The sequence below is a fragment of the Tenacibaculum sp. SM2510 genome (assembly GCF_057002845.1).
On record NZ_CP192703.1, the window covers coordinates 1,625,247 to 2,086,619 of the forward strand.

Genomic DNA, 461,373 nt, shown 5'->3' on the forward strand with positions numbered 1-461,373 from the left:
TTATTGGTGTAGGTACATTCTCTTTAGCAATGGCCTTTTCTGGTAACGATTTAGTAAACTTTGTTGGAGTGCCAATTGCTGCATGGAATTCTTACCAGGCATGGGAAGTCTCTGGAGTTTCTGCTGATGCCTTTTCTATGGGTATCTTAGCTAAAAAAGTACCTTCAAATGTTTATTTACTATTATTAGCGGGTGCTATTATGGTAGTTACATTATGGACTTCTAGTAAAGCACAAAACGTAATTAAAACAGGTATTGATTTATCTCGTCAAGGAGAAGGACATGAGAAATTTCAACCAAACCCATTATCTAGAGTTGCTGTAAGAGCTGCAATGGGAATTAATATTGGTGTCAGAAAAATTTTCCCGGCAAAAACATTAGCTTTTGTTGATGCTAAATTTCAAAAACCAGTAATTGAATTACCAAAGGATAAAACCTATGAAATGCCTGCTTTCGACTTAGTAAGGGCAGCTGTTAACTTAATTGTTGCTGGTATCTTAATATCAATCGCAACGTCTATGAAATTACCTTTATCTACAACGTATGTAACATTTATGGTTGCTATGGGTACTTCTTTAGCCGACAGAGCTTGGGGACGTGAAAGTGCTGTTTACAGAGTTGCCGGAGTAATTAATGTGATTGGTGGATGGTTCTTAACTGCCTTAACTGCATTTTTAGCCGCGGCAATAGTTGCTTACTTAATTAGCTTTAATATGGTTATGATTCCTATTTTATTATTAGTAGTAGCACTTTTAATAGGTAGAAACACATTAATACATAGAAAAAAATCTAAGGAAGTAAAAAAACAAATGCATTTTGAAAGAGCTGAATTAATTACGATTAATGGAGTAATTGAAGAAAGTGCTGACCATATTGCTGAAGTTGCTACACGCGTAAACAAATTATATACAAGTGTTGTAAATGATTTAGCAAACCACGATTTAAATAAACTACGTAAAACTGATAAACACGTAGGTAAATTAAACGATGAGATTGACGGATTAAAAGATGGAGTATTCTACTTCATTAAATCTTTAGACGATACATCTGTACAAGCAAGTAGATTCTATATTTTAGTTTTAGGTTATTTACAAGATGTAGCACAATCTATTAGTTATATTTCAAGAGCAAGTTTTAAACATGTAAACAATAATCATAAAGCTCTTAAAAAAGGACAATTAAAAGATTTAAAACATATTGATAATACTTTATCTAAATTATTAGAAGATATTAGTAAATCTTTTGAAAACAGAAATTTTGATAATTTAGAAGAGATTATTAGTGAGAAAAAAGAATTATTAAAAGATGTTTCTGCTTCTATTGAAAAACAAGTTGCACGTATTAGAACAGATGAAACAAGTCCTAAAAACACTACGTTATACTTTAGTATTTTAATTGAAACACAAGATTTAGTTGCTGCTCTTATGAGCTTATTAGAAACTTATGAAGAGTTTCATATAAGTAGTAAAAACGCATAAGCATACTTTATAAAAACAAAAAGACCGAGTGAATTTCACTCGGTCTTTTTGTTTTTATAAAATATCTAAAAGTTACTTTTTAATTGGGCGCATTAAACCTTCTTGCGCTACTGATGCTATTAATTTACCTTCTCTTGTATATATGTTACCACAAGCAAAGCCACGTGCTCCAAATGTGCTTGGGCTCTCTATTGAGAATAACATCCAATCATTAAAATCAAAATCACGGTAAAACCACATTGAATGATCTAAACTTGCCATTTGAGTATTACCAAAATTAGCAACACTCGCATTCGGATTTAAACAGGCTGTTAAAATATTGTAATCAGAAATATACGTAAGAATCTGTTGTTTTAATGCTAAAGATAAATCTACCGGATCACCTTTTAATCGAAACCATACATCAACAAACGGCTGTACATCTTTCTTCTCAAGAGGATTCACAATTTCAACTGGTTTAAACTCTATTGGACGTTCAACACTTAAAAAAGCTTTTAATTTTTTAGGTAAAAAATCACCAAACTGCACTAACATATCTGTCCAACTAAACAATTCTTCTGGTTGTTTTATATGTTTTTTAATAGGTATTTGATGCTCGTGTCCTTCCTCTTTTTTATGAAAAGAACATGATAAAATAAAAATTGTTTTATCTTTTTGGTGTGCAGTTACACGTCGGGTAGAAAAACTACCACCATCACGAACAACTTGTACATTATATGTTATTGGCAAATTTAAATTTCCTGCCTCTAAAAAATAAGAGTGTAGCGAATGTAAAATTCGATTGTTTGATATAGTTCTATAAGCTGCATTTAAAGATTGTGCTAAAACTTGGCCTCCAAATACATTAGGACTTCCAATATCTTTACTAACCCCGCTAAAGTTATTATTCCCTAAATCTTCTAAGGTTAGTATGTTTAATAATTCTTGAGTATTTTTCATTATTACAAATTAGCTTCTACTATTAATTCTTTATTCTTAAATGGATGTTTTTGTTTGAACTCTGATGGTTGAATTCGCTTTAAAAACAAACTTAAAATACGGTTTGGTATTGTTTTCTTATGGCGCAAATAAATAGTTAAATCTTCTGGAGTCGCACCAACCGAACTTTTTATTTCACTTGCTGTTCTTCCGAAGTTTATTGTTTTTGCTTTGTTTTTTATCCCCAAAGTTATGTAATCATATAACATACGCTGGTATATTGCATACTCTTTATTGTTTATGTAATCTATACCTACAAAATGAGCGTCTAGCGATTCTTGATTAAAGATCCCTGATAAAAACCCTACCAACTTATCTTCTAACCAATATGCTTTTAAAAAGTAATCATCGCCTAAATTATCTTTTAGCGATTTATAGGTTTGTAAATTAAAATCACCTAAGTTAAAACTCGATTTTGTAGATACTGTTTTATAAAGAGCCGTCATTTCAGGCAATAAATCTTTAAGTCTTCCCGCAGTAATATCTTCTACTAGTAACGACGCACTAAGTTTTAACGCTTTTCTTGCCTTTACTCTAAACTTTGTTTTTAAGGCCACTAAATAATCATCTAAACTATGCCAATCACTTTCTAAATGCAATACCATGTTGGGCTCTACATTAAATGAGTTATAACCTTCTCCATAGAGTTCATTAGTTATAAATAGCGATTCGTTTTCAAAATCTTTTAACATAAATGCATCTACATCGTTTCTTGAATTAGAAAATTCGACTACAGTTTCAGCTATTCTGGTTAAAATTATTTTTTTATTTTGATTCTCGTTAATAAAAATCCCATGTTCACCACTAACAAAAGTATTTCCACAGGTAAGTACTTTAAACACTTTTTCTGATGATATAATTCGTAGTTTTCTTCCCAAACACTTCACCCATTCTACAATAGATTGCATTTCATTTTGAACACTATCTAAATAAAAATCTACTATTTGAATTGTTGCTATGGCTACAGCTTCCTCTTTTTCATTAAACAAAATGATATAAGCAAATTGTACCTTCGGATTATTTTGCTGCAATGCTGCTAGATAGTGCGGATGAAAATACAAGTTATGTGTACAGTTTAACTGCTCCCAGATATCATTCGAAATTTCGCTAACCGCATTAAAATACCGAACATTTAAAGTCTGTTTATTACAAGATGAAAAAATCAAAGTCCCTTTTATTTTGGGTGTAAATTACTAAAAGTTTATGTAAACATAATTATACAACTCCGTTATTCCAAACTGGTACTTTTAATAATTTACTTATTTTCATCATATCACTTAAAATATACATCTTGTCTCCATGATTTAACAAATTAAATCGATCCCCTTTATTTGTTATCAAGTTTAACTCATATGAAAAATAACCACCAGAAGAACTACCTCCTGACGAAAATTTTTCTAATACTTGTAATGCATATACTTGCTGATATTGCAGAATTTCACCACCTATAATAATTTTTCTTTTTCGAGTATGTATAAATACTTTAGAAGAAAACATAAATAATAAAACCAACCCTACTAATAAAAAAGGTCCGCCAGATGTAAAAAACAACTTACCACCCTTCATAACAGTTAATGGGGTATCATAAACTTGATAGTATTCATAAAATGAAATTGCTACGTAATTTAACCCAATCAAGAAAAAACTCCAAGCAAATACTTTAGTAATAGAACTAGAAGTTATTTTGTACCCTTGTGCTGTTTTTTTAAACACTTCGCTCGCAAAATTACTCGCAGAACTCTCTAGAGCATCCCAAGATATTTGTTGCCCAATTACATCATTTCCTGGGTCTTCAAAAACAAAATCTATTTGTTTGTTTTTTGATGAAGTTTTCTTTTTATTAGAAATATAACTTGTTACAATCATCCCTAATCCCATACATGCTAAAACAAGTAACATTCCGCCTGTTTTATAAAACATAAACTTCTCACTACCATAAACCTTTGTGTGAATTGGCACTGTTATTTCTAGCTTTTTAAGTAAGTATTTGCTTTTTTTTGTTGGATTTTTTAACTGCTGTAATGAATCTAAAGTATAAATATCTTTCTGAAGCGTAATTTGGTTATTATTATAACGCTCATATTTTTTTTCGATTTCTGGTATTACCACAAAAAACACAACACCAATGGGAATTAATAAGAAAAGCCAAGAGCTTTTAAAAGACAATTTATTCATAGGAATTTTTTAGTTACAAATTTGAGAATAATTTTAGTCTTTATCCAAAAAAACACCCTTGTTTATTTACAATAAACAAGGGTGTTAATTATATAATTGATAAAAAACTATCCTACAATATTAATAATTTTTCCTGGTACAATAATTACCTTTTTAGGTTCTTCACCTTTTAACTGTGCAATTGTACGCTCATCTGCCATTACTGTTTTTTCGATTTCGTCTTTACTTAAATCTAAAGATAACTCTAAAGTAAAACGCATTTTTCCGTTAAAAGAAACTGGGTATGTTTTAGAGCTTTCTACTAAATGAGAAGCTTCAAACTTAGGGAAATCAATAGTTGCTATTGAACCTTCATGCCCTAGCTGACTCCATAACTCTTCTGCAATATGCGGCGCATATGGAGAAATCAATGCTAATAAAGGCTCTAAAATTGCACGTTTATTACACTTTAAAGCAGTTAGCTCGTTTACAGCAATCATAAAGGTAGAAACCGATGTATTGAATGAGAAATTCTCAATATCTTCTTCTACTTTTTTAATTGTTTTATGTAAGACTTTTAACTCCTCTTTCGTTGGTTCAGCATCAGTAACAAGCACTCCTTCTTCGCCTACATATAATTTCCATAATTTCTTTAAGAAAGAATACACTCCTGAAATACCTGAAGTTTTCCAAGGTTTTGTTTGTTCTAATGGTCCTAAAAACATTTCGAATAAACGCAATGCATCTGCACCAAATTCTTCACAAATTAAATCTGGATTAACAACATTGTATTTAGATTTAGACATTTTCTCAACCTCTCTATAACATAGAAATTGATTATCTCTTCCAAAAACAAACTCTGCCGTTTTAAAATCGTCTCTCCAATCTTTTAACTTATCTATATTAACATTTGCATCTCCTTCAAGCGTACTAACATTAATATGAATAGGTCGGTAAGATAACGTTTCTTCGTTTTCCTCTATAAGACCTGCTTCAACTAGCTTCTTATCTAATCGAGACCATAATTTATCGTTTTCTTCAGTTTGAGCTATCTGATTTTCTCCTTGGAAATAATCTGCTGATATATAAACATTGTGAGTTTTACCCTCAAACAATGCTTCATAAACAAGCGCTGATGTTCCTAAAATCATTCCTTGGTTGATTAGCTTTTTCGCAAACTCATCAACAGGAACAGCTCCTTTATCAAACAAGAATTTTTGCCAAAAACGAGCGTATAACAAGTGCCCTGTTGCATGCTCAGAACCACCAATATATAAATCTACTTCTTTCCAATAATCAGCAGCTTCTTTACTTACAAATTCACCTTCATTATTAGAATCCATATAACGGTTAAAATACCATGAACTACCCGCCCAACCTGGCATTGTATTCAGCTCTAAAGGATATACTGTTTTATTTTTTAACTTATCATTCGATACAACTTTCTTTGCACGAGAATCCCAAGCCCATTCTGTAGCGTTTCCTAACGGTGGTTTCCCTTCTTCTGTAGGTAAATATTTTTCTACTTCTGGTAAAACGATTGGCAAGTATTTTGCATCAATCATTTGTGGCATTCCGTCTTTATAATACACTGGAAAAGGTTCACCCCAATAACGCTGACGGCTAAATACTGCATCGCGTAAACGGTAGTTTATTTTCCCAAAACCAAAACCTTTTTGTTCCATTTCATAAATCGCTAATTTCATCGCTTTTTTATACGATAAACCATTTAAGAAATCAGAATTTGCAATTTTAGTGCCTTCTTTATCTGCATGTGCAGCTTCAGAAATATCTACATTCTCAAAAACATTCGGAATCTCTAATTCGAATTTTTTTGCGAAATCATAATCACGCTGATCACCACAAGGAACCGCCATAACAGCACCTGTACCGTAGTTTGCTAACACGTAATCTCCAATCCAAATTGGTACTTGTTTTCCCGTAAACGGATGCAAAGCATACGCACCTGTAAAAACTCCTGAAATTGTTTTTACATCTGCCATTCGTTCTCTTTCAGAACGCTTTGCTGTTGCTTTAATATAATCGTAAACGGCTTTTTGTTGCCCTTCGCTTGTAATTTTAGCTACTAATTCGTGCTCTGGAGCTAAGGTCATAAATGAGACTCCGTAAATAGTATCAGGTCTCGTGGTAAAAACATCGATTTTATAGTCGTTTGCTATTGCTGTTTCTACAACCTCAACAGTTGTTTTTTCAATAGGTTTTGCAAACTGAATCGTGTTGTTAATTTTAGATACAGCACCTAAAACATTTTCTAACACCTCATCATTTGTAAAACGCACTACATGAAATCCTTCGCTTGTAAAATAAGCATCTCTTTTTGCTTCGTCTTCTTTACCAGAAAACTCCACAATTATATTTTTTGCTAAGCATACATAATCTACTAAAAACGTACCAATGGTATATTTTTTTCTGAATTTTGCAGCTCCTTTTTTATTTTTTAATTCATTCCAAAGTACTTCTTCAGCCTTCGAAAGGTTTAAACGCATTTCTTTTAACGCCTCTAGCTCTTTATAAGATAATCTTACGCCAGCTTCTGGTACTTCTAAAGCATCTACCTTAAAAGTTACCATTGCTCCTTGCGAACGACCAATCCAATTTGTTTGGCTATCTTTTAAAGGTTGTGGCCAATCAATTGTTTCTAATCCGTCTAATAAACGTTGTGCATATGCAGAAATTCGCATAGACCATTGTGTCATTTTTTTACGAATTACGGGATGACCTCCGCGTTCTGAAACACCATTTATTATTTCGTCGTTTGCTAATACCGTTCCTAATTCAGGACACCAGTTTACTTCAGTATCCGACAAATAGGTTAAACGATATTGTAACAAAATTGCTTCTTGTTCTATAGTCGAAAAAGCTTTCCATTCATCCGCAGAAAAAATAGTAATATCTTCTTCTGAAGCAGCATTTATAGTTGCGTTTCCTGATTTTTTAAATACCGAAATTAATGTTTTAACATCTTCTGCTTTATCAGTATCTTTATTGTACCAAGAGTTAAAAAGCTGAATAAAAATCCACTGCGTCCACTTATAATACTCAGGACTAGAAGTACGAAGTTCACGAGACCAATCGAAAGAAAAACCGATAGTATCTAACTGTCTTCTATACGTTGTAATATTTTCTTCAGTAGTTTTTGCTGGGTGTTGCCCTGTTTGAATTGCATATTGTTCTGCTGGTAAACCAAAAGAATCATACCCTTGCGGATGCAATACATTAAACCCTTTATGACGCTTATAACGTGCATAAATATCTGATGCAATATATCCTAAAGGATGCCCAACATGTAAACCTGCTCCTGACGGATAAGGAAACATATCTAAGACATAATATTTAGGTTTCTCCGATTCATTACTGGCTTTAAATGTTTGGTTGTCTGCCCAAAATTGTTGCCATTTCTTTTCTATCTCTTGATGATTATATTGCATTTTATCTTTTTTAAGAAGTTGCAAATTTACGGTTATTTTAAATACTATTTTTATTTCTTTTTCTCAAGAAAAATTGGGTTCTAAAAAACAAAACAGGCTAAAAAATCATGTGATTTTTTAGCCTGTTTATTCTAATTAACATTACGGTTATAATACTTATCCTTTAACTGGTACAGATACAACTACATCTCCCCAGCCAATGTACATTGTTGCATTATTATCTTTTCCTTCAAAAGCAATTGAAAAAGCTTCAATAGATTTTTCGGACTTAGCTTTTGATGCCATTACGCGAACTACATCTTCTTCTTCATTATAAAAATAAGATCCCCATACATTTTTAGCAGTACTTAAAATTACTGTCCACTCTTTATCTCCTGGTATTGTAAATAAAGTATAAGTTCCTGCTTTTACATCTTTTCCTCCAAATTTTACATCTTTATAAAATGTAATCTCTGGTGCTTCATTAGCTCCTGTTCTCCATACTTTTTCGTTTGGTGCTAACTTAGCTACTTTTCTTTCTTTTAATTGTGGACGACTATATGTTATTTTTACTAATTTATCTGATACTCTATAGCTACTTGGGTATGATGCCGCATCCATAGGGCTTTTATCTAATCCTTTAAATTCTTGCGCCATTGCTTCTGTTGAGAATAATACAGCGACCATTAACATTGCTAATACTAAAATTATTTTTTTCATTTTTTACTTACTTTTAAGTTAGTTTATCATTTTATTTAGTCATCAAAACTACAAATACTTACAATAAATCTTCTATTAAAACTGATTATATTAAAAATGTTAATACCTAAACCAGTAAAGAATATTATTTTAATTTATTCTAAATAAAGTATTATATTTGCACCGAATTACACCAATTATGATCATATTTTATACTCAAAATAAAAAGGCTATTCCTGTTGTTTCAATACAGCAAGAAGCTGTATGCTCTTCTGTTTGCTCATCAAATTGTATAAAACCAAAAAACAAGTGTTGTAATAAATACCAAAAAAAAGGCATCAACTGTAAGCGATGCCCTTTAACTTTTGATATTAAAATAGCTTCTTAATTACGCTACTCTTAATAAGAAATAACTCTTTTTTCCGCGTTGTAATAACACGTATTTATCAGCAATTAAATCTTTTTCTGTAATTTCAAAATCTTCCTTTACCTTTTCTTTATTTACCGAAACTGCATTTTCTTTTAAAGCTCTTTTTGCATCTCCATTAGATTTTAAAAAGTCTGTTTTTCCTGATAAAGCATCAATCATTGATAAACCTTCTAAAATATCTTCTTTAGAAACTTCCGCTTGCGGTACACCATCAAAAACATCTAAAAACGTTTGTTCATCTAAACTTTTTAAATCTTCTGAGGTAGATTTTCCGAATAAAATGTTAGATGCTGCAATTGCTTTTTCTAACTCGTCTTTTCCGTGAACTAAAATGGTTACTTCTTCTCCTAATCTTTTTTGTAAAACACGTACATGTGGTGCTTCTTTATGTTCTTCAATTAAAGCATCAATAGTTTCTTTATCTAAAAACGTGAAGATTTTAATATATTTTTCAGCATCTTCATCCGAAGTATTTAACCAGTATTGGTAAAATTTATATGCTGACGTTCTTTTGGCATCTAACCATACGTTTCCTCCTTCTGATTTTCCGAATTTAGAACCGTCTGATTTTGTGATTAACGGACACGTAATTGCATATCCTTTTCCGCCTCCTATTCTTCTAATTAATTCTGTCCCTGTAGTAATATTACCCCACTGATCAGAACCTCCCATTTGTAAAGTAGCTGATTCTTCTCTAAATAAATGTAAAAAATCATATCCCTGAACCATTTGGTAGGTAAACTCGGTAAAAGACATTCCGTCTTTAGACTCTGAGCTAATTCTGTTTTTTACAGAATCTTTTGCCATCATATAGTTTACGGTAATGTGCTTACCAATATCACGAATAAATTCTAAGAAAGAAATCTCTTTCATCCAATCGTAATTATTTACTAAAAGTGCTGCGTTTTTTTCATCCGAAGTAAAATCTAAAAAATGACATAGTTGTGCTTTTACACAATCTTGATTATGACGCAATGTTTTTTCATCTAACAAATTACGTTCAGTAGATTTTCCTGAAGGATCGCCAATCATACCTGTTGCTCCACCAACCAAAGCAATTGGTCTGTGCCCACATCTTTGATAATGTGCTAATAACATTATAGGAACTAAATTACCAATATGTAAAGAATCTGCAGTTGGGTCAAAACCAACATACGCACTACGCATTTCTTCTAATAGGTGTTCTTCGGTTCCGGGCATGCTATCATTCAACATTCCTCTCCATTGTAATTCTTCAATAAAATTTTTCATCGTCGTAAATTTATCAGTCAACAAAGATACATTTATCGTTCAAAAAATTCTATTTTCGTTATATGATTTTAGTTACCGGAGGAACAGGTTTAGTAGGTGCACATTTATTATATCATTTAACTCAAAAAAATGATAGAATTCGCGCTATTTATAGAACGAATGAAAAACGAGAACATGTAAAAAAAATATTTTCTTATTATACAGATGATATCAAGAAATTATTTGCTAAAATTGAGTGGGTTAAAGCTGATATTACTGAGGTTCCTTCTTTAGAACCTGTTTTTAAAAACATCGCTACAGTATATCATTGTGCTGCTTTGGTTTCTTTTAATCCCAGAGATTACAAAAAAATGCGTCAGGTAAATATTGATGGTACTGCAAATATGATTAACCTTTCTATTGATAATAAAATAAATAAATTTTGTTTTGTAAGCTCTATCGCTGCCATTGGAAACGCTATAAACGGAAAACCTATTAACGAACAAAATGAATGGTCTGACGCTAGCGACAACTGTTATTCTATTACAAAATATGGTGCCGAAATGGAAGTTTGGCGAGGTAGCCAAGAAGGTTTAGATATTATTATTGTGAATCCTGGAATAATTTTAGGAAGTGGTTTTTTGAATGAAGGCTCGGGTAAATTATTTACGAAAATAAATAATGGCTTAAAATTTTATACCGAAGGAGTTACTGGTTTTATTGGAGTAAAAGATGTTGTTAAAGCAATGGTCTTATTAATGAATTCAGATATTAATAACGAACGATTTATTTTAGTTTCAGAAAACAAATCATTTAAAGACATCTTGTTTGCTATTGCAGATGGCTTACATAAAAAAAGGCCTTACATAAAAATTGGAGAATTTACATCCGCTATCTTATGGAGAATTGATTGGCTGCTAACTTTAATTACGCCAAAAGAACCTTTATTAACCAAAAATTCTGCAAAATCATCACATATTAAGTCATTTTATTCTTCAAAAAAGATAAAAGAAAAAACAGGTTTCGAGTTTAAATTAATTGATAGTGTGATTAATAGTGTTTGCACTAAGTTTCACTCTTAAATCACTCAATTTCTTTAAGCTTCTTCATTGGCTTCAGAAGTTTTTCGTTTTTATCTCTTAGTTTTAAAGATAATTTACTGTTTAAATTTTTCTTTTTCCTAGTTAATGAATCTTTAATAAGTTCTTTTTCTTTATAAAAACTCTCTAAAGAGTCTAAATTAGATTTTACTTCTTTAAGAATTTCTGTATATTCATCTGCTATAGAAGTATAATATACATTAGAAATATTAAAGCGAGTACTATCTATTTTATGCTTTTCATAAACTAGACCAATATAGTTTTTCTCTCTTTTTAAAAACTTGTTTTTAACATTCTTTGCGGATGATGCTAAATACATGTCTGTTAACAATACAACCATCGAATCTTTTGGTATTAAGTTTTTAGGTGCTTTATAAACGGTATTACTCGTACACGAAATAAACAGTACAAAGAGCGTTATGTAGAGAAAATTTTTCATCTATTTTTTAAATTCTAATCGTTTTCCTTTCGTTTCTTCATCAAAAACACCATTTACAAACATTAAGTTTCCGTTTACAAAAGTATGTGTTATTTTATGAGAAAATTCCACTCCTTCAAAAGGAGACCAACCGCATTTATATAATATATTTTCTTTTGTAACTGTCCAATTATTATTTGTGTCTATCAATACTAAATCTGCAAAAAACCCTTCTTTAATAAACCCGCGGTTTTCTACTTTGAATAATTTTGCTGGGTTATGGCACATTTTTTCAACCGCTTTTTCAATTGATAAAACACCTTCTTTTACTTTTTCTAAAATTGCTGGAATTGCATGTTGAACTAACGGCCCGCCACTAGGTGCTTTCATATACACATTATCTTTTTCTTGCAAAGTATGAGGCGCGTGATCGGTAGCTATGACATCTATTCTATCGTCTAATAAAGCCTTCCATAAACCATCTTTATCTTTTTGAGATTTAACCGCAGGATTCCATTTAATATGTGTTCCTTTTTTGTCGTAATCTTTATCTGTAAACCATAAATGGTGTATACAAACCTCGGCAGTAATTTTCTTTTCTTCTAACGGAATATCATTTCTAAACAAGTGTGTTTCTTTTTCTGTTGATAAATGAAAAACATGTAACCTTGCTCCTGTTTTTTTAGCCAATTCGATAGCTCTTGAGGAAGATAAATAACAAGCCTCCTCACTTCTAATAATCGGGTGGTATTTTAACGGAATATCATCGCCATATTCAGCCTTATAGTCTTCTGTGTTTTTTCTAATTGTTGCTTCATCTTCACAGTGTACAGAAATTAACATATCTGTTGATGAGAATATTTTTTCTAAAACAGCTTCGTTATCTACCAACATATTTCCGGTAGATGAACCTAAAAACAATTTAATTCCCGCTACATTCCTAGGATTTGTTTTTAATAACTCTTCTAAATTATCATTTGTTCCACCAAACATAAACGAATAATTAGCATAAGATGTTTTTGAAGCAATTTTAAACTTATCTTCTAATAATTGTTGAGTTGTTGCTTGAGGAATGGTGTTGGGCATTTCTATAAATGATGTAATTCCACCCGCAATTGCCGCCTTACTTTCGGTTGCTATATTTGCTTTATGAGTTAAACCTGGTTCGCGAAAATGTACTTGATCATCAATCATACCCGGAATTAAATATTTTCCTGTAGCATCAATAACTTCTACATTTGAAGTTGCCGAAATTTCTGCTGAAATTTCTTTTATATAATTCCCTTCAATTAAAACATCGCCTTTAAAAACCTTGTTTTCGTTAACAATATTTGCATTTTTAATTAAATATGATTTCATAATTATTTTGGTAAACCTTTTAATCTCATTTTTATAACTCCGAATACTGCTTCTTTTATAATACCTGTACTTAGTTTCGACTCTCCTAAAACCCTATCTGTAAATATAACTGAAACTTCTTTTATGGTAAATTTATGTTTCCATGCTTTAAATTTCATTTCTATTTGAAAAGCATATCCTATAAATTTAATTTTATCTAGTTGTATCGTTTCTAAAACTTTTCTTTTATAACAAACAAAACCAGCTGTAGTGTCGTGTATTGGCATTCTTGTAATTAATCGCACATATTTTGAAGCAAAATAAGACAACAATACTCTACTCATAGGCCAATTAACAACATTTACACCAACCGAATAACGAGATCCTACAGAAACATCTGCGCCATCAATGGCACATGTGTTATATAATTTAATTAAGTCGTTAGGATTATGAGAAAAATCGGCATCCATTTCTATTATAAAATCATAACCGTTGTTTATAGCCCATTTAAACCCATGAATATATGCAGTGCCTAATCCGTTTTTGCCTGTTCTTTTTTCAATATAAAGTCTACCGGGATATTCTTTTTGCAGTTGTTCTACTATAGTGGCTGTACCATCAGGTGAGTTATCATCAACAACTAAAACATCAAACTCTTTTTCCTGTTTAAAGGTTGCTTGTATTATCGCCGCTATGTTTTCTTTTTCGTTATAAGTGGGAATTATAACTAAAGCGTCTGATTTCATGTAATTTTCATCTAAATCTAAGCAAATATACACTAAATTATCACTAGTTTTGTGTTAATTAAAAGCATTAAAAAAATACATTTGCAAGCAATTGAACGTCTTATATCTAACAATAATTGGATTACTTTAGTAATTATATTTGCGGTGATTTTATTAGCAATGATGAAATTACTTAACCCAAATAAGTTACTAGGGTATACTCTTGCTCCTTTTACACCTGGTTTCTTTAAAAAAAAGATTGAAGACAACGTTTCTTTTTTATCTCCTTTTTACATACTCTTTTTCTTTTTTTCCGCTATTGTTATTTCATTGTTTCTGTTTTTGATGGTTATTTCTACTACAAGCAAACATGACTTTTTAACTTATTTTGTTTTATTAACTTTTACTTCTTTTTACTTTATAATCAAATATCTTTTAGATTTTATTATATCTAATACTTTAGGACTTTCTACTATCACTAAATATTTTATCATTACAAAATCAGGTTATTTAAACAGCTTAAGTTTATGGCTATTCCCTTCTATAGTATTATATCTATATAGCCTTAATAATCGTATATTCTTATTAATTATTTTTGGTATCTTATTTATTTTCAGGGCTTTTTTAATTATTAAAAACAACAAAAAAATAGTTATTCGTAAGTTGTTTTATTTTATTTTGTACTTTTGCACCCTTGAAATAGCACCGCTATTAATTGTTTATAAAATAACAACGACTACGTAAAGAGAAAAATATATGAAAGTGAAAACTATTTTAGTCTCTCAACCTGCTCCTAAGACGGAAACGTCTCCTTACTTTGATTTAGCTGAAAAACAAAAAGTGAAAATTGATTTTCGCTCTTTTATTCATGTTGAAGGTATTGATGGAAAAGAAGTTAGATCTCAGAAAATTGACTTAAACAACTATACTGCAATTATTTTAACAAGTAGAAATGCTGTAGATCATTTTTTTAGAATTGCTGAAGAAATGCGTTTTACAGTTCCTGATTCTATGAAATACTTTTGTCAATCAGAGGCTGTTGCCTATTATTTACAGAAATATGTTGTGTATAGAAAACGTAAAATTTATGTTGGTACTCGAACTTTCCCTGAACTAACTAAATTAATAAAAAAACATAAGGATGAGAAATTCTTACTTCCTTCTTCTGATAAGTTAAAGCCATTAATTCCTGAAGAATTAGATAAATTAGGGGTAGATTGGAAACGTGCAGATTTATACAGAACTGTTGTTAGTGATTTATCAGACTTAGAAGATGTTTTTTATGATATTTTAGTGTTTTTCAGTCCTTCTGGAATTGATAGTTTATTTGAAAACTTTCCTGACTTTAAGCAAAACGAAACAAGAATAGCCGTTTTTGGTAATACAACAATAAAAGCTGTTGAAGATAGAGGTTTACGTGTAGATATCGCGGCACCAACACCAGAAACACCTTCAATGACAATGGCTTTAGATAAATATATTAAAGACATAAATAAAAAGTAATCACTCTTTATTCAAATAAAAAAACCCATTAAAGTTAACTTTAATGGGTTTTTTTATTTACAATCGTAAGCACAAAACAAGTTACTCGTCTAAATGAAAATATTTAAAACTTAACGCTATGATTTTATTACTCCTATTTATTGCAGCTTGTTTTTTAGCATATAGTAATGGAGCCAATGATAATTTTAAAGGTGTTGCAACCTTATTCGGTTCTGGCATTACTAATTATAAAAAAGCAATTAATTGGGCTACTATTACTACTTTTTCAGGATCTGTTGCAGCTATTTTTTTAGCGAAAGAGCTGGTTAAAAATTTTTCAGGAAAAGGTTTAGTTCCTAATGAATTAATACAAACCCCTATTTTTGCAATTTCTATTGCACTTGGCGCTGCTCTAACAGTTTTTTCAGCAACCAAAATAGGCATGCCTATTTCAACTACCCACAGTTTAGTTGGCGCATTATTTGGCGCTGGTGTTATGGCTGTTGGCGCTGAATTTAATTTTTATAAACTTGGTAATACTTTTTTAATACCTTTAATTGTAAGTCCACTTATGGCTGCAGTTTTAAGTCTGCTTACCTATCTAATATTTAAATTTTTACGAAAAAAAACACCCTCTTTAAGCAAAGAAAATCCAACTATATTTAGCATTAAATTCTCTAAGATTTTAGATTTCTTACACTATTTAAGTTCAGGTGTTGTAAGTTTTGCCAGGGGATTAAATGACACTCCAAAAATTGTTGGTTTATTAATTATTATTAATACTATTGACATTAAGTGGAGCATGATTTCTATAGCTATTATAATGGCCTTAGGAGGCTTATTAAATGCAAAAAAAGTAGGAGAAACAATGAGTAAAAAAATTACTAAAATGAATTCAAGTCAAGGATTTACGGCCAATATGATTACGGGCTTATTAGTAACGACCGCAAGTGTTCACGGTTTACCTGTTTCAACAACACATGTTTCTGTGGGTTCTTTATTTGGAATCGGTACAATAACCAAAAAAGCGAATTATAAAGTAATTGGGAAAATCATTTTATCTTGGGTACTAACTCTGCCTATTGCGGCCTTTATAAGTGCTATTATTTTTAAAGCTTTAGAAATAATCACCTAAAAATAGCTAGATCACAAAAAACGGAAAACTATTTTACAGATTAATGATAATTTTTAATGCTTTGATGCCTTTAAATAGTTTTTCCTTCGCGTAAGAACCCATTTACATATAGAAAAACTAGGGATAAGACATATAATTCTTAAAGTAAAAAGCAACTCTTTTACTTGTAATTTATTGAGTATATAATTTTTTTAGTAATCTTTCTGCAGGTTTGTTTTGAGGTGTAAACCTATTATTCTTTTCTCCGCCTACTTCATTGTGTTTATGAAACCATTTCCAAACAAATCCTCCCGCAAACCAATCTTCCTTCCAAAATTGATTATAAATGGCTTTTAATGCATTCTTCTGAGCTTCTAAATTTACTTTTTCTACTACCCTATTAGATTCCCATGGTTTTTTTCCGTTATAATCAACACTTCTATACCCATATTCTGTAAATAAAACAGGTTTATTAACTTGTTCTCTAACTTTTATAATTTCTTTTTTATGAATTTGCCAACCATCCTCAAACTCTTGTGTGGTTGCAGATCTCTTATCTGTTAAAGGAAAGTAAGCATCAATACCTATATAATCTAATTGAGCCCAAAATGAAATGTTTTTATATTCATCCCAGTTTGCAGCATAGGTAAGTTCACCTTTATATATTTTTCTGATTTTTTTAATTAACTCCTCCCAAAAAACTGGTCTGTGTCTAACAAAACTACCTAATTCCGTACCTATACAAAAAATGGTTGCTTTTAAATTTTGTGCTGTTTTTGCATACATTAAAATAAATTCTGAATATGAATTTTCCAAAACTCTCCAATTCTCTTCAGTTTCCATTTTTATATCCCCTGTAAACTCACCTTTCCAAACCCATATTTGGGGTTTTATCATGAATTTAACATTCTTTTTTTCAAACTCCTTCGCATACTGAATAACTCCTTTATTAGTTTCCCCAAACCATTGTCTGTTTGTATTGTGAGTTATTTTTGGAGAAGATAAATTTTTAATAAACCCAAAAGGCATTAAGGCAACGTAATTTGCTGACACCTTTAAAACAGGAGCAACATGTTCTTTATTAATTTTTTCTGGTGATGCTACAAAACTAAGCCCGTTTATTTTTTTTGTTTGGCTTTTACAAGACAAACATAAAAGACATATTAAAAAAAGTTTAGTTATTTTCATGACGCCTAAATTACTGTTTTTTAAAACAATGAAGATTTGACAAGTAGCTTATTTACCTTTTTCTATAGCAAATTTAGGTTTTTTTCAATATTTAAAGTCATTCTAAATTAATTTACATCATTAAGTTATTAACTTTATCAACGACCAAACTTCAAATCAACTTTTATGGAACACGTTGTTATTATTGGTAATGGAATTTCTGGTGTTACGGCCGCAAGACACATTAGAAAATTATCAGATAAAAAAATTACTATTGTCTCTTCTGAATCAGCTTACTTTTTTTCTAGAACTGCTTTAATGTATGTATACATGGGCCATATGAAATTTGAGCATACGCAACCTTATGAACCTTGGTTTTGGAAAAAAAACAGCATTGAACTTAAAAAAGGCTTTGTTACAAATATAAATTCAGAGAATAATGAGTTAGAATTTAAAGACGGCGGAAAACTTTCTTATGACAAGCTAATTATAGCCACAGGCTCTAAACCTAATAAATTTGGCTGGCCAGGACAAGATTTAGACGGTGTTATGGGAATGTATCACAAACAAGATTTAGAGAAACTTGAAAAATATGCTCCCGATAATAAAGCATGTAAAAGAGCTGTAATTGTTGGTGGTGGGTTAATTGGCATAGAGCTTGCCGAAATGTTACATAGTAGAAATATACCTGTAACATTTTTAGTTCGTGAAAAGAGTTTTTGGAACGGTGTTTTACCTGCGGAAGAATCAGCAATGATTAATAAAGAAATTTTAGACAATCATATAGATTTACGCTTAGGTGTTAACTTAAAGGAAATTAAATCTGATGAAAACGGACACGTAAAATCGATTATAATTGCAGAAACTAATGAAGAAATTGAATGTAATGTTGTTGGTTTAACTGCAGGAGTTTCACCTAACGTCGATTTTTTAAAATCTTCTGAGATAGAAATTAATAAGGGCGTAAAAGTAAACCGTTTTTTAGAAACAAACATTAAAGATATATATGCTATTGGCGATTGCGCAGAACAACACGAAGCAATTGATCAACGAAGAGCAATAGAAGCTGTTTGGTACACCGGAAGAATGATGGGTGAAACAGTAGCCCAAACTATTTGTGGTAATAAAACAGCCTATAAACCAGGACACTGGTTTAACTCTGCTAAATTTATAGATATAGAGTACCAAACATATGGTTGGGTTTGGGCGCAGCCAAAAGAAAATGAAGCGCGTTTTTATTGGGAGCATGAAGATGGCAAAAAATGTATTCATATAAATTATGATAAAAATACACACAGATTTATCGGTATAAATAACTTTGGTATTAGAATGCGTCACGAATTTTTTGATAAAATTTTAAGCGAAAAACGGTCGGTAGAATATGTATTAGAACATTTGGCTGATGCTAATTTCGATCCTGAATTTTATAAACTACACGAACCAGCAATAATTGCCAAGTTCAACAAAGAAAACAACACTAATATTCAGCTGAAAAAGAAAAGTTGGAAACGAATTTTTAGTAAAGCATAAAAATATGAAAATAGTAAAACAATCAGGTTTAATCATTTTTTTAGTAGGATTAACCATCTTTATAGGAACTATTTTCACAGGTTCTTTCAGTTTAAAAAAAGGAGAATTAGATGCTTTTCTAAAAGAACAAAATTATAAAAGCACCGTTATAAATGAGGAACTAACAAAGGCCGTTGTAACCTCAGAAGATTTAAACATCTTTCAGTTCTCGAGCCGCGTTATACAAGCATATGAAAATTCTAATAAGTATTACGATGCCCTTATAGCAAAATATGACGCTGAAAAGAATTGGGACAAAAAAGGAGCACAATTTCAATATAAAATCTCAGGAAAACCGCATAGCTTAAGTTTTACGCTTGCTAAAAAATCAGGTAAAGGCTTTGCTGTTGAAAACACAGGCCTAGCATGGTTTTTAACTTTTGGTTTGGGTATTCTTGGAGCGTTACTATTTATAGTTCCTGATGTTGTTTTATTAGGAAAACCAGGGATAAAAAACAATGGAATATTTTTAAATGCAGCTACAAATCGTGGTTGGATAGGTTGGTTTGCTTTTATCTTTTTGGTTACTTTTTATATACTGCTTTATTTTTATCCAGATTTTATTGTAAACTGGGTGTATTTAGTCGACCCTATTAGCCAATCTATTAGTAATAACCCAGCAAGCCAATGGTTTTTATATGGTTTCTTGTATTGCGTAGTTATGACCGTTATGGCAGTAAGAATGTACATAAAATACCGCCATAATAAATATCAAATTTTAAGAACAACCTCTGTTTTATTCTTTCAAATTGTATTTGCTTTTTTAATTCCTGAGATTTTAGTTCGTTTCGAAAAACCTTGGTATGATTTTAAAAATGCCTTTCCTTTAGATTATGATTTCTTTTTTAAATGGAACTTAGATGAACTACTTTCTAGTGGCGGTTTTGGTTTATTTATTTTAGTATGGGGAATTGTTTTAACTATTGTAGTGGTGCCAGTAATGGTATATTTCTTCGGAAAAAGATGGTATTGTTCTTGGGTATGTGGTTGTGGTGGTTTAGCTGAAACTTTAGGAGATCCCTACAGACAACTTTCTAGTAAAACATTGCTTTCTTGGAGAGTAGAACGTATTGTAATTCACGCTGTACTTATTTTTGTTTTAGTAATGACAGGTTTTGCTTTATACACCTTCTTTTATGGTGCAGACCAAGTTTTAGGTATTAAAACACAAACAATTCAAGATATTTATGGTTTCCTTATAGGTGCCATTTTTGCGGGTGTGATTGGAACTGGATTTTATCCGATTTTTGGTAATAGAGTTTGGTGTCGTTTTGGTTGTCCATTAGCAGCATATTTAGGTTTTATACAACGTTTTAAATCTCGTTTTAGAATTACAACAAACGGGGGTCAATGTATTTCTTGTGGAAACTGTTCTACGTATTGCGAACAAGGAATTGACGTAAGGGCTTATGCTCAAAAAGGAGAAAACATTGTACGATCTAGCTGTGTTGGTTGTGGTATTTGTTCTGCTGTTTGCCCTAGAGGAGTTTTAAAGTTAGAAAACGGACCAGAAGAAGGAAGAATAAACCCTACGGATGTATTGTTAGGGAATGATGTTGATTTAATGGAATTGGTAAACAAAAAATAACATTTCGCTTTAATTAATTAAACTAGCCGACACTTTCGTTAAGCATAAAGCAATACATTTTTTAGTCCTTATGAGTATACTCATAAGGACTAAAAAATGTATTGCTCTTTACAAATTAGTTTTCCCCAACAAGTTATAGATTGAATATTTTATATAAATGATGTTCTAATAACTGTTAAAGAGTAATTGTTCGGACATAAGTTTAGGGGATATACTTTTATCCTAAATATAAATTATAACATCTCTAAAAACAGCTTTTACAATTAAGTATTTAACTACATAATAAAGATTAAACCTTAACCCTAAAGTCACAAGGTTTTATGAAGTGGTCTGTTTGGAGAAGTAATTATATCAATACAACTGAGCAATATATTGAGAGGCATACTACTTATAGTTTGAGTTGATTCTGATATTTATATATCCTTCTTAAGGTAATTACTTGTCCTTAATAGTAACAGTCCTATTTCTATAAACACCTTACTTTTTAAAACATTTATTATAATCGATTGGAATTCGTTTTTATCAAAAAAATAAAGCCACAGAATAAATCTGTGGCTTTAAATATCAAATTAACTAACACTCACATGTTTTTATAAATTTGGTAATAATACTCTATCGATTACGTGAACTATTCCGTTTGTAGTTTGTACATCTGGAATAACCATATTTGCTGCATCAGCACCATTTCCTGCTCCAGTAACTGTAAGCATACCATCAGTAAAAGCGCCTAAAGTTAATGCGTCTCCACCAAGCGGAGTAACTTCTCCTTGATTTAACTCAGAAGTAAATTTACCATCGTTTGCTATTACATGATTTAAAAGTACAGACGTTACAACATCTACTGGTAATTGACGAATATCAGATGGTTTTGTAAAGCTTAACCCTAATGCAGTACCTAAGTCAACAAAAGCTTGATCTGTAGGAGCAAATACTGTAAATGAAGAGCTACCTTCTGAAGCTGAAAGTGCTCCAACTAAATCCGTATAAACTACAGCCTCAACTAAATAAGTTAATTCTGGTGATGTAAAAACCTGAGCACTTTGAAGCGCTAAAGCTGTTTGTACGATATCTGCACCTGAGGCAATCATAACCTTATCAATTACATGAACAGTACCATTACTTGCTGAAATATCGGTTGCTAATATTTTAGACCCATTAATATAGGTGTCACCATCACGAGAAACAAAACGTCTATCAACACCAAGAGCTGATGTTGATGAAACACCGTCTGAAATTTCGGCACCTAATAAGTTACCGTTAGAAACGTGGTATAATAATGTATTCGTTAAAAACGATTTTTGAAGAACTCCTAAAGTTTCACTATTTAAACCTAACCTTGCAAAAGCATCGTTAGTTGGTGCAAAAACAGTATAATCTCCTGAAGGATCATTAGGGTTAGAATTACTTAACACTCCTGCAACACCTCCTGCAACAGCCGCAGATTCTAAAGTACTAAAAGCTGAGTTTGTTACTGCTATATTAGCAATTGACGGTGTTATATCTTCATAATTAGATGATGATTCACATGAACTTAATGTACCAATGGCAATAGCTGACACTAGTATATATTTAAAAATAGATAAATTTTTCATAATTGTATTTCTTTTATTTATTAAAATGAGTAAACTAATCCACCATAAAAACCAGTAGATTTTCCAATATTTCGACCACTAACATAGCTATTAACTCCTGCTGTTAAACCTACACCGCCATATAATGGAGCGTAACCATTAACACCTACTCTTGTATAATTTACACGTGTTGCAGGGAAAAAACCTACAAAGCCTTCTCCTAAAATATCTACCCCTTCTTTATCTGATAATTGATTAGCAACAAATGCATCTACATAAAATTTTGATGCTGCATACCCTAACTTTAATTCAGTTATTAAAGCATTTGGCACATTACTAGCTCTAAAGCTATAACCAGCCTGACCTGTTACAAAAACTCCTGAGTTCATTTTAAAAGTTGCGATTCCTAAAGCACTAAATCTAAATGACTCATTACCTATTGCTATAATAGATTGTAACCCTTCATTTGCGCTGTAATCACCTATTGGAGTTTCTACACCTACCGACCCAATAAAATCTAATGAACTTTTTTCGAAATCGATAGTATGGAATTTATACTTTGCATAAATTTTTAAATCTTGCAATCCCTTTCTTTCATTTTCAAAACCATTATTTTCTAATTCAGCACTACTCGCATTACCTTCTGACTTAACATAAGGAACATTTAATACAATATTAAATTTATCTGTAACACCAATTTCTCCATAAAAAGAAATACTTGTTGTAGTTACATCATTAAATACTGGTACTCCATCAGCCTCATTAGGCACTAAAAAAACCTTGTCATAAGACTCGTGAGAATAAGATAAAACTAATGCGCCTTCTCCTTTTTTCTTCATAAATCCACTTACTGGGCTCTGAGCCATACAAAAAGTGGTTAACAACATGCATACTACTGCAAGTGTTATAACTCTATCATTTTTTTTAATTGTCATAATTATTTTGTTTTATGTGTTAGTGACATCAATATATACGAAAAAAAAGTAATCATGGTTTTCTTTTTTTTTAAAAAACTTTAATTTTAAAAATTACGTACATATAATAGGTACGAGAATAAGTTACTCAATTAAAAAATAAAGTAATTTGTTAATTAACGGTTAGCTATTCGACTATCTAATTTTAAATCAATACAAAGCAACATATAAAAACTACATTTTATGATTCTTAAATATGCCTTATCTCTTTTTTTAGTTATAACCTTAGCACAAGAAGAAAAAGAATTTGTTCGAATTTTTGATGCTCAAGAAAATTTACAATCGCAAGGTTGGATACTAAATAATCAAAAGGTAGATTTTTGGACTTTTTACCACCCAAACGGTAATGTTTCAAAAAAAGGTCATTATAATCATGATAAAAAAACTGGATATTGGTACTTTTACAACGAAAATGAGATGCTATTAAAAGAAGGCGCTTTTACAAATGATAACGCTAACAATTGGTGGGTCTTTTATACTAATAAAGGAAAGAAAAAAATTCAGTACAGAAACGGTATCAAAGATGGTTATGCATTGGTTTACAAAAATAATCTTCTTGAAAAAGCAGAACGTTATTCTGAAAATGAAAAAACTGGAGAATGGACTTCTTATTTAATATTTAAGAAGGATAATCCAAATATAAAATTTTAATGAAGCAATCAATTAAAGTTATTATCCCTGCTTACAACGAGCAAGATTCAATAGCAAATGTTATTAATGATATTCCATCAATTGTAGATGAAATAATTGTTATTAGCAACAACTCTACAGACGCAACAGAGAAAAACGCGAAAAATGCAGGAGCAACTGTTTTAAAAGAAAACCGAAAAGGCTATGGCTATGCTTGCCTAAAAGGGATGGATTATATTGCTGAGCAAAAGAGTAAACCCGATATTATTGTTTTTTTAGATGGTGATTATTCTGATTACCCTGAGCAATTAACCGAGTTAATTAACTCTATTATAAACGATAATATCGATTTTGTAATCGGGTCGCGTGTAAAAGAATTAAGAGAAAATGGCTCTATGACTCCTCAGCAAATATTTGGCAACTGGCTAGCTACCTTCTTAATGTCTTTGTTTTTCGGAGCAAAATTTACAGATTTAGGTCCGTTTAGAGCTATTAAATACGACAAACTATTAGCCTTAAATATGGAAGATAAAACATATGGTTGGACGGTAGAAATGCAATTAAAAGCATTGAAACAGAAATTTACCTATACTGAAATCCCTATGAAATACAGAAACAGAATAGGTGTATCTAAAGTTTCAGGTACTATAAAAGGTAGTATATTTGCGGGCGTTAAAATATTAAGTTGGATATTTAAATACAGTTTTAAATAATGGTTGTAGAGTATATTATAATAGTAGTTTATGCTATTTCGTTAATTTTAATTTTTATGTATGCTTTGGCGCAATTAAACTTATTGTTTAATTATTTAAAAGCTCAAAAAAAAGAAGATAACTCTCCTAAATTCGATTTCTCTAAATCAGCAGAAATTCCTTTTGTAACCATTCAATTACCTGTATTTAATGAGTTATATGTAATGGAGCGTTTGTTAACCAACATTGCAAAAATTAAATATCCGAATGAAAAATTAGAAATTCAGGTTTTAGATGATTCTACCGATGAATCGATAATTTCTACTGCTAAGCATATCGCTCAACTTCAAGAAACTGGATTAGACATTGTACATATCCGAAGAGAAAATCGACAAGGATTTAAAGCAGGAGCTTTAAAAGAAGGTTTAGCAATTGCTAAAGGAGAATTCATTGTTATTTTTGATGCTGATTTTTTACCACAAGAAGATTGGTTAGAACAAACAATTCCGTATTTTAAAAACCCTGAAATTGGCGTAGTACAAACTCGCTGGGGACATATTAATAGAAACTACTCAACCTTAACTAAAATTCAAGCATTTGCCTTAGATGCCCATTTCACATTAGAGCAAGTTGGTCGAAATAGTAAAGGCCATTTCATCAATTTTAACGGAACAGCTGGTGCATGGCGTAAAGAATGTATTTTAGATGCCGGAAACTGGGAAGGAGATACCTTAACCGAAGATATTGATTTAAGTTATAGGGCACAGCTTAAAAACTGGAAGTTCAAATATTTAGAGCATGTTGAAACTCCTGCAGAATTACCCGTTGTTATAAGCGCTGCAAGAACCCAACAATTTCGTTGGAATAAAGGTGGCGCAGAGAATTTTCAGAAAATGGGAAAACGTATTATTTTAAATAAAAACGTTTCGACAAAAACTAAAATTCACGGACTTTTACACTTACTAAACAGCTCTATGTTTACGTGTATTTTTTTAGTTGCTATTTTAAGTATTCCGATGTTGTATATCAAAAATGAATACACCCATTTAAGACCCTTCTTTTACGTGATGAGTTTTTTCGTTTTAAGCTCTATCATATTTTTTATTTGTTATTGGTTTATGTATAAAAAAACGAATGGTAGCGGATTTAAAAACTTCATTAAATATATCGGTGCATTCTTTACATTTTTCACCATTGTTATGGGCTTTTCTTTACACAATACTATTGCTGTTTTAGAAGGTCATTTTGGTAAAAAAAGTGAATTTGTTCGTACACCAAAATTTAATATTAAAAGTATTAAAGATGGGTGGAAAAACAACAAATACGTAAGAACAAAGGTTTCTTTAAATGTTATTATTGAAGGGCTATTAACGTTGTATTTTATCTTCGGAATGTACAGTGCTTTTATTGTTGGTAACCAAGGTGGAGATTTTGGTTTATTTCCTTTTCATTTAATGTTAACAATCGGATTTGGATACGTTTTCTTTAAATCACTTTTTTCTAAAGCCTAATGCTTTTCTGGAAAAAATACAGCTCGTTACTACTAACTTTTATTGGTAGTATTCTTTATTTTTTCTTTGCTTATTTTTTAGAAAGAACTGAATTTTCGAATTTACTTTTTTTGTGGTTTTCTTTGTTTTTGATCACCTCCTTTTTATGGAAGAACAATCAAAATAACTTTATAGTTTTAGCTAGTCTTTCAATTTTATTTCGATTGATTTTTCTTGTTGCTACGCCAAATTTATCGCAAGATTTTTATCGTTTTATTTGGGATGGTAGAATGATTTTAGAAGGATTAAATCCGTATTTATCATTACCTAAAACATTTATAGAACAGCAAACATATCCTATAAACCAAGCTGTAGATTTATACAAAGGAATGGGTACAATGAACGGAAGTCATTATACCAATTATCCGCCCATAAATCAGTTGTGTTTTTTAATTGCAGCTATTTTTGCTAAGAAAAGTATTTTAGGTAGTGTACTTATAATGCGTGTTATTATAATTTTGGCTGATGTAGGAATACTTTACTTCGGAAAAAAACTACTAGAAAAACTTAATTTACCAATTCAGAATATCTTTTTATATGTTTTAAATCCGTTTATAATTATTGAAATGACCGGTAACTTACATTTCGAACCTGTAATGTTATTCTTTTTAGTGTGGAGTTTGTACAAGTTACAACAACGAAAGTGGGTTTTAGCTGCAATATTAGTAGCCTGTTCAGTTTCTGTAAAATTAGTTCCTTTACTATTTTTACCGTTATTTTTGCAATGGTTTACAAAACCTTTGCATACAAATAACAACGTTTTGATTACATGGATTGGTTTTAAGTTTCATCCGAAGGAATTACTAAAACTAAGCAGTTTTTATATATTAATAATAACTTTTACACTTTTATTATTTCTTCCTTTTTACTCTTCAGAATTAGTTGCTAACTATTCGAATTCGGTTGGGTTATGGTTCCGAAATTTCGAATTTAATGCAAGTTTTTACTACATCGCTAGAGAAATTGGCTATTTATTTAGAGGCTATAATGAAATTGCTGTAATCGGTAAAATAATGCCGTTTTTAACCATTTTATTTTTAATTACGATTACTTTTATCAGAAACAACAAATCCTTCACACAACTGGCTACAGCGATGCTATTTGGCCTGTCTTTTTATTATTTTACAGCAACGACAATGCATCCTTGGTATATTGCTACTCTTTTAGTGTTATCACTATTTACAAAATATCGATTTCCGTTGGTTTGGAGTGTCGTAATTATTTTTAGTTATCAAGCATACGCAAATCAACCTTGGAAAGAAAACCTTTGGTTTGTTGCTTTAGAATATCTTATTGTATATGCTTTTTTGTGCTGGGAATTATTCATAAAAAAACCCACTCAAAAAATTGAGTGGGAAAATTGCTATGAAAAAGAAAAAGTAGTGGTTTTAAAGCCACTAATCAAATATAGATAAGTTCTTTCTTTTAAACAAGTTCTTTTTAAAAAAAATTAACCTTTTTATTACCTCTAAGTTACATTCTTTCCACTTTATTGTTTATCAGCTTATATTGCTGTTTACTTTCTATACATATAGCATCACCTTTATCATTAAATTCTAATCGATGCCCGTATTCACTAACCCAGCCAATTTGTTTTGAAGGATTACCAACAACTAATGCATAAGGTAGTATTTTCTTTGTAACTACAGCTCCTGCCCCAACAAATGCATATTCACCAATATCATTGCCACAAATTATTGTTGCGTTAGCGCCAATACTAGCCCCTTTTTTAACAATAGTTTTTAAATATTGGTCTTGTCTTTTAATGGCACTTCTAGGGTTAATAACATTTGTAAAAACCATTGATGGCCCTAAGAAAACATCATCTTCACAAATAACTCCTGTATAGATAGATACATTATTCTGAACTTTTACATTGTTTCCTAAAATTACCTTTGGTGAAATCACCACATTTTGCCCGATATTACAATTATTACCAATCTTACAATTTGGCATTATGTGACTAAAATGCCAAATTTTGGTTTCTGCACCTATATTACAGTTATCATCTATTACAGCTGTTTCGTGTGCAAAGAATTTTTTAGTTGTATTCATACTAACAAAAATAAAAAACTCAACCTAAATAGTTGAGTTTTTAACTTTATTCTACTTTAAATGTAATAGGTAAAGTATATTTTACCTTAACAGGCGTGTTATTTTGTTTTCCTGGTGTAAATTTTGGAATTTTATGTACTACTTTATTTGTTTCTTTTTCTAATCGTTTATGTGGAGCTCTAATTTTCACATTAGATATAGTTCCTGATTTATCAATTATAAACTGCGTAAATATTTTATACTTCCCCGATCTTAAGCCTAAGTCTTGCGCTAAATCTACATTAAAATAACGCTGAACATGTTGTTGAATCTTATTCTCAAAACATTTTTTATTTTCTTCTTCAGATAAACCTTCACATCCTTTAAAAACTGGTCTGTTTTGAACATTATTTATAGACATCGTATTTTCAACTGAAGGAATTACTGTTGGAGCTTTGTTTTCAGGAACTACAGCTATCTCTGATTTATCATCAACTGGTATTTTTATTAATGTTTCAACAACCTTCTCTGTATTTTTTACAATTTTTGGTGGAGCAATTGTTTTAACAACCTGTTTCTTTTCTGTTCTCTTTACGCTCTTTTCTACTTTTTTAATAACAACTGGGCGCGAAAATGTAAATACGGTTTCTAACGTATCATGATTTGAAAACATAGCTACATTTAAATCTTTTTCTGTTTCATGCTCTAACGAAACAAAAACTATAAATAATGTAAGTACTAAACCTAATTGAGTAAAAATTGATGAAAATTTTTCTAATTGTTTTCTTGGATTCTTTTTTTCTTCTTTCATAGCTCTTAATATTTTAAGTTAATACTATGTTAAAACCAAGAAGTGTGCCAATAAAAAAAGCAACCCAAATTTTGGATTGCTTTTCTTTATTTTTATTTTGTGAATTAACTTACTCTACATTAAAAGTAATTGGTAATGTATACCCTACTCTTACTGGTCTACCTCTTTGTCTTCCTGGTTTCATTTTAGGAATTTTATTCGCTATTCTAATAGCTTCCTTTTTTAACCTTGGGTGAGGAGCTCTTGCATTTACACCTGTAATAGAACCATCTTTATCAATTTTAAATTGAACATAAATTCTTTTCTTACCTGGCGACAAACCTAACTCATTTGCTAGTTCTGCATCGAAATAACGTTGAACGTGTTTTCTTAAATTTTTATTTAGACAATCTTTTTTCTGCGCTTTTGTACCAGTACATCCTGGATAAATTGGCACTTCCTCAATAATTGCGAAAGGTACATCTTCTACGAAAACTTCTTCCTCTACTGCTTCTACAATATCTTCTATTTCTACAGCCTCAGACTCATCAGTTTCAGTAGATTCGATAATCGTTTCTTCAACTTCTTTCTCGTCTTCTACGATTTCAATTTTTTCTGGTGCTGGTGGTGGTGGTGTATTTGGCTTTGGCTTTGGCGGCTCAACAATAAGTTCAATTGTTTCTTCTTCGATTTCAGAAGCCATATTAGCCATTCCTAAATCTCCGTATTGCTTATCATATGTTTTGTTCTCAATTGCAACATATGTTATAAATAATGCTAAAACCAAACCTAGCTGCATAAACAGTTTACTATAATTCTCTAAGTTTGACTTTGGATTTTTCTTAATTTCCATCCTAAATATTTTTTAATAGTTTGCTAATTTAATTAAATTATTTTAACTTTTACAAGCTAATTCTTTAAATAACTATATTTTTATTTTTAAAAAAAAGTAAATAATATAAGCTATTAAAATACCCGTCGTATTTGCCAGAATATCTAAAACATCACCTGAACGGTATGTTGTTACTGTAACTTGAAGAACCTCAATAATTATGCCGTAAATAAAGCAGCAAAAAACAATAATAAATTCATTGATTTTTGTTTTTTTAAAAGCCATCAAACAAATAAAGGTTAAAACAAAATAAGCAAATGCATGCTCGTATTTATCTAAATTATTTATTTGAACTGGTTGCTTTCCAATGTTAACTAAGCTAAGAATAGCAATACTAATTGCAATTAGTATTGCTATTCCAACTAAATTACCCTTTAATAAGTTCTTGATACGCTTCAGCACTTAATAAATTTGCTATTTGTGAATCATCTGATAATTTAACTTTTATCATCCATCCATCACCATAAGGATCAGAATTTACTAATTCTGGTTCATCTTCTAATGCTTCGTTAAACTCAATTACTTCTCCTGATAAAGGCATAAAAAGATCAGACACTGTTTTAACAGCTTCTACTGAACCAAAAACCTCTTCAATATCTAAAGATTCATCTAAAGTATCAACGTCTACATATACAATATCACCTAACTCTCCTTGTGCAAAAGATGTAATACCAATTGTAGCTACACCTTCTTCTATCTTAACCCACTCGTGGTCTTTCGTGTATTTTAATTCTGATGGAATGTTCATTGTACTATTTTTATTGTGTTTGTTTTAATTTCCTAAGTTGTATATAATATTTATTCCGGCATTGATAGATTGTCTTGGAAAAGTAGTTGATACAGCATATTGAAACGTTTGATGGTTGTAATAAAATGACGCTGTTAAACTACTACTTAAATTATAATCGGCTATAAATTTTAATCCGAATAATTTCTCTCCTCCTGTTATTTGACTATTCTCTTCATCAACACTTCGTATTAAGGTTAAATTATCCCTCAAAGATACGTCGGCTCTTAAATTAATATCTCCTTTTAATGTTTCTTTTTTTCCTGTAAATCGGGTTACAAATTTAACATCCCTAATTTTATAACCAAAACCTACCACATATTCTGTTCCTTTAATATCGGTTAAGGTATTATTATTAAAGTTTAATGTTAAACTTCTATCTCTTCTTACTTCTCCTTTAAATGAAAATGAATTTTTCAATCTAAAATCAACTTTCATTAATGGTGAAAATTCATCTATTAAAGTTGCCGACGAAAGTAATAGTTCTGGTTGATAATTACCAGAAGTATTTGTGTTTGTTGATAAATTTGTTGAATCGTACTGTAAATTGTTAGTGTAATTACCTATCGTATAAGACGATTTGTATCCATGAGATAATGTAAAAGAAGAAAACGTCTTTTTAAACCACTTATATTTCATAAAACCATTAAAACGCATTGTCCAATTTGGTATTGGTATATTTTTAAAGATACCTGTACTTACTGAGTTCGCGTCATTACCTGAATATGCTGCAATAAAGGCTGGCAACATTGCTTGCTGACCATTCTCTTTAAATCCGCTTACTGGCTGATCTGTTGTTGCTAACCTATTAGCAATTGTGCTTCTATTTGCTAAAAAGTTTTGATATAACACTTCATTATCTGTAAAAATAGTACCTAACATAAAATGACTGGTACTATAATTACCTGTTTCGAAAGCTTTTATATTGGGGTCTTGCTCAAAACCTCCGTTTCCGTCAGAAATTATATCTAATTGTTGATTTAAATTACTTGTTTGAATTCTATTTCCTCTTAAATCAATAGTTAAATTTTTAAAAGGTTTTACTGAAACATTATAATCTAATTTTTTAAATCTGGTTTTACCATAATTCTTGTTATAATATGGTTGATTTTCATCAGTTTGACTTGTTCTTGTAACCAACCATCCATTTTCTATAGCTGTATTTAAAATATCTGTTTGACTACCAAATACAAATCCTAATGAAGGCGCTGTACTGCCATCATAACTATTTCTTCCTAAAAATCCTACCGATGGCTTATACCCCTGTAATAAAGTTCCGTTATTTTGAGAGTAGCTAATTTTTGCTCTCTTTACAGATGTTAATACATCATACATTCCTTTCATTACTTTATTACCAAAAGAAGCATTCTTCTTTAATTTCGATCTTCCTTGAGGAGTTTTTTTAGAACCTAAAGTCGCTGTTCCTTTTTTAACCGCTTTCTTTTTAGTTCCTTTTAATAAGAGTTTATCTAATCTTAAAGTCTTATAAAAACGGCCAAAATCTATATTTGTATTTAAGTTGTGTGTGTTTGCATTTTGAATCATATTACCAACAACATCTACATAACTTACACTTTCTCCGTTTGGTAAATCTAAATTACTTTGCGAACTAGCTTTCCAGTCAAAATCTGCCGTATATCCATAGTCTGCACTTAAAAAATTTAAATAGGGCAATTTTCTAAGTGGTAATTTGTAGGTTGCATTTAATTTTTGATGGTAATTATCCGGTCTACCAACGGTAAAAAATTCATCGTAAATTTCTAACTCTTCATCATCACCAAAACTATCGTAAATATAATTATTCGTAGCATTAAAGTTTAGCTGAAACGATTTTGTTAAATCGAAACCAATCGTATAATCCCAATTAAACATAAATCTACGTTGGGTTAATTCTGGCTGTGCGGTTAATCCTTCAATTAAATTTCTAGATTGTTGTGAATTATAATTTCTATTAATTCTAGAATTAAGTGCTATTGTTTTTGGTACTGGATTAAAATTAAGATCTTTTATAAATCGTAAGTATTTACTCTTAAACCTTTTTGATGTTTTAAAAGGCTCTATAACAAAAGGCTTAAAGTTAAAATTATAACTTGCTCCTGCCATTACATTTTTGTTTTCGAATTTCTCGATATTATAGTCCTTATGAAATTCTTCATTATGAGCATACGAGGCCGAAAAATTTTCTACATCGTAAAACTTTGGTATTTTCTTACTCTTCGGATTTTTATTCTTTTTTACATTGATAAAACTAATGCTCTTTCTTCGTGTATAATCTTGTGCATTTTGGCTATTCGGATTTTTATCTAAAGCATCTTCTAACGCTACATCCTGAAACTGAGGATCGTATTTAGGATCTCTAAATTCTTCACCATAACTATAACTCATAGGTATTTGCATATTCCAATCCTGAGGCATCAAAATTTTTGCTAACTGAATATTTGTTGCAACGCTATATTGTTTAATTTCTTCAATACTTCTTTGTTGCACTCTATCTTCAACACTACCAAAACCAATGGTAGACATTCTTCCTGCTAACGAAACATCCATTACATCGGCAAGATTTGCATCTGCATTTACAACAGCTGCCCATCCTCCTTTATTATCAAAACCTACGGCACGTAATTCATTAAACCAAACCTCTACTGTTTTATCTGAATTAGATACATTTTTAACACCCAACATTACCGTTCTTATTTGTGCTAATGTCGGGTTTCCTTTTACTGATATTTTTAAACCATTAGAACTTGTTGCTGAAAAAACATCTGTTATATTCGTTCCTACACCAATTGGCCTTTCTAGTTTTAAGTTCGCTAACTCTTGTAATGGTACTTCTAAATTATTTGCTTCAGGCCAAACATCTAAAGATGTTGCTCTAGAGGTTGATAAAGTTAATGACTTTTCAATTTCGTAATAATTATCATTTAAGTCGGTTCCTAAACGAATTATGGCAACCATATCTCCGTCTTGAGTAGCAGCCGCAGTTGGCTTTTCTGCGTGTAAAAACATTCGTAGTTTTTTATACCTACGCATATCTATACTTATATTTTTATATATAGTTCTTAGATCGTCTGCCGCTAAATCTGTTACTTTTAGAGTTACTGATTGCTCATTTTGACGCTGAATTCTGTTTGTTCCTTGTAATTCTTCCCGCTGAATTCCTGGAGGTAATTTATATTTTTCCGAATTTTGTTCGATACTTACAACCCCTACCTCAAAATTGTTAAGTTCTGTATTACCTAAATTCACAGGCACGCCAGTATTTGGTAATGTTTTCGTATAACGACGCCAATCTCCTCTTACTAATTCTAACTCTCCGAATCGTAAAACAACTGGCATTTTAAATTGCGAAAGAAACATTCTAATAAAACGAATACTATTAAAATCGGTAATTCCGTTTATTCGCTGAGCATCTGTTACATTTCTAACAGGAATTCTAAATTGATACCAAGTAGTACTTCTTGTAGATCCGTTTGCTAATGTAATTGACTCGTTTTTTACATCTATAATATTATTTTGACCTAATTGTAAATCGCTTCTATTTAATGAAACCTCGTATTCAAAATAACTGTTTACAGGGTTCATCGTTTGATCTTTATTTATATCTTCAACATCAGGATATGCTGTTGATGATGTAGGATAAGATTCGTTTGATTGACTTGCTGTTGGTGAATTACCTTGAGTACCGTTAAAATTTTTATAGCGTGATAAAACAGATGCGTTTGTGTTTTCTATAGCGCCGCCTCTAAAATATTGAAAGTTATCTCCGGCAGGATCATCTAAGGATGCAAACGCAGGGAACTTTATTCTTTCATCTTCATCGGTTAATCCGTCTAAACCAATATCTTGATTTACACGAGCTTCGTTGCTAGCATCAAAAGCATATAATATTGATGGATTTATTGGCGTATTTCCCCAGTTGGTTGCATTTACATTCGTTCCATCTATTTTATTTCCATCCGCAGGTAAACCATTTTCATATTGTTTTCTACCATCTTTTAAAATATCTTCAGAAACGTTTCCTAAGTTTATAAATAATTTTCCGACTTGATTTCCTGGGTCTTGTGGGTTTACTCCTGCCGATAATCCTTCTGCCTGTGTGATAGAGTAATTTTCATAAGGATCCATTAACCAAAATTGAATATATTCTACATTGGCTTGTTCAAAGTTATTGGTTGTTAATGGTCGCATAATTCCTCCCCAACGTTCTTCTGGAGTGACTGAACTTGCGTTTTCGTTATAATTATAAGGACCTCTCTCTGAAGGATAATAAGCTAAATCTAATGTTCTAACTAAATTTTGCTGTGTAATATCTAAATCGGTATTTGGAAATAATTCATTGTACCGTATCTGACGAACTTCGTTTCTAGACAGTTCATTTTCATCAATATTATTAGGCCTGTTTCCACTACCATAAAATAGTTGGTCAATATTATACCATGCTATTTTACCTCTTTTATAATTATAAGATAAATCACCTGCACCTCCATCAAAACCTTGCGATTCTGGTGTACTTGCTAAAAACCATTGTTGTGGCGAACTTAAATTAATAGGTATTTGCGAAGCTTCAAAATCATCTAAATATGAAGTCGCTGTTCCGTCTACATTAATTCCGCTTGGCGAACCGGGTAATAAATAAGCCATATCTGCTCTAACAGATACATTCGAAGGCACTTCGGTTTCTACAAACGGTAACCTGTTTGCTAATTTTGTTAAAAAAGGAACCTCTGCAGAATAATCTAAATTAAAACCTAACATTACATTATCAATAGGTTCTCCTCCAAAATTCACTTTTGGTGTAATTGGTTTCTCACTTACATTTAAATAAGTTCCTCCTATAGTAAATTTATCAGAGAAGCGATGCTCTACATCAATACCAATAAATGTTTTTCGTTGCTGACTAAATAAGGTGTTACTTTCTGTTGTTGCATTAATAGGTATCCCTGATGCTTCTAAACCAGGATCTAAAATTTGCACACGACCTAATTGATAATCTACCACATAATCTATACCTTCAACTAACTGTCGTCCTCCGGCAGTTACACGTACCGAACCCCTAGGTATATTAAATCCTCCTAAAGAAATACCTCTACTTGTTTCTGATTTAAAATACCCTTTTAAAAAGAATTTATCTTTATTTTGATACTCGTTTTTTGCTTGAATTTTTGTTGTTAAATACAGTTCTTCGAAAAGATATTTATCTTGATCTCTTGAGTCCGTTAATTTAACTTTCAAATCTTCCCCAAAAGGTTCTGGTTCTGGAAATAACACGTATCCTCTTTCAGAATTTACGGTGATACCGTCTACATAATCAAAAAAACCATCTCCGTTTGGCACAGCATACTCACTTTGATCTAATTTATCTAAGTTTAAAATACGCAATAATGGTTTATCTTTTAAACTAGCATCTTCTGCATTTTGCAAGGTATTTTGTAACGTTCCTGTTTTGTCATCACGGTATAATAGCTCAAAACGAAACCCTTCACGTTGTAAAGGAAAAGCACCTAAAGCATACACGTTTTTCATCATTAAACGCCATGTAGGAAAAGCTTCATCTTCGTTCGTAACCGTATTTTTTCTTGTGGTGTTCAAAATTTCACTACGTAAAAGTTTTACCACTAAGTTGTCTGGCGCAACCACTCCGTCATTAGAGAATTCTCCTACTTTAAATACAGTTTCTCCTCCTGATGCTCCAACCGCAGTATACTCATAAGCTACCGCTAAAACCTCACCATCATTTAACCTTCTGTTTAAAGATATAAAACCTAATTGCGGATGTACTCTAAATTCATTTGCTTGTAATTTTCTTGCATTTTGAAGATAAGAATAGTTAAACCCCTGGCGTGCTGGCATAATATTATTAATAGCCGCATCTACCGTCGCTACATCTCTAATACCACCCGTAGTTGTTGCTAATAATGAATTTAAATTGTTAACCCCGTTATATGGCAATATCATAGAGTTGGCAGAGATAGGAGTGGGAACAGTATTTACTTCATCTGGATTTACCTTGTTCTCGTTATTAGACTCTCCTAAATCGGCAAGACCTACAATACTGCGATAATCTGTAACATTTTGAGTTCTATTGGTTATCCAAACCTCTACTCTTGTAATATTTACTGGACTACTTACCAACGGATAATTAGTTAAAGCTCCTGTATAACTTTCTCTAAAATATTGTGATAAAAAAAAGTGGCGATCATTATCGTAGTCAGATGCTCTTAATTCAAATTCTTCAATAGTAGCTCCTCCTTCTGCAATAACTGTTTTAGATTGCGAGTTTTGTTGTGAAAATGCTGCTGTTATATATGTTTTACCAAACTGTAACTCTGTTTTTACACCAAATAATGCTTGTGCCCCGTTGATTAACGAGTTTTTAATTGGCATACTAATATTACCTGCTTCTATATTTCGTATAATATCATCTTCAGTAGGCGCATATTCTAATTTGATAATATTCTGAAAATCGAACGTAGATTGTGTGTCGTAATTTGCTGTTACTGTTAATCGCTTACCTACTTTTGCTTGTAAACTTGTGCTTATTTGTTGATCAAAATCGAACGTAAAGCTGCTTTGATTTTCTATTGATATTTGAGGGTTTTCATTTTTTTGATAAATCCCTCCCAGTTTTATATTTACCTGACCTGTTGGATTTACCTCAACACTATTACCACCAAAAACAGATTCGAAAAACTTAGAGTTCACATAATACTTAGGTAATAAGTTTTTTCTAGCTTGTTTATTTCCTTTCTTCCTAGAGTTTGTTGCATCAACCTTTTCTTTAAAATAATCTTTTACATCATTTTTTAATCGATATTTATCATACTCAGCCGGAGTCATAAAAACAGGGGTTCCAATATAATAATCGCCTATTTTTTCAACCAACATGAACTTGTTTAACGTCTTGTCAAAGGTTATGGTTATCTCTGTTGGGTTGCTTAAAAAAAGAGTTCCGTTTTGGTTATTACTAAAATTATATTTTAACGGTATAACAGTGTCTTTTTTTATAGTATTCCCTTTATTACTCTGAGTATTTTGTGAAAACGAAACAACACTTACCAGTATAGTAAGTGTTGTAAGTAATCTATTAATAATTGCTTTTTTCAACCTGTCTTATAAATTTTTTAACGCCCCTTTTATCAATGCTTCAACACTTGCATCAGGTGTTTCTTTTAGTATATTACCTATAACTTTATCGGCTTGCTTCCTTGCAAAACCAAGAACCTCTAGTGCTGATAACGCTTCTTCTTTATTTGTATTGTTTTGAGCAATTGAAACTTCATCTAAATCAAAGATCTTTAAAATCTTATCTTTTAAATCTACAATAACACGTTGTGCTGTTTTTACTCCAATCCCCTTAACAGACTGTATTGTTTTTACATTTTCTGAAGCAATAGCTTGTTGTATTTCTTCAGACGTCATTGACGACAACATTGTTCTTGCAATACTTGGCCCTACTCCAGAAACGGAAGTAAGTAATCTAAAAATCTCTCTTTCTACTTTATTAAAAAACCCATACAATGTATGCGCATCTTCTCTAATAGATAAATGAGTATAAAGCAACACATTTTCATCATCTGGTAACGACGAATAGGTGTTTAAAGAAATATGCAATAAGTAGCCTACTCCATTACAGTCTATTACTGCATACGTAGGATTTTTCTCCACAAGTTTCCCCTTAATTTGTGTTATCATTCAATTGAATTTCTATTCGTCTAAAGTAGACAAATTATTTAATTTTAAAAGTCTTAGTTTTTGTTTTTTAATTCTTTGTTTTGAGCATCTACAACAGCCACTGCTGCCATGTTCACCATTTCATCTACACTTGCCCCCAATTGTAAAATATGAACTGGTTTACTCATTCCTAATAAAATAGGTCCGATAGATTCAACTCCATCAAGCTGCTTCATTAATTTATAAGTTATGTTTGCCGACTCTAAGTTTGGAAATATTAAAATATTTGCTCGTTTACCATTTAATTTAGAAAACGGAAATTCTTTTGCTAATAGCTCTGGATTTAAAGCGAAATCTGCTTGTAACTCTCCATCTACAATTACATTCGGATGGTAACGATGTATATACGATACTGCTTCTCTTATTTTTACTGAACTTTCAGCTTTTGATGACCCAAAATTAGAAAAACCTAGCATTGCAATATGTGGTTTCATTCCAAACATTTTTGCTAAGCCAGATGTTAATTGACTAATTTTTGCTAATTCTTTAGCTGTCGGATTGATGTTAATCGTTGTATCAGCTAAAAACATTGGCCCTTGTTTGGTCAGCATCATATTTGTTGCTGCCACTCTAGTAACACCTTTTTCTTTCTCTATTAACTCTAACATTGGTTTTACAACCGACGGATATGATCTTGAATAACCCGTAATTAAAGCATCTGCTTCACCTGTATTCACCATCATTGCTGCAAAATAATTACGCTCTCGCATCCATTTTTGAGCCTCTAAAAAAGAAATACCTTTGCGCTGTCTTGTTTTCCAGAAAGCTTCTGCGTATCTATTTCTTCTATCTGTTTCTTCATCCGTTTTAGGATCAATAATAACAACATCTGCGTCGAAACCTAACTCTTCTTTTAATTCTAAAATAACATCTTTTCTTCCTAATAAAATAGGCGTAGAAATTTTCTCATCATAAACACGCTGCGCTGCTTTTAGCACATCTAAATGATCGGCTTCTGCAAAAACCACTCGTTTAGGCGCCTTTTTTGCTCTGTTGTGTAATAATCTAATTTCCTTGCTTCCTGTACCAGATCTGTCCATTAATTCTTCACGGTACGCATCCCAATCTGTAATTGGTTCTTGTGCTACACCAGATTCCATTGCTGCTTTTGCTATCGCTGGTGGAATTTCGTATATTAATCTAGGGTCAAAAGGTTTCGGTATAATATATTCTTTTCCGAATGAAAGACTTACCTCATCGTACACAATGTTTACTTGTTCTGGAACAGACTTCTTTGCTAAATCTGCCAGAGCATGTACTGCTGCCATCTTCATATCTTCATTAATTTTTGTTGCTCTAACATCTAAAGCTCCTCTAAAAATAAATGGAAATCCAAGTACATTATTTACTTGGTTAGGATGATCTGATCTTCCTGTTGCCATGATAATATCATCACGAGTATCTACAGCTAATTGGTATTCTATCTCAGGATCTGGATTTGCCATTGCAAAAACAATAGGATCTTTGGCCATAGATAGTAACATTTCTGGTGTTACTACATTTCCTTTTGATAAACCTATAAAAACATCTGCATTATGCATTGCTTCTTCTAAAGTATTGATGTCTTTATCAGTTGCAAATTCTGCTTTTTGTGAAGTTAAATTACCTCTATCTTTTCTAATAACGCCTTTACTATCGCACATTACTACATTTTCTCTCTTTGCACCTAATTTTAAATACAATCGTGTACAAGAAATTGCTGCGGCTCCGGCTCCGTTTACTACAATTTTAACAGTAGTAATATCTTTATCAATAATTTCTATTGCATTTTTTAAAGCTGCTGCCGAAATAATTGCTGTTCCGTGTTGATCGTCGTGCATTACAGGAATATCTAATTCCTCTTTTAACCTTCTTTCTATTTCAAAAGCTTCTGGTGCTTTTATGTCTTCTAAATTTATTCCTCCAAAAGTTGGAGCAATTGCCTTAACAGTTTCAACAAATTTATCAACATCTGTAGCATCGACTTCGATATCAAAAACATCAATGTCAGCAAAAATTTTAAACAACAAACCTTTCCCCTCCATTACTGGCTTTGAAGCTTCAGGCCCTATATCTCCCAAGCCTAAAACAGCTGTTCCGTTCGTAATAACAGCCACTAAATTACCTTTAGCGGTGTATTTATAAACATTGTTTTTGTCTTTAGCTATTTCTAAACAAGGCTCTGCAACTCCAGGAGAGTACGCTAACGACAAATCGTGCTGTGTAGCATATTTTTTAGTTGGTACAACAGCTATTTTTCCTGGTTTTGGCTTTGCATGATATAACAAAGCTTCGCGCCTTTTTCTAGAATCACTCATAGATTAGTTTTGTTTGTTTGAACTTACAAATATACGTTTTTGTTATTTAGTTAAAAACCTAAAACATGATTTTAGTCATGTTTTAGAGATAATGCTATTTATAGATTTGCGCGGATTTTAATTTTAAAACAAACTATGAAAACTCCCTCAATTCAAATAATTAACGAAGAAGTAAAATGGGATAAAACCCAAGTAATTGTTAGTAAAACAGATATTCACGGAACAATACTTTATGCAAACAAAGCTTTTACTGAGGCTTGTGAATACGATGCAACTGAGTTAATGGGCGAGCCCCATAATATTATTAGACATCCAGACATGCCTAAGGTTACTTTTAAAGCTTTATGGTGTGCTTTAAAAAAAGGTGAAAATTATCATGCAATTGTAAAAAACCTAACTAAAACAGGTAAGTATTATTGGGTTATTACTGATTTTACGATTGATAAAAACGAAAAAGGAGAAATCACAGGTTATACAGGTCGCCGAAAAGCGATACCAAAAAGTGTTATTGATAAAATTGAACCTTTATATAAAACTCTTTTAGGGCTCGAAAAACTAAAAGGAGAAAAGGTAAGTGAACTGTACTTTGAAGGGTTTTTAAAGGAAGAAATTGGCAAAAACTATGATGAATTTGTGTTTGATTTATTTAAAGAAGAGTCTTTAAAGGTTAAAAAAACCAATTTAAAAGAAAGAAATAAAATTAAAGAAGGTTTAAATTGGTTTTTCTTTGGTGATTTCATTTAAGGGCTCATTTAAAGTTATTTGCAATTGTAAGCGTAAATAGCTTATGTTCTAGCACCATCATACAACTTTTAAAATCAATTGTTATTACAGGGTTTATTTTATGCTATATTATCTTTTTTTTAACAAATAATTCATGAACTTTGTGCATTATAGTACTTAATCACAAAACCTCTTTACTTCATGAAAAAAATATATAAAATACTACTAACCATATTCATAACATTATTTGCTTTATTAATTTTAGCTCCGTTTATTTTTCAAGGAAAGATTATTAACCTTGTAAAGAAAACAGTAAACAACAACATCACCGCACAGTTAGATTTTACAAGTGCTAGCCTTAGTTTATTAAGAGATTTTCCGAATGCGACGTTACAACTTTCTAATGTTTCTATTATTAATGGTAAACCTTTTAAAGGAGATACTTTGCTGTTTTCAAAAGAAATAAACTTAGAGTTAAGACTTACCGAGTTATTTAAAAACACATCAGAACAATTAAATATTCAATCTTTCTCTATTGATGATGCAAAACTAAATATATTGATTAATGAAATTGGCATTGCAAATTACGATATAACAAAACCTTCAGATGTAAAGGTTGAAAGCACAAATGAATCGGTATCTGATTTTGGGCTTTCTATAAATTCTTATGAGATAAATAATACACACATAAAATACAATGATAAAAAAGGAAAAATGAATCTTGTTTTATCTGATTTTAATCATAGCGGAAGTGGAGATTTCTCTCAATCTAATTCTGAACTAAACACAAAGACCTCTACATTGGTATCTTTTAAAATGGATAGCACCTCATATATAAAAAATCAAAAAGTACAGCTAGATGCTATCTTAGGAATGGATTTAGTAAATAAAAAGTTTTCGTTTTTAAAAAATGAAGCTAAACTTAATAATTTACCTTTAATTTTTAATGGGTATGTTCAAATAAACGAAAACAACCAAGATGTTGACATTAGCTTTAAAACTCCGTCATCTGACTTTAAAAACTTTTTAGGTTTAATACCTGAAACTTATACCAAAAGTATTGAAAACGTACAAACATCTGGCGATTTTAGTGTTTCAGGAACCGTTAAAGGATTAGTTACCAATAATACTATTCCTTTTTTAGACATACATCTTAAATCTAAAAGCGCTTCTTTTAAATACCCTGACTTACCAAAAAGTGTTCGCAACATTAATATCGATGCACAATTAAAAAACACCACGGGTTATCTTGACAAAACTTTTGTAGTTATTAACGGTTTATCTTTCAAAATTGATGAAGATACTTTTTCTGGTAGCGGAAGTGTTTCTAATATAATTAACAACCCAACTGTAAGCGCTAAATTAAAAGGAACATTAAATTTAGCAAACATCAACAAAGCATACCCTGTTGATTTAAAAAGTGAATTGAGCGGTGTATTAAAAGCCAACTTAACTACTGAATTTGATTTAAAAGCAATTAAAAATAACTCTTTAAGTCGCATTAAAAACAATGGTGAAATAGCAGTAAATAACTTTGTTTTTTCTTCGGATGACATTGCTAATCCGCTTAAAATAAAAAGTACCAAAATAAACTTTAAACCCACAACAATTACCTTAAGCGAATTTGACGCTACAACAGGTAAAAGCGATTTAAATGCCACAGGAGAAATTAAAAATTTATTAGGGTTTTTATTATCTGATAAAAAACTAAAAGGAACTTTTAATGTGAACTCGAACTCTTTATATATGAGTGATTTTATGCAGGAAACCACGACTGTAGATAATAAAGAGCCGAATAAAACAGAAAAAGTCACCGAATCTTTAAAGATTCCTGCTTTTTTAGATTGTAAAATTATAGCCGATGCAAAAACTGTTTACTACGATAACTTAGTCTTGAAAAATGCTAAGGGGACTTTATTAATAAAGGATGAAAAAGCTACTTTACAAAATGTAAATGTTAATATATTTAAAGGTAGTATTTCTTTAAATGGTGAAGTAAGCACGCAACAAAAAACACCTTCTTTTAATATGGACTTAGGTATAAAATCGTTTGATATTTCTGAATCTTTTAATGGCTTAGATTTACTTAAATCGATAAGTCCGATTGCTGCTGCAATGAGTGGTAAATTAAATTCTGACATTAATTTATCGGGTAATTTAAACAACGATTTTACACCTAATTTAACCTCTTTAACTGGTAAAGCATTAGCGGAATTATTAACCACCAAAATAAATCCTAAAAACACCAAAGCTTTAAGCTTGTTAGGTGAAAAATTATCTTTTATTGATTTAAACAAATTAGATTTATCTGATGTAAAAGCAAACCTATCTTTCGATAACGGTAAGGTATCTGTAAAACCATTTAAATTAAAATACAACGATATCGGTATAAATATTGGAGGTAATCATAGTTTTGATCAAAATATGAATTATGATCTAACTTTAGATGTCCCTGCAAAGTACTTAGGTAGTAAAGTACAGAAATTATTATCTAAATTAAGCGAAAAAGAACAAAATATTACCGTGCCAATTACCGCTAATATTACTGGTAATATGTCTAACCCAACAGTAAAAACTGATTTATCTTCTTCAGTTACAAAGTTGAGTCAAAAATTAGTTCAGCAACAAAAAGATAAACTGATAAAAAATACACTTGGTAATTTATTAGGTGATCAAAAGAAAGATTCAACCAAAACAAACGATACCAAAAAGAAGGTAAAAGATGTTTTAGGAGGTTTATTTGGCAAGAAGAAAAAAGGAGGGAATTAATTATCAGGCAACCTTTTAGTGAATTTACACGTCTTATATTTTAAGAATTCATTGTAAATTATTTAACAGCTTTTAAACATAGCCGAAAAATTACTTCGGCTATGTTTGTTTTTTTATTTCAACAAAACCAACTATGAAAAAAAACTACACATTATTTCTTTTATTTATTACCTCAATTTCTTTTGCTCAGGTTAAAGGAAAAGTTACCGATACAAACAACAAGCCTTTATCTTTTGTTAGTGTATATTTAGAAAACTCTATTACAGGAACTACCACAAACGATAATGGAGATTATAAATTAGCCATAACAAAAAAAGGAGAACACACACTTATTTATCAAATTTTAGGATATAAAACAGTGAAGAGAAAAATTACTATTTCTTCTTTTCCTTTTGTTTTAAACATTGTTCTTTCTGAAGAAGAAGTTGCGTTAGATGAAATTTTGATTTCTTCGAATGAAAATCCTGCTGATAAAATTATTAGAAAAGTAATAGCTAACAAAAGCAAAAACACCGATAAATTTTCTGAATATAAAGCCGATTTTTACTCTCGCGGATTATTTAAAGTAAAAGATTTACCTAAAAAGTTTTTAGGTCAAGAAATTGGCGATATGGGTGGCGGATTAGATTCTACAAGAACCGGAATTGTATATCTTTCTGAAACAATTTCTAAAATTTCTTTTCAAAAAAAACCTGCCAATTTTAAAGAACGCATAGTTGCTTCAAAAGTTTCGGGTAGCGATAACGGAATTAGCTTTAACCAAGCTAAAGAAGTAAATTTCAATTTTTATGAAAACTCTTTTAAATTAGCCGACGCAGAAATGATTTCACCCATTTCTAACGGTGCTTTTGGCTATTACAACTATAAATTAGTAGGAACACTTTATGATAAAAACAATAAATTAATTAGTAAAATAAAATTACTTCCAAAGAGAAAAAACGATCGTGTTTTTAGTGGTTTTATTTATATTGTAGAAGATGATTGGGCTATTTACGGTACCGATGTTGTGGCTACAGGTGCGCAAATAAGCATGCCAATGATAGATTCTTTAAAGATTAAACAAAACTTTAATTATTCACTAAAAAATAAAGCGTGGGTACCAGTTACGCAAACAATCGATTTTAAGGCTGGTATGTTTGGTTTTAATTTTAATGGTCGTTTTTCGGCAGCGTATTCAAACTATAACTTTACACCTAACTACAACAAGAAATCATTTGGTAACGAAATTTTGTCCTTTGCTGAAAATGCAACCGAAAAAGACAGTTTGTATTGGACCAAAATTCGTCCTGTAGCTTTAACTACTGAAGAAGTTTCTGACTACAAATTAAAAGACAGTATTAAAACCATACGAAAATCTAAAAAATATTTAGACTCTATTGATACCAAACAAAACAAATTTAAGATTTTAGATATCATCTCTGGATATTCTTATGATGATACTTATAATAAATGGGGATTAATTTTTTCGTCTCCTCTTATTGGATTAAATTTTAATACCGTGCAAGGCTGGAACTCTTCAGTTGGGCTAAATTATTATAAATCAATAAATGAAAAAGGAGAAAACTTTAACCTTGGCTCTAAAATAAATTATGGCCTTTCGGATAAAAAAATAAGACCAACTGGCTATTTTTCTTATAGATGGAACAACACAACCAAACCAATTTTAAGGCTTACAGGAGGTGTTACAACTTCTCAATTTAATGCAAAACAGCCTATTTCAAAATTCTGGAATACTATTAGTTCTGTTTTGTTTGAAAGAAATTACTTAAAGATATACGAGAAATCATTTGCTAAAGTATCTTTTTCAAGAGAAGTAACCAATGGAATTCGCATGTCTTCTTCTTTAGAATATGCAGATAGAAAACCATTATTTAACACTACAGATTATGTAATGTTTCCGAAAAACAATGTTGATTATACGTCAAATAATCCGCAAGAACCATCCAATTTCAACACAGCATTTACACCTAATAAAATATGGTCTTTTGCACTTGGAGCAACCATTAATTTCAAGCAAAAATACGTGTCTTATCCTGACGGAAAATACAATGTAAGCAGCAATAAATATCCTTCTTTATTTATCGGTTATAACAAAAAATTTGGCACTGATAATACCGAATGGAATTCTGATGTGGTGTATTCGCAATTAACTCAAAAAATATCTTTATGTAATTGGGGGCAATTTAAATATAAAGCCAAAGGAGGCATCTTTTTAGAGAAAAAAGATATTCAGTTTATAGATTATGCTCATTTTAACGGAAATCGCTTGTTAATTGCGCCTAATGACAATTATTTAAACAACTTTTACATGTTGCCTTATTATCAATTAAGTACGAATGACAAATACGGTGAGTTGCATGGGGAGTATAACTTTAAAGGCGCTTTGTTAAGTAAAATTCCGTTAGTAAATAAATTAAATTTCTACTTGGTAACCGGTGCAAAAGGATTGTTTACAGCAGGCAACAAACCTTATTCTGAATTTTCAGTTGGATTAGATAATGTTGGTATTGGAAAATGGCGTTTTTTACGTGTAGATTTTGCCCGTTCTAACTTTAACGGAAAGAATGAAAACAGAGTGCTATTCGGAATTAAATTGTAATTTTACTTAATGAAACCTACATTAAGAGATTCATCAAAAAATACTCGTGTGAAAATAACTGTATTGCTTTTTGGTATTGCAACAGATTTAACAGGAAGTACTTCGTTAGAAGTAGTACTTCCTATTAATTGTAATGTTACTTCTTTTAAAGAACTACTTGTAAAACAACATCCGAAGTTAAAACAAATGAGCTCATATGCCATTGCCATCAACGAAAGTTATGCTACGAATGAAACTATTATTAAAGAGAACGATATAATTGCTGTTATTCCGCCAGTAAGTGGTGGATAAAAAGATTACTTCGTCATTCTTCCTCGTAATGACGTTATAATTGTCATTGTGAACAAAAAGCAGTGCAGTGAAGCAACCTGTAAAATGGTAGTTCATAACAAAGAGATTACTTCGTCATTCTTCCTCGTAATGACGTAATAATTGTCATTGCGAACGAAACGTAGTGGAGTGACGTAATCTGTAAAATAGCAGCAACTCTTAACATAAAGATTACTTCGTCATTCTTCCTCGTAATGACGTTATAATTGCCGTTCATTCTAGTAATGACGAGACGTTCGTCATTGCGAACGAAACGCAGTGGAGTGAAGCAATCTATATTTTTATAACTTATTCCCAATACTAAACAATAATACTCTTGGCATTACATAGGTTTTGGTATCAGAAATTAAATAATCAGAAAAACTATTACTTTGTTTAAACGTTGTGTCGAATAAATTCTGAGTCGTTAATTTAAATATCCAAGGACTATCTTCTTTTTGATAGGATAACACTGCATTTGCAACGTTGTATTTATTATCAATATTTTGTGCTTTATTCTGATAATTATAATGTGTGTAATCAAAATTAAAAACAAATCCGTCTAAAAAATCGTAATCGATATTTACATACGGTTCGTTAGTGGTAAATTTAGACGTTGAATTACTAGACGTGTATTTACCAATACTTCTTCTAAAACCGGTTTCTATTGTTGGGAATTTATCAAACAAGGTTTCTATACCAATATCAAAACCATAATCGTTGCTTTTATTGGTTACAAAACTATTATTAATATTTTGTATGTAATTAGATTTCATATAATCACCTAAAAATTTGTAATTAATATCTTTTATTTTTTTTTCAAAAAACACACTTGCATTGTAACTTTCACTCGGATTGTTAATCATATTAATTGTTAAAAACCGATCTATACTATTTGGGTTTTCATAAAATTCAATAGTATTATTGTACCCTTTTTTCTTTTTGGTATAGTTTAAATTAGCATTTAAAAACAAGCCTTTATAAAAGCTAAAATGCCCGTAATTAATACTCGCTGAATGATACAATTCATTTTCTAAATTCTCATTACCCTTAAAAACAGAATTATAAGTATTTAAATACAATCGATTAGAAAATTTTGAAACATCTGCAAAATTTGTTTTTAAGTTATATTTGACAGCTAAACTTTTTGACTTGTTAATCTCAATTTTCATTAAAAAATCAGGTAATACAACCCATTTTTCCTTATTAAAATTAGCATTCTGATTTATTTCCCAATCATATTTATGAAAATACACTCCTTGCTTGAAGGTGAAAATTCCTGTTTTAAATTTATAATGCATTCCTAAAAATAAATCAGTAAAATTAAACTGAGTATCATTACCAAAACCATCCTCCTTAAAACTACGCTCTGTTCCGTTATCTAGTAATTGAGAATCGCTTGTAAAAAAATTATTTTTTTGATATGTATTTCCTAACGTTACATAAATATGATTTTTACGGTTTAATACCCAAAAATCTTTAAAAATAGTTGTAAAATTATAAAATTTTGTTTTTTTACTTTGCTTAAGTACTACTGTATTTTGACCATTATCAATAGGTATTAAACCATTAAAAATAGGATTTGTTGTATTCCACAAAGAATGTAAATTATTGTTATTAAATATAAAATTAGCAATGGCTGAATATGTATGTTTACCTTTTCCTTTCTTATGCCATTCTATATTCTGATTTATATTAGATGCAATTCCATTTTTATCTGTATTAATATTATTACTATTCTCATTAACAATTGATGAAAGTGCATTTGCATTATTGCTTTTAGATCGTTTAATTTGAGTTCTTAAATACCATTGTTCATTAATGTTAGCCATATAACTAAAAGTAACCTTACCAATACCCAGAATGTTTTTAGTTACAACATTATTTTCTTGTTGTTCTAAGAATTCTGCATATGCATTTTCATTAGTTGCAAAACTATTTGTTTTTGTTTTTGAAAAAATAGCGTAACCAGAAACGTCTAACTTAGTTGAAAAAGTCTTGGTAAGGTTTAATGCTGCAAACTGTTCATTACTTTTTCTGATGTCAGAGTTTTCTAAAAACTGTGATAAATTAGAATCTTTCGAATTAAAATCATCTTTGAATACGGCATTTGCACCACCTTTAAAATTTAAATAATCTTTAAACGTAAATATTTTTTCAGCAATAGTGTTAGAACTGCTGATAAAATTCATAGTTGTATTTGGTGAATAGTAAAATAAATTCGCATTAGCTTTATAGTAATTTTCATTTCCTTTACCTGCTGCGACATCACCAAAAACAAATCTCTTTTTATCCTCTTTTAAAACGATATTCATTGCTAATTTATTAGAATCATTTAATCCTTTTAAAAATGCAACTTCATTATAATTTTTTATTGCTTCTACTTTATCAACAGCATCTGCTGGTATATTTTCGACAGCTAACTTTGTACTTCCCCCAAAAAAGGGCTTCCCGTCAACCAACATTTTAGTTACTTTTTTTCCTTGTACTGTAACGTTTCCGTTTTTATCTACCTGAACACCTGGTAATTTTTTAAGTACATTTTTAAACTTACGTTCACTACCGTTTACAAATTTATTAGTATTGTAAGTGGTCGTATCTCCTTTAACTGTAACAGGCAATTCAATAACCACCTCGTCCAATTTATTTTTGGCTTCTAGTAAAACAATATTTTTTTGAATGTTTTTTAGAGAAGGTTTAATTACAAAATCAACAGTTTTGTAACCAATATAGCTTACACTTATTGTATAAGTGGTTTTACTTTTAAGATTTAAACGATACCTACCTTGTTCGTCTGTTATAGCAAAACTCATGTTTTTTGTAACATCTTTCGGTTTTGCAATTATATTAGCATAAGACAAAGGAGCTTGCAAACTATCTCTTACAACACCTTTTAAATCTATATTCTGAGCAGTAAGTGTTACTGAATATACTATTAGAATGGTTAAAAAAATATTTTTAATCATATATAACGAACACTTAGTTTTTATAATTATAAAAACTTGGAAAAGTTTTTCTTAATAATTTATCATACTCTTTTTTGGTTATTTTTTTTCCTTTAGGCTCTCTTATTTTAATTTTCTTTTTGGGGTTCAATGTTATTTTTTTAGCTTTAAATATTGTTGCTGGTGTTTCTAGTTCTAATATTAAACCAGGCAAACCATAATAATCTAAAGGACCATAGCCTAATGGTATTTCATTTGTATACCATATTATTGGGTTAAAATTTTTAAATTCAGAATTCGTTCTAATAGCTTTATAACACAAATACCCTCCAATTTTTTTAGTTTCTTGTGTTAATTGCCATATTGGTTTTTCGTTTTCTATTAAGTAACATTCAGATAAAGTTTCACAATCTTTTACTTCATTTTTTTGAAGAAGCAATGACGTGTAATAAGAATTTTTGCCGCCTCCGCTACCTTTTAGCACATTACTCCCATAACCATAAGATCCTTCATTTTTCATTTCATCTAAAAGATTATAATTAGCATATCCATTAGAAAATTCTAATACGCCTTCAACCTCTACTGAATTACGAACCATTTTTTTCATACTTCTTATAAGATCTCGATTAAGATACTTTTTATTCATTTTTTTTGTATTCTCATTTATTTTATCGATTGTTAAATTAAATTTAATTCCATACACAACTTCTCCTGTTGCTTGAGAAAACAAATTAGTACTTACTATAAAAAGTAGTAGTATTAGATATTTCATATTTATTTGCTTACTTAAAAATACTCTTCGAGTAATAAAAAACTACTCGAAGAGTATTGATGTTTAATTATACCCCATACAGCTTTTATACTTATCCATAAAATCACTTACCTTTGGATCCTCTCCACTAATCTCTGCTATGGTGTAAGCTACAGAAATTCCTTCTGCTTTGCACTCTAGATGACTTGGACTCCCACCTGTAATATTTCTTTGTGCTGTTTTGTTTAATGGTTTTCCTAACTCTTAAATTGATTTTTTCATTATTAAATAACTTAAATGGTTAATTATAACTTTGATTATTTATATGTTTTCAAAGTCTTGAACTATTGTTCGCGAAAGAATAATTCAAACATATACATTTAAAAAACGAATAAATGAAAAAAAACCGTAAAAAAAGTAAGGCAAAACCCTAAACACACTTTTACCTTTGTTAATGAAACAACATAAAAATATGGCTATATTTTATTGGTAGAAAAAATTAAATAAAAAGATTACTTCGTCGTTCCTTCTAGTAATGATATAATAATCGTCATTGCGAACGAAACGCTGTGGAGTGACGTAATCTGTAAAATAGCAGCAACTCTTAACATAAAGATTACTTCGTCATTCTTCCTCGTAATGACGTTATAATTGCCGTTCCTTCTAGTAATGACAAGACGTTCGTCATTGCGAACGAAACGCAGTGGAGTGAAGTTAGCTGTAAAATAGTAATTCTTAATATAAAGATTACTTCGTCATTCTTCCTCGTAATGACGTTATAATTGCCGTTCCTTCTAGTAATGACAAGACGTTCGTCATTGCGAACGAAACGCAGTGGAGTGAAGTTAGCTGTAAAACAGTAATTCTTAACAAAAGATTACTTCGTCTTGCCTCCTCGTAATGACATAATAATCGTCATTGCGAACCAAACACTGTGGTGTGAAGCAATCTGTAAAAACAGCAGTTCTTAATATAAAGATTACTTCGTCGTGCCTTCTCGTAATGACGTAATAATTGTCATTGCAAACGAAATACTTTGGAGTGAAGTTAGCTGTAAAACAGTAATTCTTAATATAAAGATTACTTTGTCGTGCCTCCTCGTAATGACGTAATAATTGTCATTGCGAACGAAACGCAGTGGAGTGAAGTTAGCTGTAAAACAGTAATTCTTAACAATAAGTTTATATCGTCGTGCCTCCTCGTAATAACATTATTGCTTTAAATACTTCCCAACAAAAAAAGTTCCGAAAGGTAAAATAGACAATAAGCAAACGATTCCGAATGTTTTACCGTTCCAGTTCAGCTCGAATTTTAGCATAATTGCTATAATTATATAGGCCACAAATAGTAATCCGTGAGGCATTCCTAACATTTTTACATATTCAGGATTCCCCTGAAAATGCTTAATAGGTGTTGCTATAAAAAGTAATAATAAATAAGAAATTCCCTCTAATAAACTTACAATCTTAAATAGATTTATCATTTGTATATTTTAAAAATTGGTTAGTAGCGATACTGAAACATTGCGCCCCGGTGCAGAAACACCACTTGCAAACTCTTTATAATGCTCATCTAATAAATTAGTAAGCTGCGTTTGTATTGTTATGTTAGCGTTTACTTTATACCTTGCAAATAAACCAACAGTCATCCAACTTGGTGTACCGTAATATTTATTAACATCTTCGGTAGCGGCAGCATTTATAATTGGCGTTTGTTGATGATTATCTATTCCTTCGTCTAAATTATAATCAGCGATATCTTTTTTGGCATTAAAAACAAAATTAGCGCCCCCTTCAAACTTATTATTAGCGTAATTTAATTCAAAACGACCAAATAATGGCGGAATTGAAGACATTGGTAAATTGGTATCATAAGCCTTACCTTTTGTATAGGTTAAAAACCCTGAAGTGCTCCAATTATTAAATATTTTCCCTTGGTAACTTAGGGTTACTCCCGTAATATAAGCAGTTCCTTTATTTACATTTGCTACAATATTACCGTCTTCACCTTCGTAAGAAACAGTACTACTTCCGTTTAACTGAAAGTTTTCACGATAAATGTAATTGTTTAACAACGTATAATACACATTGGCACCAATTCTAAATTTTCGGTTATTAAAATACTTCTGAAACCCTACTTCGGCATTGTAAGCATGTTCTGGTTTTAAAGTGATATTTGGCACAGTTACATCTCCGTTTTTTTCTCTTACTTTACCTACATCATCAATATTTGGTGAACGAAACCCTGATGATAATACTGCGTTCAACTGCAATGTTTTAACAGGTTTAAACACATAACCAATAGTAGCCGTAAGTGCTGTATTGTTTAAACTAATATTATTACTTGGTAGCTGTATAAATGTTTCATCAATCCATTTTGCTTCTAGTAATGTATTTGTTAATCGAATACCTGTATTTAAGGTTGATTTAGGCGTAATATCTTGACGGTAATCTAAATACATTGCCGAACTAAAATAACTACTTCCGCCGTCAGGATATCGAGATTGCACTGCGAAATCAGTATCAAAACCTATAATTTCGTTATTTTCTATTCTTAGCGTTTTACCGTAAGAATTAGATTTCACATCGTTGTAAGCAGCTTCAAAACCATAACCTAAATCACGTTTTTCTGCTAACGGAACCGTAAAATCTCCATTTACACTAAAAACATTTACATTTTCTTTTTTATATGACCTTTCAAAACTTTCGAATTTTCTTTGAATACGACTTTCTTCAATATTCTGATATGCAACCGTAACTGTACCTTTATCTAACCATTTTTTATTCGGATTAATTTCTAGTTGAGATGAAACTAACAGTCTGTTTTGTGGTCCGTATTGCCATTCTGCAAACTTTAACTCTCCGCTTTTAAGCTCACTTAACTTATCAAACCTTGGTACGTCAGACGATGTTGAGTATTGAATATTTACTTTTAAATCGGTCTTTTTTGATAACGGAATAAAAAATTTCTGCAAAAAATCGGTTTGACTAAAACCTGTATTTTTTTGCAAATTCACATCTTCGTTTGCTATTGGATTCTCTGCATAATTCCCATTTAAATTATCAGAATAAAAAAATGTTTTCCCCCAATCATCAAAACCATGAGAACGATTTTTACCCATTTTTAAATCACCAAAATTACTATGTGTTATGCTAGTAAGCGAAGCCCAATTTTTAAATTGTAATTCTGCCGATACCGAATTGGTAACTTCATTGTTAACCGAGCTGTAACGTAAAAAACTACTTCCTTTTATTTGATTCTCTTCAGATAATTTTGGCGTTTTTGTATAATAATGAATTACACCTCCAAGCGCATCAGAACCATAAATAACAGACGATGGCCCGAAAACTACCTCTGTTCTATCTAATAAAGTAGGGTTTACAGTTATCGAGCTTTGTAAATGCCCTTTTCTATAAATTGCATTGTTCATTCTAACGCCATCAACAACCAATAAAACACGGTTACTTTCCATACCTCTTAAAACAGGGCTTCCTCCACCAAATTGTGATTTCTGAACTTTAATTCCTGGAATTGTTGCCAATAAATCGGCTGAAGTTTGTGGAGATACCTTTTGAATTTCTTTTAATGAAACCACTGCTATTTGTTCTGCAATACGGTTTGCTTTTTCTTTATTCTTAAACACAGATATGACAACCTCATCTAGTTGCTCTGATTGTTTTGATAAAAAAACTTGAAAGTTATTTTGTTTTAAGGTCGATTTTTTTTCTTGAAACTCAGCATAAGATACATGCGAAAAAACAAGAATTTCATTCTCCTTAAACTTTGTGACATTTACAACTCCGCTAATATTACTAATTGCTGATGTTGTTTTGTTTTTATTAAAAACGGCAACCTCATCAATTGTTTTACCTGTTTCGGCATCAATTATAGTAAGGTTTTGTGAAAAAATAGTGGTGATTGTCAGTAAAAAAAATAGGGTAATAGCTTGCTTCATCTGTTAACTAAACACGGTTTCTAAAATATTTAATGATCTTGGCTCTTTAAAACCCTCCAAATGTAATTCAAAATATCGAACTATAATTCTGAGAATTGTTTGCCTTTCGTTTTTATTGTACGAAATTGTATTTATTCTATCAAAATTTATGCCCAACAGCTTTTTAAAAAGAATTAATTCGCTGCCTCTTATTACTAGTTTTTCATAGGATGCATCCGTAAATCTTCCTTCCAGTAAATTAAAAGTCATTTTATTGGGTTCTGAAACGTCTGGATAAAAACCTAAAAATCTAGATAAATTCAATAAAAAAAGTAAATGAAAATTAGCTATCGCATCATGAGTATCTAGCCAAATTAAGCCTGTTTCAATAAACTCATATAACACTTCATTTTTTTCTTCCTCTTTAATAATATTCGAAAGTATTTCTGATAAAAACAACACAATCGACTGCTTTATTACCGAAGTATAAATACTCTCATAAGGGTGAATAACCTGCGCTTCTCTTATAGAATTTAAGGAGTTTTTATTATTGTGATTTGCTTCTATTATTAATTGTGTTAATGGCTGAAAATAGGCTTTTTTTAATTTTCCTTTTCTCGATTTTAATACCCCTCTTATCATGTAAGATCGAATACCATCTTCTAACGTAAAACACTTAACAATTAAACTTGTATCGCTGTACTTAATAGCACTAATAACAATTGCTTTTGTTGTAATTAACGCCATTAAATTGAAGTTTTAAATAATTAATAGCATCAAAGATATTTAATAATAACTACAAAAATGATACATTCGTACAAATTTGATTTAACTTCTTATGACTTTTGAAATAGAACGAAAATTCTTGGTAATTTCTGATCAATACAAACAAGTAGCTTATAAAAAAAGTTATATAAAACAAGGCTTCTTAAACTCTAAAAAAGAGCGTGTAGTAAGGGTTCGTATAAAAGACGATACTGGTTTTTTAACTATCAAAGGTGCTTCTAACAAAAGCGGAACTACCCGATTTGAATGGGAAAAAGAAATAGATTTAAAGGAAGCACATGATTTATTTAATTTATGCGAAGAAGGAATTATTGAAAAATACCGTTATTTAGTAAAAGAAAACAATCATATATATGAAGTTGATGATTTTTTAGGTAAAAACAAAGGCTTAGTTGTAGCCGAAATAGAATTAGAAAATGAAAACGAACAGTTTTCTAAACCAAATTGGTTAGGTAAAGAAGTAACCGGAACTGTTAAATATTACAATTCGAACTTAAGTAAACTTCCATTTTCTAAATGGTAAAAATTATATGTATTTATAAATTGCCCAAAAATGACTAAAGCTTCCTAAAAGCACAAAAACGTGGAAAATGGCATGATTATATGGCACTTTTTTAATCGAATATAAAATTGCACCAATTGTGTAAAAAACACCTCCAGCGATTAAATAAAACAATCCGTCGTACGACAAATTATTCATTAACGGTTTTATCAAAAAAATAACTTGCCATCCCATTATTAAATATAATGCTGTTGATAATTTATCAAACCTACCTGTAAAAAACAGCTTTAATATAACACCTGTTAATGCAAACAGCCAAACAAAAATAAACATATACCAACCTGTTTGTCCTGGTAAAACAACTAAACAGAACGGCGTGTAACTTCCTGCTATTAAAACATAAATAGCAGCATGATCAAAAATATTTAATCTTCTACGAAGTTTAGAACTTTTAGCTGCATGGTAAAAAGTAGATGCTGCGTATAAAACAATTAAACTCAGTGAATAAATAATAAAGCTAGCTGTTTCCCAAACCTCTTGATATTCTAATGATTTTAAGACTAAAAAAGGTAAAACGATTATAGCTAGTAATAGCCCAAAACCGTGGGTTAAAACATTAAGTTTTTCCTCTATATTACTATAACGGTGATTTAAATTCTCGCTCATTGTTTGGTCGTTTTGTATCATTCATATACAACTCATCGTTTATCAATTCGTTGTTTAGTAAATTAAAAGATTGCTTTTTCAACAAGTCTTTATCATCTATTGTTAAACCATTTGTATCAATAAAACTTAGTTGTTTAACTCTAAAAGTACCTGGTCGCCCTTTAAAGAAATCCCAAGAAAAATAACGTTTTGCGTCTAAATATAATTGTGGTACAATTGGCATTTGATATTGAATGGATAAACTAAAGGCACCGTTATTAAACGGTGCTAAAACTACATTTTCTGTAGGCACTAATCCTTCTGGGAAGATAGCAATACTTAATCCTTCGTCCAATCGTTTTTTTATACGAGCATATACTTTTTTTCTACTTTTAGGGTCTTTTCTATCAACCATAACAACGGCTTTTTTATAGAAAAATCCAAATAACGGTAATTTTACTAGTTCTTTTTTACCGACAAATAAAATCGGGTTTTTACTAGATGCTATCATAATCCAAGGATCTAATAAAGAAGCGTGGTTTGCAATAAATACATAACTTTTTTCACGATCAAGCTCTTGCTCCCTTTCAATTTTTAATCTAAAACCCATTCCGTAAATTAAAAAAAAGGCCCACCCTCTCATTAATTTCCAAAAAGTATCGTAATATTTTTCATCAGATAACAATACCAATATAAAAGGAGACATTGCAATTACCGAAACTATTATTAACAGGTAAAACCAAATTCGCCAAATTAATCGGAAAGGAAAAAGTACATATTTCATGTATGCGAATGTAGTAATTTCTTTTGTTTGAACAATTTTAAGCTTATTTTTGCTACCATCAAGTAGTCGTAGGCATTGCCTACATAATTTTTTCAAAACAGCAATATGTCAAGAATTTTAACAGGAGTACAAAGTACAGGAACTCCGCATTTAGGTAATTTATTAGGAGCAATTTTACCAGCCATTGAAATGGCAAATGACTCTAAAAATGAAGCTTTTATCTTTATTGCAGATATGCATTCTTTAACACAAATTAAAGATGGTAAAGAATTAAGAGAAAACACCTACAGCGTTGCTGCTACTTGGCTTGCATGTGGAATTGACATTAACAAAACTGTTTTTTATCGCCAAAGCGATATTCCTCAAGTGGCAGAATTATCATGGTATTTAAGCTGTTATTTTCCGTACCAACGCTTAACATTAGCACACGGCTTTAAAGATAAAGCCGATCGTTTAGCAGATGTTAATAGTGGGTTATTTAGCTACCCAATGTTAATGGCTGCCGATATTTTATTATACGATGCAGAAGTTGTACCGGTTGGTAAAGACCAATTACAACATTTAGAAATGGCTCGTGATGTAGCGAGTAGATTAAATAATGTAGTGGGTGATACTTTAATTTTGCCACAAGCTAAGATTGGCGAAAACACAAAATTAGTTCCTGGAACTGATGGTGAGAAAATGAGTAAATCTAGAAACAATTTCATCAATATTTTCTTGCCTGACAAAAAATTACGAAAGCAGATTATGGGAATTCAAACGGATAGCAAAGCGCTAGAAGATCCTAAAAACCCTGATACCGATAATATTTTTGCACTTTATAAATTATTAGCTTCGGATGTTCAGATTGCTGAAATGCGAGCAAATTACGAAGGCGGAAATTATGGTTACGGTCATGCTAAACAAGCTTTATACGAGCTAATTATCGATAAATTTGCTGATGTTCGTGCAAAATACAATCACTATATGGAAAATCGCCATGAAATTGACGAAGCTCTTGCTGTTGGCGCCGAAAAAGCTCGCTTGGTTGCGACAGATGTTTTACAAAGAGTTCGTGAAAAAATAGGATATTAATAATCAGGTAATGCGAAACTTATTTCAGCATTACATTATAAAACTTACACCATGAAAAAATTACTTTTTATATTTTTATTCGGAATATTAGCTTGTTCACAGCCAAAAGAAAAAACGTTTATAGCCGATGCTTCTTGCGGACAATGTAAATTTGGCTTAGAAAGCCAAAACGGATGTGATTTAGCCATTAAAATTGATGACAAAGCGTATTTTGTTGATGGTGCCCATATTGATGATTTTGGTGATGCACACGATAAGAAAATTGGTTTTTGTAATGTTGTTAGAAGAGTAGAGGTGACCGGCAAATTAGAAAACGATAGATTTAAAGCTACTGCTCTTAAAATAGTTGAAAAATAACTCTTAATAAACAACACATACACTAAAATTTAAACAGCTATGAAAACTATTTTATTACAAATTCTAATTTTGTTAACTGCAATTAGTGGTTATTCCCAAACCACTTTCCAAAAGGGTTATTTTATTAATAACTCAGGCGATAAAACAGAGTGTTTAATTAAAAATATTGATTGGAAAAATAATCCTACCGATTTTGTCTACAAAGACGACAAGAGTGCTATTAAGAAAACAAAGAGTATTGAATCGGTTCAAGAATTTGGAATAGATAATACATCTAAATTTATAAGGAGAACAGTTGAAATTGATCGGTCTGAAATAAATATAAATAATTTAGATGATAAAAGATCTCCTGTTTTTAAAAAGGAGGTTTTATTTTTAAAAGTTCTTATAGAGGGTAAAGCAAGTTTATACTCTTACAAAAACAATAATTTAAATAGGTATTTTTATTCTAAAAATTATGATTCAATAAAACAATTAATATATAAATTATATAAGGTTAAAGGGCAAAATGAAATTGCCAAAAACAATCGCTATAAACAACAAATTTTAAACAATTTTAGCTGTGGAGAACTATCGAGTAGTTATCTTAAATATACGCACAGTAGTTTAATTAAATATTTTATCAAATATAATAACTGTGAAAACACTAACTATTATAATTTCAACAAGAAATCTAGCGCTAAAAACCTATTTAACTTAACTTTTAAAATTGGTGTTAATAATAGTTCATTAAAAATAAAGAATAGTAATAATAACAGGGATGCTGATTTTGAAAGTAAAAATAATTTTACCTTTGGGATAGAAGGTGAGTATATTTTGCCATTTAACAATAATAAATGGAGTATCATATTGGAACCTACTTACCAATACTATAAAGATGAAAAAACTACCGAAAACAATTCTGTTTCTGGTAACTTTTTAGTTTCAAAAATTAATTATAGCTCTATAGAGGGGCAAATAGGTTTGAAACATTCTTTCTTTATAAATGAAAATTCTAAAATCTATATAATGGGTACATTTCGATTGTTTAGTATAAATACTAATTCTGTTATTGAATTTAACAGAGCGGATGGATCAAACTTAAGTAAATTAGATATTACATCAAATATCTACCCTACTTTTAGTATAGGTTACAAATACAATCGCTTAAGCTTAGAACTTAAATATAGCAATAGAGATATTTTAGCGAATTATAATTCTTGGTCTTCAGATTATAAATCGTTAAACTTAAGTTTTGGGTATTCTATATTCTAAAAATAAAAAAATCTGAAGTAAATATTGCTTCGGATTTTTTATTTCGATATCTTAAACCTTTAATTTTAAGGCGCAGGATTCGGAATTAAATTATGAACCGCTTCTATTTCTGCTAAAATTTCTTCTGATAAATCAATATTAATAGAATTGATATTCTCTTTTAATTGACTCATTTTGGTAGCTCCAATAATATTACTCGTTACAAAAGGCAATTGGTTAATATATGCTAATGATAATTCAGCCAGTGTTAACCCATGTTTTTCGGCTATTTTTAAATATTCTCTAACTGCTTTTAAAGAACTTTCAGACATATAACGAACTATAAACCGCGGAAACAATGTTCCTCTTGCTCCTTCAGGTGTTTTACCATCTAAATATTTACCTGATAATACACCCTGTGCTAAAGGCGAATAAGCTAACAAGCCAATGTTTTCTCTCATAGAAACCTCGCTCATTCCTACTTCATAACCTCTGTGAATTAAAGAGTATGAATTCTGAATTGTACTCATTCTTGGCAAATTATGCTGCTCGGCAGTTTGCAAATACTTCATCGTTCCCCAAGGCGTTTCGTTTGATAATCCAATGTGTTTTATCTTTCCTTGTTTTACTAAAGCATTCATTGTTTCTAAAATCTCTAAATGATTTTCAGCTTCTTTGGTTGCTGTTTTATACGGATAATCACGTACACCAAAACAATTTACACCACGAGAAGGCCAATGAAACTGATATAAATCGATATAATCGGTTTGTAAGCGTTGTAAACTTCCTTCAACCGCATCAATAATATTTTGTTTTGTAAAGCCACCTGTACGAATGTGTTTTGTATAATCGCCACCACCAGCAATTTTACTTGCCAATACTACTTTATCTCGATTTCCAGTTTTTTTAAACCAAGAACCAATAATTTTCTCTGTTGCTCCGTAAGTTTCTGGCGTTGCAGGAACCGAATATAACTCTGCCGTATCCCAAAAGTTCACTCCCTGTTCTAAAGCATAGTCCATTTGTTCGTGTCCATCCACTTCAGTATTCTGATTTCCCCAAGTCATGGTTCCTAAACAAATTTTAGAAACTTTTATATCGGTATTTGGTAGTTTTGTGTATTTCATTTTATCAATTTTATTAACAACTATTTCTCGACTGCGCTCGAAATGACATTTTATTTCAAAATAGCCTCTATTCCTGGTAATGTTTTTCCTTCTAACATTTCTAACATCGCTCCGCCACCTGTAGAAACATAGCTTACTTTATCACCAAAACCAAATTGCTTCACCGCCGCAACAGAATCTCCACCTCCTACTAAAGAGAATGCACCATTTTCAGTTGCTTTAGCAATAGCATTTCCTAATTCGATGGTTCCTGTTGCAAACTTTTCCATTTCAAAAACTCCTAAAGGTCCGTTCCATAAAATAGTCTTAGATTTTGCAATTACCTCTGCAAATTTCTCTGATGTTTTCGGGCCGCAATCAAGTCCCATCCATCCATCAGGAATTTTAGTGGTATCAACTGTTTGCGTATTAGCATCATTTGAAAAAGCATCTGCAATAACTGCATCTACAGGTAAATGTATTTCTGTATTTTGTTCTTTTGCTAATTTTAAAATTGACAGTGCCAACTCTAATTTATCATCTTCTACTAACGAATTACCAATAGTACCGCCTAAAGCTTTAATAAAGGTAAAGGTCATTCCTCCACCAACAATAATATGATCTACTTTTTCAATTATATTCTCTATCACACCTATTTTAGACGACACTTTTGCGCCTCCTAAGATTGCAGTTACTGGTTTCTCAGAATCATTTAAAACCTTGTTGATACTTTCAATTTCGGTTGCTAATAAATTCCCGAAACATTTATTTTCATCAAAAAACTGTGCAATAACTGCTGTAGAAGCGTGTGCTCTGTGGGCAGTACCAAAAGCATCATTTACATATATATCTCCTAATTCAGATAATTGTTTTGCAAAAGAAACGTCTCCTGCTTTTTCTTCTGGATAAAAGCGTAGGTTCTCAAGTAATAAAATCTCTCCGCTTTTTAAATTTGCAATCGCTTCGGTAACTTTATCACCAATACAATCTTCAACAAACTTAACCTGAACCCCTATAACTTCCGTTACTTTAGCTACAATATGACGCAATGAAAATTGATCTTCTTTTCCTTTCGGACGACCTAAATGCGACATTAACACACAACTACCGCCATCTTCTAATATTTTTATTATTGTTGACTTTGCTGCCTGAATTCTGGTAGCATCTGTAACCTCAAATTTATCATTTAAAGGCACATTAAAATCTACACGGATTAATGCTTTTTTATTTTCGAAATTAAAATCGTTGAGTGTTTTCATATGTTTTATTAAAAGATGTCTTTTTCTATGTTGCCAACAAAAATAATTATTTAAATCTGATTCGTTTATACTATTTGCATTTTCAAACTTATATCTTTGTTAAAGTTTAACATTTAATATGAATACAACTTATATAAAAGTAACCTCAGAAAAATTAAACTTACAAGAATGCTATGATTTTGTTGTAGATGCTTCTTGTGGAGGGATTGCCGTTTTTGTTGGCACTGTAAGAGATGCTACTCAAAATAAAAGTGTTATTCAATTAGATTTTTCTACCTATAAACCAATGGCAATTAAAGAAATGCAAAAAATTGCTGAATTAGCTTTAGAGAGGTTTCCTATAAAAAAAATAGCCATTCATCATGCCGAGGGGCTATTACAAATAAAAGACATTCCAGTAATTATTACTGTTTCTTCTACGCATAGAAAAGCAGCTTTTGATGCCTGTGAATTTGCAATCGATACTTTAAAAGAAACTGTTCCTATCTGGAAAAAAGAATATTTTGAAGATGGTGAAGTTTGGGTTAATGCACATCCTTAAAAATGATAATTATTACTTATAAAACATAAAAAAATTATTACGATTATTTACATTTTTAATACTTAATAAATACATATTTTCAACCTATCAATCTGTTTCTGGGGGGAAGCACATTGATTAACTAAAAAAAGGGTAAAAATATTTTTACCCTTTTTTTTTAGATCAAATATTATATACTAATATGGTAGTTCTGATGGTTCAATAAAATCAACTTCAGCACTGTATAATTCTTTTAAAAACTCTTTAATTTCATTCATAAAATCATCTAGTTTCTCTTCAGTTACTTCGTTATCTGGAGTTCGGTAATTAGATGAAAAATTCATTTTTAAGAATCCGTTTTTTAAGTTTTTAAACGAAATAATACCTGCTTGTAGGCTATTAGAAAAATCGAATTTATTATTTTGAGTATACAAAAAAGCATATAACATAACTTGAATTGCTTTATGGTGTTTTAAATCTCGAATATTTTCAAAATCTACCACTTTTAGTTTAGTTGCATCTACCATTCCTGTTTTATAATCTATAATTCTAACAACACCATTTAACTCATCAATCCTATCAACTTGTCCGTGAATTTTTATAGGAAAATCGATTCCTTCTACCGTAATTTCAGCGGCTAAATTTTGTTCTGTTCCAATTATTTTTAATTGATTATTTTCATCTTTTAACAACTGTTTTTCATTCGCTAAAAAATTGGCCACGAAACGATTTGCTACTTCAAAAACCAACCTATTTTTACCGGTAGCGATATCTCCATTTTTAAAATGTTCTGAAAAATAATAAGTAACCAGTTCTTTTGTTTTCTGTTGCATTTCAATAATATTCTCAACAGATAAAAACTTACCTATAAAAGGTTTATATAACGCCTCTAAAGTATCATGAACCACAGTTCCCATAGTATTTGCGGCAACGGTTTCTTCTACGTTTTCAAACTCATTAATTTTTAAAACTTTCTGTTTATAAAAAGCTATCGGGTTATATAAGTAATTGGTTAATGCTGATGGTGAAATTCCTTTTTTAGCCAACTCTTGTAAGCGTTCTAAAACCTTTTCATCTTTCTGAATTTCCTTTAATTTTGTAGCTGATGTTACCACTTTCGGACTAATTATCTTTTCAGTAATGTCATCTCGCATCATTTCTAATTGCGTAACAAAACGGCTTTTTTCTCCGCTTCCAAAAACATCATGTTCTGTATTATATAAGATAAAAATGTTTTTTGCTCTTTGTAACAACCTAAAAAAGTGATACGAAAAAAGCGCATCTTTTTCTTTATACGTGGGCAAGCCAAATGCTATTTTAACATCAAAAGGAATAAAAGTATTTTGCTGGCTACTTGCAGGCAAAACACCTTCATTTACCGATGTGATAATTACGTTTTCGAAGTCTAACATTCGTGTTTCTAAAACCCCCATTAACTGCAGCCCTTGCAACGGTTCTCCCTGAAAAGACAAACTTTCTGATTGTATTAATTGCCTAAAAAACTGGTGCAATGTTTTTAGATTTTGCACATAATTAAACTCAATATGTAAGTTTTGTAATTGTGTAAATGCCGTGTAAAAACGGAATAAATATTCCTTTTCTAAATCGTTGGCTTTGTCTTTTAAAACATTAATTAACTTTAGTATTCTTGATAAAAATTCTGCTATTGTAGAAAACGGATTAAAAATCAAACAAACAACTTCTTTAATTCCCTCGTCTAAAGGAGCAAAAAACTCAGCAATTTTTGTTTGATTGATAAAAGTAGTATTCTCTTTAACAATCGTTGCCGAAATAATATCTGCAATATTGGTTAAAGCATCAATTTGTAATAATTTATAGATCGATGCGTCTTTTACAAACCGAACAACATCTTTATGATAAAACTGTTTATCTTTTTGCTTTTGCAGTTTTTCTTGATTGTTAAACAACTGAAAAATTGCAAAAATTAAACTTGTAGTAGGAATATCTTTTAGCGGATATCCCATGGTAATATTTATTGCTTCTACGCTTTTAGGTAATGAATTTAAGGTTATTGGCAACAATGTTTCGTCGGCCAATACCAAGGCTGTATTATTGTGATTTGGTAATTTTGATAAAATTTCTCCCGCATGTTTTATTTGCGTGATGTTTTTTGAAGCCCCTATTACCTGAATGTTTTTAGGTTCTGAAAAATAGTCTTTTATTGTTTCAATCGGATTCTTTTCGTAGTATTTCCATTGTTTTTTATACTTTCTAAGAAAACTACCTGCTTGATGAGTTCCTTCGTAAAAAGTTTTATCAATATCCCAATAAACCTCAGAATTTCCTGCAGATAAAAACTCTTGAAACAAAAATTCTTCCGCTGTATTTAAAGCATTAAATCCGATGAAAAAATATTTTTTATGTTGATTTTTTTTAATGTAATTTTTAATATTTTTAGTTGCCTCTCTATATAAAACTCCTTGATATCCTATTTTATTTGAAATCAAAAATTGATAAAAAACAGCATAAAAATCTTCTAATTTCTCCATAAAAGAGAAATGATCTTTCATTAGTTCCGTTTCCTTAAATTCGCCTTTTACAGACCATTTTTGCAAGCGGTGAATATCTCGTAAATACACAAAAATATCCTTCGGTTTTATTAGGTGTTGGTCAATTTCGTTAAAATCTTGTAAAACAGTAAAAGCCCATGTAGAAAAAACATCAAACGTATCTGGCTTTTCTTCAATATCTTTATAAATGGTATAAAAATGAAACAGTAATTGCACTGAATCGACTTTGTTAATATCAGAAATTTCTTCAACAAAATCGCCAATATTTAAAATTTGAGGTAAAAAACCTGCTAAAATTTTATTTTTAAATGTTTGCTTTACAAACACTCCTGCTCTTTGTGATGGTAAGACAAATACAACATTTTCAAACGATTTGGTGGTTTGTAAAATAGTATCTAGAGTTTCTGAAATAAAAGAATTCATAGCGATTTTTTAATCAACCCAAAGTACAATATTTATCTTATTTTTGAGAAGATTAACAACTTCATTTCTTTACTAATGAATACTACAAATAAACTTAAAACTGCACTTATTCAGGCTGATTTAATTTGGGAAAATCCAGCTGAAAACAGAAATAATTTTGAAGAAAAAATAAACAAGCTTCCTTTAAACATCGACTTAATAATTTTGCCCGAAATGTTTACCACAGGTTTTACTATGAACGCGCAGCATTTAGCAGAAACGATGACTGGTAATACTATTATTTGGATGCAAAATGTAGCTAACAAAAAGCAAGCAGCAATTGTTGGAAGTATTATTATTAAAAAACCGTGTTTAGATACTGATAAAGAATACAATTATTACAATCGATTACTTTTTATACATCCTTCAGGCAGAATTGATTTTTACGACAAGAAACATTTATTTACATTGGCGGGAGAACACAAGGTGTTTTCTGCGGGAAAAGACATTGTTTTAATCCATTATAAAGGTTGGAAGATTTGTCCGCTAATTTGTTATGATTTACGCTTTCCTGCTTGGGCCAGAAACACTCATAATTACGATTTACTATTGTATGTAGCTAATTGGCCTACACCAAGAATTGAAGCTTGGAATACGCTCTTAAAAGCACGCGCTATAGAAAACATGAGCTATACAATTGGTGTAAACAGAATTGGTACTGATGCTAACGGTTATGAATACAGCGGTAATTCTGCTACATATGATATGTTAGGGAAGTGTTTAACTAAAAATAAAGAAGAAGAAATCTCTTTAGTTATTGATTTAGATAAAGAAATACAGCATAAAACTCGCGAGAAGTTTCGGTTTTTAGATGATAAAGACAATTTTACTTTTCAATAAAAAAAAACGTCATTGCGATTAATAGAAGATTACTTCTGTTTATCGTAATGACGTTTCGTAATTATCTTTCTAAGATGGAATCATCCATTTAAAATTAAACTTGGTATCAGGAACCACAATACGCTCTGTAATACGATACATTCTATCTGGTAATTTCATTAAGTAATCACGTGCTTTCTCTGCTTCTGGAGTTAAACCCGTAATTTTATCTATTTCCCAAGTTTCGTTTAGTTTTTTTATGATATCTACATAGTCAAAACCTGTATATACACCAACTCTTTGTGCTACTGTAGAGAAATCATCAAACAAAGTTCCTTTTGCTCCAAAAGACTCTCTTAAATGCATTGCTGGCATTACAATTTTGTATTTCATCATGTATTGAAACGCTAGCATCATTTCGCTAGGATCAATCTTAAATATTTGCCTAACAAATTCTGTATATGCTTGGTGATGACGCATTTCGTCTCCCGCAATAATTCGAGACATTTTAGCCAACGCCTTGTGCCCTTTTTTCTTTGCAATTTTAGCTACATTTAAATGCGAAACATACGTTGCTAATTCTTGAAAACTCGTGTATATAAAGTTTTTATAAGGATCGCTTGCCGTACCAATATCAAAACCATCAGTAATTAAATGCTGTGTAGTAATTTCTACTTCACGCATATTTACACGCCCTGAAAGATATAAATACTTGTTTAAAGTATCACCATGGCGGTTTTCTTCAGCCGTCCAGGCACGAATCCATTTTGCCCAACCATTATCGGGGTGTTGTGTAATTCCGTCTAAATCTAACAACCAAGATTCATAGGTTGGTAATGCTTCTTCGGTAATTGTATCCCCTACTAATACCACCCAAAAATCATCATCTAATTCTTTTGATAATTCTCTAATTTCTTCCACTTCAGAAATAAAAGTATCTTTTTGCGAGTTTGGTAAAAAATCGGTTGGTTGCCAAATTTTTTCTGCGGGTATTAAAAATTTTTCTACGAAACTATCGATATTCTTCTCGAGCGTTTTCATTACTTCCTTTCGGATATTTTGTACTGACATAATTTTTATAATTTATAAGTGATTATAAAATTGATTCTTTAATCGTGTTTTCTACTGTTGCCACCAATTCATTAAACGGTAAGCTATTTACCTTTATTGGAGCATGTGTCGTAATTTTTATTGGACTACCCAAACCTAAAGGAAATTTACCATACTTAAATACTTTCCATGAATTATTTATTGTTAACGGTACAATATATGCTTCAGGATTGTATTTTGTAATCATTTTTAAGCCATTTACTGAGAATGACTTTGGTTTACCTGTTCTACTTCTTGTTCCTTCAGGAAAAATAACAGCAGACCATTTCTTTTTATTTATTTTTTTTGAAAAACTTCCCAATTCAGTTAATGCCTGCCTGGCATCTTTTCTGTCGATTAAAGCAGCACCACCGTGTCTTAAATTAAAAGAGATACTTGGTATTCCTTTTGCTAGTTCTTTTTTAGAAACAAACTTCGGAAAATGTTTTCTAAAATGCCAAATAATTGGTGGAATATCAAAAGTACTTTGATGATTAGAAACGAATATTAAAGTGGTGTTTTCTGGTAAATCTTGTTCGTTTTCAACCATAACACGAACTCCTAAAATTAACAATGATTTGATTAAAAACCAATTCATAATATTTACCACATTTTGATGGCCATTTTGACCAAACAATTTTAACCCCAACCATTGTAAAGGTTGAAAAATTATTAGTAGTAAAAAAAACACCAATGCGAATATTGATGATACGATATAGCTTATTAATTTCATTATTATATTTTTAATAATTAACAAAAATAAAAAATCCCGTGAAAACGGGACTAATTATTTTATATTAAAACCAATTACTCCACGGAATTCTTGATAGTATTAGTAATAATGCTATTCCGTAAAAAATTGAGAACGTTTTAAACTTTGTTTCACTCTTTACTTGTTTTTTATGTTTCGACCATCCTATTGTAATTAAAACGATGGCAATTATCATCATTAGTGGATGCTCTAAAGCTAATAATCTAACTGGAGCATCTTTCATATCTCCTAATCCTTTTTGAAAACCTCCTACAAAATATACTAAAAACCCTAACAATAACTGAATATGGGTTGTTATTAAACCAAACAAACCTAAACGAAAGTCTTTATGTGTAAATTCTTTTTTCTGAATTAACCCTACAATAGCATTTACCACCGTAAAAATTAATACTGCTACTACTATATATGCCCAATAAGAGTGCAATGTTTTCATCATAATTAATTGTTTTTATAAGTGTAAATGTACTAATTTTTATGCATAAAAAAACCACCTCGTTTGAGGTGGTTTTTAGAAATATTATTTTTAAATATTTGGCAATATACCTATTACTGCTTTACATACTCAGCACCAACTTTAACAACTGCTAAAGACCATACTGCATCAGAACCATTATATATGTTATATGATACAACATATTTTTGACCTTCTTCATCGTTAGGGAAATTGTTTAATAAAATTGTGTTTATCTTTTCTAACCTAACTGATTCTAAAGCTTCACCTTTACCTTCTCTAACGTCAAAATTATCATAAAAGCCATTATCAACTAAATCATAATCAGCTGCTGTTAGAGTGTATTTTATTGTGTTGTCAGGTACCCAAGTAATGCCATCATGTCCAAACTTAATAGACTCTTCAATAGTATCGTTATAAGGCAACCAATTAACACCATCAAATACGAAATAAGTAACATAACTATACGCTGCTCTATCATCAACCCTTCCATCTTCGTCTACATCATCTAAATCTGTAACATATAACTTGTACATGATTCCTTCAATGTCTCCTTTTACTTTCCCATCAAACTTAAACTTGTCTAATAAGAAAATAGGAGTTTTTGTTAATGCTTCTTCTTCACTTGAAAAGTTAGAAAAACCTTCCCCCATTGCTTCATATTCATCACCTGTAAAACCAGTAATCATTTGCCATTCATCATTTACGAATAAGAAACCATTATTAAGGGTTGCTACACTACCTGAATAGTATTTGTATGTTAAAGAAACTAGTAATCTGTTTGCTGGTGATGGATATTTAGTATCTAAAAAGTCTGTAATATCTTCTGAACTACTAAAGTTACCAAATCTATGACCCCCTGCAGTATAATCTGCTGAAGTTACTGTATATACTTTTAAACTTCTTTCTGTACGTTTAGGTGCATATAACTTATAATTTACAGTCACCAAAGATTCTTTACCCCAAGCTGGGTATTTATTAGATAAGAACGCTGGTAATTCTGCCTTAACATCATCTATTGAGCTAAAGTTAGGAAAGCGAAATCCTAAACCACCATCTTCAACATCTTCTGTATAATCATCATTTGTTAAAGTATAATTTGCCTCTCCTGAAATAAATGATTCCTGAGCATCTATATCTTCATGTATTTCCTCTAATGGTGTACAAGAAGTAAGTATAAAAATAAAAATTGTGAAATAATAAACTACTTTTTTCATCTTTCTGTTATTTAAAATTTAATTTTTGCACTTAAACTAAATGTACGTCCAAAACCATACCATACTAATGCGTCTGTAGCTGTATGTGATGTTTGATCCTGTGCATCTGATATGTATTCAGTGTTAAATACGTTATTCATTCTTGCGGTAATTGTTGTATCAAATCCTCCTATTTCAAAACCATGTCTTAATCCAGCATCAAAAAGGTTGTAGTTAGGTACTTTCCATGGCTGTGGACCTTCTGATGTTCTATCATTAGGGTCATAATCTGAATACAAGTTAGCATAATAGTTATAATCAACTGTTAAACTAGTTTTTTTCCAAAACTTATATTTTACTCCTAATGCTGCTGTTGTTTGAGCAGCATCTCCAACCTTTAGATCTTTAATAAATAAATCTACTGTTGCTATTCTTTCTTGAGCGTCATTAAAAACCGGAACATCTAAAACATTATTTTTCCAAGTCCAATCTCCTAAAGACCCCATACCTGTAATTGTTAACTTGTCAGTAGGCTTGTATGTGAAATCAAATTCAATTCCTTGGTGTAATGCATTAACTCCTGCTAAATTAAAAGCAAAATCTTCATTAAATGTAGAAGAACCAGGATTTCTATCCGTATAAAAATCGGTAAATGTTCTATCGTTCCACTCCGTTCTGTAAGCATTAATATTTGCTGCAAACTTCTCGCTTCTATAACCGTAACCTAATTCTGCACTAAATATTTTTTGATTTTCAGCATCAGCATTTATCGATTCATTATCAAAGTTTTGAAAAACTGCATCAAAATTTGCCGCTTTCTCGAAATAACCTACGTTTGCGAATATATTGTGATTTTCGTCTATCCTGAAGTTAGCACCCCCTTTAGTACTGTAGCCTAAGAAATTATACTTATCTGTAGTCTGTAATGGATCATTATCTAAGTAATTAAAGTAATCTACTCTTTGATAAGATGTATTAGATACTGCTGAAGATAAAAATGCAGATAAGTTTTCTCCTTCATATTCTAACTGAATAAAGAAACCTTGCCAACCAACATTACCGTCGTTGTAATAATCTCTTTTGTCACCAACTTTCAATGCTCTATTTGGATTATTTACATCCCCGTTACCTAGTGCATACTCACCTCCTAATAAATCAGTTACTTCAGAAAAGTGTATACCTGTGTACTCTCTTAAATCAATACCCGTTACAAAAGAAAGGTTATCTGTTATATCATTCTTATAAGTTGACAATATACCATACCATTCATGATCGTTTCTTGACGCTCTTAAATACGCCTCAGACCCTAATGCTCCATTATTTCTATTTATTTCAACAATCGCATCTAAATCAACTGGTTGATCTGCTCCTCCGATTCTATTTTTAAATAAATCTCTATTCTCACCTGCGGTTCCACCACCACCACCTTTACCAAACGAAACATATAATGCCGTTGATAATGTAGACTGGTCGTTAATTGTCCAATAGTGATTTAAAGATGATTGAGATTTATGATAAAAATTATCTTCTATATTAGTTACTTGACCATTCTTGTATCCCCAATCTGGGTTAAACTTAATTCCTTGCTCAGCATTTCTATAAGTTTGAATAGTGCTTCTATTTTGTCTTTGTCCATGTCTTTGAGGAGCACCAAAAGTTGTAAAAGATAACTCATGATTCTCATTAAATTTTTTAGACAAATTCACAAAGTAATTGTATCCTTCAAACTGAGTTCCGTCTACGTAACCTTCTCCAGAAACCTTAGCTGCAGAAACTGTTGCTGCTATACCATTCTCCATTAAACCTGTAGATAATGTCATACCATACTTTTGATATCCATCATTACCTGTCGTCATCATAATATTACCTCCCTTTTCAACATCAGTTGTTTTAGATAATATGTTAATTGTTCCACCAATAGAAGGAACAGCTACTTTAGAAGCACCAAGACCTCTTTGAACCTGCATTGCAGATGTAACATCAGATAAACCAGCCCAGTTAGACCAATATACTCTACCGTTTTCCATATCATTAACAGGAACACCATTAATTAAAACAGCAACGTTTTCAGAGTTAAATCCACGTAGATTAATTCTTGAATCTCCAAATCCTCCTCCAGATTTAGTCGCGTATACACCTGGTGTAGATTTTAAAACCTCAGGAAACTCCTGTGTTCCTAATTTCGCTTCAATTTCAGATGCTTTAATTGTAGATACTGCTACTGGAGTTTTTCTATCAATTGCAAAAGATGTTGCTGTTACGACTATTTCATTTAAAACATTTGAAGGTTCTAATTCAATAGTCCCTAAATTAGTTTTTGTAGCTGAATAAGCTACTTCTTTGTTGTTGTATCCTATAAAAGATAATACAACAGTACCTGAAGTAGATTTAGCGTTTAACATAAACTTTCCGTCAAAATCAGTTGCGGTTCCGTTTGTTGTTCCTTTTATTACAATGTTTGCTCCTGGTAATGGTTCTCCCATTTCGTCAACAACAGCTCCTGTAAGTTTAGTTTGCCCTAAAACAGTAGCTGTTGCAATAAACAATGCTACTAGTAAAACATTTTTAAATTTTTTCATTTTTAATCTAATTGTTATTAAATGCGGCGCAAAGGTCTTGCTTTTATATGTTGCCAATATTAATTTAATGTTAAGCTTTTTAACATTGCCTTAACAAGAATATCCTTTGTCAAGTCACAGAATAGCTGATATTCTTAATTATTTAACATTTTTCCCGCAAGTTCTTTACCTAACTCTACACCAAACTGATCAAAAGAATAAATATTCCACATAACACCTTGTGTAAATATTTTATGCTCATATGTAGCTATTAACATCCCTAAAGATTTTGGTGTAAGTTTTTTTAATAATAATGAATTACTTGGTCGATTACCTTTAAATGTTTTATATGGTAATAACTGATTTATTTGATTCAGTTTGTTTTCTGTTTTTAACTCTAAATGTATTTCTTCTTTTGTTTTACCATAAGCTAAGGCATCCATTTGAGCATAATAATTAGCCATTAATTTTTTATGTGAATCTACCAAACCATATAATGATTCTTCAAAACCAATAAAATCAGTCGGAATTAACTTTGTTCCTTGATGTACTAATTGCATAAAAGCATGCTGCATGTCCGTTCCCGCAGCTCCCCAAACAATGTTTCCTGTTTGATAGTTTATTTCTTTACCGTCTCTATCAACACTTTTACCATTGCTTTCCATAATAGACTGCTGTAAATAAGCTGGGAGTTTTGACAAGTGATGACTATAAGGCAAAATTGCTTCGGTTTCACATTCGAAAAAATTATTCGTCCAGATACCTAATAACCCTAATATTACAGGAATATTCTCTTTAAAATCAGTAGTTTTAAAATGCTCATCAACTTCTTCTGCTCCGTTTAATAATTCTTTGAAATTATCATATCCAATAGATAAACTAATCGACAGTCCTACGGTTGACCATAAAGAAAATCTCCCTCCAACCCAATTCCACATTGGGAAAATATTTTTTTTGTCAATTCCGAAATTAACCACTTCTTCTATATTAGAAGATACTGCCACGAAATGTTTAGCGACATCAAAAACTATGGCCGATTTTAAAAACCAATTTCTAATGATGTTTGCATTTGTTATGGTTTCATCTGTAGTAAATGATTTTGATACAATTACAAACAACGTCGTTTCGGGATCTAGCTTACTTAATATTTCAGATACATGATCTCCATCTATATTAGATACAAAGTGTGTGGTTAATTTATTTTTATAAAACTGTAATGCTTCTACTACCATTCGAGGTCCTAAGTCAGAACCCCCTACACCTATATTTACAATATCAGTAATTGGTTTACCTGTATAACCTCTCCATTTACCTGAAATAACTTTATTACTAAAGCTTTTCATTTTTTTAAGAGCTGTTTGTATTTTTGGTCTTACATCTTTGCCGTCAACTAAAAGAGGACTATTCGAATTACTTCTTAAAGCTGTATGTAAAACAGCTCTATTCTCTGTTACATTAATTTTATCTCCTGAAAAACATTTATCAATAGCATCTTTTAACTTAGTTTCTTCTGCTAAAGAAATTAATAAATCAATTGTTTCTTGAGTTATATGGTTTTTAGAATAATCAACTTTAAAATCACCTAAAGAAACAGAAAATCGCTCTTTTCTGTTTTTATCTTTACGAAAAAGTTCTTTTAGTTCATATTTTTTTGCTTCACTAAAGTGGTCGACTAATTTTTTCCACGCTTCGGTTTGAATTGGATTTATATTTTGTAAAGGCATAGTTTAATGTGTCGGTAATAATTCTTTTTCAGTTAAAAAAGCAGGTGCCGTGTCTTTTTTAATTAACTTGATTTTTTCTAATTGTTTTTTGAATGGCTTTATAAATTCAAAAAATGTTGGTTTCATTTTCGGGTCTAAAGGTTCTGCCGAAGGAAGTTCTTCCCTAAACGGATCAACTTCTCTTCCTTGTTTCCAGAAACGATAACACACATGAGGTCCGCTTGTATTTCCTGTCATACCTACATACCCAATAATATCTCCTTGCTTAACGTAATCACCTACTTTAACATTTCGGCGCTTCATGTGTAAGTACTGAGTACTATAAGTACCGTTGTGTTTTACTTTTACATAATTTCCATTTCCACCGCGTCTTGCTGATTTCACTACGGTTCCACTAGCCGTTGTCATAATAGGCGTTCCATATCTTGCTGCAAAATCAGTTCCTCTATGAGCACGTACTCTTCCATAAAGTGCTATTTTTCTTCTTAAATTATAACGTGATGAAATACGATATTGAAATTTAATTGGTGATTTTAAAAATGCTCTCCGTAGCATATTCCCTTTTTCATCATAAAATTCAGGAATCTTATTTATCGTATCTCCTACAAATTTATAGGCGTGTAAATCATCTCCCTTATGATTAAAAACCGCTGCTTTTATTTCACCGTAGCCTACAAAAACAGAGTCGTTAATGAATTTTTCTTCATAAATCAATTTAAAATTATCGCCTTTTTGTAAATTATAAAAATCTAAAGTCCACGCATAAATATCTGCAACATTATTTGTTAGTGTTGGCTTTAAGCCCAAACTATCCATAGTAACAGACAAGCTTGAAAAAATTTCTCCTGCAATTTCCTTTTCTACTATTTTAATCTTCTTCTTAACTCTATAGGCAGATATAATAGAATCTTTAAAATTAATTACAGTGGCATCAACTTTATTGTGCTTATAAATAAAAATTTGTGCTTTTTCTAGGGAGTCTTTAGAGCTAAGAATTGTATATGCCTTACCTGACCGAACTCGTCTTACATCAAATGTATCTTTAATTACTGTTGCTATTTCGTTTATTTTAGGATACATAACATGATGTCTATCTAATATAACACCAAAGCTTTCACCACTTTTTATTGTATCGTTTATTAAATTGTAGTTATCTAAATTAAAACCGAAAGCATAAACAGGCTTTGGTTTTTCTATTTTAACAGGTATTTTTATAACGTCTTTCTTTTCTTCTTTACAAGATAAAAGCAAACAAAAAATAAGAAATGGAAGAATATGTTTTTTCAAAAAAAAGCGGTTTAAAATTGAGTTTACCCGCAAAAATACAAATAAAAACTATTGTTTATAATACTTTAACAATAAGTAAACAACTTACCATTAATCAAAAACTATTTCAAAAGGATTCGCTAATCCTTTATACGCCATTAGCTCAGCGCGAAGAGAACCAACTGATAAGGAGGCGTTCATTTTTATTGGTATTTTATTATCGTCGGCAGTAATCCAAATAGTTACACTTTCTTGTGCTTTAAAAACTCTACCTGACTGAACGATTGGCCTGAATTTTTGTGTTTTAATTTTTCCAAATTTTGTTTTTAGAGTTTCATTCCCTAAAAAGCGTAATTTAAATGGATAGCTTTTATCATCAAAAAACATATCTATACTTATTTCCTCCCCCTTCTTCATTCCATTAGTATTGGAACTTCTTAAGAAATAAAAAGTAGAAATCATGTCTTGCGGGCCATTTACTGAAATAAGTGTGTCTGTTTTTTTTCTAAAATCCTCAACGTACGCAGTGTTTTTATCTTGATTAAATGTTATTTGCCTATTTTTCTTATAACCACCTTCATCAATTTTTCTTTTAAATAAATAAGGTTTTCCGGTTTGCTTATCGAAGTATGATTGATAGTTGTCATTTACCTTAAAAAACCACTTAATCATTCCCGTTGTTTTTCCTTTTCCTGTAGCGTGCAATATCTTTTTACCATTTAAATTTTCTTCTTTTAATGATAATGTAGCTTCACCTGCTTTTAAAAACCCACTATAACTCATTTTAAACTTAAGCCATTCGCCGTCTTTAAATGCTACTGGTTTTTCTTGACCAAAAGTAACTATGGTAAAAAATAATACGAAAATAAAAAATAGTTGTTTCTTCATAGTATTCAAACTTATGAAAAAAGTAAGACAATTATTGTTCCAAACTAAAAAAACTGTATGATTTTAAAATCATACAGTTTTTTTACTATTATTAATAAGGGTTAAAATGTTCCCCATTTTTTTAGTTCTTCTATACTCCATAAATACGGGAAAAATATTCTACGTTGGTGTTTTGGATGCATATATTTACGCCAATTACTTCCGCCTGTTGCTTCTAAATCTTTATCTCCGCCACCTAAATACTTTCCTGCAGCATTATAATGTGCCATTACCCATTTTACATTTACGGTGTAATCGTAATGACGCATCGCTTTTACTAATTCTTCATTTTTTTGAACATTATCGGGAAGCTGCTTAAATTTTGTAGATAAATTACAATCGTTATAATCTTCCATAAAATCGATAAAATCTCCCATATACTTTTTCTCGAAAAGTTTAATCAAGATTGATTTTTTACCTGTTTGATGGTTTTTTCCTGCTGCTTGCCAATATAAATGGTCAAAAGCATTTTTAAAAGATGAACTTCTATCAATCGTATCTCTATAACGAGCATCAATTAAGTTAATTAGTTCTGTTGATGCGAATTCGATTTTTCGATATTGCGCACTTTGAAATCCGCTTGCTGGCGCCAAAGTATTCCTAAACTTTAAATACTGCTCTACATCCATTCCGTCTTGCATCACGGTAAACGAATTACACAACATATCAAAATACCTGCTGATACGCATTAAGTGTTTTGAAAACTTATCTGCAGTAATAGCTTCTTCAGAAAGTGAAATCTGATCAATTTCCCATAATACCATTTTAAATAACAACTCATTTACTTGATGATACATGATAAAAACCATTTCATCAGGCTCTGTTGTTCTTGGTATTTGCAATCCTAATAGTGCATCAGTTTGAATATAATCCCAATAAGTTATTGGTGTGCTATGCAACAAACCTTCTAACATTGTTTCTAACGGAACACCTAACTTTTCGTATTTATTTTCTATTGCTTTTAAAAGCGCTTCTTTATTCATTTTTATCTTTTATATAAACATTATTATTAAAAATCACCATCTCTATAAGTATTGCTACTTATGAAAATGGTGATTTAATGTTTCTATAATTGTTCATTTAAAATTATAGAGTTCCTCTTTTTTCTTGTTCTCTCTCGATAGATTCGAACAATGCTTTAAAGTTACCTGCTCCAAAACCTCGAGCTCCCATTCTTTGAATAATTTCAAAAAATAAGGTTGGTCTATCTTCAATTGGCTTTGTAAAAATTTGTAATAAATACCCTTCTTCATCAGCATCAATCATAATACCTAAACCTTTTAACTTTTCGATATCTTCTCTTAATTCATGACTAAATTCTTCTAATCTTCCAGGAACTGATCTATAATATTCTTCTGGTGGCGTTGATAAAAACTCTACTCCGTTTGCTTTTAATTGAGATACTGTTTTTATAATATCATCTGTTGCAACTGCAATATGCTGCACACCTGCACCTTCATAAAAATCTAAATATTCTTCAATCTGAGAACGTTTTGCTGCTTTTGCTGGCTCGTTTATTGGAAACTTAATACGACCATTTCCGTTAGACATTACTTTACTCATCAAAGCTGAATATTCTGTGTGAATTTGCTTGTCATCAAAAGATAAAAAGTTTTCAAACCCCATAACATCTTCATACCACTTCACCCAAACATCCATTTGATTCCAACCAACATTACCAACCATATGATCAATAAATTTTAAACCTGCACTTGGCGGATTGTAGTCTGATTCCCATTTTTGAAAACCTGGTAAAAATGCGCCGTTGTAGTTTTTACGCTCTACAAACATGTGTACCGTTTCTCCGTACGTATAAATTCCTGCTCTTACAACTTCACCATGTTCATCTGTTTCTACAGTAGGTTCCATATAAGATTTTGCGCCTCTTGATGTTGTTTCTTCATATGCTTTTCTTGCATCTTCAACCCAAAGAGCTACAATTTTTACACCGTCACCATGTTTTACAATATGGTCGTTTATTGGCGATTTGCTATTTAACGGAGTTGTTAGCATCAACTTAATTTTGTCTTGTGTTAAAACGTAACTCACAGAATCTTTAGAACCTGTTTCTAATCCGCGATATGCGTGTGATTGGAATCCGAATGCTGTTTTATAAAAGTGTGCTGCTTGTTTTGCGTTACCTACGTAAAACTCTACATAATCTGTTCCTAGTAATGGAAGGAAATCTTGTGCTCCTTCAAATATTTTTTCTAAACCGTAGTTTACTGATTTTATGTCTTTTGCCATCTTTTGATGATTTTTAGTATTTTCTTAACCTCGCAGATTTTTAAACCTTTTGAGATCTTTATTATTTATAAATTTTCTATTTCTTTATTGAAAGCAATTGAATTGCAAACAAACTTAGCTCTTATTGAAACGACATCCTTTTTATAGCATTTATAAATAAACGTCATTGCGAGGAACGAAGCAATCTGTATCTTAAATATTGAGATTGCCACAGTTTATAAAAAATTAAACTTCGTAATGACAACTATAAAAAAATATAGTGAAAAATAGGAAATAGCTTCTAATTATTTTATTTAAATGAACGTTTGTAATAACGAAACCTGCTTGCACAGAAATATCAAATTACTCCAACCAAGATTTATAATAATCTTCATCAGCAATTTTCATTGCTTCTTCGGTAACTTGTAACGGCTTAAATGTATCTACCATTACAGCTAATTCTTCGGTTTTTGTATGTCCGATACTGCGCTCGGTTGCTCCTGGGTGCGGACCATGAGGTATACCTGCCGGATGCAGTGAAATATGACCTTGATCAATATCGTTTCTACTCATAAAATCACCATCTACATAATATAAAACTTCATCAGAATCGATATTACTGTGATTGTATGGTGCTGGAATAGAATCTGGATGATAATCGTACAAACGAGGTACAAAACTACAAATTACAAATGCGTTTGTTTCGAATGTTTGGTGCACTGGTGGCGGTTGATGAATACGACCTGTTATTGGCTCGAAATCGTGAATTGAAAATGCATACGGGAAATTATAACCGTCGTAACCAACCACATCAAAAGGATGTGAAGCATAGACCATTTCTATAATTTCTCCTTGCTTTTTCACTTTTATTAAGAAATCTCCTAATTCATTATAAGTTTCTAATTCTTGTGGTCTTCTTAAATCGCGTTCACAAAATGGTGAATGCTCCAACAGTTGACCAAAGTAGTTTCTGTAACGTTTTGGAGTGTAAACTGGTGAGTATGATTCAACGATAAAAAGTCGGTTGTTTTCATCATCGAAATCTAATTTATAAATAATTCCACGTGGAATTACTAAATAGTCTCCGTATTTAAAATCTAAATTACCAAGATGTGTTCTTAGTTTACCGGTTCCTTTATGGATAAAAATTACCTCATCAGCATCGGTGTTTTTATAAAAATAATCGGTTGTAGATTTTATCGGCGCCGATAAAATTATATTACAATCTGAATTTGTTAAAACAACTTTTCTGCTTTCTAAATAATCGTTTTCTGGCTTTACTTGAAATCCACGAAAACGATACGATTGAATGTTATTTGCTTTCGCTATTTTTGGTGCAACAGAGTATTGCTTGCGAATTTCTTTGACCATTGTAGGTCTGTGTTCGTGATATGAATTGGTAGACATTCCATCGAAACCAATCGTACCAAACAATTGTTCGTAATACAAACTTCCGTCTTCTTTACGAAACTGTGTGTGTCTTTTGGGTGGAATATTTCCTAACTTATGATAAAAAGGCATATTACTTAATAGTTTAATAAATTAATATAACAATGTAACAAATAAGTATTGCTACATTTTAACATTGATAGATTATTCCATTAATTATTCGGGATTGCGTTTTATCAAAAATTTTAAATGTGATAGTAAGTCTAAATACATTTTTTAGCCTTTTTAAGTTGCTTGCTCCACAAATATACAGAAAGTTTCAGTTATTATTTAACTTTCAGGAGCTAGTTCAACTTCTAATCCATCAAGTGCCGGAGTTATTGCTAGTTGACAGCCTAAACGGCTATTATCTTCTACATAAAAAGCTTCCGCTAACATTGCATCTTCATCGTCTCCCATTTCTGGTAATTCATGCGCTGACTTTATATAACATTGGCATGAAGCGCACATGGCCATACCACCACAAATACCAATTGTACCCTCTGGCGCTAATTCGTACGAACGAACAACCTCCATTAAATTCATTGCCATATCAGTTGGCGCTTGAATTTCGTGTAAAACACCTTCTCTATCTGTTATTTTTATGGTGATATCTTGTTCCATATTACAAGTTCATTTTTTTACGTAATGTTTTTGCTCGTTTATCTTCCCCGTCATGCGTCCAACCTGGTGAGTTGAAAATATAATTCAATTTATCAGAAAATTTACTAGCCCTTTTTACATCTTTTAAAATTGCCGAATATTCGTGTGTTGCTACTTTTATCGGATTATACGTTTCAATATTTACTGTTAAACCGTAAACGGGATACTCTATATCTTTTAATTCTTCAGAAAAAGTACCAAAAATACGATCCCAAATAATTAAAACACCTGCATGATTACAATCTAAATAACGAATATTTGATGCATGATGTACTCTATGATGCGATGGTGTATTAAAAATAAACTCAATCGGTTTTGGTAGTTTATTTATCAATTCGGTGTGTACAAAAAATTGATAAATTAAGCTTACAGACATCATCACAAACATCATTAATGGATCGATACCTAATAAAGGAATCCATATCCAAAAGAAAAATTTATGAATACGCTCACCAACTCCTTGACGTAAAGCTGTACCTAAATTCATGTGAATTGATGAATGATGGGGCACGTGACCTGCCCAAAACAAACGAACTTCATGGTTTAAACGATGAAACCAGTAATAGGCAAAATCATCTGCAAAAAACAGTAATATCCACACCCACCATTGTCGCCCTACAATATCTTTTAACGGACTTAACTCGTGTAAATAGAAGAAAACAATAAAGGCTATTACCTTAGGAAAAAACTCTACAATTGCAGAGAAAATCATCATTAAGATTGATATTCCTGTATCTTTTGCATTGTACTTTTCTTTTGATATTTGATATTCTACCAACATCGAAACAAAAAATATTGGCAAGGCAAAGTACAAGAGTTTATCTTGCGATAGTTGTTCTATGTAATCTATTAATGTCAAAATTTTATCTATTTATAAGTCAGCTAAAGTTAACTAAAATATTATTCTATTTTTTTAACCACTGCTTTCGGAGCTTCTTTACGTGTACCATCAAAACCATCTATTCCTCCAACTGTGGTATATTTCATTACGTATTTTTTATCTGGAAAAATACGCTGAAAAGCACTTTGACACATTAAGGTAGCTTCGTGAAAGCCACAAAGAATTAACTTTAATTTTCCTGGATAGGTATTTACATCGCCAATCGCATAAATACCAGGAATATTTGTTTGGTAATCTAATGCATTATTTACTTTAATAGCATTTTTTTCAATTTCTAATCCCCAATTTGCAATGGGTCCTAATTTTGGAGATAATCCAAAAAGCGGAATAAAATGATCACACTTTAACGTGTATTGTTCTTTATCCTTTTGTTCGATTAAAACACCTTTAACGGTATTTTCACCAACAATTCCTTTAACCTCGGCTGGTGTAACTAAATTAATCTTGCCTGCATCTTTTAACTCCTGCACTTTATCAACAGAATCTAACGCTCCGCGGAATTCGTTTCTACGGTGTACTAAAGTTACCGATTTAGCTATATCAGTTAAAAAGATAGACCAATCTAATGCCGAATCTCCACCTCCTGCAATGACCACATCTTTATCTCGGTAAAGCTCTGGCTCTTTAATCATGTACTCAACTCCCTTGTCCTCATAATCTACAATACCAGGAATTGGTGGTTTACGTGGCTCGAAACTTCCTAAACCACCTGCAATTGCTACTACAGGCGCTTTGTGTTTTGTGCCTTTATTAGTTGTTACTATAAAATTACCATCTTCTTGTTTTTCTATTGTCTCAGCGCGTTCTCCTAATGTAAACCCTGGTTCAAATTGTTTAATTTGTTCCATTAATTTATCGGTTAAATCGCCAGCTAAAATCTCTGGATACGCTGGTATATCGTAAATAGGTTTTTTAGGATAAATTTCTGAACATTGCCCTCCTTGCTGAGGCAATGCATCAATTAAATGACAACGTAATTTTAATAATCCTGCTTCAAATACGGTGAACAAGCCAGTTGGACCTGCTCCTATAATTAGTATATCTGTTTGTATCATTTTTATTACAAGAATTTTCTTTTTTATACTGAGATTCCTGCCTTTTGTTTGAAGACAGGAATGTGTATGCGTTAGTGATTGAGCGGTTTGTTTAAGCTCTTTTTAAAATATTATTCTATTTTAAAAAAGCGAGTAGCGAAAGCGCGCTCGAACGCCCAAAAATAATAAGTTTGCAGTTATTAAAACCTGATAAAAATCAAGTTTTATGCTACATTAATTACTTCTTCTATTGATGGAACATATTTTTTTATGGTTGCTTCAACGCCGTTTTTTAACGTCATTTGATTTACTGTACAGCCACTACAAGCCCCTTCTAACTGAACTTTTACTTTATTATTTTCGATAGATAATAACTTAATGTTTCCGCCGTCACTTATTAAAAAAGGACGAATTTCTTCTAGAGCTTTTTCTACGTTATCTTTTATTTCTGTTGCTGTCATAATCTTTTAACTATTTAGTACTACAACCGCTCATTGTAGTAATACGAACTACTTCGGTAGCTGGCAAATTAGCATTTCTTTTTAATAATTGAGAAACCATTTCTTTGGTTACATCTGTAAATGCTTTTTGTAAAGGAGTGTTTTCTTGTAATGCCACTGGATGACCAACATCACCTGCTTCACGAATACTTTGCACTAATGGTATTTCACCTAAGAAACTAGTTTCGATATCTTCAGCTAAATTTTTAGCACCGCCTTTACCAAAAATGTAATATTTATTTTCTGGTAATTCTTCTGGTGTAAAATACGCCATGTTTTCTACGATACCTAATACTGGTACATTAATACTTTCTTGCTTAAACATTGCAACACCTTTTTTAGCATCGGCTAAAGCAATGTTTTGCGGTGTACTTACCACTACGGCTCCGTTAATTGGTACTGCTTGTACGATTGATAAATGCACATCTCCTGTTCCTGGAGGTAAATCTATCAGTAAGAAATCTAATTCTCCCCAATCTGCATCAAAAATTAATTGATTTAATGCTTTTGAAGCCATTGGTCCACGCCAAATTACTGCTTGATCAGGGTCTGTAAAAAACCCTAGAGATAATAATTTTACGCCGTAATTTTCAACAGGTCTCATTTTAGAACGCCCGTCTACCTTTACTGCTAATGGCTTTTCTTTTTCAACATCAAACATTATGTGTTGAGATGGCCCATAAACATCCGCATCTAAGACACCAACTTTAAAACCCATTTTTGCTAAAGACACTGCCATATTAGAGGTAATGGTAGATTTACCTACACCTCCTTTACCAGACGCTATTGCTATAATATTTTGAATATTAGGAATTGATTTTCCTTTTATTTCATTAGGATTTTCTTTCTCTTTAACCTCAACTTTTACATTCACCTTTACATCGATTGCTTTATCAACATTTTCGTGAATTGCCTTCGTAATTTCTACTTCTGCCTTCTTTTTAGCCTGTAAAGATGGATTTGAAATTGTTACATCAACAATTACTTCGTTACCAAAAGTAACGATGTTTTTTATGTTTTCGTTTTCAACTAAACTCTTACCTTCTCCTGGTGCAGTAATAGTTTCTAACGCTTTGTATATATCTTGTTTTTTAAAACTCATTAGAGTGTTTAATTAAATTAATTAATACCGAGCTGCAAAGATACGTTTTAGGCGTCAGAAAATAAAGAGAGTTAGATTGTGATTCTTTATGAAGTTATAATTCTGTTTTATAGCATAGTTTTTAACTAAAAAAAAGAATATAATGCGCTTTGATTTAGATGCTAAAGCCCTTCTTCAGGTGGCAGTTCGTTTATTGGACTCCAAAAAACGTTTTCGAAATTTTGGATTTGATTTTCAATCACAATAATTCCTTCATTTTCTAAAAGCTGTTGCATTAAGTTTGTACCGTCGAAATGCTGTTTTCCCGTAAGTAGGCCAATTCGGTTTACTACTCTATGAGCCGGTATGTTTTTAGAATGAGAATTATTCATTGCCCAACCAACCATTCTTGCAGATCGCGCAGCACCTAAATAAGTTGCGATTGCACCATAACTAGTTACTCTTCCGTATGGAATTAGCTTTGCAACTTCGTAAACTCTTTCGAAAAAATTTTGATTTTTACTCACCGAGTAAAGTTAATAATTCAATTTAAAACGAATGTACGTAATTGGCTTTCCTTTCTCTAAATATTGTTTTTCGTAGAAAGTTTGGGTAGAAGTTACCTCTTCTGGTGCGCCTTCGTTTTTATACACGTTATGATTTGCGTGTATAATTTCATGACCTTCACCGTGCAATAAGCCTAAAGTATAACCGTGCATAAATTCGCTATCGGTTTTTAGGTTCATGATTCCGTCTTCTTTTAAAATATGATGATACCTTTTTAAGAATGCCGTATTGGTCATTCTATGCTTTGTACGCTGGTATTTTATTTGTGGATCTGGGAAAGTTATCCAAATTTCATCAACTTCATTTTCTGCAAAAATATAATCTACCAATTCTATTTGTGTTCTAATAAAGGCTACATTTTGCATGTCATTTTCTATTGCGGTTTTTGCACCACGCCAAAAACGAGCTCCTTTAATATCAATACCAATAAAATTTTTATCTGGATTTTTTTCTGCCAAAGCAATAGTATACTCTCCTTTACCACACCCCAACTCTAAAACAATTGGATTATCGTTTTTAAAAAAAGTATTCCATTTTCCTTTTAAAGAAAAATCACCAACTACTTCTTCTCTTGTAGGCTGAAGTACGTTAGCAAACGTTTCATTTTCTTTGAAACGTTTTAGTTTATTTTTGCTTCCCAATGTGTGTCTAAATTAAGCTTTATCTTCAGTTCCTTCTTTTAAGAAAGTTGCTGATTGCCACATCCAGTACCCAAATAATACGACTAACACCAATACAAATAACCAGTTTACAGCATTTGATGTCCACCATCCATAATCTCCTTTAGCAACTTCTAGTCGCAACCATTTGAACGGAATTAAAATGTACTGAAATAATTCTCCAATTAATCTAAAAATATTTAATCCTAACATAACTTGATTATCTTTACGTTTGCAAAAGTATAAAAAGAAACCATGTTAGCCAATTTTTTCGGTAAATCAAAACCTGTAAATTTCATAGTGCTGTTTGCGCTGTTTTTAATTTACTTTTTTTTTAGTTTATTTTCTAAAGAATTATCCTTTAATCTCTTTAAAGAAGTACTTGGATTTATTATTGTTTTTTCTATTTTTAATTTTATTCTTGTTAAAAATCAACTAACATTCGATAATTCTTTTGGTTTTTTATTTTTTATAATACTTATTGGTTTTTTTCCTGATGTACTAATTATTAATAGTACGTTTTATGCCTGTTTAACTGTTTTACTTTTTTTACGTAAAGTATATAGTTTACAGTCGCAAAAAAACACTCTTCATAAATTATTTGATGGCGGTTTGTGGCTTGGTGTTTCTTTCTTAATAGAACCTTATACTGTGTTATTTGCCGTGTTATTATACGTTTCTATTTACTTACATCAACAATTCACCTATCAAACATTATTAACTCCCGTAATAGGCTTTGGAAGTGTGATTTTTTTATTTTTTACATATTGTTTTTGGTATGATAAGGTAAATGAATTTTACCTTCTTTTCGATTGGATTTTTCACTACGACTTTAATCTATACTTAAGCCCCAAGTATCTATTTCAGAATATATTTATTGCTGTTTTTGTTATTGCAGCAATTTTTTTAAAAAGCCCAAAGGCATTAGCTGTACTTAACACCTTTAGAAAAAATTGGATTCTAACTGTTATTCATCTAGTAATTTCTTTATTAATTATTCTCTTAATGAGTAATAAAGCTAGTAGTGAATTGTTATTCGTGTTTTTTCCAGTCGCTATAATTTTAGCAAACGGATTAGAAATATATCAACACAAATGGGTTGGTGATGTATTATTATTGTTGTTTTTAATTGGTTCGGTTTTAACAAATTTTATGTAACGCTACATTTTAGTCCCGAAAGCCAAATCACCTGCATCCCCTAAACCCGGGACTATATATCCTTTATCGTTTAATCCATCATCAATATCTGCAATCCATAAATCAGTGTTTTCAGGAAAAAACTCTTCTATGTATGCCACTCCTGCTGCCGACCCTATTACGGATACTATTTCAATTTTTTTTGGTGTTCCGTATTTTTTAATTGCTTCATAAACCGCTACTATTGATCTACCTGTAGCTAACATAGGGTCAACTAGTAATAATGTTTTACCATCTATTGATGGAGAGGCGAAATACTCTACAACAATTTCAAACTCTTCATCATTATTAGGATGATGACGATAGGCTGATATAAAAGCATTTTCTGCATCATCAAAATAATTTAGTAACCCGTTATGTAATGGTAACCCTGCTCTAAGAATTGAACATAAAATTACATCGTTAACTGGTGTTTCTATAGATTTTATACCTAAAGGTGTTTTAATCTCTTTATTTTGAAAAGATAATTTCTTACTTAATTCATACCCTAAAACCTCACCTATTCGCTCAATATTTCTACGGAAACGCATAGAATCTTTTTGAATATCTACATTTCTTATTTCAGATAAAAACTTATTTAAAATGGATTTTTGGGTGGCTAACTGATGAATTTTCATAATTGTTTTTTTACACTGCAAAGAAACAGAAAATATTTAGCCTTTAATAAATTTCTTTAAACTCACTATTAATTCATCTCTGTCTTCAATGTGACTCATATGACCTCCTGATAATTTTATTAAAGGTGTATCTGTTCGTTTAGCTTCTTTAATAATAGATTTAAAGTTTATTACAGGATCGTTTTCACCAGCAATTATAATTCTCTTATCAATAGTTTTCAAAATAGCTTCTTTGTTAACTCTTAGTTGCATTCCTTTTGTTGCTGCAATATACCCTTGAACAGGAGTTTTTAAAGCTTCTTCTTTTATGGCGTCTATTTCTAATGAAAAAACTTCTCTAGTTTCAGCTGCAAATAAATTTGATATAGACATTTTCACTAAATTATTGTAATTAGTTTTTGCCATTTCACTTACTCTTATTCGCAACTTCTTTCGTTCTTCAGAATCTGCTTGTGCAGATGAATTCAATAAACATAATCCTTTTATACTCACTAAATATTTTTCTGCAAAAGCTAAAGAAACATAACCACCCATAGAATGACCTACTATATAAAATTTTCTGAGACGTAAAAAATTTAAAACTTCTTTTACCGCTTCTGCCATATCATTCATACTATGAACATAACCTATACAGTCTGATTTTCCATGACCTAAAAGATCAATACAAATTACCCTATTTTTTTTAGACAGTTCTTTTACCACTCCATTCCACATAGTAGCGTTTTCTAAAAAACCATGAAGCAAAACTACCGTAGTTCCTTTCCCAACATCTAAATATGCTATTTTACTATTTTTATAACTGATAAAGTTCTGCATCCTGCAAAAATATGTATCTTTCGCTTGTATTTTTATAAAATTATGTTAACCTCTCCATTTTATTTATTAGATAGTAAAACCGAAAAAAAAGTCACCTTTTTTTTGGCCATTATGACTATTTGCATTGGATACGCTATGCTAAGCATTGATTATTTTTTAATTAATGATATTTGTGAAAACGGAATTATATCTTTTGAGTTAGCCAAAGATATTCGCATATCTCAAGCTATTCTGAATTCTTGGGATGCAAATGCAAAAATTAATGCAGGTATAAGCTTAGGTCTCGATTTTTTATTCTTAACTATTTATCCAGCCTTAATAGGGTTGTTAATTCACAAACTCAATAAAATACTTTGGCGCGGAAAACCATTTTATTTAATTGGACTTGTCTTATTGTTTTCTCAATTTTTTACCGCCTGTTTTGATGCTATTGAAAATATAGGATTGATACATATATTATTAGGTAGTACTGATAAAAATTTAGCATTAATGGCTTACTACTTTGCTACTATAAAATTCACACTAATTATTGTTGCTCTTTTATACTTATTTATAAATTTTATCATCTATATAATTACAAACACAAATAAGAATGAATAAAACTAAAGATATATACATCACCGGTTTTGCCTTGTTTTCTATGTTTTTCGGAGCAGGAAACTTAATTTTACCTCCTTTTTTAGGTAAAAATTCGGGCGATTTATGGAGTTGGGTTACAATTGGTTTTTTTATTACCGCAGTATTCATTCCTATATTAGGAATTTTAGCACACGCCAAATTACAAGGTACTATGTACGACTTTGGTAAAAAAGTTTCTCCTACTTTTAGTCTTATATATTGTTTTGTTATCTATACAATTTGCATTGCGTTACCTGCACCAAGAACTGCTTCGGTTACTCATGAAATGGCTATTGCACCTTATTTTAATAATGTTAGCTCTTTAATCACCAGTAGTATTTACTTCGGATTTGTTTTTTTGTTTGCCATGAACCGATCTAAAATACTAAATATAATAGGTAAGTTTTTAACTCCGCTTATAATATGCATGTTACTTTCTATTATTTTTATTGGAATTTTTACCGCTCCAGATGCCATAAACACAAGTACTCTTAAAACACCTTTTGTTGATGGATTGCTAGAGGGCTATCAAACTTTCGATGCCATTGCTTCGATAGTAGTAGGTGGTGTTTTGGTCATCTCTATGAATTTTAACAAAGAAGCAACTTTTAACTCCAAAAAAGAACTGATAACTAAAGCCGGGTTTATCGCAGGTTTAGGGCTATTAATTATTTATGCTGGCCTTATTTACAATGGTGTTTTGTTTAGCTCAACTTTTACTGAAGGATCTAATAGAACAGAGATTTTAAAATCATTAAGCAACCAAACTTTAGGAAATATTGGTAGTGTTTTCTTAAGTGTTTTAGTTGCCTTAGCTTGCTTTACTACCGCTGTAGGAATTATTACTGGTACTGCTGATTATTTTAAAGGAATTAGTAACAACTCTCAAAAAGTGTTTACAATTACCGCAGTAATTGGATGTATTCTTGGCGTTTTAGTTGGTCAGTTTGATGTAACTTACATTATAAACATTGCGCTACCAGCATTGATGTTTATTTACCCAATAACAATTATTTTAATTATTTTAAATGTAATTTCAAACAAGTATACATCGAGCTTCGTTTTTAAAGTCGTAGTGCTCGTTACATTTATATTCAGCATCCCTGATTTTTTAGGTTTTATTATTCCGGGTGCATACTTAACAACTATTAAAAGCTTTATTCCTTTCGCTAATCATAGCCTAGGTTGGGTTATACCTGCTTTTATAAGTTTTATTTTAATAAATATTTTCCAAACAAAAAAGCTTGCATAACGCAAGCTTTTTTGTTTTTTAATTTTAGTTTTATACTAAAATCTATACCCTAAATTAATACCAACTCTTGGCACAACAGAGCGCGACTCTGAAGTAAACATATTTCTTCCTAAACCTCCGTAAACATCAACGATAAAACCACCTCCAGATATATATTTAGAACCTAAAGCAATACCTAAGGCACCGTCAATGTATTCGTTATTATTTTTTGTTCCATTATTAATACCTAAAAAAATCTCACCAAAATAATTCCAGTTATTGTTATTTGTAAAGTAATGACGGAAATATGGCGTAATCATCCATTCTTCATTGTATCTAAAATCAGATGATTTTTCCTCGAAATTAAATAATGCTGATATACCTATTGATGAACGACTAGCTGTATAATGCTCATATGAAACCTCTAAGGTTTTTAATGCCAAAGCATCTAATATATCTACTTTTACTTCTTGTTGTGCTTGTGCAAACGAGCTGACAAAAAGCACAGCTATTAAAAATATTTTTTTCATATTTAAATTTTAATAAATTTATAGAGACAAATTAATTACAGTACCACAAACATACATTAATTGCGTAAAGTGTTACAAACAAAAAACACATTATTTCTTGATTAAGAACAGTTACAATCTGTACTACAACCTTTGTTGTTGTTTTTAATAAAAAACTTTTTTACTAAAAAAAATACAGCTAAGCCTACTGCGATATAAGTAATAATTTCTTGCATTAACTTAAGGTTTGATATGCTATAAATGCTGATAAATATGCCAATGCTCCCATACCTATAAGTTGTACTATTGGCCATTTCCAACTTTTAGTTTCTCTTTTAACTATGGCTAAAGTAGCCATACATTGCATTGCAAATGCATAAAATAACAACAATGATATTCCGGTAGCAAAATTGTATCGTTTTTCGCCTGTATCACGGTTTATTTCGGCTGCCATTTTTTGTTTAATAGTTGATATGTTTTCATCATCATTTTCAACACTATAAATTGTTGCTAAAGTACCTATAAACACTTCTCTTGCAGCAAACGACGCTATTAAACCTATTCCTATTTTCCAATCGTAACCTAATGGCTTCACTACAGGCTCTATTGCTTTACCTGCAATACCTATATAAGAGTTTTCTAATTTAGCAGATGCTATTTTTTGCGATAATTCAGCAGCTGATAATTGTTGATTTGCAACATTTTCTATTACATTTTTCTCCGCATTTGAAAATGCTGATGGCCCGTTTGAAGCCAAAAACCATAATACAATTGAGATCGCTAAAATTATTTTTCCTGCTCCGAAAACAAAGGCTTTCGTTTTTTCTAATACGTCAAAAAACACGTTTTTAGCTGAAGGAAGCTTGTAATTAGGCATTTCTACTACAAAAAATGAGGTGTTGTTTATATTTAATGTTTTATGTAAAATATAGGCGCCTATTATTGCCGCTGCAAACCCAATAAAATACAAACCTAACAACGTTAATCCTTGTAAACTTAATATTCCGAATATTTTGGTGTCGGGAATTACCAAGGCTATTAAAATAGCATATACAGGTAAACGTGCTGAACAGGTTGTAAAAGGTGTTACTAAAATGGTTATTAAACGTTCCTTCCAACTAGAAATAGTTCGTGTTGCCATTATTGCAGGTATTGCACATGCAGTACCGGAAATTAACGGAATTACACTTTTACCACTCATTCCAAAACGACGCATAATTTTATCCATCAAAAAAACCACTCTGCTCATATAACCGGTTTCTTCTAGAATGGCAATAAATAAAAACAGAATGGCTATTTGCGGAATAAAAATAACAACACCTCCAATTCCTGGAATAATACCATCGGTTAACAAATCGGTAAACATTCCGGCAGGTAAGTTTGTTTTGGTAAAATCAGCAATGTTTGCAAATAAACCATCTATTAAATCCATAGGTTTAGATGCCCAATCGAAAACAGATTGAAAAATCAACAATAACAATCCGAAGAAAATAATATAACCGAATATTTTGTGTGTAAAAACACGATCTAACTTTGCGCGTAAGTCTGTTGCTTTAGAGGCATCAACCTTATATGTTTTATTTAAAATTGAATTTATTTTCTGATAGCGATAAATTGTTTCTTTATGTTGGTGTTTTTTTTGCTTAGAACCTCCGTCATTAAAAAACAGTAATTGCTCTTTTTCTATATCAGAAAGTAATGAAATATGCTGTTTTGTAAGCATCATCCATAATTCATACAGTGAAAAATTCGGACTTATTTTTTCTAGCTCACTAAAATAGTTTTTGTCTATTTTAGTAGAAATTTCATTAAAGTTAGAGTGTGATTTTAATAGGCTATAATTCTCAATTTCTTTTTTTACGTCGCTTATTCCTTCGTTTTTTCGTGCAGATATTAAAACTACTTTTGTGTGTAGTTCTTTTTCTAAATTTTCAACATCAATTAAAATACCTTTACGTTGCATTTGATCTGCCATATTTAAGGCTAAAATCGTTGGTATTTCTAAATCTTGAATTTGAGAAAAGAGTAATAAATTTCGCTTTAAATTCTCTACATCGGCAACCACTACAATTACATCTGGCTTTTCATCTTCTTGAGAATTTAACAGGGTTTTTAAAACAATACTTTCATCAATAGAGGTAGGATTGATACTGTATGTTCCTGGTAAATCGGTAATAATCGCCGTGTTTTTATCTGACAATTTACAAGTTCCTTGTTTTTTATCGACCGTTACACCAGGGTAATTACCAACTTTTTGATTTAAACCCGTTAGCTGGTTAAATAATGATGTTTTTCCCGTGTTTGGGTTTCCAACCAAAGCTACTCTAATACGCTTATCCATCAGTTAAATTTTGGTAATTACAATTTTGCTTGCCGTTTCTCTTCGTATTGCCAAATGACTGCCGTTTACACAAATGTATAAAGGGTCTTTAAAAGGAGCTACCTGTAACAACTCTACTTCTGTTCCTGGCAAGCAACCCATTTCTAATAATTTTAATGGAATAACATCCAAACATTGTTCAGATATAATTCCTCTTTCTCCGAGCTGTAAATTTGCAATTGAATTCAAATGACACGTTTAAATTGGCCTGCAAATATACTAAAATAGAACCATTCTAAACAATTAGCCTTAAACAATCTGTTGTTTCTTTTTATTGGTTGTTCTCTGTATTTGAAATCTTATATTTGTTGCATGACTTTCGATGAAATTATAGGACAGGAACATATTAAAAAGCATTTACAACAATCTGCTGAAAACAACCGAATTCCGCATGCACAACTTTTTGTTGGCAAAGAAGGTTCTGGTACTTTGCCTATGGCAATTGCTTATGCTCAGTATTTATTATGTAAATCATCAAGCAATGAAGAGGCTTGTAATATAAAGTGTAACAAACTACAACATCCCGATTTACATTTTGCTTTTCCTGTAACCACAAACGATGCTGTAAAAAAACATCCTGTTAGTAATTTATTTTTAAATGACTGGAGAAGTTTTATTAAAACACAACCTTACGGAAGTATTTTCGACTGGTCTAAACATATTGGTGTAGAAAATAAACAAGGTCAAATAGGTGTTGATGAAGCCTTAGATATTGTTAAAAAACTACAGTTAAAATCATACGAAGGCGGTTTTAAAATAATGATTATTTGGATGGCTGAAAAAATGAATATTGCAGCTTCTAATAAATTATTAAAATTAATTGAAGAACCGCCAAATAAAACCATTTTCTTATTAATCACTGAAGATGAAGAGCAAATTATAAACACTATAAAATCTCGCTGCCAAGCATTAAACTTCCCTTCTTTAAGCGATGCCGACATTGCAAATACTTTAATTAAAAACGAAAATGTTGCAGAAAATGAAGCGATAAAAATAGCGCATCAATCCGAAGGGAATTATAACAAAGCATTACATATATTAAACAACAACTCTAATGATTTAGTTTTTGAAGAATGGTTTATTACATGGATTCGCGCTGCTTTTAAAGCCAAAGGAAACGCTGCTGTGATTCAGGATTTAATAAAATGGTCTGAAGCTATTGCAAAGTCTGGTAGAGAAACACAAAAACAATTTTTACAATATTGTTTACAGTTTTTTAGGCAAGCATTGCTACTAAATTATGGAACACCCGATTTAGTTTTTCTAGAAACAAAATCTGCTAATTTTCAGTTAGAAAAATTTGCACCTTTTATACACAGTACAAATATATTGGTTATTGAAAAGGAAGTGAGTGATGCTCAATATCATATTGAAAGAAACGGAAATGCTAAAATAATTTTATTAGATTTATCAATTAAATTAACTCGCCTTTTACACACTAAGGAAGAAAAAATAAACCTATAAATTTGATAAACATCAAAAACATATCGCTACGAATTAGAATCTTTTTATCAATGATACTGTTAGTGTTATTGGCTTTTATTTTAATTTTAATTGTCACCATATTGCAATACGGTGAACAAACCGATGATTATAATGTTTTACGCTTTAACAGAAAAGAAAGTGCGACAAAACACGATATAGAAATCGAATTAAAACGAAAAACAACATACCCTATTACTACTAATAATTTAGCTAAAATATTTCAAGATCGTATTTACGATATTGCATATGTTCATAAACTTACCGTATCTATGTACGATATGGATGGGAATCTTTTAAAATCGTCTATTCCTTATAATTTTGATAAAAAAAAAGGCACTAATTTAGCTTTAGATATTATAAAAGAACTCGCTAACAACTCCGACCATAAAGTTGTAAAAGGCAGAAATGAAAAAGGAATTACATATCAATCATCTTATACCTATATAAATGACACCAGGTTTAAACGAATTGGTATTTTAGAGTTACAAATAGCACAAGATAATGAGGAACAAGAAAGAGAATTACGTGAGTTTATATCGCGCTTATTATTAGTTTATCTTTTAATGTTTATTACTGCTATTTCATTAGCTTATTTTTTATCGAGTTATATTACACGTTCTATTCAAGCCATTTCAGAAAAAATTAAAGAAACACGTTTAAATCAACGAAATGAAAAAATTACATTAAACTCTGCTAGTTCAGAAATAAACTCTTTGATTGATTCATACAATAATATGATTGATCAGCTAGAAGAAAGTGCTGTAAAACTTGCTAAAAGTGAACGAGAACAAGCGTGGAGAGAAATGGCCAAACAAGTGGCACATGAAATAAAAAACCCGCTAACACCAATGCGTCTTTCTGTACAAAGTTTCGACCGGCGATTTAATCCTGAAGACCCGAACATTAAAACAAAAATGTCTGAATACAGTGAAACATTAATTCAGCAAATTGATGTAATGAGCTCTATTGCTTCTGCTTTTTCAGACTTTGCAAAAATGCCTACACAACGTCGCGAAAGGTTAGATGTAGTTGATATTGTTAAACATTCTTTAGATATTTTCTCGGAGGATTATATACATTATATTCCTAAAGAAAAGGAGCTCTTTGCCTATTTAGATAAAACACAATTAATTAGAATTTTAACTAATTTAATAAAAAATGCTACACAGGCAATTACAGAGAACGAAACTGCCCCTAGGATTGAAGTGAAAGTAACCTCTGAAGGCAATAATGTTAAAATTACAGTTTCTGATAACGGAAAAGGAATTATAGATAAAAATAAAGAATTAATTTTTGAACCTAAATTCACGACAAAAACAAGCGGAATGGGCTTAGGTTTAGCTATGATAAAAAACATAATTGAAGCATATGATGGTTCTATCAGTTTTACATCAACAGAAGGAGTAGGAACCGTTTTTACTGTAATTTTACCTAAAACTTAAAAATAGCGCCTTGCGTATTTTCGACAGGCCTTAAAAACTTAATCAAATGAATTTCGAAAACATCTTAGTAACTATTACAAACCAACTAGCAACAATTACTATTAACAGGCCTAAAAAGTTAAATGCTTTAAATAGTGCTACAATTGAAGAGTTAAGCACTGCTTTTGAAAGCTTAGAAGATGACATAAATGTAAAAACAATTATAATCACCGGAAGTGGTGAAAAAGCATTTGTAGCGGGTGCTGATATTTCTGAGTTTGCAAATTTCTCTGTAGAAGAAGGTAGTAGATTGGCTAGATTAGGGCAGGAATCTTTATTTAACCTAGTAGAAAATTTATCAACTCCTGTAATTGCTGCTGTAAATGGTTTTGCTTTAGGTGGTGGATTAGAATTAGCAATGGCTTGTCATTTTAGAGTAGCATCAGACAATGCTAAAATGGGATTACCAGAAGTGTCTTTAGGTGTAATTCCTGGTTATGGTGGTACACAGCGCTTGCCTCAATTAGTTGGTAAAGGAAAAGCAATGGAATTAATTATGACAGCAGGAATGATCTCTGCAGAAGAAGCTAAACAATGGGGACTAGTAAATCATGTTGTATCTTTAGAAGAACTAATGCCTTTAGCAGAAAAGCTAGCTAGTAAAATAATGCGCAATTCTTCTGTAGCAATTAGCGCTGCAATTAGAGCCGTAAATGATAACTTTAAAGATGGTGTAAATGGTTATGAAACTGAAATAGCTGAGTTTGGTGATTCTTTTGGTACGGAAGATTTTAAAGAAGGAACAACTGCTTTTTTAGAAAAAAGAAAACCAAATTTTCCAGGATAATAATTTATGGCACTTAAAAAACTTCTTGTTTACTTTCTTTTTTTATTGACTTCTAATCTTTTATCTCAAGAGATTAATAAGGATAGCTATAAAGAAGAACTACTTAAGCTTTCGAATACCTTTAAAACAGAAAGTGAGGCAAGAAATCAAGTTGTTTTAATTCAGAAAATGCTAAACCTGTCTGAAAAGCATAAAGATACTTTTCAGACAATTAGGTTGTTGCATCAAATGGGGCGTAAGTCTCAATTTCTTAACGAGTACCAAGTCTCAATAAAATCTTTTAAAAAAGAATTAGACCTATTTAAAGTTTATAATTTAAGCAAACAAGAAAAAGAAATTATAGATGAGTTAAAAATTACACTTATCGAAATAATAATTCAGCTAGGTAATAGTTATGCTGCTGTGGGTGAAACAAAAACTGCTTTAGCCTTTTATTCTGAATGTGAACGTATTGCTAACCAACAAAACTTACAATTTTATAAAGCTGTTATACCTATACTTATTGGAGAGATGAATTTTTCGGCAGGGGATTATAAAAAAGCTCTTGTAAATTATAAAAAAGGATTAAAAAAACTACAAATAACAACTGAAATTGATCAATTAAATAGAAATTTTAACAGCGCAATAACACTAACAAGCATTAGCAACACCTACTTGAAGCTTAAAAGAATAGATTCTGCTAAACTAGTATTAAAAAAAGCTAGAAAACAGGGATTAGATACTCTTAATAATTTTATTAAGATAGGTTTTTATACTCAAAACGCTAAAATATTAATTGCAGAAGAAAAATATTCTGAAGCTCTAAATAAAATTGAGCAATTAAAGGTTTTAAGTCACAAACACGACCCTAATGCTGGAAACTACTATTATTACAAAGAATTAACAGCTGCTTATACTGGTTTAAAAAAATACGATTCCGCTATTGTCGTTATGGAGGAAGGAATTGCAATCGGACTAAAAAAAACCAAAGAATTTAATTTAGTTGAAGATTATAAAACACTTGCAAAAATTTACAAAAAGTCTGGTAATATTGAAAAATCAAATGAATATTTCGAAAAATATGCTTTAAACCAAACAGCCTTAGAAAAAAACAAAAAAAACATTATAAATTCTTTTCACAATAAAGAGTTATCTAATTTAGAGTTAGAAAAAGAAAATCAAAAAAGAACAACTAAATACTTAATAATAACTATTACTATTATCATCCTTTTACTTGTTTTATACTTACTTCTTTTATCTAGTAGAAAGAAAAAAAACTCTGTGCGTTTTATTAAATTATTAAACAAGATAGAATCTCTAGAGCAACAGCAAAAAATAATAGACACCAAAGATGATGTTCTTGAGGAAAAATTATCTACAGACATTAATAAAGAAACTTTTAATGAAATTTTAGCAGGGCTGCATAAAATAGAAGAACAACATTATTATTTAAAACAAGAGTGTAATTCATATAATATTGCACGAAAAATAAAGACAAACACTTCTTATTTGTCTAAAGTTATAAATACACATTATCAGAAAAATTTTAATACTTATATCAATGATTTAAGAATAAACTATGCCATCTTAAAGCTAAAAGAAGATACTAAATTTAGGGCTTATGCAGTTCAATCTATCTCTGAAGAAATAGGCTATAAAAGTACAGATTCGTTTACAAAATACTTTAGAAAAAGAACAGGAATACTACCTTCGGTTTATATTAAAAAATTAAACTCTATTTCCTAAATAATTTTATTTAAAATAATAAAACTCTTATTTAAACCCTAAATTTATAAATTTAGGGCTTCTTACTTATAACAACTTTTCAAAAAAACAACAAAACATAAAAACCTATATAACAGATATTTACACCTAAAACTAATACCCTAATTTTCTTAAAATAGGTTTACTTTACTTTCATAAAGGTATATTATGTATAATATTTGTTCCAGGAAATTAATCCTAATAAATAAATTAGAAGCATGAAGAAATTGACTAAAACAATAGTAAGAACAACTTTATTCTTATGTCTTGGCGGCTTATTTGGTTATACAGTTGCAAGTACTGTAAAAAGCATAGATAAATCAAGTAATATTATAGAGGTATTAAAAGACAATTGCGACTGCAAGGAAGTTAACCAAATTATATATGCAAAAGGAATTCAGATTGGCAAAAACGGATTAAGCACTGAAAAAGGAGAATATCAATTTGTTGATTGTAAGTTTGATTCTGCTAGAAAAGAAGCGGAAAAAATTCAAAACCTATTAAAATCTAAGATTAAAGATTATGAGAGTATCGATTTATTAGAGTTTGAGTTCATAAACGGAAAAAGAACTGAAATAATAGTTATTAAAAATGGTGTAATTCAATAAAAGGCAAATTATGATATCAATAATTACTAATATAATCATAAAAAGTATAACTATAATTACTGCTTTTTTATCAGTAATATTTTAATAAAAAATATTACCACTAATTAAATATAAGCATGTCTTTTAACATATATCCATGGTAACAAACACCTTACCTGTTAAACAATAAAAAAGCATCTAGAAGTCTAGATGCTTTTTTAACAATTAAGGGGGTTGTTGTAATTAATAAAGGGGATTATTAACGCTTAAGACAAATATATATTATTTCTAAATACTCTCAACATTTATTGCGTTTTTTTTAATAAAAAAATAAAAAAAATAAACTATTCCTAAATTAAAACCTATTTTACTCCATTAAACTCATTATAAAACTGCTGTAAAAAACCTTCCATATAGGCATGTCTACTATTTGCTATTTTCTTACCCGTTTTTGTATTCATCTTGTCTTTTAATAGTAATAGTTTCTCATAAAAATGATTAATTGTTGGCGCTGTTGATTTTTTATATTCTTCTTTTGTCATATTTAAGTTAGGGGCAATTTCAGGGTCATACATAACGCTGTTTTTAAACCCTCCATAATTAAAGCAACGAGCAATTCCAATCGCTCCAATCGCATCTAGCCTATCTGCATCCTGAATCACACTTAGTTCTGGTGAGCTAAATTTTTCTTCGTAAGACAATGTAGATTTAAAAGAAATATAATTAATAATATTTTCAATATGAATAATAACCTCTTTCGCTACTTGTTCACCTTCTAAAAACTTACGCGCTATTTTTGGCCCTACAGTTTCATCTCCGTCATAAAACTTAGCATCGGCAATATCGTGTAATAATGCGCCAAGCGACACTATAAATTCATCAACATCTTCATCTTTGGCTATCAGTAAAGCATTTTTATATACACGTTCTATATGAAACCAATCATGCCCGCCCTCTGCATCTTTTAGTGTTTCTTTTACAAATGCTATTGTATTTCTAATTATTAGTTCATTTTTCATTCTTCAAAAATAAAAATCCTGTACTAATTAGCACAGGATTGTATAAATATAAAATTACATTTTAAACTGTAATCGATTCTATAATCAATTTATTTGCGACTAAATATTCCGCTATTTGTACCGTATTAGTTGCGGCCCCTTTACGAAGGTTATCAGAAACAATCCAAAGATTTAAAGTGTTATCTTGAGATTCATCTCTACGAATTCTACCCACAAAAACTTCATCTTTATTATGCGCTGTAATTGGCATTGGATATAAATTATTTGCTACATCATCTTGCACTATAATTCCTGCAGTATTATTTAAAATTTCACGAACTTCCTTTAAATCGAAATCATTTTTAAACTGTACGTTTACAGCTTCTGAATGCCCTCCTGCTGTAGGAATTCTTACCGCAGTTGCAGTGACTGAAAAAGAATCATCTCTTAAAATCTTCTTTGGCTCTTTTACTAATTTCATTTCTTCCTTGGTGTATCCGTTTTCTAAAAAAACGTCACAATGTGGCAAAGCGTTTCTTCCTATTTTATGAGGGTAAGCCATTTCGCCTTCAATACCAGCCTCTTCGTTATCTAATTGCTGAACTGCTTTTATACCAGTTCCTGAAACAGATTGATAGGTAGAAATTACCACACGCTTCATCGTGTATTTTTTATGCAAAGGCGCTAATGCCATTACTAACTGAATCGTAGAACAGTTAGGATTTGCAATAATTTTATCTTCTGATGTTAACACATCTCCGTTAATTTCTGGAACTACTAATTTTTTGGTTGGATCCATTCTCCAAGTAGAAGAATTATCAATTACCGTGGTGCCAATTTCTGCAAACTTTGGTGCCCAAATTAAAGAAGTTTCTCCTCCTGCAGAAAATAACGCCAAATCTGGCTTCATTTTAACGGCTGTTTCTAAACCAACAACAGTATATTCCGTTCCTTTAAAATCAATTTTATTACCAACTGAACGCTCTGAGGCAACAGGAATTAATTCTGTTACTCGAAAATTACGTTCTGCTAGTATTTGTAACATTACATTACCTACCATTCCCGTGGCACCAACAACTGCTACTCTCATTTTTTATTATTTAGTTGTGTTAATCTATAAAACACAAAGGTTTAAAAAAATTGAATTAGTTGTATCTGTTTTTATTGATATTTTTACTTAAAGTTCAAAAAACATCAAATTGCAGTAAAAAGTGTGGTTTTAAACATTAAAAATCAAAAAAGAAGTACATTTGCAAAGATTTTATAGAAATCACCATATATTTTGACTAACTAAAAAAAGTATAGCATGCAACTGTACAATAAGTTAAGCGCAAAAGAACGCGCTGCATTAATTGACGAAGCCGGTAAGGATCGTTTAACTATTTCTTTCTATCAATACTTTAAGATAGAAAATCCACAATTATTTAGAGATAAATTATTCCTAGAATGGAATGAATTAGAGGTTCTTGGTAGAACTTACGTTTCTTACGAAGGAATTAACGCACAAATGTCTGTTCCTGCGGATAATTTCTTACAACTGAAAGAACAATTAGATGCTATTTCTTTTTTAAAAGATATTCGATTAAATGTTGCGGTTGAACACGATAACAAATCGTTTTTAAAACTAAAAGTAAAGGTTCGTAACAAGATTGTTGCCGATGGTTTAAATGATGACACTTTTGATGTTACTGATAAAGGTGTGCATTTAAATGCTAAAGAATTTAATAAAATGTTAGCGAACCCAAACACTGTTTGTGTGGATATGCGTAATCATTACGAAAGTGAAATTGGGCATTTTGATGGCGCAATTACTCCCGATGTAGATACTTTTCGAGATTCTTTAGATATTATTGAAGAAGATTTAAAAGACAACAAAGAAGATAAAAATTTATTGATGTATTGTACTGGTGGAATTCGTTGCGAGAAGGCTTCTGCATATTACAAACACAAAGGTTTTAAAAATGTGTTTCAATTAGAAGGCGGAATTATAGAATATACACGTCAGGTAAAAGATGAAGGTGTTGAGAATAAGTTTATTGGTAAAAATTTCGTTTTCGATCACCGAAGAGCGGAGCGAATTACAGACGATGTGGTTTCTAATTGCCACCAATGTGGGGAATCATCTGATGAGCATGTAAATTGTGAGAATCAAGCGTGTCACTTATTATTTATTCAATGTAAATCTTGTTCAGAGAAAATGAATACTTGTTGTTCTGACGAATGTAAAGAGATTGCTGCATTGCCTTTTGAAGAGCAAAAAGAGCTTCGTAGAGGAAAAGGAAATAGTAATAAAATTTTCAAAAAAGGAAGATCTGAAGTCCTAAAATTTAAGAAATAAATCAATTTTAAAGCGCTCTTTCGAGCGCTTTTTCTTTTTAAATGAGTAATTTCATCTTCTAATTTAGCATCCTAAAAATGTCTCTTCAACCACCTTATCGTAAAATTATTCATGTAGACATGGATGCCTTTTATGCTTCGGTTGAGCAATTAGACAATCCTGACTTAAGAAACAAACCTCTTGCTGTTGGTGGTAATGAAATACGAGGTGTGGTTTCGGCGGCCAGCTACGAAGCTCGTAAATTTGGCGTTAGATCAGCTATGAGTGGCATGTTGGCCAAAAAAAAATGCCCCCACTTAATCTTTGTTCCTCCTCGGTTTGCTCGTTACAAAGAAATCTCTTCTAAAATTAGAGCTATTTTTTACGATTATACCGATTTGGTAGAACCACTGTCTTTAGATGAAGCTTATTTAGATGTTACCGATAACAAAAAAAGTAATTTATCAGCTAGTTTAATTGCCGAAGAAATTCGTGAACGTATTTGGAACGAACTCGAATTAAGAGCATCCGCAGGAATATCAATAAATAAATTTGTGGCTAAAATAGCGTCTGATATTAATAAACCTAACGGTCAGAAAACTATTAATCCTCATGAAGTTATTCCTTTTTTAGAAGAGCTATCTGTCAATAAATTTTATGGAGTTGGTAAAGTTACCGCTGCTAAGATGCACAATTTAGGAATTTTTAAAGGATTAGACTTAAAGAAAAAAACACTAGAAGAGCTTACTCTTTTATTTGGAAAATCTGGACTGCATTATTACAATATTGTGAGGGGGATTCATAATAACGAAGTAAAACCGAATAGAGTTAGAAAATCGGTTGCTGCTGAAACTACTTTTAATGAAAATTTATCTTCTGAAATTTTTATGCTCCAACGTCTCGAAAAAATAGCAGATGAGTTAGAACGCAGAATGAAAAAGTCAAATACTAAAGGAAAAACTGTTACTTTAAAAATAAAGTATAGTGATTTTACACAACAAACTAGAAGTAAAACTATTAACGATTATATTCAGGATAAAAAAGATTTTTATCCTATTATAAAAGAGTTACTATATCAAGAATCTTTAAAAAATTCTGTTCGTTTACTTGGTATTTCTTTTAGCAATCTAAACACTGAAATAAAAGAAGCGACGTGGGTACAGTTAAAATTCAATTTTTAAATTAGTGGTAATTTTAAAGATACTTTTGTTCCCTTCGCCTTACCATTCTCACTAATTAAATCATTATAAACTAGCGAAAAATCTCTTTGGAATTGAGATGAAAAATTTGCTAATCTTTCTTTTGTTAAATCAATCCCTATTGATTTACGATTTAACGTCTTATTGCTTTTAATCCTAAAAGCCTCTTTTCTTCCTATACCATTATCTTCTATATCTATTTGAATAAACTCGTCCGATATTTTATTTACCGATAGCATCACTTTTTTTACTCCTTTTTTTGAAGACAAGCCATGCCATATAGCGTTTTCTAAGAAAGGTTGTAAGATTAATGGTGGAATCTTAATAACCTCTAGATTAATGTTAGTCCCTATTTTTTCTTCATATATTATTTCATTTGAAAACCTAATGTTTTCAATGCTCATATATAAGTTCATTGTTTTAAATTCTTCTGCTACTGTCACTTCCTTTACTGTAGTAGATTCTAAAATATTTCTAATTAGTTTTGAAAATTTATTTAAATAACGAACTGCATTTTTTTGTTCATTATTAATAATATATAATTTAATAGAGTTTAATGCATTGAACACAAAATGAGGGTTCATTTGAATTCGTAAAGCATCTTGTTCTAATAACAATATTTGTTTGTCATTTTTTAATAAACGCTGTCTATATATTGAATATAATAAAACACCAAACAAAGCAATAGACACCAATGCTATGATTAAAATATTACGATTTCTTAATAATTTTAATTTTGAAATTTCATTTTCTTTTGCTAATTGTTTAATCTTATTTGTATTTACTTCACTATCATACCTGTCGATAAGGCTATTTACATAACTAATATTTTTACCACTAAACATCCGTCTTTCAATAGCTATAGATTTATGATAATAAAATAGTGCTTTTTTATAATTTTCTTTTTTTTGATATAGTTCTGATAAGTAGGAATACGATAGTGTTAAACTTGATAGAATATTATTTTCTATTCCTATTTTTAAGGATCTTTCTAAATAATCCTTTGCCTGCTTATCTTTATTTAGTTTTAAAGAGACCCACCCCATGGTGTTATATACTTCTGATATATAATACCTGTTTCCTGTCTCTTCTGCGGCTGTAATAACCTCAATAATATATCTATAGGCTTCTTTATAATTTCCTTTTTTTATTAAAATATCAGCGATACTGTTATGACAAATTACTTTACCTAACATATCGTTATTTAAAATATTATACGTTAATGATTTTTGGTAATTTTTTAAAGCTAAGTCTAAATCTCCAATGTTCTTAAGAGCAAACCCTATGTTTTGGTGATTAATAGCCAAGCCTCTTATGTCTTCTAATTTTTCCTGTATAAGAATAGATTTCTTAAACTTATCTAAAGCTCTTCCATATTGTTTTAAAGCCAAATAAATATTTCCTATACTGTTAACTGTTATACTATTACTTATTTTTATGTCTTCATTAGGGTTGGATACTTTAGAGATAATCTCTAAAGCTGCCTGATGTTGGTTTAATGCTAATCTTATCTTATCCTGACGTCTATAAACAACACCTAACTGATTTAACGTAACAATCTCCGCTTCTTTGCTGTTTATTTCTTTAGCTAACCTTAATGCCTCTGAATGTTCCTCAATAGCCTTATCAAACTCTGTAGTACTTCTATATAAACGTCCTTGAATATTTCTTGTAAATATTTCTCCTATCTGATAATTATTTTTTTTACTTTTTGATAACAGAGATTTTAATTGTTTTTCGGTAAATCGGACTCTTTTAAAATGTTTTTGAAGCTCAAAATAATTTGATACTTTTTTTTCTATAGCACTTACAATTAAACTGTCAACATTTCTCTGAGCTAAACAGATAGTGCTAGTAAAAAAAAATGCGCTAATTATAAGGAACTGTTTCATTTTTTAAAATTTTTCTAAGAAGTCAGATTTCCTTTGACGTGAGACAGGTATTTTATGATTATCTTCTAAAATCACATAACCATCTGACCGTAAAAATTCTTTAATCTTATTTAAATTAATAATAAATGAGTTATGAATTCTAAAAAAATGATCTTCTGGGAGTAATAAATTAATTTCTTTCAGCTTCTTTGTTACTACTATTTTTTTATTATTTATTGTATGTATAGAGCAGTAGTTACCATCAGATTCAACAAATAAAATTTCCGCCTCCTCTAAGAAAATTAATTTACCGTCAGTATTTATAGTTATTTTTCTTTTTTTGAATTTTTTATTGAAGTTTGAAAGTATTTGCTCAAATTTTTCTTGACTATTATTTTTAATATGATGACTTTTAACCCTGTTTAAAGTTTCTTCTAAATCATCTGAATCAACAGGTTTAAGTAAATAATCAATTGCTTCATTTTTTAAAGCCTTAATCGCATATTCATTATAGGCCGTAGTTATCACAATTGCAAAATCTTTTTTATCTAATTTTTCAAGTAATTGAAAACCATCCATTGTTGGCATTTCAATATCTAAAAAAAGACAATCAATAGCATTATTATTAATATATTTTATAGCCTTTTCTGCTTCTGTAAATGTTTTTATAATCTCTAAATCATTATCAAAATTAGACAATTCCCATGTAAGGCCTTGTATAGCTTTAGGTTCATCGTCAACAATTACAGCTTTTAGCATAAAGTAAGATTTCTACCAAATGTAACTGATATTAATGTAAAAATAAAACTCAAAAACATAAAAAGTCAGATTTAAAAAGACAAAAAACTACCTAAAAAAACGTTAGAAAAACCATTCACACATAAATCTACCCCATTTACACATAATTGATTTTATAAAATATATTTTCGTTGCATATTTGCAGTATAATACACAAGGGATCATCGTTGATAAATTGGGGGATTAATCAATAATGAAATTAAAAAAACATCACTTTACTGAAGTGATGTTTTTTTTGTTTTATCATTTTGTGCTTTTAGAACACAAAAAAGCTCAAACAACAAGTGTTTGAGCTTTAATTTATTAAATCGAAAATTTCTTAAGCCTCGAAAGGAACTATAGAAACGTATGATCTGTTGTCTCTTTTCTTTCTGAATTCAACTACACCATCAACTCTAGCATGTAAAGTATGATCTTTTCCCATGTAAACATTTTCACCTGGGTTGTGAGTTGTTCCTCTTTGACGAACAATAATGTTCCCTGCAATTGCAGCTTGTCCTCCAAAAATCTTTACTCCTAGTCGTTTCGATTCTGATTCTCTACCGTTCTTCGAACTACCGACACCTTTTTTATGAGCCATCTCTCTAAGTTTTTAAAGTTAATTATTTGCTTAACGCTTCAATTAATTCAGCTTTCTTTAAAGAAGTATATCCTGTGATACCACTTTCTTTAGCTAAAGCTTTTAATTCAGCAACAGTCATTGAACTTAAGTCCTTAGATTCCGCTTTCACTTCTACCTTAGGAGCTGCTGCTTTAGTTACTGTTTTTTTAGCACCAGATGCAGCAATACCTTCGATTTGAATCTCAGTTAAATACTGTCTGTGTCCGTTTTTCTTCTTGTAACCTTTTCTTCTTTTCTTCTTGAAAACGATTACTTTATCACCTTTTAAGTGACGTAATACCTTTGCAGTTACTCCTGCACCTGTTATAGCTGGGGCGCCAATAGTTACGTTCCCTTTGTCTTCAATTAGCATTACATTATCAAAAATTACTTCTGATCCTTCTGCGTCTTGTAAACGGTGTACGAATACCTTTTGGTCTTTTGCTACTTTAAATTGCTGCCCTGCTATCTCTACGATTGCGTACATACTTTTTGTTTTGCGTTATACTTATTTTACACCTTCTTAATGAAAATGCGGATGCAAATATACGTTTTTTCACGACAAATAAGCTCTAATTCAGAAAATTAATAATCAATTTAAAGAAAATAATTAATTCTACTTTTTAGTGTAACAAATACCTTAATTCAACGTCACATATAATAAAATCAGTTAAAACTAAAATTTTATCAATGAAAAAAAGTATTATAACTCTTACTACTGCTTTGTTTATTGGCTTTTCTGCTAATGCACAAAAAGTAGCCTTTGAAGAGTACAATTTAAGTAACGGAATGCATGTTATTTTGCATCAAGATAAATCTGCTCCTGTAGTAACAACAGCTGTAATGTATCATGTTGGCGCAAAAGATGAACAACCAGATAGAACAGGGATGGCTCACTTTTTCGAACATTTATTGTTTGAAGGAACCAAAAACATTAAAAAAGGAGATTGGTTTAAAATTGTTTCTTCTAATGGCGGTAAAAACAATGCAAATACAACCGATGATAGAACATATTATTATGAGGTGTTTCCTTCTAACAACTTAGAATTAGGTTTATGGATGGAATCTGAACGTTTATTACACCCAGTTATTAACCAAGGTGGTGTTGATACTCAGAATGAAGTTGTAAAAGAAGAAAAAAGATTACGTGTAGATAATCAGCCTTACGGTAGTTTTTTAGAGAACGTTAAAAAGAATGTTTTTAAAAAACACCCTTATAAAGGAACCACTATTGGAAAAATGAAACATTTAGATGATGCTACTTTGGCTGAGTTCTTAGCATTCAATAAAAAATTCTACGTTCCTAATAACGCAACTTTAGTTGTTGCTGGTGATATTGATATTAAAACAACCAAGAGAATGGTACAAGATTATTTTGGGCCAATTCCTAGAGGTGCAGAAATAACTAGAACTTTCTTAAAAGAAGACCCTATTACTAAGCAAATAAACGCAAAGGCATACGATGCTAATATTCAAATACCTGCGATAGTTAATGCATATAGAACTCCATCTATGAAAACAAGAGATGCCAGAGTTTTAGATATGATATCTACTTATTTAAGCGATGGTAAAAGCTCTATTTTATATAAAAAATTAGTAGATACTAAAAAAATGGCGCTACAAGTTGGAGCTTTCAGTTCTAACCAAGAAGATTACGGAACGTACATTGTTTATGGTCTTCCTTTAGGAAAAACAGCTTTAAGTGATTTAACTAAAGAAATTGATGAAGAAATTGTAAAAATTCAAACGAATTTAATTTCTGAAAAGGCATATCAAAAATTACAAAACAAATTCGAAAATAATTTTGTAAACGCTAACGCTAGTGTTGAAGGAATTGCAAATTCATTGGCTCGCTATAACGTGTTATACGGAGATACTAATTTAATAAATACCGAGATTGACATTTATCGTTCAATTACTCGTGAAGAAATTAAAGAAGTTGCTAAAAAATATTTAAATCCTAATCAACGATTAGTTTTAGAATATTTACCTAAAAAGAAATAAATCAAAAGACAATAATATATTATGAAAACAAAAATAGTATCACTTATCGCAATCTTAGCAATGTCTTTTGCTACAACTGCACAGATAGATAGAAGCATACAACCCAAACCAGGACCTGCACCAAAAGTGCAATTAGGTAAAGTTGATAAATTTACATTGCCAAACGGGCTACAGGTTATAATGGTTGAAAACCATAAATTACCAAGAGCCTCTGCAAGTTTAACTATTGATAATAAAGCTGTTATTGAAGGAAACAAAGCAGGTTTATCTGGTATGATGGGAAGCTTATTAGGTCGCGGAACTACAAATATTACAAAAGATGAGTTTAACGAAAAGGTAGATTATCTTGGTGCTCGTGTTAACTTTTATAGTTCTGGAGCTGCTGCTGCATCATTAAAAAAATACTTTCCTGAAGTATTAGGATTAATGGCAGACGGAGTTAAGAACTCTCAGTTTACTCAAGAAGAATTCGACAAAGAGGTTAAAGTTACTTTAGACGGATTAAAATCTGAAGAAAAAAGTGTAACAGCTATCGCAAGAAGAGCTGAAGGTGCTTTAATTTATGGCAAGAACCATCCTTTTGGTGAGTTTACAACTAAAGAATCTTTAGGTAATATTTCACTTACAGATGTTCAAAATAATTTTAACACCTATTACAAACCAAATAATGCTTATTTAGTAATTGTTGGAGATATTGACCCTTCAGAAACTAAAAAATTGGTAACAAAATTATTTGGTGATTGGGAAAAAGGAGATGTACCTGCGGTTGCTTTCTCTAAACCAGAAAACGTAAATACTACCGAAATTAATTTTATCAATATGTCTAACGCAGTACAATCAGAAATTGTAATTGCAAATAACATCGATTTAAAATTAGGTGATAAAGATTATTATGCTGCTTTATTAGCAAACAGTATTTTAGGTGGTGGTGGAACTGCTCGTTTATTCATGAATTTACGTGAAGACAAGGGATATACTTATGGTTCTTATTCTAGTGTTAGACAAAGTAGAGATGCAGCTACATTTAGAGCAACAGCAAGTGTTCGTAATGCTGTAACTGATAGTTCTGTTGTAGAAATTCTAAAAGAAATAAATAAAATTCGTTATCAAAAAGTATCTGCTGAAGAATTAAAAAATGCCAAAGCTAAATATGTTGGTAATTTTGTAATGGAGGTTCAAAAGCCTGCAACTGCTGCACGTTATGCCCTAAACATGGCACTTTATAACTTGCCTGCGGATTTTTATGAAAACTACTTAAAAAATATTAATGCTGTAACTTTAGACGATGTTCAAAATGCAGCTATTAAATATTTTAAAGGTGATAAAGCTCGTATTATAATTACGGGTAAAGGAATTGAAGTTTTAAAGAATTTAGAAAAAAATTCTGACTACAAAATCAACTATTTCGATACAGAAGGAAACCCAACTACTAAGCCAGCAATGACTTTACCTGTTCCTACAGGAATGACAGCTGTTAACGTTGTAGATAAATATTTTACCGCAATTGGAGGGAAAGACAAAATCGCTTCTGTAAAATCACTAATGATTTCTTCTGATGCTAAAATACAAGGAATGCAATTGAATTTAGTTCAAAAGAATGCAGCTCCTAATAAATCATTAGTATTAGTTTCTATGATGGGTAATGTGATGCAAAAAGTAGTTTTTGATGGAGCTAAAGGATACCAAGAAGCTCAAGGTCAGAAAAAAGAAATAGCTGGCGAAGAGCTGGACGAAGCAAAATCTACAGCAGCTCCTTTTGCAGATTTAGCTTATAAAAAAGGTAAACTAGAAAGAGTAGAACCTGTTGATGGTAATAATGCTTATGTTATTAAGTATGGTAAATCTGAAATATTTTATGACGTAGCTTCTGGACTAAAGGTAAAAGAAGTAAAAACAGCAAAAGGACCTCAAGGAGAGATGAAAGTTCCTACAACTTTTTCTGATTATAAAGAATTCAAAGGAATTAAGTTCGCGCATAAAGTTACTCGAACAAACGGACCTATGAAAATGGAATTTATTGTAAAAGAAATAAAAATTAACGAAGGTGTTTCTGATGCCGATTTTAAATAAATAGAAAAACGTTAAAATAATTAATAGAGCCAAAGCGAAAGTTTTGGCTCTATTTTATTTTGACTTATTTGTCATCCAAACTCCAAATAAAATAATTCCACCAGCAAGCAATTGAATTACACTTAATTGCTCTCCATCTAAAATTCCCCACATTACTGCTATAATCGGAATTAAATAAGTTACAGACGAAGCAAAAATTGGTGAAGAAATATGCACTAAATCATTAAATATTACTTTCGCTATTGCTGTTCCTAAAACAGATAAAATAATTATATATAATAACGCTGGCCTAGTTTCAGAATTTAATTCAAATTCAGTAAAAAAACCTGTATAACCTAATATTATTAATACAGGAATTATCACTATTAAAAAATGCCCTGTAGTAATCGTGAGCCCATCTAAATCATGTAAATATTTTTTTATAATATTTACATTAAACGCATAACCCACTGAAGAAATAATTGGCAACAAAGCATACCAATAATTCTGATTTGGATTTAAGTCTGCTCCTTTTAAAATTAAAATTAGGGTTCCAACCAATCCTATAAAAATTCCTATAAATTGCCTTTTTTTAAATGTAAAACCAAATACTAAAGCACCAATAATAAAAGTATTAAAAGGTGTTAGGGAATTTAATATTGATGCTATTGAGCTATCTATTCCATTAATTGCGTAGGCAAACAAAAATGCAGGGAAAAAGGTACCGACTAAAGCACTTACTAAAACATACTTCCAATGTCTTTTTTTTATTTTCTGTAAACTTTTAAAACCAACAATAATTACAAATATAGCTGCAAAAAAAGTTCGTAAAGCAGCCACCTGTATAGGTGATATACTTATTAATGCCTTTTTCATTAAAATAAAAGAACTTCCCCAAACCAGCGAAAGAACTACTAAATACAACCATTTCCGTTGTTGATTACTCATTTTCAATTCATTTAAGCACAAAATTCGTTTATTAATATCTATAAATTTGATTTTATTGATAACTTTGCTAAATAACTTAATAAATTAAAATGATGAAAATTCAAAAAATAATATTCGCTTTAGCTTTTGTTAGTTTTTTAGCTGTTGGATGCAAAAACGAAGCAAAGAAAGATGACACTACTAAAGAAGAAAAAACTGAAGTTGCCGCAAACACAAAAGAGCTTTCTTTAAGTATTTCAGGAATGACTTGCGAAATAGGATGTGCTAAAAAAATAGCTTCTGATTTATCTAAAAAAGAAGGAGTATTAGAAGCTAACGTGGTGTTTAACGATAGTATTGCCAACGTAAAATATGATGCAAGTATTACAAACAAGGCTGATTTAATTGCTTTTGTAGAAGGAATTGGTAGTGGCGACATGTACAAAGCTTCAGAAACAGGTAAAAAAACGTGTAAAGAAGGTTGTACAATGGCTTGTTGTGCAAAGAAAGATGTAGAAAAAAAAGCGTGTGCTGCCGACTGCAAAAAAGAATGCTGCACAAAAAGTGATGCTGAGAAAAAAGCATGTGCTACAGATTGTAAGAAAGAATGTTGTGCTGAGGCTAAAAAAGCTTAAATTTTATCTTTAAAATAAAATCAAGCTCCTCTTTTGAGGGGCTTTTTTTATGCGTTTATCTTATCTTTGTAAAAACTTTTCTTCTGATGAAAAAACATTTTCCGCTCCTAGTAAAAATTTCGTTGATTGCTGTATATCTTATTTTTTTAGCAGGATCTGTAGTTCGTATGACAGGATCTGGAATGGGCTGCCCAGATTGGCCAAAGTGTTTCGGATATTACATTCCGCCAACCTCTGAAGAACAAATTACTTGGCATCCCAACACGGAGTATGAAAAAGGAATGATAATCGTTAAAAACGATGTTTTATTCGTTGCTGAGAATGATTTAAAAACAGCAACAGAATTCAACAATAGTAATTGGGTAAAATACACCAAACACAGCTACGCAAAATTTAATAAATTTCATACCTGGACAGAATACATCAACCGATTAGCTTCTGCTTTGGCTGGGATTCCGTTTTTGTTTTTAATTTTTGTTTCTACTAAATTCTGGAGAGAAAAGAAAATCATTACCCTTTTATCTTTCGGAGCTTTCTTTTTAATGCTTTTTGAAGCCTGGTTAGGTAAAACCGTGGTAGATTCTAACTTAAAACCTACTATTATTACCATTCACATGGTTGGTGGTTTAGTTATTGTTGGACTGTTGTTATGGTTGCTATTTATAGCTTCTAAAGATAAAAACATATCAACTACGCACGAACAGACAAATAAAAGGAAATACAATTCACTTTTTAATAAATTATTAATCGTTTCTGTAGTCTTTTCTTTAGTTCAAATTGCGCTAGGAACTCAAGTTCGTCAATTTATCGATGAGCAAGTAAAATTATTCGGATTCGACAATAAACATTACAGCTTACTAAACCCTAGTTTTAAGTTTTACTTTCACCGTTCGTTTACCATTGCCATTGTGTTGGTAAACTTGGGGATCTTTTACTTAAATCAAATTAAAAACTTAGGGTACAAATTAGTAAATTGGATTGTATTCTTGATTTTTTTAGAAACCATGACAGGTATTTTAATGTATTATGCTGATTTCCCTATCGGAACGCAAGCGATACATTTACTTTCTGGAGCTATCTTATTCGGATTACAGTTTTACTTATTACTACAAAATAGAAGCGTAAAAGAATAAGTTCGAGGTAACGAAACTTCATAAAATTTCTAGCCCCGATTGTAGCATTTGTTTGAGCTCCTCGGAGAGAGCGAGTGCGGAAAGCGGGAAATAGCTTCAGCAAAAACTAATCCTCCCACTCTAAGGTTTCCAACATATGAATCATATCTTTTTTGATATATTCAACTGCTGGTAAAATAGAATCGTAATTAGGTTTTGTGTAAAAAAACAGGGATCCTTTTAAAAAATGATTTGTGCTGTCGGTAACATGAAATTGAATTTGTGACGCTGCATTTCCTGATATTTCACACATTTTTCCATATATCTTTTTATCGGTATCGGCATAATCTCTCCAAGAAATATGGTCGGCTTTTACAGTGTGCTCTAGCACCAATTTTTCAGCTTCAACTAACAATTCTCGTAAATTATTTTTTACAGGTCGGTACGTAATATCAACCGAAGCCTTTAATTTAGGGTATTGAATTTTTAACCAGTTTTGGGGCAAAGTTTTAACCGTAGCATTTTTTGCTACAGCAAAACTATAAGGTCTTGTTTTATTTAACTTACTATATCCTGTTTCTGGGTACTCAAGACTTAAATAACCTTTAGGTTTTGGTAAAATTTCTTCACCACAACTTAATAATAACATTGCTGACATCAACAATAAAAATTTATGCATTTCGTGTTGCTTTTACTTGTTTTATACGCTTCTTATCTAACGCTTCTATAGTAAACGTATAAATGTTAAAGATTATTTTCTCGCCCTTTTTAGGAAACTTACCAGACACTTCTAAAATAAAACCTGCTAAGGTTTCGCTTTCTCCTTTTAACTCTTCAAACTTCTCCTCATCGTCATCTTCTAATACACGGCAAAAATCTTTGATGGTTGTTTTACCTTCAAAAATATAATTGTTTTCATCAATTTTAGAATAGGTTAAATCTTCATCATCAAATTCGTCATTTATATCTCCTACAATTTCTTCTATAACATCTTCTAACGTTACAATTCCGCTTGTTCCGCCATATTCATCTACAACGATTGCTAAGTGCTTTTTCATTTCTTGAAATTCACTTAACAAATCATCTAATTTTTTGTTTTCTGGTATAAAAAAAGCTTCACGTAATAATTTTTGCCACTGAAAATTCTTCTTATTTAAATATGCTAATAAGTCTTTTGCATATAAAACCCCTCTAATATTGTCTATATTTTCGTGATAAACAGGGATTCTTGAATATCCATTTTTTAAAATCATCTTTAAAACCTCTTCATACGAAGTGTCGTCTGCAATAGCACAAACATCGGTTCTTGGTTTCATTATTTGTACTGTTTCTGTATTACCAAAACTTACAATTCCTTCTAAAATTTTTTGCTCTTCTTTTGTTGTTGCTCCGCTTGAAGTTAATTCTAAAGCTTGTGATAAACGCTCTACAGAAAGGTTGTTATTCTTGTTACCTAACTTATTCTCTACAATACTAGTTAACTTTATAAGTGGCGTGCTTAACGGCGTTAAAAGAATATTTAAAACCTGAATAGGTTTTGCCATAAAACTAGCAAACTTCATCGATTTCCTTGTAGCGTATACTTTTGGTAAAACTTCACCAAATAATAAAATTAAAAAGGTTACTAAAACGACTTCTATTAAAAATTTTACCCCGCTAGAAAGTCCGCTAAAAAAAACCTCACCTAAGGAGGCAAATATTAGTACAATAAGAATATTTATGAAATTATTGGTTATTAAGATTGTGCCTAATAATTTTTTGGGGTTTTCGAGTAACTTCACTACTGTACTCTCTCCTTTTGATGCAGATGAAAGCTCATCTATTTTTGTTTGTGAAATAGAAAAAAAAGCCACTTCGGTTCCCGAGACCAAAGCTGAACAAACTAATAAAAAGACTAATGCTAAACTGTTTATTGCGGTTAACAAATTAATGCTTGATAATACTAAAAACAAGGAGTTGGGTTCTGTATCCAATTTTTAAAATTTAATTAAACTAGAATGGTAAATCATCATTTTGGGTTGCTACATTAGTTGTAACATTATTTTGGAGTGCTATTTCAGTACTAGAACCTTCTGCTGCTAGCTCTTTTTTTGTTGATAGAAAAGTCATTTCTTGCACCTGAATTTCTGTAGCGTAACGTTTTTGCCCTTCTACTTCATATTGGCGTGTTTTAATTCGCCCTTCACAATACACTTTGTCTCCTTTAGTTAAATATTTTTCACATATTTCAGCCAACTTATTACGTACAACAATATTGTGCCATTCTACATTGGTTACCTTCTCTCCGGTTTGACGATTTGTGTACGTTTCGTTTGTTGCCAAAGGAAAACGACCAATAGCACTACCTCCTTCAAAATAATGCATTTTTACGGCATCACCTAAATGACCTATTAAAATAACTTTATTAATTGTACCTGCCATAACTTAACTGTATAAAATCAAATATACAAAATTTACTATTTGTTATCAGAAAATTCGTTTAAAAACTTATCAATCAAAACAGGCACAGGATACTGCTTAATATCTTTCCATAAAATAGTTTTTTCTTCAGAATTTGAAATTTTAACGATCCAAAACTTTGTAAATAAATGCTGGTGAGATAATTTATGAACAATGTCTTCTTTATTAAATAGCGACAATGATGTTTCATTAGGAAAAAGTGTAGAGAATAGTTCCTTAGCAACTAATTTCACTTCAGAAACGGGCTCTTTTGTTTCAATTAACGGAAACTGATACATTCCTTGCCAAATACCTTTCCCTATTCTTTGTTGGATAATTGTTTTTTCATCATCAGTAACAACAACCAAGAAGTTAAAATAACGTTTTTTAATTTTGATTTTTTTCTCTTTTACTGGAAGTTCTTTAATCTGTTTTTTAGCTAACGCTATACAACTTTCAGATAAAGGACAAGAATCACATAACGGATTTTGAGGCTTACACTGCATTGCCCCGAAATCCATTATCGCTTGGTTATAAGTTCCTGGTTGCGAAACATCAATTAATGTTTGTGCTAACTCTTTAAACTCTTTTATCCCTTTTGATGAATTAACTGGTGTGTTGATTCCGAAATAACGCGCTAAAACTCGGTACACATTTCCATCTACAACAGCTACGGGTTCATTATAACAAATAGATGCTATTGCAGAAGCAGTATAATCTCCAATTCCCTTTAGCTTTAAGAGCTCCTTGTAGCTATTCGGAAAAACCCCGTTAAACTCGTTGGCTATAAATTTTGCTGTAAAATGCAGGTTTCTTGCTCTTGAATAATACCCTAAACCTTGCCATAATTTAAGTACTTTACTTTCATCTGCTTTTGCTAAATCAAATACCGTTTTAAACTCCGTTGTAAAGGTCATAAAATATGGTAATCCTTGTGCTACTCGCGTTTGCTGTAACATAATTTCACTTAACCAAACCTGGTAAGGGTCTTTAGTTTTACGCCAAGGCAAATCTCTTTTATTTTTTAAATACCAGTAAATAAGTTGGTTAGCTAATATCATTTATGTAAATTGAGCCAGCGAAAATACTGTATTTTATTTAGATATTTTTATTCTTATTATTTCCGGAATAGATTAATTATCATATATTTGCACCCTCATTTTTAAAAATAAATTCAAAATATATATAGAATGACAAAAGCAGATATCGTATCTAAAATTTCAGATAAGAGTGGAATTGAAAAAGCAGATGTTTTAGCAACTGTTGAGGCGTTTATGGACGAGGTAAAGGATGCATTAGAGAGCGGAGATAATGTATATTTAAGAGGTTTTGGTAGTTTCATCATCAAAACTAGAGCAGAAAAAACTGGTAGAAATATTTCAAAAAATACAACTATTAAGATTCCTGCACATAACATACCAGCTTTTAAACCATCAAAAGTGTTTACAGAAGGTGTGAAAACTAAAGTATCTGTAAAGTAATAAAATTATTAACCAAAGATCTTTACTCCTAAAGATTTTATAAAACATTTTTAATTATGCCAAGCGGTAAAAAAAGAAAGAGAGCAAAAATCTCTACACACAAAAGAAAGAAAAGAGCAAGAGCAAATCGTCACAAGAAAAAGTAAGCTAACGCTTACTTTTTCGTTGCTTTTATAAGCTTATTAAGTTCATTGACATTAAGGTTTAAACACCTTAAAACGGTATAAAAATTATACCTGTTTACAAATTTTAATCCGTCTTCGTAAAATTATTACGTTGGCACAAAACTATATTCAGAATGAAAACAGAATTAATAATTCGTTCAAATTCTTCTGATATTGATTTCGCCTTACTAAGAGATGGTAGACTTATTGAATTAAACAAAGAAACAAGCGATAATAAATTTTCAGTCGGAGATGTTTTTCTAGCAAAAATAGGAAAAGTGATGACTGGTTTAAACGCCGCTTTTGTAAATGTTGGTTATCCTAAAGATGGTTTTTTACACTATCATGATTTAGGACCACAAGTACAATCTTTAAACAAATTCATTAAGAAGGTAAGCACAGGTAATTATAAAGAATTCACTTTAAAAAACTTTCGCTCTGAGAATGATATCAATAAAGACGGAAGTATTAATGATGTACTAAAATCAGGTCAAAATTTATTAGTACAAATTGTAAAAGAACCGATATCTACCAAAGGTCCGCGCATTAGCTCGGAACTATCAATAGCTGGTAGGTTTTTAGTTTTAGTTCCTTTTTCTAACAGAGTATCTGTATCTCAAAAAATTGCAGATCCCAAAGAAAAAGAACGTTTAAAAAAATTAGCAAAAAGCATAAAACCCAAAGGGTTTGGGCTTATTTTACGTACTGTTGCCCAAAATAAAAAGGTAGCAGAACTAGATAAAGATTTACAAAATTCACTTGAACGTTGGGAGAAAATGTGTAATAGCATCGCTAACAAAAACACACCAACAAAAATATTAAGTGAGTTAAACAGAGCATCTTCTATTTTAAGAGATGTAATGAACGATTCTTTTACAAGTATTGTAACCAACGATGAAGATTTAATGATTGAAATTAAAGAGTATTTACAAGAAATATCACCTGAAAAGGAAAGTATTGTAAAACTTCATAAATCTGACACCCCAATTTTTGAGAAATTTGGTATAGAGCGTCAGATAAAAACATCGTTTGGTAAAACAGTTTCTATGAGCAAAGGTGCGTATTTAGTTATTGAACACACCGAAGCTTTACATGTTATTGATGTAAATAGTGGTAATCGCTCAAACAAAGCTTTAAGCCAAGAAGAAACTGCTTTAGAAGTCAACCTAATTTCTGCCACCGAAGTAGCACGTCAGTTACAACTGCGTGATATGGGTGGAATTATAGTTGTTGATTTTATTGATATGAAGAGCACTGAAAACAGACAGAAATTATATCAGCATTTAAAAGATGCAATGTCATTAGATCGCACAAAACACAAAATTTTACCTCCGAGTAAATTTGGTTTAGTGCAGATTACAAGACAACGTGTACGACCTGAATTAGAAATAAAAACACGTGAACCAAACCCAAATAAAAACGGAGAGGTTGAAGCTCCTATTGTTTTAATAGACAAGATGGAAGTTGAATTAGAACGCATAATAAATAGCGGTAAAGACTACAAGGAGATTACATTAAATACACATCCTTTTATAGCTGCTTATTTAACTAAAGGCGTAAACTCTATTCGTTTTAAATGGTATGTTCAACACAAAAAGTGGATTAAGATATTACCTAGAGATGCATACCAATACTTGCAATATAATTTCTTTTTGAAAAAAAAGAAAAGTAAGTAAGGCAATCTTATTATGAAATAAAAACCCGTTTCTTTCGAAACGGGTTTTTTTGTGTTTTAAAACCAAAAACCTAAGTTAAACAGCCAGTATTTTTCACTGTGATCTGGCGACCAAGTATATTTTAACTCTACAGGACCTAAAAAGCTCTCAACACTATAACCAAGGGCATAACCTGACTTTGTGTTTTTAAATAAATCTGCATCAGAAAAAACATCTTCTGCTACTCTAGCATAATTTGCTATAAAAGTTGCATAGTGCTTCTCTATAACCTTATATCTAAAGTTGAACTCAGACTTTAAAAAAGATTGATTATTTAAAACCCCTGTTTCGTAACCGTAAAAAGACATAAAATTATTAATATAGTTTTGATTGTAGCCTCCTAACCGATAATCAAACATTAAGGATGATTTTTTACCTAAAGTGTATCCGCCTTCGGCAGTATATTGAAATGTTAGTTTATCATAAAAGGTAGTTGCAAAGCCTAATTTTGCCCCCATTTGTGAAAATTGCTGAAAGGGTTGACTTCCTGCAGCTAATTTAGATAGCTTATTATTTCTATCGGACCATACAAACCACTTAAAGCCTATGTTAGCATAAAACCCTTTCGTAGGAAACATTTCTTTATTATAAGTGTCTAACTTTAAAAATGTAAAAGCATTTATATAATTACTACTATCAAAAAAGGTTTCCTGCCCGTTACTTAAAACATTGCTAGATTTAATTGCTAGATTTTTTTGTTCGATACCCACTCCAATGGCAAATTTTTTATCCATCGTTGTTTGCATGAAAAACGAGTTAGTAAAATCCGCATATCGTACATTAATTAAATCGCTAGCATATAAAAAATCATTATTAAATGTATTATATCTAGATTTAATCCCAAAACTTGGCAACAACCCATTATCTACAAAGTATTGAAAATCATATCTTATTTTATCACCAATTCCTACATCTAGGGATAATTCATCATTTTGAGTCAGTAATTTTTTGTGGTTATAATTTAATAAAACAGCCGATTTATATAACAAATCATAATGCAACCCAAACCTTAAATAAGATTTAATATCCTCTTCTTTTACTACTAATTCGAGTTTTTTTCCTTTAAAAGATTTTTTAAAATGATAATCTATTCTTTTAAAGTTTTTAGAGGCTGTTAGGGTATTAATTTTTTTTGAAATATCATTATATGAAACACTATCTCCTTCATTTAATTGTAACTTGCCTAATATATAATTATTTGTATATTTTTTATTTCCTTTAATAATAATTCTATCTACTAAAAACTTGTTTTTTTTAACCTTTACTTTTACAGGCTCTTTTTTATTGTATTGAAGTTTAGCAATACTGTCGAAAACAACCTTAAACGTTTTAGCTGTTTTTTTTCCTTCACTAATAATCTCCTCTTTTTTATCAAAAGAAATCACAGTATAATCTTCAATATTTGGTTTAATATAAAAATTTAACAACCGAACTTGATCATCTGATTTTTCATACATTTTAAAATTTACAATCTGCATTAATAAAGACGCTACAGATGATAGCTCTTCTCTTTTTAGCAACTCTCCCTGAACACTAACACCTATTATTATGTCCATCTTTTTTTTCTTCATTATATCAACCGGAAAGTTATTTACAACACCACCATCAACTAATAATTCCCCATCAATTTCAACAGGGTTTAATAACGAAGGAAAAGAGCCACTTGCTCTTAATGCTAATGGCAAAGAACCTTTATCTAAAACAACCTCTTCACCGGTTTCAATATTTGTTGCAAGGCAATAAAAAGGAATTGGAAGCTGAGAAAAATCTCGAATATCATCTACAGGAGCTAGCAATTCTGTTAAAAAATTTAGTATATTTTGCCCTTTCGATAACCCTAAAGGGAGCCCAATTTTTCCTTCTTTTATAGGTAAACTAATTGCGTATTTTTCACCATATTCTTTATTAAAAAGAGGTTTTTCTCTTCTCGATATTTTATCTCTTATAATTGTCTCAAAATCAGTTTTTAAAATAATTTTTTCTATTTGATTCGCAGAATACCCAGCAGCATACAACCCCCCAACGATGGCTCCCATACTTGTACCGCCAATATAATCTATCTGTACCCCAGCCTTTTCTAATTCTTTTAAAACCCCGATATGGGCAAAACCTTTAGCGCCTCCTCCACTTAAAACCAAACCTATTTTTGGCTGATTTTGTGCTAGTATAACTGCAGGTAGAAAAAATATAATTAACCACTTTTTCATTCTTTTTCTTTTTGATAAAATTGATATATTTTTTGAGCTCTTGAAAACCCAACAATTTCTTTTAGCTCTGCTAACGAAGCTTCTTTTACTCTTTTTGCTGATTTAAATTTACGTAATAAATTAGTAATGGTTTGTTTACCAATATCCGGAATCTGTTCTAATTCGGATTGGATAGCACTTTTACTTCGCTTATTTCGGTGCAATGTAATTCCGAAGCGATGGGCTTCGTTTCGTAAAAACTGAATTATTTTTAAGCTTTCTGATTTCTTATCTAAATATAACGGAACTGAATCTCCGGGGTAATAAATTTCTTCTAATCGTTTTGCAATACCAATAATAGCTATTTTACCTCGCAAACCTAAAGCATCTAAACTTTTTAAGGCCGATGATAACTGCCCCTTTCCTCCATCAATAACAATCAATTGTGGTAAAGGTTGTTTTTCTTCTAACAGGCGCCTGTAACGACGAAAAACAACCTCCTCCATTGAAGCAAAATCATCAGGGCCTTCCACAGTTTTAATATTATAATGACGGTATTCTTTTTTACTAGGTTTTCCGTCTTTAAAAACCACACAAGCAGCCACAGGATGTGTTCCTTGAATATTCGAGTTATCAAAACACTCTATATGACGTGGCTCTTCATGTAAACGTAAATCTTTTTGCATTTGATTCATAATACGTTTTACATGACGCTCCGGATCTACAATTTTTATTTGCTTAAACTGCTCCATACGATAATACTTCGCATTTCTTTCAGATAAATCTACAATCCGTTTTTTATCTCCTAACTTCGGTACAGTTACTTTTATTTGCTCTCCTAAATTGACTTTAAAAGGCACATAAACTTCTCTTGACAACGAGTTAAATCGATTGCGAGTTTCTATAATAAACAACTCTAACAATTGCTTGTCGGTTTCTTCTAGTTTCTTTTTTATTTCTGTGGTATATGATTGCACGATTGCGCCATTCATCACTTTAAAAAAGTTTGCATAACCGTGAGTTTCATCAGAAATAATAGAAAAAACATCTACATTGTTAATAGACGGATTTACAATAGTAGATTTTGCTTGATAATTTTTTAAAGAATCTAATTTATCTTTAATTTTTTGGGCTTCTTCAAATTTCATATCCGAAGCAAAATCAAGCATTATTTGCTGTAATCTCTCTAAAATCTCCTTAAAATTTCCTTTAAGAATATTACGTATAGCACTAATTTCTTCTAAATAATTATCTTCATGCTGATGTCCTTCACAAGGACCTTTACAGTTTCCTAAATGATATTCTAAACAAACTTTATATTTATAAGAAGCTATTTTTTCTTGACTTAAATCATACGTACAAGTTCGTAATGGATATAACTCTTTAATTAAACTTAAGAGTGACTGCACCATTTTCATATTCGTATAAGGACCAAAATACTCTGAGCCATCTTTAATAACTCTTCGCGTAGAAAAAACTCTTGGAAAACGCTCTTTTTTAATACAAAGCCACGGATACGATTTGTCATCCTTTAGTAAAACATTGTAACGTGGTTTATATTTTTTAATTAAGTTGTTTTCGAGCAATAATGCATCCGTTTCAGTATCTACTACAACATGCTCTATCCTAACAATTTTTCTTACTAAAATTCGTGTTTTACCATTCTCATGAGTCTTCGTAAAATAAGAAGAAACACGTTTTTTTAAGTTTTTAGCCTTGCCTACATATATAATCACCTCATCTTTATCAAAATATTGATAAACTCCTGGTGAAGAAGGCAATGTTTTTAGCTGAAGTTCTAATGAAGTTGGCATACAACGAAAATACAATTTTATAAAGATATGTAAGTTGCTATATGTACATTTACACTAATATTTATTTACTACACAATGCAACAACCAATTCCTTTTTATAAAGAAGAAATCAATAGTTTAAATACCGTTTTAATTGCGTTAAAAAAACAATTACTTATAACTCGTATTTTACGTCTTTTGGCTTTTTTAACCATTTCTTTTTCAGCATACATCGCCTTCGCAAAAAACAATTTGTTTTTTATTGTAAGTATTATAGCTTTAATCGCTTTTGTTTATTTAGTAACAAAACACTTACGTTTAAAACAAACAAAAAGTCTTCTAGAAGCAAAACTGACTATTAATAAAACAGAAATAGCTGTTTTAAATGGTGCATTTTCTGATTTAGAGAGTGGAAAAGAATTTACAAATTCAGCGCATTATTTTAGCAATGATATCGATTTGTTTGGCGTTGGTTCTTTCTTTCAATACATAAACAGAACGGCAACCAATGAGGGAAAAAAGTTATTAGCGGCTATTTTAACGAGTAACGATATTAACAGTATTCAAGAAAAACAGAAAGTAGCACAAGAACTTGCGTTAAAAATAAAATGGCGTCAACATTTTACAGCTGTTGCTAGTTTAATAAACACAAAAACAGCAATACCTGTTATTGTAAAATGGGTGCATTCTTATGAGCAGAAACTACCTTCTTTCCTTACACTTTTTTCGTATGTTTTTTCTGCTATTTCAGTTGTTTTAATTGGCTTATTAAGTTTTGATGTTATTACCTTTTCTATACTTTTAATCTGGTTTATAATTGGTTTAACAACTACTGCTTTCTTTATTAAAAATATTCAAGAATTAGCGACTGAAACTACCAAAGCAAAAGAAACATTTAATCAATACCATCAGTTATTAGCACAAGTAGAAAATGAGGATTTTACCAATTCAACATTAAAAAACAAACAAGCACAAATTAAACAAGAAAACAAAAAGGCATCTACCATATTTAAAGAGTTTTCTAAAAAACTAGATGCTTTCGATCAACGTAATAACATTATTATTGCAGTTGTTGGTAACGGACTTTTTCTTTGGGATATTCGCAACACCATTAAAATAGAAAAATGGATTTCTACCTACAAAAACACTGTTGAAGAATGGTTTAATGTTGTTTCCTTTTTTGATGCACAAAACTCGTTAGCCAATTTTGTTTTTAATAAACCCGAGTATATATTTCCTACTATAAATAACGAAAAATCAGTTTTAAACGCAGTGAATTTAGGACATCCTTTATTAAATGCTACAAAAAGGGTAGACAATGATTTTGTAATAGATAATGAAGAGTTTTTTATTGTTACTGGCGCAAATATGGCTGGGAAAAGTACTTTTTTAAGAGCTGTCTCGTTAGCAATTGTAATGGCTAATACTGGTTTACCAATATGTGCAGAAAAGGTAAAATACAAGCCAGTTAAACTAATTACAAGTATGCGAACTTCAGATTCTTTAAGCGATGATGAATCTTACTTTTATGCCGAACTAAAACGTTTAAAATTTATCGTAAACGAAATTAAAACAGAAAATTATTTTATCATTTTAGATGAAATATTAAAAGGAACAAATAGTATGGATAAAGCCATCGGTTCTAAAAAATTCATTGAAAAACTAAACAAATCAAACTCTACCGGAATAATAGCCACACACGATGTTAGTTTATGTGAATTATCATCAGAATATACGACCATTAAAAACTATTATTTTGATGCTGAGATTATAAATAACGAGTTACATTTTGATTATAAGATGAAAAAAGGCGTGTGTAAAAACATGAACGCTTCCTTTTTATTAAAGAAGATGGAAATTGTTTAATACCTTTACAATATGAGCAAACTTATTGATAACTTCGGCAGACAAATTAGCTATGTTCGATTGGCAGTAACCGATCGTTGTAACCTTCGTTGCCAATATTGTATGCCTGCTCATGGTATTGATATTGTGCCGCGAAAAGAGTTATTAACCTACAAAGAAATGTATCGCCTTATTCGTGTACTTACCGAATTAGGTGTTAATAAAGTTCGTTTAACCGGTGGTGAGCCTTTTGCTCGTAAAGATTTTATGTCGTTTTTAGACATGTTATCTTATAACGATTTGTTAGATGAAATTAATATTACTACAAACGGAGCATTAGTTGCTAACCACATACAAACTTTAGAAAAGTTAGAGAAAATAAAAAACATCAATTTAAGTATTGATAGTTTAGACACTCATAAATTCGCTAAAATTACACGTCGCGATGTATTTCCTGAAGTATATAAAACTTTCGAGTTATTAGAAAAAAGCTCGTTAAACTTAAAGCTAAATGTAGTGGTACAATCTGGTTTTAATACTGATGAAATAAACGATTTTGTAGCTTTAACAAAAGATAAAAACATAGCCGTTCGTTTTATTGAAGAAATGCCGTTTAACGGAAAAGGACAGCGTGATATTAAAGAAAGCTGGAATTATAATAAAATTATAGAAGAAATAAAATCTGAGTATACTGTTGCGCCTATTGTTTCAGAAAAATCATCTACCTCACGTAATTTCTCTATCGAAAATCATCAAGGAACTGTAGGGATTATTCCTGCATTTACACGTACTATTTGTAACGATTGTAATCGAATAAGAATTACCTCAACCGGTACTTTTAAAAACTGTTTGTTTGATGATGGTGTTTTTAACTTGCGTGATTTTATTCGTAAAGGTGCAAGTAATGATGATTTAAAAGAACTTTTTTTATCACTGATAAAAGAAAAGCCCGAAAATGGATTTATAGCAGAAGCAAATCGTAAAAAAGGGAGTGTCACTGAAAGCATGAGTACAATTGGTGGATAATTATGTATTAAAAAGCTGATATATTCAAAAAAAAGAGAGATTAATAGCTTAAAACTATCAATCTCTCTTTTTTAAAAGTACGTTTAAAAACTACTCTTAATTTTATAAAAAAATTAAGAAGACTATTTCTCTAAATCATCCACTAATTTCTCAAAGCTATTTTCAACATCTTTGTATGCTTTTTCAAAACTACCCTTAACTTCTTCCCAGTTATCTTCAGTACTATTTCCTAGTTTTTCAAAACTTTTACCCAATGCTACTCTTTTAGCTTTTAATTCTGCTAACATTTTATTGTTCTGCTCTTTAGTTTCAGCTTTAGCTTCATTAAAATTTTCTTTGATGTTTTTTTCAGCTTTTTCAATTTCAGTATCAAGATATTTTAATTCCTCCTTAACCTTCCCTTCTAAATCTGTCTTTTTATCAAACGCGTAATCACTTAGGTTATCAAAGCTGTCTTCAATATCATCTGCAACATCTTCTAAGCTCTCTTTAGCATCTTCCATTAATTCTTTAGCATCCTCAGTAATTTTTTCCTTTTTTGTTTTGTTATTATCACAAGACACTAATACTAATGATAAAACTAAAGTTATGGCTGTTAATTTGAATACTTTCATTTTTATTTTTTTAAGTTAATACCTACTATTTTAAGGATGTTCGGCTTTAATCCTTATGCTGATACAAAACTAAACAGATAAAAAGCGTAAGTATTGCTCAAACAGTAATAAAATTGACTCATTTAAAAACTATTTTTAAAACTTGCGAATAATTAAGCCCAATATATTTAATAAAACCACTACTAAACACACATAAAGCCTACAAAAATGTAAACCTTATATTTTCTGACTAAATAAATTCATAACTTTGATTTTTAACAACAGTGACATTATTATTAGACCTCTGATAACTTAAAATATGATTTCAGTACAAGAAGCAAAACATATAATTTCACAAAACACTCAAGATTTCGGAACAGAAGAAATTCCGTTTATAAAATCTGTAGGTAGAATTTTAAAAGAAGATATTATTGCCGATAGAGAATTTCCGCCTTTTAATCGTGTTGCTATGGACGGGATTGCAATAAACTATTCTTATTTTAAAAACAAGCAACGTAATTTTAAGATTGAAGGAATTCAGCCCGCGGGAAGTGAGCAATTATCTATGCAAAGTTCAGAAAACTGTATAGAAGTAATGACAGGTGCTGTGTTACCCAATAACTGCGATACCGTAATTCGCTATGAAGATGTTGTTATAGAAAACGGAATTGCATCGGTTACGGTTCACAATATAAATGAACATCAAAATATCCATCCAAAAGGAAAAGACAAGGCACAAGGAGTTGTTTTAATTAACAAAAACACTATTATTTCTCCTGCCGAAATCGGTGTGATTACGACTGTAGGTAAATCGACTATTAAAGTAGCCAAACAACCTAAAGTAATGATTATTTCTACAGGTGATGAATTGGTTGATGTGCATGAAACCCCTTTAGATTATCAAATAAGAAGATCTAATGTATACACATTAGTTTCTTTATTAAATGAACTTAAGATTCCTTCCGAAACAGCACATATTACTGATAATAAAACTATTTTAAAAGAGAAGATTGCTGGCTACCTACAAGAATATGATGTGCTTTTATTTAGCGGAGCGGTAAGTAAGGGTAAATTCGATTTTTTACCTGAAGTGTTAACTGAATTAGGTGTAAATAAGTTGTTTCATAAAGTAGCACAACGCCCCGGAAAACCTTTCTGGTTCGGCATCACAGATGCTTTAGGTATTAATGAGAAGCGTGTTTATCAGGGTCAAAAAAATAATAAGCCAATTGTCTTTGCTTTTCCTGGAAATCCGGTTTCTACTTTTGTAAACTGTTTGGTTTATTTTTATCCATGGTATTATGAATCTGCAAGTATAAAACAAAATGAAAAAACAGCTATTTTAGCTCATGACATAGAGTTTAAACCTAATTTAACTTATTTTTTACAAGTAAAATTAAGCTATCGTTTTGGGCATTTAATTGCAACTCCTATAAAAGGAAATGGCTCTGGAGATCTAGCAAGTTTAGTTGCTGCTGATGGTTTTATTGAAATTCCAAAAACAACACAAATTGAATTTAAATCAGGAAGTACTTTTCCTGTAATTAGATATAAAAAATGAATAAATTCACGCACATAAACGAGCAGAATCAACCTAAAATGGTGAATGTTTCTGATAAGAAAATCACCAAGAGAACTGCAACTGCAAAAGCCACGATGTTTTTAGGGTCAGAAATTATTTCTCATTTTAAAAACGAGGATTTAATCACCAAAAAAGGACCTGTTTTTCAAACGGCAATTATTGCTGGTATTCAGGCTGTAAAAAAAACATCTGATATTATTCCTATGTGTCATCCGTTATTAATTAACGGTGTAGACATTGATATAAATATTATTGACAACGAACTTATAGAGGTTTTTTGTAAAGTAACTATTGAAGGAAAAACGGGTGTTGAAATGGAAGCTTTAACGGGCGCTTCGGCAACTTGTTTAACTATTTATGATATGTGTAAAGCTATCAATCAAGAAATGGTTATTAAAGATGTAAAATTAGTAGAAAAAACTGGCGGTAAATCGGATATTAAAAATGGGTAAAATAGCAATTATAGGTGCTGGTAAATTAGGTTGTGCAATTGCTGATGGATTATTAGAAAGCGGGTTACATCCTTCTGATTTAAGTTTATCAAGAAGAAAAATAGGCGCTCTTAAAAAATATACTGAAGCAGGGGTTTTAGTAACCTCAAATAATCACGAGGCAATAAAAAATACAACCGTTATTTTATTATGTATAAAGCCTCAAAAAACAATACAAATATTAGAAGAGTTAACTCCTCAGTTAACAAATCAAATAATTATTTCTACCATTACAGGAATAAATTTGTTAGAGCTAAAATTTATCATTAAAAAAGAATTGCCTCTCTTTAGGGCAATGCCAAATACGGCTGCTGCGATTAAACAATCTATGACCTGTATATCTACAGTTGATAGTACTGATGAACAAAAAAAGCAGGTAGAAACTATTTTTAAAAACTTAGGTGAAACTCTTTTTATTGAAGACGAATTAATGGCTTCTGCTACAGTTTTAGCCGCGAGCGGAATTGCTTTTGCTCTCCGATACCTTCGTGCCTCAATGCAAGGTGGTATAGAAATAGGATTTAGTTCTGAAATGGCACAGAAAATATCAGCTCAAACAATAAAAGGTGCTGCTGAATTAATTTTACAACAAGGTAGTCATCCTGAAAGTGAAATTGACAAAGTAACGACTCCACAAGGAATTACCATAACAGGATTAAATAAAATGGAACAAGAGGGATTTAGCTCTTCACTTGTTCAAGGGATTTTAGCTTCACAAAACAAGATAAACAACTTATAAATGGCACATCAAAAACACGCAAATATCACAAAAAAACACAATGACAATTATGCTACTAATGAAGTTGCTATTTTAGGAACTAAATGTGGTATTATTGAAGATTTAGTTCGTAAGATTTCTTCGAATTTATCAAACTATAATTTAGCGTATTTTGATGCTTCACATGCCAAAGATGTAGATAAAAATATAGTAACTGAATACACCTTTCATCATAAAGGGAATTTACAAATAAACACAACCTCAACGGTTAATAAGTTTGAGCAACGTTTACAGTTTATTAATCATGATTTTGTGTTTATAAACGGAAATCATTACCAAGGTGCCAAGCAAATTTTAATTTTAGATAGCGAAAAAGAAGCCTCTATAAAAAAGAGATTAGACCAAATAACTAATATTCAATTTGTAATAAAACTTAATTCTGATATTGAATATTTTGATTGCTTGTTAGAGAAATTTCCTCTGATAAAAAACACCACTTGTTACACGATTCATGAAGTTGATAAAATTACAAATCACATTCATAACTTAATCAAAGAAAATATTACTCTTGTTAAAGGATTGGTATTAACTGGAGGAAAAAGCACCCGAATGGGAACTGATAAATCTGAATTAGAGTACTATGGAAAACCTCAAAAAGAATACGCAAAGAAACTCTTAGAAAACAATGCTTTAGAAACATTTTATTCTGTACAATTACCTTCTAAAAAATCAGCTGAAATTCACGACACTTTCTTAAACCTCGGTCCTTTTGGCGGAATTTGTTCTGCCTTCCAAAAAGATCCAAATTCAGCTTGGCTTGTAGTCGCTACAGATCTTCCTTTTGTAAATGATGACTTGATTCAGTTGTTATTACAAAAAAGGAATCCGAGTAAAATAGCTACGGCAATTAAAGGAAAAAACAAAGAATTCCCTGAACCTTTAATTACCATTTACGAACCAAAGGCATATACTAAATTGCTACAATATTTAGCACAAGGATATTCGTGTCCACGCAAAATGCTAATTAATTCTGATGTTGAAATTATTGAAATAGATGACCATTTAATTAGGAACATCAATACGCCAGAAGAGTTTGAGATTGCTAAAAAAGAAATTAAAAAGTATGAATAAATTAGTAATAATACAAGGTGGCCAAAAACATTTTATCTTTCGGTTTATAGCCGCTACTTTTTATGCTTTTGCTGTTTCTCTTTTAGTGCATTTTTTATCAACACCTCAATATCAACTGTCGAGAATTATACCATTTCTTTTTTACATGTTCTAGAAATTGAAGTTTATATTATAATGCTTGCTTTATTAGCATCCGTTGTAACCAATCATCATTTTAATCTTAAAGAAAACGTGTATCGTAAGTATTACTCTGTTGGTCCTTTTGGTTATGGAAAATGGCAAGATATAAGTACCCTTACTTATACCTCTGTATATTTAAATAATAGTGATGTTTATGAAGTGATTATTTGGGATGAAAGTAATAATCGTTTTAAAATTTCATTTCATAAAGAAGAAAATGAAGCCATAGAAACTGCAAAAAATGTAGCAGATAAGCTAAGCATCGACTATTATGCTAAGAATGCATAATATTATAAATCGCTCACTTAAATAAAATGAGCGATTTATATGAAGTAATTATTTTTTAGTTTTAAGCTTTTTTTCGATAGCTTCAATCATAATATTTGCAATATCTAAACCTGTTGCTCCTTCAATACCTTCTAAACCAGGAGAAGAATTCACCTCTAATAATAACGGACCTTTATTAGAACGAATAATATCTACACCAGCAACTGGCAGATCTAAAATTTTAGCTGCTTTAATTGCTAACTTTCGTTCATCAGAAGTTATTTTAATTTTAGATGCAGAACCTCCTTGGTGTATGTTTGCTCTAAACTCACCTTTTTCTGCTTGCCTTTGCATTGAAGCTACTACTTTACCATTTACTACAAAACAACGGATATCTTGCCCGTTAGCTTCTTTGATAAATTCCTGAACAAGAATATTTGTTTTAACACTTTTAAAAGCATTAATTACACTTTCTGCAGCTTTCGTAGTTTCTGCTAAAACCACACCTTTACCTTGGGTACTTTCTAATAACTTAATTATTAATGGCGCTCCGTTTACCATTTTAATAAGGTCTTTTGTATCTAAAGGAGAGTTTGCAAAACCTGTAATAGGAACTTGTATATGATTTTTAGCAAACAGCTGTGTTGCTAACAGTTTATCTCTCGATTGATTAATTGCATCTGCAGAATTTAAACAATAAGTTCCCATAGCATCAAACTGTCTTATTAAAGCACAGGCATAAAAAGTAACAGAAGGTTTAATACGAGGTATAATGGCATCAAACTCATCTATAATATTTCCGCCACGATAACGTATTTGAGGCTCTTCTGCATCGAATTTCATGTATGCTTGCTGCACATTAAGAAACACCATTTCATGACCTCTTAAACGACCAGCTTCCATTATACGCCTATTGCTAAAAAGATTTGGATTACTAGCTAATAAAGCTATTTTTAATCCTGTTTTTTCTTTCTTAAAAGTGGCATATTTTTCATCTAAATCTTCTTCACTAAAAGTTCCTGATAAATACGTTTCTGAAGCGTTTACTAAGTAACCGTTTGACAGTGCTTCACGCCCCAACAACATTCTAAATTCCATAGAATCTCTATTGGCAAGCGTTAATTCTATCTCAAAAGTTTCATCACCTATAGTTATAGGTGTTTTTATTACAATACGTGGTTCTGAAATACCTGTTGAACTTTTTATTGAACGTTTTGAATGAATTTTAGATTCACATGTTATACTAATACTTCTGTTTTCTTGCAGCGGATTAACATCAAATCGTACCCACTCTTCAGTATCTTTTAAAAAAGTAGTTATATTATTAGCTTGTATTGATGATGTTTTTGCACCAGAATCTACTCTAGCTTTTATGGCTGGGATACTGAAAGATTTAAACGAACACCATTCTTCACTTCCTATTATTTTTAAATTATTCAATATTATATTTTATTTAATGTAAAGGTTAAATTTATTCTACTATAAAGTAAACCACTTTATATCATAAACATTTCATTCTCTTCTATAAAACTTTTAAACTCTATTGTATAACCATTAGGGTCTTTTACAAAAAAAGAAACATGTTCTCCGTTTTTATCTTTTAAAAATGTTTTTGTTATAATTGTTTCTGACGACCAATGGTTAATTCTGTCATGCATTTTCTCCCATTCCTCAGCATCTAAAACAACACCAAAATGAAAAGAAGGTAAAACATCTTTATCAAATGTATAGTTAGGGCAATCGAAATTAAATTTTTCAACTAAAACATATGTCAATTGATTGCTAAATAGATTTACGTCTAACCAATCGTTGGTTTCTCTACCACAGTTTAGACCTAAATCTTCAGTGTAAAATTTTTTAGTTTCCTTAATACTTAAACAAGGAAGCGATAAGTGGAATATAGATGCCATAATTTTTAAGCTTTTTTTTGATATTGTTTCTTCTATATAAATATCTTCTTATTTATAAATATACTAATTTTAGTTATTTAATAAAATAGACCTCTTTTTTGAAAAATACAAATTATTTTTGGTTTTGTATCAACTCAATACTTTTATAGAGTATTACCGTATTTGGTATTGTTATTTTTCTATTTCCTTCAGGTATATATAACATCACATAAAAACCTGTAATATTCTTAACTTCACCTGTTAAATCATATTCTTTGTCTATAATTTTTATAGTATCACCAATACGCATTGGATGGTAAAAAAACAATATTACACTTGCTGTTAAGTTAGATAGTATAGACCATTGTGCAAAAAAACCAACCCCCAATACTGCTAAAATAGAAGAAGCAAAAACACCAATTTGCTTAAACTCTATTCCTAAAATTATAAGAATCAAAAAAAAGGCAAACACATAGTAAACTACGTAAAAAAGATTAAGAATTAATTTTCTTCTATGAGGTTCTATCGCATTTTTTATCACATAGCTTTTGGTTATTTTTTTGGTGATAATAACCAAAACAGAAAGCACTAATAATAAAATTAAGAGCAGAATATATTTATTCAATAAAAAATTACTCATTGTTGTTTTAATTGCAAAATTATGTTTTTATTTTTTTTATAATAGATTTTATTTAAAAAAAATTACATTTGATAAACTAATTATAATCAACTAATTATGAAGAATATATTAATTCCATATGATTTTTCTGAAACAGCTATCAATGCTTTAAACTATACTAAAAAACTTTTTAAAGGCTTAGATGTTTGTATTTATTTGTTAGATGTTTATATCGCAGAAAAACCACATTTATTAAGTACTGAAAAAAGTGAAGAATGGTTTAATGAAATGGATAATGAAATTGAAGAAGAGTCTAAATACTTAATAGACATTCTTAATAAAGAAAATGAAAATTTCGAGTATCAATTTATTATTAACTCAACTTCATTAATAAAAGCAATTAAAGAAGTTGTTTCTGATAAAAAAATAGATTTAATAATCTCTGGAACAAAAGGAGCCAAAAGTTTAAAAGAAACTTTTATTGGCACAAATACTATGAAGATTATTAACACTATTAATAACTGCCCTATATTAATAGTGCCAACAAACTACAAATACAAGTTATTACATCAAATATTGTTTTCAACAAACTATAAAAGACCCTTTAATAATAAAGAACTAAAGTCGTTACTTCAATTAAGTATTTTAAAAGATTGCCCTATTGAAGTTATAAATCTTTCTGAAGAATATGCTTTAAACACTAAGCAAAAAGCACATAAAGTACAGTTAAAAGAAATTTTTAAAGACTTAGGTGTTGAATATAAAAAAATAGATTGGGATGACTCTGAAACTAATACTTTAGAAAACTATATAGAAAAAACAGAAAGTGAATTATTAGTTTTAATAAACCATAAACATAATTTTTTAAATAGACTTTTAGAAGAAAACGTCATTAAAAAATCAGCTTTTCATAGTAAAATTCCGTTATTAATTTTACCGGAATTATAATATATTTATAACTCTGAAGGGAACATTTTTCACAGTGTTAAACATCATTCTAAAACTATTATTACTTTTAAAAATTAAGTCAATGACAATTAAAAAAAGCGAGAAATTCATCTCGCTTTTTTTGTACTCGAGGCGGGAATCGAACCCGCACTTCCGAAAAAACTGGATTTTGAATCCAGCGCGTCTACCAATTCCGCCACTCGAGCATTAAGTAGTGTGCAAATCTATAAAATATTTTAATTAATTCGTTTAAAAATAAGTTTTAAACTCTTAAAATAGTTTTACTTTTGCCATAACAACAACACTAACTATAAATACAATTTTGTAAATGGCTATAAATCAATTAAGCCCAAAGATTTTTGCTTGTTCTCAAAGTACTGAACTTGCTAAAAACATTGCTAAAGAATACGGAGCAGCACTTGGTAATATAGAAACCACGCATTTTAGTGATGGTGAGTTTCAACCAGCTTTCGAAGAATCTGTAAGAGGTAGAAGAGTTTTTCTTATCGGATCTACATTTCCTTCTGCAGATAATTTAATGGAAATGCTATTAATGTGCGACGCTGCTAAACGTGCTTCAGCTAGGCATATTACAGCTGTAATTCCTTATTTTGGATGGGCTCGTCAAGACAGAAAAGACAAGCCTCGTGTAGCTATTGGCGCAAAATTAGTTGCTAAATTACTAGAATCAGCCGGAGCTACTAGAATTATGACGATGGATTTACATGCTGATCAAATACAAGGTTTCTTTGAAAAACCTGTAGATCACTTATTTGCTTCTACTATTTTTCTACCATATGTAAAAAGCTTAAACCTAGAAAACCTTACAATTGCTTCTCCTGATATGGGAGGTTCTAAAAGAGCTTATGCATACTCTAAATATTTAGAAAGCGATGTGGTAATTTGTTATAAACAACGTGAAAAAGCCAATGTAATTTCTCATATGGAATTAATTGGTGATGTAAAAGGGAAGAATGTAATTCTTGTTGATGACATGATTGATACTGGTGGAACTCTAACTAAAGCTGCTAATTTAATGATGGAAAGAGGTGCATTAAGCGTTCGCGCAATTTGTACACACCCTATACTGTCAGGAGACGCCTACGAGAAAATTCAGAACTCTCAACTAACAGAGCTAATTGTTTCAGACACAATTCCTTTAAAAAAGAGTATATCTAAAATAAAAGTGGTAACTTGCGCCACTTTATTCGCTGATGTAATGCATAAAGTTCATGATAACACATCGATTAGCGGACAATTTTTAATGTAAATAAATTTAACAAACAAAGAAGTAATGAAATCAATTACAATCAACGGATCACAAAGAGAAAGCGTAGGTAAAAAAGCAACTAAAGCCTTACGTAATGCTGGAAAGGTTCCTTGCGTATTATACGGAGGAGACAAGCTTGTTCACTTTTCAGCAGAAGAAAAATCATTCAAGCCTTTAGTATTTACTCCAGATGTATTTACTGCTACGATTGAATTAAATGGCACAAAATATAGTGCTGTTTTACAAGATATCCAATTTCACCCAGTAACAGAAAGCATTTTACATGTAGATTTTTACCAAATCTTTGAAGACAAAGAGGTTACTATGGAAATCCCTGTACACTTAGTAGGTACTGCTAAAGGTATTATGTTAGGTGGGGCTTTACGTCACAACTTACGTAAGTTAAGAGTAAAGGCTTTACCAGCTAACTTACCTGACTTTATTGAAGCTAATATTACTAGATTAGAAATTGGTAATAAATTATATGTTACTGAATTAAAGAATGACAATTATTCTTTATTACACCCAGATAACACAGTGGTTGCTCAAGTACGTATGTCTCGTAACGCAGCAAAAGCAGCAGCAGAAGGAGACGATGCTGAAGCTACTGCAGAAGCATAAGAAATTATACTGCAATTTTATAAAAGCGTTACCTTTGTGTAACGCTTTTTTTTATTTTTGAAATATGATTTTAAACTCATTATTTAAAAAGTTTTTTAACTTTTCTAAAACACAATCAACAGATACAGCGCAACATTCGATGAAAAAATTTTTAATTGTAGGTTTAGGTAATATCGGTGATAAATATCACAACACACGTCATAATATAGGTTTTAAAATAGTAGATGCTTTTGTAAAAGAGCACGATGCTAGTTTTGAAACTGAAAAACTAGGTGATATTGCCAAATTAAAAATTAAAGGGAAAACAGTGATCGTTTTAAAACCGAACACTTATATGAATTTAAGTGGAAAAGCGGTAATGTATTGGATGCAACAAGAAAACATTCAGGTTGAAAATTTATTGGTAATTACCGATGATTTAAACATCGATTTCGGAAAACTACGTATAAAACCAAAAGGTAGTTCTGGCGGACACAACGGATTAAAAGATATTCAAGATAAATTTAACACAGGTGCTTATCCTCGTTTTCGCTTTGGTGTTGGTGCTGATTATGGCAGAGGTCGCCAAGTAGATTATGTATTAGGAGAATGGAACAAAGATGAAGAAAGCGAAATGATTGAACGCATACCAACTTCTGTTAACGCTATTACTTCTTTTATTACAGCAGGAATGGCAAATACAATGAATGAATTTAACGGAAAGTAATTCTTTATAAAAAGATAAAAGCTCAGCGTTAAATTAACGCTGAGCTTTTATCTTTTTATCCTTTTCAAATCTTAATTATCACTTGCAAACCACTCTGCAAAACTAGTATCAGTTTCTTGTAGTTTTATAGCGTGAAGTTTAATATTTTCTGGAAGTCTGTTTTTAATTTTTGTAGCAAAATCAATAACCATCATTTCACTTGTTGGTTGATAATCTACCAAAATAACATGATGATCTCTATCCTTTAATTCTTTAGCCAACTCAATATGAGGTGTATTTTTATTAAACACGGTAGCATGATCAAAAACATCAACAATCTCTTCTTTTACAATTTTCTTTAAATCTGTAAAATCAATTACCATTCCGTATTTCACGTTCGAGTTATCGGTAATAGGCTGCCCCATTACAGTTACAGAAAGCTTATAACTATGACCGTGAACATTTTTACATTTACCATCATAACCATATAAAGCATGGCCTGTTTCGAAACTAAATTGCTTTGTGATTCTAATATTACTCACTATCTTTTGTGTTTTTTATTACCTCTGTATTTATTGTAAAAATATACAATTGCTACTCCTGCTGCTAAAATGGCAAATAAATAATCTCCTCCCATAATTTATATTTTTTTATTCGCCAAAAGTACGAATTTGTTTTGCAATTTTTGTTAATAACCATACGAAACCTATAGAAATTACAACTCCTACGGCTATTGATAATATCGGATTATGATAGATCCACCCACCTAATTCAAACCCTATTTTATAACTCTCTGTCTCTTCCATATATTGAATTAAAAACCTTTTTTATTTTTTGAATTTTGCCAATGCTTTTTTAGTAAAGTCAGACAACACTAACTTACCTGAAGTTTCGGCTCTTTCTATCAATAATTCATGCCAATGTTCAGTTCCTTTCCACAATGCTCTTTTCATTTCTGTTAATGCTTCCGGATTATAAGAAGCTAGTTTTTCAGTGAAAATAGCTAACTCATTGTCCAAATCGGTAATCGAATCAAAAACACGAGCATATAAGCCTTTTTCTTTTGCCCAATAAGCATTTTTCCAATTAGAAGCATCTAATGTTAATTCTGCCAAACCACTCACGCTAATTTTACGCTCTACAGCAGGCTCAATTACAAACGGACCAATACCTATTGTAAATTCAGATAATTTAATAGAAGCATGTTCTGTTGCCAATACGTAATCACAAGCTGCTGCTAAACCAACGCCGCCGCCAACAGTTTTACCCTGTACACGACCCACAATTAATTTAGAACAACGACGCATTGCATTTAGTACGTTTGCAAAACCTGAAAAAAACTGTTTTCCATCTTCCAAATTATCAATTGCAACTAACTCATCAAAAGAAGCACCCGCACAAAAAGCACGATCACCTTCTGATTTTAACACCACAATAGCCACAGCTTCATTAGTGGAAAGTTTATCAAATTCATTTGCTAAACGTGCTAATAACTCACTCGGAAACGAATTACTTGCCGGATGCCCGAATTCAATAGTTGCTATTTTATTATCAATATGCGTATATAAACTTCCGTTTTGTCTTGTTGTGGTCATTTTGTGATTATTTTATCCTCAAAATTACACTTTTTGTGAGCGTGATAAAAACGTATTTCTAAATTTAAAAATTAAAGGAATTCCACGAGCAATTATCCAAGCAAAAAAAGCTATCCAAATAGCATGTAATTTATAATTTATTGAATCAAAAAATAATAAAACTGGAATAAAAACTAATCCCGTTGAAAGTAATAATACATTTCTTAAATACTTCATTTCTCCCATTCCCTTAAACATTCCGTCATAAATAAAGGCTATCGAACAAATTGGCTGCATTACTAAAATAATCCAAAACGTATTGTAAAACTCTATTAACACCTCTTGTTCTTGTGTAAATATATTTCCTGTAAAATTATAAAAACCGAATCCTACAAGTGCTAAAAAACTACCAAATGCAAAACCATAAATAATTAGTTTATTACCTAATTTAACCAAATTCGTATAATCCTTTGCGCCTAATAATTTTCCTGATAATATATTTCCCGCGGATGAATAACCATCAATCATAAAGGCCCCCATTAACCATAAATTAAGTCCGATTGTATAAGCGGCTATATATTCTTTTCCGTAAGAAGCAGCATAAGAAGTTGCAAAATACAATGCAGTATTTAAAGCGATTGTACGTACAAATAGGTTTAAAATCATATTTATAAACCTCGGAATTTCTTTGTTAAAAGGCAATTTTAATTTTAATGAAATTTCGGTTTTTGTTACTAATAAATATCCAGAAATAAGTGCCATTACAACTTGTGCCGTTACACTTGCATAGGCTGCTCCTGTAATATTCATTGCAGGTATATAACCATCAATACCGTATACCAAAACAACATCAAATACTATATTTACAATGGTACCAATAATAGCAATTAGCATTGGGTAATAGGTGTTTTGTAAACCTCTAAAAGTACCAAAAACAGCAATTACAAATAGCGTAAAAGGAAAACCAAAAACACGTATTTTATAGTAATCTATCGCATATTCTAAAATAGTTCCTGAAGCATTGTAAAACTGAAATATTTCTTTCGTAAACGGATAACTGATTCCTAAAATAATCAAACTAGTTATCAATATTATAACAATAGCTTGTGCAGGTAAATTTTTAACCTCCTCTAATTTATTTGCCCCAACATATTGTGAAATGATAGACGAAATTCCGCTACGAGCTTGCCCGAAAACCCAAATAAGCATCGATAAAAAAGCACCTACAATTCCGATTGCAGCAATACTTTCTGTAGCATTGTAATCAATATTTCCCACAATTGCCAAATCTGTCGTAGACAATAAAGGCTCAGCAACTCCTGCTATTAAAGCCGGAAAAGCAAGCTTATTAATACGTTTAAAACTTATATCGTAACTCATACTTTTTAATTATGAGCAAAAGAACAGCTATTATAGTACATTAAGAAGCGATTTGCTTAAATTAATGTATTTTAAATATCTTTGTATATTACTAACCATATCAATACCTTAAAACTACTAAAAATATTTTATGAAACACATATTAGTTCCTATTGGCTCAACAGACAACTCAATAAACACCTTACAATATGCCATAGATTTTGCTGAAGCTGTGAATGCCAAAGTATTTGTAATGCGCGCCTATAAAGTTTTATCTAAAGCAGGTACGTTTGTAAATGCAGACGACACCATGCAGCGAGAAACAAATTTATATTTACGCACAATGATTAATGCTGTTCATAGAAAAAATGTAAACATAAAAATGATTTCTGCTAAAGGAAATGTGTTAGAAAGTATTACCTCTATAAACAGAGAATTAAATATCGATTTAATTATTATGGGCCCTAAAAGTAACTCTATTAAAGAAGAAATGTTTTTAGGAAGTACCTCTGGTAGTATTTTAAAACAAACTGATATTCCGATGCTAGTTGTTCCTGATAGCTATAAATTTATCCCTATAAAATCTGTGTTAACAGCTTTTAAATCGGGAGTTATAAATAAAAAAAATGTGCTAGATCCTTTGCATAAAATTATAAATACTTTTGTTGCTTCATCTAATTTATTGTTGGTAAAAACACCTGATTATACTGAAGAAGATTTAGTTTTAGATAGCGAATTAAAAAAGACAAAAAATAATTTAACAGTTACAGAAAACGCAACTACTTTTCTAGGCGTTTTAGAGCATTTTCAATCTCATAATCCAGATTTATTATGTGTTTTTAGAAGAAAAAGAGGTTTTTTTCAAAAGCTTTGGGAAAAAAATTCGATTCAAAAAAAGGAATTTAATTGTAATGTTCCTGTTTTAGTTTTAAGAGGAAAACTATAATGTTAACAAACTGTTTAGAGAGTTTTTAAAACGTCATTCTGAACTTGTTTCAGAATCAAATCATACCGATAACCAATTTGTATGAGAACCTGAAATAAATTCAGGTTGACGGAAATTTATCTTTCTAAACAGTTTTATTTTTTCACCAACATTCGCTTAATTTCATTCAACTTCATTAAAGCTTCAATTGGTGTAAGTGTATCAATATTTGTAGCTAAAATTTCATCACGAATATCTTCTAACAAAGGATCATCTAGCTGAAAAAAGCTCATTTGCATGTCTTCATGTTGACTATCTTTCAAAACTTCTTTAACCTCTTTATGTGCGTTGTTCTCTTCTAGTTTTTTTAGAATTTTTTGTGCCCTACTGATTACCAAATTCGGCATTCCTGCAATTTTTGCTACATGAATACCAAAACTATGATTACTTCCGCCAGCAACTAACTTACGCAAGAAAATAATACTATCCTTTAGTTCTTTTACCGATACATTAAAGTTTTTAATTCGCTTAAACGTACTTGTCATTTCATTTAACTCGTGATAATGCGTAGCAAATAACGTTTTTCCTTTTGATGGATGCTCATGTAAATATTCGGCAATAGCCCAAGCGATTGAAATTCCGTCGTAAGTAGAAGTTCCTCTACCAATTTCATCTAACAATACTAAACTACGTTCAGATATATTATTTAAGATTGATGCTGTTTCGTTCATTTCAACCATAAAGGTAGATTCTCCCATCGAAATATTATCACTCGCGCCTACTCTAGTAAAAATTTTATCAACAATACCAATTCGGGCATTCTGAGCAGGAATATAACTTCCCATTTGCGCTAACAAAACTATCAAGGCTGTTTGGCGTAATATTGCCGATTTACCTGACATATTGGGACCCGTAATCATGATTATTTGTTGCTGATTACGATTTAACACCACATCGTTTGCAATATATTCTTCGCCAATTGGCAGCTGTTTTTCTATTACCGGATGACGCCCGTTTTTAATTTCTATATCTGTGCTGTCATCCATCATCGGACGCACATAGTTGTTATCTATCGCCAATTGTGCAAACGATAATAACACATCTATCTTTGCAATATTTTGAGCATTTTGCTGTACTGGCTTTACAAAACCAATAATAAACTGCACCAATTTTGCAAAAATATCTGCTTCTAATTGCTGAATTTTCTCTTCGGCTCCTAATATTTTTGTTTCGTATTCTTTTAACTCTTCTGTAATATAACGCTCGGCATTTACCAAAGTTTGCTTACGAATCCACTCTTCAGGAACCTGGTCTTTAAACCTATTTCGAACCTCTATATAGTAGCCAAAAACGTTATTAAATGCAATTTTTAAACTCGTAATACCCGTTCGTTCTATTTCACGAGCCAACATTTTATCTAAATACTCTTTTCCTGAATTAGAAATACTTCGTAGCTCATCTAACTCTACAGAAACTCCGCTTGCAATCGCATTTCCCTTATTAATATTAACAGGAGCTTCCTCTAAAACAGTTTCAATAATTTTATCAATCAATAGGTTACAATCGTGTAACTGTTTTCCTATTTCTTTAACTGTTTTATTATTACTTTTTTCAGCAGCTTCTTTTATTGGTAAAATTGCTTTTAACGAGTTTTTTAACAACACTACTTCTCTTGGTGACACCTTACCTGTTGCTACTTTAGATATTAATCGTTCGATATCTGAAACCTGATTTAACTGATACGTAACGGTTTCAAAAAAAGCATCGTTATCTATTAAAAACTTTACCAGTTCGTGACGTTGTTTAATCTGTTCTAAATCTTTTAACGGTAATGCTAACCATCGTTTTAACAAACGCCCCCCCATAGGAGAAATTGTTTTATCAATAACGTTTAATAAAGAAACAGCATTTACATCGTTTCCGCCATATAACTCTAGGTTTTTAACGGTAAAACGATCCATCCACACATAATTATCTTCAGCAATTCTGCTTATCGATTGTATGTGTTCTATTTTATTATGCTGTGTTTCTGATAAATAATACATCGCTGCTCCACCAGCAACAATACCTTGTTCTAATTCTTCAACACCAAATCCTTTTAAATTTTTAACTTTAAAATGATTGCTTAATAAATCGTTTCCGTATTCCTTCTGAAAAACCCAATCCTCTAAATAAAAAGTATGAAAACGATTGGTGAACAGTTCTAAAAATCGCTGTTTATTTTTTTTCTCAACCAACACTTCACTTGGCGTAAAGTTTTGCAACAATTTATCGATATATTCTTCGTTTCCTTGGGCAATTAAAAACTCTCCTGTAGAAACATCTAAAAAAGAAACACCTACTATTTTCTTTCCAAAATGTACTGCGGCCAAAAAATTATTTGACTTCGATTGTAATACCTCATCATTTAAAGCAACACCCGGAGTAACCAATTCGGTAACACCACGTTTTACAATCGTTTTTGTCATTTTAGGATCTTCTAGTTGATCGCAAATAGCAACTCGTAAACCCGATTTTACTAATTTAGGCAAATAGGTATTTAACGAGTGATGCGGAAAACCAGCCAAAGCAGTTTCACTTTCACTTCCTGCCCCTCTTTTGGTTAAAATAATTCCTAAAATCTTAGATGCTTTTACTGCATCTTCACCAAAGGTTTCATAAAAGTCTCCCACCCTAAAAAGCAACATTGCATCCGGATATTTAACTTTAATTCCGTTGTATTGCTGCATTAATGGAGTCACCTTTTTTGCCTTTGTTTTTGCCAACTTTTTAGATTTTTTCAATTAGTTTTGCGAAGATATGAAAAGCGTTATTGTTGTTATATAATTCTATTTAATTATTTGATATTGTGACTCTTTTAAATCAAAATAGAAAATGCATCATTAAGAGGAAGAATAACGGAATAATCTTTTAATTAAGAGGGGAAATATTAAGATTGCTTCCTTTTAGTCGCAATGACAGAAATGAAAATAAAACATCATTACGAAGAGGAACAGCGAAATAATCTTTTTATTAGGTGCAAAAAATATAAGATCTCTTCCTTTTAGTAGCAATGATAGAAATGAAAATAACACGTCATTACGAGGAAGAATGACGAAGTAATCTCTCTTTTAAGAACTGAAAAACTATAGATTACTTCCGTGTCGTGTCGCAATGATGCAAAATTTGAAACATTATGAGAAAACTAAAAAACAATGAATTAGGTAGAATTACGGTAGATGAATTTAAACAAACCGAAAAAACGCCTATTATTGTAATACTAGACAATATTCGTAGTTTAAATAATGTGGGGTCGGTTTTTAGAACTTCGGATGCTTTTTTAATTGAAAAAATATATCTCTGCGGAATTACGGCTACTCCACCCAACAAAGAGATTCATAAAACTGCTTTAGGAGCTACCGAATCTGTTGCATGGGAGCATGTTGAAAATACAATTGACTTGGTTGACAAATTAAAAAAAGACAATGTAAAAATTTTAGCGATAGAGCAAGCTGAAAACAGTACCATGCTGAATAAATTCACTCCCGAAACTAATCAAAAATATGCGGTTGTAATGGGTAACGAAGTAAAAGGTGTACAACAAGAAGTGGTTTCTGCTGCCGATTTTTGTATTGAAATTCCCCAATTAGGAACTAAGCATTCTTTAAATATATCAGTAAGTTGTGGAGTTGTTCTTTGGGATTTATTTAATAAAATCACTTCATAACATACGTCATTACGAGAGAGGTACGAACGAAGTAATCTGCTACATTCAAAACCCAATAGCTAAAGATTGCTTCGTGCCTCGCAATGACGGAAGACAAAAACACAAAATAACACGTCATTACGAGGAGGAACGACGAAGTAATCTCTACATTCAAAAACTTACAACTTTAAAAATTGCATCATACTTTACAATAATGTAAATTGTAAAGTATGAAAAACCCGTGTGTTTATTTTTTAACCAATATGAATAATACCTCAATTTATATTGGGGTAACATCAAACTTAATTCAGAGAATTTACGAACATAAAACAGCCAGATACAAAGGTTTTTCATCTAAATATAATTGTAACAAATTAGTGTATTACGAGCAATTTCCTTCTATAGTTGATGCTATTACACGAGAAAAACAATTAAAATCAGGTAATAGAAAAAGAAAAGAGGATTTAATTAATCTAGAAAATTCTGGTTGGTTAGATTTATCTAAAGACTGGGTATTTAACTTAAAAAAAACAGATTGCTTCGTGCCTCGCAATGACGAGGAAAATTAAATTCGCAATGACGGAAGACAAAAACACAACACGTCATCACGAGAGAGGAACGACGAAGTAATCTCTACATTCAGAACTCAAAAACCTAAGATTGCTTCGTGCCTCGCAATCACGAGGAAGATTAAATTCGCAATGACGGAAGACAAAAACACAACACGTCATCACGAGAGAGGAACGACGAAGTAATCTCATAATTCAAAACTCCTAATCTAAAGATTGCTTCGTGCCTCGCAATGACGAGGAAAATTAAATTCGCAATGACCGAAGACAAAATAACACGTCACTACGAGGGAGGAACGACGAAGTAATCTCATAATTCAAAACTCCTAATCTAAAGATTGCTTCGTGCCTCGCAATGACGAGGAAGATTAAACTCGCAATGACGGAAGACAAAAACACAAAATAACACGTCACTACGAGGGAGGAACGACGAAGTAATCTCTACATTCAGAACTCAAAAGTTACAGATTGTTTCGTGCCTCGCAATGACGAGGAAGATTAAATTCGCAATGACGGTAATACAGAACAGCACGTCATTACGAGAGAGGAATGACGAAGTAATCTCATAATTCAACACTCCTAAGCTAAAGATTGCTTCGTGCCTCGCAATGACGAGGAAGATTAAATTCGCAATGACGGTAATACAGAGCAGCACGTCATTACTAGAGAGGAACGACGAAGTAATCTCTACATTCAGTACTCAAAAGCCTAAGATTGCTTCGTGCCTCGCAATGACGTAAAATTGTTTCATTTTCAGCACAATGACATGATTTTTTTCCCTCTGGGAGCAATGACAAAAACATAAAATAGCACGTCATTACGAGAGAGGTACGAACGAAGTAATCTCTCCGTTTAGAACTCCTAAACTAAAGATTGCTTCGTGCCTCGCAATGACGAGGAAGATTAAATTCGCAATGACGGTAATACAGAACAGCACGTCATTACGAGAGAGGTACGAACGAAGTAATCTGCTACATTCAAAACCCAATAGCTAAAGATTGCTTCGTGCCTCGCAATGACGAGGAAAATTAAATTCGCAATGACGGAAGACAAAAACACAACACGTCATTACGAGAGAGGTACGAACGAAGTAACCTCACAATTCAGAACTCAAAAGCTAAAGATTGCTTCGTGCCTCGCAATGACGTAAAAGATTAAAATCGCAATGACAAAAACACAAAACAGCACGTCAGTACGAGAGAGGCACGAACGAAGTAATCCCTTCATTTAGAACTCAAAAGCTACAGATTGCTTCGTGCCTCGCAATGACGTAAAAGGTTAAAAACGCAATGACAAAAACAATACGTCATTACGAGGGAGGAACGACGAAGTAATCTCTTTATTTCGAACTCAAAAGTTACAGATTGCTTCGTGCCTCGCAATGACGTAAAAGGTTAAAATCGCAATGACAAAAACAATACGTCACTACGAGAGAGGAACGACGAAGTAACCTCACAATTCAGAACTCAAAAGCTAAAGATTGCTTCGTAACTTGCAATGACGAGGAAAATTAAATTCGCAATGACGGTAATACAGAACAGCACGTCATTACGAGAGAGGAACGACGAAGTAATCTCTACATTCAGTACTCAAAAGCCTAAGATTGCTTCGTGCCTCGCAATGACGAAAAAGGTTAAATTCATAATGACAAAAACAAAAAACAAAACGTCATTACGAGAGAGGCACGAACGACGTAATCTGCTACATTTATAACTAAAAAGCCTAAGATTGCTTCGTGCCTCGCAATGACGTGCCAAGGACCACCTACTTTAACCACAATGACAAAAACAAAAAACAACACGTCATTACGAGAGAGGTACGAACGACGTAATCTCATCATTTCAAACGAACAAGTTAAAGATTGCTTCCTGCTATTCGCAATGACGTAAAAGGTTAAAATCGCAATGACAAAAACACAAAACAACGCGTCATTACGAGAGAGATACGAACGACGTTACCTGCTACATTTAGAACTAACAAATTAAAGATTGCTTCCTGCTAGTCGCAATGACGTTTGCAAAAAGTTTGTTAATTTCTTGGCTTTCTCCTATAAACACTATACATTAGATTCCTTATTTAGTCCCCCTCTAAAATTTTTAATTAAAAACTATTACTATGGAAAACAAAAATTTACAAGAAGTGGCAATGACTTTAAGCCCAGACACAGACAACCCTACGACTGGTACCGATAACCCTACGACTGGCGGTGGTGGTACTGGAAATACTGGCGGTGACGGAAAATAAACTTATTTACAACACCTTGTTAAATAACAGGGTGTTAATATTTTTTATGCATAGACATTTCCTCTTTTTTTCTTTCCTCTTTTTTATTCAATTTTCTTTTTCACAAAACGAAGCAACGGATTCTGTTGATTTTTATTTAAAGAAAGCAGATAACCTTTATAGGGCTAAAAAAATTCCTTTTCTTAAAAAAGCAGTTTTTTTTGCAAATGAATCTAATATTGATTCTTTAATAAAAAAAACAAATATTAAATTAGGGCTTCATTCTTTTTATAATAAATCACTTAAAGATTTAAAATTCGCTAACAACAATATTAATAATCTCTACATAAAGACTAAAGACTCTTCTTTATTAGCAAAACAATTACATTTTAAAGCTCTAGAACAAAAAGTTAAACTAAATATTGATAGTGCTTTTTATTTCTATCATCAATCTAAAAACATCTCTAAACAATTAAAAGACTCATTATCAGTTGGCAGGCGTTTATTAAGTATCGCTAATTTACAGAGAGAGGCTAAAGATTATTTAGGCTCGGAAATAAGCTCAATTGAAGCTCTACATTATCTTGAACCTATAAAATCTTATCGGTATTTACAAAGTGTCTATAATAATTTAGGTATCGTTTCACAGGAATTAAATAATACAATTTCAGCTTCTAAAAATTATCAGAAAGCACTAATTATTAATAAAAAAACAAAAGACCCTGGAAGAAAAGCGGCTACACACTTATATGTTATAAATAATTTTGGTTTATTATATCAAAAAATAAATAAAACCAAAAAAGCAATAACTTATTTTAAAAAAGGATTAGCCTTTGATAGCATTAAGGAAAAATACCCAATACAATATGCCCTTTTATTAGAAAATTTAACTGCTAGTAATTTTTTACTAGGTAATAAAATAAATGCTTTAAAACAGTATAATGAGGTTTTAAAAATTAGAGAAACCAATAATAATCTTAGTAATGCTAGTATCACACTTATAAATATTTCTAACTATTACAAGGATCTAAATCAAAATAAAAAAGCACTCTTTCATTCAAATAAAGCATTAAATTATGCCAAACAAACCCACAATAATAAATCTTGGTTAGAAGCTTTACAAAACCTTTCAGCCTTAACAAAAGGAGAGCAATCAAAGAACTACTTACAACAATACATTACCCTTAATGATAGTTTATTTCAAAAGGAGCGTCAACTAAAAAATCAGTTTGCTAAAATTAGGTACGAAACTGATAAAAAAGAAAAAGAAAACACTGTTTTAAAGTCTGATAACCAAAAAAAGCAAGTAGAAATTGTGTACCACAAACAACAACAAACTATTGGTTGGTTGGCTGCTGCAAGTGGTTTGTTATTATTTGTGGTGAGTATCTTGTTTTTCTTTTTCAGAAAAAGAAAACTATTATACTTGGCGCAGTTAGAAAGAGTACAAGCAAGAGAACACGAGCGACAGCAAATTGCAAAGTCACTGCACGATGAAGTTGCTGGAGATTTGCGTTTACTACATCAAAAATTAGAAAAATCTAACCTATTTGAAGAAGCAAAAAAACTAGATACTGTTAAAGAAAATGTGCGTAATTTATCGCATCAATTAAGTAGTGTTAGTTTTGGTAAAGTTTCTTTTAAAGATCAAATAATTAATTTAGTAAGCGATTATTTTGAACTAGATTTTAGAATAACTGTTGCTGGGTTACAAGAAAATGAATGGCACACTATAAATGATGCTATTAAACGCTTACTATATTTAAGCACTCGTGAAAGTATACAAAACAGTAAAAAGTACGCACAGGCAAGTAAAATAAGTATCGATTTTATTGTACATAAAAAATATGTACATTTGACTATTACTGATAATGGTATTGGTTTTGATACTAATATTAGTAAAAAAGGAATTGGTTTACAAAACCTACAAGAGCGTGTTGAAGAGCTAAGCGGCTCTTTAGATATTAAAAGTGAGGTAGGTAACGGAACAAAAACTAGTATACAAATCCCCATAAATGTCTGGACAAATAAAAATACTCTTAGTTGATGATCATCAATTAATAATTGAAGGTATCTTATCTTATTTAAAAGATATTGATAATTTAGAAATAGAAACTGCCAACTCTTGCGACGAGGCCTTTTCTAGAATAAAAACAACACTTCATAGCAATCCTTTTCATATTGTTTTTACCGATTTAAGTTTCGATAACAATAACGGAAACGTTATTTTAGATGGAGGTGAAGCTTTAATAAAAGCTATTCAACAAGAAAAAATTGCTATAAAAACGGGTGTAATTACTGGTCATTCTGAAACCAATCGCGTATTTAATGTTATTCATAATTTAAATCCGTTTGCTTATATTTTAAAAGGAAATTGCAGTACAGATGAATTAACATTTGCTATTCAAAAAATGTTAAAAGGCGAGGTGTATTATACGCATGAAATACATCAAAAATTATTAAAAAGAGCTTTAGTAGAAATTCAAATGGATGAAGTTGCCATTCAAATTTTAAAAGAACTCCCAAAACATGCTAAAATTGCCAATTTAGAAGGTATTGTAAAAAAACCTGATGGCTCTTTAGTTAAAGTAAGATCTATAGAAAGTAAACTAGCCAAACTTCGTACCGACTTACAAGCACAAAACAACACTGATTTAGTACTAAAAGCTAAGGAGTTAGGTATTCTTGATTAATTTTTTGCGGTAATACACACTTTTTTTTGCGGTAATCCCCTTTTAAGCTTCAACAGACACTTATATATTTGCCCCAGTGTGTTAAAAACACTATATGGGAAGATTTTGAAAAAGAAACAAGTTTAAAAAACCTATCAAGGCTATTGATGGGTTTTTTTGTTTTTATAATTTTCATAAAAATCATTGCGGTAATACACACTTTTTTTTGCGGTAATCCCCTTTATTAAATAAAAGAGCTGCTATATATTTGTAACATCAGATTTCAATAATATGGGGATATAACGAAATATGATATTAAGGGGAAAACAAACCTTCTAGAAATTTCTAGAAGGTTTTTTACAGCTATAAAATTAACCTCTATACTCATACGGAAATACACACTTTTTGTTGCGGTAATCCCCTTTATAAAACAAAATAGCTGCCATATATTTGTAGTGTTCTTTTGAACAATAATTAAAGAGTGTTAATTAAAAATTATAAAAATGGGGATTTTTTTACTTAAAAAAACAACGGGAATTTTAAACGAAATTTTAGCAACTTTATCTGAACTAGGTAAAGGAGCTGGTTACGCATTAAAACACTAGTAGTAATAATCTATTATTCATCTTTATAGACTTTGCGGAAATACACACTTTTTTTTGCGGTAATCCCTTTTCTAAAACAATATAAGTACTATATATTTGTCATATCATGCTTTGTAAATATGGGGATATAACAAAGATGGCAATTAAGGAATAAAAACCTTCTAGAAATTTCTAGAAGGTTTTTTATATTATAAATTAACCTCTATAGCCATACGGAAACACACACTTTTTGTTGCGGTAATCCCCTTTATAAAACAAAATAGCTCCCATATATTTGTAGTGTCCTTTTGAACAAAAATTAAAGGGTGTTAATTAAAAATTATAAAAATGGGGATTTATTTACTTAAAAAAACAACGGGAATTTTAAACGAAATTTTAGCAACTTTATCAGAACTAGGTAAAGGAGCTGGTTACGCATTAAAACACTAGTAGTAATAATCTATTATTCATCTTTATAGACTTTGCGGAAATACACACTTTTTTTTGCGGTAATCCCTTTTCTAAAACAATATAAGTACTATATATTTGTCATATCATGCTTTGTAAATATGGGGATATAACGAAATATGATACTTAAGGGGAAAACAAACCTTCTAGAAATTTCTAGAAGGTTTTTTACAGCTATAAAATTAACCTCTATTCCCATACGGAAATACACACTTTTTGTTGCGGTAATCCCCTTTATAAAACAAAATAGCTGCCATATATTTGTAGTGTTCTTTTGAACAAAAATTAAGGGGTATTAATTAAATTTTAAAAAGATGGGGATTTTTTTACTTAAAAAAACTACAAAAATTTTAAACGACTTTTTAGCTACTTTATCTGAATTAGGTAAAGGGGCTGGATATGCTTTAAAACATTAGTAGTAATTAAAAAAGGGGTAAAAACCTTCTTGATAAAATTATCAAGAAGGTTTTTTATTTGCCAAATTTTAAATTGTAAATTGCTTTTTTTAATTATTACATTATAATGTAAATGGCAAAATATATTCTTGCGTTAGATCAAGGTACTACGAGTTCTCGTTCGGTAATTATTAACGAATCGGGAGAAATAATTGCAATAAATCAGCAGGAATTTAAGCAAATTTTTCCACATCCTGGTTGGGTAGAACACAATGCTGAAGAGATTTTAGAAACTCAGTTATCTACATTAAAAGAAGTAATTCTTAAAGCTAAAATTCTACCTTCAGAAATTGTTGGAATTGGTATTACAAACCAAAGAGAAACCACTGTTGTTTGGAATAAAAACACCGGTAAACCAATATACAATGCTATTGTTTGGCAAGACAAACGAACAGCTACTATTTGCGAGCAATTAAAGAAAAAAGGATTAGAAAACTATGTGCGTAAAACTACAGGCTTAGTAATAGATAGTTATTTTTCTGCCACCAAAATAAATTGGATACTAAACAATGTTGAAGGTGCAAAATTAGAAGCTGATAAAGGAAATTTACTATTTGGCACTATTGATAGCTGGTTACTTTGGAACTTAACCAATGGTAAAGTTCATGCTACAGACTACAGCAATGCTTCGCGAACTATGCTGTATGATATTAAAAATTTGTGTTGGAACGAAAAATTATTAAAAGAACTCAGTATTCCTCTATCAATATTACCAAAAGTAAAACCCTCATCTCATCATTTTGGAAATTATGAATTAGACGGGTATCAAATTCCGATTACAGGAATTGCTGGAGATCAGCAAGCAGCTCTTTTCGGACAAGCATGTTTTACTAAAGGGGAAGCTAAAAACACCTACGGTACCGGCTGTTTTATGCTAATGAATACTGGTGAAAATCTTGAATACTCTAAAAACGGATTGTTAACTACCATTGCCTGGGGAATTGATAATAAAGTATATTATGCGCTTGAAGGAAGTGTGTTTGTTGCAGGATCGGCAATTCAGTGGTTACGTGACGGATTGCAAATTATTAACAATGCTGAACAAAGTGAAGCTATAGCTAAAAGTATAACAGAAGAAAACCCTGTATATGTTGTCCCTGCTTTTGCGGGTTTAGGCGCACCTTATTGGGATATGTATGCGCGTGGTGCTATTTTCGGATTAACTCGCGACACAGGTAAAAATCATATAATAAAAGCAACTTTAGATTCGCTTGCCTACCAAACTAAAGATATTTTAGAGGTAATGCAAAAAGATAGCGAAGTTAAATTAACTTCGTTAAAAGTTGATGGCGGCGCTTGTGCTAATGATTATTTAATGCAATTTCAAGCAGATATTTTAAATACAAAAGTTGAACGACCAGAAATTATTGAAACCACCATTATGGGTGCTGCCTATTTAGCTGGTATTTGTGTTGGATTATGGAAACAACAAGATATTTTAAATAGGCGAAAAATTAATAACACATTTACTCCTACTTTTTCTTCAGAAAAAAGAGAAAAATTATACGCAAAATGGCAAAAAGCGGTTGAACGTACTAAAGATTGGGAAGATTAAAAATTATTATGGCTAAATTTTACAATAAAATTACTTCTAGAATTCAAAAATTTATAGAAACACAAAAGGTGTTTTTTGTAGCAACGGCTGCTAAAGACGGACGCATAAATTTGTCTCCAAAAGGAATGGATTCTTTTCGTGTATTAAACGAAAACCGCGTTGCATGGTTAAGTGTTACTGGTAGCGGAAACGAAACCTCAGCTCACTTATTAGAAAACGGGAGAATTACTATTATGTTTTGTGCTTTTGAAGGCGCTCCTAACATTTTACGCTTATACGGCAAAGCAAAAGAAGTATTGCCAAATGATACGAATTGGAATGAATTAATTAGTCAATTTCCTAAACTATCAGGCACCCGACAAATATTTGATGTAACTATTGAAAGCGCACAAAATTCATGTGGTATGTCAATCCCTTTCTATGAATACAAAGAAGAACGCAACGAGTTATTAGATTGGGCAAACGATATAGGAGAAAGTGAAATTGAGCAATATTGGGAAGACAAAAACCAAACTAGTATTGATGGATTAGATACTAAATTTAAAAAATAACTTTAACTTTTACCTCAATATTAAGCTAATGGAATAGGCATTCTATTTTTGGTAACTTTGTGTAAATTCTTAGAAATGGATGTTTTTTTTTTAATTTTATCGTTAGTCCTTATTTTTTTAAATCTACTGCCGTTTGTGAAAAATCAGCATTGGGTTTTTCGTGTTCCCGAATTTATTAAAATACAGCTATTAATACTTCAAATAATTACAAGTATTGGTCTTTTTGTTTTTAGTGATAAAAATAATTGGTTTTGGTTCGTCTTAATGTTCCAAATTACTTTAATTATTTATAATTCATACCTTTTAGCTCGTTTTACAAAATTCTATAAGTCTGAAAATAAAAGTACTGTCTATTCAGAAAGTTTTAAAGTTATTTCTGCTAATATTTATCAATTTAATTCTCAGTTTAAAAGGTTTAAAGATTTTATCCGAAGTGAAAAACCTGATTTTTTTGTTACTATAGAAAGTAATGAAGATTGGGAGTTTGAAATGCGCAGCCTAGAAAACGAATATCCTTATACCCAAAAAATAACCTTAGATAATACCTACGGAATGCATTTATATGCTAAAATTCCTTTTCAAAAAATAAAGACACACTACTTTGTTGCCAATGACATCCCTAGTATTGAGGCTCATTTTAAAAACAAAAACGGAGAAGGTTTTGTTGTTTTCTGTGTGCATCCGCCGCCGCCTAGCCCAACCGAAGAAACAACCTCTAAGGAACGCGATGGCGACCTAATGTGTATCGCTAAACGGGTTAAAGAAATTAATAAACCTACACTTGTTGTTGGCGATTTTAACACTGTATCTTGGTCTAGAATTGCTGATTTATTTCGTAAAAATAGTGGGCTAATTGATGGCAGAAATGGACGAGGAATTCTTGCCTCCTATCATGCTAAATATTGGTTTTTTAGAGCTCCTTTAGATTTAGTTTTTCACAGCACTTCTATTATTATAAAAGAATTACGTCTTTTAGGATATATAGGTTCTGATCATTTTCCTATTTGTTGTGTTTTCTGCATCACCCCTTCAGTAATCAATAATACTATTAAAACAACTACTAAAGGTGAAGGTGAAGAAACAACTGAATTAATTTACAAAGGGAAAAAAGAAAAAAGCAGCAACCGAACTTAATTATATTTTTGTCCGATTAGGCTCTTAAAATTCTAATAATCTATTTTTTGAAACCTGATAAAAATCATGTTTTGATTCAAAACATATATTTACTTTTGAAGTAAATGAAAATGATATGATACAGTTAGTTAATTTACCCTTAGTTTCATGGATAAACGGTACCGTAATGATAATCATTTTTGGTTTTGTTTGCCTTGGGTTAGTTACAACGCTCTTAATTCTTATAAATAGCGATAAGAAAAAAGAATAACCCTTTGTATCAATAATTATAATAGTTAATTATTAGAAGGAGTACTCTATTTATATGTTGGTGGTTAAACTTTTAGAGTACTTCTTCTTATTTTATGAATAGTTAATTTAAAGGGAAGTGTTCTGTTCATTTTCGGGGGACTTAATAACCAGAACATTTCTTTTTATTTAAAAGCATTTAATCCGGTAATATCTAAACCGGTAATTAATAAATGAACATCATGTGTTCCTTCATAGGTAATTACACTTTCTAAATTCATTGCATGTCTCATAATAGAATACTCTCCTGATATTCCCATGGCGCCTAAAATTTGTCTTGCTTCTCTGGCTATTTTTATAGCCATATCTACATTATTACGTTTTGCCATAGATATTTGAGCCGACGTTGCACGTCCTTCATTTTTTAAAACACCCAATCGCCAAATTAACAATTGTGCCTTGGTAATTTCAGTAATCATTTCAGCCAATTTTTTTTGTTGAAGTTGAAATTGGCCTATTGGTTTACCAAATTGTGTGCGTTCTTTTGCATAACGCAAAGCTGTATCATAGCAATCCATCGCCGCACCAATTGCACCCCAAGCAATACCATAACGAGCAGCATCTAAACATAACAACGGTGCTCCTAACCCTGATTTGTTAGGCAATAAATTTTCTTTAGGGATTTTTATATTATCAAAAATAAGCTCTCCTGTAATTGAGGCTCTTAATGACCATTTATTATGTGTTTCTGGTGTAGAAAAACCTTCCATACCTCTTTCAACTAATAAACCATGAATACGCCCTTCTTCGTTCTTTGCCCAAACCACAGCAACATCACAAATAGGCGCATTAGAAATCCACATTTTTGCACCGTTAAGTAAGTAATGGTCTCCCATATCTTTAAACTTAGTTTCCATTGCTGCCGGATTACTTCCGTGGTTAGGCTCTGTTAAACCAAAACTCCCTATCCATTCACCAGAAGCTAATTTTGGTAAATACTTTTTTCGCTGCGCTTCGTTTCCGTAATTATAAATTGGCCCCATTACTAACGAAGATTGCACCGATGCTGTTGAACGAATACCGCTATCACCACGCTCTAACTCTTGCATTATTAATCCGTAAGAAATTTGGTCTAATCCTGCGCCACCATATTCTTGAGGTATATATGAACCAAAAGCACCAACCTCAGCTAAACCACCTAATAATTGTGTAGGGAATTTCGCTTCTTGCGCAGCATCTTCAATAATCGGTGATAAATTTTTCTTTACCCATTCACGAGCAGTATCTCTAACAAGTTTGTGCTCATTAGTTAATAAATCATCTGTTTGATAATAATCGGGAGCTTGAAACAAATCGGCTTTCATAGGTTTGCGCTAAAGTTAATTACAGTAGTTTTATTTAAAAGTATTGATTCAAAAATACTCAAAAAAATGGTTTTTAGTATCGATTTATGTATGTTTGTAATAGATGAGATTTACGCTAGGACAACAAGAACGATTAAAGAGCAAAAAGCTAATAGAAAAGCTATACGAAGAGGGGAAATCTATAAAAGTATTTCCGCTTCGAATGGTATATATTCAAACTGAACATACTTCTAAATTTCCTGTTCAGGTAGGGGTTTCTGTTCCTAAAAGAAATTTTAAAAGCGCTGTTGATCGAAACCGCATCAAACGGTTACTTCGAGAAACCTACAGAAAAGAAAAATATACTGTTTATGACGCTGTAAATCAACCGCATGTATTTATGATTTCTTATATTGCAAGAGATGAATGGACGTATGCTGATATAGAACGTAAAATGCAGAAATTATTAACACTTTTTGTTGCAGAAACTACCAAGGATGAAAAATAGAAAAGTACTTTTTTTTAGCGCTCTAGTTATCATTTCATTGTTGTTCTCATTTCAATCTCGCTTTTTTGAAATAGCGAAACAAATAGAGATTTACAACAACCTATTTAAGGAGTTAAACATTAATTATATTGATGAAATTAACCCTGGTGAGTTAACTAATAAAGCCATAAAAAACACTTTAAAAAGCTTAGATCCTTACACTAATTTTTACGACGAACAAGAAGTGGAAGATGCACGAATTCGCCGTGAAGGGGAATATGGTGGCATCGGAATTACTACTTTTTACACAAAAAAAGGCATTGTAATTACTGAGGTTTACAAAGGTTTTTCAGCTGATAAAGCAGGTTTAAAAGCTGGTGATATTATTACCACTGTAAATGATCAAAAATTGGTTGAGTTAGAGAAAAGTCAATATTCTCAAATGATAAAAGGAACTCCTAATAAAGAGCTTTCTTTAGTTATTCTCAGAAACAATATTACTAAAAACATCAACTTAAAACTAGATAAAATTATTGTAAATCCGGTTCCTTTTTACGATATGATTGATACAGAAACTGGCTATATTATTTTAACCCGTTTTACAAGTCAAAAAGCAACACAACAGGTTTCTAAAGCTTTTAAAGAATTAAAAGAAAAAGGGATGAAAAAGTTGGTTTTCGATTTACGAAGCAATCCTGGTGGCTCTTTATTTGATGCCGTAAATATTACTAATTTATTTATCCCAAAAGGATTAAAGGTGGTTGATACTCGAGGAAAAATTAAAAAAAATAGCAGAACTTATAAAACAAGCCAAGATCCTTTAGATACAGAAATCCCTATAGTTGTTTTAATAAACGATCACTCTGCATCAGCTTCAGAAATTGTTTCTGGTGCTTTACAAGATTACGATCGTGCCGTAATTATGGGCGAACGCTCTTTTGGTAAAGGCTTAGTGCAACGTTATTTTAAGCTAAATTACGGAACACAAATGAAGGCTACAATTTCTAAATATTATACGCCAAGTGGTCGTTGTATTCAGGAATTAGATTATGCTAATCGCGATGCTAAGACAGGGAAAGTTCCCAAGTTTTCTGACGGATATGTAAGTTTATTTACCACAAGAAACGGACGAACAGTTTATGAAGGTGGCGGCGTAACGCCTGATATAAAAATGGCGTTTTCAAAAAAAAATACAGCAACAAAAAAGCTATTAAAATCGAGAGCTATTTTTAATTTTGTAACCGATTTTACAAATGAAAACTTAAATTTAAACACTGAAAATTACCTTTTTAAAACTACTGATTTCAGTAACTTTAAAGACTACTTATTAAATAAAGACACTGTTTTTATTACTAAAGAAGAGCATTTATTTAAAACAGCTTATCTTTCAGTAAAGAACAACATTGCTATTTCATCAGAATATAATGATATTTCGCAAAAATTAAAAAAAGAGAAAGTTAGTAAAATAGCCTTAAACGAAGATATTTTATCAAAAGAGATACAAAACGAAATTATAAAGCGATATGCTTATAAAGAAGGTGTTTATAAACATCAACTTAAAAACGATGAAACCATAAGTAAAGCGGTAGATTTACTGAAAAATCAAAAAAAATATAATGCTGTTTTAACGAAATAGTATCCACAACATATTTTGTATATTTGTGCTTTAAAAACAAATATGTCAAAACCCAACCATAAAGAACGTACCAGAGCCCAAGAGTCTACCAATGCCATAGAAAAATTATACATTTCTATGCGTCATTTATTTAGTCGTGGTTTTTATAAACCAATGGGTATTTCTGGAGAAACATTACGTAAATCATTATTACAATTAAGACCTGAAATTTACGGATCTATCGCTGAAGACAAAACCGAATTAAACGGTTTAGTATATATTATAGAGCGATTACCTGAAGGAATTGAAGAGTGCCAGTTCATTTATTTAACCGCTGATGAAGGTTATAGAAACTCTAAATTCAAAACAATTGTTCCTCCGAAAAGAAGAAGAAATTGTTACCGTATCGATAAAGATCAAATGAATATTGAAATTACGCGTGGTCGTTCTGAAATTTACGATATCCTTACCCACCTTACTTTCTTATTTATAGAATCTCATAAAATTAAAGATCGCGTTGTTATTGATAATGGCGAAGGTTTTATTAGAGAATGGGTTCATTTAGAAGAGATTGTTTTATATAACAAAACCCTTACGGATGAAGAAAAAGATGTAATTGTTGTGCACCTTGGTAATATCTTAGGAAGAACATACGACGAGGTATACGATGCCTATAATACATTTGCAACTGAAGAAAATCCGAATCGTTTTTTCCACCTTATTTATTGGTTAGGTAAACTAGCTATAAACGAAGCGCTTTTAGAACAAAAACGCTCTGTAAAATTTAGTTCTGTTTTAATTGAGGAAATCGGACATCATTTTTATGGTGAAATTTGGGCAAATAACATTAAAAAAAATCTTGTAGATAATAATTTACTAGAACGCCCTATTCATATTATTAGTGCCAATATGCACAGTGTTATGAATAGTATTTACGCACAAAATGCCCTACCAAAAGAAACGAAAAAACATAAAGGGTTTGAGCTTTTTGAAGTATTAAGTAACGCAAATAGCCAACCTTTACAAAAGGCTGTTAAAAATTACGCATCAGAAAACGGATTGATTTATTTAAAAGACACTTCAGGAACCAATATCAATGTTCAAATTATTGATACTGAAAAAATCGATTTCGATACAACTTCATATGAAAAAGTGAATTCTGTAGGAGAAAAACCCGTTATCATTGTAATGGATTATGCCTTCGGAGAACAAGCATATGAAACAATGGATGAATTATTGAAGCCTTATAAAACAGGGAATAAATCTACTCACTTAGATGTTCTTTCGGTTTCTATTATGGGTAAAGCTGGTATTTTAGAAGGTGGCAAAGGAGACATTATGATTCCTTCTTCACATATTTTTGAAGGTACTGCTGATAATTATCCGTTTAAAAACGAATTAACAAAAGAAGATTTAGAAGGTTTTGGTGTACAAGTTTTTGACGGAGCCATGGTAAGTGTGCTAGGAACTTCTTTACAAAATAAAGACTTACTTAAATTCTTCCACGATTCTACCTGGAATGTTATTGGTTTAGAAATGGAAGGCGCGCATTATCAAAAAGCAATTCAATCTGCTTCTAAAATTAGAGGAAATGTACGAGAAGATATTAAAGTAAGATACGCATATTATGCTTCAGATAACCCGTTAGAAACAGGTGCAACACTTGCTTCTGGAGGATTAGGAATGAGCGGGGTAACACCAACGTATGCTATTACTCAAAAAATATTAGAACAAATATTTTAGTCGCGGTGCGACAGCCAAAAAATAAATTTAAAAAAGCCTTCTTTTAAGTAAAAAGAAGGCTTTTTTTGTTTTTTAGCTGATTTTTGAGAATTGTTTTGCTTGTAGCCTTTTTTCTTACTTTATATTTGCAATTACAACACAACAACACAACAACAATGAATATCTTAATTTTAGGATCTGGAGGTAGAGAGCATGCATTTGCTAAAAGCCTTTCAGAAAGTAACAAAACAAAAAAACTTTTTGTAGCACCTGGTAATGCAGGTACAAGTAAAGTAGCTACAAATATTGCTATTAATCCTACCGATTTTAACAACGTAAAAGAGGTTGTTTTACAACACAACATTACGATGGTGGTTGTAGGTCCTGAAGCTCCTTTAGTAGCGGGTATTCACGATTTCTTCTTAGCAGATAACGACTTGAAAAACATTCCTGTAATTGGGCCTAAAAAAGACGGTGCCTTATTAGAAGGAAGTAAAGATTTTTCGAAGCAGTTTATGATAAAACACAACATTCCTACTGCAAAGTACGAATCGTTTACAGCAGAAACTTTAGCTCAAGGAAAAAAATTCTTAGAAACTTTAGCACCTCCATACGTTTTAAAAGCAGATGGATTAGCAGCTGGTAAGGGAGTTTTAATTTTAACTGATTTAGCGGAAGCAAAATCTGAATTAGAAGAAATGCTTTCGAATCAAAAATTTGGAGAAGCTTCATCTACCGTAGTTATTGAAGAGTTTTTAAACGGAATTGAACTTTCTGTGTTCGTTTTAACCGACGGAAAAAATTATAAAATATTACCATCTGCAAAAGATTACAAACGTATTGGTGAAGGTGATGCTGGCTTAAATACAGGCGGAATGGGCGCTATTTCTCCGGTTCCTTTTGCTACGGATGCTTTTTTACAGAAAGTGGAAGATTTAGTCGTAAAACCAACTATTGATGGTTTACAAAAAGACGGAATTGATTATCGCGGGTTTATTTTTATAGGATTGATGAATGATAACGGAAATCCATCAGTAGTAGAATACAATGTGCGTATGGGAGATCCTGAAACAGAGGTTGTTTTACCAAGAATTAAATCTGACTTGCTTGATTTATTTGAAGGCGTTGCTAATCAAACCTTAAATGAGAAATCATACGAAGTTACTTCTCAAACAGCAACAACAGTAATGTTAGTTGCCGGTGGGTATCCTGAAGCTTATGAGAAAGGAAAAGAGATTACTGGTTTTGAATCAGTAACCAATTCTATCGTTTTTCATGCAGGAACTACCCAAAAAGACGGTAAAGTAGTGTCTAACGGAGGAAGAGTTATGGCAATTACTTCTTTTGGCGATTCTATTGAAGAAGCGCTAGAAAAGTCTTATAAAAGCATTGATAAAATTTCTTTTGAAGGAATGAATTACCGAAAAGACATCGGATTCGATTTAATATAAATTTAAAAAAAGGAGTTGATACATCAACTCCTTTTTTTTATACTATAAATTTTACTTCCCCTCTTTCCGAATAAAATAAAGGAATCTTTAAATACCGTATTCATAAATTAAAAAGATTACTTCGAAATAAAAATTTCTCGCAATGACGTATTTTTAAATATCTAACTATTAATTTATTTCCAAATTTCTTTGTCTACTATCCCTAAAAAGAAATATAACAACAGGTTAAATTCAAATAAATTGAGGAATCAACTCTTCTTTATATTACTTTTTCTAAAGTAAAAGAAAACTCAGAGCCTTTACCATAATCGCTTTTTAGTAAAATAGTTTCGTTATGTGCTTCGATAATATGTTTTACGATAGACAACCCTAAACCAGAACCTCCTTGTTCTCGTGAACGGCTTTGGTCTACACGATAAAAGCGCTCAAATAAACGAGAAATATGCTCTTGTTTAATTCCCTCTCCGTCATCAATTATTTTAATAATAAACTTATTAGGGTTATAGGTTTCGATACTTACTTTTGTAATCCCTCCTACTTTACCATATTTTATAGAGTTTACTACTAAATTAATTAAAACCTGCTCTATACGTTCAACATCCCCTTTAACAAAATGAGGAAAATCATAAATACGATCAAACATTAAAGTAATATTTCTCTTCTTCGCTTTCATTTCAAAAAGATCAAAAACATTTTGAATAAGCTCTAAAATATTAAAGGTTTCCATATTCATTTTCATCCCCTCTGTTTCTAATTTAGCAATCATGTCTAAATCTTTAATAATTGAGGTTAATCGTTCTACACCTTTATTTGCACGTGCTAAATATTTAGTGCGTATTTCTTCATCTTCAGCAGCACCTTCTATTAAGGTTAAAATATAACCCTGTACTGTAAAAAGTGGTGTTTTTAACTCGTGAGCTACATTCCCTAAAAAATCTCTTCTAAAACTATCTCTTTGTGTTAATACAGCAATTTCTTCACTTCTTTCTTCAACATATTTTTGTACACTGTTTGTTAGTGCTTCTACATCTGTAGTTACATTTTTTCTTTCTAAATCGTTAACATCTAGAATAGAGATATTTTGATATAGTTTTTTTACTCTTTGGTATATAAAATATTCTGCTCTGTATTGGATGATGAAGAATGAAATAATAAACATTACAATTCCGAAAACAAGAACAGCTCCAATACCTAGTAAATTAATTAAAAGGAAATATGATAACAGTGCTATTACTACAGATATTGAGGTAGAATATAATGCCGACCAAAGGGCGTATCGGTATGTTTTTTTAATTTTTTTCATCATAAAAAAAAGATTGCTAAATAAGCAATCTGTATAATTTTTTTGGTTTATTGCTTATTTTTCTTCCTCTAAAACAAACTTATATCCAACTCCTTTTACGGTTTTAAAGAAGTCATCTCCTATTTTTTCTCGGAGTTTACGAATATGAACATCTATCGTTCTTCCTCCTACCACAACTTCATTTCCCCAAACGCTATCTAAAATTACTTCTCTCTTAAATACCTTACCTGGTTTTGACGTTAATAATGATAATAATTCGAATTCCTTTCGTGGTAAAGCTATCTTTTTATCACCTTTAAACACAACATACTCATCTCTGTTTATAACAATATCACCTACTCTTGTTGTTGCATCTTTTTCATCTTCCGTTTTTAAACGTCTTAAGAGAGATTTTACTTTACTTACTAATATTTTTGGCTTTACTGGTTTTGTAATATAATCATCTGCGCCAGCATCAAAACCTGCCATTTGTGAATAATCTTCTCCACGAGCTGTTAAAAAAGAAATAATTACATCTTCTAACGATTTAATGCTTCTAATTTTTTGACACGCTTCAATACCATCCATCTGAGGCATCATTATATCTAATAAAATTAAATGCGGACTTATTTTTTTTGCCAATTTTACTGCATCTGCACCATTGTTGGCTGTAAAAACTTGATACCCTTCTGATTTTAAGTTATATCCTACTATTTCTAAAATATCAGGCTCATCATCAACAAGTAAAATTTTAACATCATTCGTGTTCATAGGTCGTTTTATATTGTGTTATCCAAAAGTAACTATAATATTATAAATCTTGTATGCTCATACTTAACTTAACATTCATTTAATCATTCATAAACCTTTACTTAAATAGCAATGCATCTAATAGCTGTTAGTTTTTCTTTTTTAAAGAGGTTTTGTATCTTTATAAAAATTGATTTCTATGAAAATTATTCCATCACTAGGTGAAATATCTTCTAAAACTAAAGATGCTTTTAAACGATTTCCTATTACCATTTCTTGGGCAATAATTGGAACTTTGTTTTGTCTTTACACAGCTGATGCAGAGAATTTTGATACACCCTTTTATGGAAGGATAATTTTAACTTTTGTACTCGGAATTAGTTGGCTTATTGCTACTCGTTTTTTTATAGCGCAATTTAAAAAGGATAAATCCTGGTTTTTCATAATCACGTTAGGGTTTTTACTCATTTTTTACTGCAGTGTTTCTATAGAAGGTAAAGGGATCAGTTCAATATCAACAACTAGGTTTGTGCTCTATTTTATTACAGGTCATTTATTGGTTCTTGTAGCACCTTTTTTATTAAAATGGAATAAATCGGCTTATTTTAACTACTTAAAAGCTATTAGCACTGCAATTGCTAGAAGTTTTTTATTCTCTTTAATTTTATATTTAGGCGTTGTCTTAGCATTACTTGCCGTAAAATATTTGTTTGATGTTGATTTTGATGGAAAACGTTTTTTTCAAATGTTTATTCTCTGTTTAGGAATTGTAAATACGTGGATTTATCTAGCTGATTTTCCTAAAGATATTCACAATGAGGTCGTAATTAATTATACCAAAGCACTAGAAGTTTTAGTGAAATATATTCTAATTCCTTTAGTAATTTTATACCTCATCATTTTATATGCTTACAGTTTAAAAATTCTAATTAACTGGAACTTGCCTAAAGGCTGGGTTTCGTATTTAATAGTAGCATTGTCTTTATTGGGCTTTAGTATTCAAATACTAGTAAACCCTATTCAAAAAACAATTAAATCGAGAGCTATTAATCAATTTCACCCATGGTTTTACTACCTGTTGTTACCGCTTATCGTTTTATTATTTATAGCCATTTTTCGTAGAATAAATGAATACGGAATTACAGAAAACCGCTATTTTGTATTCACACTAGCTTTATGGATTTTAGGGGTAACTTTATATATGCTTTTTAGTAAAACTAAAAAAATTAGGGTATTCCCATTAAGTTTAGCGGTACTTTCTTTATTAGTTTCTTTTGGCTTTTGGGGCGCTTTTTCTACCGCCACAAAAAGTCAGGTTCGTCAATTCGAAAAAGTTTTTTCGGAAATTAAAAACACCGATTTTAACACCACTTTTCAGAAAAAAAACCAACTTCAATCTATCGTTAACTATCTAAATAATAAACAAGAGCTCGATAAAACAACATCGGTTTTAGGGTATAATCCAAAAACGGCTTTTAAAACTGACAATAAGTGGCAGCTGCAAAAACGGTTGATGGATAGTTTGAATATTACAGTAAACGACAAGCAAAAAAACAAGTATTTAAATTATCATTATAGCGGCGATGATTTTAGAACATTAATCAACATAAAAGGCTATGATTTTTTAAAGAACTTATACCTAAGCACAAACAACAATAAAGAAGAAAATACTATTAACGAGTATCGTTTCTCATTACAAAAAGAAGCAGCTATACTTACTATAAGTAAACAAGGCGAATTGGTAGGTACTATAGATTGTACTACTTTAATTCAGAAACTTCAACAACAAGGTAAAAGTTATAATATAGATAGATCATACATGATGTTAGAAAAAGAGCTTTCTTCTTTAAAAGTAAAAATTCTCTTTAAAAACATTTATGTATCTAACCCTAAGAAAAACAAAAAGGCCTATATTTTAAGTGCTGGTGCATACGTGTTAATAAAAGAAAAGGATGCTAAATAAAATAAACATACAAAATATCTTGTTTTTAGATATTGAAACAGTTCCTGAAGTGGAATTATTTTCTGATTTATCGGAAGAAAAACAAGAACTCTACGCTTTAAAAACGCAATACCAACGAAAGGATGAAACTACTGCCGAAGATTTTTATCATCGCGCTGGTATTTGGGCTGAATTCGGAAAAATAATCTGTATTTCGGTAGGTTATTTTGTAGAAAATGAAGGAGCAGAGCAGTTTAGAATTACTTCTTTTTCTTCGGATGATGAAACCATTATTTTAACTGATTTTAAAAAATTACTCGATACCCATTTTAACCAAAATAAACATTTGTTGTGCGCACATAACGGTAAGGAATTCGATTTTCCGTACATCGCACGCCGAATGATAATAAACAGAATAGATTTACCTAAAAAGCTAGATTTATTTGGTAAGAAGCCATGGGAAGTGCCGCATTTAGATACATTAGAGCTGTGGAAATTTGGCGATTACAAACACTATACCTCTTTAAAGTTATTAACGTCTATTTTAGGCATACCGTCACCCAAGCAAGATATTGATGGTAGCGAAGTAGCCAACGTGTATTATAAAGAAAAAAACTTACCTCGTATAGTTGAATATTGTGAGCGTGATACGGTGGCTGTAGCACAATTGGTATTGCGCTTTTTAAACAAACCCATGCTCGCTGAAACAGCTATTGTTAAAGTTTAGTATTCACTTAGTATTTTAATAAAATGCTGTCAATTCGAGTGTATTTTACGATTAAAATCAGTGAAATTTGTATCGAGAATAGGGTTTTAGCTACATAACGAGTTCTCTATACGATTTTTTAACAAAAATCACTCGAACTGACATTCTAAAAACCAGTTTAACTAAAAACAAACAACCCACTTTATAACCTGTAAAGTCTTTTGGTACAATTAGATAGAATTACTATATTTAACTCGAAAATTTGCTAAAGAAATAATTGCTATTCCTTTTATTTTTTAAAATTTCGATGCTATACACTTCTTAACGGATACCCGTAAAGGAATACCATGTGCTATATGTAATTTAGTATGTGGAATATAGTAGATATTAAATGATATAAACAAGCTGTAGGCAATTTTAAAAAAAACTAAATATGAGTTCCAAATCTGATGCTTCTACTAAAATATTAGGATTTAAATATCAAGAAATGGCTGCTTTAAAGGAATGCTTTGAGGGAAAAGATGGTACAAAAATTTATTTAGAATGTTTAGGAGATGTTTCAGACGGAAAGACATCAACAGAGATTAAACACTCTATTAATGATGAAAAAAAACTAATTGACACGCATATTGACTTCTGGAAAACTCTTTCGAATATAATAACAGAATATGATACATTTCGTTTTTATGACAAATTCATACTTCATACTACAGCAGAAATAAAAGTAGGGTCAATATTTGAAAGTTGGAGAGATTTAACCAAATCTGATAAAAAAAAGAAAATAATTGCAGTAAAATCAAATGACACAATTAAAGTATATTATGATAATGTAAAAGCATTTGATAAAAAGAAGTTAGAAAACCTTCTTGATAAATTTGAAATAAAAGACAATCAAAAATCAGCTAAAGAATATTATAAAGATGTTTTATTAGAACATCCAGCTGTAACAAGTCATATTGAATTAAAAAATAGAGAAGAATTCATTTGTTATTTATTTGGATATATATCACTTCAGCTAGTTAATACAACAGACTATATTTGGGAAATTGTAATAGATTCTTTCCGTGAAAATTCTCGGACTTTTGCAAATAGATATAAAATTGAAGAGTTAAATTTTCCAATTTCAAATGTTACAGCTGACATTACTACAAAAGATAATTTCCATTTTGTAAAAGAGTTAGAAAAAATTCAATATGAAAGGAAAATTGGTAAGTCAATGGATAATTATTTAAAAGCTTCTGAAAGTCAAATCAAAATGGTTGAAGCAAGAACTAGCTTATGTGAAAATCTTGATAACTATGATGAAGACATCAAAGAAGTTATTCTAGAACTTAAAGACAGTCACTTAGACCAACTAACCGAAAACTGCGATACTAACGAGAAATCAAGACGTTTTTTTGATGACAGTATTAATCAAATTTCTTCTAAAACTAAAATAGAAGGAATTACAAATACAAGACCATATTATCCTAAAGGTCGCTTACTGCATAACCTAGAAATTAAAACAATTGACATTAACCTAAACTCAAAGAATGAAAGCAACTGATTTAGAAAGATTGGTGTTTTCGCCATTCCACACTAGTAAAATATTACATCATTTTTTATGTGGTGCTAAATCTGTTAATTCTCATTGTATAAAAACAGAATTAATACATCTTGTTTTACCTTTTATTTATAATATTCAAGCTCAAAAAAAATTAAAGAACTTAAATAAAAACTCAAAATTCAACCCGTTTATTGAAAACAAAGATTTTGACATTTTTAGAAGCTCTTTAAATCAAAAGATAAATGATTATCGAGAAATAACAAATACAGCAATTATTATTCTAGCCAATGAAATTGATTTAGAAATAGGTGAATATTTAACGCCAAATACTGATATTCATTTCAATAATGAAAAAGATATTTACTTAAAATCGATATATAAGTCATCATATAATTTAGGTGTTATTTTAGGGAAGGAACAATATTTATCAGTATTTAAAAAACTTAGAATTACAGAAATATGAGTACAACTATAAAACAAATTGCTGTTTTTAGCAATACAGGAAGTAAACGATTTGTACCATTTAAAGATGGTTTGAATATCATAACTGGGGATTCTAAGACAGGGAAAAGTGCACTTATCGAAATCATTGATTATTGTCTATTTTCATCAAGGTCAAGTGTTCCTGTAGGAAAGATAATCGATTTTGCAGAATTATTTGTAGTCATTTATAAAGTAAACGAATTTTACATTGTTATTGGTCGTCCAGCACCAAAAACAGGAAATATGAGAAATGCATATTTAAAAATAGAAACTGATTATAAAATAATTGAAGATATTAAATATGATTATTTTAATGACATTTCACTGAAGCCAATTAAAAATGATGTTCAAAATGATTTTGAAGAATTATTAGGTTTGTCATTAAAAAACTTAGAATCAGATTACGAGAGTTTTGGAAAGTTATCGATTAGAGACACAGTGTCTTTTCTATTTCAACATCAAAATTTGATAGCTAACAAACACGCATTATTCTATAGGTTTGATGATTTGGTAAAACGTAAAAGAGTTATTCAAGCTTTGCCCGTTTTATTAGGTGTGGCTGACAGTAAATATTATCAATTGGTAAAACTAATTAAGGAGACTGAAAGAAAAATAACAGCCGAACAAAAAGTTTTAGAACGAATTCAACAAAAAACATCAAACCAAGCTGATAATATTAGAGACCAAATACAAATTTATTATTCAATGTTAGACCTAACTCTTGAAGAAGGGCTTTCATTACGTGAATTAAAAAAGATAGGTCTTAATTTACCTATTCCTCCAAAAATCCTTGCTGACCAAACAAAATCATTTACTAAAGTAGCACAATTAGAAAATGAAAGAGAAGTTCTCTATGTTGAGAAAAATGAAATTGAAAATGCTATTTCCAGTCTACTCTCAAATTCAGATGACAGTTTAGATTACGCAAAACATTTAAGACAAACTAAGGCTAGACAAAATTATAATACTAAAATAGATGAATTAGCTTGTCCACTTTGTGACAATTCAGTTTCACACATCAATGAGAACATTGATAAACTAAATGAATCAAAAAACAAACTAATTGAGGAGCTTACAAAAGTTAACACATTTTCAAAAGACAGTACTCAGATAATTGAGAAATTTAGATTAGATAAGAAAGCATTAACAGTCAAAATAAAATCAATTTCTAAAAACATTGAAATACTTACAAAAGAAAATGTTGATATAAAAAAAATAAAAGGAAAACGAGAATCAATAATACATCAAAAAGGTGTTTTAGAAACAACAATCAAACATCTTTTAGAATCCAACGATTTATCTAAGTTTAATTCAGATTTAGTAAGCTTAAAAGAGCAACTTAAATCATATAATAAAGAGTTATTGAAGTATAAAGATTTAAAGCTATTCAAATCCGAAACAGAATTATTTATTAAAGAACAAATGGATAGAGTTGCTAGTAAATTGGATTTTGAAGAAGAACTGAAACCTATTGACTTTCATTTTAACATTGATAATTTTAATTTTTATCATAAACACAAATCGCAAAAGATTAGGCTAGATGAAATGGGAAGTGGGGCAAACTGGTTAGCTTGTCACCTTTCTTTATTTTTATCTTTCCTGCATTTATCTTGCAGTAACTCTAAATCAATAATTCCATCATTCTTAATGGTAGACCAACCTAGTCAAGTTTACTTCCCTAGAACAGCCAAGAAAAAAGAATTGAACGATTCAGAAGATGAAGAGAAGTTTGAAGAAAACATTGAGCAAGTAAAAAATATATTTAAAGTTTTGAATGAAGAAATTGAATTAATATTTAAGAATACAAATGTTAAACCTCAAATAATAGTATTAGAACACGCTAATGATGATGATTTTAAAGAATTTATAATTAAAGATTGGATTAAAAGTGACGGTGGAGGACTAATATAAAACGGCATACAACAATGTATAAAAAACATAGGGCATTTCGTGCTAAATCAAAAGGTCTGTAAATATTAACAAAGTCCGCTAAATATAAAATTTAGCGTTTATAATAAAAAAGATAAAAGCAAAATATTTATATTTAGCTAAGTAATAAACCGAAACGAAAGTGCTTATCACCTGCCGTACGTTTCTTATACTTAACGGTAACAAATATTACAAAATTAAAATCATGAAAAAAATTGCAATAGTCATATTAATTCTGATATCGTTTTCATTTCAATCAAACTATATTCAAGACGACATAAGTATGATTTGCTCTGGAAAATGGCATTTAGAGTATGTAGAAATTTCTGGAGAAAAAATACCGCTACCTCCTAAAATGATAAAAAATAGTTGGTCTATGTACCATCCGGATGGTAAAGCTGAAGGAATGGATCAAAATGGTGTATTAAGTACTGGTAAATGGGTGTATTTAAAAGAAAAGAGAGCTCTAAAAGTAACAGATGAGCAAGAAACAGTTATTCAAAAAATTGTTTCAATAAATGATTCTAAATTAGTTTTCTCAATAAATAAGCATGAGCAAGAAATTACATTAGGGTTTACCAAAAGATAAAAGAAATATACTCCTTGCAAGTAGAAATAAAAAATCCAAGAATAAAATGTTACAAATGTATGAGGCCTTCAAGCACATGTATTTGTAAACACATTAGTCCTTTACAAACTAAAACGCGTTTTATTATTTTAATGCACCCGAAAGAGTACAAAAAAGAAAGAAACGGAACGGGGCACATGACTAAGCTTCAGCTTGAAAATTCAGAAATTATAGTGGGTGTCGATTTTACCAATAACAAACGTGTAAACGAAATACTGACTAATAAAAATAGTTCTGCTGTTTTACTGTATCCGGGAAAAGATAATTTCAACTTATCGACAAGAAAAAGTTCAGAAATAAATGCCTTTATGGGTATTAATGCAAATATCTTTATTCTCGATGGCACATGGCCTTGCGCCCGTAAAATGCTTAGTTTAAGCACCAACTTGCAAAAACTAAAAAGAGTAAGTTTTGATAATAAAATTATTTCAAAATTTATTATTAAGCAACAGCCAAATTCTCTTTGTCTTAGTACTATTGAGTCAGTATATACCGTCTTAAATTTATTGAAGAAAGGTAACTTAGAGCAATGCGAAACGAAAGGTTTCCTTATTCCTTTTGAAAAAATGATTGAATATCAACTCGAATATCTTCTAAACCCAACTAGTAAAAACTATAGTTCAACGGCAAACAAAGAGATTCTTCCTAAGAATATGTATAAGAAAAACACCGAAAGAAGTATTATTTTCGAACAATAATAGCTGTAAAACCAGGTAATTTAATAGGTAAAGTAGAAATCTTCATTAGAGGAATGATAATAGCCATCAATAAAAACAGGCTATAACACGTATAGTTAATTTTTATTGATGGCTATTGCAATTTTATTTATGAAAAAATATTACTACCCTTCTATTTTCATAGAAAGCTCTAACCAACGTTCTTCTTTGGTTTCTAAATCGTCTGATATTTGCTGAAGCTCTATTGATTTATCATTAATTTCTTCAGGAGAATATTCAGCGTTATTAAATTTACCTTCAATAGTTTTTTTCTTTTTTTGCAATCTTTCGATATCTTTTTCAAGTAAACCCCATTCGCGTTTCTCATCAAAACTTAAAGCTACTTTCTTAGCCGTTTTAACGGGTTTTACAACTTCTTTCTTTACTTCTCTTGCTTCTATCACCTTAGAGTCTTCATAGGCTCTAAAATCAGAGTAATTACCAGGGAAATTCTCAATTTCTCCTTCTCCTCTAAACACAAATAAGTTATCTACAATTTTATCCATAAAATAACGGTCGTGAGAAACCACCATTAAGTTACCAGGATAATCTAATAAGAAATTTTCTAATACATTTAGCGTTACAACATCTAGGTCGTTGGTAGGCTCATCTAAAATTAAAAAGTTCGGATTCTGAATTAACACCGCACATAAATACAATCTCTTTTGTTCTCCACCACTTAATTTTTCTACAAAATCGTATTGCTTTTTTTTATCAAAAAGAAAGCGTTCTAATAATTGACTTGCAGATATTTTTCGTCCTTTAGATAACGGAATATATTCTCCGAATTCTTTAACTACTTCAATTACTTTTTGCCCTGGTTTTATTTCAATTCCGTTTTGGGTGTAATATCCAAACTTTACAGTTTCTCCTACTGTTACTTTTCCGCCATCTAATTCGATAGCTCCTGTTAACATATTTAAAAAAGAAGATTTACCTGTACCGTTTTTACCTATAATACCAATACGTTCTCCACGTTTAAAAACATAATCAAAGCCATCTAAAATTACTTTGTCATCAAACGATTTTTTCATTTTATGAAGCTCCAAAATTTTGCTTCCTAAACGCTCCATATTAATTTCTAACTGCACTTCATGCTCATTACGTCGCTGGTGTGCTTTATCTTTAATCTGATTAAAATCTTCAATACGAGATTTAGATTTTGTTGTACGTGCCTTTGGTTGGCGACGCATCCAATCTAATTCTTTTTTAAATAAACTTTTAGCTTTCCCTAAATTGGTAGCTTCTAATGCTAAACGTTCTTCTTTATTTTGTAGGTAATATGAATAATTACCTTTGTATTTATATAATTTACCTTCATCTAATTCGATAATCTCATTACACACACGTTCTAAGAAATAACGGTCGTGGGTAACCATAAATAAGGTTATTTTTTCTTTGGCAAAAAAGGCTTCTAGCCATTCAATCATTTCTAAATCTAAATGATTGGTAGGCTCATCTAAAATTAATAAATCTGGTTTTTTTATCAATACAATTGCAAGCGCTAAACGCTTCTTTTGTCCACCAGAAAGTTTCCCTACTTTTAACTGTAAGTTATCTAACTTTAACTTCGATAATATTTGTGTGTATTGCGTTTCAAAATCCCACGCATTGTACTGCTCCATTAACTCGAAAGCTTCTTGAAACGCGTCTGCATTATCAGGATTTTCTACTGCTTTTTCGTATTGCTTTATTACTGATAAAACTTTGTTATCTGTAGAAAAAATAGTTTCCTCTATCGTTAAGTCTGGATTTAAGTTATCCGCTTGCGATAAATAAGCAATATCAATGTCTTTTCTACTAATTACTTGCCCGGAATCAGATTCATCAACTCCTGCAATAATATTTAAAATAGAGGTTTTACCACTACCGTTTTTAGCAACAAAAGCTATTTTTTGATCTTTATTGATTCCGAAAGAAATATCTTCAAATAATACTTTTTCTCCGTAAGCTTTTGCAATGCCTTCAACCGATAGGTAATTCATATTCTATATTTTATGCAAAGAAACAAAAAACCCGAGCAAATGCTCGGGTTTTATTTATTTAATCGCAAGGTAATAGCGAAGGCTTATATTCCTTAAACTTTCCTCGAAATAAAAATGCTTATTATTTCTTCATTAATTTAGTTGTTAATGATTTCTGACCATCATTTACTTCTAAAATATACATTCCTGTATTTAAGTTAGACACGTTGATGTTCGAAGAATCTAAACGACCTTTTTGCACAACGCTTCCAAGTACATTTACAATTTTATACGTCATGTTATCAGCTTTAGAAGCTAATTTAACTTGTACAAAATTTGTAGCTGGATTAGGGTATGCCATTAAGTTTACGCTTGCTTCATTTCCTAAAGCATCTCCTTTTACATCTGTAAAAGTTGTATTAAAGCTAGAAGCTGATGCTGTAATATTTACAGTATAGTCTTCTACTTCACCATCTGCGAAAGTTTCACAAGCTGTTTGTGCTGAGTTATACTTCATTGAAACACGCATTCTTGTTTGACCTAATACCGCATTTGCAGGTACTGCTACATTAGCTGTTAAGTTATTTGCACTTGACGAAGAACCTGAAACTACTTTTTCACTTGTTTCAAATGTTCCATTTCTGTTAAAGTCAATCCAAACTGCCCAGTGCTCAGTATAAGCTGTACCACTAAACCCTGCACTTACAATCATTGCATTTGTTGCGCTTCCTTGTGCTAACGTTGCTACTTTAGAAGTATTATCAATATAACCTCCATTATTTCCAGAAGCATTAGTCATTCCTCCTAATTCTACATTATCAATCCATTCATAACTAGATCTGTTTCCTTTTGATGCACAATAAGAAACTTGGTTTGATAAGGTTGTTACACTTACAACATTACTAGATGACGATACATTACCTGCTGCATCTTTTGCTCTTACAGAGAAAGTATATGCTGTTGCTGCTGTTAAACCTGTAATATTTGTAGAGGTTCCTGTTGAAGAACCTAACATTGTTGATCCTTGGTATACATCATAACCTGTTACCGCTACATTATCTGTAGATGCCGACCAGTTTAATGTTAAACTTGTTTGTGTTACACTTGATGCTGATAAATTAGCTGGTGCACTTGGTGCTGTAGTATCTGCTTGTGACCCACCAATTACAACAGTGTAATCTTCTACTTCTCCATATTGAAAAGATGCCTCACATGCGGTTGGTGTTGCGTTGTACTTTAATACTACTCGCATTCTTGTTTCTCCTGTTGTTGCTGATGTTGGTACTGTAAAAGATCCAACTACCGGAGTCGTTTTCGATGGTGCTTTTGTATAAACTGTTTCTCCTGCATCAGAAAAATCTCCATCTTGGTTATAATCAATAAATACTCCGTATCCTTCATTATAAACAGTTCCTGTCCACTTTGGAGTAATTGTTATCGTATTAGAAGCTCCTTTTTCTAAAGTCGTTGAGATTGATGTAAAATCTGAATACCCATTTCCTCCTGTTGAAGTATTATTTATGGTTCCTAATGCTACTTTTTCAATATACTCATCAGCAACACTTGCGCCTTTTGAAGTACAATAAGAAATTGTAACTGCTGGGGTTGTAAAGTTTACAGAAGTACTGTAAGCTGAGTTCCCTGAAGAACACTTGCTACGTACTTGTACTTCGTATTGTGTTGAAGCCGTTAAACCACTTAATGCTGTTGTCGTTGTAGAAACTGCACTTGTTAACCAAGTAGAAGATGAAGTTGCTTTATATCGTACATCATATGTTGCTCCTGTAACTGCAGCCCAATTTACTGTTGCTCCTGTTGCAGTAACCCCTGTTGTAGAAACTCCCGTTGGAACTGTTGCATTACACACTACCGGTGTACCAGTAATACCAGTTACTATTAATGTATAATCTTGACTACCTCCAGTTAAAGATCCTTTATTTGTAACTGTTATTGTATAAGTACCTGAAGCACCAGAAACATCTACTCTTTCAAAAGGATCTACATTGTTATCTCTCTTTGCACTAGTTGTTGCTCCTGTTAATTCATATGGTAAATATGATGTTCCTCCTTTAGTAACTCTTAAATCTAAATCATTTACTAATACAGGTGTAGTTGAATTTACAGTTGAAGTTGCAACACCTGGTCTATCTGTCCAAGAAATAGATGCTAATAACGGATTAACCCCATCAGCATCTACAGTAATTGTATAAGTTTGACCTGATGTTAATGTTAATTCTTCAATCTTAGATTTATTTCCTTTATCTGAAATTGCTTGCGCTGCTTTTTTAGTATGTAATAATCCCCAACCGAAAACGGCATCTGGACCAGAAACACCTGCATCATCAGCAGTATGAAGCGCTAAACCTTTTAAGGTAGCTGCTCTCATAAAAGCTCCACTATTCAAGTTTTTATGGTGTTGTTGTAATAATAACAATGAACCTGTAACATTTGGCGATGCCATAGATGTACCAGTAATAGAGTTATATGCAGTATCACTACTTGCATAAGTTGAGTATACATTAGTACCATTTCCAGTAATATCTGGCTTGATTCTAAAATCATCTGTTGGCCCTTCACTACTTGAACTATTAATAGAAACAGAAACTAAATTTCCGTTTGAATCAATATTTGCATCTTGTGCATTTGCTACAACTAAATTATTTTTAGATGTTGAATGCCCTGTTAACTTATCAAATCCAGAACCTCCTGTTGGATTTGTATTAGCTGTATTATCATTACCGTCGTTACCCGCAGCCACAACCATTAAATAGTTAGGTGCATTAAACATAATTTCATCCCAATTTCTAGATTCATCAATATATCCTCCAAAATAATTTTGAGGTAATTGCACCTGACCCTGTGCGTTTCTAGTTGCATAACCATAAGAGTGATTAGAAATTAACATTCCGTTAGATGCTGCCGAAGTTGCTTCAGCTTTATCACTATTCCAGTCACTTCCTCTTACTTTAGAATGAGGAGCCATTCCTTTTGCTTCTGGCTGAACACCTGATGCCATGATAGTTCCTGTTACGTGACCTGCATGAAAATTTAATGTAGAACTTCCGTCATTGATTGTAAAACGATTACTTCCTCCTGCTCCGTCATACTCCTGGTGAGTACCTCTTGCAATACCTCCATCCCATACATAAGCAGTCATTCCTTGACCCATTAAGTTTAAGCCTAAAGATCCTCCAGCATTTAAATGGTTTGCTCTTGTAGATTTAGCTGCAGCCACATTAGAAGTTGTATAATATATTGGTTTACCATTTACAACTCTTTGTAATTCAACCAAACTACCATCTTTAGTCGTAAATTTAGTTTTCCAACCTTTTTGTTTTGCAATACGTACAGCTTGTTCTTTTTCTGTTTTTGCTATTTTTTGAAAGTTTCCTTTCATTTGTTGAAGCTTCGTTAAATTGTATTTACTACGAATTTGTTCTACTTCTTTCTTGTCTTGAGCTTGTGCTTGAAAATTTAATCCAAATACAACACCAGCCAATACAAGGCCTTTTAGGTACTTTTGATTCATTTTTGAAGGGTTTAAATTAGTTGTTTAAAATGCTTTTTTTCTTAATTAAATCTTAATATTTTATCATTAATACGCCAAATATAATAAAAAAATAAAATACCCGTAATCAAATCGTTAAAAATTAGATGAATTAATAAATTATAAATAAAAAAAACCATTAAACCCAGTATAGTACTGGCTTTAACGGTTTTAAAAAAATAATTAATTTTTTACTCTTTTATTTCTTCATCAATTTAGTTGTTAATGATTTCTGACCATCATTTACTTCTAAGATATACATTCCTGTATGTAAGTTAGACACATTGATGTTAGAAGAATCTAAACGACCTTTTTGCACAACGCCTCCAAGTACATTTACAATCTTATACGTCATGTTAGTTGCTTTAGATGCCAACTTAACTTGTACAAAGTTTGTAGCTGGGTTAGGGTATGCCATTAAGTTTACGCTTGCTTCATTACCTAAGGTTTCAACAACCGCTGTTGTATGTGTACCAAAACCTGCAAATACAGCACCTGATGTAATATTAACAGTATAATCTTCTACTTCACCGTCTCCAAAAGATTCACATGCTGTAGATTTACTGTTATATTTCATAGATACACGCATTCTTGTAGTACCTAAGACTGCATTTGATGGTACTACAACATTTGCTGATAAATTACCCGCACTTGATGATGAACCTGCTACTACTTCTTCGCTTGACTCGAATGTACCATTTTGGTTAAAATCTATCCAAATAGTAAAAAATTCTGTATAAGCGCTTCCGCTAAACCCTGCACTGAAAATAATTTGATTTGTAGATCCTGGTGCAACGGTAGCTACTTTTGACGTAAAGTCTCCATAACCTCCATTAGCTGCTGATGTATTGGTCATACCTCCAAAAGAAACATAATCAATCCATTCATAAGTTACCCTGCTTCCTTTTGATACACAATAAGAAACTTGGTTTGATAAGGTTGTTACATTTACAACATTACTAGATGATGATACATTACCTGCTGCATCTTTTGCTCTTACAGAGAAAGTATATGTTGTTGCTGCTGTTAAACCGGTAATATTTGTAGAGGTTCCTGTTGAAGAACCTAACATAGTTGATCCTTGGTATACATCATAACCTGTTACCGCTACATTATCTGTAGATGCCGACCAGTTTAATGTTAAACTTGTTTGTGTTACACTTGATGCTGATAAATTAGCTGGTGCACTTGGTGCTGTAGTATCTGCTTGTGCCCCTCCAATTACAACGGTGTAATCTTCTACTTCTCCATATTGAAAAGATGCCTCACATGCGGTTGGTGTTGCGTTGTACTTTAATACAACACGCATTCTTGTTGCTCCTGTTGTTGCTGATGTTGGTACTGTAAAAGATCCAACTACCGGAGTCGTTTTTGAAGCTGCTTTTGTATAAACTGTTTCTCCTGCATCAGAGAAATCTCCATCTTGGTTATAATCAATAAATACTCCGTATCCTTCATTATAAACAGTTCCTGTCCACTTTGGAGTAATTGTTATCGTATTAGAAGCTCCTTTTTCTAAAGTGGTTGAGATTGATGTGAAATCTGAATACCCATTTCCTCCTGTTGAAGTATTGCTTATGGTTCCTAATGCTACTTTTTCAATATACTCATCAGCAACACTTGCGCCTTTTGAAGTACAATAAGAAATTGGTGTTGTACCTGTAGTTGTTACAGAGGTATTAGAAACCGTTCCGCTTCCTCCTGAAGCACAAGTAGCTTTTACAGTACAAGCATACGTTGACCCCGCTGTTAAACCTGTAATAACTTTAGATGTTCCATTCACTGTACTTGTTATTCCGTTTGCTGTTACTTCATAAGATACAGCTCCTGAAACCGCTGACCATGTTAATGTAAATCCATTATCATTAATACTAGACCCAGAGAAATTAGTTGGTGCTGCTAAAGCACAAACTTCTACATATGCTGCTCCAACACCTACTGCATGCCATGCGTTTGTAACAGATTTAACTTCGTTACTATTTGCTCCATATAAGTCTTCTGCTGCAGTAATCGATCCTGTTCTTGCGTTGGCAAAAGTTGAATTTGCTGATAAATAATTTGTTTCTAAACGGTAAGAAATTTTAGCTGATTTTGTCATACCAATAGCTGCAACATTAAATGTATTATTCACATCATTTGTTCCTGAACCTCCTACTGTTAATAAATAAAACCAATGATTTAACACTCCCGAATTCGTATGAACACCACAATAATCATTAGCTCTTGTTGGTGTACCACAATTAGGTTCTTTCCAGTAAGTACCTCCATAAGTATCTGGTTGATTTCTTTCATTAGGATTACTCATAGAACGCAAAGCTGAAGAACCTGTACGTCTATCAATTTCATCTCCAATTAACCAAACCGAAGCATCCGGCGCAAGGTCATTTCCATTTCCTTTTGCAAAGTGCTCAACAGCTGCTCCCCAAATATCAGAAAAACCTTCATTTAATCCTCCTGACTCTCTTTGATAAGCTAAATTCGCTGTACTTGAACAAATAGCATGACCTATTTCGTGCGCAGCAACATCAAGAGATGTTAATGCATCAAAATTTCCATTTCCTTCACTACCGTTCGATGTTCCATCACCGTAAGTCATTACACTACCGTTCCAAAAAGCATTATCGTAACCAAGTCCTCCAGCTACATCATCGTAATGTACATAACTGTTTATCGCTGCTCCCGAACCATTATAACTGTTTCTACTGTGTTTTGACTGAAAATAATCGTATGTTTTCTCAGCCCCCCAATGTGCATCTAAAGCGGCATTGTCTTTTGCTGAATTATCAAACTCAGCTGCTGTCCAGTTATTATCTGCATCTGTAAAGTTCGTTGAAGGATAACTAGGCTTACCTCCACTGTTGTATGTGTTAACCCCGCCTCCTCTTGTATTATCTCTTAAGGCATAGTTACTACCAACTATTCTAGTTGTTATAGATCTTGTACCACTATATCTGGTAGCTGCATTACCTGTAGCTAATGCTTCAGTAAATTTAGCAGCTAAGTTCGTAACGTTTCCTAAGTTTTTTGAAGAATGCGCATGTTCATCTAAGTGTTTAATTGTAGCATTAAAAAATAAAGCTTCTCCTGTATGAGCATCTATGTACAAATCTCCCCTGCTTAAAGGTTTTATACTATAAATATCAAATTTATATGCTAATCTTGCAGATTTTGTACCTATTACCTCTCTTGGAAGAATTAATAATTCTCCTTCTGGCCTTTTATAGTTCCCTAAGCTTTTAGCTTCTTTTGGAGCTTCCCATAGGTACTTTTGAGCACCTGTGTGAGATATGGCTCTTCTAAAGGCTGTTTGTTTAGATAATTTTGGTGTGATATTTACTTTACCAACATCATATAACTCACCATCCATAGTTCTTAATATACTATTTTTTGCGTGCGCTGTATAAGTTCCAAATTCTACTTTTACTCCTTTAAATTTTTGTTGGTATTTTTCATGAATAAATCCTAAGTTATCAACTTCTGATTTAATTTTTTGTAAGTTATCATTAGATGTTAATTTTAACTTTTCTCTAATTAAATCTGGAGCCTTTTGTATAGAGGCTTTAGAAGATTTATTGAAGTTAATTTGTTTTAAGCCTCTACTTTCTTGAGCATTGATTGCTGTTAATCCTGCCAATAAAAAAGAAGATAAGAACACTGTTCTAAAATAATTGTGTTTCATTATATGAAGGGTTTAAGTTAGTTATCGTAATGTGATTTTAATGTTAAAAACTCTTAATTTAATACCACTTACGCATCAAATATAGATAAAAAATAAACTATTCTTAAAAAATATAAAAAAATATAAAAAATATCATAAAAAAAATTCGCTAAACCTAGTGACTTACTAGATTTAACGAATTAAATAATATATAATTAATTTTTTACTCTTTTACTTCTTCATTAATTTAGTTGTTAATGATTTCTGACCATCATTTACTTCTAAAATATACATTCCTGTATGTAAGTTAGACACATTGATGTTAGAAGAATCTAAACGACCTTTTTGCACAACGCCTCCAAGTACATTTACAATCTTATACGTCATGTTAGTTGCTTTAGATGCTAACTTAACTTGTACAAAATTTGTAGCTGGGTTAGGGTATGCCATTAAGTTTACGCTTGCTTCGTTTCCTAATCTTGTAGCACTTGTGTTATCTCCGAAAGAACGAGCACTGTTAGATATATTAACAGTATAATCTTCTACTTCACCGTCTCCAAAAGATTCACATGCTGTAGATTTACTATTATACTTCATAGATACACGCATTCTTGTAGTACCTAAGACTGCATTTGATGGTACTACAACATTTGCTGATAAATTACCCGCACTTGATGATGAACCTGCTACTACTTCTTCGCTTGACTCGAATGTACCATTTTGGTTAAAATCTATCCAAATAGTAAAGAATTCTGTATAAGCTGTTCCGCTAAACCCTGCACTGAAAAGAATTTGATTTGTAGATCCTGGTGCAACGGTAGCTACTTTTGACGTAAAGTCTCCATAACCTCCATTGGCTGCTGATGTATTAGTCATTCCTCCAAAAGAAACATAATCAATCCATTCATAAGTTACCCTGCTTCCTTTTGATGCACAATAAGAAACTTGGGTTGATAAGGTTGTTACACTTACAACATTACTAGATGATGATACATTACCTGCTGCATCTTTTGCTCTTACAGAGAAAGTATATGTTGTTGCTGCTGTTAAACCGGTAATATTTGAAGAGGTTCCTGTTGCAGATCCTAACATAGTTGATCCTTGGTATACATCATAACCTGTTACCGCTACATTATCTGTAGATGCCGACCAGTTTAATGTTAAACTCGTTTGTGCTACACTTGATGCTGCTAAACTAGCTGGTGCACTTGGCGCAGTAGTATCTGCTTGTGAGCTTCCAATTACAACGGTGTAATCTTCTACTTCTCCATATTGAATAGATGCTTCACATGCCGTTGGTATTGCGTTGTATTTTAATACTACACGCATTCTTGTTGCTCCTGAGCTTGCTGATGTTGGTACTGTAAATGACCCAACTACTGGCGTTGTTTTTGATGCTGCTTTGGTATAAACTGTTTCTCCTGCATCAGAGAAATCTCCATCTTGGTTATAGTCAATAAACACTCCGTATCCTTCGTTATAAACTGTTCCGGTCCATTTTGGAGTAATAGTAATTGTATTAGAAGCTCCTTTTTCTAAAGTAGTTGAGATTGATGTGAAATCTGAATACCCATTTCCTCCTGTTGATGTATTGCTAATTGTTCCTAATGCAACTTTCTGAATATACTCATCAGCAACACTTGCGCCTTTTGAAGCACAATAGTTTGTTCCTGTTGGTGGTGTTCCTCCTCCAAACTTGTCAGATAAAGCTAAAGAACGTCTAGACCCACCTGATTCTAAAATAGTACGCATTCTGCTTTTTTGACCTAGAGTAAATAAATTCATACATGAATCATCTGAATAATCCATATAATTTTGTACCATATCTAAACTACCACAAGACACATGGTTTGTTACACATCCACCATTAGATGCATCAGATTCTGGAGTATCAGACACAAAATCATCAACACCACAACCTCCATCACCCCAAATGTGACGTAAATTTAAAAAGTGACCTACCTCGTGAGTAGCTGTTCTTCCTTTATCGAAAGGTGCAGATAAGTAAAATCCTGTACCTTTATCTGAACTTCCAAAATATTGAGGACTCATTACAACTCCATCAGTAGAAGCACTACCTCCAGGGAATTGAGCGTATCCTAAAATACCTCCTCCTATATTACAAACCCACATGTTTAAATATTGAGATGCATCCCATGGGTTAACACCACCTTGAGAAGATTTTTTCATTGCATCATTTGTACCCCAAGAAGTTTTAGTTGAAGATTTTCTTGTAATACCAGTTGTAGCATTTCCATTAAAATCTACCGTTGCTAATTTAAACTCAATTTGAGTATCAGCCGCTTGAGACCATGTATTATCTGCATCCGCGTTAGCTCTTCTAAAGTCTTCATTTAAAACATCTATTTGTGACTGAATTTGTGCAGCACTAATATTTTCTTGTGCGTTTTTATAAATAACATGAACTACTACTGGAATAGTAATAATTTGTCCTTCAACTTTACTTTGATAGTTTTGATTTTCTTGAATTTTTCTTTGGGTAAAACTCTCTATTTTTTCCATTCTTTGTTTTAAAGAAGGATCTTTTGATTGTCTATATTCAAGATTGTTCATTGAATGACAATTTCTCTCTTGCTGTGCAAAAGTTGCTCCAATAAAAAATAAGCATAATAATGCTAAAGTAATTTTTTTTCTCATTTTTGAAGGGTTTTTAAGTTAATTAAAAACAGACCCAGAGTGATGACATATTCACAATGAAAATCTATTTATTTTAAATAAATGAACAGCAAATATAAAAAAAAACACATGTAATGCTATATATACAACATTTAATGTGCTTTTTTAATAAATAACAAAAGCATAAAAAATAAATTAGGTCAGTGATGGCATAGGCTTACTAGCTATTACATATTATTTAATAATTTAGACTTTATTGGTCATTATTATTATATTTATGAAAAATTAGTTATACTTTTTATTAAAAACCTGCAAAATGCTTCAAGTTAAAAATTTAGAAATAAGTTTTAAAAACGCACCTTCTGTTGTTAAAAATATTACTTTTAGTTTACAACAAACTGAAATACTAGGTGTTGTAGGAGAAAGTGGGAGTGGAAAATCGATAACCTCTTTAGCTATTTTGGGTTTGTTGCCTAATTTTGCTACTATAAAAGGTGAAGTTTTATTTAATAATCAAAACTTATTGACTTATACCAATAACGAGTTTCAAAAAATTAGAGGTAGTAAAATAGGAATGATTTTTCAAGAACCAATGAGTTCTTTAAATCCTACGTTAACTTGTGGTTTTCAAGTTTATGAAGTTTTACAACAACATACCAATTTATCAAAAGATGAAATAAAAAAGGAAGTTATTTCTTTATTTAAAAAAGTTAAACTCCCAAGACCTGAAAGTATTTTTAATTCATATCCACATCAAATTAGTGGGGGTCAAAAACAACGTGTTGTCATTGCAATGGCAATTGCTTGTAAGCCAAAAATTTTAATTGCTGATGAACCAACAACTGCTTTAGATGTTACAGTTCAGAAAGAAATTGTTTTACTTTTAAAAGAGTTACAAGAGGAGTATAAAATGGGAATTATTTTTATTTCTCATGACTTAGCCTTGGTTTCTGAAATTGCAGATAATGTTATTGTAATGCATAAAGGTGAAATTATCGAGCAGGGCAAGGCTGGTGACTTATTTATTCATCCAAGAGAAAATTACACCAAAGCACTTATAAATTCTAAACCGAATATTAAAAAACGTTTTAAAATATTACCTACAGTTACTGATTTTATTAACGACACCGTAAATACTTCTTTATACAGTAATGAACAACGTGATATATTTCATCAAAAAATATATAATCAACCGCCGTTATTAGAAATTAAAAACCTGCACAAAAATTTTATTTCTAATGCTTCATGGTTTTCTAAACCTACTATTGTCAAAGCAGTAAACAATGTGTCTTTTAAAATTTATGAAGGTGAAACTTTAGGTTTAGTAGGAGAGAGTGGTTGCGGGAAAACTACGTTAAGCAGAACTATTTTACAGTTAGAAAGTGCTACTTCTGGAGAAATTATTTATAAGGGAGAAGATATTACCAAGCTATCAAAATCAGCATTTAAAAAACTACGAAAAGAAATTCAAATTATATTTCAAGATCCTTTTTCGTCTTTAAACCCAAGAATTACTGTTGGTGACGCCATTCTCGAGCCCATGAAAGTTCACCATATTTTAAACTCATCAAAAGAAAGAAAAGAATACGTGTATAATTTATTGGAGAAAGTTGGCCTAGAAAAGTCACATTTTAATAGATATCCGCATGAGTTTTCTGGCGGACAACGCCAACGAATTGGTATTGCGCGTACTATTGCTTTACAACCAAAATTAATTATTTGCGATGAATCTGTTTCTGCTTTAGATGTATCGGTACAAGCGCAAGTTTTAAATTTACTGAATCAATTAAAAGCTGAATTTAATTTTACTTATATTTTTATTTCCCATGATTTATCTGTTGTAAAATATATGGCCGATCAATTGGTGGTAATGAATAATGGTAGGGTAGAAGAAATTGCTGATGCTGATGAAATTTACAATAACCCAAAGACCGACTATACCAAAACATTAATAGCAGCAGTACCTAAAGGACTCTAACTTTTTTCAATGCTTTATTAATAGTATATTGCACCGTTAAAAACGAAAAGAAAAATATGAAAATTATAGTTCCAATGGCAGGAATCGGGTCTCGTTTAAGACCTCATACATTAACAACTCCAAAGCCATTAACAGTTATAGCTGGTAAGCCAATTGTACAACGTTTAGTTGAAGATATTACTTCGGTTGTAAACCAACCAATAGAAGAAATCGCTTTTATAATTGGTACTGCTGCAAAGGGTTTTCCTGCAGATACTAAAGATAAGTTAATTGCTATTGCAGAAAGTTTAGGTGCCAAAGGTTCTGTGTACGTTCAAGAAGAAGCGTTAGGAACAGCTCATGCAATTTATTGCGCAAAAGAATCATTAACAGGTTCTTGTGTTGTTGCTTTTGCTGATACTTTATTTAAAGCAGATTTTACGTTAGATGCAAATGCTGATGGTGCTATTTGGGTAAAACAAGTAGCAGATCCTGGTGCATTTGGAGTTGTAAAATTAAAAGATGGAATTATTACTGATTTCGTTGAAAAGCCAAAACAATTTGTTTCTGACTTAGCAATTATCGGAATTTACTATTTTAAAGATGGTGATAAAGTTCGTGAAGAAATAAAGCATTTAATTGATAATGATATTCGCCCTTCTGGAGAATTTCAATTAACAGAAGTGTTAGAATCTTTAAAGCAACAAGGTGCTAAGTTTATTCCTGGTAAAGTAGATGCTTGGATGGATTGTGGTAAAAAAGACCCAACAGTTGATACAAACAAACAAGTTTTAGGTTTCGAACAAGCTGACGGTAACAATTTAGTTGCTAACGATGTTGTGTTAGAAAATTCAGAAATTATTCAACCTTGTTTTGTAGGTAAAAACGTGGTTTTAAAGAATACTAAAATCGGACCTTTTGTTTCAATCGGTGAAAATAGTGTTGTTGAAAATTCAACAATCGTAAATTCATTAATTCAAACTAATGTTCATATTTCTAATGCAAAATTAGACAATGCAATGATTGGTAATCATGCCAAATATAATGCTAATTATACATCAGTAAGTATAGGTGATTATACAGATCTTACATAATAAAAAAAGCAATAAAGAGTCAAGAATTAAGGTGTATTTATCTTTTTTCTTGATTCTTTACTCTCTCTTTATCTACTCTCAAGACAGCATTCCTGCTGCCGTGGGTGTTATTGAAAAAAATGACATCCAGTTTCAAGATAACTTTTTTAAGGCACTCTCTCAAAAAGCCGTTTATAATTACAGAAAAGCTATTGAGTATTTAGAAAAATGTAATGAACTTGTGCCTCATAATAAAGCAGTATTATTTGAACTTTCTAAAAATTACCTAAAACTAGGTAGAAGTAATGAATCTTTAGAATATATACATTTAGCCCTACTTAAAGAGCCTAATAATTTATGGATGCTAGAGCATAAGGTAACCATTTTAAGAAGGCTTCCTAATTTTGATGATGCGATAGTTACGCAAGAAAAAATTGCAGAAAAACATCCGAAGAAAAAACAATTATTAGTTTTTTTACATTTACAAAACAGGGATATTCCTGCTGCAAAAATAGTATTATCGGAGTTAAAAGAGGATAAACTATTAAACGCTAGACTTCGAAGAATTGAAGAAAAACTTAACAATACTGAAGTTAAAAAAACCAAGAAGAACACCGTAAGCACTGATTTACGTGCAACCTTCGAAAAAGAAAAAACATATAGTAGCTTACAACTTTTATTAAACGAGTTAAATACAAGTAATCATGCTGATTTGCTAAAATATAGTGAGCAAGGTTTAACGCTGTTTCCGGCGCAACCATTTGTTTATTTAATAAACGGTAAAGCGCTTAACAATAATAAAAAATATAAAAAAGCATTACAAAGTTTGCAAAACGGCATTGATTTTGTAATTGATAACAACGAAATTGAAGCAAAATTTTATATAGAAATGGCAAGAGCTTATCAGAACTTAAATAACCCCCAAAAGGCGGATTTATTTAAAAGTAAGGCTAGTAAAATTCTAAAATAATTTTCTTTACCATTTATAAATTCTATGAAATACTTTACAGTACTTATTGTCTTATTTTTAGGTTTTACCTCATGTAAATCGACCAAGACAGCAACTAATAATTTGGTTGAAATTAAAGAAATATCTGCCAGGAAAGTGGCAAAAAAACATATTTCGGCAAATTTCGATGAAAAAACAATTGATGCCCGTTTAAAGGTTAATTATAAAAATGCTAAAGATGATGTTGGTTTTTCTGTTCGAATGAAAATCAAAAAAAATGAAGTTATTTGGTTGAAGGGAACTAAATATATTACTGTTTTTAAAGCCAAAATTACTCCTACAAAGGTGCAGTTTTATTCTTCTTTTTATAAAAATTATTTTGATGGAGATTTTTCGATGTTAAAGAAATTATTAGGAACTGATATTAACTTTCAGCAATTACAAAACATGTTGTTAGGCCAATCTTTATTTAACGTAAAATCTGAACGACACGAGGTGGAAATTCTTGAAAAATCATATCAACTATCACCTAAAAATCAACCTGAGTTGTTTGATTTATTTTTTAATATAAACCCTCTTCATTATAAACTAAACAAACAGTCGGTTGTAAACTCACAAAAAAATCAACGTTTAGATATTTCATATCCTAAATATTTGAATAAAAAAGGTGTCTTGTTTCCTCAAAAAATTAATATCAACGCAAAACAAAACAATAAATTTACTGTTATAGGTATTGAAACACGCTCGGTAGAGTTTAATACAAAATTGAATATTGATTTTAGATTGCCTAACGGTTATAAAGAAATTACACTATAATGAAAAAAACTCTTTTTTATGTCTCTTTTTTATGTCTCTTTTTAGCAAGTTTTTCTTCGTTTAGTCAAGAACGAAAAACACTTGAAAAAAAGCACAAAGCAATTAAAAATGAAATTAAGCAGATTAATAGTTTGTTGTTTAAGGCTAAAAAAGAACGAGGAAATGCTTTAGATGACCTAAAAGATTTAAGTCAAAAAATTGGTGCTAGAGAGCGTTTAATTCAGGTTATTGAGCTAGAGACTAAAAAAATTTCAGATGAAATAGTTTTAAACGAAAAACAATTAGCTGTTTATAACGAGCAATTAAAAAAATTAAAAAAAGAGTACTCTGATATGGTTGTAAAAACCCATAAAAGTAAATCTCAGCAAAGTAAAACCATGTTTTTATTGTCTTCTGAAAGCTTTTATCAAGCCTATAAGCGATTAAAATACATGCAGCAGTACAATGATTACCGAAAAAAACAAGGAGAAGATATTGTTATAAAAACAATCGAAATTAAAGCCTTTAATGATTCTTTAATACACAAAAGAAAAACAAAAGAAACCTTAATTTCTGACGAGAAGTCTCAAAAAGAAGAAATTGAATCTGATAAAAAGAATCAAGAACAATTAGTTTCTAAAATCAAAAAAGAAGAAAATAAGTATAAAAGAAATTTACAGCAAAAATTAAAAGAAGAGCAGCGTATAACAGCTCGTATCGATAAATTAATTAAAGATGCTATTGCTAAAGCTAATAAGACGAAAAAAACAACTAAAAAGGCATCGTCTTCAGGTTTTGTTTTAGATGCCGCAGAAAAAAAATTATTAGCAAATTTCGAGCAAAACAAAGGAAGTTTACCTTGGCCCGTAAACGGAATTATTACAAGAAAATACGGAATACAACCACACCCAACTTTTTCTGGAATTGAAATTAATAGCCCAGGGTTACATATTGTTACAAGAAAAAATACCGATGCAAAAAGTATTTTTAACGGTAAAGTTTTAGCTTTGCAATCACAATCTGGCGGAAAAAAATCTGTATTAATACAACACGGTAGTTATATATCAGCTTATAACAACCTAGAGAGTGTGTATGTAAAAAAAGGAGAAATTATAAAGACTGGTGATAAAGTAGGTAAAGTTTTTACTGATAAAGTTTCAGGTAAAACTAAATTACTTTTTGTTTTATTTAAAAATACCGCTAAATTAAATCCTGCAAAATGGATACGTACCAACTAACCTAAATCAATGAAAAATCCTGCAAATTTCATCATCATTATTGTTGTAATTATAGCCGCATTGGTTATTGGTAAAGGAATTTTAATTCCGTTTATTTTTGCCTTAATTTTTTGGTTTTTAACACGTGAAATACGTAAAACCATATACAAAATACCGCTTGCTAAAAGATTTATACCTATTTGGTTGAGCAACATATTTGTGTTTACTTTTATTGTTTTAAGCTTTGGTTTTGTATCGGGAATTATTACAAATAGTATATCGGATTTAACAACTTCTTACTCTAAATACGAGCCCAATATTGATGCTATTATTAATAGTTTAGATGCTTACTTTCACATTGATATTATTAAATCGGTAAAATCGGTAATAGGTGATTTTAATTACGGATCGGTTTTAGGAGATATTGCTAATGGAATTAGTAGTTTATTGGGCGATACTTTTATGATAATAATCTACGCTTTATTTATCTTTTTAGAAGAAAGTAGTTTTAAAAAGAAGTTAGTAAAGGTTTTTAAAGATAAAGATGATAAATACACTAACATGAAATTTATGTTAGATAAAATTGAGTTTTCTATTTCAAATTACCTTCGCTTAAAAACGTATGTAAGTTTACTTACCGGTTTGTTAAGTTATACGGTTTTACTTATTGTAGGTGTAGATAGCGCGCCTTTTTGGGCATTTTTAATCTTTTTACTAAATTATATACCAACAATCGGTTCATTAGTTGCAACAATATTCCCAGCTACTTTTAGTTTAATTCAATTTGGTGAATTTACACCATTCTTAATTGTATTAATTGCCGTAGGTTCTGTACAAGTAGTGGTTGGTAATATTATTGAACCAAAATTATTTGGGAAATCACTAAACTTAAGTCCGTTAGTAACTATACTATCTCTGGCTGTTTGGGGTAAAATATGGGGAGTTACTGGTATGATTTTAAGTGTACCAATTACCGTAATTATGATTATTATCTTTTCTCAATTCGAAAAAACAAAAGCAGTCGCCATTTTCTTGTCCGAAAACGGCGAAATAGATGAGCTTTAAGCTGTTTTTACCCTAAGAACAACGCTTTAAGCTCTGTAGCTTCTTTAGGGTCTAATTTACCCGCTAAAACTAAACTTAATTGTTTTCTACGCAAAGCACCATCGTATCGTTTTTTCTCTAATTCAGTTTCTGGATTAATTTGAGCAACTGGTACCGGTTTTCCTGTTTCATCAACAGCAACAAATGTATAAATACCTTCGTTTACCTTCGTTTTTTCACCAGATTGGCGATCTTCAATCCAAACATCAACATATATTTCCATTGATGATTTAAAAGCTCTCGAAACCTTTGCCTCAACAGTAACAACACTTCCAACAGGAACCGATTTGGTAAAAGCAACATGGTTTACAGAAGCAGTAACTACAATTCTTCTAGAATGACGACGTGCAGCGATACTACAAGCTCTATCCATACGAGCTAATAATTCTCCTCCAAAAAGATTGTCTAAATAATTAGTTTCTCCTGGTAAAACAAGGTCGGTAAGTACTGTTAATGATTCTTTTGGTGTTTTAGCTGTCATCAGTTAAATTTTGATGCAAAGATATAAATAAAGCTAAAAGTAAATTATTTAAAAGCCGATTATTTAATCAATAACCAAGCATCGGCACTTACAGTTTCCTGAATCAATGCTAACTCTTTGCGGGCTTCTTCTTTAGAGCTAAAACTTGTAAATGTTACTTGAGTTAATCCAAATTTATTTATCCCTATTATTTTAGCATTATAACCAAGTTGTTGTAGTTCTGCTAATTTATTTTCCGCATTTTTCACTTCCTGAAAAGCACCAGCAACAATATGAAAATTATTTTCTTTAGATTTTGTTACATTTAAATTAATGGTAGGTAATGGGTTGTCGATTACAAAAGTTGCTGACTGTATTTTTTTTACAGCTGATTTTTGTTGATCTGCTAATAATTTATTTTCAGATTGATTCTGAACACCATTCCAACCAGCATAACTAGCTCCTAATAAAATTACGGCCGTTGCTGCATATTTTAAAAATACCGGAATTTTATTTTCCTTTGCTGCAACAATAGGTAGTGGCTTAATTTCTTGTTTAAACCTTGTTACTGAATTACTTTCCACCTCTGATAATCCGAAAGATGCTATTAAAAAATTGTGTTTAGTATTTGGTTCAAAAACAACTTGTTTTGCATCGTTTAAAACTAACGTTCCTACAGAAGCAACTGTAATGGTATTTGTTGCTATTTCTTTTTTCCATTCAACAACTGCATTTGCTATAAAGGCTGTTGCTTTTTCAAAAGAAATATTTTTACTTGAAGCAATATGGTTTGCCAATAAACCATCATTATGTTGCAAGTACGCATTAAAGGTAATTTGTTTTTTCGGCGGATGAAATGTATGCGTAGTATCATTCATTTTAGCACCTATTTTGTTGGTTACAAAACCTCCAAACTCAGGAACAATTACGCAATCGTATCTGTATAATAAATCGTTTATGTAGTTGGCTAATGTCATAATAACAAATATAGTTTTTTTGCTGAGTTGTTTCTAGTTTTTACATAAATTTTATCAACAGATTTTTTGTATATTGATAATCAAATTATTGCTGCATGAAATCAACTAAAATCTTAGCTATTCTTAGGTTACAAGCTACTAAAAATGTAGGTGATATTTTAGCTAAAAAGTTAATTTCTGTAACTGGTAATGTAGAACAGGTGTTTAAAGAAACTGCAAATTCTTTGCAAAAAATAAACGGAATCGGTTCTCATGTTACAAAACATTTATTTGATATTACTAACTTAAAAAGGGCAGAGGAGGAGTTACAGTATATTCAAAAAAATAACATTCAATACTCCTATTTTTTGGATGCTGATTATCCTCAAAACCTAAAACAATGCATTGACGGACCTATCTTATTTTTTAAAGATGGTAATATAAACCTTAACAGTAAAAAAATTATTTCTATTGTAGGTACAAGGAAAATAACTTCCTACGGTCGTGATTTCTGCAATCAATTAATAGAAGATTTATCAGAATATAATCCGATCATTGTAAGTGGATTTGCATACGGCGTAGATATTTGTGCTCATAAAGCTGCTATTAAAAACAACTTGCAAACTATTGGGGTATTAGCACACGGGCTAGAACAAATTTATCCGAAAATACATAAAAAATACATTAGCGAATTAAATAAAAATGGCGGATTTATAACTGAGTTTTGGCACAATGAACAACCGCTACGTGAAAATTTTTTAAAACGAAATCGTATTGTTGCAGGCATATCTAAAGCTACAATTATAGTAGAATCCGCAGAAAAAGGAGGGTCATTGGTAACCTCAGATATTGCAAATTCTTATAATCGTGATGTTTTTTCTTTGCCTGGTAGAACCACTGACATGTATAGCAAAGGCTGTAATAATCTTATTAAAAATAACCAAGCGCATTTATTAACCTCAGCTACTGATATTATAAAAATGCTGAATTGGGATATTCAACAATCAAAAGCAGCAAACCCTGTGCAACAGCAATTATTTATTAATTTAAATGAACACGAGCAAAAAGTGTTTAATTTTTTACAACAAAATGGTAAGCAGTTGTTAGATCTGATTGCTTTAGAATGTGATATTCCTGTTTATAAATTATCCTCTTTATTGCTTGAGATGGAGCTTAAAGGCATTGTTAAACCTTTGCCCGGTAAATTGTTTGAGGTTTAGTACCTTTGACGCATGTCTGAAGAAAAATTAATATCCCAAAGAAAACCTGCATACCCTATTAATAAAAAGCTTTCGCTTTATTTAAAAAGGCATAATAGAACAATTCAAATTCCTATTTTTTATGATGATTTGTTGCGTTTTCAAGGAGCAATATCTGTGTACGATAAAGATGATAACGATACTTTGTGGGTTCGTGTATATTACAATGAATTTGAACGACAGGAGATAGATTTAAGTTTAAAGAAGATTTATAATATATTACACTCAAATGGTTCTGACGCTGGTATTAAACACTTAAATATTGATGCCGTTGATTTTTGTACCTTTGGTAATTCTCAACCCTTTAGAGTAAAAGTTCGTAATATTTTAAACGATAACTATACCTATTTTTACGTAAAAAAAACCGATGCTTCTCGTGTTTATGGTTTAGAGATTGAAGATATTTTATCGCCTTACAACTTAAACTTTTTAGTATATAAAGACACTTTAATTGAAGAGCATATTTCAGGAATTCCTGGAGATGTTTTTATTAAAGATTATTTAGATGATTGTTTAGAAATTGAAAAAACACAATTAGCAAAAGAATTTGTGAAATTTAACGAACGTTGTATGATTCGTTTATTGGGCGATATGCGCTCTTACAATTATGTGGTGGTGCCTACGCATGATTTTGAAAATGTAGTATATAAAATACGTCCGATAGATTTTGACCAACAATGTTATGAAGGTAAATTTAAAGTATATTATCCGCAGTTTTTCAAAGAGAACTTAAAGATGGTGCAGTTAGTTGCTAAAAAATTAGATTCAGAATCAGTAGAGCAATATCAATTAGAAGAACGATCTATTGTTGCAAAACGAATTTTAGCAACTCGATCTCGCTTAAATAGATTGCTTGCCGCAATGAAATCAGATAATATTTCGATTCCTAAAAATATAGAAAAATTAAAATCCGAAATTTTTGAACTTACCGGCGATATAAATTTTAGAGATAGTGACGGTATGGGAGAAGTACTAGATAATGCTTTAACCTTTATTCGTAGAAACTACGAAGACGTAACGATGAAAAGTATTATACAGCAACAGCAAAAAACACATTAATAAAAATATACTCTTCAATAACCTGTATTGGAGAGTATATTTTTATCACTTTTTTAAAAGTCATTTTTTTGAGCTTATAATTTTGTGAAAAATTCCTTTTGAGAAGTGGAATATTTATCGCCAACATTTGCGTTAGAATCGTATGAATTTATAGTTTTTATTTCGGTACCTTTTTACTAAAATAGATTAATTCTATATGAGATTCACCTGCAAAACTCTATATGTTTTACCAGTTTTTTTATTTTTTTTGAGTAGGTTTCAACTAAAACACCAAACGACCATATCATTTATTTCACCCAACGTAGCTTTATAAGCTACCTTAGCATAGGTTTTAGCCGTAATAAGTTGCAAAACGTATACATATCTTTTACTATTTTTAATATTTGATAGTTCCTTTTCTTACTGATTTAAAAGAACAGCTAAATAAAAAGTCTTAAAAAGAAGAGCTATAAAAATCACGCACCTTATTTGGTTTTTAGTAACTCTAACAATGTTATTTTTTACTTCGGATACTTTCTATAACAACCGTTGCTAAAATTAAACTCCCGCCCATAAAAGTGTTCCACGTGGGGATTTCATTTAAAAATACAAAAGCTAAAATGATTCCGAATATTGGTTGTACACTACTAATAATACTTGCCGCGGAAACTGAGAAAAATTGTAGTGAATGTACCATTAAACTATGCCCAATTGCGGTGGTTAACAATGCTAACAATAATACATACGGATATTGACTTTCAAACCCAGAAACATCCATAAAAAACAATACAGGTACTAAACATATTGTAATTATTAAAGTTTGATAAAACATTAATAATACACCGTTGTATTGCAATACGTATTGTTTTAAAATTAAGATTCTAATCGAGTAGCATAGGGCAGAGAGGAGTCCGAATAATATTCCTTGAACATTCTCGCTTTCTAAATTAAAATTGGGGGCCAATATGTAAATCCCCAATAAAACCATACAACCTAAAAGAAGATATATAGGGTTGAATTTTATTTTCAAGAACAACGGTTCTAAAAAAGAAATCATTACCGGAAAAGTATATAAAGATAGCATTCCGATGGCTACATTAGATCGTTTTAAAGCGTAGAAATAGGTAATCCAATGAAGTGCCATGAAAATTCCGCTAATAATAAACGGAACAACATGTTTGGTTGATTTTAATTGAATATCTATTTTTTTAAATCGACAAAAAACATATAAAAATACCATGGCAAAAGCAGAGCGAAACCATACAATTACTTCTGATGGCATGGCTATATATTTACCTAAAACACCCGACGTACTTATAAAAAGTGTTGCTAACAGTAAACCTGATATATTTTTTAGATGATTATTTTGCATTGGTTATTTTTTTGATTCTTTTAAAATAGCTCATAATTAACATATAAATTATACTCGGAATTCCAATCCAAATAAACTCACTCATAAGCACTTTAACGCCTCTTTCACTAAAAAAACGTTCAATTCCAATAGGTGATACTTTAATTGGTCGCCACGGAAAAAAATAACGACTCGTATCGAAAGGAGAAAAAAATGCAACTCCTAAACCACCAGTTGTTAAAGCATCTAAAATAGCATGTGAAGCGGTACATATTGTAAAAAATAAAATGAGAACTGCACCTTTTTTGGTGAATATTTCTTTTCTGTAAAATATTAAGGTGATTAAAAAACCTAAAATGAACGCAAAGAAAAGTGAATGCGAAAAGCCGCGATGTCCCCAAAAACTGCCGTATTTAACTCCGAAGCTAAAGCCGATTACATCAGCGTCTGGTACTATTGCACAACCAATACCTAATAAAAGGAACTTCAAATTTACAACCGATTTCGAAAACCCTTTTCCGAAGGCAAACGATACTAATGCATGACCAAATATTGATGCCATTTTATGTTTTTTATTTTTCTTTATTACGAAGAGTAAAATGATGAAATAATCTTCTATTTAGATACAAATTGCTTCTGTACCTCCCAATGACGTTCGTTCTCTCATTTAGTAAGAATACCCTTACTGCTCGTCATTACGAGGAAGGATGACGAAGTAATCTCTTGATTTACTTTTCTATCTAAGGATTGCTTCGTGACTCGCAATGACGTCCGTTCTCACATTTAGTAAGAATACCCTTACTGATCGTCATTACGAGCAAGGATTACGAAGTAATCTCTTGACTTTTCTGTCTAAAGATTGCTTCGTGACTCGCAATGACGTTCGTTTTATACTTTTTGTAATATTTTTAAAGCTGTATTCACTGAATCAATTCTAATAAAAGTGATTAATAATCGCAATCCGTTTTTGGTTTGTTTTTCTTTCATCACACAGCTTTTAGAGTTCTTTTGAACATACTGCAGCATTTTTGTAAATGCTGGTGCTTGATAAAACCCACTTTGTTGATCAGAAACAAAGTAGCCAATCATACGTTTTTGTTTCAAGATTATTTTTTCTAAACCTAACTCTTTCGCCAACCATTTTATACGAACACTGTCTAATAAATCTTGAACTTGCGTTGGGTATTCACCAAAACGATCGGTAATTTGACTTTCGAATTCAACCAATTCCTTTTCTTCGGTTAACGTTCCTAACTTGTTGTATAAGCTCAATCTTTCGGTTACAGAATTTACATAATCATCAGGAAAAAGAATTTCGAAATCGGTATCTATCTGTACTTCTTTTACATACTCTTTCGGTGCATTTTCATCTACCGGATACAGTTCTTTAAACTCGTTTTCTTTTAGCTCTTGAATAGCTTCTTCCAAAATTTTCTGATAGGCATCAAATCCAATATCATTAATAAATCCGCTTTGTTCACCACCTAATAAATCTCCTGCACCACGAATTTCTAAATCTTTCATGGCAATATTTAATCCACTTCCTAAATCAGAAAATAACACCAATGCTTCAATACGTTTACGCGCATCATCCGTCATCATATGAAACGGTGGCGTAATAAAATGGCAAAAGGCTTTTTTGTTAGATCGCCCAACACGACCACGCATTTGGTGCAGGTCAGACAATCCGAAGTTATTCGCATTATTTATAAAAATAGTGTTGGCATTTGGTACATCTAATCCGCTTTCGATAATAGTGGTAGATACCAATACATCAAACTCATTGTTCATAAACCCAAGCATCAATTCCTCTAGCTTTTTACCTTCCATTTGCCCGTGACCAATTCCTATTTTAGCCGACGGAACTAAACGTTGTAATAAACCAGCTACTTCTTTTATATTTTCTATTCTATTGTGGATAAAAAATACTTGACCACCACGAGAAATTTCATACGAAATAGCATCACGAATGGTTTCTTCGCTAAAGCGGATCACATTGGTTTCTATCGGGTGACGGTTTGGTGGCGCTGTTTTTATTACCGATAAATCACGTGCTGCCATTAAACTAAATTGTAGCGTTCGTGGTATTGGTGTTGCTGTTAGTGTTAAAGTATCTACATTTTCTTTAATCGTTTTTAGCTTGTCTTTTACAGCAACGCCAAATTTTTGTTCTTCATCAATCACCAATAAACCTAAATCTTTAAATTGGATTTTTTTATTCGTTAATTGATGCGTTCCTATCACAATATCTACACTTCCGTTAGTAACGCCTTCTAAAACAGCGTTACGCTGTTTTGTGGTTCTAAAACGGTTTAGGTAATCAATTGTAACCGGAAAGTCTTTTAAGCGCTCTGTGAAGGTTTTAAAGTGCTGAAATGCCAAAATGGTTGTAGGAACTAGAATAGCCACTTGTTTTCCGTTATCTACTGCTTTAAAAGCAGCTCGAATTGCTATTTCTGTTTTACCAAATCCAACATCACCACACACCAAACGATCCATAGGTTGTGCTTTTTCCATATCTTCTTTTACATCTTGAGTTGATGTAAATTGATCTGGGGTATCTTCGTAAATAAAGCTAGCCTCTAACTCATGTTGCATGTGCGTATCTGGCCCGAAAGCATATCCTTTTTGTAATTTTCGCTTTGCGTATAACTGAATTAAATTAAATGCAATGTGTTTTACTCTTGCCTTGGTTTTTTGCTTTACTTTTTTCCAAGCGCCAGAACCTAGCTTGTATATTTTAGGCGGCTTACCATCTTTACCGTTGAATTTTGATACTTTATGTAACGAGTGAATACTTACATATAAAATATCACGATCACCATAAATAAGCTTAATAGCTTCTTGTTTTTTTCCTTCTACATCAATTTTTTGTAAACCTGCAAATTTTCCTATTCCGTGATCGATATGCGTTACATAATCACCAATTTCTAGTTTGGTAAGTTCTTGTAATGTGATGGATTGCTTTTTCTCATAACCATTTTTTAAGCGGAATTTATAATAACGCTCAAATATTTGATGATCGGTATAACAAACAATCTTGTTTTCTAAATCTACAAATCCTTGGTATAACGGAAATACAATAATTTCATAAGAAACCTCGGCTTCATTATCATCAAAAATATCGTGGAATCGTTGTGCTTGTTTATCGTTAGAGCAGAATATGTAATTGGTAAATCCTTTTGCTGAAAATTCGTTGAAATTCTGAATTAACAAATCGAATTTTTTATTAAAAGAGGGCTGCGGATGGGTATCAAATTTTATTTCCGAGACATCTCTCGAATTTGCTCGAGATGACATTTCAACCAATGTAAAATCTGCTAATTGTTCTTTTATCAAAGTACCATCACAAAATAATTCTGAAGGTTTTGAATGTTTTATATCTGTAGATAGTTCATTAAACGATAACTCTGCTTTTTTATAAAACTTATCTAAATTTTCGGTAAGAATATCGTTGTTTTTTACAAAAATTGCTGTTTTAGCAGCAATGTATTTTAAGAAGCTTTCTCTACTTTCTTGTAGTGTTTTGTTTTCTACATTCGGCATTATAGAAACTTTCTTGAGTTTTTCTTTAGAAAGTTGAGTTTCTACATCAAAAGTTCGAATACTATCTACCTCATCACCAAAAAACTCCATTCGATAAGGCTCATCATTAGAAAATGAAAACACATCAATTATTCCTCCACGTACCGAAAACTCCCCTGGTTCAGTAACAAAATCTACACGATTAAAGTGGTATTCAAACAATACCTCGTTTACAAAATCGGGCGATACATTTTCGCCAACCGTAATTTTTAAGGTATTCTTTTCGAGTTCTTTTTTGGTTACTACCTTTTCAAATAGAGCAGTAGGATAGGTAACAATTATTGCTGGTTTTTTTTGCGAATTAATTCGATTTAAAACCTCAGAACGTAACAATACATTTGCGTTATCGGTTTCTTCTATCTGATACGGTCTTCGGTAAGATCCCGGATAAAACAACACGTTTTTATCGCCTAATAATTGTTCTAAATCGTTTAAATAATACGCCGCTTCTTCCTTATCGTTAAAGATTAACAAAAAGGGTTTATCAGCTTTTTTAAAACTTTCAGAAATAACAAAAGACAACGAAGAACCAACCAAATTCGTTATTTGAAAATGGTGTTGTTCTTGTTGAAGTGCATTTACAACCTGCTTTACGTTGCCCGATTGTTGGTAATGATTTACAATAATTTGCTTGCTCAACCTTAAAAAATTTACGCAAATATACGAGTATTATTTCTTTGTATTTAGTACGTTTTATTCTTTACCAGAATGCCATTACACAATATCAACAACACTTATTCCGTTGCTTTTTTTGGTGATTTTAATTTGAGTAGGAATACGTTCTTTTAAATTTTCTACATGCGATATAATTCCGATCATTTTGCCTTGTGCTTGCAAAGTTTCTAAGGTAGAAATTACTGTTTCTAATGCATTGCTATCTAAAGTACCAAAACCTTCATCAATAAATAAAGAATCTATTTTTACATTTTTACTTGCTAAATCTGATAAACCTAAGGCCAAGGCTAAACTAATAATAAATTTTTCACCACCGCTAGAGGTATCTACCAATCTTGCCTGGTCTGTTTGGTAATGGTCAATTAAATTAAAATTAAGCTCTTCTTTGGGTTTGTAGGCTTCTTCCATTTTTAATGAATAGCGCTTATTTAACTTATACAAATGCACATTAGCAAGGTCTAACAAATGTTTTAAGGTTAAACGCTGAACATACACATTAAACGCATCTTTCGAATTCCCAATAACTTTAAATAAGGCAGCCCAAATACCGCATACTTTTGCTTGCGCATCTATCTTTTTAGAGACTTCTTTATTTCGATCTCTTATTTGTTGATCTTTTCTAAGAGCTTCTACTATTTTACCTTTTTCGGTTAAAAATCCTTTGTTTTTTGTTGATAAATCTTCTAAAGCAGCGTTGTTTTCTATTACCGAAATTTCAAAATTCCGCTGATTATTTAAAGTTTCAAAAGCTTTTAAATTACTTTCTTTTTTGGTTTTAAGAGTAATCTGATTTTCTTTAATACGCTCTTTATTTTGCGTGTATTTAACTATATTTTCCTTAGATAATAGCGCTTTTTCAATTTCCTCTTTAGTAGTAAAATCACTCTGATTTAAATCGTTTGCTAAATTTGATTTTAAGCCTGTTAAAACTGTAATTAGCTCCGTTAGTTCTTTAGCTGTATTTGTTTTTAAAGCTAGAGTTTCTGTTTTTATATCGAGGTATTTTTGTAAATCTTTTTGATGATTATTTAATTTTTCTTTACGTTGATTAACAACCAACTGCAAACGCTCTCTTTTATTAGTAACCGTAACATTTATTGGTAAAATAGCGATTCGTTTTGTGGTAAAATCATTTATTTTAACATCATTTTCCTCCTTATTTTTAAAGTATTCTTTGTAGGTTCTATCGTCTTTTTCTTGCTGTTTTTCATTGTTCTTTTTATTGTTCTTTAAAACAGTAAGCTCTGATGTTAGTATATTAAAAACTTGGGTTTCTTTATTGTAATTACTAATGGACGCTTCAATATTCTGAATAAAAACATCTATCGTTTCAATAGGTGGTAATGCGTACTTATATTTAGCCAATTTAACTGTTAAATCATTTTCTAAATTACTACAAGTTGCATTTAACCGTGCTATTACTTGCTCTTTAGTTTCAATCTCGCTAGCGCTGTTTTTAATATGCTCTTTTTTGGTAGCAACCGATGTTTTTAACGTACCTAAACCTTCTTTTAAAATATTTATTTTCTCTGAAAATTCATTTTTAGCTGTTTGTAATTTTTGAGCAATTACGATGTCATTATTTAAAATCATCAACGCTTCTGAGGTTGATTTTAACGTTGCATTTATTTTATCGACATCGGTTAATTCACACTGAATATTAATTTTATTTGCTGATAATTCAAAATTTTCAAGCGCTATTATAATGGCTTTTCTTTGCTTATTGAATCCGTCAATTTCGGTTACAATTTGTGCTTTTTTTACCTCTAACGTACCCTTAGATATTGAAAGCTCCTGTAATTTTATTGTTCTTGAATTAAATTCTAATTCGGCATTAGAAACCTCATTTATTTTTGAGTCATCTACAAACGGATGTGCTGTAGATCCGCATAAACCACAAGGTTCTCCTGCCTTTAATCGCAAGCGATCACTTTCGTAATTTGCAATGCTTTTTTCTAAATCTAAAATTTTTGAGGCATCACTAACTGCTTTTTCTTGATTTTCAAAAGCTATTTTCACCAACTTCAACTCTTCTTCTAATAATTTTGAAACGTTTACTAATTTGTGTTGATCAGCTTCTATTTCCGTTTGTGCAGCTTTCGCTTTAAGTGTTTGTTCAGAAATATTTTTAAACTGTTCCCAATTGCCTTTTTGCTCCAGTAATTCTTCTTTACTCTTTAAAAGTTGCTGAATATTTTTTTTCGCCAATTCATCTGAAATACGAACGTATTCTTTTTCTATAATCGCAATTTCTGTTGACTTTTTATCTAATAATTCAACATCAGTTGTTAAAAGATGCGTGTTTTTTAGAACTTCTTTCTTTTTAAACGCTACAAAGTCTACATCTTCCTTTAAAGATTGTTTACTAGCTTTTAAGGTTGTTAGATCTTTTGTCCAACTAGAAATTTTATGAGCAACCTCTTTCAATAATTTGTTTTCATTTAAAAACAATGCAGTTGTTTTTACTTTTGTCGTCGTTACTGTAATTTCTTTGAGTATGCTTTTTTCTTCTTCTTTTAAACGCTCAATTTGTTCGGCTACTACTTTGAGTTGTTGCGTATTTTTTTCTTTTTGAGATACTTCATTTTTTAATTGTCCGTCTAGTTTTGTTATTAAATCGAGCTTTGGAAGCCATTCCGAAAATTCTTTATTTGCTTTTTCAAACAGCGATGTTTCTGTTGAAACCAACATTTCTAAACCATCAATTGTTGGTTTTAATTGTGCTAATTGGTTTTCTATATTTTTTAATATTGCTATTTTTTGAAGTTGTTCTTTTTCTGCTCTATTTAAATCATGAATAAGTTCTTTAAATGGTGATGCTTTTTCATTTAAATCCAAAGCATCTAGTTCTGTTTGATGCTTTTTTATATAAACATCTATGCTTTTAACAGCCTCTTCTTGTTCTTTTGCCTCTGAAGTTAGTTTATCAAACTGAACATACCAATCGGCTATAACTTGCGCAGCTTTTAACTCTTTTTCGATAGTATTAATATCCGAAGTAAGTGTTGTATCTTTTTGTTTTAGTGCTTTTTTTTCTTCTGTTGTTAAAACATCTTCTGAGTTGATTTTAGCTTGAATATCTTTTAACTTTTTGTCTTCTTTCGATTTTCTATCTAAAACACCTTGACCTATTTTTTTATAAATTTCTTCACCCGTAATTTGCTCTAGTAACTTTCCTTTATCTGGCCCTTTGGCAGATAAAAACGACGCAAAATCACCTTGAGCCAGCATTACAGATCGTAAAAACTGATTATAATCTAACTGAGTTACCTTATTTACTTCTAAAATTAAACTCCGTTTTTGAGTGGCAATAATAACATCGGTCGTTAAGTTTTTTAAACTTACTTCTTCTTTGGCATTCTTATATTTTTTCCCTGATTTATCAGCAATTCTAATTCCCCAAAAGGCTTCATAAATAATGTTATTGTTCTCGAAAGTAACCCTAGTAAAAGCATCATTTGCACTGTGACTTACCACATCAATCAAAGTACCTTTTGTGCCACTAAAACGTGGAACATTATGATATAAGGCAATCGTTATAGCATCTAAAATAGTAGTTTTTCCTGCACCAGTAGAACCTGTAATGGCAAATAAACCAACATCTTTAAATTGCTCATTTTCAAAATCGATTACAATAGATGTATCCGATTTTAAAGAATTTATGTTTTGTAATTCTATTTTTAATATTTTCATATCAATATATAATTATTGATTTTTAACAACTTGTAATACTTCATTAAAGGCATCCCAAACTTCTGGATTTTCCTTTAAATCGAAATCCATTTCTTCACACTTTAGCCTAAAAACTTCCGTAGGTAATAATTCTTTAATCGATTTTGTGTTTTCTAGCAATTCTTCAATTCCTTGTGTTTTTCGTTGTTTTTTTAAAGAGGTTTTTAATATTTCGAAGGAATGTTTTTCTGCAGCTAGTTTTAGCTCTTCTGTATTTATAGTATTATTTTCATTTAAAATAATTTCTACCCAAGGTGTTAATTTATAAGGATTAGAAGTAATACTCGAAAACCCATCAATACATTCGGTCATGGTACCAGTTAATTTATAAAACTCTCTAAAACGCGGAATTACAACATCTTCAATAGCACTTATTTCATTGTTTTTGGTAGTTAAAACAAGTATTTTTTTATCATAATTAATTTCACTAAAACTTAAAATATTTGGAGAACCAGAGTATCTTACTTTGTCATTTCCACCAATTATTTGTGGTCTATGTAAATGCCCTAAGGCGATATAATTAAAATACCTAGGAAAATCTGCTGCACCAATATGCCCTAAAGTACCCACATAAATGTTTTGTTCACTGTCTGAAACCGAACCACCTGTTGCAAATAAATGTCCCATTGCAATTACGGGCGCATTGCTTGTATTTATTAATTCGCATTGTTCCGCAACTAACTGATAATGGTTAATTAAAGCTGTTTTATACTTATCTGTAAGCTCATCAAAAGATTCTCCTGCCACCGCTCTTCTAATATCTCCATCACGCAAATAAGGAACCGCACCAACGATGAGTTTTTCATCATTTATTTCAATTTTAAAAACTTCATCTTTAATGTTTTCTGTTGCTTTACCAACCACTTTTATAGACAATGCATCTAATATATGTTTTGGGGCGTTTAAAGTTCCTGGTGAATCGTGATTACCGCCAGTAATAATTATAGATTTACAGCTGGTTACTTTTAATTTTACCAAAAAGCTGTAATACATCTCCAAACTTTGGTTAGAGGGTGAACCGGTATCAAATATGTCTCCTGAAATTAATAATACATCTATTTTTTCATCAATAATATAATTTTCAATCCAACTTAAGAAAAGAGTTTGTTCTTCTAATTGCGATTGTTCGTGTAATCTATGACCCAAATGCCAATCGGCAGTATGAAGTATTTTCATTTAATATTTTTTTAAACTTATATAGCAACTTATAAATTAAGGAAGTAAAACTTTGTTATTTACAATTTGTAAAAATAAAGACTAAGCTTAGGAAAGCTATACTTTTTTAATTTTCATTTCTAAAACTACATAATAATCAAAAAATAACAAGAATTAGAAAAAAATATTTTCTTGTTTTATCAATTTCCTTGTTTACTGTACAAAATTGCATTTAAACTATGTTTTAATGGATTTAATTATAATAAATAAGCTAATCATGGGTTCGTTTTTTAAAGTACTTTAAAGTCTATTATTTAATTCAAATTGTAATTGTAATTAATTATCATAAATTCAAAAACTATAAGAAAAAATAATAGTAAATTTTATTCTATATTTGTTAACTTTCGTAAAAGGTTTATCGTGACTTTTTTTTCATCTTTGCCTCTAAAGAATAAAAAATAATTTTAATTATTAAAACATAAATAATGTCGATATCAGATTTATATTCGAGTGGAAAACACAAACAAGAAATTGGGCACTTTGCTAGCGTTGTAAAAATTGCTAAGTCAGATGGTATTATTGCCGAAGGAGAACAAAAATTATTAGACAGGGCTGCAAAAAGATTACATATTGATGAAACTGAATATGCTAATATTTTAAAAAACCCAGAAAAGTTTCCTGTAAATCCACCAGCAAGTTACGATGAGCGTATTGAACGTTTATATCGTTTAACAAAAATGGTTTTTGCTGATGAGCATGTAGATAAAGAACAAATTACTTTAATGCAAAAAACTGCCGTTGCCTTACAGTTTCCAACAGATAATGTAGAAAAAGTTTGCGATGAAGCAATTCACTTAGTAATGAACAATAATGATTTAGATGCCTTTACTCTTGCAATTAAAAAAGTAAATGCTATTTAAAACATTTATACTAAATTGCGTTCAATCAAGTTATTATTATAAAATCTCCCACGTATGAAAGATCAAATTTTACTAATTACTATCCTTTTTTGCTCAATAAATTTATTTTCTCAAAATTTAAATGATTCTTGGCAAATAGGAATTGGAATGGGAGTTACAAAATTTAGCGAAAGTGATGCTGCTTATATTGGTGATCAATACCTATTTCAAGTACCTGTTATTAGTATAACAATGCCAATTGGAGAGCGTTTATCTATTGATGGAGCTATGTCATTTAATACAATTAATGATATTGGTATTATTAGTAACTCTGTTAACTATTTCTCTATGGATGGTTCGTTACGTTATAACTTTAATGCGTTACTAGATAAATTTAGCCCATATATATTTGTAGGAGGTAGTATTGTTGATTCTGAACGAAAAATGACTCCAACTGTTAATTTAGGTGCCGGAAGTATTTATTGGTTGACGGATAAAGTAGGAATAAACCCTCAGGTATATTATAAACATTCTCTTGAAAGTTATGAGAGTATGCGTTCACATATACAAGGAACTTTAGGCTTAGTTTTTAAATTAGATTGGAATAGTAGTGGAGGTGGTAATCGTGGAGGAAACTCTTCTTCTTGTTACTACAATCAATTTTAAAAAATAATATTTATTACATAAAAACAAAAATCCCGCTTTATATAAAGCGGGATTTTGTTTTTATGATAATTTCGCTATTGCGTTATTAATTCGTTGTAGTGTATTTTCTTTACCAATCATTGTCATAATATCAAACAAATCGGGCCCTGCTAATTTACCTACAAGGCTTAAACGTAATGGTTGCATTACTTTACCAAAACCAATTTCTTTAGCTGTAATCCAACCTTTAATATCAGTTTGAGCGTTTTCTATCGTGAAATCTTCAATCTTAGCAATTACTGTGGTTAATTCTTCCATTAACGCACCAGTAGTTTCTTTCCATTGCTTTTTAGCTGCTTTTTCATCGTATTCTGTAGGGTGCACAAAGAAAAAACTTGATAAATCCCAAAAATCAGCAACAAACGTAGCGCGTTCTTTTATTAATGAAACTACTTTTGTTACATATACTTGGTTAAAAGATTGCTTCGTTTCATTCGCAATAACGCTAATATCTTTCTCTTTAAGAATAACGGTATATAATTCTGTTAATTCTTTATTTGATTTTTGTTGTAAATATTGCTGATTAAACCAGTTTGTTTTATCAGGACTAAACTTAGCTCCCGATTTACTAACTCTACTTAAATCGAAGGCTTCAACCAACCCTTCTAAAGAGAATATTTCTTGTTCCGTACCAGGATTCCATCCTAATAAAGCTAGCATATTTATAAATGCATCATTAAAATAACCATCTTCTTTATAACCACGAGAAACATCACCTGTTTGCTCATTTGTATATTCTAAAGGAAATACAGGAAAACCTAATTTATCACCATCACGTTTACTTAATTTCCCTTTACCTACTGGTTTTAAAATTAATGGTAGATGTGCAAATTTCGGAGCGTTCCAATCGAATGCGCGATATAACAACGTGTGTAGTGGAAGAGAAGGTAGCCATTCTTCACCACGAATAACATGACTAATTTCCATTAAATGATCATCAACAATATTTGCTAAATGATAAGTTGGCATTCCGTCTGACTTAAACAATACTTTATCGTCTAACGTATTTGTATCTATCTTAATCGTTCCACGGATCTCATCTTGTAGTAACAAGGTTTCATCTTGCGGAGTTTTAAAACGAACAACATATTTTGTACCTGCTTCTAATTTATTTTTAATTTCTTCATCAGAAAGATTCAATGAATTATCTAACATAGCACGATTGCGCCAATTATAAATAAACGTTTTGCCGTTTTCTTCATCGCTTTTTCTTTGAGCGTCTAATGCTTCTGCTGTATCAAAAGCATAGTAAGCCCATCCTTTGTCAATCAATTCAATCGCATATTTTTTGTACAATTCTTTACGCTCTGACTGACGGTATGGTCCGAATTTTTCATTATTTCCTGGTCCTTCATCAAAAGGAATATTACACCAATCTAAAGCATCAATTATATATTGTTCTGCATTTTTAACATAGCGCGTTTGATCGGTATCTTCGATACGCAACACAAAAGTTCCGTTATATTTTTTCGCAAATAAGTAATTGAATAAAGCAGTTCTTACACCACCAATATGTAAAGGTCCTGTAGGGCTAGGAGCAAAGCGTACTCTTACGTTGTCAGTCATTTTTTATTAATTTGAAAACGCAAAGATAGTTTTAATATGAGCATAAAAAAAGCGAGCATTAGCTCGCTTTCTTATTATTTATATTGGCAATAACCGTTCAAACAAAAAGAATCCCAAGGTGGACAATCTTTAGCGGTGTAGCATCTAATGTTTCTCCAACCTCCATTGATAGTTTTTTGTGCCGTCTTACTTAGTTTAGTACCTAAGTTTGAAATGTTTTTTAACATGATATAATATTTTATTAGATTAATAATTCTAAATATATATTATGTAAAACTCTTTAACCATTATTTTACCGTAAAATAAGTACGGTAAAACCGTAAAATTTGGCGTTATTAGAATTTATGATACACCCCGAAACTAATTGCTGGTGCTTGCGCAACATTTCTACCAGCAAAAGCTCCACCAAAAGCAATGTTTGCTCCAAAACTATTATTAATTTCTCCTATCAATTTTAATCCGAAGCCAGCATAACTTTGATTATTAACATACAAACCTGTATTTAAATTTTCTGATGGCAATGCTATATTTCCATTATCTAACGATGCAACACCATCTAAAAAACCGGCAACCCAAAGCCAATCTAATGTTTTGTAACCAATCTCTCCACCTAATTTATAATTACTACTATAATCGTTTGTACGAATATCAAAACCTGTAAAGGCTTGTATGTACCAATTATCAAAACCTCTACCTGCAATAAATAATGGTGTAAAACTCCATGCATCATAACCTGTTCGTAAACCACTTAACGTATCATAATTACCGGTATTAGCTTCAACATTTAATTGTCCTGTTAACAACCATTTTTTGTTATTGAAGTTATGTTTTATTCCAAATTGAACGTTCCCTAATGAATTATTACTTGTTGATGAAGTTGCATTTGAAGATGTTAACTTAAACGGGACGTTTAAAAGTAAAGTTGTATTATCTGAAATACCGTATTCAGTATATAATTGCAGTGTGTTATCTGACACTTTCTTACCTAAGTTTATTTCTGGGTCTCCAAAAAGTTTATCATAATTAGAAATCGTTGTGTATGATAATTGCACATAAGTTTGGTTCTTCTTTTTTGTCCACGGGCTTTGAGAAAAAAGATTAAAAGAAATAAATAATAGTAATAAAGTAGCTAGTTTATTCATCTGAAAAATAGTTATTAATAAAGTTAAAAATGGAATTTTAACTGTTTAGTAGCTAAAAATAAATAAATCTTACAGAAACCTTTAACTAAAATTTACTTTTAAATATAGTATTTTTATAAACTGATATGGAGAATTTTAGCAAAGTAGAAAAAAAGTTACAACTGTTTAGTAAAAAATACTACACAAATGAATTGATAAAAGGTGTTATTTTATTTATTTCATTAGGTGTCTTATACTTGTTTTTTACCTTATTTATAGAATATTTTTTATGGCTTAAGCCTACTGCCCGAACTTTATTGTTTTGGTTGTTTGTGGTTGTTGAAATGCTTTTATTTTTCAGGTTTATTTGTTTTCCTATTTTTAAAATTATAGGCTTACAAAGAGGGATTTCTTTTGAAGAGTCTTCTAAAATTATTGGAAATCATTTTCCAGAGGTAAAGGATAAGCTTTTAAATGTATTACAACTAAAGGAAAATAATAATCAATCTGATTTATTATTAGCTAGTATAGAACAAAAATCGAATGAAATTCAGCCGATATTATTTAACAAAGCAGTTAATTTTAACAGCAATATTAAATATTTAAAATATGCGTTGATTCCCGTTTTTATTTGGGCATTATCATTTATAACCGGAACGACTCACAAACTATCTGCAAGTTTTAATCGTGTAGTAAATCATTCTGTTGCTTATAAAGCTCCTGCACCTTTTTATTTCAATTTAACATCTACAGATTTAACCGTTATTAAAGGAAAAGATATTACGGTTTATATTCAAACAACGGGAGAAATTATTCCTGAGAGTGCAAAAATTCATTTTAATAAGCAACAATATTTTTTAAAAAACGAAGGTAATGGTTTGTTTTCATATTCATTTATTGAAGTACAAGAGCCTATTAATTTTTACGCTAGTGCAAACGGCATAGAATCTATATCCTTTAATTTAGCTGTTATAAAAACACCTTCTATCCAAAATATTTCATTGAATTTGAAATATCCTAACTATACTAAAAAGAAAAATGAGACTATAAATAATACTGGAAACTTAAATGTTCCACAAGGAACAATTGTAGAATGGCTTGTTAAAACCACTGAAACAGATACTGTTAATTTACTATTAAATGATAAACGTTTTAATTTTATTAAAAATAAATTTAACGAGTTTCAATTTAGTAAACAAATTAAAAAAAATATTAACTATCAAATAACTACTACTAATAGTAATTTGAAAGACTTCGAACAGCTACAGTTTTCTATAGCCGTTATTAATGATGAGCAGCCTTTAATTAATGTAAATTCTAATATTGATAGTATTTCTAGAGGTAATGCTCAATTTGTTGGTCAGATTTCTGATGATTATGGAATTAAAAAATTAGAGCTGATTTACTATGATAAAAATAATAATGAGGCATTCAATTTAAAGAAGATTGAAATAAATAAAAACAATATTCAAACTTTTTTCTATGAGTTTCCTGGTGATATAGATCTTAAAAAAGGCGTTGATTATGAACTATATTTTCAAGTATTTGATAACGATGCTGTAAATGGAAATAAAAAAACGAAGAGTCAAAAATTTTCTTATCGACAGAAAACAACCAACGAGATGGAGAAGGAGCTTTTACAAGAACAGCGTAACTACATCGATAACTTAGAAAACTCGTTAAATAAGCAAGAGAGAAGTAAAAAAGAATTGGAAAAAATTCAGTTTGAATTACAAAACAAGAAGAATGTTAATTGGAATGATCAGAAAAAAATTAAGAATTTAATAAAAAGACAAGACCAGTATAAGCAAATGATGCAACGTCAGACTGAAAATTTGCAAAACAATTTTACTGAAAAGAAAGAGAAAAGCGAAAGCTTACAAGAGAAAAAAGAAGAATTAAAAAAGCGAATAGAAGAACTTAAAAAGTTAGATAAGCAACAAAAAATATTAGATGAACTAAAAAAATTAGCTGAAAAACTTAACAGGGAGGACTTAATAAAAAAGACAAAAGAATTAGCTGAGCAAAACAAACAACAAGAGCGAAGTTTAGAACGTATATTAGAAATGACTAAGCGTTTTTATGTTGAGCAGAAAATGCAAAAAATAGCGGATAATTTAAAGGAGTTGTCAAAAAAACAAGATGAATTATCTAAAAAGGAGGCTACAAAAGAAGAACAAAAGGTAATAAATAAAGAATTTAAGGAAGCAAAAAAAGAACTTAGTGAGTTAAAAAAAGATAATGAAAAATTAAAATCTCCAATGGAAATACCTTCTATGGAAAAATTATCTGATGAAGCTCAAAAAGAACTTAATAAAGCTGATGAAAATTTAGAACAAAAAAAACAATCTGAATCAAAAGAAAATCAGAAAAAAGCAGCGAACAAAATGCAAGAGATGAGTCAGAAAATGCAAGACTCGATGCAAGAAATGAGTGCGGATATGGAAGAAAAAAACATGGAAGGTTTACGTCAGGTACTAGAAAACTTAATTACATTTTCTTTTGATCAAGAAGCGTTAATGAATGTATTCTCATCTACAAGTTCTTCACATCCAAACTTTGGAAAAAACCTACAAAAGCAATATTTACTAAAAAGTTATTTTGAACATATAGACGATAGCTTATTTGTTTTATCAATGAAAAATCCTAAAATATCATCTAAAATACAAGATCAACTTTCATTAGCACATTACAATTTAAGTGAATCTTTAGAAAACTTTGCCGATAATAAATTTCAAAACGGAATAACAAATCAACGTTATATAATGACGTCAGCAAACACTCTAGCTGATATGTTAAGTAATACGCTAGATGCTATGAAAAACCCAAAGCCTGGTAGTGGAAAAGGTAAGGGAAAAGGGAAATCCTTTAGTTTGCCAGATATTATCAAAAAGCAAAGTGACTTAATGAAGAAGATGCAAGAGGGTATGCAGAAGAAAGAAGGTGGAAAACCTAAAGATGGAAAAGACGGAAAAAAAGGTGGGGGAAAAGGAAAAAAAGAAGGTGAGAGCGGAGAACAAGGAGAAGGTTTAAATGGTGAGTTATATGAAATATATAAACAACAATCGGAATTAAGACAGCAATTAGAAGATGCCATTGGTCAAGGTAAAAGTGGTAACGGTAAAGCTAAAAAAGCTCTTAAGGAAATGGAGCAGTTAGAAAATGATATTTTAGAAAAAGGTTTTACGCAACAAAGCATTAACAGAATGCAGCAATTAAACTATGAATTACTAAAATTAGAGAAGGCTACATTCGAACAAAATCGTGATAAAAAACGTAAATCAAATACCAATTTGCAAGAGTATAATAAAGAAAGGGCTAAGGAATTAAAGTTTAAGAAGTTGTTCTATAACCAAACAGAGATATTAAACAGACAATCATTACCTTTGCGCCCTGATTATAAAAAGAAGGTTCAAGAGTATTTTAACCTTTCTAAAAACAACAAGTAATAGATTTAAATTATTTTTATTACAACATAAATTAAAGAATGATTGTATTTAATTACGAAACCGAATTTAAATTAGAAAATGAAGAAAAAACTTCTAAGTGGATTCAGAACTGTATAGACAAAGAAGAATTTGAATTAGGAGAAATCAACTATGTGTTTTGTGATGACACCTATTTACATAAAATGAATGTTGAGTTTTTACAACACGATACTTTAACCGACATCATTAGTTTCGATTATACATTAGGTAAGTTAGTAGGAGGAGACATCTTTATTTCTATCGAACGAGTAAAAGAAAATGCAAAAGAGTTTAATGTTTTATTTGAAAATGAATTGCATCGAGTTATTATACATGGTGTTTTACATTACATGAAATATAAGGATAAAACCGAGGCTGAAAAACAAATAATGCGTACTAAAGAAAACGATTCTTTAAAAACTTTAAACGAAAACTAAAATCGTTCCACGTGGAACAGCATATAAAAATGAGTTTATTTAATACAACATACGATGTAATTGTAGTAGGTGGTGGACACGCTGGTAGTGAAGCAGCAGCAGCAAGTGCCAACATGGGTGCACATACATTATTAATAACAATGAATCTTCAGAATATAGCTCAAATGAGTTGTAATCCGGCAATGGGTGGTATTGCTAAAGGACAAATAGTTCGCGAAATTGATGCTTTAGGTGGTTACAGTGCTATTGTAACCGACAAGACTGCTATTCAGTTTAAGATGCTTAATAAATCGAAAGGACCTGCAATGTGGAGTCCGAGAGCACAATCAGACAGAATGCAATTTGCAGAGTGTTGGAGAAATATGTTAGAGAAAACTGATAATTTAGATTTTTATCAAGACTCTGTTAACGGATTAATTTTTGATGACAACAAAATTGTTGGCGTAAAAACAGCTTTAGGATTAGAAATAAAAGCAAAGACTGTTATTATTACTGCTGGTACTTTTTTAAATGGATTGATTCATATTGGTGAAAAAACATTTGGTGGTGGTAGAGCAGGTGAAGGAGCTTCTACAGGAATAACAGAAGATTTAGTTGCTAAAGGATTTGAATCTGGGAGAATGAAAACAGGAACCCCACCAAGAGTTGATGCTCGATCTTTAGATTTTTCTAAAATGGAAGAACAACCTGGTGATGAAAATCCAGAGAAGTTTTCTTATTTACCAATTACCGAAAAACTTGTAGAACAACGCTCTTGTTATTTAACACATACAAATACTAAAGTACACGATGTTCTTCGTGCAGGTTTTGATCGTTCGCCAATGTTTAATGGTAGAATTAAATCTACTGGACCACGATATTGTCCTTCAGTAGAAGATAAGATTGATCGTTTTGCAGATAAAGATCGTCATCAAGTTTTTGTTGAACCAGAAGGATGGAATACTGTTGAAATTTATGTAAACGGATTCTCAACTTCTATGCCTGAAGATATACAAGACGAAGCAATTCGTCATATTCCAGGATTTAAAAATGTAAAATTCTTACGTTTTGGATATGCAATTGAATATGATTTCTTTCAGCCAACACAATTAAAACATAGTTTAGAAACTAAGTTAATCGAGAATTTATTCTTCGCAGGTCAAATAAACGGAACAACAGGTTATGAAGAAGCAGCTGCACAAGGTTTAATGGCTGGAGTAAATGCTGCATTAAAAACTCAGAATAAAGAACCTTTTATTCTAAAAAGAAGTGAAGCTTATATTGGTGTTTTAATTGATGACTTAATTACCAAAGGAACAGAAGAACCATATAGAATGTTTACTTCTCGTGCTGAATACAGAACATTATTAAGACAAGATAATGCCGATTTAAGATTAACTCCAATTGGTCATAAATTAGGATTAGCTTCTGATGAAAGATTAGAAAGAGTACTAGAAAAGAAAGAGAAGACTGATAAATTAATTCACTTTATTACAAACTTAAGTGTAAAGAAAGAAGATATAAATCCGATTTTAGAAGCTAAAGGATTGTCGGTTGTTAATCAAACAATGAAATTAATAAAGATAGCAACACGTCCTCAATTAAACTTAAAAGATTTTTATAGTATTGAAAAATTATACAATTATATATGTGATAATAAAATGAAAGACGATGTTATAGAGCAAACAGAAATTCATTTGAAATATTCAGGATATATTGATAAAGAAAAAAGTAATGCTGACAAACTAAATAGATTAGAAAATGTAGTCATTCCATCTAATTTCGATTATAGTAAAGTGCATTCATTATCTATTGAAGCAAAAGAGAAGTTGAATAAAATACAGCCTTCATCTATATCACAAGCAAGTAGAATAAGTGGAGTATCACCAAGTGATATTTCTATACTTTTAGTTTATATGGGTAGATAATAAGATTAACTTAATAGTAAAAAGAAAAACGTTCCATGTGGAACGTTTTTCTTTTTTACGTAATATTGCAATATGATTACAACATGTTCCACATGGAACATCATAAAAAAGAAAGAAATTGGATATTGAAAAAGCACTTTATAAAAATTTAACTCCGTTATTAAACTGTATAGATTATACTGTTTCTGATGAGAGTTACGAAGTAATGTATAATAAGGAATATGATATGCTTGTTACTTCACCTGTACCGGTGAATTTAGAAAGTTATTATGCAAGCGATTCATACATTTCTCATACCGATAGTAAGAAAACAATTTTTGACAGCGTATATCAATTAGTAAAAAACCATACCTTAAATCAGAAACTCAAATTAATAAATTCTTTTAATACAAAAGATAAAACAATTTTAGATGTAGGTGCGGGGACAGGTGATTTTTTAAAAGTTTGTAATAATAATAATTGGCAAGTTAATGGAATAGAACCTTCTGAAAAAGCAAGAAAGTTTGCAGAACAAAAAAACATTAAACTTAAAAATGATATTTCTGAATATGAAGGAAAACAATTTGATGTAATTTCACTTTGGCATGTTTTAGAACATGTACCAAATTTAATAGAATATACGCATCAATTAAAAAAATTACTAAAACCAAATGGTGTTTTAATAATTGCAGTTCCTAATTTTAAAAGTTATGATGCCAACCGTTATAAAGAATTTTGGGCAGCTTATGATGTTCCGAGACATTTATGGCATTTTTCTAAAACGTCTATAAAAAAATTATTTTCTGATATTGAAATGAACGTAGAAAAAATACTACCGATGAAGTTTGATGCTTTTTATGTTTCGCTTTTATCAGAAAAATACAAATCAAAAAAATCCAGACCAATTCATGCTTTTCTTAATGGTTTAAGATCAAATTTAAAAGCAAAAGGAAATGGAGAGTATTCTTCCTTGATTTACATCATAAAAAACAGTTAAAACGATTTTTAATACCATTTAAATCCGTTTTTAACTACACAATATACGATTACATTACTTAATATAAAAAACCTCTTAAAGTAGTCATTTTAAGAGGTTTTTTATAAGTAAAAATTATATTAAAATTAAATATAATAATTAAAATTTATTGTAGTCCGAATACTATTGAAGCAGCAAATACACTATTTTTAGGATTGTTAACATTATTTTCTGAACTATCAAAAACTCCGTTAAGTCCGAAACCATATCTTGCGTTTAAAAAAACGTTTTCTGATATTTTAAACCCTAAACCAAAATCTAAAGAATAATCTAATTTATTAAAAAGATCTTCATTATCAGAAAAATTTATAGCACCTACTTCTATTTCGTCATTTACTAAAAAACCTAATTTGTGGACCAGCTTCTAAATAAAATGAATCAGCTAAATAAAACTTTAACATAACAGGTATATTAATATAATCTAACTGCACTTAACCATCAATACCATTAGCTTCATTATTTACACCTTGTGAAGAATATAAAATTTCTGGCTGAATACTAAAACAATCTGTAACTTTAAATTCATTTTAAAAAACCGATATGAAATGAAGTTCTAATACTTTCTGATTCTACTTCATCTTCAAATGATTTATCAAAATTTGTAAGGTTAGATAAATTTAAACCGACTTTAATTCCAAATTTTTGGGCTTGAGTTGTGACTGTTATAATTAAAGCTAGTAATGCTAATTTAATTTTCATAGTAAGTAATTTATAGCAACTATAAACAAAGCATTAGCTTTAAAAAAATAAACATTAACTCATAGATTTTTTTAGCTATTTAATAAATACATACCAGCGATAGTAATTATAAAATAAATTGCTAATGTCATTGCACCAGCATAATCTTTTGCTAAACGTTGTCCTATTAAAAGAAAAATTAAAGATAATGCCGAAATTTGTACTCCTAATGAAGCTAAGGCCGTATCACCAGTAGTTATTAAATTAAATACTCCGATAAACATAAAAGCACCCGCAATTAATTCCATTACCAAAATGATAACTAATAATAGTGGTACCATATTTTTAAAAGGTGAATTTTTAAAATGCTCTTTAATAAAAGATACGTTACCATTCCAATCAGTAACTTTATCAATACCCGATTGTAAGAAAGTAACTATTAAGAAAAGTAGAATTAAAATTTCTGTTGCATTTTGTTGAATAAGTTCCATAAAATTAGTTTTTAGCAAATATAACTTTAAAAACAAAAATTGTAACGTTTTATAAAAATAGCGTCAAATAAATAAAGTAGATAATATTGTATCTTTAACAAAAAACTAACTATTTAAAAATTAAAAACTATGCCTATTTATTATTATCCAATTATATTTATTGGTCTTATATTATTATTTGCTTCATTTTTTACGGTAAAACAACAAACAGCCGCAATTATTGAACGTTTTGGAAGATTTCACAGCATACGTCAATCTGGTTTACATTTAAAAATTCCAATGGTAGATAGAATTTCAGGGAAATTAAGTTTAAAAATTCAGCAATTAGATGTTATTATTGAAACAAAAACATTAGATAATGTATTTGTTAAACTAAAAGTTTCTGTTCAATATAAAGTAATAAAAGAAAAAGTAGAAGATGCTTTTTATAAATTAGATTATCCACATGATCAGATTACTTCTTATGTATTTGATGTTGTTCGTGCAGAGGTTCCTAAAATGATATTAGATGATGTTTTTTTAAAGAAAGATGATATTGCTATTGCCGTAAAATCAGAATTAAACGAAGCAATGATGACCTATGGTTATGATATTATTAAAACCTTAGTAACAGATATTGATCCTGATGCGCAAGTAAAAGAAGCTATGAATAGAATTAATGCTGCGGATAGAGAAAAAACTGCTGCACAATATGAAGGAGATGCACAACGTATTTTAATTGTAGAAAGAGCAAAAGCTGAAGCTGAGAGTAAACGTTTACAAGGACAAGGAATTGCAGATCAAAGAAGAGAAATTGCACGTGGTTTAGAAGAATCTGTAGAGGTATTGAATAAAGTGGGTATTAATAGCCAAGAAGCATCTGCTTTAATTGTGGTAACTCAGCATTATGATACTTTACAAGCAATAGGGCAACAAACAAATAGTAATTTAATTTTATTACCAAATTCTCCTCAAGCAGGAAGCCAAATGTTAAACGATATGGTAGCTAGCTTTACAGCAAGTAACCAAATAGGTGAAGCAATGAAAAATCCGAAGCCTAAAAAACTTAAGTAAATAAAAAAAGCTCAATTTGTTTTACACAAATTGAGCTTTTATATTTATTGTAAAGAAATTATTAACTATTTCGTATCTTCTACTTTATTTTCTTCATCGCTTTCATCTTCTTTAGTCGCAGATTTAAATTCTTTAATACCTGTTCCTAAACCTCTCATTAATTCTGGTATTTTTTTACCACCAAACATTAATAATACTAAAGCAACTACGATGGCTATTTGCCATGGTCCTATCATTCCTAAAAATATAGTAAGTGAAATCATTTGTTCTAATTTTTAATCTTACAAAGATACTAAATTAACTTCTCTGTTCAATTACTCCACCAATTACTTTTTTATCTTTAAAAACTTCCGGAGTTCCTTTATAAAAAATAGAACCACCAAAAGAAACTTTAGCATCTAAAGTTTCGCCAGCTTGCACTTCTACTTTCGATCCCGATCCTGCACGAACATAATTTAAATCACTTACCATTAATTTGTATCCATGGTAAATTCCTCCTAAGTTTGCTTCTACAGTTTGATTCTTTGTTATACCAGAAAGCTTAATAACAGCACCTGAGACACTTTTTACCTTAAGATGCTTAACATCTACAACCATATTAATAAAAGCGCCTTCTTGGGCTTTTATTTCAATTTTCGATTGCTGAATTTTTTTACCTGTAATGGTAGCACCTTCATTGGCATCAATAGTTTCTAACAACGATACATAATAAAGCGTAATTTTTACTTTACCATCTGCCGTTGTTTCCGGGAAACTTAAAGAAACTTTTAAGGTATTATTTTTATTTCTAATACTTACTTTTTCAGCTTTTTCTCCAGTAATAATAATTTTATTCTCATCAGATTTAACCAATTCTAAATTAATACCATTATATACTTTTACAGTGGAGAATTCAACCAATTTCTTGGTAATTGTTGTTTGTGCTAATGCAAAAAAAGGCATCAGAAACAAACATAAAAATGCTATTTTTTTCATCTTAAATTTTCGTTAGTTATTTAAATATAGCCAATAATCATACCAATACTATAAAGACAAATATTATAATTTATTGTGACAATAATAAAAACTTAATGTGATATTAAATAAAAATCTAAATGTTTACGTTCTAAATCGGTGTTTTTAACTTTAACAACAACTTTATCTCCTAGTTGAATTATATTTTTAGAAGATTGCCCTACAATAGCATATTGCTTTTCATCAAAAATATAGTAATCATCTTTTATATCTCTAATTCTAACCATTCCTTCACATTTGTTAGCAGTAATTTCTACATATATTCCCCATTCGGTAACACCAGAAATTACACCTTCAAATTCTTCATCTTGATGGTCTTTCATGTATTTGATCTGCATATATTTTATGCTAGATCGTTCTGCTTTTGCAGCCATTTCTTCCATTTGTGAAGAATGTTTACATTTTACTTCATATTCATCAGATTTTGGAGAAGTTCCACCATCTAAATAATGTTGTAATAAACGATGTGTCATTACATCTGGATACCTTCTAATTGGTGAGGTAAAATGTGAGTAATAATCGAAAGCTAAACCATAATGCCCAATATTTTGAGTAGTATAAGCAGCTTTACTCATAGAACGGATTGCTAAAGTTTCTACCATATTAGCTTCTCCTTTTCCTTGAACATCAGCTAATAACTTATTTAAAGATTGCGATGTTTTCTCTTTAGTTTCTGTATCAATTTTATAACCAAATTTATTAATAATATTCTGTAAAGAAGCTAATTTATCAATATTTGGTTCATCGTGTGTACGGTAAATAAATGTATTTTTTGTTTCTTTTCCTTTAGAAAAACCAATGAATTCAGCTACTTTTCGGTTTGCTAATAACATAAATTCTTCAATTAATTTATTAGCATCTTTAGATTCTTTAAAGAAAACACCTATTGGGTTTGCTTTTTCATCTAAATCAAACTTTACTTCAACTCTATCAAATGATATTGCGCCAGCTTTCATACGTTTTTTTCGTAATTTTTTAGCTAATTCATCAAGTTTTAAAGTAGCTTCTACAATTTCTGGAGTAACCTGGTACTCTTTATCAATAATTGATATATCAAGCGGCATTGTATACGGCTCAACGGTATCAGAAAGTGTACAATTTTCTATAATTGATTGTGCTTCTTCATATGCAAAACGTTGATCTGAATAAGTAACTGTTCTACCAAACCATTGATTTACAATTTGTGTTTTTTCGTTCATCTCAAAAACCGCCGAAAACGTTAATTTTTCTTCATTTGGTCGTAAAGAACAAACTCCGTTACTTAACATTTCTGGTAACATTGGTACTACTCTATCTACCAAATAAACTGATGTTGCACGATCATACGCTTCATCATCTAAAATAGTTTTTGGTTGTAAATAATGAGAAACATCAGCAATGTGAATTCCTATTTCGTAATTACCATTTTCTAATTTTTTAAATGACAATGCATCATCAAAATCTTTTGCATCCTTCGGATCTATTGTAAAGGTTAAATCTTTACGCATATCACGACGTTTAGCAATTTCAGCTTCCGTAATTTCTATTGGTAAATTTTCTGCTTCTTTTTCTACCGCTTCATCGAATTCGTATGGTAAACCATACTCTAATAAAATAGAGTGTATTTCAGTTTCATGTTCACCAGGTTTACCTAAAACTTGCGTAATTTTTCCAAAAGGATTTTTAGAATTTTCTGGCCAATCCGTCATTTGTACAACCACTTTATCGCCATCTTCTGCACCGTTTATTTTATTCTGAGCAATAAATAAATCTGCAGACATTTTTTGACTGTCTGGTATTACAAATCCGAAGTTTTTATTCATTTGTAAAACACCAACAAACTCCGTTTTTTTACGTTCAATAATTTCTACTACTTCAGCTTCGTATTTATTAGATCTACGTTTTTGATAAACGTATGCCTTAACGGTATCTTGATGTAGTCCTTTTCCTAAATTTATTGACGGAATAAATATATCGTTCTCAAAATCATCCGACATAAAATATCCATTTCCATTAGATGTTAAATCTAACGTACCAATATGATATTTACGATCTTCATTAATTTTATATTTACCTCTATCAATTTCTTTAATTTTTTGATTTCCGGTAAGCTCTGCTAATTTTTTTAAGACTTGCGTTTTACCATCAGTATCTGAAATTCCCATTTTAGCAGATATTTGCTTATGGTTATATGTTTTTGAATTGTCTTCGTTTAAAATTTTAAATATATTTCTGGTTAAGTCTTTTATTACTCTACCTTTTTTCTTATATACTTTTTTCTTTCTAGTCATTAATCTTCTTCTTATTTTATTGTGACCAAAGTACAAATAAATTAAATTTTGCTTATTAAATAAGTGTTACTAATCTATTTAATACTCGGTGTAATTATTTGTGATAAATTCTTGTTTTAAAATTGCAAATTAATTTTGAAGGAAAATAACTATCTGAAAGTAGTATAGAAACTAAGCAATTCTTAAATAAAAAAATATCGATTTTTATTATGCTTTAAAGTGTAATCTATAAACAAAACTGAATTGGTACCCACTGCTATTCAATTAGGTTATAAAAACACTATTTCCGTTTGTGGAGATGATATATTACTTAATGTAATAAAACGGAATTATGATGCAAAGATATGGAAAAACTTCTAATATAAAAGTTAATGTAATTTCTTTAAGTGTAGAAAACAATTGTATTAAGCTTTATACTACACTAACTAATATTGATTATAACTAAATCTACCTTGTTTAAAATTTATTAAAAAGTTAAAAAAATCTTAATAAAAATGTAACATTTCTTAATTTTTTTCGTCTATATATTAAGAAGTTACGACTAATGAAAAACTTACGAAAAATAATAGGTTTATTTATATTCATATTTATTACAGGTATTATAGTTACTGCAATAAGTATTAATACTACTTTAAATGAAAAACCTACGATGGATTTAGTTAAGGCTAAAGACACAATTTACCTTATTAAAAAAGAGAGTAGAACAGTTTAATAAGTACTTTTTCTATTTTATTCTTATTTATCAACATCACTAGTTTTATATATTATTTTAAAAGAAATTTATTCTTTTAAATAAACACATCCTAAGTTTTAATATTTAAAGGTTATTAACATATATAATATTATATATAAAGAATTTTTAAAATTTAAAAAAAGAAATGATTGTTATTATAGTGTGTTAATATGTAGCATAAATAAATGATTAAATTTTTGTGAGTATCAGTTATTAAATAAAACCAACATGTTATTAGCTAAATAAAATGTTTAAAATCAACTAGAAAACATAGTTATTAACAAAACTTATAAACAACTATTCACTGTTAATTATGAATACTTAATTTCATTTACATTGTAAATAACAGGTTAATTTTATGTTGATAAATGTTTACTAGAAACTCATAAAAAAAGTTGTGTATGTAATAGTAGTTCTTGTATTGTAAAAAAAATGTAAAGAATCAAATAAACTTTTTAAAATATACCATTACTTCTTAACAATTAACTAATATCATTCAAGTACTTAATTTTTAAGCACTTATTAAGAATACTTAAAAAAGCAATGTTAATTACTGTTGATAACCATGAATAACTGTATTTTTGTAATAGACAACTAAATTAAAATCAACAAATTATGACAATTGCCATCGGAAATGACCATGCAGGTACCGAGTATAAATTCGAAATTATTTCTCTTTTAGAAGAATTAGGACATAAGGTTATTAATTTCGGAACTAATGATAATAATAGTATGGATTATCCTGATGCTATTCACCCAACAGCAGAAGCTGTAGAAACTGAACAAGCTGAAATGGGTATTATTTTATGCGGAAGTGGTAATGGTGCGCAAATGACCGCTAATAAACACCAAGGTGTTCGTGCTGCTTTATGTTGGAATAACGAATTGGTACAATTAACTCGTCAGCATAATAACGCAAATATTTTAACAATTCCGGCTCGTTTTATATCATTACAACAAGCATTGGGTTTTGTAAAGTTGTTTTTAAGTACAGAATTTGAAGGAGGACGTCACGCAGATAGAGTAAATAAAATAGCTAATAATTGTTAATGGATTTTAAAATAAAAAAATTTCAAGAATTAACAACTTCAGAACTGTATGAAATACTTCAATTACGTTCTGAAGTTTTTGTAGTAGAACAAGATTGTGTCTATCAAGATATTGATTTTAAAGACCAAAAAGCATTGCATGTTTTAGGTTTAAAAGATGATAAAATAATAGCGTACACTCGTTTGTTTGATAGTAAGCAATATTTTGATACGCCTAGTATTGGTAGAGTGGTTGTAAAAGGTACAGAACGTAAATTTGGTTTCGGGCACGATTTAATTAAAGCATCAATACAAGCTATTGTTAATAACTACCAAGAAAAATTAATTACAATTTCAGCACAAACTTATTTACAAAAATTCTACGAATCTCACGGATTCAAACAAGTAGGTGAAGGATATTTAGAAGACGGAATTCCGCATATTAAAATGGTGAGAGATTAATATAGTTTATCAACCTCTATTACCTCACCAGATTTCATATTATTTAAAAAAATAGTTCCAATACGAACTCTAACCAAACGTAATGTAGGGAAACCTACAGCCGAAGTCATTTTACGAACCTGTCTAAACTTTCCTTCTGTTAAAGTAATAGAAATCCAACTTGTTGGCCCGTGACGATCGTCACGAATTTTTTTTGATCTATCAGTAAAACCAGGTGTATCAATCATTGTAACTTTACAAGGTTTTGTTTGGTATTTTTTTCCATTAATACCAATTTCAACCCCATTTTTTAAAAGTTTAATTTCTGTGGTAGTTATTTGTCCGTTAACTTGTACGTAATACTCTTTTTCAACCTTTCCTCGGGTGGTAATAAAATCGCTTACTTTTCCATCTGTTGTAAGTAATAACAAGCCTTCAGATTTTGCATCTAAACGACCAATAGCCATTGTTTTTTCTGGAAAATCAAAATCTAAGGCTCCTAACATTTTTTTCTTTCTGTTCGTTTGATTATTAATAAACTGCGAAAGAAAACCATATGGTTTATGAATAATAAAGTGTTTGTGGTTTGTCAAAATAATTATTAAAATTTAATTCTATAACTTAGGTTTGGTGTAAATGCTAAGGAATAATTATTTATTCGTTTAACTTTATCATCTGAACCAATTACATAATATGAATTGATTATATTTTTTCTATTGGTTAGGTTGGTTATTCCAATTCTAATATTTGATTTTACTTTTTTTGAAATATTAAACGAATAACTGGTAGAAGCATCAAGTCTAAAAAAATTATTAAGCCTTTCAGAGTTCGGAGAATTATAATTAATAATGGTTTTACCTTCACTTTGAAGAGTTTCATTTCCTTCTACAGGTTTTGTATATGGTGTTCCTGAACGAAAAATACTACCAAAGGAAAAAAGAATAGTATTGGTTAAATTATAATTTAAAGAGGCATTTAATGAATGGGTAATATCTAAATTATTAGGAAATTTTTTAGGTGAGAAATTTTTAAAATTATAAGTATTATTAGAAAAAGTATAACTTATCCAACTACTAATTTTATTTGTTTTTTTATTAATAAGAAACTCTATTCCTTTACTATTAAAATCTCCAACCATATTAAATTTTTGAGTATTGTTATAAAAACTAAGATTGGCGGCCGATATATTTTGTATTTGTTTATAAAAACCGGTAATATCTATAAATAGCTTATTATGTGAGTACTCAGTACCTATTGAAATTTGTTTACTTTTTAAAATAGGTGTTTTGTTGTTATCAGATAAAACCCACCTCCTTTTTTCTATTCCTAAAAAATTATCTTGAAAATCAAATTTTTGTGATGTTGTTTGATGTTTTATTTCACTTTTTATTTTAAAAGAATATTTCAGCGAAATTTGTTGTCTAAAATTTATTCTAGGCTCAAAAACAAACGCATTAAATTTATAATAATAGTTAGATCTTGCACCTAATCGTAAATAGGTTGTATTTTTTTTGTATTCAATTTCAGAAAATAAGGAACTTGTAATAAGTACATTTTTTTCATTTTTTTTAAATGTAGGAGCATTTACTGTGGTATTATTTTTAATACCAGTTTCATTAAAAACAATACCATTAGTTATATAACTATTCTTAGTAAAATGATAAATAGTATTAAATTGTAATTGTGTTTCTAAAATATCATTTAATTGTGTTTGTAACTGATCGGAGTCTTTATTATAATCTAATGATTTTACTTGGTAATTAGAAAAAAAAGCTGAAAATGTAGAAGAAAAATTAGGGGTCCATTCTGACTTTAGTTTAATATTACCAGCAATACTTCTTTGTTTTAAGTTACTATCTTCAGTAATAGTATTTTCATTAGAAATATACTTTTCTTGATAATTTAGTTTGTTTTCAATACCTATTAAATTAACTCTTAATTGATGATTGTAATTAATATCGTATAAAGCTTTTAAAGTATAATCATAAAAATAAAACCTTGAATTTTTACTATTAGAAGTGTTTGAACTTATAGAATTTTCTTGAAAACTTCTTGAAAAGTAATTAGCAAATGTGGGGGTGTTTAAAAAATCGGTTAATGACCTTCTAGCAGAAAATTGAAGGCTAAAATTATTAGTTATAGGTGTGTTTAAAAAAAGATCGGTATTTAATAAATTAAAACCAAAACCACCAGAAAAAACATTTTTTACAATATCGTTGGTTTCCATATTAATAGTACTAGAAACTCCATTTGTATACTTGCTAGAGGTTCCGTTTTTTACTACAGTTACTTTTTTTGTTATATGGGGATTATAAGAAGATATTAACCCAAAAAAATGGCCAGAATGATACATTTTAATACCATCCCAAATGATTAAATTTTGATCATGACTACCTCCTCTAACATTTATATTTGCCACACTTTCATTAACACTTTCTATACCCGGAAGCACTTTAACTGCCTTTAATACATCAGGTTCTGTTAATCCAGGTAAAATTCCAAACTCTTTAGGGTTTAAAATAGTACTTCCATCTATATTTTTACGAAAACCAGTGGTTAGTAATTTACTTATAGAAACTTCGTTTAACTCTTCTATTTTTTCATTTAAATAAATATTTTTACATGGTATCGTATTAAATAAGTCTACAGCTTTAAAAACCATTTTGGTATAGCCAATGTACGATATGGTAATAGTAGAATTAACAGGTATATCTTGCATAGTAAAGTTACCGTCATCATCTGAAAAAGCCCCGCTATTTAAAGAATCAATTTTTATAGAAGCCAGTGGGAGTGGTTTATAGGTGATAATATCTAATACTTTACCACAAATAGTTATGGTTTTATGAACTAAAGAAATGGTAATAAATCTTTTATCAAAAGATTTAAAATTAAGATATGTATTTTTATTTAAGTAATTAAGTGTTTGATCAAATGAAAGTGATTTTTTTGGTGCTATTAAATTTATATTTTTAATAAGCTCATCTGAATAAGCAAAACGTACTTGATATTTTTCTTCTAAACCCTTTAAAATTTCTTTTAAAGATTTACTCTCAGTATTTTCTTGTGCTAAGAAAGTAAAAGAGGAAAAAAATAAAAATAAAAATAAAAACCTTTTATTGATCATTCTTAGAAATAATTACTTTTTTACCCTTTACGTTATATTTTAATTGAAGTGGAATAGTGATTGTTTGTAAAGCCTCTTCTATATTAGAATGTGTAAAACCACCTGTATATAGTTTAGTACTATCTATATTATTCAGTTGAATTTCATAACCATATTGATTTTGTAATTCGTCAAATACATATAGTAAAGGGGTACTTATAAAATTTGATTCTTTTTGTAACCAGCTTTTATTTGTAATATCAAACACGTTTATAGAATCTATACTACCATTTATGACCTTAAATTGTTGGCCTTTCATTAATTTTAAAACAGTATTATTGTAAGATACTTGTACCGTTCCTTCATAACACTTTACTTCAAAAAAGCTTTTTCTTTCTTTAACGTTAAATTGTGTACCCAAAACAGTAATAATTCCCTTATCGGTTTTTACATTAAATTTTTCACCCTTTTCTACCTTAAAATAAGCTTCACCATCTAGCTTTAAATTTCTTTTAGTAGCCCATTCTTTTTTTGAAAAGGAAAGTTTTGAATTTGAATTTAATATTACTTCTGAATTATCGGGCAATGAAAACACTTGGCTTTCAGCATACGAAGTTGTGTAAGTAGTTGCTGTATTAAAAAATAAAAAATACGATGTAGTAAGTAAAAAAATAACAGACGCTGCAAATTTAAATACATTTCTAGCGTATAATGGAATTGTTTTTATTACCTTTTTAGTAGTATTTCGTTTACTTATAAAATGAGCATGGGCCTCATCAATATTTATTTTTGGCAGGTCGATGTGTGAAGAATAATGAGCAATTTTTTCAACATTTTTAAATGCCGCAGTTTTTTTTAAATGTGAGAGCTCTTCATTTGTAATTTCACCATTAAACCATTTTAATATGTAATTTTCGTTATTCATTATGTAACTTAGTTATCTTCTAGACAATAAAATTTTAATTTACCCTACCTTAAAGTATGTTTATTTTTTGTCTTAATTTTTTTAATGCTGAAGACATTCTTTTTTCTACTGCTTTCTGAGAAATATTTAATAATTCTGCTATTTCTCTATATTTTTTACCATCTATTCTATTTAATAAAAAAACTTCTCGTTCAGCATTGGTAAGATCTTCAATAGCTTTTTGTAATTTTATTTTAAATTCTTCTTCTTCTAATAAGTACTCAGGATTTTGATTTGTAATATCTTTATAAGGAGTATTTTCAGCATATTTTATCACTACTTTTTCATGTTTTACTTTATTAAGAAAAAGATGATTAACACTTGTAAATAGGTAAGATTTAGCTTTTTCGTATGAAATCTCAGCACATCTTTCCCACATTTTTAAAAATGCCTCCTGAACCAAATCTAACGAAACATCTTTATTACCAGACTTGTAAAATGAAAAATTATTAATAAACTGAATATTGGTACGATAAAAATCATTAAAATCATTTTCGTTGCATAAAGATTTTTCAGTCATGATTAACTAGGGATAAAATTAATATTGAAAAAAAATTAAAAACAAAGGTAGGGTAAAATGCTTTATAGTTTTCTTAAGTACAGAAAGCGCTTAAAAAAATAAAAAACTTTTTAAATTTATTAAAAATGAAAACAATTAAATTAATTACTGCACTTTTTTTAACAATAATATTAGGTTTTACTTCATGTCAATCAGAAGAAATGACAGAAGTTGGTGAAAATCCAAATGCAAATTCATCAACATCAGAAACTGCTAAAAATTACGAAAGAACCTCAAAAAATGATGGATCCGAAGATGATTTTTTAGATGACAACTCTTGTACTAAAATATTATTTCCAGTAACTACTATTGTAAATGGCGAAGAAATAACTCTTGTGAGTGATTTAGATTATGCACAGGTACTTTCGGTTATGAGTAAGTATAATAATGATGATGATACTGTAGTTTTCCAATTTCCGATAAAGGTTAGATTAAGTAATTATACAGAAGTAACAGTTGTGTCTCAAGCTAATTTAGATGCTTTAAGAGCTGAATGTGAAAGCGTACAAAACCAAGCAGAAGAAGCAGTTTCTTGTATAAATATTAACTTTCCAATTACCATGTTTACATACAATGTAAATTTTGAAAAAACAGGAACTGTAATTCTTCAATCTGAAAAACAATTATTTACATTTATGAATGGTTTAAATTCTGACGAATTATTTTCAGTTAATTATCCTTTTAATGCTGTTTTAAGTGATGGTACAGTAGTACAAATAGGGAGTGATATAGAATTTAAAGAAGCCATAGCTACATGTTCATCTTATGAAGAAGAAGAAGAGCAAGCAGAAGAAACTTCAGATGAAGTAGAAGCTATTGTAAGTACTTCAAAATTTAAAGTAGAAAGCTATGTGAAAGCAGGTATAGAAACAGCTAATGAATATGCTGATTATACCATTGAATTTACAAATAATTTACAGCTAATAGCTAGAAATACAATTAATACAACTACTCAGAATATTGAAGGAACTTATTCTTTTAGTTCAGAATTAGAAGTATTTTTAAATATATTCTTTTCTGGTAATACAACGTTTAGCGCTTTAAATAATGATTGGATAATTTCTACTTATAGTAATACCTTTATAGTATTAAAAAGTAAAACAGATGCTTCAGTAACTTTAAAATTTGTAAAAATTTAATATTTATTGTAAATAGTACACTATAACAACCATATAATTTAATGTGGTTGTTATACTTTAAAAAATAATTTTGATGAATTATAATATTTTAAAAACCTTTGTTGTTATAGGTGTCTTTTTAGCATCTTGTTCTTCTTCTAACGAAGAGAATTTAATGGATGAATATGATAACGTATCAAATAGAAAGGTAGTAGGAGCATCAGCAAACGATCTTTTATCAGAAAAAAATTACCAAAGTATGGTAATAGAAATAGCTTACGTTAAAGATTTTAAACCAACAAATAACGCTATTAATTTGATACAAGATTTTGTAAAAAAAAGAACCTTTAAGACAGATGGAATAACAATTGTATTTAAAGAGTTACCTCGGTTAAATAAACAAATTTTTACTATCACAGATATTAAAGAAATTGAAAAATCATATAGAACAATATACACCAAAGATAATACAATAGCTATATGGATGCTGTTTGTTAACGGCTCATCAGAAAATAACGAAAATGTATTAGGAACAGCATATTTAAATACCTCTTTTGTTATTTTTGAAGAGAGAATTCAAGACTTAACGAATAGTACATTTGCATCAGAAAGATCACTATTAGAAGCAACAGTAGTAGCACATGAGTTTGGTCATATTTTAGGATTAACAAATTTAGGATCTTCAATGCAGCAAAACCATGAAGATGTAGAACATAAAAAGCATTGTAATAATAAAGAGTGTTTAATGTATTGGTCGGTAGAAACAGAAGAAGGAATATCTAAATTACTTTCAAGTGGAGAAATTCCGAATTTAGATAATAATTGTATCTTAGATCTTCAAGCAAATGGAGGAAAATAATAACTTAATAATTAATAGGATGAAAAAAATAATAGTAGCACTAGCTTTTTTAATAACCGTAACATTAAGTGCACAAGAAGTGAATAAACCAGAATCAAATGCAGGTATTAAAGGAGGTTATAACCTTTCTGCAGTAAGTTTTGATGGTAATTCTAAAACAGAAAATCTCCATGGTTTTCATGTAGGGTTTTATGGGGAATCATTTATTGGATCAAATACCTCTTTTCAAGTAGAAATTTTATATTCTCAGCAAGGGTATAAAAGCATAGATAGTAGAGGTACTTATACACAAGAATTAGACTACATTAATTTACCTTTAATGTTTAAAGTATATCCAGTTAAACAAATGTTTTTAGAAATAGGACCACAAATAGGATTTTCAATTTCTCATAAAGAAACTTTTAATAACGGATTTATATTTTCTGGCTCTTCAAAGGAATTTGAACCTAATAACTTTGACTGGGGATTAAATTTTGGAGGTGGTTTTAAAAGTGAGAGCGGTGTAAGTATTGGTGCTAGATACCACTTAGGTTTTAACGATATAAATGATGAAGACAAGCCAAAAAATAGAGTATGGCAATTTTACATAGGATTTGATTTTTAAAAAGAAAAAACAGAAGGCGATATTTTTAAAATATCGCCTTTACTATTATTAATACTATATATTTTTCATTAAAAACAACTACTTTTTCATAACTTAGCAGTTCTTATTTTTAATATAATTAGCACGATTTATGGCAGCAGATAAAGAAAAAGAAGCGAAACTAAAAGCATTGCAACTTACGCTTGATAAGTTAGATAAAACTTATGGAAAAGGGGCGGTGATGAAGTTAGGAGATAGTCAGGTAGAAGATATTGAAGCAATTTCATCAGGGTCTTTAGGACTAGATTTAGCTTTAGGTGTAGGAGGATATCCTCGAGGAAGAGTTATCGAAATTTATGGACCAGAATCATCAGGTAAAACAACCTTAACATTACATGCAATTGCAGAGGCGCAAAAAGCAGGAGGAATAGCAGCTTTTATTGATGCAGAACATGCTTTTGATCGTTTTTATGCGGAAAGCTTAGGAATTGATACCGATAATTTAATAATTTCTCAACCAGATCATGGTGAACAAGCATTAGAAATTGCTGATAATTTAATCCGCTCAGGAGCTATTGATATTGTAGTAATTGATTCTGTTGCAGCTTTAACACCAAAATCTGAGATTGAAGGTGAAATGGGAGATTCTAAAATGGGATTACATGCCCGTTTAATGTCTCAGGCATTACGTAAATTAACAGGTACTATTAGTAAAACGAAATGTACTGTTATATTTATTAACCAATTACGTGAAAAAATTGGAGTAATGTTTGGTAACCCAGAAACAACAACAGGTGGTAATGCATTAAAATTTTATGCATCTGTTCGTTTAGATATTCGTCGTAGAACACAAATTAAAGATGGCGATAGAGTTATTGGTAACAGTACCAAAGTAAAAGTAGTAAAGAATAAAGTGGCTCCACCATTTCAAATTGCAGAATTTGATATAATGTATGGTAAAGGAATCTCAAAAGTTGGTGAGGTTTTAGATATTGGTGTTGAGTACGGAATTATAAAGAAAAGTGGTTCATGGTTTAGCTATGGAGACACAAAATTAGGTCAGGGTAGAGATGCTGTTAAAAGCCTAATTAAAGATAATCCTGAATTAATGGACGAGCTTGAGGGTAAAATAAAAGAAGCTATTGAAAACCAGGAATAAACATTAAATTAAAAACAATACACTAAAAGCTATTGATTTATCAATAGCTTTTTTTATGTAATTAAAAGAAAATATTATTAATAACGAAAAGATGGTATATTTTTAAGTATATTTTATTTTTATAATGATAAACATCACAGAAAACATACAGTTAAAAGAAATTTTGAATACTGATACGGAAGTTCTTTTTACATTAATGAAAGAAATTTATCCACCAGCATACAGTCATTTTTGGAAAGATGCTGGAGATTGGTATGTAAATACTCAATACTCTAAAGAAAAGTTAAGTTTAGAACTTTTAGACGTGAATTCTCAGAATTATTTGGTGTTATTTAAAAATGAAATAATAGGTAATTTCAGAATTATTTGGGACGAGCAACTAGCTGGTTTTGTTGATAAAAAATGTGTAAAATTGCACCGCATTTATTTACATCCAAAAACACAAGGAAACGGAATTGGTAAAAAATTATTGAATTGGTTAGAAACTCAAGCCATTAAAAAACAATATGATCTTATTTGGTTAGATGCTATGGATAAGCAACCACAAGCTTTCGAATTTTATAAAAAACAAGGATACGAATATCATTCACATTGTTTTTTAGACTTTGAATTATTATACGATAAGGTCCGTAAAATGAGCCAACTTTATAAAAAGTTAACTTAAACCCCAGTACTACCAAAACCACCCGTACCACGCTCTGTTTCATTTAAAACAGTAGTTTCTTTCCAATTTACACGTTCGTGTTTTGCAATTACTAATTGCGCAATACGCTCGCCATCATTCACAATAAATTCTTCGTTAGATAGATTTACTAAAATAACACCAATTTCACCACGATAATCTGCATCAACTGTTCCAGGAGAATTTAATACAGTAATTCCTTTTTTAGCAGCCAATCCACTTCTTGGTCTTACTTGTGCTTCAAAACCAACAGGTAAAGCAATAAATAAACCAGTTTTTATAATCGCTCTTTCTAAAGGTTTTAGAACTACAGCTTCATTTAAATTAGCACGTAAATCCATTCCGGCAGAACCTTCGGTTTCATATGCCGGAGTTTGGTGTTTCGATTTGTTTATTATTTGTACATTCATGATATTTGGTTTTTCAAAATTCAAATATAATACCCTTAAGTTTTAGAAGAAGCGTATAGATTTATTAATTTAGCATACTAAACAAACTACGATATGAGTAAGCAAACTAAAATAGCAGTTTTAGGTGGAGGAAGTTGGGCTACTGCCATTGTAAAAATGTTATCTGAAAATCTTGAAAACATTGGTTGGTATATGCGAAGCGTATATGCTATCGAACATATAAAGCGTAACAAACATAATCCTAGTTATTTAAGCTCTGCAGAGTTACATCCAGAGCAGTTAGATTTGTCTGACGATATGAATTATATTGTTGATAATTATGATGTGCTTATTTTTGCCATTCCTTCAGCCTTTGTAAATACCGAATTAGAAAAATTAACGGCCTCATTAGAAGGTAAAACCATTTTTTCGGCAATTAAAGGAATTGTACCAGAAACAGGCTTAATTATTGGCGAACATTTTCATCAGAAATTTAATATTCCGTTCGAAAATATTGGTGTTCTTACTGGTCCATGCCATGCAGAAGAAGTAGCGATGGAGCGTTTATCGTATTTAACTTTAGCATGTCAAGATGCTGAAAAAGCAAAAGATTTAAGTAAATATATTGCAGGACGTTATATAAAAACTAAAATTTCTGATGATATTATTGGTACAGAATATGCAGCTATGTTAAAAAATATTTACGCTATTGCTGCCGGAATTTCTCATGGTTTAGGATACGGAGATAATTTTCAAGCAGTATTAATGAGTAATGGAATTCGTGAAATGAAACGATTCATTAAAAAGATTCATAAAATGAAACGCAATATTAATAATTCGGCTTATTTAGGTGATTTATTAGTTACAGGATATTCTGTTTTTAGTAGAAATAGAATGTTTGGTAATATGATTGGTAAAGGATATACTGTAAAATCTGCCCAAATGGAAATGAGCATGGTTGCCGAAGGATATTATGCTGCAAAAAGTGCTTATGAAATCAATCAAAAAAATGGCGCAAAAACTCCTATTATCGATGCTGTTTATAACGTATTATACGATAAAAAAGAAGCGAAAGATGAGTTTTTAAAGTTAACAAATAGATTAGATTAGTTGTTTGCATTTGCACAAATAATCCTTCTTAATAAAAAGAAGTCTACCCATCAATCACTTCTAATATTATATTGATAAACAATACAATAGCAACAAATTTAAATTAAAATTCTGAATAATAAACCTTTTTGTAAATATTATATACTTTAAACCGACCCACTTATAGTTTAATTTTAAGTACTTTTGTTTAAAATTAAACAAAATGAAAACAATTCAGGAGGTTGTTGAAATTACAATAAGAAAAACACCTTTTATAGAAGAAGCTTTAAATGAAAAGCTAATTAATGTATCATCTCTAGCAAGAGTTATTTTACCAGAAGTAAGTAAGTTACTTAAAAAAGAGGTAAAAGTGGGTGCAGTTATGATGGCTATTAATAGACTCTCACCAGCGAATGAATTAAGGGTACGTAAAAACATTAAAAAGTTAGCACTTAATTTAGGAGATGTAATTGTACGGTCAGACTTATGTGATTTTACCTTTAAAAACACCACTTCTTTACTAAAGGAAATTGCTAAAGTTTTAAGTAAATCTGCCGACAGTAACGATTATTTTTTAACAGTTTCTCAAGGCATTTTTGAAACAAACATTGTTACAAGTAAGAATTTACAACCATATGTTGAAGAAATTTTTAAACTCGAAACATTAATCAATAATGTAAACGATTTAGCTTCAATAACTATTAAACTCCCAAAGGGTAATTTAGAACAATCGGGAATATATTATTTTATTTTAAAGCAATTTGCTTGGGCAAATATTGCTGTGCAAGAAGTAATATCTACAACAAATGAAATGACAATTGTTGTAAAAGAAGAAGATGTAAATGAAACCTTCTCTATTTTAATGGATTTAAAATTGAATTAAAAAATGGAAAAGAAAGATCCGTATGCTTCTTTAAGAATTAGAGAATTTAATTTATTTCTTTTAATGCGTTTTGCTCTAGTATTTGCTTGGTCTATGCAGTTTATTATTATAGAATGGCAAGTATATAGTATAACAAAAAATCCCTTATCATTAGGAATTATTGGTTTGATGGAGGTTATTCCAGCAGTATCTATGGCCTTATTTGCAGGTCATATTGTAGATCAAAAAGAAAAAAGAAATTTATTAGCACTTTGCATAGGCGCTTTTTCATTAATAAGTTTAGGCTTGTTTTTTTTAACCGTACCAAGTTTTATTGAGGGTTGGGAAACAAACACTGTGCTGTATTCAATTTATGGCTTGGTATTTTTTGGGGGACTTTTACGTTCGTTCTTCGGACCCACAATATTTTCGTTGATAGCTTTAATTGTGCCTAAAAAATTATATCCCAATGCGGCAACTTGGAGTAGCTCTACTTGGCAAATGGCTTCAGTATTAGGTCCTGCTTTTGCAGGTTTTACCATTTCTTGGCTAGGGGTTCATTGGTCACTTTGTATCGTTTTTGGTTTGGTAGTATTTTCATTTTTAATGGTGTTTTTCGTAAAGAAAAAACCAATATTAAACCCGAAAATTGGTGAACCAATAATGAAGAGTTTAAAAGAAGGAATTAGTTTTGTATTTAAAACAAAAGCTATTTTAGGGGCCATTACTTTAGACATGATTTCAGTGCTTTTTGGTGGCGCTGTAGCTTTATTACCAATATATGCACAAGATATTTTAAAAGTAGGTCCAGAAGGGTTTGGTGCATTACGTGCTGCACCCGCAATAGGTGCTTTTTTAACGATGTTAATTACTGCCTATATACCTATTAGTAGAAATGCAGGAATGAAGTTATTAGCAGCTATTTTTGGTTTTGGAATTTGTATAATTATATTCGGATTATCTTCTATTTTTTGGATCTCTTTAGTAGCCTTATTTTTTAGTGGTGTTACCGACGGAGTTTCAATGGTTATTCGTCAAACAATTTTACAATTAAAAACACCCGATCATATGCGAGGTAGAGTTGCTTCTGTAAACTCTATGTTTGTCGGTTCTTCTAATGAATTAGGCGCTTTTGAGAGCGGTGTAACAGCAAAACTTATGGGAACTGTTACTGCTGTTGTTTTTGGTGGAACGATGACTTTAATTACAGTTGTAACCACAGGAATTGTAAACCCAACATTACGTAGGTTAGATTTAACTAAGGATTTTGAAGCGCACGAAAAATCTAATTAAGGTTCTTAGGTAATTCTTTAAAATTATTTAAATATAAAGTCCAATCATAATCATTAAATTTTATTTTTTTTGGCTTGGTAGGAGTTATCCCGTAGTTTTTTAAAATTTCACGAGCGCCAGATTTACCACCAAAATCACCTCTAAACCAAGAAATTAATGCAGAAGAACTTGCCGTTTCATTTTCTGTATTAAACGTAGTATGTTCTTTTAAATAATTGGTAACCATAAAATCTAGTTCATCGTTTAATTTTTCTAAAGAAAAAACAGCAACTGGCGGACAACTTTTGGCACCACAATTTAATACAAAGTGAATTCTCCAATCAATATCATTAACTCTTAGTTTTCTTTCCCATTTAGCTCTAAAAGGTTTTCTTAAATACCCTAAACTAATTTTACACCTCGATTTTCTAAGAATACCATGTTCTACATCGTCAAAAGAAAGAATTTCACCAGCAATTTTAATTCTTTTTGTTTTAAAAAATGTTCCTTTATCTTCAAATAAACTAGGGTTTTTATTTAAATGTATTTGAATAAAAGCATTATAAATATTAATCCAAAAAGTTTTTTTATGCTTATCTTTAGGAAGTTGAGTTATTAAATTGGTTAGAGTAGTTTTTTCGAGTATTGCAACTTCTTTTTCATATGACTCTCCATTTACAATACGAGTTAATAAGTCTTGCGATGTTTTTATATAGTCCGTTTTATTTTGCGCAATCAGCGTGCATGTAAGAAGCAAAAGAATAATAAATAAATATTTTTTCATAATAATTAAATTAATGTATTTATGCTAATAAGCATCATTATTCCTGCATATAACGAGCAAAGTAACCTACTAAAAAGACTGTCGTTTTTAAGTGAAATAGCTTACAAAAAACCCGTTGAAATAATTATTTCAAACTCACCAGAAACCACAGATGATACTATTAATGTATGCAAAAAATTCGACAATGTTATATTTTATAACAGTCCTAAAAAAGGGAGGGCAGTACAAATGAATTTTGGAGCCGCTAAAGCAGCAGGCGATATTGTTGTTTTTTTACACGCTGATGTTCAGCTACCATCTAACTTTTATGAAGAGATAACAACTGCTATTAAAAGTAATTATAAAGCTGGATTTTTTTCATATAATTTTGATAGGCCATCTTTTATGTTAGATGTTAATAGTTATTTTACGAAAAAAGATAGTTTATTAGCGGGGGGAGGTGACCAGTGCCAGTTCTTTTTAAAAACAACTTTTAACGAGTTAAAAGGTTTTAATGAAGATTATTGCATCATGGAAGATTTTGAAATGATGGATAGAATAAGAGATAAGAATATTAAATATACAGTTATTCAATCTAAAGCAACAGTGAGCGCTAGAAAGTATGATAATAACTCTTGGTTAAAAGTGAATTTAATAAATGGATATGTTTTTATTTTATATAAGCTGGGTGTAAATCCACGAACCCTTAGAAGAAAATATAAAAACTTATTAAGAGAAGCAGTATAATTAGCTCATATCCATATAACTAATTTTAGTAATAATATTTGTTGTTTGATCAAACTCAATATTAACAAAACTGTCGCAGTCTTCACAAACAGCGTATAAAATACTTTTTGAGCCATTTCTACCAAGGCTAAAAACAATAGTTCCTAATTTACTAATATTGTCTCCTATGGTGACAGAAGTTTCCTTTATGGTTAAAGAAGACTCGTTACTATTTATTTCAAAAGATTCTATATAAGGTTTACTTTTACCCATTGTAGAAAAATCTATTTTAAGTCCTTTAAAAATAAAATAATAATAACTTTCATTTTCATCAACACTATAAGAAGTTACAGCACCTAATAAAGCCTCAACAGCAGGTTGCTTTCCTTTAGTTTTTTTAAGATCTTTTAATGCTATGGTATTTATTTTGAAAGCCTCAAAATCTGAAGACGATACTATATTACTTGTTTGAGAAGTTGCTATAAAACTTGATAATATAAGGATTATAAGGGTAATTTTTTGTTTCATTTTAGTACTTTTTAAAACCAATACTACTGGTTTAGGGGTTTTGTAACTTAAGGTCAAATATATAATTCTTTTTTCATACTCAATTACTATGCCAAGACATCTAATTAAAATTTACTGCTAAATTAATTTTAGTATCCAATTCTTCTTCATGTCTTAGGCTAGTTTTTTTATCCCAGTTAAAATAAGTCGTAAATTCTTTTAGCACTTCACTTTTATACAAATCTACACTAGGTTTATCAAAAAACAAACGTCCAGTTCTACGCATAAAAAAATCTGTTGGACTACAAGTCATCTCATGTTGAATGGTAAACCAAATTTCTGCTTTTAATAAACGAAGATCTATATTTTTTTCTTCTATTTCATCTAACTTATTTATAATAAGCGCTGTTTGTTTTCCATAATTATGTACTAAATAGGCCGCGTCAATTTTAGTAAAACCATTGTTTTTTAAATTTTTATATACTTGATGTATGTATAAATCTACCGCTTTGTAGTTTTGAAAAGGACCACCTGTTAAAATAATGTCTTCAGTTTGTATGGTCTCAAATTCAACATTAAATCGTCTAACCATTTTCTTAGCAACTAAATCAACAATACGTTCAGCCATTTTACGATAACCGGTTAATTTACCACCAGCAATTGAAATTAATTTAGTATCAGAAACAAAAATTTCATCTTTACGAGACAGTTCTGAAGCAGATTTACCCTCTTCATGAATTAATGGTCGCAAACCTGCCCATGATGATTGAATATCATCTAAAGTTAATTCGATATCAGTAAACATATTATTTACGGCTTCAATTAAATAGGTAGCATCTATAATATTGGTTTCTACCGTATTTTTATCTTGTTGAAAATTAGTATCTGTGGTACCAAAATAAGTTACTTTACCACGCGGTATTGCAAACATCATTCTACCATCGGGCACATCAAAATAAACCGATTGTTTTATAGGTAGTTTTTCATGGGCAACAACTAAATGAACCCCTTTTGTTAAATGAAGTCTTTTGCCAATTTTAGAGTTGTTAATTTGACGAAGTTCATCTACCCATGGTCCTGCAGCATTGACTACATATTTTGCTTTAATATCGTACTCTTCGTTTGAAAAAACATCTGTAACCTTGGCGCCAACTACACGTTTATTTTCGTAAATAAACTCATTGGCTTTTGTATAATTAAGTATTTGTGCGTTGTATTGGCTGGCTGTTTTTAGTACTTCTATTGTTAAACGAGCATCATCTGTACGGTATTCAGCGTAATAGCCTGCGCCTCTTAAAATATTTTTGGGTAATAAAGGTTCTTTATTAAGTGCTTCCTCTTTGTCAAGCATTTTACGTTTATCATCCCCTTCTACAGAAGCTAAAACATCGTATACTTTTAATCCGATAGAAGTTAACCAAGCCCCATAAGTTCCTCCATCAATTAAGGGCAAAATCATTTTTTCGGGAATTACTAAATGCGGTGCTATTTTATGAACAATAGCTCGCTCGGTACCAACTTCTTTTACCAGCCAAAAATCGAATTGTTTTAGGTAACGTAAACCACCATGAATTAGCTTTGTTGATTTACTTGAAGTACCAGAAGCAAAATCATTTTTTTCAATTAAAGCAACCTTCATGCCTCTAGATGCAGCATCTAATGCTATTCCAGCACCAGTAATTCCTCCACCAATAATTAAAATATCAAATTCAGTTTCTTGTAATTCTTGTTGAATGTTTTTTCGATTGAAAAAAGAAAAGTGGTTCATAGCTAGCTTTTTATTTAACAAAAGTAAGAATAAAATAAAGTAAAAAACACAAAAAAAAAGGCTGAATAAATTCAGCCCTTTATAGTTGCCCCCGCAACGAATAAATCATTTACTGATTCATTCTTAACCAATTTATATCTGCTTGTTTTTGTAATTTTTCTGCCCCTTCTTTTTGCCAAGATTTTAATGTATTGTTTATCCAAGAATTATAAAATAAATAGAGTTTACCATCTCTTATTTCAAAATTTTCAGGGTCAATAGCTACTTTTTCACCTCTTTTTCCCATTGCATAAGCACAATAGCCACCATATTGAGGAATGTATTTTTTTGGATTTTCTTTAAATTGTTGTAAATTTTTTTCTGAAGAAAACTTATATTTTATACCATCAAAGGTAGTAGTAAGTTTTTTTTCACCCTCTAATGGTTGTTTATTTGTAAAGTAAGAAACAACATCATAACCTTCATTAATATATCCGTTAGTTATATTATAGTCTGTTTTCTGTGCTACCAAAGCGATAGATATTATTAGCAAACAAAAAGTTATTAATTGTTTCATGTAATTTTAAAACTTAGTCGAAGAATAGTTACTGCAATTACAATCTATTTTAAATAAACTATAAAACCATTAGGTTGCAACCACGAATATCAGAATTATCGAAGCGCCCAATAATTTCAAAGCTATTATCTAGATTTACTTTTCCCAAGTCTTGTGTTGCAATAAATGAACAAGAATTATAGTTTGCTAAGTCGATAACATTAATTCCTCCCGATTTTTCTTTTGGTAAAACTGTTAACGCATCTTCAGTATCTCTTGTTAAAATACGCATCCAAGGCGGACAATTAAAAACACCGTTTCCTTTAGAATAACCTTGACTTAATAGCTCTGTCATACCATACTCAGAGTGTATTTTTTTTACACCAAATCCATTATAAAGAATAGTATGCAATTCGTGGCGCACGAGTTCTTTTCTGCGACCTTTCATTCCACCTGTTTCCATTATAATGGTGTTTTTCAGATTAAATTGTTGCTTCTCAATTAAATCTAATAATGCAAAAGAAACACCAATGAGTAAGGTTTTTTGCCCTTTTTTATCTAATTCAATGAGTTTTTTAGCTAATTCATCTAAGTTATTTAGGTAAAATCCACTTTCATTGTGGTTAGATTTTTTAATTAAATCATCAACCATATATACTAAAGAAGACCCTTTTCTTTCTAAATAATTAGGTAATAATGCTAAAACTACATAATCTTCTATATTTTTATAAAAATACTTAAAACCATTTAAGTAGCTTTCTTCATACCAAGATAAATCTGTAACTAAATGCTTACTTGTTATACTACCTGTAGTACCAGAACTTGAAAACGTTTCTTGAACTTTATCAGTAGATGAAAGAATATTTTTAGTTTTAAAAAACTGAATTGGTAAAAAAGGAATCTGTTCTATAGTAGTAACATCACTTGGATGAACATACAATAAATCACAAAAAGAGCGGTAAACTTTATTGTGTTTAAATTGATGTTTAAATACTTCAATTGCTATTTTCGTGAAATCTTCTTGACTTCGTATGTTGAATATTTTTTTTTGCATAAACTTTTGCAAAAATAACAGTATTTAACACAAACTTTTTATCTTTTTTTCATCTTCTGATAAAGAGAGAAGTTTTGAATGATAAATATTGATTTAGAAAAGCATTACTATTATCTTTTTTTGCATTTAAATGATTAAAACTATTTTGGTGTAAGTTTGTAAAGTTGTAATCTAATATTAATTATGAAAAGAATAATAATAGTGCTTTTAATAATTATAATGGTTTCTTGTAAAAGTACTGTTGTAAAAAAGAATCAAACATCCAATTCGTTAAATAGTATTTCTTGGTTAAAAGACATGAAAACTTCTTTCGAAAAAAATAATGTTAAAAACAAGGTAATGATACTGCAATATATGTATCATGGTGAACTTGTTTTTTTAGTAGAAAGTTGTTATCAATGTCCAGATGGAACCTCTAGATTATACAATTCCAAGAAAGAAATTATATGTACTTTTGGCGGAATTATAGGAGCTGTTTCTTGTTCTGATTTTTCAGAAAAAGCAACAGATGAAAAGTTATTATGGAAGAATTTCGAATAGTTATTCCTTATAAATTTTCACGACTAATACTCCTTTATCATCCATTGAAGCACGGTACATTCCGGTAGTATTAAATTCAAAAACCATATTACCATTTTTATCTAAGGCTACAACACCTCCAGTACCACCAAGCTTTGTTAATTTGCGTTGAATAACATCAGTAGTTGCTTCTTTTAAAGAAATGTTTTTGTACTCCATTTGTGCAGAAATATCATAAGCAACTTGGTTTCGGATAAAATATTCACCCCAACCGGTTGATGAAACTCCGCAAGTTAAATTATTTGCATAAGTACCAGAACCAATAACAGGAGAATCACCAATTCTACCCCAACGTTTATTTGTCATTCCACCAGTAGAAGTTCCGGCAGAAATGTTCCCGCTTTTATCTAAAGCAACACAACCTACAGTTCCGAATTTTGCATTTTTAATATCAGCATCGTAAAAAGCAGCTTTTTTGTCATCATGATCTAACGCTGTTTTGTTTTTATTCTTTATCCTTTGAAGCGATTTAAAACGTTTTTCGGTATAAAAATAGCTTGGATCTACAATTTCCAACCCTTTTTCTTCGGCAAATATGGCAGCTCCTTTTCCAGAAAGCATTACATGGTCAGAATCTGTCATAACTTTTATTGCTAATTCTATAGGGCTTTTTACATTGGTTACACCAGCTATTGCGCCAGCGTTTAAGGTTTTTCCGTCCATAAAAGAAGCATCTAATTCATTGGTTTCCTCATGGGTAAAAACAGCGCCCTTTCCTGCATTAAATAGTGGCGATTCTTCCATTACTTGAATTGTTTTCATTACTGCTTCCTGACTTGTTCCACCATTTTTTAAAATAGTATGACCGACTTTTATAGCCTCCTCTAGCTTCGTTTTATAAGCAACCTCTTTTTCATCAGACATATTTTTCTTCAAAATAGTGCCGGCACCACCATGAATTATAATAGCAAAATCATTTACTTTCTTAGCAACTTCTTTTTTTGTTGATATTTCTTCTGTTTTACATCCTAAGAAAATTAATAAAAACGAAGCGATAAATAGCATTTTTTTCATAATAAATGTTTAAAATTAAACAATAAGTATTGTTTTTGTTAAATTTAAAAAAGTGTAAATTTATTTGTAATTTCGTTCCTCGAATTTAAACAACTTAAACGGAACAGCAAAATGGCAGATTTTGGTATCAAAGAAGCTTTGGCTCAATTAGGAGTAAAAGATATAAACGAAGGAACCTCTACAGGTTCTAATAACTTTTCTAACGGAGAAATTATTGAAAGTTACTCACCAGTTGATGGGAAACTAATCGGTAAGGTAAGATCTACTACAAGAGAAGATTATGAAAAAGTAATGGAAACGGCTACAGCGGCATTTTTATCTTTTAGAGATATGCCAGCTCCACAAAGAGGAGAAATTGTACGTCAGTTTGGTAATAAATTAAGAGAATTAAAAGAACCATTAGGTAAGTTAGTTTCTTATGAAATGGGTAAATCTTTACAAGAAGGTTACGGTGAAGTTCAGGAAATGATCGATATATGTGATTTTGCTGTTGGTTTATCACGTCAGTTAAACGGACAAACAATTCCGTCTGAACGCCCAATGCATGTAATGAGAGAACAATGGCACCCAATTGGTGTAGTTGGTATTATCTCGGCATTTAACTTTCCTGTTGCAGTTTGGGCTTGGAATACAGCCTTAGCTTGGATTTGTGGTGATGTATGTGTGTGGAAAGGTTCTGAAAAAGCACCTTTATGTTCTATCGCATGTCAAAACATTATTGCAGATGTTTTAAAACAAAATAACTTGCCAGAAGGTATTTCTTCTATCATTAACGGAGATTACAAAGTTGGTGAAATGATGACTACTGATACGCGTATTCCTTTAGTTTCGGCTACAGGATCTACAAGAATGGGAAGAATCGTTGGTGCAACTGTTGCAGGACGTTTCGGAAAATCTTTATTAGAGTTAGGAGGAAACAACGCAATTATTATTACACCTACTGCCGATTTAAAAGTGGTAGTTCCTGGTGCAGTATTTGGTGCAGTTGGTACTTGTGGTCAACGTTGTACTTCAACAAGAAGATTAATTATTCACGAATCTGTATATGATAAAGTAAGAGACGCAATTGTTGGTGCTTATGGACAATTAACTATTGGTAATCCTTTAGATGAAAAAAATCATATTGGGCCGTTAATCGATCACGATTCTGTAAATACGTATTTAGCTGCAATTGAAAAAGCAAAAGCTGAAGGTGGTAATGTTTTAGTTGAAGGTGGTGTTTTAGAAGGTGAAGGTTACGAAAGCGGATGCTACGTAAAACCAGCTATTATTGAAGCTGAGAATCATTTTGAAATTGTACAGCATGAAACTTTTGCTCCGATTTTATATTTAATGAAATATTCAGGAGAAGTAGAAAATGCGATTGCAAAACAAAACGGTGTTGCACAAGGATTATCATCAGCAATTATGACTAATGAAATGAAAGAAGCTGAAAAGTTCTTATCATACGCAGGTTCTGATTGTGGTATTGCAAACGTAAATATTGGTACTTCTGGTGCTGAAATTGGTGGTGCTTTTGGTGGTGAAAAAGAAACTGGTGGTGGACGTGAGTCTGGATCAGATGCTTGGAAAGTGTACATGAGAAGACAAACAAATACTGTAAATTATTCTGATGAATTGCCTTTAGCGCAAGGAATTAAGTTTGACCTTTAAGAGGTTTAAGTATTTTTAAAATAGAAAAACCACGCAATTTGCGTGGTTTTTTACTTTAATACTAATTTTTATTTTTTTGACGTAGCTAGTAAAACTTTATAAGCTGCATGTGCTTTAGACATTTTTGCATAATCTAACGCTGTATAATTTCCTTTGTCGGATTTTGAATTTAGTTTAGCGCCTTTTTTAATTAGTAATTTAACGATAGCTACTTTGTTATATCTGGCAGCAAACATTAACGGAGTTAAGCCTGTAGATTTTCTGTTAATATTGGTTCCGTTTTCAATCATCGCTTTAACAGCTTCGTAATTACCAGCTGTAATTAACTTACAAAAAGTATTAACTTTAGAATATTCGGTAGTAGTTTTTACTGTTGTTTTGTTTATTTCTGAAGCAGAAACAGTTCCAAAAGATAATGCGATTGCTACTACTGTAAATACAAATTTTTTCATGATGTTACGTTTTTTAAGATTCGGTTTATATCTAAAAAGACGACGATTAAGAAAAAACGTTTCAGTAAAAAGAAAGGCTTAACAAATATTTATGATTAATTCTTGAAATTTTATTAAATTAATAATCAGTAATATAAGTATGCATAAATTAGTTGATATTAAATTTACGTGGTTAAAAAACCTGCTATTAAATTAGTTTCTTGGGTTGTTTTTGGTGTTTTAAAATCGAAGTATTTATGTAAAGGAATATCAAAACCTTTGTAGTTTAAGTAATTGTTTAAAGCAGTATTTAAGCCTTGGCTATATAAGTGATGTTCTGCTCCTGTTGGATCTTCGTGATACAAATCATTTTCAGCAAAACCTTTAAATTCTGGTCCAGTAATGTTAATTTCAAATTCATCAGGATTTTTACCAACAGGGCTATGACTAGTGCAGGCAAACATATGCCAAAAAGCAGATTGAATACAATTGTTTTGAAATAACTGACGCACAACGTCTAAAGAATCAATTGTTTCTTGTGCTGTTTCTGTAGGAAAACCAAACATTAAATAAGCATGCACCATAATATTTTCATCAGAAAAAGCTTTGGTTACTCTGGCAACTTGTCCAATATCTACCCCTTTTTTCATTTTAGCCAACAATCTATCTGAAGCAACTTCTAAACCACCGGTAACCGCAATACATCCCGATTTTGATAACAACGAACAAAGTTCAGGCGTAAAGGTTTTTTCGAAACGGATATTGGTCCACCAAGTAATATAAACCTTTCTTTCTAGTAGTTTATTTGCTAAAGCTCTTAACATTTTAGGTGGTGCTGCTTCATCAACAAAATGAAAACCTGTAATTCCTGTTTCAGAGATTATTTTTTCAATTTTATTCACTAAATCATCAGCGGTTGTATTTTGATAATTTCCTATATAATCTAACGTAACATCACAAAAAGAACACTGTTTCCAATAACATCCGTGAGAAATGGTTAATTTATTCCATTTTCCATCAGACCACATTCTGTGCATCGGATTCATGACATCTAAAAAAGATAAATACTTATTTGTTGGAAGCCCTACATAACTAGGGGCGGGTAAATTTTTATGATGAAAAATTGTATTTGGTGTTTTATCAGCGTAAATAACTTTATTGTTTTTACAGATAAAAGTTCTTTCTAAACCATCTTCTTTTATTTTACCGTCTAAAAACTCTGTGATTTTTAATAACGGACCTTCACCATCATCTAAAGTAATAAAGTCTATAAAATCAAAAATTCTTGGGTCAGACAAACGTCTTAACTCGGTGTTACAATAACCGCCACCCATACCTATCTTAATGGTAGGATATTTTTGTTTTATAAATTGTGCACACCGTAAAGCCGAAAACAAATTACCAGGAAAAGGTACTGTAAAACAAACTAAATCATAATTGTCTTGTTGTAGTTTATCTTCTAATAAATACAACATTTCATCTTCTATTAAGGTAGTTTCATATTGTAAAAACTCGTTAATAGTATCGAAACTAGAGGCAGATCTTCCTAGTTGTTCTGCATAACGTGTAAAAGAAAAAAACTCATCAACATTGGCATTTATATAATCGCCTAATTCTTCAACAAAGAGTGTTGCAATGTGTTTGGCTTTGTCTAAAATTCCTAATTTCCCGAATTCGGTAGTTAAATCCTTATTTAATTTAATGCGCCTATGTCCGTGTGGTAAATAGTCTTTATGTACTATTTGATACGCTGCTGTAACTTCTTGCACACGCAAATAATCCATCACAGAATCTACCTTATTTATGTATTCTTCTTTTTGTTTATCAACTAAAGGAAAATCACTATTACCAAGCATTTCTGCCTGCTTAAAAATAGCATTTATAAACTCTTTGGTAAACACCGCAGTAAATAGCTCGATACTTAAATCCATTTGCGTTGCTTTTACATCTTTAGATTCTAAAAAACCTTTAATGTATGCGGTTGCAGGATACGCGGTATTTAATTGTGTAAAAGGAGGTGTTATTAAAAGCGTGTTTACAGACATATAAAATAAATAAAGCACAAAGATACTCTTAAGAGTGTTGTTATTATATCTGATTTATTAAAACTATTAACGTGTTTATAAACTCAAGTGTATTATGTTGTTTTAAAACGGCTTTTTAAGTTTAGGTTTTAATAGGATTTAGGTTAATTTTAACTCATTTTTCGATAACTTAGCTATCGCTGAATATGATTCATTAAAAAATTATTATATTCTTTAACCTAGTTACCTAATTATATAATAAAAATTAACTAATGGCATTTATAGATTATTATAAGGTTTTAGGCCTTTCGAAAACAGCAACTGAAAAGGAAATAAAAAATGCATACCGTAAACTCGCTCGAAAATATCACCCTGATTTAAATCCAGACAACAAAGAATCTGAGTTAAAATTTAAAGAAATAAATGAGGCAAACGAAGTTTTAAGTAATCTTGAAAACCGTAAAAAATACGATAAGAATGGTGAGAATTGGAAAAATGGAGAACAATTTGAAACCCCCAAAAGTCAACGTCAACAAAACTCTCAGTATCAATCAGACCAGCAAGGGTATTCAAATCAAGAATATTCAGATTTTTTCGAATCCATGTTTCAAGGAGGTACATCGTCTTCAAGACAGCGACAAAGTGCTAAATTTAGAGGGCAAGATTACAATGCAGAATTGCAGTTGAATTTAAAAGATGTATATACCTCACAACAGCAGGTTTTAACGGTTAACAACAAAAAAATAAGATTAACAATTCCTGCAGGAGTTGAAAACCAGCAAGTAATTAAAATAAAAGGAAAAGGAGAACAAGGAATGAATGGGGGTCCCAATGGTGATTTGTACATCAAATTTATCATCAACAATCATACAGAGTTTAAACGTGAGGGTAATAACCTGTTTCAAAATGTAACGTTAGATTTTTATACAGCTATTTTAGGTGGCGATATTACTGTAGACACTTTTAATGATAAAGTTAAGCTTAAAATAAAGCCTGGAACGCAAAATGAATCGAAAGTAAAATTGAAAGGAAAAGGATTTCCGGTTTATAAAAAAGAAGGGGATTTTGGAGATTTAATTATCACTTATCACATAAAAACACCTACGGATTTAAGTGAAAAAGAGATCTCATTATTTAAAGAACTACAAAAACTTAAAATAGCATGACTCAGCAACAATTAATATCGATAAAAACCATTTGTTTGCATTATAATATTGAAATTTCATTTATAGATGCTTTAACTCAAATAGGGCTCATAGAGTTTGAAATTATTGAACAAAATCAATATATTCATCAAGACCAAATTAGCAATCTTGAAAAAATAATTAGACTTCACAACGAGTTAAATGTTAATATAGAAGGTATTGATATAGTTTTTAATTTATTAGAGAAGGAAAGAGAATTACAACATGAGCTAAATACCCTTAAAAACAGATTAAGACTTTATGAAAATGACTAAAATATTTATTTTGTGACGTCCTGAAATAGTGTTACAAATTAATAAATTAAAGGTAGTGATTTTACATCACTGCCTTTTTTATTTTATTCTTTTTATACGGAGTAAGTAGTTGATAATTTACCCATTAAGTACAGGCACTTATTAATGCGTTATTAAATACAACTAGTAATTCTGTAGCCTCTAGAACACGTATATAATTCATTACAGAATTTATTTTATATACTGATCCTTGCTGAAAAATCCATTTACGCAGCTTTTATCTTTCGATTCTAAAACCTCTTAATATAGGTAGCTGCTGGATAAACTGTGTTTAATTTTGTAGAAGGAGGTGTTATTAAAAGCGTGTTTATAGCCATAAAAAATAAATAAAGAGTAAAGAAACTTTTTAAGACAGTACTTTTTAGCTGATTTGTTAAAACTATTGGTACGTTTATAAACCCTAGCATATTTTATTGCTATAAACGATTTACCAATTTGAGGTTTGTTTAGAATTTATGTTGATTTTTTAGTTCTTTTTTTGATAACTTGGTATCGTTGAATATAATTGATTGAAATGGGATTGTATTCTTTATATTGATACCTGCAATTTTGAAAAATAATATGAATCGATTAAATGAATTACCATTAGAATTAAACAAGAAGCGGAAGTTAATCCACGAGGAAAAATAATTCGAGGAATAAAACCGATAGATAATATTACTCATTGGGTATATGAATTCGAAGAAAATAGTGATGACTTCTTTGAATGCTTTAACAATCCTTTTTCCGAATTATATCAAACGAGTTTTGATAATATTGACGCAAAATATATTTTTAGAGGGCATCGTAATTCAAACTGGAAGTTAATTCCTTCTGCTTTTCGTGATTTAAACTCTAAGGAAAATATTAATGGATTAGATGTATTAAAGTCTGGCAATGCACATTCCCTTCCTGAGATAAAGGATTTTATTAATTAAATAGTCTGGGTTATAAAATTGAGGATGACACATTCAAATTAATAAGCTCTGTTTTTATAGATGATGACTTTAAAGCATTTGACCTAATAAAGGATTTTCCAAAACCAGAACAGCTTAAAGAATTAGCTTTAGCTCAACATTATGGAGTACAAACAAGATTATTGGATTTTACTTTTAATCCTAATAAAGCAATATTTTTCGCTTCAGAAAAAATTAATCCTTGGACAAAAGATGATAATTCTAAAATAGGAATTTGGGCAATTCCAGAGCGTTTAATCGACATTTCTCAAGAAGATTTTTATTTAAAGAGAATATTTGTTGAAGGATTTCAAAATAATAATATGATTGCTCAACAAGGATTATTTATTAATTATTTTGAGGGTCGTTCAATAGATGAAAACCTTTTCAATCAAAAAGGAGAAATAAAGTCATTAGATAATTATTTATTTGATTGTAAAAGAAGTGATGAAAATGAAAAACTTATTAAGCAAAAAATTGGAAAGCCGAGTTTATTTACTCTATCTCATAGAGTTGCTTGGCGAATTATAAAAAGACTTGAGATATTAAATATTAATTGGCTAACTATCCAACCTGATTTGAACGGAATTAGAAAAGAAGTCGAAAGAATAAAAAAGAATCACAACTAACAAGAACGTGTGTAATTAATTTCTTGCTCCTTTTTTTTACTAAACTATGACTAGCTTACTAATAAACTATATATAAACGAGAATAATATCTTTTAACTATACCTAACTTTACGTAGCACACGCATTGCTTCTTTGTATTTTATATAAGTTGTTTTATCAGTTAAGTTTTTAATGTAATTTTTCACTTTTTTAAGTTGATAAATTGCCTGTGTAAACCCATTTAAATAGCAAATTAAATACGTAGTTGGTAATTTTAAAACAGCTAGGTTTTCAGTATCAGAGAGTGGTATATTTTTTTCTATTTTACTAATAATAGCCTTGTTGTTATTATAAATATGATGTAAAATAGTTTTATCATATTGTGGTGCTTCAAATAAAAATTGGGTAACAATATCGTGTTTCCCATTCTCTTTAAAATGAATAATTGTTTTTTCTAACGGATAATGTTTTTCACTTTTATCAATACCTAAAACGATATACTCGGTAATAATAAAAGATTGCTCGTTATGGCTAATTTGAACATCATCTAAGGCCGAAAAAAACAAACGAATCTGCTCGTTTATCAATTCAATATCAACTCGAGTATAAAATTCTTCATTATTAATTACCTTCTTTTTACCAGCCCAACACACCACAAATTGTTCGTTAAAAACTTTGTATTGTGGATTGTATGTAGGTTTGTGATTGTTAATAAAATCGAAAACTCCGTCGAGTGTTAATTGAATATTATTACTGGCATTTTTTTCTATAGCTTCAACAATAGTAGTATTTACCTCATTAAATGTAAAGTTTTTATCCGTAGGCATTGAATTGCTTCCTCTGCGAAAAAAAACGGTGCCTTTACGATACTTCCAAATATTTTTTAAAAATGAAGTAGTTTCATTATTCGGATAAATAGTTACCAAGCCGATTACTTTATGGCGTGGTAAACTAGGAAAAGGTACATTTTCATATTCTATTTTTGGTGGATTGTTTAAATAAGCATTTACTAAGTTTTGAATTTTACTATCATCGTAAAAATCGACTCCTAAAATTTTATTTTTTTCATCCTCTATACCAATAACTATATAAGAGTTATTGGTAGGGTTTGAATTAGATAATGCACAAATATGTTTTATAAACTTAGCTTTTCCTTCTTTATTTTGTAGTGATAATTTTTGCTTTTTATCAAAAAAACTATTCTCGTCGTTATGAGAAAGTAAGTTTTTAATTAAAAGACGTTTGTTAATCACAGCTTATGCATTTTTATTTATAATTGATGCGGTTGCTTGTGCGGTAGGGTATACCACTAAGTCTTCAATATTTACGTGATATGGCCTACTGATAACGAAATAAATAATATCGGCAATATCTTCGGGCTGTAAAGCTTTATAACCCTGATATACTGTTTTTGCTCTATCGTGATCTCCTTTAAAACGAACGTCTGAAAATTCGGTTTCTACCAAACCGGGATGAATTGCCGAAACACGAACATTATGTTTGTTTAAATCAATACGCATTCCTTTATTTAAAGCATCTACGGCAAATTTTGAGGCACAATACACATTTCCGTTCGGATACACTTCTTTACTAGCAATAGAGCCGATATTGAGAATAAAACCGTTATTTCTATCCACCATTTGCGGAATTATAGCTTTTGAAACATATAATAAACCTTTTACGTTTCCATCAATCATGGCATCCCAATCATCAATACTTCCTTCCTGAATACTACTTAATCCGTGTGCATTACCCGCATTGTTAATTAAAATATCAACATGTTTAAATTCATCAGGTAAACTACCAATGGCTTTTTGTACTTCGTCTTTATAACGAACATCAAATTGTAGCGTTTGTACTTTTGTTAAAGTTGATAATTCTTGTTTAAGTTCTTTAAGTTTCTCAGCGCGTCTTCCACAAATAATAAGGTTTATGTTGTTTTTAGCAAATAGTATAGCGGTTGCTTTACCAATACCAGAAGTTGCTCCTGTAATTAAAGCGGTTTGTTGCATGTTTTTGTTTTTTATAAAGGTAAAATATTTTATGTAAAACGAATATTTTAAACAAAGAAAAACCGCTCTACTTCTAGAGCGGTTTCTTTTAGTTGGCTACTACCCCAACCAAAAATCAACTAACCAAACTTTATTTTAAATATTTTCTATCAACTGTTTCACGTTGTACTTTAGTACGTTTTCTACCGCTATTCCTTACAGTTGGTTTTATTGTTTTTTCATTTTTTAAATACTGTACAAATCCTCTACCAGAAAAAGTGTACGTTGTTTCAGAACCTAGGTGAAATAATTGTATCCTTTCATCATTTATAACGCTTAATTCAAACCTTTCAGTATCGCCACCATCATAATTAAGTGTTAAAAGTTTTAAGTCGCTATAACCTGCTATATTGGCTACTTTATAACCACCTACATAGTCCCATTTTATGTAATCAATATTCGTGCCAAATGAATCGTGAGAAGACTTAAATGTTACGTCGTTTTCAGGTGTAAACTGTAAGTAATTTTCCTCATCAAATGTATTTGGAACACCTCCATTTTCATCGGTTCTTTCCCAAGCAATATACTCTTGTAAAAAGTATTCTATGTTTTCATAAAATAACTTATCATAATTAAAATTATTTTTTTGATAACCAATTAAATAATAACTTACGTTTTGCGATAAATCATCAATTCTAATTTCATCTTCTGAAAGTTGAACGACATCAAAATCATAACGTCCATCAAGATCGTGATCGGTTTCTAAAACGGTTCTGTAAGTACCATAATTTCCAACAGCAATTCCAAGACCATTTCCGGTTTTACCAATATCAACAATATTATTATTTGCATACATGGTTCCGTTTAAAAAAGACACTGTAAAGGCTTTTGATAAAAAAGGAACATCGCCTGTACCAGTTGTTCTATGATAATCTATATACCATAAATCGTAACTAGATACATATTCGTTTAACGAAAAATCAGTATCCTGTACCGTACAAGATGTTAATGTTACACCTGCGGCAATATATAAGAAGAGTAATTTTAGACGTTTCATAAGCGTATGATTTAATATTATACTTATGTAGTTTTCAAATTACGTGCCAAAAACAAAAAACACCTCATTTGAGGTGTTTTTTGTTAGTTTTGAGGTTTTGCCGAGGGCATAAAAACTCTTTTCAATTTTATAATATTTTCAATTTTATAATAATAAAGTTTATCACCTATTTTGTAGCTAACTACGGCTTCATTTTCTTTTAGTTTAAAAGGGATTTCCTCTTTAGTTTTTGCGGTATTTCCATATTCTTTTTCAGGATCAGCATTTAAAACTAAGTCTTTTTTATCTTCACCTGTTGAGGTTTTATAACGAGCAGCAATGTAATTTTTATCTTGTTTTTGTTCAATTACAGCACTTACAATTCTGTCTTGAAAGTATACTTTTTTAAAATTGATAGTTTTACTTGCTGTAAATTCAATCATTAAATTAAGTGTGTTGTTACCAGGTAAACCACCAGTAATATGAGCGTAAGATGCGGTGTTAACCGTAAAAGGAGGATTTGATTCTAATTTTACGCTTGCACACTGTGTAAAGCTTAGTGCCAAAATTAAGATTCCGAATAACTTCATAATATTACTTTTTATTGTTTAAATTTAAATGTTCAAGTAGTGTGCCAAGGTACAAATATATATAGATATTAAGATGTTGAATTACAGTTATTGGGAATTAAAGGAATGGTTTACAAATGTTGATTTCACCATTGTTGGTAGCGGAATTGTAGGTTTAAATTGTGCATTGGCCTTAAAAAAAACACATCCAAAAGCTAAAATAATAATTTTAGAAAAAGGCATGTTACCACAAGGCGCAAGTACTAAAAATGCGGGTTTTGCGTGTTTTGGTAGTTTATCTGAATTAATTGATGATTTAAAAACACACAGTGAAGAAGAGGTTTTTAATTTGGTAGAAAAAAGATGGAAAGGTTTACACTTATTACGAAAAACCTTGGGCGATACCACCATCGATTTTCAGCAAAATAAAGGTTATGAGTTATTTAATGATTCCGATTTTTATGAAGAATGCTTGGCTGAAAAAAATAGGATTAATCAATTATTAAAGCCACTTTTTTCTTCGGATGTTTTTAAGGTTGATAACAATTTTTTTGAGTTTCATAATGTTCATAAAAATTATATAACCAATCAGTTTGAAGGACAAATTGATACCGGTAAAATGGTAGCGCAGCTACTTCAAGTAATTCAGCAAAGTGATATAAAAATTTTAAATAATATTACCGTTAAAAATTTTGAAGAAATTGGGAATAAAGTAGCTATACAAACCAATCAAATTTGCTTTTCCACCAATAAATTATTAATTGCCACTAACGGATTTGCAAACCAATTACTCAATGAAAACGTACAACCGGCAAGGGCACAAGTATTAATTACAAAACCTATAAAAAATCTTCATATTAAAGGAACTTTTCATTTAGACAAAGGGTATTACTATTTCAGAAATATTGATGATAGAGTTTTGTTTGGCGGCGGAAGAAATCTCGATTTTAAAGCGGAAGAGACTGCTGAATTTGGAGAAACAGCTCTTATTCAGAATAAATTAGAAGAAATTTTAAAAACAACCATTTTACCTAATACTAATTTCGAAATTGAACATCGATGGAGCGGAATTATGGGCGTTGGAAATCAGAAAAAAGCAATTGTAAAACAACTATCAAATAATGTTTTTTGCGGAGTTCGTTTAGGCGGTATGGGAATTGCTATTGGTAGTTTGGTAGGAAAAAAATTAGCAGAATTAATAAAATAAATGAAAAATAACAACGACAATATTAATCACAAAAAAAGCAATTTAACTGCAGATGTAATTATTATTGGAGGAGGTTTAGCGGGTTTATGCAACGCAATACATTTATCTAAATTTGGTAAAAAAGTTTTACTGATTGAAAAAAACAGGTATCCAAAACATAAAGTTTGTGGCGAATATATTTCTAACGAAGTTTTGCCGTATTTAGAGTTTTTAGGTATAAATCCGTTTGATTTTGGTGCAGTTAATATTACGGATTTTAAGCTATCAACAACAAAGAATAAAGTTATTTCGGCTAAATTACCTTTAGGAGGATTCGGAATTTCACGTTATCAATTCGATTTTATTTTATCAGAAAAAGCCAAAGAAAATGGCGTTATAATTTTACAAGATCAAGTACTAAATATCAATTTTTCTGAAGATATTTTTCATGTAGCAACAAAAGAAAATAAAACGTTTACCTCAAAAATTGCTATTGGTGCTTTCGGAAAACGTTCTTTATTAGATGTAAAAATGGAACGTGATTTTATTCAAAAAAAATCACCTTATTTAGGTGTTAAAATTCATGTAAAAGGGAATTTTGAGCAAAATTTAGTAGCACTTCATAATTTTAAAGGTGGTTACTGTGGGGTTTCTAAAGTAGAAAATAATGTAATTAATTTATGTTATATTACTAGTTTTTCATCTTTTAAAAAATATAAAAGCATAGAAGATTTTCAAGAACAAGTTGTTTTTAAAAATCAATATTTAAAAGAGATATTTAAAACAACAACACCAGTATTCGAAAAACCGTTAACAATTAGTCAGGTTTCATTTGAAACCAAAAAACCAATAGAAAACCACCTTATTATGTGTGGTGATTCTGCGGGAATGATTCACCCTTTATGCGGAAATGGTATGAGTATGGCTATTCAAAGTGCACAAATTGCATCTAAACTCACTCTAAATTACTTAAACGGTAAACTTTCGTCAAGAAATGACCTTGAAAAACAATACATTAGAGAATGGAATAAAAACTTTAAAATGCGTTTAAAAGTAGGTCACTTTATTGCGATGTTATTTAGAAAAGATAAGGTTGCAGAAATTTTACTTAAAACTTTAAAGAAATTACCTTTTTTAGTACCCATAATAATTAAGCAAACACATGGTAAACCAATAAAAATAAAATGAGTTTTTTTATCAGCACAAAATACAGAACTGATCAAGAAGAGATGATGGATGATTTTTCTATTGGTGGTGATTTATTACGCGATGTTTTAGATAAGTTAGAAAATATAAACCGTTGGCTAGGCGGAAACTTGGTAACGGTTAATGCATTAAAAAAAGTATTAAAAAATCATCCTAAAAATATAGAAATCGTTATCGCTGATATTGGTTGTGGGCATGGAGATATTTTACGTGATGTAGCCAAATTCGGAAGAAAAAATGGCTATAAAATGAAATTGATTGGTGTAGATGCAAATGCTACTGCAATAGAATACGCGAATGAATTATCAACAGAATATGCAGAGTTGGTTTTTAAAACTGAAGATATTTTTTCTGATGATTTTAAAAAAAGAGAATTCGATATTGTTTTAGCAACCTTGTTTTTGCATCATTTTAAAGAACCGCAATTGGTTTCTTTCTTATCAGATACTTTAAAACACACTAAAAAAGCAATAATTGTAAACGATTTACATCGTCATAAATTGGCGTATTATTTGTTTTTACTATTATCAGTTTTTATCAAAAATAAAATGATTATCAACGACGGATTAATTTCTGTTTTAAGAGGTTTCAAACGAAAAGATTTGGTTAGAATCTCAGAAAAAATAAATGTAAAACCACAAATTTCTTGGAAATGGGCATTCCGTTTTCAATGGATAATACAAAAATAAATGGCAGTAAAAATAACAGCTGTAGCAAAACAATTGCCACAATATTATAGAGAAACAAAAGATATTATTCCTTTTGTAAAAACGTGGATGCAAGATCAGGATGAACGTTTTCAGCGAAAAGTAATCAAACTTTTCGAAGGAGCAGCAGTAGATAAACGGTATTCAATCATGAACCCTGAAGAAGTTTTTGTAGCCACATCTTTCGAAGAAAAAAATGCTATTTACGTAAGAGAAGTTGTAAAGTTAGCAGAGCAATCACTTACAAAATCATTGCATAAAGCAAATTTAAAAGCAACAGATATCGATTATATAATTACGGTAAGTTGCACAGGAATTATGATTCCGTCTATGGATGCATATTTGATTAATTCTTTACAAATGAAACAAGATATTGTGCGTTTACCGGTTACAGAAATGGGTTGTGCAGCGGGAGTTTCAGGTATTATATATGCCAAGAATTTTTTAAAGGCAAACCCTAATAAAAGAGCAGTTGTAATTGCTGTGGAGGCGCCTACAGCAACTTTTCAGTTAGATGATTATTCGATGACGAACATTGTAAGTGCGGCTATTTTTGGTGATGGAGCTTCGGCAGTTATTTTGTCTTCTTATGATGAGGATGAAGGGCCTAAAATTGTAGATGAAGCTATGTATCATTTTTACGATGCGACTTCTATGATGGGTTTTAAATTGGTAAATACAGGTTTACAAATGATTTTAGATAAGGAAGTTCCGAAGAAAATTTCAGATCATTTCCCTGCAATAATTCATCCTTTTTTAGAACGAAATAATTTAACGATTGATGATGTAGACCACTTAATTTTTCATCCAGGAGGAAAGAAAATTGTACAAACGGTAGAAGATTTATTCGGTGTATTAGGTAAAAATATAGACGATACAAAAGAAGTTTTACGTTTGTATGGTAATATGTCTAGCGCAACAGTTTTGTATGTTTTAGAGCGTTTTATGGACAGGAACCCAGCAAAAGGAGAAAGAGGTTTAATGTTGAGTTTTGGCCCGGGTTTTTCTGCGCAACGTATTTTATTGGAGTGGTAATTTTATAGAATTCACAAGACCTCACAGGTTTTAAAAACCTGTGAGGTCTGTTAAACGTAACAAATGAATCAAACAGAAATCATAAAAAACCTACCATATCAAGAACCTTTTTTGTTTGTTGATGAACTCACCGAAATTACAGAAAACGGAGTTACTGGAAATTATACATTTAAAGAAGATGCATTTTTTTATGAAGGTCATTTTAAAGGAAATCCGATTACTCCAGGTGTTATTTTAACAGAAACGATGGCACAAATAGGAGTTGTTTGTTTGGGTATTTATTTACTAAAAGATGAAATTTTAGCATCAGATAAAAAACCACAAATTGCATTAACTTCTAATCAGGTTGATTTTTATTTACCAGTGTTACCAAACGAAAAAGTAACCGTAATTTCAGTGAAAGAATTTTTTAGATTCAATAAGTTAAAGTGCAAAGTAAAAATGATAAATTCTAAAAATGAATTGGTTTGTAGAGGAACTATTTCGGGAATGTTAGTAATTTGAGAACAGACCTCACAGGTTTTTAAAACCTGTGAGGTCTTATTTAGAAGTTTTAAACATGAAAAATAGAGTCGTAATTACAGGTTTAGGAGTTGTTGCACCCAATGGCGTTGGTTTGCAAGAATTCTCGAGCGCAATAAAAAAGGGGAAATCCGGAATTACATTTCATCAACATTTAAAAGATAAAGGTTTTTCTTGTTGTATTGGTGGAATTCCTACTGTTTCTGAAGAAAAAAAAGCAACATATTTAACGGCTTTGCAATTACGAGGCTTTAATAGTACTTCTATTTTATATGGATGTATGGCAGGAATTGATGCCTGGAAAGATGCTGGTTTTTCTGTGGATGAAAACTCAAATTTAGATTATGATACTGGTTTAATATTCGGTACAGGAACCTCGGGAATTGAAAAATTTAGAGAAGCAATCTATAAAATTGATGATCAGAAAGTAAGACGATTAGGAAGTACTTCTGTGGTACAAACAATGGCAAGCGGAATTTCTGCATATTTAGGCGGAATTTTAGGTTTAGGTAACCAAGTTACTACAAATTCGTCGGCGTGTACAACAGGAACAGAGGCTTTGTTATTGGGTTTTGAGCGCATTAAAAACGGAAAAGCAAAACGAATGTTGGTTGGTAGTTCAAGCGATAGTAGTTTGTATACTTGGGGAGGATTTGATGCAATGCGAGTAATGTCTTACAAGCATAACGAAACGCCAGAAAAAGGTTCGAGACCAATGAGTGAAACTGCAGCAGGCTTTGTGCCAGGAAGTGGAGCAGGAGCCTTAGTTTTAGAATCTTTAGAAAGTGCATTAGCGAGAAACGCAACCATTTATGCAGAAGTTTTAGGCGGAAATATAAACTCTGGCGGGCAACGAAACGGCGGAACTTTAACAGCCCCAAATGCCGAAGCTGTACAGAAATGTATTACTGATGCTTTATTAGATTCAAATATAGCATCTGATAAAATTGATGTTATAAACGGCCATTTAACAGCAACATCAAAAGATAGTTTAGAAATAGAAAACTGGAGCAAAGCTTTACAAAGAAAAGGAACTGATTTTCCTTACATAAACTCTTTAAAATCGATGGTTGGTCATTGTTTGGCGGCTTCTGGTGCAATAGAAATTGTAGCAGCTGTTTTGCAAATTAAAGAACAATTTGTGTTTCCTAATATTAATTGCGAAGATGTACATCCAGAAATTTTAACACTTATTTCTAAAGAAAAAATACCAACAAAAATTATACATAAAGATATAAATATACTTGCAAAAGCAAGTTTTGGCTTTGGTGATGTAAACGCTTGTGTTATCTTTAAAAAATATTCAAAATAAAATGACAAAAGAAGAAATTATAGTAAAGTTAACAACGATTGTAAAACCCTATGTTCAAAATGAAAAAGGTTTTAAGAACATCAATGAAAACACCGATTTTATTAAGGACTTAGAAATAAATTCGGCAAATTTAGTAGATATTATTTTAGATGTAGAAGATGAGTTTAAGATAGAGATAGATAATGATTCTATGGAAAAAATGCTTTCTGTAAAAGAAACAGTTGCAATTATTCAAACAAAAATGAATGTATAATATTGGCAATGACATTGTTGATTTAGGCCTTGCAAAAATTCAAAGTAATTGGCAACGAAAAGGTTTTTTAGAGAAACAATTCACCCAAAAAGAGCAAAGTGAAATTTTAGCTTCTGAAAATCCGTTTTTAAAAGTTTGGTTGTTTTGGAGTATGAAAGAAGCAGCCTATAAATGTTATACACAAAAAGTTAAAAAACGTTTTTTTGCACCTAAAAAATTTCAATGTACATTAACTTCAAAAGAAAAAGGGTTTGTTATTTTTGAAGACAATAAATTTTACACGACTACTTCTTTAAATTCTTTTTATATTCATACGATTGCTGATGATGTAAAGAATGGAGTGGTAATTACATCAGCTATTTGTTTACCAAACACAGTAAATACAGTGGTAAGAAAAACTCTTGAAAAGAAAACAGCTTTTTCGTTTAAAGAAATAGAAAAAAGAAAAACCATTGTTGGGGCTCCTTTGTATTACTACAAAGAAAAATTACTTACTAATTCATGTTCAATTTCGCATCATGGAAATTATGAAGCATATGCATTTACCTTAGAAAATGAATATTAAAACAGCACTTTTTAAACAATGTGAAGCGTTTGTAAACAGACGTTTACAAACGGTAGAAGAAATAATTTCGTCCAACAAAAATGCGTTACAATCTGAAACTAAAAGTTCGGCCGGAGATAAACATGAAACGGGTAGAGCAATGCTGCAATTAGAGATGGAAAAAGCTAGCCAACAGCTTAGCGGAATCAGAAAAATGAAAGAAACGCTGTCTAAAATTAATATTGAAAAAATTTCTGAAATTGCACATTTAGGAAGTGTAGTAAAAACAAATAAAGCATGCTTTTTTTTAAGTATTAGCTCCGGACAGCTTATAATTAAAGACAAAACTTATTTTGCTATTTCAGTCTCTTCTCCGGTAGGAAGCATGCTGTTAGGTAAAAAAGCAGGAGATATTTTTATATTTAATAATATGGAACAAAGAATAAAAGAAATTTTCTGATAATGAAGTAGGGTATAATGTAACATACTTGTTTATAATACAATAAAGGTTGCTATCCCTTCATAGAAAAAGAAGTATTACTGTACACTTTTATCTTTTTTAGATAAAAGTGTATTTTTTAAACCAAATTTAAAACATTTAAAATAATTACGTAATAATTAATTAAGAGATAGTTATTATTGGTTAAGCAGTTTCATTAAATTCTAATGAAACTGTTTTTTTTATTTCAATAGTTTCCGAATGGTTAAAAAAAATAGTTTGTTCGTTGTATTCGGCTTCAATAAGCCAATAACTCCCCTTAAAATAAGTTTTTAGAACCAAAGCTTTGTGCATTGATTCTTCAATAACTTCTATTTGATGTGGGTATAATAATATTTCTTCATTATCGATTTTAATTTCATTCACATCATCAAATAAAGCGGCAATATATTTTAACTCAGGGTTTTTATATAAGCTCTTAGGTATTTCATTTGCTATTATTTCATGGTCTTTAATAACAATCATTTTATCGGCAAAAGAAAGTGTATCATTACCATCGTGAGTGGCTATAATACAAGTAATGTTTTTTTCTTTTAAGTAGGTAAATAAGTTTCTACTAAGCGAATTCTTTTTAAAATTATCTATTTGGCCGAAAGGCTCATCTAGTAATAATAACTCCGGTTCTTTAGCTAAGGCGCGTGCAATTGCAACACGTTGTTGTTGTCCACCGCTTAAGTTTTTAACCTTTACGTTGGCAAATTCCGTCATTTCTATTACTTCTAATAACTCATTTGTTCTTTGTTGTGCTTCTTCGGGATAAAAACGAGACAGAAATTTTTTAATGTTTTCACTAACGGAAGTATAAGGCATTAAATCGAAATCTTGCGCAACGTATTTAAAAATATCGATACCGGGAACTAAATAATGAGCAGGACCTAAGACTTGAAAATCATTCCAATAGATGTTTCCTTTGTCAACATCTAACAAGCCGTAAATAATTTTTAACAAAGTTGATTTTCCGCAACCACTTTTTCCCATAATACATACATGTTCCCCTTTTTGTAAAGTGAAATTGATGTTTTTAAGTGTTGTTTTTTCTTTAATATAAGAAAACGAAATGTTGTTTACTTGTAACATACTTGCAAAAATAGAGTTTCTATTGTTTTTTGCGTTAGCGATTGAACGGTTTGTTTGAGCTCTTTTTAGAAGCATGAAAAAAAAGCGAGTAGTAAAAGCGCGACCACTTGTGGTAACGCCCAACTTCTTGTTATAATTGGGTTATTTTTATTAAATGACTCTAAATTGCAGTAATAAAAAAACCGATACATTGCTGTATCGGTTTTATCATTTTAAAATTAATTATTTACGAACTAATTTTAATACTTAAAGACACTTCGTGTCTACCAGATTCTAACTCTTTCTTCTGGTTTTAAATACATTTCATCACCTTCTTTAACATCAAAAGCCTCATAGAAAGCATCAACGTTTTTAAGTGGCATATACGCTCTGTATTGACCAGGAGCGTGTGTATCTGTCATGATTAAGTTCTTTAAAGCTTCATCACGCATTTTTGTTCTCCATATTGTTCCCCAAGAAAGGAAAAAACGTTGGTTAGCAGTATACCCATCAATATCGGCAGGTTTTCCGTTCTTTTCTAAGAAAATCTGTAACCCTTCATAAGCAGCTTGTACACCACCTAAATCACCAATATTTTCACCTAAAGTAAATTCACCGTTTAAGTGCATGCTATCGATTGCAATAATATCACTGTATTGTTTTACTAATTGCTTACCAATAGTAGCAAATTTTTCAGAATCTTGTTCTGTCCACCAGTTTTTAAGGTTTCCGTCACCGTCAAAACGAGCACCAGAATCATCAAAACTATGAGAGATTTCATGACCAATTACTGCTCCGATACCACCATAATTTACAGCTTCATCCGCTTTATAATCATAAAAAGGAGGTTGTAAAATTGCAGCAGGAAAAACGATTTCGTTGTTTACAGGATTAAAGTAAGCATTTACAGTTTGCGGAGACATTCCCCATTCTGTTCTGTCTACTGCTTTTCCTAGTTTTTCCATGTTTTTATTATAGTTCCACTTAGTAACGTTTTTAGCGTTTTCGAAGTAAGAACCACCATCTTTTAATCCTTTTACTTGTAATTCAGAATAGTCTTTCCAAACATCAGGATAAGCAATTTTAACAGTTAATTTGTGTAATTTTTCTAATGCTTTTGTTTTTGTTTCAGCACTCATCCACTCTAAACCAGCAATACGCTTTTCGAAACCTAACATTACATTGTCGATCATTTCTTCTGCTTTTGCTTTTGCTTCTGGCGGAAACATTTTATCAACATATAACTTACCTAAAGCCTCACCAACAGCACCATTTAAATTACCTAAAGCACGTTCGTTTCTTGGACGTTGTTGCTTTGCACCGCGCATTTCTTTGCTGTAAAACTCCCAATTAGCAGTTTCTAAATCGGTAGATAATAAACCTAATGAATTGTTAATTGTACTCCAACGAAATAATAATTTAATATCTTCTACAGAACGAGCATCTAAAATTCCGCTTAATGCTTTGAAGTATCCAAGATCGGTAACAATTATTTTATCAATACTACCAGCAGGAGCTCCTTTTAAATCACCGTTGTCTTTGTTAACTATGTTAACACCAATTCCTTTTAAATGAGCGGCCCAATCGATTGCAGGAGCTAGTTCAGTTAATTCGGCAACTGTCATAGGGTTATACATTTTACGTGTATCTCTACGCTCTTCTTTAGTCATCATTGGTTCAGCTAAGCTTTTTTCGAAAGCAACAATAGTAGCTGCATTCTTTTTAGCGGTAGCTTCATCATCACCAAAAGTCATTAACGACTTGGCAACAAATTCTTGATATTTAGCTAATTTATCGGCAACTTTTTCATCTACGTAATAATCACGAGATAAACCTAAACCACCTGCACCCATATAACCTGCATATTGGCTACTGTTTTTTAAATCGTTATATACACCAAAACCATAAAAACCACCACCACCATAAGGTGCCATGTTTGTAATATAGTTTTCTACATCTTTTTTAGTTTTAATTTCTTCAATTTTAGCTAAAAAAGGCTTAATTGGCTCGGTACCTTGCTTGTTTCTAGCAACAGTATCCATTATAGCTTCGTAATAGTTTACTGCTTTTTCTTGATCAGAATCTATTTCATTTCCTTCAGCGTCTTTTACTTTTGGAAAATCTCTTTCTTGAATAGCATCATTTAAAATAACCAATACGTCAGCATCCGTTTTTTTACGTAATTCACCAAAACCACCCCAAGAAGTTCTATCAGCAGGAATTTCGGTTTTATCCATCCAAGTTCCGTTTACGTATCTAAAAAAGTCATCTGTTGGTTTAACAGAAGTATCCATGTTTTCGATAATAATTCCTTGAGATTTATCTTCAGGTTGTTTTTCTGTTTTACACGAAGCAATTGCTATAGAAGCGACTGCGGTAGTAAACAGCATTTTGTGAATGGTTTTCATTGTGTTTAATTTAGATTGATTTATGTATTAGTATCTATAATTTTTTATCTGTTACAATTTTTAACTCTTAATTTTAGATTTTGGTGGATTCGGTAACTGATCAAATCCCATATTAAATAAGGTAAACCCGAAAATATCAGCATATTGTTCTATGGTTTTTGCAACCGGTGTTCCGGCACCATGACCAGCGTTTGTTTCGATACGAATTAACACCGGATTTTCTCCTTGTTGCTTGTCTTGTAACTCAGCAGCAAACTTAAAACTATGCGCTGGTACTACACGATCATCATGATCACCAGTAGTTACCATGGTTGCTGGATACGCTACGTTTTTAACATTATGGACAGGAGAATATCCTTTTAAATAATCGAACATTTCTTTACTTTGCTCTGCGGTTCCATAATCGTACGCCCAACCTGCTCCTGCAGTAAATGTATGATAACGTAACATATCTAAAACTCCAACAGCTGGCAATGCTACTTTCATTAAATCTGGTCGTTGTGTCATTGTTGCTCCGACTAATAACCCACCATTAGATCCACCACGAACGGCAAGAAAATCTGATGAAGTATATTTTTCTTTGATTAAATATTCGGCTGCAGCAATAAAATCATCAAATACATTTTGCTTTTTTAATTGTGTTCCTGCATCGTGCCATTTTTTACCGTATTCACCACCACCACGTAAATTAGGTACCGCATATACACCACCTTGTTCCATCCAAACAGCGTTTGCAATACTAAATGAAGGTGTTAATGAAACATTGAATCCGCCGTAACCGTATAAAATAGTTGGATTTTTACCATTTAATTCTAACCCTTTTTTATAGGTGATAATCATCGGAACTTTTGTTCCGTCTTTAGAAGCGTAAAATATTTGCTTGCTTTCATAAGCATCACCATTAAAAGAAATTGCTGGTTTCCAATAAACAGCATACGTTCCTTCCTTCGGGTCAAATTTATAAGATGAACTTGGTGTGTTGTAGTTTGTAAATGAAAAATACAGTTCTTTAGCAGTTGCTTTTCCGCCAAAACCACCGGCAGATCCTACACCAGGTAATTTTACTTCACGAATTAATTTTCCGTCATAATCATATTGTACTACTTTAGAAACCGCATCTACCATATATTCTGCAAAGAAATAACCGGCACCTGTTGACGCGCTTAAAACATTCTTTGTTTCGGGAATAAAATCTTTCCAGTTTTCGGGAGTTGGATTAGAAATATCTACAGTAACCACTTTTTTATTAGGAGCATTAAGGTTGGTTACCAAGTATATTTTAGAGCCAATATTATCTATCGGATAGGTATCACTATCTGTATGATTTAAGATTGTTATTAAAGAACTATCTGGTTTAGAAAGGTCTTTAAAAAATAATTTATTTCCTGATGTTGATACGCTTGCTGTAATTACAAGGTAATTATCATCTTCAGAAACGCTACCACCAACGTAACGATGTTTTTCTTGAGGAGTTGCTCCAAAAACAACAACATCTTCTTTTTGTACTGTTCCTAATTTATGGTAATATAATTTATGTTGATCTGTTTTAGCAGATAACTCGCTTCCTTTTGGTTTATCGTAACTAGAATAATAAAAACCTTCATTTTTGTACCAAGAAACTCCAGAGAACTTTACATCAATTAAAGTATCACCAATAATTTCTTTACTCTTGGCATTCATAACAATTATTTTACGCCAATCGCTACCACCTTCAGAAATTGAATAGGCAACTGTTTCGCTGTTTTTAGAAAAACTAACAGCACCTAATGATGTTGTAGCATCTTCAGAGAACGTATTTGGATCTAAGAATACTTCTTCTTTACCCTCTTTGTCTTTTCTATATAAAACATACTGATTTTGTAATCCGTTATTTTTATAAAAATAGGTGTAATCACCTTCTTTAAAAGGAGTACCTATTTTTTCGTAGTTCCATAATTCAGACAAACGATTTTTTAGCTGTTCGCGATATGGTATTTTACTTAAATAATCAAAGGTTACTTCATTTTCTGCCTTAACCCAATTTTCAGTTTCTGTACTTCTGTCGTCTTCTAACCAACGATAGTTATCGGTTACTTTTGTTCCGAAAAAATCATCTACTACAGGTTTTTTAGTCGTTTCAGGGTACTTCACAGCAATTGTGTTTTTAGGTTGATTTTCTTGTTTACAAGACACTAAAATAGTACTCGCACAAAGAATCGAAAAAAGGATTTTTTTCATGGTATAAAAATTAGTTAATTCTTTCAAAGTTAGCAGAAAAAAGTATGAAAAACCTATTTTTTAAGACGCTTTTAACACTAAATGGCGTTCTTGTAATCTTTAAGAAATATAAACGACTACTTTTATGCTTGAAAATTTTCAAGTAAATAAGTAGTAAATAATAAAAAACAGCATGACAGAAAATTTAACAAAGGCAACTTTTTTAGAAAAAGTATTTAATTTTGAAGAGAATAAAGAGTGGAAGTTTGAAGGTGACAAACCAGTATTAATTGATTTTTATGCAGATTGGTGCGGACCCTGTAAAACTTTGGCTCCGATTTTAGAAGAGTTAAGTAAAGAATACGAAGGTAAAATAGATATTTATAAAATAGATACTGAAGCAGAACAAGAATTATCTGCCGCTTTCGGAATTCGTAGTATTCCTTCAATGTTATTTTGCAAAGCAGGTGAACAACCTCAAATGGCAAACGGAGCGTTACCAAAAAAACAAATAGAAGAAATTATAAAAGATGTTTTAAAGGTAGAAAAATAAGTCTAAATATAAATTAAAAAAGTGATGTGAAAACATCACTTTTTTTATGCAAAAAAACTAAAATAGGGAACTCAGTGATTACCACTAGTCAAGCTTTTTTTTTAATTTTAAACACTTGTTTTTAAATAAGTTGTGCTTTCGTTTAAATGACGTTCTTTTGTGTGTTTTTTAAAATTTGTTGAAAACTTCAAGGGATTTGTGAATAAGTAAAGCTTTCGGTTTTTAGTAATTTTTTGAATCTTTGTTAACCCTTCTAGGAAATAAAAATAACATTAAAATTTAGCACAGATATAAATGGCTTTTATCGAACCAATTTTACAAGAAAATAAGGATAGATTTGTAATTTTTCCAATTCAACATGATGATTTATGGGAATGGTATAAAAAACAACAAGCTTGTTTTTGGACTGCCGAAGAAATCGATTTATCTGTGGATGTTATAGACTGGGAAACCAAGTTAACTGACGATGAACGTTATTTCATTAAGCATGTTTTAGCTTTTTTCGCAGCTTCTGACGGAATTGTAAATGAAAATTTAGCAGAAAACTTTGTAAATGAAGTACAATATTCAGAGGCAAAATTCTTTTATGGTTTTCAAATAATGATGGAAAACGTGCATTCTGAAACGTATTCATTATTAATAGATACGTATGTAAAGAATGATGCAGAAAAAGATAAATTGTTTAAAGCAATTGAAATTTTCCCTGCGATTAAAAAGAAAGCAGATTGGGCATTAAAATGGATAGACTCTGATTCGTTTGCAGAACGATTAATTGCTTTTGCAGCTGTTGAAGGTATTTTCTTTTCAGGATCTTTTTGTTCTATTTTCTGGTTAAAGAAAAGAGGTTTATTGCCAGGATTGGCTTTTTCTAACGAATTAATTTCTCGTGATGAAGGAATGCACTGTGATTTTGCAGTTCATTTACACAATCATCACATGGTAAATAAAGTGCCAAAAGATCGTATTCGTGAAATTATTTTAGATGCACTTACCATTGAAAGAGAATTTATTACAGAATCTTTACCTGTAAGTTTAATTGGTATGAATGCTAAATTAATGACACAGTATTTAGAATATGTAACCGACAGGTTGTTATTAGAATTTGAATGTGATAAAGAATACGGTACTGCAAATCCGTTTGATTTTATGGAAATGATTTCATTAGAAGGGAAAACAAATTTTTTCGAAAAAAGGGTTTCTGAATACCAAAAAGCAGGTGTATCATCAGGTGGTACTGGAGACATTAGTTTCGATGCTGATTTTTAAAAAAAAAGGATACTTTACTGCTAACCCCCTACATGCGGTAATTTTTTTACTAAAAACACGAAGGTGTTTTAGTATAATATAGTTTCAAAAAAAAATTATTTTAACACATATAAGTCATTCAAGTGTAAGCTTGTGAGGCTTTATATAACCAAATTAAAACCAATAGTAATAATATGTATGTAGCAAAAAGAGACGGTAAAAGGGAGCTTGTGATGTTTGATAAAATCACAGCGAGGGTTAGAAAAATGTGTTATGGATTAAACAAAATTGTTGACCCAGTAAAGGTAGCAATGCGTGTTATTGAAGGATTATATGATGGTGTAACAACATCTGAATTAGATAATTTAGCTGCTGAGGTTGCTGCAACACTAACAACTGCACATCCTGATTATGCAAAACTAGCTGCAAGAATTGCGGTATCTAACTTACATAAAAACACTAAAAAATCGTTTTCTGAAACGATGGTTGATTTGTACGAATATGTAAATCCCCGTACAGAAAAAGAATCTCCTTTATTAGCAGATGATGTGTATGATATTATCATGAAAAATGCTGATAAATTAGATTCTACAATTATTTATAGTCGTGATTTTAATTACGATTATTTTGGATTTAAAACCTTAGAGCGTTCTTATTTATTAAAGCTTAACGGTAATATTGTAGAGCGTCCGCAGCACATGTTAATGCGTGTATCTATAGGTATTCATAAAGAAGATATTGACGAAGCAATCGCTACATACGAGTTAATGAGTAAAAAATATTTTACCCATGCTACGCCAACATTATTCAACGCAGGTACACCAAAACCACAAATGTCGTCTTGTTTTTTATTACAAATGCAAGATGATAGTATAGAAGGTATTTACGATACACTAAAACAAACTGCTAAGATTTCGCAATCTGCAGGAGGTATTGGTTTGTCTTTACATAATATTCGTGCAACAGGAAGTTATATTGCCGGTACCAATGGTACATCAAACGGTATTGTGCCAATGTTAAAAGTGTTTAATGATACGGCTCGTTATGTAGATCAAGGAGGAGGAAAACGTAAAGGTTCTTTCGCTATGTATTTAGAACCTTGGCATGCTGATATTTATGATTTTCTTGATTTAAAGAAAAATCATGGTAAAGAAGAAATGAGAGCACGTGATTTATTTTACGCAATGTGGATTTCTGATTTATTTATGGAGCGTGTACAAAAAGATGCTGAGTGGACGTTAATGTGTCCTCATGAATGTCCGCATTTATTTGATACTTATGGTGAAGAATTCGAGCGTTTATACACAAGTTACGAAGCTGCTGGTAAAGGTAGAAAAACAATAAAAGCACGTGATTTATGGGAGAAAATCTTAGAATCTCAAATTGAAACAGGTACACCGTACATGTTATATAAAGATGCTGCTAACCGCAAATCAAATCAGAAGAATTTAGGAACTATTCGTTCTTCAAATTTATGTACTGAGATTATGGAATATACTGCCAAAGATGAGGTAGCAGTATGTAATTTAGCATCCATAGCAGTACCAATGTTTGTTGGTGAAGATGAAAACGGAAACAAATTTTTTGATCATAAAAAGCTATTTAAAGTAACTAAAAAAGTAATTAGAAACTTAGATACCGTTATTGATCGTAACTATTATCCGGTTATTGAAGCAGAAAACTCTAACGTACGTCACCGTCCGGTAGGATTAGGGATTCAAGGATTGGCAGATGCGTTTATTATGTTGCGTATGCCGTTTACATCAGATGAAGCTAAGAAGTTAAATCAAGAAATATTCGAAACCTTGTATTTTGCATCTGTAACTTCATCAATGGAAATTGCAAAAGCAAAAGAACCATATTCAACATTTAAAGGTTCGCCAATGTCTCAAGGAGAGTTCCAACACAATATGTGGGGAATTAAAGAAGACGATTTAAGTGGTCGTTGGGACTGGAATGCTTTGCGTAAGCAGGTAATGAAACACGGTGTTCGTAACTCGTTATTAGTGGCACCAATGCCAACAGCATCTACTTCTCAGATTTTAGGAAACAACGAAGCTTTCGAGCCTTATACTTCTAACATTTATACCCGTAGAGTATTATCTGGTGAGTTTATCGTTGTAAACAAGCACTTATTAGAAGATTTAGTAGAGTTAAATTTATGGGATAATAATATGAAGGAAGACATTATGCGTGCAAACGGATCTATCCAACATATTGCTTCTATTCCACAAGATTTAAAAGATTTATATAGAACAGTTTGGGAAATGAGTATGAAAGATATTATCGATATGGCACGCCATAGAGGTTATTTTATCGATCAATCTCAGTCGTTAAACTTATTTATGAAAGATCCTGATTATGCAAAGTTAACTTCTATGCATTTCTACGGATGGAAAAGCGGTTTAAAAACGGGAATGTACTATTTACGTACAAAATCGGCAGTAAACGCAAAGCAATTCACCTTAAACATCGAAAAGAAAGAAGCTGTAGTTGAAGAAGAAAAACCAATGAGTGCTACAGAATTTAAAGCTATGGTTGATGCTTCTAAAAACGGAGCACCAGACGACGATTGTTTAATGTGTGGTTCTTAAAACAGAGTTAAATTAGAATTAAGATTGGGGAGTTGTAAAAAGCTCCTCATTTTAAAACAGAAATACAATTGGTAATAAATAGAAGAAAGAGTAAAAACAAAACACAAAAAAGCGACACTTGAAGCATCGCTCTTGGTTTTTTAATATTTGGTTTCTGAGGCCCAATATGATAAAACAGTAAGACGAGAAATAACTCATCTCCGTTTGTACTTCAAAAATACAAAATGTAATTCTTACAGCCAAGTTAAATGTTTCTATAAATATATTAAGTAGCTATAAACCCTTTAAATAAAGCAAGGGAGCTATGTAATTAGTTGTTAACCACAAAGTGTTAATAACTGTAAATTAATAGGAAATGATAAGAAATAGATTAATTAAATCCATTAACGATAGGTTAATAGTAAGGGTTACTTATGTAACGAATGATAAGAGAGTTTTAACAAGAAAATGTATTCCATTTGATATTGGACCAAGTACAAAATTCAAAGATAAATCGATTAGATTTCACTTTTTAGATTTGAACGGTCCAAAAGGAGCACATAATTTACCTTTATTACCAGATAGAGTTTTAAATATTGAGTTTACTGACTTATATTTTGAGCCATCAAAATATATTCATTGGAAGACTAATTGGATCTTAAAAAGAAATTGGGGTAAATATTCATAAGTATGATAAAAGAGAAGTCGAAAGACTTCTCTTTTTTTGTTAAAGAAATGTTAACGAAAATAGGGTTATCCCTATTTTATTGCAAATACCCCTAGTGAATAATTAGGGGTATTGGGTATTGTGGTAATATGTTTTATGTAATAATATTGCTGCATTATTAAATGCAACGATGTTATTGAATCAGGTAACCCTGTAATGTAAAGAGTAGAAGAATTTCTTCATTTAAAACATCAATTAAAACGAACTCTTTATTAAAGGGAAGACTATATAAGATTAAAAATTTTATTATTTGTGTGCATACAACTAGTAATTATGAACCTTATACTTTCCTTTTAAAGAGTTTAAATAATTAAGAATACATTCCCTTTTTAATATTTTCCCTTTAATACTAATTGACTCATTTCATATGAGTCAGTTAGTTACTTTATTAAAATATTTTTTTTAATTAAAACGGTGTAGATAAACCCTTAGAATTTATGTTCTATCGTTTAATAAATATTAAGACTTCTCTTTTTATTTAAATAAGTAACGCATTACGAGTATAAAAATACCAACGATAGTTGCTAAAGATGATGTTATTAGTGCTATTAAAACACTGTCACTTAAACTAAAACTAGTTGCTTTAGAAAAACCCGAAGCGATGATTATTAGTAAGATAATACTTGCAAATCCGCATAAAAACAAGAATGTTCTAAAGGCGTATTTTTTTCGTTCGTATCTGTCTTGTACCCTGTCGTAAACCTCTTGTTCGGTTAACGCGGTGTCTTTGTCTATTTTTTTTGTGTCAACATGAAGATTTTTAGATTCTTCCAGTAGTTCGTCTAATTTATTACGCACTTTTTAGTTGTTTATCTAAGTTCGTAATAAATTTATCGTAATACCTTTTTATAAGATCGTTGTTAATAATTCTATTACTTCCCGATCTATATGTTAAACTCCAAGGTGTTCCTGCCATATGTGTTAAATCTACTAAATCTTTTGCAGAAATATCGCTATACAATTGCCATGTTAGCAGCACAATTTTTTTATCTTCTTTATTTTTTAAAGTAGGTTCAGAGAGTTTTTGCCAATCATCATCAGCTAACATTACTGAATTTGTAGTAATAGGCCCTGATTTAAAGTGTTTAAACTCATGATATACACTAGGTATTACTGGGCCAAACTTCCAGGCTTCAATATTGTCATCTTCAAACAATGGACGGTTTAAAAGAGACAAAGAAAGCCCTTGCGATATGTACATTAACTTTATCAACTTCATGTTGGTAAGCTCGTAATTCGTTTTTTTTGCAAGTTTTATAAACTCATTAACAACAGAACTGGTTGTTCCCATAATCATTTAATTTGTAATAAAAATAAACACTTTTTTCTTATAAAGAAATAATATACACAAAAATACAGAATAATACAATCATTAAGCAGTTCTTTTTACAATATTAGATGATATTAATTGTTTAAAATTCAGATAATTATGAATTTACATTTCGAAAAAAAGAATTAATAAAACAAGACAGGGTATAAACTTTTCTTTTTTAGTATTTTCGACGAAACTTATAGGAATAGAATGAACTGGGAACAATTATTATCGTTAAAACGATTTGGAGATACACAAAAACGAGAACGTATAAAACAAGATGAAACTCGTTTGGGGTTTGAGGTAGATTTTGATAGAATTATCTTTTCATCAGCTTTTCGAAGCCTTCAAGATAAAACGCAGGTAATTCCGCTATCAAAAACCGATTTTGTTCACACACGATTAACACACAGTTTAGAAGTGTCGGTAGTTGGTAGAACTTTAGGAAGAAGAGTAGGTAAAGTGTTGTTAGAACGTCACCCAAATTTAGTAGAATTAGGTTATACTTTTAACGATTTCGGAGCCATTGTTGCCGCCGCATCCGTAACACACGATATCGGGAATCCGCCTTTTGGGCATTCAGGAGAAAAAGCCATCGGAGAATATTTTAAAACAGGTAACGGATTAAAATATAAAGAGCAACTTACCGAAAAAGAATATCAAGATTTAATAGATTTTGAAGGAAACGCAAACGGATTTAAGATTTTAACCGAAAATAATCATGGTAGCGAAGGTGGTTTGCGTTTAAGTTATGCAACTTTAGGAGCATTTATGAAATATCCTAAAGAATCATTGCCTAAAAAACCAACAAAACATATAGTTGATAAGAAATACGGCTTTTTTCAGTCGGAAACAGCAGGCTTTTTAGATGTTGCCAATGATTTAGGCTTACAGAAAAAAGAAAGTGACGGTATATCCTATTACCGTCATCCATTAGCCTATTTAGTAGAAGCTGCAGATGATATTTGTTATACAATTATCGATTTTGAAGACGGAATTAATTTAGGACTAATCGATGAAGATTATGCTTTAGAGTATATGATTAAGTTGGTTAAAAACACGATTGACAGTAAAAAATACCATTCATTAAAATACACAAAAGATCGTATTAGTTACTTGCGAGCCTTGGCAATAGGCGTTTTAATTAACGAAGCAGTTGACATTTTCTTAGAAAATGAAAGAGCTATTTTAAATGGTAGCTTCTATAAATCGTTGTTAGAGAAGTGTAAGTATGAGGCGCAAATTAACGACATCATTAAAATAAGCATAGAAAAAATATACCGCAGTAAAGATGTCATTGAAAAAGAAGTTGCAGGGTATAAGATTATTGCAGATTTATTAGATGTTTTTGTAACTGCATTAAATAATAAGTTTAACGGAACACAATCTAACTATGACACCTTGGTGTTAAATTTACTTCCTGATGAATATCAGCAAGAAAAAGCAACGCTTTATGACAGAGTTATGCAAATTTGTAGCTATGTATCTGGTTTGTCGGATAGTTTTGCAATACGATTATTTAAAAAAACAAAAGGAAATATTGCGTAATTAATTGTTGAATTAAGTTTTAGTAGTTAGTATAAACTATATTTTAGCTTTTTTCTAAATAAGTTAGGGTAATTTAACCACTAACTGTTATATATCAAATAACTTTACCATGAATAAAAAAATACTATTAGTTTGCTTACTTATATTAGCTTTATGTGGTGTTGTCTTCAATTCAATAGGCACTAAAGATACAGCTGCTGATAAATTGAGAAGTCAACATGCAGAATTTTTGAAAAACCACCCTTTTCAAAAAACAGGAAGACTTGCCAAAAAAGAGAGAAAAGCACAGGGATTACCACCAAATGCTTATTTCGAACAAAAATATTTAAGTGAAATAAACCCTAATACAGGAAGAACTCATAAAGAAGATGTTTTAAGACTTCAGAAAGAGTTGAGTAAACTAAGAGCAGGTCAAAAAGTTCCAGGTGAAGCTACTAACCCTTGGGAAGAAAGAGGGCCGGATAATGTAGGGGGTAGAACAAGAGCTCTTTTGTTTGATCCAAATGATACAACAGATGAAACTGTTTTTGCGGGAGGAGTTAGTGGTGGTTTATGGAAAAATACAAAAATTTCTGATGTAAATTCTAAATGGGTTCGTGTTGGAATTCCTGAGAATCTAGCAGTTTCTTGTATTGCAGCAGACCCAAATAATTCACAAATTTTATATGTAGGGACAGGAGAATCTTACGTAAACGGAGATGCAAACGGAGATGGTTTATGGAAGTCTATTGATGGTGGAGTTACATGGTCTAATATTTTTGGAGGTATTACAGGAGATCCTTTTTTAGATGCAAACTCAACAGTTACAGTTAATAGTCCAGCAAGTATTTCAGGTGAATACATATCAACTTTAGCTACTGCTTTTGGAGGGAATTTAAGAACTCCAGTTACTGGAGATGCAGTTTTGGTTAATGATATAACAGCACCATTTGATAATGGTTGTGAAGAATTGACAAACGCAAGTGAGTTAAACGGCAAAATAGCAGTAATAAGAAGAGGTAGTTGTGACTTTGATTTAAAGGTTAAGCAAGCAGAAACTGCGGGTGCTATAGCTGTGGTTATGGTAAATAATATTGAAGGAAACCCAATACCAATGGGAGGAGACGATACTTCAATAACGATTCCAGCTGTTATGACAACCAGAACAGCAGGTAATACAATAATAAATGCTTTATCAACTGAAACGGTTAATATAACTTTAACAGAAGGAAGAAGTAATGCAACAAATGTATTAGTTGTTCCAGGGATACAGCACATTAACGATATTATTGTAAGAAATAATTCAGGAGTTTCAGAAGTTTATATAGCAGCAGGTGAATCTGGCTATTTAGGTGGTGTTTCATTAGGAGGTGATAGTTATGGGGTTTATAAATCTACAGACGGTATAAACTTCTCTAAATTAAACATGCCAAAAACAAGTGAAAGAAATGAATATGAGCCGAATAATTTTGAATTAGGTGCTGATAATTCTATTTATTTAAGTACAACGTCTAGTTATACTTATGGAGATGGAGGTGGAGCTATTTTAAAATCAGTTAATGGTAATAGTTTTAATTTAATACACTCAGTAGAAACAGGCTTAAGAACAGAAATAGCTGTTTCACCATCTAATGCGGGTACAGTTTATGTTTTATCTCAAATAAATAGTTCTGTAACACCAGTTAAAATGTTTAAAACAACTGATGATTTTACAACCGTAAATGAATTACCATTACCAGATGATAAAGACACAGGTATTCCTGCAAATGATTTTACTAGAGGTCAAGCTTTTTACGATTTATTAATTAAAGTAGATCCAAATAATGAGAATATTCTTTATGTTGGAGGTATAGATTTATTTAAATCTACAGATGCAGGTCAAACCTGGGATCAACGCTCACACTGGTATGGAGGTTTTGGTTCTCAAAATGTGCATGCAGATCAGCATGGTTTAGCTTTTGCTTCTTCATCAAGAATGGTTTTTGGTAACGACGGTGGAGTATATTTTTCAAATAATGCAGGAAGTAGTATTTCGGCAAGAAATAATAACTATAATACATTACAATTTTATACAGTAGGTGTAGCACCATCAACAGCATTTGGAGGTGATGAGTATTTCATCGCAGGAGCTCAAGACAACGGAACTCAATTAGTAGAAACAGCTAGAGCAGGAATTAATAGCTCTATAAGAGCTGCAGGAGGTGATGGAGCTGCTAGTTTCTTTGATACTGACGGAAATGATCAATACTTTATATCTAATTACGTTTATAATCAAAGTATTGTTTTGTATGATTATAAAACGGAACAATCTTATACTATTAATGATGAAGACTCATCTAATGGGGACTTTATTAATCAAGAGGAATTAGATTCAAACCTGAATATTTTGTATTCAAATTATTCAGGTTCTGCTGGTATTTCTATTAGACGATATTCGGATATATTAACAATAGTACCTCAAAAAGGTATACTTTCTAACTCGTTAATGGATTCAGCGCCATCTACTCTTAAAATATCCGCTTATACAACAACGTCGAGTTTGCTTTTTGCAGGTTTAAAAAACGGAAAGGTATTAAAAATAGAAAATGCAGATACAGACAGTAGTATTTGGTCTGAAATTACAGGAGTTGATTTTGTAGGAACGGTATCAGATATTGAATTAGGAGAAAATGAAGATCAAATTTTTGTAACAATGCATAATTATGGTGTTGTAAATATTTGGTACTCTGCAGATGGAGGAATTAACTGGGTTAATAAAGAAGGAGATTTACCAGATTTACCAGTAAAAGCCATTTTACAAAATCCAATTAGCACGAATGAAGTAATTATAGGAACTGATTTAGGTGTGTGGAAAACAAAAAACTTTAATGCAGTTTCACCTAGTTGGACACAGTCTTATAATGGAATGAGTAATGTTCCTGTTTTAGATTTAGATTTAAGAGATGACAATGCTGTTTTTGCTGCAACTTATGGTAGAGGTGTTTTTTCAGGTAAATTTATATCAGATCCAACTGGAGATGATGATGGTGATGGGGTTTTAAATGGGGAAGATAATTGCCCAAACACAGCTAATGCAGATCAATTAGATACTGATACAAATGGTGTGGGAGATGTTTGTCAGGATACCGATGAAGATGGTATTTTAGATAGCGTAGATAATTGTGTTAACACGGCAAATGCAGATCAAACAGATTCAGACGAGAATGGAGTAGGAGATGCTTGTCAAGATTCAGATTCAGATGGTATTATGGATGATGTTGATAACTGTATAAATACAGTAAATGCAGATCAAACAGACACTAACGGAAACGGAATAGGAGATGTTTGTGATACTAGTTATTTAAATGCAGATAATATATCTATTGTAACTATATCAGAAACATGTGTAGGTGAAAGTGATGGTAAAATTACGGTGAATGTTCAGCAAACATTTGTAAATTATACAGTAACCTTAAAAGGGGAAAGTAAAAGTGAAATTACACCATTAACGACATCATCATTTACTTTTGAAAACCTTGCACCAGGTAGCTATGAGGTTTGTATAGAAATTGATGGTAAAGATTACAAACAATGTTTTGAAATAAACATAAAAGCAGCTAAAACGGTTTCTTTAAGGGTTGCTAAAAATAATCAATCTCGAAACTACACAGTAAACGTAAGTTCAGGAACGGCACCTTATAAAGTGTTTTTAAATGGTGATTTAATTAATACGTTCGAGCAATCAATATTTAACGTTAAGGTTGAAGGAAAAGGTGTTTTAGAGGTTACTACAGCTAAGGCATGTGAAGGTAAATTTAAAACAGTTATCGATAATGTTTTCTTAAGAAATAATCCAGTAACAGAATCTATCGAATTATTATTACCAGTAGATACCTCAAATAATGTTAAAGTTATTGTATTTGATGTAACGGGTAAAGTGGTTTTAGATAAAACAATAGAAAGACAAGGAAACGAATTATCAATTCCATTCAATAGTTATAAAGCCGGTATTTATATACTAAAATTAGGAAACGATAAGACTAATACTTTTAAAATATTAAAAAAATGAGAAAAGCAATAAAAACAATCGCATTATTTTCACTTCCACTATTTGTTGCTTGTGGAGGTGGAAGTAGTAAAGGCGGAGGAGAACCAGAGGTGGTTAACGAAGCTCCAAGTAAAGTTAGTTTAGCATACCCAACACAAGATTTATTGTGTATAGATAATACAATTGCTTTTGATTGGAGTGATGCTACAGATGCTAATAATGATGCTATTAGTTATAAAGTTGAATTTTCTAATAGTAGAGATATGACTACTGTTATTAAAACAGAAACCGCTAATTCTTCTACTAAATCTATAAATTTAGATAAAGGAGTTGCTTATTATTGGAGAGTAACTGCTACTGATAGTAAAGGTTTATCAGGAGAAGCATCTTCTGTGTTTGCATTTTATACGAAAGGAACAGGAGAAGAAAATAACGCTCCTTTTACAGCAGAGTTAGTTAGCCCAGCCGCTGAAGCAGCATTAGATGCATCAACTGTGTCTGTTGATTTACAATGGATAGGTGCTGACTCTAATACAGATGATACATTATCGTATGAGGTTTTCTTTGGCGAAGGTGCAGATTTAACAGATGTAGCAAGTTCTCAAAATGAAGAATTATATAAGGTAACCGTTACAACAGGTAAAACATATTATTGGAAAGTTAATACGGTTGATAACTCAGGAGCAAAGTCTATAGGGCAAGTTTGGAGTTTTAGTGTTAACTAGAGAATAAAAAACATCTTGTAAACAATAAAAACGACGCTATTTAGCGTCGTTTTTATTGTTATAATAAATAATTATCTATTTCTTTTTTCAGCAATCTGCTCTAATTCATCATACCAATTTTGCCCAAACTTTCTAACTAATGCCTGTTTTACAAATTTATAAACTGGCACTTGTAATTCTTTACCTAAAGAACAAGCATCATCACAAATTTCCCACTTATCATAATTAACAGCAGAAAATTCACTATAATCCTTCACTCTAACAGGGTAAAGATGACAAGAAACAGGTTTTTTCCAGTCTACAACTCCTTGGTTATAAGCTTCTTCAATAGCACATAATGCGGTATTTTTATCATCAAAAATAACATAAGCACAATCGGCATTATTAATTAAAGGTGTTTCTAACTCACCAAAGTCACTAGTAACCCAAACACCTTGTTTCTCAATAGCCTCAATACCTTCTTTACGAAGAAAGGGTTTAATTTTAGGATATATAGCTTCTAAAATCTTTGTTTCCTCTTTTTCTAAAGGGGCGCCAGCATCACCATCAATACAACAAGCTCCTTTACAAGCAGATAAATTACAAACAAAATCTTTATCGATAAGATCTTCTGAAACGATAGTTTTTCCTAATTGAAACATAAAATATATTTAAAAGTGCAAGTTAACAATAACTTCACATAAAATTTAGGTGCAAAAATACTAGATTGTAACATTACTTATATAATTTTGCACCTGAAAAATAAGATATTATGGATTTTAAGATAAAAGAAGTGTTTACTGCATTTATGGTATTGTTTGCCGTGATTGATATTATAGGTAATATTCCTATTATTATCGATTTACGAAAGAAGGTTGGGCATATACAATCAGAAAAGGCATCAGTTATTGCGGGTTCTATTATGATTCTGTTTTTATTTGTAGGTAAAGAATTATTAGGTGTTATTGGTGTAGATGTGCATTCGTTTGCGGTAGCAGGTGCATTTATTTTATTCTTTATAGCTTTAGAAATGATTTTAGGAATCACCCTGTATAAAGATGATGAAGATGAAACATTAACAGCAACTGTTTTTCCATTAGCGTTTCCATTAATTGCAGGTCCGGGAAGTTTAACTACCCTTTTATCTTTAAGGGCAGAATTTCATATATCAAATATAATTATAGCCGTTTTATTAAATGTAATAGTTATTTACATTGTATTAAAAACATCTTCACGAATAGAAAAAATTATAGGTAATAACGGAATTAAAATTATTAGAAAGATTTTTGGAGTTATCCTATTAGCTATCGCAGTAAGATTATTTGCTGAAAACATAAAAGTATTATTAGCATAAATGATTTTTGATTGTTTAATTATAGGAGGTGGAGTTTCTGGTATGCAATGTGCACTAGTTATTGGATCTGCTTATAAAAAAGAATATGCAGAAAATAAAAAAACAGGAATTTTAATCCATCAACGAGCATCTCATTTACAAAATGCTTTATTTAATAATGTATTAGGATTACCTATAGGTACTTTAGGTAGCGATATTTTAGACCAAGGAAAAGAACAATTGTCAGCTAAATATCCACATGTTTCTCAAATTGAAAATGAAAAAGTAATCGCGGTTTTAGACAATGAGAAAGGCTATAAAATTATAACTACTAAAAATGAATATTACAGTAAAAAGGTAGTTATAGCATTAAATTACTCTAAACCATTTGAAATAGCTGGATTAGAGCAATACATTGAACCTCACATGAGAGCTAATGTGATGAAAGACAGAGTGCAATTGCGTAATTTTAATCACTTAATTAAAAAAGGTTTGTATGTTTGCGGAACATTAGCTGGCTGGCGAAGTCAATTTGCCATAGCGGCGGGAAGTGGTGCAAGTGTAGCAACAGATATATTAACAGTATGGAATGATAATATTTCAACTAAAGTGCACGATAAAATTAAAAATAATAATTAAAATACTAGAATTATGAAAAAAGTATTAATGCTTGGGTTTATAACCTTATTACTTATTAATTGTGGGGGAAATGAGTCAGATGTCGTAAAACCAGACCCTATACCAGATCCTGTAGATGAAGAAATTGTAATAATAGCAAATGATGATGTTTTTGAAGCTAATGAAGATACTTTTTTAGAGTTACCTAGTTTTTTAACTAACGATGACTATCCTTCTAGCGGTGTTACCATTACTTTTGATGACGCAACAGCTAATGATGGTATTATTGAAGTAGAACGTAGTACATACACTTATACACCTTCTCCTAAATTCTCAGGTGAAGACACTTTTAATTATACGATTTGTAGTAAAGTATCACCAGAAATTTGCGCAACAGCAACCGTAACAATTAATGTTTCAGATAAAGGTAGTCCAGAAGCTGTTAACGATAGTTATAATGTAGGTATTAACTCCACAATTAATATTAGCAGCCATTTAGACAATGATACTATTGTAGATGATGCTGAAATTGATTCAATAGATGATGCAAGTACTAATGGTACTGTAACTTTAAATAGTGACGGAACAATAACATACACACCCGTTACAGATTTCACAGGGCAAGATACTTTTACGTACACATTATGTGATAATGATGCAACAGCAACTTGTTCAGTAGCAACAATAACAATAAACGTTGTAGAAGTAATATCATTCAATATACCTGCCGAAATAGCAGCGTATTATAACGGAGTCTCTTTTATAGATGATAAAAATACCAACTACAATACCTTAAAAGACTTAGTTACCACAACTCATACCAATATATTAACTTATGGTGAAAGACATAATTATTTATATGATGCAGATGAAGATTTAAGTAATGTAGCTAATGTTATTTTAATGTATACAAGTGAAAGTAGAGACGAAAGAGAGTATACTTCTGGTTCTAATACCCACCCAACACAAACATTTAATACAGAGCATGTTTATCCACAATCTAAATTAACAGCAGAAGATGCTGTTACAGATTTACATCACTTGCGTTCATGTGATGATGCTATTAATAGCGAAAGGTCTAATTTCCCTTTTATAGATGGTACTGGTACTTATAAAAAGGAAGGTAGTACATGGTTTCCTGGAGATGAGTGGAAAGGTGATATCGCTAGAATGGTATTTTATTTAAATGTTAGATATGGTGAAACTTTTGATAAGGTTGGTTCTATGGAGTTATTCTTAAAATGGAATAAAGAAGATCCAGTTTCTGATTTCGAAAGACAAAGAAACACTGTAATTTCTGATGTACAAGGAAATAGAAATCCTTTTATAGACAATCCTTATTTAGTTACTATAACTTGGGGAGGTGAAAATGCAGATAATACTTGGAAATAAATTAATAAGTACTTAAAATCTAACATAACTATATCGCAGTTAAAGAAATTCTTTAAGTGTAGATTCTTTCTAATATGCCACATAAAATTAAGTTTCATTAAAAATGTAACTATTTAAAACAAAAAAAAATCCGAGTGAAAACTCGGGATTTTTTTTGTTTTATGTAAAAAAGGTTTTTATCCTTTTAAACTAGCTTTCATAAACTCGGTATTCATACGAGCAATGTTTTCTAATGAAATTCCTTTCGGGCATTCAACTTCACAAGCTCCTGTATTTGTACAGTTCCCAAAACCTTCAGCATCCATTTGTGCTACCATGTTTAAAACACGATCTGTAGCTTCTACTTGTCCTTGAGGTAATAAAGCATATTGAGATACTTTAGCTCCAACAAATAACATTGCAGAAGAGTTTTTACAAGTTGCAACACACGCACCACAACCAATACAAGTAGCTGCATCCATTGCTTTATCAGCCGCTTCTTTAGAAATAGGAATCGAGTTTGCATCTTGTGTATTACCAGAAGTGTTTACTGAAATATATCCACCAGATTGCTGAATACGTTCAAAAGAACTTCTATCAACAACTAAATCTTTAATTACAGGAAAAGCAGCAGCTCTAAACGGCTCGATAGTAATCGTATCACCATCTTTAAAAGAACGCATGTGTAACTGACAAGTTGTTACACCACGATCAGGACCGTGTGCCTCACCATTAATATACATTGAACACATACCGCAAATTCCTTCACGACAATCATGATCAAAAGCAACAGGCTCATCACCTTTGTTAATTATTTGCTCGTTAAGCACATCCATCATTTCTAAGAAAGACATATGCTCTGAAATGTCGTTTACTAGGTAATCGACCATTTTTCCTTTATCACTTGCGTTTTTCTGACGCCAAATTTTAAGTGTTAAATTCATAATATCTTCTTTATTTGTATGAACGTTGTTTTAATTCAATATCGTTAAACTCTAATTCTTCTTTGTGTAAAACTGCATCTGCAGGTTCTCCTTTATATTCCCAAGCGGCAACATATGCGTAATCTTTATCGTTACGTTTTGCTTCGCCTTTTTGTAATCCGTCTAACTCAACAGATTCTTCTCTAAAGTGACCACCACAAGATTCGTTTCTATCTAAAGCATCTTTTGCAAACAATTCTCCTAACTCTAAGAAATCAGCTACTCTACCAGCTTTTTCTAATTCAGGATTCATTTCGTTGGCATCTCCAGGGACTGTTACGTTTTTCCAGAAATCTTCACGTAAAGCTTTAATTTCAGCCATTGCTTCTTTTAAACCTTGTGCGTTACGAGACATTCCACATTTTTCCCACATGATTTTTCCTAATTTCTTGTGGTAATAATCTACAGAATGTTCTCCTTTATTGTTGATAAAGAAATCTACACGTTCTTTAACTTCTTTTTCAGCTTGTTCAAATTCTTTCGAATCTGTTGAGATTTTTCCGGTACGAATATCATCAGATAAATAATCTCCAATAGTATAAGGTAACACGAAATAACCATCAGCCAAACCTTGCATTAAAGCAGAAGCTCCTAAACGGTTAGCACCGTGATCAGAGAAGTTTGCTTCACCAATACAATACAATCCGTCAACAGTTGTCATTAAGTTATAATCAACCCAAACACCACCCATTGTATAGTGGGTTGCAGGATAAATCATCATTGGAGTTTTGTATGGATCCTCATCTACAATCTTGTTGTACATTTGGAATAAGTTTCCATATTTAGCCTCAACAATCGCTTGTCCTAATTCGTATACTTTCGCTTCCGAAGGGTTTGTAATATGCTGTAATTTTGCTTGTTCTTTTCCGTAACGGTCAATTGCCGATTTAAAATCTAAATAAACAGCTTCACCAGTTGCATTTACTCCGTAACCAGCATCACAACGCTCTTTTGCTGCTCTTGAGGCAACATCACGAGGTACTAAGTTACCAAATGCAGGATATCTTCTTTCTAAATAATAATCTCTTTCGTCTTCGGTTAATTGAGTTGGTTTTTTACGACCTTCTCTAATAGCCAATACATCTTCCATGTTTTTAGGAACCCAAATACGACCATCATTACGTAATGACTCTGACATTAACGTCAGTTTCGATTGGTAATCTCCTGAACGAGGAATACATGTTGGGTGAATTTGTGTATAACAAGGGTTTGCGAAATACGCTCCTTTTTTATGAATTTTCCAAGCTGCAGTGGCGTTTGATCCCATTGCGTTGGTTGATAAGAAATATACATTTCCGTATCCACCAGAAGCAATAACAACAGCATGTGCTGAGTGACGTTCTATTTCACCAGTAACTAAGTTACGAGCTATAATTCCACGTGCTTTTCCATCAACTAAAACAACATCTAACATTTCATGACGATTGAACATTTCAATCTTACCACGAGCAATTTGACGGTTCATTGCAGAATAAGCACCTAATAATAATTGTTGTCCTGTTTGTCCTTTCGCATAGAAAGTACGAGAAACTAATACTCCACCAAACGAACGATTGTCTAACAAACCACCATAATCACGCGCAAAAGGAACTCCTTGTGCTACACATTGATCAATAATATTTGCTGAAACTTCTGCCAAACGGTGTACGTTCGCTTCACGTGAACGGTAATCTCCTCCTTTTACAGTATCGTAAAATAAACGATAAAAAGAATCTCCATCACCTTGATAATTTTTTGCTGCATTAATTCCACCTTGTGCTGCAATTGAATGCGCTCTACGAGGAGAATCTTGATAAGCAAAAGCTTTTACATTGTAGCCTAATTCAGCTAAAGTTGCTGAAGCAGAACCCCCTGCTAAACCAGTACCAACGACAATAACATCAATGTTACGTTTGTTAGCCGGATTTACTAAATCGATATGATTTTTATAATCTGTCCATTTATCTTTTAATGGACCTTTTGGTGTTTTTGAATCTAAAGCCATACTTGTTTCGTATTAGTGATTGAAATGGTGAAATAATGCAATAATGATAAATCCAACAGGTAAACCAATTGCATAAATCTTACAGAATGTTTTCAATCCTTTAGTGTATTTGTTGTTTGCTCCAACCGATTGGAAAGCCGAAGTAAAACCGTGTAATAAGTGCATTGCTAAAAATATAAATGCCAATACGTAAGCCCCTACTCTAATAGGGTTTACAAATTTGTGTTGTAATTCCTCAAAGTATCTAAGTCCGCTATCAGCAACATTAGGGTCGATAAGACCAGACATGTCTCCTTTAATAAATTTTGTATTTAATTCTGGAAACCAGAAATCGATAAAGTGTAATACTACAAATGCTAAAATTGCAATACCAGACCAAATCATGTTTCTACTCATCCAAGTAGAATTTGCTGCACCGTTATTTTTCGCATAACTTATTTTACGAGCGCTGTTGTTCTTTAATTCTAAAACGAACCCCATTACAAAGTGAAAAACTACACCAAAAATTAAGACAGGTTGCATTACATATTGAATTAACGGGTTGGTTCCCATAAAATGAGATAACTTGTTAAATGTTGCTCCGTTGTCCGGAAAAATTGAAGTGATGTTTATTGCAAAATGCTGTAATAAAAAGAACATCAAGAAGAACGCCGAAAGTGCCATGGCAAATTTTCTTCCAATAGAAGATTTTAATAATCCCATTATTTTATTTATTTATTAAAAAATATATAACACAAATTTAAGCTATAACTATTAGCCTAACAAACTATCTTATTTTTTTTGTAGAACATTTAGAATGTGTTTAAATAAAATTAGTGTTTTTTTGAAGTTTAACTAGGTTTTTACTACTTTCTTATGGTTTAAGTTACTTGAGTAATTTAAAAAATATAATTAACTTATTTATTTATAAATAACGATTCTACAATAACTTCTGCAGCTACTTGACTACCTTTAAGAGAGGGGTGAAATTCATCGTAACTGTAATAATCATTGTTTTTGGTAGCATCGATATGTTTTTTCCACACCTTACCTACTGGTAATAAAATTGCGTTATTAATTAGTGCTGCATCTGTATAGTTTTTTATAACGCCATTGAAGGTGTAATAGTAGTTTAAAGAAGGCCAAACCATAAAATAGCAAAGTTTCGTTTTGTTTAATCTACAGAGTTGGCTATATTTTTTACCATATTCAATTAACATTTCTCTTCCATTACTTTGAGATGAAGGCCCTTGCTGAATAATCACAAAATCGTATTTTTCACTCGCAATTAGTTTTTGAACCTTCTTGTCATTCCAGTGATCTTCAATGGCGTAGTTGGGTAAGGCAATCATTTTTGTGTTAATATTTATTCCTTTAAACTTTGCTCTTTTTTTTACGAGTTTTGGTAATTTATTAGTGTAAGTAAGACTATTTCCAATAAATAAAATATTAAATTTTTTAGTGTTATTGATTTCTTCTTGGCTATATAAACTAACACAAGAGATTAGTAATAAAAATAATATTTTTTGCATATCGTTTAATTTTGCTAAAACTATAGGTTGTTTTATTTTACTCCAATTTTCCTTTCTGATTAAGAAAAGTGAATATCTTTTTATCAACTTCAGAAATAATTTGAAGATCTTTAAAGTTTAACCATCTTATTTCCTCAATTTCACTACTCGCTTTTAATTCCCCTGAATATTTGGCTTTGTAGCAAGTCATAATTACATTTATTCCTTCTTTTTCTCCGTCTGATTGAGCTGAGAAAGTGCCTATATATTCCGCAGTATTTGATAATATTTTAACACTTAATTCTTCAAAAATTTCTCTAATAAGGGTTTGCTCATCATTTTCACCACTTTCGCGTTTGCCGCCAGGAATGTAATATTTAGTTTTCCCTTTAGATAGTGTGCTTAAAATTTTTCCGTCTTTAATTTCAATAAAGGCCACTTTATCTATTTCTTTCCTCTTTTTCATAGTAAAAACCTACAAATGAATTAAAACCATTTCTTTTTCTTGAAGAATATAAGCATGGCAACGGCAACAATTATCATTACAAACCACATAATAAAATAACTGTATTTGTAAGTAAGTTCTGGTACATATTCGAAATTTGTACCATAAATACCTGCGATAAAAGTTAGCGGAATAAATATTACAGAAAACACTGTTAAAAACTTCATGATATCGTTTAACTTGCTACTAATTGTTGTGTGATACACATTTAGTTGGTCAGATAAAATTTCACGGTAGCTGTCTGTTGCATCATTTGCTTGACTAATATTATCTTCGAGCTCTTTAAAATGAACATATGTGCTCTCTGTAATAAGGTCAGAGTCCGTTTTTGCTAATGAAAAAATCATTTCTTTAGCTGGTTTTATGTTTTTTCGTAAGAAATTTAACTCACGCTTGTAATTATTTATTTCAGTAATAGTATTTTTACTTGGATTAAGCAGTAGGTTTTCTTCAAGAGTTTCTATTTTCTCTCCTAAAACACTAATTACATGCAAGTAATTATCAACCACAATATCTAATAACGCAAAGGTTAAATAATCCGTTCCGCCATTTCGTATTCTCTTCTTTTGTTTTCTTATTCTTTCTCTTACGGGTTCAAACACATCTCCTTTTTGCTCCTGAAAAGACATTAATACCGTTTTTGTAAGAATTAAACTTAGATTTTCAACAACTGTTTTACCTTTTTTTTCATCCAACATTAACATTTTAATTGTTATTAATGTGCAATTGTCATATTCTATAACTCTTGGCCTTGCTTCTGTATTTAAAACTTCAGGTAAAACTAAAGTATCAAGCTTAAAACCAGTCGTTATTTCTTGCATTATAGAAGTGTTGTGAAGTCCGTCTACATTTATCCAAGTAACAGTTTCTTTATGTTGAAAGTCACTGATTTCCTTTACTGTTTTAGCATCGTTTTCAGTTAGGTTTTTAGCATCGAAATCAATAATTCTAAGTGAAATCTGATCTGCTTTTTTTTCTCCTCTAAAGATTAAATCATCAGGAGAAAGACCAATTTCTTTTTTATTCTTTTTAATAAATCTTGTCATATTATTATTTACTCAATGTCTAGTGATTTTTAAGTTTTCTATAATTTCTTATAAAAGTAGATATAATTAACTCATTTAAAAATTAGGAGTAGAGTTATAGCGAAGTTATTAGAAAATAAGTTAAAAAACAACCCTATTCAATACCCCAGATAATTCTTTTGGTTTTTCTAAAGGAATCATGTGACCGCAGTTTTTAACACCAATAAATGTACCTTTTTGTAACTTATTTACAAGGGTTTTTATGTTATTAACAGGAATTAAATTATCATTTTCGGCGGCAATAAAAATGATAGGTATATTTAGATTTAACACTTGTTTAGAAATAGCTATTCTAGCAGATGTAGCTTTTAACTGACGAATTAAAACGTGTTTACCTAAATCGGCATCCATTTTTTTAATTATAGAAGTAATTTCTTGATTCTGATGATTATTAGAATGTAAAAATTGTTGGATTCTTACTTTTGAAATTCCGTTATATTTATGTTCTTCTAAAAAAGAAATAGTGTTATTTCTTAGTGTTATTTCTTTTTCATTTAATCCGTTTGTGTTCGCGGCAATTATTACTAGTTTTTTTACTTTTTCTGGGTAATGAACAGCAAAGTTTAAAGCTGAAAATCCGCCTAAAGAAAATCCAATAATTATCGCAGGAGCTTCTATTTTAGCTAATATTATTTCATTGATTTCATCAAAACAAGTTGCCAAAGTAATATCAATGTAAACGGGTAATATGTTTTCTAATTTAGGAAACACAAATTGCCATAAATCAACAGTACACATGGTGCCAGAAATAAAATATACTTTTTGCATTTATCTTTTGTAATTAGAATTTACCAAACATTTATTATTCCTCCATTTACCTTTTAAAGATTTTTGCGAAATAGGCTTGTTATTACAAGTTAAAAAATTACCATCATTATCTTTTTTTATAACTTTTAATCTGCCAAAATAAATTTCATTTATAACACGATATATTAAACTGTTTGTAGATATTTCACCTCCTTTTTTTGTGAGAGAAAGGCCCACATTGTTATTAAACAAATCCATAGTGGTAGCTATTTTATCAGGAACAAGGCCGTCTTCTAGTTTACTTTTTTTGTAAGTTCTGTAGTTTTCTTTCTCGTGTGATTTACCTAAAGACCTCGCAGCATTTCTCCCTATTTCTTGACGCAAACTAGCCATCCAAAAAGCATGGCGAAATGCATCTACTTGTCCGCCCGAGGCATCTCCATCTAACAAGGATGTTTTTTTAATTGAATCGGCTACCTGTTGGGTCTTTTCAGAAATTTCGGACGCCTTATTTGCTTTAAAAGGATGTAATATAACCCACATTCTCATTGGGGGAGAAAGCTCTTTGAATTTTTTCCAGTTAGATTGTGAGAATATAGAAAAGTTAAAAAATAGCAAAACGATATATAAATAATTCTTACTCAAAACAACTTTAATTTTACACCAAAGATAGCCTTGTTTTGTTAGCTAGTCATATTTTTTCGACCAAGAATAAAATGAAATAAAACAATGGCTATTCAAGAAATAAAAACGTATAAGTATAAAGATGTTTTTAAATTAGATGAAATAAAGTTCGAAACAGCTTGTGTAGTTAATAAACCAGAACAAGTAAATACCTATAAAATTTTTTGGATAAAAGAAGGTAATGGTACTTATCACATCGATTTTGAAAGCTATTCTTTTAACGACGGTGTTTTGTTTTTTTTATCACCAGGACAAGTTTTTTCTGTAGATTCAGAAAAAATAAAAGTAGCTTATCAATTAAATTTTGTTCAAGATTTTTACTGCATACAAACTCATGATAGCGAGGTTGCTTGTAACGGGGTTTTATTTAATAATATATACACAACACCTTTTGTAAAGCCTAAAGAGAAAGATGTAAAAAAGTTAAGTTTTATTATAGAAAGCTTAATAGATGAATTTGAAAATAATCAAATAGCACAATATGATATGTTGCAGGCCTATTTAAAGCAATTTATTATCCACTCTGTCCGTATTAAAAAAGAACTCTTTGTAATTAAAGAAGATGCAGAAACAAAGCTATTTAAAGACTTTAGTTTGTTAGTAGAATTAAACTTTAAGAAACTACACAGTGTAAGTGATTATGCTAATCGCTTGGGCATCTCTTCTAAATCATTAACAAAACATTTTCAAAAAACGAATCGTAAAACTCCTAGCGATTTTATTAAGAATAGAATAATAATAGAAGCAAAGCGTCAATTATTATATTCAACAAAAGCTATTAAACATATCGCTTTTGACCTAGGATTCAACGATCCTGCGTATTTTTCACGTTTTTTTACAAAAGCAACAGGGCAATCTCCAAAACAATTTCAAAAAGAATAGTAGGGTACTTATACCTAAAAAAAGTGCATAAAAAAACTCGTAACACACAAGGGTCACGAGTTAGGGGGTGTTTTTAAGGGGATGCTATTACTTTAGGGGAATATAACATATGGGGATATGTTACATGTAATAACACTGTAAATATATAACTAATTCATTAATAGGTAATTAACATAGGTTAATAAATGGCCTTTAAACGGTATTCCTCTTTTTTACGAAAGCAAGAGGGTTATCCCCAAAACAGTTTCAAAAAGAATAGTAGGGTATTTGTATCTAAGAAAAATACATAAAAAAACTCGTAACACACAAGGGTCACGAGTTAGGGGTTATTTTTTAAGGGGTTATAACATATTGGGGATATGTTATATATAATAACATTACAAATATATGGCACATAAGCCAATGGTTTATTAACATAGGTTAATATATGTTTTAAGTTGTATTTTTTTCTACCAAAATAACAAGGTAGCCATTAAAACGATTCCAAAAAGAACAATAGGGTGCTTGTAGTATAAAAAAGTGCACAAAAAAACTCGTAACACACAAGGGTCACGAGTTAGGGGTTATTTTTTAAGGGGTTATAACATATTGGGGATATGCTATATATATAATAACACTACAAATATATGGCACATATGTAAATTGTTTGTTAACATAAGTTAAGAAAACAACTAAAGTCCAAGTGTAAAGAACTTTTGTCCATTTTTAAAAGAGTATTCTCATCGCATCTTTGTGGTATAATTTTAACTAGTACTTTTTAGTTAATAAAAAAAGAATAATGAAAACAACTGGAGTAGATCAATGTCCTAACTGTTGGGGCTATCAAGAATATAGTGAGCAATTTTCAGATAGAGAAATTTGTAATTGTAATAATGAGAATAAAGAATCTTAAAAATAATAAAAAATGAGTACAAGAATTAAAACATTAAATCCGGAAACAACCACAGGGAAATCAAAAGAATTATTTGATGCAGTACAAAAAAAGTTAGGTTTTATTCCCAATCTAATTAAAGTGTTCGGTAATTCTCCAGCAACTTTACAAACTTATTTAAGTTTAGGAGATTTAACCGCAAGCGGAAATTTCTCTAATAAATTTAGAGAACAGTTAGCGCTGGTAATTGCCGAAGAAAACGAGTGTGACTATTGTTTATCTGCACATACGGCAGTTGGTAAAATGAATGGATTAACACTTGCAGAAACAGAACAAAGTAGGCAGGGTATAGCAACTGATGAAAAAATACAGGCAGGTTTAAATTTTGCACAAAGTGTAACTAAAAATAAAGGGAATGTAAGCTCTGATGAAATAGCTGCAGCAAAAGTAGCAGGATATAACGACGGTGATATTTTAGAAATTGTTTTAAACGTTGTTTCTAATACACTAACAAATTATGTAAATCATATTGCGCAAACAGAGGTTGATTTTCCGAGTGTAAAAGCAGGAGAGTTCACAACAAATTCATAGACATAAAAATATAATTCACAAATTTTAAAAATCAAATCATGAAAAAAGTAATAGCAGTAGTAGCAATTTTATTAGGTTTCGCATTAAATGCAAATGCACAAGAGGTTAAAACAGTGTCTTTAGAACAAACTAAAGGTGAATTTACTCAAAAGAAAATAACCTTAAAGGAAGGAACTTATATTTTTGAAATAGCAAATAAAAATGTAGGTCATGATGTAGGTTTTGTTTTAACTGAAAAAGGAAAACTAGAGGCAGAGTATCATATTAAAGAAGCTTATGTAACGTCTTTAGTAAAAAACAATGCAAAATCTACAACTAAAGAAGTGGTCTTAAAAAAAGGAGAATATGTATATTTTTGTCCTTTAAACCCTACACCACAATATACTTTAACGGTTGAATAATTTTTATTTAATTGTTGGTAGCATAAAAAAAGCCTCCGAAATTTTCGGAGGCTTTTTTTATGTTTGTTAGAAACTAATTAAGAATTCATAATATCTTCAATTTCGTCAGCTTCAATAGGTATGTTGCGCATTAAGTTAAAAGGCTCTCCTTTTTCTTGAATCACTAAATCATCTTCTAAACGAATACCAAAACCTTCGCTAGGTATGTAAATACCAGGCTCTACGGTAAATACCATATTAGCTTCCATAGGTTGGTGTAATAATCCGTAATCATGGGTGTCTAGCCCTATATGGTGAGAAGTACCGTGCATAAAGTATTTTTTATATGCTGGCCAGTTTTTATCTTCATTTTGCACATCGGCTTTATCTAATAAACCTAAACCTAATAATTCAGAGGTCATTAATTTACCAACTTCAACATGGTAATCTGCCCAAATAGTACCAGGAACTAATAACTTTGTTGCATCATTTTTTACACGATTTACAGCGTTATATACTGCTTTTTGACGATCAGAAAAACGACCGGAAACAGGAACTGTTCTCGACATATCTGCAGAGTAATTTGCATATTCTGCACCAACATCCATTAAAATTAAATCTCCTGCTTTACACTGTTGATTGTTTTCGATATAATGCAATACGTTTGCATTGTTCCCCGAGGCAATAATAGGCGTGTAGGCGAATTTTTTAGAACGATTTCTTAAGAATTCATGAATAAACTCAGCTTCAATCTCATATTCCCAAACACCAGGTTTTACGAAGTCTAACACACGTCTAAAACCTTTTTCGGTAATATCGCATGCTTGCTGCATTAAGTCTAGTTCTATCGGGTCTTTTAGTGAACGTAAGCGTTGTAATATAGGATTACTTTTAGCAACAGAATGTGCCGGGTATTTTGCTAGTAACCATTTCGTAAAGCGAGCTTCGCGAGTTTCGGTTTCTACAGAAGCACGATAATGTTCGTTGGTATTTATATACACAGTTTCGGCAAGCGCCATCATTTCTGCAACTACTTTCTCTAAGTCTTGTAACCAGAAAACAGTTTTAACACCTGTTGTTGATAGAGCTTTTTCTTTGGTTAACTTTTCACCTTCCCAAACAGCAATATGCTCATTTGTTTCACGTAAAAATAGTACTTCACGCAAATCTTCTTTTGGGCAATTAGGAAATAGTATTAAGATACTTTCTTCTTGATCTACACCACTTAAGAAAAATATATCGCGATGTTGTTCGAACGGAAGTGTACTATCTGCACTTACTGGATATATATCGTTAGAGTTAAAAACAGCTAAACTATTTGGCTTCATTTGCGCCATAAAGTTTTTGCGATTTTTTATAAAAAGGTCACGGTTTATTGGATTGTATTTCATAATGCTAACAATTAAAATGTTCTCAAAAATAAATAAAAGAAACATTTAACTGCATAGCCATTTGGCACTATTTTATGTTTTTTCGAATTCTACTCATATGTCTAGTAGAAATCCCTAAAAAAGAAGCCAAGTAGTGTAGCGGTACTTCTTGTAGCAATTCAGCTTCGTTTGTTAGTAATTTTGTGTAACGTTCTTCTGCACTAAGTGTAAGTAAATCGATGCGATAATCATCAATTAAAAAAATCTGTTTTTCAATTAAAGTATAGTAAAACCGATGAAAAGCAGTGTTGTTTTCTAACAGATATTTAAAATCTTTTACTAAAATCACTTGTAAATTACAATCACTTAATGCTTTAATGTTTTTACGAGAAGGGGTTTCTTGTAGGAAACTTTTTAAGGCAGATGTACAGGAGTTTTTTAACGCTAAATACGTTGTTTTCTCTTCTTCTAATATATTAATTGAGTGTTGTAAAATTCCGCTTTCAATGAAACAAAAGTATTTGCAAACGTTCCCCTTTTCAACTAAAAAACTATTTCTAGTTAAAGTTAAGGATGTAAAAAAACTAAGAATCTCAGAAACTTGACTTTCAAGCTCCTGAGATTTTAATATGTTTTCTATGTAAGAAGAAAAATTCATTTAAATTTTATCTTCTTCTATTTTTCTTTGGAGCTCCGTCGCTTCTTCTTGAAGGATCGCTAGGACGTTCTCTCTTTGGTTTTTTATTTCCTTCAGCAGCTCCTCTATGTGAAGCACCTACACCTTTTTTCTTTCCTCCGCTAGATTTTTTCTTTTGAGTTGCAGCTCTTTTAGGCCCCGCAGTATCTTTAGGCTCATAGCCTTCAATAACTTCGGTCTTTAATTTTTGCTTTAATATTTTTTCTATTTCTTTTTGATATTCAGTTTCTTCACTACAAACCAAAGAAATAGCTTCTCCTTTTGCACCTGCTCTACCAGTTCTACCAATTCTATGTACATAATCTTCTGGCACATTTGGTAATTCGAAGTTAATAACGTGCGGTAATAACGGGATATCAATACCACGAGCAGCAATATCAGTAGCTACTAAAACTCTATTTGTATTGCTTTTAAAATTAGCCAAAGCTTTTGTACGTGCACCCTGACTTTTATTTCCATGAATTGCAGCGGCAGATATTCCTGCTTTCACTAACTTCTCAGTTAACTTATTAGCACCGTGCTTGGTTCTTGTAAAAATTAAAACTTGACTCCAGTTACCTTCTTTAATTAAGTTGATAACAACTTCAGTTTTTTTACCTTTATCTACAGCATATGCTTTTTGAGAAACTTTCTCTGCAGTTGAATTTTCTGGCTCTGCTTCTACAGAAACAGGGTTTCTTAAAATACCTGAAGCCAATCTTTTTATTTCTGTTGAAAATGTAGCAGAAAACATCAAGTTTTGACGCTTTGCAGGCATGTAACTAATAATTTTGTTGATATCTCTAACAAAACCCATATCTAACATACGATCTGCTTCATCTAAAATAAGTACTTCTATTCTATTAAAAGATACTGCTTTTTGATCGTGTAAATCTAATAATCTACCAGGAGTGGCTACTAATATATCAACTCCTTGTCTTAGTGTTTTTATTTGGCTGGCAGCTTTTACACCTCCAAAAACTACGGCCGATCTAATATCTAAATACTTACTATATTCTCTTACATTATCATGTACCTGAGCAGCAAGTTCTCTTGTAGGTGTTAATACTAACGCTCTTACTGGGCGGTATTTTGGGTGCTTTGAGTCTGCTAAACGTTGTAAAACAGGTAGTGTAAAACCTGCTGTTTTTCCTGTTCCTGTTTGTGCAGAAGCCAATACATCTTTTCCTTCTAAAATAGGTGGTATTGCTTTTGCTTGAATTGGTGATGGAGTATCGTATCCTTTTTCGCTGATAGCTTTTAATAAAGCATCAGATAGTCCTAAAGATTTAAATGTCATATATATTATTTTAGAAACACTCTAAAATAAGCATCTCTTTGAACCCGCAAAGGTAATGCTAATTTATTAGGAAGTATATTAAATGCAAATACAGCCTTAAAAAGATGTTTTTTAAGCGTATTTAATTTGTTTTTGTATCAAAAGTTAAGATTATTAGCAATTAAGAGCGCTTTCTTCTAAAAATTTAATAATGGCTTTAGCGATATTATCTTTCGTATATGCTTCGATTCCTTGCAAACCTGGCGTTGAATTAACTTCAATTAGTAAAGATCCTCTTTTTGAACGAATTAAATCAACTCCTGTAACAGATAAACTTAAATATTGGGCAGCTTTTATAGCTATTACTTTTTCTTCTTCAGATAAGGTTACTTTAAACCCACTTCCACCTTGGTGAATATTAGATCGAAAATCATCTTCTAGTCCTTTTCGCTTCATAGACGAAACTACTTTATTGCCAACCACAAATGCACGAATATCTTCGCTATTACTTTCTTGTATAAATTCTTGTAGCAAAATGTTTGTATTGGTACTATACATCGTATCTATAATCGATTTTGCTGATTTTTTGCTTTCAGCTAAAATAACACCAGCGCCATGCGTACCTTCTTGTAGTTTTATGATTATTGGCGCACCACCTAACAGATCTATTTGTTCACCTATGTTTTCTGGATTTACAGAAAACAACGTATCAGGAATCGGAATATTTTTTCGATTCATGATTTGTAACGTGCGAACCTTATTTTGAGATTGTAAAATACCTAAAGATGTAGCTGTACTATATACTCCGTTCAGTTCAAACTCCTTAACAACTGCCGCACCATGACGTGTAGAAGAAGCACCAATTCTTGGAATAATTACATCAGGAATATCAATAATATTTTCACCGTTATAAATTATTTCAGGTTTACCATTTGTTAATTTTATAGCACATTTTAAATGATTTATAATTCTAACTTTATGTCCACGGCGATTAGCTTCTTTATATATTCTTTGGGTAGAATATATTTGATCGCTAACAGAAAGAATAAAAATAGTCATAACATTGATGTTCTTAATATTACAAAGCTACTCTTTTTTTTGAGTGAAAAAAGGGAATTTTAAAAAGGCTAAAAACCAATGTTTTGTTAATTTTTTTGATTTCGCATTTACTTACAGTAATTTCATCACATCTAAACAAACAATAAATGAAAACCGTACTTAACGTTTTTGCAGCCTTTTTTACATTCGTTGCAATTGCACAACAACCTACTACTGCTCAAAAAACTCAACAAGCATTAATAACAAAGGAAGCCTTAACAAAAACATCTATTGTTAAAAATATTTCTTTTAAAAACATTGGACCAACCGTAATGAGTGGTCGTGTGGTTGATATTGATGTAAATCCTAAAAACACTACTGAATTTTATGTTGGTTACGCCTCTGGCGGATTGTGGTACACGAATAATAACGGAACAACATTTACACCTGTTTTAGATAGTTCGCCAACACAAAACATCGGTGATATTGCTGTTGATTGGAAAAATGGTACACTTTGGGTAGGAACCGGAGAAAATAATTCTTCACGATCTAGTTATGCAGGAATCGGTATTTTAAAATCTACGGATAAAGGTAAAACTTGGACAAATGTTGGCTTAACAGATTCACATCATATTGGTAGAATAGTAATCAACCCTAAAAATCCGGAAGAGGTTGTAATTGGTGTAATTGGTCATTTATATTCTTCAAATAATGAACGTGGAGTTTTTAAAACTACCGATGGAGGTAAAACATGGAGTAAAACATTATTTATCAATGAAAACACAGGAGTTATAGATGTGCAACCGGCACCGAATAATTTTAATGTTTTATATGCTGCCGCTTGGGAACGTGAACGTAAAGCGTGGAATTTTGATGGTGACGGAAAAAATTCAGCCATTTACAAATCTACAGATGCAGGAAATTCTTGGACAAAAATTTCTGATAACAATGGTTTTCCGAAAGGAGAAGGTGTTGGAAGAATCGGTTTAGCGGTTTTCAATGAAAATACTGTATACGCTTTTCACGATAGTCAATTCCGAAGGAAAAAAGAATCTAAGAAAAAGAAAACATCAAATGCTTTGACAAAAGAAGATTTTAAAACCATGACAGTGGATGCTTTTTTAAAGTTGAAGGATAAAAAACTGAACAGTTATTTAAAAATGAATGGTTTTCAAGAAAAATACCGTGCTGAAAATGTAAAACAAATGGTGCGTGCAGGTTCTGTAAAACCAATCGATTTAGCCAAGTATTTAGAAAATGCAAACACGTTATTATTTGACACACCAGTTATTGGAGCTGAGGTTTTTAAAACAACCAATAGTGGTAAGTCATGGAAAAAAACACACGATGGTTATTTAGATGATTTATATTATTCTTATGGATATTATTTTGGTGAAATTAGAGTAGATCCGCAGGACGAAAACGGAATTTATGTATTAGGAGTACCAATTTTAAAATCGAAAGATGGTGGAAAAACATTTACCTCTATCAGTAAAGAAAATGTACATGCCGATCATCAGGCGTTATGGGTAAATCCTAACAAACAAGGGCATTTAGTAGAAGGAAATGATGGAGGTTTAAATATTTCTTATGATGATGGTGAAAGCTGGATAAAAGCAAATGAACCAGCAGTAGGACAGTTTTATACGGTGTATGCTGATAATCAGAAAAATTATAAAGTATATGGTGGTTTGCAAGATAACGGAGTTTGGGTAGCAAACCACAATGCAAAAATTGATAAAGGTTGGAAGCAATCAGGTAAAAATCCGTACGAAAGTATAATGGGTGGAGACGGAATGCAAGTTGCGATTGATGATCGCAATCCGAATATTGTATATACGGGTTATCAGTTTGGGAATTATTACCGTATTGATAGAGTATCAGGAAGTCAGAAATATATTCAACCAAAACATACGTTAGGTGAAACTCCATATCGTTTTAACTGGCAAACCCCAATTCAGTTATCAAAACACAATCAAGATATTTTATATTTAGGAGGTAATAAATTACATCGATCATTAGATAAAGGAGATACTTGGGAGGCAATTTCGGGTGATTTAACGCAAGGCGGAAAAAAAGGAAATGTTGCATACGGAACACTAACATCAATATCTGAAAGTCCGTTTCAATTCGGATTGTTATATGCTGGTTCTGATGACGGATTTGTGCACGTTAGTAAAAATGGTGGCGGAAGTTGGGAAAACATAGTTAGCTCATTACCACAAAATTTATGGGTAAGTCGTGTAATTGCATCAAAACACAAAAAAGAAAGAGTGTATGTAACCTTAAACGGATATCGATTTGATGATTTTACAAGCTACGTATATATGTCTGATGATTTTGGTAAAACATGGAAAAACATTGGAGAATCTGTGCCGACATCACCAGTAAATGTGATAAAAGAAGATCCGAAGAAAGAAAATATTTTATACTTAGGAACTGATAACGGTTTGTACGTTTCTTTTGATAATGGTGGGCAATGGCAACCTTTTAAAAACGGATTGCCAAACGTAGCTGTACACGATTTAGTAATTCAGCCAACAGCAAAACATTTAATTGTAGCTACTCATGGTCGTAGTTTATATAAAGCAGATATTACTTCGTTGCAAGATTTTAAAAACGAAGCAACGGTGTTCTCAATCAAAAATATTAGAAAAAGAAGCTCTTGGGGAAGCTCTTGGAGTAAATGGTTAAAGCCGAATACTCCAGAAATTACAATTCCGTTTTACACATCAGAAAGTAAAGAAGTTTCAGTAAAAATATTTTCAGAAGCTACTTTAGTAAACACTATTAAAACGCAAGCACAAAAAGGATTCAATGAAGTAGTGTACGATGCTTCTTTCTCTGAAAAAGGAAGAAAAGCATATCGTAAAATACATAAAGATGCTATAATAAAAAAGGCTAAAAATGAGGTTTATTATTTACCTAAAGGAAAATATAAGGTGGTAATAGACGGGAAAGAACAAGCCTTTGAAATAAAGTAAACTGTAACATTTGTTTGTTTTAATACTCTAATAAGTATAAACATAAAATAAAACAGATGAGTAAGCCATTAAATTATACGTGTCCGAAATGCAGTAACCACACCTATGAAGTAAGTGAAATGAGAGCAACAGGCGGTACGTTGTCTAAAATTTTTGATATTCAAAATAAAAAATTTACAAGTGTAACATGCCAACGATGCAGTTATACTGAATTTTATAAAGCTAGTACGAGCGCATTAAGTAATGTTTTCGACTTTTTTACAAGTTAGAGGAACTTACGATTAACATAGTTGATTAATTAAGAAACATTGGTATTTTTGTAGCTATGGGAATTATACGAGTAAACAACATTCGATTATTTACAAATCACGGATGTTTAGAGGAAGAAGCTAGAATAGGCTCGGAATATAGAGTTGATGTAGAAGTGAAAGCAAATTTACAAAAATCGGCAAAAACAGATGAATTGGTTGATACTGTTGATTATGTACATTTAAATCATATTGTAAAAGAAGAAATGGCAATCCGATCTAAATTACTAGAACATGTTGCTCAAAGAATTATTGATAGAATTTTTAATGAGATACAACTAGTTGATGAAGCGGAAGTTAGCGTGGCTAAAATCAATCCGCCAATTGGGGGGAATGTTGCAGAAGTAGTAATTGTATTAAAAGATGTGCGTAAAAGTTAAAAAAAGCTTGCGTTAAAAAATAAAAACTGTAAATTTGCAGTCCTTATTAATAAAAGTAATAAAAGGTGTCTTGGCCGAGTGGCTAGGCAATGGTTTGCAAAACCATGTACAGCGGTTCGAATCCGCTAGACACCTCAAAACCGTTATAAATCAATTGATTTATAACGGTTTTTACTTTTAGAGAAGTGAAATTTTTGAGTGCTTTAACTCATAAAAACCAATGTGTTAATTTTTTCTAAAAAAATGTTAACACAAAATTGTTTATCCTTATTAAAAGCTATTTATTTGCATTTCAATTAATTGCTACATTGAAAATAAAAATATTACTATTAATAGGATTTCTTCCTTTAGTAGCTTTTACTCAAGATTTAGGTAAAATTGGAAAGTCTGATTTATTTAAGTTAACAGGAGGGCTTGCTGCTAACATGGTTTATTATGAAGGGAACTCTAATAGAGATCCGTTTACTTATATTTTATCAGGTAGTGTTAATGTTAATATAAGTGATGTTTATAATATTCCGTTTTCTTTTTCATACTCTAACGCAAAGTTTCAAAAAAACAATCCATTTTCTTTTAACAGGCTTAGTATACACCCTAGTTATAAATGGGTTACGGCACATTTAGGGGATGTAAGTATGACTTTTTCTCCTTATACTTTAAGCGGACATCAATTTACGGGTGTCGGATTTGACTTATCTCCTGGAGACAAGTTTAAGGTAAGTGTAATGTATGGGACCTTATTAAAAGAAAGAGAATATGAGCAAGAAAACTTTAATGGAGTAGCAAATTATAAGAGAAATGGCTACGGAATAAAAGCATCATATAAATATGATAAAGGAAACGTAGGGGTTATTTTTTTTAAAGCAAAAGACAACGAAAATTCTCTACAAAATGAAATTCCTATTGAAAAAGATATCCAGCCTAAAGAAAATATTGTTGTAAGTATTGACGGGAACCATAAAGTAACAAAAGAGTTAAGTCTTAAAGCTGAAATAGCAGTTTCTGCTTTAACAGAAGATGTAAGAGTAGCTAAAGAAAATAGTGCTTTTTTAGATCTGGTATTAAATACGAACGTAAGCACACAATATTATAAAGCCTATAATTTAAATTTAAATTATCAGTTTGGAAAAGGCGTAATAGGTTTAGGGTATGAACGTATAGATCCTAATTATAAAACATTAGGAGGTTATTATTTTAATAACGATTTAGAAAATATAACGGTTAATGCTTCTCAAAGAATATTTAAAGAGAAACTTGCAATAGCTGTTAACGCAGGGTTACAAAAAGATGATTTAGATGGTGATAAAACAAGCCAGTTACAAAGATTAGTTTTTGCAATTAACGCCAATTATAATGCTTCAGATAAGATGAATGTTACAACTAGTTATTCTAGTTTTCAGTCTTTTACGAATATCAAAAATCAGTTTGATTATATAAATGAAGTTTCACAAGTAGAAAATGAATTAGATAAAGCAAATATTTCTCAAATATCTCAAAATGCTAATTTAAACGTAAACTATACTTTAAAAACAACAAAACAAAAGAGGGAAAATTTAAATGTTGGATTTACCTATCAAAATGCAGTAAATGAAGTAGGTGATGAAGTAAGGGAAGAAGATGTGTCTAATTTTTATAATGGTAACGTAGTGTATACTATCGCATATCCAGAAGAGAATTTAACAATTTCAGGAGCTTTAAATGGAAGCTATAGTAAAATTGCTCAAAGCAAAGGCATTATTATAGGTCCTACAGTATCTGCAAACAAATCATATTTAGAGAAAAAGTTAAAAGTATCCTCTGCGGTTAGTTATAATAAAAGTTATAACAATGGTGAAAATCAAGGTGAGATTATAAATCTAAGATTGGGAGGGCGTTATGTATATAAAAAACGACATAACTTTAGTTTAACGGCATTAAACCAGTTTAGAAAATCAATTTCAAAATCAAGAAAAGACTTAACAATTACTTTTGGCTATAATTATGCTTTTGGTTCTTTTAGCTCTAAAGATATTCGGTTTAAGGAAAGAATTAAAAACAAAAAAACAAAGAAAAAGACAGCTCAATTAATAAAATTTAAATATAAAGACTCACTATATCAGGGTACAATAGCGATGGTTAACAGTAAATTATTAAAGCTTATTGAATCTCCTTTGTTTAAAAATATACCAAATTACAAAAAAGAGAAATTAAATATCTACAGAGAAGAAATTTCAAAAGAAGAAAATAAAAGAGCTTATAAAATTAAAGCAATTCAATATTTGAAAGATTTATATGATGTGAAAAACCACACAAAAACGTATAATGAATTGTTATTCTCTGTGATTAAAGATTTATCTAAAGATATTAATAGAGTAGCGTTAGATTACAAGATTGAAACAGATTATGTTAAGGTAAACAAAGAAGTAATTAAGCACGAGCTATTTAATAAAACATCAAAAGACACAACAACTTACCCTAAAACAGTACAAGATGAGTATACTGTTTTAGTAAAAGAACAAAAAGAAGCCTTATTAAAATTACTTACTCACCGATGGCTAAAAGTTACAATTAGTAATTATAGAACGCTTAGTGCAATTGTTAGTGGAGACCCGTACTTAGAATCATTTTTTAAACAAGAAGGAGAAAAAGTATATAAAATGATTGATAACAAGGAAGATAAGATAAAAATAAAATTATATTTGTTGAAAAAAGTAATAGACTTTTATGCTAAAGAATCGAAAAAACACATCAACTTCGATGACTATGAATTAAAGCATATTTACAAAAACTAACCCTTTGCTATGAAAAAAAAATTACTTGTTTTTTTACTTTTTATGTGTTCGTTTTCAATGATTGGACAACAATACCCTGTTCAATTATTAATAAACATTCAAGCACCAGCACCTGTTAATTTTTACAATTATGCAGATGGTACTAGCTTAAATAGCCCAATTACTGTTCAAATATTTTTGAACGATTTAACGATTTCTAATCGACAGGTTAAATTAAAAACATATTTCGAAGGGGGTAATGTTCAATTTCAAAGTAATGATTTTGTATTAGGAGCAGAAACGTTGTTTATAGATGGGGGAATTCCGTTAACATTAAAAAACACCGAGTTAGCCCCGTATTATAAATATGAAAACATACAAGGAATAGGTTCGGCTACTTATGGGCAATCGATACCCGAAGGAAGCTATGATTTTTGTTTTGAGGTATTTGATTATTTAACAGGTAGCAAGTTATCAGCAAAAAAATGTGCAAAGGTTTTTATCTTTAAAAACGAACCACCACTATTAAATTTACCATTTAACGGTAGTAATATAGAACCTAAAGATTTTGAAAATATTGTTTTTCAATGGACACCAAGGCATTTAAATGTTAGTAATGTAGAATATGAGTTAAGCATTGTAGAAATTTGGGACAACACGATAACACCACAAACAGCATTTTTATCACAAATACCTATTTACCAAGAAACAACTAGAGCAACCAGTATTTTATACGGTGCAGATAAACCGCTGTTATTACCAGATAAAAGATATGCTTGGCGAGTACAAGCAAAAGCATTACAAGGGCTCGAAGAAATAGGCTTATTTAAAAACGAAGGTTATAGTGAGGTTTTTTGGTTTTCAAGAACTTCTCCTTGTCAGGCACCAGAAGGTATCTCGGCAGAGTCGAAAGGACTTACAAAAATCAACGTATTTTGGAATGAAGATCCAATTGAGTATTCCGATTATATTATTGCTTATAGAGAAGCAAACAAACCAGATGCTTATTGGTTTACTAAAAAAACAAATAGTGCTTGGGCAACTATATGGAATTTAAAACCCGGTACAACCTATGAATATAAAGTAAAAGGAAAGTGTACGTATCAATATAGCGAGTATTCAGAAACACAAGAGGTTACTACCGAAATAGTACAAAATGATGATGCTAATTACCAATGTGGTATTGTACCTGATGAAATTGCAATAACCAATAGAGAACCACACCCAGGTTTAATAGCTGGTAGCCAAATAACAGCAGGAGATTTTAAAGTGGTAATTACAGAAATTACGAGCCAATCACCAGGAGCTATTTCAGGGAAGGGGTATGTTAGTATACCGTACTTAAACTTTGTAAAATTTGCAGTTAATTTCAGTAATATTCTAGTAAATACAGATAATAGATTAGCACGAGGAGAAATAGTAACGGTATATGATGCTAAATTTGGCGAAGGTGCTTCTATGACGGTTGACGTAAACGTTAATATCTCAGAAGGGATTAATGGTGATTCTGTTGATATGGAAGATTCTGTTACTGTAGATTTTGTTATTGATAGTATAGAAATAGATGCTAATGGTGGTATTTTAATTAAAGGATCTAATGGTGAAACGGATACCGCAGTTGTACCAGGAGATGGAGATATAAACATAATTAGCTCAAATGGCGATGTATGGTCGGTAGGAGAAGACGGTACTATAACAAAACAAGATGGTGCAGAGGGAGGTGCTGTAACAACAGAGAATACGAATGGTATAAATAGCAACGGACAAGTAAGTGAGGTAACTGCTAACGGTGTTTTAATAACTTTCGAAGAATCAGGATACTATAGTTATGATGTCTTACCAGAAAACACATCTTCTGAGTTAGCGGCAGAATATAAAGTTATAGAAACTGAAAACGGAAACAAGTATAAAATACCGTATAAGGCAGTTTCTGATAATAATGGCGAGGATTTTATATATGCGAATATTGATATTTCAGATAATTCGATAAATAAGAAAGATATTATTTTTAAAACAAAAGATGGGGCAAAAGTATTAATCGACTCTTCTTATAAAGATAATGATAGAGTCAAATTAAAATTACCTAGAAAATTCCATTATGTTAATGAAGATATCTATGCTACTATAAAAAGCAAAGAAGGTAAATACGATATAGCAGGTGCGTTAACAACTACACATTTAGCGTCACAAAAGTTACCTTCTATAAACGTTAGCTTAATTCCTTTAGGAAATAATGTAAGTGTTAGTCAGCAAGATGAATATATTAAAAAAGCGAAAGAAATTTATCGTAAAGCAGGGGTCACTATAAATTTTAATACGGATGTTGCTATAATCTCTAAAGCTGAAATAGTTGGTTTTGAACAAAAAAGCTCCATTTTAGTTGGTGATAGTAATCTATTATCACATTATACAAGCGATCAAAAAATATTAAATAACTATATAAAACAACAAACGTATTACAGCAAAGATACCTATTACGTATTTATAACCGACATACCTCCTTCTGATAAGGATATAAGAGGTTTTATGCCTTTGAAAAGGCAATTTGGGTATGTGTTTACTGCATCTGTAAATAATGAAGATAAAAAAGCAAAAACCTTAGCGCATGAGTTAGGGCATGGTGTTTTTGGTTTAGAACATACCTGGGACGAGTATAACGCACCAAAAGGAAGAACTAATTTCTTAATGGATAGTAAAGAGGAAGGTACCGTATTAAACCATTTAGATTGGAAAAAAATGCATGCGCCAGGTATTCAATTGTATTGGTTTCAAGGTGATGAAGATGGGGAAGATAGAGTTAATGACGGTATAGATTTATTAGGGAACATTATAACGAGAGTTGTTTATAATGAAAGTGAAATTAAAATTGTAGGTCAAATAAGTGTAGATTTACCTTATTTAAGAGCTGGTTATCATGTGTATAATAAAAAAACGGATGAGAAATTAAATACTTACACTGCTAAAATTGAAGGAGGAGAAGTTATCTACGAGGATAATGGAGCTCAAATGCCATATACGATTGAAACAGGAAGTAATGGAATTGCTCAAATAAAAATACTTGATGATAATTGTACTTACAATTCAACGTCAATTTCATGGAATAAAAAAACTTTTTCAAAGAGTAAGGAAGTTATTAATCAAATACAAGAAGAAATAAAAAGTCAAAAGCCAAAATGGAAAAAGCATACCTTAAGTAATCCAGATCCTTCGTGTTTTGTAGCAAATTCACTCCTTAATTTAATTGATAATGATTCAAATGGTAATAAATGTTCTCCAGATAAAATACAAGAAGGAATTACAGGATTAGAAAAACTATTTAGTAATGATAATTACACGGTAGACCAATTGACAAGTTTAATTGTTAAAGAAGAGATCTGTTTATCTTCAATTAAACAAGTTAAGTATGAAGAAAAAGTTAATGCCATAAGAAAGTTAGGTAATTCTGAAGAAAAATTATGGGAAGATAAAGAAATAGCAGTGTTAAGGTTAATGGCTGCCATAAATAGTGATAATTATAAAAACTTTATAACTTCTTTAGAAAAAGATAATAATAAATTACTTCTAAATTTATTAAAGAAAATTAATGATAAAAGCATCAACCCGTGGGATGGTGATAACTTTACTTCTTTTATTGGAGGATTATGTGCCATTTACGCAGTTTATCCTGATGCTTGGAAAGAAAGAGTATCATCAATAGAAAATAATAAGTTATTTGGACAAGTAATATCGTTAAGCCCATTTAAATTTGAATTTGAAAGTTATGGAGGAATATTACCTACATTGACATCATTAGGAATGGCAAAATTTGAGGGTAAACTTAATAATAATGATAAAATAGAAATAACTAGATGGAAACATTACATTCCTACTGGAGGAATACCTGTCTGGGCTAAGGATAATGAATTTGAATCTGTAAAATTAGCACCTCTAGACCCAGTCATTGTTTTCACGGATAATAACTTACCTTTAGTTAATACAGTATTAAATACAGCTAGCAATTTAGGAAGTAACATTTATATTGTTCCTGCTATATTTCTTGAATTTAAAGATCAGAAAGAGTTCAATAAAGCAGTTGAAACTGGAGCTATAGTAACAGTAGATGTCGCTACAATTTTTTTAAGTGGTGGAGCAGCTCTTGCAACAAAAGTGCATTGGGCAAGAAGGTTATGGGCTGCAGCTGAAGTTGCTGGAGCGGTTGGTAATATTGCAGTTAATACAATTGAGAATATCTCTCCAGAAACTAAAAAGGCTGTTGATGCTTATAATTTAGCGATGGCTCTTATTGGTGTTAAAAACTTAGGAAAAGGAATTTATAATTATTCCAAAGGATTACCTAGCAAGGTAAAAGAAGCATTTAAGAATAATAAAGAAATAAAAGCCATAGTAATGGCGAAATATTTAGACTGGCAAACTGCTACTAAAAATTTAGATAATTTTAAACCAGAGGAACTTGAATTAATATCAAAACAAGAAAAAGTATGGAAATCTCTAGGGTTTATTGATGAAGCTTTAGATGTGTTAAAAGTAGTCACGAAAAGTATTGTTAAAGAAAAATTATCTAAAAACTTTTTTAATTCATTAAAAAAATTAGGTCATACAGAAGACAAAATTTTAGAATATTTCATGAAATATCATAATGATAATAAGTATATATTTTTTAATGAGGTTAAAGAGTTAACTAAAAAATACACTAAATTAGAAGAGATAGATGTACAAATTTTATGGGGATATACTACAAATTTATTTTATAAAAATTTAAATAAATGGTTGCGAGAGTCTAAAAATATTTCAAAGACAACTGATATTAAAAATATTTTAAATTCTTCATTGAATAAGCTTAAAAAATATGAAGAACTGTGGATATATAGAGGTATTGGTAATAGTGGAGATGCTACTCAATATTTAAACAAATATAAACCTGGGTTTGAAGAAACATGGGATGCCTTTACTTCGTGTGGAAGTAGTATTGATGCCTCTTTTATAAAAAAATCAGATGTTATTTTTAAAATAAAACATCTTGATGCCAAAGATATATCAGATTTTGCTGATGGAATTAAATTTAGAGGTTATCCACCACATGAGCTTTTGATAAAATCTGGAGCTAAATTTAAAGTTATATCTAATCATAAAATAGATAAAGCTACAGGTAAAAATATAATTGAGTTTCTTCAAATACTTTAGGTCATGATAAAAAAATTAAAAGACTACACACACAAAGAGTTATTAGAGTTGTCAATAGAAGAGGTTAGTAAATTGTTTGATATTGATGAAAGAGAAAATATCAAAGAAGGTTTTATTGAAGAGAAATATTATAAATTAGACTTTAATCAAAGAATAGAATACTGGTCAGGACAATTAAGTAGACAAATGAGATGGGATGAAGAAAATGGGCAAGATCCTTATAATATATTTTCTTTGGATTGGTATAAATCCGTAAAAAAAATAGAGCCTGAAGTTGATAAAATAATGGAAAAGGTTTTTTCTAAATATTGGAATACTACAGGAGTTAATTGGAATAAAAACATATACAATCTTAGAATTAAAAGCAATTATCAACCGTATAAAATGGATTGGATTGAATTCGTAGTAATTTTCAAAAATTACAGTATTGAAGATTTTAAAAATTTTGTTTCGAAGGCAAATTCTAAAGGAATAATAATTAAGAAAGATGATTTAGATTACTTTTTGTATGATGAGAATAGTTTAAAAGATCTATTAAATTCATTCCCCCGCTAGCGCGAGCATCGTGCTCGTGAAGGCATGAGTAAGAGATAAGAAGATTAAAAAGGATAATTATATATATAGTTTGTGACAGTGTGAGTAAGTAAAGAATGTAAATAAAATATGAGTAGAAAATATAAATTTCATAACGAATCGGCAGCATACTTTATAAGTTTTGCTACTGTTTATTGGTTAGATATTTTTACTCGACAAGTTTATTTTTCTGTATTAGAAGAAAGTATAGATTATTGCAGAAAAGAAAAAGGAATGGAAGTATTTGCGTATTGTTTTATGCCGAGTCATGTTCATTTAATATTTAGAGCAAAAGAAGAAAACCCTCCAGAGTTATTAAGAGATTTTAAAGGTTTTACAGCAAGAAAGTTAATTAAAACAATAGAAGAGAATCCACAAGAAAGTAGAAAAGAATGGCTACTCTGGATGTTGGAAAGAGCGGGAAGTAAAAAAAGTAATGTTAAAAAACGTCAATTTTGGCAACAACATAATAAGCCTATAGAATTGTGGAGTGAAAAAGTAATACAACAAAAGATAGATTATATACATAACAATCCTGTAGAAAGTGGATTTGTAACAAATCCTATAGATTGGAAATATAGTAGTGCAAGAAATTATCAAGGAGATCAAACAGTTTTAGAGATAGATATATGATAGTAAGTAATAACTTTAGTTTGTTGAATAGCACAAGCGTGACGCTCGCGCCAGCAGGGGAGTTAATTGATGCGTATAAAATATTTAGAAAGAACGGTAATAAAACCCCTTGTTTATGAGATTAGATTGTTCACATACATATGAAACTAAAAATAAAAAAATAAAATTAATAGCAGAAAGCTTTGAAGAACCAAATTATGGTAGAACTTTTTGGAAATATAAGTTCTATATAAATTCTAAGTTAATAGAAAATAATATTTTTAAATATGAAAATGAAGGACTTTTTTCTAATTTAGATTCATTTGTTCTGGCTTCTAATGATGGTAATCATATTTACATTCCAAAATACAAACCAGTTCTTTATAATGTTAAAAAAGGAGAGTTTAAGGAGTTTGAAGCACCTCTAAAAAATGGTAATTTAATTTTTTTAAAAAATTATTTTCACGAGAATAAATTACTTATAATTTACGGGAATGGTATCGTAATAATTAATTTAGATACTTATATCATAAAATCTTTAGAATATTCATCTGATGATGTCTTTATTGAAGATGTAATTATTGTAAATAAAAATGAAATTGAGTTAGATTATAGAGATTTAATAGCAAAAGAATTTAAAAAGAAAATTATAAAACTATAGTTTCATGAAAAAAATATTATTTTATTTTTTAATATTATCATCCTGTTTTGGATACTCACAAGGCACAAACTGTCCATTAAGTAATTTAGCCGATGATTTAGTTGACGCATCTGATGAGTTTAAAACTATTTTAAATACTAATGATGGTTTTAAAGCTTATCAAATATTATCAAATGGTAAAAAGTTTTTAAGAAATTCAAGTAATATAAATATTGTGAGTGCTTACAAAAAGGCTAATCCAAATATTACAGATGATGTTATACAAATTGCTTTTGATGGAATGAAGAGTAATAGAAAACAACCTTTTATAAATGGATTAAAGAATGTTGCTGACAATGATTTAGGTTTATCTAATTCGCGTAAAGCTTTACCAGATGAAGTATCTAAGTCTGTTAATGATTTAAGAGATTTTAGAAAAGCGAATCCCGATATTTCAAATCAGAAGAATATTGCAATGTTAGAAGGTAGTATTAATGGTAAAAAAATGGATGAATTATCAACTAACCCTAAATGGGTAAGTGGGGATCAAACACCATTAACTAAAGATCCAGTTTGGGATCCTGATTTTGCTACGAATTCTGATGGGGCAACATATTTAAGAGATACAGATTCTGAATTTAAAATGCTAAATGATTTAGCAAGAAAATTAGAACCAAATGCTAAAGTAGATGATGTTTTTAATGCTCATACAGGCCAATTAAAAATAATATCAGAAATAGGTTATTGTACATCTTGTAGTGGTATTATTCAGAAATTTAATAAAATGTTTCCTGAAATAAAAATTATATTGATAGATGGAGTTAAGTAATAAAAAAGTAATAAACTTTACAGTTAAAGCTGATGATATAAATAGCTTAAAGAGAGCTGTTAAATATGTTAATAAAGTATCTAAGTCTGATTATGAAATTATAGAATTTATTGATGGAGAAGTTGGGTTAGCAACATTATCTGTTTCTAAAATTATACCTGAATATCTATTTATGTTAGGAAAGAGATATGAGATATTAAGAGAAAAACCAGAAATCAATTTTTGAATACAGTTGAGAAAATTAAAGCTAAACAAATTAGCTGATGATATAGGAGGGGTAAAGGACAAGTAAAAGAAAGTGTTACAGTGGAGTTAAAAATAGTTTCAGAAAACCCTTATTGCGCATCATGCTCAGGAATAATTCAATAGTTTAATCAAATGTTTCCAAACATAGAAATAAAGTTAATAGATGGAGTCCCCCGCTGGCGCGAGCATCGTGCTCGTTACAATATGAGTAAGAGAAAGGATATTAAGAGTATGGTTTTTAATATTTAGAATTAAAATTATAGAGTAAGTACAAGCGTGACGCTCGCACTAGCAAAAAAGCAAGAAAAAGTAAATAAGAGTAGCGACAGCGGTAAATAGGCATATAAACAACCAAAGTCAAAAAAAATACATCTAGGAAAGAGATATAAACGAACCAAGCTATGAAGAGAAAATTACATGTTATAACATTTTTATTTAGTTTATTTTTTAGTGTTGCTATGATAGCAAACACTACAACAGATCCTATTAAAAAAGACAGTGTCTCAACGAAAATAAGTACAAAAGCTATAAAAACGAATAGTGTTAAAACCTTTCGTGATTTTTCTTCACTAAACAAGTTCGATAAAGTAGTAGCAGCTGTTAGTAAACAGCGTTTTACTGAGCAAGGCTTTCAATTTAATACAGCCGATTCTACTGAAAATAAAAAATGGTTAGATAAAGCAACCAACACTTTTAAAAAAGTTGAAGAACTAGGTAATTATATTGATTTGCTTACCAAAGATGGTTTAGGGCAATTGCCAGTAGCTATAAAACCCGTAAGTATTAGCAATGTTAAATATACGGTAGGTATTGCCAAAGCGGTTTTTAAACCCGCTTTTACTGAACTAACAGTTTTCTTAAAAGTAGAGTTACCGAGCACAAATAAAGAGAGAGGCGATCAGGTATTAATCTTAGGAGCATCAAACGTTAAATTATCACATACAGGAGGTATTATTGGCGATGCTAAACTGCAGTTAATATCGCAGTTTACCACCAATTTTAACCAAGGATCTATATTATTAACCTTAAAAGGAGATTTTCAAAACCCAGGTACCTATGCGATTATAGATTGTTCGGGGTTTAAAGAAATGGGTTTAGATGCAAATATTAAGTTTGCTAATGGTTTATTACACCCAGTAGATGAAAAAGGAAAGAAAAAAATAGGCTATGTAGATGCTGATTTTAAGACGAGTATCACAGATTGGAATGATATGGTGGTAAACATATCATTACCAGAATTTGGTATAAAAGGATTAGAAGGAACAACTTTTCAATTAAACACCGCAGTTTTCGATTTTAGTGATTTACGAAACGATGAGGCAACGCCTAAACCATATTTAAATAAATACTATAGTGGTACCCCTAACTTATGGCGAGGAGTTTATGTAAAATCACTAAAAGTAGTTTTGCCGCCAGAGTTTAAAATAAAAGGTAAAAGTGATGGAAGAGTTGCTTTTGGAGCAAGTGATTTAATTATAGATGGGCAAGGAGTTACGGGTAAGTTTATAGGAGAAAATATTATAGGATTAAAAGAAGGAGATGCCTCTGGTTGGGATTTTTCACTCGATTATTTCTTGATAGATATAGAAACGAACAATTTAAAAGCAGGAGAATTTAAAGGTAAGTTAGTTTTACCAGTATCTCAATTAGATAGCTTGCGTTATGATGCTGTTTTTCAGCCAGGAGAATATAAGTTAAGAGTTGAAACAGCAAAAGATATAGATTTTGATGTTTTTAATGCGGCAAAAGTACATTTAACGAAAGAGTCGTATGTAGAAATGTTAGTTAAAGAAGGTAATTTTAGGCCCAAAGCGGTTCTTCATGGTGATTTAACAATTAACACAAGTATCAGTAAAAAGAAAACAACAGCATCAACATCAACAGCTGCTGCACCACCCAAAAAAGAAAAAGGAGCGGTTAGTTTTGAAGGAATAGAGTTTCAAAACATGGTCTTACAAACAGAATCACCCATGTTTTCTGCCGATTATTTTGGTACAAAAGGGCGCTTAGGTTTAGCAGGATTTCCGGTATCTATTAATAAAATTGGTTTAAGAACCCCAGGAGGTAATAGAGCAGAATTATTTTTCGATTTAGAGGTAAACTTAATGTCTTCAGGTGATGGAGGAAATGGAGGATCTACGCAGTTAGCGATAAAAGGAAAGTTAGATGAAGCAGGTAATAAATGGAAATTTGATGGTGTTAAGCTAGAGAAATTACATATAAAAATGGAGATTGCAGGAACACAATTGCAAGGAGCTATTTTTATATTTGATGAAGATCCAACCTATGGAACTGGATTTGCAGGAGCAGTGGGTGCTAAATTTTCTAAAGGGTTAAAATTAGAAGTTCAAGCAAAAGCATTATTTGGTAGAACAAAGAAATTTAGGTATTGGTTTGCCGATGCACAGGTAACAATACCAGGAGGGATACCCGTATTTACAGGCTTTGCATTAAACTCTTTTGGAGGAGGTATGTATAGTAGAATGAAGATGGATGGTGTTAGTAAAAAGGCAGATGCTGCATTTCAAGAAATTGGCGCTTCTACTTCGGGAGTAGTATATGTACCTTATGAAGGAAATGCTTTAGGAATGAAAGCCTCGGTTGGTATTACAACACAAGGGTCAGAAGATTTATTTCATGCAACTGTAGAGTTTGGAATGGCGTTTAGAAGATCGGGAGGGTTGCAAGAAATTTATTTTAAAGGGCACGGAGAACTAATGTCACCGTTACCAGCTGATTATTATGATGTGTTAGAAGAGAATTTAACTGCTATTTCTGATACAGCTGTAGAGATACCAAATAAACAAACTTCAGCGGCTATTTCGGCGGATGTTTTTATTGGTTTTGATTTTGTAAACGATATTTTTCAATCAACTTCAGAAGTTTATATAAATTTAGGTGTTGTAAAAGGTGTTGGACCATCTGGTAGAGCAGGATGGTTAGATTTTTATGTAGCACCAGATGAATGGCATCTTTTAATAGGAACACCAGAAGATAGAATTGGAATAGAGATTGATCTAGCAATTTTAAAAGTTAAAATGGATAGTTATTTTATGACAGGAGATAACTTACCAGGAAGTCCACCACCACCAGCAATCGTAGCCGATATTTTGGGAGTTGATGTTTCAGATTTAGATTATATGCGAGATTTAAATATGTTAGAGTCGGGTTATGGTTTAGCATTTGGGGCTAGTTTAAGTGTAACTACGGGAGATTTAACATTTTTAATATTTTATGCTCGTTTTGATGCAGGTGTAGGGTTTGATATTATGTTAAAAGATTATGGAGATGCGCATTGTAAAGGCTCGTCAGAACCTATAGGAATGAACGGATGGTATGCTAATGGGCAAGCATATGCTTATTTACAAGGAGAATTAGGATTAACATTTAGACTTTTTGGTTCTAAAAAGAAAATACCAATTATAAGTGGTGGTGGCGCGGTATTATTACAAGCACGTTTACCAAACCCAGCTTGGTTTAGAGGGTATTTAGGAGGTAAGTATAACCTTTTAGGAGGGTTAATTAAAGGGCGATTTAGGTTTAAGGTTGAGTTAGGAGATAAATGTGAAGTAGTTGGGGGAAGTCCTCTAGAGGGTATTGTTGTTATTGGAGATTTAAAACCGAAAGATGCTAGTACAGAAGTAGATGTATTTGCTGCTCCCAAAGTAGTATTTAATTTACAAATTAATAAAGTTTTCGAAATACCTGATGAAACAGGAGATAGAAAGTATAAAATATTATTAGATGAGTTTTCTGTTAAAAATAATGGAACTCTTATCGTAGGAGAAGTTAAATGGAATGACAAAAATGATGTTGCTGTGTTTTATTCTCATGAAATTTTACCACCAAACTCTCAGTTAAAAGCTTTTGTACAACTTCATTTCGAGGAGTTTAAGAATGGTGCTTGGGAAATAATGAAAGCTGAAGGTAAGGTAGCAACCGAAACAAAAGAGGTTAATTTTACTACAGGAGAGGCACCGAAAACAATTCCTTTAAATAATATAGCTTATATGTATCCTGTTTTAGGACAAAAGAATCTATTCATAGAAGAATATGGTACAGCTTATATTAATTTAAAAAGAGGACAAAGTTATTTATTTGATGCAGTACCAAATTGGGATAAAAAAATGGTGCTATCTTCAGAGTCAGGGACAAAAACAGAAAAGGCATACACTTATAATTCAGCAAAAAAACAAGTAGTATATAGTTTGCCTAGTAATAATATGGTAAATGAAACAGCTTATAATGTAAATATTAAATTAGTTTCTGAGGGTAGTGGCAATTTAAATGATAATGTATCTGAAGTGTATAACACGAAAAAGATAGGAAGTAGTGATGCTGAAAACACAGCAGAAGTAAAATCAAAAACTGCAGATAAGGCAGCAACTAAAGACGGAGAAAGAGAGTTGCTAACATATAATTTTAGAACAAGTCAATACAATACATTCAAAGATAAGATGAATGATATGAATAAAAACAATGACTTGTATGATCATGTAGATTATCCTTATGGATTAACATTATTAACTAAAATAGACCAACAAGAACCTTTTGATTTGTTAGAGTTAAGGGGTAATGAGTATTCAGGAAATGCACCATTGGTAGTTGCAAGAGCGGTTTTAGAAGATTCATATTATAAAAAACAAGTTTATCCACTATTGTATCAAAATTACCCATTAGCTGGTGAATTAGAAGTTAATAGAGAAACTAGTAGTGTTGGAGTACCGCCAGTAGAGGGTGTAGAACCAATGACCTGGTACTTAACGTACTTAGAGGAAGGGTACACAGGAGAAACAAGTTTATATAATCCTTATAGATATAACCTAACACATTATTATTTACAAGATTATGAAGATTTAAGTTATCAATTGGTAAGCTCAAATATTAACTGGCAATCGAATCCAACATTTTCTAAATTGATAACAGAGGCCTTTCCATACATGAGAAAAGGAAAATATAAAACAACGTTTAAATATGTTTTACCGGGTCAAGTAAAACAAGGTAGAGAGAATAGTGTAAAATATATAAACCCAATAAATGAATAAGAGTTTAAAGAAAAGTTTTCAGGCACTAATCATCTTTTTTGGTTTTATCTTGAATATACATGCCCAGAAAGAAATAGGGAATGAGACACCAGAAATAAAAGTTATAGCACACGCCACCAAAAACTCAATCATGTTACGTTGGGGTGTAACTACACCATCAGCATGGAAACAAGCGAATAAGGAAGGGTATATTATAGAAAGAAAAACAATAGTTGTTAATAAACAAGTAGTAAATAATCCTATAGTAAAACAATTGAATTTTGTTCCTGTAAAACCCAAACCAATGATGGAATGGAAAGAATTTACAGAGAATAATAATTATGCAGCAATTGCTGCACAAGCATTGTATGGTGAACAGTTTGATGTAGAAATGAACGAGGGCGGCAATGGTATAATGAGTATTTTAAATCAAGCGCAGGCAATAGAGCAACGATTTTCTTTTGCACTATATGCAGCGGATCAAAATTTTGAAGTTGCAAAATTTTCTGGTTTAGCATATGTAGATGAGGATGTTAAAGAAAATGAACGTTACTTATACACGGTAAGAATTGCAAACCCAAACCCCAAGAAAAAAATAAAATCAGGAGGTGTTTTTTTAGGTCTAGATGCACACAAGCCATTACCAAAACCTCAAGAGTTTGTTGGTGTTTTTAAGGATAAAACAGCGATGTTAAGTTGGAATTTTTCGTTGCTTAAAAAATACTATAATAACTATATAGTTGAAAGATCAGATGATAACGGTAGTAATTACAAATCATTAACCAGTACACCAGTAACAAATTTAGGAGAAAGAGAGCGGAACCCTTCAAACAGAATGATGTATGTAGATAGTTTATTTCAAAATAATAAAACATATACTTATAGAATAAAAGGAATTTCTCCTTTCGGCATACAAGGTCCTTATTCAGATATTGTTTCAGGTAAAGGAATTACACCATTAAAAGCAGCGGCATATATAACAGATGTTAGATTTACAGAAGATGGGGCAGCTATCATTAACTGGGAATTTCCTAAAGATGGAACTGCAGAATTAAAATCTTTTAAACTAGTACGGTCAGATACGCCAAAAGGAACATATTCAATTGTAGTTCCAGAGATATCAAAGAATAAAAGAAATTATAAACTAACTAATTTAAGACCTATAAACTATTATAAAATCGTTGCAGTTGGTTATGATGATGGAGAGCGTAAATCTTTTCCTAAAATGGTACAACCCGATGATAGCACCCCGCCAGCAGTACCAGTAGAATTAACAGGTAAAATAGATTCATTAGGAGTTGTTAGGTTAAACTGGAAATTAAATACAGAAATAGATTTTTTAGGATATCGAGTGTTTCGCTCTAATTTTAATGATGATGAGTTTACTCAAATAACATTTAAGCCAACACCAAATAATTATTTTGTAGATACTATTAATATTAAAACACTAAACAAGAAAATTTATTATAAAGTGCAATCTTTTGATAGGCGTTACAATCCTTCAAAATTTTCAGAAGCATTAACGTTAAAAAGACCAGATATAGTGCCACCAACACAACCAATATTTAGTTCTTTTAATACAGAAAAAGGAAAAGTGTTTTTAAAATGGGTAACAAGTACAAGTAACGATGCTAAAAGTACAGTATTGTATAGAAAGGAAAAAGGATCAGATATTCCTTGGCAATTAATTACGGCATTAGCATTACCTAAAAATAATTTTACAGATAGTACTGTAGAATATAGTAAAACATACCTCTATACTATTTTAACGGTTGATGATTCGGGGTTGGAATCTGAGCCGGTAACACCCTTAAAAATTACAATTTCAGATAATATGCTAAAGCCTGAAATAACGAAGTTTAATGGAGAGGTAAATAGAGAGGCTAAATATATTGAACTAAAGTGGACGTATAAAACACCAAATGTAGAAGAATACATTTTATACAAAGCAGAAGAAGGGCAGCAACCGACGATGTATAAAGTTTTTGAGGCAGACGAAAATAAATACATTGATAAAGAGTTGACGATAAATACAAAATATGTTTATTTATTACAAGCTGTTTTTAGCTCAGGTGCAAAATCACCAATAAAAAAAATTGAATTAAATTATTAATGCTATGAAAAGAATCTTACTCGTTTTAGGAATTTTGCTTTTTAGTTTAAACAGTGTCTTTTCTCAAGAATATAAAATAGAAATCTCTGGTTATATAGGTCAAGGAAGTTCAAGTTGTGGTACTCTTAACGGATTGAGAGAGATTATACTTATATACAAGAATGGAAGTGAAAAAAAGATTCATGATATAGATTATTTTATTAATAGACCTTATAATGTAAGCGATACTTTCAATCACAATAACCCAGTAGTACAAGTAGAATTTTGGACCAGAGTTAGACACAAAACCTGGATTGGAGAATGTCGATCAGGAAGTTCAGCAAGAAAAAGAGTAAGTGTTAATAAGCCTTGCCATAAGCAAAGTTATAGTAAAAATGAAATATATCGAAACAAAATTGATAGAGGTAGTGCTCAAATAAATGTTTACCCTATACTTAATATAAAGCACCCAGATGGCTCGTTGCTTTCTAAAACTAAAACAGTTTGTGAAACGGGGAGTATTCCTTTAGCAAGTACAGTATCAGGTCATTCATCACCCAATACGGTTTATAAATGGGAGTTTCAGGATCCGGTAAATAAAATAACGGTACAAACAGCAGGGTATAAAGTATTATTAAATAGGTTAGAAACAGCTAAACAACGATGGGAAGATTGTATAAATTTTAACGGAGGAGGGGGACAGATACCTAGAGCTGAAGAGAAAAAAAAGAAAGAAGATAAACTACAAGGAAGACCTCCAGGAGGCGGAGGTGATTGTAGTTATTATATGGAACAAGTAATGGATTTAAGGAGTCAGGTTAATGCCTATACTCCAAAAACAGAGCAGGTATCTATTTGGCGGCCAATAACCAATAAAAATGGTCAATCTTCAATAAATTTATCTCTATCAGATTTATACTCTAACTCTGCGGATCAAAAGAAAGCACTAAATAATAAGAAAATATGGGTGAGAATAAATCCGGGATGTAATAATACAAAAGCTATATCAGCAGGTAAAGCAGTTGTTCAGTTTTTACCAGAACCACCAAAAGTAGCTAAAGCACCAACGTTTAATCAGCCATTGTGTTCATATAGTGATGTTAATGGTTTTGTTCTTTACTTTGATAGGCAGTTATATTCTCATGAAAAAATAGAAATTAACTTAAAAAGAAAATTTCTGAGTGGTGATTATATGCCTGAAGATAAGAATGTTAATATTAGATCTTTAACACGAGTTAATAGTAGTTTATATAAATATATATGGCAATCTTCAGTAGGAGAATCAATAAAAGGAGGAGATTATAGAATTGAAGTTTCAGGTTTTGATAAAAATAATAATTCCCCTTTTTGTAAGCAATATATATATGATTTTAAAATTACTGTTCCAAAGCCTATAACCTATAATGTAGCAAAAATTCAGAACGAATTTTGTTATAATTCAAAAGACGGTAAAATTAAAATAACAGCACAGGGAGGAACAGGAACTTTTAAATATAGTTTAAATAATGGCACTAACTGGAACGCATCTACATTTACAGGAGAAGTAACAATTACTGGTTTAGCACCTGATACCTATAAGGTAGTGGTTAAAGATACAAACGGATGTCTTGATAAAACAAAAAGTAGCGTTACTGTTGTAATAAGTTCGATAAGTAAAATAACACACACAGCTTCTGTTGATAAACACCCAAGTGTTTTAGGACAAAGTGATGGCTCAATAAAGATAAATAATCTTAAAGGAGGTACCCCAATAAGTAATTATTATAATTACATAATTTTAAATAACGGGAATGTATCGGATGTAATAAAAACAGGTAAAGCTTATATAAATAATACATTTACAGGGTTGCCTGCTGGGACGCATAAAATAGTATATACCGATAAGAACGGATGTACTCAAGAATATGCTTTACCTACACTAATAGCCCCAGAACCTATAAAATTTACAATAACAAGTACAAAACCAGATTGTAACGGGGCAAATAATGGTAAGATTTCGATATCTAATATTAAAGGAGGATATCCTCCCTATAAAATCATCATTACTCAAATAGGAGGTGCTTATAACAAAACGCTTTCTAATATAGGGATAAATACAACTGTAAATGAAAACGTTTCAGCGGGAAACTATAAAGTTATTGTTAAAGACTCTAGATTAATTGCTGTCTTAGAAAAACCAATTACAGTTAACAATCGTTCTAAAGTAGAAATAACAAAAGTAGAGGCATCACCAATTTTATGTAATGGAAATAATTCTACAATAAAAATTACAGCTATTGGAGGGAAAACGGGAAGTTACCAATATGCAATATACAAACCGTCTGGTATGGTTTGGCAAAATAGTAACACTTTCATATTGCCAGCAAATTCAAATGTAGGATATAGTTTTCAGGTAAGAGACAGGGTGGTTGCTAATTGTAAATCAGTTGTTTCAACACCAAAAAAAATATCAGAACCTACTTTTTTAGAAGTTGTTAATTCAAGTACAATAGTTGAGCATAATAATATATTTGGACAATCTAATGGAAAAATCACTTTAACAATAGATGGAGGAACTCCAAATTATACGGTGAATTGGACGAAGAGAGGAGACGTTTCTCTTTCTAAATCAGGAAATCCTGTTATAGGATTATTAGCTGGTTTTTATACAGCGACTGTTACAGACGGTAATGGATGCTTTATTATATCTGAAGAAGTAGAAGTAAAGGAGAATGCAGAATTAATAACCACATTAAGTATAAAAAAAGAAATTAATTGTAATGGGAATCTAGGTTCTCTTCTGGCAAATACACAAGGAGGTTCAGAAAACTACACTTACGAATGGTTTAAAGACGGTGTCTTGATTTCAGGAGAAACGACAAATGCATTAAATGACATAGTATTTGGTAATTATTCTATAAAAGCTTATGATAATTATACTAATACTTCAGCAAGTATAATGCTTATAAACGTACCAAAATTAGAGTTACAAGTAACTAAAGAAAACATAACATGTTTCGGGAAGGAAGATGGAACCATTAAGATTACACCTTCAGGAGGCTCAGGAGGTTATTTATATTCGATAGATGATAAATCATCACCATATCAACCTATAAGTGGTTTAACTAACAATACTATAAGTGGTTTAGTTAAAGGAAGCTATAAAGTTTGGTTAAAAGATAAAAATGATTGTGAAATAACTACTCCTATTAATGTAGTGATTGATGAACCAACAGAAATTAAAATAAATTCGTTTTCTATTACTAATTGTGATACTACAGGAGGAAATGAAGGGGAGGTATTGATAAATACCTCTGGAGGAGAAGGAACGTTATTATATACTTGGACTAAAAATGGAGATGCAACTTTCTTAAAAACAACAAAAAAAATAACAGGATTGTATGCAGGACTATATAATGTATCGATTAAAGATGCTAGCAACTGTGAATTGATAAAAAGTTTTGAAGTAAAAGAACCATTACCAATTCAAGTATCAATTAAAAAAACAACCGAAATTTCATGCTTTAATGGAAGCAATGGAAGTTTATTAGCAGAAGTAACAGGAGGATATCCTATAAACTCGACTTCGTTAGATTTTGATTATAAGTGGTATATAATAGAAGGAGGTGTTGAAAGAATGCTTAATGCAGATGTTACTTTAAATAGCCTTTCGGATTTAGTAGCAGGAAAGTATAAGGTTGTTGTTAATGATATTAGAGGAGCAACAACAAGTGCAGAGTTTACATTAAACGAGCCAGCTAAAATAGAAATAAGCTTACAGGAACAACAAGATGTAAGCTGTTTTGAAGGTGCAGACGGGAAAATTAATATTTCTGTTAACGGAGGTGTTTCTGGATATACGTATGTATGGACAAAAGAAGATGATGTGTCTTTTTCTAAAACAACTAAAAATATTGATAATTTAAAGGTAGGAAAATATAAAGTTGAGGTTAAAGACATAAATGAATGTAAAGTAACATCTGTTGTTTTTGAAATAAAACAACCAGAAAAAGCACTTAATATTGAAACTTTTAATATTGTTAATTTAACAGGGTTTGAAACTAGTGACGGTAGTATTTCTGTAACTATGACAGGAGGAACACCTAATTATATTTATGAATGGAGAGAAGAAGGAGTTGAGAATGTAATCGGAATTGATAGTAAAATAGAAAATCTAAAAATAGGTAAGTATGAAGTTACTATAAAGGATAGTAAAGGTTGTGAAGTAGTCGAAACATACACATTAACACAGCCTGAGTTATTAGAAATAACGAGTATCAGTCAATCTACAGATATTTTATGTTTTGGAGATAAAGGAATAAATCTATCTTCTGAAGTAAAAGGAGGGGTAAAACCTTATACATATTCATGGTCTTTACAAGGAAGTGCTGTAGAATTAGCAAACGGAAGTATATTAAATAATATAGGATCAGGTATTTATGTATTAAGTATTATTGACGCTAACTTAATTAAAGTAAGTAGAGAGTATAATTTAATAGAGCCTTTGTTATTAGAACCATCAATAATAAAAATAAAAGACGTTTCATGTAACGGAGGCACTAACGGTCGCATAGAGGTAGAAGGAAAAGGAGGTACAGGACCTTATACTTACAACTGGAATCACGGAGAAACAGGAAATGTTTTAATGAATTTGTCAAGCGGAAAATATACTGTAATAATACGAGATAAAAACTTGTGTGAAACAACAAAAGAAATTGTTGTTTCAGAACCTTTATTAGGTCTTTTTGTTAAGAATGAAATTAAAACTGATGTTACTGGTAATGGTTTGTCAAATGGTTCTATAGAAGTTGAAATAAAAGGAGGAACACCACCTTATGCATATGAATGGAAAAATGATTCTGGCATAATTTTAAGTAGTACTACTAATGTTTTATCAGAAATAATAGCAGGAGATTATACCTTAGTTGTTACAGATACTAAAATGTGTGAGTTAACATTAAACTATACAATAACTGAACCTTTACCATTAATAGTTGAGGTTAATGAAGCTGCTGTTTTGTGTAATGGAGAGAAAGGTGAATTGATACCAATAATAACAGGAGGGGTTGAGCCATATACATATACATGGTATAATTCTGAAGGAATCGTTATTGGTACAGATTCAAAGCTTAATTACATAGCAGGTACTTATAGCTTAGAAGTTATAGACGCTAAAAACAATTCTAAAAGAATTAATAATATAAATATAACAGAACCTTTATTGTTGGATGTAGCATCAATAGACATTAACAATGTTCTATGTTATCAAGGAAATGGGGGAAGTATAATAATTGATGTAACAGGAGGAGTAAAACCATACAATTATAAATGGAACCATAGTTCTATTGATTCTAACGAAATTACAGCATTAAAAGCAGGCTTATATACTGTAAAAGTTACTGATAAAAATGGATGTGCTATTACTAAAGAGAATATAGAGGTATTAGAACCACTTGTTTATGATATTATAGAAACGAAACTTGTTAGACCATCTAATAGTAGTGTAAATAACGGAAGTATTTATGTGAAGATAGTTGGTGGATTACAACCATATAATTATGTATGGAAAGATGAAAACAACCTGGAGATTTCAAATAAAACAACAAGTGTAAAGTCTGATAAAATTGAAAACTTAACAGAAGGAACGTATAAAGTTATAATAACAGATTCTAAAGGATGTGTAACAGAAGAAACATATAACCTAGCAGACCCAGGAGAATTATTAGTATCCATAACTCAAACACAAGAAATTAGTTGTTTTGGAGGGAGTAATGCAATAATAGATGTAATACCAGTTGGAGGAGTAGGGGGTAATAATTATACTTGGTATAATGCGATTACTGGAATCATAGAAGGGACTAATAAGTTATTAGAAAATATATCAGCAGGTCAATATTATGTTGTTGTTAATAATTTAGAGGGTATAGAAGAACAAAGTGCTGTATTTACAGTAAATGAACCTACACAAGTAAAAATAACTGGAGCTGTTAATAATTTATCTTGTTTTGAATCTAATGACGGAACAATTAGTTTAAACATAACTGGAGGTTCAAGTACTTATGAATACCGTTATCGTTTGCAAGGAAACAGTTTTAGTAATTGGGTAGAAGTAAAAAATAACCCTGCAGAAATTAAAGAGTTGCAAGTAGGTGTTTATGGTGTGCAATTAAGAGATAGTAATAATTGTTACGCAATAAATATTAATGGAGCAGATGAATATTTGTATACAATTAACCAACCAAAATTATTTAGTGTTTTAACCGAGGTAATTGAAGAACCAACAGGGTTTGGGGTACCAAACGGGTCTATACTAGTTTCTGTAGAAGAACAAGCCCCTCCGTATAATTATATATGGAAAAAAGAAGGAAGTGTAATCTCAAATAAAACAACTAATTCAGTTAATAACACAATTAATTCATTAAATGCTGGAACATATACTGTTATTGTTACAAATTCAAAAGGATGTAAAGCAGAAAAAACATATGCATTAGAAGAGCCCTTAAAATTAGAAGCTAGTATAGGTTTAACCGCTGTTATAAACTGTAAAGGGGAAGAGAATGGAGCATTACAGGCAAATGTAACAGGAGGTGTTTTAAATTATACTTATAAGTGGTTTGAAGAAGGTGATACAACCGTTTTAGGAACCGAAAAAGAGCTGTCTAATTTGGGAGAGTCTAAATATTACGTAGAAATTGAAGATTCAAAAGGGAACACCACAAGAAGTTCTTCATATGAGTTATTAGAGCCAGAAACACTCACGGTAGAATTAAATTCGGATTATGTTTTGTGTGGAATAGGTGAAGATTGGACAGTAACACCAATAATATCAGGAGGAACAGCTCCTTATTCATATTTATGGAATACAGGAAGTAATAGCGCTAATTTAGAAAATGTAGTAATAGGTAGTTATGAACTAACCGTTGTAGATGCAAATGGATGTAGAAGTACTATTAATACAACACTTAATACTCCTAACCCTTTAAATATTGATAGCTTTAAAATTATAAATCCAGTTTGTTATGAAGGAAATGATGGAAAAATTGAATTAAATATTGTAGGAGGTGCTTTTCCTTATAATATCCAATGCAATAATCAACCTACAGGGAGTACAATAGAAAATTTAACAGCTGGAATATATGAAGTTTTAATAACAGATATTAAAGGATGTACTTACACAAGTAATTTCGAAATAAAAAATCCTGAAAAAATTGAATTTGATTTAGGAGAAACAGTAACATTGTGTAAAGGCCAAACTTATGTGATAGACGCTTCTATAGAAAAAGGAATTAAATATGAATGGTTATCTGAAAACGGTTTTTCTAGTTCAAGTGCTATAGTTGAGGTTTCAAAATCAGGAATCTATAATGTAAAAATAACAACTGATTTAGGATGTGTTATCTCTGATAGTGTTGAAATTAAACAATCTACAGCAGAAATAAACTCACAATTCACAATGTCTTCTCAAGTATATACAAATGAAAGCTTTGTTATTGTTAATTTTAGTGATCCTAAACCAGATGAGGTCGTTTGGTTTTTTCCTTCTAACGCTAAAGTTATAGAAGAAAATGAGAACTATGCAGAGATTTTAATAGAAGAGGAAGGAGAGTATGAAATAACATTAATCTCTAAGTTAGGAGACTGTGAAGAATTTATAACAAAGAAAATATTAGTTTTAGATAAGGAAATAGAGAACGATGATAGTGATGATAATCTTAATACAAGTATTTTAAGCACTGCCATGTTATACCCTAATCCTTCTTCAGGAAAGTTTAATTTAGATATAGAGTTAAATAAGGTGAGCCCTATAAGCTTAAAGTTTTATAGGATGAATAGTACAATTATAAAAAAGGAAGAATATGAAGGAGAAGATGTTTATAAATTATCTTACGATTTCAATTTAACCCCAGGAGTATACTTCCTTTTAATAGAGACAAAAGCGGAGAGAGTTATCAAAAAAATAATTGTATTATAATTTCGTTTTATTAGAATGAAATAATTAATTTTTTATTGAAAATAAAATCTTATTGTGCTTGAATTGAAACAAAAGCGCATCTTTTAAGATGTGCTTTTTTGTTTTTCTTAACAAAAAAATTCGTTAAAATTCTGCATCTTTGTAGCTATGCGAATTTATCCAATAGAAACAGGGAACTTTAAATTAGACGGTGGCGCGATGTTTGGCGTGGTACCAAAAGCGATTTGGCAAAAAACAAATCCAGCAGACGATAAAAACATGATTTCAATGGGTATGCGCTGTATGCTTATTGAAGATGGAGATAGGCTTACGTTGATAGATACCGGAATAGGAAACAAACAATCAGATAAATTTTTTGGATATTATTACATGTTTGGTGATTTTTCATTAGATACTTCATTAGCTAAACACGGTTTTCATAGAGATGATATTACCGATGTGTTTTTAACACATTTACATTTTGATCATTGTGGAGGTGTTATTCAGTGGAATAACGATAAAACAGGTTTTATGCCTGCTTTTAAAAATGCGAAAGTTTGGAGTAATGAAAGTCATTGGCAATGGGCAATTGAGCCTAATGCACGTGAAAAAGCATCTTTTTTAAAAGAAAACATACAGCCTATAAAAGAAAGCGGACAGCTAAACTTTATCAATAAAAATAGCCAAAATCAAGTAGGTTTTGAAGTGTTATTTATGGATGGACATACCGAAAAGCAAATGTTGCCTAAAATTCAATATCAAGGTAAAACAATTGTTTTTATGGCAGATTTATTACCAACCACAGGTCATATACCTTTACCTTACGTAATGGGTTATGATACACGACCGCTATTAACCTTAAAGGAAAAAGAAGTCTTTTTAAACGAAGCTGCCGATAATGATTTCTATTTATTTTTAGAGCATGATGCCTATAACGAGTTAATAACAGTAAAGCATACCGAAAAAGGAGTGCGCTTAAAAGAGAGTTATAATTTTACAGATATATTTAATTAAGAGAAACATTATGAGAATTTTGAAGCCCGTATTTTACTCAGCAATTGCAATAATCACATTAGTTGGTTGTTCAACAGTAAGTAAAATAGCAGTTCCAACAGGAAGCGACACAGTCGTTAACATTTCAGCTAAAAAAGCGGAATTAACAACTTATGAAAAAGATAATTGGCAGCATTTAGATTTAGCAACGGATACTATTCCTGGAATGAGTGTTATTAAAGCATACGATTTCTTAAAAGGGAAAAAAAGTACCACAGTTATTGTTGGGGTTGTAGATTCTGGTAGTGATTTAAAGCATGAAGACTTAGTGGATGTTGCTTGGGTAAACACTAAAGAAATTGCAGAAAACGGAATTGATGATGATAAGAACGGATATGTTGATGATATTAACGGATGGAACTTTTTAGGAAAATCGTATAAAGAACATTTAGAATACGAACGTATTTTAATGAATCCATCAATTGCTGATGCTGAAACTTTAGCAGAAGTAAACGCTTTTCAAGCTAAAAAAATAGCAGGTGCTAAAAAAAATCAAGAACGCTTTCAAAAAATGTTAGATGGAATAACTAAAGCAGACGAAGCTTTGACTAAGCATTTTGGTAAAGCTGATTATACAAAGGAAGAGGTTTTAGCACTTAAATCATCAGATGAAACATTAAATAAAGCAGTTTCAGGAGCAAAACAAATGTATGGTTTTGGTTTGCCTTCTTTAAATGAAGCTAAAAAAGAAATAGCTAAGGCTCTTAAAAAAGCAACAGCAAGTGTTAATGGAGATAATTTAAAAACAGATTATCGTACAGTTGTTGGTGATAACGCCTATGATATAAATGATAAACCAGGTTCAGGTGATGGGAATACAGGGCACTCTAAAAAAGGGGAAGCACACGGTTCTCATGTTTCTGGTATTATTGGAGCTAGCCGTAATAATGGTAAAGGTATGAATGGTGTAGCTAATAATGTAAAAATGATGGCTGTACGTTCGGTATCAGACGGAGATGAATATGATAAAGATGTTGCTTTAGGTATTCGTTATGCAGTTGATAATGGTGCAAAAGTAATTAACACTAGTTTTGGTAAAGCTTTTTCACCAAATAAAGAATGGGTTTACGATGCAATTAAATATGCAGCTTCTAAAGATGTATTAATCGTAAACGCAGCCGGAAATTCAGGAGAAAACATCGACGTAGACAAAACATTTCCAAACGATGCTCCAGATCAATTAACAGAGGTTTCTGATAATTTCTTAACGATTGGTGCAATGAGTGCTAATTATAATGAAAAATTACCAGCAGGTTTCTCAAACTATGGTAAAATAAATGTAGATATTTTTGCTCCTGGAGTTCAAATTCACTCAACTTTTCCTGATAACCAATATCAAAAAATTAGTGGAACATCAATGGCTTCTCCAGCAACAGCAGGTGTAGCGGCATTAATACGTTCTTACTATCCACAGTTATCTGCAAGCCAGGTAAAGCATATCATTATGAACTCAGGTACGAAGATCGATTTAATGGTTACAAAACCAGGATCTACGTCTAGAGCAAATCCAGCAGGAGATTTAGTTCCTTTTGCAGATTTATCAGTTTCTGGTCGTATTGTAAACGCTTACAATGCAGTTAGAATGGCCGATAGAATGGTAAACGGAAGAAAATAAAAACTGAATACTATTTAAAAAAAGGGCATTATTTTGATGCTCTTTTTTTGTTATAATAACACCTATGCAGTTAGAGTTTGATAAACAAAAAGAACAATTAAAAATTAAAGATGAGGTGCCATCTCATTCGAAATTAGTGATCGTATTAATGTTAGTTAATGCGGTTAATATGGGTGTTCAATTGTTTTCGATGCGTTATTATAAAAATGAATTTCTTTTTATTTTGATGCTTTTATTAGGAATAGTATCAGTAGTTGCAGTGTTTTTTTATCTCTTTAAAAGATCTTGGAAAACCAATTACAATCTTTCAGAAATTGAAGGGTTAGAGGTTAAGAAAGTTTTAGGACGAGAATGTGTATTTTTAAAATTACACAACGGAAAAAAACGCAGCTTTACGATACTTAAAAATGAAAACGAATTAAATAATTTAAAAAACACACTAACCACAATAGGAATTAAATCAATTTAATATGAAGAAAATTATATTAGGGCTTTCATTATTATCGATGGTTTCTTGTGCTTCTACTGGTACAACAAACAACAGTGTCGTAAAGTCGTCAGTAAGTAAATCAACAAGTCAAAGTTATTGGCAACAACATGTTGATTATAAGATGGATATTGATATGAATGTAAAGACATTTCAATATAAAGGAACACAGAAATTGGTGTACACAAACAACTCACCTGATGTTTTAGATAAAGTATTTTATCACTTGTATTTTAATGCGTTTCAACCAAATTCTCAAATGGATGTTCGTTCGAGAAACATTAAAGATCCGAGCAGCAAAATTGCAGATAAAATTGTAAAATTATCTCCGTCTGAAATAGGATACATCAAGGTAAATTCATTAAAACAAAACGGAACTGTTGTTAAGTATGAAACTGTTGGTACTATATTAGAAGTTTCATTAGCGCAATCAATTCAACCAGGAGAAAGTGTAACTTTCGATATGATTTTTGATGCACAGGTACCAAATCAAATTCGTCGTTCAGGACGTAATAATGCAGAAGGAGTTGCTTTGTCTATGGCACAGTGGTATCCTAAAATGGCCGAATATGATTTTGAAGGATGGCATACGCCTCCTTATTTAGGTCGTGAATATCATGGTGTTTGGGGTAATTTTAATGTTACTTTACATATTGATAAAAACTACGTAGTTGGTGGTACTGGATATTTGCAAAATGCACAAGAAGTTGGGCATGGTTATGAAAACAAAAAAGAAGCTTTAAATATTCCGTCAGGAGAAAAGTTAACTTGGAACTTTACAGCACCAAACGTACACGATTTTACTTGGGCTGCAGATCCAGAATATAAGCATGATATGTTAACGATGAAAAACGGCATCGATTTACATTTTTTATATAAGAAAACATTGGAAGCAAAATATTTAGAAAACTGGAAAAAATTACAACCTAAAACTGCTGAGTTAATGACTTATTTTAGCGAAAAAGTAGGTCAATATCCATATAAACAATATTCAGTAATTCAAGGTGGTGATGGCGGAATGGAATATGCTATGAGTACTTTAATTACAGGAAAACGTAGTTGGGGAAGTTTATTTGGAGTAACAGCTCATGAAATGGCACACACCTGGTTTCAGTTTTTACTAGCAACAAACGAAAGTAAGCACCCATGGATGGATGAAGGATTTACATCTTACATTTCTAACAAAGCAGAAAATGAAATTTCTGGAAGAAATGTAGAAAATCCGCATGCAGGTTCTTATAGAGGATATAATTATGTGGTGGAAAATAATATAGAAGAGCCATTAACTACACATGCAGATAGATATCATACAAATACTGCATACGGAGTTGCGAGTTATTCTAAAGGAAATATTTTCTTATCACAATTAGAATATATTATTGGCGAAGAAAATGTAGCTAAAACATTAAAAAAATATTTTAACGATTTTTCTTTCAAACATCCAACGCCAAATGATATTAAACGAACTGCTGAAAAAGTTTCAGGGATTCATTTAGATTGGTATTTAAACGAATGGACACAAACCATACATACGATTGATTATGGTGTAAAAGCTGTTTCTGGTAAAGATGTTACTTTAGAGAGAATTGGTCAAATGCCAATGCCTATAGATGTAGAGGTTACTTATGTTGATGGAAGTAAAGAAGCGTTTAATATTCCTTTACGTATGATGCGTGGTGAAAAACCAACCAAGGCAACTAAAATTACAGATTGGACGTTTGCACACCCAACATATACATTTACAACTTCAAAAGAAGTAAAATCTGTAGAAATTGATCCGTCAAAATTAATGGCAGACATCAATCAGGCTAATAACTCTTTTGGAAAATAAATTTTCAACTTCATTCTGAACTCGTTTCAGAATCGGGTAATGCTGATTTATTTCAGAATCGCATCATGTTGATAGATTATCATCCAACGAAAGATATTTATTAAGAAAGCGAAAACCCTATAAAAGGTTTTCGCTTTTTCTTGTTTTTAGATAAAATTTTCCTCAACAATTTTCCGTAATTTTGCACTTCAATTTCAACAGAAGATGTCAGAAGAAAAAAAATCATTGAATTTTTTAGAACAAATTATTGAAGAGGATATTGCAAACGGATTACCAAAGGAAAATTTACGTTTTCGTTTTCCGCCAGAACCTAACGGATATTTACATATCGGTCATACAAAAGCTATCGGAATTAGCTTTGGTTTAGGCGAAAAATACAATGCACCAGTAAACTTACGTTTTGATGATACAAACCCTGCTAAAGAAGAGCAAGAGTATGTAGATGCAATTAAAGAAGATGTTACTTGGTTAGGGTATAAATGGGCAAATGAATTGTACTCATCTGATTACTTTCAGCAATTATACGACTGGGCTGTTTTATTAATAAAAGATGGTAAAGCGTATATCGATAGTCAATCTTCTGAAGAAATGCGTGCTCAAAAAGGAACACCAACAAAGGTTGGAACAAATAGTCCTTTTAGAAGTAGATCTGTTGAAGAAAATTTAGATTTATTCAGCCGAATGAAAGCTGGTGAATTTGAAGAAGGAACGCATGTTTTACGAGCTAAAATAGATATGGAATCGCCTAATATGTTGTTACGTGATCCGTTAATGTATCGTATTTTAAAGAAAACACACCACAGAACAGGAAACGATTGGGTTATTTACCCGATGTATGATTGGACGCATGGTGAGAGTGATTATTTAGAGCAAATCTCACACTCTTTATGTTCTTTAGAGTTTAAACCTCACAGAGAATTATACAACTGGTTTCGCGACAATGTGTACGAATATAGTAAAGCCGAACTCCCAAATCCGCCAAAGCAACGCGAGTTTTCTCGTTTAAATTTAAGCTATACTATTATGAGTAAGCGTAAGTTATTAACATTGGTGGAAAAAGGAATTGTAAACGGGTGGGATGATCCAAGAATGCCAACAATTTCTGGATTAAGAAGACGTGGTTATACACCAGCATCAATCCGTAATTTTATAGAAACTGTTGGAGTATCGAAAAGAGAAAACATTATTGATGTTTCGTTGTTAGAGTTTAAAATTCGTGAAGATTTAAACAAAACAGCAAACAGAGTTATGGGGGTTTTAGATCCGGTAAAAGTAATTATTGATAATTATCCTGAAGATAAAGAAGAAATTTTAATTGCAGAAAACAATCCTGAGGATGAAAATTCTGGTACAAGAATTATTCCTTTTGCAAGAGAAATTTACATCGAAAGAGAAGATTTTAGAGAGGAAGCAAATAAGAAGTTTTTTAGATTAAAATTAGGAAAAGAAGTTCGTTTAAAAAACGCGTATTTCATTACTGCAACAAGTTGTGAAAAAGACGAAAACGGAGAAATTACGGTAATTCACTGTACGTATGACCCAAAAACAAAATCGGGAAGTGATACAGAAGAAAGCAAGCGAAAAGTAAAAGGAACCTTGCATTGGGTATCTGTAAAACACGCTGTAAAAGCTGAGGTTAGAGCATATGATCGTTTGTTTTTAGATGAAGCTCCAGATAACCATAAAGACAAAGATTTTATGGAGTTTGTGAACCCGAATTCATTAGAAAAAATTACTGCTTTTGTAGAACCAAGTTTACAAACAGCAAAAATTGGAGAACAATTTCAGTTTCAACGTTTAGGATATTTTAATGTAGATGATGATTCTACTGCCGAAAATTTAGTATTTAATAAAACAGTTGGTTTACGAGATAACTGGGCAAAAAAGAACTAAATAGAAATAATATTTTTAATTAAAACACCTCAAAGTTTCATAAAACTTTGAGGTGTTTTTTTATAACAAAAATCCATTTTTAATTTTCGATAGAATATGTATCTTTACTGATTAAGGGAAGTTAGAATAAAAAAGTTTATCTAGCTGAAAATCAATAATAAAAAAGTGTTTTTTGATACTGGGATAATTCAGATTTAAAAAACGCTTGTAAAAATATACTATATTATGAGTTGTAACAGTTGTTCAACCAGTAAAGACGGCGTGCCTAATGGATGTAAAAGCAATGGAAATTGCGCCTCTGGTACCTGCGGAAGTGGAAATAAATTAGCCGTTTTTGATTGGCTATCGAATATGACTTTACCTACAGGTGAAGCTCCATTTAATATTTTTGAAGTTCGATTTAAAAACGGACGAAAGCATTTTTATAAAAACACCGAAAAATTAACCATTTCGATGGGTGATGTTGTGGCGGTTGAAGGAACCTCTGGTCACGATATTGGTATTGTTGCTTTAGCAGGAGAACTTGTGAAAGTTCAAATGAAGAAACGAAAGGTAGCAATAGATAGCGAAGAGGTAAATAAAATTTACAGAAAAGCTACGCAAAAAGATATCGACATTTGGCATACTGCTAGAGATAGAGAGCAAGAAACACAGAAAAAAGGAAGAGAAATTATTAGTCGTTTAGGCTTAAAAATGAAACTTTCAGATGTTGAATATCAAGGAGACGGAACCAAAGCTACCTTTTATTATACAGCGGATGAACGTGTAGATTTTCGTCAGTTAATTAGAGATTTAGCAGGAACTTTTTCTATTCGTGTAGAAATGAAACAAGTTGGTATGCGCCAAGAAGCAGCACGTTTAGGAGGTGTTGGTTCATGTGGTAGAGAGCTTTGTTGCTCTACTTGGTTAACCGATTTCAGAAAAGTAAATACCGCAGCAGCACGTTATCAACAATTATCACTAAACCCGTTAAAGTTAGCAGGGCAATGTGGTAAATTAAAGTGTTGTTTAAATTTTGAGCTAGATACTTATTTAGATGCTCTACAAAGTTTTCCGAAGCAAGATAAAATACTAAAAACAGAAAAAGGAGATGCCGTTTTTGTAAAGATGGATATCTTTAAAAAAATACTTTGGTATACTTACAAGCATGAAAGCTTTAAGTGGTTTCAATTATCATTAGAGCAAGTTCAAGAAATTATTGAATTAAATAAAAATAATGAACTCGCTTTACCGTTAGATGAATATGAATTAGAGATTGTTACAGAAGCTGTTGTTGATTTTGAAAATGTTGTAGGACAAGATAGTTTAACTCGTTTTGATGCGCCAAAAAAATCACGTAACAATAGAAGAAAAACAAGAAAGCCTTTAAATAAAAAAGAGGCCGTTAAAGCTACTGATACAGCACCAAAAAGAAGCCCTCAGAGAAAACCATTGGGTAAAACTGACGATAATTCTGCAGCGACACCAAGACCAAAAAAAGGACCACAAAGGAAGCCGATAAATAAAACTGAAGGAGCTAAACCTTCTGAAGTTAGGTCAAATAAAAAACCTCAAATACGAAAACCAGTAAACAAAGAGGTAAATAAGGGTACAGATAAAGAAAGTGTTGATGACAGGAAACCAAAACCAAGGAGTAACCCTAGAAGCAACAAGCCAAAAACAGAAAAAGTAGAAGGCGATAAAAATGCGCAACCTGAAAATAAGAGGCCTAACACTCCGAAAAAAAGAAATAATAATCAAAGAAGAAAAAAGCCTAACGAAAACCCTGAAAATAATAATGAAAAAGAATAGTTTATTAATATTTTTTTTAACTGTTTTTATAATTGTATCATGTGATTCAGATAGAATATATGATGAGTATATAACGTTGCCTGAAAGTTCTTGGAACAAGAGCAATGCTATTACTTTTAATTTTTTAGTAAAAGATACTATAAACAAGAAAAATCTTTTTATAAATCTTAGAAATAATAACGATTATAATTACAGTAATTTATTTCTAATCGCTCAAATTAACTTTCCAGACGGTCAAGTAATTATAGATACGTTAGAGTATGATATGACAGATGTAACTGGTAAGTTTTTAGGGGAAGGATTTTCTGCGATTAAAGAAAACAAACTTTTTTATAAAGAAAATATAACATTCCCTAATACAGGGGAGTACATATTTAAAGTTAAGCAAGCCATGAGAAAAAATGGTAATATTGAAGGGATTGAAGAGCTTGAAGGAATATCTCAAGTGGGATTTAGAATTGAAAAAATATAGTAATGACAAAGAAAAAAACAACTAATTTTAGTACATATATCAAATGGTTTTGGGGCGTTATATTAGGAGGATTTCTTTTTATTTGCCTATTATTTTTATTAGCATCTTGGGGTGTTTTTGGAGCCTTACCTTCTTTTGAAGAATTAGAAAATCCTAAAAGTGATTTAGCAACAGAGGTTATTTCTGCTGACGGAAAAACATTAGGAAAGTATTATGTGAAGGCGAACAGAACACCTATTAAATATAAGGATTTACCTCCAATTTTAATGAAAGCTTTAGTAGCTACTGAAGATGAACGTTTCTATGAGCATTCAGGTATTGATTTTAGAGGTTTGGCAAGAGCAGTAGCCAAATTAGGGACTGAAGGAGGTGCAAGTACAATTACCCAACAGTTAGCTAAAAATCTTTTTAATGAAGGAGGGACGAGTAATAAGTTAGTAAGACTTACTCAAAAATTAAAAGAATGGGTGGTTGCAGTAAAATTAGAGCGTCAATACACTAAAGAAGAAATCATAACTCAGTATTTAAACACGCAAGGTTTTCTTTTTAATGCAACAGGTATTCGTTCTGCGGCACGTATTTATTTTGGTAAAGAGCCTAGGGAGTTAGATGTACAAGAAGCTGCTATTTTGGTTGCAATGTTAAAAAATCCAAGGCAATACAATCCGCATAGAGAACGCTCTAAAGAGAAATCTTTAGGTCGTAGGAATGTGGTGTTTTCTCAAATGGCGAAAAACGGAGTTATAACCGAGCAAGAAAAGGATTCGTTACAAAAAACACCTTTAAGAATAAATTTCACTCCAGAAAGCCATAGCGACGGATTAGCTACTTATTTTAGAGAGAATCTAAAACAACGATTAAAAAAATGGGCTAAAGAAAACCCGAAAGATAACGGTGAGGCTTATAATATTTACAAAGACGGATTAAAAGTCTATGTTACTATTGATTCACGTATGCAAAAATATGCCGAAGAGGCAAGTAGAGAGCATATGTCTAACTTGCAATCGTTTTTCTTTGAAGAGCAAAAAGGTAATAAAACAGCGCCTTTTTATGATTTAGATAAAAGTGAAATTTTAAAGAATATGAAACGTGCTAAGCGAAGATCTGTTCGTTACAAACGTATGAAAACTGCAGGAAAAACTGAAAAAGAGATAGAAAAATCTTTTAATACAGATGTTGATATGCGTGTGTTTTCATGGAAAGGAGACAGAGATACGGTTATGACACCGTATGACTCTATACGTTATTATAAGCATTTTTTACGCTCAGGTTTAGTTTCTATCGAACCGCAAACAGGTCATATTAAAGCTTGGGTAGGTGGTATTGGTAATAAATATTTTAAGTACGACGCAGTAGAACAGCAAAAAAGACAAGTAGGTTCTACCTTTAAACCTTTTGTATACGCAACGGCTATTAATCAATTAAAAATGTCGCCTTGCGATAAGCTGCCTAATGTATTGTATACAATTCCGAAAGAAAAATATGGAATGCCGGAAGATTGGACTCCTAAAAATTCAAATAATAAATATGGAGGGGAATTAACATTAAAAGCAGCCTTAGCGGGATCGGTAAATGTTATTTCAGCACAACTGATAGATAAAGTATCCCCTGTAAACGTAGCGCGTTTAGCAGAGTCCGCAGGAATAACATCAAAAATTGATGCAAATCCATCAATAGCATTAGGAGCTGTTGAATTATCGTTAATAGAAATGGTAAGTGCATACTCAACCTTTGCAAACAAAGGATTGCGTGTAAGCCCGATGATGATTACCAGAATAGAAGATAAAAACGGAACAGTTTTAGAAGATTTTGTGCCAGAAACTAAAGAGGTTTTAAGTGAAGAATCATCATATGTCATTTTAGATTTAATGAAAGGAGTTACGGTTTCGGGTTCTGGGTCTTATTTGAGATCTCCATGGAAAAAAGGAGATTATATTACGGGAAACCCATACAAGTTTGAAAACCCTATAGCAGGAAAAACAGGAACAACTCAAAATCAGTCTGATGGTTGGTTTATGGGAATTGTACCGAATTTAGCTACAGGGGTTTGGACAGGTGGTGAAGATAGAGCAACACATTTTGCTGGAATCGGAAAAGGACAGGGAGCAGCAATGTCATTACCAACATGGGCTTTGTTTATGAAAAAATGTTATGCTGATGAAAGCTTAAATATTAGCAAAGAAGATTTTGAAAAACCTTCAGGAAAGCTTTCTATCAACATTAATTGTGCTGAAGTAAAAAAAGAAGAAGATGGTGAAGAAGGTAAAAAAGATGAAAAACCAGAAGAAAAAGAAACAGATTTTTAATAATTTGAATACTTATTTTTAGTGTTAAACAAACAACAACAATGATAAATAAAAAAGTAAATAACGTACAAGAAGCACTAGCTGGTGTAAAAGACTCAATGACTTTTATGTTAGGTGGTTTTGGTTTGTGTGGAATACCTGAAAACGCGATTGCAGAATTAGTAAAGTTAAATGTAAGAGATGTTACCTGTATTTCTAACAATGCTGGCGTAGATGATTTTGGGCTCGGTTTATTACTTCAAAATAAACAGATTAAAAAAATGATTTCTTCTTATGTAGGAGAAAATGACGAATTTGAACGTCAGATGTTATCTGGTGAGTTAGATGTTGAGTTAACACCTCAAGGAACATTAGCTGAGAAATGTAGAGCTGCACAAGCAGGTTTTCCAGCGTTTTATACACCGGCAGGTTACGGAACAGAAGTTGCAGAAGGAAAAGAAACTCGTGAATTTGACGGAAAAATGTATGTTTTAGAACCAGCTTTTAAAGCAGATTTTGCATTCGTAAAAGCATGGAAAGGAGATACAGCAGGGAATTTAATTTTTAAAGGAACAGCACGTAATTTTAACCCGAATATGTGTGGTGCTGCAACGATTACAGTTGCTGAGGTAGAAGAATTAGTGCCAGCAGGAACACTAGATCCTAATCAAATTCATATTCCAGGGATATTTGTGCAACGTATTTTTCAAGGAGAAAAATATGAAAAGAGAATTGAGCAACGAACTGTAACTCCAAAATTGTAAGAAAATGGCTTTATCAAAAGAACAAATAGCGCAACGAATTGCTAAAGAATTACAAGATAAATGGTATGTTAATTTAGGTATCGGAATTCCGACTTTAGTAGCAAACTATATTCCTGAAGGGATTGAAGTTGAGTTTCAATCTGAAAACGGATTGTTAGGTATGGGTCCTTTTCCTATTGAAGGAACAGAGGATGCCGATTTAATAAACGCAGGTAAACAAACGGTTACTGTTTTAGATGGCGGTTCTATTTTCGATTCAGCAACGAGTTTTTCTATGATTCGTGGTAAACACGTTCAATTAACGGTTTTGGGAGCGATGGAAGTTGCTCAGAACGGAGATATCGCTAACTGGAAAATTCCAGGAAAAATGGTAAAAGGAATGGGTGGCGCGATGGATTTAGTTGCATCAGCAGAAAATATTATTGTTGCCATGATGCATACCAATAAGCGTGGCGAATCTAAAATATTAAAAGAATGTTCATTGCCTTTAACAGGTGTTGGTTGCGTAACTAAAGTAGTTACCAATTTAGCAGTGTTAGAAGTTAAAGAAGGTGCATTTCATTTATTAGAAAGAGCTCCGGGAGTATCTGTTGAAGAAATTCAAGAGGCTACAGCAGGAACTTTAATTGTAAACGGAGAAGTTCCTGAAATGAATATTTAGGATGAAGTTTTTAGCTAAAAACAGTTTTATTGTAGTTTTTCTAGTCGTACTTCTTGTAAGTGCAATTCTAGATAAAGTATTTAATGTTGAAAGTTTAGGAATTAGAATAGCTGTTTCTGCTTTTTTTGCAATACTAGTTTCTCCTAGAAAAAAGAAAATACAAACTCAAGCAGGAGAGAAAACTCAAATTACTTGGTTTTTTTTAAAAAAGCCTATTATTTTAGATTAAATGTTAGAATTAATAAAGAAAATACATCGTATTATTTATCCTCTTTTAACAATATTTTTCTTGCTGATTTTAGATAAAATATTTCATGTAGAGCCAGATTGGCTTCGAATTGCAGTAGCAATTGCTTTAGGATATTTTTTATCACCAAGAAAAAAAATAATACAAACGCAAACAGGAGAAAAGAAACAGCTAACGTGGATTTTTCTTAAAAAACCAATATTTTTAGATTAATGAAAATAATCTCATACAACGTAAACGGAATTCGTGCCGCATTAAAAAAAGGATTCATCGACTGGTTACAAGCTGCAAATCCGGATGTTATTTGTATTCAAGAAACCAAAGCGCATAAAGAACAACTAGATGTAACGGAGTTTGAAAACGCGGGTTATCCGTATCATTATTGGTTTTCAGCACAAAAAAAAGGCTACTCATCAGTAGCTGTTTTTTGTAAAGAAAAACCCAATCATATTGAATACGGAACGGGAATTGAAACGATGGATTTTGAAGGGAGAAATTTACGTGTAGATTTTGATAATGTTTCGGTAATGAGTTTATATCTTCCGTCAGGAACAAATACTGAAAGGTTGAGTTTTAAGTTTAATTACATGGACGAATTTCAATCATACATCAATAATTTAAAACAAGAAATTCCGAATTTGGTTATTTGTGGCGATTATAATATTTGTCATGAAACAATTGATATTCACAATCCGAAAATGAAAGGAGTTTCTGGATTTTTACCAGAAGAAAGAACTTGGATTGGAGATTTTATAAACAACGGATTTATTGATAGTTTCCGTTATTTAAACCCAGAAAAACAAGAGTATTCATGGTGGAGTTATCGCGCAAATTCTAGAGCCAATAACAAAGGTTGGCGTTTAGATTATGCCATTGTTTCTGAGCCATTAAAAGAAAAAATTTCAAGAGCCTATATTTTACCCGAAGCAAAACATTCAGATCACTGCCCGATTGTGGTTGAATTAGATATTTAAAATCGAAATATGAGAAACCTACTAATACTACTTTTTTTCACAACATCAATTTTTGCGCAACAACCTATTGATAGTATTTTGATGCCCGAAAAAAGTTTACAAATAACAAATGATGCTACTTTAATAGCAATTGACACTATCAAAATAAAACAGCAAGAAGATTTATATTCTGATGCTGATTTAAAAATTATTGATAGTTTATTGATTGAAGAAAAGTTTAATTCATCATTATTTGATAGTATTCAGTATGTAATTAACGATAAAGATATTATTGGTAATACAACAACCATACTTTCTTCGGATTTATTAAAAAAAAGGTTGACAGATTTAGATTTAAAAACACCATTTCATTTAGCGTATAACCCGTCATTAGAAAAAGTAATTAATAGTTATTTAAAATATCGTAAAAGGTATTACCCGGCCTTAATGGCAAAGGCACAATATTACTTTCCGATGTTCGAGCAGTATTTAGATCAGTTCGATGTTCCGTTAGAAATGAAATATTTGGCGATTGTAGAATCTGCTTTGCGTCCTGCAGCTCGCTCTAGAGTTGGTGCAACAGGTTTATGGCAGTTTATGTATGGTACAGGGGTGCAGTTTAATTTAAAGGTGAATTCATATGTGGATGAGCGTCAAGACCCTGTAAAAGCAACTGTTGCAGCTTGTAAATACTTAAGTCAGCTATATAGAATTTTCGGAGATTGGGATTTGGCATTGGCAGCTTATAATTCGGGGCCAGGAAATGTTTCGAAAGCAATAAAACGCTCTGGTGGGTATCGAAATTACTGGAATATACGTCCGTTTTTACCACGTGAAACCGCAAGTTACGTTCCTGCATTTTATGCAACGATGTATATTTTTGAATATGCCGAAGAACACGGTATTTATCCACAACCACCAAATATTTTTCATTTTGAAACTGATACCGTTCACGTAAAAAGAACCGTTAGCTTCGATCAAATTTCTGAAAAAACAAATATAGATGCTGAGTTATTATCTTTTCTAAACCCGTCATATAAGTTAGATATCATTCCTTATATTAAAAAGAAAAATTATGCGGTTCGATTGCCAAGAAAAAACATAGTAGATTTTTTAGATAAAGAAAAAGAAATTTATGCCCTAGCAAAAGAAGATGAAGGTAAAAGAGAGAAACCTTTACCTAAGTATTTTGAAATGGATAAACGGATCCGTTATAAAGTGCGTAGTGGCGATTATTTAGGAAAAATAGCAAATAAATTTGGCGTACGAGTTAGTGATATAAAACGTTGGAACGGTATGCGTAACCATCGTTTAAAAATAGGTCAGCGCTTAAGTATTTATCCGAAGAAAATAGGTGTTTCTAAAAAGGTGTCTAAAAATAAATATAAGGTTCCAACTGGTAAGCATGATATTTATGTAGTGCAAAATGGAGATTCGTTATGGACAATCTCTAAAAAATATCCATCAGTTTCTATCGAGCAAATTAAAAAGTGGAACAATATTTGGAGTGTTAAAAGTCTAAAGCCAGGAATGAAGCTTAAAATTTTTAAAGGTTAAAAACATACTACTAAAAAACACAAACGATGAAAAAAATAATAATCTTACTCTTTTCGATATCCATAGCAGTATCATGTAATACTGGTAATGGAAAAGGCAGTTATGTTTTGCCTACTTCTAATGGTAACACCAACAAAATAATGGTGGTTGTAAAAGGATTAGATTGGGAAGGAAAGATGGGAGATCAAATACGTAAGGTCTTTGGCGAGCATCAAGTAGGTTTACCACAACCAGAAACATTATTGTCGGTTAGTCAAATAGATCCTGTTGGTTTTGGTAGTTTTATGCGACACGGAAAAGCTGTTTTAATAATTAAAGAAGGTGAAAAAGAAGGTATTACTGTTGAGAAGAACAGGTATGCCGAACCTCAAATTATTGTGCATGCAACCGCTAAGAATAAAGCCGGAATTATAAAGCTTTTAGATACACGAGGAAAAGAGATTATTAAGTTGTTTAAAGATGAAGATATTAGGTTTTCTCAGCGTATTTTTAAAAAAGAACGTATTGATGAAACGAAGTTTAAAACAATTAAAAATATTGGATTAACGATAGATATTCCTAAGAGATATAGATTGGTTGAAGATGCAGGTAATTTCATTTGGTTTCGTCAGCATTTATCAAGTGGTATAGCACGAGGAGACGGAACTAATAATGTTTTAATATATACGATTCCTTTAGAAGATGAAGCAACTGTTGCTGATAATATTACCGCAGTACGAGATACAATTGGTAAAAAACACATACCAGGTAGTAAAGAAGGGATGTATATGATTACCGAACAAGCATACACTCCGTTTACCTTTGATGCTGTAATAGACGGTAAAAAAGCATATGAAACTCGTGGTAAATGGGAAGTTAAAAATGATTTTATGGCAGGGCCGTTTATAAACTATACGATAATTGATACGAAAAATAATCGCTTAGTGGTTTTTGAAGGTTTTACGTACGCACCATCAGTAAATAAACGTGACTTTTTGTTTGAATTAGAAGCAATTGCAAAATCAATGAAAATAAAATAAATTTCATTTAACAATACGTAACAAAAAAGCATCAAATATTTATTTGATGCTTTTTTTGGTATATTTGGCTATAAACCAAAACTTTATACTTATGAAATTTAATTTTTTAATTAGCGCATTAGCGGCATTAGTGCCAATGATAATAGGATTTATTTGGTATGGACCACTTTTTGGAAAACCATGGATGAAAGAAATGGGTTTCACCGAAGAGAGTTTAAAAGGCGGGAATATGTTTAAAATTTTCGGATTATCGTATGTGTGTAGTTTTTTAATAGCATTTATATTACAAACATTGGTTATTCACCAATGGGGAGCCTTTTCTACTTTAATGGGAGAGCCAGGTTTTGCTGAAGGATCAGGAGCTGTATCTACCTATTTTCAAGAATTTATGTCAAACTACGGTGGTAAATTCAGAACTTTTGGTCACGGTGCTCTACATGGAACGATGATTGGCTTATTGTTAGCAGGGTCTATAATTACAATTAATGGATTATTTGAAAGAAAAAGCCTTAAATACATCGCAATTAATGTAGGTTATTGGGTAGTAAGTTTAGCTATCATGGGAGGTGTCTTATGTAAGTGGGCTTAATTTTTATAAAGAGAAAAAACACCAAAAAGCATCAATTTTATAATTGATGCTTTTTTTATGTAACAAAAAGTAAATAATAGACTCTTATAATCAATCAATAAAAAATCAAACCAAATGATTGCACATTTTTTAAAATTAGAATGGAAACAATATTTTCGTTCTTCATATTGGCAAAAAGGAATTGCGTTAAAAATAATAATGGGCTTTTTTGTCCTATATATTTTAGCCGTTTTTTTAGGGATTGGTATTGGAGGTTTTTTTCTTTTAAAGAAAATGTATCCAGAACAAGACCCGTTACAAATTGTAAATTCAATGTTAGTTTTTGCTATACTGGGAGATTTAATTTTCCGCTATTTGATGCAAAAATTACCAGTAATGAATATCAAACCACTACTAATCCTTCCTATAAAGAAAGAGAAATTAGTGCACTATGTTTTAGGGAAATCAGCATTTTCAGGATTCAACTTCATGTCCTTGTTTTTTTATATTCCTTTTAGTGTGGTTTTAATTAGTCAAGATTACAATTTGGGTGGAGTTTTAGGTTGGTTAATCGCTATGTTTTTTATAATTCAAGCAATTAATTTTTTAAACTTTTTAATCAATAAAAATAATAGTGTATTTGCATTTATAGCTACCTTATTAGTTGCTTTAATAGCATTACAAAAGTTTACTAGTTTTAATATTTCAATTTACAGTCAGCAAACATTTGATGCAATTGTAGCAAATCCAATTTTAGCATTAATTCCGTTTGTTATTGCAGTAGTGTTATATTATGTAAATTTTAAGCTATTAAGAGCTAGAGTATATTTGGATGATTTAGTCGCAGTAAAAACAGAAGAAGCAAGTACAGCAGATTTATCGTGGACAGAAAAGTTAGGAGATATCGCACCATTTATAAAAAATGATATCCGATTAATTTGGCGAAACAAAAGAACAAAAACAGTTTTTTTAATGTCGTTCTTATTCCTTTTTTATGGGTTGATTTTCTTTACGCAAGAAACTTATAAAGATATGCCGGCTATGTTAATGTTTGCAGGCTTGTTTGTAACAGGAGGTTTTACGTTAAATTATGGTCAGTTCATCCCAGCTTGGGATAGTGCGCATTATAAAATGCTAATGAGTCAGAGTTTTAGATATCGTAAATTTTTAGATTCTAAGTGGTTTTTAATGGTAGCAATGACTACAATTTTATACTTTTTAAGCATCCCTTATTTATATTTCGGAACAAAAATATTTTTAATGATTACCGTTGGTGCTATTTTTAATATAGGCTTTAACTCATTGTTTTTGTTATATGCAGGATCTTTTAATAGAAAACGAATCGATTTAACAAAAGGTGGTTTTGGAAACACACAAGGAACAAGCGCAACACAGTTTCTTATTATTATACCATTAATGTTATTACCAATGGCTATATTTTGGATATTCAACAGTTTTGTTGGGTATAACTCAGGATATATTTTAGTTGCTTTATTGGGAATACTTGGATTAGTTTTTAAAAACTACTTTATGAATTTGATAGAGAAAAAATATATCAAAGACAAATACGCTATGATTAATGCTTTCGGTAAAGAAGCATAAACAAAACAAAATTTAAAGAAAACATTATGATTACAATAGATACAGTTTCAAAGAAATACGGGCAAGCAGAAGTTTTAAATGTAGATAAAATAACTATTCCTAGCGGACAAAGTTTTGGTTTGGTTGGTAACAATGGTGCAGGAAAAACAACGTTATTTAATATTTTATTAGATTTAATAAGACCAACAACAGGAGAAATCACCAACAACGATGTTGTTGTTAATAAAAGTGAAGATTGGAAAACTTTTACAGGATCTTTTATTGATGAATCTTTTTTAATAGGATATTTAACTCCAGAAGAATATTTCGATTTTATTGGAGATTTACGAGGAATGAATAAAGCGGATGTTGCATCATTTTTAGCTCCTTTTAATGAGTTTTTTAATGACGAAATTTTAGGAAAGAAAAAATATTTACGTGATTTAAGTAAAGGAAATCAGAAAAAGGCAGGAATTATAGCTGCTTTAATGGGGAATCCACAAGTGGTAATTTTAGATGAACCTTTTGCTAATTTAGATCCAACAACACAAATCAGACTTAAAAAAATATTAAAAAGCTTAACGGAAAATGAAGAAGTTACCGTGTTAGTTTCTAGTCATGATTTAAGTCACGTTACTGAAGTTTGTGAGCGAATTGTTGTTTTAGATAAAGGAAATGTAGTGAAAGATATAAATACATCACCAGAAACTTTACAAGAGTTAGAGAGTTATTTTTCTGTGTAATCATTAAAAAATAGGTAAAAGGAGGTTCACTAAAAGCCCTAATGTTTTTAATTAACCTCCAAGATCTATTTTTAAATTTAAGAAGTGGCATAAAAATTATTTTATTATTGTTATTTTTACGTTTTTACGTACAATAAACTTACTATTATAGTTGTTGTACAGTAAAAGTATAACTATATGAATAAACTATCCAAACTTTTAGTTTTTACCCTTTTTTTAGCGTTAATATATTCTTGTAGTGCAAAAAAAGATGCTTTTATAAATAGAAATTTTCACGTACTTACCACTAAATATAATATTCTTTTTAACGGGAAGCAGGCTTATTTAAAGGGGCTAGAAGAGATTGAAAGCAAACACGAAGATAATTTTTGGAGACGTTTACAAATAGAGCCAATTAGTTTTGATGAAAACAAAATAGCAGTTCCTGTTTTACAGCCAGGTAGTGGTTTTAATGAAAACGAAGAGGAGGAGATTGAAAATTTAACGTCATTTGATAAGGCAGAAGAAAAAGCGGTAAAAGCTATCCAAAAGCATTCAATGAATATTAATGGTTATGAAAAAAACCGTCAGATAGATGATGCTTATCTACTTTTAGGAAAATCTAGATATTACACACAACGTTTTATTCCTGCGATAGAATCTTTTAATTATATTATAGTTAATTATCCGAATGCTGATTTAATTAACGAAACGAAAATTTGGAGAGCAAAAACAAACATTCGTTTAGATAATGAAAAATTAGCGATAGAATCTTTAAAATTCTTACTAGAAGTTGAAGAAAACGAAGCAGAACTTCCGGACGGAATAAGAGAACAAGCACATACTGCAATGGCAATGGCGTATCAGAAAACAGATACGATTCAGAAAGTTATAGAACATTTAACCGCAGCTTCTAAAATATTTAAGAACAAAGAGCAATCTGCTCGTAATATGTTTGTTTTAGGGCAAATTTACAGCGAATTAAATCATAGAGACTCAGCAAGAGTGGTGTTTAATAAATTGGCGGAAACCCCCAAGGCACCTTATAAATACCGTATTCGTGCAAATATTGAAATGGCAAAAAACACTGAAAACGATTCAGCGTCAATAGTTGTTTTAGCGAGGTTAAAAAAGTTAATTAGAAATTCTGATAACCGTAAATTTCTAAATGCACTTTATTACCAGGCAGGTGTTTTAGAAGTAGGAAGAAAAAAAACAGCAAACGCGATTGACTATTTTAAAGAATCAATAGCAGCGAAGACTAATAATAATTATCAAAAAACATATGCCTACGAAGGTTTAGGAAATATTGCATTTGACAAAGAAAATTATGTACTAGCGGGTTTATATTACGATAGTGTTTTACAGGTTACTTCAAAAGAATTTGATCAAGAAAAGAGAATTAGAAGAATCCGAAGAAAAAATAAAGGATTAACAACTCTAAGAAAACACGAAGAGATTGTTAAAAACAACGACAGCATTCTTAAGTTAGTTGCAATGACGATAGATGAAAGAACTCTATTTTTTGAAAGTTATATAGCGAAAATTAAGAAACAAGATCAGGAGAATACACAGCAGTTATTAAATGCGCAAAATTTCGGAAGTTCTTTTGGAGGAGGAGCATCGGTAAATAACAAGAGCAATAAAGGAAAATGGTATTTTTATAATACACAAGCTTTAGGTTTTGGTAAATCTGAATTTCAGAAAGTATGGGGTACACGTCCGTTAGAAGATAATTGGCGCTTGTCAGATAAATCTACCATTGCAACGAATGATGTTGTAGAAAAATCAACAGAGCCAATTGTAAATAAACGATATGTATTAGGAACTTATTTAGATGAAATTCTGACAGATGAAAAAGCAATAACTGTTTTAAAAGAAGATCGTAAAGAGTCCCTTTATAAATTAGGATTAATTTATAAAGAGCAATTTAAAAACACCAACCTGGCTATTAAAAATTTAGAGCGTGTACAAAAAGAGCAAGTAAATAAGGAGTTGGAGTTGCCGATAAGTTATCATTTATATCAAATTTATAAAGGTACTGGCAATCAAGAAAAATCAAATATATATAAGGATATTATACTAACTAAATACCCAAAAACAACATTTGCTCAAATAATATTAAACCCAAATAAAAAATTAAAAGAAGGTAAAAAAGAAGATGCTGTTTTAAATAAATATAAAGAAATTTATTACCTTTTTAAGCAAGATAAATTTGAGGCAGCTGTAAATGAAATAAATGCTTTTTTACCTAAGATTAATAATTCAAAATTAATCCCTAAATTTGTACTGTTAAAAGCGCTGTGTATTGGTAAATATAAGGATAAAGATACCTATAAAGAAGCATTAGAGTTTGTCGCCATTAGTTTTGCAACAAAAGAAGAAGGTATAAAGGCAAAAGAAATATTAGAACAATTAAAAAAATAAGAAAACACCCTAATTCCCCATAATTATGTTTAGTAAAGAAAATAAAAAAACAAGCGAAAACAAAGTTTCAGAAAGAAATCTTGTTGGTAAAAACACACAAATAAAAGGAGATATTATTTCTGAAGGAGACTTTAGAATTGATGGAACTTTAGACGGGACTATTAAAACCAACGGTAGAGTTATTATTGGTGAATCTGGTTTTGTAAAAGGAAAGATAGAGTGTGCAAATGCAGATATTGAAGGTAAATTTTCTGGGGAGCTATTTGTTTCTAATGTATTAACAGTCAAAACATCAGCTAATATAGGTGGAGATGTTGTTGTAGGTAAGCTTTCTGTAGAGCCGGGAGCTTCATTTAATGCAACATGTGCTATGAAAGGTGCTGTAAAAGAATTAAATAAAGATGAGCAAAAAACCAAAGGTAAAACCGCTTAATAAATACATTCGGTTTACTAGTATTGCTTTTCAAATGGGTTTAACGATTTATTTAGGTAATTTACTAGGTAAATGGTTGGATACATTATATGCTAATGAAGGAGAATTGTATTCTAAAATATGCACCCTTTCGGCAGTGTTTTTAGCAATGTTTTCGGTGATACTTCAAGTTACAAAAATTTCAAAAGATAATGATTAAAAGAATTTTGTTTTTCCTTGCTGCTATCTTTATAGTATTTGCAGTAAGTTATTTTCCACACGATTATATTTTACAGTCTAAAGAAATAGATCTTTCTTATTCATTATTTTCAATATACTTGTTTCATGTTATAGCTGCGGTAATTGTTTATGCAATTGTAGAGCTAGTGGCCTGTAAATTAATAAATCAAGCAGGATATGCATATTTGGCCTCTGTATTTTTAAAAATCGGTTTTTTTGTCTTGATTTTTAAGGTTTCGGTTTTTGCAAATGAAGAACTTACAAAGCCAGAAAGGTTTTCATTAGTAATTCCATTATTCATATTTTTGATTTCAGAAGCTATTGCGGTATCGAAACTGTTGAATAGCAAATAGTTTCATCGTTTTTTAAGTAAAATAATAAGACGAAAACACAATAGAAAAACTAAATAAAAAAACGGTTTGTAGTTTTAATTAAATGTGTACCTTTGCACGGAAATTTAGAGACCATAACCCTATATTTAAAAAGGCATGACGATAGCAAAAAATTCTATCAAGTTTTTTACAGTTTTAGCATTAGTTTTTGCTTCTTTTGGAGCATTTGCAGCAGGAGGAGATCAAAAATCTTCTGATAATGATGGTGGAAAAGTAGACACCAAAGAGGAGATTAAAAACTACATTGAACATCACTTAGCGGATTCTCACGATTTCTCTTTGTTTTCGTACACAAACGATGCAGGAGAAAAAGGTCATGTAGGCTTTCCGTTGCCAGTAATTGTTTGGACAAGTAAAGGTTTAAAAACGTTTATGTCCTCTAAATTCCATCACAACGATGATGGTAAACTAGTTGTTGACGCAGGCGGAGTTCAATTAACAAAAATTCACAGTAAAATATACGAGTTAAACGAAGGGGCTACTGAGGTTGCTTTTGATGAAACTCACCACGCAACAAATGCGCACACTGTATTAGATTTTTCTATTACTAAAAGTATCTTCGGAATCTTATTAGCAGGTTTATTAATGGTTCTTGGTTTTCGTTCTTTAGCGAAAGGATACAAGAAGGGAGCAATTCCTACGGGAGTTGGTCGTTTTTTAGAGCCTTTAGTTATTTACGTAAGAGACGAAATTGCAAGACCAAACATTGGTGAAAAGAAATATAAGAGGTTTATGCCTTATTTATTAACTGTGTTTTTCTTTATCTGGATATCAAATTTGTTGGGTTTAACGCCATTAGGTTTTAACATAACAGGGCAAATAGCAGTAACGGTGTGTTTAGCATTATTTACTTTAGTTGTTTATATCTCTAGCGGAACAAAAGATTTCTGGGCACACACATTATGGATGCCGGGAGTACCAAAATTATTAAGACCCGTATTAGCGGTTTTAGAATTAGCAGGTTTCTTGTTAATTAAACCATTCTCGTTATTAGTTCGTTTATTTGCTAACATTACAGCAGGTCACTCGGTAGTAATGGGTATTGCAGCACTTATGTTGTTGTTAAAAGCAGAATTCGGAACGGTAGGGGCAACGGGAATTTCATTCTTGTTAACATTGTTTTTAACTGTTATTGAGTTATTAGTAGCTTTTTTACAAGCATTTATCTTTACAATGCTTTCTGCTTTATTTATCGGTATGGCAGTAGAAGAACATGACCACGCAGACGCGAGTCATTAAGATTTGAATTTTTGTTTAATTTAATATAAATAGTATGTACAATTTAATTGGAGCAGGATTAATCGTAATTGGTGGAGGAATCGGATTAGGTCAAATTGGTGGAAAAGCAATGGAAGGAATTGCTCGTCAACCTGAGGCTGCTGGTAAAATTCAAACAGCGATGATCATTATCGGAGCATTATTAGAAGGATTAGCATTCGGTGCTTTACTTTTAGGAAAATAATTCCGGCTCAAAAAAAAGCAAAAACACCTTCTGCAACGATTGGTTGCAGAAGTGTTTTTACAATTAAACAACAAAAGACAATTTAAGTATTATGGATATTTTTAATGATTTTCCAATTGGGTTATTTGCTATGCAAGCAGTAATCTTACTTGTTTTATTATTTTTATTAGCAAAATTTGCTTGGAAACCAATCTTAAGCTCTTTAGATGAAAGAGAAGAAGGTATTCAAAGTGCATTAGATCAGGCAGAGAGTGCTCGTAAAGACATTCAAAACTTACAAGCTGACAACGAGCGTTTATTAAAAGAAGCACGTGCAGAGAGAGATGCAATGATGAAAGATGCTCGTGAGATAAAAGAAAGTATTATCGCTGAAGCAAAAGGGGAGGCGCAAGAGCAAACTTCTATCATGATAGAAAATGCGAAGGCAACAATTAAGCAAGAGCAACAAGCTGCAATCGCTGAATTAAAGAAAAATGTAGCAAACTTATCTATCGATATCGCTCAAGAATTAGTAAGAAAAGAATTAGCATCACCAGAGGAGCAATTAAAGCTTGTTGAAGGAATGTTAAAAGAGGTTACTTTAAACTAAGCAATCGATGAAAGGAGCAAGACCAGCATTACGTTACGCAAAAGCAATATTAAATCTTGCTAAAGAAACTAATAACGATTCTTTAGTAAACGATAACATGAAGTTTATCGCGGAGACTATTGCAGATAGTAGTGATTTAAAAAGAATGCTTAAAAGCCCTGTAGTTAAAGCTGCAGAGAAACATAAAGTTTTACTAGCGCTTTTTGGGGATAAAGTAAATACTATCGTTAAAGGTTTGTTTAACTTATTAGAAGAAAATAAACGTATGATGATGTTAGAAGCAATTGCAAAGCAATACGCTCTTATTTACGATTACGATAAAAGGATACAGGTTGCTAAAGTTACTACAGCAGTAGTTTTAACAAAAGAATTAGAAGAAAAAATACAAGCGAAGATTGTAGAAATTACAGGAAATAGCGCAGGTATAGAAAATATAGTAAATCCGAATATTATAGGAGGATTTATTTTACGTGTTGGAGATGTGCAGTATGATGCAAGTATTTCTAATCAATTCAATGAGTTAAGAAGAGAATTTGACAATAGTCATTATATTCCACAAATTTAATTACATCAAATTATAAAAGATGGCGGCAATTAAACCAGCTGAAGTTTCAGCAATTTTAAAGGAACAATTAACAAATTTCGAAGCGAAAGCAACGTTAAACGAAGTAGGTACTGTATTACAAGTAGGTGATGGTATTGCTCGTGTTTACGGTTTGTCTAATGTAGAATACGGTGAATTAGTAGAATTCGATGGCGGATTAGAAGGTATCGTATTAAACTTAGAAGATGATAATGCAGGTGTTGTATTATTAGGAGCTTCAACAACAGTAAGAGAGGGTTCTACAGTAAAGCGTACAGAACGTATTGCTTCTTTAAGAGCAGGTGAAGGTATTGTTGGTCGTGTTGTTAACACATTAGGTCAGCCTATTGATGGTAAAGGACCAATTGAAGGTACTACTTACGAAATGCCTTTAGAGCGTAGAGCTCCTGGAGTTATTTATCGTGAGCCTGTAACTGAACCAATGCAAACTGGTATTAAATCTATTGATGCAATGATTCCTGTAGGTCGTGGTCAACGTGAGTTGATTATTGGTGACCGTCAAACTGGTAAATCAACAGTTGCAATTGATACTATTTTAAATCAAAAAGAATTTTACGATGCTGGGCAACCAGTATATTGTATATACGTAGCTATCGGTCAGAAAGCTTCAACAGTAGCAGCAATTGCTAACATGTTAGAAGATAAAGGCGCAATGGCTTATACTACAATCGTAGCGGCAAATGCATCAGATCCTGCAGCAATGCAAGTATATGCACCATTTGCTGGAGCTGCAATTGGAGAGTTTTTTAGAGATACAGGTAGACCTGCTTTAATTGTATTTGATGATTTATCAAAACAAGCAGTAGCGTACCGTGAGATTTCTTTATTATTAAGAAGACCACCAGGACGTGAGGCATACCCTGGAGATGTATTTTACTTACACTCAAGATTATTAGAACGTGCTGCAAAATTAATCAATGATGATAAGATTGCTAGTGAAATGAACGATTTACCAGATTCTTTAAAAGGAATTGTAAAAGGTGGAGGTTCTTTAACTGCATTACCAATTATTGAAACACAAGCAGGAGACGTTTCAGCATATATTCCAACAAACGTAATTTCGATTACTGATGGACAAATTTTCTTAGATGGAGATTTATTTAACTCTGGTGTTCGTCCAGCAATTAACGTAGGTATTTCTGTATCTCGTGTTGGTGGTAACGCTCAGATTAAAGCAATGAAAAAAGTATCTGGTACGTTAAAATTAGATCAAGCGCAATATCGTGAATTAGAAGCATTCGCAAAGTTTGGTTCAGATTTAGATGCAGCTACTATGAATGTGATTTCTAAAGGGCAACGTAATGTTGAAATCTTGAAGCAAGCACAGAATGATCCTTATACTGTAGAAGACCAAATTTCAATCATTTATGCAGGTTCTAAGAACTTGTTAAGAGATGTACCGGTTAACAAAGTAAAAGAATTTGAAAGAGATTATATTGAGTATTTAAATGCAAAGCATAGAGATACTTTAGATACTTTAAAAGCAGGTAAATTAACTGATGAAGTAATTGATACTTTAACAGCAGCTGCAAAAGAAGTTTCAGCAAAATTTTCAGCTTAATAAAAGACTTTAATAGTAAGTATTGAGAAACAATTTTTCAATACTTACTATTTAATACTCAACACTATTCGTATGGCGAACTTAAAAGAAATACGTAACAGAATTACTTCTATTAAATCAACAATGCAAATTACCTCTGCCATGAAAATGGTATCGGCTGCAAAGTTAAAGAAAGCTCAAGATGCAATTACAGCAATGCGCCCGTATTCATCTAAGCTTACTGAATTATTACAAAGCTTAAGCGCTACATTAGATAGTGATGCTAGTGGAGAATATTCAACACAAAGAGAAGTAAAGAATGTATTACTAGTTGCAATTACTTCAAACAGAGGTTTGTGTGGTGGTTTTAATTCTTCTATTGTTAAAGAAACAATTAAAACGATTAATAATAAATACAATGGTGTTACTGTTGATTTATTAGCGATTGGTAAAAAAGGGAACGATATCTTATCGAAAGAACACAATGTTATTGAAAATAGAAGCGATATTTTTGATGATTTAACTTTTGATAACGTTGCTGAAATTGCTGAAAAATTAATGAATTTATATGTAGCAGGTTCTTATGATAAAATAGAGCTTGTTTACAATCAATTTAAAAACGCAGCAACACAAATTACTCAGGTTGAACAATTCTTACCAATTGAACCAGTAGAAAGTGATGAAAACGTGAGTTTAGATTATGTTTTTGAACCTTCTAAAGAAGAAATTGTATTAGAGTTGATTCCTAAGTCATTAAAAACACAATTGTATAAAGCAATTCGCGATTCATTCGCTTCTGAGCACGGTGCTCGTATGACAGCAATGCATAAAGCAACAGATAATGCAACTGAATTACGTGATGAGTTATTATTAAAATATAACAAAGCACGTCAAGCGGCAATTACCAATGAAATCCTTGAGATTGTTGGTGGTGCTGAAGCATTAAAGAATTAAAAAAATATTAGTTAAATACAAATAAAAGCGAAAACTTAATTAAGTTTTCGCTTTTATTTGTATTTAACTTTATTAAATTGAAAAATATTATGAATAAAATTTTATTTAAAATATTATTAATAGTATCAATTTTTGTAATAAATTCTTGTTCAAGTAATGATCAAAATTTAAACTCAAAAAATGAAATTAGAATGACTGTAAATGGTAAAGAAATAGTCTTCGATAATATAACTTTAAATTATCTTGAGGGTAGTTCTGATAAAAATTATATCCATTTATCCGGAAATTTAAGTTCAAATACAGATGAAATAATAAGTTTTACATTCGAAGAAGGAGAAATTGGCTCTAAAGCTTTAGTTCATTTAATATATATAGTTGATGGAGATGTATATGAATATTTATCAGATAGTAGATTATCTGGTGTTTGTAAAGATATTCTTTATGAGTCTAATTTTATCTCTACAACAAATGTTAATAATGAAGTAATATCTGGTTTGTTTTCAGGTAATTTAGTAAGTTGTAATAAAACTGGAGTAAAAATACTTGTTATTAGTAAAGGTTCATTTAGAGCCAGGGATTAATTAATATTTTACTTTTCTATTACTTTTTTAAAAGAAGAAACATCAATCTCAACATTTTTTTAGTTTACTTGAAATTTTTGATGGTGCAGAAGTATTTAAAAACCCAAAAAATATATTTATATATAAAAAATCGAATCAATTTGGTTCGCTTATCTTACTACAATAAACTTCTTATTTCTTTTTTGATAGATGAGCTATCAATGCCACAAATTTTCTGTAATTTATCAACAGTTCCATGATGAATGAATTCATCAGGAATACCTAGAGTTTTAATAGCTCCTTTATAATTTTTTTCTGAAGCATATTCTAAAATAGCACTACCAAATCCGCCAGTTACAGTTCCGTCTTCTACGGTAATTATTTTATCAAACTGATTAAAAACACTATTTAAAAGAGATTTATCTAAAGGTTTTACAAATCGCATATCGTAATGCGCCACTGCTTTGCTGTTTTCTAGTTGATGTATAGCGTCAGAAACGTTGTCAGCGATTGTTCCTACGGAAAGTATTGCTATTCCATTTCCTTGCTTTAAACAAACGCTTTTTGCTATTTGGATTTCTTCAAAAGGAAGTTGCCATTTTTCTAGTTTTCCATAGCCTCTCGGATACCGAATTGCAATCGGATTTTCTAAGCCCAATTGTGCGGTAAATAAAATATTTCGCAGTTCGATTTCGTTACGAGGCGAGAATATTATTAAATTAGGAATACAACGTAAGTAAGCCAAATCGAATACTCCGTGATGTGTTGCACCGTCTTCACCAACCAAACCAGCTCTGTCTAAACAAAAGATTACGGGTAAATTTTGCAAGGCAACATCGTGAATTATTTGATCGTAAGCGCGCTGTAAAAAAGTAGAATAAATATTGCAAAACGGAATAATTCCTTGCGTTACCATACCAGCCGCCAAAGTAACGGCATGTTGTTCGGCAATACCAACATCAAAAGTACGGTCGGGAAATTCATCTAACATTCGTTTTAACGAGCTTCCGCTTAACATGGCAGGCGTAATACCTACTATTTTTTTATTTTTATGTGCTAACTCGACAATTGTTTTTCCGAAAACATCCTGAAATTTTGTAAACTTACTTGCTTCTTTAGGTAAAAGATCGCCCGATATTTTATCGAATTTACCCGGCGCATGGTATTTTACTTGATCTAGTTCTGCTTGTCGTAATCCTTTTCCTTTGGTGGTAATTACGTGTAAAAACTTAGGACCTTTAACTTGTTTTAAACGTTCTAATTCTAAGATTAACTCTTCGAAGTTATGACCATCAATAGGGCCAGAATAATCGAAATTTAAAGCTTCAAAAATATTGTGTTGCTCAATATCTGATCTCGTTGATTTAATTCTAGTTAAATAATCTTTTAAAGCGCCTACCGAAGGATCGATACCAATAGCATTGTCATTTAAAATGACTAATAAATTGGCATTCGTATCGCCAGCATGGTTTAAGGCTTCAAAAGCCATTCCGCTAGCAATAGAAGCGTCACCAATAATAGCAATATGATGTTTGTTGCTGCCTTGTAATTTAGAAGCAATCGCCATACCCAAAGCTGCAGAAATTGATGTAGACGAATGCCCAACGCCAAAAGTGTCGTATTCGCTTTCGCTTCGTTTTGGGAATCCTGAAATTCCGCCTAACTGCCTGTTGGTATGAAAAATGTCTTTTCTGCCTGTTAAAATTTTATGTCCGTATGCCTGGTGCCCAACATCCCAAACTAATTGATCGTTAGGAGTATCAAACAAATAATGCAAGGCAATAGTAAGTTCTATTACACCTAAACTTGCGCCTAAGTGACCTTCTTTAGTGGCAATTACATCAATAATAAATTCACGCAATTCCTTTGCCAATAGCGGCAAATCATCTGCAGACAAACGCCTAACATCCGAAGGGAAATTGATATTTTTTAACAGCTTTTTTGGCATAGCACAAATGTACTAAAACTTTGTTGTAGCTTTGCCGTATGAGCAAATTGTATTTGGTACCAACACCTATTGGAAATTTAGAAGATATTACCTTAAGAGCACTTAGAATCTTAAAAGAAGTAGATTTTATTTTGGCTGAAGACACGCGAACGAGTGGAAAGTTATTAAAGCATTTTGAGATTGCTACACAAATGTACAGCCATCATATGCATAACGAACACAAATCGGTAGATGGTGTTTTAAATAGGTTGAAAAATGGCGAAACTTGCGCTTTAATTTCAGATGCTGGTACACCTGCAATTTCTGACCCTGGCTTTTTACTTACAAGAGCTTGTGTACAGCATAATATTGAGGTTGATTGTTTACCTGGTGCCACCGCTTTTGTACCTGCTTTGGTAAATTCTGGTTTACCGAATGATAAGTTTGTTTTCGAAGGATTTTTACCAGTTAAAAAAGGACGACAAACGCGTTTAACTTTTTTAGCGGAAGAAACGCGTACTATGATTTTTTATGAAAGTCCGCATAAATTATTAAAAACATTAGCACATTTTGTTGAGTATTTTGGAGCAGACAGACAAATATCAGTTTCTAGAGAATTGACAAAATTGTTTGAAGAAACCAAACGAGGAACAGTAACAGAAGTGTTATCATATTATACAGAGAAACCCGCCAAAGGCGAAATTGTTATTATTGTTGATGGTAAAAAGTAGTTTTTATAATATTGATACATCATTCTGAATTTATTTCAGAATCACACCAAAAATTACTTTGTTATAATGTGAACCTGAAACAAGTTCAGGTTGACGTATAGAGAATTAACTTAATTTATATTCTGGATAATGATTAGCTAGTAATTCTTCTGATTTGTTAGGAATCACAATTAGTGTGATGTAACCAATCAAAATTATTAAAACGATTAAAGCTGCGGAAAACCAACGACTAAATTCATTCATTTCAATAAAACCAGTATCGTGTGGTAAAAACAAATCATAGGTGTAAAACATAATTAAAGCTAAGTTTCCTAAACTCTGTCTTAAATAAATATCCTCTAATAACCATTTTTTACCCGTTAATGCCACTTTTTTGTTGATTTTTATTTTTGAATGAAATATTTTAATTGTTTCTAAAAAGATAACACTAAAAAATACTCCGCTATAAATATAATAGGCAATCACTAAATTTTGCAATTGATAAAACAATACAATAAAACAAAGTGTAATTATAATTTTGGGCAATCGAAACCATTGTTTTACAAAACTTAAAATAAGCCTAAAGTATTTTTTATTTAATTGAACAATTTTTTGATCTACCACATCCATAAACCCAAAAATTCCGAATTTTTTAAAAGAAACATCGCGTGCTTGCTCGAAAGATAATGTAGGTTGTTCTGCTAAGATTTTTTCAATATCGTTTGCTAAATGATCTACCAATTCGGTTTGCACATCGTAATGTTCCACATAATGCTGACGTGTGAATTTGTATAAATTATCTATGTTTTGTTCGGTGAGTTTCATAGTTATTTCACTAATGATTTATACTTCTCTTTTTCTTGCTGATGTTTTATATAAAATAATCGAATAGCATAAGTAGTTACTATCATATAACCTAAAACCCCAACGTTTATGAAATCAACAATAGAGTTGCCGATTATAATTAAAGGCATTACAAGGAAATTTAAAAGTTGTGTTTTTATAATAAAGTTATAAACTGTTTTCTCTTTTGATTTCCAAACTTTAAAGGTGTAGAAAGATGAAACTATTAATAAGATTATTGTTAATGCAACAGTGAGGTAACCCAATACTTCATTTAGCATCATTTTACTTTTTAAAACAATTAAAAAGGCGACAAATAGTGGTAAAAAAGAAACTATAAAATAAGTTGTAAAAACTTTCTTAGCTTTTTTAATAACAATTTTTGGAGCAGGATATGCAAATCCGAAAAGCCAACTAGTTGTATTATTAAGTTGTTTATTCCAATCGTCGGTTACTTGATAAAATACTGTTTCAAAATCAGTATTTTCAATAGTTAAATTTTGTTCTATTTGAGAAATAATATGATCTAAAATTTCAATTCTAAAATCGATGAATTTTACACCTTTTATATCTAAGTATTTATCTACTCTTTGTATTTGTTTTTTTGATAATTCCATCTTACTCCAGGCTAAATTTAGGATTCACCAATTGCTGCATTGTTTTTAAAAACTCTTGCATTTCCTCCAATTTATTGGCAGTTTCTTTTGTGCCGCTTTCGGTTAATTTGTAATACTTGCGTAAACGATTCCCTACTTTGGCAACTTCAACATCTAATAAACCTTCGGCTTCTAATTTATGTAAGGCAGGATACAAAGCACCTTCGGTAATTTTTAATTCCCCTTTGGTAAGCTCTTTTACTTTTTGTGTAATTTCATAACCATACATTTTATCATTTTGTGCCAATAGCTTTAAAATGATGGTTTGTAACGAACCTTTATATAATTTCTGATTTCCCATTTTGTAATTATTAAACGGTAATTATTTATTTTTTGTCTTTGCGACTCGCAACAAATATACATAATTTTCTTATGTATAATATTCTTAGGTATTATTTTTATGTTATTCCTAACAAAAGGTTTCTTTAGTATTGCTTATTTTTGCAGCTCTAAAAAGAATACATGTCTACATTTCATAAACTAACGATAGAAAAAATAATTAAAGAAACTGCCGATGCTGTTTCTATATTATTTACAATTCCTGCCGAATTAAAAGAAGCATATTCTTTTGTTGCAGGTCAGTATATAACCATAAAAACTAAAATAAACGATCAAGAGATTCGCAGAGCGTATTCTATATGTGCTTCGCCGAATAGTAATCAAGTTAAAGTAGCCGTTAAAGCTGTTGAAAAGGGGACTTTTTCTACCTATGCAACTACAAGATTGAAAGAAAATACTTCAATTGAAATTTCTGAACCTGAAGGTAAATTTATATTAGAACCTTCGGCGGATAAAAATTACATTGCATTTGCGGCAGGTAGTGGAATAACTCCAGTTTTATCGATGATAAAAGCTGTGTTAGAAAACGAGCCTACAGCAACATTTACCTTGGTTTTTGGTAATAAAAAGGCAGAAACAACTATCTTTTTCGATGAGTTAACAGCCTTGGCAACACAATATCCTACACAATTTAACTTGCATTATATTTTTAGTCAAGAGGTTCGTAATAACAGTAAATTCGGAAGAATAGATAAAAATCATGTGAATTATTTTATGAAGAATATTCATAAAGATATTTCTTTTGATGCAGCTTATTTATGTGGCCCAGAAGTTATGATTGATATAGTTTCTGAAACATTACAAGAAAACGATTTTAAGAAAGAGAACATTCATTTCGAATTATTTACAGCAAGTACAACAGAAGACGAAATTCCTATTACCTATCCTGATGGGAAATCTGAAATCACAGTTTTGTTAGATGATGAAGAAACTACTTTTTCGATGGAGAAAACAGATACTATTTTATCAGCTTCTTTACGTAATAAGCTAGATGCTCCGTATTCTTGTCAAGGAGGAGTTTGTAGCAGTTGTATTGCTAAAGTTACAGAAGGAAGAGCAGTAATGTCTAAGAATTCTATTTTAACAGATGATGAATTAGTAGAAGGTTTTATTCTAACCTGTATGGCACACCCAACAACACCAAAAGTAGTAGTTGATTTTGATGATGTTTAGCAGTTAAAAATTATATCTTTAAAAAATGGATTTTTACGATTTTAAAAACGCCTTTTTAGTAGGTATTTTCATGGCTTTTATGATTGGGCCAGTATTTTTTATGCTTTTAAAAACAAGTGTTTTAAAAGGAGCAAGGGCAGCTATTGCTTTTGATATTGGTGTAGTTTTAGGTGATATCTCTTTTATGTTAATTGCCTATTTTGGTAGTAGAAGTTTATTAGAGAAAATTAAAGACGACCCAAGGTTATTTCTTGTAGGTGGCCTTGTGCTTATTATTTACGGATTGATAACATATTTAGATAAAAACAACAAAAAAGAATCGGAAGCCCCTGATGTTGTTTTACCTGAAAGTAATAATTACATAAAACTACTGTTAAAAGGTTTTTTTTTAAACTTTATAAATATTGGTGTACTTGCCTTTTGGTTAGGTTTAATTGTAGTTGTTGGCCCAACCTACGATATGAATCCAAAGTATTTATTTTGGTATTTTGGTACCGTAATTTTAGGATATGCAGTTACAGATTTAGGTAAAATACTACTTGCAAAACAACTAAAAAACAAATTAACTCCTTTAGTTATATACAGAATAAAACGAGGAATGGGTGTTTTATTAATCGTATTCGGAGCTGCATTAATGCTAAAAGGTTTTATACCTAAAGATAAGATTGATACTTTATTCGAGAACGTAAAGATGGAACACAAGACTAAAAACCAATAATTACTTTTGCAATTCCAAAGTAAATAAGAATTCCGAAAATATCATTACTTGTCGTGATAAATGGCCCTGTTGCAATTGCAGGATCTATACCTCGTTTATCTAAAAATAACGGAATAAAAGTTCCTATTAAACCCGCAACAATTATCACTACAAAAAGCGAGGCAGAAATAGCTGCTGCTACTTTTATATCTTGTTCTGTTATAAAGATAAAAATAAATAATAAAATCGCTAATGCTAGTCCGTTAACCATTGCTAAAGAAACTTCTTTTAGCAACCTGCTAGTAATACTACCTTTTACATCATCATTAGCTAAACCTTGTACAATAATTGCTGATGATTGCACACCAACATTACCTGCCATAGCCGCAATTAAAGGTGTGAACATAAATAGTATGGCGTTATCTACCATAGCGCCTTCAAAAACACTCATAATACTTGCAGCACCAACCCCACCAAGTAAACCTAAAAATAACCAAGGTAAACGAGCACGTGTTAATTGCCAAATAGTATCATCAGCCTCTACACCTTGTGTAATACCGGCAGCTAATTGGTAATCTTTATCAGCTTCATCTTTAATTACATCTACAATATCATCAATCGTAATTCTACCTACTAAAGCACCGAGTTCATCTATAACGGGTATTGCTTCTAAATCATATTTACGCATAATATTAGCAACATCTTCTGCTGCGTCAGTTACGTTTACAAAATCTACTTTTGGTATATACACTTCTGCAATTGTTGCCTTTGTAGACGCCATTAATAAGTCTTTTAAAGACAAACGCCCCTTAAGTTTGTTATTATCATCAATTACATAAATAGAGTGTACTCTTGTAACTTCTTCTGCTTGAAGGCGCATTTCTTTTACGCAACGCGGAATCGTCCAATTTTCGTTAACCTTTACTAATTCCTTTGCCATTAATCCACCGGCAGAATTTTCGTCGTAACGTAATAATTCTACAATTTCTTTGGCATGCTCATCATCATCAATTTCACGCATTACCGCTTTTTTCCTATCATCAGGAAGTTCGGAAATTACATCGGCAGCATCATCGGTATCAAGCTCATCTATTTCTTCTGCAATTTCTTTTGCAGTTAATTGTTCAAGTATTTTTTCACGAACATCATCATCAACATCCATTAATACCTCTGATGTTGTTTCACTTTTTAATAAACGAATAATATAAACCGATTCTTCAAAAGGCAATTCGTCTAATATCTCAGCAATATCGGCATGGTGAATTTCCTTAAAAAACTCCTTAAGAGCAGTATCGTTTTTAGATTCGATGTATTGGGTTACATTTTCTAGAAGTTCTTGGGTGATTTCAAATGCCATCTTTATGTAATTTTACTCGATAAACGAGATTTAAATAATCTTTAGTTATTGTCTTCAGCTATTTTTTTTGTCAATTCTATAAATCGATCTACCGATAATTGCTCGGGACGCATTGTAAAGATAGGGTCTTCTTTTAATGAATCTGAAATATTGAAAGATTTTAAGCTCGAGCGTAACATTTTTCTTCGTTGGTTAAATGATGTTTTTACAACTCTAAAAAATAGTTTTTCATCAACAGGTAAGGTGTAGTTTTCTTTTCTGATAAGTCTTATAACTCCAGAATCTACTTTTGGCGGTGGATTAAATACCGTAGGCGGAACCGTAAATAAATATTCTACATCAAAGAAAGCTTGTGTTAAGACAGACATAATTCCGTACACTTTACTTCCTTCTTTTTCTGCGATTCTTTTGGCGACTTCTTTTTGAAACATTCCTGCAAATTCGGGAACAAATTCTCTGTACTCAATTGCTTTAAACACAATTTGAGTAGAAATATTATATGGAAAATTCCCAATAATAGCTACTTGTTTACCTTTAAAAACAGCTGTTAAGTCGGTTTTTAAAAAATCACCTTCAAGAATTTCGAATTTTTTGGAAGTGGTGTCTAATTTAATATGTTCTAACGGAAAAGTATCTTTTAAATAAGCAACCGAATCATAATCGATTTCCATTACTGTAATTTTAGGTTTTTTCTCTAACAAGTATTTTGTTAAAACACCCATTCCAGGACCAATCTCTAATACATCATCATATCCGTTTTCGGTTAATGCATCTGCTATTTTTCTAGCGATGTCTTCATCGGTTAAAAAATGCTGTCCTAAATGTTTTTTTGCTCTTACAGTCATAGTTATTTATGATAAAAAGTTATTAGAAACAAGAGTAAATAAAAATCCTTGTATTACTATTTTTTTGATTATTTATTTGCTGGATCTTTAAACCCGAATGTTATGATTGATGTTGCTATGCCAAAACCACTTAAAAAACCACCGATGGTTTCCCAAGGTTCGGTTCCGTATGTGCAGTACCCTATAATAACACCTAAAACGGTTAGAAAAACACCTGTAAAAAGTATTTTTTTTCTGTTCTTATAAATTTTCTCTTTCATATTAATTACTCGCTTCAGCAGGAAAAAATTCATTGATTACTCGCAACTCCGTACGAAAGGCTAGCATTTTATCAGCAAACCTTTTAATACTATCAGAACGTAGTTCATTAGCCTCGTGTTTATAATAATCGTCTAAATCTTCACGTGTCTTTGCCGTATATTGAACAGAGTATGTTATTCCACCCATTTCTTCTTCAACTAAAACTTGCGTTAATTTTGCGCTTAAAAAACGACCAGTAGCCAATACTTTAGGGATGTGGTTTTTTATCCAAACCACCCATTCATCATGAATACTCTCGTCAATACTTACGGTTACATTGTATATATACATTTTGCTATTTAATGTAAAGATGTAGCAATTGTATACTGTAACAATAATTGCTACAGTAATTTATTGGTACATTGATTAATTAATTTGGTCGCCTCTTAGTTTTCTAAACTCTTTACGAGCATCAACTAAGTAGATGCTAGAAGCGTGGTCAAAAATAATCTTTTGATAGTATTCTTTAGCCTTTTCGGGGTTATTTAATTTTATATTATATAATTCTGCTAATTGGTAATACACATCATCAATGTAAATTCCTTTTTTATCTAAAGTGATTATTTTATTATAGCTTAAAATGGCTTCATCATATTTTTGCTGTTTTACAAAAAGTTTAGCTAGTTTAAACAACGCTTCATCTTCAATAGGTTGCCCTTTATATTTAGTAATAATATCATTTAAGATAGTAATTGCTTCGTTATCTTTATTTTGAAAGGCTAACAAATCCGCTTTTGCATATTCTTTTAAGCCAGAGCCAATACTGTCTTTTGGTTCGTTATCAGAAATTGTTAAAAATAAATTTGCTGCATCGTTGGCAATTAATTGCGTTGCAGATCCTTTTAAAACCTTTAGCTGCGCTTTTGCCCATTTAAAATCATTTTTAAAATACGAGGTTTGTGCTACTTTAAAGCGTGCTTCTTGCCCTAAAAAATGATTTTTAAACTTTGTTTGTACTTGAGAAAAATATATTAATGCTTTGTTAAACTTATTTGTATACACTAAAACTTCACCTAATTTTAGTTTCACCATTGCTTTGGTAAACCTAGAACTGGCAAAAGTCATTGCTTTTTCTAGAATTTGCACAGCTTCTTCAGGGTTGTTCTTGGTAAATGTTACGTAATTAGCATAGGCTATTTGTGTACGAAAGGTGAGTTTATTGATTCCGTATTCATTAAACACTTCTTTAAAACGAGTATCAATATCCGTTTGTTTTGTTTCAATAGCTATTTTTAAATTATTATTAATGGCATTAAATTTATCACTCGGGTAATTGGTTTTTTCAATCATTAAATCGAAACATTCTTTTGCTGTTTCGTAATCTTTATTGTCTAGCGCTATTTTACCTAATTCAGCAATTTTGCCCAAATTATCACCATCTCTAGCTAGTAATGCTTTGTGCTGAATAAGTGCTTTGTTGTATTGTTTTTGTTTTACAAATAACCAGGATAATAAATCGTTCCAAATATTTTTTGGATTGCTAATTGATTTTCGCAATAATGCTTTTTTAAACAATATATTGTTTTCATTTTCGGCATCATCATTAATATATCGGCCTGTAAAACGCTTTACGTTGTTAAGGTAACTTTCGTTTTTATCAACCAAATCAACATACGACTCAAACATTTTAGAGAAGTTTCCTTTTTCACCATGAATTTGTGCTAATTGAAATCCGTAATTCGCATCTGGATTGTTTGCCATTACTTTTGTATAGGCTTCAATAGCATAATCTAATTTATTGTAATTTTTAAAGAGACTTGCAATAATATTACCATAAGTACCTCTGTTATCTAACGATTTAAGAGCTATTTTATATTGTTTATCGGCTTCGATATCGTTTTGTTGTCGTTCGAAATTATAGCCCCTAATAACATTTAGGTAGGTTAAACTTGGTCTTTCGGTTAGTTCTTCTGATAATAAAACATCAGCGATAATAAACTGATCTGTTTCTTGATAACAAGTTACCAATCTTTTTAAATAGGTGGTGTTGTACGGACTTTTATCGTGTAGTTTTTTATAAAGTTGAATTGCTTTTTCATATTCATTGTTTCTGAAATAATTTTCAGCAACAATAAATTCATTTTGTTGTGCGTAACAAAACAAACTAAAAATCAGTAAATTAAATAAGATAACAGCTTTTCTCATCAATCAAAAATACACAACAATATTGTTAAAGTTGTATTAAAAAGCATCCTTTTTAAGGAAGTCTTGTAACATTTTGGCACGAACTTTGTCTTACTTATAATAAGACTAAACAATTTATACTATGAAAAATTTTAACACACAATATCAGATAGCAAAGAATAATGCAAATGAGTTCATGAATAACGGACAAATAACAAAGTATTTTGAAGCATTATTAGAAATGAATAAATATAAAAGATTAATGGTAGTCGTGGTTGCCAACTAAAAATATAAAAGTAATTCATTGTGAAGGGTGGGTTAGTAAAAACCTCAAGTTTCTTAATTGAAACTTGGGGTTTTTTATTTTTAACGTCGTTCTGAATTTACTTCAAGAACCTCTCCAATGATTTATTTTAGTGTAATGTGAACCTGAAACAAGTTTTAGGTTGATGGTTTTAATCAATCATATCAAAACCACAATAAGGCACTAATACATCTGGTATTTTAATTCCGTCTGCAGTTTGATAGTTTTCTAAAATCCCTGCTAAAACTCTTGGTAACGCTAAAGAACTTCCGTTTAATGTATGAACAAACTGACTTTTACCATCTTTGTTCTTAAAACGTAATTTTAAACGATTTGCTTGGTATGTTTCAAAATTTGAAGCCGAACTAATTTCTAACCAACGCTCTTGCGCTGTTGAATATAATTCGAAATCAAAAGTTAAAGCTGATGTAAAACCAGTATCACCACCACACAAACGTAAAATACGGTATGGTAATTTTAAATCACGTAAAATATCTTTAATATGTTCTACCATTCCGCTTAAAGCGTGGTACGAATTATCAGGATGCTCTACACGAACAATTTCTACTTTATCAAATTGATGTAAACGATTTAAACCACGTACATGTGCACCATAACTACCCGCTTCTCTACGAAAACAAGGGGTATAGCCAGTGTATTTAATTGGTAAATCAGCTTCCTTAACCAAATCATTTCTGTGAATGTTGGTAATTGGCACTTCACCAGTAGGAATTAAATATAAATCATCTACTGTAGAATGATACATTTGTCCTTCTTTATCTGGTAGCTGCCCTGTCGCAATTCCTGAAGCTTCATTTACCAAATGCGGAACTTGTACTTCTTTATAACCCGCATCTGTATTTTTATCTAAAAAATAGTTGATTAATGCGCGTTGTAAGCGAGCACCTTTTCCCTTATAAACAGGAAAACCAGCGCCAGCAATTTTGGTCCCTAACTCAAAATCGATAATATCATATTTTTTTGCTAATTCCCAATGCGGTAATGCGTTTTCACCTAATTCAGGAATTATTCCTTCACTGAAAATTTTCTCATTATCTTCTTCACTTTTTCCTGCCTTTACAGAAGCATGAGGAATATTGGGAATTTGGTATAGTAATTCTTGTAAAGAGTTTACTGTAGTGTTTAACGCTTCCGTTAATTGCTTAGATTGCTCTTTTAATTGACCTGTTTTTTCTTTTAGCAGGTTCGCTTTCTGAACTTCACCAGATTTAAAAAGACTTCCAATTTCTTTGGATATTTTGTTAGATTCAGCTAGTATATTGTCTAATGAAGTCTGAGTTTCTCTACGGGTTTCATCAGAAGCTAATACTTCGTTAATAATTGCTTCGGCATTGGCAAAATTACGTTTTGCTAATCCGTCTAAAACAGCTTGTTTGTTTTCTCTAATAAACTGAATCTGTAACATCTTTTTAAATTTTTAAGAATCGCAAAGATATAAGAAGCGACAGACTTTGGCAATGCTAACGACTAATTGTTTTTAAGGTAATTTAGCGAAGTCTCTTTGTCTTTTTTTAGTTGGATAACTAAATCGTTTACCGAATCGAACTTTTGTTCATCCCTTAAAAAGTAAAGTAAGTCTACAGTAAGATTTTGATTATACAAATCGGCATTAAAATCGAAGAAATGAACTTCAATGGTTTGATGGTCTCCATTAACGGTAGGTCGGTTGCCGATGTTCATCATTCCGAAAACAGTAATATTTTCAATAACAGATTTTACAACATAAACACCTGTTTTAGGTATCAATTTATAATCTTCAGAAATATCAACGTTAGCGGTAGGAAAACCTATTGTACCTCCTAGCTGTTTTCCGTTAACTACTTTTCCTGTTAATGAAAAATTATAGCCTAAATAATTATTTGCCGTTTTTAAATGTCCGTTAGTAAGTGCTTTTCTAATTTTGGTTGAACTTACCGAAACCTCGTCAATATCTTGCGCAGGAATTTCTTGTACCGTAAAATCATAAAAAAGAGAATATTCTGTTAATTGCTCGATATTACCTTCTCTGTTTTTTCCAAAATGATGATCGTAGCCAATAATTAGTTTAGAAGTATTTAATTGATTTACTAAAATATCTCGAACAAAATCTAAAGCAGTAAGTCTCGAAAATTCTCTACTAAAAGGATGAATGATTAAATAATCTAATCCTAATTTTTTAAGATGTGCTGCACGTTCATCAATCGTATTAATTAGTTTTATAGATACGTCTTTTTGTAAAACCATCCGCGGATGCGGAAAAAAAGTTAATAAAACCGATTTTTTATTGGTTGATTTAGCCTCGTCAATTAATTCCTTAATAATTTTTTGATGTCCAATATGAACACCATCAAAAGTACCAATAGTTACTATTGTTTTTTGAGCAGGTGTAAAATCAAAAATAGAATGTATTATTTCCAAGTTAAGTACATGTTTGTGCAAAAATACAATTTGTAAAAGATGTTAAATAATGATTATAGAAAAAATAGTAAAATTAAAGAATGTTTAAGTATTCGGCGATAAACAGTGTAATTTGATAAAAAGAAGGTTAATTATTTCATAAATAAAAAAAAATTGTATTTTCGCTACAGTTAACAAATTATTATACATTATGATGAAAAAACTATTACTTGTTGCATTTGTACTGTTTGGTACAGTGACAATGGTTGCTCAGACTACCATAACTGGTACTGTCAATGACGCATCTCTTGGAGAAGGACTTCCAGGAGCAAACATTAAAGTTTTAAGGAAATCTGTAGGAACATCCACTGATTTTGATGGGAAGTTTACAATGACAGTTTCAGATACACCTCCCTTTACAATAAAGATTTCTTCTATAGGATATCAGCCAAAAAATGTTGAAATAACTAAAAACAACCAAGTTGTTGAAATTAGTTTAACAGAAAATGCTACTTCTTTAGACGAAGTTGTAGTTTCTGCTTCTAGAACTCCAGAACGTATTATGGAATCTCCAGTTACGGTTGAAAGAATGGATGCTAGAGCTATTAGAAACACCTCTTCAGCAACTTTTTATGACGGTTTAGAAAACTTAAAAGGAGTAGATGTTAACTCTGGTAGTTTAACTTTTAAATCGATTAATACACGTGGTTTTGCTACTTTTTCTAATACACGTTTTATGCAGTTAGTTGATGGTATGGACAATGCATCACCTGCATTAAATTTTGCTTTAGGTAATTTGTTAGGAATGTCTGAATTAGATGTGAAAACAGTAGAGTTACTGCCAGGAGCATCTTCTGCATTATATGGTGCAAATGCTTTTAACGGTATTATGTTCATGACAAGTAAAAGCCCTTTTAACGATCAAGGGATTAGTTTTTCTTATAAGCAGGGTCTTACGAGTCAAGAAGCAGCTGGAGATAATAATTTCTATGATACTAACATTCGCATGGCGCATGCTTTTAGTGATAAGTTTGCAGCAAAAGCTACTTTTTCTTATTTAAAAGGAACTGAATGGTACGCTACAGATTATAGAAATACTGATGGTGATGAATATATTGCTGGAGACAGATCTAGACCTGATTATAATGGTGTAAATATATATGGTGATGTTGTTGCTACTAGTTTAGGAGGAACTATCGGTAGAGTTAGTAGAACAGGTTATAGAGATATTGATTTAATGGATAATGAAGCCAAAAGTTTAAAGTTTGGTGGTTCACTTCACTATAGACCTTGGGGTAATGATCGTTTAGAAATTATTTGGAATACTAAATACGGTAATGGTAACACTATTTATCAAGGAGGTCAAAAATATAGCATTAAAAACTTTTTTATGGAACAGCATAAATTAGAATTTAAAGGAAAGAACTTTTTTGTACGTGGTTATATGACGGCTGAAGATGCAGGAGATTCATATAATACATTATTTGCTGCAATTAACGTAAACAGAGCATGGAAGTCAGATCAGGATTGGTTTAGGCAATATGCAGGTGCATTTTTACAAGGTTCGTTAGCAAACTTAACAAGTGAACAAGCACATGCTAATGCAAGAACAGTAGCAGATACTGGTAGATTTGAACCGGGTACTCCTGAGTTTACAAATGCATTTAATAGTGTAACAAATGATCCTAATTTACTTACAGGAGCAAAGTTTAAAGATCAAACAAAATTATACCATGTAGATGGGAATTTAAATTTACAAGATTATATTGATTGGGCAGAAGTACAAGTAGGAGGTTCTTACAGGCAATATGTACTAAACTCATTCGGTAATATTTTTACGGATGCTGATAGTCCTATTGATTATGATGAATTTGGAGTATACACGCAAATTCAAAAGAAGTTTTTAGAAGATGACCGTTTAAAAGTTACAGCATCTGCTCGTTATGATAAAGCAAAAAACTTCGATGGAAATATTTCTCCTAGATTATCTCTTGCATATGCCTTAGGTGAAGATAAAAATCAGAATTTTAGAGCTTCTTTTCAAACAGGTTTTAGAAACCCAACAACACAAGACCAATACATCGGTTTAGATGTTGGTAACGCTATTTTAGTAGGATCTGCACCAGATAACTTAGATAGATATAGCACTACTTTTACTGACCCTAATGATGGAAATACATATACATTAACAGGTAGAGACGCTTATGAAAACTCTTTTACAGTAGCAAGTGGTGGTACAGAAAAAGCTAACGTAGGGTTTGTTCAACCAGAAAAAGTAACTGCTTATGAAGTAGGTTATAGAGGTTTAGTTGGTTCAGAATCATCTAAAATATCTGTAGACTTAAGTGTGTATTATAATGATTACGAGGATTTTATTGCAAACAAAAATGTTATCGTACCATATAATTTAACAGGAGGTTTTAAAGTATTTCAATTATACACAAACTCAGCGGCAGATATTAGTTCATATGGAGCTACAATAGGTTTAGATACAAAGGTTTTTAACAACTTTAATTTAGGGTTAAACTATACGTATGCTAAATTTGATTTTGATCAAGCTTCTGATCCTGACTTTGAAGCAGGATTTAATACGCCAGAACACAAAGTAAAATTACAATTCGGAAACTCAAATTTATTTGAAAACTTTGGATTTAATGTAAATGTTAGATGGCAAGATGAGTACAGATGGGAATCTACTTTTATAGATGGTACATTAGAAGCAAGAACTGTTGTTGATGCTCAAATAAACTATAGAGTTCCTTCTTGGAAGTCTACATTTAAGTTAGGAGGAGCAAATTTAACAGGTAAAGAATACTTAAGTGCGCCAGGTATTGGTGCCGTAGGTTCTCAATATTTTTTATCTTGGTCAATAAACAATTAATATGAAAAACATGAAAAATTATAAATATATAAGTTTATTTGTTTTGTCATTAGGTCTTGTGTCTTGTGATGTAAATAATGAATTAGAAGAAATAGTAGACCCTATTCAACCACAAGTAACATTAACCACAGGAGATTTAGATTTTTCTAAATATATCTCAGTTGGAGCTTCTTTTACAGCAGGTTATACAGACAACGGTCTTTTTATCAAAGGGCAAGAAAACTCATTCCCAAATATTTTAGCTTCTAAATTTGCCATGGCAAATGGAGGTGCTTTTGTTCAGCCTTTAATGAACGATAATTTTGGAGGTTTAGCAATAGGTGGAACAAGAATAGCGGCACCAAGATTAGTTTTTGGAGGAGCAGGACCTGTGCCATTAGAATCTATTATAGGGCCTGTAACCGTTAGTACAGATATAGCTATAAATAACCCAACAGGGCCTTTCAGTAATCTAGGCGTTCCAGGGGCAAAGAGTTTTCATTTAATAGCACCAGGTTATGGTAATATTGCTAATTTTCCAGCAGCGGCAAACCCTTATGCAGTACGTTTAACTGGTGCTACACCAGATAAATCAATTTTAGCATTGGCTGAAGAACAAAATCCAACATTTTTTACCTTATCAGAAATTGGAGGTAACGATGTTTTAGGGTATGCAACATCAGGAGGTGATGGTTCAAATCCAATAACAGACACCCCAACGTTCAATTATGCATTAAATACTTTAGTAGATGGTTTAACCGCAAACGGAGCAAAAGGAGCAATAGCAAACTTGCCAAATATTACAAGTTTGTCTTATTTCACTACTGTTTCACATAATCCTTTACCTTTAGATGCTGCAAACGCAGCAGCATTAAATGCTGGATATGCAACATACAATGCAGGTATAAAAGGAGCTTTTGCTTTTTTGGTAGCTAATACACCAATGACACAAGAAATGGCAGATGCAGAAATTGCAAAAAGAACAATTGTATTTGAAGCAGGAGCAACAAATTCATTAGTTATGATTGATGAGTACTTAACAGATTTAACAGCAATTAACGCTGGTTTAATTAATTTAAGACAAACAACATCAGCTGATTTAATTACATTACCAACTTCTTCTTTAATTCCATTAGGTGCAGGGTCTTCAACGCCTTTATCTGATACTTCTGTATTAACACCAGAAGAGCAGAATGATGTAAAGGTAGCAACAGATTCTTACAATGCTTCTATTGCAGCTGTAGCATCAGCAAAAGGATTGGCACTTGTAGATTTAAATTCGGTTTTAGCTCAGGCAGCTAGTACTGGTATTGCATTTGATGAGTTTACTGCAAATACTAGTTTAGTTACAGGTGGTTTAGTTAGTTTAGACGGTGTGCACTTAACAGCAAGAGGTTATGCCTTAATGGCAAATACTTTCTTAAAAGCAATTGATGTAACCTATGGGTCAAACTTTAGTGTAGCTACAAATGGCTTAGCTAAAGCAAATGACTATAGTGCTATTTACCCAATAAACATTCCATAATTAGATACTTTTTAATAAACTAAAAAGGCTTCATTTTAAATGAAGCCTTTTTTTTATTCGTTACTATTATCAATCCACTCTTTTATTTTTTTATCGTTGATAATGTATTTTTTGTACTTGTTGTCTTTATACCTGTAATAAATAAAAATAGGCATTAATATAAACGACATATACATAACGCCTAGTCCCATTATAATTTGTGCTTTAGGATGTTCTGAGTTTAGTAGATAAGCTCCAACAGCCATCCAACACAAAAAGATAATAAATAATATTCGTATTAAAATTTTCATTATAAATAATTTAATTACTGTAAAAATAAAAATCCTAAACGTATTGTTTAGGATTTTCTTATTGAAATTTTAAAAGAAATAAAGATTACATTTTTTGTAACCAGTTTCTTACATCTACTTCTTTTTTTATAATTGCCGATAATTCAGAAATTTGAACACGTTTTTGCTCCATCGTATCTCTATGGCGAATCGTAACACTATTGTCATTTAACGTATCATGATCAACAGTAATGCAGAATGGTGTACCATTGGCATCTTGACGACGGTAACGGCGTCCTACAGCATCTTTTTCATCATAAGACACATTAAAGTCCCATTTTAAATCCTCCATTATTTTACGTGCAACTTCTGGTAAGCCATCTTTTTTGACTAATGGCAAAATTGCAGCTTTAACAGGCGCTAAAATAGCAGGTAATTTTAATACAGTTCTTGTGGTACCGTTTTCTAATTCTTCCTCTTGTAAAGAGTTTGAGAATACGGCTAAAAACATTCTATCTAATCCTATAGAAGTTTCCACTACGTATGGTGTGTAACTTTTGTTTTCTTCGTGATCGAAATATTGTAATTTTTTTCCAGAATGTTCTTCATGCGCCTTTAAATCGAAATCAGTACGAGAATGAATTCCTTCTAATTCTTTAAAACCGAAAGGGAATTTAAATTCAATATCAGCGGCTGCATCAGCATAATGCGCTAATTTTTCATGGTCATGAAAACGGTAGTTTTCAGCGCCCATACCTAATGATAAGTGCCAATTTAAACGCGTTTCTTTCCATTTTTTATACCATTCTTTTTGAGTTCCTGGTTTTACAAAAAATTGCATTTCCATTTGCTCAAATTCACGCATTCTAAATATAAACTGACGCGCAACAATTTCATTACGAAAAGCTTTACCGGTTTGTGCAATTCCGAAAGGAATTTTCATTCTACCTGTTTTTTGTACGTTTAAGAAGTTCACAAAAATTCCTTGTGCAGTTTCTGGGCGTAAGTATAGATCCATTGCCGTATCAGCAGAGGCTCCTAGTTTTGTGCCAAACATTAAGTTAAACTGCTTAACTTCTGTCCAGTTTTTAGAACCAGTTAGTGGATCAGCAATTTCTAATTCTTCAATTAATAACTTCACATCGGCTAAATCTTCTTTTTCTAAAGAAGCTCCCAAACGAGATAAGATAGTATTTATTTTTTCTTGATACCCTAAAACACGGCCATTGGTAGCGGTAAATTCTTCTTTGTTAAAGGCATCGCCAAAACGTTTGGCAGCTTTTTTAACTTCCTTTTCAATTTTACCTTCAATTTTAAGGCAATAGTCTTCTACTAAAACATCGGCTCTATATCTTTTTTTAGAATCCTTATTATCAATTAAAGGATCATTAAAAGCATCTACGTGACCTGAAGCTTTCCAAGTGGTTGGATGCATTAAGATAGACGCATCAATACCAACAATGTTTTCATGCATTTGTACCATTGCTTTCCACCAATAATCTCTAATATTTTTCTTTAACTCTACTCCGTTTTGAGCATAGTCATAAACCGCACTTAATCCGTCATAAATTTCAGATGATTGAAATACATAACCGTATTCTTTTGCGTGCGATAATACTTTTTTAAATTGATCTTCTTGTTTTGCCATAGTGCAAAAATAAAATAAGGATTTTAACTAATACTATATCTAAAAGAAAAAAGTGAAGAATTTTTATAATTCTTCACTTTTTGGTAATAGGTTGTAAATGTATTTATTTTAACTTCACCGTTGTTGCTCCAGAGTAAACACCATCTACAAAGGCGCTTATGGTGTATTTACCAGTATTTAAATCATTTCTGTCTACTAAAACCAAAGAAACAAGGCTTAAACGATCGTTATTGTAGTTAATTTCTAAAGAGTCGGTGTACTGAATTTTACCACCATCTTTTAATTTTGTAATACCTTTAGGAGAAATAACGTTTTTACTTTCATCTGTAATTTGAATGTAAACAGATTTTTCACCAGCATCGGTAACTAAATTCTCTAATAAATCGAAGTTTATTCTAAATGCGTCTGTTCTATTTGATCTTGAAGTTGAAGTTAATTTTCCACTACTACGTTCTTTCATTGCAACGACTCTAACAGGACTTGTTTTGATAACGCCTCCTATAGCAATTTTATTTTCAAGAACTTTTTTGTTTTCCTCTAATTCTTTATTTTTTACACTTAAAGTAGTGTTAATTGTTTCTTTTTGTAGTAAAATCTCATTAGTAATTATGTTTTCCTGCTCCAATACCTGATTAGCAGTGTTAAGAGAATCTACTCTAATAAATAATTTTCTGTTTTCACGCTCTAAACTGGTTATTTTTCTTCGGTATTTTCTAATTAAATTATAGTTTCCAGCAGGAAGTTTTCTAATAGAGTCACGAAGGTTGTTCATTTTAACAAGTTCGATTCTTAATCTTTTAGAAATACGTTTTTTTCGAACAACAACATCAGTATAGTCTTTTATAATTTCGTCTAATTCTTTTTCTAAATCAGCTTTTTCTTCTTGAAATACTTTTTGAAGATTGTTGTATTGACTCGATTTTTGAAAAGAATAAATGGTTAAAAATAATGTTAAGATTAAAAGGGCAATAATAAGTGAACTTTTTCTTTTTTGAGGGGTCATAATTGGGGGGTTATATTAAATGATTACTTTTTTATCGAAGCTTTATAGATGCATCTCCGGAAAAAATACCGTCGACGAAAATATTTATTTTATACGAGCCTTTGTTTATAGTTTGACGATTTACATTAATGAATAAATTTACTGATAACTGTTTGTTATAGTATTTCGTAGTAAATATATCATTACAAAGTATTTTTGTGTTATTTTTTAGTTTTATTTCTTTTGCCGGCGCAATAACTGTATCATTATTAACTATTTGTATATATATAGGTTTAGTACCTGAGCTTGTAATATTATTTTCTAGTAGGTTAAACTTTATTTTAAAAGCATCTGTTTTATTTGATCTAGAGGTTGAAGCGTGCTTACCATTGCTTTTTTTTCTTACTGCTTCTACTTTTATAGAAGAAATTTCAATCAATTCAGCAACTTCAATTTTTTCCTTTAATTTTTTCTTCTCTATATCTAGTAACTTATTTATGTCTTTTAACCTCGTGTATAAATCTTCTTTTTGAATTAAAATATCTTTTACACTGTCACTTTTTGTTAATAGTTGGTCGTTTATTGTATTAAGAGAGTCTATATGTGCAAAAAGAACTTCATTTTGTTTTGCTAAACCAGAAATACGCTTTCTGTAAAGGCTAAATAAGCTGTAATCAGTTGTTTTTAAGTTTTTAATAGTATCTTTAAGCTTGATTATTTTATAAAGCTTATCTCTTAAATCTAAAGAAACATCATTTTTTTGATATATAGCTTCTTCATAATTTTTAATAACACCATTTAATTCAGCTTCTAGTTCTTTCTTTTCTAATTTAAAAACTTTTTTTAGTTCAGCGTACTCGCTAGCATTTTGATAAGATAATATACCAACAGCTATTACTAATAAAAGTAAAAAAAAAATGAAGCCATTATCCTTTATTTTTGAACTAATAATCATTTAGGTTCATGACGAACAATTTGTTGTGTCCGCGGCTAATATACTATTTTTTATACAGTTATAAATAAATGCTGGTGGAAAATTAAGTGGTTCAAAGCTTAATTGAATATTATTTCCAAAAACATCTTTTAATTTCTTGTAATAGGTAAGGCTGTATTGGTACTGAATGAATACACCTTTATTATTTAAAAGCTCATAGCTTTCTTTTAAGATGCTGTTAGATAGTTTTTTAGGTATAATTGTTAAAGGTAGGCTAGAAATAATGTAGTCTATTTGAGTGAAACCAAGTTTTTTAATTTCTTCACGCATGTTTTCGGCAGAAGCCTTTATAACGATTAGTTGTGGGTGGTTAATTTTTTTTAATTCTGTATAAAAAGCCTCATTAATTTCAAAACAAATTAAAATTGTATTTAATTTAATTTTTTTTAAAATCGTATGAGTTATTACTCCGTTACCAGGGCCTAATTCGATAATAACTTTAGCTGTAGAGAAATTAATTTCTCTTAGCATTTTTTTAGCTAGATATTTAGAGCTAGGAGTAACGGTACCAGATGTTTTGTAGTTTTTAACAGCTTCTTTGAAAAAATTAAATTTTTTACCCAAAATAATATTTTATGATGTTTTTTGTATATTTCTACTAAAAATTGCTTGTAAAGATGCAATATTTAAAAGATATATTCTACTTATTTTATCCTAATTTATGTGTTAATTGCACTGTGAGTCTATTACAGAGCGAACAATATTTATGTATTACTTGTAGTAATGAGTTACCCGTTATAGACGACAACCAGCATGTAAATGTTACATTGTTAGCTGCTTTTTATGGTAAAGTACTAGTTAACAAAGTGCGTTGTTTTATGTATTATCAAAAACATGGAGTTGCACAAAGAATAATTCACGAATTAAAATATAAAAATCAACCAGAAATAGGAGTGTTTATTGCTAGTTGGTTTGGTAATCAATTAAAAGAATCGGGTGTTTTTAAAGATGTTGATTATATAATTCCAGTACCATTGCATAAAAATAAACTAAAAAAAAGAGGGTATAATCAACTTACGAAATTCGGAGAAACGTTAAGTGCTATTTTAAATATTGAATACAAAACAGGAGTTTTAATTAAATCATCTATCGCAAAAACACAAACTTTTAAACATCGTTTTGAGCGGTTTTCAGATACTAAAACTAAGTTTAAATTAACAGATTACAAAGTTTTTGAAAACAAACATGTTCTTTTAATAGATGATGTAATAACTACAGGTGCAACTTTAGTGGCTTGTAGTAAGGAGCTATTAAAAACGGCTAATATTACTATAAGTATAGCAGCTATAGCGTATGCTAAAAAAGGATGATTTTTGTTGCTGTTATTTTAGTACTTTTGATGTTGGAATTTAACAATCAATTTGTGAGAAATAAGTTATTATTTTTAGTCGTTTTAGCATCAATAATCATATTAAGTTGTGCGCGAAAAGGAAGGCCTGAAGGTGGCCCAAAAGATGAAGATGCGCCAATTATGATGACTGCGAATCCGCCATATGAAACGATTAATTTTGATAAAAAAAATATTAAAATTGAGTTTGACGAATATATTGTTTTAAAAGATTTAACGAAGCAGTTGGTGGTTTCTCCTCCTTTAAAATATCCACCGATCATTACACCGCAAGGAACTCCAAGTAAGTCTATCAGTATTGAAATTTTAGATACTTTAAGAACAAACACAACCTATACTTTTAATTTCGGAAATGCTATTCAAGACAATAACGAAAACAATAAGTTAGAAAGTTTTAAATATGTGTTTTCTACAGGGAATTATATAGATTCTTTAAAAATTAATGGAGCAGTTGCGGGCTCGTTTAAGAAAGAGAAATTAAAAAACATATCGGTTTTATTATATCGATTAGATAGTACTTTCAACGATTCAATTATTTACAAGGAAAAACCAAATTACGTTACTAGCACGTTAGATTCTACCAATTTTGAATTCACCAATTTGCGTGACGGAAAGTATTTGTTGTTAGCGTTAAAAGAAGCATCAAACGATTATCTTTTTAATAGCAAAACAGATGAAATAGGCTTTTATACAGATACTATTTCTTTGCCAAAAGATACGTTGATTACGAAACCAATTCGTCTTTTTAAAGAGTTACAACCGTATAAATTTAAACGAGGAAAAGAAGTTGTAAAAGGTAAAATACAATTTGGTTATGAAGGGGAAAGAGAAGAGGTGAAAATTGATTTACTGTCTGCAGTTCCAGAAACATTTAAGTCGTTTTCTGAGTTCGAAAAAGATAAAGACACGCTTAATTATTGGTTTACACCTATAGCACAAGACTCTTTAAACTTTATAGTTAGTAATAAAAATTTTATAGATACTGTTACTGTTCGTTTACGCAAAAACAAGATAGATTCTTTAAGTGTATCATCAACCGTAGGTATAAATTTACATTTAAATGATACCATATTTTTAAACACTAATAATCCTATCGTTGTAATAGATAAATCTAAATTTTCATTAGTCGATAAAGATACAGTGAATGTTGATTTTGAAGTAAAAAAGCAAACGATAAATAAGTTGGCTGTTTTGTTTGAGAAAACTCCTAAAATGAATTATAAGTTTGCTGTTTTACCGAAAGGAATTATCGATTTGTATGAAACAACAAACGACACATTAAAGTATCAATTTAAAACACTTACTGTTGAAGATTATGGAAGCATAATTTTAGAGGTGAAAAAAGAAACAATGCATCCAGTTATAATTCAACTTTTAAATAATAAAAAGGTTGTAAAAACAAGATATATTTCATCTTCTCAGAAAGTCGAATTCAACTTACTAGAGCCAAAAGAATATACAGTTAGAGCAATTGTTGATGAGAACAATAACCGTGTTTGGGACACCGGTAATTTCTTATCAAGAAAGCAACCCGAACAAGTAATTTATTACCCCGTAACCTTGCCGTTAAGAGCCAATTGGATTTTGCCTGTAGTTTTTGAAATTAAAAAATAGTTAAATAATTATTCATCATACCTAGTTGCACTAGGGCAGAATAATAATTCGGTAGGGTTGTCAATATCATATAAATATTGATAACTCCTTGAATCTTTATTACAATAAGGCTCTATCAGTTTTAGCATCGTGTTAAATCCGTTTAAAGTTAATACACAAAAAAAAGTTTCACTGTCTTTCGTAAGTATTCCTTCATCAGATTTAAATAAACCAAAAATTAAATTACAATTACGTGGTTCAATAAAATCAACCTCTGCTAAATTTAATTTTTGTCTTTTTTCAATAACTGTTTCCTTAATTAAATCCCTTAATTTAATCGCCTCGGTTTTGTCGAAATTGTATAAACGAACAACATGTTCATCAAAACCATTTACATTTTCTATATAATCTAACTCCATCTTCTTTCTTAATTAATGTGCTTGTAACCAATTTTCTCCTTCACCAATTTCAACATCTAAAGGAACAGCCATTTTAAAAGCATTTTCCATTTCTTCTTTAATAATTGGCTTAATAATTTCTAACTCGTCCTTATGCGCATCAAAAACTAATTCATCATGCACTTGTAATAGCATCTTCGATTTAAAATTTTCTTTTTCAAATCGATTATAAATATTAATCATCGCTAATTTAATAATATCGGCAGCACTTCCTTGTATAGGCGCGTTTACTGCGTTACGTTCTGCAGCACCACGAACAATGGCATTCTGAGAATTGATGTTTTTTAAATACCTACGACGATTTAAAACGGTTTCTACATAGCCATTTTCACGAGCAAAATCTACTTGTTCTGCCATGTAATTTCGCAGTTTTGGATACGTTTCATAATACGTATCAATCAACGCTTTTGCTTCTTTACGAGATAAATCGGTTTGATTGCTTAGTCCGAAGGCAGAAACACCATATACAATTCCGAAATTTACCGTTTTTGCATTACTACGTTGCTCACGAGTAACTTCACTTAACGGAACGTTAAAAACTTTTGCTGCAGTAGAAGCGTGAATATCTTCGCCATTTTTAAAGGCTTCAATCATGGTTTCTTCTTCACTTAAAGCGGCAATAATTCGCAATTCAATTTGAGAGTAATCCGCAGCAACTAATACATAGTTCTCATCTCTCGGAATAAAAGCTTTACGAACCTCTTGTCCGCGTTTTGTACGAATAGGAATGTTCTGTAAATTAGGGTTGTTAGAACTCAATCTTCCTGTTGCGGCAACTGCTTGCGCATACGAAGTATGAATACGACCGGTTTTGGTATTTATCTCATTTGGTAAAGCATCTACATAAGTGCTTTGTAATTTTTTATATTGACGATATTCTTGAATATCTCTAATAATTTGATGCTCTTTTGCTAAGAAAGATAGCACATCTTCGGCAGTAGAATATTGCCCTGTTTTTGTCTTCTTAGGCTTTTCTACCAGCTGCATATTTTCAAACAATACAATACCTAATTGTTTTGGTGAAGCAATATTAAACTCTTCGCCGGCTTGCTCGTAAATATTTTTTTCTAAACGCTCAATATCGTTCGCTAAATCAACAGAAAGCTCTTTTAAAAAGGGAACATTTAAGTTGATTCCCTCTATTTCCATAGCTGTTAAAACTGAAACTAACGGAGTCTCAATTGTGTTAAATAGTTTGGTAACATTTCCGCTTTCTAATTCTTTGGTAAAATGTTCTTTTAACTGCAAAGTAATATCGGCATCTTCAACGGCATATTCGGTTTGTTTAGCAATATCAACAGTTCGCATAGAAAGTTGATTTTTCCCTTTTTTACCAATCAATTCTGTAATAGGAACTGGCTGATAATTTAAATAGGTTTCTGCTAAAATATCCATTCCGTGTCGCATATCAGGGTTTATCAGATAATGCGCAATCATGGTATCAAATAATTTACCTTTTACAGGAATATTGTAGTTTGATAAAACTTTGATATCATATTTTAAATTATGACCAATTTTTTCAATTGTTGATGTTTCAAAAAACGGACGAAATTCTTCTAAAATTGCGGTTGTTTCTTCTTGATCTTCCGGAAAAGAAACATAATATCCTTTGCCAATTTCCCAAGAAAAAGAAATACCGATTAATTCAACTTCTAGCGCTTTTAAGCCTGTAGTTTCTGTGTCAAAACAAACAGACTCTTGTTGCATTAACTTGTTTAATAATAGCTTTCTTGATAAAGGAGAATTTACATGCTGATAAAGATGCTTGGTATTATTGATGTTTCTGTAACCAGAAGCAATTTCAACTTCGGTAATAGTTCCGGCACCCGGAGCAGCAAATAAATCGAATTGCCCAGCAGTACTTTTTTCAGCTATTTTTTTCGGTTTGGCAGCTGTTTTTTCTTCTTTTTTTACTTCGGATGTATTTTCAGTAACCCCAAAAGCTTTTAAGAAATTGTCAGTTAAACGACGGAACTCTAAATTGGTAAAAATTTCTTTAGTTGCTTCAATATTTGGTTGGCACATTTCAAAATCTTCCTGATGAAACTCAACAGGAACATCTAACATTATCGTTGCCAATTCTTTTGATAAAAGCCCTAATTCTTTATTAGCTTCTATCTTTTCTTTCATTTTTCCTTTTAAATCTGCTGTGTTTGCAAGCAGATTTTCCATAGAGCCATATTGTGCTAAGAATTTTTTGGCAGTTTTTTCACCAACACCAGGTAATCCGGGAATATTATCAACAGAATCGCCCATCATTCCTAAGAAATCAATCACTTGTTCGGGTCTTTCTACACCAAATTTTTCTTGTACTTCAGGGACTCCCCAAGTTTCATATCCACCACCAAAACGAGGTCGATACATAAAAATATTTTCAGAAACTAATTGTGCAAAATCCTTATCAGGCGTTACCATATAGGTTTTATAACCTTCTTTTTCTGCTTTTTTAGCCAGCGTTCCAATAATATCATCGGCTTCATATCCTGTTTTTATAATAGCAGGAATATTCATTGCTTTTAAAATTTCTTCAATATACGGAACGGCAATTTTTATCGCCTCAGGTGTTTCTTGTCTGTTCGCTTTATATTCAGGAAAAGCATCAACTCTGGCAACCGATCCACCACGATCAAAGCATACTGCTAAATGATCTGGGCGCTCCCGTTTTATAACATCTAACAACGAATTTGTAAAACCCAAAATTGCAGAAACGTCCATTCCTTTCGAGTTAATTCGTGGGTTTTTTATAAAAGCGTAATATCCTCTAAATATTAATGCGAAAGCATCTAGTAAAAAAAGTCGTTTTTGATCTGCCATTTTTATGTGTTAAAACTTTATAAATTAATCAATTATAAAGCGATTTTTAATGAAGTTAATCGATAAAATTACGGGAATTAACTTCGCATGTAAAGCTACGAAACTTTAACAAGATGTTAAAAATCATTTTTTAATAATCAACCTATCTTTGTTCGACTTTTAAAAACATATATATGTCTCGTTGGTTGGTGTCAATTATAATTATTTCATTGCTTATTATTGCGTTTGAAGCATATGCTTTTCAGGCAATTAAGACCATTACTAAGAATAAGTTTATCCGTTATGGTTGGCTGTTTTTTGGTTCGTTGGCATACATTAACTTTTTTTATGTAGTGCTTTCATCGGATAGAAGCTCTGGGCAAACTCCGCAATTTCAATGGGCGGTAGGAGCGCTGTTGGTTGTGTTACTGCCTAAGTTATTTATTTTAATATTTATGATTGGTGAAGATGTAGTGCGATTGATAGGAAAAGGAATTTCTTTTTTATCATCAGCCGAAACAAAGCCTTTAGCGGGTAGAAGGGCTTTTGTAGCTAAATTGGCTTTGGGTATTGCTGCAATTCCGTTTGCAAGCATATTGTATGGTATTTTTAGAGGTAAGTATAATTATAAAGTGATAAAATATCAACTGTCATTTAAAGATTTACCAGAAGCTTTTGACGGATTTACAATTACACATATAACAGATATACATTCGGGTAGTTTTACGAATAAAGAAAAAATATCTTACGGTGTTGATTTGATAAACGAGCAAAAATCGGATATGATTTTATTTACAGGAGACCTTGTAAATAACTTTGCTCATGAGATGGATGAATGGATTGATGTTTTTAAGAAAATAGATGCGCCCATAGGTAAATATGCTGTTTTAGGAAATCATGATTATGGAGATTATTCTAAATGGAAAACAGAGGAAGATAAAGCTGCGAATTTTAAGGCGATAAAGGAATTGCACCCGAAAATTGGCTTTGATTTATTATTGAATGAAAATAAATATATAGAAAAAGACGGGCAAAAAATAGCCTTGGTTGGTGTAGAGAATTGGGGGAAAGGTTTCAATCAAGCTGGTGATCTTAAAAAAGCATCCGAAGGAATAAAAAAAGATGATTTTAAAATATTGATGAGTCATGATCCAAGCCATTGGGAATATAAAATAAAGAAAGATGATTTTAATTATCAGTTAACTCTAAGTGGTCATACCCATGGTTTGCAGTTTGGAATTGAAATACCTGGGTGGATTAAATGGAGTCCGTCGCAATATGTTTACAAACAATGGGCTGGTTTATATAATGAGTTTGGGCGCTATATTAACGTGAACAGAGGTTTTGGTTACCATGCTTTTCCTGGTAGAGTTGGTATTTGGCCAGAAATTACTGTAATTGAATTGAAAAAAGGTTGATTTTCAGGGTTTTTAACAAATGTTAATATCTAATCAGAAAAAAAACAGTAATTTTGATCGATATTACATATAAAAATTATATAGGATGACAAAGTTTGGTGAAATTATAAGTATAAATAAGCCAGTTTTAATTGATTTTTACACTGATTGGAGTGAGTTAGAACCTAGTTTAGATACGCTTCGTGATGTTGCTGCTGCTTTAGGTGATAAAGCAAAAGTAATAAAGATTGATATAAGACAGAACGAAATTTTAGCAGAAGCTTTGCGCGTTAAAGGAAATCCTACTTTTATGATTTATAAACAAGGAGAGATGAAATGGCGCCAAACAGGAGAGCAAGATGCTAATACTTTAATCGGTTTAGTACAACAGTACATTTAAGCTATTCGTTTAAACTTAGTATATTCTTTAAAAGAATAACTTTTTTTAATTATCGTGGGAACGATATGGTTTTTATTGCCATAACCTTATTAGAAATACATTTTACATATTTATAAAAAAATCAGCGCGACTAAATTTAGTCGCGCTGATTTTTTTATAAAGTATACCTTGCGATTAAGGCTTAATAGTGTCTAGTTCTTGCGGAAATTGTTCTTGCTCCTCTTCGTCGGACATTAAGTGTTTAAATAAACGCGCATGATTTAAATATCCTTCAAAAGCTTTTTTACCATAGTCCATATCTTTATCATACCTTGTAACTTGTTGAATGATATTTTGATACATGTATAAGTTCGTTTCTAGATTATCAAGAATTAAATCAACATCACTATCTTTAAAAGTGCTGTAATATTTTAATTTTTGTTGAAAAACATTTATTAATGTTTCTGCAGTTTCACGTGCTTTGTCTTTATCTCCTATGCGATAGTATAATTCAGGATATCCTAAAGAAATACTATAATGCCCAAAATCGTTGATTGGCATTTTGTATAATGATAAATCTAATACATCTTTTGCGTTAACAGAATCACCTTCTTTTAAGAACTCTTCAGATAAACGCATTAGGTTGTTACGAATAGATATTGCGTTACGTTTGCTTTGTTCATCTAAATAAATTTCACCGTTGTTTATGGTTTTCCAGTCCCATTTTTTAACGTTTTCGTACATTTTTTTAGGATCGATACGTCCCATATCAAATATAGATTTCCCTCTGTTAGATGTTTTAATCGGTACTAATTTGTACGACATTCCATCTAGTTGTAAATAATCTTTCAACCAAATATATTCTTCATCAGCATTGGCACCACCAGTAAAATAAATTGGGCGTTTCCAATCGAAATTATTTAAAATATCGAGCATTAAGATTCGGTTTTTCGTTAAGCCTTGCTCATCAACAGTAATATCTATGTAGTCTAAAATTTTATCAGCATCTTTTTGTGCTACCAATCCGGTTTTTAAAACATTTTCTTTGTTTACAGGAATTCTAATTCTGTTTGTTGGATAAAATTTCTCTCTTACATCAATTTCTTCATCAATATAATAAGTGGCGTCGTTATCACTTTCAATCCAACGCATAAAATTATTAATAGAAATAATAGAATCTTTAAATCTTGGATGCGCAATATGATAAGCGATGTCTAAAGTTCCGTATTTATATTGATCGTGTGTTAACTGCGATGGAATAGGATCTGCCTCATAGGTTTTCTTTTTCATCTGGTCGATATACCAAGCAGTTTGAAAAAGACTGGTATTTACAATCTTAATATCTTGTCGTACACCTTCTACCTGTTGCATATACCAAAGCGGAAAAGTATCATTATCTCCAATGGTAAAAATTATAGCATTTGGGTCGCAACTTTCTAAATACGTTTGTGCGTTTAGTTGAGATACATAACGATCACCTCTATCATGATCATCCCAATTCTGAACTCCCATTAAAACAGGTACAGCTAATAGTGAAATGGCAGAAACGGCAATGGCAACAGTTCTTTTGTTCGCATAGCTTTTAAGGTAATCATACAATGCGAATACTCCGAAACCTATCCAAATAGCAAATACATAAAACGAACCTACTACGGCATAATCACGTTCTCGGGGCTCAAAAGGTTTTGGGTTGGTGTAAAATATAATAGCAAAACCAGTAAAAGCAAAGAATAGGGCAAGGGTGTATAAATTCTTTTTATCTTTTTTAGATTGATAAAACAATCCGATTAATCCTAAAATTAAAGGTAAGAAGAAGTATTTGTTGCGTCCTTTGTTGTTTTTAATGTCATCGGGTAGGTTTTGTTGCGATCCTAAGCGCATTTCGTCAATAAAATCGATTCCGCTTAACCAATTACCATTTTCAATATCTAAATGTCCTTGTGCATCGTTTTGTCGCCCTACAAAGTTCCACATAAAGTAACGCCCGTACATGTATCCGAATTGATAATCAATCATGAATTTCATGTTTTCTACAAACGTAGGTCGCCTTTTACTTCGCGCAGGAATTCCGGCAATTCTTTTGTATTCTTTTTCTGAAGCAGGGTTTACCATACGAGGTATAAAGCCCTTGTGTTTACTAGAGTAATTTGGTAATACGTTCTTGTACTTATTTACGATAACATATTTTCCGTCTTTCTTTTCGTATTTAGGTTTGTCATCTTTATACGGTTGATCTGCGTCTTGTGTTCTGTCGTAAGAAACAGAATAATATTTGTCATAAAAAACATTAGCATCACCATATTGTTCACGGTTGTAATAGGCTAATAGTTCTCGTGCACTTGACGGATTATTTTCATTAATAACAGTATCGGCATTTGCACGAATTGGTAGCATTAACCAAGACGAAAAACCAATCATAATAAATAGTACAGACAGCACTAAAGTGTTTGCCATTACTAAGTTTTTTGTGCGCGTATATTTTAATCCGAAGAAAAACAAGGCAATTAAAACAATACCAGCAACAATGGTACCTGTGTTATATGGTAACCCTATTTGATTGATGAAAAATAATTCAGAAACACTAAAGAATTTAAGTGTAAATGGAAATAAAAATTTAAAAACAAAAGCTAAAACAAGTATTGAAATAAGTGTTGCGATTGCAGTTGTTTTTATATTTATGTCTTTGTAGGTTTTAAAGAAATATAATAAAACAATAGATGGAATTACTAAAAGTGATAAAATATGCACTCCGAATGAAAGCCCTACCACAAAACTAATTACTACTAACCATTTGTTTCCCCTAGGCGTGTTGATTTCACTTTCCCATCTTAATCCTAGCCAAAATAATAAGGCCATTAAAAAAGATGACATCGCATACACTTCACCTTCTACTGCGCTAAACCAAAAACTATCAGAAAAGGTATAGGCTAAAGCACCAACTAATCCGCTTCCTAAAACGGCAATAGCTTCGCTTTTACTGAACTTACCATTTTTAATAGCCATTTTCTTAGCTAAGTTGGTAATTGTCCAAAACATAAATAAAATTGTAAATGCACTGGCTAAGCCAGACATGAAGTTAACCATTTTTGCCCACTGACCTGGGTCGTTGCTAAACATAGCAAAGAAAGCGCCTAGCATTTGAAATAACGGTGCTCCTGGTGGGTGCCCAACTTCTAGTTTTACTGCGGTAGAAATGTATTCTCCACAATCCCAAGAACTAACTGTAGGTTCTAGGGTTAGTGTATATGTGATTAGTGCCACGGCAAATGAAAACCATCCTAAAAGGACATTCCATTTTTTGTAGTTAAATTCGTTCATAGTTTTTTGTATAATAAAGTACGAAAGTATTAATAACTGTTGGTTTTTTACTGAAAACAAAAATATAATTTTGAGGCAGTTAACGAATCAAAAGTCTATATAAAATTGTGTTAAATGAAAAAAAGCAGAAAAAATTTGCCGAAATAAAACTTTGTATTATATTTGCACCCGCAATAAGTTATTGGCCTATGGTGTAATTGGTAACACACCGGTTTTTGGTACCGACATTCAAGGTTCGAGTCCTTGTAGGCCAACTTAATCCTTACGAAGTTCGTGAGGATTTCTTATAAAAACTGATTATTGTTTTTTAGTTTTAAAACATTGTTTCTATATTTGTAATAACTTATTGGCCTATGGTGTAATTGGTAACACACCGGTTTTTGGTACCGACATTCAAGGTTCGAGTCCTTGTAGGCCAACAAAAAAGCTTCTTAATCGTTAGATTTTGAAGCTTTTTTACGTTTAGTACTTTATGTGTTATAGGTGTTTTTGAAATGTCAGTCCGAGTGATTTTTGATGGAAAATTGTATTGAGAACTCATTTAGAGGCTAAAAACCTTATTCTCGATACAAATTTTACTTATTTCAATTGTAAAATTCACTTGAGTTTACAGGTTTTTATCAAAATAGATAAGAGCGATTACTTATTTTTTTGGAATGAGTGTTTTTATCTGTAGGATTAAATTCCGAAAACAACTAATTCACCAGTTCTTTTAGCGCTTCGACTACTTTTTTACTGTTTCCAATAAAAATTTTATCATGAACTATAAAAACAGGACGCTTTAAAAAAGTATACTCTTCTAAAATAAACTGTTTGTAATCGTCTTCGGTAATTGTTTTATTCTTTAAATCTCGTTCTTTGTATAATCTAGCTCTTTTGTTAAACAAGCTTTCATAGCTATCTGTTAGTTTTCTCATTTCTTCTAGCTGATTAACAGTTACAGCGTTTGTTTTTATTTCTTGCTTTTCAAATCCGTTAATATTTACTTCTTTTAATATGCGTCGGCAAGTATCACAAGTTTGTAAAAAATATACTTTCTTCATAGTTTAATAATTATCTTTGAGGTACGCTAAAATAAGTAGAATAATGAACAAGCAATTTGAAATTTTAAAAAAATCGAGAGAATTAGTTTTAAAAAAAATCGATCATTTATCAATAGAACAGTTACATAAAATACCTGAAGGGTTTAAAAATAACATTGCATGGAATGTTGCCCATTTGGTAGTAACACAGCAATTATTGAATTATAAATTATCAGGTTTAAATTGTTTAGCCTCTGATGAGTTAATAGAGACCTATAAAAAAGGAACATTACCAACAGAAACATTTTCTGAAGAAGAGTTTGAAGAGGTAAAAGAATTATTAGTAGGATTACCAGATACGTTGCAGGAAGATTATGAAGCAGGAATTTTTACTGAATTCAAAGAGTATGAAACAAGTCTTGGTTTTACCTTAGATTCTATTGAAACAGCAATTTCTTTTAACAACTTACATGAGGGAATTCATTTAGGAACTATAATGGCTTTATTAAAGTTAGTGTAGATATTTATTAAGTTAATTAAGAATTTGTTTTTAAATTTTAATAAAGATGAAATTCAACACAAAAACAATACACGGCGGTCAAGAGCATGAAGAGGCTACAGGTGCTGTAATGCCACCTATATTTCAAACCTCTACATATGCGCAATCTAGCCCAGGTGTTCATAAAGGTTATGGATATTCTAGAGGAGGAAATCCGTCACGAACTGCGTTAGAAAAAGCTTTTGCCTCGTTAGAAAACGGAACACACGGTTTTGCTTTTTCATCAGGCTTAGCAGCAATCGATTGTGTTTTAAGAACCTTAAATCCAGGGGATGAAATTATTGCGGGTGATGATTTATATGGGGGAACATATCGGTTATTCACTAGAATGTTTGAGAAATATGGCTTAAAGTTTAAGTTTGTTGATACAGATATTGTTGAAAATATAACAAATGCAATATCTGAAAACACCAAGTTAGTTTGGTTAGAAACCCCTACTAATCCGTTAATGAAAATTGCGGACATAGCATTGATAACCAAAGCTGTAAAAGCTAAAAACCCTACTATTTTAGTAGGTGTTGATAATACATTTGCAACACCGTATTTACAACGTCCTTTAGATTTAGGTGCTGATATAACAATGCATTCTGCAACAAAATACTTAGGAGGGCATTCCGATTTAATAATGGGAGCTTTAATGGTTAAAAATGCTAAGTTGGCAGAGGAATTACATTTTATACAATTTGCTGCTGGTGCTATTGCAGGTCCGATGGATTCATTTTTAGCTTTAAGAGGTATTAAAACGTTGCATTTACGTATGCAGCGTCATTGTGAAAACGGTAAAGCAGTGGCAGCATATTTAGTAGAGCATCCTAAAGTGAGCGATGTTTATTATCCAGGTTTAGCGAATCACCCAAACCACGATATTGCAAAAAAGCAAATGGATGATTTTGGAGGTATGGTTTCTTTTCGTTTAAAAGATGAAAGTAAGCAAGCGGCTTTTACATTTTTAGAAAACACTAAAATATTTACATTGGCAGAATCGTTAGGAGGTGTAGAAAGTTTGGTAAATCATCCCGTAACAATGTCGCATGGGTCTATACCAGAAGAAGCGCGTTTAAAAATAGGAATTACGGATTCTCTTATCCGTTTGAGTGTTGGAGTAGAAGATATAACAGATTTAATTGCAGATTTAGAACAAGCTCTTTTAAAATAATTTCAGCGTTAAATATATAAACAATAAAAAATCCGAAGTTTTTAAACTTCGGATTTTTTTATAAGCGTGAACTGTAAAAAGTAACTGCGTTACTATTTAGCATCAGCATATCTTTTTTCAACCTCGTTCCAGTTAATTACTTTAAAGAAAGCATCAATATAATCAGGACGACGGTTTTGGTAGTTTAAGTAATAAGCATGTTCCCAAACATCTAATCCTAAAATAGGAGTTCCACCACAAGTTACACCTGGCATTAATGGGTTATCTTGATTTGGAGTAGAACAAACCTCTATTTTTCCGCCTTTATGAACACATAGCCAAGCCCATCCTGAACCAAACTGAGTTGCAGCAGCCTTAGAAAAAGCCTCGATAAAAGCATCTTTAGAACCAAACTGAGCTTCGATAGCATCTTTTAATTCTCCAGATAAATAACCTCTATCTTTTGGGTTCATTACTGTCCAGAATAAAGAGTGATTGTAAAATCCACCGCCATTATTACGAACTGCACCATTACTCATATCTAAAGTAGCAAGAATATCTTCAATAGATTTCCCTTCTAGATCAGTACCTGCAATAGCAGCATTTAATTTACTTGTATATCCGTTATGGTGTTTGCTATGGTGAATTTCCATAGTTTTAGCATCTATATTTGGTTCTAATGCATCATATGCATATCCTAATTTTGGTAAGTCAAAAGCCATAATTGTATGTTTTTTAGTAAGTTAATAATTCATTAATATAATTGTAAATTTAATCCAAAAAAATAAGGCAAACAACTGTTTGCCTTATCGATAATTTATTTAGGTATAAATAATTGTTATTCTTTAATAAGTTGGTTTTTCATCTGCAGAAAACTCATTCATAAATCCTTCAGCTTTTTCTACCATTTGTTTACTTCCGCAGAAAAAAGGAACACGTTGGTGTAATTCTGTTGGATCTATATCCATAATTCTTGTAAATCCGTCAGTTGCTTTACCACCTGCTTGCTCACAAATAAAAGCCATAGGGTTACATTCGTATAATAAACGTAATTTTCCGTTAGGCGTAATTTTTGTTGATGGATATATATAAATTCCACCTTTAATCATATTTCTATGAAAATCGGTAACTAATGAGCCAACATAACGAGCAGTATAAGGTCTGTTGTCAGCTTCGTTTAGTTCTTTACAGTGAATTAAAAAGCGTTTCATTCCTTCTTGAAAATAAGTAAAATAGCCTTCACTTACTGAGTATATTTTACCAATTTCTGGAAACTGCATGTTTGGGTGAGATAAGTAAAATGTACCGATTGCCGGGTTTAATGTAAATCCGTTTACTCCATTACCAGTTGTAAAAACTAGCATTGTAGAGGTACCGTAAGCAACATAACCTGCAGCTACTTGTTCGCTTCCTTTTTGTAAAAAATCTTCTTTAGTAACAGGTGTGCCATCTGGAGAAACCCTTCTATATATAGAGAAAATAGTTCCAACAGATACGTTTACATCAATATTCGATGAGCCGTCTAAAGGATCCATCAGTAAAACGTATTTATTTTCGTTAGCTTTGTTTTGACCTTCTACCACCACAAAATCATCTTCTTCTTCACTTGCAATCCCACAAACAATTTCACGGTTAATTAGCGTTTGCTTAAAAAGATCATTTGCTAATACATCTAGCTTTTGTTGTGCTTCTCCTTGAATATTAACATCTCCGGCAGCACCAGTAATATCAACTAATCCTGCTTTTCTAATTTCATGGTTCACTACTTTGGCAGCCAATCGTATAGAGTTTATTAAGCGAGATAATTCCCCCGAAGAATATTTAAAATCTTTTTGATTACCAATAATAAACTCCCCAAGAGTCATGTGCTTGTTATTCATGTCGAATTTTTGTGTTGTGTACAAAGATGCCAACTTTTTTACGTTTCTACAACGATTTCGTATTTTAAAATTTTCAACAAAAACATACGATGTGTTTTAATTTTCTATTTGTTTTAAAGGAGTATTATAAAAATTATCTTTACACAAAAATTTTACAATGAGTTTTATAGTTAGATCAGGAGAGAGAAAAGACGCATCATCAATATTTAGCTTAATTATTGAATTAGCAGTTTTTGAAAAAGAACCTAATGCAGTGAAAATTACTGTTGATGATATAATTCGTGACGGGTTTTCAAATAAGCCTAAGTTTAAAACGTTTGTAGCAGAAGAGTTAGATGGTACGATTGTAGGAATGGCACTTTTTTATGAGCGTTATTCTACGTGGAAAGGAAAAACACTTCATTTAGAGGATTTAATGGTAACCGAAACTAAAAGAGGAATTGGGGCAGGAAAAAAATTATATACTTCAATTATGAAATATGCACAAGAAAATAATTTTAAAAGAGTTGCATGGGAGGTGTTAGATTGGAATGTAAATGCCATAGATTTTTATAAGAGTACAGGCGCTACGGTTTATGATCAATGGAGAGTTTGCCATATGAATGAACTAAGCTTAATACAATTTTGCAATGAGAATATTTAAGTTTGGTGGCGCATCGGTAAAAGATGCTAATGGTGTACAGAATGTAGCCCGAGTTTTAAAAGAAGAAGGTATCGAGAATGTATTGATTGTTATTTCTGCTATGGGAAAAATGACAAACGCTTTTGAGAAAATTATAGAAGCGTATTTTTATAAGAAAGAAAATTTAAAAGACACTATAGGTTTTGTGGAGAGTTTCCATAAAAAAATAATTGACGATTTGTTTTCAAAAAATCATCAAGTTTATAATAAAGTAGATTCTTTACTAGGTGATTTAAGTGGTTTTATGGCGAGTAATAAATCACAAGAATATAATTATGTATACGATCAAATGATTGGGTATGGCGAGTTGTTATCAACCAATATTGTAAGTGCATATTTATTAGAAATTGGCATAAATAATAAATTATTAGATGTAAGAGATTATATAAAAACAGATGTTAATTATAGAGATGCAAAAGTTAATTGGGAGTTAACAGAAAAAACGATTAAAGAAAATATAGATACTACCCAATTAAATATAACTCAAGGTTTTTTGGGAGGTGTTGGTGTAGAAACAACAACATTAGGAAGAGAAGGTTCTGATTATACTGCAGGTGTTTTTGCGTATTGTTTAAATGCAGATAGTGTTACTATATGGAAAGACGTTGAAGGTGTTTTAAATGCAGACCCTCGTGTGTTTGCTAAAACAGAATTGTTACATGAGATATCATATACCGAAGCTATTGAAATGGCTTTTTACGGAGCATCTGTAATTCACCCAAAAACAATTCAGCCATTAGAACAAAAAAACATTCCGTTATTTGTTCGTTCTTTTGATGATCTTTCTAATAAAGGAACCTGTGTTGGTCGCGGAAATAAAATAACACCTGAAGTTCCTTGTTTTATTGTGAAAAAAAATCAAATTTTGGTTTCAATTTCAGCAAAAGACTTCTCTTTTATGGTGGAGAGTAATATCAGTGATATTTTTAAAAAACTAGATGATTATAAGTTAAAAGTAAATCTGATTCAGAACTCAGCAATTAGTTTTTCGGTTTGTATTGATGATAAATATAATAACTTCGATGCCTTTTACAACGAATTAAAAACAAAATTTAATATAAAACCATATAAAGAGGTAACCCTTTATACTATTCGTCATTTTAATGAGCAAGCGATAAAGGAAATAAGAAAAAAAGGAAAATCGATTATCAGTCAGATTAATACTGAAACAGCGCAGTTGGTTATACAATAAAAAATGAAAGTGTCGCAAAATTCAGTTATATTTGCATTTATGCCAAATTTGAATTAATGGGATTAGTTACATCAAAAGAAATTGCTAAAGTTATTGGAGTTGATAAGTTCGGTGCTGCCGGAACTTTTATGGGTTGGTTGTTGATGAAAGTTTTACGTATTTCTGCGGTTAACAGATTGTATGATAATAATAAAGATAAATCTGATTTAGATTTTTTAAATGGTCTTTTAGATGATTGTAAAATTGAATTTGAAATACCAGAAGAAGACTTTAAGAGAATACCAAAAACAGGCCCTTTTATAACAATATCAAATCATCCTTTAGGAGGAATTGATGGTATTTTATTGTTGAAATTATTGGTTGAAAAAAGAGCGGATTATAAAATTATAGCAAACTTTTTATTACACAGAGCAGAGCCTTTAAAGCCTTACATAATGCCTGTGAATCCTTTCGAAAGCCGAAAAGATGCTAAGTCGAGTATGGCAGGTATTAAAGGAGCTTTATTGCATTTACGTGAAGGAAAACCATTAGGTATTTTTCCAGCAGGTGAGGTTTCTACTTATCGAGATGGCAAATTAATGGTTGATAAACCATGGGAAGACGGAGCTGTTCGTTTGATTAAAAAAGCAAAAGTACCCGTAATACCAATTTACTTTCATGCTAAAAACAGTCCGTTATTCTATATTTTATCTAAAATAAGCGATACGTTACGAACGGCTAAATTGCCATCAGAAGTAATTTCAAGTAAAAAGAGAATAATAAAAGTAAGAATAGGAAAACCTATTTCGGTAAAAGACCAAGAGCAATATAAAGATGTACCTTCTTTTTATGAATTTATAAGAAGAAAAACATACATGCTGGCAAATCCGTTTGAGAAAGCTTCTCAGAAAATTTTATCTAGCAAGAACTTAAAAATTCCGAAAAGAGTAAGCAAAATAACTTCTCAAAGAGCTCCTGATTTATTTATTAAAGAAGTAAATGATTTAAGAGAAAAAGGAAGTAGATTGTTGCAAAGTAAAAATTACGAAGTATTTTTTGCAAGTGCAAAAGAAATACCGAATCTTTTACATGAAATAGGTCGATTAAGAGAAATTACTTTCAGAGAAGTAGGTGAAGGAACCAATAAAGCAATTGATTTAGATAAATTTGACAGGTATTATCACCACCTTTTCTTGTGGGATAATGTGCAAAATGAATTGGTAGGCTCTTATAGAATGGGCTTAGGAAAAGATATTTATAAAAAACATGGAATCCATGGTTTTTATATTCATACTTTATTTAGAATAGAGCCAGAGTTGTATCCGATGATGCAAAACACTATTGAATTAGGTAGGGCTTTTATCGCTAAAAGCTATCAACAAAAACCAATGCCTTTGTTTTTATTATGGAAAGGAATTGTGCATACAACATTAAGATATCCAGAGTATAAATACTTAATGGGCGGAGTAAGTATTAGTAATCAGTTTTCTGACTTTTCTAAATCGTTAATGATCGAGTTTATGAAATCTCATTACTACGATCCGTATGTTGCACAGTACATTCACCCTAAAAAAGAATATAAAGTAAAGTTAAAGGATGCCGATAAAGACTTTGTATTTGATTCTACAGAAGCAGATATGCAGAAATTTGATAAAATTATTGATGAAATTGAACCAGGAGCATTGCGTATGCCTGTTTTAATTAAGAAATATGTGAAGCAAAATGCACGTTTGGTTGCTTTTAATGTAGATCCGAAATTTAACAACGCAATAGATGGTTTAATGTATATTAAGGTAGCAGAAATACCAGAAAGCACCGTAAAACCGGTAATGGAAGAGTTTCAGGCCGAGTTAGAAAAACGCGCTACAGAAAACATGAATAAATAGTAGATCAATTATTAAAATTTGATTGTTCGTAATTTATAAGAACTCACTTTACATCAACCTGAACTTGTTTCAGGTTTTCATCATAACAGATATTATTTATTATAAACATGTGATTCTGAAATGTATTCAGAATGATGCTATGATACTTGATTGTAAATAAAGATTATAGCTTAACTACTCGAATAAAAAAAGAAGCATCCTATTTAATAGGATGCTTCTTTTTTTAGCTTGAACACTTATTTTCTTATAGGAGAAAATAAGATTATAATATAATAGTATTTAATTCTTACTACTGATTTATAAACAGAAAAAGCATCGTAAAAATTACGATGCTTTTGTTATATGTAGTTTAGTATTTTTATTTGAATAGCCTAAAAATATCGTTACCGTTAGCAAATAGTAATAGAATAATAAGTAAAACAAAACCTGTTAACTGCGCATACTCTAAAAACTTGTCGCCAGGTTTTTTACCGGTAATCATTTCCCATAAGGTAAATACTACGTGTCCACCATCTAAAGCAGGTATCGGTAATAAATTCATAAAACCTAACATAATAGATAAGAAAGCGGTGATGTTCCAAAAAGATTGCCAGCTAAATTCAGCAGGAAAAACGCTACCGATAGAAATAAATCCACCTAAACCTTTATAAGCACCTGTACTCGGGTTAAAAACCTTTTTCATTTGCTTAATATAGTTTGTTAAGGTAGTCCATGCTTTTGTTGTTCCGGCAGGGATTGCCTCTCCAAAAGAATATGACTTTTCTGCCAATTCGTAATACCCTAATTTTTCTAAATCAGGTAAAGATACAGCTCCCCAAGAAACTCCCAGGTTTCCGTATTCAGAAACTTTAACAGGAACGTTTAAAATCTCTTTATTTCTTTTTAAAGTAACTGTAATGTCTTGTCCTTTTAAGCTTTGTAAAATAGGTTTTGCTTGATCGTAATATTTTATTTTTTGTCCGTTAATAGCAGTAATAATATCTTTTTTAAGAATATTTGCACTTGCGTTTAAGGAGTCTTTTTGTAAGCCTGCAATTATGAAAGGTTTTCTGTAACTGATAAAAGAGCCAGCATTTTTTCCGCGATCAATTAATTTAGAAATAAAATCAATAGGAATTACTTTTTCTACTTTTACACCGTTTCTTTCAACGGTATAATTGTTTCCATTAATAAACTCTAAAGGAAGTTCTCCAAATTTCTGAATCTGTTGCCCGTCTACAGAAAGTATTTTATCACCTGTTTGTAAACCTAAATCTTTACCTAACTGATCTTGTACCCAAATACCATCTTTTAAACTTTCGTTTGGTAAAAATTTTTCACCATAAGCATACATTAAACAGATGTATATAACGATACCTAAAACAAAATTTACAATTACACCACCTAACATAATTATTAAACGTTGCCATGCTGGTTTAGAACGAAATTCCCATGGCTGTGGCGGTAATGCCATTTGTTCAGTATCCATACTTTCATCAATCATTCCCGATATTTTTACGTATCCTCCTAACGGAATCCAGCCAATACCGTAAACAGTATCACCTATTTTCTTTTTGAATAATGAAAACTTATAATCGAAAAACAAATAGAATTTTTCTACTTTGGTTTTAAATATTTTAGCAGGAATAAAATGCCCTAATTCGTGTAAAACGATTAAAAGCGATAAGCTTAAAATAAATTGTGTTGCTTTTATTAAAATTTCCATAAAGGTGTATATCTAAATTTAAAATCGGACAAATGTACGTTTTTCATAAGAGCTGTAAAAGTTTGTAGTATAGATGAGGTTTGGTTTTAACAAATCTTTTATGATATAAGATATATAAGCCTTGTTTTTAGTCGTATTTTTGTGAAAAAGACTAAGATGGATTTAAAATTCTTTAAAAAATCAAAAATCACCATACTTTTTTTAATCGGTTTTTGTGCGGTAGGGATCCCTGTTTTTTATCATTTAGTAAAAGTTGAAGAAAAATTACCTATTTATAATCCAGCAGATATTAATCCAAGATTGGTAGATGTTTCTGTTAGAAAAAAGTCAAAAAATCATAAAATTGGTGATTTTAAATTGATCAATCAAAACGGAGAAACAATTACAAATGCCGATTATAAAGATAAAATTTATATAGCTGATTTCTTTTTTACGCGTTGCCAAACAATTTGTATTGTAATGGCTTATAATATGAGTGAATTACAAACGCATTATAAAAATGATGATGATATTATGTTTTTATCACATTCGGTAACTCCGGTGATGGATAGTGTGCCTCAATTAAGAAAATATGCGGATGCTAAAGGTGTAATTGACGGAAAATGGAATGTTACTACAGGCGATAAAAAGCACATTTATAATTTAGCTCGAAAACATTATTTTGCTGTTCTAGATGAAGGTGACGGTGGAGATAGTGATTGGGTGCATACTGAAAACTTTGTTTTAATTGATAAAAAAGGACAAATTAGAGGTTCGTATGATGGAACCAAGAAAGATAATATGCAAAAAATTATCGACGATATTACTTTATTAAAAGAAGAGTATGTTAAGTAAATTTATCAATAAGAAAGAATAACAATAATGCCAACCTGAAACAAGTTCAGGTTAGCATTTACTTTTTTCCATTAAAATTATGCATTAACGTCATTCTGAAATAAATTCAGAATCACATATAGTAAAAGCACTTAATCGCTATTAAAATTATTTTATCTTATTCCCTTCTTCGTCAAAATTCTTATTAATTTCTTGTTCTGTTTTAATCACAGATACCGCTAAAGACAATAACATAATTGCCATAGGTTGCCACGTTAATTCTTTAGCTATATATGCCAATATTAATGAAGCAATAAGTGAAATGGCAGAATAAATTAAGAATTGTTTATTAAAATAAGTATTAGCAAACTGCCAAACAACCTCATTTTTCATGGCTTTATTGGTTCGGTAACCATAAATAGCATTTATTTTTTTAGGCGGAAAGAAGTAAAAAAGAATACTGAATACTAAAAGGATTCCGTTTACAGAAAGTACGTAATAATATGGGTTCATTCGTTAGTTTTTAATTGAAGTAATAATTCCTTTTAATAGCGTATTCATATCGGCATTTTTGGTAAGACCTGTACGAACGACTACTAAATTTTCGTTTGGCAAGATAAAAACATTTTGCCCTTTATAACCATTAAAAGAATACATGTTTTTTGGCACATCAGGATATCTATTACCAGCATTTAACCAAATTTGAGCACCATACCAACCATCTGAACCAGGAGTTGGAGTTGTAGCGTAATCTACCCAATCTTTATCAAAAAGATGTTCACCATTCCATTCTCCGTTATGTAAATATAAAAGTCCAAGTTTGGCCCAATCTCTTGCTGTTGCCCAACCATAAGAAGAACCTACGTAGTTACCGCTCATATCAGTTTCTATAAGCATAGAGTTCATGCCAATTTTGTCGATTAACGCAGTATACCAATAATCTAAATACTCTTGGTGTGTTTTAAATTGTTTACGGATAAGCCCTGAAATTAAATTGGTGGTTCCAGAAGAGTAGTTCCATGTTTCGTTTGGTTTTCCCACAAGAGGTTTGTTTATTTGACTTTTAGTCATGTTTTCTTCAAGAAAAAGCATTTTAGTAACATCAGAGATTGTATTATAATCTTCCAACCATTCTAAACCAGAATTCATTTGTAGTAAATTATGAAGCGTAATGTTTTTTCGTTCATCATTTTTCCATTCATCAAATAAATTATCAGAATTCACATATAATTTTCGTTCACATTGTAAAATTCCAACAATAGTACTCGCAATACTTTTGGTCATAGACCAACCTAGTTGTTTAGAATTTTTATCAAATCCGTCGCTATATTTTTCAGCAATAATTTGATCTTTATAGATTACTAAAACCGAACGAGTTTGATTTATATCGTTAAAAATAGTATCAATAGTTTCGTTAAGTTTTTTATAATCAATATTTGAAAAAAGCGTATTTTTTTGATCAGCATTTCCATACGGAAACGGCGTAGAATTATCAGGTTTACTACGTTTAGGAACTAACGTTTTTTTAGAAGCATCATATGTGTCATTTATTAAAACAGCCCCTAAACCTTCTCTATAAATAGCCTTTCTTTTTAAAAGGCCAAAAGCAGAACCTGTAGCCGATTTTTCTTCTTTATTTATGGCATCAGAAGTTAAGTTAATAGGAGAAAAATTATTGTCGTTTTCATCAGTAAATGCTAAACCACGTTCCGCTAAAAAAACTGAGGAAGCGGTGTTTTTTGCAGAGTAACCCGCAAGAATATTTAACTTCGGATAATTAAAATAAACAGTAATAACCAATATAATAATAACCAGTAAGAGTACTCTTTTTAAATTCTTCATACAAAACAATTTTAGCAAATGTAAGAATTTAATTGTTTGATGTTTGTATTTGAAAAAGCAAGCAGTACCTTTGTTTAAAATAATGATTTTTATATGTTTAATGTAGACGAAATTAGAGCTGATTTTCCTATTCTGAATAGAGAAGTACATGGAAAAAAATTAGTGTATTTTGATAATGGAGCAACTTCACAAACGCCACAAGTGGTTATTGATGCTATTGTTGATTATTACTCTAACTACAATGCGAATATTCATAGAGGCGTACATACTTTAAGTCAGGAAGCAACTGATAAATATGAAGAAGCACGTCTTAAAGTTCAAAAGCACTTTAACGCAAAACAGTCGTATGAGATTATTTTAACAGCAGGTACAACACACAGTATTAATATTGTTGCTTCAGGATTTGCAGCTATTTTAAAAACAGGCGATGAAGTTATAGTTTCTGCTTTAGAACATCACTCGAATATTGTTCCTTGGCAAATGCTTTGTGAAAAAACAGGTGCGGTTTTAAAAGTGATTCCGATGGATGAAGACGGTTCATTACGAATGGATGTGTATCACGAGCTACTAAATGCAAAAACGAAATTGGTTTTTTGTAATCATGTATCAAATGCATTAGGAACCATAAACCCAATAAAAGAAATTATTCATGCAGCTCATAAATTCGGAGCTTATGTTTTAATCGATGGAGCACAAGCAGTACCACATATAAAACCGGATGTTCAGGAGTTAGATGCTGATTTTTATGTAGCTTCTGCTCATAAAATGTGTGGACCAACTGGTGTTGGTTTATTATATGGTAAAGAAGAGTTGTTAAACTTACTGCCGCCATATCAAGGAGGAGGAGAGATGATTGAAACCGTAACTTTCGAAAAAACTACTTACGCAGGGTTACCTCATAAATTTGAAGCTGGAACACCTAATATTTGCGGAGGAATTGCTTTCGGAGCAGCCATAGATTATATGAATGCTATTGGTTTTGAAAACATAGCAAAACAAGAAAGTGAACTGTTAGCATACGGAACTGAAGAATTAGAGAAAATTGAAAATTTAAAAATATACGGAACCACGAATAAAGCATCTGTAATATCATTTAATATCGAAGGAATTCATCCTTATGATATTGGAAGTATATTAGATAAATTGGGTGTTGCCGTTCGTACAGGGCATCATTGTGCACAGCCTATTATGAATTTTTATTGTATTCCAGGTACAGTGAGAGCATCATTTGCTTTTTATAATACCAAAGAAGAAATAGATATTTTGGTAACGGCTTTAAAAAGAGCACAAATGATGTTGAGTTAAAACTTTCTTTTAGCTAATAGCGTTTTGTATCAAACAAAAAGACCTCACAGATTTTATACTGTGAGGTCTTTTTAATTTAGAGCCTGTTTAAATTTTATCTAAAAAAAAATATAACAAAAAAATAATAAATCGAATTCGTCAACCTGAATTTACTTCAGGTTCACAACCTGATTTGGCATAACTCTACTTTTGATGCGATGCTGAACTAAATTCAGCATGACGATAATTTAATCTTATTTAAATATAAAATTGTGTAGAAATACCTAGCCCCGATTGAAGCATTTGTTTGAGCTCTTTTTTATTTTTCTTAAAAAAAGCGAGTGCTGAAAGCGGGAAATAGCTTCAAATTAATTTTAGAGTGTTTTAAATTTACAGACTCTTAATCTCTCGACATAAAAATTTGTAAAACATACCAAAACAACAACATTAAAGAAGCAAATAAGCCTAATGCAGCCGGTATATAATCGTCGGTAGAAAATTTGTTAACTAAGTTAGAAGTTTGGTATAAGATAGAACCTGCGGCTAAAACACACATTCCTACAGAAAACCATAAACCTAAATTAAAACCGAATAAAGTACCCGCAATAATAAGTCCGATTGCGATAAAGAAACCAACACTTAAGCCTGCTTTTATAAAAGAGAAATCTTTTTTGGTGATAAATACAATTGATGATATTCCCACAAACAACCCTAAAGTTACGATTCCGGCTTGTTTAATAACTTCAAAATTATTGGTGTAAGAAATAGCCATGTAAATAAGCGGAATAAAAATAAATGCTTCTGCAAATACATAACCCGAGTATGCTAAATATTGTAAGTTTTTATCTGATGTTTTTAAAGCCGTACTCTCAGCATAATTGGTAATCAACATAAAGCCACCTAATAATAATAGCCATTTATAACCTTGGGTCATCGATAAAGCAAACTCAACTATTGTAGCGTTTTGCAATAGTAAATATTCAAATACGATAAATAAAAGCACACCAAAACCAACATGCGCATAGGTTTTTTTGTAAAAAGCAACTCTATCTGTTTCTGATACTTGAGCTACAAGAACTTTATTGTTAAATGAGTTTTCCATAAATGTTTTTTAGAGTATAAAGATAGTTTTTATTAAGAATTAAATTACGTTTTTAGAAATTGTAATTAACGTATTCTTAATGTGTTTAAATTTAATGGTTTATGATTGTTTGTGTTTGAATTTGATGTTTTTTTAGATTTTTGTATAAAAATTAAACAATTTAATGTCGTTTGAAATAAGCCTTTAGAAGTGATTTTTAAAGAGAAAAGCGGTTGTATTAACTTTTATTTAACATTTAAAATAAAAGTGTATATTGCTCATCGTTAACAAACTCATTAAATTATTGATTAATTGATAATAAATTAACAAGTTTATCTGTTATAATTAAATAAGTGAGGTTTTAACAAGGTTATTGTCCAAAGGGGATGATTATTAATTAACTTATTTTAAATTTTTTACAAAATGAAAAGAATTTTTTTAACATTAGCAGTAGCTGCTTCGATTTTGGTAGGATGTCAAGACAATGCTAACGATTCGGGATTACCAACTCAAGAGGCAATTGACATGAGTGACTTCTATTTAGTTACTGAAGACAATCAAGCAAGAGGTGGTGCAAATGATAAGTGTCATTCAATGAAGGTTTTAAACCGACAATTAAAAGAAAACAAAGGATTGCATAAAAAAATGTATGATGTAGAATATGCTACACGTAAATTTGTAGCAGCCAAAGGAAAGCCTACCAACGGTGGAGGTGGAGGTACTCCTCCTGAGCCAGATAACTTAGGGATAGTTAATATTCCTGTATATGTACATGTTATATACAGTAATTCAAACGAAAACATTAGTAATGCACAAATTGCTTCTCAAATATCAGTATTAAATGCTGATTTTAGAAAGCAAAATTCGGATGCAAATAGTACACCAGCTGAATTTGCTGCTGTCGCTGCAGATTCTGAAGTTTCATTCACATTAGCAGGTACTTTTAGACATGCTAGTTCTCAGTCATCTTGGGGAACAAATAATTCAGTAAAATCTGCTTATCCACCTGTAACTCCTGAAACTCACTTAAATATTTGGGTTTGTGAAATAGGCGGTGGAATTTTAGGATATGCACAATTTCCAGGTGGTAGTTTAGCTACTGATGGTGTGGTATGTGGTCCTCAGTATTTTGGAACAACAGGTTATGTGTCTGCTCCGTTTGATGGTGGTAGAACGATGACTCACGAAGTTGGTCACTATTTAAACTTACGTCATATTTGGGGTGATGGTAGATGTCGTCAAGATGATTTCGTAGCTGATACTCCATCTTCAGATGGTCCTAACTATGGTTGTCCTACTTATCCAACAGTAAATTGTAAGTCTACTGATATGACTATGAATTATATGGATTATACAAATGATGATTGTATGACTATGTTCTCTGAAGGTCAAAAATTAAGAATGAGAGCTATTTTTGCAGCAGGAGGTTCAAGAGAATCTATGTTAAACTAGAAAACGTAAAAATCTTTTTTAAAAGATTTGATAATAAATTAAAAGTCAAGAGAATTTTCTCTTGACTTTTTTTATTTTTATAAAATGAACAATGGTGAAATAATTGCTAAAAAAGTACTGTTTATTGCAATGCTATTTATACTAATAAGCTGTATTAAAACCAAGAAAGAAAATAAAATGAATTCAAAAAAAATAGTAATTGCACATCGTGGAGCATCTGCATATTTGCCAGAACATACTATGGAAGCAAAAGCAATGGCCTATGCTATGAGTCCAGATTATATTGAGCAAGATTTGGTGTTAAGTAAAGACAATGTTCCTGTGGTGATTCATGATATTTATTTAGATGATGTTACCAATGTTGCTGAGGTTTTTGCTGATAAAAAACGAAAAGACAATCGTTTTTATGTAATTGATTTTACTTTTAATGAGTTGCAGCAATTACAAGTAACCGAACGTTTTGACCAAAAAACGGGAGAACAGTTTTATCCGACGCGCTTTCCTAAAAACAAAGGGAATTTTAAACTACATTCTTTTGAGCAAGAGATAGAATTGATTCAGGGATTAAATTATAGTACCGGGAAAAATATCGGAATTTATCCAGAGATTAAAAATCCTGAATTTCATCATGAAAACGGAAAAGATATTGCTAAAATCACTTTAGCTATTTTATCAGATTATGGTTATAAAACAAAAAAAGACAACTGTATTTTTCAATGTTTTGATGCCAAAGAGTTGGAAAGAGTTAGAACAGAATTACAATCTGATTTGTTTTTAGTGCAATTGATGGAGTTTACTGAAGAAACAAAACAATTAAAATATTTTGCAACGTATGCAGACGGAATTGGACCTTGGTACAAGCAAATTATTGATAAAAAAGAAAGCGGAAAATGGTTGTTTACTTCTTTGGTTACTGATGCTCATAAACTCGGGTTAAAAGTGCATCCATATACTTTTAGAGCCGATAAATTAGATGAGTTTTCTTCTTTTGATGAAATGTTACAAGTATTATTTTTTGAAGCAAATATTGACGGTGGTTTTACCGATTTTCCTGATAAAATGGTTACGTTTTTAGCTAAGAAGTAACCTCAATTAGTTTTGATCGATAAGCGGATAGTAATTTAGATTTAGAGATAAAGCCAAGGTATTTTCCGTTTTTGATAACAGGTAAATTCCAAGCGCCACTTTCTTTAAATTTTTGCATTACTTTTTCAACAGAATCAGTATGCTGAATAATCGATGGCGCACTTCTCATAAAAGTTTCTACAGTAACTTTGTCGTACATTTCGGTATCAAACATAATAGGTCTAATATCATCTAGCAAAACAATTCCTAAAAACTGTTTATCTTTTTCAATTACAGGGAAAATATTTCTATTAGAATTAGATACTGCCTTTTTAAGCATATTACCTAAAAGCATTTCAGGATGAACGGCTTTAAAATTTGTTTCTATCAATTTGTTAATCTTCATCATCATTAGCACATTTTTATCTTTGTTATGTGTAATGAGTTCGCCCCGTTCAGCTAATTCTACCGTGTAAATAGAGTTTGATATAAAGTATTTTGTAACTGCAAAAGAAATTGCAGCAACTAACATTAAAGGAACAAATAAATTATAACCACCAGTAATTTCTGCAATTAAAAAAATAGCGGTTAAAGGAGCATGTAATACTCCGGCCATTAAGCCAGTCATGCCTATTAAAGTAAAGTTAGATTCAGATACGCTACCGCCTAATTGATTAATTATTTTTGCTGATACATTACCTAAAGCACTTCCCATAACTAAGGTAGGAATAAAGATTCCTCCAACACCACCAGCAGCAAATGTGGTAGTCATGGCTATGGCTTTAAATAGCGTAATTAGTAATAAAAAACCGATAACAATCCAAACATTTTCGAAATCTACATTATACGGAATGTCTTTTAGGGCAGCCAAGGAGTTTCCTTCTAATAAATTATTAATTAGTCCGTAACCTTCACCATATAAAGGCGGAATTAAATACAGCATTATTCCAATTGCAATTCCGCCAATAATAAATTTATGGATTGGTTTTTTAATACGCTTAAAGAAATTGGTAATACTAAAATAAATTTTCGAAAAATATACAGAAGCCAATCCGGTAACAAAGCCCAGCAAAACATAATAAAAAATATCTTTTATTTTAAAGGCATCTATCAATTTGAAACCTAATAAAGCATCTTTTTCAAAAAAGAAATAAGAAGTTATAACAGCAGAAACTGAAGCCAATAATAAAGGAACCAATGAAGCAAAAGCTAAATCTAAACTAAAAATTTCGATAGCAAATATTATCGCAGCAACAGGCGCTTTAAACATAGATGACATTGCACCGGCCGTTGCACAGCCAATTAAAAGCATTCTTGTTTTTTGATTCATATGAAACAACTGAGAAACCGTTGATCCTAATGCGGCACCAGTACTTACAGCAGGGCCTTGCAAACCAACAGAACCACCAAAACCAACAGTAATTGGTGCGGTAATTAGAGAGGCATAAATTTTATATCTCTCTATGATTCCGCTACGTTTAGAAATAGCATGAAGTGTTGTAGAGATACCATGACCAATTTCCTTTTTTATAAACCTTTTTTTAATATAATACACTAAAGCGAGCCCTATAATTGGAAAAATAAAATAAAGAGAATGATGAATATCTTTAATAAACCTTCCTTCTAAAATAGTTTGAAAAAAAGAAGTCATATTCTTTAAAATAAGCGTTCCAATTCCTGCTAAAAACCCAACAAAAACACTTAATACATAAACAAATTGCCTTTCAGAAATATGTTTGTATCTCCAAATTAATATTTTTTTAAATATGTTTTTAGACTTAGGCATTCATCAATTATAATAAAAACAAGTGCGTTATGTTAAATTACGATTTTTCTTGAGCACTTATATCTTTTATCAAACCAAAAGCAAAATAAACAACTAAAAATCCGCCAAAAACAATACAAAGCCACATAAAAATTTTAGTTTCCCAAAAAGGGGTGTTTTTTAATTTTACTTTTTCAGGTTTAACTTTCGAGAAATTTAACACACTTGCCTCTTTTAAAGCAACCGTTTTATTAGAAATGAAATTACCTAGGTCGTACGAAGGTTTAATAAGTGTCGTGTCAATTACTATTGTATAATTTTGTTGTTGCTTTAAATTCGCAATAATATATATCGGTTTTTGTAATAATTGTACATTTTCTATTGCCAAAGGTGGATTGTCTTTATTTTCGATTTCGATACTGAATTCTTTTTCATTTAAGTTGCTGATAACAAAAGTATTATTGTTTTTAGAATTCAATTGAAATCTAGCAATTACTTGATCATAAGTTTCAATACGTTTTTTAATTTTACGAGTTTTCTTGACAATTACCTTTGCGTTACGTAGAAAAAAATTTGAAGTAATATTAAACGAAATAGTATTTATTTTATGAGCGTTTAAGGCAGAGAATTTAAGTTGAGTTACTTTTTTACCTTTTAGAGTAACTATTTCTTGTTTGTAATTGGCAACCTCAATAGGTTCTTGCGAAAAAAACTTACTTTCATAAATTCCAGCTTCTAAGACATTAATAGGTAACGAATTTTTGTCATTAAAATTTATACGTAAAAATGCATAAGTGTTTAATGGAAAATCAATTGTTTTTTCCAAAAACACTTTTCCTGATGCTGTTTCATTAGGATTGTTTATATAAGACAGTTTTTTATCGGAAACCAAACCAAACCAGTCTTTTCCGTTATCACTACCATATACATTATAGCTTTTTCTAATTTTAGTATTTGCTATTTTAAGTATAACATAATCTTGCTTTTTACCGCTTTCATTTTCGATAATAATAGAAGTAACAGAATCTTTAATTACTTTTTTAGACGCTATTTTAATGGTCTTAAAAGTAGAAAATCCTCTGTCATTATTATAAATTAAAACATACGGAACTTCATTTTTTTTGGCATCTTTAATTCGTAAAAAATCAAAATTATCACTACTTGAAGAACGTATTTTTTGAGATAGCATTATCTTATGTAAACCATCTTTTTTAATGGTAGTTACCGATCCTTTATAGTTTTGGCTAAAACTACAAAGTGTAATAAAAAAGGCAACTAAAAAACTATACTTCTTCATTGTTATTTTCTTTTTCTGAGGTTTCATCAACTACTAATTTTTTAATTTTTTGATATACAAATGAAATTACCAATATTAAAATTCCTAATAATATAAAAGCAACTATTTTTCCGGTTTCCGATACGTTTTTAATATCATACATAAACAATTTAACAATCGTTAAACCTAACAACGAAAGTGCAATTACTCGCAATGTTTTCCATTGTCTTCGTATTCCTATAATTAAAAATATAAAAGAGAAAACACCCCAAAGTATCGGATAGCCAATTTTTATAATTTGTGTTTTAGCTTCTTGTACTTGGGTGTTTACAAAATTGCTTTTTAAATATTGATTATCTTCAGTATTAGGAAATTTTTCGGCTAACTCAACTGTATCAACCGTATTAGAAATATATAAACCGTGGGTCATTATCTCATTACTTAACACATATACAATAGCAAAAGTAAATAACCATGGTAACCATTTGCTTTTGGTTGCTTTAATATTAAAAAGAGCTGGTATTTTTTGAAATAGTTGATATCCGAAATAAACCAAACACGTTAAAACTATATAATGAAAGTAAAACGCATATTGAGTATTGGTGTTACCAATGAAATTTTGAGCCATTTCGCTTGCCGGAAACTTATAAAAAGAAAGAATATATAATAAGATAGAAAAACCACTTATTAATAATACGAACTTCGAAAATGCTTTGTTTTTGAATATTACTATTAAGTATAATAAAACAGCAACAAAAACAAAATGATAAACTAGTGGGAAAGATAATACTGAAAAAGTGTTTTCTAAGAACTGATCTGCTTGATAACTGATTTCTAAAATCCCCGTGAAATAACTTACAAGAATCGCAAGTATTAAAACCAATTTTTTGTAAAAATTAATATTCAACACAAAAACTTTAGCAACAATTTCCTTTTCTTTTTGTAATAACCAATACGTTAAAAACAACGAAATACTTACCGTAAAACCAGCAATAAATAACGGATTAAAAACTACTGATAATTCTTCGGATGAACCATAACGATCCCAATCTATTAATAAGCTAAAAAGCGTTAGAGTTTGTACAATTACAGCGCCTATTTTAAAAGAGTTAATTTTCGATTTTTGAGACAACCAAAATAATAACACCGCTTCTGCAGCCCAAAATAAGGTAATATGATTTCCTTCAAATTGAATTGGTATTGTAAGTGTAACAAAAGTAAGCGTTAAGCCAATTAAGAGATATATTGCGTTTTTATCTAATCCGAATTTTTTATATAAAACAGAGGCGTAACCTAAATTATAAACCGCTAATAACAATGTAAATAACCCAGTAAGGTTAGAGTCTAAATCATTTAGTATTAACATTCCCGTTCCGAAAAATACAAACGTATTCGCAACCAAAATAAGATATTCTATTGCAGAGAAAACGCCTTTATTTTTAAGGTTGTTTAAAACAATGGTAATACTAAATATAAAATAAAAGATAGTTGCAAAAGTTAAAGCACCTGTATGTGAAAATGATGGTTCTCCTATTTTTAAGGCGCACCAGCTAGTAAATAATATGGCAGTAAAAATGTAGGCTAAAATGGTAGAAATCTTCCATTTTTTAAAATAAGAAATCCCTAATATACCAATGTTTAAAATGGCAATATAAGTGAATAATATAATGTAATTACCTTCACCAGTACTTACCATAAAAGGTGCAGCAAAACCACCAATTAACGATAAAACAGCTAATTCTTGAAGGTTGTAAGAAACAGAAACTAAACTGCTAAAGGCAGTAATCACTGCCATTATACTAAAAGCAACGGTTTGACTAAACAATTGATATTCGTTAAATGCAATATAAATAGTAAAATAAAAGATACTAATTGCTCCTGCTACCAAAACGGAGCTAAAAGAAGCATAGTTTTTCTTTAGTTTATGAGCAATAGCCATTACAAGCGAACCGCATAAAATACCAATACCTACTCTTGCAGGTTCGTTTATCCAATCTTTATCAATCGCATACTTAACAAAGAAACTAATCCCTAATACTAAAATTAAAATTCCGAGTTTATTAATTAAGTTTTCACCGATAAATTTCTCTAAATCAGGGTTTTTATCTTTGAATGATTTTAACCAAGATTTTTTTGGAGCTGTTTTAATTTTTTGTTTTACAACTTGTTTTTGAGTTATGGCTGATGTAGGTTTTTGTGGAGTATCAACAATTGGTTGTATTGTTTTTTCGACGCTTTTTTCGGGAACAATAATAGTAGGTGTTGCTACTTTAATAGGTTCATCCTTTACAGTTTTTTTGGTAGCAACAACTGTTTCTTTTGTTTCGGAAGCTGTTCTTTTTGAAAGAATTTCATTTTGAAGAAAACGAAGTCTGTTTTTTAAATCTTCAATAGTTAGGTTTTGCTCTTTAAACTTGCTGTTTATATTTCTGTTAAGAAAAAAGAAACACAAAATGAGTGTTATAAATAAAAAACCTTCCATAGAATTTTTTTTTTGAATTTTAATATCAAATGTAAACTTTTAAAACGATAACGATAGCTGTAATAATTAAAATGAAAAATCCCTTTCTAAATTTAGAACGGGATTTATATATTTTCTGTCATTGCTAATATTAATGAAGCAATCTGAATATAGATTGATAGATTACTTCGTCATTCTTTCTCGTAATAACATTTACTCTTTTAAATCTAATTTTATACTTAATTCTGATAATTGCGCATCGTTTAAAGCAGCAGGTGCATCAATCATAACATCACGACCAGAGTTGTTTTTAGGGAATGCAATAAAATCACGAATTGTTTCTTGTCCGCCTAAAATAGCAACCAATCTATCTAATCCGAAAGCTAAACCTCCGTGTGGTGGCGCACCGTATTCAAAAGCATCCATTAAGAAACCAAATTGTTCTTTAGCTTCAGCTTCTGTAAAACCTAAATGCTTAAACATGATAGCTTGTGTTTCTTTGTCATGAATTCTGATAGAACCTCCGCCAATTTCATTTCCATTCAACACTAAATCGTATGCGTTTGCTTTTACATCGCCAGGATTTGTATCTAATAATTCTAACTGACCTGGTTTTGGTGAGGTAAATGGGTGGTGCATTGCGTGGTAATGACCAGTTTCTTCGTCTAATTCTAATAAAGGAAAATCAATTACCCATAACGGAGCAAATACCTTCGGATCTCTTAAACCTAAACGTTCTGCCATTTCCATACGTAAAGCAGATAATTGTGCACGTACTTTAGTGGTGTTTCCCGATAAAATACAGATTAAGTCACCAGCTTTTGCGCCAGTTTTTTCTGCCCATTTTGCTAAATCTTCTTGGTCGTAAAATTTATCTACAGATGATTTAAAAGTACCATCTTCGTTACATTTTACATATACCATTCCTAAAGCACCAACTTGAGGACGACGTACCCAATCTATTAACTTATCTATTTCTTTTCTTGTATAAGAAGCTGCGCCAGGAACTGCAATTCCTACAACTAGTTCAGCATCGTTAAATACTTTAAATTCTTTTTGTTGTGCAACGTCATTTAATTCTCCAAACTCCATTCCGAAACGGATATCTGGTTTGTCATTTCCATATAAACGCATTGCGTCATCAAACAACATTCTTGGAAACTTATCTACTTTAACATTGTTGATTTCTTTTAATAAGTGACGTGTTAAACCTTCAAAAATATTTAAAATATCTTCTTGATCTACAAAAGCCATTTCACAGTCAATTTGTGTGAATTCCGGCTGACGATCGGCACGTAAATCTTCATCTCTAAAACACTTTACAATCTGAAAGTATTTATCCATTCCGCCAACCATTAATAGTTGTTTGAAAGTTTGAGGAGATTGTGGTAATGCGTAAAACTGACCTGCATTCATTCTTGAAGGCACTAAGAAATCACGTGCTCCTTCTGGAGTTGACTTGATTAAATAAGGCGTTTCAACTTCTATAAATTCTTGGTCAGATAAATATTTACGTACTTCCATAGATACTTTCGATCTAAAGATCAAACTATCTTTTACAGGATTACGACGAATATCTAAATAACGATATTTCATTCTGATATCTTCACCACCATCCGTTTTATCTTCAATAGTAAAAGGCGGAGTTTTAGCTTCGTTTAATATCTCTAAACTAGTTACTAATAATTCAACCTCACCAGTAGGAATGTTTTTGTTTTTAGATTCTCTTTCGATAACAGTACCGGTAACTTGAACAACAAATTCACGTCCTAAAGTTTTGGCTTTTTCCATTAAATCTTTAGAAGTACGGCCTTCGTCAAAAATTAACTGTGTAATTCCGTAACGATCACGTAAATCTACCCAAATCATAAAACCTTTATCACGAGATTTTTGTACCCAACCAGATAAGGTAACTTCAGTATTTATGTGTGAGGCTCTTAATTCGCCACAAGTTTGCGTTCTGTACATTTCTTGAATTTTAAAAGTGCAAAATTACGTAAATAAAAAGGAGGATTAAAAGTAGTTAGAATAAAAATGAACACTAAATGACTAGCTTTATAACTTTATAGTTAAATATGTTTCTCAACATAAAAAAATAGTACTTTTAAACTTCAAAAAATTATCATGTTTAAAAATATACTTTTTGTAATAGTACTTGTTGTAACTTTTGTTAGTTGTAAGAAGGAAAAAGAGATTCAAGTTTTAAATTCTTCAAATTATTTTGATGTTCTTAATAAAGAATTTACAGGAGATTTAGCTTTCGAAACAACTTCGTTTGTTGAAAAATATTGGAGAGTTGTAGGTAATACAGGTTTTAATAAAAGCGTGTACAGAATTGCTGATGAGCTTGAGAAATCAGGATTTGTAAAAGAAGATCTTGCTACGAATACTGACTTTTTAACTTACAGAATTGAAAAAAGACCACTTGAAAAACCAACTTGGGAATCTGTTAATGCTGAGGTGAAAATAGTTGGTGAAGAAACACCTTTGTTGCAACATAGTAGCAATAGAAACATGATTGCTTTAAATTCGTACAGTACACCCAAAGAAGGTATTACTGCCGAAGTAGTTTATGTAAAGGATTTAAAAAAATTAAAAACTATAGATATAAAAGGGAAGATTGTTTTTGCAGAAACAAGCCCAAGTAGAATATTTAAGCAAGCAATTGTAAAAAGTGGAGCAGTAGGTTTGGTTACTTATAGCAATCCGAAATACTTACAGCCTAAAAAAAATAAGACTTCAATTCAGTTTAGATCTATTCCTTTAAATGAAGAAGTAAAAGCATGGGCAATCGCGATGTCTTACGAAGCGAAAGAAAAATTAAAAGCAAAACTTTTAAAAGGAAAGGTTGTTTTAAATGTGAATGTAGAAACGAATATTTATCCGTCAGAAGAACTAACAATTATTGCTGATATTAAGGGAGAAAAATTACCTAAAGAGCGATTAATTTTTAGTGCTCATATACAAGAGCCTGGTGCAAATGATAATGCAACAGGAGTAGGAGTCGCTTTAGAAATGGCAACTCTTACTGCGAAATTTATAAAAGAGAAGAGATTTACACCAAACAGAACAGTAACTTTTTTATGGGGAGATGAAATTATTTCAACAAACCGATATGTTAAAGAAGATAGTATTAGAGCTAAAGATATAAAGTGGGGAATTTCACTAGACATGGTTGGTGAAGATACCAAAAAAACAGGGGGTACTTTTTTAATAGAAAAGATGCCAGACCCAAGTGCTATTTGGACACGCGGAAAAGACAAGCATACAGAATGGGGAGGTAGAAAAATGAAATTAAGCGAAATGAAACCTCATTATTTAAATGATTTTTTAATTGATAAATTTAAAGAGCAAGGTGAACGTGCAAATTGGGTAGTTGCTACAAATCCGTTTGAAGGAGGAAGTGATCATGTTCCGTTTTTAAAAGCCGATATTCCGAGTGTTTTATTTTGGCATTTTACAGATCAGTTTTACCATACTGATAATGATAGAATAGATAAAGTATCTAAAACTACTTTAAAAAATGTAGGTGTCACTTCGTTAACATCAGCTTACACGTTATTAAACGCTGATAAAAAAACCGCTAAATCAATTTTAATGAATATCGAAAAAGCGGCTATTTCTAGACTGAAAGAAGAGCAGTACCAAAGTGAATTGGCTCTAGCCAAAGGAGATTCTTTAAAAACTCAAGTAGCGATTATTTCTGCATGGAATAATTGGTATGCTAAAACAGCAATAACGACAATAGATATTGTAAAAGATAGCACAGCATTTAAAAAGGAGATTAAAAAATCTCAGAAATTAATTGATTCAATATCTTTAAAGATTGTCAAAGAGCTTGTTATAAAGGATAGATTTATAACTTCAGAAAAATTATAATAATGACGGTAGATAATTTTAAAAATAAATTAAGAAATACTCCAAAAGACATTCGTTTTTCTGAAACGATTAACGTTATTGAAGCACACTATATTTTTACAGCGGCTGCTTTTAAAAACGGAAACCTAGAAAATAGTAGTACTCAAAATTTAGGTTCGTGTAAAATATTTTCTTTTGCTTTAAAACAACAATTAACCAAAGAAGAAACCTTGGCTTGTTTTGGACAATATTATTTTATTGATGTTTTAGAGAATCCGAATGGAACCGATCATCAGAATATTAGAAACTTTATGAATACGGGTTTTAAAGGATTGATTTTTGAGAAGGAAACCTTAGTAGAAAAAGTGTAGTTTCACAATATAATTTTCGAGAACTCTTAGTTTTTGCGATGCTAATTTCAAACAGTATCGAATCCGTCAACCTGAATTTATTTCAGGTTCTCATCCTGATTCATATAAGTGATGCGATGCTGAAATAAGTTCAGCATGACGTTTTTTATAGTTGATTTAACAAGTGAAAAAACTACAAATTACCAAATTCGGTAAATAAGCCTAGCCCCGATTGCAGCATTTGTTTGAGCTCTTTTTTACTGTAAGTTTGAGTGAATTTTGAAGTATGAAAAATTTGTATCGAAAATGGCAGTGAAAAAAGCGAGTGCGAAAAGCGGGAAATAGCTTCAAAATAAAAACACCTATGGTAACTATAAATTACAATAAGTGTTTTGTTTATGTTGAAAAAAGAATACTTAGTTAAAAGCACCTGATTTTAATTTCTGAAAATATATACTAGCCGCTTTTTTAACTTTCGGTGCTAAAATAAGCGTAGAAAGTACAGTTGGAATTGCCATTAAAGCATAAGCACTATCCATTAAATTAATTACAAAATCTAATTTAATAATAGAAGCGACTATAATTACTAAAACATAAAAATGATTGTAGTATTTACCCGTTTTAACACTTGTTAAATAACTTAAACAGCTAAACCCGTAAAAAGAATAGGTGAATAGGGTAGAGAAGGCGAAAATTAACACACAGATGGTTAAAATAATGCTTCCTGAGTGAAAAGGTAATACCGAATCGAAGGCAGCTAAAGTCATTGATATACCGTTGCCATCGAAACCTTGCCAAACACCTGATGATAAAATTGCCAATGCCGTTAATGTACACACTAACAAGGTATCTATTGCTGGGCCTAACATAGCAACTAAACCTTCTCTAATTGGTTCGTCTGTCTTTGCGGTTCCGTGCATCATTGGTGCGGTTCCTAAACCTGCTTCGTTAGAAAAAGCAGCACGTTTTACACCTGTAATTATTAAAGCACCTAAGGCACCACCTAAAACAGCATTACCAGAAAAGGCATCAGTAAAGATTAAAGAAATTATTGAAGGGATTTCATCTATTTTTATAAACAAAATTGTTAAAACGGTTAGTAAGTAGATAACTACCATTAAAGGAACTAATTTACCTGCAACTTTTCCTATTCGTTGAATTCCGCCAAAAATAACAGTAGAAACAATGGCTGCAATGGTTATTCCTATTAATAGTTTTGCAGAAAACTCATTTGCTTCGTTCACGTTAAAAACATCAATCATTGTTTGTGTTAATTGATTGGCTTGAAAAGCAGGTAAAGTTCCTACTAAACCAGCAGTAGCGAAAAACATGGCTAAAGGTTTCCATTTTTTACCTAAACCTTCTGTAATTACATACATTGGGCCTCCTTTTGCGTTTCCTTCTTCATCTTCTCCTCTATACATAATAGCTAAAGTACAGGTGAAAAACTTAGTAGCCATACCTACAAAGGCACTTACCCACATCCAAAAAATTGCACCAGGACCACCCATGGCAATAGCAATTGCAACACCACTGATGTTTCCCATTCCTACCGTTGCAGCAATTGCAGATGATAATGCTTCGTAATGCGATAAATCTCCCGGAGAATCTTTTTTGTCGTATTTACCTCTTAGAATTGCAATGGCATGTCCCATGTATTTAAAAGGAACTAGGCCGGAGTATACAAACAAGTACAGACCGCCACCTATTAGTAATATTAATAGTGGCATTCCCCAAATCCATGAAGAAAAATTGGCGACTAAATCTTGAATATCTGTAAACATATGAGTTTTTTATTTTAAGTGAACTAAATACTATTAATTTAATATATATTCAGTTTATTGTGTATGAGTTGTTGATTGTGTTGTTATTGGTTTGTGAAATAATGATTACCAATCTTCCCCTTTAAAATTTTTTGATTTTGCGTAGGTAATAGTATTCTCTAAATAATCTTCGGTATTATATTTAGGTATTGGAAGTATTGATTCTAATAAATCGGTATTGTATTCGTATGGTTTAGAGGTTAGGTATTCATTTAAATGCAAACCAATAGTTTTGTAATAGATATTTTCTAATCTGTTTTTATCTTTTAATAATACATTTTCTGTAGAAGTATTTAAAATAGTAAAATTATTAAAATCTACTGTTCTTAAAATCCTTTCCATGCCTTTTAGAACATTTGTGCTCTTAGAGTGTACAATATTAAGTTGGTCTATTTTTTTTTGGTATACATTGGCTATTACTTTGGCAACATAATCTACTGGAATGATATTTAGGCCTGTTTTAAAATTTACAGCAAGTCTGATAGAATTATTTGCTAATGGGTTTTTATAAAAAAACTTACCTAAAAGATAATAAACCATGTAATTTGAAATAAAATAAGGAGCGTTGTTAAATATATTACCACCTAAAACACTTGGTCTTAATATTTGGATAGCAACATTATTTTCTTTTCCTTTTTTTAATAAATACTTTTCGGTAGTGTGTTTTGCTTCTTCGTAAAAATTACGGTATTTAGGTTTTTTAGTAGTGTGGTAATCATTATCAATTAAGCCTCCAACATTACCAATGCTAAATGCAGTACTTATATAAGTAAATTTTGTAATGTAAGAAGAGTAGGTGTTAAAAACCTCTTTTGTAAATTGATAAACGCCCGTAAAAATAGTATCTCGTTGCGATTTATCTGTAGATAAATTTACACTCCCTGCGGAATGAATAAAAAAATTGGTTTCTTCTTTTGATAAAAAAGTTGCTGGTTTAAGAAAAGTAACCATCTTTAAAACTTTTATTTTTTTAGAAATTAAACTTTTATTTTCAGAAATAAATGCAGGAACGGCATCATTATTTAATATTTTTTGAATTCTCTGTAATGCAGATTTTCCGTTTTTTTCTCTTACTGGAAGAAATATATGTTTAATGTTGTTTTGTTGTAATAATTCAAAAAAAACCTGAGAACCTAATGTCCCAGTAATACCAGTAAGAATAACATTTATTTGATTCTGTTCCATTTCAATATATAATTAATCTTCTTGATTAGCGGTGTAAATTTACTTTAGTTAGAAGTGTGTTAATAATTATTTACAAACAACTCCTTTTTTATTTAAGAGATCAATATCTCTAAAAAAACCTTCTTGAATAGTGCCTTCTTGAAAAATAAATGTTTTATCGTGTAATACATTATTTTCAAAAAAAGTAATCTGAAATTGGTTGTCTAATGCAAATAATTCTGGTTGCATTATTTCGAATTTAGAAAATGAATTAGCAGGCAATAAATCTATTTTTCTACGAAACAATGATGTTTTTTTTGTTTCAGAAAATCCTTGAGAAACAATTACAACCATCTCTAAAGCAACTTCTTTTTTATTGATAATATATACGCACCATTCATTTGCATCGTCTTGCTCATTTTTTTCTAAAGTAATGGCTATTTCAACATTTTCTACTTTAGGAATTTTAATGTCTTTCTTCATTTTATATAAGTGTTAAATGCAAAAAGTTGAAAAGTAGAACTGAATCTATGCTTTTCAACTTTTGCTTTATTTTTTATAGTAATTAAATCACTGATTTAAATTGCTCTAAGAAACGTTTATCATTTTCATAAAACATACGAATATCTGGTATTTGATATAATAGCATGGCTATACGTTCAATTCCCATTCCGAATGCATATCCAGAATATACTGTAGGATCTATATTAGCGTTCTTTAATACATTAGGGTCTACCATTCCGCATCCCATAATTTCTAACCAACCGGTTCCTTTTGTAATTCTGTAATCGGTCTCAGTTTCTAATCCCCAATAAATATCTACTTCTGCGCTTGGCTCTGTAAATGGAAAGTAAGAAGGTCTTAAACGAATTTTAGATTTACCGAACATTTCTTTGGTAAAGTATAATAAGGTTTGCTTTAAATCGGCAAACGAAACATCAGTATCAATATATAAACCTTCTACTTGATGAAAAATACAGTGCGATCTTGATGAAATATCTTCATTACGAAAAACACGACCTGGAGAAATAGTTCTAATAGGCGGTGTGTTGTTTTCCATATAACGAACTTGTACCGATGAGGTATGTGTTCTTAGTAAAGTATCCGGATTTTTATCAATAAAAAAAGTATCCTGCATATCACGTGCTGGGTGATATTCCGGTAAATTTAATGCAGTAAAATTATGCCAATCGTCTTCAATTTCAGGACCTTCAGAAACTGTAAATCCAATTCGATTAAAAACTTCGATGATTTTATTTTTAACTAAAGATATTGGATGGCGAGAACCTAAGTTTATTGCTTCAGACGGACGCGTTAAATCGCCATAAATACCATTTTCTTCAACAGCACTTTCTAAAGTGTCATTCAATTCGGTTACCTTTTCTTCAGCAGATTTTTTTAAATTGTTTAATGCCTGACCAAAGTCTTTACGCATTGCAGCATCTACATTTTTGAATTCAGCAAATAAATCTTTTAACAAGCCTTTGCTCCCCAAATATTTTATTCTGAAAGCCTCAACTTCATCTTTAGAAGTTGCTTGAAAAGCCTTTACATCACCAATCAATTCTTTAACCTTGTCTAACATCTTATTTTTTCGGAATATTTAGATTGCAAATTTATGCTTTTTAAATGAAAAAAAGTGTTGGTTTTTAGAAGAGTTGCCGACTATTGAACTCAATAGAACAAAAACTATTATTATTTTTAAGGAAATAGACAAATAATTGGTTTTTTTAAATTTAACAAATTGTAAATTAATTATATTTGCCTAATAAAATTGTTTAAATCATAATACAACATAATTAAAATTATGGAATCTAAAATAAATGCATTTATAGAATACGTTAAAGAACGTAATTCTAATGAGCCAGAATTTTTACAAGCTGTACATGAAGTTGCAGAAACTGTAATTCCATTTATAGAAAACAATCCTAAGTATCAGGACAAGAAATTGTTAGAAAGAATGGTTGAGCCAGAGAGAACTTTATTGTTTAGGGTTGCTTGGGTTGATGATAAAGGAGAAACACAAGTAAATAGAGGTTATAGAGTTGAGTTTAACTCGGCAATTGGACCTTATAAAGGAGGTTTACGTTTTCACCCGTCTGTAAACTTATCAATTTTAAAATTCTTAGGATTCGAGCAGGTATTCAAAAACTCATTAACTACTTTGCCAATGGGTGGAGGAAAAGGAGGTTCTGACTTTAATCCAAAAGGGAAATCTGATCGTGAAGTAATGGCATTCTGTCAAGCTTTTATGTCTGAGTTATTCCGCCATATTGGAGCTAATACTGATGTTCCTGCAGGAGATATTGGAGTTGGAGGTAGAGAAATCGGATTTATGTTCGGTCAATATAAAAAATTACGTAACGAATTCGTTGGTGTTTTAACGGGTAAAGGCCGTTCTTGGGGTGGATCTTTAATAAGACCAGAAGCTACAGGTTATGGTGATGTGTATTTTGCACAAAACATGTTAAAAACGAAAAACGATTCTTTTAATGGTAAAACAGTTGTTGTTTCAGGTTCTGGAAATGTTGCTCAATATGCAACGGAAAAGGCGACTGAATTAGGAGCTAAAGTGGTTACTATGTCAGATTCTTCAGGTTATATTTATGATGCTGATGGAATAGATGCTGATAAGTTAGCCTTTGTTATGGAAATTAAAAATGTTCGCAGAGGTAGAATTAGCGAATATGTAGATAAATACCCTAATGCTAAATTCTTTGGAGGTGAAAGACCTTGGGGAGTTAAATGTGATGTAGCTTTACCATGTGCAACTCAAAATGAGTTAAATGGTGAAGAGGCTAAAACATTATTAGCAAACGGATGTATTTGTGTTGCAGAAGGAGCAAATATGCCTTCTACACCTGAAGCTGTTGAGGCATTTCAAGAAGCAAAGATTTTATTCGCTCCAGGAAAAGCATCAAATGCTGGTGGAGTTGCAACTTCTGGTTTAGAAATGAGTCAAAATTCATTACGTTATAACTGGACGAGAGAAGAGGTTGATGCTAAATTAAATCAAATCATGAATGATATTCATGCTTCTTGTGTTGAGTATGGTACAGATGAAAATGGTTTTGTAGATTACGTAAAAGGAGCAAATATTGCAGGTTTTGTAAAAGTGGCAGACGCAATGTTAGATCAAGGAGTAGTTTAATTATTACTTTTTTATAATATTTTAAAGCACGCTATAAATAGCGTGCTTTTTTATTTAGTACATTCGATTAAAATTTTATAATGAGTAGATCTAAAAGAAAAAATACATTTACCGTTGCTTTTTATAACGCAGAAAATTTATTTGATACCGTTAATAATCCTTTAACAGCAGATGATGATTTTACTCCTAAAAGTAAGCGAAATTGGAATCATCAAAAGTACCTTCATAAAATAAAAAAGCTAACCTCAGTTATAGGTAAAATAGGAAGTAATCAATCCGCTTTTGCGCCGGTTATAGTTGGTTTAGCAGAGGTTGAAAATGCTAAAGTTGTTAAGGATTTAATTCGACATAAAAATTTATCAAAATATAATTATAGTTATGTTCATCACGACTCTCCTGATGAAAGAGGCATCGATGTTGCTCTTTTGTATAATAAAGATTTCTTTGAGGTTATTTCGACAGATACACATTCCCTTTATTTAACCGATGAAGTAGGAGAGGTTGATTATACACGCGATTTATTAGTTGTAAAAGGGAGGTTAAACAGTGAAATAGTACATGTTTTGGTGAATCATTGGCCATCGAGAAGAGATGGAGATGAGGAAACAAGTTTAAAACGTATTAAAGCAGCTAAACAAGCGCAAGAAGTAATAAAGGGTATAAAATTAAAAGAAAAAAACGCTAAGTTTATTATTATGGGCGACTTTAATGATGACCCTACAAGTGAAAGTGTTAATGATTTTTTGGTTACTGATGATTTATACAATCCTATGAAATCTTTATTTAAAAAGGGTAAAGGAACATCTACTTTTTATAAAGAATGGCATTTATTCGATCAAATTATCTTTTCAAGAGATTTTTTCGATTTAAGTAAGAGCGCATTTACTTTTGAAAAGGCAGGTATTTTCAATAAAGAATGGTTGCGATTTTATAAGGGTAAGTTTAAAAACAGTCCCTTTAGAACTTATATTGGTCCATGGTATCAAGGAGGTTATTCTGATCACTTTCCTGTATATCTTACTTTTGAAAAAGATACATAAAAAAATCCCGAGATACTATCTCGGGATTTTTTTATGTATATAATGATAACTATTTATTCAACAGTTACAGATTTAGCTAAATTTCTTGGCTGATCTACGTTCTTTTCTAACATTACAGCGATATGATATGATAGTAATTGAAAAGGAATTGTAGTTAATAAAGGAGTAAAAGCTTCTTCAGTATCAGGAACTTCAATTACATGATCTGCAATTTCTTTTACAGTCGTGTCACCTTCCGTTACGATGGCTATTATTTTACCGCTTCTAGATTTTATTTCCTGAATATTACTAACCACTTTTTCATAATGCCCTCTACTTGTTGCTATTACGAAAATTGGCATATTTTCATCAATTAAAGCAATAGGGCCATGTTTCATTTCTGCAGCAGGATAGCCTTCTGCATGAATGTATGAAATTTCTTTCAATTTTAATGCGCCTTCTAATGCAACAGGAAAGTTAAAGCCTCTGCCTAAGTATAAACAGTTTTTTGCATCCTTGTAAACCTTTGCTATTTCTTTAATTTGTGCATCAGCTTTTAACAACTTCTCTATTTGAGAAGGAATTTGTTGTAACGACTGTAAATAGCTATTCACAGCAGATGTAGATAAAGTACCTTTTGCTTTAGCTAATTTTAAAGCAATTAAAGAAAGCACTGTTATTTGTGTTGTAAATGCTTTTGTTGATGCTACTCCAATTTCAGGGCCTGCATGCGTGTAAGCACCCGCATGTGTTTCTCTGGCGATAGAAGAACCAACAACATTACATATTCCGAAAACAAAAGCACCTTTAGACTTAGCTAATTTAATAGCAGCTAACGTATCCGCAGTTTCTCCTGATTGAGAAATAGCAATAACCACATCATTTTCATTAATAATCGGATTACGATACCTAAATTCAGATGCATACTCCACTTCAACAGGTATACGAGCCATATCTTCAAAAAGATATTCTCCTACTAATCCGGCATGCCAAGAAGTACCACAAGCAACAATTATAATTCGGCTTGCATTGGTGAATTTTGAAATATTATCATCAATACCGGCCATACGAATTATACCTTCATTAGGTAGCATTCTTCCTCTGTAGGTATCAATGATTGCTTTAGGTTGCTCATAAATTTCTTTTAGCATAAAGTGATCATAACCTCCTTTTTCAATTTGCTCTAGGCTTAATTGAAGTTTTTGGATGTTTGCATCGATTTCTTTATCTGTTTCAATTTTGCGAATTTTTATCTCTTTATTTTTTTTAATAATAGCTAATTCACCATCTTCTAAATAAATAGCGTCTTTAGTATACTCAATAAAAGGGGAAGCATCTGAAGCAACAAAAAATTCTTCGTTGTTTTTCCCTACACCAATGGCAATAGGGCTCCCTAAACGAGCTACAATTAGTTCATTAGGTTTGTTTTTATCGAAAACAGCAATAGCATACGCACCAATTACACTTGTAAGGGCTAATTGTACTGCTTTTCCTAATTTACAGCCTTCATTTTTTTTAACTTCTTCAATAAGGTTTATTAAAACCTCGGTATCAGTATCACTTTTAAAGGTATAACCTCTAGAGGTTAATTCTTTTTTAATGGTGTCATAATTCTCTATAATTCCATTATGAACAATAACTAAGTCTTCTGATTCAGAAAAATGGGGATGTGAATTTGTGTCATTAGGTACTCCGTGAGTAGCCCAACGTGTATGACCAATTCCAATAGTCCCTTTTTTTCTTTTTTCATCATTATTCGTGATGATTTCTAGGTCAGAAACTTTTCCTTTTGTTTTAGATAAGTGAATTTTTTCGCCATCGTACATCATTATTCCAGCGCTATCATAGCCTCTGTATTCTAGACGTTTTAATCCGTTTATTACAATTGGATAAGCATCTCTATGTCCTATGTATCCTGTGATTCCGCACATAATATTTTACTTTTCTTTTGAATATGATATTTTTAAAACAGCTCTTTTTGTTCCGTTAGCAGTTTCGTTTCCGTCTAATAAGGTAACCCCTCTAGGATTCCAGTTGTATGTGCTAACATTTGTATTTAAAATACCATTAATTACAGGATTGTCTGTAGTGTTATTGTATGTTTTTAAAACCAAAGGAGAAATATCACTTGTTGTACCATCTAATAAGTCAGATAGATAATCTGTTAATCTGAAAGAATATTTTTCAGGAACTCCATCATCAGATAAACCTAAATTACCGTTAAAACTTGCAGCTTCCTTATAAGCATCAGAAAGTTGCGTAGGTGAAACACCGCCACTTCCGTTATCTTTTTCTTGATAAATAAATAATCGTTGTGGAATTATATTTTTATCAGCGTTAATTGTATTGTTAATATAAAAAGCTAATGAAACATCGTTAATTAACCAGTTATTAGCTCTTAATTCTTGAAGTTTTAAATCATCTATTATTTTAATTCTGGCCATATTTCCTGCGGTTCCTTGTACTGTAAAGTTATTTGCAGGAGGAGTAATTGTAGCAGGATTCATTTTATAAATACTGTTTCTTACACCAGATAATGGATACGAAATTGTTTTAGGTAAAGTATCTTTTAATACTAAATCAGTAATACCTTCTTTTTTCTCGAATGTAGTAATCGTGTAATGAATATCTAACGTAGCGGAAGCACTATTACCGCTTAGTTCTAAAGGAATCATTGCGCCGTCACTTCCTTCAGTTTTAACGATTAATCCTCTAAAGTAAGAGTTAAAAGCATCTGCTGTTTTAAATTCATCACTATCAAATTTATCCCAGAAAACTCTTTTCATTTCTACCATATCTAAAGGAATGGTTAAGAAAGGAGCTTTGTTAGCAAGTCTTATAGTGTCTTGATAGGTGTTACCGTTGCTAATATTTCTTGTTAACACTAGCATAGTGTCTGTAGGATTCGGTTTAAATGTAAACCCAAGATCCTCATTTAATAATTCAAGCTCATCGTAGTTATGATTAGACTGGAAACTATTAGTCTTTGCAGGGTTACTAGGATCCAATCTATTTAGAAAAGTGCCATTTCTATACACTTTTAAAGAGGTGGGAATGTCTTTGTTTCCTAAGACAGAATCTAGCCTGAAAATTGGTCTTTCAGTAGTACCTGTGCCTGTGTTTGTTGCTTTATAAGGTAATTTAAGAATAACTTTATCAAGAGTAAAAACAGAATCTATTTCGCCATCTTCGGCGGCAGGTTTTAAGTCTTTTATCTTAGGGCTAGTTGCTAGCGATAATTGACTAACAAAAGATGCTTCTATTGTTTTGTAATTATCATCACTGTACACACCAAGCCAATAGTCACCCAAAGTACCAATACTTATATTATCAGCTCTAACGGATTTGTATATAGAAATAGGATTCGAGTCAGAGATGTCAATTGTTTCAATTTCTACATCTAATAATATTTCTCCTGTTTCAAATTTAGTATTGTTAACAACACTACTTCCTACGTCACTAAAATCTTTTTCACACGATACTAAAGTTGCTAAACATAGCAAGCTAATACCTAAAACACCAATTTTTCTAATCATTTGTATTATTATTCGCTTATTTCTAAAACGTTTCCTTTATAAAATTCTAAGTAAGCTTCTGCTAAAACTTCTTCAGACTGGTACTCTAAAACTTTTATGTCTTTTCCATCAATAAAAGCATTAATTTCATCTGGTAGAACCTCACTACCTTTTACGATAGCATCAGAGTTTTCTATAGCACTTTTTAAAATATTGATTTCATTTGGAGTAGCTAAAGTTGCTATTTTAGATTCATCAACTTTATCAAAACGAACCTTTTTTGCTAGATCACCTTCTAATTCACCTTCAAAATTATTATTGTAGATCGAAGTTACAATCTTACTTTCGGTAAATAATGGTTCTTCTTTATAAAATTCTCTTAAATATAATGGAAGTAAAGAGGCCATCCATCCATGAACATGAATAATATCTGGCGCCCAGTTTAATTTTTTAACGGTTTCTACGACTCCTTTAGCAAAGAAAATCATACGTTCGTCGTTATCACTAAACATTTTATCATCTTCATCAGAATATACAGCTTTACGCTTAAAATACTCGTCGTTATCAATGAAATACACTTGCATTCTTTCTTTCGGAATTGAAGCAACTTTAATAATTAATGGCATATCCATATCATTAATTATTAAATTCATACCAGATAAACGAATTACTTCATGTAATTGATGTCTTCGCTCATTTATTACCCCATAACGAGGCATGAAAATACGGGTTTGAACTCCTTTAGAATGTGCGTTTTTAGCAACATTAAATGCAGTAGATGATAATTCTGTTTCAGGTAAATAAGGTATTACCTCTGATGAAACATATAATATTCTCTTATCCTTCATTAAATTCGTCTATTTTATTGAAGATGCAAAAATACGAAAATTTATGCTAAAATGATGTTAAATTGCTAATTTTGCACGCATTTCAACTATAATAGAATGAAAGTTTATAAAACTAAATCAGAATTAAAAGAATTTTTATTAAAAGTAAAAATTAAGAATAAATCTATCGGATTCGTTCCTACTATGGGAGCTTTACATGAAGGGCATTTGTCTCTTGTTGAAAAGGCAAAACAAAAGAACGACATAACTGTTGTGAGTATTTTTGTGAACCCGACTCAATTTGATAATAAAGAGGATTTAGTTAAGTATCCAAAAACATTTGATAACGACGTTGTGCTTTTAGAAAGTGTTGCTTGTGATGTTCTATTTTTCCCGTCTGTAGAAGAAATTTATAGTAAAAGCATTGAATCAGAGCATTTTAGTTTCGATGGGCTAGAGCATCAAATGGAAGGGAAATTTCGAGAAGGTCATTTTAACGGAGTAGGAACTATCGTAAAAACGTTGCTTGAAATTGTTGAGCCTAATGTTGCTTATTTTGGGAAAAAAGATTTCCAGCAATTGCAAATCATCAAAAAAATGGTTGAAAAACATGCGCTTCCTGTACAGATAAAAGGATGTGATATTTATAGAGAAAAAGATGGTTTAGCAATGAGTTCTCGTAATATTAGGTTAACAAAAGAATACCGCCAATTAGCTCCTTTTATATATAAAACACTTAAAAAAGCAAAGAATAAATTTGGCATAAAAAATGCAGTAGAAGTTACTGAGTGGGTACAAAAACAGTTTCTTAAACATCCTTTATTAAAGTTAGAGTATTTTACAATTGCTAATGAAAAAACGTTAGAGACCATCATAAAAAAAGAGCCTGAACATAAATATCGTGCTTTTATTGCTGTTTTTGCAGGAGAAATTAGATTGATAGACAATATCCGTTTAAAATAAAATCATTCAAAAAAAACTTATTAATCATTAAAAAACTATTTTTGCACTATGTTAGTACAAGTAGTAAAATCTAAAATCCACCGCGTAAAAGTTACGGGTGCCGATTTAAATTATATAGGAAGCATTACCATTGATGAAGATTTAATGGATGCGGCAGGAATTATTGAAGGAGAACGTGTTCAGATTGTGAATAACAATAATGGCGAACGTTTAGAAACCTATGCAATTCCTGGTCCAAGAAAAAGTGGAGAAATTACCTTAAATGGTGCCGCTGCAAGAAAAGTAGCAAAAGGCGATGTGTTAATACTAATCGTATACGCTTTTATGGAGTTAGAAGAGGCTAAAAACTTTAAACCTTCTTTGGTTTTTCCTAACGAAGAAGATAATACCCTTACATAGTTTTGAATATTAAAAAAGCATTAAAAATTATATTACCTCTCGTTTTGGGAGGTTTTTTAGTTTGGTACTCTTTATCAAAAGTGTCAATAGCAACTTTGTTAGATTATTTTAAAGAGGCAAATTATTGGTGGATAGCTTTAGGACTGTTTTTCGGACTTTTAAGTCACTTGTCTAGAGCATATCGTTGGAAGTTTTTACTAGAACCAATGGGGTATAAGCCAGATTTCGGCAATAGTACTATGGCTGTTTTAGTTGCCTATCTGGTTAATTATGCAGTGCCAAGGGCAGGAGAGGTTTCTCGTGCTGCGGTTATGACAAATTATGAAAACATTCCCTTCGAAAAAGGTTTTGGAACCATTGTAGCCGAAAGAATGGCTGATTTAATTATGATGTTAAGCATCATCGCGATTACATTATTTGTACAATTCGATTTTATATATGAGCTATTAACAAAGAATTTTAATCCACTTAAAATAGGGGCGATATTAGCGGCGCTTATCGTAGTCGGATTCATCTTTTCTAGATATGTAAAAAAAGCAACATCAGGAATTGGATTAAAAATAAAAAACTTCATTTCAGGTTTACTTGAAGGGGTTATGAGTATTTTTAAAATGAAGAATAAATGGGCATTTATTTTTCATACCGTATTTATTTGGTTAATGTATGTACTAATGTTCTGGGCAACAATACCTGCTATTGATGGCTTAAGTGTTCCTTTAGGCGGTGTTTTAATTGGTTTTATTGCAGGCGGATTTAGCATTGCTGCAACTAATGGAGGTATTGGTTTATATCCGGTAGCAGTCGCAGGTGCCTTAGCTTTATTTGGCATTGCAGAAGAACCAGCAACTGCTTTTGGTTGGATTATGTGGACAGCCCAAACAGCAATGATTATTATTTTTGGCGGATTAGCATTTTTGTTGCTTCCTATTTATAATAAAAATAAAAAGTAATAAGGCGTTACCTTTCAGGTCGCGCTTTCTCTACTCGCTTTTTTTGAAAAAACAAAAAAGAGCTCAAACAAACCTTTCAATCGCTAACGCAGTTTCTTTATAAATTTCAGTTATAAACTATTTTTGTTCGGCAGTGTTTAAGAATCTGTTTTTGTGATTATGAAAATCTTACTACTGTCATGCTGAATTTATTTCAGCATTGTATAACTCAGGTAAATTGGAAACTTAAACTGAAATAAATTCTGTTTTAAGGATCAATATTTTTTAGAATAAAATTTATACAGAGGCTAAAAATAATCAATAGTATTAGATATTAGTTTGTAACTTTGAATATTACTATTGAGTATTTTAAAACTTCCAATCTATTTTAAATGGCCAAAACCAAAACTACTTTTTTCTGTCAAAACTGCGGAGCGCAACACGCGCAATGGGCAGGACAATGCAATACTTGTAAAGAATGGAATACCATTGTTGAAGAGGTAATTCAGAAAGAAGAAAAAAGAGTTTGGAAAAGTCCTGAAAACAATAAAAAAAGAGTTTCTACGCCTTTAAGAGTGCAAGATATTCAGTTAAACCCTGAAGAACGTGTTGAAACAAAAAATAACGAATTAGACACTGTTTTAGGTGGCGGAATTGTAAAAGGAGCCGTTGTTTTATTAGGTGGTGAACCCGGAATTGGTAAATCGACGTTGTTATTGCAAATAGCTTTAAAAATTCCGCAAAAAGTATTGTACGTTTCGGGTGAAGAAAGTCAGTCGCAAATTAAAATGCGTGCGGAGCGTTTAGAAGCTACAAATTCTAATTGCTTAATTCTTACTGAAACAAATACACAGCAAATATTTAAAAATATAGAGGAAGTTAAACCAGATGTTTTGGTGATTGATTCTATTCAAACCTTACATACAAACTCTATTGAAGCTTCACCAGGAAGTATTTCTCAAATCCGTGAAACTTCAGCAGAACTAATAAAATTCGCCAAAGAAACAGGAACTCCGGTGTTATTAATTGGTCATATTAATAAAGAAGGACACATTGCAGGGCCTAAAATTTTAGAACACATGGTAGATGTTGTTTTACAGTTTGAAGGCGACAGAAATCATACCTATAGAATATTACGTTCTCAGAAAAACCGATTTGGCTCTACTGCCGAACTCGGAATTTATGAAATGCTATCAACCGGATTACGAGAAGTATCTAATCCGTCTGAAATATTAATTTCAAAAAAAGATGCTGATTTAAGCGGAACCGCAATTGCATCAACTTTAGAAGGTATTCGTCCTTTAATGATCGAAATTCAGGCGTTGGTTTCTACCGCAGTTTACGGTACGCCACAACGCTCTACCACAGGTTATAATTTAAAAAGATTGCACATGATTTTAGCTGTTCTAGAAAAAAGAGCAGGTTTTAAATTAGGTGCAAAAGATGTGTTTTTAAATGTTACAGGCGGAATTCATGTAGATGATCCTGCGATAGATTTAGCGGTTGTTGCAGCAATTTTATCTTCTAATCAAGATTTAGCGATTAATCCGAATGTTTGCTTTGCAGCTGAAGTTGGTTTGGCAGGAGAAATACGACCGGTTTCTAAAATTGATCAACGTATTCTAGAGGCTGAAAAGCTAGGGTATAAAACTTTAGTAGCCTCGAAATACAATAAAATATCTTCTAAAAACCACGGTATAAAACTAGTTTTAGTAGGTAAAATAGAAGAGGCTTTCGCTACGTTGTTTGCTTAAGTTTTGTTAAGGCGATTGTATATAAAAATAAATATTTATATTGGTTACTCCATTACAATTGGAACATCACTTACAATTTTCCATTGATTGCTTTCATTTTTAATTAGAACAAGGTATTTGTGCATACTCGAAGTCGTGTTCGATAAGTAAAGAATATCTACGATTGCTGTGTGCTCTGAAATTTTTATGTCATTAAATTTGATATCATAACTTATGCCTCCTATTTTTTTATCTTTCATCATCTGCAAATAAGTTTCTTTTGAGATGATTACTGTGTTTTCACTTCCTTTAAATCGATTCGCTATTACTCGATAGTCTTTATGTAAGAGACTAGTAAGTTGTTCTATATTTCTATTTGCAGCCGCTTTTTCTATAGCTATTATTACCTCTTTGATTTGAATTTTCATTTGATTTTACGTCTTGTAGTTTTGAAGATTGATTGAACTTAAAAAGCTCATTTATTTGAGTTCTTATTAATACACAAAACTATTAAGAAATTTAATCTTTTCTTTTGACGAAAGTCACAAAATAAATTATTTAATCCTTTTTCGAATCCTGCTCAATGATTCTCTACTGATCCCTATGTATGAAGCTAAATATTGAAGAGGAATCCGCTCTATTAATTCGGGACGGTTTTCGAGAATATATAAATACCTTTCTTTAGGAGAGTTAGATGTTAAAAAAGAAGAATATTTTTGCTCTCTTATTATTAGTTTTTCTAATATCATTCTTCCTAATTTTTGATAGAAATTTGATTTTTCGTACAGAGTTGTTAGTTTAACTTTATCAATATAAAAAACTATACTATTTTCAATTGCTTGGATATTTTTTTGAGAAGGAATACTGTTAGTCATACTTTCAATTTCTCGAAGAAAATCATTTTGAAAGTAGAATGCAGTATTTATTTCTTTACCATCATTATTTATATGAAAGGTCCTAACTATTCCTTTTGATAAGAAGTAAATCCCTCGACAGATTTGCCCTTGTTTAAACAGGTATTCATTCTTCTTGACTTTTTTTATTTCTAGAATAGATTCAAAAGCACACCAGTCTTCTTTTTTTATTTTTAAAACCTTGTCAAATGTATTTTTTAAAGGTAAGTACATTATATTGTTTAATTAATGCCAACAGAAGTTAACAAAATTGTTAGAAAATAAGTTTAAAATGAAATCAAATTCATAGAGTGAAAAACAGCTTCAATTTGATTGATTTTATATTTAATAATTAAATCACTCCTTCTTTTTCTTCTTTCCAAAAAGTCTATTAAAAAAACCTTTAATTCCTTTTTGTCTGTAAGCAGGGCATTTTATTGATTCGTAAACATCTTCCGGAATATCAAAATCGGTCAAGTATTTTTTGCTTAGCTCGGCGTCTTTCTCTATTTCTTTAATAATATTGGCAACAATAGGTAAAGCCAATGACGAACCTGAACCTTTTCCGCTTTTAAAATGTATGGTATTTTTTGAGGTTCCTACCCAAGTACCAAAAACAATATTAGGTGTATAGGCAAGAAACCAAGCATCGGTATAATTTTGTGCGGTACCTGTTTTTGCAGCAAGCTGACTTTTAATTTTATAAGTGTTTCTAATCTTAGCTCCCGTTCCTTGGTCAACAGCTTTTTGTAAAATGGCTGTTAGTGTTTCAGTAGTTTCTTTTTTAAAGACTTCTTCGGCTTTTTGCTCTTTACTTTCATAAATAATAGCACCTTCTTTATCGGTAATTTTAGTAATCATGTACAAGTCGTTCATGGCACCATTATTAGCAAAGCTACCGTACGCTTTTGCTATTTCAGACAATGATAAATCTAAGGTTCCTAAAGCAATAGAAGGAGCGTTATTGGTAATTTTAGGAAACTGCAGTTTTTCACATGAATTGATTAACAATTCTCTTTCGAGCTTAAAATAAAGATCGATAGTTGGTAAATTCATAGAATGAATTAAAGCATTCCATAACGCAACTTTACTATCGGGGGTAGATTTATAATCGGCATTTTGAGGTTTCCAGTTATTAAATTCTGGATACGTTTTTTCTTCATTTTTAAAATAATCACATGGCGAAATACCATTTTCTAACGCGGTAGCATATAAAATGGGTTTAAAGGCAGAAGCTATTTGACGATGCGATAAAACCATATCAAAAGGAAGCATTTTAAAATTATTTCCACCAACCCAACTGATTACTGCTCCGTTTTTAGGATTCGTAACCAGCACAGACGCATTAAGCATTTTTGCATAATGCCATAAACTATCAATTTTAGTACCTTTTATCGTTTTAGTGCTATCCCAATTGAACAATTTAAAGGTTTTGTTTTGTTTGTCTTTTTCAGAAGAAAAACGATTCTTTTTTAACCAGTTGTTTTTTAAAATATTCGATCGTAGTTCTTCATCTAATTCCTTTTGTTTAACTATAAGTTGCTCTTTGGCGGCTTTCTCTGCAATTTTTTGAACTTTGTAATTTAACGTAGTGTATATTTTTAAGCCGTCGGCTTCTAAATTGTGTTTTTTACGACTCGTTTCATTAATGCTATCTATTATTTTGGTAGCTTTTTTCTTTACTTGATAAGAAAAATAACCAGCTGTTGTTTTTAAATCAAGGTTTTTATAGCTTAGTGTAAGCGGTAATTTTTGTAAGCTGTCTGTAGTTTTGGTATTTAAATACTGCTCGTTCTTCATGAGCTGAAGAACGGTGTTTCTTCTGCGTAATGAATTGTTGGGGTTTAATCTTGGGTTGTAAAAAGAGTTTGCTTTTAAGATACCTATGAGCACAGCAGATTCTTCGATATTTAACTCATTAACCGATTTGTTAAAAAATCGATTAGCGGCCGATTCTATTCCGAAAATATTCTCACCAAAAGGAACGGAATTAAAATACAGTTGAAGTATCTCGTTTTTAGAATATATACGCTCCATTCTACTGGCAATAATAAGTTCTTTAATCTTATTTATAGGCATGCTTAAAAAACCGTGATACTTTCTTCCGTATAAGTTTTTAATTAGTTGTTGTGTAATGGTACTTCCACCACCACCAGAAGCATTTTGCATTAAAATACTTTTAAATAGTACTCTTGCATAGCTTTGGCCGTCATAACCATTGTGAGTATAAAAACGCTTATCTTCAGTAGCAACTAAAGCTTCCTTTAAATGATTGGGTATTTGTGATATCTTGACGTTCGTGCGGTTTTCTGTAAAAACTTTACCGATAATTACGTCGTCTGAAGAATATAGTAAAGAGGCTTCTTCATTTATTACAGATGATAGCTTTTCATTACTAGGCAAAGAGCCAAATACTTCAAAATAGACCAAAGAGAATAGTAGCATTATTGATAGCAATATAAAAATAACCAAACCCGTTGCGTATTTTAATAAACGGATTAAAGTTTTCTTTTCTATAAGCTTATGGTATATTTCTTTAAGTGTTTTCATTGGGCTATTAATCAAATTCTGTTTTTCAAGCTTTTTATTACTTAGAGTTTTAAAGAACTCTTAATTTATTTTTTAAAGTCAGCAATTTTTATACCGTTGTTAAACTTTATGTTCGTCCAGTTTACAAATATCCAAGGTTCATCGGTTACTTCTGCATTCCAATTAGAGTTTTTGTACTTTCTTTTAGTTGGTATAAGTATGCCTTCAATATTTTCGTACTGCATTTTCATTAAAAAAGGATCAGTTTTACCAAAATCAACAACAGTAAAAAGAAACTGGTCTATTAACTTAGTGTTTTTATTAATGTATAATTGGTAAATATCTTTTGGTTTATTGTCACTAGAATCAAAAGTAACTTTAACAATATCGTATTTTATAGTATCGATATTTTCTTCTTTTATATATTCATAATTTACACCCGGGTCTAGTAATTTCTGAATCATCGTGAACCAATAAAAGTTGGTAGGTCTGTTAAAAGCGACTCTTTTTAAAGCAATAGAATCTAAGATAATTTTTCCGTTATTTTTTAACCAAAATTCCTTACCATCATAACCTTGTTCGATATTACCAGCCAAGTGCATAAGCGTTCTTTCGTGTTTAGTATATAAACCATAAGACAACTCATTATTAAATATATATTTTTCGGTTGAGGTATCAGCTTTGCCATCGGGAGTAGTATAGGTGTACGTATAAACTACATCTTTTTTAGTTGAAAGTTTATTGTAATTACCCGTTTTTTCTACTGTTTGATATACCAATTGATGTGCTTTGTTTTTAAATGAAATATTGCTTGTTGCTGCATCTTTTGTGTCTTTTTTGATGTTTTGTTTACAAGAAGATAAAGTAAATATTGCAGTGATGCAAAGTGTTAAAAGTATTCTCATTTTTTTGTTTTTAATATTAAAATCTAACAGCATAATTTTTATGCAAAGCTATTAGAAAAGGACTGAAGGTTAAAACTATTTTTGTTAAACAAAAAAACCTCATAATTATATGAGGTTCTTTATAGGTTTTGCTGTTTTTAACAACATCCACCACCATCATAATGATAGGTAGATTCTGAGAAGAAAATATCATCTCTTCCCAACGCCTTTAATGCGGCGGCTGTTTTATCACAAATAGCTAATGGCTGATTTTTTAATAAAGTATGTCCTAATCCGTCATCAAAATAATCTTCATCACCGTAATAAATTGCAGCTTTTCCTGTAAAAATACAAGGTCCATCTGCTGGCATTGGATCTTTAATTGCGGCAACTTCAATAGATTCTATATAAATTAATTCATCTGTTGGGTAATTCTTTGGGTCTAAAATACGGTATGGTTTACGGGCTCTAATTTCTATGGTTCCGAAACCAGCATCTGTTAGTGCTTTTACATAATCGGCAATTGTTAAACTACCACTTAAACATAAGGCACGTAAACGTTCGTCGTTACGTAATTCTTCATTCATCTCTTGCTCACAAGTAGGGTCGCTCATCACTAATTTTCCGTGAGGCTTTATTACTCGGTACATTTCTGCAATTGCCTTTTTTAAATCATCCGACTTAAAAATGTTAAATAAACAGTTTTGGGCGGCAACATCAATCGAGTTATCATCAACAGGTAAGTTCATTGCATCACCTTTACGTAAATCAACAAAATCGCTTTTAAACCAGTCGTTTTGTTCTTCGGCAACGATAAAGTTTTTTCGAGATGCTTCTAACATTTCATCAACTACATCTAAACCAATAACACCACCTTTATTTCTGTTAAAATAGGCAAATTGTAATAATTCCATTCCGCCACCAACACCAACATATAACATTTTTGGATTGTTGGTTAAATCGCGTGCATGTACTGTAGAACCACAACCGTAGTTCATTTCTTGCATGATTTTAGGAATTTTTAAACCTGGTAATTCCCAAATAGGATTTGTGGTACAGCACAAGCCAACATCTGGCGTTAAAGCTGCTTCTTTATATACGTTGTGTGTGGTTTCTAAATAACTCATTTGTTTTGTGTTTATATTATTGCGAGGAAGTATAATAAGGGAATAGATTCCTTCACTTCGTTCGGAATGACGTTATAGTTTATTAATTAGTTCTTTAAATAAAGTAATCATTTTTGGTTCTGCTTTACCAGCAACCGCAATAATTTCGGCAATATCTACAGGTTGTAAATTCTTTGGATCACATTCATCTGTTAACACTGAAATTGCAGCACATGGTAAATTTAATTGTTTCGCTACGATAACTTCAGGTACAGTACTCATACCAACAGCATCTGCTTCTAAAATTTGCAACATTCTGTATTCGGCTCTTGTTTCTAATTGCGGCCCTACCACACTTGCATACATCCCTTCGTGTAATTGAATGTCGTTTGCTATTGCAATTTCTTTCAGTAAACCATTAATTTTTTCCGAATAAGGTGCTAACATATCGGCAAAAATGTTTCCGAAATCATTGGCTCCTTTAAAAGCTAATGGCGAACCTCCTTGTAAATTTAAATGATCTTCTAATAACATTAAATCTCCTTTTTTATAAGTAAGATTAATAGCACCTGCAGCATTAGAAATTAATAGAGTATTGATCCCTAAACTATGCATTGTTCTAATTCCGTAGGTAACTTCCCAAAGATTATAACCTTCGTATACATGAAAACGCCCAGACATAACTAGTACTTTTTTTCCTGATAAAGTTCCGTAAATTAATTTACCTGAATGAAATTCGACTGTTGCTTGCGGGAAATTCGGAATATCGGCATACGCGATTTCTTTTTCGATATTTATCTCGTTAACTAGTTTTCCTAAACCTGTTCCTAAAACAATTCCGATTTCAGGATTTATAATTCCGTTAGATTTTAAAAAATCTGTTGTTTCTTGTAGTTGTTTTTTTTTCATAAATATGATACTGTTATTGTAAACGTAAAGTTCTTTTTAATTAAAGATTGCTTCATGCCTCACAATGACGTTTATTTTAAAAAGTGTTGAAACGCTTTGTGGTTTTTAATGTCATCAAAAACATCAACATCATTAAGTTCTTCTAATAAATGTACGCTTATTTTATGTAAGTCGTTAAGTGTGTCTTTTCTTACTGTTGCTGTGCCCCATTTTTTATTTTTAAAAATAGCGGGTTGTAGCGTTTTCATTCCTAAAAGATAGTAACCACCATCTTCTGCTGGGCCAATTACTACATCGTTAGTATCTAGTTTAGAAAAGGCATCGTTGATGTGATTTGGAGTTAAATCGTATAAATCGCTACCAATAATCATTACTTTTTCATAGCCTCTTTCAAATCCGTCTTTGAAGGCATTTAACATTCTAATGCCTAAATCTTCGCCTTCTTGTTGCTGTTTTTGAAATACATCGCTATTCCAAATATCATTTTCACGAACTTTAACCGAATAATAAACCGCTTTATCACAAGATAAATTGCTTGTAACTTCTTTGGTTTTATCGAGCAGGAATTTGTAAATTTCTAAAGCAGTTTTATCACCAACAGTTTTGGCTAAGCGTGTTTTTGCTTTTCCTAATTCAGGATTTCTTGTGAAGATTAATAATAAGTTTTTAGTCATAAACTTTTTCTCCTTTTAAGAGCCACTTGCTCCATCGTTTGTTAAAAGTATGTATTTTTTCTGTATTATTCCCTAAAGTATCTTGTACTTTAAAGTTTGCATTTTTCCATTCAAAAATTCCTCCATAAAGATTATAAACATTTGTATACCCTTCTTTTATTAATTTATGAGCAATCGTTTCAGAGCGAATTCCTAAAGAGCAATAAACTACAATTTTAGCGTCTTTATCGTCAGGTAATTTTTGTGTAATTTCTGAGAGCTTAAAATTATTATAACCAACTAAAATAGCATCTTTTAAATGACTAACCTTAAATTCATCGGTTTCTCTAGCGTCTAATAAAATGGTTTTTGTGTTGGGTAGCGCTAAAGTTTCTACAGATATATAAGGAACGTTTTTAGTATTGTGTTTTTTTAATAACTGATTTAAATCCTTTTGAGAAAAAGAATTTAAGGATATCAACAAAAAAATAAAAATAAGTTTCTTCATTTCACTATACATAATTAGAAGCTGTTTCCTGCTTTCTGCACTCGCTCTCTGCGAGGAGCTCAAACAAATGCTTCAATCAGGGCTAGGCTTATTTACAAAGTAACTATAATTTATTAAAAGTAGTTTTCATCCTTTTAAAGCCTGTTTAAAAATTAACGAAAGTATTTTCGTAAACAGAATTTCATCATGCTGAATTTATTTCAGTATCGCAAAACTGTGACAAATTATGATGAGAAACTGAAATAAATTCAGTTTGACGGATTCAGTGTTATTTTTAATAGGAGTGTTTAATCCTTTTATCATGCTGTTTGTATTACTATAAAATTTAATCTAACACTTAAAAAAATAGAATTAAGCAACAACACCTTGGCAACTACTACCAGCACCGGCAGTACAACCATAACAATGTTGATTGATAATTATATCTCTATCTTGTAATAACTCTTCGTTATATTCTGAAATGTGTTTTACTTTCGAGTTTACTTTTAAGTTTAACATTTGATTAAAATCACAATCATATAAATAGCCTTCCCAACTTATCGATAATGTATTTGTACACATTACGTTTTCAACAGCCATCGGATTATAAGCCTCTACTAAAGAATGCATATATTCTTCATAATTTTCTGAAGCAATTAAATAGTCTAAAAACCTACTTATAGGTAAGTTTGTGATGGCAAATAAATTGTGAAAATCAATATTAAAATCATCTTTCAAAGCTTTTTTAAAGTCGTTCTCTAAAGCTGCTTGATCTCCAGGTAAAAAAGCTCCTGACGGATTGTACACTAAATCTAATTTTAAATCAGATCCTTCAGTTCCGTATCCAACTTCATTCAGCATTTGAAGCGCTTTAATAGATTTATCAAAAACACCATCACCACGTTGCTTGTCAGTTTTTCCACGTGTCCAGTGCGGCATTGAAGAAACTACGTGTACATTGTGTTTTTTAAAGAACTCAGGTAAATCGTAGTATTTCTTATTAGCTCTTATAATAGTTAAGTTAGAGCGCACAATAAAATCTTTAATTCCTGCTTTTGATGCTTCTTCAACAAACCATCTAAAATTAGGATTCATTTCTGGTGCACCACCTGTTAAATCTAACGTATGTGCTTCTGTTTTTTTAATAACATCTAAGCATTGCTGCATTGTTTCGGTTGTCATGATCTCTTTACGATCAGGGCCAGCATCTACATGGCAGTGCGCACAAACCTGATTGCACATGTAACCTAAATTAATTTGAAGTATCTCTAGCTTTTTAGGGCGCAGCGGAAACTGATTTGTTTCCTTTATTTTTTTAGCAAACGTTGGCAATTCTCCATTAGCGAAAATTCCGTTTGATAAAATTTCTAATTGGCGTTGTGTATTTGCCAAGTCGTTGTTTCTTGCTTGAAGGGACTTTTTCATCTTATATTTTAGTTTCTGTAAGGTCGAGCGCAGTCGAGACCTAAATACTACCTCTCGATAAACTACGTTCACTACTTTCAATAAAGCTAACTTTATTTCAGTAATGCTCGAGGAGACATTTTGAAGATAGGATAATTACATTTCTAACTTATTCACTTTATTCATCATCTGAACTCCGTGAACTAGTGTTGCACCGCTTTTAATTGCAGCACCAACATGTAATGCTTCCATCATTTCTTCTTTGGTAATTCCGCGCTCTAAACCATCTTTTGTATAAGCATCTATACAGTAAGGGCATTGTTCTGTATGTGCAACAGCTAGGGCGATTAAACTTTTTTCACGAGCTGTTAAAGCACCTTCTTCAAATACTTTTCCGTAGTAATCAAAAAACTTAGTACCAAGCTCTTCATTCCATTCTGATATTTTTCCGAACTTACGTAAGTCCGCTGGGTCGTAATATGTTTTTGACATGTGTTTTTTTTAGATTGAAAAGTAAAAATACAAATTGTTTAAAGGTTTCCTTGTTAAAAAGATATGATCTTATTTATTTTCCATTTAAACTCCAGTCATATTTTAAAAAACTAACTGTTGCCTTTGCATCTATTTTTGTATTAGAATATTTGTTAATAAAATCGATTAAAGAACTATCTTTCGTAAAATCTCCTTTAAACCATTCGAAAATTTTTGAAAGTTGTATGTCGTTTTCTGATATTTTATTTCTTGAAGAATCATTTATAAAATTTTTCATTAAGCTATTGGTTTTGCTTTCGTAATTTGCTTCCGTAAAAGCAAAATTACCTAATTGCGGGCAAGAACCAGAAGCACAATTTACACCAACATGAATTTTAGGGTCGTTAAATTTTTTACGTAAAATTTGATGCTCAATATGATTTAAAGTATACGTTTTACCTCCAACTTTAGCAAATGGAATATTCCAAGCATCCTTTCCTTCTTTTTTTATATTTAAAATACTTTTTAAAGGGTAGTTGTCTAAGATTATTTTTAAAGTGTAAGCATTATAAGCGTTTACCCAAAAGGCTTTGGTTTTTGCTGCAGACCAACTTCTTTGAGGTGTTGTTTTATTTAAATAGCTTAAATAAGAATCAAGTTTAGCTTCATCTTTTTGTAGGTTTTTATAATCTATAAATCCAGTGCTATTAACATGTTTTTTTAATAATGTATTAAAAATACTTGTTTGACCAAATGAGTTTATAAAAAAAGTTAAGCTTAGTAATAAAAATATTTTACGCATAATTTTTTGTTTTAATCTAATAATATAGACGTTGATATGCCTAATTAATTACAAATTATACGCCGTTTTAAATAAAAAATAATTTAGTTGCAAGTAACAGGTTCATCTTTAAGCTGTATAATTTATGTATTATACTTGAGTTAACTTGTAAAATGGAGCAAAAAGTAGAGGAATATTATTTTAAGAAGGAAAGAAGAGAGGTTTATAAAATAAAAAAACCTTAACAAATAAATGTTAAGGTTTAGTACTGAAGGCGGGACTTGAACCCGCACGACCCAAGGGTCATTGGATTTTAAGTCCAACGTGTCTACCAATTCCACCACTTCAGCTGGTATATGTATATGTTTTTGACTGCTTTCTTAAAATAAACCTCGCTAATAAAAGCGAGGTTTAGTACTGAAGGCGGGACTTGAACCCGCACGACCCAAGGGTCATTGGATTTTAAGTCCAACGTGTCTACCAATTCCACCACTTCAGCGTGATTTGATTGTAGTACAATCAAACTTGGTATATTTTCAAGAAAGTCTCAGAGCGAAAGACGGGATTTGAACCCGCGACCCCCACCTTGGCAAGGTGATGCTCTACCCCTGAGCTACTTTCGCGTAGTCAAAATTTATTTTAAAGAACGTTGCATTGCTTTCAATGCGGGTGCAAATATAACACCTTTTTTTAAACCGCAAAATAGTTTTTTGTTTTTTTTATATTTCGATTAACATTTTTTTTTATGGTCATTAAAGAAGAAAGAAATATCTTTGCAAAAAATAAAATTAGAAGTGGATTCTATCTCACCAGTACATATTAAACCCTCCTTAAAATCAGTATTTAACGATTTTAAACAATTAACCAAAGTTGGTTTATCTATAAGTGTTGTTTTTACTTCTGTTACAGGATACTTATTAGGGGCTGAGACAATTGATTATACCGTAGTTTTATTATTGTCAATAGGAGGTTACTTAATGGTAGGTGCATCTAATGCATTTAATCAGGTTATAGAGAAAGATATTGATTCTGTAATGCAGCGTACTAAAAACCGTCCTTTGCCAGCAGGTAGAATGAGTGTAACGGTAGCATTAACAATTGCAATTGTTTTTACGATTGCAGGTATTGGTATATTATATGCAATAAATCCTAAATGTGCTTTGTTTGGTGCAATTTCTATTTTTTTATACACTAGTGCTTACACGCCCTTAAAAGCCGTAACACCTTTAGCTGTTTTTGTAGGTGCCATTCCAGGGGCGATACCCTTTATGTTAGGATGGGTTGCTGCAACAGGCGAGTTTGGTGTTGAAGCTGGTTTTTTATTTTTGATTCAGTTTTTTTGGCAATTTCCACATTTTTGGGCAATAGGTTGGTTACAGTTTGAAGAATATAATAAAGCAGGTCTTCATATGCTTCCTATGGATAAAAAAGACAAAGGAGCTATTGTGCAAATAATTTTTTATACCTGTATTATGATTTTAATGTCGGTTGCTCCGGTTTTAAAAATAACAGGTAACTTTTATATTTACCCATTAACAGCTGTAATAGTATTATTGCTAGGTATGTTAATGTTGTATTACGCTTTTCAATTATACAAATCAGAAGAAAACACGGATGCTAGGAAATTAATGCTAGCCAGTGTTTTTTATATTACAATCGTACCCATAATTTATGTGGTAGATAAATTTTTACACTAATGAGTAAACAAACGTTACAAGAAGAATTAAAAGCAGGTAAGAGAAAATCAGCAAAACCAATGTTGTGGGTTTCTATGATTAGTATGGTAATGTTTTTTGCAGGACTAACAAGTGCATACGTTATTAGTATGAAACGAGAAGATTGGGTTAGTTTCGATTTGCCACAAGCATTTTATATTAGTACTGTTTTAATTGTTTTAAGTAGTATCACCTTAATATTCTCTCAGAAATTTTTAAAGAAAGATAATTTAAAAGCATCATTAATACTTTTATTAGTGACTTTGGCTCTAGGTTTAGGCTTTGTATGGTACCAATATGTAGGTTTTAACGAGCTAAAATCTGTTGGGTTATATTTTACAGGACCAGAGAGTACTGTGTCTACATCTTTTATATTGGGAATAACATTTATGCACGTTTTACACCTATTAGCAGGTGTAATTGTACTGCTGGTAGTAATTTATAATCATTTTAAAAAGAAATATTCAGCATCGGATATGCTTGGGTTTGAGCTAGGTGGAATCTTTTGGCATTTCGTAGATGTTTTATGGATTTATCTATTTTTCTTTTTCTATTTCATAAGATGATGAAAAATGCGTAATTTTGGCACACTGTTTTAACAAAAATTAACAAAAAGAGATTTATGGAAGCAAATAATGCTGTAAATTCTGATAACAAAGAAACTTGGAGCGGAGGTGGTGAAAAACCATTTGGCGCTAGTTATGGTAAAATGATGATGTGGTTTTTCATCGTCTCTGATGCATTAACTTTCTCAGGTTTTTTAGCAGCGTATGGTTTAACACGATTTAAATTTATTGATTCATGGCCAATTGCCGATGAAGTGTTTACTCACTTTCCGGGGTTACATGGTGTACATGCACCAATGTATTATGTTGCGCTAATGACATTTATTTTAATTATATCATCGGTAACAATGGTATTAGCTGTTGATGCTGGTCATCAAATGAAAAAGAAGAAAGTAGCTTGGTACATGTTTGCTACCATTATTTTTGGAATTATTTTCGTGGGGTCTCAAGCATGGGAATGGAAAAATTTTATCAACGGTTCTTATGGAGCTGTTAAAACTTCTAACAACCATATATTACAGTTTGTAAAAGATGGTCATCAAATTGCTTTAGCTGATTTTGTTCATGCTGAAAGAAAAGATGATAGAGTAGAACACACTCGTGAAAACGGATTGTGGTTTGAAAAGGAAGAAACAATTTCTCAATATTCAGTGGCACAAGTTCAGGAGGCTTTTAAAGCAGATCCTTCTTTGTTAATTAGAACAGAGCAATTAAACCCTGAAACGAAGCAAAAGATAATTTTATCAAGAGCAGAAAGTTTAGCCAAATTAGCTTTAGCAAATCAAGTTGTTGAAGGAGCAAACTTAGAGGTAAATGAATATGGTAATCCAATTTTTGCAGATTTCTTTTTCTTTATTACAGGTTTTCATGGTTTTCACGTATTATCAGGAATCATCATTAATATCATTATTTTCTTTAACGTAGTATTAGGTACTTATGAGCGTAGAGGGCATTATGAAATGGTAGAAAAAGTAGGTTTATATTGGCACTTTGTAGATTTAGTTTGGGTATTTGTATTTACCTTCTTCTACTTAGTATAATTTAAAAGCGATATTAAAAATGGGTCACGCACACGAATCAAATAAAAAAAGAATTTGGATTGTTTTAGCAATCTTAACAATTATAACCACTGTAGAAGTTGCTTTTGGTATTGTTAAACCAGATGCAATGCATTTACATGGATGGGGAACGAGTTGGTTAAACTGGTTTTTTATCATCTTAACATTAGTAAAAGCATACTATATTGCTTGGGCATTTATGCACTTAGAGGGTGAGAAAAAATGGTTTAGAAGAGCAATCGTTTGGATATTAGTATTTTTAATTTCTTATCTATTATTTATAGTTTTAATAGAAGGAGGTTATTTACATGAAACATTAGCGCCATTAGTAAAATGGTAATGAAATAATATTTTTTAAAAAAAAGGTGGTTTTAACCACCTTTTTTTGACTTTAATTAGAACTGAAATGGGTAAAGCTAAAAAATTTATTGTCTTGTTTGCACTGTTTATAGTGCCTTTGTTATTCTATGTATTACTACAATTAGGAACACATAATTTCGGGAAATTACCAATAGTATCTAAAGATGTTATAGATATTTCTTTAATTGATAAGAGTTTTACTTTTGAGAAAAGAGTTACCGTAGTTACTTTTTTAGGAAACGATATCGACTTAGTAAAAGGAGAAGTTTATAATTTAAAAGAAAAAATTTACAAGAATTTTTCTAATTATGTAAGTTTTCAAATGATTTCTTTAGTTGATGAAAGTCAAAAAGAAGCTGTAGAGGACTTAAAAAATATGTTAAGTGTTAATACTGATTTAACTCGATGGAACTTTGTATTTGCTTCTTCTGAAGAGATGCAAGCGTTACATGAAAGTTTTAAAACTAAAAATACTTTAGATGAAAATTTTCATTCACCAAAGGCCTATATTATTGATAAAGAATTTAATTTAAGAAGAGGTAAATCTACAATTAATACTCAAAAAGATACAAATTTATTCGGATACACAATGAAATCTGTAGCAGAACTTAAAAACGACATGATTGACGATATCAGCGTTGTTTTGGTAGAATACAAATTAGCATTGAAGAAGAATAACAGAAGTGAAGACCGAAGAACAAATAGCATTTCAAATGAAAAAAAATAAGTACTCATACGTAGGTATTTCTTTTATTATTTTATTGTTTGGTATTTATGCCGTACCAAAAATTATAAAACATTTTCAAACTGCCGACTTACATAAATTCAATAAAGTTCCTGCTTTTGAATTTATAAATCAGGATGGTAAAACAATTAGTAATAAGCATTTTGATGACAAGGTTTATGTAGTAGAATTTTTCTTTGCTACTTGTCCAACAATTTGTCCTTTAATGAATGCCGAAATGGTTACCATTCAAAACGAATTTATGGGAAACCCTAACTTCGGTGTCGCCTCTTTTTCTATTACTCCAGAAATTGATACACCTAGTCAATTAAAAATGTACGCCCAAAAAAATGGAATTAACCATAAAAACTGGCACTTATTAACGGGTAAGTCAGAAGAAACAGTATACAATTTGTCTAACAAAGGGTTTAAATTATTTGCAGGTAAAGGTGAGGTTTCTCATGGTGGATTTGAGCATTCAGGTTTGTTTGCCTTGGTTGATAAAGACGGATATATACGCTCTCGTTACGACGAACATGGAAATCCTATTATGTATTATCGTGCGTTAGATGAACATGGTTTTGGAAATCAAATTAAAGAACTGAAACAAGATATTAAACTATTATTAAAAGAGTAATATGAGTACTGACGAAAAAAAATATAAAAGGTTAATAACGATAGTTTCCATTGTAATTCCATTAGCTGTTGCAGCTTTATTCGGAGTTAAAATACCAAACGTTGAACCGTTGTCATTTTTACCGCCAATATATGCAAGTATAAACGGATTAACAGCAATATTGTTAATAGCAGCTGTTATAGCTATTAAAAAAGGAAACAGAAAACTCCACGAACAATTAAACACTACCGCTATTGTTTGTTCAGCATTGTTTTTAGTGATGTATGTGGCGTATCATATGACATCAGACTCTACTAGTTTTGGTGGTGAAGGAGCTGTAAAGTATATTTATTTTTTTATTTTAATAACGCATATCATATTGTCAATCATAGTAATACCTTTTGTATTAATAACATTTATGAGAGCGCGTTTAGGAAATTTCCCTGAGCATAAAAAAATAGCAAAAATTACTTTCCCTTTATGGTTGTATGTTGCTGTAACTGGTGTAATAGTGTATTTAATGATATCTCCATATTATGTATAAAAAACTGTTATTATTTATTTTGTTAATTGTATCTGCTAATGCATCTGCACAATGTGCTATGTGTAAAGCAGTAGTTGAAGGAGGGAGTGAAAATATTGCTGAAGGGGTTAATAACGGAATTACCTATTTAATGGTTTTTCCTTATATTTTAGTAGGTGTTTTATTTTACTTTATTTACAGACATAATAAAAGTTCAAAAAATAACCTTTCAAATTAATTGTTTTTTTGTAACAAATTATCTTTTTAGTCGTCATATAAAAAAAACTAAAAATAACTGTTCGGTTTTGTAGCTCTTAATGTTCATAATCAAACGGTTAAAAAAGGTTTTAATTCTCATAACAACCTATTAAACAAGTTGTTATGTTTTTTTTCTTTTTGGAACATAAATTGACTAACTATAATGAACAAAAAAATATTCGTCTTGAAAACAAAACTTTTATTAGTAGCAACTTTATTTATATCGTTAGCTGGTTTTTCTCAAAAACAATGGACACTTAAAGAGTGTGTTACTCACGCACTAGAAAATAACATTACCATAAAGCAGAATCAGCTTAATGTTGATATTGCAGAAACAGATGTTAAAAATTCTAAAGGAAATAAATTACCATCTTTAAGTGCTTCTACTGGAGGTAATTTAAGATTTGGTTCTGGTTTTGATCCTGTTACAAACAACAGGGTTTCTACAAGTAATTTTGGAGGGTCTTTTGGTTTGTCTTCGGGTATTACTGTTTTTAATGGTTACAGAGTTTTAAATAGTTATAAACAAGCGCAGTTAGGGGTAGAAGGAAGTAAGTTAGATTTACAAGTAATCGAGAATGATATTGCTTTACGAGTTGTTAATTCATATTTAAATGCTTTGTTTGCTAAAGAAAATTTGCTTGTAGCAACAACTCAGGCAACTATTAGTCAGAAACAAATAGAGAGAGCAAAAGCACAATTTGATGCTGGTGCAGTTCCAAAAAGTGATTTATTAAATGTACAATCTACAGCATTAAATGATGCTCAGAGTGTCGTTGCGCAGGAGAATGCTTTGAATTTAGCATTACTTAACATTTCTCAGTTATTACAAGTTTCTTTTAATAATTTTGACGTAGCAAAAATTGAAATAGATTCACCATCAGCAGCTTTGTTATATAGTACTTCAGAAGAGGTATACAATAAGGCTTTAACTAATAGACCAGAAATTGCTAGAGCAAAATTAAATATTAAAAATGCAGATTTATCTATTGCAATCGCAAGATCAGCTTATATGCCATCTGTAACAGCTTCTGCTTCTGCAGGAACCAATTATGGATATAATTTAGATTTACCAACTGGTTTTTCGAATACAGATTTCTTAACTCAATTAGATAATAATTTAGGTTATGGAGTTGGTTTTAATGTAAATATTCCGATTTTTAATGGATTTAAAACGGATGCTAGTGTGCAGCGTTCTAAAATTAACAAACTAATTACTGAAACAAGATTAGATAGCCAAAAATTACAGTTACAACAAACTATAGAGCAATCTTATCAAGATGCAAAAGCAGCAGCAAAATCATTTGAGGCATCAGAGCTTTCACTTAAAGCACAGAAAGAAGCTTTTAAAAATGCACAGGTAAGTTACGATTATGGTTCGATGACACAATTCGATTACGATCAGGTACGTAACCGTTTAGTAAATGCAGAGGGAACAATGATTAGAGCAAAATATAACTACGTGTTTACAACTAAAGTATTAAAGTTTTACTATGGAGAAGATATACTGTTAGATTAAAAAAACAATCTATATTTTAATAAAACTCATCTCTTTCTAGCGGATGAGTTTTTTGTTTTTTAAGACTATCTTTGTTCAAAATTTTACAACTTGGCATTGATACTTAACATAGAAACTGCAACCAAAAACTGTTCTGTTTGTTTAGCAGAAAACGGAGAGGTTTTAGCGATTAGAGAATTAAATGATGGTAATTATTCTCATGCAGAAAAATTACATCCTTTTATTCAAGAACTATTGAATGAGGCTAAGGTGACATCAAATGATATTGACGCAGTAGCTGTTAGTAAAGGGCCAGGCTCTTATACAGGGCTTCGCATAGGTGTTTCAGCAGCGAAAGGAATGTGTTTTGCTATTGATAAGCCACTAATATCTTTAGAGACTTTAAAATCACTTGCACACAGTATTTCTATTGAAGAAGGGTTGATTGTAGCTATGTTAGATGCTCGACGAATGGAAGTGTATGCCGCTGTTTATAATTCAGCATACGAACAGCAACGAGAAATTAAAGCAGAAATAATTAATGAAGATTCTTTTAAAGAAGAATTATCAAAAGGGAAAGTTTACTTTTTAGGTGATGGTGCAGCTAAATGCAAAGATGTAATTATTCATGATAATGCTGTGTTTGTTGAAGATAAATTTCCATCAGCAAAAGAAATGGCAATTTTGAGCTATGATAAATACAAAAAAAACGACATCGAAGATGTCGCTTATTTTGAGCCTTTTTACTTAAAAGATTTTATTGCTATTCCAGAAAAAAAGAAAGTCTAACCTTGTTTTTGAATTTCAACAGTATGTGGATAAGGAATTTCTATTCCAGCATCATCTAAAGCAAGTTTTACACTTTCGATAGTTTCAAAATGAACGTCCCAATAATCCTTAGTATCTACCCAAGGTCTAACCGCAAAGTTTACAGAACTATCTGCTAGTTCAGATACTTTTACAGTAGGCGCAGGGTCTTGCAATACTTTAGGGTTTGAAGTTAGAACTTTCATGAAAACCTCTTTAGATTGTTTAATATCTGCATCGTAAGAAACACCAAAAGTTAAGTCTACTCTTAATTTTCCTTCCGCTGTGTAGTTAATAATATTTCCGTTAGATAACGATCCATTAGGAATAATAGCTAATTTATTACCCGGAGTATTTACATGAGTAGTAAAAATTTGAATTTGTTTTACAACACCTGTAATTCCTTGGGCTTCTATTAAATCACCAATTTTAAAGGGTTTAAACATCATAATTAAAGCGCCACCAGCAAAATTAGCAAGCGAACCTTGAAGTGCTAAACCAACAGCTAAACCGGCAGCACCAATAATGGCAGCAAAAGATGTCGTTGCAACACCTAGCTGAGATATAACGGTAACAAATAATAATGCTTTTAGTGACCAACTAACCAAATCACCCAAAAATTTCTGAAGCGTTAAATCAACATTTTGCTTGGTCATTACTTTTTTAGAAAGCTTAACAATCATTTTAATCATAAACAAACCGATGATTAAAATAGCAATAGCTGTTAAAATTTTCGGAGTGAATTCTATCAATAAAATTTGAAGTTCATCTAAATATTCTTTCATGTATTTGATTTAAAATTAATAACTAAAGTTAGTAATAAGTACTATTTCTTTTCTGTGACTGCAATTTACAGCATCAATAAGAGAATACCAATTAAAGCAGGTACAGATTGAATAATAAAAATCCTAGGTTTTCTTGTAGAGTAAGAACCATAAAGTCCAGCAATAAAAACACATAATAAAAAGAAAATAGCGACATCTATTTTTTGTGAGCCTATAGCCCAAATTAAACCAGCAGCTAAAAAACCATTGTATAAACCTTGATTTGCAGCGAGTATTTTTGTTTGAATAGCAAACTCTTTACTTTGTAATCCAAACGTTTTTATTCCTTTAGGTTTTGTCCATAAAACCATTTCTAAAATCATAATGTATATATGAATTAAAGCAACCAACCCTGTTAAAATATATTGTGAAATATTCATTTTATAAATAAAGTTATAAGATTAAGTCATTAAATATCAAAGGTAAAAATTAATATCTTTAACCAATGTTTTTTAATATAAGAAAAAACTCAATGTTAAATTAATGTTACGTAAACGTTTGCATTATGTAAATTTTTTTCATATATTTGGATTATAAGTGTTAATTATAAAAATTTATATATGAAAAAATTAATAATAGCAGCTTGTATTTTATCAATATCATTATTACAAGCTCAAGATATAGTACCAAAATTTGAAAAGTCAGGTGATTTAGTAAAAGCAACCTATTTTTATAAAGATGGTAAGGTGAAAGAGCAAGGGTTTTTTAAGGATAAAAAATTATCAGGAACCTGGACGTCTTTTGATGCGAATGGAAATAAAAAAACAATTGCACATTATAATGCTGGTAAAAAAGTAGGGAAGTGGTTTATGTGGAAAGAAGATGGATTAAAAGAAATTGATTACTCAAACAATGTTATAGCAAGTGTCCAAACTTGGAAAGAAGAAACAAAAATAGCTATTAAATAGTATTAAATACTCTATAGGCTTTTTGATTTATATAAATAACCGAGTATTTTACTCGGTTATTTTATTTTCTACCAAAATCTGCAGGAATCTCTCCCCAGGCCTTTGTTTCCCATTTTAATATTGGGTTTGTAAACGTATTTTCTTTGAGCCATTTTTCGGCGCGTTTTATTAAATCTAAAATTTCTTTATTACTAGCGTCAAAAATTACGTTAGTTCTACATTGTTTTTTTTTAACCCAACTCATCGCTGTTCTAGAATCAGAATAAATGGGGTAATTATCCATTTTTTTATTCTTTAAGAGCGCAATTCCGTGCACCAAAGCTAAAAACTCACCAATATTATTAGTTCCTTTTTTATAAGGTCCCATTTTAAATATCTCTTTTTTGCTTTTTGTTAAAACTCCTCTGTATTCCATTACTCCGGGATTCCCAGAACAAGCAGCATCAACAGAGATACTTTCTAAATTAGGAATTCCGCATTTTGCTTTTTCTTCCGCAGATAAAACAACTTTTTTAGTATCTTTACCTTTATAGTCATTATAGCTTTTTGTATAAGCAGTTTCAGCAGCAGTTTTGTCTATGAAAGCTTTGTATTGCGCGTTTTCAAAACCTGTAATTTGTTTTTTGCAAACATCCCATGAGGTAAAAACGCCTGTTTTTTTACCTTTCCAAACAACGTAGTATTTTTTCTTTTTAGACATTTTTTAAAATTATATTTTCTATAACTTTAGGGAAATGTTCTTGTTCTAATAGATGAATTTTACTTGCAATATCATCAGAAGTATCATTACTTGTAAGTGGAGTTTTAGCTTGAAAAATAATAGCGCCTTCGTCATAATTCTCGTTTACATAATGAATTGTAATACCTGTTTCCGCCTCGTTATTTTCTTTTACAGCCTTGTGAACATTCATGCCATACATTCCTTTTCCACCATATTTTGGTAATAATGCAGGATGAATATTAATTATTTTATTAGGAAAAGCAGTAACTATCTTAGCAGGTATGCGCCATAGAAAACCAGCAAGTATAATTATGTCAGCTTCAACTTGTAAAAAATTTAAAACAGTATCTTCTTTTTCAAAGTTATTTTTGTCAAATAAAGACGCATCTATATTTAAACGTTCACATCTTTCAAAAACCTTGGCATGTTCATTGTTAGACAGCACGTGTGTAACAACAGCAATATTGGAGTTTTGAAAGTATTTAATAATGTTTTCAGCATTAGAACCAGAACCAGAAGCAATAATTACGATACGTTTCATGTTAAATTGAAGTATTTTGGTGTTACAAAAAAAGGAATAATTATTAACAACGGTGGTGTTTGTAGCAAAATATTCAATATTTTTTTTATATTAGACCACACATTTTTGAGCAAAAGTTAGAATTAATAGTTAAGATTTGTATTTTTGCCCAGACTTTAAATTTTAAAACAAACAAATTATGTCAGACATAGCATCAAGAGTAAAAGCGATTATCGTAGACAAATTAGGAGTAGACGATAACGAAGTAACAAACGAAGCAAGCTTCACAAATGATTTAGGAGCAGATTCTTTAGATACTGTTGAATTAATTATGGAATTCGAAAAAGAATTTGATATCCAAATTCCAGATGATCAAGCAGAAAACATTGGTACAGTAGGTCAAGCAGTAAGCTATATCGAAGAAGCTAAAAAATAATATTTATATGCAATTAAAACGAGTTGTAGTAACTGGACTTGGCGCATTAACGCCAATAGGAAACAATATAGAAGAGTATTGGGAAAACTTAGTTAACGGAGTTAGCGGAGCGGCGCCTATAACGTATTTCGATGCTGCCAAGTTCAAGACTCGTTTTGCTTGTGAATTAAAAAATTTCAACGCGACAGATTTCATCAACAGAAAAGATGCGCGTAAAATGGATAGGTTTACACAATATGCTATGGTAGCTTCTGATGAAGCAATAGTAGATTCGAAACTAAACCTAGACGAAATTAACAAGTTTAGAGTAGGAGTAATTTGGGGAGCTGGTATTGGAGGTTTAGAAACTTTTCAAAATGAAGCTATGGAGTTTGGTGCTGGAGACGGTACACCAAGATTTAACCCATTTTTTATTCCTAAAATGATTGCTGATATCGCACCGGGTCATATTTCTATTAAAAATGGATTTATGGGGCCTAATTATACAACGGTATCTGCATGTGCATCATCAGCAAACGCGATGATCGATGCATTAAATTATATTAGACTTGGACATTGTGATGTAATTGTAACAGGTGGTAGTGAAGCCGCAATTACTTTTGCAGGTGTTGGAGGTTTTAATGCAATGCACGCACTTTCTACAAATAACGAAAACCCTAAATCTGCCTCAAAACCTTTTGATGGAGAACGTGACGGTTTTGTTTTAGGAGAAGGAGCAGGCGCACTTGTATTAGAAGAATACGAACATGCTAAGGCGCGTGGAGCAAAAATTTATGCTGAAGTTATTGGTGGAGGTATGTCATCTGACGCTTACCATATGACAGCACCACATCCTGACGGAATTGGTGTAATAGCTGTAATGAAAAACTGTCTTGAAAATGCAGGTTTAAAACCAGAAGATGTAGACCATATTAATACACATGGTACTTCTACACCTTTAGGTGATGTTGCAGAATTAAAAGCGATATCTGAAGTTTTTGGTGAACACGCTAAAAACATCAACATTAACTCAACAAAATCTATGACAGGGCACTTACTTGGTGCTGCTGGAGCCGTAGAGTCGATTGCTTCTATATTAGCAATGGAACACGGAATTATTCCCCCAACAATTAATCATGTAAATGTTGATGAAAATATCAATCCAGAATTAAACTTAACGTTAAATAAACCTCAAAAAAGAGAGGTTAAAGTAGCAATGAGTAATACCTTTGGTTTTGGTGGTCATAATGCTTGTGTTGTCTTTAGAAAATTAGATTAATATCTTATGAATTTTCTTCGTAGAATTGTTAAGCCCCAAAATAAAGAGGATGAAAACCTTTACTACGAATTAAAAGAACTGCTTAATTTTAAGCCGATAACACTTTCACATTATAAGAAAGCCTTTACACATAGGTCATTAAAATTAGTTGACGAAAAAGGGCACCCTATTAATTATGAACGATTAGAGTTTTTAGGTGATGCTATTTTAGGCTCGGTTATGGCGTCGTACCTTTATAAAAAAGTTCCTGAAGGAGATGAAGGATATTTAACCCAAATGCGATCTAAGGTTGTAAGTAGGTCACACTTAAATACGCTGGGAAAAGATTTAGATTTACTGCGTTTTGTAAAAAGTAACATACCACCAGCGAATATTAGTAATAATATTTATGGTAATATTTTTGAAGCATTAATAGGTGCTATTTATTTAGATAGAGGTTATAATTATTGTAATCAATTTATTTATGATCAAGTAGTGTTACCTTATGTGGATATTGAAAGGTTAGAAGGTAAAATATCTAGCTATAAAGGATTTGTTATTGAATGGTGTCAGAAGAATAAGAAGAAATACAAATTCGAATCATACGAAGATTCTGGTAACCAAAGTAGAAGGCATTTTAGTGTACGCGTTAGTATTGATGGAAACATTATAGGTAAAGGAAGGGCTACTTCTAAGAAAAAAGCCGAAGAAATTGCTGCAAAAAGAGTGTATTTTGCCATGCAAAGTCAAATGGAAAATTCTTAACATTAGGAAGAAAACCTTTTCATAAATTTCACACTGTATTTTAGATACATTCAGTAATTTAGCTAAAAGCAAATAGTTGTTTTTATGGCTACTTATACATTGAATATTAATGAGTTTTGTGCAAGTGATTATGTATTAATAGGTATTCATACGGTACTTAATGATTATAAATTAGCGTATTTACTAAATAAATATTTACATACAAGTTTTAGTAAAGCGAGTTATGATTTAGATTTCACCAAAAAAAACACGCAATCTTTTTATTCGGTATATGAATATACGAATACAGAGTTAGATAATGATTGGTTTTTAATAGCCAATGTTTATAAGTCAACCCAAAAAACAATAGCAACAAGTTTTTTTTCAGAGAGCGACTCAATAACACATCTTGTTCCTGAGAAAAAAAAAGTTGATTTCTTTTTAAAAATAGAAGGTGATTTTGATTTAGAATATATTGTGAAAGCAATTGATATGATAAACAGAATACCGCAAATTATTACTTCTTATAAAGTAGAAGTAGAATCCCTAAAGTCGAAAGATTTTTTAATATTTTAAACTATGCCACACAACAAAAAAACAAAAATTGTAGCAACCCTAGGACCTGCAACAAATACTAAAGAAATTTTAGCTGAAATGGCAGCTTCTGGAGTAAATGTTTTTAGAGTTAATTTTTCTCATGCCGATTACGATGATGTAAAAGAACGTATTCGACAAATACGAGAAATTAATGAGGAGAGAGGGTATAATATAGCTATTTTGGCTGATTTACAAGGGCCTAAGCTTAGAGTTGGTGTAATGAATGACGGAGTAGAATTAAAAGCAGGAGATACTTTTACTTTTACAACAGAAGAATGTACAGGAACAAAAGAAAAAGCTTTTATGACCTATCAGCGTTTTCCGAAAGATGTAAAAGCAGGAGAGCAAATTTTAGTTGATGATGGTAAGTTATTATTCGAAGTAGTTTCTACAGATAAGAAAACAGAAGTTGTTACCAAGGTTATTGTAGGTGGTGCTTTAAAATCAAAAAAGGGAGTTAATTTACCAAACACCAATATATCATTACCAGCATTAACAGAAAAAGATAAAAAAGATGCTGTTTTTGCTTTAGAGCAAGAAGTAGATTGGATTGCATTATCATTTGTTAGAAATCCGGAGGATTTAAGAATGTTACGCGATTTAATTAAGCAAAAATCTAGATACAGAGTTCCGGTAATTGCCAAAATTGAAAAACCAGAAGCTGTTGAAAACATAGATGCTTTAATTCCGTATTGTGATGGATTAATGGTGGCTCGTGGAGATTTAGGTGTAGAAGTACCTATGCAAGACGTTCCGTTAATTCAAAAAATGTTGGTAAGAAGAGCTAAGCAAGCAAGAATTCCTGTAATTATTGCTACGCAAATGATGGAAACGATGATTGAAAACGCGGTGCCAACAAGAGCAGAGGTAAATGATGTTGCAAATTCAATTATGGATGGAGCAGATGCAGTAATGCTTTCTGGAGAAACATCTGTAGGAAAACACCCAATACGTGTTATTAAAAAGATGACAGAAATTATTGGCAGTGTTGAGTTTTCTGATTTAATTAAAGTGCCACAAGAAGCGCCACATATTCGTACCAATCGATTTATTACAAAATCGGTTTGTCATCACGCAGCTTTAATGGCTGATGATATTAATGCAGCAGCAATTACCACACTAACAAATAGTGGATATACCGCTTTTCAGGTTTCTGCCTGGAGGCCAAAATCGCACGTATTAGCCTTTTCTTCAGAAAAAAGAATACTAGGTAAGTTAAACCTATTGTGGGGCGTTAGAGCTTATTATTATGATCGTGAATTAAGTACTGATGATACTTTGGAAGATATTAATGAAATATGTAAAGAAAAAGGTTTTGTTAAAACCGGTGATTTTATGATTAACTTATCATCGATGCCTGTAAAAGCAAAAGGAATGGTAAACACTTTGCGTGTTTCTCATATAGATTAATAAACTATTAAAATCATAAAAAAGCGCTCAACCAATTTTAGTTGAGCGCTTTTTTATTTTATAACATTATTTTTTTAGAAACAACAATCGCATCATTTACTACAAATGGCATTGGCATCATAATTTCGCTTCGCGGCTTTAAATTCATTTTTTTATTAGATAACAAATCGTATGATATTTCATTTAATATTATGTTAGGTTTTACGTTTTTATCAATTGTAAAAGACATTGTAATATTTTTATCTGAATTTGCCATTTGATAAATTAAAAGTGTGCCTTGGTTAGCAATAAACTCTTTTCCATTATCATAAAAAGCACCATTTACTTTCAGGTTTTTTATACGAATAGTCTCATTGTTGTTAAACTCGTATCTATTTATTTTTCTAGTAGGCGTTATCGTAAAACTTAATTTTCTTTCATTACCAATAACAACATCTTCGTTTATGGTTATAATAGAAGTGCTAAAGTTTTTGTTTGCTGTTTTTTTATGAAAACTAAAGTTCGTATTGTATTTGCTTTTTCCTTTTATAGAAGGTAGGTTTCCTTCTGTAAAATTATCTTTAAAAACTTGTTTTATAAAACCATCTAAGGTTTTGTTGTAGGTTGCCCAATAAGAAGTATCGGTGTCAGAGTTTTGTATAAAAACAATACTGTTGGGTTTTTTATTGTCAATTGAAAACCCGCTGTTAAAAGTTGCTAATCCGAAGAGAAAAATAGTAGCTAATCCTGTAATTTTTTGCCAGTTGTTTTCCTTTTTTTGTTGATGAAAAACAGGTAAAATAAATCCGAATATTAGTACCAATAAAAAAGCAGATACAAATAGTATTTTTAAACCTAATGCAACAGGAAATAACTGTAACATAGGTGCAATTATATATATTGTAGGTATTGCTATAATGGCAAATAAAGTAGCACTTGTTCTGGTATTAACATTCAGAAAAATTAAAATAGCGAGCATTAATAAAGAAGCATAAACAGGAATGATAAAAAATCCTGCGCCTGGTAAGTATTGTGTTATAAAATAATTTAAAACAAGCCCCGTAAAAATCGGAGCGATAAATAAATCGGTAGTTTTAGCTTCTTTACAAGTGTTATATATTTTAAACAATATCCAACTGTTTAAACATATAAATGCCATTATGTATTGATATCCGTTATAGGTAAAACCATGTAGCATATCGGCATATTGGGGATGTATCATTAAAATTAATGACCATAATCCGTATGATAAACCAATACAAAGAACTAGTGCTATGGTATAGGGAATAAAACCTTTTAATAATCCGTTAATAGTTATTTTTCCTTTTTTTAATCCGAAGAAAATTAAAGCTATAAAAATTAATAAAGCGATTATAAACATAGGTAAAACCCAAGAAAACGGATAGGTTAAAAGCTTTGTAAAAGGAAAATTTACATATATATAATCTTCATCACTATTGGTATTTGTTAAATCAGAATTCGAAAAATAATTTAACGATGTTGTAAAGTATTCTGCTTGATGCTGTAGTGTTTCCCTATCGAGTCTTTCATAAGAATCTTGTGCGGTATGATAATCAAAATGATCATCAATAAAGGCAAAATTAAAGCCGTTTATGTTTCCGTTTTCTCTAAAAACCGTTAAATCGGTATCGTTTGGTAATTTTTTATAGATGCTGTACATTAAAGAGTTTGCAGCTGGATAATTGGGATTAGAGTTTAAAAATTCAGTTAATATTTTTTTATTCTTACCGTTTGTTTCCATCAGCATATAACTGGCGCCACCACTTCCTCTGGCTTCAAAATTTAAAACCAAACCAATATTTTTTGCAAAAGGATGATTTTCAACAAAAGCCTGAGCACCTAGTAATCCTAATTCTTCAGCATCAGAAAAAAGAATAATAATATCATTTTTTGGCTGCTCGTTTTTAGCTAAAAAAGCCCGAAGACCTTCTAAAATGGTTACAACCCCAGATCCAGCATCGCTGGCACCTAAAGAAGAGTGCGGATTCGAATCGTAATGTGTTAAAAGTAATAGTGATTTTCCGTTTTCGGTACCTTTAATTTTGGTAATAATATTTTGGGGAGTTGTACTTGCTCTCCATTTTTTATTAATTACTGTTTTTTGCTGAATTTCAGTTTCTAACCCTAATTTATGAAGTTCGTTTACAATATAATCTTGTACAACTTTGTGTTCGGGAGAACCTGTATGATGTGTTTTTTGAGATATGTTTTTTAGATGATAAAGCGCATTAACTAATGAGAAATCAGTTGTTTTTAATTCTTCATCTGCAGTTGTAACTGTAGGTGTTATGTCGCTAAAACTCCAATAAACGGTTAGAATGATAATTAAAACAGCTAAAAAATTATTTGATGATTTCATAGTGGAATTTAAATGAGTATAAAAATAAGAAAATTATCTTTTAAATTGTTGAATAATTAACTAGTTAAAAATCAGTATATTTAAAGTGTTAAAAATGAAATTTATGGCAATTAAAAACTTTCAAGGAAAACGAACAAACCAATCAGAAAATAAAACAGAACCATTTTTGGTTTCAGATTATATGACCAAAGATTTAATAACATTTAAAGAAAATGAATCTATAGAGCAAGTTATTGATTTATTAATTAAAAATAAAATTTCTGGTGGTCCGGTAGTAAATGAAAAAAATGAACTGGTTGGTATTATATCTGAAGGCGATTGTTTAAAACAAATATCAGATAGTAGATATCATAATTTACCTATAGATAAAAACAATACTGTTGAAAAAGCAATGGTTAAAAAAGTAGAAACTATTGATGGTAACATGAATATATTTGACGCTGCAAATAAGTTTTTAGAATCAAAGAGAAGACGCTTTCCTATTGTTGAAAACGGAAAATTAGTAGGTCAAATTAGCCAAAAAGATGTATTAAAAGCAGCTGTAAGGTTAAAAGGAAATACTTGGAAATAATTAGTCTTGTTTTACTAATAAAAACAATTCACTTTCTAGCTCCAAATAACCTTGGTCATACACGTAATAATAAGTATTACCTGTTTTTGTTTGATAAAGTGAGGTAATAAATTTAAAGTCGAAACCTTTATCAAACAACTTGCGTCTGCTAATTTTTGTTTTACCAGAAGTATTTAAATCTGTAAGAATTTTATAGTTTTTACGTAAGCGATTATTGGTGTTTCTAATAAGGTTTTTACTATCTTTATTAACTTTGTTATTGTAGGAATTTCGGCAATAATCTGAGCAGAATTTTTTATCAATTCTCCCAATTACTTTTTCGTTGCACTCTAAACATATTTTATTTTCCATAGTTAGCTTTTTTAAGTTCGTACCAATTTACTTTTACTTCTTTGTAATTAAATTGATTTACAAACTGCAATCCGATTTTGTTTAAAATTTTATTTGAACCAACATTATCGGTGTCTGCAGCACCGTAAATAATATCATAATTCATTTTTTTAAAACCGAATTCTAAACAAGCAAAGGCAGTTTCAGAAGCATATCCTTTTCCCCAAAAACGCGGAATAAAACGATAGCCGATATCCACAAAATCTTGATA

General features: G+C 31.0%; 396 protein-coding genes and 7 tRNA genes (2 of these 403 running past the window's edge). 211 read left to right on the forward strand and 192 right to left on the reverse strand.

Annotation, left to right across the window (positions count from 1 at the left end; genetic code table 11):
* Positions 1-1,478: the 3' portion of an anion permease gene (locus tag ACQ629_RS07355; RefSeq protein ID WP_483703642.1), read on the forward strand. The gene continues 772 nt to the left of window position 1, outside the view; only the last 1,478 of its 2,250 coding nucleotides appear in the window; its start codon lies off the left edge, out of view; the stop codon is at positions 1,476-1,478.
* Between the two features lie 72 nt (positions 1,479-1,550).
* Here the strand turns inward: ACQ629_RS07355 and ACQ629_RS07360 are convergent, their stop codons facing one another.
* From ACQ629_RS07360 to tyrS, 6 genes are all read right to left on the reverse strand, one after another.
* Complete coding sequence (locus ACQ629_RS07360; RefSeq protein ID WP_483703643.1) at positions 1,551-2,417, reverse strand: acyl-CoA thioesterase; 867 nt, start codon at positions 2,415-2,417, stop codon at positions 1,551-1,553.
* Between the two features lie 2 nt (positions 2,418-2,419).
* Positions 2,420-3,622, reverse strand: a complete 1,203-nt coding sequence (locus ACQ629_RS07365; RefSeq protein WP_483703645.1) for a GNAT family N-acetyltransferase — start codon at positions 3,620-3,622, stop codon at positions 2,420-2,422.
* A gap of 49 nt (positions 3,623-3,671) precedes the next feature.
* A complete protein-coding gene (locus ACQ629_RS07370; RefSeq protein WP_483703647.1) occupies positions 3,672-4,631 on the reverse strand; it encodes a hypothetical protein in 960 nt (319 codons plus the stop codon).
* Positions 4,632-4,738: 107 nt separating this feature from the next.
* Complete coding sequence (locus ACQ629_RS07375) at positions 4,739-8,059, reverse strand: leucine--tRNA ligase (protein WP_483703649.1); 3,321 nt, start codon at positions 8,057-8,059, stop codon at positions 4,739-4,741.
* A gap of 156 nt (positions 8,060-8,215) precedes the next feature.
* Positions 8,216-8,758 (reverse strand): DUF2911 domain-containing protein, encoded by a 543-nt coding sequence (locus tag ACQ629_RS07380; protein ID WP_483703651.1) that lies wholly within the window; start codon positions 8,756-8,758, stop codon positions 8,216-8,218.
* A 367-nt stretch (positions 8,759-9,125) separates the two neighbouring features.
* Positions 9,126-10,418 carry a tyrosine--tRNA ligase gene (tyrS, locus tag ACQ629_RS07385; RefSeq protein ID WP_483703653.1) on the reverse strand — a complete coding sequence of 431 codons (1,293 nt, stop codon included), beginning with the start codon at positions 10,416-10,418 and terminating at the stop codon, positions 9,126-9,128.
* A 62-nt stretch (positions 10,419-10,480) separates the two neighbouring features.
* On the opposite strand from tyrS, the gene ACQ629_RS07390 reads away from it, so the two are divergent.
* Positions 10,481-11,479, forward strand: a complete 999-nt coding sequence (locus ACQ629_RS07390) for an NAD-dependent epimerase/dehydratase family protein (RefSeq protein ID WP_483703655.1) — start codon at positions 10,481-10,483, stop codon at positions 11,477-11,479.
* 1 nt (position 11,480) lies between these two features.
* Here ACQ629_RS07390 and ACQ629_RS07395 read toward each other — a convergent pair whose 3' ends face one another.
* The 3 genes from ACQ629_RS07395 to ACQ629_RS07405 are packed head-to-tail and all read right to left on the reverse strand — an operon-like array spanning position 11,481 to position 13,999.
* Positions 11,481-11,936, reverse strand: coding sequence for a DUF4296 domain-containing protein (locus ACQ629_RS07395; RefSeq protein ID WP_483703657.1), 456 nt, complete (start codon positions 11,934-11,936; stop codon positions 11,481-11,483).
* A complete protein-coding gene (locus tag ACQ629_RS07400; RefSeq protein WP_483703659.1) occupies positions 11,937-13,274 on the reverse strand; it encodes a dihydroorotase in 1,338 nt (445 codons plus the stop codon).
* Positions 13,275-13,276: 2 nt separating this feature from the next.
* Positions 13,277-13,999 carry a polyprenol monophosphomannose synthase gene (locus ACQ629_RS07405; RefSeq protein WP_483703661.1) on the reverse strand — a complete coding sequence of 241 codons (723 nt, stop codon included), beginning with the start codon at positions 13,997-13,999 and terminating at the stop codon, positions 13,277-13,279.
* Positions 14,000-14,080: 81 nt separating this feature from the next.
* On the opposite strand from ACQ629_RS07405, the gene ACQ629_RS07410 reads away from it, so the two are divergent.
* From ACQ629_RS07410 to ACQ629_RS07420, 3 genes are all read left to right on the forward strand, one after another.
* Positions 14,081-14,722 carry a DUF4271 domain-containing protein gene (locus ACQ629_RS07410; RefSeq protein ID WP_483703663.1) on the forward strand — a complete coding sequence of 214 codons (642 nt, stop codon included), beginning with the start codon at positions 14,081-14,083 and terminating at the stop codon, positions 14,720-14,722.
* Between the two features lie 12 nt (positions 14,723-14,734).
* Positions 14,735-15,481 carry a uroporphyrinogen-III synthase gene (locus tag ACQ629_RS07415; RefSeq protein WP_483703665.1) on the forward strand — a complete coding sequence of 249 codons (747 nt, stop codon included), beginning with the start codon at positions 14,735-14,737 and terminating at the stop codon, positions 15,479-15,481.
* Between the two features lie 118 nt (positions 15,482-15,599).
* Positions 15,600-16,595: an anion permease gene (locus tag ACQ629_RS07420; RefSeq protein WP_483703667.1), complete on the forward strand. Its 996-nt coding sequence runs from the start codon at positions 15,600-15,602 to the stop codon at positions 16,593-16,595.
* Between the two features lie 171 nt (positions 16,596-16,766).
* Here the strand turns inward: ACQ629_RS07420 and ACQ629_RS07425 are convergent, their stop codons facing one another.
* The gene (locus ACQ629_RS07425; protein ID WP_483703669.1) at positions 16,767-17,762 is read right to left on the reverse strand and encodes a glycoside hydrolase family 113; all 996 of its coding nucleotides are present in this window, start codon (positions 17,760-17,762) and stop codon (positions 16,767-16,769) included.
* A gap of 165 nt (positions 17,763-17,927) precedes the next feature.
* Here ACQ629_RS07425 and ACQ629_RS07430 point away from each other — a divergent pair, with 165 nt between their 5' ends.
* Together ACQ629_RS07430 and ACQ629_RS07435 are read left to right on the forward strand one after the other, a co-directional pair.
* Positions 17,928-19,271 carry an NAD(P)/FAD-dependent oxidoreductase gene (locus ACQ629_RS07430; RefSeq protein WP_483703671.1) on the forward strand — a complete coding sequence of 448 codons (1,344 nt, stop codon included), beginning with the start codon at positions 17,928-17,930 and terminating at the stop codon, positions 19,269-19,271.
* Between the two features lie 4 nt (positions 19,272-19,275).
* The gene (locus ACQ629_RS07435; RefSeq protein ID WP_483703673.1) at positions 19,276-20,898 is read left to right on the forward strand and encodes a 4Fe-4S binding protein; all 1,623 of its coding nucleotides are present in this window, start codon (positions 19,276-19,278) and stop codon (positions 20,896-20,898) included.
* Positions 20,899-21,488: 590 nt separating this feature from the next.
* Here the strand turns inward: ACQ629_RS07435 and ACQ629_RS07440 are convergent.
* Both ACQ629_RS07440 and ACQ629_RS07445 read right to left on the reverse strand, forming a co-directional pair.
* Positions 21,489-22,490 carry a fasciclin domain-containing protein gene (locus tag ACQ629_RS07440; RefSeq protein ID WP_483703675.1) on the reverse strand — a complete coding sequence of 334 codons (1,002 nt, stop codon included), beginning with the start codon at positions 22,488-22,490 and terminating at the stop codon, positions 21,489-21,491.
* A 20-nt stretch (positions 22,491-22,510) separates the two neighbouring features.
* Positions 22,511-23,404 carry a hypothetical protein gene (locus tag ACQ629_RS07445; RefSeq protein ID WP_483703677.1) on the reverse strand — a complete coding sequence of 298 codons (894 nt, stop codon included), beginning with the start codon at positions 23,402-23,404 and terminating at the stop codon, positions 22,511-22,513.
* 222 nt (positions 23,405-23,626) lie between these two features.
* Here ACQ629_RS07445 and ACQ629_RS07450 point away from each other — a divergent pair, with 222 nt between their 5' ends.
* The 4 genes from ACQ629_RS07450 to ACQ629_RS07465 are packed head-to-tail and all read left to right on the forward strand — an operon-like array spanning position 23,627 to position 27,730.
* Positions 23,627-24,094, forward strand: coding sequence for a toxin-antitoxin system YwqK family antitoxin (locus ACQ629_RS07450; protein WP_483703679.1), 468 nt, complete (start codon positions 23,627-23,629; stop codon positions 24,092-24,094).
* Positions 24,094-24,786, forward strand: coding sequence for a glycosyltransferase family 2 protein (locus tag ACQ629_RS07455; RefSeq protein WP_483703681.1), 693 nt, complete (start codon positions 24,094-24,096; stop codon positions 24,784-24,786). Before ACQ629_RS07450 ends, ACQ629_RS07455 begins: the two co-directional genes overlap by 1 nt.
* Positions 24,786-26,276: a cellulose synthase family protein gene (locus tag ACQ629_RS07460; protein WP_483703683.1), complete on the forward strand. Its 1,491-nt coding sequence runs from the start codon at positions 24,786-24,788 to the stop codon at positions 26,274-26,276. Before ACQ629_RS07455 ends, ACQ629_RS07460 begins: the two co-directional genes overlap by 1 nt.
* Complete coding sequence (locus ACQ629_RS07465; protein WP_483703685.1) at positions 26,276-27,730, forward strand: MptA/MptB family glycosyltransferase; 1,455 nt, start codon at positions 26,276-26,278, stop codon at positions 27,728-27,730. The genes ACQ629_RS07460 and ACQ629_RS07465 overlap by 1 nt, the downstream gene beginning before the upstream one ends.
* Positions 27,731-27,788: 58 nt before the next feature.
* Here ACQ629_RS07465 and ACQ629_RS07470 read toward each other — a convergent pair whose 3' ends face one another.
* The 8 genes from ACQ629_RS07470 to ACQ629_RS07505 form a co-directional block, all read right to left on the reverse strand.
* Positions 27,789-28,370 carry an acyltransferase gene (locus ACQ629_RS07470; protein ID WP_483703687.1) on the reverse strand — a complete coding sequence of 194 codons (582 nt, stop codon included), beginning with the start codon at positions 28,368-28,370 and terminating at the stop codon, positions 27,789-27,791.
* A 46-nt stretch (positions 28,371-28,416) separates the two neighbouring features.
* On the reverse strand, positions 28,417-29,160 hold the full coding sequence (locus ACQ629_RS07475) for an energy transducer TonB (protein WP_483703689.1): 744 nt from the start codon (positions 29,158-29,160) through the stop codon (positions 28,417-28,419).
* 109 nt (positions 29,161-29,269) lie between these two features.
* Positions 29,270-29,992, reverse strand: coding sequence for an energy transducer TonB (locus ACQ629_RS07480; protein ID WP_483703691.1), 723 nt, complete (start codon positions 29,990-29,992; stop codon positions 29,270-29,272).
* Positions 29,993-30,064: 72 nt separating this feature from the next.
* Positions 30,065-30,433 carry a VanZ family protein gene (locus ACQ629_RS07485; RefSeq protein ID WP_483703693.1) on the reverse strand — a complete coding sequence of 123 codons (369 nt, stop codon included), beginning with the start codon at positions 30,431-30,433 and terminating at the stop codon, positions 30,065-30,067.
* Positions 30,399-30,779 carry a glycine cleavage system protein GcvH gene (gene gcvH, locus ACQ629_RS07490; protein WP_275315034.1) on the reverse strand — a complete coding sequence of 127 codons (381 nt, stop codon included), beginning with the start codon at positions 30,777-30,779 and terminating at the stop codon, positions 30,399-30,401. The genes ACQ629_RS07485 and gcvH overlap by 35 nt, the downstream gene beginning before the upstream one ends.
* A gap of 24 nt (positions 30,780-30,803) precedes the next feature.
* A complete protein-coding gene (gene sov / locus ACQ629_RS07495) occupies positions 30,804-37,922 on the reverse strand; it encodes a T9SS outer membrane translocon Sov/SprA (RefSeq protein ID WP_483703695.1) in 7,119 nt (2,372 codons plus the stop codon).
* A gap of 6 nt (positions 37,923-37,928) precedes the next feature.
* Positions 37,929-38,510, reverse strand: coding sequence for a Holliday junction branch migration protein RuvA (ruvA, locus tag ACQ629_RS07500; RefSeq protein ID WP_483703697.1), 582 nt, complete (start codon positions 38,508-38,510; stop codon positions 37,929-37,931).
* A 53-nt stretch (positions 38,511-38,563) separates the two neighbouring features.
* Positions 38,564-40,846, reverse strand: coding sequence for an NADP-dependent malic enzyme (locus ACQ629_RS07505; RefSeq protein WP_483703699.1), 2,283 nt, complete (start codon positions 40,844-40,846; stop codon positions 38,564-38,566).
* Between the two features lie 135 nt (positions 40,847-40,981).
* Here ACQ629_RS07505 and ACQ629_RS07510 point away from each other — a divergent pair, with 135 nt between their 5' ends.
* The 4 genes from ACQ629_RS07510 to ACQ629_RS07525 all read left to right on the forward strand — a co-directional run bounded on the left by ACQ629_RS07510 (position 40,982) and on the right by ACQ629_RS07525 (position 47,228).
* Positions 40,982-41,590: a PAS domain-containing protein gene (locus ACQ629_RS07510; RefSeq protein WP_483703701.1), complete on the forward strand. Its 609-nt coding sequence runs from the start codon at positions 40,982-40,984 to the stop codon at positions 41,588-41,590.
* Positions 41,591-41,770: 180 nt separating this feature from the next.
* Positions 41,771-44,338, forward strand: a complete 2,568-nt coding sequence (locus ACQ629_RS07515) for an AsmA family protein (protein ID WP_483703703.1) — start codon at positions 41,771-41,773, stop codon at positions 44,336-44,338.
* A gap of 133 nt (positions 44,339-44,471) precedes the next feature.
* The gene (locus ACQ629_RS07520) at positions 44,472-46,937 is read left to right on the forward strand and encodes a DUF5686 and carboxypeptidase regulatory-like domain-containing protein (RefSeq protein ID WP_483703705.1); all 2,466 of its coding nucleotides are present in this window, start codon (positions 44,472-44,474) and stop codon (positions 46,935-46,937) included.
* Between the two features lie 9 nt (positions 46,938-46,946).
* Positions 46,947-47,228 (forward strand): MoaD/ThiS family protein, encoded by a 282-nt coding sequence (locus ACQ629_RS07525; RefSeq protein WP_483703707.1) that lies wholly within the window; start codon positions 46,947-46,949, stop codon positions 47,226-47,228.
* A 320-nt stretch (positions 47,229-47,548) separates the two neighbouring features.
* Here the strand turns inward: ACQ629_RS07525 and ACQ629_RS07530 are convergent, their stop codons facing one another.
* From ACQ629_RS07530 to recO, 5 genes are all read right to left on the reverse strand, one after another.
* Positions 47,549-50,212 (reverse strand): carboxypeptidase-like regulatory domain-containing protein, encoded by a 2,664-nt coding sequence (locus ACQ629_RS07530; protein WP_483703709.1) that lies wholly within the window; start codon positions 50,210-50,212, stop codon positions 47,549-47,551.
* A 13-nt stretch (positions 50,213-50,225) separates the two neighbouring features.
* Entirely contained in the window at positions 50,226-50,963 is a 738-nt protein-coding gene (locus ACQ629_RS07535) for a GLPGLI family protein (protein WP_483703711.1), read from the reverse strand.
* 1,189 nt (positions 50,964-52,152) lie between these two features.
* Entirely contained in the window at positions 52,153-52,425 is a 273-nt protein-coding gene (locus ACQ629_RS07540) for a DUF3817 domain-containing protein (protein ID WP_483703713.1), read from the reverse strand.
* Between the two features lie 9 nt (positions 52,426-52,434).
* The gene (locus ACQ629_RS07545) at positions 52,435-54,897 is read right to left on the reverse strand and encodes a TonB-dependent receptor (protein WP_483703715.1); all 2,463 of its coding nucleotides are present in this window, start codon (positions 54,895-54,897) and stop codon (positions 52,435-52,437) included.
* Between the two features lie 3 nt (positions 54,898-54,900).
* Positions 54,901-55,623 (reverse strand): DNA repair protein RecO, encoded by a 723-nt coding sequence (gene recO, locus ACQ629_RS07550; protein ID WP_483703717.1) that lies wholly within the window; start codon positions 55,621-55,623, stop codon positions 54,901-54,903.
* Between the two features lie 91 nt (positions 55,624-55,714).
* Here recO and ACQ629_RS07555 point away from each other — a divergent pair, with 91 nt between their 5' ends.
* Entirely contained in the window at positions 55,715-56,185 is a 471-nt protein-coding gene (locus ACQ629_RS07555) for a CYTH domain-containing protein (protein WP_483703719.1), read from the forward strand.
* A gap of 3 nt (positions 56,186-56,188) precedes the next feature.
* Here ACQ629_RS07555 and trhA read toward each other — a convergent pair whose 3' ends face one another.
* Both trhA and ACQ629_RS07565 read right to left on the reverse strand, forming a co-directional pair.
* The gene (gene trhA / locus ACQ629_RS07560) at positions 56,189-56,830 is read right to left on the reverse strand and encodes a PAQR family membrane homeostasis protein TrhA (protein WP_483703721.1); all 642 of its coding nucleotides are present in this window, start codon (positions 56,828-56,830) and stop codon (positions 56,189-56,191) included.
* Positions 56,802-57,593, reverse strand: a complete 792-nt coding sequence (locus ACQ629_RS07565) for a lysophospholipid acyltransferase family protein (protein WP_483703723.1) — start codon at positions 57,591-57,593, stop codon at positions 56,802-56,804. The genes trhA and ACQ629_RS07565 overlap by 29 nt, the downstream gene beginning before the upstream one ends.
* A gap of 105 nt (positions 57,594-57,698) precedes the next feature.
* On the opposite strand from ACQ629_RS07565, the gene trpS reads away from it, so the two are divergent.
* From trpS to ACQ629_RS07580, 3 genes are read left to right on the forward strand one after another with little or no spacing between them, the layout of a single operon-like run.
* Positions 57,699-58,667, forward strand: a complete 969-nt coding sequence (gene trpS, locus ACQ629_RS07570; RefSeq protein ID WP_483703725.1) for a tryptophan--tRNA ligase — start codon at positions 57,699-57,701, stop codon at positions 58,665-58,667.
* A 51-nt stretch (positions 58,668-58,718) separates the two neighbouring features.
* Positions 58,719-59,024, forward strand: a complete 306-nt coding sequence (locus tag ACQ629_RS07575) for a DUF6370 family protein (RefSeq protein WP_483703727.1) — start codon at positions 58,719-58,721, stop codon at positions 59,022-59,024.
* Between the two features lie 39 nt (positions 59,025-59,063).
* Positions 59,064-60,278 (forward strand): autotransporter outer membrane beta-barrel domain-containing protein, encoded by a 1,215-nt coding sequence (locus ACQ629_RS07580; RefSeq protein WP_483703729.1) that lies wholly within the window; start codon positions 59,064-59,066, stop codon positions 60,276-60,278.
* A 65-nt stretch (positions 60,279-60,343) separates the two neighbouring features.
* On the opposite strand, the gene ACQ629_RS07585 is transcribed toward ACQ629_RS07580, so the two are convergent.
* Positions 60,344-61,384, reverse strand: a complete 1,041-nt coding sequence (locus tag ACQ629_RS07585) for an NADP(H)-dependent aldo-keto reductase (protein WP_483703731.1) — start codon at positions 61,382-61,384, stop codon at positions 60,344-60,346.
* A 50-nt stretch (positions 61,385-61,434) separates the two neighbouring features.
* The gene (locus ACQ629_RS07590) at positions 61,435-62,622 is read right to left on the reverse strand and encodes a phosphoglycerate kinase (protein WP_483703733.1); all 1,188 of its coding nucleotides are present in this window, start codon (positions 62,620-62,622) and stop codon (positions 61,435-61,437) included.
* Between the two features lie 118 nt (positions 62,623-62,740).
* Between ACQ629_RS07590 and ACQ629_RS07595 the strand changes: the two genes are divergently transcribed.
* Positions 62,741-63,163 carry a molybdenum cofactor biosynthesis protein MoaE gene (locus ACQ629_RS07595; RefSeq protein WP_483703735.1) on the forward strand — a complete coding sequence of 141 codons (423 nt, stop codon included), beginning with the start codon at positions 62,741-62,743 and terminating at the stop codon, positions 63,161-63,163.
* 176 nt (positions 63,164-63,339) lie between these two features.
* On the opposite strand, the gene ACQ629_RS07600 is transcribed toward ACQ629_RS07595, so the two are convergent.
* On the reverse strand, positions 63,340-66,096 hold the full coding sequence (locus ACQ629_RS07600) for a PD-(D/E)XK nuclease family protein (RefSeq protein ID WP_483703737.1): 2,757 nt from the start codon (positions 66,094-66,096) through the stop codon (positions 63,340-63,342).
* Positions 66,097-66,171: 75 nt separating this feature from the next.
* Between ACQ629_RS07600 and ACQ629_RS07605 the strand changes: the two genes are divergently transcribed.
* Positions 66,172-66,975 carry an amidohydrolase gene (locus ACQ629_RS07605; RefSeq protein ID WP_483703739.1) on the forward strand — a complete coding sequence of 268 codons (804 nt, stop codon included), beginning with the start codon at positions 66,172-66,174 and terminating at the stop codon, positions 66,973-66,975.
* Between the two features lie 69 nt (positions 66,976-67,044).
* On the opposite strand, the gene ACQ629_RS07610 is transcribed toward ACQ629_RS07605, so the two are convergent.
* The 19 genes from ACQ629_RS07610 to ACQ629_RS07700 all read right to left on the reverse strand — a co-directional run bounded on the left by ACQ629_RS07610 (position 67,045) and on the right by ACQ629_RS07700 (position 86,209).
* Positions 67,045-68,025, reverse strand: a complete 981-nt coding sequence (locus tag ACQ629_RS07610; RefSeq protein ID WP_483703741.1) for an acyl-ACP desaturase — start codon at positions 68,023-68,025, stop codon at positions 67,045-67,047.
* A 22-nt stretch (positions 68,026-68,047) separates the two neighbouring features.
* Positions 68,048-68,776: a lysophospholipid acyltransferase family protein gene (locus ACQ629_RS07615; RefSeq protein WP_483703743.1), complete on the reverse strand. Its 729-nt coding sequence runs from the start codon at positions 68,774-68,776 to the stop codon at positions 68,048-68,050.
* Between the two features lie 64 nt (positions 68,777-68,840).
* Positions 68,841-69,248, reverse strand: coding sequence for a hypothetical protein (locus tag ACQ629_RS07620; RefSeq protein ID WP_483707178.1), 408 nt, complete (start codon positions 69,246-69,248; stop codon positions 68,841-68,843).
* Between the two features lie 113 nt (positions 69,249-69,361).
* Positions 69,362-70,483: a hypothetical protein gene (locus ACQ629_RS07625; protein ID WP_483703745.1), complete on the reverse strand. Its 1,122-nt coding sequence runs from the start codon at positions 70,481-70,483 to the stop codon at positions 69,362-69,364.
* 11 nt (positions 70,484-70,494) lie between these two features.
* Positions 70,495-73,041, reverse strand: a complete 2,547-nt coding sequence (locus ACQ629_RS07630) for a TonB-dependent receptor (protein WP_483703747.1) — start codon at positions 73,039-73,041, stop codon at positions 70,495-70,497.
* Between the two features lie 134 nt (positions 73,042-73,175).
* The gene (gene pgi, locus ACQ629_RS07635; protein WP_483703749.1) at positions 73,176-74,744 is read right to left on the reverse strand and encodes a glucose-6-phosphate isomerase; all 1,569 of its coding nucleotides are present in this window, start codon (positions 74,742-74,744) and stop codon (positions 73,176-73,178) included.
* 3 nt (positions 74,745-74,747) lie between these two features.
* Positions 74,748-76,031 carry a peptidoglycan DD-metalloendopeptidase family protein gene (locus tag ACQ629_RS07640; RefSeq protein WP_483703751.1) on the reverse strand — a complete coding sequence of 428 codons (1,284 nt, stop codon included), beginning with the start codon at positions 76,029-76,031 and terminating at the stop codon, positions 74,748-74,750.
* 90 nt (positions 76,032-76,121) lie between these two features.
* Positions 76,122-76,898, reverse strand: a complete 777-nt coding sequence (locus ACQ629_RS07645; RefSeq protein WP_483703753.1) for a DUF3108 domain-containing protein — start codon at positions 76,896-76,898, stop codon at positions 76,122-76,124.
* Between the two features lie 101 nt (positions 76,899-76,999).
* Positions 77,000-77,920, reverse strand: a complete 921-nt coding sequence (locus ACQ629_RS07650) for a tryptophan 2,3-dioxygenase family protein (protein ID WP_483703755.1) — start codon at positions 77,918-77,920, stop codon at positions 77,000-77,002.
* A gap of 103 nt (positions 77,921-78,023) precedes the next feature.
* A complete protein-coding gene (gene hppD / locus ACQ629_RS07655) occupies positions 78,024-79,184 on the reverse strand; it encodes a 4-hydroxyphenylpyruvate dioxygenase (protein WP_483703757.1) in 1,161 nt (386 codons plus the stop codon).
* A 342-nt stretch (positions 79,185-79,526) separates the two neighbouring features.
* A complete protein-coding gene (locus ACQ629_RS07660) occupies positions 79,527-80,684 on the reverse strand; it encodes a homogentisate 1,2-dioxygenase (RefSeq protein WP_483703759.1) in 1,158 nt (385 codons plus the stop codon).
* A gap of 198 nt (positions 80,685-80,882) precedes the next feature.
* Positions 80,883-81,215, reverse strand: coding sequence for a 2Fe-2S iron-sulfur cluster-binding family protein (locus tag ACQ629_RS07665; RefSeq protein WP_483703761.1), 333 nt, complete (start codon positions 81,213-81,215; stop codon positions 80,883-80,885).
* Position 81,216: 1 nt separating this feature from the next.
* Complete coding sequence (locus ACQ629_RS07670) at positions 81,217-82,113, reverse strand: sterol desaturase family protein (protein WP_483703763.1); 897 nt, start codon at positions 82,111-82,113, stop codon at positions 81,217-81,219.
* Positions 82,114-82,154: 41 nt separating this feature from the next.
* Positions 82,155-83,210, reverse strand: a complete 1,056-nt coding sequence (locus ACQ629_RS07675; RefSeq protein ID WP_483703765.1) for an NAD(P)/FAD-dependent oxidoreductase — start codon at positions 83,208-83,210, stop codon at positions 82,155-82,157.
* Positions 83,211-83,413: 203 nt separating this feature from the next.
* Complete coding sequence (locus ACQ629_RS07680) at positions 83,414-83,650, reverse strand: NifU family protein (RefSeq protein ID WP_218771730.1); 237 nt, start codon at positions 83,648-83,650, stop codon at positions 83,414-83,416.
* 10 nt (positions 83,651-83,660) lie between these two features.
* Complete coding sequence (locus ACQ629_RS07685; protein WP_483703768.1) at positions 83,661-84,791, reverse strand: Mrp/NBP35 family ATP-binding protein; 1,131 nt, start codon at positions 84,789-84,791, stop codon at positions 83,661-83,663.
* 161 nt (positions 84,792-84,952) lie between these two features.
* On the reverse strand, positions 84,953-85,297 hold the full coding sequence (locus ACQ629_RS07690) for an MGMT family protein (RefSeq protein ID WP_483703770.1): 345 nt from the start codon (positions 85,295-85,297) through the stop codon (positions 84,953-84,955).
* A gap of 9 nt (positions 85,298-85,306) precedes the next feature.
* The gene (gene trmB, locus ACQ629_RS07695) at positions 85,307-85,978 is read right to left on the reverse strand and encodes a tRNA (guanosine(46)-N7)-methyltransferase TrmB (protein WP_483703772.1); all 672 of its coding nucleotides are present in this window, start codon (positions 85,976-85,978) and stop codon (positions 85,307-85,309) included.
* A gap of 12 nt (positions 85,979-85,990) precedes the next feature.
* Complete coding sequence (locus ACQ629_RS07700; protein ID WP_483703774.1) at positions 85,991-86,209, reverse strand: DUF6341 family protein; 219 nt, start codon at positions 86,207-86,209, stop codon at positions 85,991-85,993.
* Positions 86,210-86,251: 42 nt separating this feature from the next.
* Here ACQ629_RS07700 and ACQ629_RS07705 point away from each other — a divergent pair, with 42 nt between their 5' ends.
* Entirely contained in the window at positions 86,252-87,154 is a 903-nt protein-coding gene (locus ACQ629_RS07705; RefSeq protein WP_483703777.1) for a DUF6427 family protein, read from the forward strand.
* Between the two features lie 2 nt (positions 87,155-87,156).
* On the opposite strand, the gene upp is transcribed toward ACQ629_RS07705, so the two are convergent.
* A complete protein-coding gene (upp, locus tag ACQ629_RS07710; protein WP_483703779.1) occupies positions 87,157-87,810 on the reverse strand; it encodes a uracil phosphoribosyltransferase in 654 nt (217 codons plus the stop codon).
* A 36-nt stretch (positions 87,811-87,846) separates the two neighbouring features.
* Positions 87,847-88,626: an alpha/beta fold hydrolase gene (locus tag ACQ629_RS07715; RefSeq protein ID WP_483703781.1), complete on the reverse strand. Its 780-nt coding sequence runs from the start codon at positions 88,624-88,626 to the stop codon at positions 87,847-87,849.
* Positions 88,627-88,650: 24 nt separating this feature from the next.
* Between ACQ629_RS07715 and ACQ629_RS07720 the strand changes: the two genes are divergently transcribed.
* The gene (locus tag ACQ629_RS07720) at positions 88,651-89,226 is read left to right on the forward strand and encodes a hypothetical protein (protein ID WP_483703783.1); all 576 of its coding nucleotides are present in this window, start codon (positions 88,651-88,653) and stop codon (positions 89,224-89,226) included.
* Positions 89,219-90,496: a branched-chain amino acid transport system II carrier protein gene (gene brnQ / locus ACQ629_RS07725; RefSeq protein ID WP_483703785.1), complete on the forward strand. Its 1,278-nt coding sequence runs from the start codon at positions 89,219-89,221 to the stop codon at positions 90,494-90,496. The genes ACQ629_RS07720 and brnQ overlap by 8 nt, the downstream gene beginning before the upstream one ends.
* 35 nt (positions 90,497-90,531) lie before the next feature.
* Here the strand turns inward: brnQ and ACQ629_RS07730 are convergent, their stop codons facing one another.
* From ACQ629_RS07730 to ACQ629_RS07740, 3 genes are all read right to left on the reverse strand, one after another.
* Complete coding sequence (locus ACQ629_RS07730) at positions 90,532-91,005, reverse strand: DUF3575 domain-containing protein (protein WP_483703787.1); 474 nt, start codon at positions 91,003-91,005, stop codon at positions 90,532-90,534.
* Positions 91,006-91,219: 214 nt separating this feature from the next.
* Entirely contained in the window at positions 91,220-93,325 is a 2,106-nt protein-coding gene (feoB, locus tag ACQ629_RS07735; RefSeq protein ID WP_483703789.1) for a ferrous iron transport protein B, read from the reverse strand.
* A 3-nt stretch (positions 93,326-93,328) separates the two neighbouring features.
* Entirely contained in the window at positions 93,329-93,553 is a 225-nt protein-coding gene (locus ACQ629_RS07740; protein WP_483703791.1) for a FeoA family protein, read from the reverse strand.
* Between the two features lie 123 nt (positions 93,554-93,676).
* Between ACQ629_RS07740 and ACQ629_RS07745 the strand changes: the two genes are divergently transcribed.
* From ACQ629_RS07745 to ACQ629_RS07765, 5 genes are all read left to right on the forward strand, one after another.
* The gene (locus ACQ629_RS07745) at positions 93,677-94,828 is read left to right on the forward strand and encodes a DNA polymerase III subunit (protein ID WP_483703793.1); all 1,152 of its coding nucleotides are present in this window, start codon (positions 93,677-93,679) and stop codon (positions 94,826-94,828) included.
* Positions 94,829-94,878: 50 nt separating this feature from the next.
* Positions 94,879-96,291 carry a sensor histidine kinase gene (locus tag ACQ629_RS07750; RefSeq protein WP_483703795.1) on the forward strand — a complete coding sequence of 471 codons (1,413 nt, stop codon included), beginning with the start codon at positions 94,879-94,881 and terminating at the stop codon, positions 96,289-96,291.
* Between the two features lie 46 nt (positions 96,292-96,337).
* Positions 96,338-97,117, forward strand: coding sequence for an enoyl-CoA hydratase/isomerase family protein (locus ACQ629_RS07755; protein WP_483703797.1), 780 nt, complete (start codon positions 96,338-96,340; stop codon positions 97,115-97,117).
* 6 nt (positions 97,118-97,123) lie between these two features.
* Entirely contained in the window at positions 97,124-98,842 is a 1,719-nt protein-coding gene (locus ACQ629_RS07760) for a helix-turn-helix domain-containing protein (RefSeq protein ID WP_483703799.1), read from the forward strand.
* A 236-nt stretch (positions 98,843-99,078) separates the two neighbouring features.
* Positions 99,079-99,468: a hypothetical protein gene (locus ACQ629_RS07765; RefSeq protein WP_483703801.1), complete on the forward strand. Its 390-nt coding sequence runs from the start codon at positions 99,079-99,081 to the stop codon at positions 99,466-99,468.
* A gap of 341 nt (positions 99,469-99,809) precedes the next feature.
* On the opposite strand, the gene ACQ629_RS07770 is transcribed toward ACQ629_RS07765, so the two are convergent.
* Together ACQ629_RS07770 and ACQ629_RS07775 are read right to left on the reverse strand one after the other, a co-directional pair.
* On the reverse strand, positions 99,810-100,466 hold the full coding sequence (locus ACQ629_RS07770) for an HD domain-containing protein (protein ID WP_483703803.1): 657 nt from the start codon (positions 100,464-100,466) through the stop codon (positions 99,810-99,812).
* Between the two features lie 61 nt (positions 100,467-100,527).
* Complete coding sequence (locus tag ACQ629_RS07775) at positions 100,528-101,535, reverse strand: aspartate-semialdehyde dehydrogenase (protein ID WP_483703805.1); 1,008 nt, start codon at positions 101,533-101,535, stop codon at positions 100,528-100,530.
* A 216-nt stretch (positions 101,536-101,751) separates the two neighbouring features.
* Here ACQ629_RS07775 and trhO point away from each other — a divergent pair, with 216 nt between their 5' ends.
* Entirely contained in the window at positions 101,752-102,783 is a 1,032-nt protein-coding gene (trhO, locus tag ACQ629_RS07780; RefSeq protein ID WP_483703807.1) for an oxygen-dependent tRNA uridine(34) hydroxylase TrhO, read from the forward strand.
* Between the two features lie 77 nt (positions 102,784-102,860).
* Entirely contained in the window at positions 102,861-103,943 is a 1,083-nt protein-coding gene (gene dinB / locus ACQ629_RS07785) for a DNA polymerase IV (protein ID WP_483703809.1), read from the forward strand.
* Here dinB and ACQ629_RS07790 read toward each other — a convergent pair.
* From ACQ629_RS07790 to rplU, 4 genes are all read right to left on the reverse strand, one after another.
* Positions 103,940-105,853 (reverse strand): tetratricopeptide repeat-containing sensor histidine kinase, encoded by a 1,914-nt coding sequence (locus ACQ629_RS07790; protein WP_483703811.1) that lies wholly within the window; start codon positions 105,851-105,853, stop codon positions 103,940-103,942. The two genes, dinB and ACQ629_RS07790, sit on opposite strands and share 4 nt — an antisense overlap.
* Before the next feature lie 3 nt (positions 105,854-105,856).
* On the reverse strand, positions 105,857-106,591 hold the full coding sequence (locus ACQ629_RS07795; protein WP_483703813.1) for a LytR/AlgR family response regulator transcription factor: 735 nt from the start codon (positions 106,589-106,591) through the stop codon (positions 105,857-105,859).
* 358 nt (positions 106,592-106,949) lie between these two features.
* Positions 106,950-107,210 carry a 50S ribosomal protein L27 gene (gene rpmA / locus ACQ629_RS07800; RefSeq protein WP_218771755.1) on the reverse strand — a complete coding sequence of 87 codons (261 nt, stop codon included), beginning with the start codon at positions 107,208-107,210 and terminating at the stop codon, positions 106,950-106,952.
* 22 nt (positions 107,211-107,232) lie between these two features.
* Entirely contained in the window at positions 107,233-107,718 is a 486-nt protein-coding gene (gene rplU / locus ACQ629_RS07805) for a 50S ribosomal protein L21 (protein WP_260585517.1), read from the reverse strand.
* Between the two features lie 203 nt (positions 107,719-107,921).
* On the opposite strand from rplU, the gene ACQ629_RS07810 reads away from it, so the two are divergent.
* Positions 107,922-109,235, forward strand: coding sequence for a M16 family metallopeptidase (locus ACQ629_RS07810; protein ID WP_483703815.1), 1,314 nt, complete (start codon positions 107,922-107,924; stop codon positions 109,233-109,235).
* Positions 109,236-109,256: 21 nt separating this feature from the next.
* Entirely contained in the window at positions 109,257-111,305 is a 2,049-nt protein-coding gene (locus ACQ629_RS07815) for an insulinase family protein (RefSeq protein WP_483703817.1), read from the forward strand.
* A 54-nt stretch (positions 111,306-111,359) separates the two neighbouring features.
* Here the strand turns inward: ACQ629_RS07815 and ACQ629_RS07820 are convergent, their stop codons facing one another.
* The gene (locus ACQ629_RS07820; protein WP_483703819.1) at positions 111,360-112,232 is read right to left on the reverse strand and encodes a DMT family transporter; all 873 of its coding nucleotides are present in this window, start codon (positions 112,230-112,232) and stop codon (positions 111,360-111,362) included.
* A gap of 92 nt (positions 112,233-112,324) precedes the next feature.
* On the opposite strand from ACQ629_RS07820, the gene ACQ629_RS07825 reads away from it, so the two are divergent.
* Complete coding sequence (locus tag ACQ629_RS07825) at positions 112,325-112,846, forward strand: cation transporter (RefSeq protein WP_483703821.1); 522 nt, start codon at positions 112,325-112,327, stop codon at positions 112,844-112,846.
* A gap of 86 nt (positions 112,847-112,932) precedes the next feature.
* Positions 112,933-113,979: a COX15/CtaA family protein gene (locus ACQ629_RS07830; RefSeq protein ID WP_483703823.1), complete on the forward strand. Its 1,047-nt coding sequence runs from the start codon at positions 112,933-112,935 to the stop codon at positions 113,977-113,979.
* A gap of 106 nt (positions 113,980-114,085) precedes the next feature.
* Here ACQ629_RS07830 and gldD read toward each other — a convergent pair whose 3' ends face one another.
* Genes gldD through mutY form a run of 4 tightly spaced genes read right to left on the reverse strand, consistent with a single transcriptional unit; the run spans position 114,086 to position 117,458 of the window.
* A complete protein-coding gene (gene gldD, locus ACQ629_RS07835) occupies positions 114,086-114,637 on the reverse strand; it encodes a gliding motility lipoprotein GldD (RefSeq protein WP_483703825.1) in 552 nt (183 codons plus the stop codon).
* Positions 114,630-115,931 (reverse strand): gliding motility-associated protein GldE, encoded by a 1,302-nt coding sequence (gene gldE, locus ACQ629_RS07840; protein ID WP_483703827.1) that lies wholly within the window; start codon positions 115,929-115,931, stop codon positions 114,630-114,632. Before gldE ends, gldD begins: the two co-directional genes overlap by 8 nt.
* A gap of 19 nt (positions 115,932-115,950) precedes the next feature.
* Positions 115,951-116,379, reverse strand: a complete 429-nt coding sequence (locus tag ACQ629_RS07845; protein WP_483703829.1) for a single-stranded DNA-binding protein — start codon at positions 116,377-116,379, stop codon at positions 115,951-115,953.
* A gap of 35 nt (positions 116,380-116,414) precedes the next feature.
* Positions 116,415-117,458 (reverse strand): A/G-specific adenine glycosylase, encoded by a 1,044-nt coding sequence (gene mutY, locus ACQ629_RS07850; RefSeq protein ID WP_483703831.1) that lies wholly within the window; start codon positions 117,456-117,458, stop codon positions 116,415-116,417.
* Between the two features lie 129 nt (positions 117,459-117,587).
* Here mutY and ACQ629_RS07855 point away from each other — a divergent pair, with 129 nt between their 5' ends.
* Positions 117,588-117,878, forward strand: coding sequence for an HU family DNA-binding protein (locus ACQ629_RS07855; protein ID WP_068702156.1), 291 nt, complete (start codon positions 117,588-117,590; stop codon positions 117,876-117,878).
* A gap of 298 nt (positions 117,879-118,176) precedes the next feature.
* Entirely contained in the window at positions 118,177-119,718 is a 1,542-nt protein-coding gene (locus ACQ629_RS07860) for an Rne/Rng family ribonuclease (protein WP_483703833.1), read from the forward strand.
* A 56-nt stretch (positions 119,719-119,774) separates the two neighbouring features.
* Here the strand turns inward: ACQ629_RS07860 and ACQ629_RS07865 are convergent, their stop codons facing one another.
* Together ACQ629_RS07865 and uvrC are read right to left on the reverse strand one after the other, a co-directional pair.
* Positions 119,775-121,964, reverse strand: a complete 2,190-nt coding sequence (locus tag ACQ629_RS07865; protein WP_483703835.1) for a patatin-like phospholipase family protein — start codon at positions 121,962-121,964, stop codon at positions 119,775-119,777.
* Positions 121,961-123,757 (reverse strand): excinuclease ABC subunit UvrC, encoded by a 1,797-nt coding sequence (gene uvrC / locus ACQ629_RS07870; protein ID WP_483703837.1) that lies wholly within the window; start codon positions 123,755-123,757, stop codon positions 121,961-121,963. The genes ACQ629_RS07865 and uvrC overlap by 4 nt, the downstream gene beginning before the upstream one ends.
* Before the next feature lie 75 nt (positions 123,758-123,832).
* Between uvrC and ACQ629_RS07875 the strand changes: the two genes are divergently transcribed.
* Both ACQ629_RS07875 and moaA read left to right on the forward strand, forming a co-directional pair.
* The gene (locus tag ACQ629_RS07875) at positions 123,833-125,602 is read left to right on the forward strand and encodes a MutS-related protein (protein ID WP_483703839.1); all 1,770 of its coding nucleotides are present in this window, start codon (positions 123,833-123,835) and stop codon (positions 125,600-125,602) included.
* A 12-nt stretch (positions 125,603-125,614) separates the two neighbouring features.
* On the forward strand, positions 125,615-126,607 hold the full coding sequence (gene moaA, locus ACQ629_RS07880) for a GTP 3',8-cyclase MoaA (protein WP_483703841.1): 993 nt from the start codon (positions 125,615-125,617) through the stop codon (positions 126,605-126,607).
* 122 nt (positions 126,608-126,729) lie between these two features.
* On the opposite strand, the gene ACQ629_RS07885 is transcribed toward moaA, so the two are convergent.
* Positions 126,730-127,221 (reverse strand): sll1863 family stress response protein, encoded by a 492-nt coding sequence (locus ACQ629_RS07885; RefSeq protein ID WP_483703843.1) that lies wholly within the window; start codon positions 127,219-127,221, stop codon positions 126,730-126,732.
* A gap of 298 nt (positions 127,222-127,519) precedes the next feature.
* On the opposite strand from ACQ629_RS07885, the gene ACQ629_RS07890 reads away from it, so the two are divergent.
* The 5 genes from ACQ629_RS07890 (at position 127,520) to ACQ629_RS07910 (ending at position 131,590) form a co-directional block, all read left to right on the forward strand.
* Positions 127,520-128,761 (forward strand): molybdopterin molybdotransferase MoeA, encoded by a 1,242-nt coding sequence (locus tag ACQ629_RS07890; protein ID WP_483703845.1) that lies wholly within the window; start codon positions 127,520-127,522, stop codon positions 128,759-128,761.
* The gene (gene moaC / locus ACQ629_RS07895) at positions 128,758-129,234 is read left to right on the forward strand and encodes a cyclic pyranopterin monophosphate synthase MoaC (RefSeq protein ID WP_483703847.1); all 477 of its coding nucleotides are present in this window, start codon (positions 128,758-128,760) and stop codon (positions 129,232-129,234) included. Before ACQ629_RS07890 ends, moaC begins: the two co-directional genes overlap by 4 nt.
* Positions 129,227-130,012 (forward strand): pyrroline-5-carboxylate reductase, encoded by a 786-nt coding sequence (gene proC, locus ACQ629_RS07900; protein ID WP_483703849.1) that lies wholly within the window; start codon positions 129,227-129,229, stop codon positions 130,010-130,012. The genes moaC and proC overlap by 8 nt, the downstream gene beginning before the upstream one ends.
* Positions 130,013-131,122: an NTP transferase domain-containing protein gene (locus tag ACQ629_RS07905; RefSeq protein WP_483703851.1), complete on the forward strand. Its 1,110-nt coding sequence runs from the start codon at positions 130,013-130,015 to the stop codon at positions 131,120-131,122.
* A 174-nt stretch (positions 131,123-131,296) separates the two neighbouring features.
* Positions 131,297-131,590, forward strand: coding sequence for a hypothetical protein (locus tag ACQ629_RS07910; protein WP_483703853.1), 294 nt, complete (start codon positions 131,297-131,299; stop codon positions 131,588-131,590).
* Positions 131,591-131,638: 48 nt separating this feature from the next.
* Here the strand turns inward: ACQ629_RS07910 and rimK are convergent, their stop codons facing one another.
* The 3 genes from rimK to ACQ629_RS07925 form a co-directional block, all read right to left on the reverse strand.
* Positions 131,639-133,009, reverse strand: coding sequence for a 30S ribosomal protein S6--L-glutamate ligase (gene rimK / locus ACQ629_RS07915; protein WP_483703855.1), 1,371 nt, complete (start codon positions 133,007-133,009; stop codon positions 131,639-131,641).
* Positions 133,010-133,065: 56 nt separating this feature from the next.
* Positions 133,066-133,479 (reverse strand): VOC family protein, encoded by a 414-nt coding sequence (locus ACQ629_RS07920; protein ID WP_483703857.1) that lies wholly within the window; start codon positions 133,477-133,479, stop codon positions 133,066-133,068.
* A 112-nt stretch (positions 133,480-133,591) separates the two neighbouring features.
* Positions 133,592-134,098, reverse strand: a complete 507-nt coding sequence (locus ACQ629_RS07925; RefSeq protein ID WP_483703859.1) for a mechanosensitive ion channel domain-containing protein — start codon at positions 134,096-134,098, stop codon at positions 133,592-133,594.
* A gap of 96 nt (positions 134,099-134,194) precedes the next feature.
* Here ACQ629_RS07925 and ACQ629_RS07930 point away from each other — a divergent pair, with 96 nt between their 5' ends.
* Positions 134,195-135,025 carry a universal stress protein gene (locus ACQ629_RS07930; RefSeq protein ID WP_483703861.1) on the forward strand — a complete coding sequence of 277 codons (831 nt, stop codon included), beginning with the start codon at positions 134,195-134,197 and terminating at the stop codon, positions 135,023-135,025.
* Between the two features lie 124 nt (positions 135,026-135,149).
* Here ACQ629_RS07930 and ACQ629_RS07935 read toward each other — a convergent pair.
* Positions 135,150-135,231: transfer RNA gene (locus ACQ629_RS07935), tRNA-Leu, on the reverse strand.
* 122 nt (positions 135,232-135,353) lie between these two features.
* On the opposite strand from ACQ629_RS07935, the gene ACQ629_RS07940 reads away from it, so the two are divergent.
* From ACQ629_RS07940 to pth, 3 genes are all read left to right on the forward strand, one after another.
* Positions 135,354-136,295 carry a ribose-phosphate pyrophosphokinase gene (locus ACQ629_RS07940; protein ID WP_483703863.1) on the forward strand — a complete coding sequence of 314 codons (942 nt, stop codon included), beginning with the start codon at positions 135,354-135,356 and terminating at the stop codon, positions 136,293-136,295.
* Between the two features lie 24 nt (positions 136,296-136,319).
* Complete coding sequence (locus ACQ629_RS07945; protein ID WP_483703865.1) at positions 136,320-136,916, forward strand: 50S ribosomal protein L25/general stress protein Ctc; 597 nt, start codon at positions 136,320-136,322, stop codon at positions 136,914-136,916.
* A 64-nt stretch (positions 136,917-136,980) separates the two neighbouring features.
* Positions 136,981-137,622, forward strand: coding sequence for an aminoacyl-tRNA hydrolase (pth, locus tag ACQ629_RS07950; protein WP_483703867.1), 642 nt, complete (start codon positions 136,981-136,983; stop codon positions 137,620-137,622).
* Between the two features lie 71 nt (positions 137,623-137,693).
* On the opposite strand, the gene ACQ629_RS07955 is transcribed toward pth, so the two are convergent.
* From ACQ629_RS07955 to ACQ629_RS07970, 4 genes are all read right to left on the reverse strand, one after another.
* A complete protein-coding gene (locus ACQ629_RS07955; RefSeq protein ID WP_483703870.1) occupies positions 137,694-138,143 on the reverse strand; it encodes a 6-pyruvoyl trahydropterin synthase family protein in 450 nt (149 codons plus the stop codon).
* A gap of 108 nt (positions 138,144-138,251) precedes the next feature.
* Entirely contained in the window at positions 138,252-138,407 is a 156-nt protein-coding gene (locus ACQ629_RS07960; RefSeq protein ID WP_483703872.1) for a hypothetical protein, read from the reverse strand.
* 21 nt (positions 138,408-138,428) lie between these two features.
* Entirely contained in the window at positions 138,429-139,196 is a 768-nt protein-coding gene (locus ACQ629_RS07965; protein ID WP_483703874.1) for an enoyl-CoA hydratase/isomerase family protein, read from the reverse strand.
* Between the two features lie 24 nt (positions 139,197-139,220).
* On the reverse strand, positions 139,221-140,555 hold the full coding sequence (locus ACQ629_RS07970; protein WP_483703876.1) for an MATE family efflux transporter: 1,335 nt from the start codon (positions 140,553-140,555) through the stop codon (positions 139,221-139,223).
* Between the two features lie 130 nt (positions 140,556-140,685).
* Between ACQ629_RS07970 and ACQ629_RS07975 the strand changes: the two genes are divergently transcribed.
* A complete protein-coding gene (locus ACQ629_RS07975; RefSeq protein ID WP_483703878.1) occupies positions 140,686-141,480 on the forward strand; it encodes a universal stress protein in 795 nt (264 codons plus the stop codon).
* Between the two features lie 134 nt (positions 141,481-141,614).
* Here the strand turns inward: ACQ629_RS07975 and mutS are convergent, their stop codons facing one another.
* Positions 141,615-144,224 carry a DNA mismatch repair protein MutS gene (mutS, locus tag ACQ629_RS07980; protein ID WP_483703880.1) on the reverse strand — a complete coding sequence of 870 codons (2,610 nt, stop codon included), beginning with the start codon at positions 144,222-144,224 and terminating at the stop codon, positions 141,615-141,617.
* Positions 144,225-144,634: 410 nt separating this feature from the next.
* Between mutS and ACQ629_RS07985 the strand changes: the two genes are divergently transcribed.
* The 8 genes from ACQ629_RS07985 to ACQ629_RS08020 all read left to right on the forward strand — a co-directional run bounded on the left by ACQ629_RS07985 (position 144,635) and on the right by ACQ629_RS08020 (position 155,355).
* Positions 144,635-145,165: an RNA methyltransferase gene (locus ACQ629_RS07985; protein ID WP_483703882.1), complete on the forward strand. Its 531-nt coding sequence runs from the start codon at positions 144,635-144,637 to the stop codon at positions 145,163-145,165.
* Positions 145,166-145,374: 209 nt separating this feature from the next.
* Positions 145,375-145,713, forward strand: coding sequence for a GIY-YIG nuclease family protein (locus tag ACQ629_RS07990; protein WP_483703884.1), 339 nt, complete (start codon positions 145,375-145,377; stop codon positions 145,711-145,713).
* Between the two features lie 2,115 nt (positions 145,714-147,828).
* Positions 147,829-147,957 (forward strand): hypothetical protein, encoded by a 129-nt coding sequence (locus ACQ629_RS07995; RefSeq protein WP_483703886.1) that lies wholly within the window; start codon positions 147,829-147,831, stop codon positions 147,955-147,957.
* A gap of 46 nt (positions 147,958-148,003) precedes the next feature.
* Positions 148,004-149,983 (forward strand): tetratricopeptide repeat-containing sensor histidine kinase, encoded by a 1,980-nt coding sequence (locus tag ACQ629_RS08000; protein WP_483703888.1) that lies wholly within the window; start codon positions 148,004-148,006, stop codon positions 149,981-149,983.
* Positions 149,952-150,629: a response regulator transcription factor gene (locus ACQ629_RS08005; protein WP_483703890.1), complete on the forward strand. Its 678-nt coding sequence runs from the start codon at positions 149,952-149,954 to the stop codon at positions 150,627-150,629. Before ACQ629_RS08000 ends, ACQ629_RS08005 begins: the two co-directional genes overlap by 32 nt.
* A 1,559-nt stretch (positions 150,630-152,188) precedes the next feature.
* Positions 152,189-153,670, forward strand: a complete 1,482-nt coding sequence (gene glpK, locus ACQ629_RS08010) for a glycerol kinase GlpK (RefSeq protein ID WP_483703892.1) — start codon at positions 152,189-152,191, stop codon at positions 153,668-153,670.
* Between the two features lie 8 nt (positions 153,671-153,678).
* On the forward strand, positions 153,679-154,221 hold the full coding sequence (locus tag ACQ629_RS08015) for a pyridoxamine 5'-phosphate oxidase family protein (RefSeq protein WP_483703894.1): 543 nt from the start codon (positions 153,679-153,681) through the stop codon (positions 154,219-154,221).
* A gap of 135 nt (positions 154,222-154,356) precedes the next feature.
* On the forward strand, positions 154,357-155,355 hold the full coding sequence (locus tag ACQ629_RS08020) for an endonuclease/exonuclease/phosphatase family protein (RefSeq protein WP_483703896.1): 999 nt from the start codon (positions 154,357-154,359) through the stop codon (positions 155,353-155,355).
* 413 nt (positions 155,356-155,768) lie between these two features.
* Here ACQ629_RS08020 and ACQ629_RS08025 read toward each other — a convergent pair whose 3' ends face one another.
* On the reverse strand, positions 155,769-156,947 hold the full coding sequence (locus ACQ629_RS08025) for an acyl-CoA dehydrogenase family protein (RefSeq protein ID WP_483703898.1): 1,179 nt from the start codon (positions 156,945-156,947) through the stop codon (positions 155,769-155,771).
* Positions 156,948-157,050: 103 nt separating this feature from the next.
* Here ACQ629_RS08025 and rnpA point away from each other — a divergent pair, with 103 nt between their 5' ends.
* From rnpA to purD, 4 genes are all read left to right on the forward strand, one after another.
* On the forward strand, positions 157,051-157,434 hold the full coding sequence (gene rnpA / locus ACQ629_RS08030; protein WP_483703900.1) for a ribonuclease P protein component: 384 nt from the start codon (positions 157,051-157,053) through the stop codon (positions 157,432-157,434).
* On the forward strand, positions 157,424-159,049 hold the full coding sequence (locus ACQ629_RS08035) for a S41 family peptidase (protein WP_483703902.1): 1,626 nt from the start codon (positions 157,424-157,426) through the stop codon (positions 159,047-159,049). Before rnpA ends, ACQ629_RS08035 begins: the two co-directional genes overlap by 11 nt.
* A 42-nt stretch (positions 159,050-159,091) precedes the next feature.
* Complete coding sequence (locus ACQ629_RS08040; RefSeq protein ID WP_483703904.1) at positions 159,092-160,771, forward strand: DUF6909 family protein; 1,680 nt, start codon at positions 159,092-159,094, stop codon at positions 160,769-160,771.
* A 155-nt stretch (positions 160,772-160,926) separates the two neighbouring features.
* A complete protein-coding gene (gene purD, locus ACQ629_RS08045; protein WP_483703906.1) occupies positions 160,927-162,201 on the forward strand; it encodes a phosphoribosylamine--glycine ligase in 1,275 nt (424 codons plus the stop codon).
* Positions 162,202-162,460: 259 nt separating this feature from the next.
* Here the strand turns inward: purD and ACQ629_RS08050 are convergent, their stop codons facing one another.
* A complete protein-coding gene (locus tag ACQ629_RS08050) occupies positions 162,461-163,507 on the reverse strand; it encodes a sensor histidine kinase (RefSeq protein WP_483703908.1) in 1,047 nt (348 codons plus the stop codon).
* A gap of 51 nt (positions 163,508-163,558) precedes the next feature.
* Positions 163,559-164,254: a response regulator transcription factor gene (locus ACQ629_RS08055; RefSeq protein WP_483703910.1), complete on the reverse strand. Its 696-nt coding sequence runs from the start codon at positions 164,252-164,254 to the stop codon at positions 163,559-163,561.
* Positions 164,255-164,432: 178 nt separating this feature from the next.
* Here ACQ629_RS08055 and ACQ629_RS08060 point away from each other — a divergent pair, with 178 nt between their 5' ends.
* From ACQ629_RS08060 to ACQ629_RS08090, 7 genes are all read left to right on the forward strand, one after another.
* Positions 164,433-166,196: a DUF4153 domain-containing protein gene (locus tag ACQ629_RS08060; protein ID WP_483703912.1), complete on the forward strand. Its 1,764-nt coding sequence runs from the start codon at positions 164,433-164,435 to the stop codon at positions 166,194-166,196.
* A complete protein-coding gene (locus ACQ629_RS08065) occupies positions 166,186-166,902 on the forward strand; it encodes a 3'-5' exonuclease (protein ID WP_483703914.1) in 717 nt (238 codons plus the stop codon). The genes ACQ629_RS08060 and ACQ629_RS08065 overlap by 11 nt, the downstream gene beginning before the upstream one ends.
* A gap of 412 nt (positions 166,903-167,314) precedes the next feature.
* Positions 167,315-168,427 carry a hypothetical protein gene (locus ACQ629_RS08070; RefSeq protein ID WP_483703916.1) on the forward strand — a complete coding sequence of 371 codons (1,113 nt, stop codon included), beginning with the start codon at positions 167,315-167,317 and terminating at the stop codon, positions 168,425-168,427.
* Positions 168,414-168,890: a three component ABC system middle component gene (locus ACQ629_RS08075; protein WP_483703918.1), complete on the forward strand. Its 477-nt coding sequence runs from the start codon at positions 168,414-168,416 to the stop codon at positions 168,888-168,890. Before ACQ629_RS08070 ends, ACQ629_RS08075 begins: the two co-directional genes overlap by 14 nt.
* Positions 168,887-170,821 (forward strand): DUF3732 domain-containing protein, encoded by a 1,935-nt coding sequence (locus tag ACQ629_RS08080; RefSeq protein ID WP_483703920.1) that lies wholly within the window; start codon positions 168,887-168,889, stop codon positions 170,819-170,821. Before ACQ629_RS08075 ends, ACQ629_RS08080 begins: the two co-directional genes overlap by 4 nt.
* Positions 170,822-171,044: 223 nt before the next feature.
* The gene (locus ACQ629_RS08085; RefSeq protein ID WP_483703922.1) at positions 171,045-171,428 is read left to right on the forward strand and encodes a hypothetical protein; all 384 of its coding nucleotides are present in this window, start codon (positions 171,045-171,047) and stop codon (positions 171,426-171,428) included.
* 14 nt (positions 171,429-171,442) lie between these two features.
* Entirely contained in the window at positions 171,443-172,165 is a 723-nt protein-coding gene (locus ACQ629_RS08090; RefSeq protein WP_483703924.1) for a tRNA-uridine aminocarboxypropyltransferase, read from the forward strand.
* Between the two features lie 143 nt (positions 172,166-172,308).
* Here ACQ629_RS08090 and ACQ629_RS08095 read toward each other — a convergent pair whose 3' ends face one another.
* The 4 genes from ACQ629_RS08095 to ACQ629_RS08110 form a co-directional block, all read right to left on the reverse strand.
* On the reverse strand, positions 172,309-174,168 hold the full coding sequence (locus tag ACQ629_RS08095; protein WP_483703926.1) for an ABC-F family ATP-binding cassette domain-containing protein: 1,860 nt from the start codon (positions 174,166-174,168) through the stop codon (positions 172,309-172,311).
* A gap of 121 nt (positions 174,169-174,289) precedes the next feature.
* Positions 174,290-177,676 carry a GEVED domain-containing protein gene (locus tag ACQ629_RS08100; protein ID WP_483703928.1) on the reverse strand — a complete coding sequence of 1,129 codons (3,387 nt, stop codon included), beginning with the start codon at positions 177,674-177,676 and terminating at the stop codon, positions 174,290-174,292.
* Positions 177,677-177,893: 217 nt separating this feature from the next.
* Positions 177,894-181,373, reverse strand: coding sequence for a M4 family metallopeptidase (locus tag ACQ629_RS08105; protein WP_483703930.1), 3,480 nt, complete (start codon positions 181,371-181,373; stop codon positions 177,894-177,896).
* Positions 181,374-181,583: 210 nt separating this feature from the next.
* Entirely contained in the window at positions 181,584-184,010 is a 2,427-nt protein-coding gene (locus ACQ629_RS08110; RefSeq protein ID WP_483703932.1) for a GEVED domain-containing protein, read from the reverse strand.
* A gap of 295 nt (positions 184,011-184,305) precedes the next feature.
* On the opposite strand from ACQ629_RS08110, the gene ACQ629_RS08115 reads away from it, so the two are divergent.
* The 6 genes from ACQ629_RS08115 to ACQ629_RS08140 are packed head-to-tail and all read left to right on the forward strand — an operon-like array spanning position 184,306 to position 191,045.
* The gene (locus ACQ629_RS08115) at positions 184,306-185,967 is read left to right on the forward strand and encodes an ABC transporter ATP-binding protein (protein ID WP_483703934.1); all 1,662 of its coding nucleotides are present in this window, start codon (positions 184,306-184,308) and stop codon (positions 185,965-185,967) included.
* A gap of 56 nt (positions 185,968-186,023) precedes the next feature.
* Complete coding sequence (locus ACQ629_RS08120) at positions 186,024-187,040, forward strand: sugar phosphate nucleotidyltransferase (RefSeq protein ID WP_483703936.1); 1,017 nt, start codon at positions 186,024-186,026, stop codon at positions 187,038-187,040.
* Positions 187,018-187,989: a tetratricopeptide repeat protein gene (locus ACQ629_RS08125; protein WP_483703938.1), complete on the forward strand. Its 972-nt coding sequence runs from the start codon at positions 187,018-187,020 to the stop codon at positions 187,987-187,989. The genes ACQ629_RS08120 and ACQ629_RS08125 overlap by 23 nt, the downstream gene beginning before the upstream one ends.
* A gap of 24 nt (positions 187,990-188,013) precedes the next feature.
* The gene (gene lolB1 / locus ACQ629_RS08130) at positions 188,014-188,784 is read left to right on the forward strand and encodes a lipoprotein insertase outer membrane protein LolB1 (protein WP_483703940.1); all 771 of its coding nucleotides are present in this window, start codon (positions 188,014-188,016) and stop codon (positions 188,782-188,784) included.
* On the forward strand, positions 188,784-190,001 hold the full coding sequence (locus tag ACQ629_RS08135) for a murein hydrolase activator EnvC family protein (protein ID WP_483703942.1): 1,218 nt from the start codon (positions 188,784-188,786) through the stop codon (positions 189,999-190,001). Before lolB1 ends, ACQ629_RS08135 begins: the two co-directional genes overlap by 1 nt.
* Before the next feature lie 9 nt (positions 190,002-190,010).
* On the forward strand, positions 190,011-191,045 hold the full coding sequence (locus ACQ629_RS08140; RefSeq protein ID WP_483703944.1) for an AI-2E family transporter: 1,035 nt from the start codon (positions 190,011-190,013) through the stop codon (positions 191,043-191,045).
* Between the two features lie 7 nt (positions 191,046-191,052).
* On the opposite strand, the gene ACQ629_RS08145 is transcribed toward ACQ629_RS08140, so the two are convergent.
* Together ACQ629_RS08145 and ACQ629_RS08150 are read right to left on the reverse strand one after the other, a co-directional pair.
* Positions 191,053-191,565: an acyl-CoA thioesterase gene (locus ACQ629_RS08145; protein ID WP_483703946.1), complete on the reverse strand. Its 513-nt coding sequence runs from the start codon at positions 191,563-191,565 to the stop codon at positions 191,053-191,055.
* A 59-nt stretch (positions 191,566-191,624) separates the two neighbouring features.
* On the reverse strand, positions 191,625-192,521 hold the full coding sequence (locus tag ACQ629_RS08150) for an HU domain-containing protein (protein WP_483703948.1): 897 nt from the start codon (positions 192,519-192,521) through the stop codon (positions 191,625-191,627).
* Between the two features lie 95 nt (positions 192,522-192,616).
* On the opposite strand from ACQ629_RS08150, the gene dprA reads away from it, so the two are divergent.
* Both dprA and ACQ629_RS08160 read left to right on the forward strand, forming a co-directional pair.
* Complete coding sequence (gene dprA / locus ACQ629_RS08155) at positions 192,617-193,720, forward strand: DNA-processing protein DprA (protein WP_483703950.1); 1,104 nt, start codon at positions 192,617-192,619, stop codon at positions 193,718-193,720.
* A 12-nt stretch (positions 193,721-193,732) separates the two neighbouring features.
* Positions 193,733-194,818, forward strand: a complete 1,086-nt coding sequence (locus ACQ629_RS08160) for a hypothetical protein (RefSeq protein ID WP_483703952.1) — start codon at positions 193,733-193,735, stop codon at positions 194,816-194,818.
* A gap of 493 nt (positions 194,819-195,311) precedes the next feature.
* On the opposite strand, the gene ACQ629_RS08165 is transcribed toward ACQ629_RS08160, so the two are convergent.
* The 5 genes from ACQ629_RS08165 to ACQ629_RS08185 all read right to left on the reverse strand — a co-directional run bounded on the left by ACQ629_RS08165 (position 195,312) and on the right by ACQ629_RS08185 (position 205,316).
* On the reverse strand, positions 195,312-196,169 hold the full coding sequence (locus ACQ629_RS08165; RefSeq protein WP_483703954.1) for a DMT family transporter: 858 nt from the start codon (positions 196,167-196,169) through the stop codon (positions 195,312-195,314).
* Positions 196,159-196,710: a metal-dependent hydrolase gene (locus ACQ629_RS08170; protein WP_483703956.1), complete on the reverse strand. Its 552-nt coding sequence runs from the start codon at positions 196,708-196,710 to the stop codon at positions 196,159-196,161. The genes ACQ629_RS08165 and ACQ629_RS08170 overlap by 11 nt, the downstream gene beginning before the upstream one ends.
* A gap of 326 nt (positions 196,711-197,036) precedes the next feature.
* Positions 197,037-200,372, reverse strand: a complete 3,336-nt coding sequence (mfd, locus tag ACQ629_RS08175) for a transcription-repair coupling factor (protein WP_483703958.1) — start codon at positions 200,370-200,372, stop codon at positions 197,037-197,039.
* 75 nt (positions 200,373-200,447) lie between these two features.
* A complete protein-coding gene (locus tag ACQ629_RS08180; protein ID WP_483703960.1) occupies positions 200,448-204,101 on the reverse strand; it encodes an AAA family ATPase in 3,654 nt (1,217 codons plus the stop codon).
* Positions 204,102-204,113: 12 nt separating this feature from the next.
* On the reverse strand, positions 204,114-205,316 hold the full coding sequence (locus tag ACQ629_RS08185; RefSeq protein WP_483703962.1) for an exonuclease SbcCD subunit D C-terminal domain-containing protein: 1,203 nt from the start codon (positions 205,314-205,316) through the stop codon (positions 204,114-204,116).
* 464 nt (positions 205,317-205,780) lie between these two features.
* Here ACQ629_RS08185 and ACQ629_RS08190 point away from each other — a divergent pair, with 464 nt between their 5' ends.
* Both ACQ629_RS08190 and ACQ629_RS08195 read left to right on the forward strand, forming a co-directional pair.
* Positions 205,781-206,215, forward strand: a complete 435-nt coding sequence (locus tag ACQ629_RS08190) for a TerB family tellurite resistance protein (protein ID WP_483703964.1) — start codon at positions 205,781-205,783, stop codon at positions 206,213-206,215.
* Positions 206,216-206,269: 54 nt separating this feature from the next.
* Complete coding sequence (locus ACQ629_RS08195) at positions 206,270-206,860, forward strand: hypothetical protein (protein ID WP_483703966.1); 591 nt, start codon at positions 206,270-206,272, stop codon at positions 206,858-206,860.
* A gap of 60 nt (positions 206,861-206,920) precedes the next feature.
* Here the strand turns inward: ACQ629_RS08195 and gltX are convergent, their stop codons facing one another.
* Together gltX and ACQ629_RS08205 are read right to left on the reverse strand one after the other, a co-directional pair.
* On the reverse strand, positions 206,921-208,465 hold the full coding sequence (gltX, locus tag ACQ629_RS08200; RefSeq protein ID WP_483703968.1) for a glutamate--tRNA ligase: 1,545 nt from the start codon (positions 208,463-208,465) through the stop codon (positions 206,921-206,923).
* Positions 208,466-208,800: 335 nt separating this feature from the next.
* Positions 208,801-209,607 carry a hypothetical protein gene (locus tag ACQ629_RS08205; RefSeq protein WP_483703970.1) on the reverse strand — a complete coding sequence of 269 codons (807 nt, stop codon included), beginning with the start codon at positions 209,605-209,607 and terminating at the stop codon, positions 208,801-208,803.
* Between the two features lie 125 nt (positions 209,608-209,732).
* Here ACQ629_RS08205 and ACQ629_RS08210 point away from each other — a divergent pair, with 125 nt between their 5' ends.
* The 4 genes from ACQ629_RS08210 (at position 209,733) to ACQ629_RS08225 (ending at position 216,373) form a co-directional block, all read left to right on the forward strand.
* Entirely contained in the window at positions 209,733-213,035 is a 3,303-nt protein-coding gene (locus ACQ629_RS08210) for a DUF4175 family protein (RefSeq protein ID WP_483703972.1), read from the forward strand.
* Between the two features lie 38 nt (positions 213,036-213,073).
* Positions 213,074-213,490, forward strand: a complete 417-nt coding sequence (gene ybeY, locus ACQ629_RS08215) for an rRNA maturation RNase YbeY (protein WP_483703974.1) — start codon at positions 213,074-213,076, stop codon at positions 213,488-213,490.
* A gap of 29 nt (positions 213,491-213,519) precedes the next feature.
* Complete coding sequence (mnmG, locus tag ACQ629_RS08220) at positions 213,520-215,397, forward strand: tRNA uridine-5-carboxymethylaminomethyl(34) synthesis enzyme MnmG (protein ID WP_483707180.1); 1,878 nt, start codon at positions 213,520-213,522, stop codon at positions 215,395-215,397.
* Positions 215,398-215,515: 118 nt separating this feature from the next.
* Entirely contained in the window at positions 215,516-216,373 is an 858-nt protein-coding gene (locus ACQ629_RS08225) for a class I SAM-dependent methyltransferase (protein WP_483703976.1), read from the forward strand.
* Positions 216,374-216,518: 145 nt separating this feature from the next.
* Here ACQ629_RS08225 and ACQ629_RS08230 read toward each other — a convergent pair whose 3' ends face one another.
* The 3 genes from ACQ629_RS08230 to ACQ629_RS08240 all read right to left on the reverse strand — a co-directional run bounded on the left by ACQ629_RS08230 (position 216,519) and on the right by ACQ629_RS08240 (position 217,581).
* Entirely contained in the window at positions 216,519-216,773 is a 255-nt protein-coding gene (locus ACQ629_RS08230) for an outer membrane beta-barrel protein (protein ID WP_483707183.1), read from the reverse strand.
* Positions 216,774-216,934: 161 nt separating this feature from the next.
* On the reverse strand, positions 216,935-217,111 hold the full coding sequence (locus ACQ629_RS08235) for a hypothetical protein (protein WP_483703978.1): 177 nt from the start codon (positions 217,109-217,111) through the stop codon (positions 216,935-216,937).
* A gap of 71 nt (positions 217,112-217,182) precedes the next feature.
* Positions 217,183-217,581 carry a DoxX family protein gene (locus ACQ629_RS08240; protein ID WP_483703980.1) on the reverse strand — a complete coding sequence of 133 codons (399 nt, stop codon included), beginning with the start codon at positions 217,579-217,581 and terminating at the stop codon, positions 217,183-217,185.
* Positions 217,582-217,710: 129 nt separating this feature from the next.
* On the opposite strand from ACQ629_RS08240, the gene ACQ629_RS08245 reads away from it, so the two are divergent.
* A complete protein-coding gene (locus tag ACQ629_RS08245) occupies positions 217,711-218,634 on the forward strand; it encodes an SPFH domain-containing protein (protein ID WP_483703982.1) in 924 nt (307 codons plus the stop codon).
* Positions 218,635-218,699: 65 nt separating this feature from the next.
* Here the strand turns inward: ACQ629_RS08245 and tatA are convergent, their stop codons facing one another.
* From tatA to rnr, 3 genes are all read right to left on the reverse strand, one after another.
* Complete coding sequence (tatA, locus tag ACQ629_RS08250) at positions 218,700-218,897, reverse strand: twin-arginine translocase TatA/TatE family subunit (protein WP_483703984.1); 198 nt, start codon at positions 218,895-218,897, stop codon at positions 218,700-218,702.
* Between the two features lie 34 nt (positions 218,898-218,931).
* Entirely contained in the window at positions 218,932-219,609 is a 678-nt protein-coding gene (locus ACQ629_RS08255; protein ID WP_483703986.1) for a head GIN domain-containing protein, read from the reverse strand.
* A 92-nt stretch (positions 219,610-219,701) separates the two neighbouring features.
* Positions 219,702-221,918, reverse strand: a complete 2,217-nt coding sequence (gene rnr, locus ACQ629_RS08260) for a ribonuclease R (RefSeq protein WP_483703988.1) — start codon at positions 221,916-221,918, stop codon at positions 219,702-219,704.
* 544 nt (positions 221,919-222,462) lie between these two features.
* Between rnr and ACQ629_RS08265 the strand changes: the two genes are divergently transcribed.
* The 3 genes from ACQ629_RS08265 (at position 222,463) to ACQ629_RS08275 (ending at position 224,141) form a co-directional block, all read left to right on the forward strand.
* Positions 222,463-222,630: a hypothetical protein gene (locus tag ACQ629_RS08265; RefSeq protein ID WP_483703990.1), complete on the forward strand. Its 168-nt coding sequence runs from the start codon at positions 222,463-222,465 to the stop codon at positions 222,628-222,630.
* A 636-nt stretch (positions 222,631-223,266) separates the two neighbouring features.
* A complete protein-coding gene (gene rpiB / locus ACQ629_RS08270; protein WP_483703992.1) occupies positions 223,267-223,701 on the forward strand; it encodes a ribose 5-phosphate isomerase B in 435 nt (144 codons plus the stop codon).
* The gene (locus ACQ629_RS08275) at positions 223,701-224,141 is read left to right on the forward strand and encodes a GNAT family N-acetyltransferase (protein WP_483703994.1); all 441 of its coding nucleotides are present in this window, start codon (positions 223,701-223,703) and stop codon (positions 224,139-224,141) included. The genes rpiB and ACQ629_RS08275 overlap by 1 nt, the downstream gene beginning before the upstream one ends.
* Here ACQ629_RS08275 and ACQ629_RS08280 read toward each other — a convergent pair.
* From ACQ629_RS08280 to ACQ629_RS08295, 4 genes are read right to left on the reverse strand one after another with little or no spacing between them, the layout of a single operon-like run.
* Positions 224,138-224,713 (reverse strand): pseudouridine synthase, encoded by a 576-nt coding sequence (locus ACQ629_RS08280; protein ID WP_483703996.1) that lies wholly within the window; start codon positions 224,711-224,713, stop codon positions 224,138-224,140. The two genes, ACQ629_RS08275 and ACQ629_RS08280, sit on opposite strands and share 4 nt — an antisense overlap.
* 8 nt (positions 224,714-224,721) lie before the next feature.
* Positions 224,722-227,244, reverse strand: a complete 2,523-nt coding sequence (locus tag ACQ629_RS08285) for a TonB-dependent receptor (RefSeq protein WP_483703998.1) — start codon at positions 227,242-227,244, stop codon at positions 224,722-224,724.
* The gene (locus ACQ629_RS08290; RefSeq protein WP_483704000.1) at positions 227,234-228,148 is read right to left on the reverse strand and encodes a FecR family protein; all 915 of its coding nucleotides are present in this window, start codon (positions 228,146-228,148) and stop codon (positions 227,234-227,236) included. The genes ACQ629_RS08285 and ACQ629_RS08290 overlap by 11 nt, the downstream gene beginning before the upstream one ends.
* Positions 228,149-228,197: 49 nt before the next feature.
* A complete protein-coding gene (locus ACQ629_RS08295; protein WP_483704002.1) occupies positions 228,198-228,707 on the reverse strand; it encodes an RNA polymerase sigma factor in 510 nt (169 codons plus the stop codon).
* Positions 228,708-228,832: 125 nt separating this feature from the next.
* Here ACQ629_RS08295 and ACQ629_RS08300 point away from each other — a divergent pair, with 125 nt between their 5' ends.
* The 5 genes from ACQ629_RS08300 to ACQ629_RS08320 all read left to right on the forward strand — a co-directional run bounded on the left by ACQ629_RS08300 (position 228,833) and on the right by ACQ629_RS08320 (position 233,129).
* Positions 228,833-229,885 (forward strand): hypothetical protein, encoded by a 1,053-nt coding sequence (locus ACQ629_RS08300; RefSeq protein ID WP_483704004.1) that lies wholly within the window; start codon positions 228,833-228,835, stop codon positions 229,883-229,885.
* A gap of 73 nt (positions 229,886-229,958) precedes the next feature.
* Positions 229,959-230,723, forward strand: a complete 765-nt coding sequence (locus tag ACQ629_RS08305; protein WP_483704006.1) for a membrane metalloprotease — start codon at positions 229,959-229,961, stop codon at positions 230,721-230,723.
* A 19-nt stretch (positions 230,724-230,742) separates the two neighbouring features.
* Positions 230,743-231,327: a porin family protein gene (locus ACQ629_RS08310; RefSeq protein ID WP_483704008.1), complete on the forward strand. Its 585-nt coding sequence runs from the start codon at positions 230,743-230,745 to the stop codon at positions 231,325-231,327.
* A gap of 130 nt (positions 231,328-231,457) precedes the next feature.
* Positions 231,458-232,465 carry a recombinase RecA gene (gene recA, locus ACQ629_RS08315; RefSeq protein WP_483704010.1) on the forward strand — a complete coding sequence of 336 codons (1,008 nt, stop codon included), beginning with the start codon at positions 231,458-231,460 and terminating at the stop codon, positions 232,463-232,465.
* Positions 232,466-232,589: 124 nt separating this feature from the next.
* Positions 232,590-233,129 (forward strand): GNAT family N-acetyltransferase, encoded by a 540-nt coding sequence (locus tag ACQ629_RS08320; RefSeq protein WP_483704012.1) that lies wholly within the window; start codon positions 232,590-232,592, stop codon positions 233,127-233,129.
* On the opposite strand, the gene dut is transcribed toward ACQ629_RS08320, so the two are convergent.
* Entirely contained in the window at positions 233,126-233,557 is a 432-nt protein-coding gene (gene dut / locus ACQ629_RS08325) for a dUTP diphosphatase (RefSeq protein WP_483704014.1), read from the reverse strand. The genes ACQ629_RS08320 and dut overlap by 4 nt on opposite strands.
* Positions 233,558-233,650: 93 nt before the next feature.
* On the opposite strand from dut, the gene ACQ629_RS08330 reads away from it, so the two are divergent.
* The 3 genes from ACQ629_RS08330 (at position 233,651) to ACQ629_RS08340 (ending at position 236,780) form a co-directional block, all read left to right on the forward strand.
* Positions 233,651-234,646 (forward strand): NAD(P)H-dependent glycerol-3-phosphate dehydrogenase, encoded by a 996-nt coding sequence (locus ACQ629_RS08330; RefSeq protein WP_483704016.1) that lies wholly within the window; start codon positions 233,651-233,653, stop codon positions 234,644-234,646.
* 202 nt (positions 234,647-234,848) lie between these two features.
* The gene (locus ACQ629_RS08335; protein WP_483704018.1) at positions 234,849-235,508 is read left to right on the forward strand and encodes a hypothetical protein; all 660 of its coding nucleotides are present in this window, start codon (positions 234,849-234,851) and stop codon (positions 235,506-235,508) included.
* Positions 235,509-235,511: 3 nt separating this feature from the next.
* Positions 235,512-236,780 carry an MFS transporter gene (locus tag ACQ629_RS08340; RefSeq protein ID WP_483704020.1) on the forward strand — a complete coding sequence of 423 codons (1,269 nt, stop codon included), beginning with the start codon at positions 235,512-235,514 and terminating at the stop codon, positions 236,778-236,780.
* On the opposite strand, the gene ACQ629_RS08345 is transcribed toward ACQ629_RS08340, so the two are convergent.
* Entirely contained in the window at positions 236,773-237,543 is a 771-nt protein-coding gene (locus ACQ629_RS08345) for a DUF547 domain-containing protein (RefSeq protein ID WP_483704022.1), read from the reverse strand. The two genes, ACQ629_RS08340 and ACQ629_RS08345, sit on opposite strands and share 8 nt — an antisense overlap.
* 21 nt (positions 237,544-237,564) lie before the next feature.
* On the opposite strand from ACQ629_RS08345, the gene ACQ629_RS08350 reads away from it, so the two are divergent.
* Positions 237,565-238,269 (forward strand): TIGR04283 family arsenosugar biosynthesis glycosyltransferase, encoded by a 705-nt coding sequence (locus tag ACQ629_RS08350; protein WP_483704024.1) that lies wholly within the window; start codon positions 237,565-237,567, stop codon positions 238,267-238,269.
* Here ACQ629_RS08350 and ACQ629_RS08355 read toward each other — a convergent pair whose 3' ends face one another.
* The 4 genes from ACQ629_RS08355 to ACQ629_RS08370 all read right to left on the reverse strand — a co-directional run bounded on the left by ACQ629_RS08355 (position 238,270) and on the right by ACQ629_RS08370 (position 242,112).
* The gene (locus tag ACQ629_RS08355) at positions 238,270-238,776 is read right to left on the reverse strand and encodes a hypothetical protein (protein WP_483704026.1); all 507 of its coding nucleotides are present in this window, start codon (positions 238,774-238,776) and stop codon (positions 238,270-238,272) included.
* A gap of 100 nt (positions 238,777-238,876) precedes the next feature.
* On the reverse strand, positions 238,877-240,523 hold the full coding sequence (locus ACQ629_RS08360) for a glycerol-3-phosphate dehydrogenase/oxidase (protein ID WP_483704028.1): 1,647 nt from the start codon (positions 240,521-240,523) through the stop codon (positions 238,877-238,879).
* A gap of 109 nt (positions 240,524-240,632) precedes the next feature.
* Entirely contained in the window at positions 240,633-241,079 is a 447-nt protein-coding gene (locus tag ACQ629_RS08365; protein ID WP_483704030.1) for a YHS domain-containing (seleno)protein, read from the reverse strand.
* A 58-nt stretch (positions 241,080-241,137) separates the two neighbouring features.
* The gene (locus ACQ629_RS08370; RefSeq protein WP_483704032.1) at positions 241,138-242,112 is read right to left on the reverse strand and encodes a LuxE/PaaK family acyltransferase; all 975 of its coding nucleotides are present in this window, start codon (positions 242,110-242,112) and stop codon (positions 241,138-241,140) included.
* 183 nt (positions 242,113-242,295) lie between these two features.
* Between ACQ629_RS08370 and ACQ629_RS08375 the strand changes: the two genes are divergently transcribed.
* Positions 242,296-242,652, forward strand: coding sequence for a DUF6970 domain-containing protein (locus ACQ629_RS08375; protein WP_483704034.1), 357 nt, complete (start codon positions 242,296-242,298; stop codon positions 242,650-242,652).
* Here the strand turns inward: ACQ629_RS08375 and ACQ629_RS08380 are convergent, their stop codons facing one another.
* A complete protein-coding gene (locus ACQ629_RS08380; protein WP_483704036.1) occupies positions 242,653-243,705 on the reverse strand; it encodes an isoaspartyl peptidase/L-asparaginase family protein in 1,053 nt (350 codons plus the stop codon).
* Between the two features lie 111 nt (positions 243,706-243,816).
* Here ACQ629_RS08380 and amaB point away from each other — a divergent pair, with 111 nt between their 5' ends.
* On the forward strand, positions 243,817-245,358 hold the full coding sequence (gene amaB, locus ACQ629_RS08385; protein ID WP_483704038.1) for an L-piperidine-6-carboxylate dehydrogenase: 1,542 nt from the start codon (positions 243,817-243,819) through the stop codon (positions 245,356-245,358).
* A gap of 68 nt (positions 245,359-245,426) precedes the next feature.
* Here the strand turns inward: amaB and ACQ629_RS08390 are convergent, their stop codons facing one another.
* Positions 245,427-245,810, reverse strand: coding sequence for an ankyrin repeat domain-containing protein (locus ACQ629_RS08390; protein ID WP_483704040.1), 384 nt, complete (start codon positions 245,808-245,810; stop codon positions 245,427-245,429).
* A gap of 164 nt (positions 245,811-245,974) precedes the next feature.
* The gene (locus ACQ629_RS08395; RefSeq protein WP_483704042.1) at positions 245,975-247,834 is read right to left on the reverse strand and encodes a B12-binding domain-containing radical SAM protein; all 1,860 of its coding nucleotides are present in this window, start codon (positions 247,832-247,834) and stop codon (positions 245,975-245,977) included.
* Positions 247,835-248,085: 251 nt separating this feature from the next.
* Between ACQ629_RS08395 and ACQ629_RS08400 the strand changes: the two genes are divergently transcribed.
* From ACQ629_RS08400 to ACQ629_RS08410, 3 genes are all read left to right on the forward strand, one after another.
* Complete coding sequence (locus ACQ629_RS08400; RefSeq protein WP_483704044.1) at positions 248,086-248,979, forward strand: DnaJ C-terminal domain-containing protein; 894 nt, start codon at positions 248,086-248,088, stop codon at positions 248,977-248,979.
* Entirely contained in the window at positions 248,976-249,272 is a 297-nt protein-coding gene (locus ACQ629_RS08405) for a chaperone modulator CbpM (protein ID WP_483704046.1), read from the forward strand. The genes ACQ629_RS08400 and ACQ629_RS08405 overlap by 4 nt, the downstream gene beginning before the upstream one ends.
* A gap of 1,042 nt (positions 249,273-250,314) precedes the next feature.
* Positions 250,315-250,875 carry an FRG domain-containing protein gene (locus ACQ629_RS08410; protein ID WP_483707184.1) on the forward strand — a complete coding sequence of 187 codons (561 nt, stop codon included), beginning with the start codon at positions 250,315-250,317 and terminating at the stop codon, positions 250,873-250,875.
* 92 nt (positions 250,876-250,967) lie between these two features.
* Here the strand turns inward: ACQ629_RS08410 and ACQ629_RS08415 are convergent, their stop codons facing one another.
* From ACQ629_RS08415 to ACQ629_RS08430, 4 genes are all read right to left on the reverse strand, one after another.
* Positions 250,968-252,107 (reverse strand): DUF5929 domain-containing protein, encoded by a 1,140-nt coding sequence (locus ACQ629_RS08415; protein WP_483704048.1) that lies wholly within the window; start codon positions 252,105-252,107, stop codon positions 250,968-250,970.
* Between the two features lie 3 nt (positions 252,108-252,110).
* Positions 252,111-252,866, reverse strand: a complete 756-nt coding sequence (locus ACQ629_RS08420; RefSeq protein WP_483704050.1) for an SDR family NAD(P)-dependent oxidoreductase — start codon at positions 252,864-252,866, stop codon at positions 252,111-252,113.
* Between the two features lie 130 nt (positions 252,867-252,996).
* A complete protein-coding gene (locus ACQ629_RS08425; RefSeq protein WP_483704052.1) occupies positions 252,997-253,902 on the reverse strand; it encodes a hypothetical protein in 906 nt (301 codons plus the stop codon).
* 83 nt (positions 253,903-253,985) lie between these two features.
* On the reverse strand, positions 253,986-254,471 hold the full coding sequence (locus tag ACQ629_RS08430) for a hypothetical protein (RefSeq protein ID WP_483704054.1): 486 nt from the start codon (positions 254,469-254,471) through the stop codon (positions 253,986-253,988).
* A 76-nt stretch (positions 254,472-254,547) separates the two neighbouring features.
* Here ACQ629_RS08430 and ACQ629_RS08435 point away from each other — a divergent pair, with 76 nt between their 5' ends.
* From ACQ629_RS08435 to ACQ629_RS08475, 9 genes are all read left to right on the forward strand, one after another.
* Positions 254,548-255,657 carry an NAD(P)/FAD-dependent oxidoreductase gene (locus ACQ629_RS08435; RefSeq protein WP_483707186.1) on the forward strand — a complete coding sequence of 370 codons (1,110 nt, stop codon included), beginning with the start codon at positions 254,548-254,550 and terminating at the stop codon, positions 255,655-255,657.
* Complete coding sequence (locus ACQ629_RS08440; RefSeq protein WP_483704056.1) at positions 255,658-256,824, forward strand: NAD(P)/FAD-dependent oxidoreductase; 1,167 nt, start codon at positions 255,658-255,660, stop codon at positions 256,822-256,824.
* The gene (locus ACQ629_RS08445; RefSeq protein WP_483704058.1) at positions 256,821-257,531 is read left to right on the forward strand and encodes a methyltransferase domain-containing protein; all 711 of its coding nucleotides are present in this window, start codon (positions 256,821-256,823) and stop codon (positions 257,529-257,531) included. The genes ACQ629_RS08440 and ACQ629_RS08445 overlap by 4 nt, the downstream gene beginning before the upstream one ends.
* Entirely contained in the window at positions 257,532-258,584 is a 1,053-nt protein-coding gene (locus ACQ629_RS08450; RefSeq protein ID WP_483704060.1) for a type III polyketide synthase, read from the forward strand.
* Positions 258,585-258,647: 63 nt separating this feature from the next.
* Positions 258,648-259,088: a 3-hydroxyacyl-ACP dehydratase FabZ family protein gene (locus ACQ629_RS08455; RefSeq protein ID WP_483704062.1), complete on the forward strand. Its 441-nt coding sequence runs from the start codon at positions 258,648-258,650 to the stop codon at positions 259,086-259,088.
* A 55-nt stretch (positions 259,089-259,143) separates the two neighbouring features.
* A complete protein-coding gene (locus tag ACQ629_RS08460) occupies positions 259,144-260,418 on the forward strand; it encodes a beta-ketoacyl-[acyl-carrier-protein] synthase family protein (protein ID WP_483704064.1) in 1,275 nt (424 codons plus the stop codon).
* A gap of 1 nt (position 260,419) precedes the next feature.
* Entirely contained in the window at positions 260,420-260,671 is a 252-nt protein-coding gene (locus ACQ629_RS08465; protein WP_483704066.1) for an acyl carrier protein, read from the forward strand.
* Entirely contained in the window at positions 260,664-261,236 is a 573-nt protein-coding gene (locus ACQ629_RS08470; RefSeq protein ID WP_483704068.1) for a 4'-phosphopantetheinyl transferase family protein, read from the forward strand. Before ACQ629_RS08465 ends, ACQ629_RS08470 begins: the two co-directional genes overlap by 8 nt.
* Positions 261,226-261,675, forward strand: a complete 450-nt coding sequence (locus tag ACQ629_RS08475; RefSeq protein ID WP_483704070.1) for a 3-oxoacyl-ACP synthase — start codon at positions 261,226-261,228, stop codon at positions 261,673-261,675. The genes ACQ629_RS08470 and ACQ629_RS08475 overlap by 11 nt, the downstream gene beginning before the upstream one ends.
* A 183-nt stretch (positions 261,676-261,858) precedes the next feature.
* On the opposite strand, the gene ACQ629_RS08480 is transcribed toward ACQ629_RS08475, so the two are convergent.
* From ACQ629_RS08480 to ACQ629_RS08490, 3 genes are all read right to left on the reverse strand, one after another.
* Positions 261,859-262,791, reverse strand: coding sequence for an ABC transporter ATP-binding protein (locus tag ACQ629_RS08480; RefSeq protein ID WP_483707188.1), 933 nt, complete (start codon positions 262,789-262,791; stop codon positions 261,859-261,861).
* 263 nt (positions 262,792-263,054) lie between these two features.
* Complete coding sequence (locus tag ACQ629_RS08485; RefSeq protein ID WP_483704072.1) at positions 263,055-265,178, reverse strand: M13 family metallopeptidase; 2,124 nt, start codon at positions 265,176-265,178, stop codon at positions 263,055-263,057.
* A 60-nt stretch (positions 265,179-265,238) separates the two neighbouring features.
* Complete coding sequence (locus ACQ629_RS08490; protein WP_483704074.1) at positions 265,239-267,395, reverse strand: prolyl oligopeptidase family serine peptidase; 2,157 nt, start codon at positions 267,393-267,395, stop codon at positions 265,239-265,241.
* 172 nt (positions 267,396-267,567) lie between these two features.
* Between ACQ629_RS08490 and trxA the strand changes: the two genes are divergently transcribed.
* The 4 genes from trxA (at position 267,568) to ACQ629_RS08510 (ending at position 272,433) form a co-directional block, all read left to right on the forward strand.
* The gene (trxA, locus tag ACQ629_RS08495) at positions 267,568-267,927 is read left to right on the forward strand and encodes a thioredoxin (protein WP_483704076.1); all 360 of its coding nucleotides are present in this window, start codon (positions 267,568-267,570) and stop codon (positions 267,925-267,927) included.
* Positions 267,928-268,221: 294 nt separating this feature from the next.
* Positions 268,222-269,193 (forward strand): ribonucleotide-diphosphate reductase subunit beta, encoded by a 972-nt coding sequence (locus ACQ629_RS08500; RefSeq protein WP_483704078.1) that lies wholly within the window; start codon positions 268,222-268,224, stop codon positions 269,191-269,193.
* A gap of 173 nt (positions 269,194-269,366) precedes the next feature.
* Positions 269,367-271,766: a ribonucleoside-diphosphate reductase subunit alpha gene (locus ACQ629_RS08505; RefSeq protein ID WP_483704080.1), complete on the forward strand. Its 2,400-nt coding sequence runs from the start codon at positions 269,367-269,369 to the stop codon at positions 271,764-271,766.
* A gap of 355 nt (positions 271,767-272,121) precedes the next feature.
* Positions 272,122-272,433 carry a hypothetical protein gene (locus ACQ629_RS08510; RefSeq protein ID WP_483704082.1) on the forward strand — a complete coding sequence of 104 codons (312 nt, stop codon included), beginning with the start codon at positions 272,122-272,124 and terminating at the stop codon, positions 272,431-272,433.
* Between the two features lie 513 nt (positions 272,434-272,946).
* Here the strand turns inward: ACQ629_RS08510 and ACQ629_RS08515 are convergent.
* Together ACQ629_RS08515 and ACQ629_RS08520 are read right to left on the reverse strand one after the other, a co-directional pair.
* Positions 272,947-273,270 (reverse strand): hypothetical protein, encoded by a 324-nt coding sequence (locus ACQ629_RS08515; protein ID WP_483704084.1) that lies wholly within the window; start codon positions 273,268-273,270, stop codon positions 272,947-272,949.
* The gene (locus tag ACQ629_RS08520; RefSeq protein WP_483704086.1) at positions 273,263-273,763 is read right to left on the reverse strand and encodes a Panacea domain-containing protein; all 501 of its coding nucleotides are present in this window, start codon (positions 273,761-273,763) and stop codon (positions 273,263-273,265) included. The genes ACQ629_RS08515 and ACQ629_RS08520 overlap by 8 nt, the downstream gene beginning before the upstream one ends.
* 231 nt (positions 273,764-273,994) lie before the next feature.
* Here ACQ629_RS08520 and ACQ629_RS08525 point away from each other — a divergent pair, with 231 nt between their 5' ends.
* From ACQ629_RS08525 to ACQ629_RS08535, 3 genes are all read left to right on the forward strand, one after another.
* Complete coding sequence (locus ACQ629_RS08525; protein WP_483704088.1) at positions 273,995-275,332, forward strand: deoxyguanosinetriphosphate triphosphohydrolase; 1,338 nt, start codon at positions 273,995-273,997, stop codon at positions 275,330-275,332.
* A 109-nt stretch (positions 275,333-275,441) separates the two neighbouring features.
* The gene (locus ACQ629_RS08530; RefSeq protein ID WP_483704090.1) at positions 275,442-279,359 is read left to right on the forward strand and encodes a thrombospondin type 3 repeat-containing protein; all 3,918 of its coding nucleotides are present in this window, start codon (positions 275,442-275,444) and stop codon (positions 279,357-279,359) included.
* A complete protein-coding gene (locus ACQ629_RS08535; protein WP_483704092.1) occupies positions 279,356-280,063 on the forward strand; it encodes a hypothetical protein in 708 nt (235 codons plus the stop codon). Before ACQ629_RS08530 ends, ACQ629_RS08535 begins: the two co-directional genes overlap by 4 nt.
* Positions 280,064-280,134: 71 nt before the next feature.
* Here ACQ629_RS08535 and ACQ629_RS08540 read toward each other — a convergent pair whose 3' ends face one another.
* Positions 280,135-280,704 (reverse strand): DUF3109 family protein, encoded by a 570-nt coding sequence (locus tag ACQ629_RS08540; protein WP_483704094.1) that lies wholly within the window; start codon positions 280,702-280,704, stop codon positions 280,135-280,137.
* Between the two features lie 110 nt (positions 280,705-280,814).
* Here ACQ629_RS08540 and ACQ629_RS08545 point away from each other — a divergent pair, with 110 nt between their 5' ends.
* The 3 genes from ACQ629_RS08545 to ACQ629_RS08555 are packed head-to-tail and all read left to right on the forward strand — an operon-like array spanning position 280,815 to position 283,385.
* Positions 280,815-281,396, forward strand: a complete 582-nt coding sequence (locus ACQ629_RS08545) for a MarC family protein (RefSeq protein ID WP_483704096.1) — start codon at positions 280,815-280,817, stop codon at positions 281,394-281,396.
* The gene (locus ACQ629_RS08550) at positions 281,397-282,014 is read left to right on the forward strand and encodes an NAD(P)/FAD-dependent oxidoreductase (RefSeq protein WP_483704098.1); all 618 of its coding nucleotides are present in this window, start codon (positions 281,397-281,399) and stop codon (positions 282,012-282,014) included.
* Between the two features lie 12 nt (positions 282,015-282,026).
* Positions 282,027-283,385 (forward strand): endonuclease, encoded by a 1,359-nt coding sequence (locus ACQ629_RS08555; protein ID WP_483704100.1) that lies wholly within the window; start codon positions 282,027-282,029, stop codon positions 283,383-283,385.
* 176 nt (positions 283,386-283,561) lie between these two features.
* On the opposite strand, the gene ACQ629_RS08560 is transcribed toward ACQ629_RS08555, so the two are convergent.
* The 8 genes from ACQ629_RS08560 to ACQ629_RS08595 all read right to left on the reverse strand — a co-directional run bounded on the left by ACQ629_RS08560 (position 283,562) and on the right by ACQ629_RS08595 (position 290,701).
* Positions 283,562-284,308: a succinate dehydrogenase/fumarate reductase iron-sulfur subunit gene (locus ACQ629_RS08560; protein WP_483704102.1), complete on the reverse strand. Its 747-nt coding sequence runs from the start codon at positions 284,306-284,308 to the stop codon at positions 283,562-283,564.
* Between the two features lie 10 nt (positions 284,309-284,318).
* Complete coding sequence (locus tag ACQ629_RS08565) at positions 284,319-286,331, reverse strand: fumarate reductase/succinate dehydrogenase flavoprotein subunit (RefSeq protein WP_483704104.1); 2,013 nt, start codon at positions 286,329-286,331, stop codon at positions 284,319-284,321.
* A 12-nt stretch (positions 286,332-286,343) separates the two neighbouring features.
* The gene (locus ACQ629_RS08570; protein WP_483707189.1) at positions 286,344-287,036 is read right to left on the reverse strand and encodes a succinate dehydrogenase cytochrome b subunit; all 693 of its coding nucleotides are present in this window, start codon (positions 287,034-287,036) and stop codon (positions 286,344-286,346) included.
* Positions 287,037-287,227: 191 nt separating this feature from the next.
* The gene (locus ACQ629_RS08575; RefSeq protein WP_483704106.1) at positions 287,228-287,842 is read right to left on the reverse strand and encodes an SGNH/GDSL hydrolase family protein; all 615 of its coding nucleotides are present in this window, start codon (positions 287,840-287,842) and stop codon (positions 287,228-287,230) included.
* A 37-nt stretch (positions 287,843-287,879) separates the two neighbouring features.
* Entirely contained in the window at positions 287,880-288,287 is a 408-nt protein-coding gene (locus ACQ629_RS08580) for an NUDIX hydrolase (RefSeq protein ID WP_483704108.1), read from the reverse strand.
* A 20-nt stretch (positions 288,288-288,307) separates the two neighbouring features.
* Positions 288,308-289,372 (reverse strand): magnesium/cobalt transporter CorA, encoded by a 1,065-nt coding sequence (gene corA, locus ACQ629_RS08585; RefSeq protein ID WP_483704110.1) that lies wholly within the window; start codon positions 289,370-289,372, stop codon positions 288,308-288,310.
* Positions 289,373-289,492: 120 nt separating this feature from the next.
* On the reverse strand, positions 289,493-290,179 hold the full coding sequence (locus tag ACQ629_RS08590; RefSeq protein WP_483704112.1) for an alpha/beta fold hydrolase: 687 nt from the start codon (positions 290,177-290,179) through the stop codon (positions 289,493-289,495).
* Positions 290,180-290,701: a DUF6973 domain-containing protein gene (locus ACQ629_RS08595; protein WP_483704114.1), complete on the reverse strand. Its 522-nt coding sequence runs from the start codon at positions 290,699-290,701 to the stop codon at positions 290,180-290,182. It lies immediately after the preceding gene.
* A gap of 186 nt (positions 290,702-290,887) precedes the next feature.
* On the opposite strand from ACQ629_RS08595, the gene ACQ629_RS08600 reads away from it, so the two are divergent.
* From ACQ629_RS08600 to ACQ629_RS08610, 3 genes are all read left to right on the forward strand, one after another.
* Positions 290,888-291,724 carry a helix-turn-helix domain-containing protein gene (locus tag ACQ629_RS08600; RefSeq protein WP_483704116.1) on the forward strand — a complete coding sequence of 279 codons (837 nt, stop codon included), beginning with the start codon at positions 290,888-290,890 and terminating at the stop codon, positions 291,722-291,724.
* A gap of 904 nt (positions 291,725-292,628) precedes the next feature.
* A complete protein-coding gene (locus ACQ629_RS08605; RefSeq protein ID WP_483704118.1) occupies positions 292,629-293,186 on the forward strand; it encodes a carboxymuconolactone decarboxylase family protein in 558 nt (185 codons plus the stop codon).
* A gap of 38 nt (positions 293,187-293,224) precedes the next feature.
* On the forward strand, positions 293,225-293,587 hold the full coding sequence (locus ACQ629_RS08610; RefSeq protein WP_483704120.1) for a cupredoxin domain-containing protein: 363 nt from the start codon (positions 293,225-293,227) through the stop codon (positions 293,585-293,587).
* Positions 293,588-293,664: 77 nt separating this feature from the next.
* On the opposite strand, the gene ACQ629_RS08615 is transcribed toward ACQ629_RS08610, so the two are convergent.
* From ACQ629_RS08615 to ACQ629_RS08630, 4 genes are all read right to left on the reverse strand, one after another.
* Positions 293,665-294,957, reverse strand: a complete 1,293-nt coding sequence (locus ACQ629_RS08615) for an aminopeptidase P family protein (RefSeq protein WP_483704122.1) — start codon at positions 294,955-294,957, stop codon at positions 293,665-293,667.
* A 67-nt stretch (positions 294,958-295,024) separates the two neighbouring features.
* Positions 295,025-295,594, reverse strand: a complete 570-nt coding sequence (locus tag ACQ629_RS08620) for a Crp/Fnr family transcriptional regulator (protein ID WP_483704124.1) — start codon at positions 295,592-295,594, stop codon at positions 295,025-295,027.
* A gap of 7 nt (positions 295,595-295,601) precedes the next feature.
* Complete coding sequence (locus ACQ629_RS08625; RefSeq protein ID WP_483704126.1) at positions 295,602-296,912, reverse strand: DEAD/DEAH box helicase; 1,311 nt, start codon at positions 296,910-296,912, stop codon at positions 295,602-295,604.
* Positions 296,913-297,065: 153 nt separating this feature from the next.
* A complete protein-coding gene (locus tag ACQ629_RS08630) occupies positions 297,066-297,950 on the reverse strand; it encodes a RimK family alpha-L-glutamate ligase (RefSeq protein ID WP_483704128.1) in 885 nt (294 codons plus the stop codon).
* A gap of 146 nt (positions 297,951-298,096) precedes the next feature.
* Here ACQ629_RS08630 and ACQ629_RS08635 point away from each other — a divergent pair, with 146 nt between their 5' ends.
* The 43 genes from ACQ629_RS08635 to ACQ629_RS08845 all read left to right on the forward strand — a co-directional run bounded on the left by ACQ629_RS08635 (position 298,097) and on the right by ACQ629_RS08845 (position 356,178).
* Complete coding sequence (locus ACQ629_RS08635) at positions 298,097-300,913, forward strand: VPS10 domain-containing protein (RefSeq protein WP_483704130.1); 2,817 nt, start codon at positions 298,097-298,099, stop codon at positions 300,911-300,913.
* Positions 300,914-300,969: 56 nt separating this feature from the next.
* Positions 300,970-301,182, forward strand: coding sequence for a zinc ribbon domain-containing protein (locus tag ACQ629_RS08640; RefSeq protein WP_218771922.1), 213 nt, complete (start codon positions 300,970-300,972; stop codon positions 301,180-301,182).
* Between the two features lie 56 nt (positions 301,183-301,238).
* A complete protein-coding gene (gene folB, locus ACQ629_RS08645; RefSeq protein ID WP_483704132.1) occupies positions 301,239-301,601 on the forward strand; it encodes a dihydroneopterin aldolase in 363 nt (120 codons plus the stop codon).
* A gap of 64 nt (positions 301,602-301,665) precedes the next feature.
* Positions 301,666-301,736 (forward strand) — tRNA-Cys (locus ACQ629_RS08650).
* A 173-nt stretch (positions 301,737-301,909) separates the two neighbouring features.
* On the forward strand, positions 301,910-304,372 hold the full coding sequence (locus tag ACQ629_RS08655; protein WP_483704134.1) for a TonB-dependent receptor: 2,463 nt from the start codon (positions 301,910-301,912) through the stop codon (positions 304,370-304,372).
* A 9-nt stretch (positions 304,373-304,381) separates the two neighbouring features.
* Positions 304,382-309,532, forward strand: a complete 5,151-nt coding sequence (locus tag ACQ629_RS08660) for a fibronectin type III domain-containing protein (protein WP_483704136.1) — start codon at positions 304,382-304,384, stop codon at positions 309,530-309,532.
* A gap of 3 nt (positions 309,533-309,535) precedes the next feature.
* Positions 309,536-310,087 (forward strand): hypothetical protein, encoded by a 552-nt coding sequence (locus ACQ629_RS08665; RefSeq protein WP_483704138.1) that lies wholly within the window; start codon positions 309,536-309,538, stop codon positions 310,085-310,087.
* Positions 310,088-310,195: 108 nt separating this feature from the next.
* Positions 310,196-310,738: an REP-associated tyrosine transposase gene (locus ACQ629_RS08670; protein WP_483704140.1), complete on the forward strand. Its 543-nt coding sequence runs from the start codon at positions 310,196-310,198 to the stop codon at positions 310,736-310,738.
* A 115-nt stretch (positions 310,739-310,853) separates the two neighbouring features.
* Entirely contained in the window at positions 310,854-311,378 is a 525-nt protein-coding gene (locus tag ACQ629_RS08675) for a hypothetical protein (RefSeq protein WP_483704142.1), read from the forward strand.
* A 4-nt stretch (positions 311,379-311,382) separates the two neighbouring features.
* Positions 311,383-312,186 (forward strand): deaminase domain-containing protein, encoded by an 804-nt coding sequence (locus tag ACQ629_RS08680; protein ID WP_483704144.1) that lies wholly within the window; start codon positions 311,383-311,385, stop codon positions 312,184-312,186.
* Entirely contained in the window at positions 312,173-312,412 is a 240-nt protein-coding gene (locus ACQ629_RS08685; protein ID WP_483704146.1) for a hypothetical protein, read from the forward strand. The genes ACQ629_RS08680 and ACQ629_RS08685 overlap by 14 nt, the downstream gene beginning before the upstream one ends.
* 421 nt (positions 312,413-312,833) lie before the next feature.
* On the forward strand, positions 312,834-317,477 hold the full coding sequence (locus ACQ629_RS08690) for a hypothetical protein (protein WP_483704148.1): 4,644 nt from the start codon (positions 312,834-312,836) through the stop codon (positions 317,475-317,477).
* Positions 317,470-319,569 (forward strand): fibronectin type III domain-containing protein, encoded by a 2,100-nt coding sequence (locus tag ACQ629_RS08695; protein ID WP_483704150.1) that lies wholly within the window; start codon positions 317,470-317,472, stop codon positions 319,567-319,569. Before ACQ629_RS08690 ends, ACQ629_RS08695 begins: the two co-directional genes overlap by 8 nt.
* A 4-nt stretch (positions 319,570-319,573) precedes the next feature.
* Positions 319,574-327,499 carry a T9SS type A sorting domain-containing protein gene (locus tag ACQ629_RS08700; protein ID WP_483704152.1) on the forward strand — a complete coding sequence of 2,642 codons (7,926 nt, stop codon included), beginning with the start codon at positions 319,574-319,576 and terminating at the stop codon, positions 327,497-327,499.
* A gap of 147 nt (positions 327,500-327,646) precedes the next feature.
* Positions 327,647-328,492, forward strand: coding sequence for an MBL fold metallo-hydrolase (locus ACQ629_RS08705; RefSeq protein WP_483704154.1), 846 nt, complete (start codon positions 327,647-327,649; stop codon positions 328,490-328,492).
* Positions 328,493-328,502: 10 nt separating this feature from the next.
* On the forward strand, positions 328,503-330,146 hold the full coding sequence (locus ACQ629_RS08710; protein ID WP_483704156.1) for a S8 family peptidase: 1,644 nt from the start codon (positions 328,503-328,505) through the stop codon (positions 330,144-330,146).
* 64 nt (positions 330,147-330,210) lie between these two features.
* Positions 330,211-330,615 (forward strand): hypothetical protein, encoded by a 405-nt coding sequence (locus ACQ629_RS08715; protein ID WP_483704159.1) that lies wholly within the window; start codon positions 330,211-330,213, stop codon positions 330,613-330,615.
* Position 330,616: 1 nt separating this feature from the next.
* Positions 330,617-332,464, forward strand: a complete 1,848-nt coding sequence (locus ACQ629_RS08720) for a M1 family metallopeptidase (RefSeq protein ID WP_483704161.1) — start codon at positions 330,617-330,619, stop codon at positions 332,462-332,464.
* A 204-nt stretch (positions 332,465-332,668) separates the two neighbouring features.
* Positions 332,669-334,357 (forward strand): glutamine--tRNA ligase/YqeY domain fusion protein, encoded by a 1,689-nt coding sequence (locus ACQ629_RS08725; protein WP_483704163.1) that lies wholly within the window; start codon positions 332,669-332,671, stop codon positions 334,355-334,357.
* A 225-nt stretch (positions 334,358-334,582) separates the two neighbouring features.
* Positions 334,583-336,148 (forward strand): PSP1 domain-containing protein, encoded by a 1,566-nt coding sequence (locus ACQ629_RS08730; protein WP_483704165.1) that lies wholly within the window; start codon positions 334,583-334,585, stop codon positions 336,146-336,148.
* On the forward strand, positions 336,135-336,620 hold the full coding sequence (locus tag ACQ629_RS08735) for a gliding motility lipoprotein GldH (protein ID WP_483704167.1): 486 nt from the start codon (positions 336,135-336,137) through the stop codon (positions 336,618-336,620). Before ACQ629_RS08730 ends, ACQ629_RS08735 begins: the two co-directional genes overlap by 14 nt.
* Positions 336,621-336,622: 2 nt before the next feature.
* Positions 336,623-338,926: a transglycosylase domain-containing protein gene (locus ACQ629_RS08740; protein WP_483704169.1), complete on the forward strand. Its 2,304-nt coding sequence runs from the start codon at positions 336,623-336,625 to the stop codon at positions 338,924-338,926.
* A 41-nt stretch (positions 338,927-338,967) separates the two neighbouring features.
* Complete coding sequence (locus ACQ629_RS08745) at positions 338,968-339,669, forward strand: CoA transferase subunit A (protein ID WP_483704171.1); 702 nt, start codon at positions 338,968-338,970, stop codon at positions 339,667-339,669.
* A 4-nt stretch (positions 339,670-339,673) separates the two neighbouring features.
* Entirely contained in the window at positions 339,674-340,330 is a 657-nt protein-coding gene (locus ACQ629_RS08750) for a CoA transferase subunit B (RefSeq protein ID WP_483704173.1), read from the forward strand.
* Between the two features lies 1 nt (position 340,331).
* The gene (locus tag ACQ629_RS08755) at positions 340,332-340,559 is read left to right on the forward strand and encodes a hypothetical protein (protein WP_483704175.1); all 228 of its coding nucleotides are present in this window, start codon (positions 340,332-340,334) and stop codon (positions 340,557-340,559) included.
* Positions 340,560-340,790, forward strand: coding sequence for a hypothetical protein (locus ACQ629_RS08760; RefSeq protein WP_483704177.1), 231 nt, complete (start codon positions 340,560-340,562; stop codon positions 340,788-340,790).
* Positions 340,790-341,551 (forward strand): exodeoxyribonuclease III, encoded by a 762-nt coding sequence (locus ACQ629_RS08765; protein ID WP_483704179.1) that lies wholly within the window; start codon positions 340,790-340,792, stop codon positions 341,549-341,551. The genes ACQ629_RS08760 and ACQ629_RS08765 overlap by 1 nt, the downstream gene beginning before the upstream one ends.
* Positions 341,552-341,560: 9 nt before the next feature.
* Entirely contained in the window at positions 341,561-343,087 is a 1,527-nt protein-coding gene (locus tag ACQ629_RS08770; RefSeq protein ID WP_483704180.1) for a lytic transglycosylase domain-containing protein, read from the forward strand.
* A gap of 26 nt (positions 343,088-343,113) precedes the next feature.
* Positions 343,114-344,106 carry a DUF4837 family protein gene (locus ACQ629_RS08775; RefSeq protein ID WP_483704182.1) on the forward strand — a complete coding sequence of 331 codons (993 nt, stop codon included), beginning with the start codon at positions 343,114-343,116 and terminating at the stop codon, positions 344,104-344,106.
* Between the two features lie 91 nt (positions 344,107-344,197).
* Positions 344,198-344,695, forward strand: coding sequence for a DUF1761 domain-containing protein (locus tag ACQ629_RS08780; RefSeq protein WP_483704184.1), 498 nt, complete (start codon positions 344,198-344,200; stop codon positions 344,693-344,695).
* Between the two features lie 114 nt (positions 344,696-344,809).
* Positions 344,810-346,276, forward strand: coding sequence for a DUF5687 family protein (locus tag ACQ629_RS08785; protein ID WP_483704186.1), 1,467 nt, complete (start codon positions 344,810-344,812; stop codon positions 346,274-346,276).
* A gap of 26 nt (positions 346,277-346,302) precedes the next feature.
* The gene (locus ACQ629_RS08790; RefSeq protein WP_483704188.1) at positions 346,303-346,998 is read left to right on the forward strand and encodes an ABC transporter ATP-binding protein; all 696 of its coding nucleotides are present in this window, start codon (positions 346,303-346,305) and stop codon (positions 346,996-346,998) included.
* Positions 346,999-347,175: 177 nt separating this feature from the next.
* Positions 347,176-349,404 (forward strand): type IX secretion system periplasmic lipoprotein PorW/SprE, encoded by a 2,229-nt coding sequence (gene porW / locus ACQ629_RS08795; protein WP_483704190.1) that lies wholly within the window; start codon positions 347,176-347,178, stop codon positions 349,402-349,404.
* Positions 349,405-349,429: 25 nt separating this feature from the next.
* Entirely contained in the window at positions 349,430-349,837 is a 408-nt protein-coding gene (locus tag ACQ629_RS08800) for a bactofilin family protein (protein WP_483704192.1), read from the forward strand.
* The gene (locus ACQ629_RS08805; protein ID WP_483704194.1) at positions 349,806-350,036 is read left to right on the forward strand and encodes an AtpZ/AtpI family protein; all 231 of its coding nucleotides are present in this window, start codon (positions 349,806-349,808) and stop codon (positions 350,034-350,036) included. The genes ACQ629_RS08800 and ACQ629_RS08805 overlap by 32 nt, the downstream gene beginning before the upstream one ends.
* A complete protein-coding gene (locus tag ACQ629_RS08810) occupies positions 350,029-350,409 on the forward strand; it encodes a DUF6168 family protein (RefSeq protein WP_483704196.1) in 381 nt (126 codons plus the stop codon). Before ACQ629_RS08805 ends, ACQ629_RS08810 begins: the two co-directional genes overlap by 8 nt.
* A 135-nt stretch (positions 350,410-350,544) precedes the next feature.
* Positions 350,545-351,687 carry a F0F1 ATP synthase subunit A gene (atpB, locus tag ACQ629_RS08815; RefSeq protein ID WP_483704198.1) on the forward strand — a complete coding sequence of 381 codons (1,143 nt, stop codon included), beginning with the start codon at positions 350,545-350,547 and terminating at the stop codon, positions 351,685-351,687.
* A 34-nt stretch (positions 351,688-351,721) separates the two neighbouring features.
* On the forward strand, positions 351,722-351,910 hold the full coding sequence (atpE, locus tag ACQ629_RS08820) for an ATP synthase F0 subunit C (protein ID WP_053973883.1): 189 nt from the start codon (positions 351,722-351,724) through the stop codon (positions 351,908-351,910).
* Positions 351,911-352,001: 91 nt separating this feature from the next.
* On the forward strand, positions 352,002-352,499 hold the full coding sequence (locus tag ACQ629_RS08825) for a F0F1 ATP synthase subunit B (RefSeq protein WP_483704200.1): 498 nt from the start codon (positions 352,002-352,004) through the stop codon (positions 352,497-352,499).
* Positions 352,500-352,506: 7 nt separating this feature from the next.
* Entirely contained in the window at positions 352,507-353,064 is a 558-nt protein-coding gene (atpH, locus tag ACQ629_RS08830) for an ATP synthase F1 subunit delta (protein WP_483704202.1), read from the forward strand.
* 19 nt (positions 353,065-353,083) lie between these two features.
* Positions 353,084-354,664 (forward strand): F0F1 ATP synthase subunit alpha, encoded by a 1,581-nt coding sequence (atpA, locus tag ACQ629_RS08835; protein ID WP_483704204.1) that lies wholly within the window; start codon positions 353,084-353,086, stop codon positions 354,662-354,664.
* A 72-nt stretch (positions 354,665-354,736) separates the two neighbouring features.
* The gene (gene atpG / locus ACQ629_RS08840) at positions 354,737-355,597 is read left to right on the forward strand and encodes an ATP synthase F1 subunit gamma (RefSeq protein WP_483704206.1); all 861 of its coding nucleotides are present in this window, start codon (positions 354,737-354,739) and stop codon (positions 355,595-355,597) included.
* An 89-nt stretch (positions 355,598-355,686) separates the two neighbouring features.
* The gene (locus ACQ629_RS08845) at positions 355,687-356,178 is read left to right on the forward strand and encodes a hypothetical protein (protein ID WP_483704208.1); all 492 of its coding nucleotides are present in this window, start codon (positions 355,687-355,689) and stop codon (positions 356,176-356,178) included.
* A gap of 157 nt (positions 356,179-356,335) precedes the next feature.
* Here ACQ629_RS08845 and dxs read toward each other — a convergent pair whose 3' ends face one another.
* On the reverse strand, positions 356,336-358,105 hold the full coding sequence (gene dxs / locus ACQ629_RS08850; protein WP_483704210.1) for a 1-deoxy-D-xylulose-5-phosphate synthase: 1,770 nt from the start codon (positions 358,103-358,105) through the stop codon (positions 356,336-356,338).
* A 38-nt stretch (positions 358,106-358,143) separates the two neighbouring features.
* Between dxs and rsmI the strand changes: the two genes are divergently transcribed.
* Positions 358,144-358,815, forward strand: coding sequence for a 16S rRNA (cytidine(1402)-2'-O)-methyltransferase (rsmI, locus tag ACQ629_RS08855; protein ID WP_483704212.1), 672 nt, complete (start codon positions 358,144-358,146; stop codon positions 358,813-358,815).
* A 105-nt stretch (positions 358,816-358,920) separates the two neighbouring features.
* Here the strand turns inward: rsmI and ACQ629_RS08860 are convergent, their stop codons facing one another.
* The 3 genes from ACQ629_RS08860 to ACQ629_RS08870 are packed head-to-tail and all read right to left on the reverse strand — an operon-like array spanning position 358,921 to position 360,594.
* Positions 358,921-359,619, reverse strand: coding sequence for a hypothetical protein (locus ACQ629_RS08860; RefSeq protein WP_483704214.1), 699 nt, complete (start codon positions 359,617-359,619; stop codon positions 358,921-358,923).
* A 2-nt stretch (positions 359,620-359,621) separates the two neighbouring features.
* Positions 359,622-360,254, reverse strand: a complete 633-nt coding sequence (locus tag ACQ629_RS08865; RefSeq protein ID WP_483704216.1) for a hypothetical protein — start codon at positions 360,252-360,254, stop codon at positions 359,622-359,624.
* 1 nt (position 360,255) lies between these two features.
* Positions 360,256-360,594, reverse strand: coding sequence for a PadR family transcriptional regulator (locus ACQ629_RS08870; protein ID WP_260585497.1), 339 nt, complete (start codon positions 360,592-360,594; stop codon positions 360,256-360,258).
* Between the two features lie 161 nt (positions 360,595-360,755).
* On the opposite strand from ACQ629_RS08870, the gene ACQ629_RS08875 reads away from it, so the two are divergent.
* Positions 360,756-361,805 carry a 2Fe-2S iron-sulfur cluster-binding protein gene (locus ACQ629_RS08875; RefSeq protein ID WP_483704218.1) on the forward strand — a complete coding sequence of 350 codons (1,050 nt, stop codon included), beginning with the start codon at positions 360,756-360,758 and terminating at the stop codon, positions 361,803-361,805.
* 25 nt (positions 361,806-361,830) lie between these two features.
* Entirely contained in the window at positions 361,831-362,523 is a 693-nt protein-coding gene (locus tag ACQ629_RS08880; protein ID WP_483704220.1) for a LysE family translocator, read from the forward strand.
* On the opposite strand, the gene mgtE is transcribed toward ACQ629_RS08880, so the two are convergent.
* From mgtE to ACQ629_RS08905, 5 genes are all read right to left on the reverse strand, one after another.
* Positions 362,510-363,859, reverse strand: coding sequence for a magnesium transporter (gene mgtE / locus ACQ629_RS08885; RefSeq protein WP_483704222.1), 1,350 nt, complete (start codon positions 363,857-363,859; stop codon positions 362,510-362,512). The two genes, ACQ629_RS08880 and mgtE, sit on opposite strands and share 14 nt — an antisense overlap.
* Positions 363,860-363,900: 41 nt before the next feature.
* Positions 363,901-364,704 carry a 16S rRNA (adenine(1518)-N(6)/adenine(1519)-N(6))-dimethyltransferase RsmA gene (gene rsmA / locus ACQ629_RS08890; RefSeq protein ID WP_483704224.1) on the reverse strand — a complete coding sequence of 268 codons (804 nt, stop codon included), beginning with the start codon at positions 364,702-364,704 and terminating at the stop codon, positions 363,901-363,903.
* A 68-nt stretch (positions 364,705-364,772) separates the two neighbouring features.
* The gene (locus ACQ629_RS08895; RefSeq protein WP_483704226.1) at positions 364,773-364,964 is read right to left on the reverse strand and encodes a hypothetical protein; all 192 of its coding nucleotides are present in this window, start codon (positions 364,962-364,964) and stop codon (positions 364,773-364,775) included.
* A gap of 1 nt (position 364,965) precedes the next feature.
* Positions 364,966-365,295, reverse strand: a complete 330-nt coding sequence (locus tag ACQ629_RS08900; RefSeq protein WP_483704228.1) for a DUF4286 family protein — start codon at positions 365,293-365,295, stop codon at positions 364,966-364,968.
* A gap of 75 nt (positions 365,296-365,370) precedes the next feature.
* On the reverse strand, positions 365,371-367,149 hold the full coding sequence (locus ACQ629_RS08905) for a tetratricopeptide repeat protein (RefSeq protein WP_483704230.1): 1,779 nt from the start codon (positions 367,147-367,149) through the stop codon (positions 365,371-365,373).
* Positions 367,150-367,270: 121 nt separating this feature from the next.
* Here ACQ629_RS08905 and ACQ629_RS08910 point away from each other — a divergent pair, with 121 nt between their 5' ends.
* Positions 367,271-367,414 carry a hypothetical protein gene (locus ACQ629_RS08910; RefSeq protein ID WP_483704232.1) on the forward strand — a complete coding sequence of 48 codons (144 nt, stop codon included), beginning with the start codon at positions 367,271-367,273 and terminating at the stop codon, positions 367,412-367,414.
* A gap of 169 nt (positions 367,415-367,583) precedes the next feature.
* Here ACQ629_RS08910 and serS read toward each other — a convergent pair whose 3' ends face one another.
* Both serS and ACQ629_RS08920 read right to left on the reverse strand, forming a co-directional pair.
* On the reverse strand, positions 367,584-368,858 hold the full coding sequence (serS, locus tag ACQ629_RS08915; protein WP_483704234.1) for a serine--tRNA ligase: 1,275 nt from the start codon (positions 368,856-368,858) through the stop codon (positions 367,584-367,586).
* Between the two features lie 62 nt (positions 368,859-368,920).
* Positions 368,921-369,850, reverse strand: coding sequence for a bifunctional riboflavin kinase/FAD synthetase (locus tag ACQ629_RS08920; protein WP_483704236.1), 930 nt, complete (start codon positions 369,848-369,850; stop codon positions 368,921-368,923).
* Between the two features lie 190 nt (positions 369,851-370,040).
* Here ACQ629_RS08920 and ACQ629_RS08925 point away from each other — a divergent pair, with 190 nt between their 5' ends.
* Both ACQ629_RS08925 and ACQ629_RS08930 read left to right on the forward strand, forming a co-directional pair.
* Positions 370,041-372,710: a TonB-dependent receptor gene (locus ACQ629_RS08925; RefSeq protein ID WP_483704238.1), complete on the forward strand. Its 2,670-nt coding sequence runs from the start codon at positions 370,041-370,043 to the stop codon at positions 372,708-372,710.
* 10 nt (positions 372,711-372,720) lie between these two features.
* Positions 372,721-374,214, forward strand: coding sequence for an SGNH/GDSL hydrolase family protein (locus ACQ629_RS08930; RefSeq protein ID WP_483704240.1), 1,494 nt, complete (start codon positions 372,721-372,723; stop codon positions 374,212-374,214).
* Between the two features lie 53 nt (positions 374,215-374,267).
* Here the strand turns inward: ACQ629_RS08930 and ACQ629_RS08935 are convergent, their stop codons facing one another.
* From ACQ629_RS08935 to ACQ629_RS08955, 5 genes are all read right to left on the reverse strand, one after another.
* Positions 374,268-374,504, reverse strand: coding sequence for a hypothetical protein (locus ACQ629_RS08935; RefSeq protein ID WP_483704242.1), 237 nt, complete (start codon positions 374,502-374,504; stop codon positions 374,268-374,270).
* 85 nt (positions 374,505-374,589) lie between these two features.
* Positions 374,590-376,131: a glycine--tRNA ligase gene (locus ACQ629_RS08940; RefSeq protein WP_483704244.1), complete on the reverse strand. Its 1,542-nt coding sequence runs from the start codon at positions 376,129-376,131 to the stop codon at positions 374,590-374,592.
* Between the two features lie 103 nt (positions 376,132-376,234).
* On the reverse strand, positions 376,235-377,134 hold the full coding sequence (locus ACQ629_RS08945; RefSeq protein ID WP_483704246.1) for a hypothetical protein: 900 nt from the start codon (positions 377,132-377,134) through the stop codon (positions 376,235-376,237).
* Between the two features lie 31 nt (positions 377,135-377,165).
* Entirely contained in the window at positions 377,166-378,068 is a 903-nt protein-coding gene (locus tag ACQ629_RS08950) for a hypothetical protein (RefSeq protein ID WP_483704248.1), read from the reverse strand.
* 6 nt (positions 378,069-378,074) lie between these two features.
* A complete protein-coding gene (locus tag ACQ629_RS08955; protein WP_483704250.1) occupies positions 378,075-378,671 on the reverse strand; it encodes a class I SAM-dependent methyltransferase in 597 nt (198 codons plus the stop codon).
* 113 nt (positions 378,672-378,784) lie between these two features.
* On the opposite strand from ACQ629_RS08955, the gene ACQ629_RS08960 reads away from it, so the two are divergent.
* Together ACQ629_RS08960 and ACQ629_RS08965 are read left to right on the forward strand one after the other, a co-directional pair.
* Entirely contained in the window at positions 378,785-379,417 is a 633-nt protein-coding gene (locus ACQ629_RS08960; protein WP_483704252.1) for a ComF family protein, read from the forward strand.
* 53 nt (positions 379,418-379,470) lie between these two features.
* Entirely contained in the window at positions 379,471-381,069 is a 1,599-nt protein-coding gene (locus ACQ629_RS08965) for an Ig-like domain-containing domain (RefSeq protein WP_483704254.1), read from the forward strand.
* 8 nt (positions 381,070-381,077) lie between these two features.
* Here the strand turns inward: ACQ629_RS08965 and ACQ629_RS08970 are convergent, their stop codons facing one another.
* Together ACQ629_RS08970 and polA are read right to left on the reverse strand one after the other, a co-directional pair.
* Complete coding sequence (locus ACQ629_RS08970; RefSeq protein WP_483704256.1) at positions 381,078-381,467, reverse strand: hypothetical protein; 390 nt, start codon at positions 381,465-381,467, stop codon at positions 381,078-381,080.
* Positions 381,468-381,479: 12 nt separating this feature from the next.
* Positions 381,480-384,320: a DNA polymerase I gene (polA, locus tag ACQ629_RS08975; protein WP_483704258.1), complete on the reverse strand. Its 2,841-nt coding sequence runs from the start codon at positions 384,318-384,320 to the stop codon at positions 381,480-381,482.
* Between the two features lie 173 nt (positions 384,321-384,493).
* Here polA and ACQ629_RS08980 point away from each other — a divergent pair, with 173 nt between their 5' ends.
* Together ACQ629_RS08980 and ACQ629_RS08985 are read left to right on the forward strand one after the other, a co-directional pair.
* Entirely contained in the window at positions 384,494-385,717 is a 1,224-nt protein-coding gene (locus ACQ629_RS08980; protein WP_483704260.1) for a metallophosphoesterase, read from the forward strand.
* Positions 385,718-385,802: 85 nt separating this feature from the next.
* The gene (locus ACQ629_RS08985; RefSeq protein ID WP_483704262.1) at positions 385,803-386,096 is read left to right on the forward strand and encodes a thioredoxin family protein; all 294 of its coding nucleotides are present in this window, start codon (positions 385,803-385,805) and stop codon (positions 386,094-386,096) included.
* 174 nt (positions 386,097-386,270) lie between these two features.
* Here the strand turns inward: ACQ629_RS08985 and ACQ629_RS08990 are convergent, their stop codons facing one another.
* Complete coding sequence (locus ACQ629_RS08990) at positions 386,271-389,393, reverse strand: glycosyltransferase family 117 protein (RefSeq protein ID WP_483704264.1); 3,123 nt, start codon at positions 389,391-389,393, stop codon at positions 386,271-386,273.
* A 182-nt stretch (positions 389,394-389,575) separates the two neighbouring features.
* On the opposite strand from ACQ629_RS08990, the gene ACQ629_RS08995 reads away from it, so the two are divergent.
* Both ACQ629_RS08995 and ACQ629_RS09000 read left to right on the forward strand, forming a co-directional pair.
* Positions 389,576-389,647 (forward strand) — tRNA-Gln (locus ACQ629_RS08995).
* A gap of 93 nt (positions 389,648-389,740) precedes the next feature.
* Positions 389,741-389,812 (forward strand) — tRNA-Gln (locus ACQ629_RS09000).
* Between the two features lie 276 nt (positions 389,813-390,088).
* On the opposite strand, the gene ACQ629_RS09005 is transcribed toward ACQ629_RS09000, so the two are convergent.
* On the reverse strand, positions 390,089-390,436 hold the full coding sequence (locus ACQ629_RS09005; RefSeq protein WP_483704266.1) for an arsenate reductase family protein: 348 nt from the start codon (positions 390,434-390,436) through the stop codon (positions 390,089-390,091).
* A 43-nt stretch (positions 390,437-390,479) separates the two neighbouring features.
* On the opposite strand from ACQ629_RS09005, the gene ACQ629_RS09010 reads away from it, so the two are divergent.
* Complete coding sequence (locus tag ACQ629_RS09010) at positions 390,480-390,935, forward strand: DinB family protein (RefSeq protein WP_483704268.1); 456 nt, start codon at positions 390,480-390,482, stop codon at positions 390,933-390,935.
* A gap of 46 nt (positions 390,936-390,981) precedes the next feature.
* Entirely contained in the window at positions 390,982-392,130 is a 1,149-nt protein-coding gene (locus ACQ629_RS09015; RefSeq protein WP_483704270.1) for a cystathionine gamma-synthase, read from the forward strand.
* Positions 392,131-392,222: 92 nt separating this feature from the next.
* On the opposite strand, the gene ACQ629_RS09020 is transcribed toward ACQ629_RS09015, so the two are convergent.
* Positions 392,223-392,831: a superoxide dismutase gene (locus tag ACQ629_RS09020; protein WP_483704272.1), complete on the reverse strand. Its 609-nt coding sequence runs from the start codon at positions 392,829-392,831 to the stop codon at positions 392,223-392,225.
* Between the two features lie 123 nt (positions 392,832-392,954).
* On the reverse strand, positions 392,955-393,989 hold the full coding sequence (gene fbp, locus ACQ629_RS09025; protein ID WP_483704274.1) for a class 1 fructose-bisphosphatase: 1,035 nt from the start codon (positions 393,987-393,989) through the stop codon (positions 392,955-392,957).
* Positions 393,990-394,146: 157 nt separating this feature from the next.
* Here fbp and ACQ629_RS09030 point away from each other — a divergent pair, with 157 nt between their 5' ends.
* Genes ACQ629_RS09030 through ACQ629_RS09040 form a run of 3 tightly spaced genes read left to right on the forward strand, consistent with a single transcriptional unit; the run spans position 394,147 to position 397,728 of the window.
* Positions 394,147-394,632, forward strand: coding sequence for an N-acetyltransferase family protein (locus ACQ629_RS09030; RefSeq protein ID WP_483704276.1), 486 nt, complete (start codon positions 394,147-394,149; stop codon positions 394,630-394,632).
* Complete coding sequence (locus ACQ629_RS09035; protein WP_483704278.1) at positions 394,619-395,863, forward strand: aspartate kinase; 1,245 nt, start codon at positions 394,619-394,621, stop codon at positions 395,861-395,863. Before ACQ629_RS09030 ends, ACQ629_RS09035 begins: the two co-directional genes overlap by 14 nt.
* A gap of 56 nt (positions 395,864-395,919) precedes the next feature.
* On the forward strand, positions 395,920-397,728 hold the full coding sequence (locus ACQ629_RS09040; protein ID WP_483704280.1) for a GNAT family N-acyltransferase: 1,809 nt from the start codon (positions 395,920-395,922) through the stop codon (positions 397,726-397,728).
* A 358-nt stretch (positions 397,729-398,086) separates the two neighbouring features.
* On the opposite strand, the gene rseP is transcribed toward ACQ629_RS09040, so the two are convergent.
* Positions 398,087-399,433 carry an RIP metalloprotease RseP gene (rseP, locus tag ACQ629_RS09045; protein WP_483704282.1) on the reverse strand — a complete coding sequence of 449 codons (1,347 nt, stop codon included), beginning with the start codon at positions 399,431-399,433 and terminating at the stop codon, positions 398,087-398,089.
* Positions 399,434-399,589: 156 nt separating this feature from the next.
* Between rseP and ACQ629_RS09050 the strand changes: the two genes are divergently transcribed.
* Positions 399,590-400,267, forward strand: coding sequence for an SCO family protein (locus ACQ629_RS09050; RefSeq protein WP_483704284.1), 678 nt, complete (start codon positions 399,590-399,592; stop codon positions 400,265-400,267).
* Between the two features lie 147 nt (positions 400,268-400,414).
* Here ACQ629_RS09050 and ACQ629_RS09055 read toward each other — a convergent pair whose 3' ends face one another.
* Positions 400,415-400,759 carry an SdpI family protein gene (locus tag ACQ629_RS09055; protein WP_483704286.1) on the reverse strand — a complete coding sequence of 115 codons (345 nt, stop codon included), beginning with the start codon at positions 400,757-400,759 and terminating at the stop codon, positions 400,415-400,417.
* A 3-nt stretch (positions 400,760-400,762) separates the two neighbouring features.
* Positions 400,763-402,088 carry a serine hydrolase domain-containing protein gene (locus ACQ629_RS09060; RefSeq protein WP_483704288.1) on the reverse strand — a complete coding sequence of 442 codons (1,326 nt, stop codon included), beginning with the start codon at positions 402,086-402,088 and terminating at the stop codon, positions 400,763-400,765.
* Positions 402,089-402,181: 93 nt separating this feature from the next.
* On the opposite strand from ACQ629_RS09060, the gene ACQ629_RS09065 reads away from it, so the two are divergent.
* Positions 402,182-403,393 (forward strand): aminotransferase class V-fold PLP-dependent enzyme, encoded by a 1,212-nt coding sequence (locus ACQ629_RS09065; protein WP_483704290.1) that lies wholly within the window; start codon positions 402,182-402,184, stop codon positions 403,391-403,393.
* A gap of 379 nt (positions 403,394-403,772) precedes the next feature.
* Here the strand turns inward: ACQ629_RS09065 and ACQ629_RS09070 are convergent, their stop codons facing one another.
* Positions 403,773-404,474 (reverse strand): Bax inhibitor-1/YccA family protein, encoded by a 702-nt coding sequence (locus ACQ629_RS09070; RefSeq protein ID WP_483704292.1) that lies wholly within the window; start codon positions 404,472-404,474, stop codon positions 403,773-403,775.
* Positions 404,475-404,876: 402 nt separating this feature from the next.
* On the opposite strand from ACQ629_RS09070, the gene ACQ629_RS09075 reads away from it, so the two are divergent.
* On the forward strand, positions 404,877-405,905 hold the full coding sequence (locus tag ACQ629_RS09075) for a zinc metalloprotease (protein WP_483704294.1): 1,029 nt from the start codon (positions 404,877-404,879) through the stop codon (positions 405,903-405,905).
* A 129-nt stretch (positions 405,906-406,034) separates the two neighbouring features.
* Positions 406,035-406,991, forward strand: a complete 957-nt coding sequence (glpQ, locus tag ACQ629_RS09080; RefSeq protein ID WP_483707191.1) for a glycerophosphodiester phosphodiesterase — start codon at positions 406,035-406,037, stop codon at positions 406,989-406,991.
* On the opposite strand, the gene ACQ629_RS09085 is transcribed toward glpQ, so the two are convergent.
* The 4 genes from ACQ629_RS09085 to aspS form a co-directional block, all read right to left on the reverse strand.
* Positions 406,981-408,756: a chloride channel protein gene (locus tag ACQ629_RS09085; protein WP_483704296.1), complete on the reverse strand. Its 1,776-nt coding sequence runs from the start codon at positions 408,754-408,756 to the stop codon at positions 406,981-406,983. The two genes, glpQ and ACQ629_RS09085, sit on opposite strands and share 11 nt — an antisense overlap.
* Before the next feature lie 37 nt (positions 408,757-408,793).
* Positions 408,794-410,059 carry a hypothetical protein gene (locus ACQ629_RS09090; protein WP_483704298.1) on the reverse strand — a complete coding sequence of 422 codons (1,266 nt, stop codon included), beginning with the start codon at positions 410,057-410,059 and terminating at the stop codon, positions 408,794-408,796.
* Positions 410,019-412,493 (reverse strand): DUF2339 domain-containing protein, encoded by a 2,475-nt coding sequence (locus ACQ629_RS09095; RefSeq protein ID WP_483704300.1) that lies wholly within the window; start codon positions 412,491-412,493, stop codon positions 410,019-410,021. Before ACQ629_RS09095 ends, ACQ629_RS09090 begins: the two co-directional genes overlap by 41 nt.
* Before the next feature lie 192 nt (positions 412,494-412,685).
* A complete protein-coding gene (aspS, locus tag ACQ629_RS09100; RefSeq protein ID WP_483704302.1) occupies positions 412,686-414,440 on the reverse strand; it encodes an aspartate--tRNA ligase in 1,755 nt (584 codons plus the stop codon).
* A 156-nt stretch (positions 414,441-414,596) separates the two neighbouring features.
* On the opposite strand from aspS, the gene ACQ629_RS09105 reads away from it, so the two are divergent.
* Together ACQ629_RS09105 and ACQ629_RS09110 are read left to right on the forward strand one after the other, a co-directional pair.
* The gene (locus ACQ629_RS09105; RefSeq protein WP_483704304.1) at positions 414,597-416,351 is read left to right on the forward strand and encodes a M28 family peptidase; all 1,755 of its coding nucleotides are present in this window, start codon (positions 414,597-414,599) and stop codon (positions 416,349-416,351) included.
* Positions 416,352-416,353: 2 nt separating this feature from the next.
* Positions 416,354-416,701 carry a HopJ type III effector protein gene (locus tag ACQ629_RS09110; protein WP_483704306.1) on the forward strand — a complete coding sequence of 116 codons (348 nt, stop codon included), beginning with the start codon at positions 416,354-416,356 and terminating at the stop codon, positions 416,699-416,701.
* A 395-nt stretch (positions 416,702-417,096) separates the two neighbouring features.
* Here ACQ629_RS09110 and ACQ629_RS09115 read toward each other — a convergent pair whose 3' ends face one another.
* The 4 genes from ACQ629_RS09115 to pheS form a co-directional block, all read right to left on the reverse strand.
* On the reverse strand, positions 417,097-418,464 hold the full coding sequence (locus tag ACQ629_RS09115; RefSeq protein WP_483704308.1) for an alanine/glycine:cation symporter family protein: 1,368 nt from the start codon (positions 418,462-418,464) through the stop codon (positions 417,097-417,099).
* A 105-nt stretch (positions 418,465-418,569) separates the two neighbouring features.
* Entirely contained in the window at positions 418,570-419,688 is a 1,119-nt protein-coding gene (locus ACQ629_RS09120) for an SDR family oxidoreductase (RefSeq protein ID WP_483704310.1), read from the reverse strand.
* A 66-nt stretch (positions 419,689-419,754) separates the two neighbouring features.
* On the reverse strand, positions 419,755-420,150 hold the full coding sequence (locus ACQ629_RS09125) for a hypothetical protein (protein WP_483704312.1): 396 nt from the start codon (positions 420,148-420,150) through the stop codon (positions 419,755-419,757).
* A gap of 82 nt (positions 420,151-420,232) precedes the next feature.
* On the reverse strand, positions 420,233-421,252 hold the full coding sequence (gene pheS, locus ACQ629_RS09130) for a phenylalanine--tRNA ligase subunit alpha (RefSeq protein ID WP_315944261.1): 1,020 nt from the start codon (positions 421,250-421,252) through the stop codon (positions 420,233-420,235).
* 222 nt (positions 421,253-421,474) lie between these two features.
* Here pheS and gdhA point away from each other — a divergent pair, with 222 nt between their 5' ends.
* Positions 421,475-422,818, forward strand: coding sequence for an NADP-specific glutamate dehydrogenase (gdhA, locus tag ACQ629_RS09135; RefSeq protein ID WP_483704314.1), 1,344 nt, complete (start codon positions 421,475-421,477; stop codon positions 422,816-422,818).
* A gap of 80 nt (positions 422,819-422,898) precedes the next feature.
* Positions 422,899-423,858 (forward strand): endonuclease/exonuclease/phosphatase family protein, encoded by a 960-nt coding sequence (locus ACQ629_RS09140; RefSeq protein ID WP_483704316.1) that lies wholly within the window; start codon positions 422,899-422,901, stop codon positions 423,856-423,858.
* Positions 423,859-423,911: 53 nt separating this feature from the next.
* Here ACQ629_RS09140 and glmS read toward each other — a convergent pair whose 3' ends face one another.
* Genes glmS through ACQ629_RS09155 form a run of 3 tightly spaced genes read right to left on the reverse strand, consistent with a single transcriptional unit; the run spans position 423,912 to position 428,200 of the window.
* Positions 423,912-425,768 (reverse strand): glutamine--fructose-6-phosphate transaminase (isomerizing), encoded by a 1,857-nt coding sequence (gene glmS / locus ACQ629_RS09145; protein ID WP_483704318.1) that lies wholly within the window; start codon positions 425,766-425,768, stop codon positions 423,912-423,914.
* A gap of 6 nt (positions 425,769-425,774) precedes the next feature.
* A complete protein-coding gene (locus ACQ629_RS09150) occupies positions 425,775-427,373 on the reverse strand; it encodes a DUF4270 family protein (protein ID WP_483704320.1) in 1,599 nt (532 codons plus the stop codon).
* Between the two features lie 8 nt (positions 427,374-427,381).
* A complete protein-coding gene (locus ACQ629_RS09155; RefSeq protein WP_483704322.1) occupies positions 427,382-428,200 on the reverse strand; it encodes a glycogen/starch synthase in 819 nt (272 codons plus the stop codon).
* Between the two features lie 96 nt (positions 428,201-428,296).
* Between ACQ629_RS09155 and panC the strand changes: the two genes are divergently transcribed.
* From panC to radA, 4 genes are all read left to right on the forward strand, one after another.
* Positions 428,297-429,142, forward strand: coding sequence for a pantoate--beta-alanine ligase (gene panC / locus ACQ629_RS09160; RefSeq protein WP_483704324.1), 846 nt, complete (start codon positions 428,297-428,299; stop codon positions 429,140-429,142).
* A 48-nt stretch (positions 429,143-429,190) separates the two neighbouring features.
* Positions 429,191-429,541 carry an aspartate 1-decarboxylase gene (panD, locus tag ACQ629_RS09165; protein WP_418646489.1) on the forward strand — a complete coding sequence of 117 codons (351 nt, stop codon included), beginning with the start codon at positions 429,191-429,193 and terminating at the stop codon, positions 429,539-429,541.
* Between the two features lie 2 nt (positions 429,542-429,543).
* Positions 429,544-430,491, forward strand: coding sequence for a lysylphosphatidylglycerol synthase transmembrane domain-containing protein (locus tag ACQ629_RS09170; protein ID WP_483704326.1), 948 nt, complete (start codon positions 429,544-429,546; stop codon positions 430,489-430,491).
* Between the two features lie 371 nt (positions 430,492-430,862).
* Positions 430,863-432,224 (forward strand): DNA repair protein RadA, encoded by a 1,362-nt coding sequence (gene radA / locus ACQ629_RS09175; protein ID WP_483704328.1) that lies wholly within the window; start codon positions 430,863-430,865, stop codon positions 432,222-432,224.
* A gap of 44 nt (positions 432,225-432,268) precedes the next feature.
* Here radA and ACQ629_RS09180 read toward each other — a convergent pair whose 3' ends face one another.
* The 14 genes from ACQ629_RS09180 to ACQ629_RS09245 form a co-directional block, all read right to left on the reverse strand.
* On the reverse strand, positions 432,269-432,631 hold the full coding sequence (locus ACQ629_RS09180) for a nuclear transport factor 2 family protein (protein WP_483704330.1): 363 nt from the start codon (positions 432,629-432,631) through the stop codon (positions 432,269-432,271).
* A gap of 126 nt (positions 432,632-432,757) precedes the next feature.
* Entirely contained in the window at positions 432,758-433,330 is a 573-nt protein-coding gene (locus ACQ629_RS09185; protein WP_483704332.1) for a Crp/Fnr family transcriptional regulator, read from the reverse strand.
* 123 nt (positions 433,331-433,453) lie between these two features.
* Positions 433,454-435,646 (reverse strand): transglycosylase domain-containing protein, encoded by a 2,193-nt coding sequence (locus ACQ629_RS09190; protein ID WP_483704334.1) that lies wholly within the window; start codon positions 435,644-435,646, stop codon positions 433,454-433,456.
* A 65-nt stretch (positions 435,647-435,711) separates the two neighbouring features.
* Positions 435,712-436,530, reverse strand: coding sequence for a hypothetical protein (locus tag ACQ629_RS09195; protein WP_483704336.1), 819 nt, complete (start codon positions 436,528-436,530; stop codon positions 435,712-435,714).
* Positions 436,531-436,667: 137 nt separating this feature from the next.
* Complete coding sequence (arsM, locus tag ACQ629_RS09200; protein ID WP_218772014.1) at positions 436,668-437,636, reverse strand: arsenosugar biosynthesis arsenite methyltransferase ArsM; 969 nt, start codon at positions 437,634-437,636, stop codon at positions 436,668-436,670.
* A 72-nt stretch (positions 437,637-437,708) separates the two neighbouring features.
* The gene (locus tag ACQ629_RS09205; protein WP_483704338.1) at positions 437,709-438,524 is read right to left on the reverse strand and encodes a purine-nucleoside phosphorylase; all 816 of its coding nucleotides are present in this window, start codon (positions 438,522-438,524) and stop codon (positions 437,709-437,711) included.
* A 71-nt stretch (positions 438,525-438,595) separates the two neighbouring features.
* Positions 438,596-439,198 (reverse strand): TIGR04282 family arsenosugar biosynthesis glycosyltransferase, encoded by a 603-nt coding sequence (locus ACQ629_RS09210; RefSeq protein ID WP_483704340.1) that lies wholly within the window; start codon positions 439,196-439,198, stop codon positions 438,596-438,598.
* Positions 439,191-439,685 (reverse strand): rhodanese-like domain-containing protein, encoded by a 495-nt coding sequence (locus ACQ629_RS09215; RefSeq protein ID WP_483704342.1) that lies wholly within the window; start codon positions 439,683-439,685, stop codon positions 439,191-439,193. Before ACQ629_RS09215 ends, ACQ629_RS09210 begins: the two co-directional genes overlap by 8 nt.
* A 351-nt stretch (positions 439,686-440,036) precedes the next feature.
* Entirely contained in the window at positions 440,037-441,089 is a 1,053-nt protein-coding gene (gene arsS / locus ACQ629_RS09220) for an arsenosugar biosynthesis radical SAM (seleno)protein ArsS (RefSeq protein WP_483704344.1), read from the reverse strand.
* Positions 441,090-441,224: 135 nt separating this feature from the next.
* Entirely contained in the window at positions 441,225-441,560 is a 336-nt protein-coding gene (locus ACQ629_RS09225; RefSeq protein WP_218772019.1) for an arsenosugar biosynthesis-associated peroxidase-like protein, read from the reverse strand.
* Positions 441,561-441,633: 73 nt separating this feature from the next.
* Complete coding sequence (locus ACQ629_RS09230; RefSeq protein WP_483704346.1) at positions 441,634-442,341, reverse strand: DUF547 domain-containing protein; 708 nt, start codon at positions 442,339-442,341, stop codon at positions 441,634-441,636.
* Between the two features lie 245 nt (positions 442,342-442,586).
* Positions 442,587-442,670 (reverse strand) — tRNA-Leu (locus ACQ629_RS09235).
* Between the two features lie 65 nt (positions 442,671-442,735).
* A tRNA-Leu gene (locus tag ACQ629_RS09240) sits at positions 442,736-442,819 on the reverse strand.
* A 52-nt stretch (positions 442,820-442,871) separates the two neighbouring features.
* Positions 442,872-442,943, reverse strand: a tRNA-Gly gene (locus ACQ629_RS09245).
* A 180-nt stretch (positions 442,944-443,123) separates the two neighbouring features.
* Here ACQ629_RS09245 and cyoE point away from each other — a divergent pair.
* From cyoE to tsaB, 10 genes are all read left to right on the forward strand, one after another.
* Complete coding sequence (cyoE, locus tag ACQ629_RS09250) at positions 443,124-444,017, forward strand: heme o synthase (protein ID WP_483707193.1); 894 nt, start codon at positions 443,124-443,126, stop codon at positions 444,015-444,017.
* The gene (locus ACQ629_RS09255) at positions 444,017-444,601 is read left to right on the forward strand and encodes a cytochrome c oxidase subunit 3 (protein WP_483704348.1); all 585 of its coding nucleotides are present in this window, start codon (positions 444,017-444,019) and stop codon (positions 444,599-444,601) included. The genes cyoE and ACQ629_RS09255 overlap by 1 nt, the downstream gene beginning before the upstream one ends.
* Before the next feature lie 56 nt (positions 444,602-444,657).
* Positions 444,658-445,641: a cytochrome c oxidase subunit 3 gene (locus tag ACQ629_RS09260; RefSeq protein ID WP_483704350.1), complete on the forward strand. Its 984-nt coding sequence runs from the start codon at positions 444,658-444,660 to the stop codon at positions 445,639-445,641.
* Positions 445,642-445,660: 19 nt separating this feature from the next.
* The gene (locus tag ACQ629_RS09265) at positions 445,661-445,999 is read left to right on the forward strand and encodes a cytochrome C oxidase subunit IV family protein (protein ID WP_483704352.1); all 339 of its coding nucleotides are present in this window, start codon (positions 445,661-445,663) and stop codon (positions 445,997-445,999) included.
* A gap of 45 nt (positions 446,000-446,044) precedes the next feature.
* Positions 446,045-446,746 carry a hypothetical protein gene (locus ACQ629_RS09270; protein WP_483704354.1) on the forward strand — a complete coding sequence of 234 codons (702 nt, stop codon included), beginning with the start codon at positions 446,045-446,047 and terminating at the stop codon, positions 446,744-446,746.
* Complete coding sequence (locus tag ACQ629_RS09275; RefSeq protein ID WP_483704356.1) at positions 446,733-447,380, forward strand: SCO family protein; 648 nt, start codon at positions 446,733-446,735, stop codon at positions 447,378-447,380. Before ACQ629_RS09270 ends, ACQ629_RS09275 begins: the two co-directional genes overlap by 14 nt.
* Before the next feature lies 1 nt (position 447,381).
* Positions 447,382-447,903, forward strand: a complete 522-nt coding sequence (locus tag ACQ629_RS09280) for a DUF420 domain-containing protein (RefSeq protein ID WP_483704358.1) — start codon at positions 447,382-447,384, stop codon at positions 447,901-447,903.
* Positions 447,896-448,120, forward strand: coding sequence for a hypothetical protein (locus ACQ629_RS09285; protein WP_483704360.1), 225 nt, complete (start codon positions 447,896-447,898; stop codon positions 448,118-448,120). The genes ACQ629_RS09280 and ACQ629_RS09285 overlap by 8 nt, the downstream gene beginning before the upstream one ends.
* Positions 448,121-448,324: 204 nt before the next feature.
* Positions 448,325-449,659 carry a TolC family protein gene (locus ACQ629_RS09290; RefSeq protein ID WP_483704362.1) on the forward strand — a complete coding sequence of 445 codons (1,335 nt, stop codon included), beginning with the start codon at positions 448,325-448,327 and terminating at the stop codon, positions 449,657-449,659.
* A 90-nt stretch (positions 449,660-449,749) separates the two neighbouring features.
* Entirely contained in the window at positions 449,750-450,427 is a 678-nt protein-coding gene (gene tsaB, locus ACQ629_RS09295) for a tRNA (adenosine(37)-N6)-threonylcarbamoyltransferase complex dimerization subunit type 1 TsaB (RefSeq protein WP_483704364.1), read from the forward strand.
* Here the strand turns inward: tsaB and ACQ629_RS09300 are convergent.
* Entirely contained in the window at positions 450,424-451,230 is an 807-nt protein-coding gene (locus tag ACQ629_RS09300; RefSeq protein ID WP_483704366.1) for a mechanosensitive ion channel family protein, read from the reverse strand. The genes tsaB and ACQ629_RS09300 overlap by 4 nt on opposite strands.
* Positions 451,231-451,295: 65 nt before the next feature.
* On the reverse strand, positions 451,296-451,649 hold the full coding sequence (locus tag ACQ629_RS09305) for a DUF1304 domain-containing protein (protein WP_483704368.1): 354 nt from the start codon (positions 451,647-451,649) through the stop codon (positions 451,296-451,298).
* Positions 451,650-451,829: 180 nt separating this feature from the next.
* On the opposite strand from ACQ629_RS09305, the gene ACQ629_RS09310 reads away from it, so the two are divergent.
* Positions 451,830-452,177 carry a toxin-antitoxin system YwqK family antitoxin gene (locus ACQ629_RS09310; RefSeq protein ID WP_483704370.1) on the forward strand — a complete coding sequence of 116 codons (348 nt, stop codon included), beginning with the start codon at positions 451,830-451,832 and terminating at the stop codon, positions 452,175-452,177.
* Positions 452,178-452,238: 61 nt separating this feature from the next.
* Here the strand turns inward: ACQ629_RS09310 and ACQ629_RS09315 are convergent, their stop codons facing one another.
* On the reverse strand, positions 452,239-452,877 hold the full coding sequence (locus tag ACQ629_RS09315) for a ribonuclease H1 domain-containing protein (protein ID WP_483704372.1): 639 nt from the start codon (positions 452,875-452,877) through the stop codon (positions 452,239-452,241).
* Positions 452,870-453,439: a phosphoribosylglycinamide formyltransferase gene (gene purN / locus ACQ629_RS09320; RefSeq protein ID WP_483704374.1), complete on the reverse strand. Its 570-nt coding sequence runs from the start codon at positions 453,437-453,439 to the stop codon at positions 452,870-452,872. Before purN ends, ACQ629_RS09315 begins: the two co-directional genes overlap by 8 nt.
* A 178-nt stretch (positions 453,440-453,617) precedes the next feature.
* On the opposite strand from purN, the gene ACQ629_RS09325 reads away from it, so the two are divergent.
* From ACQ629_RS09325 to pyk, 5 genes are all read left to right on the forward strand, one after another.
* On the forward strand, positions 453,618-453,854 hold the full coding sequence (locus tag ACQ629_RS09325; RefSeq protein ID WP_068702406.1) for an acyl carrier protein: 237 nt from the start codon (positions 453,618-453,620) through the stop codon (positions 453,852-453,854).
* A gap of 7 nt (positions 453,855-453,861) precedes the next feature.
* Positions 453,862-455,112 carry a beta-ketoacyl-ACP synthase II gene (fabF, locus tag ACQ629_RS09330; protein ID WP_483704377.1) on the forward strand — a complete coding sequence of 417 codons (1,251 nt, stop codon included), beginning with the start codon at positions 453,862-453,864 and terminating at the stop codon, positions 455,110-455,112.
* Between the two features lie 6 nt (positions 455,113-455,118).
* Positions 455,119-455,856 carry a ribonuclease III gene (rnc, locus tag ACQ629_RS09335; protein ID WP_483704379.1) on the forward strand — a complete coding sequence of 246 codons (738 nt, stop codon included), beginning with the start codon at positions 455,119-455,121 and terminating at the stop codon, positions 455,854-455,856.
* Between the two features lie 84 nt (positions 455,857-455,940).
* On the forward strand, positions 455,941-456,411 hold the full coding sequence (locus ACQ629_RS09340; protein ID WP_483704381.1) for an IPExxxVDY family protein: 471 nt from the start codon (positions 455,941-455,943) through the stop codon (positions 456,409-456,411).
* 3 nt (positions 456,412-456,414) lie between these two features.
* Positions 456,415-457,842: a pyruvate kinase gene (gene pyk, locus ACQ629_RS09345; protein ID WP_483704383.1), complete on the forward strand. Its 1,428-nt coding sequence runs from the start codon at positions 456,415-456,417 to the stop codon at positions 457,840-457,842.
* Between the two features lie 58 nt (positions 457,843-457,900).
* Here the strand turns inward: pyk and ACQ629_RS09350 are convergent, their stop codons facing one another.
* Complete coding sequence (locus ACQ629_RS09350) at positions 457,901-460,201, reverse strand: M20/M25/M40 family metallo-hydrolase (protein WP_483704385.1); 2,301 nt, start codon at positions 460,199-460,201, stop codon at positions 457,901-457,903.
* A 103-nt stretch (positions 460,202-460,304) separates the two neighbouring features.
* Between ACQ629_RS09350 and ACQ629_RS09355 the strand changes: the two genes are divergently transcribed.
* Entirely contained in the window at positions 460,305-460,772 is a 468-nt protein-coding gene (locus tag ACQ629_RS09355; protein ID WP_483704387.1) for a CBS domain-containing protein, read from the forward strand.
* Here the strand turns inward: ACQ629_RS09355 and ACQ629_RS09360 are convergent, their stop codons facing one another.
* Together ACQ629_RS09360 and ACQ629_RS09365 are read right to left on the reverse strand one after the other, a co-directional pair.
* A complete protein-coding gene (locus ACQ629_RS09360) occupies positions 460,773-461,123 on the reverse strand; it encodes a hypothetical protein (protein ID WP_483704389.1) in 351 nt (116 codons plus the stop codon).
* Positions 461,113-461,373 carry the end of a GNAT family N-acetyltransferase gene (locus ACQ629_RS09365; protein WP_483704392.1) on the reverse strand. Its footprint extends 282 nt past the window's final position, so the window shows 261 of its 543 coding nt (coding positions 283-543); its start codon lies off the right edge, out of view — the gene reads right to left on this strand; the stop codon is at positions 461,113-461,115. The genes ACQ629_RS09360 and ACQ629_RS09365 overlap by 11 nt, the downstream gene beginning before the upstream one ends.

Bases quoted from the DNA above. Each gene is read 5' to 3' on its own strand.
- ACQ629_RS07360 (WP_483703643.1), bottom strand. From the start codon at position 2,417: ATGAAAAATACTCAAGAATTATTAAACATACTAACCTTAGAAGATTTA.
- ACQ629_RS07370 (WP_483703647.1), bottom strand. From the start codon at position 4,631: ATGAATAAATTGTCTTTTAAAAGCTCTTGGCTTTTCTTATTAATTCCC.
- ACQ629_RS07375 (WP_483703649.1), bottom strand. From the start codon at position 8,059: ATGCAATATAATCATCAAGAGATAGAAAAGAAATGGCAACAATTTTGG.
- ACQ629_RS07380 (WP_483703651.1), bottom strand. From the start codon at position 8,758: ATGAAAAAAATAATTTTAGTATTAGCAATGTTAATGGTCGCTGTATTA.
- tyrS (WP_483703653.1), bottom strand. From the start codon at position 10,418: ATGAAAAATTTTATTGAAGAATTACAATGGAGAGGAATGTTGAATGAT.
- ACQ629_RS07390 (WP_483703655.1), top strand. From the start codon at position 10,481: ATGATTTTAGTTACCGGAGGAACAGGTTTAGTAGGTGCACATTTATTA.
- ACQ629_RS07395 (WP_483703657.1), bottom strand. From the start codon at position 11,936: ATGAAAAATTTTCTCTACATAACGCTCTTTGTACTGTTTATTTCGTGT.
- ACQ629_RS07400 (WP_483703659.1), bottom strand. From the start codon at position 13,274: ATGAAATCATATTTAATTAAAAATGCAAATATTGTTAACGAAAACAAG.
- ACQ629_RS07405 (WP_483703661.1), bottom strand. From the start codon at position 13,999: ATGAAATCAGACGCTTTAGTTATAATTCCCACTTATAACGAAAAAGAA.
- ACQ629_RS07415 (WP_483703665.1), top strand. From the start codon at position 14,735: ATGAAAGTGAAAACTATTTTAGTCTCTCAACCTGCTCCTAAGACGGAA.
- ACQ629_RS07420 (WP_483703667.1), top strand. From the start codon at position 15,600: ATGATTTTATTACTCCTATTTATTGCAGCTTGTTTTTTAGCATATAGT.
- ACQ629_RS07425 (WP_483703669.1), bottom strand. From the start codon at position 17,762: ATGAAAATAACTAAACTTTTTTTAATATGTCTTTTATGTTTGTCTTGT.
- ACQ629_RS07430 (WP_483703671.1), top strand. From the start codon at position 17,928: ATGGAACACGTTGTTATTATTGGTAATGGAATTTCTGGTGTTACGGCC.
- ACQ629_RS07435 (WP_483703673.1), top strand. From the start codon at position 19,276: ATGAAAATAGTAAAACAATCAGGTTTAATCATTTTTTTAGTAGGATTA.
- ACQ629_RS07440 (WP_483703675.1), bottom strand. From the start codon at position 22,490: ATGAAAAATTTATCTATTTTTAAATATATACTAGTGTCAGCTATTGCC.
- ACQ629_RS07445 (WP_483703677.1), bottom strand. From the start codon at position 23,404: ATGACAATTAAAAAAAATGATAGAGTTATAACACTTGCAGTAGTATGC.
- ACQ629_RS07450 (WP_483703679.1), top strand. From the start codon at position 23,627: ATGATTCTTAAATATGCCTTATCTCTTTTTTTAGTTATAACCTTAGCA.
- ACQ629_RS07455 (WP_483703681.1), top strand. From the start codon at position 24,094: ATGAAGCAATCAATTAAAGTTATTATCCCTGCTTACAACGAGCAAGAT.
- ACQ629_RS07460 (WP_483703683.1), top strand. From the start codon at position 24,786: ATGGTTGTAGAGTATATTATAATAGTAGTTTATGCTATTTCGTTAATT.
- ACQ629_RS07465 (WP_483703685.1), top strand. From the start codon at position 26,276: ATGCTTTTCTGGAAAAAATACAGCTCGTTACTACTAACTTTTATTGGT.
- ACQ629_RS07470 (WP_483703687.1), bottom strand. From the start codon at position 28,370: ATGAATACAACTAAAAAATTCTTTGCACACGAAACAGCTGTAATAGAT.
- ACQ629_RS07475 (WP_483703689.1), bottom strand. From the start codon at position 29,160: ATGAAAGAAGAAAAAAAGAATCCAAGAAAACAATTAGAAAAATTTTCA.
- ACQ629_RS07480 (WP_483703691.1), bottom strand. From the start codon at position 29,992: ATGGAAATTAAGAAAAATCCAAAGTCAAACTTAGAGAATTATAGTAAA.
- gcvH (WP_275315034.1), bottom strand. From the start codon at position 30,779: ATGAACATTCCATCAGAATTAAAATACACGAAAGACCACGAGTGGGTT.
- ruvA (WP_483703697.1), bottom strand. From the start codon at position 38,510: ATGATAACACAAATTAAGGGGAAACTTGTGGAGAAAAATCCTACGTAT.
- ACQ629_RS07505 (WP_483703699.1), bottom strand. From the start codon at position 40,846: ATGAGTGATTCTAGAAAAAGGCGCGAAGCTTTGTTATATCATGCAAAG.
- ACQ629_RS07510 (WP_483703701.1), top strand. From the start codon at position 40,982: ATGAAAACTCCCTCAATTCAAATAATTAACGAAGAAGTAAAATGGGAT.
- ACQ629_RS07515 (WP_483703703.1), top strand. From the start codon at position 41,771: ATGAAAAAAATATATAAAATACTACTAACCATATTCATAACATTATTT.
- ACQ629_RS07520 (WP_483703705.1), top strand. From the start codon at position 44,472: ATGAAAAAAAACTACACATTATTTCTTTTATTTATTACCTCAATTTCT.
- ACQ629_RS07525 (WP_483703707.1), top strand. From the start codon at position 46,947: ATGAAACCTACATTAAGAGATTCATCAAAAAATACTCGTGTGAAAATA.
- ACQ629_RS07530 (WP_483703709.1), bottom strand. From the start codon at position 50,212: ATGATTAAAAATATTTTTTTAACCATTCTAATAGTATATTCAGTAACA.
- ACQ629_RS07535 (WP_483703711.1), bottom strand. From the start codon at position 50,963: ATGAAATATCTAATACTACTACTTTTTATAGTAAGTACTAATTTGTTT.
- ACQ629_RS07540 (WP_483703713.1), bottom strand. From the start codon at position 52,425: ATGATAAATCTATTTAAGATTGTAAGTTTATTAGAGGGAATTTCTTAT.
- ACQ629_RS07545 (WP_483703715.1), bottom strand. From the start codon at position 54,897: ATGAAGCAAGCTATTACCCTATTTTTTTTACTGACAATCACCACTATT.
- recO (WP_483703717.1), bottom strand. From the start codon at position 55,623: ATGGCGTTAATTACAACAAAAGCAATTGTTATTAGTGCTATTAAGTAC.
- ACQ629_RS07555 (WP_483703719.1), top strand. From the start codon at position 55,715: ATGACTTTTGAAATAGAACGAAAATTCTTGGTAATTTCTGATCAATAC.
- trhA (WP_483703721.1), bottom strand. From the start codon at position 56,830: ATGAGCGAGAATTTAAATCACCGTTATAGTAATATAGAGGAAAAACTT.
- ACQ629_RS07565 (WP_483703723.1), bottom strand. From the start codon at position 57,593: ATGAAATATGTACTTTTTCCTTTCCGATTAATTTGGCGAATTTGGTTT.
- trpS (WP_483703725.1), top strand. From the start codon at position 57,699: ATGTCAAGAATTTTAACAGGAGTACAAAGTACAGGAACTCCGCATTTA.
- ACQ629_RS07575 (WP_483703727.1), top strand. From the start codon at position 58,719: ATGAAAAAATTACTTTTTATATTTTTATTCGGAATATTAGCTTGTTCA.
- ACQ629_RS07580 (WP_483703729.1), top strand. From the start codon at position 59,064: ATGAAAACTATTTTATTACAAATTCTAATTTTGTTAACTGCAATTAGT.
- ACQ629_RS07585 (WP_483703731.1), bottom strand. From the start codon at position 61,384: ATGAAATACACAAAACTACCAAATACCGATATAAAAGTTTCTAAAATT.
- ACQ629_RS07590 (WP_483703733.1), bottom strand. From the start codon at position 62,622: ATGAAAACACTCAACGATTTTAATTTCGAAAATAAAAAAGCATTAATC.
- ACQ629_RS07595 (WP_483703735.1), top strand. From the start codon at position 62,741: ATGAATACAACTTATATAAAAGTAACCTCAGAAAAATTAAACTTACAA.
- ACQ629_RS07600 (WP_483703737.1), bottom strand. From the start codon at position 66,096: ATGAATTCTTTTATTTCAGAAACTCTAGATACTATTTTACAAACCACC.
- ACQ629_RS07605 (WP_483703739.1), top strand. From the start codon at position 66,172: ATGAATACTACAAATAAACTTAAAACTGCACTTATTCAGGCTGATTTA.
- ACQ629_RS07610 (WP_483703741.1), bottom strand. From the start codon at position 68,025: ATGTCAGTACAAAATATCCGAAAGGAAGTAATGAAAACGCTCGAGAAG.
- ACQ629_RS07615 (WP_483703743.1), bottom strand. From the start codon at position 68,776: ATGAAATTAATAAGCTATATCGTATCATCAATATTCGCATTGGTGTTT.
- ACQ629_RS07620 (WP_483707178.1), bottom strand. From the start codon at position 69,248: ATGAAAACATTGCACTCTTATTGGGCATATATAGTAGTAGCAGTATTA.
- ACQ629_RS07625 (WP_483703745.1), bottom strand. From the start codon at position 70,483: ATGAAAAAAGTAGTTTATTATTTCACAATTTTTATTTTTATACTTACT.
- ACQ629_RS07630 (WP_483703747.1), bottom strand. From the start codon at position 73,041: ATGAAAAAATTTAAAAATGTTTTACTAGTAGCATTGTTTATTGCAACA.
- pgi (WP_483703749.1), bottom strand. From the start codon at position 74,744: ATGCCTTTACAAAATATAAATCCAATTCAAACCGAAGCGTGGAAAAAA.
- ACQ629_RS07645 (WP_483703753.1), bottom strand. From the start codon at position 76,898: ATGAAGAAACAACTATTTTTTATTTTCGTATTATTTTTTACCATAGTT.
- ACQ629_RS07650 (WP_483703755.1), bottom strand. From the start codon at position 77,920: ATGAATAAAGAAGCGCTTTTAAAAGCAATAGAAAATAAATACGAAAAG.
- hppD (WP_483703757.1), bottom strand. From the start codon at position 79,184: ATGGCAAAAGACATAAAATCAGTAAACTACGGTTTAGAAAAAATATTT.
- ACQ629_RS07660 (WP_483703759.1), bottom strand. From the start codon at position 80,684: ATGCCTTTTTATCATAAGTTAGGAAATATTCCACCCAAAAGACACACA.
- ACQ629_RS07665 (WP_483703761.1), bottom strand. From the start codon at position 81,215: ATGGAACAAGATATCACCATAAAAATAACAGATAGAGAAGGTGTTTTA.
- ACQ629_RS07675 (WP_483703765.1), bottom strand. From the start codon at position 83,210: ATGATACAAACAGATATACTAATTATAGGAGCAGGTCCAACTGGCTTG.
- ACQ629_RS07680 (WP_218771730.1), bottom strand. From the start codon at position 83,650: ATGACAGCAACAGAAATAAAAGATAACGTAGAAAAAGCTCTAGAAGAA.
- ACQ629_RS07685 (WP_483703768.1), bottom strand. From the start codon at position 84,791: ATGAGTTTTAAAAAACAAGATATATACAAAGCGTTAGAAACTATTACT.
- ACQ629_RS07700 (WP_483703774.1), bottom strand. From the start codon at position 86,209: ATGTTAGGATTAAATATTTTTAGATTAATTGGAGAATTATTTCAGTAC.
- ACQ629_RS07705 (WP_483703777.1), top strand. From the start codon at position 86,252: ATGTTAGCCAATTTTTTCGGTAAATCAAAACCTGTAAATTTCATAGTG.
- upp (WP_483703779.1), bottom strand. From the start codon at position 87,810: ATGAAAATTCATCAGTTAGCCACCCAAAAATCCATTTTAAATAAGTTT.
- ACQ629_RS07715 (WP_483703781.1), bottom strand. From the start codon at position 88,626: ATGCAGAACTTTATCAGTTATAAAAATAGTAAAATAGCATATTTAGAT.
- brnQ (WP_483703785.1), top strand. From the start codon at position 89,219: ATGAATAAAACTAAAGATATATACATCACCGGTTTTGCCTTGTTTTCT.
- ACQ629_RS07730 (WP_483703787.1), bottom strand. From the start codon at position 91,005: ATGAAAAAAATATTTTTAATAGCTGTGCTTTTTGTCAGCTCGTTTGCA.
- feoB (WP_483703789.1), bottom strand. From the start codon at position 93,325: ATGGATAAGCGTATTAGAGTAGCTTTGGTTGGAAACCCAAACACGGGA.
- ACQ629_RS07745 (WP_483703793.1), top strand. From the start codon at position 93,677: ATGACTTTCGATGAAATTATAGGACAGGAACATATTAAAAAGCATTTA.
- ACQ629_RS07750 (WP_483703795.1), top strand. From the start codon at position 94,879: ATGATACTGTTAGTGTTATTGGCTTTTATTTTAATTTTAATTGTCACC.
- ACQ629_RS07755 (WP_483703797.1), top strand. From the start codon at position 96,338: ATGAATTTCGAAAACATCTTAGTAACTATTACAAACCAACTAGCAACA.
- ACQ629_RS07760 (WP_483703799.1), top strand. From the start codon at position 97,124: ATGGCACTTAAAAAACTTCTTGTTTACTTTCTTTTTTTATTGACTTCT.
- ACQ629_RS07765 (WP_483703801.1), top strand. From the start codon at position 99,079: ATGAAGAAATTGACTAAAACAATAGTAAGAACAACTTTATTCTTATGT.
- ACQ629_RS07770 (WP_483703803.1), bottom strand. From the start codon at position 100,466: ATGAAAAATGAACTAATAATTAGAAATACAATAGCATTTGTAAAAGAA.
- ACQ629_RS07775 (WP_483703805.1), bottom strand. From the start codon at position 101,535: ATGAGAGTAGCAGTTGTTGGTGCCACGGGAATGGTAGGTAATGTAATG.
- trhO (WP_483703807.1), top strand. From the start codon at position 101,752: ATGCAACTGTACAATAAGTTAAGCGCAAAAGAACGCGCTGCATTAATT.
- dinB (WP_483703809.1), top strand. From the start codon at position 102,861: ATGTCTCTTCAACCACCTTATCGTAAAATTATTCATGTAGACATGGAT.
- ACQ629_RS07790 (WP_483703811.1), bottom strand. From the start codon at position 105,853: ATGAAACAGTTCCTTATAATTAGCGCATTTTTTTTTACTAGCACTATC.
- ACQ629_RS07795 (WP_483703813.1), bottom strand. From the start codon at position 106,591: ATGCTAAAAGCTGTAATTGTTGACGATGAACCTAAAGCTATACAAGGC.
- rpmA (WP_218771755.1), bottom strand. From the start codon at position 107,210: ATGGCTCATAAAAAAGGTGTCGGTAGTTCGAAGAACGGTAGAGAATCA.
- rplU (WP_260585517.1), bottom strand. From the start codon at position 107,718: ATGTACGCAATCGTAGAGATAGCAGGGCAGCAATTTAAAGTAGCAAAA.
- ACQ629_RS07810 (WP_483703815.1), top strand. From the start codon at position 107,922: ATGAAAAAAAGTATTATAACTCTTACTACTGCTTTGTTTATTGGCTTT.
- ACQ629_RS07815 (WP_483703817.1), top strand. From the start codon at position 109,257: ATGAAAACAAAAATAGTATCACTTATCGCAATCTTAGCAATGTCTTTT.
- ACQ629_RS07820 (WP_483703819.1), bottom strand. From the start codon at position 112,232: ATGAGTAATCAACAACGGAAATGGTTGTATTTAGTAGTTCTTTCGCTG.
- ACQ629_RS07825 (WP_483703821.1), top strand. From the start codon at position 112,325: ATGAAAATTCAAAAAATAATATTCGCTTTAGCTTTTGTTAGTTTTTTA.
- ACQ629_RS07830 (WP_483703823.1), top strand. From the start codon at position 112,933: ATGAAAAAACATTTTCCGCTCCTAGTAAAAATTTCGTTGATTGCTGTA.
- gldD (WP_483703825.1), bottom strand. From the start codon at position 114,637: ATGCATAAATTTTTATTGTTGATGTCAGCAATGTTATTATTAAGTTGT.
- ACQ629_RS07845 (WP_483703829.1), bottom strand. From the start codon at position 116,379: ATGGCAGGTACAATTAATAAAGTTATTTTAATAGGTCATTTAGGTGAT.
- mutY (WP_483703831.1), bottom strand. From the start codon at position 117,458: ATGATATTAGCTAACCAACTTATTTACTGGTATTTAAAAAATAAAAGA.
- ACQ629_RS07855 (WP_068702156.1), top strand. From the start codon at position 117,588: ATGACAAAAGCAGATATCGTATCTAAAATTTCAGATAAGAGTGGAATT.
- ACQ629_RS07860 (WP_483703833.1), top strand. From the start codon at position 118,177: ATGAAAACAGAATTAATAATTCGTTCAAATTCTTCTGATATTGATTTC.
- ACQ629_RS07865 (WP_483703835.1), bottom strand. From the start codon at position 121,964: ATGAAAAAGTGGTTAATTATATTTTTTCTACCTGCAGTTATACTAGCA.
- uvrC (WP_483703837.1), bottom strand. From the start codon at position 123,757: ATGCCAACTTCATTAGAACTTCAGCTAAAAACATTGCCTTCTTCACCA.
- ACQ629_RS07875 (WP_483703839.1), top strand. From the start codon at position 123,833: ATGCAACAACCAATTCCTTTTTATAAAGAAGAAATCAATAGTTTAAAT.
- moaA (WP_483703841.1), top strand. From the start codon at position 125,615: ATGAGCAAACTTATTGATAACTTCGGCAGACAAATTAGCTATGTTCGA.
- ACQ629_RS07885 (WP_483703843.1), bottom strand. From the start codon at position 127,221: ATGAAAGTATTCAAATTAACAGCCATAACTTTAGTTTTATCATTAGTA.
- ACQ629_RS07890 (WP_483703845.1), top strand. From the start codon at position 127,520: ATGATTTCAGTACAAGAAGCAAAACATATAATTTCACAAAACACTCAA.
- moaC (WP_483703847.1), top strand. From the start codon at position 128,758: ATGAATAAATTCACGCACATAAACGAGCAGAATCAACCTAAAATGGTG.
- proC (WP_483703849.1), top strand. From the start codon at position 129,227: ATGGGTAAAATAGCAATTATAGGTGCTGGTAAATTAGGTTGTGCAATT.
- ACQ629_RS07905 (WP_483703851.1), top strand. From the start codon at position 130,013: ATGGCACATCAAAAACACGCAAATATCACAAAAAAACACAATGACAAT.
- ACQ629_RS07910 (WP_483703853.1), top strand. From the start codon at position 131,297: ATGCTTGCTTTATTAGCATCCGTTGTAACCAATCATCATTTTAATCTT.
- ACQ629_RS07920 (WP_483703857.1), bottom strand. From the start codon at position 133,479: ATGGCATCTATATTCCACTTATCGCTTCCTTGTTTAAGTATTAAGGAA.
- ACQ629_RS07925 (WP_483703859.1), bottom strand. From the start codon at position 134,098: ATGAGTAATTTTTTATTGAATAAATATATTCTGCTCTTAATTTTATTA.
- ACQ629_RS07930 (WP_483703861.1), top strand. From the start codon at position 134,195: ATGAAGAATATATTAATTCCATATGATTTTTCTGAAACAGCTATCAAT.
- ACQ629_RS07940 (WP_483703863.1), top strand. From the start codon at position 135,354: ATGGCTATAAATCAATTAAGCCCAAAGATTTTTGCTTGTTCTCAAAGT.
- ACQ629_RS07945 (WP_483703865.1), top strand. From the start codon at position 136,320: ATGAAATCAATTACAATCAACGGATCACAAAGAGAAAGCGTAGGTAAA.
- pth (WP_483703867.1), top strand. From the start codon at position 136,981: ATGATTTTAAACTCATTATTTAAAAAGTTTTTTAACTTTTCTAAAACA.
- ACQ629_RS07960 (WP_483703872.1), bottom strand. From the start codon at position 138,407: ATGGAAGAGACAGAGAGTTATAAAATAGGGTTTGAATTAGGTGGGTGG.
- ACQ629_RS07965 (WP_483703874.1), bottom strand. From the start codon at position 139,196: ATGACCACAACAAGACAAAACGGAAGTTTATATACGCATATTGATAAT.
- ACQ629_RS07970 (WP_483703876.1), bottom strand. From the start codon at position 140,555: ATGAGTTACGATATAAGTTTTAAACGTATTAATAAGCTTGCTTTTCCG.
- ACQ629_RS07975 (WP_483703878.1), top strand. From the start codon at position 140,686: ATGAAACACATATTAGTTCCTATTGGCTCAACAGACAACTCAATAAAC.
- ACQ629_RS07985 (WP_483703882.1), top strand. From the start codon at position 144,635: ATGAGAAAACTAAAAAACAATGAATTAGGTAGAATTACGGTAGATGAA.
- ACQ629_RS07990 (WP_483703884.1), top strand. From the start codon at position 145,375: ATGAAAAACCCGTGTGTTTATTTTTTAACCAATATGAATAATACCTCA.
- ACQ629_RS07995 (WP_483703886.1), top strand. From the start codon at position 147,829: ATGGAAAACAAAAATTTACAAGAAGTGGCAATGACTTTAAGCCCAGAC.
- ACQ629_RS08000 (WP_483703888.1), top strand. From the start codon at position 148,004: ATGCATAGACATTTCCTCTTTTTTTCTTTCCTCTTTTTTATTCAATTT.
- ACQ629_RS08005 (WP_483703890.1), top strand. From the start codon at position 149,952: ATGTCTGGACAAATAAAAATACTCTTAGTTGATGATCATCAATTAATA.
- glpK (WP_483703892.1), top strand. From the start codon at position 152,189: ATGGCAAAATATATTCTTGCGTTAGATCAAGGTACTACGAGTTCTCGT.
- ACQ629_RS08015 (WP_483703894.1), top strand. From the start codon at position 153,679: ATGGCTAAATTTTACAATAAAATTACTTCTAGAATTCAAAAATTTATA.
- ACQ629_RS08025 (WP_483703898.1), bottom strand. From the start codon at position 156,947: ATGAAAGCCGATTTGTTTCAAGCTCCCGATTATTATCAAACAGATGAT.
- rnpA (WP_483703900.1), top strand. From the start codon at position 157,051: ATGAGATTTACGCTAGGACAACAAGAACGATTAAAGAGCAAAAAGCTA.
- ACQ629_RS08035 (WP_483703902.1), top strand. From the start codon at position 157,424: ATGAAAAATAGAAAAGTACTTTTTTTTAGCGCTCTAGTTATCATTTCA.
- ACQ629_RS08040 (WP_483703904.1), top strand. From the start codon at position 159,092: ATGTCAAAACCCAACCATAAAGAACGTACCAGAGCCCAAGAGTCTACC.
- purD (WP_483703906.1), top strand. From the start codon at position 160,927: ATGAATATCTTAATTTTAGGATCTGGAGGTAGAGAGCATGCATTTGCT.
- ACQ629_RS08050 (WP_483703908.1), bottom strand. From the start codon at position 163,507: ATGATGAAAAAAATTAAAAAAACATACCGATACGCCCTTTGGTCGGCA.
- ACQ629_RS08055 (WP_483703910.1), bottom strand. From the start codon at position 164,254: ATGAACACGAATGATGTTAAAATTTTACTTGTTGATGATGAGCCTGAT.
- ACQ629_RS08060 (WP_483703912.1), top strand. From the start codon at position 164,433: ATGAAAATTATTCCATCACTAGGTGAAATATCTTCTAAAACTAAAGAT.
- ACQ629_RS08065 (WP_483703914.1), top strand. From the start codon at position 166,186: ATGCTAAATAAAATAAACATACAAAATATCTTGTTTTTAGATATTGAA.
- ACQ629_RS08070 (WP_483703916.1), top strand. From the start codon at position 167,315: ATGAGTTCCAAATCTGATGCTTCTACTAAAATATTAGGATTTAAATAT.
- ACQ629_RS08075 (WP_483703918.1), top strand. From the start codon at position 168,414: ATGAAAGCAACTGATTTAGAAAGATTGGTGTTTTCGCCATTCCACACT.
- ACQ629_RS08080 (WP_483703920.1), top strand. From the start codon at position 168,887: ATGAGTACAACTATAAAACAAATTGCTGTTTTTAGCAATACAGGAAGT.
- ACQ629_RS08085 (WP_483703922.1), top strand. From the start codon at position 171,045: ATGAAAAAAATTGCAATAGTCATATTAATTCTGATATCGTTTTCATTT.
- ACQ629_RS08095 (WP_483703926.1), bottom strand. From the start codon at position 174,168: ATGAATTACCTATCGGTTGAAGGCATTGCAAAAGCTTACGGAGAAAAA.
- ACQ629_RS08100 (WP_483703928.1), bottom strand. From the start codon at position 177,676: ATGAATCAAAAGTACCTAAAAGGCCTTGTATTGGCTGGTGTTGTATTT.
- ACQ629_RS08105 (WP_483703930.1), bottom strand. From the start codon at position 181,373: ATGAAACACAATTATTTTAGAACAGTGTTCTTATCTTCTTTTTTATTG.
- ACQ629_RS08110 (WP_483703932.1), bottom strand. From the start codon at position 184,010: ATGAGAAAAAAAATTACTTTAGCATTATTATGCTTATTTTTTATTGGA.
- ACQ629_RS08115 (WP_483703934.1), top strand. From the start codon at position 184,306: ATGCTTCAAGTTAAAAATTTAGAAATAAGTTTTAAAAACGCACCTTCT.
- ACQ629_RS08120 (WP_483703936.1), top strand. From the start codon at position 186,024: ATGAAAATTATAGTTCCAATGGCAGGAATCGGGTCTCGTTTAAGACCT.
- lolB1 (WP_483703940.1), top strand. From the start codon at position 188,014: ATGAAATACTTTACAGTACTTATTGTCTTATTTTTAGGTTTTACCTCA.
- ACQ629_RS08135 (WP_483703942.1), top strand. From the start codon at position 188,784: ATGAAAAAAACTCTTTTTTATGTCTCTTTTTTATGTCTCTTTTTAGCA.
- ACQ629_RS08140 (WP_483703944.1), top strand. From the start codon at position 190,011: ATGAAAAATCCTGCAAATTTCATCATCATTATTGTTGTAATTATAGCC.
- ACQ629_RS08145 (WP_483703946.1), bottom strand. From the start codon at position 191,565: ATGACAGCTAAAACACCAAAAGAATCATTAACAGTACTTACCGACCTT.
- ACQ629_RS08150 (WP_483703948.1), bottom strand. From the start codon at position 192,521: ATGACATTAGCCAACTACATAAACGATTTATTATACAGATACGATTGC.
- dprA (WP_483703950.1), top strand. From the start codon at position 192,617: ATGAAATCAACTAAAATCTTAGCTATTCTTAGGTTACAAGCTACTAAA.
- ACQ629_RS08160 (WP_483703952.1), top strand. From the start codon at position 193,733: ATGTCTGAAGAAAAATTAATATCCCAAAGAAAACCTGCATACCCTATT.
- ACQ629_RS08165 (WP_483703954.1), bottom strand. From the start codon at position 196,169: ATGCAAAATAATCATCTAAAAAATATATCAGGTTTACTGTTAGCAACA.
- ACQ629_RS08170 (WP_483703956.1), bottom strand. From the start codon at position 196,710: ATGGCATCAATATTTGGTCATGCATTAGTATCGTTTGCCTTCGGAAAA.
- ACQ629_RS08180 (WP_483703960.1), bottom strand. From the start codon at position 204,101: ATGAAAATATTAAAAATAGAATTACAAAACATAAATTCTTTAAAATCG.
- ACQ629_RS08185 (WP_483703962.1), bottom strand. From the start codon at position 205,316: ATGAAAATACTTCATACTGCCGATTGGCATTTGGGTCATAGATTACAC.
- ACQ629_RS08190 (WP_483703964.1), top strand. From the start codon at position 205,781: ATGTCGATATCAGATTTATATTCGAGTGGAAAACACAAACAAGAAATT.
- ACQ629_RS08195 (WP_483703966.1), top strand. From the start codon at position 206,270: ATGAAAGATCAAATTTTACTAATTACTATCCTTTTTTGCTCAATAAAT.
- gltX (WP_483703968.1), bottom strand. From the start codon at position 208,465: ATGACTGACAACGTAAGAGTACGCTTTGCTCCTAGCCCTACAGGACCT.
- ACQ629_RS08205 (WP_483703970.1), bottom strand. From the start codon at position 209,607: ATGAATAAACTAGCTACTTTATTACTATTATTTATTTCTTTTAATCTT.
- ACQ629_RS08210 (WP_483703972.1), top strand. From the start codon at position 209,733: ATGGAGAATTTTAGCAAAGTAGAAAAAAAGTTACAACTGTTTAGTAAA.
- ybeY (WP_483703974.1), top strand. From the start codon at position 213,074: ATGATTGTATTTAATTACGAAACCGAATTTAAATTAGAAAATGAAGAA.
- mnmG (WP_483707180.1), top strand. From the start codon at position 213,520: ATGAGTTTATTTAATACAACATACGATGTAATTGTAGTAGGTGGTGGA.
- ACQ629_RS08235 (WP_483703978.1), bottom strand. From the start codon at position 217,111: ATGAAAATTAAATTAGCATTACTAGCTTTAATTATAACAGTCACAACT.
- ACQ629_RS08240 (WP_483703980.1), bottom strand. From the start codon at position 217,581: ATGGAACTTATTCAACAAAATGCAACAGAAATTTTAATTCTACTTTTC.
- ACQ629_RS08245 (WP_483703982.1), top strand. From the start codon at position 217,711: ATGCCTATTTATTATTATCCAATTATATTTATTGGTCTTATATTATTA.
- tatA (WP_483703984.1), bottom strand. From the start codon at position 218,897: ATGATTTCACTTACTATATTTTTAGGAATGATAGGACCATGGCAAATA.
- ACQ629_RS08255 (WP_483703986.1), bottom strand. From the start codon at position 219,609: ATGAAAAAAATAGCATTTTTATGTTTGTTTCTGATGCCTTTTTTTGCA.
- rnr (WP_483703988.1), bottom strand. From the start codon at position 221,918: ATGACTAGAAAGAAAAAAGTATATAAGAAAAAAGGTAGAGTAATAAAA.
- ACQ629_RS08265 (WP_483703990.1), top strand. From the start codon at position 222,463: ATGAAAAACTTACGAAAAATAATAGGTTTATTTATATTCATATTTATT.
- rpiB (WP_483703992.1), top strand. From the start codon at position 223,267: ATGACAATTGCCATCGGAAATGACCATGCAGGTACCGAGTATAAATTC.
- ACQ629_RS08275 (WP_483703994.1), top strand. From the start codon at position 223,701: ATGGATTTTAAAATAAAAAAATTTCAAGAATTAACAACTTCAGAACTG.
- ACQ629_RS08285 (WP_483703998.1), bottom strand. From the start codon at position 227,244: ATGATCAATAAAAGGTTTTTATTTTTATTTTTATTTTTTTCCTCTTTT.
- ACQ629_RS08290 (WP_483704000.1), bottom strand. From the start codon at position 228,148: ATGAATAACGAAAATTACATATTAAAATGGTTTAATGGTGAAATTACA.
- ACQ629_RS08295 (WP_483704002.1), bottom strand. From the start codon at position 228,707: ATGACTGAAAAATCTTTATGCAACGAAAATGATTTTAATGATTTTTAT.
- ACQ629_RS08300 (WP_483704004.1), top strand. From the start codon at position 228,833: ATGAAAACAATTAAATTAATTACTGCACTTTTTTTAACAATAATATTA.
- ACQ629_RS08305 (WP_483704006.1), top strand. From the start codon at position 229,959: ATGAATTATAATATTTTAAAAACCTTTGTTGTTATAGGTGTCTTTTTA.
- ACQ629_RS08310 (WP_483704008.1), top strand. From the start codon at position 230,743: ATGAAAAAAATAATAGTAGCACTAGCTTTTTTAATAACCGTAACATTA.
- recA (WP_483704010.1), top strand. From the start codon at position 231,458: ATGGCAGCAGATAAAGAAAAAGAAGCGAAACTAAAAGCATTGCAACTT.
- ACQ629_RS08320 (WP_483704012.1), top strand. From the start codon at position 232,590: ATGATAAACATCACAGAAAACATACAGTTAAAAGAAATTTTGAATACT.
- dut (WP_483704014.1), bottom strand. From the start codon at position 233,557: ATGAATGTACAAATAATAAACAAATCGAAACACCAAACTCCGGCATAT.
- ACQ629_RS08330 (WP_483704016.1), top strand. From the start codon at position 233,651: ATGAGTAAGCAAACTAAAATAGCAGTTTTAGGTGGAGGAAGTTGGGCT.
- ACQ629_RS08335 (WP_483704018.1), top strand. From the start codon at position 234,849: ATGAAAACAATTCAGGAGGTTGTTGAAATTACAATAAGAAAAACACCT.
- ACQ629_RS08340 (WP_483704020.1), top strand. From the start codon at position 235,512: ATGGAAAAGAAAGATCCGTATGCTTCTTTAAGAATTAGAGAATTTAAT.
- ACQ629_RS08345 (WP_483704022.1), bottom strand. From the start codon at position 237,543: ATGAAAAAATATTTATTTATTATTCTTTTGCTTCTTACATGCACGCTG.
- ACQ629_RS08350 (WP_483704024.1), top strand. From the start codon at position 237,565: ATGCTAATAAGCATCATTATTCCTGCATATAACGAGCAAAGTAACCTA.
- ACQ629_RS08355 (WP_483704026.1), bottom strand. From the start codon at position 238,776: ATGAAACAAAAAATTACCCTTATAATCCTTATATTATCAAGTTTTATA.
- ACQ629_RS08360 (WP_483704028.1), bottom strand. From the start codon at position 240,523: ATGAACCACTTTTCTTTTTTCAATCGAAAAAACATTCAACAAGAATTA.
- ACQ629_RS08365 (WP_483704030.1), bottom strand. From the start codon at position 241,079: ATGAAACAATTAATAACTTTTTGTTTGCTAATAATATCTATCGCTTTG.
- ACQ629_RS08370 (WP_483704032.1), bottom strand. From the start codon at position 242,112: ATGCAAAAAAAAATATTCAACATACGAAGTCAAGAAGATTTCACGAAA.
- ACQ629_RS08375 (WP_483704034.1), top strand. From the start codon at position 242,296: ATGAAAAGAATAATAATAGTGCTTTTAATAATTATAATGGTTTCTTGT.
- ACQ629_RS08380 (WP_483704036.1), bottom strand. From the start codon at position 243,705: ATGAAAAAAATGCTATTTATCGCTTCGTTTTTATTAATTTTCTTAGGA.
- amaB (WP_483704038.1), top strand. From the start codon at position 243,817: ATGGCAGATTTTGGTATCAAAGAAGCTTTGGCTCAATTAGGAGTAAAA.
- ACQ629_RS08390 (WP_483704040.1), bottom strand. From the start codon at position 245,810: ATGAAAAAATTTGTATTTACAGTAGTAGCAATCGCATTATCTTTTGGA.
- ACQ629_RS08395 (WP_483704042.1), bottom strand. From the start codon at position 247,834: ATGTCTGTAAACACGCTTTTAATAACACCTCCTTTTACACAATTAAAT.
- ACQ629_RS08400 (WP_483704044.1), top strand. From the start codon at position 248,086: ATGGCATTTATAGATTATTATAAGGTTTTAGGCCTTTCGAAAACAGCA.
- ACQ629_RS08405 (WP_483704046.1), top strand. From the start codon at position 248,976: ATGACTCAGCAACAATTAATATCGATAAAAACCATTTGTTTGCATTAT.
- ACQ629_RS08420 (WP_483704050.1), bottom strand. From the start codon at position 252,866: ATGCAACAAACCGCTTTAATTACAGGAGCAACTTCTGGTATTGGTAAA.
- ACQ629_RS08425 (WP_483704052.1), bottom strand. From the start codon at position 253,902: ATGAAACGTCTAAAATTACTCTTCTTATATATTGCCGCAGGTGTAACA.
- ACQ629_RS08430 (WP_483704054.1), bottom strand. From the start codon at position 254,471: ATGAAGTTATTCGGAATCTTAATTTTGGCACTAAGCTTTACACAGTGT.
- ACQ629_RS08440 (WP_483704056.1), top strand. From the start codon at position 255,658: ATGAAAAATAACAACGACAATATTAATCACAAAAAAAGCAATTTAACT.
- ACQ629_RS08445 (WP_483704058.1), top strand. From the start codon at position 256,821: ATGAGTTTTTTTATCAGCACAAAATACAGAACTGATCAAGAAGAGATG.
- ACQ629_RS08450 (WP_483704060.1), top strand. From the start codon at position 257,532: ATGGCAGTAAAAATAACAGCTGTAGCAAAACAATTGCCACAATATTAT.
- ACQ629_RS08455 (WP_483704062.1), top strand. From the start codon at position 258,648: ATGAATCAAACAGAAATCATAAAAAACCTACCATATCAAGAACCTTTT.
- ACQ629_RS08460 (WP_483704064.1), top strand. From the start codon at position 259,144: ATGAAAAATAGAGTCGTAATTACAGGTTTAGGAGTTGTTGCACCCAAT.
- ACQ629_RS08465 (WP_483704066.1), top strand. From the start codon at position 260,420: ATGACAAAAGAAGAAATTATAGTAAAGTTAACAACGATTGTAAAACCC.
- ACQ629_RS08470 (WP_483704068.1), top strand. From the start codon at position 260,664: ATGTATAATATTGGCAATGACATTGTTGATTTAGGCCTTGCAAAAATT.
- ACQ629_RS08475 (WP_483704070.1), top strand. From the start codon at position 261,226: ATGAATATTAAAACAGCACTTTTTAAACAATGTGAAGCGTTTGTAAAC.
- ACQ629_RS08480 (WP_483707188.1), bottom strand. From the start codon at position 262,791: ATGTTACAAGTAAACAACATTTCGTTTTCTTATATTAAAGAAAAAACA.
- ACQ629_RS08485 (WP_483704072.1), bottom strand. From the start codon at position 265,178: ATGAAAACCATTCACAAAATGCTGTTTACTACCGCAGTCGCTTCTATA.
- ACQ629_RS08490 (WP_483704074.1), bottom strand. From the start codon at position 267,395: ATGAAAAAAATCCTTTTTTCGATTCTTTGTGCGAGTACTATTTTAGTG.
- trxA (WP_483704076.1), top strand. From the start codon at position 267,568: ATGACAGAAAATTTAACAAAGGCAACTTTTTTAGAAAAAGTATTTAAT.
- ACQ629_RS08500 (WP_483704078.1), top strand. From the start codon at position 268,222: ATGGCTTTTATCGAACCAATTTTACAAGAAAATAAGGATAGATTTGTA.
- ACQ629_RS08505 (WP_483704080.1), top strand. From the start codon at position 269,367: ATGTATGTAGCAAAAAGAGACGGTAAAAGGGAGCTTGTGATGTTTGAT.
- ACQ629_RS08510 (WP_483704082.1), top strand. From the start codon at position 272,122: ATGATAAGAAATAGATTAATTAAATCCATTAACGATAGGTTAATAGTA.
- ACQ629_RS08520 (WP_483704086.1), bottom strand. From the start codon at position 273,763: ATGGGAACAACCAGTTCTGTTGTTAATGAGTTTATAAAACTTGCAAAA.
- ACQ629_RS08525 (WP_483704088.1), top strand. From the start codon at position 273,995: ATGAACTGGGAACAATTATTATCGTTAAAACGATTTGGAGATACACAA.
- ACQ629_RS08530 (WP_483704090.1), top strand. From the start codon at position 275,442: ATGAATAAAAAAATACTATTAGTTTGCTTACTTATATTAGCTTTATGT.
- ACQ629_RS08535 (WP_483704092.1), top strand. From the start codon at position 279,356: ATGAGAAAAGCAATAAAAACAATCGCATTATTTTCACTTCCACTATTT.
- ACQ629_RS08540 (WP_483704094.1), bottom strand. From the start codon at position 280,704: ATGTTTCAATTAGGAAAAACTATCGTTTCAGAAGATCTTATCGATAAA.
- ACQ629_RS08545 (WP_483704096.1), top strand. From the start codon at position 280,815: ATGGATTTTAAGATAAAAGAAGTGTTTACTGCATTTATGGTATTGTTT.
- ACQ629_RS08550 (WP_483704098.1), top strand. From the start codon at position 281,397: ATGATTTTTGATTGTTTAATTATAGGAGGTGGAGTTTCTGGTATGCAA.
- ACQ629_RS08555 (WP_483704100.1), top strand. From the start codon at position 282,027: ATGAAAAAAGTATTAATGCTTGGGTTTATAACCTTATTACTTATTAAT.
- ACQ629_RS08560 (WP_483704102.1), bottom strand. From the start codon at position 284,308: ATGAATTTAACACTTAAAATTTGGCGTCAGAAAAACGCAAGTGATAAA.
- ACQ629_RS08565 (WP_483704104.1), bottom strand. From the start codon at position 286,331: ATGGCTTTAGATTCAAAAACACCAAAAGGTCCATTAAAAGATAAATGG.
- ACQ629_RS08575 (WP_483704106.1), bottom strand. From the start codon at position 287,842: ATGCAAAAAATATTATTTTTATTACTAATCTCTTGTGTTAGTTTATAT.
- ACQ629_RS08580 (WP_483704108.1), bottom strand. From the start codon at position 288,287: ATGAAAAAGAGGAAAGAAATAGATAAAGTGGCCTTTATTGAAATTAAA.
- corA (WP_483704110.1), bottom strand. From the start codon at position 289,372: ATGACAAGATTTATTAAAAAGAATAAAAAAGAAATTGGTCTTTCTCCT.
- ACQ629_RS08590 (WP_483704112.1), bottom strand. From the start codon at position 290,179: ATGCAAAAAGTATATTTTATTTCTGGCACCATGTGTACTGTTGATTTA.
- ACQ629_RS08595 (WP_483704114.1), bottom strand. From the start codon at position 290,701: ATGTGGGTTATATTACATCCTTTTAAAGCAAATAAGGCGTCCGAAATT.
- ACQ629_RS08600 (WP_483704116.1), top strand. From the start codon at position 290,888: ATGGCTATTCAAGAAATAAAAACGTATAAGTATAAAGATGTTTTTAAA.
- ACQ629_RS08605 (WP_483704118.1), top strand. From the start codon at position 292,629: ATGAGTACAAGAATTAAAACATTAAATCCGGAAACAACCACAGGGAAA.
- ACQ629_RS08610 (WP_483704120.1), top strand. From the start codon at position 293,225: ATGAAAAAAGTAATAGCAGTAGTAGCAATTTTATTAGGTTTCGCATTA.
- ACQ629_RS08615 (WP_483704122.1), bottom strand. From the start codon at position 294,957: ATGAAATACAATCCAATAAACCGTGACCTTTTTATAAAAAATCGCAAA.
- ACQ629_RS08620 (WP_483704124.1), bottom strand. From the start codon at position 295,594: ATGAATTTTTCTTCTTACATAGAAAACATATTAAAATCTCAGGAGCTT.
- ACQ629_RS08625 (WP_483704126.1), bottom strand. From the start codon at position 296,912: ATGACATTTAAATCTTTAGGACTATCTGATGCTTTATTAAAAGCTATC.
- ACQ629_RS08630 (WP_483704128.1), bottom strand. From the start codon at position 297,950: ATGACTATTTTTATTCTTTCTGTTAGCGATCAAATATATTCTACCCAA.
- ACQ629_RS08635 (WP_483704130.1), top strand. From the start codon at position 298,097: ATGAAAACCGTACTTAACGTTTTTGCAGCCTTTTTTACATTCGTTGCA.
- ACQ629_RS08640 (WP_218771922.1), top strand. From the start codon at position 300,970: ATGAGTAAGCCATTAAATTATACGTGTCCGAAATGCAGTAACCACACC.
- folB (WP_483704132.1), top strand. From the start codon at position 301,239: ATGGGAATTATACGAGTAAACAACATTCGATTATTTACAAATCACGGA.
- ACQ629_RS08660 (WP_483704136.1), top strand. From the start codon at position 304,382: ATGAAAAAAAAATTACTTGTTTTTTTACTTTTTATGTGTTCGTTTTCA.
- ACQ629_RS08665 (WP_483704138.1), top strand. From the start codon at position 309,536: ATGATAAAAAAATTAAAAGACTACACACACAAAGAGTTATTAGAGTTG.
- ACQ629_RS08670 (WP_483704140.1), top strand. From the start codon at position 310,196: ATGAGTAGAAAATATAAATTTCATAACGAATCGGCAGCATACTTTATA.
- ACQ629_RS08675 (WP_483704142.1), top strand. From the start codon at position 310,854: ATGAGATTAGATTGTTCACATACATATGAAACTAAAAATAAAAAAATA.
- ACQ629_RS08680 (WP_483704144.1), top strand. From the start codon at position 311,383: ATGAAAAAAATATTATTTTATTTTTTAATATTATCATCCTGTTTTGGA.
- ACQ629_RS08685 (WP_483704146.1), top strand. From the start codon at position 312,173: ATGGAGTTAAGTAATAAAAAAGTAATAAACTTTACAGTTAAAGCTGAT.
- ACQ629_RS08690 (WP_483704148.1), top strand. From the start codon at position 312,834: ATGAAGAGAAAATTACATGTTATAACATTTTTATTTAGTTTATTTTTT.
- ACQ629_RS08695 (WP_483704150.1), top strand. From the start codon at position 317,470: ATGAATAAGAGTTTAAAGAAAAGTTTTCAGGCACTAATCATCTTTTTT.
- ACQ629_RS08700 (WP_483704152.1), top strand. From the start codon at position 319,574: ATGAAAAGAATCTTACTCGTTTTAGGAATTTTGCTTTTTAGTTTAAAC.
- ACQ629_RS08705 (WP_483704154.1), top strand. From the start codon at position 327,647: ATGCGAATTTATCCAATAGAAACAGGGAACTTTAAATTAGACGGTGGC.
- ACQ629_RS08710 (WP_483704156.1), top strand. From the start codon at position 328,503: ATGAGAATTTTGAAGCCCGTATTTTACTCAGCAATTGCAATAATCACA.
- ACQ629_RS08715 (WP_483704159.1), top strand. From the start codon at position 330,211: ATGCAGTTAGAGTTTGATAAACAAAAAGAACAATTAAAAATTAAAGAT.
- ACQ629_RS08720 (WP_483704161.1), top strand. From the start codon at position 330,617: ATGAAGAAAATTATATTAGGGCTTTCATTATTATCGATGGTTTCTTGT.
- ACQ629_RS08725 (WP_483704163.1), top strand. From the start codon at position 332,669: ATGTCAGAAGAAAAAAAATCATTGAATTTTTTAGAACAAATTATTGAA.
- ACQ629_RS08730 (WP_483704165.1), top strand. From the start codon at position 334,583: ATGAGTTGTAACAGTTGTTCAACCAGTAAAGACGGCGTGCCTAATGGA.
- ACQ629_RS08735 (WP_483704167.1), top strand. From the start codon at position 336,135: ATGAAAAAGAATAGTTTATTAATATTTTTTTTAACTGTTTTTATAATT.
- ACQ629_RS08740 (WP_483704169.1), top strand. From the start codon at position 336,623: ATGACAAAGAAAAAAACAACTAATTTTAGTACATATATCAAATGGTTT.
- ACQ629_RS08745 (WP_483704171.1), top strand. From the start codon at position 338,968: ATGATAAATAAAAAAGTAAATAACGTACAAGAAGCACTAGCTGGTGTA.
- ACQ629_RS08750 (WP_483704173.1), top strand. From the start codon at position 339,674: ATGGCTTTATCAAAAGAACAAATAGCGCAACGAATTGCTAAAGAATTA.
- ACQ629_RS08755 (WP_483704175.1), top strand. From the start codon at position 340,332: ATGAAGTTTTTAGCTAAAAACAGTTTTATTGTAGTTTTTCTAGTCGTA.
- ACQ629_RS08760 (WP_483704177.1), top strand. From the start codon at position 340,560: ATGTTAGAATTAATAAAGAAAATACATCGTATTATTTATCCTCTTTTA.
- ACQ629_RS08765 (WP_483704179.1), top strand. From the start codon at position 340,790: ATGAAAATAATCTCATACAACGTAAACGGAATTCGTGCCGCATTAAAA.
- ACQ629_RS08770 (WP_483704180.1), top strand. From the start codon at position 341,561: ATGAGAAACCTACTAATACTACTTTTTTTCACAACATCAATTTTTGCG.
- ACQ629_RS08775 (WP_483704182.1), top strand. From the start codon at position 343,114: ATGAAAAAAATAATAATCTTACTCTTTTCGATATCCATAGCAGTATCA.
- ACQ629_RS08780 (WP_483704184.1), top strand. From the start codon at position 344,198: ATGAAATTTAATTTTTTAATTAGCGCATTAGCGGCATTAGTGCCAATG.
- ACQ629_RS08785 (WP_483704186.1), top strand. From the start codon at position 344,810: ATGATTGCACATTTTTTAAAATTAGAATGGAAACAATATTTTCGTTCT.
- ACQ629_RS08790 (WP_483704188.1), top strand. From the start codon at position 346,303: ATGATTACAATAGATACAGTTTCAAAGAAATACGGGCAAGCAGAAGTT.
- porW (WP_483704190.1), top strand. From the start codon at position 347,176: ATGAATAAACTATCCAAACTTTTAGTTTTTACCCTTTTTTTAGCGTTA.
- ACQ629_RS08800 (WP_483704192.1), top strand. From the start codon at position 349,430: ATGTTTAGTAAAGAAAATAAAAAAACAAGCGAAAACAAAGTTTCAGAA.
- ACQ629_RS08805 (WP_483704194.1), top strand. From the start codon at position 349,806: ATGAGCAAAAAACCAAAGGTAAAACCGCTTAATAAATACATTCGGTTT.
- ACQ629_RS08810 (WP_483704196.1), top strand. From the start codon at position 350,029: ATGATTAAAAGAATTTTGTTTTTCCTTGCTGCTATCTTTATAGTATTT.
- atpB (WP_483704198.1), top strand. From the start codon at position 350,545: ATGACGATAGCAAAAAATTCTATCAAGTTTTTTACAGTTTTAGCATTA.
- atpE (WP_053973883.1), top strand. From the start codon at position 351,722: ATGTACAATTTAATTGGAGCAGGATTAATCGTAATTGGTGGAGGAATC.
- ACQ629_RS08825 (WP_483704200.1), top strand. From the start codon at position 352,002: ATGGATATTTTTAATGATTTTCCAATTGGGTTATTTGCTATGCAAGCA.
- atpH (WP_483704202.1), top strand. From the start codon at position 352,507: ATGAAAGGAGCAAGACCAGCATTACGTTACGCAAAAGCAATATTAAAT.
- atpA (WP_483704204.1), top strand. From the start codon at position 353,084: ATGGCGGCAATTAAACCAGCTGAAGTTTCAGCAATTTTAAAGGAACAA.
- atpG (WP_483704206.1), top strand. From the start codon at position 354,737: ATGGCGAACTTAAAAGAAATACGTAACAGAATTACTTCTATTAAATCA.
- ACQ629_RS08845 (WP_483704208.1), top strand. From the start codon at position 355,687: ATGAATAAAATTTTATTTAAAATATTATTAATAGTATCAATTTTTGTA.
- dxs (WP_483704210.1), bottom strand. From the start codon at position 358,105: ATGCCAAAAAAGCTGTTAAAAAATATCAATTTCCCTTCGGATGTTAGG.
- rsmI (WP_483704212.1), top strand. From the start codon at position 358,144: ATGAGCAAATTGTATTTGGTACCAACACCTATTGGAAATTTAGAAGAT.
- ACQ629_RS08860 (WP_483704214.1), bottom strand. From the start codon at position 359,619: ATGAAACTCACCGAACAAAACATAGATAATTTATACAAATTCACACGT.
- ACQ629_RS08865 (WP_483704216.1), bottom strand. From the start codon at position 360,254: ATGGAATTATCAAAAAAACAAATACAAAGAGTAGATAAATACTTAGAT.
- ACQ629_RS08870 (WP_260585497.1), bottom strand. From the start codon at position 360,594: ATGGGAAATCAGAAATTATATAAAGGTTCGTTACAAACCATCATTTTA.
- ACQ629_RS08875 (WP_483704218.1), top strand. From the start codon at position 360,756: ATGTCTACATTTCATAAACTAACGATAGAAAAAATAATTAAAGAAACT.
- ACQ629_RS08880 (WP_483704220.1), top strand. From the start codon at position 361,831: ATGGATTTTTACGATTTTAAAAACGCCTTTTTAGTAGGTATTTTCATG.
- mgtE (WP_483704222.1), bottom strand. From the start codon at position 363,859: ATGGCATTTGAAATCACCCAAGAACTTCTAGAAAATGTAACCCAATAC.
- rsmA (WP_483704224.1), bottom strand. From the start codon at position 364,704: ATGACTGTAAGAGCAAAAAAACATTTAGGACAGCATTTTTTAACCGAT.
- ACQ629_RS08895 (WP_483704226.1), bottom strand. From the start codon at position 364,964: ATGAAAGAGAAAATTTATAAGAACAGAAAAAAAATACTTTTTACAGGT.
- ACQ629_RS08900 (WP_483704228.1), bottom strand. From the start codon at position 365,295: ATGTATATATACAATGTAACCGTAAGTATTGACGAGAGTATTCATGAT.
- ACQ629_RS08905 (WP_483704230.1), bottom strand. From the start codon at position 367,149: ATGAGAAAAGCTGTTATCTTATTTAATTTACTGATTTTTAGTTTGTTT.
- ACQ629_RS08910 (WP_483704232.1), top strand. From the start codon at position 367,271: ATGAAAAATTTTAACACACAATATCAGATAGCAAAGAATAATGCAAAT.
- serS (WP_483704234.1), bottom strand. From the start codon at position 368,858: ATGTTACAGATTCAGTTTATTAGAGAAAACAAACAAGCTGTTTTAGAC.
- ACQ629_RS08925 (WP_483704238.1), top strand. From the start codon at position 370,041: ATGATGAAAAAACTATTACTTGTTGCATTTGTACTGTTTGGTACAGTG.
- ACQ629_RS08930 (WP_483704240.1), top strand. From the start codon at position 372,721: ATGAAAAATTATAAATATATAAGTTTATTTGTTTTGTCATTAGGTCTT.
- ACQ629_RS08935 (WP_483704242.1), bottom strand. From the start codon at position 374,504: ATGAAAATTTTAATACGAATATTATTTATTATCTTTTTGTGTTGGATG.
- ACQ629_RS08940 (WP_483704244.1), bottom strand. From the start codon at position 376,131: ATGGCAAAACAAGAAGATCAATTTAAAAAAGTATTATCGCACGCAAAA.
- ACQ629_RS08945 (WP_483704246.1), bottom strand. From the start codon at position 377,134: ATGACCCCTCAAAAAAGAAAAAGTTCACTTATTATTGCCCTTTTAATC.
- ACQ629_RS08950 (WP_483704248.1), bottom strand. From the start codon at position 378,068: ATGATTATTAGTTCAAAAATAAAGGATAATGGCTTCATTTTTTTTTTA.
- ACQ629_RS08970 (WP_483704256.1), bottom strand. From the start codon at position 381,467: ATGGAGTTAGATTATATAGAAAATGTAAATGGTTTTGATGAACATGTT.
- polA (WP_483704258.1), bottom strand. From the start codon at position 384,320: ATGGCAGATCAAAAACGACTTTTTTTACTAGATGCTTTCGCATTAATA.
- ACQ629_RS08980 (WP_483704260.1), top strand. From the start codon at position 384,494: ATGTCTCGTTGGTTGGTGTCAATTATAATTATTTCATTGCTTATTATT.
- ACQ629_RS08985 (WP_483704262.1), top strand. From the start codon at position 385,803: ATGACAAAGTTTGGTGAAATTATAAGTATAAATAAGCCAGTTTTAATT.
- ACQ629_RS08990 (WP_483704264.1), bottom strand. From the start codon at position 389,393: ATGAACGAATTTAACTACAAAAAATGGAATGTCCTTTTAGGATGGTTT.
- ACQ629_RS09005 (WP_483704266.1), bottom strand. From the start codon at position 390,436: ATGAAGAAAGTATATTTTTTACAAACTTGTGATACTTGCCGACGCATA.
- ACQ629_RS09010 (WP_483704268.1), top strand. From the start codon at position 390,480: ATGAACAAGCAATTTGAAATTTTAAAAAAATCGAGAGAATTAGTTTTA.
- ACQ629_RS09015 (WP_483704270.1), top strand. From the start codon at position 390,982: ATGAAATTCAACACAAAAACAATACACGGCGGTCAAGAGCATGAAGAG.
- ACQ629_RS09020 (WP_483704272.1), bottom strand. From the start codon at position 392,831: ATGGCTTTTGACTTACCAAAATTAGGATATGCATATGATGCATTAGAA.
- fbp (WP_483704274.1), bottom strand. From the start codon at position 393,989: ATGAATAACAAGCACATGACTCTTGGGGAGTTTATTATTGGTAATCAA.
- ACQ629_RS09030 (WP_483704276.1), top strand. From the start codon at position 394,147: ATGAGTTTTATAGTTAGATCAGGAGAGAGAAAAGACGCATCATCAATA.
- ACQ629_RS09035 (WP_483704278.1), top strand. From the start codon at position 394,619: ATGAGAATATTTAAGTTTGGTGGCGCATCGGTAAAAGATGCTAATGGT.
- ACQ629_RS09040 (WP_483704280.1), top strand. From the start codon at position 395,920: ATGGGATTAGTTACATCAAAAGAAATTGCTAAAGTTATTGGAGTTGAT.
- rseP (WP_483704282.1), bottom strand. From the start codon at position 399,433: ATGGAAATTTTAATAAAAGCAACACAATTTATTTTAAGCTTATCGCTT.
- ACQ629_RS09050 (WP_483704284.1), top strand. From the start codon at position 399,590: ATGGATTTAAAATTCTTTAAAAAATCAAAAATCACCATACTTTTTTTA.
- ACQ629_RS09055 (WP_483704286.1), bottom strand. From the start codon at position 400,759: ATGAACCCATATTATTACGTACTTTCTGTAAACGGAATCCTTTTAGTA.
- ACQ629_RS09060 (WP_483704288.1), bottom strand. From the start codon at position 402,088: ATGAAGAATTTAAAAAGAGTACTCTTACTGGTTATTATTATATTGGTT.
- ACQ629_RS09065 (WP_483704290.1), top strand. From the start codon at position 402,182: ATGTTTAATGTAGACGAAATTAGAGCTGATTTTCCTATTCTGAATAGA.
- ACQ629_RS09070 (WP_483704292.1), bottom strand. From the start codon at position 404,474: ATGGAAAACTCATTTAACAATAAAGTTCTTGTAGCTCAAGTATCAGAA.
- ACQ629_RS09075 (WP_483704294.1), top strand. From the start codon at position 404,877: ATGAAAAGAATTTTTTTAACATTAGCAGTAGCTGCTTCGATTTTGGTA.
- glpQ (WP_483707191.1), top strand. From the start codon at position 406,035: ATGCTATTTATACTAATAAGCTGTATTAAAACCAAGAAAGAAAATAAA.
- ACQ629_RS09085 (WP_483704296.1), bottom strand. From the start codon at position 408,756: ATGCCTAAGTCTAAAAACATATTTAAAAAAATATTAATTTGGAGATAC.
- ACQ629_RS09090 (WP_483704298.1), bottom strand. From the start codon at position 410,059: ATGAAACCTCAGAAAAAGAAAATAACAATGAAGAAGTATAGTTTTTTA.
- ACQ629_RS09095 (WP_483704300.1), bottom strand. From the start codon at position 412,493: ATGGAAGGTTTTTTATTTATAACACTCATTTTGTGTTTCTTTTTTCTT.
- aspS (WP_483704302.1), bottom strand. From the start codon at position 414,440: ATGTACAGAACGCAAACTTGTGGCGAATTAAGAGCCTCACACATAAAT.
- ACQ629_RS09105 (WP_483704304.1), top strand. From the start codon at position 414,597: ATGTTTAAAAATATACTTTTTGTAATAGTACTTGTTGTAACTTTTGTT.
- ACQ629_RS09110 (WP_483704306.1), top strand. From the start codon at position 416,354: ATGACGGTAGATAATTTTAAAAATAAATTAAGAAATACTCCAAAAGAC.
- ACQ629_RS09115 (WP_483704308.1), bottom strand. From the start codon at position 418,464: ATGTTTACAGATATTCAAGATTTAGTCGCCAATTTTTCTTCATGGATT.
- ACQ629_RS09120 (WP_483704310.1), bottom strand. From the start codon at position 419,688: ATGGAACAGAATCAAATAAATGTTATTCTTACTGGTATTACTGGGACA.
- ACQ629_RS09125 (WP_483704312.1), bottom strand. From the start codon at position 420,150: ATGAAGAAAGACATTAAAATTCCTAAAGTAGAAAATGTTGAAATAGCC.
- pheS (WP_315944261.1), bottom strand. From the start codon at position 421,252: ATGTTAGACAAGGTTAAAGAATTGATTGGTGATGTAAAGGCTTTTCAA.
- gdhA (WP_483704314.1), top strand. From the start codon at position 421,475: ATGGAATCTAAAATAAATGCATTTATAGAATACGTTAAAGAACGTAAT.
- ACQ629_RS09140 (WP_483704316.1), top strand. From the start codon at position 422,899: ATGAGTAGATCTAAAAGAAAAAATACATTTACCGTTGCTTTTTATAAC.
- glmS (WP_483704318.1), bottom strand. From the start codon at position 425,768: ATGTGCGGAATCACAGGATACATAGGACATAGAGATGCTTATCCAATT.
- ACQ629_RS09150 (WP_483704320.1), bottom strand. From the start codon at position 427,373: ATGATTAGAAAAATTGGTGTTTTAGGTATTAGCTTGCTATGTTTAGCA.
- ACQ629_RS09155 (WP_483704322.1), bottom strand. From the start codon at position 428,200: ATGAAGGATAAGAGAATATTATATGTTTCATCAGAGGTAATACCTTAT.
- panC (WP_483704324.1), top strand. From the start codon at position 428,297: ATGAAAGTTTATAAAACTAAATCAGAATTAAAAGAATTTTTATTAAAA.
- panD (WP_418646489.1), top strand. From the start codon at position 429,191: ATGTTAGTACAAGTAGTAAAATCTAAAATCCACCGCGTAAAAGTTACG.
- radA (WP_483704328.1), top strand. From the start codon at position 430,863: ATGGCCAAAACCAAAACTACTTTTTTCTGTCAAAACTGCGGAGCGCAA.
- ACQ629_RS09180 (WP_483704330.1), bottom strand. From the start codon at position 432,631: ATGAAAATTCAAATCAAAGAGGTAATAATAGCTATAGAAAAAGCGGCT.
- ACQ629_RS09185 (WP_483704332.1), bottom strand. From the start codon at position 433,330: ATGTACTTACCTTTAAAAAATACATTTGACAAGGTTTTAAAAATAAAA.
- ACQ629_RS09190 (WP_483704334.1), bottom strand. From the start codon at position 435,646: ATGAAAACACTTAAAGAAATATACCATAAGCTTATAGAAAAGAAAACT.
- ACQ629_RS09195 (WP_483704336.1), bottom strand. From the start codon at position 436,530: ATGAGAATACTTTTAACACTTTGCATCACTGCAATATTTACTTTATCT.
- arsM (WP_218772014.1), bottom strand. From the start codon at position 437,636: ATGAGTTATTTAGAAACCACACACAACGTATATAAAGAAGCAGCTTTA.
- ACQ629_RS09205 (WP_483704338.1), bottom strand. From the start codon at position 438,524: ATGAAAAAAAAACAACTACAAGAAACAACAGATTTTTTAAAATCTAAC.
- ACQ629_RS09210 (WP_483704340.1), bottom strand. From the start codon at position 439,198: ATGACTAAAAACTTATTATTAATCTTCACAAGAAATCCTGAATTAGGA.
- ACQ629_RS09215 (WP_483704342.1), bottom strand. From the start codon at position 439,685: ATGAAGAAACTTATTTTTATTTTTTTGTTGATATCCTTAAATTCTTTT.
- arsS (WP_483704344.1), bottom strand. From the start codon at position 441,089: ATGAAAAAGTCCCTTCAAGCAAGAAACAACGACTTGGCAAATACACAA.
- ACQ629_RS09225 (WP_218772019.1), bottom strand. From the start codon at position 441,560: ATGTCAAAAACATATTACGACCCAGCGGACTTACGTAAGTTCGGAAAA.
- ACQ629_RS09230 (WP_483704346.1), bottom strand. From the start codon at position 442,341: ATGCGTAAAATATTTTTATTACTAAGCTTAACTTTTTTTATAAACTCA.
- ACQ629_RS09255 (WP_483704348.1), top strand. From the start codon at position 444,017: ATGAGTAAACAAACGTTACAAGAAGAATTAAAAGCAGGTAAGAGAAAA.
- ACQ629_RS09260 (WP_483704350.1), top strand. From the start codon at position 444,658: ATGGAAGCAAATAATGCTGTAAATTCTGATAACAAAGAAACTTGGAGC.
- ACQ629_RS09265 (WP_483704352.1), top strand. From the start codon at position 445,661: ATGGGTCACGCACACGAATCAAATAAAAAAAGAATTTGGATTGTTTTA.
- ACQ629_RS09275 (WP_483704356.1), top strand. From the start codon at position 446,733: ATGAAAAAAAATAAGTACTCATACGTAGGTATTTCTTTTATTATTTTA.
- ACQ629_RS09280 (WP_483704358.1), top strand. From the start codon at position 447,382: ATGAGTACTGACGAAAAAAAATATAAAAGGTTAATAACGATAGTTTCC.
- ACQ629_RS09285 (WP_483704360.1), top strand. From the start codon at position 447,896: ATGTATAAAAAACTGTTATTATTTATTTTGTTAATTGTATCTGCTAAT.
- ACQ629_RS09300 (WP_483704366.1), bottom strand. From the start codon at position 451,230: ATGAAAGAATATTTAGATGAACTTCAAATTTTATTGATAGAATTCACT.
- ACQ629_RS09305 (WP_483704368.1), bottom strand. From the start codon at position 451,649: ATGAATATTTCACAATATATTTTAACAGGGTTGGTTGCTTTAATTCAT.
- ACQ629_RS09310 (WP_483704370.1), top strand. From the start codon at position 451,830: ATGAAAAAATTAATAATAGCAGCTTGTATTTTATCAATATCATTATTA.
- ACQ629_RS09315 (WP_483704372.1), bottom strand. From the start codon at position 452,877: ATGTCTAAAAAGAAAAAATACTACGTTGTTTGGAAAGGTAAAAAAACA.
- purN (WP_483704374.1), bottom strand. From the start codon at position 453,439: ATGAAACGTATCGTAATTATTGCTTCTGGTTCTGGTTCTAATGCTGAA.
- ACQ629_RS09325 (WP_068702406.1), top strand. From the start codon at position 453,618: ATGTCAGACATAGCATCAAGAGTAAAAGCGATTATCGTAGACAAATTA.
- fabF (WP_483704377.1), top strand. From the start codon at position 453,862: ATGCAATTAAAACGAGTTGTAGTAACTGGACTTGGCGCATTAACGCCA.
- rnc (WP_483704379.1), top strand. From the start codon at position 455,119: ATGAATTTTCTTCGTAGAATTGTTAAGCCCCAAAATAAAGAGGATGAA.
- ACQ629_RS09340 (WP_483704381.1), top strand. From the start codon at position 455,941: ATGGCTACTTATACATTGAATATTAATGAGTTTTGTGCAAGTGATTAT.
- pyk (WP_483704383.1), top strand. From the start codon at position 456,415: ATGCCACACAACAAAAAAACAAAAATTGTAGCAACCCTAGGACCTGCA.
- ACQ629_RS09350 (WP_483704385.1), bottom strand. From the start codon at position 460,201: ATGAAATCATCAAATAATTTTTTAGCTGTTTTAATTATCATTCTAACC.
- ACQ629_RS09355 (WP_483704387.1), top strand. From the start codon at position 460,305: ATGGCAATTAAAAACTTTCAAGGAAAACGAACAAACCAATCAGAAAAT.
- ACQ629_RS09360 (WP_483704389.1), bottom strand. From the start codon at position 461,123: ATGGAAAATAAAATATGTTTAGAGTGCAACGAAAAAGTAATTGGGAGA.